At 59.9% G+C, this 456,740-nt stretch carries 428 protein-coding genes, 3 tRNA genes, 1 other RNA gene, 2 pseudogenes and 1 riboswitch (2 of these 435 only partly in view); of the genes and pseudogenes, 185 read left to right on the top strand and 249 right to left on the bottom strand.

Going from position 1 to position 456,740, the window contains the following annotated elements; all coding sequences use genetic code 11:
- Positions 1–644: the 3' portion of an OmpA family protein gene (locus ACP2AV_RS03305; protein WP_426371225.1), read on the top strand. 1 nt of this gene lie to the left of the window's left edge; the window shows 644 of its 645 coding nt (coding positions 2–645); its start codon straddles the left edge of the window (only 2 of its three bases are visible, at positions 1–2); its stop codon occupies positions 642–644.
- Between the two features lie 58 nt (positions 645–702).
- Positions 703–1,473, top strand: coding sequence for a FadR/GntR family transcriptional regulator (locus ACP2AV_RS03300; protein WP_426371224.1), 771 nt, complete (start codon positions 703–705; stop codon positions 1,471–1,473).
- 88 nt (positions 1,474–1,561) lie between these two features.
- Here the strand turns inward: ACP2AV_RS03300 and ACP2AV_RS03295 are convergent, their stop codons facing one another.
- The 5 genes from ACP2AV_RS03295 to ACP2AV_RS03275 all read right to left on the bottom strand — a co-directional run bounded on the left by ACP2AV_RS03295 (position 1,562) and on the right by ACP2AV_RS03275 (position 4,205).
- Entirely contained in the window at positions 1,562–2,116 is a 555-nt protein-coding gene (locus tag ACP2AV_RS03295; protein ID WP_426371223.1) for a F0F1 ATP synthase subunit B, read from the bottom strand.
- Between the two features lie 4 nt (positions 2,117–2,120).
- The gene (locus ACP2AV_RS03290; RefSeq protein WP_426371222.1) at positions 2,121–2,684 is read right to left on the bottom strand and encodes a F0F1 ATP synthase subunit B'; all 564 of its coding nucleotides are present in this window, start codon (positions 2,682–2,684) and stop codon (positions 2,121–2,123) included.
- A gap of 74 nt (positions 2,685–2,758) precedes the next feature.
- Positions 2,759–2,995, bottom strand: a complete 237-nt coding sequence (locus tag ACP2AV_RS03285) for a F0F1 ATP synthase subunit C (protein WP_199025040.1) — start codon at positions 2,993–2,995, stop codon at positions 2,759–2,761.
- Positions 2,996–3,040: 45 nt separating this feature from the next.
- Positions 3,041–3,844, bottom strand: a complete 804-nt coding sequence (locus ACP2AV_RS03280; RefSeq protein ID WP_426371221.1) for a F0F1 ATP synthase subunit A — start codon at positions 3,842–3,844, stop codon at positions 3,041–3,043.
- A 1-nt stretch (position 3,845) separates the two neighbouring features.
- A complete protein-coding gene (locus ACP2AV_RS03275) occupies positions 3,846–4,205 on the bottom strand; it encodes an AtpZ/AtpI family protein (RefSeq protein ID WP_426371220.1) in 360 nt (119 codons plus the stop codon).
- Between the two features lie 196 nt (positions 4,206–4,401).
- On the opposite strand from ACP2AV_RS03275, the gene ACP2AV_RS03270 reads away from it, so the two are divergent.
- Complete coding sequence (locus ACP2AV_RS03270; RefSeq protein WP_426371219.1) at positions 4,402–4,734, top strand: ArsR/SmtB family transcription factor; 333 nt, start codon at positions 4,402–4,404, stop codon at positions 4,732–4,734.
- 651 nt (positions 4,735–5,385) lie between these two features.
- Here the strand turns inward: ACP2AV_RS03270 and ACP2AV_RS03265 are convergent.
- The 3 genes from ACP2AV_RS03265 to ACP2AV_RS03255 form a co-directional block, all read right to left on the bottom strand.
- The gene (locus ACP2AV_RS03265) at positions 5,386–6,294 is read right to left on the bottom strand and encodes a DMT family transporter (RefSeq protein ID WP_426371218.1); all 909 of its coding nucleotides are present in this window, start codon (positions 6,292–6,294) and stop codon (positions 5,386–5,388) included.
- Positions 6,281–7,168 carry a LysR family transcriptional regulator gene (locus ACP2AV_RS03260; RefSeq protein WP_426371357.1) on the bottom strand — a complete coding sequence of 296 codons (888 nt, stop codon included), beginning with the start codon at positions 7,166–7,168 and terminating at the stop codon, positions 6,281–6,283. The genes ACP2AV_RS03265 and ACP2AV_RS03260 overlap by 14 nt, the downstream gene beginning before the upstream one ends.
- Before the next feature lie 68 nt (positions 7,169–7,236).
- On the bottom strand, positions 7,237–8,031 hold the full coding sequence (locus tag ACP2AV_RS03255) for a putative nucleotide-diphospho-sugar transferase (RefSeq protein ID WP_426371217.1): 795 nt from the start codon (positions 8,029–8,031) through the stop codon (positions 7,237–7,239).
- Positions 8,032–8,664: 633 nt separating this feature from the next.
- On the opposite strand from ACP2AV_RS03255, the gene ffh reads away from it, so the two are divergent.
- The 11 genes from ffh to ACP2AV_RS03200 all read left to right on the top strand — a co-directional run bounded on the left by ffh (position 8,665) and on the right by ACP2AV_RS03200 (position 16,402).
- Entirely contained in the window at positions 8,665–10,173 is a 1,509-nt protein-coding gene (ffh, locus tag ACP2AV_RS03250; protein ID WP_426371216.1) for a signal recognition particle protein, read from the top strand.
- Positions 10,174–10,279: 106 nt separating this feature from the next.
- Positions 10,280–10,816, top strand: a complete 537-nt coding sequence (locus ACP2AV_RS03245; protein ID WP_426371215.1) for a GNAT family N-acetyltransferase — start codon at positions 10,280–10,282, stop codon at positions 10,814–10,816.
- Positions 10,813–11,109 carry a chorismate mutase gene (locus tag ACP2AV_RS03240; RefSeq protein WP_426371214.1) on the top strand — a complete coding sequence of 99 codons (297 nt, stop codon included), beginning with the start codon at positions 10,813–10,815 and terminating at the stop codon, positions 11,107–11,109. The genes ACP2AV_RS03245 and ACP2AV_RS03240 overlap by 4 nt, the downstream gene beginning before the upstream one ends.
- A gap of 42 nt (positions 11,110–11,151) precedes the next feature.
- Positions 11,152–11,541 carry a 30S ribosomal protein S16 gene (rpsP, locus tag ACP2AV_RS03235; RefSeq protein ID WP_426371213.1) on the top strand — a complete coding sequence of 130 codons (390 nt, stop codon included), beginning with the start codon at positions 11,152–11,154 and terminating at the stop codon, positions 11,539–11,541.
- Positions 11,542–11,836: 295 nt separating this feature from the next.
- On the top strand, positions 11,837–12,343 hold the full coding sequence (gene rimM / locus ACP2AV_RS03230; RefSeq protein ID WP_426371212.1) for a ribosome maturation factor RimM: 507 nt from the start codon (positions 11,837–11,839) through the stop codon (positions 12,341–12,343).
- A 64-nt stretch (positions 12,344–12,407) separates the two neighbouring features.
- Entirely contained in the window at positions 12,408–13,223 is an 816-nt protein-coding gene (gene trmD, locus ACP2AV_RS03225; RefSeq protein WP_426371211.1) for a tRNA (guanosine(37)-N1)-methyltransferase TrmD, read from the top strand.
- 122 nt (positions 13,224–13,345) lie between these two features.
- On the top strand, positions 13,346–14,026 hold the full coding sequence (locus ACP2AV_RS03220; protein WP_426371210.1) for a MarC family protein: 681 nt from the start codon (positions 13,346–13,348) through the stop codon (positions 14,024–14,026).
- Positions 14,027–14,069: 43 nt separating this feature from the next.
- The gene (locus ACP2AV_RS03215) at positions 14,070–14,543 is read left to right on the top strand and encodes a hypothetical protein (RefSeq protein ID WP_426371209.1); all 474 of its coding nucleotides are present in this window, start codon (positions 14,070–14,072) and stop codon (positions 14,541–14,543) included.
- Positions 14,544–14,804: 261 nt separating this feature from the next.
- Entirely contained in the window at positions 14,805–15,191 is a 387-nt protein-coding gene (gene rplS, locus ACP2AV_RS03210; RefSeq protein WP_426371208.1) for a 50S ribosomal protein L19, read from the top strand.
- A gap of 11 nt (positions 15,192–15,202) precedes the next feature.
- Positions 15,203–15,424, top strand: coding sequence for a 50S ribosomal protein L31 (rpmE, locus tag ACP2AV_RS03205; RefSeq protein WP_426371207.1), 222 nt, complete (start codon positions 15,203–15,205; stop codon positions 15,422–15,424).
- Positions 15,425–15,589: 165 nt separating this feature from the next.
- Positions 15,590–16,402, top strand: coding sequence for a division plane positioning ATPase MipZ (locus ACP2AV_RS03200; protein WP_426371206.1), 813 nt, complete (start codon positions 15,590–15,592; stop codon positions 16,400–16,402).
- On the opposite strand, the gene ACP2AV_RS03195 is transcribed toward ACP2AV_RS03200, so the two are convergent.
- The 10 genes from ACP2AV_RS03195 to ACP2AV_RS03150 all read right to left on the bottom strand — a co-directional run bounded on the left by ACP2AV_RS03195 (position 16,388) and on the right by ACP2AV_RS03150 (position 26,399).
- The gene (locus ACP2AV_RS03195; protein ID WP_426371205.1) at positions 16,388–16,771 is read right to left on the bottom strand and encodes a hypothetical protein; all 384 of its coding nucleotides are present in this window, start codon (positions 16,769–16,771) and stop codon (positions 16,388–16,390) included. The two genes, ACP2AV_RS03200 and ACP2AV_RS03195, sit on opposite strands and share 15 nt — an antisense overlap.
- A 24-nt stretch (positions 16,772–16,795) precedes the next feature.
- On the bottom strand, positions 16,796–17,068 hold the full coding sequence (locus ACP2AV_RS03190) for a hypothetical protein (RefSeq protein ID WP_426371204.1): 273 nt from the start codon (positions 17,066–17,068) through the stop codon (positions 16,796–16,798).
- 249 nt (positions 17,069–17,317) lie between these two features.
- Positions 17,318–18,391: a DUF1513 domain-containing protein gene (locus ACP2AV_RS03185; RefSeq protein WP_426371203.1), complete on the bottom strand. Its 1,074-nt coding sequence runs from the start codon at positions 18,389–18,391 to the stop codon at positions 17,318–17,320.
- Positions 18,392–18,393: 2 nt separating this feature from the next.
- Entirely contained in the window at positions 18,394–19,371 is a 978-nt protein-coding gene (locus ACP2AV_RS03180; protein WP_426371202.1) for an imelysin family protein, read from the bottom strand.
- Positions 19,368–20,903 carry a di-heme oxidoredictase family protein gene (locus ACP2AV_RS03175; protein ID WP_426371356.1) on the bottom strand — a complete coding sequence of 512 codons (1,536 nt, stop codon included), beginning with the start codon at positions 20,901–20,903 and terminating at the stop codon, positions 19,368–19,370. Before ACP2AV_RS03175 ends, ACP2AV_RS03180 begins: the two co-directional genes overlap by 4 nt.
- A gap of 502 nt (positions 20,904–21,405) precedes the next feature.
- Positions 21,406–22,656, bottom strand: a complete 1,251-nt coding sequence (locus ACP2AV_RS03170) for an imelysin family protein (RefSeq protein ID WP_426371201.1) — start codon at positions 22,654–22,656, stop codon at positions 21,406–21,408.
- Between the two features lie 14 nt (positions 22,657–22,670).
- Positions 22,671–23,144 (bottom strand): hypothetical protein, encoded by a 474-nt coding sequence (locus ACP2AV_RS03165; RefSeq protein ID WP_426371200.1) that lies wholly within the window; start codon positions 23,142–23,144, stop codon positions 22,671–22,673.
- Between the two features lie 170 nt (positions 23,145–23,314).
- Positions 23,315–24,562: an organoarsenical effux MFS transporter ArsJ gene (gene arsJ, locus ACP2AV_RS03160; RefSeq protein ID WP_426371355.1), complete on the bottom strand. Its 1,248-nt coding sequence runs from the start codon at positions 24,560–24,562 to the stop codon at positions 23,315–23,317.
- A 2-nt stretch (positions 24,563–24,564) separates the two neighbouring features.
- Positions 24,565–25,563 (bottom strand): ArsJ-associated glyceraldehyde-3-phosphate dehydrogenase, encoded by a 999-nt coding sequence (locus ACP2AV_RS03155; protein WP_426371199.1) that lies wholly within the window; start codon positions 25,561–25,563, stop codon positions 24,565–24,567.
- Entirely contained in the window at positions 25,560–26,399 is an 840-nt protein-coding gene (locus ACP2AV_RS03150; protein ID WP_426371198.1) for a helix-turn-helix domain-containing protein, read from the bottom strand. Before ACP2AV_RS03150 ends, ACP2AV_RS03155 begins: the two co-directional genes overlap by 4 nt.
- 178 nt (positions 26,400–26,577) lie before the next feature.
- On the opposite strand from ACP2AV_RS03150, the gene aroQ reads away from it, so the two are divergent.
- Both aroQ and ACP2AV_RS03140 read left to right on the top strand, forming a co-directional pair.
- Entirely contained in the window at positions 26,578–27,021 is a 444-nt protein-coding gene (aroQ, locus tag ACP2AV_RS03145) for a type II 3-dehydroquinate dehydratase (protein ID WP_426371197.1), read from the top strand.
- A 122-nt stretch (positions 27,022–27,143) separates the two neighbouring features.
- On the top strand, positions 27,144–29,924 hold the full coding sequence (locus tag ACP2AV_RS03140; protein WP_426371196.1) for a methyl-accepting chemotaxis protein: 2,781 nt from the start codon (positions 27,144–27,146) through the stop codon (positions 29,922–29,924).
- Between the two features lie 14 nt (positions 29,925–29,938).
- Here ACP2AV_RS03140 and pcaF read toward each other — a convergent pair whose 3' ends face one another.
- From pcaF to ACP2AV_RS03105, 7 genes are all read right to left on the bottom strand, one after another.
- Entirely contained in the window at positions 29,939–31,144 is a 1,206-nt protein-coding gene (pcaF, locus tag ACP2AV_RS03135; protein ID WP_426371195.1) for a 3-oxoadipyl-CoA thiolase, read from the bottom strand.
- Positions 31,145–31,164: 20 nt separating this feature from the next.
- Complete coding sequence (locus ACP2AV_RS03130) at positions 31,165–31,833, bottom strand: 3-oxoacid CoA-transferase subunit B (RefSeq protein WP_426371194.1); 669 nt, start codon at positions 31,831–31,833, stop codon at positions 31,165–31,167.
- Positions 31,830–32,537 (bottom strand): 3-oxoacid CoA-transferase subunit A, encoded by a 708-nt coding sequence (locus tag ACP2AV_RS03125; protein WP_426371193.1) that lies wholly within the window; start codon positions 32,535–32,537, stop codon positions 31,830–31,832. The genes ACP2AV_RS03130 and ACP2AV_RS03125 overlap by 4 nt, the downstream gene beginning before the upstream one ends.
- A 93-nt stretch (positions 32,538–32,630) precedes the next feature.
- Positions 32,631–34,244: an acyl-CoA synthetase gene (locus ACP2AV_RS03120; protein WP_426371192.1), complete on the bottom strand. Its 1,614-nt coding sequence runs from the start codon at positions 34,242–34,244 to the stop codon at positions 32,631–32,633.
- 67 nt (positions 34,245–34,311) lie between these two features.
- On the bottom strand, positions 34,312–35,130 hold the full coding sequence (locus ACP2AV_RS03115) for a metal ABC transporter permease (RefSeq protein WP_426371191.1): 819 nt from the start codon (positions 35,128–35,130) through the stop codon (positions 34,312–34,314).
- On the bottom strand, positions 35,084–35,821 hold the full coding sequence (locus ACP2AV_RS03110; protein ID WP_426371190.1) for a metal ABC transporter ATP-binding protein: 738 nt from the start codon (positions 35,819–35,821) through the stop codon (positions 35,084–35,086). The genes ACP2AV_RS03115 and ACP2AV_RS03110 overlap by 47 nt, the downstream gene beginning before the upstream one ends.
- Positions 35,818–36,303 carry a Fur family transcriptional regulator gene (locus tag ACP2AV_RS03105; protein ID WP_426371188.1) on the bottom strand — a complete coding sequence of 162 codons (486 nt, stop codon included), beginning with the start codon at positions 36,301–36,303 and terminating at the stop codon, positions 35,818–35,820. Before ACP2AV_RS03105 ends, ACP2AV_RS03110 begins: the two co-directional genes overlap by 4 nt.
- Positions 36,304–36,374: 71 nt before the next feature.
- Here ACP2AV_RS03105 and ACP2AV_RS03100 point away from each other — a divergent pair, with 71 nt between their 5' ends.
- The 10 genes from ACP2AV_RS03100 to ACP2AV_RS03055 all read left to right on the top strand — a co-directional run bounded on the left by ACP2AV_RS03100 (position 36,375) and on the right by ACP2AV_RS03055 (position 48,555).
- Entirely contained in the window at positions 36,375–37,337 is a 963-nt protein-coding gene (locus ACP2AV_RS03100) for a zinc ABC transporter substrate-binding protein (RefSeq protein WP_426371187.1), read from the top strand.
- Between the two features lie 353 nt (positions 37,338–37,690).
- Entirely contained in the window at positions 37,691–38,524 is an 834-nt protein-coding gene (locus tag ACP2AV_RS03095) for a fumarylacetoacetate hydrolase family protein (protein WP_426371186.1), read from the top strand.
- Between the two features lie 61 nt (positions 38,525–38,585).
- Positions 38,586–39,965 (top strand): bifunctional enoyl-CoA hydratase/phosphate acetyltransferase, encoded by a 1,380-nt coding sequence (locus tag ACP2AV_RS03090; protein ID WP_426371185.1) that lies wholly within the window; start codon positions 38,586–38,588, stop codon positions 39,963–39,965.
- Positions 39,962–41,089, top strand: coding sequence for an acetate/propionate family kinase (locus ACP2AV_RS03085; RefSeq protein WP_426371184.1), 1,128 nt, complete (start codon positions 39,962–39,964; stop codon positions 41,087–41,089). Before ACP2AV_RS03090 ends, ACP2AV_RS03085 begins: the two co-directional genes overlap by 4 nt.
- Positions 41,090–41,162: 73 nt before the next feature.
- A complete protein-coding gene (locus tag ACP2AV_RS03080) occupies positions 41,163–42,254 on the top strand; it encodes a LacI family DNA-binding transcriptional regulator (protein WP_426371183.1) in 1,092 nt (363 codons plus the stop codon).
- Positions 42,251–43,606 (top strand): ABC transporter substrate-binding protein, encoded by a 1,356-nt coding sequence (locus ACP2AV_RS03075; RefSeq protein ID WP_426371182.1) that lies wholly within the window; start codon positions 42,251–42,253, stop codon positions 43,604–43,606. Before ACP2AV_RS03080 ends, ACP2AV_RS03075 begins: the two co-directional genes overlap by 4 nt.
- Before the next feature lie 45 nt (positions 43,607–43,651).
- Complete coding sequence (locus ACP2AV_RS03070; RefSeq protein WP_426371181.1) at positions 43,652–44,905, top strand: ABC transporter permease subunit; 1,254 nt, start codon at positions 43,652–43,654, stop codon at positions 44,903–44,905.
- A gap of 91 nt (positions 44,906–44,996) precedes the next feature.
- Complete coding sequence (locus ACP2AV_RS03065) at positions 44,997–46,211, top strand: carbohydrate ABC transporter permease (RefSeq protein ID WP_426371354.1); 1,215 nt, start codon at positions 44,997–44,999, stop codon at positions 46,209–46,211.
- A 17-nt stretch (positions 46,212–46,228) separates the two neighbouring features.
- Positions 46,229–47,485 (top strand): MGH1-like glycoside hydrolase domain-containing protein, encoded by a 1,257-nt coding sequence (locus ACP2AV_RS03060; RefSeq protein ID WP_426371180.1) that lies wholly within the window; start codon positions 46,229–46,231, stop codon positions 47,483–47,485.
- A 20-nt stretch (positions 47,486–47,505) separates the two neighbouring features.
- Positions 47,506–48,555 carry an ABC transporter ATP-binding protein gene (locus tag ACP2AV_RS03055; protein WP_426371179.1) on the top strand — a complete coding sequence of 350 codons (1,050 nt, stop codon included), beginning with the start codon at positions 47,506–47,508 and terminating at the stop codon, positions 48,553–48,555.
- Between the two features lie 3 nt (positions 48,556–48,558).
- On the opposite strand, the gene ACP2AV_RS03050 is transcribed toward ACP2AV_RS03055, so the two are convergent.
- Positions 48,559–49,404 carry a LysR family transcriptional regulator gene (locus ACP2AV_RS03050; RefSeq protein WP_426371178.1) on the bottom strand — a complete coding sequence of 282 codons (846 nt, stop codon included), beginning with the start codon at positions 49,402–49,404 and terminating at the stop codon, positions 48,559–48,561.
- 190 nt (positions 49,405–49,594) lie between these two features.
- Here ACP2AV_RS03050 and urtA point away from each other — a divergent pair, with 190 nt between their 5' ends.
- From urtA to ACP2AV_RS03015, 7 genes are all read left to right on the top strand, one after another.
- Positions 49,595–50,821, top strand: a complete 1,227-nt coding sequence (urtA, locus tag ACP2AV_RS03045; protein WP_426371353.1) for an urea ABC transporter substrate-binding protein — start codon at positions 49,595–49,597, stop codon at positions 50,819–50,821.
- Between the two features lie 63 nt (positions 50,822–50,884).
- Positions 50,885–52,828: an urea ABC transporter permease subunit UrtB gene (urtB, locus tag ACP2AV_RS03040; protein WP_426371177.1), complete on the top strand. Its 1,944-nt coding sequence runs from the start codon at positions 50,885–50,887 to the stop codon at positions 52,826–52,828.
- A gap of 86 nt (positions 52,829–52,914) precedes the next feature.
- On the top strand, positions 52,915–54,147 hold the full coding sequence (urtC, locus tag ACP2AV_RS03035) for an urea ABC transporter permease subunit UrtC (RefSeq protein WP_426371176.1): 1,233 nt from the start codon (positions 52,915–52,917) through the stop codon (positions 54,145–54,147).
- Entirely contained in the window at positions 54,144–54,884 is a 741-nt protein-coding gene (gene urtD / locus ACP2AV_RS03030; protein ID WP_426371175.1) for an urea ABC transporter ATP-binding protein UrtD, read from the top strand. The genes urtC and urtD overlap by 4 nt, the downstream gene beginning before the upstream one ends.
- Positions 54,885–54,886: 2 nt before the next feature.
- Entirely contained in the window at positions 54,887–55,582 is a 696-nt protein-coding gene (urtE, locus tag ACP2AV_RS03025; RefSeq protein WP_426371174.1) for an urea ABC transporter ATP-binding subunit UrtE, read from the top strand.
- 482 nt (positions 55,583–56,064) lie between these two features.
- Positions 56,065–56,202, top strand: a complete 138-nt coding sequence (locus tag ACP2AV_RS03020) for a hypothetical protein (RefSeq protein WP_426371173.1) — start codon at positions 56,065–56,067, stop codon at positions 56,200–56,202.
- Positions 56,203–56,308: 106 nt separating this feature from the next.
- Positions 56,309–58,762: a methyl-accepting chemotaxis protein gene (locus tag ACP2AV_RS03015; RefSeq protein WP_426371172.1), complete on the top strand. Its 2,454-nt coding sequence runs from the start codon at positions 56,309–56,311 to the stop codon at positions 58,760–58,762.
- 15 nt (positions 58,763–58,777) lie between these two features.
- Here ACP2AV_RS03015 and ACP2AV_RS03010 read toward each other — a convergent pair whose 3' ends face one another.
- Entirely contained in the window at positions 58,778–61,306 is a 2,529-nt protein-coding gene (locus ACP2AV_RS03010) for an ABC transporter permease (protein ID WP_426371171.1), read from the bottom strand.
- Complete coding sequence (locus ACP2AV_RS03005) at positions 61,303–61,986, bottom strand: ABC transporter ATP-binding protein (protein ID WP_426371170.1); 684 nt, start codon at positions 61,984–61,986, stop codon at positions 61,303–61,305. The genes ACP2AV_RS03010 and ACP2AV_RS03005 overlap by 4 nt, the downstream gene beginning before the upstream one ends.
- Here ACP2AV_RS03005 and ACP2AV_RS03000 point away from each other — a divergent pair.
- On the top strand, positions 61,985–62,671 hold the full coding sequence (locus ACP2AV_RS03000) for an arylesterase (RefSeq protein WP_426371169.1): 687 nt from the start codon (positions 61,985–61,987) through the stop codon (positions 62,669–62,671). The two genes, ACP2AV_RS03005 and ACP2AV_RS03000, sit on opposite strands and share 2 nt — an antisense overlap.
- On the opposite strand, the gene ccoS is transcribed toward ACP2AV_RS03000, so the two are convergent.
- The 8 genes from ccoS to ccoN all read right to left on the bottom strand — a co-directional run bounded on the left by ccoS (position 62,656) and on the right by ccoN (position 70,808).
- On the bottom strand, positions 62,656–62,814 hold the full coding sequence (gene ccoS, locus ACP2AV_RS02995; RefSeq protein WP_426371168.1) for a cbb3-type cytochrome oxidase assembly protein CcoS: 159 nt from the start codon (positions 62,812–62,814) through the stop codon (positions 62,656–62,658). The two genes, ACP2AV_RS03000 and ccoS, sit on opposite strands and share 16 nt — an antisense overlap.
- On the bottom strand, positions 62,811–64,976 hold the full coding sequence (locus ACP2AV_RS02990; RefSeq protein ID WP_426371167.1) for a heavy metal translocating P-type ATPase: 2,166 nt from the start codon (positions 64,974–64,976) through the stop codon (positions 62,811–62,813). The genes ccoS and ACP2AV_RS02990 overlap by 4 nt, the downstream gene beginning before the upstream one ends.
- A 1-nt stretch (position 64,977) precedes the next feature.
- Positions 64,978–65,439 carry a FixH family protein gene (locus ACP2AV_RS02985; protein ID WP_426371166.1) on the bottom strand — a complete coding sequence of 154 codons (462 nt, stop codon included), beginning with the start codon at positions 65,437–65,439 and terminating at the stop codon, positions 64,978–64,980.
- Position 65,440: 1 nt separating this feature from the next.
- Entirely contained in the window at positions 65,441–66,925 is a 1,485-nt protein-coding gene (gene ccoG, locus ACP2AV_RS02980; RefSeq protein ID WP_426371352.1) for a cytochrome c oxidase accessory protein CcoG, read from the bottom strand.
- A gap of 486 nt (positions 66,926–67,411) precedes the next feature.
- A complete protein-coding gene (gene ccoP / locus ACP2AV_RS02975; protein WP_426371165.1) occupies positions 67,412–68,275 on the bottom strand; it encodes a cytochrome-c oxidase, cbb3-type subunit III in 864 nt (287 codons plus the stop codon).
- Complete coding sequence (locus tag ACP2AV_RS02970) at positions 68,272–68,454, bottom strand: cbb3-type cytochrome oxidase subunit 3 (RefSeq protein ID WP_426371164.1); 183 nt, start codon at positions 68,452–68,454, stop codon at positions 68,272–68,274. Before ACP2AV_RS02970 ends, ccoP begins: the two co-directional genes overlap by 4 nt.
- A gap of 12 nt (positions 68,455–68,466) precedes the next feature.
- Positions 68,467–69,192, bottom strand: a complete 726-nt coding sequence (ccoO, locus tag ACP2AV_RS02965) for a cytochrome-c oxidase, cbb3-type subunit II (protein ID WP_426371163.1) — start codon at positions 69,190–69,192, stop codon at positions 68,467–68,469.
- 14 nt (positions 69,193–69,206) lie between these two features.
- Positions 69,207–70,808 carry a cytochrome-c oxidase, cbb3-type subunit I gene (gene ccoN / locus ACP2AV_RS02960; RefSeq protein WP_426371162.1) on the bottom strand — a complete coding sequence of 534 codons (1,602 nt, stop codon included), beginning with the start codon at positions 70,806–70,808 and terminating at the stop codon, positions 69,207–69,209.
- A gap of 223 nt (positions 70,809–71,031) precedes the next feature.
- Between ccoN and ACP2AV_RS02955 the strand changes: the two genes are divergently transcribed.
- Positions 71,032–71,871 (top strand): universal stress protein, encoded by an 840-nt coding sequence (locus ACP2AV_RS02955; RefSeq protein ID WP_426371161.1) that lies wholly within the window; start codon positions 71,032–71,034, stop codon positions 71,869–71,871.
- Positions 71,872–71,937: 66 nt separating this feature from the next.
- On the opposite strand, the gene fnrL is transcribed toward ACP2AV_RS02955, so the two are convergent.
- Positions 71,938–72,675 carry a transcriptional regulator FnrL gene (fnrL, locus tag ACP2AV_RS02950; protein WP_426371160.1) on the bottom strand — a complete coding sequence of 246 codons (738 nt, stop codon included), beginning with the start codon at positions 72,673–72,675 and terminating at the stop codon, positions 71,938–71,940.
- A 69-nt stretch (positions 72,676–72,744) separates the two neighbouring features.
- Here fnrL and hemN point away from each other — a divergent pair, with 69 nt between their 5' ends.
- Both hemN and ACP2AV_RS02940 read left to right on the top strand, forming a co-directional pair.
- The gene (gene hemN, locus ACP2AV_RS02945; RefSeq protein ID WP_426371159.1) at positions 72,745–74,100 is read left to right on the top strand and encodes an oxygen-independent coproporphyrinogen III oxidase; all 1,356 of its coding nucleotides are present in this window, start codon (positions 72,745–72,747) and stop codon (positions 74,098–74,100) included.
- Positions 74,101–74,220: 120 nt separating this feature from the next.
- The gene (locus tag ACP2AV_RS02940; RefSeq protein ID WP_426371158.1) at positions 74,221–75,732 is read left to right on the top strand and encodes a malonate--CoA ligase; all 1,512 of its coding nucleotides are present in this window, start codon (positions 74,221–74,223) and stop codon (positions 75,730–75,732) included.
- Here ACP2AV_RS02940 and hemC read toward each other — a convergent pair whose 3' ends face one another.
- Positions 75,733–76,680 carry a hydroxymethylbilane synthase gene (hemC, locus tag ACP2AV_RS02935; RefSeq protein ID WP_426371157.1) on the bottom strand — a complete coding sequence of 316 codons (948 nt, stop codon included), beginning with the start codon at positions 76,678–76,680 and terminating at the stop codon, positions 75,733–75,735. It lies immediately after the preceding gene.
- Between the two features lie 99 nt (positions 76,681–76,779).
- On the opposite strand from hemC, the gene hemE reads away from it, so the two are divergent.
- The 3 genes from hemE (at position 76,780) to ACP2AV_RS02920 (ending at position 80,408) form a co-directional block, all read left to right on the top strand.
- Entirely contained in the window at positions 76,780–77,811 is a 1,032-nt protein-coding gene (gene hemE, locus ACP2AV_RS02930; RefSeq protein WP_426371351.1) for a uroporphyrinogen decarboxylase, read from the top strand.
- A 114-nt stretch (positions 77,812–77,925) separates the two neighbouring features.
- Positions 77,926–79,200 (top strand): hypothetical protein, encoded by a 1,275-nt coding sequence (locus ACP2AV_RS02925; protein ID WP_426371156.1) that lies wholly within the window; start codon positions 77,926–77,928, stop codon positions 79,198–79,200.
- Positions 79,197–80,408, top strand: a complete 1,212-nt coding sequence (locus tag ACP2AV_RS02920) for a hypothetical protein (RefSeq protein WP_426371155.1) — start codon at positions 79,197–79,199, stop codon at positions 80,406–80,408. Before ACP2AV_RS02925 ends, ACP2AV_RS02920 begins: the two co-directional genes overlap by 4 nt.
- On the opposite strand, the gene hemF is transcribed toward ACP2AV_RS02920, so the two are convergent.
- Positions 80,409–81,293, bottom strand: coding sequence for an oxygen-dependent coproporphyrinogen oxidase (gene hemF / locus ACP2AV_RS02915; RefSeq protein ID WP_426371154.1), 885 nt, complete (start codon positions 81,291–81,293; stop codon positions 80,409–80,411).
- A gap of 116 nt (positions 81,294–81,409) precedes the next feature.
- Between hemF and ACP2AV_RS02910 the strand changes: the two genes are divergently transcribed.
- On the top strand, positions 81,410–81,796 hold the full coding sequence (locus tag ACP2AV_RS02910) for a hypothetical protein (protein ID WP_426371153.1): 387 nt from the start codon (positions 81,410–81,412) through the stop codon (positions 81,794–81,796).
- Positions 81,797–81,803: 7 nt separating this feature from the next.
- Here the strand turns inward: ACP2AV_RS02910 and ACP2AV_RS02905 are convergent, their stop codons facing one another.
- The 3 genes from ACP2AV_RS02905 to clpS are packed head-to-tail and all read right to left on the bottom strand — an operon-like array spanning position 81,804 to position 83,990.
- Entirely contained in the window at positions 81,804–82,613 is an 810-nt protein-coding gene (locus tag ACP2AV_RS02905; RefSeq protein ID WP_426371152.1) for an SDR family NAD(P)-dependent oxidoreductase, read from the bottom strand.
- Positions 82,614–82,660: 47 nt separating this feature from the next.
- The gene (locus ACP2AV_RS02900) at positions 82,661–83,644 is read right to left on the bottom strand and encodes a class I SAM-dependent methyltransferase (protein WP_426371151.1); all 984 of its coding nucleotides are present in this window, start codon (positions 83,642–83,644) and stop codon (positions 82,661–82,663) included.
- Between the two features lie 19 nt (positions 83,645–83,663).
- Entirely contained in the window at positions 83,664–83,990 is a 327-nt protein-coding gene (gene clpS / locus ACP2AV_RS02895; protein WP_426371149.1) for an ATP-dependent Clp protease adapter ClpS, read from the bottom strand.
- A gap of 123 nt (positions 83,991–84,113) precedes the next feature.
- Here clpS and ACP2AV_RS02890 point away from each other — a divergent pair, with 123 nt between their 5' ends.
- Together ACP2AV_RS02890 and ACP2AV_RS02885 are read left to right on the top strand one after the other, a co-directional pair.
- Positions 84,114–84,818, top strand: coding sequence for an HAD family hydrolase (locus ACP2AV_RS02890; protein WP_426371148.1), 705 nt, complete (start codon positions 84,114–84,116; stop codon positions 84,816–84,818).
- Between the two features lie 175 nt (positions 84,819–84,993).
- The gene (locus tag ACP2AV_RS02885) at positions 84,994–86,523 is read left to right on the top strand and encodes a D-alanyl-D-alanine carboxypeptidase family protein (RefSeq protein WP_426371147.1); all 1,530 of its coding nucleotides are present in this window, start codon (positions 84,994–84,996) and stop codon (positions 86,521–86,523) included.
- Positions 86,524–87,023: 500 nt separating this feature from the next.
- Here ACP2AV_RS02885 and ACP2AV_RS02880 read toward each other — a convergent pair whose 3' ends face one another.
- From ACP2AV_RS02880 to ACP2AV_RS02860, 5 genes are all read right to left on the bottom strand, one after another.
- Positions 87,024–88,622, bottom strand: a complete 1,599-nt coding sequence (locus tag ACP2AV_RS02880; RefSeq protein ID WP_426371146.1) for an ABC transporter ATP-binding protein — start codon at positions 88,620–88,622, stop codon at positions 87,024–87,026.
- Positions 88,619–89,725, bottom strand: a complete 1,107-nt coding sequence (locus tag ACP2AV_RS02875; RefSeq protein ID WP_426371145.1) for an ABC transporter permease — start codon at positions 89,723–89,725, stop codon at positions 88,619–88,621. Before ACP2AV_RS02875 ends, ACP2AV_RS02880 begins: the two co-directional genes overlap by 4 nt.
- Positions 89,725–90,888: a microcin C ABC transporter permease YejB gene (locus ACP2AV_RS02870; RefSeq protein WP_426371144.1), complete on the bottom strand. Its 1,164-nt coding sequence runs from the start codon at positions 90,886–90,888 to the stop codon at positions 89,725–89,727. The genes ACP2AV_RS02875 and ACP2AV_RS02870 overlap by 1 nt, the downstream gene beginning before the upstream one ends.
- Before the next feature lie 10 nt (positions 90,889–90,898).
- Positions 90,899–92,773 carry an extracellular solute-binding protein gene (locus ACP2AV_RS02865; RefSeq protein ID WP_426371143.1) on the bottom strand — a complete coding sequence of 625 codons (1,875 nt, stop codon included), beginning with the start codon at positions 92,771–92,773 and terminating at the stop codon, positions 90,899–90,901.
- Positions 92,774–92,941: 168 nt separating this feature from the next.
- The gene (locus tag ACP2AV_RS02860) at positions 92,942–93,457 is read right to left on the bottom strand and encodes a c-type cytochrome (protein ID WP_426371142.1); all 516 of its coding nucleotides are present in this window, start codon (positions 93,455–93,457) and stop codon (positions 92,942–92,944) included.
- Between the two features lie 121 nt (positions 93,458–93,578).
- Between ACP2AV_RS02860 and ACP2AV_RS02855 the strand changes: the two genes are divergently transcribed.
- Complete coding sequence (locus ACP2AV_RS02855; RefSeq protein ID WP_426371141.1) at positions 93,579–94,412, top strand: prephenate dehydratase; 834 nt, start codon at positions 93,579–93,581, stop codon at positions 94,410–94,412.
- Here the strand turns inward: ACP2AV_RS02855 and ACP2AV_RS02850 are convergent, their stop codons facing one another.
- Positions 94,413–94,877 carry an SRPBCC family protein gene (locus tag ACP2AV_RS02850; protein WP_426371140.1) on the bottom strand — a complete coding sequence of 155 codons (465 nt, stop codon included), beginning with the start codon at positions 94,875–94,877 and terminating at the stop codon, positions 94,413–94,415.
- A gap of 39 nt (positions 94,878–94,916) precedes the next feature.
- Complete coding sequence (gene nudC, locus ACP2AV_RS02845; RefSeq protein ID WP_426371139.1) at positions 94,917–95,879, bottom strand: NAD(+) diphosphatase; 963 nt, start codon at positions 95,877–95,879, stop codon at positions 94,917–94,919.
- 233 nt (positions 95,880–96,112) lie between these two features.
- Here nudC and ACP2AV_RS02840 point away from each other — a divergent pair, with 233 nt between their 5' ends.
- The 7 genes from ACP2AV_RS02840 (at position 96,113) to recR (ending at position 103,185) form a co-directional block, all read left to right on the top strand.
- Positions 96,113–98,089 (top strand): bifunctional 2',3'-cyclic-nucleotide 2'-phosphodiesterase/3'-nucleotidase, encoded by a 1,977-nt coding sequence (locus tag ACP2AV_RS02840; protein WP_426371138.1) that lies wholly within the window; start codon positions 96,113–96,115, stop codon positions 98,087–98,089.
- A gap of 59 nt (positions 98,090–98,148) precedes the next feature.
- Positions 98,149–98,790, top strand: coding sequence for an HAD family hydrolase (locus tag ACP2AV_RS02835; protein ID WP_426371137.1), 642 nt, complete (start codon positions 98,149–98,151; stop codon positions 98,788–98,790).
- Between the two features lie 213 nt (positions 98,791–99,003).
- Positions 99,004–99,102, top strand: an RNA gene (gene ffs / locus ACP2AV_RS02830) — signal recognition particle sRNA small type.
- 133 nt (positions 99,103–99,235) lie between these two features.
- Positions 99,236–100,294 (top strand): ribosome small subunit-dependent GTPase A, encoded by a 1,059-nt coding sequence (gene rsgA / locus ACP2AV_RS02825; protein WP_426371136.1) that lies wholly within the window; start codon positions 99,236–99,238, stop codon positions 100,292–100,294.
- Positions 100,295–100,352: 58 nt separating this feature from the next.
- A complete protein-coding gene (locus ACP2AV_RS02820; protein WP_426371135.1) occupies positions 100,353–102,107 on the top strand; it encodes a DNA polymerase III subunit gamma/tau in 1,755 nt (584 codons plus the stop codon).
- A gap of 135 nt (positions 102,108–102,242) precedes the next feature.
- Positions 102,243–102,587 (top strand): YbaB/EbfC family nucleoid-associated protein, encoded by a 345-nt coding sequence (locus tag ACP2AV_RS02815; protein ID WP_426371134.1) that lies wholly within the window; start codon positions 102,243–102,245, stop codon positions 102,585–102,587.
- A gap of 1 nt (position 102,588) precedes the next feature.
- Positions 102,589–103,185, top strand: coding sequence for a recombination mediator RecR (gene recR, locus ACP2AV_RS02810; protein WP_426371133.1), 597 nt, complete (start codon positions 102,589–102,591; stop codon positions 103,183–103,185).
- 69 nt (positions 103,186–103,254) lie between these two features.
- Here the strand turns inward: recR and ACP2AV_RS02805 are convergent, their stop codons facing one another.
- The 3 genes from ACP2AV_RS02805 to ACP2AV_RS02795 form a co-directional block, all read right to left on the bottom strand.
- Positions 103,255–104,427, bottom strand: a complete 1,173-nt coding sequence (locus tag ACP2AV_RS02805) for a type III PLP-dependent enzyme (protein ID WP_426371132.1) — start codon at positions 104,425–104,427, stop codon at positions 103,255–103,257.
- A gap of 194 nt (positions 104,428–104,621) precedes the next feature.
- Positions 104,622–105,515, bottom strand: a complete 894-nt coding sequence (locus ACP2AV_RS02800) for a LysR family transcriptional regulator (protein WP_426371131.1) — start codon at positions 105,513–105,515, stop codon at positions 104,622–104,624.
- A gap of 283 nt (positions 105,516–105,798) precedes the next feature.
- On the bottom strand, positions 105,799–106,545 hold the full coding sequence (locus ACP2AV_RS02795) for a DUF1013 domain-containing protein (RefSeq protein ID WP_426371130.1): 747 nt from the start codon (positions 106,543–106,545) through the stop codon (positions 105,799–105,801).
- A gap of 125 nt (positions 106,546–106,670) precedes the next feature.
- On the opposite strand from ACP2AV_RS02795, the gene ACP2AV_RS02790 reads away from it, so the two are divergent.
- A complete protein-coding gene (locus ACP2AV_RS02790; protein ID WP_426371129.1) occupies positions 106,671–107,300 on the top strand; it encodes a ribonuclease T2 family protein in 630 nt (209 codons plus the stop codon).
- Positions 107,301–107,462: 162 nt separating this feature from the next.
- Positions 107,463–108,026, top strand: a complete 564-nt coding sequence (locus tag ACP2AV_RS02785) for a hypothetical protein (RefSeq protein ID WP_426371128.1) — start codon at positions 107,463–107,465, stop codon at positions 108,024–108,026.
- Positions 108,027–108,135: 109 nt separating this feature from the next.
- Here ACP2AV_RS02785 and ACP2AV_RS02780 read toward each other — a convergent pair whose 3' ends face one another.
- The 3 genes from ACP2AV_RS02780 to ACP2AV_RS02770 all read right to left on the bottom strand — a co-directional run bounded on the left by ACP2AV_RS02780 (position 108,136) and on the right by ACP2AV_RS02770 (position 110,708).
- Positions 108,136–108,786: a VPLPA-CTERM sorting domain-containing protein gene (locus ACP2AV_RS02780; RefSeq protein ID WP_426371127.1), complete on the bottom strand. Its 651-nt coding sequence runs from the start codon at positions 108,784–108,786 to the stop codon at positions 108,136–108,138.
- 218 nt (positions 108,787–109,004) lie between these two features.
- The gene (locus ACP2AV_RS02775; protein WP_426371126.1) at positions 109,005–109,982 is read right to left on the bottom strand and encodes an NAD(P)H-quinone oxidoreductase; all 978 of its coding nucleotides are present in this window, start codon (positions 109,980–109,982) and stop codon (positions 109,005–109,007) included.
- 57 nt (positions 109,983–110,039) lie between these two features.
- Positions 110,040–110,708 (bottom strand): COQ9 family protein, encoded by a 669-nt coding sequence (locus ACP2AV_RS02770; protein ID WP_426371125.1) that lies wholly within the window; start codon positions 110,706–110,708, stop codon positions 110,040–110,042.
- 187 nt (positions 110,709–110,895) lie between these two features.
- Between ACP2AV_RS02770 and rpsU the strand changes: the two genes are divergently transcribed.
- On the top strand, positions 110,896–111,099 hold the full coding sequence (gene rpsU, locus ACP2AV_RS02765; protein WP_072709771.1) for a 30S ribosomal protein S21: 204 nt from the start codon (positions 110,896–110,898) through the stop codon (positions 111,097–111,099).
- 259 nt (positions 111,100–111,358) lie between these two features.
- Here the strand turns inward: rpsU and ACP2AV_RS02760 are convergent, their stop codons facing one another.
- Positions 111,359–111,817 carry an Lrp/AsnC family transcriptional regulator gene (locus tag ACP2AV_RS02760; protein WP_426371124.1) on the bottom strand — a complete coding sequence of 153 codons (459 nt, stop codon included), beginning with the start codon at positions 111,815–111,817 and terminating at the stop codon, positions 111,359–111,361.
- Positions 111,818–111,918: 101 nt separating this feature from the next.
- Positions 111,919–112,353, bottom strand: coding sequence for a large conductance mechanosensitive channel protein MscL (gene mscL, locus ACP2AV_RS02755; protein WP_426371123.1), 435 nt, complete (start codon positions 112,351–112,353; stop codon positions 111,919–111,921).
- Positions 112,354–112,501: 148 nt separating this feature from the next.
- Between mscL and ACP2AV_RS02750 the strand changes: the two genes are divergently transcribed.
- Positions 112,502–113,197, top strand: a complete 696-nt coding sequence (locus ACP2AV_RS02750; protein WP_426371122.1) for a glutathione S-transferase family protein — start codon at positions 112,502–112,504, stop codon at positions 113,195–113,197.
- A gap of 160 nt (positions 113,198–113,357) precedes the next feature.
- Here the strand turns inward: ACP2AV_RS02750 and pheT are convergent, their stop codons facing one another.
- From pheT to pyk, 7 genes are all read right to left on the bottom strand, one after another.
- Positions 113,358–115,754 carry a phenylalanine--tRNA ligase subunit beta gene (pheT, locus tag ACP2AV_RS02745; RefSeq protein ID WP_426371120.1) on the bottom strand — a complete coding sequence of 799 codons (2,397 nt, stop codon included), beginning with the start codon at positions 115,752–115,754 and terminating at the stop codon, positions 113,358–113,360.
- The gene (locus tag ACP2AV_RS02740; RefSeq protein ID WP_426371119.1) at positions 115,751–116,293 is read right to left on the bottom strand and encodes a hypothetical protein; all 543 of its coding nucleotides are present in this window, start codon (positions 116,291–116,293) and stop codon (positions 115,751–115,753) included. The genes pheT and ACP2AV_RS02740 overlap by 4 nt, the downstream gene beginning before the upstream one ends.
- Positions 116,294–116,379: 86 nt before the next feature.
- Complete coding sequence (pheS, locus tag ACP2AV_RS02735; protein WP_426371118.1) at positions 116,380–117,453, bottom strand: phenylalanine--tRNA ligase subunit alpha; 1,074 nt, start codon at positions 117,451–117,453, stop codon at positions 116,380–116,382.
- A 115-nt stretch (positions 117,454–117,568) separates the two neighbouring features.
- Positions 117,569–117,931: a 50S ribosomal protein L20 gene (gene rplT / locus ACP2AV_RS02730; protein WP_426371117.1), complete on the bottom strand. Its 363-nt coding sequence runs from the start codon at positions 117,929–117,931 to the stop codon at positions 117,569–117,571.
- A gap of 12 nt (positions 117,932–117,943) precedes the next feature.
- Positions 117,944–118,144, bottom strand: a complete 201-nt coding sequence (gene rpmI / locus ACP2AV_RS02725) for a 50S ribosomal protein L35 (RefSeq protein ID WP_426371116.1) — start codon at positions 118,142–118,144, stop codon at positions 117,944–117,946.
- Positions 118,145–118,374: 230 nt separating this feature from the next.
- Positions 118,375–118,599 carry a hypothetical protein gene (locus ACP2AV_RS02720; protein ID WP_426371115.1) on the bottom strand — a complete coding sequence of 75 codons (225 nt, stop codon included), beginning with the start codon at positions 118,597–118,599 and terminating at the stop codon, positions 118,375–118,377.
- 31 nt (positions 118,600–118,630) lie between these two features.
- On the bottom strand, positions 118,631–120,076 hold the full coding sequence (pyk, locus tag ACP2AV_RS02715; RefSeq protein WP_426371114.1) for a pyruvate kinase: 1,446 nt from the start codon (positions 120,074–120,076) through the stop codon (positions 118,631–118,633).
- Between the two features lie 148 nt (positions 120,077–120,224).
- On the opposite strand from pyk, the gene ACP2AV_RS02710 reads away from it, so the two are divergent.
- A complete protein-coding gene (locus ACP2AV_RS02710) occupies positions 120,225–121,001 on the top strand; it encodes an N-formylglutamate amidohydrolase (RefSeq protein ID WP_426371113.1) in 777 nt (258 codons plus the stop codon).
- 92 nt (positions 121,002–121,093) lie between these two features.
- Complete coding sequence (locus ACP2AV_RS02705; RefSeq protein WP_426371112.1) at positions 121,094–121,408, top strand: DUF1244 domain-containing protein; 315 nt, start codon at positions 121,094–121,096, stop codon at positions 121,406–121,408.
- A gap of 359 nt (positions 121,409–121,767) precedes the next feature.
- Here the strand turns inward: ACP2AV_RS02705 and ACP2AV_RS02700 are convergent, their stop codons facing one another.
- Genes ACP2AV_RS02700 through dgcN form a run of 3 tightly spaced genes read right to left on the bottom strand, consistent with a single transcriptional unit; the run spans position 121,768 to position 124,669 of the window.
- Positions 121,768–122,628 carry a D-amino-acid transaminase gene (locus ACP2AV_RS02700; protein ID WP_426371111.1) on the bottom strand — a complete coding sequence of 287 codons (861 nt, stop codon included), beginning with the start codon at positions 122,626–122,628 and terminating at the stop codon, positions 121,768–121,770.
- Between the two features lie 19 nt (positions 122,629–122,647).
- A complete protein-coding gene (gene dgcA / locus ACP2AV_RS02695) occupies positions 122,648–123,610 on the bottom strand; it encodes an N-acetyl-D-Glu racemase DgcA (RefSeq protein ID WP_426371350.1) in 963 nt (320 codons plus the stop codon).
- A gap of 57 nt (positions 123,611–123,667) precedes the next feature.
- Positions 123,668–124,669, bottom strand: coding sequence for an N-acetyltransferase DgcN (gene dgcN, locus ACP2AV_RS02690; RefSeq protein ID WP_426371110.1), 1,002 nt, complete (start codon positions 124,667–124,669; stop codon positions 123,668–123,670).
- Positions 124,670–125,069: 400 nt separating this feature from the next.
- On the opposite strand from dgcN, the gene ACP2AV_RS02685 reads away from it, so the two are divergent.
- Positions 125,070–126,026, top strand: a complete 957-nt coding sequence (locus ACP2AV_RS02685) for an L-malyl-CoA/beta-methylmalyl-CoA lyase (protein ID WP_426371109.1) — start codon at positions 125,070–125,072, stop codon at positions 126,024–126,026.
- A gap of 287 nt (positions 126,027–126,313) precedes the next feature.
- On the opposite strand, the gene ACP2AV_RS02680 is transcribed toward ACP2AV_RS02685, so the two are convergent.
- Complete coding sequence (locus ACP2AV_RS02680; RefSeq protein WP_426371108.1) at positions 126,314–127,150, bottom strand: AraC family transcriptional regulator; 837 nt, start codon at positions 127,148–127,150, stop codon at positions 126,314–126,316.
- Positions 127,151–127,270: 120 nt separating this feature from the next.
- Here ACP2AV_RS02680 and ACP2AV_RS02675 point away from each other — a divergent pair, with 120 nt between their 5' ends.
- Complete coding sequence (locus tag ACP2AV_RS02675) at positions 127,271–128,233, top strand: acetyl-CoA carboxylase carboxyltransferase subunit alpha (protein ID WP_426371107.1); 963 nt, start codon at positions 127,271–127,273, stop codon at positions 128,231–128,233.
- Positions 128,234–128,328: 95 nt separating this feature from the next.
- Here ACP2AV_RS02675 and ACP2AV_RS02670 read toward each other — a convergent pair whose 3' ends face one another.
- The 4 genes from ACP2AV_RS02670 to ACP2AV_RS02655 are packed head-to-tail and all read right to left on the bottom strand — an operon-like array spanning position 128,329 to position 131,287.
- Complete coding sequence (locus tag ACP2AV_RS02670; protein ID WP_426371106.1) at positions 128,329–128,940, bottom strand: pyridoxamine 5'-phosphate oxidase family protein; 612 nt, start codon at positions 128,938–128,940, stop codon at positions 128,329–128,331.
- 18 nt (positions 128,941–128,958) lie between these two features.
- A complete protein-coding gene (locus ACP2AV_RS02665) occupies positions 128,959–129,720 on the bottom strand; it encodes a lysophospholipid acyltransferase family protein (protein WP_426371105.1) in 762 nt (253 codons plus the stop codon).
- The gene (locus ACP2AV_RS02660) at positions 129,717–130,619 is read right to left on the bottom strand and encodes a cell division protein FtsX (protein ID WP_426371104.1); all 903 of its coding nucleotides are present in this window, start codon (positions 130,617–130,619) and stop codon (positions 129,717–129,719) included. Before ACP2AV_RS02660 ends, ACP2AV_RS02665 begins: the two co-directional genes overlap by 4 nt.
- Positions 130,616–131,287, bottom strand: coding sequence for a cell division ATP-binding protein FtsE (locus tag ACP2AV_RS02655; protein ID WP_426371103.1), 672 nt, complete (start codon positions 131,285–131,287; stop codon positions 130,616–130,618). The genes ACP2AV_RS02660 and ACP2AV_RS02655 overlap by 4 nt, the downstream gene beginning before the upstream one ends.
- 158 nt (positions 131,288–131,445) lie before the next feature.
- Here ACP2AV_RS02655 and ACP2AV_RS02650 point away from each other — a divergent pair, with 158 nt between their 5' ends.
- A complete protein-coding gene (locus tag ACP2AV_RS02650) occupies positions 131,446–132,369 on the top strand; it encodes a zinc-ribbon domain-containing protein (RefSeq protein WP_426371102.1) in 924 nt (307 codons plus the stop codon).
- Here ACP2AV_RS02650 and ACP2AV_RS02645 read toward each other — a convergent pair whose 3' ends face one another.
- The 4 genes from ACP2AV_RS02645 to argH all read right to left on the bottom strand — a co-directional run bounded on the left by ACP2AV_RS02645 (position 132,370) and on the right by argH (position 138,469).
- A complete protein-coding gene (locus ACP2AV_RS02645; protein ID WP_426371101.1) occupies positions 132,370–135,006 on the bottom strand; it encodes a TIGR02302 family protein in 2,637 nt (878 codons plus the stop codon).
- A gap of 35 nt (positions 135,007–135,041) precedes the next feature.
- The gene (lysA, locus tag ACP2AV_RS02640; RefSeq protein WP_426371100.1) at positions 135,042–136,307 is read right to left on the bottom strand and encodes a diaminopimelate decarboxylase; all 1,266 of its coding nucleotides are present in this window, start codon (positions 136,305–136,307) and stop codon (positions 135,042–135,044) included.
- 591 nt (positions 136,308–136,898) lie between these two features.
- The gene (locus ACP2AV_RS02635; protein WP_426371099.1) at positions 136,899–137,081 is read right to left on the bottom strand and encodes an argininosuccinate lyase; all 183 of its coding nucleotides are present in this window, start codon (positions 137,079–137,081) and stop codon (positions 136,899–136,901) included.
- On the bottom strand, positions 137,078–138,469 hold the full coding sequence (gene argH / locus ACP2AV_RS02630; protein WP_426371098.1) for an argininosuccinate lyase: 1,392 nt from the start codon (positions 138,467–138,469) through the stop codon (positions 137,078–137,080). The genes ACP2AV_RS02635 and argH overlap by 4 nt, the downstream gene beginning before the upstream one ends.
- 23 nt (positions 138,470–138,492) lie before the next feature.
- On the opposite strand from argH, the gene ACP2AV_RS02625 reads away from it, so the two are divergent.
- Positions 138,493–139,044 (top strand): TlpA disulfide reductase family protein, encoded by a 552-nt coding sequence (locus tag ACP2AV_RS02625; protein ID WP_426371097.1) that lies wholly within the window; start codon positions 138,493–138,495, stop codon positions 139,042–139,044.
- On the opposite strand, the gene ACP2AV_RS02620 is transcribed toward ACP2AV_RS02625, so the two are convergent.
- On the bottom strand, positions 139,041–140,285 hold the full coding sequence (locus ACP2AV_RS02620) for a PAS domain-containing protein (RefSeq protein ID WP_426371096.1): 1,245 nt from the start codon (positions 140,283–140,285) through the stop codon (positions 139,041–139,043). The genes ACP2AV_RS02625 and ACP2AV_RS02620 overlap by 4 nt on opposite strands.
- Positions 140,286–140,569: 284 nt before the next feature.
- On the opposite strand from ACP2AV_RS02620, the gene ACP2AV_RS02615 reads away from it, so the two are divergent.
- The 3 genes from ACP2AV_RS02615 to phbB (ACP2AV_RS02605) all read left to right on the top strand — a co-directional run bounded on the left by ACP2AV_RS02615 (position 140,570) and on the right by phbB (ACP2AV_RS02605) (position 143,774).
- A complete protein-coding gene (locus ACP2AV_RS02615) occupies positions 140,570–141,406 on the top strand; it encodes an EAL domain-containing protein (protein WP_426371095.1) in 837 nt (278 codons plus the stop codon).
- 151 nt (positions 141,407–141,557) lie between these two features.
- Entirely contained in the window at positions 141,558–142,733 is a 1,176-nt protein-coding gene (locus ACP2AV_RS02610) for an acetyl-CoA C-acetyltransferase (protein ID WP_426371094.1), read from the top strand.
- A gap of 318 nt (positions 142,734–143,051) precedes the next feature.
- The gene (phbB, locus tag ACP2AV_RS02605; protein WP_426371093.1) at positions 143,052–143,774 is read left to right on the top strand and encodes an acetoacetyl-CoA reductase; all 723 of its coding nucleotides are present in this window, start codon (positions 143,052–143,054) and stop codon (positions 143,772–143,774) included.
- 497 nt (positions 143,775–144,271) lie between these two features.
- On the opposite strand, the gene ACP2AV_RS02600 is transcribed toward phbB (ACP2AV_RS02605), so the two are convergent.
- From ACP2AV_RS02600 to ACP2AV_RS02590, 3 genes are all read right to left on the bottom strand, one after another.
- The gene (locus ACP2AV_RS02600; RefSeq protein ID WP_426371092.1) at positions 144,272–144,439 is read right to left on the bottom strand and encodes a YdcH family protein; all 168 of its coding nucleotides are present in this window, start codon (positions 144,437–144,439) and stop codon (positions 144,272–144,274) included.
- A gap of 125 nt (positions 144,440–144,564) precedes the next feature.
- Positions 144,565–145,329: a tRNA1(Val) (adenine(37)-N6)-methyltransferase gene (locus ACP2AV_RS02595; protein WP_426371091.1), complete on the bottom strand. Its 765-nt coding sequence runs from the start codon at positions 145,327–145,329 to the stop codon at positions 144,565–144,567.
- A complete protein-coding gene (locus ACP2AV_RS02590; protein ID WP_426371090.1) occupies positions 145,313–145,525 on the bottom strand; it encodes a DUF2007 domain-containing protein in 213 nt (70 codons plus the stop codon). Before ACP2AV_RS02590 ends, ACP2AV_RS02595 begins: the two co-directional genes overlap by 17 nt.
- 53 nt (positions 145,526–145,578) lie before the next feature.
- Here ACP2AV_RS02590 and ACP2AV_RS02585 point away from each other — a divergent pair, with 53 nt between their 5' ends.
- Positions 145,579–146,577, top strand: a complete 999-nt coding sequence (locus tag ACP2AV_RS02585) for a polyprenyl synthetase family protein (protein WP_426371089.1) — start codon at positions 145,579–145,581, stop codon at positions 146,575–146,577.
- Here the strand turns inward: ACP2AV_RS02585 and ACP2AV_RS02580 are convergent.
- From ACP2AV_RS02580 to ACP2AV_RS02570, 3 genes are all read right to left on the bottom strand, one after another.
- Complete coding sequence (locus tag ACP2AV_RS02580) at positions 146,570–147,430, bottom strand: 4-(cytidine 5'-diphospho)-2-C-methyl-D-erythritol kinase (protein ID WP_426371088.1); 861 nt, start codon at positions 147,428–147,430, stop codon at positions 146,570–146,572. The two genes, ACP2AV_RS02585 and ACP2AV_RS02580, sit on opposite strands and share 8 nt — an antisense overlap.
- Complete coding sequence (locus ACP2AV_RS02575; RefSeq protein WP_426371087.1) at positions 147,420–149,129, bottom strand: tetratricopeptide repeat protein; 1,710 nt, start codon at positions 149,127–149,129, stop codon at positions 147,420–147,422. The genes ACP2AV_RS02580 and ACP2AV_RS02575 overlap by 11 nt, the downstream gene beginning before the upstream one ends.
- A gap of 100 nt (positions 149,130–149,229) precedes the next feature.
- A complete protein-coding gene (locus tag ACP2AV_RS02570; protein ID WP_426371086.1) occupies positions 149,230–150,879 on the bottom strand; it encodes a 4Fe-4S dicluster domain-containing protein in 1,650 nt (549 codons plus the stop codon).
- Positions 150,880–151,148: 269 nt separating this feature from the next.
- Between ACP2AV_RS02570 and greA the strand changes: the two genes are divergently transcribed.
- Both greA and ACP2AV_RS02560 read left to right on the top strand, forming a co-directional pair.
- The gene (gene greA / locus ACP2AV_RS02565; RefSeq protein ID WP_426371085.1) at positions 151,149–151,619 is read left to right on the top strand and encodes a transcription elongation factor GreA; all 471 of its coding nucleotides are present in this window, start codon (positions 151,149–151,151) and stop codon (positions 151,617–151,619) included.
- Positions 151,620–151,647: 28 nt separating this feature from the next.
- The gene (locus tag ACP2AV_RS02560; protein ID WP_426371084.1) at positions 151,648–152,712 is read left to right on the top strand and encodes a hypothetical protein; all 1,065 of its coding nucleotides are present in this window, start codon (positions 151,648–151,650) and stop codon (positions 152,710–152,712) included.
- Here the strand turns inward: ACP2AV_RS02560 and mobA are convergent.
- Entirely contained in the window at positions 152,693–153,286 is a 594-nt protein-coding gene (mobA, locus tag ACP2AV_RS02555; RefSeq protein ID WP_426371083.1) for a molybdenum cofactor guanylyltransferase MobA, read from the bottom strand. The two genes, ACP2AV_RS02560 and mobA, sit on opposite strands and share 20 nt — an antisense overlap.
- Positions 153,287–153,361: 75 nt before the next feature.
- On the opposite strand from mobA, the gene ACP2AV_RS02550 reads away from it, so the two are divergent.
- Both ACP2AV_RS02550 and ACP2AV_RS02545 read left to right on the top strand, forming a co-directional pair.
- The gene (locus tag ACP2AV_RS02550; protein ID WP_426371082.1) at positions 153,362–154,069 is read left to right on the top strand and encodes an AzlC family ABC transporter permease; all 708 of its coding nucleotides are present in this window, start codon (positions 153,362–153,364) and stop codon (positions 154,067–154,069) included.
- Positions 154,066–154,392 (top strand): AzlD domain-containing protein, encoded by a 327-nt coding sequence (locus tag ACP2AV_RS02545; protein ID WP_426371081.1) that lies wholly within the window; start codon positions 154,066–154,068, stop codon positions 154,390–154,392. The genes ACP2AV_RS02550 and ACP2AV_RS02545 overlap by 4 nt, the downstream gene beginning before the upstream one ends.
- Here the strand turns inward: ACP2AV_RS02545 and ACP2AV_RS02540 are convergent.
- From ACP2AV_RS02540 to ACP2AV_RS02520, 5 genes are all read right to left on the bottom strand, one after another.
- Positions 154,368–155,006: a hypothetical protein gene (locus ACP2AV_RS02540; protein ID WP_426371080.1), complete on the bottom strand. Its 639-nt coding sequence runs from the start codon at positions 155,004–155,006 to the stop codon at positions 154,368–154,370. The genes ACP2AV_RS02545 and ACP2AV_RS02540 overlap by 25 nt on opposite strands.
- A gap of 23 nt (positions 155,007–155,029) precedes the next feature.
- Positions 155,030–155,164: an aa3-type cytochrome c oxidase subunit IV gene (locus ACP2AV_RS02535; protein WP_426371079.1), complete on the bottom strand. Its 135-nt coding sequence runs from the start codon at positions 155,162–155,164 to the stop codon at positions 155,030–155,032.
- 83 nt (positions 155,165–155,247) lie between these two features.
- Positions 155,248–155,712, bottom strand: a complete 465-nt coding sequence (locus tag ACP2AV_RS02530; RefSeq protein ID WP_426371078.1) for a DUF6173 family protein — start codon at positions 155,710–155,712, stop codon at positions 155,248–155,250.
- A gap of 1 nt (position 155,713) precedes the next feature.
- On the bottom strand, positions 155,714–156,748 hold the full coding sequence (locus ACP2AV_RS02525; protein ID WP_426371077.1) for an MBL fold metallo-hydrolase: 1,035 nt from the start codon (positions 156,746–156,748) through the stop codon (positions 155,714–155,716).
- Positions 156,745–158,463 carry an acyl-CoA dehydrogenase gene (locus ACP2AV_RS02520; RefSeq protein ID WP_426371076.1) on the bottom strand — a complete coding sequence of 573 codons (1,719 nt, stop codon included), beginning with the start codon at positions 158,461–158,463 and terminating at the stop codon, positions 156,745–156,747. Before ACP2AV_RS02520 ends, ACP2AV_RS02525 begins: the two co-directional genes overlap by 4 nt.
- 139 nt (positions 158,464–158,602) lie before the next feature.
- On the opposite strand from ACP2AV_RS02520, the gene ACP2AV_RS02515 reads away from it, so the two are divergent.
- Positions 158,603–159,538, top strand: a complete 936-nt coding sequence (locus ACP2AV_RS02515; protein ID WP_426371075.1) for an L-threonylcarbamoyladenylate synthase — start codon at positions 158,603–158,605, stop codon at positions 159,536–159,538.
- Here the strand turns inward: ACP2AV_RS02515 and ACP2AV_RS02510 are convergent.
- Positions 159,535–160,110 carry a YqgE/AlgH family protein gene (locus ACP2AV_RS02510; RefSeq protein ID WP_426371074.1) on the bottom strand — a complete coding sequence of 192 codons (576 nt, stop codon included), beginning with the start codon at positions 160,108–160,110 and terminating at the stop codon, positions 159,535–159,537. The genes ACP2AV_RS02515 and ACP2AV_RS02510 overlap by 4 nt on opposite strands.
- Before the next feature lie 125 nt (positions 160,111–160,235).
- On the opposite strand from ACP2AV_RS02510, the gene ACP2AV_RS02505 reads away from it, so the two are divergent.
- Positions 160,236–161,036, top strand: a complete 801-nt coding sequence (locus ACP2AV_RS02505; protein ID WP_426371073.1) for a protein-disulfide reductase DsbD domain-containing protein — start codon at positions 160,236–160,238, stop codon at positions 161,034–161,036.
- Between the two features lies 1 nt (position 161,037).
- Here the strand turns inward: ACP2AV_RS02505 and ACP2AV_RS02500 are convergent, their stop codons facing one another.
- The 4 genes from ACP2AV_RS02500 to ACP2AV_RS02485 all read right to left on the bottom strand — a co-directional run bounded on the left by ACP2AV_RS02500 (position 161,038) and on the right by ACP2AV_RS02485 (position 167,314).
- Complete coding sequence (locus ACP2AV_RS02500; RefSeq protein ID WP_426371072.1) at positions 161,038–164,406, bottom strand: efflux RND transporter permease subunit; 3,369 nt, start codon at positions 164,404–164,406, stop codon at positions 161,038–161,040.
- A 3-nt stretch (positions 164,407–164,409) separates the two neighbouring features.
- Complete coding sequence (locus ACP2AV_RS02495) at positions 164,410–165,837, bottom strand: efflux RND transporter periplasmic adaptor subunit (RefSeq protein ID WP_426371071.1); 1,428 nt, start codon at positions 165,835–165,837, stop codon at positions 164,410–164,412.
- Between the two features lie 149 nt (positions 165,838–165,986).
- Positions 165,987–166,529 carry a molybdenum cofactor biosynthesis protein B gene (gene moaB / locus ACP2AV_RS02490; protein ID WP_426371070.1) on the bottom strand — a complete coding sequence of 181 codons (543 nt, stop codon included), beginning with the start codon at positions 166,527–166,529 and terminating at the stop codon, positions 165,987–165,989.
- Complete coding sequence (locus ACP2AV_RS02485; protein ID WP_426371069.1) at positions 166,529–167,314, bottom strand: uracil-DNA glycosylase; 786 nt, start codon at positions 167,312–167,314, stop codon at positions 166,529–166,531. The genes moaB and ACP2AV_RS02485 overlap by 1 nt, the downstream gene beginning before the upstream one ends.
- Positions 167,315–167,420: 106 nt before the next feature.
- On the opposite strand from ACP2AV_RS02485, the gene ACP2AV_RS02480 reads away from it, so the two are divergent.
- From ACP2AV_RS02480 to plsY, 4 genes are all read left to right on the top strand, one after another.
- Positions 167,421–168,389, top strand: a complete 969-nt coding sequence (locus ACP2AV_RS02480) for an aspartate carbamoyltransferase catalytic subunit (protein ID WP_426371068.1) — start codon at positions 167,421–167,423, stop codon at positions 168,387–168,389.
- Positions 168,386–168,913, top strand: a complete 528-nt coding sequence (locus tag ACP2AV_RS02475; protein WP_426371067.1) for a hypothetical protein — start codon at positions 168,386–168,388, stop codon at positions 168,911–168,913. Before ACP2AV_RS02480 ends, ACP2AV_RS02475 begins: the two co-directional genes overlap by 4 nt.
- Positions 168,910–170,172, top strand: coding sequence for a dihydroorotase (gene pyrC, locus ACP2AV_RS02470; protein ID WP_426371066.1), 1,263 nt, complete (start codon positions 168,910–168,912; stop codon positions 170,170–170,172). Before ACP2AV_RS02475 ends, pyrC begins: the two co-directional genes overlap by 4 nt.
- 73 nt (positions 170,173–170,245) lie before the next feature.
- Positions 170,246–170,851 carry a glycerol-3-phosphate 1-O-acyltransferase PlsY gene (gene plsY / locus ACP2AV_RS02465; RefSeq protein ID WP_426371065.1) on the top strand — a complete coding sequence of 202 codons (606 nt, stop codon included), beginning with the start codon at positions 170,246–170,248 and terminating at the stop codon, positions 170,849–170,851.
- On the opposite strand, the gene ACP2AV_RS02460 is transcribed toward plsY, so the two are convergent.
- From ACP2AV_RS02460 to ACP2AV_RS02430, 7 genes are all read right to left on the bottom strand, one after another.
- Positions 170,852–171,583 carry a peptidase gene (locus ACP2AV_RS02460; RefSeq protein ID WP_426371064.1) on the bottom strand — a complete coding sequence of 244 codons (732 nt, stop codon included), beginning with the start codon at positions 171,581–171,583 and terminating at the stop codon, positions 170,852–170,854.
- Between the two features lie 12 nt (positions 171,584–171,595).
- Positions 171,596–172,393: a transglutaminase family protein gene (locus ACP2AV_RS02455; RefSeq protein ID WP_426371063.1), complete on the bottom strand. Its 798-nt coding sequence runs from the start codon at positions 172,391–172,393 to the stop codon at positions 171,596–171,598.
- A gap of 1 nt (position 172,394) precedes the next feature.
- Positions 172,395–173,339 carry an alpha-E domain-containing protein gene (locus ACP2AV_RS02450; protein ID WP_426371062.1) on the bottom strand — a complete coding sequence of 315 codons (945 nt, stop codon included), beginning with the start codon at positions 173,337–173,339 and terminating at the stop codon, positions 172,395–172,397.
- Between the two features lie 57 nt (positions 173,340–173,396).
- On the bottom strand, positions 173,397–174,821 hold the full coding sequence (locus ACP2AV_RS02445) for a circularly permuted type 2 ATP-grasp protein (RefSeq protein ID WP_426371061.1): 1,425 nt from the start codon (positions 174,819–174,821) through the stop codon (positions 173,397–173,399).
- Positions 174,822–175,077: 256 nt separating this feature from the next.
- The gene (locus ACP2AV_RS02440) at positions 175,078–176,448 is read right to left on the bottom strand and encodes a glutamate--cysteine ligase (protein ID WP_426371060.1); all 1,371 of its coding nucleotides are present in this window, start codon (positions 176,446–176,448) and stop codon (positions 175,078–175,080) included.
- Positions 176,449–176,511: 63 nt separating this feature from the next.
- Positions 176,512–177,036 carry a hypothetical protein gene (locus tag ACP2AV_RS02435; protein ID WP_426371059.1) on the bottom strand — a complete coding sequence of 175 codons (525 nt, stop codon included), beginning with the start codon at positions 177,034–177,036 and terminating at the stop codon, positions 176,512–176,514.
- A gap of 5 nt (positions 177,037–177,041) precedes the next feature.
- The gene (locus tag ACP2AV_RS02430; RefSeq protein ID WP_426371058.1) at positions 177,042–177,761 is read right to left on the bottom strand and encodes a 16S rRNA (uracil(1498)-N(3))-methyltransferase; all 720 of its coding nucleotides are present in this window, start codon (positions 177,759–177,761) and stop codon (positions 177,042–177,044) included.
- Between the two features lie 12 nt (positions 177,762–177,773).
- Here ACP2AV_RS02430 and ubiA point away from each other — a divergent pair, with 12 nt between their 5' ends.
- The 3 genes from ubiA to ACP2AV_RS02415 all read left to right on the top strand — a co-directional run bounded on the left by ubiA (position 177,774) and on the right by ACP2AV_RS02415 (position 181,019).
- The gene (gene ubiA / locus ACP2AV_RS02425; protein ID WP_426371057.1) at positions 177,774–178,739 is read left to right on the top strand and encodes a 4-hydroxybenzoate octaprenyltransferase; all 966 of its coding nucleotides are present in this window, start codon (positions 177,774–177,776) and stop codon (positions 178,737–178,739) included.
- A 71-nt stretch (positions 178,740–178,810) separates the two neighbouring features.
- Positions 178,811–180,700, top strand: a complete 1,890-nt coding sequence (locus ACP2AV_RS02420) for an OmpA family protein (RefSeq protein ID WP_426371056.1) — start codon at positions 178,811–178,813, stop codon at positions 180,698–180,700.
- The gene (locus ACP2AV_RS02415; RefSeq protein WP_426371055.1) at positions 180,693–181,019 is read left to right on the top strand and encodes a hypothetical protein; all 327 of its coding nucleotides are present in this window, start codon (positions 180,693–180,695) and stop codon (positions 181,017–181,019) included. Before ACP2AV_RS02420 ends, ACP2AV_RS02415 begins: the two co-directional genes overlap by 8 nt.
- Positions 181,020–181,022: 3 nt before the next feature.
- Here ACP2AV_RS02415 and ACP2AV_RS02410 read toward each other — a convergent pair whose 3' ends face one another.
- The 9 genes from ACP2AV_RS02410 to ACP2AV_RS02370 form a co-directional block, all read right to left on the bottom strand.
- Positions 181,023–181,463 carry a molybdenum cofactor biosynthesis protein MoaE gene (locus tag ACP2AV_RS02410; protein ID WP_426371054.1) on the bottom strand — a complete coding sequence of 147 codons (441 nt, stop codon included), beginning with the start codon at positions 181,461–181,463 and terminating at the stop codon, positions 181,023–181,025.
- Between the two features lies 1 nt (position 181,464).
- Entirely contained in the window at positions 181,465–181,713 is a 249-nt protein-coding gene (gene moaD, locus ACP2AV_RS02405) for a molybdopterin converting factor subunit 1 (RefSeq protein ID WP_426371053.1), read from the bottom strand.
- Entirely contained in the window at positions 181,706–182,377 is a 672-nt protein-coding gene (pgsA, locus tag ACP2AV_RS02400) for a CDP-diacylglycerol--glycerol-3-phosphate 3-phosphatidyltransferase (protein WP_426371052.1), read from the bottom strand. The genes moaD and pgsA overlap by 8 nt, the downstream gene beginning before the upstream one ends.
- A gap of 45 nt (positions 182,378–182,422) precedes the next feature.
- Positions 182,423–184,288, bottom strand: a complete 1,866-nt coding sequence (gene uvrC, locus ACP2AV_RS02395) for an excinuclease ABC subunit UvrC (RefSeq protein ID WP_426371051.1) — start codon at positions 184,286–184,288, stop codon at positions 182,423–182,425.
- Between the two features lie 298 nt (positions 184,289–184,586).
- Positions 184,587–185,372 (bottom strand): SDR family oxidoreductase, encoded by a 786-nt coding sequence (locus ACP2AV_RS02390; RefSeq protein ID WP_426371050.1) that lies wholly within the window; start codon positions 185,370–185,372, stop codon positions 184,587–184,589.
- Positions 185,373–185,383: 11 nt separating this feature from the next.
- A complete protein-coding gene (locus tag ACP2AV_RS02385; RefSeq protein WP_426371049.1) occupies positions 185,384–186,331 on the bottom strand; it encodes a calcium/sodium antiporter in 948 nt (315 codons plus the stop codon).
- Positions 186,332–186,333: 2 nt separating this feature from the next.
- Positions 186,334–186,492: a hypothetical protein gene (locus ACP2AV_RS02380; protein ID WP_426371048.1), complete on the bottom strand. Its 159-nt coding sequence runs from the start codon at positions 186,490–186,492 to the stop codon at positions 186,334–186,336.
- 3 nt (positions 186,493–186,495) lie between these two features.
- Positions 186,496–187,296, bottom strand: a complete 801-nt coding sequence (locus tag ACP2AV_RS02375; RefSeq protein WP_426371047.1) for a S49 family peptidase — start codon at positions 187,294–187,296, stop codon at positions 186,496–186,498.
- A 62-nt stretch (positions 187,297–187,358) separates the two neighbouring features.
- On the bottom strand, positions 187,359–188,120 hold the full coding sequence (locus tag ACP2AV_RS02370) for an ABC transporter permease (RefSeq protein ID WP_426371046.1): 762 nt from the start codon (positions 188,118–188,120) through the stop codon (positions 187,359–187,361).
- A 98-nt stretch (positions 188,121–188,218) separates the two neighbouring features.
- Between ACP2AV_RS02370 and ACP2AV_RS02365 the strand changes: the two genes are divergently transcribed.
- Together ACP2AV_RS02365 and ACP2AV_RS02360 are read left to right on the top strand one after the other, a co-directional pair.
- Positions 188,219–190,312 carry a 4Fe-4S binding protein gene (locus ACP2AV_RS02365; RefSeq protein ID WP_426371045.1) on the top strand — a complete coding sequence of 698 codons (2,094 nt, stop codon included), beginning with the start codon at positions 188,219–188,221 and terminating at the stop codon, positions 190,310–190,312.
- Positions 190,309–191,190: an FAD:protein FMN transferase gene (locus tag ACP2AV_RS02360; RefSeq protein WP_426371044.1), complete on the top strand. Its 882-nt coding sequence runs from the start codon at positions 190,309–190,311 to the stop codon at positions 191,188–191,190. The genes ACP2AV_RS02365 and ACP2AV_RS02360 overlap by 4 nt, the downstream gene beginning before the upstream one ends.
- Before the next feature lie 3 nt (positions 191,191–191,193).
- Here ACP2AV_RS02360 and ACP2AV_RS02355 read toward each other — a convergent pair whose 3' ends face one another.
- From ACP2AV_RS02355 to pedF, 3 genes are all read right to left on the bottom strand, one after another.
- Positions 191,194–191,709, bottom strand: a complete 516-nt coding sequence (locus ACP2AV_RS02355; protein ID WP_426371043.1) for a CoxG family protein — start codon at positions 191,707–191,709, stop codon at positions 191,194–191,196.
- 82 nt (positions 191,710–191,791) lie between these two features.
- Positions 191,792–192,682, bottom strand: a complete 891-nt coding sequence (locus ACP2AV_RS02350; protein WP_426371349.1) for a substrate-binding periplasmic protein — start codon at positions 192,680–192,682, stop codon at positions 191,792–191,794.
- The gene (pedF, locus tag ACP2AV_RS02345) at positions 192,682–193,374 is read right to left on the bottom strand and encodes a cytochrome c-550 PedF (protein ID WP_426371042.1); all 693 of its coding nucleotides are present in this window, start codon (positions 193,372–193,374) and stop codon (positions 192,682–192,684) included. The genes ACP2AV_RS02350 and pedF overlap by 1 nt, the downstream gene beginning before the upstream one ends.
- Before the next feature lie 153 nt (positions 193,375–193,527).
- Here pedF and ACP2AV_RS02340 point away from each other — a divergent pair, with 153 nt between their 5' ends.
- The 6 genes from ACP2AV_RS02340 to ACP2AV_RS02315 all read left to right on the top strand — a co-directional run bounded on the left by ACP2AV_RS02340 (position 193,528) and on the right by ACP2AV_RS02315 (position 198,240).
- Entirely contained in the window at positions 193,528–194,694 is a 1,167-nt protein-coding gene (locus tag ACP2AV_RS02340; protein WP_426371041.1) for an ABC transporter substrate-binding protein, read from the top strand.
- A gap of 1 nt (position 194,695) precedes the next feature.
- A complete protein-coding gene (locus tag ACP2AV_RS02335; protein ID WP_426371040.1) occupies positions 194,696–195,664 on the top strand; it encodes a YVTN family beta-propeller repeat protein in 969 nt (322 codons plus the stop codon).
- A gap of 8 nt (positions 195,665–195,672) precedes the next feature.
- A complete protein-coding gene (locus ACP2AV_RS02330) occupies positions 195,673–196,119 on the top strand; it encodes a hypothetical protein (RefSeq protein ID WP_426371348.1) in 447 nt (148 codons plus the stop codon).
- The gene (locus tag ACP2AV_RS02325; protein WP_426371039.1) at positions 196,116–196,835 is read left to right on the top strand and encodes an ABC transporter ATP-binding protein; all 720 of its coding nucleotides are present in this window, start codon (positions 196,116–196,118) and stop codon (positions 196,833–196,835) included. The genes ACP2AV_RS02330 and ACP2AV_RS02325 overlap by 4 nt, the downstream gene beginning before the upstream one ends.
- Positions 196,832–197,620, top strand: a complete 789-nt coding sequence (locus tag ACP2AV_RS02320; RefSeq protein WP_426371038.1) for an ABC transporter permease — start codon at positions 196,832–196,834, stop codon at positions 197,618–197,620. The genes ACP2AV_RS02325 and ACP2AV_RS02320 overlap by 4 nt, the downstream gene beginning before the upstream one ends.
- 77 nt (positions 197,621–197,697) lie before the next feature.
- A complete protein-coding gene (locus tag ACP2AV_RS02315; protein ID WP_426371037.1) occupies positions 197,698–198,240 on the top strand; it encodes a tetratricopeptide repeat protein in 543 nt (180 codons plus the stop codon).
- Here ACP2AV_RS02315 and ACP2AV_RS02310 read toward each other — a convergent pair.
- Both ACP2AV_RS02310 and ACP2AV_RS02305 read right to left on the bottom strand, forming a co-directional pair.
- Positions 198,222–198,872, bottom strand: a complete 651-nt coding sequence (locus ACP2AV_RS02310; protein ID WP_426371036.1) for an ATP-binding cassette domain-containing protein — start codon at positions 198,870–198,872, stop codon at positions 198,222–198,224. The two genes, ACP2AV_RS02315 and ACP2AV_RS02310, sit on opposite strands and share 19 nt — an antisense overlap.
- Before the next feature lie 11 nt (positions 198,873–198,883).
- The gene (locus ACP2AV_RS02305) at positions 198,884–199,849 is read right to left on the bottom strand and encodes an ABC transporter substrate-binding protein (protein WP_426371035.1); all 966 of its coding nucleotides are present in this window, start codon (positions 199,847–199,849) and stop codon (positions 198,884–198,886) included.
- A gap of 165 nt (positions 199,850–200,014) precedes the next feature.
- Between ACP2AV_RS02305 and ACP2AV_RS02300 the strand changes: the two genes are divergently transcribed.
- The 5 genes from ACP2AV_RS02300 (at position 200,015) to ACP2AV_RS02280 (ending at position 206,692) form a co-directional block, all read left to right on the top strand.
- Positions 200,015–200,455: a c-type cytochrome gene (locus tag ACP2AV_RS02300; RefSeq protein WP_426371034.1), complete on the top strand. Its 441-nt coding sequence runs from the start codon at positions 200,015–200,017 to the stop codon at positions 200,453–200,455.
- Between the two features lie 166 nt (positions 200,456–200,621).
- Positions 200,622–202,388, top strand: a complete 1,767-nt coding sequence (locus tag ACP2AV_RS02295) for a PQQ-dependent methanol/ethanol family dehydrogenase (protein WP_426371033.1) — start codon at positions 200,622–200,624, stop codon at positions 202,386–202,388.
- Between the two features lie 166 nt (positions 202,389–202,554).
- Positions 202,555–203,250, top strand: a complete 696-nt coding sequence (locus ACP2AV_RS02290; protein ID WP_426371032.1) for a response regulator transcription factor — start codon at positions 202,555–202,557, stop codon at positions 203,248–203,250.
- A 62-nt stretch (positions 203,251–203,312) separates the two neighbouring features.
- Complete coding sequence (locus ACP2AV_RS02285) at positions 203,313–204,485, top strand: FIST N-terminal domain-containing protein (RefSeq protein ID WP_426371031.1); 1,173 nt, start codon at positions 203,313–203,315, stop codon at positions 204,483–204,485.
- On the top strand, positions 204,482–206,692 hold the full coding sequence (locus tag ACP2AV_RS02280; RefSeq protein WP_426371030.1) for a PAS-domain containing protein: 2,211 nt from the start codon (positions 204,482–204,484) through the stop codon (positions 206,690–206,692). The genes ACP2AV_RS02285 and ACP2AV_RS02280 overlap by 4 nt, the downstream gene beginning before the upstream one ends.
- On the opposite strand, the gene ACP2AV_RS02275 is transcribed toward ACP2AV_RS02280, so the two are convergent.
- From ACP2AV_RS02275 to ACP2AV_RS02245, 7 genes are all read right to left on the bottom strand, one after another.
- Positions 206,689–207,414, bottom strand: a complete 726-nt coding sequence (locus ACP2AV_RS02275) for a metallophosphoesterase (protein ID WP_426371029.1) — start codon at positions 207,412–207,414, stop codon at positions 206,689–206,691. The two genes, ACP2AV_RS02280 and ACP2AV_RS02275, sit on opposite strands and share 4 nt — an antisense overlap.
- 371 nt (positions 207,415–207,785) lie before the next feature.
- Positions 207,786–208,892, bottom strand: a complete 1,107-nt coding sequence (gene leuB / locus ACP2AV_RS02270; protein WP_426371028.1) for a 3-isopropylmalate dehydrogenase — start codon at positions 208,890–208,892, stop codon at positions 207,786–207,788.
- Between the two features lie 202 nt (positions 208,893–209,094).
- The gene (locus tag ACP2AV_RS02265) at positions 209,095–210,054 is read right to left on the bottom strand and encodes an endonuclease/exonuclease/phosphatase family protein (protein WP_426371347.1); all 960 of its coding nucleotides are present in this window, start codon (positions 210,052–210,054) and stop codon (positions 209,095–209,097) included.
- 89 nt (positions 210,055–210,143) lie between these two features.
- Positions 210,144–210,986: a hypothetical protein gene (locus ACP2AV_RS02260; protein WP_426371027.1), complete on the bottom strand. Its 843-nt coding sequence runs from the start codon at positions 210,984–210,986 to the stop codon at positions 210,144–210,146.
- 396 nt (positions 210,987–211,382) lie between these two features.
- Positions 211,383–211,988, bottom strand: a complete 606-nt coding sequence (gene leuD, locus ACP2AV_RS02255) for a 3-isopropylmalate dehydratase small subunit (RefSeq protein WP_426371026.1) — start codon at positions 211,986–211,988, stop codon at positions 211,383–211,385.
- Entirely contained in the window at positions 211,988–213,418 is a 1,431-nt protein-coding gene (gene leuC, locus ACP2AV_RS02250; RefSeq protein ID WP_426371025.1) for a 3-isopropylmalate dehydratase large subunit, read from the bottom strand. The genes leuD and leuC overlap by 1 nt, the downstream gene beginning before the upstream one ends.
- A 335-nt stretch (positions 213,419–213,753) precedes the next feature.
- Positions 213,754–213,966, bottom strand: a complete 213-nt coding sequence (locus ACP2AV_RS02245) for a hypothetical protein (RefSeq protein WP_426371024.1) — start codon at positions 213,964–213,966, stop codon at positions 213,754–213,756.
- Between the two features lie 90 nt (positions 213,967–214,056).
- Between ACP2AV_RS02245 and ACP2AV_RS02240 the strand changes: the two genes are divergently transcribed.
- The 3 genes from ACP2AV_RS02240 (at position 214,057) to rlmH (ending at position 216,597) form a co-directional block, all read left to right on the top strand.
- A complete protein-coding gene (locus tag ACP2AV_RS02240) occupies positions 214,057–215,445 on the top strand; it encodes a mechanosensitive ion channel family protein (protein WP_426371023.1) in 1,389 nt (462 codons plus the stop codon).
- Positions 215,446–215,745: 300 nt separating this feature from the next.
- A complete protein-coding gene (gene rsfS / locus ACP2AV_RS02235) occupies positions 215,746–216,114 on the top strand; it encodes a ribosome silencing factor (RefSeq protein ID WP_426371022.1) in 369 nt (122 codons plus the stop codon).
- 12 nt (positions 216,115–216,126) lie between these two features.
- Positions 216,127–216,597 carry a 23S rRNA (pseudouridine(1915)-N(3))-methyltransferase RlmH gene (gene rlmH, locus ACP2AV_RS02230; RefSeq protein ID WP_426371021.1) on the top strand — a complete coding sequence of 157 codons (471 nt, stop codon included), beginning with the start codon at positions 216,127–216,129 and terminating at the stop codon, positions 216,595–216,597.
- On the opposite strand, the gene ACP2AV_RS02225 is transcribed toward rlmH, so the two are convergent.
- On the bottom strand, positions 216,598–217,275 hold the full coding sequence (locus ACP2AV_RS02225) for a sugar transferase (protein WP_426371020.1): 678 nt from the start codon (positions 217,273–217,275) through the stop codon (positions 216,598–216,600).
- A gap of 357 nt (positions 217,276–217,632) precedes the next feature.
- Between ACP2AV_RS02225 and gpmI the strand changes: the two genes are divergently transcribed.
- The 5 genes from gpmI to ACP2AV_RS02200 all read left to right on the top strand — a co-directional run bounded on the left by gpmI (position 217,633) and on the right by ACP2AV_RS02200 (position 225,191).
- Positions 217,633–219,183, top strand: a complete 1,551-nt coding sequence (gene gpmI / locus ACP2AV_RS02220) for a 2,3-bisphosphoglycerate-independent phosphoglycerate mutase (RefSeq protein ID WP_426371019.1) — start codon at positions 217,633–217,635, stop codon at positions 219,181–219,183.
- A gap of 4 nt (positions 219,184–219,187) precedes the next feature.
- Entirely contained in the window at positions 219,188–220,324 is a 1,137-nt protein-coding gene (locus tag ACP2AV_RS02215) for a murein hydrolase activator EnvC family protein (protein WP_426371018.1), read from the top strand.
- 6 nt (positions 220,325–220,330) lie between these two features.
- On the top strand, positions 220,331–221,665 hold the full coding sequence (locus tag ACP2AV_RS02210; protein ID WP_426371017.1) for a S41 family peptidase: 1,335 nt from the start codon (positions 220,331–220,333) through the stop codon (positions 221,663–221,665).
- A complete protein-coding gene (locus tag ACP2AV_RS02205; protein WP_426371346.1) occupies positions 221,661–222,143 on the top strand; it encodes an RNA pyrophosphohydrolase in 483 nt (160 codons plus the stop codon). The genes ACP2AV_RS02210 and ACP2AV_RS02205 overlap by 5 nt, the downstream gene beginning before the upstream one ends.
- A gap of 72 nt (positions 222,144–222,215) precedes the next feature.
- Positions 222,216–225,191 (top strand): error-prone DNA polymerase, encoded by a 2,976-nt coding sequence (locus ACP2AV_RS02200; RefSeq protein WP_426371345.1) that lies wholly within the window; start codon positions 222,216–222,218, stop codon positions 225,189–225,191.
- Positions 225,192–225,296: 105 nt separating this feature from the next.
- On the opposite strand, the gene ACP2AV_RS02195 is transcribed toward ACP2AV_RS02200, so the two are convergent.
- The 5 genes from ACP2AV_RS02195 to dapE all read right to left on the bottom strand — a co-directional run bounded on the left by ACP2AV_RS02195 (position 225,297) and on the right by dapE (position 231,125).
- Positions 225,297–226,616, bottom strand: a complete 1,320-nt coding sequence (locus ACP2AV_RS02195; protein WP_426371016.1) for a lytic murein transglycosylase — start codon at positions 226,614–226,616, stop codon at positions 225,297–225,299.
- Between the two features lie 87 nt (positions 226,617–226,703).
- The gene (gene rnr, locus ACP2AV_RS02190) at positions 226,704–228,962 is read right to left on the bottom strand and encodes a ribonuclease R (protein ID WP_426371344.1); all 2,259 of its coding nucleotides are present in this window, start codon (positions 228,960–228,962) and stop codon (positions 226,704–226,706) included.
- Positions 228,963–229,003: 41 nt separating this feature from the next.
- Positions 229,004–229,546 (bottom strand): TIGR04282 family arsenosugar biosynthesis glycosyltransferase, encoded by a 543-nt coding sequence (locus ACP2AV_RS02185; RefSeq protein ID WP_426371014.1) that lies wholly within the window; start codon positions 229,544–229,546, stop codon positions 229,004–229,006.
- A gap of 17 nt (positions 229,547–229,563) precedes the next feature.
- Positions 229,564–229,986, bottom strand: a complete 423-nt coding sequence (locus ACP2AV_RS02180) for a GNAT family N-acetyltransferase (RefSeq protein WP_426371013.1) — start codon at positions 229,984–229,986, stop codon at positions 229,564–229,566.
- Complete coding sequence (gene dapE, locus ACP2AV_RS02175) at positions 229,983–231,125, bottom strand: succinyl-diaminopimelate desuccinylase (RefSeq protein WP_426371012.1); 1,143 nt, start codon at positions 231,123–231,125, stop codon at positions 229,983–229,985. The genes ACP2AV_RS02180 and dapE overlap by 4 nt, the downstream gene beginning before the upstream one ends.
- 284 nt (positions 231,126–231,409) lie before the next feature.
- On the opposite strand from dapE, the gene ACP2AV_RS02170 reads away from it, so the two are divergent.
- From ACP2AV_RS02170 to ACP2AV_RS02160, 3 genes are all read left to right on the top strand, one after another.
- Positions 231,410–232,981, top strand: a complete 1,572-nt coding sequence (locus ACP2AV_RS02170) for a Hint domain-containing protein (protein WP_426371011.1) — start codon at positions 231,410–231,412, stop codon at positions 232,979–232,981.
- A gap of 24 nt (positions 232,982–233,005) precedes the next feature.
- The gene (locus tag ACP2AV_RS02165; protein WP_426371010.1) at positions 233,006–234,094 is read left to right on the top strand and encodes a Hint domain-containing protein; all 1,089 of its coding nucleotides are present in this window, start codon (positions 233,006–233,008) and stop codon (positions 234,092–234,094) included.
- A 75-nt stretch (positions 234,095–234,169) separates the two neighbouring features.
- On the top strand, positions 234,170–235,228 hold the full coding sequence (locus ACP2AV_RS02160; protein ID WP_426371009.1) for a transporter substrate-binding domain-containing protein: 1,059 nt from the start codon (positions 234,170–234,172) through the stop codon (positions 235,226–235,228).
- Here ACP2AV_RS02160 and ACP2AV_RS02155 read toward each other — a convergent pair.
- The 4 genes from ACP2AV_RS02155 to dapD form a co-directional block, all read right to left on the bottom strand.
- A complete protein-coding gene (locus ACP2AV_RS02155; RefSeq protein WP_426371008.1) occupies positions 235,225–236,232 on the bottom strand; it encodes a TIGR00341 family protein in 1,008 nt (335 codons plus the stop codon). The two genes, ACP2AV_RS02160 and ACP2AV_RS02155, sit on opposite strands and share 4 nt — an antisense overlap.
- On the bottom strand, positions 236,229–236,576 hold the full coding sequence (locus ACP2AV_RS02150; protein WP_426371007.1) for a hypothetical protein: 348 nt from the start codon (positions 236,574–236,576) through the stop codon (positions 236,229–236,231). The genes ACP2AV_RS02155 and ACP2AV_RS02150 overlap by 4 nt, the downstream gene beginning before the upstream one ends.
- A gap of 72 nt (positions 236,577–236,648) precedes the next feature.
- The gene (locus tag ACP2AV_RS02145; protein WP_426371006.1) at positions 236,649–236,903 is read right to left on the bottom strand and encodes a GlsB/YeaQ/YmgE family stress response membrane protein; all 255 of its coding nucleotides are present in this window, start codon (positions 236,901–236,903) and stop codon (positions 236,649–236,651) included.
- A 256-nt stretch (positions 236,904–237,159) separates the two neighbouring features.
- On the bottom strand, positions 237,160–237,987 hold the full coding sequence (gene dapD, locus ACP2AV_RS02140; protein WP_426371005.1) for a 2,3,4,5-tetrahydropyridine-2,6-dicarboxylate N-succinyltransferase: 828 nt from the start codon (positions 237,985–237,987) through the stop codon (positions 237,160–237,162).
- A 79-nt stretch (positions 237,988–238,066) separates the two neighbouring features.
- On the opposite strand from dapD, the gene ACP2AV_RS02135 reads away from it, so the two are divergent.
- Positions 238,067–238,915, top strand: a complete 849-nt coding sequence (locus ACP2AV_RS02135) for a TIGR00730 family Rossman fold protein (RefSeq protein WP_426371004.1) — start codon at positions 238,067–238,069, stop codon at positions 238,913–238,915.
- A gap of 2 nt (positions 238,916–238,917) precedes the next feature.
- On the opposite strand, the gene ACP2AV_RS02130 is transcribed toward ACP2AV_RS02135, so the two are convergent.
- The 5 genes from ACP2AV_RS02130 to ACP2AV_RS02110 all read right to left on the bottom strand — a co-directional run bounded on the left by ACP2AV_RS02130 (position 238,918) and on the right by ACP2AV_RS02110 (position 242,661).
- Positions 238,918–239,094, bottom strand: coding sequence for a hypothetical protein (locus ACP2AV_RS02130; protein ID WP_426371003.1), 177 nt, complete (start codon positions 239,092–239,094; stop codon positions 238,918–238,920).
- Between the two features lie 69 nt (positions 239,095–239,163).
- Entirely contained in the window at positions 239,164–239,880 is a 717-nt protein-coding gene (locus ACP2AV_RS02125; RefSeq protein ID WP_426371002.1) for a gamma-glutamyl-gamma-aminobutyrate hydrolase family protein, read from the bottom strand.
- Positions 239,877–240,842 (bottom strand): amidoligase family protein, encoded by a 966-nt coding sequence (locus tag ACP2AV_RS02120; RefSeq protein ID WP_426371001.1) that lies wholly within the window; start codon positions 240,840–240,842, stop codon positions 239,877–239,879. Before ACP2AV_RS02120 ends, ACP2AV_RS02125 begins: the two co-directional genes overlap by 4 nt.
- Before the next feature lie 34 nt (positions 240,843–240,876).
- Positions 240,877–242,070, bottom strand: coding sequence for a 23S rRNA (adenine(2503)-C(2))-methyltransferase RlmN (gene rlmN / locus ACP2AV_RS02115; protein WP_426371000.1), 1,194 nt, complete (start codon positions 242,068–242,070; stop codon positions 240,877–240,879).
- 60 nt (positions 242,071–242,130) lie between these two features.
- Complete coding sequence (locus ACP2AV_RS02110) at positions 242,131–242,661, bottom strand: invasion associated locus B family protein (RefSeq protein ID WP_426370999.1); 531 nt, start codon at positions 242,659–242,661, stop codon at positions 242,131–242,133.
- Positions 242,662–242,839: 178 nt separating this feature from the next.
- Here ACP2AV_RS02110 and ACP2AV_RS02105 point away from each other — a divergent pair, with 178 nt between their 5' ends.
- The gene (locus tag ACP2AV_RS02105) at positions 242,840–243,817 is read left to right on the top strand and encodes an asparaginase (RefSeq protein ID WP_426370998.1); all 978 of its coding nucleotides are present in this window, start codon (positions 242,840–242,842) and stop codon (positions 243,815–243,817) included.
- Here ACP2AV_RS02105 and serB read toward each other — a convergent pair whose 3' ends face one another.
- Positions 243,818–244,690 carry a phosphoserine phosphatase SerB gene (gene serB, locus ACP2AV_RS02100; RefSeq protein ID WP_426370997.1) on the bottom strand — a complete coding sequence of 291 codons (873 nt, stop codon included), beginning with the start codon at positions 244,688–244,690 and terminating at the stop codon, positions 243,818–243,820.
- Between the two features lie 146 nt (positions 244,691–244,836).
- On the opposite strand from serB, the gene ACP2AV_RS02095 reads away from it, so the two are divergent.
- From ACP2AV_RS02095 to ACP2AV_RS02075, 5 genes are all read left to right on the top strand, one after another.
- Complete coding sequence (locus ACP2AV_RS02095; protein ID WP_426370996.1) at positions 244,837–245,979, top strand: phosphoserine transaminase; 1,143 nt, start codon at positions 244,837–244,839, stop codon at positions 245,977–245,979.
- A 121-nt stretch (positions 245,980–246,100) separates the two neighbouring features.
- Positions 246,101–247,693, top strand: coding sequence for a phosphoglycerate dehydrogenase (serA, locus tag ACP2AV_RS02090; protein ID WP_426370995.1), 1,593 nt, complete (start codon positions 246,101–246,103; stop codon positions 247,691–247,693).
- 98 nt (positions 247,694–247,791) lie between these two features.
- The gene (locus tag ACP2AV_RS02085) at positions 247,792–248,523 is read left to right on the top strand and encodes a metallophosphoesterase (RefSeq protein WP_426370994.1); all 732 of its coding nucleotides are present in this window, start codon (positions 247,792–247,794) and stop codon (positions 248,521–248,523) included.
- A 69-nt stretch (positions 248,524–248,592) separates the two neighbouring features.
- Positions 248,593–249,771 (top strand): acetyl-CoA C-acyltransferase family protein, encoded by a 1,179-nt coding sequence (locus ACP2AV_RS02080; RefSeq protein WP_426370993.1) that lies wholly within the window; start codon positions 248,593–248,595, stop codon positions 249,769–249,771.
- A 138-nt stretch (positions 249,772–249,909) separates the two neighbouring features.
- On the top strand, positions 249,910–252,642 hold the full coding sequence (locus ACP2AV_RS02075; RefSeq protein WP_426370992.1) for an ATP-binding protein: 2,733 nt from the start codon (positions 249,910–249,912) through the stop codon (positions 252,640–252,642).
- Positions 252,643–252,645: 3 nt separating this feature from the next.
- Here the strand turns inward: ACP2AV_RS02075 and recQ are convergent, their stop codons facing one another.
- Positions 252,646–254,691, bottom strand: coding sequence for a DNA helicase RecQ (gene recQ / locus ACP2AV_RS02070; RefSeq protein ID WP_426370991.1), 2,046 nt, complete (start codon positions 254,689–254,691; stop codon positions 252,646–252,648).
- 86 nt (positions 254,692–254,777) lie between these two features.
- On the bottom strand, positions 254,778–255,065 hold the full coding sequence (locus tag ACP2AV_RS02065) for a YggT family protein (protein WP_426370990.1): 288 nt from the start codon (positions 255,063–255,065) through the stop codon (positions 254,778–254,780).
- Positions 255,066–255,198: 133 nt separating this feature from the next.
- Between ACP2AV_RS02065 and ACP2AV_RS02060 the strand changes: the two genes are divergently transcribed.
- From ACP2AV_RS02060 to arfB, 6 genes are all read left to right on the top strand, one after another.
- On the top strand, positions 255,199–255,744 hold the full coding sequence (locus ACP2AV_RS02060) for an acyl-CoA thioesterase (RefSeq protein ID WP_426370989.1): 546 nt from the start codon (positions 255,199–255,201) through the stop codon (positions 255,742–255,744).
- 58 nt (positions 255,745–255,802) lie between these two features.
- Positions 255,803–257,197, top strand: a complete 1,395-nt coding sequence (locus ACP2AV_RS02055) for an MFS transporter (RefSeq protein WP_426370988.1) — start codon at positions 255,803–255,805, stop codon at positions 257,195–257,197.
- On the top strand, positions 257,170–258,063 hold the full coding sequence (mepA, locus tag ACP2AV_RS02050) for a penicillin-insensitive murein endopeptidase (RefSeq protein ID WP_426370987.1): 894 nt from the start codon (positions 257,170–257,172) through the stop codon (positions 258,061–258,063). Before ACP2AV_RS02055 ends, mepA begins: the two co-directional genes overlap by 28 nt.
- On the top strand, positions 258,036–258,941 hold the full coding sequence (locus ACP2AV_RS02045; RefSeq protein ID WP_426370986.1) for an esterase-like activity of phytase family protein: 906 nt from the start codon (positions 258,036–258,038) through the stop codon (positions 258,939–258,941). The genes mepA and ACP2AV_RS02045 overlap by 28 nt, the downstream gene beginning before the upstream one ends.
- A gap of 82 nt (positions 258,942–259,023) precedes the next feature.
- Entirely contained in the window at positions 259,024–259,662 is a 639-nt protein-coding gene (locus tag ACP2AV_RS02040; RefSeq protein WP_426370985.1) for a queuosine precursor transporter, read from the top strand.
- A gap of 429 nt (positions 259,663–260,091) precedes the next feature.
- The gene (gene arfB, locus ACP2AV_RS02035; RefSeq protein ID WP_426370984.1) at positions 260,092–260,511 is read left to right on the top strand and encodes an alternative ribosome rescue aminoacyl-tRNA hydrolase ArfB; all 420 of its coding nucleotides are present in this window, start codon (positions 260,092–260,094) and stop codon (positions 260,509–260,511) included.
- Positions 260,512–260,766: 255 nt separating this feature from the next.
- On the opposite strand, the gene ACP2AV_RS02030 is transcribed toward arfB, so the two are convergent.
- The 5 genes from ACP2AV_RS02030 to sbnA form a co-directional block, all read right to left on the bottom strand.
- On the bottom strand, positions 260,767–261,294 hold the full coding sequence (locus ACP2AV_RS02030; protein WP_426370983.1) for a DUF421 domain-containing protein: 528 nt from the start codon (positions 261,292–261,294) through the stop codon (positions 260,767–260,769).
- Between the two features lie 185 nt (positions 261,295–261,479).
- Positions 261,480–263,537 carry a catalase gene (locus tag ACP2AV_RS02025; RefSeq protein ID WP_426370982.1) on the bottom strand — a complete coding sequence of 686 codons (2,058 nt, stop codon included), beginning with the start codon at positions 263,535–263,537 and terminating at the stop codon, positions 261,480–261,482.
- 59 nt (positions 263,538–263,596) lie between these two features.
- Positions 263,597–265,033 carry a Y4yA family PLP-dependent enzyme gene (locus tag ACP2AV_RS02020; protein WP_426370981.1) on the bottom strand — a complete coding sequence of 479 codons (1,437 nt, stop codon included), beginning with the start codon at positions 265,031–265,033 and terminating at the stop codon, positions 263,597–263,599.
- Positions 265,030–266,682, bottom strand: coding sequence for an FAD/NAD(P)-binding protein (locus tag ACP2AV_RS02015; protein ID WP_426370980.1), 1,653 nt, complete (start codon positions 266,680–266,682; stop codon positions 265,030–265,032). Before ACP2AV_RS02015 ends, ACP2AV_RS02020 begins: the two co-directional genes overlap by 4 nt.
- Positions 266,679–267,719: a 2,3-diaminopropionate biosynthesis protein SbnA gene (gene sbnA / locus ACP2AV_RS02010; protein ID WP_426370979.1), complete on the bottom strand. Its 1,041-nt coding sequence runs from the start codon at positions 267,717–267,719 to the stop codon at positions 266,679–266,681. Before sbnA ends, ACP2AV_RS02015 begins: the two co-directional genes overlap by 4 nt.
- 243 nt (positions 267,720–267,962) lie before the next feature.
- Here sbnA and ACP2AV_RS02005 point away from each other — a divergent pair, with 243 nt between their 5' ends.
- Both ACP2AV_RS02005 and ACP2AV_RS02000 read left to right on the top strand, forming a co-directional pair.
- A complete protein-coding gene (locus ACP2AV_RS02005) occupies positions 267,963–268,253 on the top strand; it encodes a hypothetical protein (protein WP_426370978.1) in 291 nt (96 codons plus the stop codon).
- Positions 268,254–268,448: 195 nt separating this feature from the next.
- Positions 268,449–269,369: an HNH endonuclease gene (locus ACP2AV_RS02000; protein ID WP_426370977.1), complete on the top strand. Its 921-nt coding sequence runs from the start codon at positions 268,449–268,451 to the stop codon at positions 269,367–269,369.
- Between the two features lie 167 nt (positions 269,370–269,536).
- Here the strand turns inward: ACP2AV_RS02000 and ACP2AV_RS01995 are convergent, their stop codons facing one another.
- Positions 269,537–270,397 (bottom strand): universal stress protein, encoded by an 861-nt coding sequence (locus tag ACP2AV_RS01995; RefSeq protein ID WP_426370976.1) that lies wholly within the window; start codon positions 270,395–270,397, stop codon positions 269,537–269,539.
- A gap of 149 nt (positions 270,398–270,546) precedes the next feature.
- Here ACP2AV_RS01995 and ACP2AV_RS01990 point away from each other — a divergent pair, with 149 nt between their 5' ends.
- From ACP2AV_RS01990 to ACP2AV_RS01980, 3 genes are read left to right on the top strand one after another with little or no spacing between them, the layout of a single operon-like run.
- Positions 270,547–270,822 carry a helix-turn-helix domain-containing protein gene (locus ACP2AV_RS01990; RefSeq protein WP_426370975.1) on the top strand — a complete coding sequence of 92 codons (276 nt, stop codon included), beginning with the start codon at positions 270,547–270,549 and terminating at the stop codon, positions 270,820–270,822.
- 47 nt (positions 270,823–270,869) lie between these two features.
- Complete coding sequence (locus ACP2AV_RS01985) at positions 270,870–271,895, top strand: cation:proton antiporter (protein WP_426371343.1); 1,026 nt, start codon at positions 270,870–270,872, stop codon at positions 271,893–271,895.
- Positions 271,896–271,898: 3 nt separating this feature from the next.
- The gene (locus tag ACP2AV_RS01980; protein ID WP_426370974.1) at positions 271,899–272,822 is read left to right on the top strand and encodes an IS1595 family transposase; all 924 of its coding nucleotides are present in this window, start codon (positions 271,899–271,901) and stop codon (positions 272,820–272,822) included.
- 279 nt (positions 272,823–273,101) lie between these two features.
- On the opposite strand, the gene ACP2AV_RS01975 is transcribed toward ACP2AV_RS01980, so the two are convergent.
- The gene (locus ACP2AV_RS01975; RefSeq protein WP_426370973.1) at positions 273,102–273,605 is read right to left on the bottom strand and encodes a hypothetical protein; all 504 of its coding nucleotides are present in this window, start codon (positions 273,603–273,605) and stop codon (positions 273,102–273,104) included.
- Positions 273,606–273,718: 113 nt separating this feature from the next.
- Here ACP2AV_RS01975 and ACP2AV_RS01970 point away from each other — a divergent pair, with 113 nt between their 5' ends.
- Positions 273,719–274,447, top strand: coding sequence for an NAD-binding protein (locus ACP2AV_RS01970; protein WP_426370972.1), 729 nt, complete (start codon positions 273,719–273,721; stop codon positions 274,445–274,447).
- Positions 274,448–274,509: 62 nt separating this feature from the next.
- Here the strand turns inward: ACP2AV_RS01970 and ACP2AV_RS01965 are convergent.
- Positions 274,510–274,586 (bottom strand) — tRNA-Arg (locus ACP2AV_RS01965).
- Between the two features lie 246 nt (positions 274,587–274,832).
- Here ACP2AV_RS01965 and ACP2AV_RS01960 point away from each other — a divergent pair.
- The 8 genes from ACP2AV_RS01960 to ACP2AV_RS01925 all read left to right on the top strand — a co-directional run bounded on the left by ACP2AV_RS01960 (position 274,833) and on the right by ACP2AV_RS01925 (position 283,556).
- Positions 274,833–275,879, top strand: a complete 1,047-nt coding sequence (locus ACP2AV_RS01960) for a LacI family DNA-binding transcriptional regulator (protein ID WP_426370971.1) — start codon at positions 274,833–274,835, stop codon at positions 275,877–275,879.
- A 507-nt stretch (positions 275,880–276,386) separates the two neighbouring features.
- Positions 276,387–278,138 carry a PHA/PHB synthase family protein gene (locus ACP2AV_RS01955; protein ID WP_426370970.1) on the top strand — a complete coding sequence of 584 codons (1,752 nt, stop codon included), beginning with the start codon at positions 276,387–276,389 and terminating at the stop codon, positions 278,136–278,138.
- A 6-nt stretch (positions 278,139–278,144) separates the two neighbouring features.
- The gene (locus ACP2AV_RS01950; RefSeq protein WP_426370969.1) at positions 278,145–278,453 is read left to right on the top strand and encodes a hypothetical protein; all 309 of its coding nucleotides are present in this window, start codon (positions 278,145–278,147) and stop codon (positions 278,451–278,453) included.
- Between the two features lie 18 nt (positions 278,454–278,471).
- Positions 278,472–279,659 carry a thiolase family protein gene (locus ACP2AV_RS01945; RefSeq protein ID WP_426370968.1) on the top strand — a complete coding sequence of 396 codons (1,188 nt, stop codon included), beginning with the start codon at positions 278,472–278,474 and terminating at the stop codon, positions 279,657–279,659.
- A 40-nt stretch (positions 279,660–279,699) separates the two neighbouring features.
- A complete protein-coding gene (gene phbB, locus ACP2AV_RS01940) occupies positions 279,700–280,422 on the top strand; it encodes an acetoacetyl-CoA reductase (protein ID WP_426370967.1) in 723 nt (240 codons plus the stop codon).
- Between the two features lie 507 nt (positions 280,423–280,929).
- The gene (locus ACP2AV_RS01935; RefSeq protein ID WP_426370966.1) at positions 280,930–281,880 is read left to right on the top strand and encodes an alpha/beta hydrolase; all 951 of its coding nucleotides are present in this window, start codon (positions 280,930–280,932) and stop codon (positions 281,878–281,880) included.
- A gap of 145 nt (positions 281,881–282,025) precedes the next feature.
- The gene (locus ACP2AV_RS01930) at positions 282,026–282,454 is read left to right on the top strand and encodes a hypothetical protein (protein WP_426370965.1); all 429 of its coding nucleotides are present in this window, start codon (positions 282,026–282,028) and stop codon (positions 282,452–282,454) included.
- Positions 282,455–282,701: 247 nt separating this feature from the next.
- Positions 282,702–283,556 carry a universal stress protein gene (locus ACP2AV_RS01925; protein ID WP_426370964.1) on the top strand — a complete coding sequence of 285 codons (855 nt, stop codon included), beginning with the start codon at positions 282,702–282,704 and terminating at the stop codon, positions 283,554–283,556.
- 167 nt (positions 283,557–283,723) lie between these two features.
- On the opposite strand, the gene ACP2AV_RS01920 is transcribed toward ACP2AV_RS01925, so the two are convergent.
- The 14 genes from ACP2AV_RS01920 to ACP2AV_RS01855 form a co-directional block, all read right to left on the bottom strand.
- Positions 283,724–284,932, bottom strand: coding sequence for an ABC transporter permease (locus tag ACP2AV_RS01920; protein ID WP_426370963.1), 1,209 nt, complete (start codon positions 284,930–284,932; stop codon positions 283,724–283,726).
- An 8-nt stretch (positions 284,933–284,940) separates the two neighbouring features.
- Complete coding sequence (locus ACP2AV_RS01915) at positions 284,941–285,681, bottom strand: ABC transporter ATP-binding protein (protein WP_426370962.1); 741 nt, start codon at positions 285,679–285,681, stop codon at positions 284,941–284,943.
- A 1-nt stretch (position 285,682) separates the two neighbouring features.
- Positions 285,683–286,945, bottom strand: coding sequence for an efflux RND transporter periplasmic adaptor subunit (locus ACP2AV_RS01910; RefSeq protein ID WP_426370961.1), 1,263 nt, complete (start codon positions 286,943–286,945; stop codon positions 285,683–285,685).
- 349 nt (positions 286,946–287,294) lie between these two features.
- Positions 287,295–287,873 (bottom strand): hypothetical protein, encoded by a 579-nt coding sequence (locus ACP2AV_RS01905; RefSeq protein ID WP_426370960.1) that lies wholly within the window; start codon positions 287,871–287,873, stop codon positions 287,295–287,297.
- On the bottom strand, positions 287,870–289,735 hold the full coding sequence (gene ftsH, locus ACP2AV_RS01900; RefSeq protein WP_426370959.1) for an ATP-dependent zinc metalloprotease FtsH: 1,866 nt from the start codon (positions 289,733–289,735) through the stop codon (positions 287,870–287,872). Before ftsH ends, ACP2AV_RS01905 begins: the two co-directional genes overlap by 4 nt.
- A gap of 35 nt (positions 289,736–289,770) precedes the next feature.
- Positions 289,771–290,151 (bottom strand): carboxymuconolactone decarboxylase family protein, encoded by a 381-nt coding sequence (locus tag ACP2AV_RS01895; RefSeq protein WP_426370958.1) that lies wholly within the window; start codon positions 290,149–290,151, stop codon positions 289,771–289,773.
- 83 nt (positions 290,152–290,234) lie between these two features.
- Positions 290,235–290,792, bottom strand: coding sequence for an HdeD family acid-resistance protein (locus ACP2AV_RS01890; protein WP_426370957.1), 558 nt, complete (start codon positions 290,790–290,792; stop codon positions 290,235–290,237).
- Between the two features lie 59 nt (positions 290,793–290,851).
- Positions 290,852–291,334, bottom strand: coding sequence for a bacterioferritin (locus ACP2AV_RS01885; RefSeq protein ID WP_426370956.1), 483 nt, complete (start codon positions 291,332–291,334; stop codon positions 290,852–290,854).
- Between the two features lie 45 nt (positions 291,335–291,379).
- On the bottom strand, positions 291,380–291,955 hold the full coding sequence (locus ACP2AV_RS01880; protein ID WP_426370955.1) for a hypothetical protein: 576 nt from the start codon (positions 291,953–291,955) through the stop codon (positions 291,380–291,382).
- A 98-nt stretch (positions 291,956–292,053) separates the two neighbouring features.
- Positions 292,054–292,398 carry a chaperone modulator CbpM gene (locus tag ACP2AV_RS01875; protein ID WP_426370954.1) on the bottom strand — a complete coding sequence of 115 codons (345 nt, stop codon included), beginning with the start codon at positions 292,396–292,398 and terminating at the stop codon, positions 292,054–292,056.
- A 4-nt stretch (positions 292,399–292,402) separates the two neighbouring features.
- Entirely contained in the window at positions 292,403–293,362 is a 960-nt protein-coding gene (locus ACP2AV_RS01870; protein WP_426370953.1) for a DnaJ C-terminal domain-containing protein, read from the bottom strand.
- A 305-nt stretch (positions 293,363–293,667) separates the two neighbouring features.
- Positions 293,668–294,684 (bottom strand): FCSD flavin-binding domain-containing protein, encoded by a 1,017-nt coding sequence (locus tag ACP2AV_RS01865; protein ID WP_426370952.1) that lies wholly within the window; start codon positions 294,682–294,684, stop codon positions 293,668–293,670.
- Positions 294,685–294,698: 14 nt separating this feature from the next.
- Entirely contained in the window at positions 294,699–295,904 is a 1,206-nt protein-coding gene (locus tag ACP2AV_RS01860; RefSeq protein WP_426370951.1) for an arginine deiminase, read from the bottom strand.
- 13 nt (positions 295,905–295,917) lie between these two features.
- A complete protein-coding gene (locus ACP2AV_RS01855) occupies positions 295,918–297,357 on the bottom strand; it encodes a YfcC family protein (protein WP_426370950.1) in 1,440 nt (479 codons plus the stop codon).
- A 743-nt stretch (positions 297,358–298,100) separates the two neighbouring features.
- Between ACP2AV_RS01855 and ACP2AV_RS01850 the strand changes: the two genes are divergently transcribed.
- A complete protein-coding gene (locus tag ACP2AV_RS01850; RefSeq protein WP_426370949.1) occupies positions 298,101–298,448 on the top strand; it encodes a DUF883 family protein in 348 nt (115 codons plus the stop codon).
- Positions 298,449–298,455: 7 nt separating this feature from the next.
- Positions 298,456–298,887, top strand: coding sequence for a hypothetical protein (locus ACP2AV_RS01845; protein ID WP_426370948.1), 432 nt, complete (start codon positions 298,456–298,458; stop codon positions 298,885–298,887).
- Between the two features lie 383 nt (positions 298,888–299,270).
- Here ACP2AV_RS01845 and ACP2AV_RS01840 read toward each other — a convergent pair whose 3' ends face one another.
- From ACP2AV_RS01840 to ACP2AV_RS01825, 4 genes and pseudogenes are all read right to left on the bottom strand, one after another.
- Positions 299,271–299,393 (bottom strand): hypothetical protein, encoded by a 123-nt coding sequence (locus ACP2AV_RS01840; RefSeq protein ID WP_426370947.1) that lies wholly within the window; start codon positions 299,391–299,393, stop codon positions 299,271–299,273.
- 258 nt (positions 299,394–299,651) lie between these two features.
- Positions 299,652–302,405: pseudogene (locus ACP2AV_RS01835) on the bottom strand (AAA family ATPase).
- 169 nt (positions 302,406–302,574) lie between these two features.
- Complete coding sequence (locus ACP2AV_RS01830) at positions 302,575–302,700, bottom strand: hypothetical protein (protein WP_426370946.1); 126 nt, start codon at positions 302,698–302,700, stop codon at positions 302,575–302,577.
- A 384-nt stretch (positions 302,701–303,084) separates the two neighbouring features.
- Positions 303,085–303,160: transfer RNA gene (locus ACP2AV_RS01825), tRNA-Lys, on the bottom strand.
- 83 nt (positions 303,161–303,243) lie between these two features.
- On the opposite strand from ACP2AV_RS01825, the gene dapF reads away from it, so the two are divergent.
- From dapF to ACP2AV_RS01805, 4 genes are all read left to right on the top strand, one after another.
- Positions 303,244–304,098: a diaminopimelate epimerase gene (gene dapF / locus ACP2AV_RS01820; RefSeq protein ID WP_426370945.1), complete on the top strand. Its 855-nt coding sequence runs from the start codon at positions 303,244–303,246 to the stop codon at positions 304,096–304,098.
- Positions 304,095–305,351 carry a tRNA (N(6)-L-threonylcarbamoyladenosine(37)-C(2))-methylthiotransferase MtaB gene (gene mtaB / locus ACP2AV_RS01815; protein ID WP_426370944.1) on the top strand — a complete coding sequence of 419 codons (1,257 nt, stop codon included), beginning with the start codon at positions 304,095–304,097 and terminating at the stop codon, positions 305,349–305,351. The genes dapF and mtaB overlap by 4 nt, the downstream gene beginning before the upstream one ends.
- 134 nt (positions 305,352–305,485) lie before the next feature.
- On the top strand, positions 305,486–306,112 hold the full coding sequence (locus tag ACP2AV_RS01810; protein ID WP_426370943.1) for an FMN-binding negative transcriptional regulator: 627 nt from the start codon (positions 305,486–305,488) through the stop codon (positions 306,110–306,112).
- A 27-nt stretch (positions 306,113–306,139) separates the two neighbouring features.
- Positions 306,140–306,751: a glutathione S-transferase gene (locus ACP2AV_RS01805; protein ID WP_426370942.1), complete on the top strand. Its 612-nt coding sequence runs from the start codon at positions 306,140–306,142 to the stop codon at positions 306,749–306,751.
- Here ACP2AV_RS01805 and ACP2AV_RS01800 read toward each other — a convergent pair whose 3' ends face one another.
- Positions 306,752–307,414 (bottom strand): outer membrane protein, encoded by a 663-nt coding sequence (locus ACP2AV_RS01800; RefSeq protein WP_426370941.1) that lies wholly within the window; start codon positions 307,412–307,414, stop codon positions 306,752–306,754.
- Between the two features lie 228 nt (positions 307,415–307,642).
- Between ACP2AV_RS01800 and petA the strand changes: the two genes are divergently transcribed.
- Genes petA through ACP2AV_RS01785 form a run of 3 tightly spaced genes read left to right on the top strand, consistent with a single transcriptional unit; the run spans position 307,643 to position 310,353 of the window.
- Positions 307,643–308,203, top strand: a complete 561-nt coding sequence (gene petA / locus ACP2AV_RS01795; protein WP_426370940.1) for a ubiquinol-cytochrome c reductase iron-sulfur subunit — start codon at positions 307,643–307,645, stop codon at positions 308,201–308,203.
- Positions 308,204–308,218: 15 nt separating this feature from the next.
- A complete protein-coding gene (gene petB, locus ACP2AV_RS01790) occupies positions 308,219–309,550 on the top strand; it encodes a cytochrome b (protein WP_426370939.1) in 1,332 nt (443 codons plus the stop codon).
- A gap of 14 nt (positions 309,551–309,564) precedes the next feature.
- Complete coding sequence (locus tag ACP2AV_RS01785; protein ID WP_426370938.1) at positions 309,565–310,353, top strand: cytochrome c1; 789 nt, start codon at positions 309,565–309,567, stop codon at positions 310,351–310,353.
- A gap of 53 nt (positions 310,354–310,406) precedes the next feature.
- Here ACP2AV_RS01785 and ACP2AV_RS01780 read toward each other — a convergent pair whose 3' ends face one another.
- The 3 genes from ACP2AV_RS01780 to ACP2AV_RS01770 are packed head-to-tail and all read right to left on the bottom strand — an operon-like array spanning position 310,407 to position 313,571.
- Positions 310,407–311,081, bottom strand: coding sequence for an ATP-binding cassette domain-containing protein (locus ACP2AV_RS01780; protein WP_426370937.1), 675 nt, complete (start codon positions 311,079–311,081; stop codon positions 310,407–310,409).
- Positions 311,068–312,621 (bottom strand): thiamine/thiamine pyrophosphate ABC transporter permease ThiP, encoded by a 1,554-nt coding sequence (locus tag ACP2AV_RS01775; protein WP_426370936.1) that lies wholly within the window; start codon positions 312,619–312,621, stop codon positions 311,068–311,070. The genes ACP2AV_RS01780 and ACP2AV_RS01775 overlap by 14 nt, the downstream gene beginning before the upstream one ends.
- On the bottom strand, positions 312,597–313,571 hold the full coding sequence (locus tag ACP2AV_RS01770; RefSeq protein ID WP_426370935.1) for a thiamine ABC transporter substrate-binding protein: 975 nt from the start codon (positions 313,569–313,571) through the stop codon (positions 312,597–312,599). The genes ACP2AV_RS01775 and ACP2AV_RS01770 overlap by 25 nt, the downstream gene beginning before the upstream one ends.
- Before the next feature lie 39 nt (positions 313,572–313,610).
- A riboswitch (TPP riboswitch) is annotated at positions 313,611–313,715 on the bottom strand.
- A gap of 163 nt (positions 313,716–313,878) precedes the next feature.
- Here ACP2AV_RS01770 and aroC point away from each other — a divergent pair.
- A complete protein-coding gene (gene aroC / locus ACP2AV_RS01765; protein ID WP_426370934.1) occupies positions 313,879–314,985 on the top strand; it encodes a chorismate synthase in 1,107 nt (368 codons plus the stop codon).
- Here the strand turns inward: aroC and ACP2AV_RS01760 are convergent.
- From ACP2AV_RS01760 to ACP2AV_RS01745, 4 genes are all read right to left on the bottom strand, one after another.
- On the bottom strand, positions 314,982–316,484 hold the full coding sequence (locus ACP2AV_RS01760) for a rhamnan synthesis F family protein (protein WP_426370933.1): 1,503 nt from the start codon (positions 316,482–316,484) through the stop codon (positions 314,982–314,984). The two genes, aroC and ACP2AV_RS01760, sit on opposite strands and share 4 nt — an antisense overlap.
- A complete protein-coding gene (locus ACP2AV_RS01755; RefSeq protein WP_426370932.1) occupies positions 316,484–317,449 on the bottom strand; it encodes a hypothetical protein in 966 nt (321 codons plus the stop codon). Before ACP2AV_RS01755 ends, ACP2AV_RS01760 begins: the two co-directional genes overlap by 1 nt.
- 60 nt (positions 317,450–317,509) lie before the next feature.
- Entirely contained in the window at positions 317,510–320,029 is a 2,520-nt protein-coding gene (locus ACP2AV_RS01750; protein ID WP_426370931.1) for a calcium-binding protein, read from the bottom strand.
- Between the two features lie 137 nt (positions 320,030–320,166).
- Positions 320,167–322,419, bottom strand: a complete 2,253-nt coding sequence (locus ACP2AV_RS01745) for a M10 family metallopeptidase (protein ID WP_426370930.1) — start codon at positions 322,417–322,419, stop codon at positions 320,167–320,169.
- A 575-nt stretch (positions 322,420–322,994) separates the two neighbouring features.
- Between ACP2AV_RS01745 and ACP2AV_RS01740 the strand changes: the two genes are divergently transcribed.
- Positions 322,995–324,242, top strand: coding sequence for a glycosyltransferase (locus ACP2AV_RS01740; RefSeq protein WP_426370929.1), 1,248 nt, complete (start codon positions 322,995–322,997; stop codon positions 324,240–324,242).
- On the opposite strand, the gene ACP2AV_RS01735 is transcribed toward ACP2AV_RS01740, so the two are convergent.
- The 6 genes from ACP2AV_RS01735 to ACP2AV_RS01710 form a co-directional block, all read right to left on the bottom strand.
- On the bottom strand, positions 324,239–326,032 hold the full coding sequence (locus tag ACP2AV_RS01735; RefSeq protein WP_426370928.1) for a rhamnan synthesis F family protein: 1,794 nt from the start codon (positions 326,030–326,032) through the stop codon (positions 324,239–324,241). The two genes, ACP2AV_RS01740 and ACP2AV_RS01735, sit on opposite strands and share 4 nt — an antisense overlap.
- Positions 326,029–326,793, bottom strand: a complete 765-nt coding sequence (locus ACP2AV_RS01730) for a hypothetical protein (RefSeq protein ID WP_426370927.1) — start codon at positions 326,791–326,793, stop codon at positions 326,029–326,031. The genes ACP2AV_RS01735 and ACP2AV_RS01730 overlap by 4 nt, the downstream gene beginning before the upstream one ends.
- A gap of 212 nt (positions 326,794–327,005) precedes the next feature.
- Positions 327,006–328,082, bottom strand: a complete 1,077-nt coding sequence (locus ACP2AV_RS01725) for an NAD-dependent epimerase/dehydratase family protein (protein ID WP_426370926.1) — start codon at positions 328,080–328,082, stop codon at positions 327,006–327,008.
- A gap of 77 nt (positions 328,083–328,159) precedes the next feature.
- A complete protein-coding gene (locus tag ACP2AV_RS01720; RefSeq protein ID WP_426370925.1) occupies positions 328,160–329,029 on the bottom strand; it encodes a DMT family transporter in 870 nt (289 codons plus the stop codon).
- A gap of 123 nt (positions 329,030–329,152) precedes the next feature.
- Entirely contained in the window at positions 329,153–329,440 is a 288-nt protein-coding gene (locus ACP2AV_RS01715) for an HU family DNA-binding protein (protein ID WP_426370924.1), read from the bottom strand.
- Between the two features lie 132 nt (positions 329,441–329,572).
- Positions 329,573–331,057 (bottom strand): AMP nucleosidase, encoded by a 1,485-nt coding sequence (locus ACP2AV_RS01710; protein ID WP_426370923.1) that lies wholly within the window; start codon positions 331,055–331,057, stop codon positions 329,573–329,575.
- A gap of 103 nt (positions 331,058–331,160) precedes the next feature.
- On the opposite strand from ACP2AV_RS01710, the gene ACP2AV_RS01705 reads away from it, so the two are divergent.
- Positions 331,161–332,024, top strand: coding sequence for an SDR family oxidoreductase (locus tag ACP2AV_RS01705; protein WP_426370922.1), 864 nt, complete (start codon positions 331,161–331,163; stop codon positions 332,022–332,024).
- Here ACP2AV_RS01705 and ACP2AV_RS01700 read toward each other — a convergent pair.
- Positions 332,012–334,099 carry a polysaccharide biosynthesis tyrosine autokinase gene (locus ACP2AV_RS01700; protein WP_426370921.1) on the bottom strand — a complete coding sequence of 696 codons (2,088 nt, stop codon included), beginning with the start codon at positions 334,097–334,099 and terminating at the stop codon, positions 332,012–332,014. The two genes, ACP2AV_RS01705 and ACP2AV_RS01700, sit on opposite strands and share 13 nt — an antisense overlap.
- A 226-nt stretch (positions 334,100–334,325) precedes the next feature.
- Between ACP2AV_RS01700 and ACP2AV_RS01695 the strand changes: the two genes are divergently transcribed.
- From ACP2AV_RS01695 to ACP2AV_RS01660, 8 genes are all read left to right on the top strand, one after another.
- The gene (locus ACP2AV_RS01695; protein WP_426370920.1) at positions 334,326–334,574 is read left to right on the top strand and encodes a hypothetical protein; all 249 of its coding nucleotides are present in this window, start codon (positions 334,326–334,328) and stop codon (positions 334,572–334,574) included.
- A gap of 50 nt (positions 334,575–334,624) precedes the next feature.
- Positions 334,625–335,755, top strand: a complete 1,131-nt coding sequence (locus ACP2AV_RS01690) for a glycosyltransferase (protein WP_426370919.1) — start codon at positions 334,625–334,627, stop codon at positions 335,753–335,755.
- Positions 335,752–337,077 carry a lipopolysaccharide biosynthesis protein gene (locus ACP2AV_RS01685; RefSeq protein WP_426370918.1) on the top strand — a complete coding sequence of 442 codons (1,326 nt, stop codon included), beginning with the start codon at positions 335,752–335,754 and terminating at the stop codon, positions 337,075–337,077. The genes ACP2AV_RS01690 and ACP2AV_RS01685 overlap by 4 nt, the downstream gene beginning before the upstream one ends.
- Positions 337,070–337,927, top strand: coding sequence for a hypothetical protein (locus tag ACP2AV_RS01680; RefSeq protein ID WP_426370917.1), 858 nt, complete (start codon positions 337,070–337,072; stop codon positions 337,925–337,927). The genes ACP2AV_RS01685 and ACP2AV_RS01680 overlap by 8 nt, the downstream gene beginning before the upstream one ends.
- Positions 337,924–338,892, top strand: coding sequence for a hypothetical protein (locus tag ACP2AV_RS01675; RefSeq protein ID WP_426370916.1), 969 nt, complete (start codon positions 337,924–337,926; stop codon positions 338,890–338,892). Before ACP2AV_RS01680 ends, ACP2AV_RS01675 begins: the two co-directional genes overlap by 4 nt.
- Positions 338,852–340,093, top strand: a complete 1,242-nt coding sequence (locus tag ACP2AV_RS01670) for a polysaccharide pyruvyl transferase family protein (RefSeq protein WP_426370915.1) — start codon at positions 338,852–338,854, stop codon at positions 340,091–340,093. The genes ACP2AV_RS01675 and ACP2AV_RS01670 overlap by 41 nt, the downstream gene beginning before the upstream one ends.
- A gap of 3 nt (positions 340,094–340,096) precedes the next feature.
- Positions 340,097–342,187, top strand: coding sequence for a YjbH domain-containing protein (locus ACP2AV_RS01665; RefSeq protein WP_426370914.1), 2,091 nt, complete (start codon positions 340,097–340,099; stop codon positions 342,185–342,187).
- A gap of 77 nt (positions 342,188–342,264) precedes the next feature.
- A complete protein-coding gene (locus ACP2AV_RS01660; RefSeq protein ID WP_426370913.1) occupies positions 342,265–342,807 on the top strand; it encodes a YjbF family lipoprotein in 543 nt (180 codons plus the stop codon).
- Between the two features lie 27 nt (positions 342,808–342,834).
- On the opposite strand, the gene ACP2AV_RS01655 is transcribed toward ACP2AV_RS01660, so the two are convergent.
- Genes ACP2AV_RS01655 through ACP2AV_RS01645 form a run of 3 tightly spaced genes read right to left on the bottom strand, consistent with a single transcriptional unit; the run spans position 342,835 to position 346,092 of the window.
- A complete protein-coding gene (locus ACP2AV_RS01655; RefSeq protein ID WP_426370912.1) occupies positions 342,835–343,653 on the bottom strand; it encodes a CpsD/CapB family tyrosine-protein kinase in 819 nt (272 codons plus the stop codon).
- A 22-nt stretch (positions 343,654–343,675) separates the two neighbouring features.
- Positions 343,676–345,157: a GumC family protein gene (locus tag ACP2AV_RS01650; RefSeq protein ID WP_426370911.1), complete on the bottom strand. Its 1,482-nt coding sequence runs from the start codon at positions 345,155–345,157 to the stop codon at positions 343,676–343,678.
- Between the two features lie 50 nt (positions 345,158–345,207).
- The gene (locus ACP2AV_RS01645; protein ID WP_426370910.1) at positions 345,208–346,092 is read right to left on the bottom strand and encodes an ExeA family protein; all 885 of its coding nucleotides are present in this window, start codon (positions 346,090–346,092) and stop codon (positions 345,208–345,210) included.
- A gap of 614 nt (positions 346,093–346,706) precedes the next feature.
- Here ACP2AV_RS01645 and ACP2AV_RS01640 point away from each other — a divergent pair.
- The 6 genes from ACP2AV_RS01640 (at position 346,707) to ACP2AV_RS01615 (ending at position 354,454) form a co-directional block, all read left to right on the top strand.
- A complete protein-coding gene (locus ACP2AV_RS01640; protein ID WP_426370909.1) occupies positions 346,707–347,282 on the top strand; it encodes a sugar transferase in 576 nt (191 codons plus the stop codon).
- A gap of 149 nt (positions 347,283–347,431) precedes the next feature.
- Positions 347,432–349,852 carry a tetratricopeptide repeat protein gene (locus tag ACP2AV_RS01635; RefSeq protein ID WP_426370908.1) on the top strand — a complete coding sequence of 807 codons (2,421 nt, stop codon included), beginning with the start codon at positions 347,432–347,434 and terminating at the stop codon, positions 349,850–349,852.
- Positions 349,853–349,976: 124 nt separating this feature from the next.
- Positions 349,977–350,576 (top strand): polysaccharide biosynthesis/export family protein, encoded by a 600-nt coding sequence (locus ACP2AV_RS01630; RefSeq protein ID WP_426370907.1) that lies wholly within the window; start codon positions 349,977–349,979, stop codon positions 350,574–350,576.
- 97 nt (positions 350,577–350,673) lie between these two features.
- A complete protein-coding gene (locus ACP2AV_RS01625; RefSeq protein ID WP_426370906.1) occupies positions 350,674–351,945 on the top strand; it encodes a hypothetical protein in 1,272 nt (423 codons plus the stop codon).
- A 169-nt stretch (positions 351,946–352,114) separates the two neighbouring features.
- Positions 352,115–353,725, top strand: coding sequence for a VPLPA-CTERM-specific exosortase XrtD (gene xrtD, locus ACP2AV_RS01620; RefSeq protein ID WP_426370905.1), 1,611 nt, complete (start codon positions 352,115–352,117; stop codon positions 353,723–353,725).
- Between the two features lie 75 nt (positions 353,726–353,800).
- A complete protein-coding gene (locus ACP2AV_RS01615; protein WP_426370904.1) occupies positions 353,801–354,454 on the top strand; it encodes a rhomboid family intramembrane serine protease in 654 nt (217 codons plus the stop codon).
- Here the strand turns inward: ACP2AV_RS01615 and ACP2AV_RS01610 are convergent.
- From ACP2AV_RS01610 to ACP2AV_RS01570, 9 genes are all read right to left on the bottom strand, one after another.
- Positions 354,445–355,374 carry an esterase-like activity of phytase family protein gene (locus ACP2AV_RS01610; protein ID WP_426370903.1) on the bottom strand — a complete coding sequence of 310 codons (930 nt, stop codon included), beginning with the start codon at positions 355,372–355,374 and terminating at the stop codon, positions 354,445–354,447. The genes ACP2AV_RS01615 and ACP2AV_RS01610 overlap by 10 nt on opposite strands.
- A 23-nt stretch (positions 355,375–355,397) precedes the next feature.
- The gene (gene xrtE, locus ACP2AV_RS01605) at positions 355,398–357,017 is read right to left on the bottom strand and encodes an exosortase E/protease, VPEID-CTERM system (protein ID WP_426370902.1); all 1,620 of its coding nucleotides are present in this window, start codon (positions 357,015–357,017) and stop codon (positions 355,398–355,400) included.
- Between the two features lie 87 nt (positions 357,018–357,104).
- Positions 357,105–357,311: a hypothetical protein gene (locus ACP2AV_RS01600; RefSeq protein ID WP_426370901.1), complete on the bottom strand. Its 207-nt coding sequence runs from the start codon at positions 357,309–357,311 to the stop codon at positions 357,105–357,107.
- A 147-nt stretch (positions 357,312–357,458) separates the two neighbouring features.
- The gene (locus ACP2AV_RS01595; protein WP_426370900.1) at positions 357,459–360,344 is read right to left on the bottom strand and encodes an SdrD B-like domain-containing protein; all 2,886 of its coding nucleotides are present in this window, start codon (positions 360,342–360,344) and stop codon (positions 357,459–357,461) included.
- Between the two features lie 550 nt (positions 360,345–360,894).
- Positions 360,895–361,776, bottom strand: coding sequence for a glucose-1-phosphate thymidylyltransferase RfbA (gene rfbA / locus ACP2AV_RS01590; RefSeq protein WP_426370899.1), 882 nt, complete (start codon positions 361,774–361,776; stop codon positions 360,895–360,897).
- 1 nt (position 361,777) lies between these two features.
- On the bottom strand, positions 361,778–362,620 hold the full coding sequence (gene rfbD / locus ACP2AV_RS01585; RefSeq protein WP_426370898.1) for a dTDP-4-dehydrorhamnose reductase: 843 nt from the start codon (positions 362,618–362,620) through the stop codon (positions 361,778–361,780).
- A gap of 5 nt (positions 362,621–362,625) precedes the next feature.
- Entirely contained in the window at positions 362,626–363,672 is a 1,047-nt protein-coding gene (rfbB, locus tag ACP2AV_RS01580; protein WP_426370897.1) for a dTDP-glucose 4,6-dehydratase, read from the bottom strand.
- A complete protein-coding gene (gene rfbC / locus ACP2AV_RS01575) occupies positions 363,669–364,229 on the bottom strand; it encodes a dTDP-4-dehydrorhamnose 3,5-epimerase (RefSeq protein ID WP_426370896.1) in 561 nt (186 codons plus the stop codon). The genes rfbB and rfbC overlap by 4 nt, the downstream gene beginning before the upstream one ends.
- Before the next feature lie 384 nt (positions 364,230–364,613).
- Complete coding sequence (locus ACP2AV_RS01570) at positions 364,614–365,933, bottom strand: aspartate aminotransferase family protein (protein WP_426370895.1); 1,320 nt, start codon at positions 365,931–365,933, stop codon at positions 364,614–364,616.
- 723 nt (positions 365,934–366,656) lie between these two features.
- Here ACP2AV_RS01570 and ACP2AV_RS01565 point away from each other — a divergent pair.
- From ACP2AV_RS01565 to ACP2AV_RS01555, 3 genes are all read left to right on the top strand, one after another.
- Complete coding sequence (locus tag ACP2AV_RS01565; RefSeq protein WP_426370894.1) at positions 366,657–367,625, top strand: TAXI family TRAP transporter solute-binding subunit; 969 nt, start codon at positions 366,657–366,659, stop codon at positions 367,623–367,625.
- 122 nt (positions 367,626–367,747) lie between these two features.
- A complete protein-coding gene (locus ACP2AV_RS01560) occupies positions 367,748–370,357 on the top strand; it encodes a TRAP transporter permease (protein WP_426370893.1) in 2,610 nt (869 codons plus the stop codon).
- Complete coding sequence (locus tag ACP2AV_RS01555) at positions 370,354–370,785, top strand: universal stress protein (RefSeq protein ID WP_426370892.1); 432 nt, start codon at positions 370,354–370,356, stop codon at positions 370,783–370,785. Before ACP2AV_RS01560 ends, ACP2AV_RS01555 begins: the two co-directional genes overlap by 4 nt.
- Positions 370,786–370,851: 66 nt before the next feature.
- Here ACP2AV_RS01555 and doeB read toward each other — a convergent pair whose 3' ends face one another.
- From doeB to ACP2AV_RS01505, 10 genes are all read right to left on the bottom strand, one after another.
- Positions 370,852–371,853, bottom strand: a complete 1,002-nt coding sequence (gene doeB / locus ACP2AV_RS01550; RefSeq protein ID WP_426370891.1) for a N(2)-acetyl-L-2,4-diaminobutanoate deacetylase DoeB — start codon at positions 371,851–371,853, stop codon at positions 370,852–370,854.
- Positions 371,853–373,040 carry an ectoine hydrolase DoeA gene (doeA, locus tag ACP2AV_RS01545; protein ID WP_426370890.1) on the bottom strand — a complete coding sequence of 396 codons (1,188 nt, stop codon included), beginning with the start codon at positions 373,038–373,040 and terminating at the stop codon, positions 371,853–371,855. Before doeA ends, doeB begins: the two co-directional genes overlap by 1 nt.
- 5 nt (positions 373,041–373,045) lie before the next feature.
- Entirely contained in the window at positions 373,046–374,038 is a 993-nt protein-coding gene (locus ACP2AV_RS01540; protein WP_426370889.1) for a cyclodeaminase, read from the bottom strand.
- Complete coding sequence (gene eutB, locus ACP2AV_RS01535; RefSeq protein WP_426370888.1) at positions 374,038–375,036, bottom strand: hydroxyectoine utilization dehydratase EutB; 999 nt, start codon at positions 375,034–375,036, stop codon at positions 374,038–374,040. The genes ACP2AV_RS01540 and eutB overlap by 1 nt, the downstream gene beginning before the upstream one ends.
- Positions 375,033–375,728: an aspartate/glutamate racemase family protein gene (locus tag ACP2AV_RS01530; protein ID WP_426370887.1), complete on the bottom strand. Its 696-nt coding sequence runs from the start codon at positions 375,726–375,728 to the stop codon at positions 375,033–375,035. Before ACP2AV_RS01530 ends, eutB begins: the two co-directional genes overlap by 4 nt.
- A gap of 91 nt (positions 375,729–375,819) precedes the next feature.
- Positions 375,820–376,257 carry a universal stress protein gene (locus ACP2AV_RS01525; protein ID WP_426370886.1) on the bottom strand — a complete coding sequence of 146 codons (438 nt, stop codon included), beginning with the start codon at positions 376,255–376,257 and terminating at the stop codon, positions 375,820–375,822.
- A gap of 15 nt (positions 376,258–376,272) precedes the next feature.
- Positions 376,273–377,559, bottom strand: coding sequence for a TRAP transporter large permease (locus tag ACP2AV_RS01520; protein ID WP_426370885.1), 1,287 nt, complete (start codon positions 377,557–377,559; stop codon positions 376,273–376,275).
- Between the two features lie 12 nt (positions 377,560–377,571).
- Positions 377,572–378,150 carry a TRAP transporter small permease gene (locus tag ACP2AV_RS01515; protein WP_426370884.1) on the bottom strand — a complete coding sequence of 193 codons (579 nt, stop codon included), beginning with the start codon at positions 378,148–378,150 and terminating at the stop codon, positions 377,572–377,574.
- 66 nt (positions 378,151–378,216) lie between these two features.
- Positions 378,217–379,224 (bottom strand): TRAP transporter substrate-binding protein DctP, encoded by a 1,008-nt coding sequence (gene dctP, locus ACP2AV_RS01510; RefSeq protein WP_426370883.1) that lies wholly within the window; start codon positions 379,222–379,224, stop codon positions 378,217–378,219.
- 247 nt (positions 379,225–379,471) lie between these two features.
- Positions 379,472–380,863, bottom strand: coding sequence for a PLP-dependent aminotransferase family protein (locus ACP2AV_RS01505; RefSeq protein WP_426370882.1), 1,392 nt, complete (start codon positions 380,861–380,863; stop codon positions 379,472–379,474).
- Between the two features lie 63 nt (positions 380,864–380,926).
- On the opposite strand from ACP2AV_RS01505, the gene ACP2AV_RS01500 reads away from it, so the two are divergent.
- The 3 genes from ACP2AV_RS01500 (at position 380,927) to ACP2AV_RS01490 (ending at position 384,427) form a co-directional block, all read left to right on the top strand.
- Entirely contained in the window at positions 380,927–381,415 is a 489-nt protein-coding gene (locus ACP2AV_RS01500) for an Lrp/AsnC family transcriptional regulator (protein WP_426370881.1), read from the top strand.
- Between the two features lie 152 nt (positions 381,416–381,567).
- Positions 381,568–383,016: an NAD-dependent succinate-semialdehyde dehydrogenase gene (locus tag ACP2AV_RS01495; RefSeq protein WP_426371342.1), complete on the top strand. Its 1,449-nt coding sequence runs from the start codon at positions 381,568–381,570 to the stop codon at positions 383,014–383,016.
- Positions 383,017–383,056: 40 nt separating this feature from the next.
- Positions 383,057–384,427 (top strand): aspartate aminotransferase family protein, encoded by a 1,371-nt coding sequence (locus ACP2AV_RS01490; RefSeq protein WP_426371341.1) that lies wholly within the window; start codon positions 383,057–383,059, stop codon positions 384,425–384,427.
- Positions 384,428–384,481: 54 nt separating this feature from the next.
- Here the strand turns inward: ACP2AV_RS01490 and ACP2AV_RS01485 are convergent, their stop codons facing one another.
- Genes ACP2AV_RS01485 through ectA form a run of 4 tightly spaced genes read right to left on the bottom strand, consistent with a single transcriptional unit; the run spans position 384,482 to position 388,176 of the window.
- Entirely contained in the window at positions 384,482–385,906 is a 1,425-nt protein-coding gene (locus tag ACP2AV_RS01485; protein ID WP_426370880.1) for an aspartate kinase, read from the bottom strand.
- Between the two features lies 1 nt (position 385,907).
- On the bottom strand, positions 385,908–386,303 hold the full coding sequence (locus ACP2AV_RS01480; protein ID WP_426370878.1) for an ectoine synthase: 396 nt from the start codon (positions 386,301–386,303) through the stop codon (positions 385,908–385,910).
- 5 nt (positions 386,304–386,308) lie between these two features.
- Positions 386,309–387,601, bottom strand: a complete 1,293-nt coding sequence (ectB, locus tag ACP2AV_RS01475) for a diaminobutyrate--2-oxoglutarate transaminase (protein WP_426370877.1) — start codon at positions 387,599–387,601, stop codon at positions 386,309–386,311.
- Between the two features lie 41 nt (positions 387,602–387,642).
- A complete protein-coding gene (ectA, locus tag ACP2AV_RS01470) occupies positions 387,643–388,176 on the bottom strand; it encodes a diaminobutyrate acetyltransferase (protein ID WP_426370876.1) in 534 nt (177 codons plus the stop codon).
- 225 nt (positions 388,177–388,401) lie between these two features.
- Here ectA and ACP2AV_RS01465 point away from each other — a divergent pair, with 225 nt between their 5' ends.
- Positions 388,402–388,905: a MarR family winged helix-turn-helix transcriptional regulator gene (locus tag ACP2AV_RS01465; RefSeq protein WP_426370875.1), complete on the top strand. Its 504-nt coding sequence runs from the start codon at positions 388,402–388,404 to the stop codon at positions 388,903–388,905.
- A 218-nt stretch (positions 388,906–389,123) separates the two neighbouring features.
- Here ACP2AV_RS01465 and metH read toward each other — a convergent pair whose 3' ends face one another.
- The 3 genes from metH to ACP2AV_RS01450 all read right to left on the bottom strand — a co-directional run bounded on the left by metH (position 389,124) and on the right by ACP2AV_RS01450 (position 393,936).
- Entirely contained in the window at positions 389,124–391,853 is a 2,730-nt protein-coding gene (gene metH, locus ACP2AV_RS01460; RefSeq protein ID WP_426370873.1) for a methionine synthase, read from the bottom strand.
- Positions 391,850–392,899 carry a homocysteine S-methyltransferase family protein gene (locus ACP2AV_RS01455; RefSeq protein ID WP_426370872.1) on the bottom strand — a complete coding sequence of 350 codons (1,050 nt, stop codon included), beginning with the start codon at positions 392,897–392,899 and terminating at the stop codon, positions 391,850–391,852. The genes metH and ACP2AV_RS01455 overlap by 4 nt, the downstream gene beginning before the upstream one ends.
- Positions 392,900–393,417: 518 nt before the next feature.
- Complete coding sequence (locus ACP2AV_RS01450; RefSeq protein ID WP_426370871.1) at positions 393,418–393,936, bottom strand: DUF2478 domain-containing protein; 519 nt, start codon at positions 393,934–393,936, stop codon at positions 393,418–393,420.
- A 254-nt stretch (positions 393,937–394,190) separates the two neighbouring features.
- On the opposite strand from ACP2AV_RS01450, the gene napF reads away from it, so the two are divergent.
- The 8 genes from napF to ACP2AV_RS01410 are packed head-to-tail and all read left to right on the top strand — an operon-like array spanning position 394,191 to position 400,680.
- Entirely contained in the window at positions 394,191–394,703 is a 513-nt protein-coding gene (gene napF / locus ACP2AV_RS01445; protein ID WP_426370870.1) for a ferredoxin-type protein NapF, read from the top strand.
- Positions 394,700–394,981, top strand: coding sequence for a chaperone NapD (locus ACP2AV_RS01440; RefSeq protein WP_426370869.1), 282 nt, complete (start codon positions 394,700–394,702; stop codon positions 394,979–394,981). Before napF ends, ACP2AV_RS01440 begins: the two co-directional genes overlap by 4 nt.
- Positions 394,978–397,470 carry a nitrate reductase catalytic subunit NapA gene (napA, locus tag ACP2AV_RS01435; protein WP_426370868.1) on the top strand — a complete coding sequence of 831 codons (2,493 nt, stop codon included), beginning with the start codon at positions 394,978–394,980 and terminating at the stop codon, positions 397,468–397,470. Before ACP2AV_RS01440 ends, napA begins: the two co-directional genes overlap by 4 nt.
- A 43-nt stretch (positions 397,471–397,513) precedes the next feature.
- Positions 397,514–398,302 (top strand): ferredoxin-type protein NapG, encoded by a 789-nt coding sequence (napG, locus tag ACP2AV_RS01430; protein ID WP_426370867.1) that lies wholly within the window; start codon positions 397,514–397,516, stop codon positions 398,300–398,302.
- Positions 398,299–399,201, top strand: coding sequence for a quinol dehydrogenase ferredoxin subunit NapH (gene napH / locus ACP2AV_RS01425; RefSeq protein WP_426370866.1), 903 nt, complete (start codon positions 398,299–398,301; stop codon positions 399,199–399,201). Before napG ends, napH begins: the two co-directional genes overlap by 4 nt.
- Positions 399,202–399,222: 21 nt before the next feature.
- Entirely contained in the window at positions 399,223–399,666 is a 444-nt protein-coding gene (locus ACP2AV_RS01420) for a nitrate reductase cytochrome c-type subunit (protein WP_426370864.1), read from the top strand.
- Positions 399,667–399,688: 22 nt separating this feature from the next.
- The gene (locus tag ACP2AV_RS01415; RefSeq protein ID WP_426370863.1) at positions 399,689–400,387 is read left to right on the top strand and encodes a NapC/NirT family cytochrome c; all 699 of its coding nucleotides are present in this window, start codon (positions 399,689–399,691) and stop codon (positions 400,385–400,387) included.
- 26 nt (positions 400,388–400,413) lie between these two features.
- Entirely contained in the window at positions 400,414–400,680 is a 267-nt protein-coding gene (locus ACP2AV_RS01410; protein ID WP_426370862.1) for a hypothetical protein, read from the top strand.
- Between the two features lie 6 nt (positions 400,681–400,686).
- On the opposite strand, the gene ACP2AV_RS01405 is transcribed toward ACP2AV_RS01410, so the two are convergent.
- The 9 genes from ACP2AV_RS01405 to ACP2AV_RS01365 all read right to left on the bottom strand — a co-directional run bounded on the left by ACP2AV_RS01405 (position 400,687) and on the right by ACP2AV_RS01365 (position 408,335).
- Positions 400,687–401,355 (bottom strand): NnrU family protein, encoded by a 669-nt coding sequence (locus tag ACP2AV_RS01405; protein WP_426370861.1) that lies wholly within the window; start codon positions 401,353–401,355, stop codon positions 400,687–400,689.
- Positions 401,352–402,545 carry an NnrS family protein gene (locus ACP2AV_RS01400; protein ID WP_426370860.1) on the bottom strand — a complete coding sequence of 398 codons (1,194 nt, stop codon included), beginning with the start codon at positions 402,543–402,545 and terminating at the stop codon, positions 401,352–401,354. Before ACP2AV_RS01400 ends, ACP2AV_RS01405 begins: the two co-directional genes overlap by 4 nt.
- Positions 402,545–402,805, bottom strand: a complete 261-nt coding sequence (locus ACP2AV_RS01395) for an NnrT protein (protein ID WP_426371340.1) — start codon at positions 402,803–402,805, stop codon at positions 402,545–402,547. The genes ACP2AV_RS01400 and ACP2AV_RS01395 overlap by 1 nt, the downstream gene beginning before the upstream one ends.
- Positions 402,802–402,978, bottom strand: coding sequence for a protein NnrT (locus ACP2AV_RS01390; RefSeq protein WP_426370859.1), 177 nt, complete (start codon positions 402,976–402,978; stop codon positions 402,802–402,804). Before ACP2AV_RS01390 ends, ACP2AV_RS01395 begins: the two co-directional genes overlap by 4 nt.
- A 1-nt stretch (position 402,979) precedes the next feature.
- Entirely contained in the window at positions 402,980–404,872 is a 1,893-nt protein-coding gene (locus ACP2AV_RS01385) for a nitric oxide reductase activation protein NorD (protein ID WP_426370857.1), read from the bottom strand.
- A 5-nt stretch (positions 404,873–404,877) separates the two neighbouring features.
- Entirely contained in the window at positions 404,878–405,672 is a 795-nt protein-coding gene (locus tag ACP2AV_RS01380) for a CbbQ/NirQ/NorQ/GpvN family protein (RefSeq protein WP_426370856.1), read from the bottom strand.
- Positions 405,673–405,675: 3 nt separating this feature from the next.
- Entirely contained in the window at positions 405,676–407,025 is a 1,350-nt protein-coding gene (locus ACP2AV_RS01375; RefSeq protein WP_426370855.1) for a cbb3-type cytochrome c oxidase subunit I, read from the bottom strand.
- A 21-nt stretch (positions 407,026–407,046) separates the two neighbouring features.
- Positions 407,047–407,499, bottom strand: a complete 453-nt coding sequence (locus tag ACP2AV_RS01370; protein WP_426370854.1) for a c-type cytochrome — start codon at positions 407,497–407,499, stop codon at positions 407,047–407,049.
- A 107-nt stretch (positions 407,500–407,606) separates the two neighbouring features.
- Complete coding sequence (locus ACP2AV_RS01365; RefSeq protein ID WP_426370853.1) at positions 407,607–408,335, bottom strand: Crp/Fnr family transcriptional regulator; 729 nt, start codon at positions 408,333–408,335, stop codon at positions 407,607–407,609.
- Between the two features lie 156 nt (positions 408,336–408,491).
- Between ACP2AV_RS01365 and ACP2AV_RS01360 the strand changes: the two genes are divergently transcribed.
- Positions 408,492–408,698 (top strand): hypothetical protein, encoded by a 207-nt coding sequence (locus ACP2AV_RS01360; protein ID WP_426370852.1) that lies wholly within the window; start codon positions 408,492–408,494, stop codon positions 408,696–408,698.
- 192 nt (positions 408,699–408,890) lie between these two features.
- On the opposite strand, the gene ACP2AV_RS01355 is transcribed toward ACP2AV_RS01360, so the two are convergent.
- The 11 genes from ACP2AV_RS01355 to ACP2AV_RS01305 form a co-directional block, all read right to left on the bottom strand.
- Positions 408,891–409,808: an HpcH/HpaI aldolase/citrate lyase family protein gene (locus ACP2AV_RS01355; RefSeq protein WP_426370851.1), complete on the bottom strand. Its 918-nt coding sequence runs from the start codon at positions 409,806–409,808 to the stop codon at positions 408,891–408,893.
- A 9-nt stretch (positions 409,809–409,817) separates the two neighbouring features.
- On the bottom strand, positions 409,818–411,047 hold the full coding sequence (locus ACP2AV_RS01350; RefSeq protein ID WP_426370850.1) for a CaiB/BaiF CoA transferase family protein: 1,230 nt from the start codon (positions 411,045–411,047) through the stop codon (positions 409,818–409,820).
- Positions 411,044–411,535 carry a MaoC family dehydratase gene (locus tag ACP2AV_RS01345; RefSeq protein WP_426370849.1) on the bottom strand — a complete coding sequence of 164 codons (492 nt, stop codon included), beginning with the start codon at positions 411,533–411,535 and terminating at the stop codon, positions 411,044–411,046. The genes ACP2AV_RS01350 and ACP2AV_RS01345 overlap by 4 nt, the downstream gene beginning before the upstream one ends.
- A 4-nt stretch (positions 411,536–411,539) precedes the next feature.
- Positions 411,540–412,775, bottom strand: coding sequence for an acyl-CoA dehydrogenase family protein (locus ACP2AV_RS01340; protein ID WP_426370848.1), 1,236 nt, complete (start codon positions 412,773–412,775; stop codon positions 411,540–411,542).
- Entirely contained in the window at positions 412,772–413,266 is a 495-nt protein-coding gene (locus tag ACP2AV_RS01335; protein WP_426370847.1) for a MaoC family dehydratase, read from the bottom strand. Before ACP2AV_RS01335 ends, ACP2AV_RS01340 begins: the two co-directional genes overlap by 4 nt.
- Complete coding sequence (locus ACP2AV_RS01330) at positions 413,263–414,627, bottom strand: MmgE/PrpD family protein (protein WP_426370846.1); 1,365 nt, start codon at positions 414,625–414,627, stop codon at positions 413,263–413,265. Before ACP2AV_RS01330 ends, ACP2AV_RS01335 begins: the two co-directional genes overlap by 4 nt.
- On the bottom strand, positions 414,617–415,897 hold the full coding sequence (locus ACP2AV_RS01325; protein WP_426370845.1) for a TRAP transporter large permease: 1,281 nt from the start codon (positions 415,895–415,897) through the stop codon (positions 414,617–414,619). Before ACP2AV_RS01325 ends, ACP2AV_RS01330 begins: the two co-directional genes overlap by 11 nt.
- On the bottom strand, positions 415,897–416,415 hold the full coding sequence (locus ACP2AV_RS01320; RefSeq protein ID WP_426370844.1) for a TRAP transporter small permease: 519 nt from the start codon (positions 416,413–416,415) through the stop codon (positions 415,897–415,899). Before ACP2AV_RS01320 ends, ACP2AV_RS01325 begins: the two co-directional genes overlap by 1 nt.
- Positions 416,416–416,503: 88 nt before the next feature.
- A complete protein-coding gene (gene dctP / locus ACP2AV_RS01315) occupies positions 416,504–417,502 on the bottom strand; it encodes a TRAP transporter substrate-binding protein DctP (RefSeq protein ID WP_426370843.1) in 999 nt (332 codons plus the stop codon).
- Between the two features lie 141 nt (positions 417,503–417,643).
- The gene (locus ACP2AV_RS01310; protein WP_426370842.1) at positions 417,644–418,570 is read right to left on the bottom strand and encodes a LysR family transcriptional regulator; all 927 of its coding nucleotides are present in this window, start codon (positions 418,568–418,570) and stop codon (positions 417,644–417,646) included.
- Between the two features lie 698 nt (positions 418,571–419,268).
- Positions 419,269–419,943: a helix-turn-helix domain-containing protein gene (locus ACP2AV_RS01305; protein ID WP_426370841.1), complete on the bottom strand. Its 675-nt coding sequence runs from the start codon at positions 419,941–419,943 to the stop codon at positions 419,269–419,271.
- Between the two features lie 163 nt (positions 419,944–420,106).
- On the opposite strand from ACP2AV_RS01305, the gene ACP2AV_RS01300 reads away from it, so the two are divergent.
- Positions 420,107–420,856, top strand: coding sequence for a response regulator (locus tag ACP2AV_RS01300; RefSeq protein WP_426370840.1), 750 nt, complete (start codon positions 420,107–420,109; stop codon positions 420,854–420,856).
- Here ACP2AV_RS01300 and ACP2AV_RS01295 read toward each other — a convergent pair.
- The 3 genes from ACP2AV_RS01295 to ACP2AV_RS01285 all read right to left on the bottom strand — a co-directional run bounded on the left by ACP2AV_RS01295 (position 420,823) and on the right by ACP2AV_RS01285 (position 425,395).
- Positions 420,823–422,373 (bottom strand): PAS domain S-box protein, encoded by a 1,551-nt coding sequence (locus ACP2AV_RS01295; RefSeq protein ID WP_426370839.1) that lies wholly within the window; start codon positions 422,371–422,373, stop codon positions 420,823–420,825. The two genes, ACP2AV_RS01300 and ACP2AV_RS01295, sit on opposite strands and share 34 nt — an antisense overlap.
- Positions 422,374–422,415: 42 nt before the next feature.
- Complete coding sequence (locus tag ACP2AV_RS01290; RefSeq protein ID WP_426370838.1) at positions 422,416–424,083, bottom strand: site-2 protease family protein; 1,668 nt, start codon at positions 424,081–424,083, stop codon at positions 422,416–422,418.
- 136 nt (positions 424,084–424,219) lie between these two features.
- Entirely contained in the window at positions 424,220–425,395 is a 1,176-nt protein-coding gene (locus ACP2AV_RS01285) for a cation:proton antiporter (RefSeq protein WP_426370837.1), read from the bottom strand.
- A gap of 143 nt (positions 425,396–425,538) precedes the next feature.
- On the opposite strand from ACP2AV_RS01285, the gene ACP2AV_RS01280 reads away from it, so the two are divergent.
- The 5 genes from ACP2AV_RS01280 to ACP2AV_RS01260 all read left to right on the top strand — a co-directional run bounded on the left by ACP2AV_RS01280 (position 425,539) and on the right by ACP2AV_RS01260 (position 430,942).
- Positions 425,539–426,003 (top strand): hydrolase, encoded by a 465-nt coding sequence (locus tag ACP2AV_RS01280; RefSeq protein ID WP_426370836.1) that lies wholly within the window; start codon positions 425,539–425,541, stop codon positions 426,001–426,003.
- Positions 426,004–426,080: 77 nt separating this feature from the next.
- Positions 426,081–427,061, top strand: a complete 981-nt coding sequence (locus tag ACP2AV_RS01275; protein ID WP_426370835.1) for a BMP family lipoprotein — start codon at positions 426,081–426,083, stop codon at positions 427,059–427,061.
- A 10-nt stretch (positions 427,062–427,071) separates the two neighbouring features.
- Entirely contained in the window at positions 427,072–428,583 is a 1,512-nt protein-coding gene (locus tag ACP2AV_RS01270; RefSeq protein WP_426370834.1) for an ABC transporter ATP-binding protein, read from the top strand.
- Positions 428,580–429,704 (top strand): ABC transporter permease, encoded by a 1,125-nt coding sequence (locus tag ACP2AV_RS01265; RefSeq protein WP_426370833.1) that lies wholly within the window; start codon positions 428,580–428,582, stop codon positions 429,702–429,704. Before ACP2AV_RS01270 ends, ACP2AV_RS01265 begins: the two co-directional genes overlap by 4 nt.
- Entirely contained in the window at positions 429,701–430,942 is a 1,242-nt protein-coding gene (locus ACP2AV_RS01260; RefSeq protein WP_426370832.1) for an ABC transporter permease, read from the top strand. Before ACP2AV_RS01265 ends, ACP2AV_RS01260 begins: the two co-directional genes overlap by 4 nt.
- A gap of 176 nt (positions 430,943–431,118) precedes the next feature.
- Here the strand turns inward: ACP2AV_RS01260 and ppsA are convergent, their stop codons facing one another.
- Entirely contained in the window at positions 431,119–433,512 is a 2,394-nt protein-coding gene (gene ppsA, locus ACP2AV_RS01255; RefSeq protein ID WP_426370831.1) for a phosphoenolpyruvate synthase, read from the bottom strand.
- Between the two features lie 310 nt (positions 433,513–433,822).
- Positions 433,823–434,638, bottom strand: coding sequence for a class II glutamine amidotransferase (locus ACP2AV_RS01250; protein ID WP_426370829.1), 816 nt, complete (start codon positions 434,636–434,638; stop codon positions 433,823–433,825).
- 124 nt (positions 434,639–434,762) lie between these two features.
- Here ACP2AV_RS01250 and ACP2AV_RS01245 point away from each other — a divergent pair, with 124 nt between their 5' ends.
- A complete protein-coding gene (locus ACP2AV_RS01245) occupies positions 434,763–436,196 on the top strand; it encodes a hypothetical protein (protein WP_426370828.1) in 1,434 nt (477 codons plus the stop codon).
- Positions 436,197–436,303: 107 nt separating this feature from the next.
- Positions 436,304–436,939 (top strand): L,D-transpeptidase family protein, encoded by a 636-nt coding sequence (locus tag ACP2AV_RS01240; protein WP_426370827.1) that lies wholly within the window; start codon positions 436,304–436,306, stop codon positions 436,937–436,939.
- Between the two features lie 18 nt (positions 436,940–436,957).
- Here the strand turns inward: ACP2AV_RS01240 and ACP2AV_RS01235 are convergent, their stop codons facing one another.
- From ACP2AV_RS01235 to acsA, 4 genes are read right to left on the bottom strand one after another with little or no spacing between them, the layout of a single operon-like run.
- On the bottom strand, positions 436,958–437,203 hold the full coding sequence (locus ACP2AV_RS01235; RefSeq protein WP_426370826.1) for an acyl carrier protein: 246 nt from the start codon (positions 437,201–437,203) through the stop codon (positions 436,958–436,960).
- Positions 437,200–438,468 carry a dihydrolipoamide acetyltransferase family protein gene (locus ACP2AV_RS01230; RefSeq protein WP_426370825.1) on the bottom strand — a complete coding sequence of 423 codons (1,269 nt, stop codon included), beginning with the start codon at positions 438,466–438,468 and terminating at the stop codon, positions 437,200–437,202. The genes ACP2AV_RS01235 and ACP2AV_RS01230 overlap by 4 nt, the downstream gene beginning before the upstream one ends.
- On the bottom strand, positions 438,465–440,474 hold the full coding sequence (pdhA, locus tag ACP2AV_RS01225; RefSeq protein WP_426370824.1) for a pyruvate dehydrogenase (acetyl-transferring) E1 component subunit alpha: 2,010 nt from the start codon (positions 440,472–440,474) through the stop codon (positions 438,465–438,467). Before pdhA ends, ACP2AV_RS01230 begins: the two co-directional genes overlap by 4 nt.
- The gene (gene acsA, locus ACP2AV_RS01220; RefSeq protein WP_426370823.1) at positions 440,471–442,216 is read right to left on the bottom strand and encodes an acetate--CoA ligase; all 1,746 of its coding nucleotides are present in this window, start codon (positions 442,214–442,216) and stop codon (positions 440,471–440,473) included. The genes pdhA and acsA overlap by 4 nt, the downstream gene beginning before the upstream one ends.
- Positions 442,217–442,965: 749 nt before the next feature.
- Between acsA and ACP2AV_RS01215 the strand changes: the two genes are divergently transcribed.
- The 4 genes from ACP2AV_RS01215 to ACP2AV_RS01200 are packed head-to-tail and all read left to right on the top strand — an operon-like array spanning position 442,966 to position 445,987.
- Entirely contained in the window at positions 442,966–443,949 is a 984-nt protein-coding gene (locus tag ACP2AV_RS01215; RefSeq protein WP_426370822.1) for a thiamine pyrophosphate-dependent dehydrogenase E1 component subunit alpha, read from the top strand.
- A gap of 43 nt (positions 443,950–443,992) precedes the next feature.
- Positions 443,993–445,009 (top strand): alpha-ketoacid dehydrogenase subunit beta, encoded by a 1,017-nt coding sequence (locus ACP2AV_RS01210; RefSeq protein ID WP_426370821.1) that lies wholly within the window; start codon positions 443,993–443,995, stop codon positions 445,007–445,009.
- 28 nt (positions 445,010–445,037) lie between these two features.
- The gene (locus ACP2AV_RS01205; RefSeq protein WP_426370820.1) at positions 445,038–445,274 is read left to right on the top strand and encodes a biotin/lipoyl-containing protein; all 237 of its coding nucleotides are present in this window, start codon (positions 445,038–445,040) and stop codon (positions 445,272–445,274) included.
- Entirely contained in the window at positions 445,271–445,987 is a 717-nt protein-coding gene (locus tag ACP2AV_RS01200) for a lipoyl protein ligase domain-containing protein (protein ID WP_426370819.1), read from the top strand. Before ACP2AV_RS01205 ends, ACP2AV_RS01200 begins: the two co-directional genes overlap by 4 nt.
- 199 nt (positions 445,988–446,186) lie before the next feature.
- On the opposite strand, the gene ACP2AV_RS01195 is transcribed toward ACP2AV_RS01200, so the two are convergent.
- From ACP2AV_RS01195 to ACP2AV_RS01185, 3 genes and pseudogenes are all read right to left on the bottom strand, one after another.
- Complete coding sequence (locus tag ACP2AV_RS01195; RefSeq protein WP_426371339.1) at positions 446,187–446,861, bottom strand: phosphoribosyltransferase; 675 nt, start codon at positions 446,859–446,861, stop codon at positions 446,187–446,189.
- Complete coding sequence (locus tag ACP2AV_RS01190; protein WP_426371364.1) at positions 446,858–447,055, bottom strand: hypothetical protein; 198 nt, start codon at positions 447,053–447,055, stop codon at positions 446,858–446,860. Before ACP2AV_RS01190 ends, ACP2AV_RS01195 begins: the two co-directional genes overlap by 4 nt.
- 199 nt (positions 447,056–447,254) lie before the next feature.
- A pseudogene (locus tag ACP2AV_RS01185) lies at positions 447,255–447,634 on the bottom strand (ISKra4 family transposase); the annotation flags it as partial.
- Between the two features lie 39 nt (positions 447,635–447,673).
- Between ACP2AV_RS01185 and ACP2AV_RS01180 the strand changes: the two are divergent.
- Positions 447,674–447,856: a hypothetical protein gene (locus ACP2AV_RS01180; protein WP_426370818.1), complete on the top strand. Its 183-nt coding sequence runs from the start codon at positions 447,674–447,676 to the stop codon at positions 447,854–447,856.
- A 148-nt stretch (positions 447,857–448,004) separates the two neighbouring features.
- On the opposite strand, the gene ACP2AV_RS01175 is transcribed toward ACP2AV_RS01180, so the two are convergent.
- The 7 genes from ACP2AV_RS01175 to ACP2AV_RS01145 all read right to left on the bottom strand — a co-directional run bounded on the left by ACP2AV_RS01175 (position 448,005) and on the right by ACP2AV_RS01145 (position 455,698).
- Positions 448,005–448,424, bottom strand: a complete 420-nt coding sequence (locus tag ACP2AV_RS01175) for a Zn-ribbon domain-containing OB-fold protein (protein WP_426370817.1) — start codon at positions 448,422–448,424, stop codon at positions 448,005–448,007.
- A 1-nt stretch (position 448,425) separates the two neighbouring features.
- Entirely contained in the window at positions 448,426–449,703 is a 1,278-nt protein-coding gene (locus ACP2AV_RS01170; RefSeq protein ID WP_426370816.1) for a thiolase family protein, read from the bottom strand.
- 704 nt (positions 449,704–450,407) lie between these two features.
- The gene (locus tag ACP2AV_RS01165) at positions 450,408–451,196 is read right to left on the bottom strand and encodes a transglutaminase-like domain-containing protein (RefSeq protein WP_426370815.1); all 789 of its coding nucleotides are present in this window, start codon (positions 451,194–451,196) and stop codon (positions 450,408–450,410) included.
- A gap of 668 nt (positions 451,197–451,864) precedes the next feature.
- A tRNA-Thr gene (locus ACP2AV_RS01160) sits at positions 451,865–451,940 on the bottom strand.
- Between the two features lie 179 nt (positions 451,941–452,119).
- Entirely contained in the window at positions 452,120–453,637 is a 1,518-nt protein-coding gene (locus ACP2AV_RS01155; protein ID WP_426370814.1) for a heme biosynthesis protein HemY, read from the bottom strand.
- A 10-nt stretch (positions 453,638–453,647) separates the two neighbouring features.
- Positions 453,648–454,895 carry a COG4223 family protein gene (locus ACP2AV_RS01150; protein ID WP_426370813.1) on the bottom strand — a complete coding sequence of 416 codons (1,248 nt, stop codon included), beginning with the start codon at positions 454,893–454,895 and terminating at the stop codon, positions 453,648–453,650.
- A gap of 83 nt (positions 454,896–454,978) precedes the next feature.
- The gene (locus ACP2AV_RS01145; RefSeq protein ID WP_426370812.1) at positions 454,979–455,698 is read right to left on the bottom strand and encodes a uroporphyrinogen-III synthase; all 720 of its coding nucleotides are present in this window, start codon (positions 455,696–455,698) and stop codon (positions 454,979–454,981) included.
- Between the two features lie 48 nt (positions 455,699–455,746).
- On the opposite strand from ACP2AV_RS01145, the gene tsaD reads away from it, so the two are divergent.
- On the top strand, positions 455,747–456,740 hold the 5' portion of the coding sequence (tsaD, locus tag ACP2AV_RS01140) for a tRNA (adenosine(37)-N6)-threonylcarbamoyltransferase complex transferase subunit TsaD (protein ID WP_426370811.1). 104 nt of this gene lie beyond the right edge of the window; the window shows 994 of its 1,098 coding nt (coding positions 1–994); it begins with the start codon at positions 455,747–455,749; the stop codon falls past the right edge of the window.

The following is a 456,740-nucleotide window of genomic DNA, read 5'->3' as shown; positions in this document are numbered from 1 at the left end:
TGCAGTTCAAGACCCCCCTTATCCTGACGACCGTTTCCGCACTGGCGCTGGCGGGTTGTACTGATACGTTCAACGGCGGGCAGCGTACCGAAGCGGGCGCTGCCACCGGTGCCATCGTCGGCGGGCTCTACGGGTTGACCCGCGACGGCGACAACAAGGTGCTCAAGGGCGCGGTCGGCGCCGCGATCGGGGCGGCCGCTGGCGGCGCCATCGGCAACGCACTGGACCGCCAGGCAGGCGATCTGCGCGACAGCATGGGCAATGACGACGTGGACATTGTGAATACTGGCAGCGAATTGATCGTGACGATGCCTCAGGACATCCTGTTCGCCACAGATAGTTCCACCGTGTCCGCCGGTCTTTACGGCGATCTGGCCGCACTGGCACAGAACCTTCAGCAGTACCCCGACAGCACCGTCGATGTGATCGGCCATACCGACAATGTAGGCGACGCAGGTTACAACCAGGAACTCTCTGCCCGTCGGGCCACCGCCGTCGCGTCCATCCTGACCAACAACGGGGTGCAGCCGGGCCGCGTCCGCGCTTATGGTCGCGGCGAAGACGCCCCGATTGCCTCGAATCTGACGCCCGAGGGTCGGCAGCAAAACCGCCGGGTGGAAATCGTCATCCGCCCGACGGCCTGACATTTGTGAACGGCGCGGTTTGGTCTTATGGTTTGACCAATTCCGCGCCGGAGATGCCATGCCCTTCCGCCAAATCTCAGTCGAGAAACTCAGCCAATCGGTCGTTCATCAGATCGAAAGCCTGATTTTGCGTGGTATCCTGCACCCCGGCGAACGCTTGCCCGCGGAACGCGACTTGGCCGAGCGTCTGGGCGTCTCACGCCCTTCGCTGCGTGAAGCCATCGCCGATTTGTCACAGAGCGGTTTACTGGTCACCCGTCCCGGCGCGGGTGTCTTCGTGGCCGATATTCACGGCAGCGGGTTTTCTCCGGCCCTGATTTCCCTGTTTTCCCGCCACCCCGAGGCAATCTTTGATTATCTTGAATTCCGCCGGGATCTGGAAGGCCTGGCCGCTGAGCGCGCCGCGCGCCTTGCTTCGGATACCGATCTGGAAACGATCTCTGAGGTGTTCAGGAAGATGGAGCGCGCCCATGCAAAGCGTTCGGGCACTGACGAAGCGCAGCTGGACGCCGAATTCCACATGGCCATCGTCGAAGCCAGCCACAACGTGATGCTACTGCACATGATGCGCGCCATGTTCGAAATGCTGCGTGAGGGCGTGTTCTACAACCGGGCCATCATGTTTGAACAGCGCACCACGCGCGATGCTCTTTTGGCCCAGCACCGGGCCATCCACGAGGCCATTCAGGCGCGCGACCCTGCTGCGGCCCGGAGCGCTGTCGAACACCACTTGTCTTACGTTGAAGCGTCGTTGAAAGCGCATCAAGAACACGAACGGTTCGAAGAATTTTCGCGCCTGCGGCTTGAGCAGGAAAAAGCCCGCACCTGACCCCCCAATGCCCACGCTATATGATTGCGTAAAAGAAAAAGGCCCCGGCGCTGAGCACCGGGGCCTTTTTAGTAATTTTCCGTTCGGATCAGTGCAGCTTGGCGCCAACTTCTACAATCGCTTCGTCGATCAGCTTGTTGCCGTCTGTGGCCGTCAGTTTTTTGGCCACAACCTCGCGGGCAGCTTCCACAGCCACTTTCGCAGCGGTATCGCGCACTTCGCGAACGGCAGCATCTTCGGCCGATGCGATTTGCCCTTCGGCAGCGGCAAGACGGCGCTCGATGCTGGCAGCCAGATCTTTCTTGGCTTCTTCCGCTGCGATCTTCGCCTCGTCGCGGGCATGGGCCACGATGCGGTCCGCCTGACCTTGCACTTCGGCCTGCTTGCGTTCGTACGAGGCCAGCAGCGTCTGGGCTTCTTCGCGCAGGGCGCGCGCCTCATCCAGTTCGGCCTTGATCCCTTCAGCCCGCTTGTCCAGCTGGCTGGTCAGCATCCCCGGCACCCCAAAATAGACCAGGATCGCAAGAAACAGCAGGAACGACAGAAGAACGACGTAGTTCGTGTTCTCCAGTGACAGGAACGGGCCGCTAGCGGCGGCGGCAGGGCTGGCCGCGACAGCGAGCATGAGTGCGAGCTTTTTCATGTCCTTACCCCTTGATCCTTGCCGTGACAGCCGAGGTGATCGTGCGCGCATCGGCTTTCACGCCCATGGCAGCGACCAGTTCCTTGGCCACATCCTTGGCCACATCTTTCACCGCATCCTCTGCACCGGCGCGAATTTCCGCTATGGCTTTTTCAGATTCGGCGGCCTTGGCTGCGATCTCAGCGTCGGCCTTGGCGATTGCGGCGTCCAGCTCGACCTGAATTTCGGCACGGGCATCGGCAGCGATTGCCTGCGCTTCGGCACGTGCTTCTGCCAGCGCCTTTTCATAGGCGGCGTCGGCTTCGGCGGCCTTGACCTTCAGGTCTTCGGCTGCAGCCAGATCATTCGTAATCGTTCCCGAGCGTTCAGCCAGAACCGACGCGATGCGCGGCAGGGCCACTCTGCTCAGGATCAAGTAAATCACGACCAGCGTGACGGCGAGCCAGAAGATCTGGTTCGGAAAGGTCGCAAAGTCGAGCTGCGGCATGCCCGCGGCTTCGGTTCCGTGACCTGCGGCATCAGCTGCCCCGTGGGCGGCGTCAGCTGCGGTATGCGTTTCGGTCGCCATGACGTCCTCCAATATCCCAAGTTACACCGGGTGGGCGCATTTGCTCCCACCCGGCCGTAAGGATGGAAGCTGTCTTAGACGGCGAACATCAGCAAAAGCGCAACGAGGAACGCGAAGATCCCCAGGGCTTCTGCAAACGCGATGCCGATGAACAGGGTCGCGGTCTGACCTGCAGCCGCCGACGGGTTGCGCAGGGCACCCGACAGGAAGTTGCCGGCAACGTGGCCCACACCGATAGCGGCGGCGCCCGAACCGATGGCAGCCAGGCCGGCGCCGATGAATTGACCCATTTGTGCGATATCGCCTTCCATATCCGTTCTCCTTACGATGGAATGTGGTGATGAGTTACCTGACCCTTAGTGCGACGGGTGCAGCGCGTCTTTCAGATAGACGCAGGTCAGAATGGTGAACACGTAAGCCTGGATAAAGGCCACGAGAACTTCGAGAGCGTAGACCGCCGAGATGGCGACCACGGGAAGAAAGCTGAACACGCCCAGCGCCGCGGCAAAGCCTGCGAACACCTTGATCACCGCGTGGCCCGCCATGACGTTGCCTGCCAGACGAATAGAGTGGCTTACGGGACGCACGAAGTAGGAAATCAGCTCGATGATGGCCAGGACCGGGCGCAGCGCCAATGGCGCCGACGATACCCAGAACAGGCCCAGGAACTTAGTGCCATTCAGGACAAAACCCAGAACTGTGACGGTCACGAACACCAGCGCGGCCAGCACCGCTGTGACGGCGATGTGCGACGTGGTGGTAAAGCTCATCGGGATCAGGCCAAGAAAGTTGGCGAAGACGATGAAAATAAACAGCGTCATGATATATGGGAAAAAGCGCACGGCGTCCTTGCCGGTCACGTCTTCAACCATCTTGTAGACAAACCCATAGGCCAATTCTGCCACAGACTGGATGCGCGACGGGATGATGGCACGCCCGCGTGTGCCAATCACCAGCAGACCAATGACACACAGGATCGCAAGGCCCAGCCACAGCGTGGCGTTCGTGATCGTGTACCAGTGAACAGTGTCACCACCGAACAGCGGTTTGACCACGAACTGATCCATCGGGTGGATGGCCAGATGCGGGGTTTCGGGCTGCAACGCCACCGCCGAAATCAACACCAGGGCGACAACCACCAGAAGCACCAGCTTGCGCATTCTATCCGTCCTTATCCTGGGCGGCACCTGCCTGCCCGTTCGTTTCATCGCCGGGCGCGGGGCCCGTATTATTTGCTTCGATCTCTTGCGCGGTCCGCATCATCACGCGAACGCCGGCCGCCAGACCGAGGAATGTGAACAGCACGAGGAAGATCGGCAATGTGCCGAACAGGCGGTCCAGCCCGTACCCCATACCAAAACCGATCCCGAGACCCGCGACCAGTTCGATCACCATCCGCCAAGCGATATTCGCCATGGAATAGTGCTCCTCGTTGTGGTGCTTGGCCTCAGGCGTGCCTTTGGCCAAGGCGATCTTCCCCTCCAACGCGGCCAGACGGTCTTTGTCGGTCGGTTCGGACACCTCAATAAGCCCCCATCAACGGTTGGGCGGAACCTAGATAGCGGGACGATCCGAGTCAATGGGGCGAAACGCACCCCAAGCCGATGTTTTATAAAGATATTTCAAATTGCCTCTGGGCCAGATCCCCCGGCGTGGCCCCGGCGCGTTATTCAACTGATCGGTTGACTTTTCCCCGTAGCCGCGCCCAATGCCGCCCATGGCATCCGATCTCGACCCCATTTTCGCCGCCCTTGCAGACCCGACCCGGCGCGCGATTCTGACCATGCTGTTGGAAGACGACATGGCCGTTACCGACGTGGCCGAACCATTCGACATGTCGTTGGCCGCAATATCAAAGCACCTGTCAATCCTGACCCGGGCCGGGTTGGTCGCGCAAGAAAAGCGGGGACGGGTGAAATGGTGCAAGCTCGAGCCAGAGGCCATGCGCGCCGCCTCGGCCTGGATGAAAGGGTTCGGCCAGTTCGACGCGCTTGACCTTGACGCCTTTGAACGGTTTCTCGCGGCAGAATTACCGCAAGACAGCGCCTAAACCCTCGCCGCATGGTTTCGCGTGCCCCAAAGAGCCCCCTTGCCGCCACAATGTCGCCAAATGGTTAACGATACCTCAAAGCGCGTTTTTGCGGACTGGAAGGATCAGCCATGTACACCACGTTCACCATGTCACTTGGCACCGTCAGCCTTACGGCGGCATGCGGCGACGCGTTCGCAGGCGGTGCCGCCAGATTTACACGATCGTACGCCGATGCGGCGCGCGTTCGCAGCGCCACCTTGCAGGACTGCGATGGCGCCTCTGGCTGTGGCGCGCATGTCGGCGCCGTTGTCCCCCGCAGCGGGATTCAGATGTTGAAAGTCAGGCGGACTCGCGACCGCGCACTGGTTTTCGCCCAAGACGGCTTGAATAGCGACACGCGCGACTTTGGTGCGCGATACAGCGCGAACGGCAACACCCGTACCGGTTCGCCAGCGCCAGCGCGCCAGTGATCGCCGTCGCGAACAACGATGGCAATTCGTCGGCTACCTTATCCAATTTTGTAGGCCAGAACGGTTTTGGCCAGAACGGCTGAAAACCCGCGCTGTGGGGCTGCGCCCCGGTCGATCATTCAGTATTCGCGGATCGGAGCCGAATATTTGTTCAGGGGTCAGGCTGCCCCCTTGGCCAAAACACGCAGCGACGCGCGCGTTATGGCCCTGGATCAACCCGCCCATCGCGCAGCAGCAGGATCAGCGCCAGTACGGTCAACCCGACGCCTGCTAGCGTAGAAGGCGAGGGAATGCTGTGGCCCAGCATTGCCTCCCACAGCGCGACCCATGTTGGCGCCAGATAGGAATAGGCCATCACCTTGGCCGCGGGCAGGCGCATCACCGCGAAAAGCTGCAACGCGGTCGTAACCACTCCGGCCGCCAGAGCGGTATAAAGGATCGTCACCCAAACCATCGGGCGCAGCGCCGCCCAATCTGTGCCCCGGATATCGGCCCAGCCATAGACGAACAGCAGACCTGTCGCCGCTGCGATCACCGCGAAGGAAAAGGCAAAGGTCGCCTCTCCGCGGTTCAACCTGCGCGATCCCACCGCGAACAGCGCATAGGATACGCAGCCGCCAAGAAACGTCGCCTCGCCCCGCCCGATTTCAAATCGCAGCATCGCGCCGGGGTCGCCGCGAAAGATCACCAACAGTGCGCCCGCCGCGCCGATCCCCAGCGCCAGGGTCATGCGCGGGGTGCTCGCTTGTCGCAACAGCGCCCAAGCCAACACGCCACTAAGCAGCGGGCTCAGCGTGAAAATGGCCGAAATCGACACCGGCGGCGCAGTTTTCAGCCCCTCGAACATCAATACGAAATAGGCGCCATAGAAGGCACCGATGATGACATAGCGCCACGGTGCGTCAAAGGTGGCCCGACGCAACTGCCCCAGCGCCGCCGCGATGATCCCTGTCACGGTGGCGGCGATGGCAAAACGCACGGCGTTCAGTGCCGCCGGGGCGATATCGCCCGCCACCATGCCGCCCAGCGAAAAGGACACCGACACCAGGACCGAAAACGCCAGCATGGCCAGATGCCCGCGCAGGGCCTCGCGGTCAGTCAGCGGCACGGGGCCAGCTTTTGGCGTTATCCTTCAGATAGCTCAGAAAGGTTTGCACTTTGGGCGAGCGGTGCAGATCCACGTGGGTCACCAGCCAGCTCTGGCTGGCCCATTCATCGCGCGGCGGGGCCACTTCGATCAGGTCCTCGCGCCCGCGCGCCACCCACACCGGCATGAACCCGATGCCCATTCCTTGCATGATCGCATGATAGCCCGCATCCAGCCCCGAGGTCCGGAACACGATGTTATCCTCGGACACGTTCGCGTTCAGCCAGCGATGAAACGGCGCACGCGATGCCGTATAGGCCGTGCCGATGAACAAGTGCGTCAGCAGTTCATCTTCAGTCTTGGGAATGCCGTGCGTCGCCACGTAATCGGCATTGGCATAGAGCGCGATGTCCTGTTTGTAGAACGGTTGAACCACGTTGTCCGGTTCTTGCGGAATTGCACCGGCACGGATGGCTACATGTGCCTCGCCATATTCCAGCCGCAACACCCGCGGGTCCGACAGGTATTTGATGCGCACGTCAGGATGGGTGCGCTGAAACCCCGCCAAGGCGGGTAGCAGCAGCCCCGACATGCCCGGCACCGCCGTCACCGTCAGTTCGCCCGAGACGGCTTCGCCCCGCCCGCGGATCCGACTTGCCAGTTGCGAAAACTGATCGTCCGTTGCCTGCGCCACTGACAACAGGTCCGATCCGGCCTCGGTCGCGGTGTAACCGCGCGCGTGGCGTTGAAACAATTTGACCCCCAGGCGCGCTTCCAGCGAATCGATATGGCGGATCACTGTCGCGTGGTGCACGCCCAGAACTTCGGCCGCGCCCGATACCGTGCCGCGCCGCGCCACATGATAGGCCGTGCGGATTTCATCCCAATTGTCCAAACTCATCGCTGTGCACCTGTAAACATTTTTTTGGCAAATATGCAGCGTTGGTGCGTGTTTGCAAGGGTCTAATCGGGCGTGGGGTCGCCCTGCGCCTGGGCAAAGCGCAGAATCGGGTCGTCGCCGGCCTGCACTTGCGACCATTCCCATGCCAGCATCGCGCGCTCGGCCGCCACCAGCGCGCCCATGTCGTCGTATCGTTCGCCTTTGCCGCGCATGTGGTCCATCAACCGATGCGAGTGCAGGATTGTCGGGCGTGCATCCAGCGGCTCCCAGGCGTCCAGCATCGTGACCCGGCGCAGATTGAATTCTTCGGGCAGCACGTAAAACCGCAGATCGCTTTCCCACAGCAAGTCCTTTAGCGGCACCTGGTCACGCACATGACCGTCGGCATGGTAGCGCCGCGCCCATTCGTCCAGGAACGCCAGCATTTCAGGCGATCTGCGATAGAGCATCACCCCCGAATTCATCTGCCCAAAGGCATAGGGTGTCTTTACTGTTCCCTCTTGAATAAGCGCGCTGGCGCGGCGCACGTCATGGGCCAGCGCCAGATCGAACCTGTCCAGCACATCGAACAGATCGTCCAGCGGCGCCAACACCCGTGTATCTGCATCCAGAAACAACGTCCGCTGGAACGGCGTGGCGGCCATCGCCTCTAACTTGGCCCGCGCATGGGCCCGCGGCACTGGCAAGACCTGATCGAACGGCCCATCCACCGGACCGTCGGAAAACAACACGATGGGCAAATGCGGTTCGACCACCCGTAACGAGTGCGCCGAACGCACCGCAAGATCGACATAGTCGGCCCCCGTCGCAACATAGATTACACCCCGGCTGCCCGCGCCATCGTACCGGTTGGTCATGTCCTGCCATTCTTCCCAGTTCGCCGGCCCCAAACCGACCCAATGTCACGGGGCAGGCATCAATTCCGCATTCCTTTTAACTGAATGAGTAGACCCAGGACACCTTTTCACATGGCATTCCTATTTTCTGGGCGTAGCCGTTGCTGCGCGCGCCCGCGCGATAAACTAGGCCCCCAGCAATATCACCGATCCGATCCGCCACGGTGATTATAAAGGGGACGGTCGTCGCTTTGGCCCGGATCGGGACGGGCCAGGCGCGCGTTTGGCGTCGATCGAACGGTCAGAGCCGGCGAAGATGTAGATGATCCGTTTGCCGAAACCATCCTGTTCATCAGCGTCGACACGGGCACAACTTGCACTGCCCCCAGATCAGCGCCCTGCCATCACGGGGCTATTGCAGCCCTACGCACAGGCGCGCAGGACAGGCGCGCAGGGTTGACTCATTCGCCCCGCGCGCGTATCTGCCGCGCAACAACTCCGGAAAGCCCCCGTGCCTTCCGGTCCTCAGGCCGCGTGCCAGGATCGCCCCCCGTCAGCGAGTTTCGCCCACGGGGGCACATTCGCATTCCGGCTTGGGGTTGGACCTGCGCCGCCCCATATGGGGCACAACCAAACCGCCGAAGGAGGCATGTGATGTTCGAAAACCTGTCCGACCGCCTCTCTGGCGTCTTTGACCGGCTGACAAAACAGGGCGCCCTGTCCGACGATGACGTCAAGACCGCCCTGCGCGAAGTGCGCGTCGCCCTGCTTGAGGCCGACGTTTCGCTGCCCGTGGCGCGCGACTTCGTCAAGGCGGTGCAGGAAAAGGCCACCGGTCAAGCGGTTACGAAATCCATTACCCCGGGCCAACAGGTGGTCAAGATCGTCCATGACGAACTGGTCCACGTGCTTCAGGGCGACGCTGGCGACATCGGTGCGCTCAAGGTCGACAGCCCCCCCGCCCCGATCCTGATGGTCGGTCTGCAGGGTGGCGGCAAGACGACAACCACCGCCAAACTGGCAAAACGGCTCAAGGAAAAGCAAGGCAAGCGCGTGCTAATGGCCTCGCTCGACGTCTACCGCCCCGCGGCACAACACCAGCTTGAAGTGCTCGGCACCCAGATCGGCGTCGACACCCTGCCCATCGTGTCCGGCCAGACGCCCACCGATATCGCCAAGCGCGCCAAGCAACAGGCGACCATGGGCGGGTATGATGTGTACATGCTCGATACCGCCGGCCGTTTGTCGATCGACGACCAGATGATGGCCGAAGTCGAAGCCGTCCGCGATGTCACAAACCCACGCGAAACTCTGCTGGTCGTCGACGGGCTGACCGGCCAGGACGCAGTGAATACCGCCGAAAACTTCGACAGCCGCATCGGCATTTCGGGCGTCGTGCTGACGCGTATGGACGGCGACGGGCGCGGCGGCGCGGCGCTTTCGATGCGCGCGGTCACCGGCAAGCCGATCAAATTCGTCGGCCTCGGCGAAAAGATGGACGCGCTCGAGGAATTCCACCCCGAACGCGTCGCGGGCCGGATTCTGGGCATGGGCGACATCGTGTCCCTTGTCGAAAAAGCCCAGGAAACCATCGAAGCCGAACAGGCGGAAAAGATGATGAAGCGCTTCCAGAAGGGCCGCTTCAACATGAACGATCTGAAAATGCAGCTTGAACAGATGGGCAAGATGGGCGGCATGGAAGGCATCATGGGGATGATGCCGGGCATGAAAAAGGCCGCCAAACAGATCGAAGAAAGCGGGCTGGATGACTCGATTTTCAAACGCCAGATCGCGCTGATCAATTCCATGACCAAAAAGGAACGCGCCAACCCGCAGATCCTTCAGGCCAGCCGCAAGAAACGCATCGCCAAGGGCGCGGGGCTGGAAGTCAGCGAACTCAACCAGCTTCTGAAGATGCATCGGCAGATGGCCGACATGATGAAAAAGATGGGCAAAATGGGCAAAGGCGGCATGCTGAAACAGGCCATGAAAGGCATGTTCGGCAAGGGCGGGATGCCCGGCGGCATGCCCGACATGAACGATCCAAAGGCCATGGAAGAGGCCGCAAGGCAACTGGGCGGCAACCTACCCGGCGGCTTGCCGGGTCTTGGCGGCGGCGCAGCCCTTCCCCCCGGCTTGTCGGGCTTTGGCAAAAAGAAGTGACCGCCATGCTTCTTGTCATAAATATCCGCGAAAGCGCGGGGGGTCGGCCCGTCGCCCGGTCGCTAGCGCCAGCAAGCGAAACACCTCGTGTGATCAGAGGTGCGCTATGACCGACCGCCTCACCACGCAGCGTCTTGTCCTGCGCCGCCCCGACGGGCGCGATACCCAAGCCTACATCGATTTCTTCACGTCCGAGCGCGCAAGCTACATTGAACGCATGTCCGAAACCGCCGCCTGGCGCGCCTTTGCCATCGAAGCAGGCCACTGGACCATCCGTCATTGGGGCATGTTCACCGTCTGCCTTGCGGGCGACGAAGACACGCCCATCGGACTGGTCGGACCGTGGTACCCGGCCGACTGGCCCGAAAAGGAAATCGGCTGGATCCTCTATCCCGGCCACGAAGGCGCAGGCTACGCCGAGGAAGCTGCGCGCGCCACGCTCACCCACGCCTTCTGCGTGCTTGGCTGGGACACTGCCGTCAGCTACATCGACCCCGCCAACAGCCGCTCGATTGCTTTGGCCGAGAAACTGGGCGCGCGCCGCGATGATGCGGCCCCGCGCAAGAACCCCGGCGATCTGGTTTATCGACACGACCCCGCGCTTTGGCTGGACGCCGACGGCGGGATGGAGGCTTACGCATGACCGACCACACCGCCCGCGCCGCCGAAATTCTGCAAGAGCACCGCGAGAGCATTGACCGTCTCGACGCGATTCTCGTTTACACTCTGGGCGAACGCTTCAAGCACACCCAGGCTGTCGGCAAGCTCAAATCCCAGCACAACCTTCCCCCCTCTGATCCTGCCCGGGAAGACATGCAGATCGCCCGGCTTGAGGATTTGGCCACCCGCGCCGACCTCGACCCGGAATTCGCCAAGAAATTCCTGAAGTTCATCATTCAGGAAGTCATCAAACACCACGAACAACATCAGGAATGACCGGCTTCGCCGGACCAAGCCAATCTTAAAGGAGAACACCCAATGGCTATGAAAATCCGTCTCGCCCGTGGCGGCTCGAAAAAGCGCCCCTTCTATTCGATCGTTGCTGCCGACAGCCGCATGCCGCGCGATGGCCGCTTCATTGAAAAGCTGGGCACTTACAACCCGCTGCTGGCCAAGGATAGTGAAGAGCGCGTGAAGATGAATATCGAGCGCGTGCAGTACTGGCTTGGGGAAGGCGCACAACCTTCTGACCGTGTCAGCCGCTTCCTTGAAGCAGCCGGCGTTCTGGAAAAGAAAGAGCGTAACAACCCCAACAAGGCGACGCCTGGCAAGAAAGCCCAAGAGCGCGCTGAAGAAAAAGCCGCCAAAGCCGCCGAAGCTTCTGCCGCACCCGCAGAAGAAGCTGCCGCCGAAGAAAGCGCTGAATAAACTATGCTTCGGCTGCTCATCGTCGTGGCCCTCGGAGCGGGCGCAACGGTCGGGATGAAACTCGACCGGGCGCTGGCACCGGGGCGTTGCGAGCGGGCGGGTGGTGTATATGATGACACCCGCCAACTCTGCCTCGGGGTGGAACGATGAATGCGAACGTCTGGATCCACGTGATCCACAAAGCAACGGCCGGGGGCCCCCAGGCGGGCGGCCTCTGTGCCTTTGGCGGTAGCGGGCTGATCGCCGTGTCCCACCTGTCACCAGACAATTGCGTTGCAACCGCCATGGGGACAAAATGACAGAGCGCATCTGTGTCGGCGCCATCGCGGGCGCATTTGGCGTGCACGGCGAAGTGCGCGTGAAGTCCTTCTGCGCCCAGCCTGAAGCGCTGGCCGCCTATGGCCCGCTCTGGACCGAAGACGGCACACGCAGCTTTACCATTACCCTGAATGGTGCAATTTCCAAGGGTTTCGCCGCGCGTCTGGCCGGGGTGGATACCAAGGAACAGGGCGACGCATTGCGCGGCGTGACCCTTTGGGCCGACCGCGCCGCCATGCCCGACCTGCCGGATGACGAATACTACTATGCCGATTTGGTCGGATTGACCGTCCACGACACCGGCGGCGCCAAGTTGGGTGAAGTAAAGGCCGTCATGAATCACGGCGCCGCGGACCTGTTGGAAATCCGTGTCCCCGGTGCCAGCCAGACGGTCCTGTTGCCTTTTACCCGCACCGCTGTGCCCACGGTCGATCTGGCTGCGGGACGCATCGTGGCCGACCCGCCGGACGGCCTGTTCGATTGATCCGCGACCTGCGCACCCCGCAGGGGGCATTGATCGCATCCCCTGCCCGGCTTAAACCCAGCCCATGAGCAAACCGCCCCAGTCCCGCCCCAAGTCTCACGGTCGCATTGCCGTGCGTCCAACGCTCCGGCCACGCGAACTGGTGCGCGACACGCCTGAGCTGGCGCGCGCATGGCGCGCCAAGATCATCACCCTGTTTCCCGACGCTTTTCCCGGCGTGCTGGGCGAAAGCCTGACCGGCAAAGCACTGAAGGACGGGTTGTGGCAACTCGACCCGATCGACCTGCGCATCTTCGGCGACGGCAAGCACCGCAATGTCGATGACACGCCCGCCGGCGGTGGCGCGGGCATGGTGCTGCGCCCCGACGTGATGGGCAAGGCGATCGACTTCGCGCAGCGCGGCGTACCGACCGATCGCGCCAAGTGGCCACTGGTCTACCTGTCGCCCCGCGGGCGACGCTTTGACCAAGCCACCGCCCAGTCCTGGAGCCGGGCGCAGGGGGTTACCCTGATCTGCGGCCGGTTCGAAGGGCTCGATCAGCGCATAATTGACCACTATCGGATCGAAGAGATCAGTCTGGGCGATTTTGTCCTGACCGGGGGCGAGATCGCCGCCCAGGCCATGATCGACGCCGCCGTGCGCCTGATCCCCGGCGTGTTGGGGAACGAGGCCAGCACGGACGAAGAAAGCCATTCCCACGGATTGCTGGAACACCCCCAGTATACCCGCCCTGCCGATTGGCGCGGCCACACCATCCCCGATGTGCTGATGTCCGGCCACCACGGAAAGGTCGCGGATTGGCGCCGCGAGCAAGCTGAACAGATCACCCGCGACCGCCGCCCCGACCTGTGGGAAGAATACAAGAACAAGCGCGACTGAACCGTTGCAGCAAAGCGCGCAAATATGTGTCATCACGCAATTTTTTGTGTCGTGAACCTGTCTGCGCCTAGCAGGCTGTGCTAGGGGGTTGTCATGACCTTTATCCCGGCAGAAACAGGAACATGAATTTGGACTCGGCATCTCTGATCCGTGAATTTGTCACGCTTCTCGTGGTGATCGACCCAATCGGAACGATCCCTGTATACCTCTATGCGGTGTCAGGCATCCCGAGGCGGTTGCACAGGCGCTTCGCTGTGCGCGCGGTGCTCATCTCGGCGCTGATTCTGCTGCTTTTCCTTATCGGTGGGCAAGTTGTCATAGAAACCTTGGGGTTGCGTCTGGGGTCGTTCCAGATTGCCGGCGGGATCGTCCTGTTCCTTTTCGCGATGACCATGATCTTTGGTGAAACAAAGGCGGCACTTGAAATCGCCGAAGCCGAGCGCGTCGATGATGGCGAACATTTGTCTGGCTCGGTCTTTCCATTGGCCATACCATCGATCGCCTCGCCGGGCGCGATGCTGGCCATCGTGATCCTGACCGAAAACAGCTCGAACACGCTGGTCGAACAGGCCATCACGACGGGGCTACTAATGTTCGTGCTATTGCTGACGCTGGCCCTGCTGATCGCGGCAAATGGAATTCACCGCCTGATCGGTGACACTGGGGCCTCAGTGGTGTCGCGCGTAATGGGGATCATCCTTGCCACTATCGCGGTCGACGCTGTGTTGGGCGGCTTTGACACACTGGGAATTTTCGAAGTGAACGAGCCGACGGCGACGCCCGCCATAAAATCGCTGGAATGATCATCCCCCCGTTCCTTTGCAACAAAAATGCTTGCCTCGCGCCATGGCACTGCACATGCTAAAGGAACACAAGTTGGGGGCAGGCATGCAGGTCCACACGCGTTTGATTGATCACAATCGTCTGGTCTTTATCTCTTTCACCGGCAGGCAAACTTTGGTCGATGCGCAGATCGGACTGGCCCAGATGAAAGCCTTGCCCGAATATCGCCCCGATCTGCCTGAAATTTGCGATTTGTCTGGTGTGACCTCGGATAATCTCGATTTCAAAGACATGGGCCGACTTGCACGTATCGCCAACGAAGCAACACTGGACATTGCCGGAAAGAAGCAGATCGCATTGTTTGCCCCCCAGGAAAGCGTGTTCGGAATGTGTCGGATGTTCGCGACCTTGTGCGACATCACCCCCGGCAAGACACGATGTGCGGCTTTTCAAATTCCGGCGGAGGCGCTGGCTTGGCTGGGACGTACCGAAGCCCGGTTCGAAGACATCCCCGGCTTTGACATGGTGCTGCGCTAATACCCTTGCCAGATGCGCCATCGCCGCCTATACACCGCCCGTCCGGGGCCGGAATCGGCCCGCGGAACGTTTGGGTATTGGCCCGCCTGCTTTCTTCAGCGGCACTCAGGCCTCCCCGAATGGCAAAGCAAAGACGACCTGAACTCTCCGGCGGGCGACTCCCTTGAAAGACCAAGGGAATTTCGGACTCGGCAGAAGACACGGAGCTCTGAGGCGGCACACCTTCACGGGAAAAACCGTGAGCAGAAATGGAGAATTGCGATGGACCTGATCGCACAGCTGGAAGCCGAGCAGATTGCCGAGCTTTCCAAAGACATCCCGGATTTCAAGGCCGGTGACACCATCCGCGTCGGTTACAAGGTGACCGAAGGCACCCGCACCCGTGTTCAGAACTACGAAGGCGTCTGTATCAGCCGCAAGAACGGCAAGGGCGTCGCCGGTTCGTTCACCGTGCGCAAGATTTCCTTTGGCGAAGGCGTCGAACGCGTGTTCCCGCTTTATTCGACCAACATCGACAGCATCACCGTTGTGCGCCGTGGCCGCGTCCGCCGCGCCAAGCTGTATTATCTCCGCTCGCGTCGGGGCAAGTCGGCCCGGATCGCAGAAGTCACCAACTACAAGCCGCTGAAAAGCGGCGCAGACGCATAAGGATCGGCGCGATGAAAAAAGACACCCATCCCGATTACCACCTGATCGACGTCAAACTGACCGACGGCACTGTGGTGCAGATGAAATCGACGTGGGGCGCCGAAGGCGACCAGTTGGCACTGGACATCGACCCCAGCTCGCACCCGGCTTGGACGGGTGGCAGCTCGCGCCTGATGGATACCGGTGGCCGCGTGTCGAAGTTCAAAAACAAGTACGCCGGCCTGGGTTTCTGATCCCGCCGCGCAGAGCTTGCCGAACGCCGCCCTTACCGGGGCGGCGTTTTTTTGTTCCAGCCCGCAAGGTTTACCATTGCGTGACGCTTCCCATATTCGGCAACACAACATAGAGTAGGTCCAACCCCGACACCGGGCGTTCCTAGTAGACAACGGGCGAAGAGCATGGCGCATATCATCGTAGTGGGAAACGAAAAGGGAGGCGCCGGAAAATCGACGATGTCGATGCATATCGCGACCGCGCTTTCGCGCATGGGGCATTCCGTTGGCGTGCTCGATCTGGACCTGCGGCAAAAAACCTTTGGGCGCTTCGTGGAAAATCGTCTGGCCTTTTGCGAAAAGAACGGGCTGAGCTTGCCCACGCCCGAGTATCGCGAACTGCCGGAAATCGATAAATCCGCGCTGCGCGAAGGCGAAAATATCTACGACCGACGCCTGTCAGCCGCCGTCGCCGGGCTGGAATCCGAAGCAGAATTCATACTCATCGACTGTCCGGGCAGTCATACGCGCCTGAGTCAGGTGGCCCACTCCTTGGCAGACACGCTGGTCACGCCGATGAACGACAGTTTCATTGATTTCGATTTGCTGGCCCGTATCGACGCCGAAACGAACAAAATCAAGGGCCCTTCGGTCTATTCCGAAATGGTCTGGAACGCGCGCCAGCTTCGCGCGCAGGCTGGCCTGCAACCGATCGACTGGATCGTTCTGCGCAACCGTCTTGGCGCGCAACAGATGCACAACAAAAAGAAAATTGGCGATGCGCTCCAAGATCTCTCGCGCCGCATCGGCTTCCGCGTCGCCCCCGGCTTCTCAGAACGTGTCATCTTCCGTGAACTGTTCCCCCGTGGCCTGACCTTGCTCGACCTGCGGGACATCGGTGTGAAAGGCCAGATGAACATTTCAAACGTCGCCGCACGTCAAGAACTGCGCGAGATGATGAAGGAATTGAACCTGCCGGGTGTGTCAGTCGATTTCTGACGGCGCGGCACCCTCGTCCGCAACTTCGACCGACAATTTTGCGATCATCTGGCGGCTTTCGGGCAATACCCCTTGGCGCGGCAAAATGGTGTACTTGGGCAAGGCACCCTCGGCGGGTGCCACCCCCTCGACCTTGATTTTCTTGGGCCCGTCGCCGAGCCCGGCAATCGCTCCAAACCAACCGTTGGCCATTCCGCCCCGGCCCATAGCTTCGTCCGACAGGCCTTTGTGCTGCGCGATCAATCCAGCGTCCTGAAACGCATTTTGATTGGTCGCGGTGACTTCCTTCTGGCGGTCGTAGCCGCCGAAATAGAGGAATGCCAATGTCGAAAGGGTCACCCCGATCGCGTAGATTACCGTTTTCAGCATCGTGCGCTCGTACTCAAAGGATGGTCAGGTCAACCGATTTAGACGGGTGATAAAGGGATCTTCGTTGCGCCCCTTGCGTGCAAACCGGCCACCGGGCCTGTCCTCGCTACCGGCCAGTGGCAGCGCCACTTTGGGTAGTTTTTCCTTGGGCGCAGGTTTGCGGGCCTTACCGCGCCCATGCAACACTTTCAGCGCAACTGCGCCGCCACATAGTGCCAACGTACTGCCTGCAATGAACAGCAACACCACGTCGTCGACGCCTTTCGGGACCGCAAGAGTAGCAAGCACATAGTCCATTCCACCCTCCTATCCGAGATCTCAAGTCCCGCTCAGGTTGCCGATCAACTGCGGCGAAAATTTGCCCCGATGCAGGAGGTTTCGTGCCTTTTTCGGATCCAGCATTAATGAAATCGGTGCACGCGCGGCCCCACATCGTTACCCCGCTGGTGCGCTTTTCGACCGTGCGGTCCCCCATGGTGCTGATTGGTCGCAGATCACATGGGTGCCGCTGCGGGCGCGCAGTCCCCGGCTATGGCGTGACCGCGTTCAGGCGCCGACTTCGATCAGGTGGTTGTCCCAAGCGCGCGCTTCAGCCACGCGTAGGGGGATGATGTGGTCGGTCACGCAGGTCAGCGCGCCGGCCCCATCCGACAGAAAAAAACCATCAGGTGCGGGCGCGATCCCACAGACATCCCCGCGCGCAACAGAATGCGAAAACCGCCCGCGCGCGTCAAAAACCTGAACCTTGCCCCCGCGCGGCGATGTGATCGCCACCTGTCGTCCGGTGCGGTCGATCGCAACTGATCCGGCATAGCCCTTCATCCCGGCGCCTTCGTGTGGGGGCACCTTGGCCAGCGCGGCCGCTTGCCCACGCCGATGTAATCCCAACAAAGGCACCACCGCTGATGGATCGCCTTGCCATTGCATGGCAAAGGCCACCAACCCGTCCGGTCCCAGCGCAAGATGACGGATGGAATTGTGGTGCAGTTCATACGGCAGCACCACCTGCTCCAGCATTTCTCCCTGCGGTGTCAGATAAGTCAGGCTGGGTTCCATTGTCATCAGGTTCAGCTTGTCGCGTCCCTTGTCAGGATGGGTGCGAATGCCGCCATTGGCCACGACCAGGACGTCATTGGCCATCCGCTTGACGTCATGCGGGCCGATGCCGTGGGTCTTGATATCGCCGATCCGGGTCCAGTTTTCTGAGCGGGCCCAAAAGCCGATCCGCCCTTCGCCTGTGCTGAAATCGTTTTCGGTCGTGCACAGGATTTCGCCATCTTCAATGAAAGCGCCGTGGCCATAGAAATGGCGCCCCTCTGGGGCCTCAATCTCGCGCAGGACCTTGCCGCTGACGCAATCGATCACCAGCGCAAAACGACCCGGGCGGCGGGCGAATGCCACGGCTTCGGGGTGCGTGGGATGGGCGGCAGCGGCATGACCGCGATCAGGAAGCGGGACGCGGAACGCATCCGATCCGTCTGCTGCAATTCCAAACAGTGCATAGCCGCCCGCAGCCTCGCGCGCTGCAGCCAAAAGGATCGGCGAGCCCGCATCGGCCCAGCTCAACCCCGGCGCTGCGGCGGCTGCCGCCATGCCCGCCAGGAAATGACGTCGTTTCATCGCTAGTCCCCATCCGCCGAATTGAACCCCTGGGACAGCCCCATGGGCACACCGACTTCTGTCGTAACAGCATCTTGCACGAAAGCGATCTTTTGCCCAAGGATTTCAACCTTGAGGCGGCCAACAGGGTCAGACACGCCGGCAAAGACCGGATCGTCGAGCGACTCGATCTGATCGAACGCGGTCTGGAACGCATCATCGGTTGCGGGAGTGGCCGTATCGGACAGCGCCTGCACCATGTCCTGCAGCGCCACAAGCGACAGGGCCACATTGCGCAGCGAGCGCCCGGAACGATAGGCCTCGGCCCGGCGTGGGCGCGGGCGCTCGAATGTGCCCAAAGGGCGGCCAATGCGCTGATCCTTGTTGAATTCCAACCCCGTCATCAGCGCGGTATAGAGCGCCTGCCCCGCTTCGCCTGCGCTCAGATAAATGTTGTTGCCCGGGTCGCCCGCGCTCAGCATGACCTGCGCGTAGTCAGCCCAATCCGCGTCAATCGCTTGCGCCATCCTGCCGAGATCGCCCGCTTGCGCCTGCACAAGACGGCACGCGTAGTGGTCCGGGCCATAGGATTCGCCAAACAGCACCCGCTCTAGCGCGAACAATCCCCGTCCGGCGATCGACACCTCTTGGAAGGCTTGAGGGTTTTCGACCACTGGATCCTGCGCGGCGATCAACCCGGCCACGGTCCGGCCCACAACGCCGCGCGTGTCGGGCCAAAAGGCAATGGTCAGGCCGCGCCCATCCGTTTCCAACGGACCGAACGTCAGGTGGCTGATCCCCAACCACGCATCGAACGCGGCGTGATAGGCGGGAATCACAGAATCGGCGGTGCAATCGCGCGCGGCGGTGATCGATAGCGTCTCGGCGGCTTGTGCAAACCGTGCAACGCCGGGCAGGATATGATCCGTCACGACCTCAGGCACATCTGCGGTCGCGGGGGTTGCGGCCAGCAGCGCTACCAACAGGAATTTGCGCATCATAGCGACTCCAGAAATTCGATCAGGGCAGCGCGGTCTGCGGGGTCCATTGCTACCACGGCATCGCGCTGCGGCTCGGCTTCTCCACCATGCCACAAGATGGCTTCCAGAAGCGAGCGCGCGCGCCCATCATGCAAAAACTGGGTGTGTCCGTTCACGTTTTGGGTCATCCCGATACCCCAAAGCGGAGGCGTGCGCCATTCACGGCCGCTCGCCCGGCCCTCAGGGCGGTTGTCAGCCAGCCCTTCGCCCATGTCGTGCAGCAGCAGGTCGGTATAGGGCCAGATCAACTGAAAGCTCTGTTCGGGTTGATCGACCAGCCGGTGAGTGACGTGTTTGGGCGTGTGGCAAGACACGCAGCCGGTGTCATAAAACACCTGTTTGCCATGCAGTACGCCTGGCGCGTCCATGTCGCGCCGCGCAGGCACGCCAAGGTTGCGCGAATAAAAGGCCACCAGTTCCAGCCCCTCGGCGTCCACTTCTGTGCCGCGCGCGTCGTTGTCACCATGCGGACCGCGCAAGCACACCTCTTGCGCAATGGTACAATCGCCGGCGGCACCATCGAACACCGGGTTCGAAATTCCGATGTCGCCCAGAAAAGCACTGGCGCTCTGTTCCAGCACGGAAACATTGCCTGCCTTCCAGCCAAAGCGTCCCAGCATGGGCTGGTTGTGGACCGCCGACCAGACGATCTGGGGCTTGCCGGAAATACCGTCGCCATCTTCGTCGTCGGGATCGGCATGTGCCAAAATGTCCGCCGCCGGGATCGCTTCGAGAAGGCCCAGCCCGATCATCGGAGGGGCCACGCGCGGGCTGATCTGCACATCCGGCGCCAAAGGCCCGTAGCCAAGATTGTCGATGCTATAAGACGGCACACGCAGCGTTGCCACCTCGTCGCCCGACAGCGGCACCTCGCGCTGCGTATAGGCAATCCGCATCTGGCCTTCGGCGGCGTGCCCCGCGACGGCGAAATCCTGCAACTGCCCGCCATAGGCCGGTTCAGGCCGGGTGCGATCCACATCATCGCCCAGCTTGGTCAGATAGGCCTCTAACTGCGTTAGCGGATCATCTTGCGGGGCAGGAACCGACAGGCGCAGGAACATCGACACAGCGCTGTCGTCCGGGCCCTCGGGCGTGTGCCCCCGCCCATCCTTGAGGTGGCAGCGCTGGCAAGATCGCGCGTTATAAACAGGACCCAGCCCGTCGGACGCCAAAGTCGAGGATGGCGAAGTCACCCACAGCTTTTTGAACAACCCGTTGCCCAGCTTGAAATCCAGTTCCCGCGCAAAGCTGATGTTTTCTGACGGATGGGAAAAGGCATCTGTCCCTGTGCGTGCCCGCACCGTTGCCGCACCGGCCGGGTTGTTTTCGAACGGTTCGGGCGCGGTGAAATCTTTGGTCTGGCGGGTCGCTTTGGCGATGCGCGCAATCTCATCACTTGTACGCGGGACTATGTTCAGATGAAGATCGTTCAGAACTGGCCTGTCGCCAGCCAAGGCAGTCCCGGCCAACAAAAGGGCCGCCACAAACATCATGGTGCGCATCTTGCGCCTTTCATTTCAAAGCCCCGGCCCTTTGGCCCGGGGTCTGTCGTTCATTCCGTCTTGCCTGCCCGGTGCGCCATCAACTTGTCGTTGCTTCCAGGGCGATATTGCGGCCCCTTTCATAAGCGCCCCGCTTCTGGACCAGAGTAAACGGGGCAGCGGCGCGCCCGCCTTTTTCGTTGCCGCTGCGCGCTATGACATAGCGGTCGCGCGCAGAGCGCCCGGCCGCCAGATCTGCATGCAGCGTTTCACACCAGTTTCCCTGATCAACATCGGATCTCGCTTTTGCGAACCTGATTGACCGTCCCGACAAATGTTCCGTCCAGTCAGCTTGACGGTTTGGCGCGAAACCTTCGGCGCTTTCCACCCGTGAATTGGCTGGGATGTTGCCAACACCCCAACCTTCCATAGCCCTGCAGGTCGGCCAAAACAGGCTTTTTGCGGTAAACTCACTTTCCCGATCTGCGTGAAACAACGAATGTCCTTTTCGGCCTTATTGGAACACTGCGTTCGGATCATCAAGACTGTCCGAGCCTTCAAATCCGATCTGATCGAGGTTGAGTGCGGTCACAGCGCGTTCGATATCACGGGTCTGGGCAACAAGTGCGTCGACCGCCGACATGATCAGCGCCTCGCCGTCTGCGTTGCCCTGTTCAAGCATCTGGTCATACGAGAACCCGGCCTCGGCTGCGGCCTTGATCTGGCCCAGCTCGACCATCGTCGCATTCAGCGACGCGCGCAGCGCGGCATCGACATCGGCATCCGCCGCGGCCACCAGCGAAGACAGGCTTTCGGCCGTCACGATCGTGCCATCCGCGCGGACGTATTCCCCGAAATAGACGTTCCGAATGCCCAGCCCGTCGTAAAAATGACTGTTATGGGTGTTGTCCGAAAAACAGTCATGTTCCTCTTCGGGGTCGTTCAACATGACGCCCAGCTTCATCCGTTCGCCGGCCTGTTCACCGTATGACAGGCTGCCCATTCCAGTCAGGATGGCCACAAGCCCGGCCTGCTCGTCGCCCGTCACCGCTTGACGCGCGGCGCCGCCGTCGGCCCATTGCGCGGTCATCCATTCCAGATCGCTGATCAGAAGATCGGTCGAAGCGCGCAAGTACTGCCCGCGGCGGTCACAGTTGCCATTGGTACAGTCATCGCCCGCGGCGTAATCAGTGTAGGGCCGGTCGCCCGCGCCGTGGTCGGTGCCATTCAGATCCTGCCCCCAGAGCAGGAATTCAATCGCGTGATAGCCCGAAGCCACGTTTGCTTCGACTGCGTCGGCCTCTTGCAGGGTGCCTTCGATCAGTTCGGGTGTAATCTGGCTTGCGTCGATGGTTTCGCCTGAAAGGGTAAAGCTGGGGTTGGCTATCACGTTCAGCGCGGCGTATTCGTTTTCATCGCTCGCCCCGCCATAGGACGCATCCACATAGTCAATCAGGCCCTCGTCCAGCGGCCACGCGTTCACCTTGCCTTCCCAGTCATCCACGATCGCATTGCCAAAGCGGAACACTTCGGTCTGCTGATAGGGCACGCGGGCCTGTATCCACGCAGCGCGGGCCGCTTGCAAAGTCGCGTCTGACGGTTTCGCCAACAGCGCGTCGATAGCGTCGCGCAGGCCTTGGGCGGTGTGAAGGCTGTCTTCGTAACCTGCATGTGCAATATTGGCATAGGTGACCAAGACGTCAGCCGGGCCGGCAAATGCAGGCGCGCCGCAAGTCATGGCCAGAAGGGTAAGTGTACGTTTCATTCGGGTCTGTCCCTTTAGTGATATTTCATTTGGTTCGCGGGGCGGTCCCGAAGCAGCGCCATGCGCCGCAAGGACAGTCCAACGTGCTCGGCATAGGCGGCCAGCAACGGTGCCATGTCGGCGCGCACGATGACGGTTGCGATCAACAGAGCTTCTTCACGGGCCCCTTCGCTTGCGGCCCCGATAAAATTGGCAAACCACGCTTCGTCCGAGCCAACGCAGGCGCAAGTAGCATCGTGCCTCATCAACGGACGACGGCCATGCTGACTGCACAATGACAGGATTTCCTGAAAGGCCGCGACAGCCTTGGCGCCTTCTGCACCCAATGAGGCTTCGAATTCGGTCAGGATCTCTTCACGCTCGCGATCGCACCAACGACGTAGCAGCGTCACGGCGGCCGCCTCGATGCTGCCCAGATCAGCCAAGACCCCCACAGGTGCGGCCCCTCGTGGATGACAAAGTTCGCTCTTGCGGATTTGTCGCGTCATACCCGTCTCCAAATAATTCGAAAGGCTTGCAAATGCGCTGGCGTGATTCCGTCTGCCTTTCTTATCTGATTAAATTACTCGGAATTGTCAATTCCTGACTGAAAAACTCAGCCACAAAAATGGGCCCGCCTTCGCAGCACCAAGAAAACCCGATCCAGATGTTGTGTTGATCAGCCGCGCAGCTTGCGCACCGCCAGCCAGCTAAACGCAAGCATCACGCCCGCCGTGGCCAGACATGCCGCGACCCCGCCCAGCTGGTAGCTCAGCCCTGACAGAACCGTGCCGATCAGCCGCCCGGTGGCATTGGCCATATAGTAGAAGCCCACGTCCATTGTGACGCGTTCGTCCCGCGTGAAGGCCAGAATCAGGTAGGAATGCAGCGATGAATTTACCGCGAACAGTGCCCCGAAGATCAGAAGCCCCACGATCAGCGCCCCGGTCAGCAATGGTGCCGGCGCGCCCGCCCAAGCGACCAGCCCGGCCAACACCAGTGGAACGGCGATCAAAGCGGCCACCCAATGACGGGCCGCGGCGACGATTTCGGCCTGCGTGCGACTGGTCGCGCGCAAAACCCGTGGCGCGACCGCCTGCACCCCGCCGTAAAGGATCACCCAAAGCGCCATGAACATTCCGATCGTGAAAAACGCAGCGCGGTTGCCCGCTTCGGAGCCGTCCGACAGCACGGCGTAGAAATAGATCGGAATGCCGACCACGAACCACACGTCGCGCGCGCCGAACAGAAACACCCGCGCCGCGCTCAGCCAGTTGACGTTGGCGTTGTCAGAAAACACCTCGCGGAATTCTGCGTCCTTGCGGCCCTGTGGCAACCCAATAGGCATTTTCAGCACGACACCTAGCAGGATCACCGCCAAGAGCGCTGCCATGATCCACAGCGATCCCTGGAAGCCGATCGCGCCCAGCATTACCGCGCCGACGAAAAAACCCAGCCCTTTGACGGCGTTCTTCGATCCTGTCAGCAGCGCCACCCATCGAAACAGCCCGCCCCCTTCGGTGGGCGCCAGCAGCTTGACGGCGGACTTGGCGCTCATTTTCGAAAGGTCTTTGGCCACACCGGACGCGCCCTGCACTGCCATCACGAAAGCCACAGACGCTGTGACCGACCACGCAGGATCCAACGCCGACAAGGCCACCAGGGCCAAAACCTGCAACCCCAGCCCCGCATAGAGCGTCGATGTCAGCCCGAACCGCGCCGCAATCCAACCCGCGCTGAGATTGGTGACAATCCCGGCCAGTTCGTACAGCACGAACAGGTAGGCCAGCTGAACCGGAGAAAATCCCAGCGTATGAAAGTGCAACAGCACCAACATCCGTAGCGCACCATCGCATAGCATGAACGCCCAATAGGCAGCCGTTACCGTGATATAGGCAGCCAACCCGTCAGATTTTTCGTCCGTCATGCTCACAGCGCTGCTCCCACCATCAGCGCCACATCGACCAGCCGATGCGCATAGCCCCATTCGTTGTCGTACCACGCATAGATTTTCACCTGTGTGCCGTTGATGACCATAGTCGACAGCGCATCCACGATCGAAGAGCGCGCATCATTCACATAGTCGGTCGATACCAGCGGGCGGGTTTCGTAGCCCAAAATCCCCTTCAGCGGCCCGTTCGCGGCAGCTTCGAACAGCGCATTCACTTCCTGGGACGTGGTGGCCCGGTCCACCTCGAACACGCAATCGGTCAGCGACGCGTTGAGCAGCGGCACACGCACCGCGTGGCCGTTCAGCTTGCCCGTCAGTTCGGGATAAATCAGCGTGATGGCCGTGGCGCTGCCGGTCGTCGTGGGGATCAGGGAATTCAGCGCTGAACGCGCGCGCCGCAGGTCCTTGGCCGGGCGGTCCACGATGGTCTGGGTGTTGGTGACGTCGTGGATCGTGGTGATCGAGCCATGCTTGATACCCAGCGCGTCGTGGATGACCTTGACCACGGGGGCAAGGCAGTTGGTCGTGCAGCTTGCCGCCGTGACGATGTGGTGGCGCGCGGGATCATAGGTTTCGTGATTGACGCCCATCACGATGTTGACCGCGCCGCCGTCCTTGACCGGGGCAGACACGACGACCTTTTTCACTCCTGCCTCAAAATAGGGGGCAATGCGGGCTTCGGTCTTGAAATAGCCGGTGCAGTCGATCACCACATCAACCCCGTCCAGGGGCAAATCATCGAGTGACCGCGTTGTGAACACCGGGATGCGCGTACCGTCTATAGTGATGCTGTTTTGGTCATGCGAAAACGCCGCGTCCCAGCGGCCATGCACCGTGTCAAATTCCAAAAGATGCGCGTGCATCGCTGGATCGCCCACCACATCGTTGATCCACGCCACCTTCGCGCCCTGTTCCAACAGCGGTTTAAGGGCGAGTTTTCCCATTCGGCCGAGGCCGTTGATCGCATATACAGTCATTCAATTTCCATTGTGTTGGTGTGTTGGCCGATCTGGTCGACAGCGTCCTGCAGCGACTGACGGTTCAACTGGTCAGGCCGCAAGGCCGTGAACGCTTCGATCCGGTGTTTGAGTGCGCCGTAGGCCTGTTGAAACGCCAGGGTCTTTTCCGCATCCGAGCCGGTTGCCTTGACCGGATCTGGCATGCCCCAATGGGCGCTAATGGGCTGGCCCGGCCATGGCGGACAGTCCTCATTTGCGGCCTGATCGCAAACCGTGAACACGAAATCCATCGCGATGGCATCCGGGCCCTGGAATTCTGCGACGGTCTTTGCGCGAAGCCGCGTCAGGTCGTGCCCTTTGTCACCCAACATCTCTAGCGCGGTCGGGTTCAACTGAGAATTCGGTTTGGTCCCTGCGGAATAGGCGTTGAACCGGTCACCGCCGATCTTGCGCAGCAGTGCTTCGGCAAAGATCGACCGCGCCGAGTTTCCGACACAGATGAAGAGCACGTTGTAGCGTCCGTCCGACAATTTTGACATCCTGGTTTGGGCCTCGGGCAAACACAGGTCGGCTCGCCCGCGGCAGCAGTCGATGAACAGGTAATCGACGATCTGTTGCACCCCCATGACATTGGCCTGGCAAAGCACCGATTTGCCCCGCCGCTGCTGCGAGATCAGGCCCGCTTCGCGCAGAGCCGACAGGTATATTGACAGCGTGTTCGCCTTGAGCCGCAACACGGTGGCAATTTCGCCTGCCGGCAACTGGTCTGGATAGCGGCGCATGAGCAACCTTAGCACCGCCATGCGTTGGGGATGGCCCAGAATGGTCAATCGGCTCAGAATCATATCTTCCATAATTCATGAATATTGGAAATGAATGGATTTTCAACGCATCCACTTGTGAATTTTTCATGACACGCCCCGCGCGCCCCGCCGGCAACACACATTTGCAAATGGTCGCGGGCGACCCTACGGGTCTTTGTTTCATCGCCTCGGTACATTAAGCAGGCGCAAACGATGCAGCGAGACACCGATGACCCAGACGATATTCATCCTGAACGGGCCGAACCTGAACCTGCTGGGACAACGCCAGCCCGAAATTTATGGCCACGAGACATTGCACGACGTTCAGGCAGCCTGCGCCGCGCAGGCAAAGGATCTGGGCCTGGCCATCGATTTCCGCCAATCGAACCACGAGGGCGAGATTGTCGAGATGATCCACGAAGCCCGCGACAAGGCCGCCGGGATCATCATCAACCCTGCAGCCTACACCCACACGTCCGTCGCCATTCTGGACGCACTCAGCGCTTTTGACGGCCCGGTGATCGAAGTGCACATTTCAAATGTGCACAAGCGCGAAAGCTTTCGGCAACATTCTTATGTGTCGCTACGCGCCGATGGCGTCATCGCGGGGCTGGGAACAGCCGGATACAGCGCGGCCCTGCGGCACTTGGCCGAAACGTTACGTCAGCGCTGAGCAAAACACTGCAATTGCGCAAGAAACCGGCGCGCATTCATCAAATCTAAGGATCCATTCGTTCTTTTCAGAAGTCTGTTCGGCCATGTGGTCGCGGGTTTCAAAGGACATATGGGGTCAAGATGCGCAACTTGCTAAACCAATGGCTGCACAGCGTTTCTGCGAAAATATCGCTTATTCTTCTGGCCATGTCGTCAACCACGGCCGCGGCTGTTCTGCTCAGCAATGTCATGCTTGGCAACATCTCTGATGAAGTGGACGCCTTCAGCAAGGATGCGTTGCCAATGGTGGTGTTCAACTACGAGATTGAACGCAATTCGGGCATCGTGAAAGACAGCCTGTCGGCCATGTTGTCCATGGACGAACCAGAGGGCCTTTCCAGAGAGGTCGAAAAAGCGACCACCGCACTGACCAGCGCACACGAAACCGCGCAAGAGCTTTCGGGCACCGAGGGCCAGACATTGCGGGCCCTTATTGACAAGACTGCCATCCAATTACGGGATCTGGGCGCCGCGCGGACCGAAGAGCTCAGCCGCAGTGCGGCCATTGCATCCAGCGTCGAACAGTTGATTACGATGGCGGGCGAGGTCAGCACTGCAGTCGAAGACGCGGCGAACGATGCGTATTTCGACATGATGATCGGCGGCAACGCCACCATGGTCGAAGTAGAGGAAACCCTGACAAACCTTGTCGAAGAAGACTTCGGTGCCCTCAAGACAGCATTGGCCATCCGCTCCGAAATCAATTTCCTCTCCGGCATCGGCATCGCCATTGTCGACAGCGAACCCCGGGCCTTGCGCAATACACTGATAGATCTTGGAAACGCGTCACTTGTGCGTCTGAGCGAAGCGATCCCCTACATGGCCCTCAATGACATGGCGGGCGAACAGATCGACGCGGTACGTGAATTGCGCGACACGTTGGCCGTCGCCCTTGGCGGCGACATCACATCGGTCAGCGCCTTTGATTTCATGGACGTACGTGATCAGGCCGCAGCTATTCTGGACCCGATGACAGCGGCTTTGGAAGACGCTCTCGTGCAGCATAGCGAAGACGCCAAGGCGCGAAATGCGTCGTCCATCCAATCGCTTCTGGATGAACAGGTCCAAGCTCTGCGCGACCTTGCGCTGTTGGATGCTTCGGTGAAAGATTTCCTGTCTGCCGCCCTGGAAATCGCGGCGGCCCCGTCGATCAAGGATGTCTCTGAAAAGCAAGAGCACCTGCTCGACATAAGATCGCAGGTCCTCGAAGGGGCCACGACCCTCTTGCCCGACCTGCAGGCCAAGGTCACCGCGTTGCTGGCCGCGTCTGATCCAGGCGTCGGAATCGCCGCAGACCGGACGGATCAAATTGAAGCGCACAAGCGTGCCATCGCGCTTGCTGCATCCGCCGTTTCAACGATGCAGAGCATGTCCGATTTCAGTGGCAACATGGAACACGCCGCCATTTCGGACATCACGCAGGCCGCCTACGGAATCGAAACCATGGTGAGCGAAGCCAGGTCCATGATGCAAATGATCGGGATTGCAGCCCTGGTTCTGTTCGTCTTGGCCCCGATCATCACCTATGTCATGATCGCCCGTCCCCTGGGCCGCGTCACCCGAACAACCGAACGTCTTGCACAGGGCGACAAGTCTGAAATCACCGGGCTGGACCGCGCAAAGGGTGAGATTGGCCGCATGGCATCGGCCCTGCGCGTTTTCCGCACGAACCTGATCGAGAAAGAGCAGTTGGACGCCAACGCAAAGGCCACCGAAAAGGCGCGTCATGAGGCCGAACGCCTGGCTGCCGAAAAAGAACGCCAACGCGAAGACGAACTGCGCGCAGAAGACGCCGCGCGCGAAGCGCAGGAACGCGCCCGTGTCGCGGCCGAACTGGCTGAACGTGATCGCATGCGCCGCGAAGCCGACGAAGAGCGTCAGGCGCACATGGCCGCGCAGGCGCAGATCGTCTCAACCCTGGCCGGCGCGCTCAAACGGTTGGCTGCGGGCGACCTGCGGACCCGGATCACCGAAGAGTTCGGCGAGGGGTACGAACAGCTTCGACTGGATTTCAACGAAGCGGTCGAAACCCTGGATGATGTCATTGCACGCATCACCGACAGCTCTGAAACCGTTTTTTCCAATTCCGGCGAGATTACGCAGGCTGCCGGCGACATGTCGCGTCGGACCGAGCAGGCCGCGAGCGCGCTTGGGGAAACCGCCGCTGCACTGACGCAGTTGACCAGCTCGGTTCAATCCGCTGCAGAAGGCGCGGAACAAGCGGACAAGGTGGTCGCGACGACCCGGTCCAATGCAGAAAAGTCATCTGTCGTTGTGCGCCAGGCCGTGGACGCGATGGGCCAGATCGAACAAAGCTCGCAGAAGATATCTACGATCATCAGTCTGATCGATGACATCGCGTTCCAGACCAACCTGCTGGCGCTCAATGCCGGGGTCGAAGCTGCCCGAGCCGGCGAAGCGGGGAGCGGTTTTGCCGTGGTCGCATCGGAAGTCCGGGCGCTGGCCCAGCGTTCGTCCGACGCCGCACACGAGATCAGCATCCTGATCTCGGAAAGCGGTCAGCATGTGGCTGAGGGTGTCAGTCTGGTCGACGAGGCCGGCGATGCGCTTGAGACAATCGTGCACGAAGTCTCGAAAATTTCGGGCCTGGTTTCGACCATCGCAACGTCGGCCAAGGAACAATCGACCGGGATCTCAGAGATCAATTCTTCGGTCTACCAGCTGGACCAAACGACCCAGCAAAACGCAGCGATGTTCGAACAGACCAATGCCGCCAGCCAATCACTGACCCACGAAGCCTCGGTCCTGCAGGACATCGTGGGCCGGTTTACGAATTCGTCCACAGCTGGCGCTGCCCCGTCGAACGAAGATCAAGCAGGCGGTTTGGCCGAAGCGTCCTGACCGCCTGCCCTCTGTCAGGCCCGTTCCAGCGCAACCGCGATGCCTTGGCCCACCCCGATGCACATGGTGGCCAGGGCCATCTTGCCGCCGCGTTTGCCCAGCTCGAGCGCCGCCGTCCCGGCAATCCGCGCGCCCGACATGCCCAGCGGGTGACCAAGTGCGATCGCCCCCCCGTTGGGGTTCACATGGGCCGCGTCGTCGGCAATGCCCAATTCGCGCAACACAGCCAGACCCTGCGCAGCAAATGCCTCATTCAATTCGATCACGTCGAAATCGCTTGGGGTGAGTCCCAGTCGCGCGCAGAGTTTTTGGGTGGCCGGCACCGGACCGATCCCCATGATCCGGGGTGGAACGCCCGCAGCGGCCCCGCCGACGATCCGCGCAATCGGGGTCAGCCCGTGCCGTTTCATTCCAGCCTCGGAGGCCACGATCAGCGCTGCCGCACCGTCATTCACACCCGAAGCATTGCCCGCAGTGACAGTGCCCCCCTTGCGGAACGGTGTCGGCAGCTTGGCCAGCTTTTCCGCTGTGGTTCCGGCGCGCGGATGCTCGTCCTTGTCCACCACGACCGGGTCGCCTTTGCGCTGGGGTATGGTGACTGGCACGATTTCTTCGCCCAGACGCCCATTGTCTTGCGCGGCCACGGCACGGGCCTGAGACGCCGCGGCGAACTTGTCCTGATCTTCGCGCGATACACTAAATTCTTCGGCGACATTCTCGGCCGTCTCGGGCATGGAATGGGTGCCGTACATCTTTTCCATGAGCGGGTTCACGAACCGCCAACCGATGGTCGTGTCGTGAATCTCGGCGTTGCGGGAAAAGGCGGCTGTCGCCTTGGGCATCACAAAGGGCGAGCGAGACATCGATTCCACCCCGCCGGTGATGATAATGTCGGCCTCGCCGGCCTTGATGGCACGCGCCGCCGAAATCAGCGCATCCATGCCCGAACCGCAAAGACGATTGACGGTTGACCCCGAGACAGTCTCGGGGAGCCCGGCCAAGAGCAGGGCCATGCGCGCGACGTTGCGGTTGTCTTCGCCGGCCTGGTTGACGCAGCCATAGACCACATCGTCGATCGCGTCCCAATCGACGCCCGCGTTCCGGTCCATCAACGCGGCAAGCGGAACGGCGGCCAGATCGTCGGCCCGGACGGCAGACAGTGCCCCCCCGAAACGGCCGATGGGGGTCCGAATGTAGTCGCAAATGAAAGCTTCGGTCATTGAGGTCTCCGATAGTTGGTTTAGAGGTCTGGCACGATCAGGTCGGCCACGTCGCCTTCGACGTGCAACGGCGCGCCGGTGACCGATTGAAGATCGTCAAAACTGATCGATGGCAGTTTTTCACGCAGGACGAACCCCTGCGCGAAAATATGAATCACCGCGAGCGAGGTATACACACGCGTCACGCAGCCCACCCCGGTCAGCGGAAAACTGCATTGTTCCACCAACTTGGGTTCGCCCTGCTTGGTCACGTGCTCGGCAATCACGAACACCTCGCCTGCACCGTGCACAAGATCCATCGCGCCGCCGACGGCGGGAATATCGTTCGGGTCACGCTTCCAGTTGGCGATATCACCCCGGGCAGACACCTGGAACGCGCCAAGCACCGCCACATCGAGGTGCCCGCCGCGCACGATGGCGAAACTGTCCGCCTGATGAAAAATCGCCGCCCCGGGGTTCAGCGTCACGGGCTTCTTGCCTGCGTTGATCAGATCCCAGTTCTCTTGGCCTTGGGCCGGGCGTTCGCCGAAATCGAGGATGCCGTTTTCCGAATGATAAATCACCGTGCGCCCCTTGGGCTTGTACTGGACAACCATTTCGGGGAAGCCGATGCCAAGGTTGGCATAGGCCCCGTCGGGAATGTCCTGCGCCACGCGCCAGGCGATTTGTGCATTCGTCAGCTTGGTCATGGGTAACGCGCGCCCTGCTGGACCAGCACTTCTTCTTGCGCGGCGTCGGGTACATGGACAACCCGATCAACGTAAATTCCGGGTGTGACAACCTGTTCGGGGTGGATACCGCCCAGCGGCACGACGGATTCGGCCTGCACAATGGTCACGTTGGCCGCTGTCGCCATGACGGGCGAAAAATTCCTTGCTGCAAGATTGTAGGTCAGGTTGCCGTGATTGTCGGCTTCGCGCGCCTTTAGCAGGGCGTAGTCGGCTTTTAGCCAACGTTCCTGCACGTAGTCGCGCCCGTCAAATGTTGCTGTCGGTTTGCCTTCGGCAAGCTCGGTGCCAACGGACGTCGGCGTGTAGAACGCCGGAACTCCAGCCCCCCCGGCGCGAATGCGTTCGGCAAGCGTGCCTTGGGGGACAATGTCCAATTCGACCTCGCCCGTGCGGTAACGGGCGTTGAACGCGCGCGGGTCCGATGTGCGCGGGTAGGAACAGATCACTTTGCGCACCTGCCCCTGGTCCAGAAGCGCGGCGATGCCGACTGCCCCGGCCCCGGCATTGTTGTTGATGATGGTTAGGTCCCTAGCCCCCTGGTCTATCAGCGCGTGCACCAGTTCGACCGGCCCGCCCGACCCGCCAAAGCCCCCGATCATGATCGTGGCGCCGTCAGGAATATCGGCCACCGCTTCGGCCAATGTTGCCAATTGCTTGTCCATCACCTGCGCCTCCCGCCGCCTGCAGGGCTTGTCTAGGACTGCATATCACGGCGGGCAAGCGGAAAGGCGAAATGGCCGGTTGCTGTACGGGCCCTAACTGGCGGCGCGCTGTCGCAATGTGAACTTCTGAATCTTGCCGGTCGACGTCTTGGGGATCTCTTCAAACAGCACGTGGCGGGGACATTTGAAATGGGCCAGGTGTTCGCGACAATAGGCAATCACCTCGTCTGGCGTTGCGGAATGGCCGGGCTTCATTTCGATAAAGGCACAGGGCGTTTCACCCCACTTTGTATCCGGCTTCGCGACAACTGCGGCTACGGCCACGCCGGGGAAGGTGTAGAGCACGTCTTCGATCTCGATCGACGAGATGTTTTCGCCGCCCGAAATGATGATGTCCTTCGAACGGTCCTTGATCTCGACATAGCCGTCGGGGTGCTGCACGGCCAGATCGCCGGTGTGGTACCAGCCGCCCGTGAAAGACGCTTGGGTCGTTTCGGGATTTTTCAAATAGCCCTTCATGACAACGTTGCCGCGCATCATGATCTCGCCCATCGTCTCGCCGTCCCAGGGCACAGGCGCCAAAGTATCGGGATCGGCGACCATGACGCCTTCTTGCACCTGATAGGCTACGCCCTGACGCGCCTTGATTTTGGCCTGCTCTGCTGGGGGCTTGTCGGACCATTCGGGGTGCCAGGCGCAAACCACGCAGGGGCCGTATACTTCGGTCAGTCCGTAGACATGGGTCACTTCGATGTCCAGATCGTCCATTCCGGCAATCACGGCTGCGGGCGGTGCGGCCCCGGCTGTCATCATCTTGACCTGGGTGTCCCAGGACGGGCGCTGGTCGGCGGGGACCTGCGCCATCATACTCATGACAATGGGCGCGCCGCACAGATGCGTAACCCCATTGGCCGCGATGCTGTCCAGGATTGCGGGCCCTTCTACCGCGCGCAGACAGACATGGGTGCCGGCCAGCGCGGTAATCGTCCAAGGGAAACACCACCCGTTGCAATGGAACATCGGCAGGGTCCAAAGATAGACTGGGAAATGGGGCATCGCCCAGGTCATCGCATTGCCCATCGCGTTCAGATAGGCGCCCCGATGGTGATAGACGACGCCCTTGGGATCGCCGGTCGTACCGCTGGTGTAGTTCAGGGCGATTGCGTCCCATTCATCTTGGGGCATCACACCCGCAAAGTCCGGGTCGCCTTCGGCCAGCAGCGCCTCATAGTCACCGCCCAGCATATCCCCATGCTCGGCGAGCGGGTCGTCGATGGTGAACACCTCGGGCGGGGTATCCATCTGGTCAACCGCCTGGGCCACAACGGCCGAAAGTTCGCGATCGACCAGTATGATCCGCGCTTCTCCGTGTCCAAGAATAAAAGCCACGGCTTCCGGGTCCAGCCGCGTGTTGATCGAATTCAGAACAGCGCCCGCCATCGGCACCCCAAAGGACGCTTCGACAAAGGCGGGAATGTTGGGGGCCATGATTGCTACGGTATCGCCGCGTTCAATTCCGCGCCGCACCAGCGCCGAGGCCAGCCGCCGACAGCGCGCGGCGAACTGGGAATAGGTCCAGCGATGATCCCCATGCACCACGGCCGGGCGATCCGGATAGACCGCTGCAGTGCGGTTCAAGAACGATATCGGCGTAAGCGGAACGTGGTTCGCGGTATTTCGCGGCAAAGCGTCATATTGGGCGCGCATCGGGTCCTCCGTCGTTTGAATCGAGCGAAAGCTAGCAGGGCTCAGCGCCCAGTGCCAGATAGTGAAGTCACGCAGGTTTCAGCGCACGCGACAGGGCAAACATTCCCGCTGCGGCAACGACGATCGAAGGGCCTGCTGGCGTATCGACATAGAGCGATACAAGAAGCCCTGCCAGAACCGAAACCGCGCCGACGACAGATGCGCCAAACGCCATTTGTTCCGGCGAGCGGGCAAATGCCCGCGCCGTCGCCGCCGGAATCACAAGCATGGCCCCGATCAACAGCGCGCCGACCGATTTCAGCCCCACCGCGACCACCAGCGCCAACACCAGCGTCAGGACAAGGCGAAGACGCTGCGGGTTCAACCCTTCGGATGTCGCAAGCTCTTCGCTGACTGTCGCCAGCAACAGCGCGTGCCACTGCCACAAAACGATCGCAACAATCAGCATTGCCCCACCCCAGATCACCATCAGCTCGCGTGCGCCGACCGCTAGAATTTCACCAAACAAAAAGCCGGTCATGTCGCCGCGCGCGCCCGGCACAAAGGCGATTGCCACCAGCCCGAGCGCCAATGCCGAATGCGCCATGACCCCCAGGTTCGTGTCGTCACCAGCGTGCCCCCGCGACAAGCGCGTCAAGAGCAATGCCATGACCAATGCCACAACGACCACGCCGATCAACACGTTGATATGCAGCGCCAGCGCCAGCGCGACCCCAAGCACAGCGGCGTGCGCGGTCGCGTCAGAAAAATACGCCATGCGGCGCCAGACCACGAAGGACCCCAGCGGCCCGGCGGCCAACGCCAGCCCCAGCCCGGCCATCGCGGGCAGGATCAGGATCTCAATGCCCATGGTCGCAACCGTCGGCAGGATCGTGACTGTGACCATGTTCGTGTTGATAAAGCGCAAGCGTGCCGCCTGTGCCCGTCCCGAACAGCGCCCGGTATTCCGGTGCGTTCGATACGACCTGCGGAGCGCCTTGGCAGCAAATGTGGCCGTTCAGGCAAATCACCCGGTCAGACGCGCTCATCACGACGTGCAGGTCATGGCTGACCAGCAGGACCGCACAGCCAATCTCGCGTCGCAAGTCCTCGATCAGCTGGTAAAAGGCGGCGATGCCGGGTTGATCAAGCCCCTTGGTCGGTTCGTCCATGACCAAAATATCCGGTGCGGACAGCAGCGCCCGGGCCAGCAGAACACGCTGGAACTGCCCGCCGGACAGCCCCGTCATCTGGCGCGACTCCAGCCCTTCGGCCCCAACCCGCTGCAACGCACGGGCCTTTGCGTCATCTGTGTGGCGATGTGGCATCGACAAGAACCGCGCGACGGTCAGTGGCATGCGCTTGTCGATGAACAATTCTTGCGGGACATAGCCGATCCGCAGGTTCGGCTGGCGCGTAATGGTGCCCCCGGTGGGCGCCATCACCCCCAAAAGCGCTTTCAGCAAGGTCGACTTACCCGACCCGTTCGGGCCGATGACGGTCACGATCTCGCCCGGGGCTATAGAGAAATCGACATGTTCGAGAACCGGTGCGCCGCTGTAGCGTAACGTCATGTCCTTCGCTTCGATAAGATTCATTCGTCCGCCTTGCAATTCGGGCACAGCCCTTCGGCCTCGACGCTGAGACGCTGCACCTCGAACCCGATCGACGTGGCCGCGTCGCTGACCGCAGCGCGCAGCGACTCTTCTGGTAATTCAGCAACTGCGGCGCATTCGGTACAGATGAAAAAGGCTGGCGCATGATCCGTGCCGGGGTGGGTGCACGCCATGAACGCATTAAGGCGACGCACACGGTGCGCCAAGCCCTGCTCGACCAGGAAATCCAGCGCACGGTAGGCCACTGGCGGTTGGCTGCCAAACCCGGCCTGTTTCAGTTCATCCAGAATCTCATATGCGCCGAACGCTTTGTGCCGGGATAACAGGATTTCAAGCGTGGCCCGGCGCACAGGCGTCAGGCGTAACCCCCTGGACTGCGCCAAGGCGTCCGCCCGGTCCAACCCGGCATCCGTGCAATCAGCATGGTCATGGTCGTGAAACGCGGCAAGACTACGATGCGACATGGGTTGCGCGCCCCATATTGTTATAATATCACATGTGATAATATATCACTTAGATGACAGGAACAATCCCAATGCGCGTGCGCCTTTCGCTTTCGACCCTTGCCGCGGCTCTGATGATCCATGCGCTTCCCAATGCGGCCAGCGCGCAAGGCCCGGATATTGTGACGGACCTGCCGCTCATTCGTGATCTTACTGCGCAGATCGTGGGCGAATTGGGCGATCCGCAGGCGCTGGTGCGCGCGGACGATGATCCGCACCATGTTCAAATGCGCCCGTCGCAGGTTTTGGCCATCGCAAATGCCGATGTGGTGGTCTGGGTGGGTACGGCGATGACGCCGTGGCTACATGACGTGCTGGAAGAACATGCGTCTGCATCGTTGGAATTGTTGGAGGTCCCCGGAACCGTCCTGCGCGAAAGCGGGCATGCGCACGACGATCACGACGATCACGACGATCACGACGATCACGACGATCACGACGATCACGACGATCACGACGATGATACCCACGCGAGTCATTCAGTCGACCCCCATGCCTTCCTTAACCCGGCGAATGCGCGGGTCTGGCTGGCGGCAATTGCATCTGATTTATCCACCCGTGATCCCGCAAACGCGGCGACCTACGCTGCCAACTTGAAGGCGGCCACAGCCAAGATCGACGCGCTGGACGCCGAAATTTCTCAGCTGTTAGCCCCCGTCGCCGGACACCATTTCGTCACCTATCACGACGCTTTCGGGTATTTCGCTGATGCCTACGGCATAGACATCATCGGCAGCTTGGCCGACAGCGAAGCCTCGCCGCCCAGTGCCAAACGGATCGCCGAACTGACCGAAACCGCCGCCGACACGCCGATTGCTTGCGTTTTCTCTGAACCGGGACGGCCGGACATACTGGGCAATCGTCTGGCGGCCAAGATTGGCGCCGGCGTGGCTGAATTGGATCCGTTGGGCGCGACCCTAGAGGATGGCCCGGACACCTATGTCCGCGTAATGCGCAACCTGGCGACCGAATTCGCGACCTGCGGAAATCAGTAACGCTCAACGCCCACGCGCGAAAAGTCCGTGCGCCAAACCGCGCACGGACACGGATTTGTTGATTGCTCATGCGACGCAAGTACATGGGCACAACCGCGCAGAACCTTCTGATCCAAGGGCGGCTGTCTGCGCCGCCGACCCTGCTCATCCTGACCCTTGTCTTGCCCGCCGGTTTTTTGTGCCTGCCTTTTGCGCCGATTGAATATCTGGCGCAAAACGCGCGCCCCCTGCCTTCTTGGGTGGGGGTGCGTCGTCTCGGCTTGCGGCCACCGGAGCAAACGGGCAGTCTTGGCGCAACTGGCGCCGGCGCACGCCTCGGGCCGGGGTATTGTTAAGCAGAAGGAACCGGCGCGATGAGATTTTTGCGCTATGGCGAGCGCGGCAGTGAAAAACCGGGGGTGCTGGATACGGACGGCGTGTTGCGCGATCTATCCGGGGAAATCGAAGATCTCTCGGGCGCGGTCCTGGGGCGCTTAGACGACCTGCCTGCGCCAGACAGCCTGCCCGTGGTTACGGGCGATCCGCGGATCGGGGCCTGCGTGGGCGATATCGGCAAATTCATGTGTGTCGGGCTGAATTATTCCGATCATGCGGCCGAAGCGGGCATGACTGTACCACCTGAGCCGATCCTGTTCGCAAAGTTCAATTCTGCCATTTGCGGCCCGTACGATCCGATCATCCAGCCGCGTGGGTCAACCAAGCTGGACTGGGAAGTTGAACTGGCTGTGGTGATCGGGCGCCAGGCGAAATACGTCAGTGAGGCAGAGGCGTTGCAGTATGTTGCCGGCTATGCGCTGGCCAATGACGTGAGCGAACGGGCATTTCAGATCGAGCGCTCGGGTCAGTGGGTCAAAGGCAAATCCTGTGACAACTTCGGCCCGCTCGGACCGTGGCTGGTCACCCCGGGCGAAGTTGGCGATCCGCAGGGATTGGGCATGTGGCTGGACGTAAACGGGCAGCGCATGCAGACCGGAAACACCGCCACCATGATCTTTGGCGTGGCGTTTCTGATCAGCTACCTTAGCCAGTTGTTCACGCTGCACCCAGGCGACGTGATCTGCACCGGCACGCCGCCCGGGGTCGGCATGGGCATGACGCCGCCGCGATTCCTCGGGCCGGGGGATGTCGTGGAATTGGGTATCGACGGATTGGGCCAGCAGCGCCAACGCGTAATTGAAGACCGGTAAAGCGCGTCGCTGCCCCGTCACGCAGCGTGGGCACAACGACGCCGTTCAGGAGACGGACACGATGAAAATCTATCACAACACCCCGTTCGATGCGCTTGAAATCGGCATGAAGGCCACGACCGAACGCTTGTGCGTGGCCGACGACCTTTACGTGTTCGCCCATGCGTCGGGCAATCGCAATCCGATGCACATCCCGCTTGAGGACGGCGACGGCGATGGCGAGCCCGAGGCGCTTGCCCCGTCGTCCTGGGTCGCTTCTCTGGTGTCATCCGTCCTGGGCAATCAGCTGCCGGGGCCGGGTACGCTCTATCGCGGGCTGAACGTCCGGTTTCTTGGCCACGCGCAAGCAGGAGACACCTTGACCATCGGTGCGCAGGTGACATCGCTTGGGCCAGACCGTCTTGCGCGGTTCGCAGTATGGGTCGACGTGGGCAAGCGGCGGATTTGTGAGGGCGAGGCCGAGGTCGAGGCCCCCGCCAACAAGGTGAGCTTCGAAGCAGGCGACATTCCCGGCCTGACCGTTCAGTCGCACCACAACTTCGATGCGCTGACCGAACGCGCGGCCCCTTTGCCCCCCATCCCCACCGCCGTCGTCGCACCCGAAGAAACCAATTCATTGGGCGGCGCGATCCTTGGGGCAGAGCAGACGTTGATCACGCCAATCCTGATCGGCAACCGCGCCAAGATAGAAGCCGCCGCGGCCGAGTTGGGCAAAGACATCACCGCCTACGAACTGATTGATGTGCCAGACCATGGCGCCGCAGCCGCTCGCGCCGTGGCGCTGGTGAACGAAGGGCGTGCCAGGGCGCTGATGAAGGGGTATCTTCATACAGACGAATTGCTGCGCCCGGTGCTGGCGCGCGACACCGGGCTGCGCACCGGGCGCCGACTGAGCCATATTTTCGTAATGGACGTGCCAGGCGTCGACCACCTGATCATGGTGACCGACGCGGCGATCAATATCGCGCCCGACCTAGAAACCAAGGTCGACATCACCCAGAACGCGATTGATCTGGCATTGGCACTTGGGATCGACCAGCCCAAAGTGGGTATCCTGAGCGCCGTCGAAACGGTGACGCCCAAAATCCCGTCGACCATCGACGCTGCCGTGCTGTCAAAAATGTCAGAGCGGGGCCAAATCAAGGGGGGCGTGGTCGATGGCCCCTTGGCGATGGACAACGCCGTGAACTTGTCAGCGGCGCGCACGAAGGGATTGAAAAGCCTGGTGGCGGGGCGGGCCGAAATTTTGGTCGCACCGAACATGGAAGCAGGCAATATGGTCGCCAAGGAACTGACCTTTCTGGCGCATGCCGAAGCGGGCGGCATCGTGATCGGCGCGCGCTGCCCGATCATCCTGACCAGCCGCGCCGATGATGACGACGCGCGGCTGGCGTCCTGCGCGATTGCAGCGCTTTATGCAGAACGGGGCGCAAAAGTATGAGCATTCTGACGCTGAACGCCGGATCCTCATCGATCAAGTTTTCGGTGTGGGAGGATGAAGCGCGCACCCTTTCGGGCCAGGTTGACCGGATCGGCCCCGATGCGACCTTGCGGATCGGCGATGACCGCACGGCGCTGGGCCCCACAGACCATGCCAACGGCGTTCAGGCGATTCTATCGGCTGTGGCGCCGCATCTTCAGACGCCGCTGGACGGGATCGGGCACAGGGTGGTGCATGGCGGGCCGGATTTTGCTGCGCCGGTCACGCTGACACCGCAGGTCATCGCCCAGTTAGAGAAATACATCCCGCTGGCGCCCCTGCATCAACCCCATAATCTGGCGGCGGTGAACGCCGCCGGCAAGGCTTTCCCGCACGCGGTGCACGTCGCGTGCTTCGACACGGCCTTTCATCGCGGCCACCCTTGGGTAAACGATACCTTCGCCATCCCCCGCGCGTTCTATGACGAAGGCGTGCGGCGCTACGGATTTCACGGTCTCAGCTACGACTATATCACGCGCCATCTGGCCAGTCATTATCCTGAACTGGCCCACAATCGGGTGATCATCGCCCATCTGGGAAATGGTGCGTCCATGTGCGCCACGCGGGGCGGCCAATCGGTGGGGTCAACCATGGGGTTTTCGGCGTTGGACGGGCTGCCAATGGGCACCCGGTGTGGCCAGATCGACCCGGGCGTCCTGCTCTATCTTATGGACGCCAAGGGCATGGACGCAGCAGACATCTCAACGATGCTCTACAAGGAAAGCGGCCTGAAAGGGTTGTCCGGGATCTCGCACGACATGCGCACCCTGTTGGCCAGCGACGCACCAGAGGCAGCTCAGGCAATCGATTACTACTGCTTCCGCATTCGGCGCGAAATTGGCGCAATGGCCGCGGTTCTGGGCGGGTTGGACGCACTGGTGTTCTGCGGTGGGGTGGGGGAAAACGCCGCCCCAATACGCGCCCAGGTAATCGCCGATATGGACTTTCTTGGCCTCAGGATCGACGCTGAAGCAAACGCAGAAAATGCCACGAACGTCGCCCTCGGTGACACCCCGATCCTTGTGATCCCAACGGATGAAGAGAGCGTCATCGCCAGCGCCACACGCGCTGCTCTGCACGCCTGAAAACGGTGAATAGTGCAGCGCAGATAACTTTTTTCCTTGCCGAAACCGGTTTCGGGAACACTTACTTGTGCTCATGGGGGATTCGTTCAACCAAAAAACGCCAAAGCGTGTGACGATTGCGGATGTGGCCGATTACCTTGGCGTGACCAAGGGTACCGTGTCGCGTGCGCTGAATGGCTACCCTGATATTTCCAAATCGACGCGGCGAAAGGTTGAACAAGCCACCCGCGATCTGGGTTATCGCCCCTTGGCGCAGGCTCAGGCCATTCGAACAGGTCGTGTCCGGGCAATCGGGCTGGTTCTGCAAACGTATGACCATGACGGACAGCGCCCGTTTCTGGCCGATTTCCTGCAAGGTATCAGTCAGGTTGCGTCAGAAGAGAACTGGACACTGACACTGGCCACGGCGCCGGATCGCGCGGCGCTGATCCCGACGCTGGATCAATTGATCACCGAACGAAAAGCCGACGGGTTCATCTTGCCCCGGACCATGGCTGATGACCCCCGCGTAAGCTACCTGCGCGGCCGCGGCGTGCCCTTTATCCTCTATGGTCGTGTCGAGGATCGCGAAGGCTGCGGCTGGTTCGACATTGCCAGCGAAACCGCCATCGGCGAAGCGGTCAGCCGACTGACCAAGCTGGGCCACCGGCGTATTGGCTTTGTGCACGGCGACGACCGCTATATGTTCGTGCGCCTGCGCAAAGCGGGGTACCTTGCCGGGCTTCGTGATGCAGGTTTACCGCTGGATGACCGCCTGATCGTTGCCAATGCCTCAAGTGAAGCACAGGGCCGCGCTGCGACGGACCGGCTGCTCGATCTGCCGGACCCGCCGACTGCGATCATCTTTGCGACCGACCTTGCCGCCTTTGGGGCCTATGCGGCAGCGGCATCGCGCGGCGTCGTCATCGGGCGCGACCTGTCTATCGTCGGCTATGACGGACAGCCCGAAGGGCGCCGTTTGACCCCACCGCTGGCCAGTTTCGCCGTCGACAACAAACTGGTGGGACAGGAACTGGCAGGCCTGCTGATCAGGCATTGCCGGGGGGACGCACCTGAATCCTTGCGGCGCACGGCATGCGCTGCGTGGATGCCAGGTGCCAGCGTTGGCCCTGCCCCGAGCTTCAATCAAAACACTCATTTTAAAGACTGGGAGGTCAAGACATGACGAAACAACTTCGTTTCAAGTCACTAACAGGAAGCGCCGCGATGGCGCTGGCCCTGGCAGCGACCGGCGTTCAAGCGGAATCCATCCGTTTCTGGACGATCGAAGAACAGCCCGAGCGGCTTGCCAAACAACAGGAAATGGCCGCGCAATTCGAAGAAGCCTCTGGCATCGAGGTCGAGGTCATCCCCGTCACCGAAAGCGATCAGGGCACGCGCGCCACCGCCGCGTTCGCCGCGGGCGATCTGCCGGACGTGATCTATCACACGCTGCAATATGCCCTTCCTTGGGCCGAAGCCGGCATTCTGGACACCGACGCGGCCACCGATCTGGTCGAGGAACTGGGCGCAGAGACTTTTGCGCCCGGCGCGCTGGCAATGACCGCGACCGAAGACGGCTATGCCTCGGTGCCGGTCGACGGATGGACGCAAATGATCGTCTATCGCAAGGATCTGTTCGAGGACGCCGGCCTGGAGGCGCCCACCAGTTTTGCGAATGTTCGGGCCGCGCTGGAAAAATTGCACAACCCGCCAGAAATGTACGGCTTTGTCGCCGCGACCAAGGTGGATGAGAATTTCATGAGCCAGGTTCTGGAGCATGTTTTCCTTGCCAACGGCGTTTCGCCAGTCGGCCCAGAGGGGTTCCAACCGCTTGATGAGGCCGCCACGACAGAAGTGCTGGATTTCTACAAGGCGATCGTCGAAGCCTCGCCGCCGGGGGATCTATATTGGAAGCAATCGCGCGAACTTTACTTCGCAGGACAGGCGGCGATGATCATCTGGTCGCCCTTCATCCTGGATGAACTGGCGGGCCTGCGCGACAGCGCGCCGCCCACCATCAACGACGATCCGACCAGCGCCGAACTGGCGTCGCTGACGGGAATCGTGACCAACTTCAGCGGGCCATCAAACCCCGATGGAGCAGCCTGGGGCGACATCCGGTCTTTCGGCGTCACGTCGGATGCCAATGCCGACGCGGCTGAAGAGTTCGTCAAGTTTTCGATGTCGGATGGCTACACTCAAACTCTGTCAATCGCGCCCGAAGGCAAGTTTCCGGTGCGGCGCGGCGATCTGGCCGACCCAGAGAAATTTGCCGTGGAATGGGCCAGCCTGCCGGTTGGCGTGGATCGCAAGGCGCCCTTGGCCGACCTCTATGACAAAAGCATGATCGACGAGATCGTGGGCGGTCTGGACGTGGCGCAACGCTGGGGCGTCAAGGACGGACAGCTGGCGCTGGCGTCGAAGATGATCAACAGCCAGGCGATCAACCGCCTCGTTCGTGAATTCATCGACGGCGAACGCGACGCTGCAGCCACCATCCAGATGATGAACGACGAATTGTCCGCCATCGAATAAGTCAATCGGGGCGCGCCCTTGCGGGGCCGCCCCATCCGGAGCTGCATGATGACCACCCGCACCGCACAGCCGCCCAAAGGACGCGGACCGCTGGCCAAACGCGAGGCGCGCCTGGCTTGGGGGCTGCTGGCGCCAACGCTTGTGGCCGTTGCGCTGGTGGTGATCTTGCCGCTTCTGGCGATCTTCTGGATTTCCGTGAAGCCGGTCCAATTGTCCGACCTGCGCGCGCCCGAACCGGTTCTTCGTGAGGATCTGCGCGGCAAACCCACCGCGCCAGGCGATGACGCGACCATCCGCTACCGGCTGCGCAATTCGTCACCCGACGGACCGGTGCTGGGCGTGACTTTCAGCGATGTGATCCCACAAGGGTTGACCGTCACAGCCCTGCCAGACGACCGCTGCAGTCTGGACGGGCAGCAACTGTTTTGCGATTTCGGCACACTTCAGGGCGGCGCGCGCGAGCGGTTGGAAATTCCGGTCACGGTGGGGGCCAGCTATCTGGCCACGGGCGACGTGGAAGCCAGCGATCCGCTGCTGACTGGCAAGGGCCAGAGCGTGCTCACCAACGATGAGTTTACGTTGGACAATTTCGCCCGCATCTTCAGCGGCGACGAATTCCTTGGCGTGCTTGGGGTCACCCTGTTTTACACGGTGTTCGGGACCATCGGCGCGCTGGTTTTCGGGCTTTTTGCCGCCATGCTGCTAAACCATTCGTTCAAGGGCCAAGGCATTTTGCGGGGGCTCTATCTGTTTCCCTATGTTGCCCCGGTGATCGCGGTGGCCTTTACCTGGGTGACGCTATTCGATCCATTTTCCGGCTCGGCCAATGCGCTGCTCTTGCAAATGGGGCTGACCCAGACGCCGATCAGCTTTTTTGGCGAAAAGCCATTGGCGTTGATCATGGTGACGGTGTTCGAGGTCTGGCGCTATTTCCCCCTGTCCTTCTTGTTCATCCTGGCCCGGATGCAAAGCATCGACACCGATATGTACGAAGCGGCCGACATGGACGGCGCCAGCCCATTTCAGAAATTCTGGTACCTGAGCCTGCCACAACTCTTGGGCATCCTGTCGGTGCTGTTCCTGCTGCGCTTCATCTGGACTTTCAACAAATTCGACGACATCTTCTTGCTGACGGGTGGGAATGCCGGAACGCGGACGCTGACGGTGAACGTCTACGAGCAGGCCTTTGCGATTTCCAACATCGGCGCAGGGGCAGCGGTGGCGGTTGTGGTCTTTGGCTGCTTGTTGCTGTTTTCGGTATTCTTCTTTCGCTTCATGAGCCGCGAGGAAGGACTATGACCGGGCGCTTGACTGCACCCGCGTGCGGGCTCTGCCCCCGCAGCCGGTCGGGCACCACCCGGGATATTTTTCAGACGAAGAGGGCCAGTCGATGCGGATGTTGAGGTACGGTTATTTGACTGGACCTGTGCTGGGCGCCCTTTGGACGCTGGTGATCGCGACCAGTGTGGCCATCGCCCTCAGCTTTGCCACAGGTGACGCGCTGCGTCCGTCGGCCCTGTGGAGCGTTGTCTACGGCGCCGTCCTGGGGTTTGGCGCCATTGAACGGGTGCGGGGACCTTGGGTGTTGGTGTGTCTGAGCATCGTGGTCGCGGTTGCACATATCACTTTGCCAGCGCCGGTGCTGTTCGCGGCCGACACAGGGGCAGGTCTGCGCATAGTGACCGGAGCGATCATCGCAGCGGCGTCCGCTGTCGGGCTGTGGCGCATTCTGGCTGATGTGGACAAGGGCGCGTTGACCCGCCACGTGTTCGAGGCGGCGGTGATCCGGTTTCTGACCGGGTTCGGGTATATCTTTTTCACCGCTATCGTGCTGATCCCGTTTTACGTGATGGTCATGACTTCGCTGAAATCTCAGCAGGCGCTGTTGCAGAACCCGTTGGATTTTTCCCTTGATCTGTCACAGGGGATGGGCCTGTTTCGCAGCTACGTCGAGCTGTTTCGCGACTTTGGTTTCGGGCGCTACTTGTGGACCTCTTTCCTGATCTCGGTCATCACGGTTGCGATCACGCTGGCGTTTTCAATCCCCGGCGCTTACGCGGTCGCCCGGCTGAGGTTTCGCGGCGCGGCGATGATGAGCCGGTCGATCCTACTCATCTACATGGTGCCCATGATCGTACTGGCGCTGCCGATCTACATCGCCTTCTCTAGCGCTGGCCTGCGCAATTCCATTCTGGGCATCGTGTTGATCTATCCGGTCACGACAATCCCGGTCGCGCTCTACATGTTGCAGGGCTATTTCCGCGGACTGCCCGCCGAAGTCGAAGAGGCCGGACTGATGGATGGCCTGTCGCGCCTGCAGGTGATCTGGAAAATCACGCTCCCCCTTGCTTTGCCTGCGCTTGCGTCGGTTTCGCTCTATGTCTTCATGATCGCGTGGAACGAATTCCTTTTGGCATTCATGTTGCTGGACGATCCATCGAAATTCACGCTTACACGCGGTGTAGCGATGCTTAATTCATCAGAAATACCACGGCAGCACCTTATGGCCGGCGCAGTCATTGCAACTGTCCCGATCATGGTGCTTTTCCTTGGACTAGAGAAATTCATGACGCGCGGACTGACTGCAGGCGCGGTCAAAGGCTAGGTCAGAGTAAGAGACATATGAACCACAAGAAACTGGACAAACAGGCGCGCAAAATTCTGCGCGAGAATGATCGTGGCGGCTATACGGTGCCGACCAGACGGCTGTACCCGTATCAATGGAACTGGGACAGCGGCTTTGCGGCCTGGGGCTTTGCCGCCTTCGACGTCAAACGGGCCTGGTTCGAAATCCAGACCCTGTTTCACGGGCAATGGGACAACGGGATGGTCCCCCACATCATCTTTCACAAACGCGCCGACGGGTATTTTCCCGGCCCCGATGTCTGGGGCACGCCGCGCATCCCCCATACATCGGGCATCACACAGCCCCCCGTGGTGACCACTTTCGCGCGGTCCATCTATGAGGCGGACAAGGAATATGGCCGTGTGCACATGGAACTGCTCTATGGCCGCCTGGTCAGCTGGCACCGCTGGTTCATGAAACATCGGGTTACCGATGGCATGGTTGCCATTACGCATCCTTGGGAAAGCGGGCGTGACAATGCGGTCGACTGGGACGGGGCGATGGCCAATGTCGACGGGTCGAACGTGGGCCCGTACGAACGTGCGGACACCCATCACGTGAATCCCGAAATGCGCCCCAAAAAGGAAGACTATGACCGCTACCTGGCCATGGTCCAATTCAGCCGCGACAGCGGGTATGACGAAGCCGAAATCGCCAGGAACGGGCCCTTTCGAGTGGCCGATGTTGGCATGACATTCATCCTGTTGCGATCGTGCCGGGACCTGCTGGCCATCGCGGCCGAGCTGGACCACATCACGCAAGAAATCCGGGGATGGATCCATACCTTGGAACAAGGCGTGTCGCGGCATTGGAACGAGAACGGTGGTTTTTACGATTCCATTGATCTGAGGACGGGCGAACACGCCGGGTCCCTTTCGTCGGCATCCTTCCTGTGCTGGTACGCAGGCATGCGCGACGACCGGATGCTGCCGCATCTCAAGCGTATCCTCGACAATGTGAGCTTCGCCGTGCCCTCGTGCGACCCCGAGAGCGCCGCGTTCAACAGCCTGCGATACTGGCGTGGTCCAGTCTGGGGGATCATCAACACGCTGATCGGGCTGGGATTGGCCGAAGCGGGCCACATCGAATTTGCCGAACGCATTCGCCGGGATACGCGCAAGCTGATCGCCGAACACGGGTTCTATGAATATTTCTGTCCCCATGACGGGGCACCGGCAGGCGGCGACGCCTTTACCTGGACAGCCGCGATTTGGCTGACCTGGGCATCGCCGTCGGCCAAAGGGCGGCTCTAGCCGAGCTGAAGGAGGACACAATGGGATCGATCGAACTGAGCGCTGTCGAAAAATGGTACGGCGAGGTGCAGGTGATCAAGGGCATCGACCTGGCCATCGACGAGGGCGAATTTGTCATATTCGTCGGCCCATCCGGCTGTGGCAAGTCGACCCTGTTGCGCATGATCGGCGGACTTGAAGAAATCTCGCGCGGAAGTCTGGCGATCAACGGCACCGATGTCACCGATCAGCCCCCCTCCAAGCGCGGCCTGTCGATGGTGTTCCAGAGCTACGCGCTCTACCCCCATATGTCGGTGGCCGATAACATGGGCTTTTCACTAAAGACCGCCGGCGCCCCACAGTCCGAAATCACCGCCAAGGTGTCCGAGGCCGCGCGGGTCTTGAAGCTGGAAGACTACCTGGACCGCCGCCCGCGCGATCTGTCGGGCGGGCAACGACAGCGTGTAGCCATCGGTCGATCGATTGTGCGCGATCCCACGGCCTTTCTGTTCGACGAGCCGCTGTCGAACCTCGATGCTGCCTTGCGGGTCGAGATGCGCTACGAAATCGCAAAGTTGCATCAGTCGCTTGGTCGGACAATGATCTACGTGACCCACGACCAGGTCGAAGCCATGACACTGGCCGACCGCATTGTCGTTCTGGAATTCGGGACCATTGCGCAGGTCGGCACCCCGCGCGAACTCTATGAAAGCCCGGCCAACTTGTTCGTTGCCCAGTTCATTGGTAGCCCCGCAATGAATATCATGTCGTGCAGCGCATCGGGCGGGCAATACACCCTTTGGGGCGGGCGCGGCGGCACGGGGCCGAACGGTGCGGTAAAGCTTGGAATTCGCCCGGAACATATCACGCTGGGCACGCCGGGCGACGGCCAGGCCGACGGGGTGGTCGACGTGGCCGAATACCACGGCTCGGACACGTTCTTGATCATTGACGGGGCCGAACTTGGCCGGATCACCGTGCGCGTGGTGGGCAACACCGGTCTGCGCGATGGGGATCGGGTCGGGCTGACTTTCGCGCCCGAACACACCCATTTCTTCGATGCACAAGGTTTGGCGCTGGCCCGCCCCTGAACGCTACAACGCCTGCAACGCGTCCGCCAACCATAGCGACAGTTTTTCCGCCGCAGGCGGCAATGCGCGCCCCTCGGCCCGCGCCAGGACCAGCTTGGCCACGACAGGTCGGGCCAATGGGCGGGCGGGTTCTGGCAAATCGGCCGCAGGCCAGAATTGCAGACTTGGGCGCGGGCAGGTCTGCGGGGTCAACAGCGCGCCGCAGACCATGGCAGGGCGTTGCGAAAAATTCTGGCGTCGAAAGGTCACGTCGATCAACTCGCGCAGGCCAGTGCCTTCGGGCGGAAAGATCATGTCGTATTCGGCCAAGTGCCCTAAGGCGATTGGCGGGCCATCCTGCGCCGTGACCGCGACCAAATTGCTTATGGCGGTGGCAACGGTTTCGATGCCAGGGCGAAACACCGGTTGTGCGATCAAAGCAAGGTCGGCCGAGCGCCCAAGCAGCGCGTCGGAAAACCCGTCATGCGCGGTCTGGCAAAAGGTCATCGAAACACCGGGATGACGTTCACGGAATCGCGCCGTCGTGCGTCCCAGAAATTGGGTCAGCTCTGGGCTGACCGCCACCGCGCAATGCCCGATGCGCAGTCCCTTGAGCGCGGAGAGGGATTCATTTGCGCCCTCAATCGCGGCAAGATGATCAATAATTAGGCGATAGTACATTTCTCCGGCAGCCGAGAGCCGAACCCCGACCCCGAGACGCTCAAAGAGCGGCTCGCCCAACTCGGATTCGAACGCCAGCAGCTTGCGGTTCAGCGCAGACGGAGAAATTGTGAACCTTTCCGATGCCTTACGGATAGATCCGCTTTCGACGATAGCTTGAATATAGCGGTAAATCTCAAGGTGCCGCATGCGCCCCCCGCGCAAGTGTTGCGAATACTGCATCACTACAGATCATTTTTTGCAGCAGACAGCAACGGCCAACCTCCTCCAACGTCACCCCCGTTCAGCGGTGCAATCCGCTGCAGGGAGCGAAACTGAAATCACTGGGACATCAATCATGCTGAAACACCTTCTCACTACCGCCAGCTTGTCGGTCGTCATGGCGGCGACTGCCGCACATGCCGAAATCAAGGTTGGGGTCTTGCATTCACTGTCGGGCACGATGGCGATTTCCGAAACCACGTTGAAAGACACGATGCTGATGCTGATCGAAGAGCAGAACGCCAAAGGTGGTCTGCTGGGCGAAGAAATCGTGCCCGTGGTCGTGGATCCCGCGTCCGACTGGCCGCTGTTCGCCGAAAAGGCACGCGAGCTGTTGACCGTCGAAGACGTCGACGTGATGTTCGGCTGCTGGACGTCGGTGTCGCGCAAGTCGGTTCTGCCGGTCATCGAAGAGCTGAACGGCCTGATGTTCTACCCCGTCCAGTACGAAGGTGAAGAAAGCTCGAAGAACGTCTTTTACACCGGCGCCGCCCCCAATCAGCAAGCGATCCCCGCCACGGATTACTTCCTTGAAGAGCTTGGCGTTGAGAAATTCGCGCTGCTTGGCACCGACTATGTCTACCCCCGCACCACCAACAACATCCTGGAAAGCTATCTGAAGGGCAAAGGCATTTCCGAAGAAGACATCTTCGTGAACTACACACCCTTTGGCCATTCCGACTGGTCCAAGATCGTGGCTGACGTTGTGGCCCTGGGCGCCGACGGCAAGAAAGTCGGCGTGATCAGCACCATCAACGGCGACGCCAACATCGGCTTTTACAAAGAGCTGGCCGCTGCCGGTATTTCCGCCGACGACATTCCCGTCGTGGCCTTTTCGGTCGGGGAAGAAGAACTGTCGGGATTGGACGCCACCAATCTGGTCGGCCATCTGGCCGCGTGGAACTACTTTCAGTCGGCTGAAAGCGATCTGAACGACGAATTCGTCGCCAAATGGAAAGCCAAGATGGGCGAAGATCGCGTCACGAATGACCCGATGGAAGCACATGTGATCGGCTTCAACATGTGGGTTCAGGCGGTTGAAAAAGCCGGCACCACCGATGTCGACGCCGTGCGCGAAGCCATGTACGGCATTCAGGTTCCGAACCTGACCGGCGGCACAGCCGAAATGCTTCCGAACCATCACCTGACCAAGCCGGTCCTGATCGGCGAAATTCAGGAAGACGGTCAATTCGACATTATCAGCCAGACCGAGGAAGTGCCGGGCGACGCCTGGACAGATTTCTTGCCGGAATCGGCTGTCCTGAAGTCTGACTGGGCCGAGCTGGACTGCGGTATGTACAACACCGAAACCGAGACCTGCGTGCAGATCAAGTCGAACTATTGATCTGACCTTCCACGGCAAGGGGGGCCGCTGCGCCCCCCTTGCCCAACAAAAAAGACCATTCAAATGACGCGCATTCTGCTAGCGATCTGGCTGTCACTTTCAGCGCTGATTGCCCCTGCCCACGCACAATCCATTCAGGACATCTTGCAGGAATATGGCGACGTGATCGCCAAGTCCTCGCGCAAGTCCATCGGCCCGGCCATCACCGCGCTTGCGAGCAGCGGCCTTCCTGAAGCCAAGTCGGTTCTGGAAAAGTGGCAGAACAAAGAGATGTGGATGCGTGAAAGCGATGGCGAATTTGTCTGGGCCGAAGAGATCGACCGCGACACGCTCCACATTCACAGCTTTGCCGGGGACGACTTGGGCGAAGCCCCCGATGACGCCTTCAAGCAACTGAAACCCAATTCGGGTATCCGCAGTATGATCGGCTCAGCGCTGGTGCAATTTCAGCTCAACGACCCCGATCCGGACCAACGCCGTATCGCACTTGAAGCCATCGCTCGCGACCCCGACGAAAGCCACCGCGCGCCGCTGCGCGCATCGATCGACGGGGAAACCTCCCCAACGCTCAAGGCGCAAAAAGAGCGTCTTGCGACCCTATTGACCATTCGCTTTGACGACGATCCTGCAGCCCGCATCGCGGCGATCGACAAGTTGCGCGGCGATCTGGGTCTGGACGTGCGCGCCGCGCTGAACCCGCTGGTCGCGACCCGGCGTGTCGCCGCGACCGACGCCCCAGACGGCAATGTCGCCCGCACCCTAAAACCCGGAAGCGACGCGCTGCCGCGCGCCGAGGCTATCGCCTTGCTGATGCAGGCCGGTATCCTGCCAGCCACCATCACCCGCGCTGAACAACGTGCCGCGCTGGAAGCCAACATCGAAAATGGCGAAGTTGGCGGAATTCGCGTGAACCAATTGTCCAGCCAAGAGATGCGCGATCGCGCCTATGCGGCGCTGGCATCTGTGGGCGCCGTGCCCGCAGCCACCACCGACGCCGAAATCGACGCAGCTCTTGAGGACACCACATTCTACGAGCTTTATGCCGAGTCTGATCCCGATGTGACGGCCGCCGCCGAAGATGCACTGGAAACGATCCGCACCAAAGTCGGTTTCAACCAGTTCCTCGATCTCGCGCTCGACGCGCTGTCGCTGGCGTCGATCTATTTCCTTGCCGCCATCGGCCTTGCCATCACGTTCGGCGTGATGGGGGTCATCAATATGGCGCACGGCGAATTCATCATGATGGGCGCATACACCGGCTATGTGATCCAGCAGATCATTCCCGATTACACCGTGTCGATCCTTGTGGCGATCCCGGCAGCGTTCATGGTCACGTTCGCCGCTGGCGTCGCGATGGAACGGCTGGTGATCCGGTGGCTTTATTCACGGCCGCTGGAAACACTGCTGGCCACTTTCGGGATTTCCATCGCGCTGCAGCAAATCGCCAAGAACATCTTCGGCACACAGGCCCGGCCACTGACGTCGCCTGGCTGGCTGGACGGCGCGTGGGTGCTGAACGACGTGGTGTCGATCAGTTATATCCGCATCGCCATCTTCGTGCTGGCCCTGATCTTTCTTGGCGTTTTCCTGTTCATCATGAAGCGCACCCGCTTGGGGCTGGAAACCCGCGCGGTCACACAGAACCCGAAAATGGCGGCATCGATGGGCATCAACCCCGACCGGGTGAACATGCTGACCTTTGGCCTTGGGTCCGGAATTGCAGGCATCGCGGGCGTGGCCATCGGGCTTTATGCAAAAGTCACCTCGGAACTGGGCAGCGACTATATCGTTCAGAGCTTCATGACCGTGGTTGTTGGCGGGGTCGGCAATATCTGGGGCACACTGCTGGGTGCCACGATGATCGGCTCGCTGCAGAAGGTGATTGAATGGTTCAACCCGTCCAACACGCTGGCGGCGCAAACCTACATGATCATCTTCATCATCATCTTCATCCAGTTCCGCCCCCGCGGCATCATCGCCCTCAAGGGCCGCGCCGCAGGAGACTGATCCATGACTTCTTTTCAGAAATATCCCGGTGAGCGTCAGGGGCTGGCCCCTGGCCGCGACCATCCGAACCGCGCGAGGCAGATCCAATGAACCGCAGCTTCTTTGCCAAGAACCCGTCCGTGCTGGTGTTCCTCGCCTTGCTGGGCCTGTTCACCGTGCTGGTGTCAGTCCTGTCCGAAGCCTACGGGCCCGGTGTGATTTCGACGTCATTCGTGAAGACCTTGGGCAAAACGTTGTGCCTTTGCCTGGTCGCCATCGCGATGGACCTTGTCTGGGGATATTGCGGCATCCTTTCCTTGGGTCATTTCGCCTTCTTCGGGCTGGGCGGCTATATGATCGGCATGTGGCTGATGTATGCGCGCACCGAAATCATCGTTGCCGAAAGCATGGCCAACGCCACCATTCCGCCAACCCCACAAGAGATCATAGACGGCATTGGCACGCAGATCTTCGGTGTCGTGGGCAGTTCGGAATTCCCCCTGATCTGGAGCTTCGCAGACAGTTTGGTGCTGCAGCTGATCCTTGTCGTGGCGGTGCCCGGCTTGCTGGCCCTGGTCTTCGGTTGGCTCGCCTTTCGCTCGCGCGTCACCGGCGTGTACCTGTCAATCCTGACCCAAGCGATGACACTGGCCCTCTCGCTCTATCTGTTCCAGAACGAAAGCGGCCTGCGCGGCAACAACGGCCTTTCCGGCCTGCAAAACCTGCCCGGCGCCGATGGTATCAGTCAGGACTATATTTCGGTCTGGTTCTTTTGGGCGTCGGCGCTGGCGCTGGCGCTGGCGTATATTCTTTCGGCCTGGGTTGTGTCGGGCAAGTTCGGCAGCGTCATACGCGGCATCCGCGATGACGAAGCGCGGGTCCGCTTTCTGGGCTATTCGGTCGAAGCCTACAAACTATTCATCTTCACCTTGACGGCCGTGATGGCCGGCATCGCGGGCGCGCTGTATTACCCGCAGGCCGGGATCATCAACCCGGGCGAAGTTGCCCCCATTGCGTCGATCTATTTGGCCGTTTGGGTCGCTATTGGCGGGCGTGGGCGGCTCTATGGCGCCGTGATTGGCGCTGCGGCGGTGTCATTGCTGTCCACATGGTTTACCGGTGGGCAGGTGCCATCCATTCCGCTCGGGTTTTTCACCATTGACTGGGTCGACTGGTGGCAGGTGCTGCTTGGCCTGTCCTTTGTCCTGGTCACGCTTTTGGCGCCCAAGGGCATCGGCGGGCTGGTCGATCTGATTACCGGCAGCCTGGCACCGGACCGGCACGGAGCCGATCTGGGCCCCGATCAGGGCAGCCTTCAGGAAGAGGAGGCCACCAAATGAGCACCCTTCTGGAAGTATCCGGCGTGTCCGTGACTTTTGACGGTTTCAGGGCGATCAATAATCTGTCGTTCCAGATCGGAAGCGCTGAGATGCGCGCCATCATCGGGCCGAATGGCGCCGGCAAGACCACGTTCATGGACATCGTCACCGGCAAGACGCGTCCGGACGAAGGGCGTGTGATCTGGGGCGAGAAATCGGTAAACCTGCTGAAAATGTCCGAAGCGAAAATCGCTCAGGCTGGCATCGGAAGAAAGTTCCAGCGCCCCACCGTGTTTGAGGATCAGTCAGTCTTCGACAACCTGCTGATGGCGATCAAGAAGGATCGCGCGCCCCTGCCCGTCCTGTTCTATAAACCTGCCAAGCCAGATGTTGAACGTGTGCACGAGCTGGCGGCGGAAATCGGCCTGACGGATGAATTGCAGCGCAAGTCAGGTGAACTGTCGCATGGGCAAAAACAGTGGCTGGAAATCGGCATGCTGCTAGCCCAGGAGCCACGCCTTTTGTTGGTGGATGAACCTGCTGCGGGCATGACGCTGGCTGAACGCGAACACACCACCGACATCTTGGTCGAGGCCGCAAAAACGCGCGCAGTCGTGGTGGTCGAGCATGATATGGAATTTGTGCGGCGACTGGATTGCAAGGTGACCGTTTTGCACGAAGGTTCGGTTCTGGCCGAAGGCAATTTGGATCACGTGACGAAAAACCAAGACGTCATCGACGTTTATCTGGGACGCTGAACATGCTCAAGACCCAAGACCTCACCCTGCACTACGGCGGCAGTCGGATTTTGAACGGCATCACGATGGAGGCCCGCCAAGGGGAAGTGACTTGCGTCATGGGGACGAACGGGGTTGGAAAAACTTCGCTCCTCAAGGCGATTTCCGGGACGCATCCCAGATCAGGTGGCCAACTGATGCTGGATGGCGAAGACCTGGGAAAGCTTCCGGCGCAAGCGCTGGCCAAAAAAGGGATTGGCTATGTCCCACAGGGGCGCATGATTTTCCCGCTGCTGACGGTCAAGGAAAACATGGAAACCGCTTATGCATGCCTGCCGCGGTCTGAACACTACATCCCCGAAGAGATCTACGAACTCTTCCCAATCCTCAGGGATTTTCTTGGCAGACGCGGGGGCGACCTGTCGGGCGGCCAACAACAGCAATTGGCCATCGCCCGCGCGATGATCACCAAGCCCAAACTGCTGCTTCTGGACGAACCGACCGAGGGCATCCAGCCCAACATCATCCAGCAGATCGGCCGTGTGATCGAGTTTCTGCGCGACCGGGGTGACATGGCCATCGTGCTGGTCGAGCAATACTTCAAATTCGCCTACGATCTGGCCGATTCGTTCTACGTGCTCAAGCGGGGCGAAGTCGCTTTGGCGGGCACAAAGGCAGAACTTGGCAAAGCCGACGTGATGCAGGCCGTCTCGGTCTGACGGCGCGCGCACCCGCGCCTTTTCTCAGCGCAAACAGGCGAAAATCGGGCATTGGCTCTGCTAATGGCCCGCGCCTTGCGCGTGCCGCCGCCGCTTAATTGTTGTGAAAGAAATGGTGGCTAAGGTTGCCAGCCAAGGCATGCGCTTGATGCGCAGGCAGTGCACGTCAACCCAAGGAAAGATCGCATGCAACGGTATCTGTTTTTTGCTGTGGCAATTTCTCTCGGCACCACTACGGCGCAGGCAAATGCGTTTGAACCCAAGTTGTACGCTTGCCTAGACACGCAAACGCCCAGCTGGGCGCAACGCGACGGTGTCGCCAAACCGATCCAGGCACAGGCTGCACGCACCGTGTCTATCAGCGCTGGGCATGTTGATGCGTCAGGCAACACCTGGCGCGCGCCCGTGTTTTCGTCCGGCGCCCCGCACACGGAAAACGCCGCGCAAGCAGACATGTCGACCACGACAAAGCAGGGCCGGGCATGACCTTTATCGACAACGTCGAGTTTGATGAAGCGCCCCAAACAGTTGTCGGGCACGTATCGGTCGGAAATTCCTTCGGGATTGTGACTGACGCGTTCGACGCAGCAACCCTGTTGAAACTAATCGCAATAGAATGAGGCCAGGCAAGTGGTAAGGAAATTGAAACAAAAAGGCGGGCTTGGCCTGCATTCCATCCTAGTGAAAACGATTGCGATGCTCTGCGTCGTAGGCGCTGCGGTCGTATTGCCCCTTGTAATCATGAACGCGGCGACCACGAAGACGGTCACGAACATGGGCATCACGCAGCAAACCCAGGCTTTGAGCGAATTCGTTGCGGCCCAGAGCACTGATTCATTCACGTTCAACCTTGGCGAGACCCTGGTCGGCGACTTTACGCGCCTGGGCGAGTCGTTGGGCGCTAGCTTCCATGGTGCTGCTGCTGTCACTGCTGATGGCAATTTCTTGTCGGTATATGGCGAGTTGATCGAAGGTATCGACGACTTGGCAAAGAGCGCAATCGAACAGGGCGAAATGGCGAGCGCTCGCAATGGGTTCGCCGTAGCCTGGCCCGTTAAGACGGCCCCCAACGCGGAGCCTATTGGCGCCATCGTCATGGAACTGACGGATACCAACATGGTAGAAACGATCGTCCAGCGGAACATTTTGACTCTCGGCGTAGCTGGTATCGTGTTCCTGTTCGGTGTGGGCGGACTGGCGCTTGTGGTTCATCGAATGACGATAAGCCCGCTACACCGGGTCAACACCTCGGTCGATCTGGTCGCGAAAGGCGATTACAGCAGCGAGATACCCGGCAAGCACCGCAAGGACGAAATTGGTGTTGTTGCAGCGTCCCTGGATGGTTTCCGCGAAAAGCTCGCGGCAGGCGCCGCCCTCGCCAGAGAAAGTTCGTTCAAGAGTGCCGCGTTCGAAGCAAGTTCGGCTGCGTTGATGATGGTTGACGAAAGTTTCAACGTGATTGCAGCGAACCCGTCGGTCGCAAGCCTCTTGCACTCCAATCACACGCACTTCCCGAATGCGGCCACGTTCGATCCCACGGCTTTGGTCGAAACCAATCTGGCCAGCGTACATCCCGATGGTGAGGGCTTTGTCGAACGGGTCCGTGCCGAGGAAAGTGGCGGGTCTTCGGTACTCGCGCTCGGCGATAAGCGATTTACGATCATCTTTGGCCCAGTGGCTGACGCCGACGGCAATACGATCGGCTACGTTCTGGAATGGGAAGATGCCACTGAGACCTTCTTGACCCGTGGTATTTTGGATGCAATTCGCGACGGTCAGATCACCGCACAGATATCTATGTCTGGCACCCTGTTGGAAATGAATGACAATTTTGCAAGGCTGCTTGGAAAAACTGACGGGGAACCGTTGGAAACCGAATGCGGCGCCGTGTCGTCTGACCTGGCGGATGCAGTCAAGTTGCTGGCTGAAACCGGTCACCCACAAACCGGCCAGTTCAAGCTGTGCGACACTGACGGAAACGAAAAAACTGTCGACGGCAGCTTGTCCATTGTGCGCGATGTCGGCGGCGAGCCCGTACGTATGGTGCTAATCGCAAACGACGTCACAGATAATGTCACGAAACTGGAACAGTCGGCGGCCGAACGCGCCCGGATCGAAGCTGCTCTTGCAAAAGTGGTGGAAGCGCTGCGTGGCGGTCTCGAAAGCCTGTCGAATGGTGATCTCACCATTCAAATCGACGAAACGTTCGACAGCGAATACGAAGGGCTGCGCCTGGACTTTAACAATGCGATGGAACGTTTGCGCGAAGCCATTGACCGCGTTGTAGAAAATACAGACCTGATTAACAGCGAATCTTCGGAAATCTCGAACGCTGCCGACGATCTCGCCGCTAGAACCGAGCGTCAGGCATCTACGCTTGAGGAAACTGCGACCGCACTGGATCAACTTACGTCTTCGGTCAAATCGGCCGCCAATGGCGCAAGTCGCGCCAGCCGTATGGTTAGCGATGCCAAAGCGAATGCCGAAAACAGCGGTCGAATTGTCGGCGAAGCCGTCAATGCCATGGGCGAGATCGAAGCATCGTCCGAGCAGATTTCGAAAATTACCAGCTTGATCGATGACATTGCCTTCCAAACCAATCTTCTGGCCCTGAATGCGGGAGTCGAAGCCGCCCGAGCAGGCGGAGCGGGGCGCGGATTTGCCGTAGTTGCGTCCGAGGTGCGGGCGCTGGCGCAAAGGTCATCTGACGCTGCACGCGAAATCAACGGCCTCATTTCCTCAAGCGGCGCTCAAGTCAAACGCGGGGTCGAACTGGTCGGACAGGCAGGCGAAGCATTGCGTGGGATTGTCGCCTCGGTGACAGAAATCGCCACCCATGTGGACGAAATCGCAACATCGGCTGAGCAACAGTCTGTCGGTCTGGGTGAAATCAACGTGTCGGTTAATCAGCTTGACCAAGTGACCCAGCAAAACGCTGCGATGTTCGAAGAGACAACCGCAGCAAGCCATGCGCTCGGCCGTGAAGTCGAAACGTTGAAAGCCATCACCGGCAGCTTTAATACCGGACGCGGGCAAAAGGACACAAGCAATGTCGTCACGCCCGATTTTGACACGTCACCGACGATCTCGCCCGCCAATCCGTTGGAAGAGCGCAAAGCCGTGAATGAAAGCCCAGTCGCCGACAACACGCTGAACGAGGATGGCTGGGAAGACTTCTAGTCCGCCAGTCAGTCTTTACTCAGGCGATCGCAAAACCTGCGCCGCGCGGACCTGCAAGGATCGCGCGGTAAACCACGAACTGGTGCCAATGGTCAGCACCAAGCCAATCAGGACGATGGTGAGACCCGATCCAAGATCGAACTGGTAGTCGGCATTCATCACAAAAGTCAGGATCAACCAGGCTGAAATTGAACCGAGCGCCAATGCGGCAGCGCCTGCGATTGCGCCAATCAAGAGAAACCGCAGCGCAAAGGTGGACATGATCTGTGCACGTTGGGCACCGATGGATTTGAGAATTGCAGCCTCGTAGCGACGCGCGCCTTCGCCAGATGCTATGGCGCTGACCAACACGACGAAACCGATCACAAGGGTAGCTGACGCGCCCAACGATGTTGCCGCCGCGATGGATGACACCAGTTCAATCACTCGATCTACGGCATCGCGTACGCGGATCATTGTGATGTTCGGGTAATCCCGCGAGAGCCCTCGCACAAGAGGCCCGCTCGCCTCGTCCGTTGCGTAGATCGTGGCGATGTGGCTTTGAGGGGCTGACGCAAGCGCAGACGGGTTCATCGACATGACAAATCCGATCCCCGCACTTGAAAAATCCACCTCACGGAAAGACGCAATCGTGCCGGTGACTGGCCGTCCCAATATATTGACAGTCAGACTGTCGCCGATCTCCAGCCCGATTTCTTCTGCTTCCTCGGCCGAAAAACTGATCAACGGCGGCCCGTCATAGTCGTCCCCCCACCAAGTTCCAGCCACGAGCGAGGTATCACCGGGCAAATCGCGCGAGTAGGTCAGCCCACGATCGCCCTGTATGACCCAGTGATCCCCGGCGACCTCTTGAGCAGGCCGCCCGTTGATACGTGTGATCACGCCGCGCAGCATAGGCGCGGTTTCAACACGTTCCACACCCTCGGCCGCCGCGGAATCAGCCAGGAAACCTGCCAATTGTGCGCTCTGGATATCCACCACGAAATACGAAGGTGCATCCTTGGGCAATTCGGTCGCGATCTCGCGTCGCAAATTCCTGTCGATCTGGCCGACGGTCGCCAGAACCGTCAACCCCAAGCCCAAGGCCAACATTGTCACCACAGTTTCGCGGCCTGGTCCGCCGACTGCACCAAGGGCCAAGCGCAAGACAGGGCGTCCCCGAAGCGTTCTGTTGCGGGCCAATCGCGCGGCCAGTTTGCGCGCCGCAATCCCAAGCACGGCAAGAACCAACAGAAACGTTGCAACGCCGCCCAGGGTGGCCGATGCCAAGAGCGGCGCCGTCGAAAAACCGACAGCAGCCCCACACAGCCCCGCAACGAGCAAGGCGATAGCCACCAGATATGGCCAGCGCGGCCAACCTGCCTGAGCCACATCGCCGCGATAGAGCGCTGCGCCGCGAAGGTCCTGAGCGCGCGCCAACGGCCACAGCGAAAATACCGCGGCCGTTAAAGCCCCATAAATTGCAGGTTCAATGATGGCACGGACATGGACGTTTACACTCAGATCGAATGGAAACCGATCGCCCAAAAGGGGCACAATCACGAACGGAATCGCAATGCCGATTGCCAGACCAATAATGATCGCAAGCGCGGAAATCACGGAAATCTGGATAAGATAAATAGAGAAAATCATTGAGCGATCCGCGCCCAGTGTCTTAAGCGTCGCGATGGTTTCGGTTTTGCCATCCAGATAATTGCGCACGGCCGATGCCACGCCCACGCCTCCGACGGCCAAGCCGGCCAAACCGACCAGAATCAGAAACCCGCCCAGCCGTTCCACGAATTGCGCTATTCCTGGTGCACCGTTGCGCGCGTCGCGCCAATGATGACCTTCCCCAATTTGTTCCAGCGTCAGAGCCTGCGCCGCATCCAAAGTCATACCCTGGGGCAAACGCACGCGGTAGGCGCTTTCAAAAAGGGTGCCAGGCGCAAAAAGCCCTGTGCCCTGCAGTGCATCTATCGCGACAAGAGTGCGCGGCCCGAGCATAAACCCGGCCCCTGCGTTGTCAGGTTCGTCCGTCAGGATCGCCGCGATGCGAAACTGCTGCCCGGCGAGCGTCACCGTATCGCCCGGCGCCAAGGCCAACCGTTCCGCAAGAGCCGGCGCAATAACAGCGCCGGGTCGGCCGTCGGCACCGCGCAGCGCTTCGGCTAATGACATGTCCGGCGAAAGACCGACCTTGCCATAAAGCGGATAGGCGTCATCTACGGCTTTGACCTGGGTCAGCGCGCGGTCCTGCGCCGCGCCCTCGCCTGCAACCAGCATCGAGCGGAGCTCGGCTGTTTCTGAAACCTCCGGGAAGGTCTGGTTCAGGAAATCGCGTTCGGCGGCATCGGCAAAGCGATAGGTCAGTTCGACCTCGGCGTCGCCACCGAGCAACACAGCGCCCTGTTCGGACAGTCCGGCTTCGATGACCGCCCGCACGGACCCGATACCCGCAATAGCGGCAACGCCAAGAACCAGACAAACCAGCAAAACGCGAAAGCCACGCAGCCCGCCGCGCATTTCGCGCAGGGCAATGCGCATTGATACAGGCATGGTCATTCGGTCGTCGCCTGGGCCAGCTGTCCATCGATCAGACGTATGGTTCTGTCGCATCGCGCCGCAATCTCTGGCGCGTGGGTGACCATCACCAGCGTGGCGCCATGTCGGTCGCGCAGGTCAAATAGGATATTCATGACCATATCCCCGTTGGGCCCGTCCAGATTGCCTGTTGGTTCATCTGCCAGCAGGATGTCAGGGCGCGTGACGGCGGCGCGCGCCAGCGCGACCCGCTGCTGTTCCCCGCCCGACATTTGCGCCGGAAAATGTCCGGCACGCGAGGCTAACCCCACCGCCGCCAATTCCGTTTCGGCTCTTTCGAACGCGTCGCGCGCACCAGCCAATTCCAAAGGCGTTGCCACATTTTCCAGCGCCGTCATCGTGGGGATCAGGTGGAAGGACTGGAACACCACCCCCATATGTTGACGACGAAACCGGGCCAATGCGTCCTCGGACATGGTGGTAAAGTCGTGGCCAAGAACCGACACGCTGCCCGAGGACGCCTGCTCAAGCCCACCGAGCAACATGAGGAGAGATGACTTGCCCGAACCCGATGGCCCGACCAACCCGATCGTTTCCCCGCGTGCTATATCCAGTGAAATACCACGCAAAATATCGACAGTTCCAGCGTTCCCCATCAAACTGAGCTTCGCGTTGACGAGAGAGATGATCGGGTCTGTCATGAAATTCACTTTGTCCAGGTTGAAGTTACGATATGGGGGTTTTTGGGGGCTGAGCAAGGCCGCTGCGACCGGATTGGTTATCGCCGGGTCTGCAGCGACAGCCGAGCCCACGATCATCACTGCATTCGGCGATTCCCTGACCCATGGTTACGGCCTTGCACAGGGCGACGGGTTCGTTCCCCAGTTGCAAGCTTGGCTGCGTGACCAAGGGGCGGATGTGACGGTCGTGAATGCGGGCGTGTCGGGCGATACCACGGCGGGCGGGGCCGCGCGGATTGACTGGAGCCTGGCAGACGAGCCTGACGCATTGATCGTGGCGTTGGGCGGCAACGACGTGCTGCGCGGCCAATCCCCCGAAGCAGCGCGCGCCAATCTTGAAACGATCCTGCAAAAGGCCGCACCGCGACCGGTGCTGTTGATCGGGATCGGTGTCCCTGGCAACTATGGCCCCGATTACAAAGCGGATTTCGAAGCCATATACCCTGCGCTGGCCGAAAAATACGACACGCTCCTGGTCGACGACTTCTTGGGCCCGCTGGCTGCACAAGCGCCCATCGAACAAGTGATGGACACCTACATGCAAGGCGACGGCATCCATCCCAACGCCGCAGGTGTCGCGCTGATCGTGGAAGAAATCGGCCCGAAGGTTTTACAGTTGATTGCCCGCGCTCAATCGCGCGGATGATCGTCGTAGTCGTCTGACAAAATGCGGCGGGCATCCCCTTCGGGATCGTCGTATTGGTGGCTCTTCAGCGTCCAGAAAAACGCGGCCAGCCCGGCAGCACCAAGCAGCAGGGAAATCGGAATCAGAACGGCAAGAATGGTCATCCGCGGCCTCTCAGGCGAAGTGCGTTCAGCGACACCATAATCGAGCTGCCCGACATGGCCAAGGCCGCGGCCAAGGGCGTTGCGAAACCGGCCAGCGCGATGGGAATGGCAATGGCATTGTACATCGCTGCGACGGTGAAGTTTTCGCGTATGCGGCGCACCGACTTGCGCGATACGTCCATCGCTTCGCCCAGCGGCGCCAGTGATTTGCCGATCAACACGATATCCGACACCACGCGCGTCGCCTCTAACGCCGAGGCCGGCGAGATCGACACATGAGCTGCAGCCAGCGCGGCGGTATCGTTCAAACCATCGCCGACCATCAGCACCTTGCGCCCGCTGCGGGCCAATTCGCCCACGCGCATCGCCTTGGCCTCGGGCAGGGCTTCGGCCTCCCAGGCGTCAATCCCGATGCGCGCCGCCAATTCGGCCACGGGGGCAGGCGCATCGCCCGAGAGCAAAATCACATCAAGGCCCTGCGCGCGCAGTGCGGTGACAGCGTCCTCTGCGCCTTCGCGCAGGTGGTCGGTAAAGGTGAACGCAACCGGCGTGCCATCTGCGATCCGCAAATAGGTGGCCGTCGTGCTTTCGGCCTCGGCGCCAACCCACGCCGCACGGCCCAGCCGGACGCGCGCGCCGTTCAGGGATCCCTGCACCCCATAGCCCGGCACTTCGGTGATATCGGTCACGGGCGCAGCCTCGACGTCAGCGGCGGCGGTCAGCGCGATGCTTAACGGGTGGGCTGACCCCTGCGCCAGCGCCTTGGCGACGGCAAGGTCGCGCGGATCATAAACGCCCGACAGCTGCGGCGCGCCCTCGGTCAGCGTGCCTGTCTTGTCGAACACAACCGTGTCCACTTCGGCCATTCGTTCCAGCGCCGTGGCCGACTTGATCAGCATCCCCGCCCGAAAAAGGCGGCCCGACGCCGCCGTCGTCACGGCAGGTACGGCCAGACCGAGCGCGCAAGGGCAGGTGATGATTAAGACTGCAACCGCGATGTTCATTGACAGGCGCAAATCGCCCGAAGCCCAGACCCAGCCGATAAAGGCAAAGAGCGCCAACAGGTGCACGGCGGGCGCATAGATCGCTGCGGCCTTGTCGGCCAAAGACGTGTAGCGGTTGCGCGAACTTTCGGCCATCGCCACCAAATCAGCCAACCGATGCAACGACGTATCTGTACCGGCCGAACTGACGCGCAGCGTCAGCGGACCGGTCAGGTTGACCTCGCCTGCGGCCAGCGCATCGCCCGGTTCCGCCGCGACCGGCAGCGTTTCCCCAGTCAGGCGCGAGCGATCAATCTCTGACGCGCCGTCAATCACGATCCCGTCCACCGGCACGCGTGCACCGGGCACGACGCGCACTTCTTGTCCAACCTCCAGGTCAGCGACGCTGACGACCTGGCCGTTGGTCAGGGTCGCCCTTGGCACTTCCAGCGCGGTCAATTCCTGCGCCGCCGAACGCGCGACAGACCGCGTTCGGTAATCCAGATACCGGCCGGCCAACAGGAAAAACGTCAGCGACAGCGCTGCATCGAAATAGGCGTGATGGCCCGATTGTGTGGTTTCATAAACTGACATTCCCGCAGCCAGTATGATCGCCAGCGAAATGGGCACGTCCATGTTCAGGCGCCGAGCCCTGAGCGCCGTCAACGCCGACGAAAAGAACGGTTGGCCGGAAAAGGCGATGGTCGGCAGGGCAATCATCGCGGAAATCCAGTGAAACAGGTCACGTGTCGCATCGCTGGCCCCCGACCATACAGCGATGGACAGCAGCATGACATTCATCATGGCGAAACCGGCGACGCCCAAGCGGGTCAGTAACGCGCGCCCCCGCCGATCTGGGCCGCTGGCGGCAATCGCCCCTGCGTCCAGTTCATAGGCCTCAAAGCCGGCCTTGTTCAAAACCTCGACCAGCGCATCGGCGCTCACGTCTTCGTCCGCGTCCACGGCGGCCCGTTTCAGTGTCAGGTTCACCCGCGCCGCGTGCACGCCTGGCTGACGGTTCAACAGCCCTTCGACACCTGAAATACACGCCGCACAATGGATAGCGGGTAGCGAAATCAACAGCCGTGCGTCGCGCACTTCGCGGGCATTGGCCACATCTTCGGCCGACGGCGCCGCTACACAGGCCGGGCAGGCCGATATCTGCACCGATCCTGCCATGTCACTTCACGTAAATCTGCAAGCGCTGCTTGAAGGTCGTGCCATCCTGCGCCTCGGCCTGCAGGCGCAGGTTCCAGTAGCCCTGTCCAAGCACACCGGTGTTGGCCACATAGTCCTGCCCATCGAACGTCCAGACCGGGGTTTGATCCTGGCTGACATTTGTCGCCCGGCCCAGAATACCGCCCAGTCCGGCCACTTGGACCGGATGGCCCAAATCGTCCCGGATCGACAAGCGCAGCAGGTCGCCGTCGGTCTTCAGGGTCACGTTCCAGCCCAAGGCCTCTTGCGCGGCGCGGTCCGCATCGAATGTCTGCGAGGCAACATAGGAGTTCTTGACCTCAAGCCCCGGAAAAGTGCGCACCGCGTTGACTGCCATGACCACGTTCACCGTGATGATGATCCCGAAGGCCGCGACGAACCCCGCCAGTACGTGCCACCCTGTCAGGCGAAACTCTTGCGCCATTTTACTGTCCCTTTCCGTTGAAGACGGTGTCGGTGTGGGCCCGGTCGCCATTTGTCAGATCCTCGATCCAGAAGCGGAACTCGCTGCGTTCGTCCTGCGCGGGCACCGAGCCCGGCGCCGCGATCACATAGACACGCTGAATGGCCATGCTATCTGCCGGAACGGTCACGCTTTCGTCAAGGGATCCTTCCAACCGCAGCTCCAGCGCCGGATCCCCGGTGAGCGATACAAGGAAAGGCCGGGCCTCGCCGTGCTTGTTGCGGATGCGCATGTCATATGTGTTGCGAATCGACCCGTCAGACATGGTCACATAGACCGGGTTGCGCACCGGCGCGACCGACACTTCAATGTCCGAGCGGATGAACAGCGCGAACAGCAGCCCCAGCCCCACGATCGACCACAGCGCCGTATAGACCAGCGTGCGGACACGGAAGATGTGTTGCCAGATGGGGCGCGGTTCGTGACCTTCGCGCTCGCGGATTTCGTCCGTCAGGGCCATATAGTCGATCAGGCCGCGCGGTTTGCCGATTTTATCCATCACGTCGTCACAGGCGTCGATGCAAAGCGCGCAAGTGATGCATTCCATCTGCTGGCCGTTGCGGATGTCGATTCCCATCGGGCAGACATTCACGCAGGCCATGCAGTCGATGCAATCGCCCTGGTTCGGGTCAAGCTGACCCTTGCGCAATTTGCCGCGTGGCTCACCCCGCCATTCGCGGTAGCCCACGGTCATTGTGTCTTCGTCCATCATGGCGGCCTGAATGCGCGGCCACGGGCACATGTAGACGCACACCTGTTCGCGCGCGAACCCCCCGAACAGCATCGTGGTCAGCGTCAACACCAGCACAGTCGTATAGGCTACCGGATGGGCCTGGCCGGTCAAAAGGTCGCCAAGAAGCGTTGGCGCATCGGTAAAATAGAACACCCACGCGCCACCCGTCGCCACGGCGATCAGTGCCCAGGCGATGTACTTTGTGATACGCAGGCGCAGCTTGCGCAGATCCCATTTTTTTTGTCGCCACAGACGAAGGCGCGCGTTGCGGTCGCCTTCGATCCAACGCTCGACCAGAATGAACAAATCGGTCCAGACGGTTTGCGGGCAGGCATAGCCACACCAGACCCGGCCCAGGGCCGAGGTGAACAGGAACAGCCCCAAACCGGCCATGATCAACAGGCCCGCCACAAAATAAAACTCGTGCGGCCAGATCTCGATCCAGAAGAAAAAGAACCGGCGGCCGGCCATATCGACCAACACCGCTTGGTCGGGCAATTCGGGGCCCCGGTCCCACCGGATCCATGGCGTGAGGTAGTAAACCCCCAGCGTCAGGATCATGATGATCCATTTGAGATTGCGGAATTTGCCTTTGACCCGGCGTGGAAACACCGGTTCGCGGGCAGCATAAAGCTGTTCTGGGGATTGGGTTGAGCTCACTGGAGCATCTTTCCTGTTTCTGTTCGCGAATACCTTATGGCAAGTCGGGCGCATTTGCACTTTGACATGCATCAACAAATTCCGCCGCACTCACGCGGCCGTGATTTCGGGTCGCATCCAGCGAGCAAAGCCGCATTGCGGGGCGCCCACCGGGGGTCAGCGCGCTGAGAGCGCGGGGAAGAGATTACCAATCCATATGAACGTTCAGATTGCAGTACCGGAACTTTGCTGGCGTGCAAAATCCGCCAATCCCTGTGACGGCCGGTTTATCGCAGCGCACGTTTGACCGGTCGCCGGATGTTTCGCGTCTTCTGTCCGCGACACCGCACGCCCAGACAGGGGTTGCGCCACTATCCGCCCCATCTGATGGGGTTTGACACCGTCCGCCCTATCGGTCCGGCGTCAATCAAGCGATCTGCTGAAAAGCGCATGGGCGCAACGTTTGCGTTGCGCCCATATCGGTTTAGCGGCACCGACCCTGTCAGAAACGCGCGAACAGGATCAAGGGTCGGTGCCTGACCGGGTCACCCCGGTGTCTGCTTATTCGCCGCCGCCCAACTGGTGGACGTAGAGCGCCACCGCGTTCACATCGGCATCGTCCAGACGAAGGCCCCAAGCGGGCATCACGCCGAACCGCGCATTGACCACGCTATCAGTGATGGCTTCTTGCGAGCCGCCATAAAGCCAGATGGCATCCGTCAGGTTTGGGGCCCCTTGGCTGGGATCACCCGCGCCGTCTTCCATGTGGCATACGGCACAGTTTTCTTCGAAGACGACCGCGCCGGCACTGGCCAGCGATGCATCGTGGTCTTGGCCGGACAGGGCCAGAACATGCTGCACCACCTCTTCGATCTGTTGGGGTTCCAACAACTCATCAGCGCCAAATCTGGGCATTTCCGAATAATGCGCGTCAAAGTCGTCTTCGTTGCGAATGCCGTGGGCAATCGTATAGCGGATATCTTCGAGCGCGCCGCCCCAGAGCCAGTCATCATCCAGCAGGTTGGGATACCCCACCGCACCGGCCGCGCCCGAGCCATGACACTGCGAGCAATTGGTACGGAACACGGCTGCGCCGGCATTGCGCGCGAAATCATAGAGCGGCGTTCCGGGGGTAACGGTCGTCAGGTCGGCAGAGGCCAGCTGCGTTTCGATTTTCGCATTGGCGTCGGAAAAGGTCTGGATGTCCTTGGCCACCTCTTCGCGGGTCGAATAGCCCAGCAGCCCCTGCGTGGCACCCTTGATCCCTGGCCAGGCCGGATAGGCGATCGTGTAACCGATCCCCCAGATGATCGTGGCGTAGAACGTCCACAGCCACCACCGCGGCAGCGGGTTGTTGTATTCTTCGATCCCGTCCCAGCTATGGCCGGTCGTTTCAACTTGAGACTCTTTGTCGTTGCGTGTCATGGCCGCGCCTCCTGTTCATCGGCGGGTTTGTCTTCATGCCGGAAGGGAATGCCTGCCGTATCGCGATGGGTCGCCCGGCTACCGGGGCGGAAAGCCCAGATGACGACACCCAGGAAAAAGGCGAACATGGCCAGCAGAACCCAGCTGTCGGCGATTTCGCGAAGAATGTGATAATTCATCGGTTCCCTCCCCTAGCGCGCCGGATCCGGCTCGAAGGTCGAGAAATCGACCAACGTGCCCAGCATCTGCATATAAGCGATGATCGCATCCATTTCGGAAATCCCCGGAGCGCCATCAAAGTTGCGTACCTGTGCACCCGGATACCGTTCCAGCAGCCCGTCATAATCGCTGTCAGGGTCGGCTTGCGCCAGAAAATCCTGCCGGGCCGCTTCGATCATCTCATCGTCGTAGGGCACACCCACAAACCTGTGCGTGTTCATCAGGTCAGTGATGTAGGTCGGCTCGATCATGCGGGTTGCCAGATACCCGTATTTGGGCATCACCGATTCCGGCACCACCGACTGGGGGTCAGTCAGGTGATCTACGTGCCATTCGTCCGAATAGCGCCCCCCGACCCGCGCGAGGTCAGGCCCCGTGCGTTTTGACCCCCACTGGAACGGGTGGTCGTACTGGCTTTCAGCCGCAAGGCTGTAATGCCCGTAACGCTCTACCTCGTCGCGCATCGGGCGGATCATCTGGCTGTGGCAGACATAGCAGCCTTCGCGCACGTAGATGTCACGACCGGTCAATTCCAGCGGCGAATAGGGCCGCACGCCTTCGACATCCTCAATCGTGTTTTCGATCCAGAAAAGTGGCGCGATTTCCACGATGCCGCCGATACTGACCACCAGAAGCGAGCCGACCAAAAGCGCGGTCGCGTTGGTTTCCAGGAACTTATGCTTATCAAGAATCCCCATTTGTCCGGGCCTCCTTATTCAGCCGGGACCATGGCGGGTTCGGCTGCTTTCACAGGCGAACGACGCACGGTCATCCAGAGGTTGTAAGCCATGATGAGCGCACCGGTGAGATACATGACCCCGCCCAGACCGCGCACCACATACATCGGGAACTTGGCCGACACGGTGTCTGCAAAGGTGTTCACGAGGAACCCGTTGGCATCTACTTCGCGCCACATCAGGCCTTCCATGATCCCCGTCACCCACATCGACGCGGCGTACAGAACGATGCCGATCGTAGCGAGCCAGAAGTGCCAGCTGACCATCGCCAGGCTATACAGCCGTTCGCGGTTCCAAAGTCTGGGCACCAGGAAGTAGAGCGCGCCAAAGGTGATCATGCCGTTCCAACCCAGAGCACCCGAGTGCACGTGACCAATGGTCCAGTCGGTGTAATGGCTCAGAGAATTCACCGCCTTGATCGACATCATCGGACCTTCAAAGGTGGACATGCCGTAAAAGCCGATCGAAATGACCATCATGCGGATGACCGGATCGGTGCGCAGCTTGTCCCAAGCGCCCGACAGCGTCATCAGACCGTTGATCATGCCACCCCAGCTGGGCATCCACAAAACGATCGAAAACACCATGCCAAGGGTCGATGCCCAGTCCGGCAACGCGGTGTAATGCAGGTGGTGCGGACCGGCCCAGATATAGATGAAGATCAGCGCCCAGAAGTGGATGATCGACAGCTTGTATGAATAGATCGGGCGTTCAGCCTGCTTGGGCACGAAATAATACATCATGCCCAGGAAGCCCGCCGTCAGGAAAAAGCCCACCGCGTTGTGGCCGTACCACCACTGCGTCATGGCATCCTGCACCCCGGAGAAGACCTGGACAGATTTCGACCCGAAGATCGACACCGGGATCGACAGGTTGTTGACGATATGCAGCATCGCGATGGTAACGATGAAGCTCAGGTAGAACCAGTTCGCCACATAAATGTGCTTTTCCTTGCGCGTCATGATCGTGCCAAGGAAAGCGACCAGGTAGGCGACCCAAACGATCGTCAGCCACAGATCGACGTACCATTCCGGCTCGGCGTATTCTTTCGACTGGGTTGCGCCCAGCAGGTAACCGGTCGCTGCCAGAACGATGAACAGGTTATAGCCCCAGAACACGAACCAGCCCAGGTTTCCGCCCCATAGGCGCGCCGCGCTGGTGCGTTGGACGACATAAAAGGATGTGGCGATCAACGCGTTTCCGCCGAATGCGAAAATCACCGCTGATGTGTGCAGCGGGCGCAGGCGGCCGAAATTTCCATACCCTTGAAGGAACTCGAAATTCAGCGCCGGAAAGGCCAGCTGAAAGGCGATGAGGGTGCCGACCAAAAAGCCCACGAGCCCCCACATGACCGTCGCGACAACACCGTAGCGCACGACACCGTCCAAATAACCGGTGTCCACGACTGGTTTTCGCGGCTCGTCCGTATTTCGCAACGTCCAGATAAACATCCCGCCGGCCACAGCAAGGATGATGATGGCGTGCACCTGATATGCCAGGTCACGGCCATAGTTGGCGGCAATCGCAGCCAGGATCGCAATGACCCCCAGCACCACCAGTTTCAGATAATTCCACATATTTGCGTCCCTTCGCTCTATCGTCCACGGGCAAACAGATATCCCCGCGTTGACCCGGTTCGACAGAATTGTATCTGACCCGATTGCTTCAAACCGGCCTTGATCTGCATCAATAAAAACAGATGCATCGCAATGGCGCATCCTTTTTGATCCGGATCAATGTGCGTCGTGCGGGACTGCGGCACGATGTCATCAGATTTGAACCGCCTAGGGAGATGCGGCCATGGCCTATAAATCGATCACAACGGTCGTCACCGATTTCGGCGCCGACAAGGGTGCGCTCGTTGCTGCCGAAGATCTTGCACGGGCGCACGAAGGACATTTGGACATCATTTGCTTGGGTCTCGACCGGACCCAGCCCGGCTTTTATTATGCAGGTACGAACGCGATGATCGTGCAGTCGAACCTGGAGCAAGCCAAGGCAGACGCACAGGAAATCGAATCCGCTGTCACGGACTATCTGCGCGCCTCGGACGTTACATGGGCGACAGAACCGATGGCCACCCAGATGGTGGGGCTGACCCCTTTCCTGGCCCATCAGACACGGTTTTCTGACTTGGTTGTCCTGCCGCGGCCCTATGGCGAGGGGCGCTCGAACGAGCATGAAGAGATCCTTGAATCCACCTTGTTCAATGCCCACGCCCCGGTAGTTGTGGTTCCAGACGACGCCAAACTGCCGCCGTCCCCCAAACGGATCGTGATCGGCTGGAACGAGAGCAGCGAAGCCCTGCGGGCCGTTCGCGCAGCCATGCCGCTGCTGAAGGCCGCCGATCTGGTGGATATCGTGATCATCGACCCGCCGACCCACGGACCTGACCGCAGCGATCCGGGCGGCGCGCTCAGCCAGAAACTGGCGCGACACGGCGTGAACTGCGAAGTCTCGGTGCTGGCCAAGACGATGCCGCGAACCTCAGATACGCTGATGCGTCATGTCGCCGACAAAAACGCCGATATCGTCGTCATGGGCGCGTATGGTCATTCGCGGTTCCGCGAATCCATTCTGGGCGGTGCAACGCGTGACATGCTGACCGCGGCGCCGGTTCCGGTTCTGATGACACATTGATCCTGCCCCGCCCCCGGGCTCTTGGGCCTGTGGGCGGGAAAACCGCACATCGTGCGTTCTGACGGTTTAGAAAAAGCCCCCGTCGGCATCGTCCCCGGATTCGACGATCAAAGCGTCGATATCGGGAATGACCACGCGCCGTTTGCCTTCCAGTTCAATGACACCTTCGCGTTTGAGCGCCGAAACCTGCCGCGACACGGTTTCCAGCGTCAGCCCAAGATAATCGGCCATCGCCTCGCGCGTCAGTGGCAGATCGAAAACCGCGCCCGAGCCCAGTTTGACCATGTTCAGCGACGCCTCGCGCCGCGCGATGATCGTCAGAAGCGACGCGATTTTTTCGCGGGCTGTCTTGCGCCCCAGGATCAGCAACCACTCGCGCGCGGCGTCCAGTTCATCCAAGGTCATTTCCAGCAAACGTTCAGTGATGTGCGGAGCGCGGTGCATCACGTCTTCAAAGCCTTTCCGGCGGAAACAACACAGGGTGATGTTCGATACGGCCGTCACATCATATGCAGCCGCTTCGCGCCCCGGTCGACCGATGAAATCGGACGGCAACAGCAAGCCCACCATCTGTGTGCGCCCGTCCTCCATGGTTTGGCTGAGCGTGGCAACACCCGTCACGACCGAGGCCACGAAATCCATGTGATCGCCCGACCAAATGATCGGCTGACCCGCTTCGTAACTCCGGTAATACTTTACGCTGTCGAGCATCTCCAACTCGGACTCGTCGCATCTGGCGCAGACCGCACGATGCCGAATGGGGCAAGTTCCGCAATCGCGGCTGTCAAAAGTCAGATCGTTCATGAATGTGCGCTCCCACCGACTTGATCTGCGTCAAGGACCGGGTTTCTTTATCCAATCAAAAGTAGCCGGATGGAAGCATATGCGCAACTCAAAGCATTGGGGCTGTTTGACGCCCGTGTGCCCCGCTACACGTCCTATCCAACGGCCCCGCATTTCAAGACGGGTGCGTTCAGTGCGCAAACCGCCAGCTGGATCGCGGCGCTGAAGCCGGGCGAAGAAATCTCGCTCTATCTGCACATACCGTTTTGTCGCAGGTTATGCTGGTTTTGCGCATGCCGCACGCAAGGCACCAGCACCCTGTCGCCGGTCGCAGCCTATCTGGACACGCTGAAAAAAGAGATCGTCCACCTTGGGACTTTGCTGCCCGATGGGGTGGTATTGGGCAACTTGCATTGGGGCGGGGGCACGCCAACCCTGCTGGAACCGGACATGATGGCCGATTTGGCCGCGGCGATCTTCGACATCGCCCCGATGGCGCCGGACGGCGAATTTTCGGTCGAAATCGACCCGAACGAACTGGACGATTCGCGTCTGGATGCGCTGGCCGCAGCCGGGATGAACCGCGCTTCGATCGGGGTGCAGGATTTTGACCCCGCAATCCAGGAAACGATCGGGCGCGTGCAAAGCTACGACGTGACCAAAGCGGCCGTTGATGGGCTGCGCGCACGCGGGATCAATTCCCTGAACGCGGACATCCTGTATGGCCTGCCCCATCAAACGCCTGAAAAAATTGCCACGTCGGTGCAGCAACTTTTGTCACTTAATCCCGATCGTGTGGCGTTGTTCGGCTACGCCCATGTGCCGTGGATGGCCCGGCGCCAGAGCATGATCCCGACCGACGCCTTGCCCACCCCGCAAGAGCGCCTGGCGCTGTTCGATGATGCGCGCGCGCTGTTTGTCTCGGACGGCTATGATGAAATCGGCATCGACCATTTTGCCCGCCCGAATGACAGTCTTGCCGTCGCTCAGAAAGCGGGCCGCCTACGCAGGAACTTTCAAGGCTATACTGACGACCGGTGCGACACATTGATCGGGTTGGGGGCTTCGGCGATCTCGCGGTATCGGCAGGGCTACGCGCAGAACGCGCCGGCCACATCGGCCTATCAAGAGGCGGTGCGATCGGGGAAGTTGGCGACATCCAAGGCACATGTTTTTTGCCATGACGATGCCCTGCGCGGGCGGATCATCGAAGCCCTTATGTGCGATTTCGAAGTGAGGTTTGACGACCTGAATGCCCGGTTCGATCTGTCGCGCGATGCGTTTCTGGAATTTGGTCAAGGCGTGGCGGCTGCCTTTCCGGACATGGTGGCGACCGATTCTGAGCGAATCGCGATCCTGGATATCGGCAAGCCCCTGACCCGCATGATTGCGCGTCATTTCGATGCCTACCAAATGAACGAAGGCTCTCATTCAATCGCAGTTTAGGGCGCTCTGCCTGCGCGCCAGCTGTGGGCACCTACCGGGGTTTTGCGCCGAAAAAGGCGGGCCGCGCACACTGGTCACGCTGCGGCTTGCGCGCTAAAGGATGGGCAAGAGGAGACCACCATGCCCAACCCGCTTTACGATGCCCTTTTTGCCCCACATGAAAGCAGCCACACGCCGTTCTTGCATCTGACCAACGGCACAAGCCTGAGCCACGCGGAATTCATCGGGATGGCCGCTGCAATGGCCCATGCACTGCGCGCCGCCGGATTGACCGTTGGCGACCGCCTTGCCGTGCAGATCGAAAAGTCGCCCGAAGCGCTGGCCATCTATGCCGCTTGCGTGCAGGCAGGGGTGATTTTCCTGCCCCTGAACACGGCCTATACCCCGTCCGAGGTCGCGTATTTCGTGGAAAACTCGGGCGCGGGGCTGGTCTTGTGCGACCCGTCGAAAGAGGCCGCACTGGCCCCGATCGCGGCAGATTGCGGCGCGCTTTTGATGACCCTCGGCGCATCGGGGGATGGCAGTTTTGCTGATCTGGCCGCAACTCAACCCACACGATTTGATCCGGTCGATCGCGACGACGATGATCTGGCCGCGTTCTTGTACACATCGGGCACAACGGGCCGGTCAAAGGGCGCAATGCTGAGCCATCGCAACCTGTTGTCGAACGCGCAGGTCTTGCGCGATTACTGGCGTTTCACTGGCGACGATGTCCTGCTGCACGTCTTGCCGATCTATCACACGCACGGGCTGTTCGTGGGCACCAACATCTGCCTTTTGACAGGGGCTGCCATGATCTTTCTGCCCAAGTTCGATCTGGACACCGTGATTGATGCCCTGCCCCATGCCACCACGATGATGGGTGTGCCCACATTTTACACCCGCCTTCTGGGCGATGATCGGTTCAACAAGGACTTGGTTGGCCATTTCCGTCTTTTCATCTCGGGCAGCGCCCCTTTGCTGGCCGAAACCCACGAGGCTTTCGAAGCCCGCACCGGGCACCGTATCCTGGAACGCTACGGGATGACGGAAACCAATATGAACACCTCGAACCCCTACGAGGGTGAGCGGCGCGCCGGCACTGTTGGTCTTCCCCTGCCTGGCACCGAAGTGAAAGTGTGCGATCCCCAAGGCAACGAAGTGCCACGCGGTGACATTGGTATCCTGGAAGTTCGCGGCGACAACGTGTTCCAAGGGTATTGGCAGATGCCCGAAAAAACCCGCGAAGAACTGCGCAAGAATGGGTTTTTCATAACCGGCGACATGGCTGTGCAGGGCGAAGATGACTATATCACCATCGTAGGGCGCGCCAAGGATCTGATCATCTCTGGGGGGTTCAACATCTATCCCAAGGAAATCGAAGAGGTTCTGGATGCCCAGCCCGGCGTCTTGGAAAGCGCGGTGATCGGCGCACCCCACCCGGACTTCGGCGAAGGCGTGGTCGCCGTGCTTGTGGCCCAGCCCGGAGCGACGCTGGATGAAGCCAGGATCATGGACGCGGCGGCGGCGCAGCTGGCAAAGTTCAAGCTGCCCAAGGCCATCGTCGTTCGGCCCGAACTGCCCCGCAATACGATGGGAAAAGTTCAAAAGGCCGCGCTGCGGACGGCCTACGCCGATCTGCTGTCCGGCTGATTATTTCCAGTCAAAGAACCCGTCACCGGCGCGCGCCAGCAATGTATGCGCAAGTTCGCGGCCCATGCGCGCGCCATCTGCGATCGGGCCGCTGATTTCATCCGCCAGGGCTTCGGACCCGTCGGTGCGCAGGATTTCCCCGCGCAAGCGCAGGTTGCCTGCGTCTCGTTCGGCCAGACCGGCAATCGGGGTCTCGCACGATCCATCGAGTGCTGCCAGAAACGCGCGTTCGGCCGCCAGCCTTTCACCGGTTTGGATGTCGTGAATCGCAGCCAGCATTTCGCCTGCGACACTGTCATCGCCGCGCCGTTCGATCCCGATGGCACCCTGCGCGACGGCAGGCAGCATGTCATCCGGGTCGATCGGGCTGTGGGGCACCTCGCCCAGCATGTCCAACCGCGTGATCCCGGCCATGGCAAGGAACGTCGCCTGCGCCACCCCGTCCGCCAGCTTTTTCAGCCGCGTCTGAACGTTGCCGCGAAATTCCACAACCTGCAGATCCGGGCGGCGGTTCAGAAGTTGCGCCTTGCGCCGCAGCGACGACGTGCCGACCACCGCGCCCTCGGCCAGATCAGCCAGCAGGCCACCATCGAGCGAAATGAACGCATCGCGCGGGTTTTCGCGCGGCAGGTAACAGTCCAGCACCAAACCGCCGGGCTGTTCCACCGGCATGTCTTTCATCGAATGGACGGCAATGTCGATCTCGCCGCCCATCATTGCGTCTTCGATCTCTTTCGTGAACAGGCCTTTGCCGCCGATCTCTTTGAGCGGGCGGTCGATGACCCGATCCCCGGTCGTGCGAATCACGACGATCTGGAACGCTTCGAACGGCAGGTCAAAAGCAGTGGCCAGGCGGTCGCGCGTTTCGTTGGCCTGGGCCAAGGCGAGTAGCGATCCACGGGTGCCGATTTTCAGCGGCGAGGCGGGGGTGGGCAGTGTCAGCGTCATGCCCCCCGCTTACCCGCGACACGACGGCCCGACAAGGGGGATACGCTTGACAATCCATCGCGCGCACCCGACCAAGGCCGCAACCAAAGGGGGAAGAGCATCATGACCCAGAAAACGATCCTTCGGGCCCTGGCGGGTGAAACGCTGCCGACCCCGCCGGTATGGATGATGCGACAGGCCGGGCGGTACCTGCCCGAATATCGCGCGACACGGGCGCAGGCCGGCGATTTCCTGTCGCTCTGTTACAACCCGGACCTGGCGGCTGAGGTCACCTTGCAACCGATCCGCCGCTATGGGTTTGATGCGGCGATCCTGTTTGCCGACATCCTTCTGGTCCCCCAGGCACTGGGCGCCGATCTGTGGTTCGTGACCGGAGAAGGCCCGCGCCTGTCGACGATCACCGAGCAACGTGATTTCGACCGCCTGAAAGGCAAGCACGACATCCACGAGACGCTCAACCCGATTTACGAAACCGTGCGCATCTTGTCGCGCGACCTTCCGTCCGACACCACCTTGATCGGTTTTGCCGGGGCGCCCTGGACCGTTGCGACCTATATGATTGCCGGGCGCGGCACGCCTGATCAGGGCCCGGCCCATGCGCTCAAAGACGGCAACCGCGCGCTTTTTGAAGCATTGCTGGACCGGATCACCGAGGCGACGATCGAATACCTGGACATGCAGGTGCAGGCCGGGGCCGAGGTGGTCAAGATTTTCGACAGTTGGGCCGGGTCGCTAAACAGCGCGGATTTTGCCAAATACGCCATCGCGCCGACCAAACGTATCATTTCCGAATTGCGCGCGCGCCATCCCGATCTGCCGACCATCGCCTTTCCACGTCAGGCCAATGACGGCTACATAGGGTTTCACGCTGCGACCGGTGCGACCTGTGTTGCCATCGACAATTCCGTCAGCCCCGAATGGGCCGCGCAGAAGGTTCAGGTGGACGGCTGCGTGCAAGGCAACCTTGATCCAAAGCACATGGTCACGGGCGGCGCTGCGCTGCGCGAAGCAACGCAGCACATCGTGCGCGCCTTCGCCAATGGGCCGCATATTTTCAACCTTGGCCATGGCATCACGCCCGATGCCGACCCAGACAATGTGCACATCATGCTGGAAGCCATTCGGGGTTGATTGTCGCGCACGCCGGGCCAATACCCCCCAAATTGGCCCGTTTGCGCCTAAATTCCGCCACCACTGTCCGTCTTTGGTACCTGCGAAACCGTAGCGGGAGGCAGGGGGACAGGCATGTCACCGAAAAACATTCTCATGGCGCTGGCCGGGCTGGCCGTCGCCTTCTGGTTCGTCCTTGGCATGAAGGAAGACGCCAGTCGCCCCGAAAGCTACGGGGCGAAAGGCGCGATGACCGTCGCCGACAACCTGCCAGGCCCACATGTGAATCTGGCAGGCGAAACGGAACTGCCCAGCGATCCCAACCTTTTGGGCTACGACGGTGAATTTGGCTTCAGCGCGGGCGAACATGCGTTGATGGCCGCGAACCGCACCGTGCATTTCATCAAGGACGCCGTTACGCCCGAAACCTACCCCTACCTGAAAGAAAAATACCCGGTCCCGGCGGATTATCACATTTTGCCGAATCCGGATCACTGCGCCCCGCGCGCCATCGGGGCGGGCGAATATCTGGCAAATGTCTTTGTCTACACCCCGCCCGGTCATCGCACCTCCGGTTTGCACGTCATTTCGATGGATCGGTTGACAGACTACGCGCTGAAATGGATGCGCACCGCCCGGTCCCGCCGCGACCCGGCTTACGCCAACGTTCGATCGCGCCTGCGCACCGAACGCAGCAGCCATGGCGGGGTCGCCTGGGCGCCGCTGGAAACTGTTTCGGTCTATGTCGGGCGCACCGAAAAGCCTGCTTACGTCCTGCTGCAGGCCGGATCACCGCGCACGCTGTTCAATATCATGGCTGCCCCCGATGCGGAGATCGCCCATGTACAGGTGTTGTCCAATGGTCCGGCTGCGGTGGCCTTGCCGGACGGGGTGGACAGTATGGAAATCATCAACGTGAAGAAGTCCAACTGTCACTGGCAACCCGTGCAGGAACCCGAACAAACCTGGGGCGCGCTGACGGGTCGCGAGCAGATGAGCGAAAAGAGCGTCAGGCAGCATTACAAACGGTATTTCGCCTATTCCGGCTGGTTCCGCGATTTCTACGGGCAAGATCCCAAGAAAAACGTGATCGGCGGCGCGACCGGCTATCATATGCTGGTGGGGCACATGCCGCAGGGCGAAGAGCCGCGCTTTGCTCACCGCCCCCTCAGCCAGTCTGTTGTCTATGTCTCGGACGACGAGGTGATCTTGGCTGGTCACGATGACGAGGTCGCCCGCGCCGTGCAGGCCATGCAGGTCGATCTGGTCGCGCAGTTCCTTGATGGCGATATCAACCGCCTGATTCCACCCAACGTGCCCGAGGCGGCGCCTGCGCCCTTGTTACCGCAAGAAACCCTGAGCGCGCAGGTCGACCACACCCCGTCGCAATTGATGGAGACCGCCCAATGAACCCCGTCACCGCAATTCGCCTGGCGTTCGGCGCGATTTTCATCGGCGGCTATCTGGTCTTTCAACTTGGCCTTTTCGGCCAGATCAGCCAGGTCACCAGGGCCCTGTCCGGCGAACAGGCCGTGTTTGAATCCGGCTCGATCAGTGAAGCCAAGGGCCTTCCCGGCAAGGTCGGCTGGGTCGGCGAAAAGATGAACGGCATGCTGAACTTGGGCACGCGCAGCGCAGCCCAAGAAGTCAAAGCCCTCATGAACCCTGATCTCTATAATGCGGATCGCACGCTGACTTTCCAAATGATCGTTTCGCTCGACGATGTCCTGCGCGACGGCGAATCCGCCCCACCGCAAGAGCTTGAACAGATCATGGTCGAAGCGCGCGCGGGCGATCTGGTGATGCGTGAATGCGCCGACGTCTATATCGGCGATCTGGTTCGCGGCTGCGCATTGATTGGCGCCAATACCGAGCGTGTCCATGTTTCCGCCCACGGTGAGACGTTCCACAAGCCTTCGCAAGATGTTCACACGGCCCCGATGTGGCGCATCGAAGCGGAACTGGCCTTTCTACCGGCCATCCTTCCCGGCAATACCTCGGACAAGGCGGGGTGGGCGATCGAAGCCTTGCGTGGCCACGGCCACCAGCAAACAGCGTTGACGGTTGAAAACACACCAGAAGCGCGTGCCACGGCCCGCGCTGACCTGTTGCAAGCGGCGAAACTCACCTGCGAAAAGATCCGCGATACCTATGGCACCTGCGTGCTTTACAACCTGGCAATCAAAGACGACGTAAAGACGCAACCTGGGCGCAAAGACGAACCGGACACCTATATTGCCGAAGTCGCTGTTCGGCCATCGTTCTATTGGCTGCGCGCGCCGACCATCCCCGAAGACAACACAGCGATCGAAATGGCCATGGCGACCAATCCTGCCCTACCAGTTCTGGGCAAGTATTTTCCGCCACAAGCGCGGTCACCCAAACTGGGAATCGAACACAACGCGCGCAAGGACCGCGCCGAAGAACGCGCCCGGCGCGAGGCCGAAAAACTGGAACGCGCCCGCCAACATGCCCTGTCTGACGTCAATGACGACCAAGACCAATCGCCCCCCAGCGAACCGATCCTGAACAATGGCAATGCGCGCAAGGGCACATCGCGCACTTTCAGTGGCGGAGCGCTGAATTCCGGCGGGGTCGTTTTCAAGTCGGTCGACTGATCAGATCCACTTGGCCAATGGCGGCAGCGACATCAGCACCGCGTTCGCATCATGCCCGGTTTCCAGCCCGAACTTGGTTCCCCGGTCGTAGACCAGGTTGTATTCCGCATAAAGACCGCGATGGACCAGCTGGGCGTCGCGATCTTTTTCGTCCCACACCGTATCGCGCCTTTTTTTGGTCACCCCGACGAACGCGGGCAGGAAAGCGCGGCCCACGTCCTGGGTAAAGGCGAAATCGGTTTCCCAATCACCGGTGTTGTGATCGTCGTAAAAGATGCCCCCGACCCCGCGGGCGCGGCCCCGGTGCGGGATAAAGAAATATTCGTCCGCCCATGCCTTGTAGCGCGGGTAGAATGCGGGATCGTGCAGATCGCAAAATTCCCGCAAGATGCCATGAAAGAACGCGGTATCTTCGTCATATTCGATGCAAGGGTTCAGGTCGGACCCGCCCCCGAACCACCAGCCGTGGGGCGTCCAGAACATGCGCGTATTCATATGCACCGCCGGGGTGTGTGGGTTTTGCATATGGGCCACCAGGCTGATGCCCGATGCCCAGAATCTGGGATCGTCTGTCATCCCCGGCATGTCCTTGCGCGCCGCCATCGCGGCCACCGCGCGCGGGCCCAGGGTGCCATGCACCGTCGATATGTTGACGCCGACTTTTTCAAACACCCGCCCGCCGCGCATGACGCTCATCAACCCGCCGCCGCCCGCGCCGCCGTCGCGCCAGGTTTCTGTCACCTCGAACCGGCCCGCCGGCTGGTCGGCCAGAGGGCCAGCCGTCTGTTCTCTTTCAAGCGTTTCGAATGCCGCTACGATTTGGTCACGCAGGTCGCGGAACCACGTGCTGGCGCGGTCTTTTTCGGGTGCCATTTCAGTGGTCATCGAACTCTCCGTCTTGCCCGGCGGGACTTATCAGCTTTCAGCGTACCGGGCCAGCCGGCCATTGCAGTGGCGCCAATAGACCCTATCTTGTGGGGGACTGAAACCGGAGTTGACCCATGTTGCGTCCATTTATCGCCCTGTCTGCCGTATCGATCCTGGCGGCTTGCGCCACCCCGCAAGAGCGTTGCATCGCTACGGCAAACCGCGATGTGGTCACGCTGGATAGCCTGATCGCGCAGTCCGAAGCGAACGTCACGCGGGGCTTTGCTGTGGAAACACGGCTGGAACCGGGGATGTCTTTGCAGTTCTGCGCCGGCAACCGGGGCGACAACCTGGATTTCCTTTTGTGCCAAATGAACGAGCCGCGGGAAAAGACAGTCCCCGTTGCCATCGACCTGGATCTGGAAAAACGCAAACTGGCGCAGATGAAGGCCAAACGGGCCGAATTGGCCCGCGCACTGCCCCAAACCTATGCGCAGTGCCGGGCGCAGTACCCGTCCTGAGCAGGCCCTAATGTGCCGGGCTGGCCACGTTGTCAGTCAGCGTACGCCCGCCGTCGATCGTCAGCACCTGCCCCGTCATGAACCCCGCCGCGCCCGAGGCAAGGAACTGGGCCGCCTCGGCCAGTTCGCTGGCTGGTGCAATACGGCCCATCGGCGTGGCCTCGATGATTCGATCGCGAAGATCGGGCTGCTCGGCCAAGGTCGTTTTGAGAGAAGTGGACATCACCGATCCACACGCCAGCGCGTTGACCCGAATGCCCTCTGGCGCAAGCGAAACCGCCATCGACCGGGTCATCTGTTCCAGCGCCGCAGAGGCCACAGAAAACCCGACCAGTGATGGGTGGGTCCGGTGCGCGGCAATCGATGACAAGTTGATGATCGAGCCGATCTGGCTCTTGTCCTCGCGCTCACCGGCCAAGGCGATCATCTTCTTTGCCACTGCCTGCGTGACCCGCAGCGATGTTATCAGATTCTGCTGCAACATGCTTTCGATGCCATCGTCTTCGGAACACAGCGGATCCGAATTCAGCACCTGACGCGACGCGTTCACCAATATGTCCATCCCGTCAAAGGCATCCAACGTCGCCGACAACAGGTTCGCAATGGTCAGTTTCTCGCGCAGGTCGCCCGCATAGAACTTGATTGCCGTGTCCTCGGCTTCGGCCTCGTCCCCAAACTCGCTGACCAGCCCCTCTTCGTCCATGTCCGCGCACATGACATTGGCCCCAGCTTCGGCGAACTGGCGGGCAATGGCGCGCCCTATGCCGGTCGCCGCACCTGTGACGATGGCGGTCTTGCCTGCGATGGAAAAGCTCATCCCGAAAGCTCCAATATCTTGCGGGTCCAAGCCCGCCAAAACGTGGGTCAGGGTTTGGGCCGAGTCGCCCGCAAAACCTTGAACCCGGTATTGCCACCCACCTCTTGGACATCGGTGAACAGTTCTGCAAGCGTGATCTCGTACGGCAAATGCCGATTGGCAACCAGCCACAAGGTGCCACGCGGTGTCAACAACCTTGCCGCAGTGGCGATAAAGGCGCGCCCCAGGCCGGGGTCTGGCGTGCGCGTGTTGTGAAATGGCGGGTTCATGATCACGTGGTCAAGATTTTCGGGCTCTGTCGCGGCAGTCGCGTCGCCCCAGTGGAACCGCGCCCGCGGGTCGGTCACATTGACGCGCGCACAGGCCAGCGCGCGTGCTTCCGCTTCGATCAAATGACATTCGGTCACATCGGGGCTGCGCTCCAGCGTTCTTGCAGAAAGATAGCCCCACCCCGCCCCAAGATCGGCAATCCGGCCATTCAGCGACGGCAGCACGTCAGCCAGCAAGATCGATGCTTTATCGGGCCCATCGGCGGAAAATACGCCCGTCAGCGTCTGAAACCCGCACGCATTCAGCGGCCCCGGATCGGCCCAATCAGAAAAATCGCCGCCTTCGAACGCAAAGATCTTGCCATGGGCCTTGGATAGCACGCCGTGAATGCTGGTTCGCTTTTTGACGTCGCGAAGAACGCTGTCGATCCCGTCGACCTTTTGACCATCCACGATCACCGGCCCGCCACGTGACACGCGTGCGGCCGCTTCGATCAATCCGCGCGCTTCGGCCTTTACCCGCGGCAGACAGACAACGGCCGCGTCATAGGGCCCGTCGGGGGGCCCGTCGGGTTCGCCAAGAACGCGCAGCCCCGCATCTTCGAAGACGCGCGCATCGGTATAGAAAGTCTGGACGATATCGGGTTTGTCGATGCTGCTGAGCGCGTAGCCAGCCCGCGGACGCAGCACGACGACACGCGCACCGGGGTCAAGCGCGACCAGACCCTCTTCAATCGCCAGGGAAAGCCGGGAAACTGTCATGGGAATGCGGGCTGCCGCCCTATTCTTTTTCGAAGGTGCATTGCAGCGGGTGCTGGTTCTTGCGCGCCAGGTCCATCACCTGGTTGACTTTTGTTTCCGCGATTTCATAGGGAAATACGCCAACCACGGCCAAACCCTTTTTGTGCACGGTCAGCATGATTTCGATCGCCTGGCTGTGGTTGATCTGGAAAAAGCGTTCCAGCACATGCACCACAAACTCCATCGGCGTGTAATCGTCATTCAGCATCAGCACCTTGTAGAGCGGCGGCTTCTTGGTCTTGGGTTTTGTTTCGACAATGACATCGGTCCCGGCGCCGGGGGCGTCGGGGGATTTTTTATCGGACATTTTCGCCAAGTGCGGCTTCACTTCAATTCACATGCCAAAAAACGGTTGCTTGGGCGCATCATATAGGACCATCAACGGGGCAGAAAAGACCCTGCGGGCTAAACATCGGTAAAGTACAGAGAAATGGCGCAGAAAATTACCACGATCGGCTTCGATGCCGACGATACCCTGTGGCAGAACGAACAGTTCTTTCGCATGACGCAGGAACGATTCGCAGACCTTCTTGCCGACTACACAGAACCGGATCATCTGGCCGAACGCCTGCGCGCGGCCGAGCGCAAGAACCTTTCGCACTACGGATACGGGGTCAAAGGCTTTGTCTTGTCGATGATCGAAACGGCCATCGAAGTCACGGATCAACGTGTTCCGGCCCCGGTCATTGCCCAGCTGATTGACGCCGGGCGTGACATGCTGCGCCATCCCATCGAACTGCTGCCTCATGCGCAAGACGCTGTCGAAGCGATGGCTGAGTCGCATCGTGTCATCCTGATTACCAAGGGTGATCTTCTGGATCAGGATCGCAAACTTGCGCAGTCGGGTCTGGGGCAACTTTTTCACGCCGTCGAAATCGTGTCCGAAAAGACCGCCCCGGTCTACGCGCGCATTTTCGACGACCTGGGCGAGGGCGCCGGGCGTGCCCTCATGGCCGGCAACTCGATGAAGAGCGATGTGATTCCGCCGATCGAAGCAGGCGGATGGGGGGTTTTTGTGCCCCACGGGCTGACCTGGGAACTTGAGCACGCCGACCATCCAGATCACGACCGATTCCACGAATTGCCGGATTTATCCGGTCTGGCCGCGCTGGTAGATGAAATCGAACACGGCTGATTGCACATATTGCGGCACAACCTGGGCCCAACCCATCATGTGGCGTTGCCACCCTGCAATGCCCCAAATTCCCTAAAAATTAAGTGTTTTCTGAGAATCTAACCCATGTTACCGTTCCGGCAATCAACAAGCTGGGCGGTATGATCCGGCGTCTGAGGCAGAAAAGGCGGACAACGTGCGTACACGTTTGCGGCAGTGGGCCCTGCACGGGCTGTGCATTCTATTTCTTGTGGCAATTTCGTCGGCCCCGCGGGCCGGTTTGGCAGCCCCCTATGCGGCGATGGTCATCGACGCGCGATCGGGGGAGGTGTTGCATTCGCGAAATGCGGACACCCGGCTGCACCCTGCATCCCTGACCAAGATGATGACCTTGTATGTCGTGTTCGAGGCGGTCGAAAACAGCGAAATTTCACTCGATACCAAAGTCCGGATTTCCCGGAATGCGGCCAGCGAACCGCCATCGAAACTGGGCCTCAGGGAAGGCCAGCGCATCGCTCTGCGCTATCTCATCAGGGCCGCCGCAGTCAAAAGCGCGAACGATGCGGCCACCGCCTTGGGCGAGGCGATTTCAGGCTCGGAAGCGGCATTTGCACGCCGGATGAACCGGACAGCCAAAGCGCTCGGAATGACGCGGACCACCTTCAAGAACGCGCATGGCCTGACAGAAAGCGGGCACCTTTCAACCGCGCGCGACATGACGAAACTGGGCCGCCATCTGTTCTATGACTATCCCGAATACTATAACCTGTTCTCGCGCCAGACGACCAATGCCGGCATCCGCGATGTGGCGAACACGAACCGGCGCTTCCTGTCGGCCTATCGCGGCGCAGACGGGATCAAGACCGGCTATACCCGCGCGGCCGGTTTCAACTTGGTCGCGTCGGCTGAACGCGGCCGCGAACGCATCATCGCCACGGTATTTGGCGGCCGTTCGACCGCATCGCGCAACCAGCGCGTGGCTGAATTGTTGGACATGGGGTTCAAGCGCGCGCCCAGCCGTGTCGCGGTCGTCAAGCCACGCAAGCCTGCCTATCAGGGGCCCGGCACACGCGTTGCCAGCGCCCCCGAAAGCGTTCCGGCCAGCGCGATAAAGAACGGAATCATGCCCGCCAGCAAGGTCATCCGTGTTTCGATCAACATCAAATCCAGTCCGATCCCGCGCCTTCGTCCGGGCAGCGAACCGGCAATCGACGATGCGACGCTGATGGCGCTTCAGAAAAACGTGGCAAGCACCGTTCAACTGGCGCAGGCGCAAGAAACCGCGCCGCCCGCCCCGGCGCCTTCACCCAATGCGGAACAAACGGCGCAATCGATGGCGCTTTTGGCGGCGCAGGCCACATCGGCCGCAACACTATCGTTGCGCCCCAAAGCGCGGCCCAAGACGCTAGAGCTTGCCGATGCCAAACCTGCCCAACAACCGCCGGCAACCACCGAACCCGAGGTCGTGACGCGCCTGTCTACCTCTGGCGGGCGGCACTGGGGCATCAACATCGGGCTTTATGGGTCGCGGTATGAGGCCGAACGCGTCCTGCTGAAGACAGCCCTGACCGAGGTAAACACGCTGGACATGGCCCTGCGCAAGGTCGTCAAGACCCCACGCGGATTCGACGCGAACTTCGTCGGGCTGGATGAAAACACCGCCAGTCTCGCCTGTCGCCGCCTTCAGGCGCGCAACATGGATTGCACGCCAATCGGTCCAAGCTGATCAAGACCGCTCGGCGGGGCTTTGCCGCGCAGCCGGATCGTGGCAAAGCGATGCGCATTTGCCGAATCCGCCGGTCTGCAGGCGGCTGACCGTCAACGAAACCAAGGTGGCGCGCGCCCGGACATGGGAATTGCGCGCAGTCCATCGGCGCAGCCAACTGTTCGCCCAGCGCGCACGCCCGGCTGCACCTGACCACTGCGTCACACGGCACCCGCTGAAAAACTCTGCGCTCGCAGACAAGACGCGGGATCGATCCCTGTCAGGCCGGATCACGTTCAGGTGCAAATCGACGGCAACGATGGCACACAAGCGGCTTCCAAGTCAGCGGACTGGCGCGAGCACGTGAACGCACCGTTTCGCGCGAAAGCACCGCCGCCGGGCCGCCTTTCGATACAACCTGTCCTGTCTGGCAGATGCATAGTCGTCGCATGGCGTGCCTTTAGCGCGGGCATCGCTATCGGCCCCCCGGAATGCCCCTACGACCGGTTGAAGCGCCCCATCTAACTGGGCGCCTTCAACTCGAACGCCGCCGCCATGAGCGTGCGCGTGTATTCAGTTTGCGGCGCGTCAAATATCTGCGTGGCGGGGCCCTCTTCCACGACATCGCCGGCGCGCATCACCATGACCTTGTGCGACAAGGCGCGCACCACGGCTAGGTCATGGCTGATGAACAGGAAGGCCAACTTGTAGCGCTGTTGCAGGTCACGCAGAAGATCGACGATCTGCACCTGGACCGTCATGTCCAACGCGCTTGTGGGTTCGTCCAGAACAACCACACGCGGGCGCAGGATCATGGCCCGCGCCACGGCGATCCGCTGGCGCTGGCCGCCGGAAAACTCGTGCGGGTAGCGCTCCATCGTGGCCGGGTCCAACCCCACTTCGTCCATGATCTCGGCCACCATTTCGCGCCGGTCCCGGCCCGGATCGACCCCATGGACCGACAAACCTTCGGCGATGATCTGCTCGACGGTCATGCGCGGGCTGAGGCTGCCATAAGGATCCTGGAAAACGATTTGCAGGTCGCGCCGCAATTTTCGCATGCGCCCCGGGCCCCATGTCTGAATGTCCTGCCCAAGATAGGTGATCCGCCCTTCGGACTGGATCAGCCGCATGATCGCCAGCGCCAACGTCGTCTTGCCCGATCCGCTTTCCCCAACGATCCCCAGCGTTTCGCCGGCGCGGACAGACAGCGTGGCGTCGTTGACCGCCTTCACATGCCCTACCGTGCGTTTGAGAAACCCTTTTTGGATGGGGAACCAAACGCGCAGATGCTCGGTTTCGACGATGGTTTCGGCGTCTTTGGGTACAGGCAATGGCACGCCCTTGGCCTCGGCGTTCAGCAATTTCCTGGTGTAGGCATGCTGCGGATTGGCGAAAATTGCGGCCGTAGGGCCATGTTCGACAATCTCGCCGTCTTTCATCACATAGACCCGGTCGGCGATCTTGCGCACGATCCCTAGGTCGTGGGTGATGAACAGCATCGACATGTCTTCGGTCTGTTTCAGCTCGGCCAGAAGATCAAGGATTTGTGCCTGGATCGTCACGTCCAGCGCCGTCGTGGGTTCATCAGCGATCAGCAGGTCGGGGCCATTGGCGAGCGCCATCGCGATCATCACCCGCTGGCGCTGCCCGCCCGACAGCTGGTGCGGATAGGCGCCCAGGCGACTTTCGGGATCGCGAATTCCAACCTTGGTGAGCAGTTCGATAATCCGGACACGGGCGGCGTCGCCGCGGATCCCCTGATGCAGCGCGATGCTTTCGGCCAGCTGCTTTTCCAGCGTATGCAGCGGGTTGAGCGATGTCATCGGTTCCTGAAATATGAAACTGATGTCGTTTCCGCGCACGCGGCGCAGTTCAGGTTCGGGCGCGCCGACCATCTGCGCGCCTTCGTAAACGATGCTGCCCTGCACCCGCGCACTGTCGGGCAAAAGCGCCACGGTAGAGAGCGCCGTGACCGACTTGCCCGATCCACTTTCCCCCACCAGCGCCACAGTTTCACCGCGCCCAACGCTATAGCTGACGCCTTTGACGGCCTGGCTTTCCTTGCCGTCCTGCCGGAAGCTGATCGTCAGGTTTTCAACATCCAGAACGGCCGTCATTGGAACGTCTTTCTGGGATCGAACGCGTCGCGCACCCCTTCAAAGATGAACACCAGCAGCGACAGCATGATCGCGTAGGTGAAAAAGGCGGTGAAGGCCAACCACGGCGCCTGCAGGTTCTGTTTGGCCTGCAAGGTCAATTCGCCCAAAGACGGGTAGGACGACGGCAAGCCGTAACCCAGGAAATCCAGTGACGCCAACGTGCCAATGGTGCCCGTGATGATGAACGGCAGGATCGTCAAGGTGGCGACCATGGCGTTGGGCAACATGTGGCGGAACATGATCACCCTGTTTGACACGCCCAGTGCCTTGGCCGCGCGCACGTATTCAAAGTTCCGTGCGCGCAGAAATTCGGCGCGCACCACCCCAACCAGCGCGGGCCAGCCGAACAGGATCGTGATGAACACCAGCAGCCAGAAACTTCGCCCCAGGATCGCAAACAGGATGATGATCACATAGAGCGATGGCGTCGACGACCAGATTTCAAGGATGCGCTGAAAAATCAAATCAGTGCGCCCGCCGAAATATCCCTGCACCGCGCCCGCCGCGATCCCCACGATCGAGGTGGCCACGGTGACGATCAGCGCAAAGAAGATCGACAGGCGGAACCCATAGATGATCCGTGCGGCCACATCACGTTTGGTATCGTCGGTGCCAAGGATATGGCCCGGCTGGGGCGGGCCGGGGGCAACCCCCCGCACATCCGAAATCGATGAAAAACTGTGCCGGATCGGCGGCCATATCGTCCAGCCTTTCTGGATCTCTTCGCCGTCCACCACACCGTCTTGCGCGTCTTCGATCACGCCCTCTGGATCGTCCCAGCACGTATCCAGCCCGCCCGACACGATCAGACATTCGGTTTCGACATATTTGTATATCGCTTCGGTCTTGAAATCGCCGCCATAGCTGGCTTCGGAATAGAACTGCAAAATCGGCCAGCGGATGTCGTCCTGGTATTTCACGACGATGGGTTTGTCATTCGCCAGAAATTCGGCAAACAGCGAAATGCCGAACAGCACGACAAAAATGATCAGCGACCAATAGGCCCGCCCATTGCGGCGAAAGTTGCGCCAGCGGCGTTGGTTGAGGGGCGACAGACGCATCAGCCGGCCCTCTTGTCAAAATCGATCCGCGGATCGACAAAAACATACATCAGGTCCGACAGGATCCCCACGACCAGCCCGACCAGACCAAAGAAAAAGAGCGTTGCAAAAATGATCGGATAGTCGCGTTGCACCGCGGCTTCGAATCCCAGTCGCCCCAGCCCGTCCAGCGAAAAGATCGTCTCGATAATCAGCGATGATCCAAAGAACACGCCCAGAAACAGCGACGGGAACCCGGCGATCACGATCAACATCGCGTTGCGAAAGACGTGGCCATAAAGCACGCGGCTTTCCTTCAACCCCTTGGCCTTGGCAGTGATCACGTATTGCTTGCGGATCTCATCGAGGAACGAATTCTTGGTCAAGAGCGTCAGTGTGGCGAAACTGGCGATGGTGCTGGCCGCCACCGGCAATGTGATGTGCCACAGGTAATCCAGGACCTTGGCGATAGGGGAAAGCTGATCGAAATTTTCCGACGTCAGCCCGCGCAGCGGAAATATCTGCCAATACGACCCGCCCGCGAACAAAACCAGAAGCATGATGGCGAACAGGAACCCCGGGATCGCATAGGCCACGATGATCAACCCGGACGTCCAGGTATCAAACCGCGAGCCGTCTCTGATCGCCTTGCGAATGCCCAGCGGGATCGAAATGACATAGGCGATCAGCGTGCTCCACAGACCAAGCGTGATCGATACGGGCATCTTTTCCAGCACAAGATCGACCACTGAGATCGACCGGAAATAGCTTTCGCCGAAATCCAACCGCATGTAGCGCCACATCATGTCGAAGAACCGCTCGAACGCGCCGACCTTCTGCTTTTCGCAGGCCGGATCGGACAGGTCGGGCACCCCGTCGTAGCCGTCGGCGCAGACAATGCGCGCAAACCCCATGTCGATTTCCAGCTGATCGATGAAATCCTGCGGCAGCCCGCGCGCACCGGCGTATTCGCTTTGAACCGAGTCATTGGCGAAATCGGGGGTCGCGCTGTCCTCGCGCGCGCCGGCAATGCCTTCGAAGGCGTCGCCGCGCCCTTCGACCATTGCGATGGCCTGCTCGACCGGCCCGCCGGGCACGAATTGGGTCAGAACGAAGTTGACGATCATGATACCGATCAACGTGGGTATGATCAGCAGCAATCGTCTTAGGATATAGCTCGCCATGGTGCCCCTGTTACAGCGCGCCGGCCTCTTGCAGGGCCTGTGCTTTTTCAGCGTTGTACCACCAGAAGTCCAGATAACCCAGAGCCAACGGCGGCAGCGGATCGGGGTGTTCGTACATATCCCAATAGGCGACCCAGAAATTGGGGTTGTACCACGTGGGCACTACGAAGCGTTCGTGCCGGATGACCCGGTCGATGGCGCGCACGGCGCTTTGCATTTCTTCCAACGTGGTGGCGTCGATCACTTCCGTGATCAGCATGTCCACCTGGGGGCTGCCGTAGCCTGCGGGGTTGAACACCGAATAGGGCGCATCTTCCGAGCCGAATTTCTGCAAGATGCCAATGCCTTCTTCGAACCCGTTGCGATAGCCGTCATAGATCATGTCGAAATCGAAATCGCGTTCACGGTTGGTGTATTGTGCCGGGTCCACGCGGTTATAGGTGGCATCCACCCCCAGGCGCTGCAGGTTTTCCACGAAGGGCAGGATGATGCGATCGAACGTGGTGCTGTCCGACAAAAGCTCTAGCGACAGCGTCTTGCCGGCCGCATTGCGCCGGATCCCGTCGTCACCGGTTTCCCATCCGGCCTGGTCCAGCAGGGCCGAGGCACGGCGCACCGCGCGCCGGTCCAGTTGCCGTTCGCTGCCTTCGGGCCAGATCACCGCATCGGCGTCGATCACTTCGACAGGCACGCCGGCTTTTTCCAGCATCTCGCGCTCTAACCCTTCGGCAGGCCCGGACGCGGCCAGATCCGAATTTTCCCAGAAGCTCTGGCGTTGTTCGAACAGATCGTATTGCAGGGTTTCATTGGTCCAGGCAAAATTGAACATCAGCCCGATCGCCTCGCGGACACGCAGGTCTTGCCATTTCTCGCGCCGCAGGTTGAACACGAATCCGTTGGCCGCAGGGATCAAGCCGTTGTGCAGTTCCGCCTTGACCACCCAGCCCTTGTCGATGGCCGGGAAATCATACTGCTGCGACCACGCAAGCGAACTGTTTTCGCTGCGAAAGGTGTAGACGCCCGCCTTGAACGCCTCAAGCGCGGCATTGTTATCGGCGAAATATTCAACCCGTATGGCATCGAAATTGTGCCGCCCCTTGTTGATGGGGAGATCATATCCCCAATAATCGGGGTTGCGGCGATAGATGATCTTGCGGCCCGGATCGACCTCATCGGCGATATAGGGCCCCGTTCCGATCAACGGCAGGATCTGGCCTTCGTCCAACCGGCTGCCCGTCTTTTCGAACCACGCCTTGCTGAGCAGCGGGGTGCCGCCCGCCTGGACGATCAGGTTCTTGCGCGGCACACCGTCCTTGAAGGTGAATTTGACGCGGTAGTCGTCCAGCGCCTCGACCTTTTCATAGAGTTTCTTGACCCCTTCGCGGAAGCTGGGCAGCCCTTGTTCAAGGATAATGTCGACGGAAAACACCACATCATGGGCCGTCGCCGGCGTGCCGTCGGAAAACCTGATGTCGTCGCGCAGGTGGAAAATCACCCAGTCTTCAGTTTCGGGGTATTCCATATGCGTGCACAGCAGGCAGTAGCTGCCGTAGGGGTCGTCAGCCGTGTCGGTCAGGATATCTTCGATCATCACCGACGATAGCGTTCCGGCCCGCCCCTTGCGCGAAAACGGCATCATGCTGTCGAAAGTTCCCTGCGCCCAGATGCTGATCTCGCCGCCCTTTGGGGCGTCCGGGTTCACGTAATCCAGATGGTCGAAGGGTTTGTCGTATTTGAACTGGCCAAAGGTGGAATAGGCGTTGCTCTTGATGATCTTGGTTGGGTCTTTGTCCTGCGCGGTACCGGCCCCGGCCCAAAGGCTCAGCGCGACGGCGGCGCCGATCAAGACGGTCTTGGCAACGGGCAACTGGGGTGGTTTGCGCATGAGTATCCTCCGATAAGGGCGACAATTCCTTGAAGATACGGTAGTTTGCAGCCCCGCTGACAATCAAGTTGATAATCCGTGATCAGGCGGTGAACGGGTGCCCGCGCGCACGAAAAAAGCCGCCCGGCATATGCACGGGCGGCTTTCTGGATGCTGTGCCGAACGGGCTTATTGCTGTTCGGACAGATAGGCGATCAGGTTGGCGCGATCTTCGACCTTTTTCAGGCCGGCAAACGACATCTTGGTTCCCGGTGCAAAGCCCTTGGGGTTCTCGACGAAGCCGCTCAGCTTTTCGGGGGACCAGTCGCCGTCCATTTCCAACAGAACGTTCGAATAACTGAACCCGTCGACGGCGGCGATGTCACGCCCCACGACGCCATTGATATACGGACCGGTTCCGTTGCTGCCGTCCAGCTTGTGGCAGGCCTGGCACTTGCGGAAGACCTTGGCGCCAGCTTCGGCATCAGCCGATGCCAGAACTTCGGCGAACGGTACTTCCACCTCTTCTTCGGCCTCTTCGCTTTCGCCGGTTTCGATCACGTAGGCTTGTGCCATTTCTTCACCGCCGTGGCCCGATGCCCCGACATGAAAAAGGCTTTCGCCGGCCCAGTTGAGAAGAAGGAAGACCAAAAAGGTGCCACAGACACCGCCAAGGATCTTCGTGTTTGTCATTGTGTCGAACATGTCGCGTTTCGTCCCGTGCAGATTCAGCGGCTATCTATCCCCTTCCGCCCCCCGTTTTCAAGGTATAAGACCCGCGACGAAACGACCGAGCCGGAATATCAAAGAAAATGGGGCCGCGACCATGACCAAACGCATCGCTTTTCAGGGTGAACCAGGCGCATATTCCCACCAAGCCTGCCACGAGGCGCGCCCCGATTACGAGGCAATGCCCTGCCCTACGTTTGAAGAAGCGATTGAGGCTGTGCGGTCCGGCCGGGCTGATCTGGGCATGATCGCGGTGGAAAATTCCACCTATGGCCGCGTGGCCGATGTCCACCATCTGTTGCCCGAAAGCGGGCTGCATATTGTCGACGAAGCCTTTGTGCGTGTGCACATCAACCTTTTGGGGGTCAAAGGCGCCCGGCTGGACGAGATTGAGCGCGTGCGTTCGATGTCGATCCTGCTGGGTCAGGCCCGCGGCTTTGTGCGCGAACACACGCTCAAGACGCTCAACTGGTCCGACAATGCCGCCGCCGCGCGCGAGGTTGCCACCCTGGGCGACAAGCGCGAAGCGGCCTTTTCCAGCGAACTGGCGGCGGAAATTTACGGGCTGGATATCCTGGCCCGCCACGTCGAAGACCACGAACGCAACACCACGCGCTTTTTGATCATGGCGCGCGACATTGATCTGACGCGGCGCGGCAACGGCAAGATGATCACCAGTTTCATCTTTCGGGTGCGCAATATCCCGGCCGCGCTTTACAAGGCGATGGGCGGGTTCGCGACCAATGGCGTCAACATGACCAAGCTGGAAAGCTACATGGTGGATGGCAACTTTACCGCGACGCAATTCTACGCCGATATCGAAGGCCACCCGGACGATGCGAATGTCCAGCGCGCGCTGGACGAACTGGACTATTTCACTGACAAGCTGGAACTGCTGGGCACCTACCCGGCCAGTGAGTCGCGCCAGTAATCACGCGATGGTGTGGCGGTCGCCAATGATCTTGGCCGCGTTTTTCATGCGCCGCGCAAAACGCCGCTGCAGCCCGGCCTTGCCCAGTTTCAACGATTGGATCAACAGCCGGGCCGACAGTGTTTTGGGGCGCATTTCCACGCCGGCCACAACCCGTGTGCGGTTGCGCGACAACGCGACCAGGTCGATCTGGAATTCGGCCTCGACGCCGCCAATGGTGCCGAACACGACATACCCGTTGGGCTGACCGACATCGGCAATGCGGGCATCGGCCTTGCGCGTCTTGCCGCGGTGTTCGAACGTTGCCTTCCACGCCCGCCCCAGACCACCGGGCCCACCGGCATCCGTGCGTTCAAGAACCACCCCACGACGCAGCACTTGCTTTTCGATCGCATCGAAATCCGCAATCTCGCGATAAACATGTTCGATCGGCGCTTCGATGTCTTCGCGTGTGGATAGCTTCATGTCTGTGTCCTGCCTTGCCCCGCATGTCGGGTTTATCGATCAATCCAGCGTGTCCGCAAGCCAGTTTTCCAACAGAAATTGCGCGATGGCCCCTTTGCGCGGCGGGCGGATCACCGGGTGGCCGCCTGCAAAGACCTGGGCCATTTCCTCGCGCGTGACCCAGACGGCATCTTCGATTTCGGACGGGTCAATCTTTAGCTCGCGGGTCAAGGCATGCCCGTGACACCCGAACATCAGCGATGTCGGAAAAGGCCACGGCTGACTGGCCAGGTAATCGACAGCCCCGACGCGCACACCTGCTTCTTCATAGACTTCGCGCCGCACCGCAGCCTCAATCGGTTCGCCCGGTTCGATGAAACCGGCCAGCAGGGAATACATCCCCCGCGGCCAACCCGGAGACCGCCCCATCAGAACCGAATTGCCATAGGTGACCAACATGATGACAACGGGATCGGTGCGCGGAAAGTGCAGCGCGCCGCACGCGGGGCAGTCGCGTTGCCATCCGGCCATGGCGGGCACGCTTTGCGTCCCGCATTTGGCGCAATACCGGTGGCTGTGGTGCCAGCTCAGGATCGCGCGGGCGGTGGCGGCAAGTTCGGCGTCGCGCGGCGACAGCCGGGTCATGCCCGCGCGCAGATCGACGAATTCCGCATCGCCCGTATCGGGGTGCCGTGTGGGGCCGGCGCCAAACGGGTTGTCGCGATCGTCCGGCAGCTCTTGCGGGTGCCACGCAGACATGTCGGCGGCAAAAATGCCGTGGCCATCTTCGGTCAGGCCCAGAAACACGTCGGCCTGCGCGTGCGACAGAATCGCCGACCCCGGCGACACCCAATTCAGCCGTTCATGCCGGCCATCGGCAAAAAGTGGCTTGCTGCGCCAGACCGGCAAAATTCGGGTCGTATCCGCCGCGCGCAATGCCTCAAGCGCGTCTGAATCGCCACGCAACTGCGCCGCCCGGTCCAAACCGGATCCCCCGAAAGTCACTGATTCTGCATGTTTCATTGTCCGGCCTCCCTTGATTGGCCGCCAGCAGACACCGCCGGCCACCGGATGCCAAGTGTTTCAGCAAAGTGATGCCCCAATACCCGCTCAGGTTGCAACCCACGTTGCAAACCGACCAGTTTGCCTTGCCCGGGGGCCTGCCTGGGCCGCTGCAAGAATTTTGCGCTGTGTCATACCCGTGTCGTAGTACCCTGAGAGCAGTCTGAATTCAGACTTTTCAAAAAGGGGGTCTCATGTCCATTTCCAAATCCAGTCCGATGTCGCGCCGCGGGTTCCTGTCGGGAACTGTTGCAGGTGCATCCGTGATCGCGCTCCATCCCTATTCGGCCCGTGCTGCAGCCGGTCAGGCCCATCTTCGGATCATGGAAACCACTGACCTGCACGTGCACGTCTACCCCTATGACTATTACAGCGACAAACCGGTCGACACGGTCGGTCTGGCCCGCACCGCGTCGCACATCAACACGATCCGCGCCGAGGCGACAAATTCGCTGCTGTTCGACAATGGCGACTTTCTGCAAGGCAACCCGATGGGCGATTACATCGGCTACGAACGGGGCATGAAAGAAGGCGACATGCACCCGGTGATCAAGGCGATGAACACCGTCGGGTTCGATGGCTCGACGCTGGGCAACCACGAATTCAACTATGGGCTGGATTTCCTGATGAAATCGCTTGCGGGGGCCGACTTTCCCGTGGTGTCCGCCAATGTGGCAAAACAGACCAACGGCGCACCGACCAACGACATCACCCTGGTCAAACCCTACGTGATCCTTGAACGCCAGCTGACCGATGGCAGCGGCGCCACCCACCCGATCAAGGTCGCGATCATCGGGTTCGTTCCGCCCCAGATCATGACATGGGACCGCCGCCATCTGGAAGGCAAGGTGACCACCCGCGATATCGTGGAAAGCGCGCAGGCCTGGGTGCCGCAGATCCGCGAGGAAGGCGCAGATATCGTCATCGCGCTCAGCCACTCGGGCATTGGCGCGGCAGAGCACACCCATGGCATGGAAAACGCCAGCGTCCCCCTTGCTGCGGTCGATGGGATCGATGCGCTGATGACCGGGCACAGCCATCTTGTGTTCCCCTCGCCCACCTATGCCGATTTTGCCGCGGTCGATGCCGAAAAGGGTCTGATCCATGGCAAGCCGGCCACCATGGGCGGGTTCTGGGGCAGCCATCTGGGCGTGATCGATCTGATGCTGGAATACGAAAGCGGCGAATGGCGTGTCGTGAACACCAGCGTGGAAACCCGCCCGATCGCCAAGCGCAACGAAGACCGCAGCGTCACCGCGCTGGTCGACAGCGATCAGGCCGTGCTGGACAGCGTCGCCAGCGAGCACGCGGAAACGCTGGCGTATGTGCGCCGCGCCGTTGGCAAGACCTCGGCGCCGCTGCACAGCTTTTTCGCCCTGGTGGCCGATGACCCGTCGGTCCAGATCGTGTCAAACGCGCAGAAGTGGTACATCGGCGAAATGATGAAGGGCACCGAATACGAAGGCCTTCCGATCCTTTCCGCCGCCGCCCCCTTCAAGGCCGGTGGACGTGGCGGGCCCGACTATTTCACCGAAGTGCCCGCTGGCGACGTGGCGATCAAGAACGTCGCCGATCTCTATCTCTATCCGAACACCGTGCGGGCGGTGAAAATCAACGGCGCGCAGCTGCGCGGCTGGCTCGACCGCTCGGCCGGCATGTTCAATATGGTCGAACCCGGCAAGGCCGATCAGGTGCTGCTGAACACGTCCTTTCCGTCTTATAACTTCGACGTGATGGACGGGGTCAACTATGCCATCGACCTGTCCCAGCCCACGCGGTTCGGCCCCAAGGGCGAAGAAATCAACCCGGGCACCACCCGCATCAAGAACCTGACCTACAATGGCCAACCGGTCACCGACGACATGGAATTCATCGTGGCCACCAACAACTACCGCGCGGGCGGCGGCGGCAATTTCCCGGGCACCGGCGACACGGTGATCTTCGAAGGCCCCGATACAAACCGCGACGTGATCGTGCGCTATATCGTCGAACAGGGCACCATCAACCCGTCGGCCGATGCCAACTGGTCCTTTGTACCGCTGGACGGCGCCACCGTTCTGTTCGACACAGGCCCCAGAGCGGTCGATTATCTTGATGACGTCAAAGGGGTCGCGATTGAACCGGCCGGCGATGGCCCGGACGGCTTTGCGAGGTTCCGCATCACGCTTTGATGCCGACGCCAGATGAACGGCCCCTCGACATTCGGGGGGCCGTTTGCTTTGAAGGCGCCATGACATCCGCCATCACATATGACGCCATCATCTTCGATCTGGATGGCACGCTGATCGACAGTGAACGCCCTGCGCTTTTGTCTGCGCAAAGGGCCCTGTCGGACATGGGGTTCGACGTTTCGATGGACTTCCTGACCTCGCTCATCGGGATCTCGGACACGGATGTCGCGCCGCGCCTGAATGCCCACCTGAACGCCGACCTTGACTATGCCGCCTATGAGGCCGCCTTTGCGCGCGCACACACCCACCGGCGCGACACGCGCCTGCGCCCCCATGTCGCCGATATCCTGCCCGCACTGAGCGCGCCGCTGGCCGTGGCCACGTCATCGCGCCGCCTCCGGGCCACGGAAAAACTGACCGACGCGGGCATCGCCCAGTATTTCGCGACCGTCGTCACCGCCGATTGCGTAGCCGCCCACAAACCCGATCCGGCCCCCTTTGTCGAAGCGGCCAACCGCCTGCAGGCCGACCCGGCCCGATGCCTTGCCATCGAAGACAGCCCGCCGGGCGTTGCCGCTGCGCTGGCCGCTGGCATGACGGTCGTGCATGTGCCCGACATGCTGGTGCCTGAGACATCGCCAGCGCATCATTTCACCCAGGACCTGCGGGGCGGGCTGCGCGCTGCGGGCTTGCTGCTCTAGACCCGCTTCGCCCAGGGGTGCACGCCCGACCGGCCGCGCGGTGAAACCACGCGCGCAAAGATCGGGCAGGCTGCGGCCCCGCACGCCCCGATCCGCCCGAAACCGCGACCGTTTTCAGCGCATGACCCTTGCGGCGCGCCCGGTCGCGGCCATGCCTGCGCCCCATGCACCCCGGCGCTTGCGAATCCGCGCACCAATGCTTACATAGCGTGCTGAGAGGTTGGCGCGGGCAGGCGCCTCGCCAACCCGGTCAGGTCCGGAAGGAAGCAGCCGTAACGAGCCCCGCTTGGGTCGTTGTCCAGCCTCTCACCTGCAACCGCATGACGCACGGAGGATGAAAATGACTGTCGTTTCCACCCTTCGGGCAACCGCGGCCTGACGCGGGCCTCTGCGATCCCTGCCTTTGCCCGACATGACGCCCGGTGCCCTGCTTGGGGCCCCGTCAATGTCTGACACGCCCCCGATGACCGCCCCCCCGACGCTTGCCAGCCTGGGCTGGAGCGACCATTTCGCCAGCCAATGTGACCCCGACGATTCGCCGCTGCGCCTGTCCGAAGTGCGCCGCAACCGCGTGGTCGGCATCGGCCCCGGCGGCACCCGGGAACTTGCGCTGCCCGGCGACATCCTGACCACGCAGCTGGCGGTGGGCGATTGGGTTCTGGCCGATCTTGATGTCGGGCGCGTCACCCGCGTGCTGGAGCGCCGCGCCGCGCTGGCCCGGAAATCGGTCAGCCATCGCGGCCAGTCGCAACTGATTGCGGCCAATGTCGACACGCTGGTCATCGTCACCTCGTGCAACGCCGATTTCAACGTCGCGCGGTTGGAACGCTATGTGGCCCTGGCCCTGGAAGCCGACGCGCAGCCGGTGATCGTAATCACCAAGGCCGACAAGGCCGAAGCCCGCGCCCCCGACGATTATCGCGCCGAAGCCGAAGCGATCAGCCCGCGCATTGTCGCACTGGTGCTGAACGCCAAAGACCCCGCCCAGGTCCAGGCGCTGGAACGCTGGTGCGGGCCGGGCCAGACCGTGGCCATGGTCGGATCGTCCGGTGTCGGAAAATCCACGTTGGGCGTTGCGCTGACCGGCCAGAAACTGGCCACCGCCGACATCCGTGAAGACGACGCCAAGGGCCGCCACACCACCACCGCGCGCGCGCTTTTGCCAATGAAAGCGGGCGGCTGGCTGATCGACATGCCGGGGATGCGCGAACTGGGCTTGCACGATGTGGCCGACGGTATCGACACCCTGTTCGAAGAACTGACCGACCTGGCGCGCGACTGCAAATTTCGCAATTGCGAACATCAGGGCGAACCGGGCTGCGCCATCCGCGCCGCCATCGAGGCGGGCGATATCAGCCCGGACCGCTTCGAGCGCTGGCAAAAGCTGAAAAGCGAAGACGCCCACAATACCGAAACCATCTCCGAGCAGCGCGCGCGCGGCAAGGCCTTTGCCCGGCAGGTCAAGATGGCCAAGCGCGCCAAAGGCAAGGGCCGCAAGGGCTGATTGCTGGACGCCCCGCGCCCCACCGCCTAACCTGCGACAGACGATTCAAGGGACCGCCATGACCGACACCCACGCCTACCGCGTTCTGGCCCGCAAATACCGGCCAGAAACCTTTGCCGACCTGATCGGACAAGACGCCATGGTGCGCACCCTGAAAAATGCGTTCGAGGCGGATCGAATCGCGCAGGCCTTCATCATGACGGGCATCCGCGGCACCGGAAAAACCACGACCGCGCGCATCATCGCCAAGGGGATGAACTGCGTCGGCCTTGACGGCACGGGCGGCCCCACCACCGAACCCTGCGGGCAATGCGAACACTGCGTGGCCATTTCCGAAGGCCGCCATGTCGACGTGATGGAAATGGACGCCGCCAGCCGGACCGGTGTCGGCGACATCCGCGAAATCATCGACAGCGTGCACTACCGCGCCGCGTCGGCCCGCTACAAGATCTACATCATCGACGAGGTGCACATGCTGTCCACCTCGGCCTTCAACGCGCTGCTGAAAACGCTGGAAGAGCCGCCCGAGCATGTGAAATTCATCTTTGCCACCACCGAAATCCGTAAGGTGCCCGTGACGGTGTTGTCGCGTTGCCAGCGGTTCGATCTGCGCCGGATCGAACCCGAGGTGATGATCGCCCACCTGCAATCGGTGGCCCAAAAGGAAGGCGCTGACGTGGCCCAGGATGCGCTGGCGCTGATCACGCGCGCGTCAGAAGGGTCGGTCCGCGATGCGATGAGCCTGCTGGACCAGGCCATCAGCCACGGGGCGGGCGAAACCACGGCCGAGCAGGTGCGCGCCATGCTCGGGCTGGCGGACCGGGGCCGGGTGCTGGATCTGATCGACCTGATCATGGCGGGCGACGCGGCCGGCGCGCTGAACGAGCTGTCCCAGCAGTATGCAGACGGCGCCGACCCGCTGGCCGTTCTGCGCGATCTGGCCGAAATCACCCACTGGGTCAGCGTCATCAAGATCACGCCCGAAGCCGCCGACGATCCCACCGTCGGCCCCGATGAACGCGAGCGGGGCAAGGGCATGGCGGAAAAACTGCCGATGCGCGTGCTGACGCGGATGTGGCAGATGCTGCTCAAATCACTGGACGAAGTCGCCAGCGCGCCCAACGCCATGATGGCCGCTGAAATGGCCGTGATCCGCATGACCCATGTGGCCGATCTGCCCGCGCCCGAAGATCTGGTGCGCCGGCTCAAGGATACGCCGCCGCCCCCGCCCCCGCCGCGTTCGGGGGGGCCGGGCGCTGGCGCCTCTGGCCCGTCCGGCACGCCGCAAGGGGCGCCGTCTGGCGGGGCGCGCATCAGCCATGCACCCACACCATCGGGCGCGGCCACAGCCCTGGCCCAGGCCCCCGAAACTGCCCTGGCCCGCTATGCCCGCTTTGACGACGTGGTTGAACTGATCCGCCGCCATCGCGATGTGAAACTGCTGGTCGAAGTGGAAACCACCCTGCGCCTTGCGCGCTATTCGCCCGGCCGGATCGAATTCCAGCCCACCGACAGGGCACCGGGCGATCTGGCCGCCCGCTTGGGCGGCGCATTGCAACGCTGGACCGGCGTTCGCTGGGCTGTCACCGTGGTGAACGAAGGCGGCGGCGAAACCATTGCCCAGGTGCGCGACGCCGCGCGCCTGAGCCAAGAGGCCGAGGTTCGCAAACATCCCCTTGTGGCGGCCGTGTTCAGCGCCTTTCCGAAAGCCCGCATTGCCGAAATCCGAACCGAGGCAGACATGGCGCAAGAAGCGCAAATCGAAGCCCTGCCCGAAGTCGAAGACGAATGGGACCCCTTTGAAGACGACTGAGCGATGCGGCGCATCACGCCCGTATCGCCCCCGCAACGCGCCCAAAACCCGCCATCACGGCGCTTGCAACGCCCCTTGTGAACACAGCCCCCCGCACGTATCTGGGGACCAAGCAAAAATGATCGGAGAGACGATATGCTGAAAGGCCTCGGGAACCTTGGCGACATGGCCAAGATGATGAAAGCTGCCAAGGAAATGCAATCCAGGGTCGAGCAATTGCAGCAAGACCTGGAAACCATCATGGTCACCGGCGAAAGCGGGGCCGGTCTGGTCAAGGCGACTTCAACCGCCAAGGGCGTGTTGACCGGTCTGGACATCGACCCTTCGATTTTCAACCCCGACGAAAAGGAAGTGGTCGAAGACCTGATCCTTGCCGCGATCAAGGACGCCCAATCCAAGGCCGCCGAGAAATCGCAATCGGAAATGGAAAAACTGACTGCGGAAATCGGCCTGCCCGCCGATTTCAAGATGCCCTTCTAAAGTGTCCGGCGCCACGCGCGAGATCGAGGCGCTGATCGCGCTGATGGCCAAGCTGCCGGGTCTGGGCCCGCGCTCGGCCCGGCGCGCGGTGCTGCACATGGTCAAGAAGCGCGGCCTGATCATGGGGCCGCTGGCCGACGCGCTGCGCACCGTGGCCGACACCGCCCGCGAATGCGTGATCTGCGGCAATGTCGGCACGTCCGAGGTTTGCGATATCTGCACGTCGGACAAACGCGCCAACGGCCAGATCTGCGTGGTCGAAGACGTCGCCGATCTGTGGGCGATGGAGCGCGGCGGCGCCTTTGGCGGACGCTACCATGTGCTGGGCGGCACGCTGTCGGCGCTGGACGGGATCGGGCCCGACGATCTGCGCATCCCCAAGCTGATCGCGCGGATCGGCGATGAAGGCGTTAACGAAGTCATCCTGGCGCTGAACGCCACGGTCGATGGCCAGACCACCGCGCATTATATCGCTGATGAACTGGCCGGGCGCTGCGCGGTCACGTCGCTGGCCCAAGGTGTGCCCATCGGGGGCGAGCTGGATTACCTTGACGATGGCACCATCAGCGCCGCGCTCAGCGCCCGCAAATCCCTGTGACAAAATCGCAAAGGCCCGGCGCAATGCACCGGGCCTGAATGACGCTGTGAACGCCCTGCGATCCGCGGCTTACAGAACCACTTCGTCCAGCGGCGGGAACCCGTTGAACCCGACCGATGAATAGGTGGATGTATAGGCGCCGCAGTTGTTGATCACGATCCGGTCCCCGGCGCGCAGACCCAGGGGCATCTGCACGGGGCGTTTTTCGTACAGCACGTCGGCGCTGTCGCAGGACGGACCGGCAATGATGCAGGCGCCGCAGTCTTCATGGTCGCGGTCGGTGGTGAACTGATAGCGGATCGCTTCGTCCATGGTTTCGGCCAGGCCGGAAAACTTGCCGATGTCCAGATAGACCCAGCGGTGCAGGTCATCGGGCGACTTGCGCGACACCAACAAGACCTCGGCCACGATCTTGCCTGCCTCGGCAACCATACCGCGCCCCGGCTCGGCCATGATATGGGGCACGTTGTCGAACCGCTCTTCGATCAGCGCCATGACCTCGGTGGCATAGCGCGTGGGGTGCTGGATCGCCTCGCCGTAAAAGGCCGGGAATCCGCCGCCGATGTTCAGCAAGCTCAAATCAAAGCCGGCCGCTTGCGCCTGGCGCCAGATATCGGCGACGCTGTCCAGAACCCCGATCCACATGCGCGCCTGCTTGGTTTGCGATCCGACGTGGAACGACAGGCCCACCGGGTCCAGCCCCAGATCGCGGGCATAGCCCAGCAGGGTCAGCGCATGTGTCGAAGCGCAGCCGAACTTGCGGGTCAGCGGCCAGTCAGCTTCGCAGTTTTCCACGATCAGGCGAATGTAGACCTGCGCGCCGGGGGCATGTTCGGCCAGCTTTTCCAGCTCTTCCTCGGCGTCGGCGGCGAACAGGGTGATCCCGGCGTCATGGGCAAAGCGGATGTCCGAGATACGCTTGACTGTGTTGCCAAAGGAAATGTGCTCAGGCGGGGCGCCAAGGCTCAGGCACAGCTCGATCTCGCCGCGCGAGGCCGCATCGAAATGCGCGCCCTTGTGGGCCAGCGTTTCGATCACGGCGCGGTGCGGGTTCGCCTTTACCGCATAGTGGATCTTGGCCCGGCCAAGCCCACGGGCCAGCGCGTCATATTGCTGGGCGACCAAGGCGGTGTCCAGAACCAGCGTCGGCTTGTCGAAGCTGGTTGATGCGATGAAAGCGTCGAGACGGGCAGTGCGCGACAAATCGCGCGCGCCGACAAAGTCGGTTACGTATGCGTTCATGGTCATCTCCATTTGACCCGGCCATTCCGGTTTCCCGGCGCAGACCGCTCAGTTCGAATGAAGACGTTACCGTCGCTACGTAAACACGGGGCTGGTAGGCCCTGCCCGGCCAGAGGCGCGTGCGTTGGCGTCTTGAGCCGGCATTTAGGGGCGATGCAGGATTCGATCAAGCCGTTTTTTGCACCCGGATCAATTTATTTTTCGTCGCGCTGGCCCGGCACACCGTGCAAGGGCCGCGCGCCGCCGATCAAGTCCGCGTTGGTCTGGTACAGCGCGACGATCCGGTCGATCAGCCGGCGCATCTGGGGGCGGTGGCGATCATCGTTGTGCATGACCAGATGTTGGGTTTCGGTCAGATCGTCAATCAGGGGGCCGGCGCGCACCAGCGCGGGGTCGCGGTCGGCCATCAGGCAGGGCATCACGCCGATCCCCGCCCCTGCGCGCACCAATTCGTGCACGGTTGCCACCGAACTCGCCAGCACGCGCACCGGGTGGCCCTGGCGATGCAACCACATTGCGGCGGGGTGAACCGCATGTTCGCGGTCCAGCCCGACCCAGCCCAGCGTGTCTGCCTGGGCCGCCCCATAGGCGCGATACGGCGCAAAGCGCAATGTGGCCAGCGCGCGACTGGCCAGATTGCCGGCCCCCGGCGGGCGGTTGCGAATGCCCAGGTCGATTTCGCGGTGGGCCAGGTCCAGAACCCGTTCGGTGGTCACAAAGTTGATCCGAAACCGGTCGCGCGGGCGGCACAGCCGGTCCAGATGCGCGGCCAGAAACGTGGCGGTGGCCGTCCCGGCCGACAGGCGCAGCACCGGGGTGTCGGCCTGGCCTGATGCGAAGTCTTCAATCGGGCTGGCCGCCGCGTGCATTGCGCGCACCCGCGCCAGCAGGGCCACCCCATCGGGGGTCAGGCGATAGCCGCTCTGGGCGCGGTGAAACAGGATGCGGCCCATCTGCTGCTCGATCGCCAGCATGCGCCGGCCCATCGTGGGCGCGCTGACTCCGGTGGCCCGCGCCGCCGCGCTCAGGCTGCCCAGATCCGCCACATGGAAGAACAGGCGCAAATCATCCCAGTTCACATCGTTCATTTTTGAAAAACTATTTTCCAAATGCATCGCATATTTCGCTGATCCGACAGCCTAGATTTTCAATCATGATTTATACCGGAGGATATTTCAATGCAGGCCGTTCTTTGGACAACCCCGCCAAAGCCCATGAGCGAGGACGATTTCTACGCCATCGGCGCCCCACCCCGCCCATTTGCCCTGGCGATCAGCGCGCTGCGCCGGGCATGGCCCGCCATCCGGTCCATCCGCACAAAAAAACCCCGCCGGGATCGGCGGGGCTGGTTGGTCAGGCGACGAAAGGGGATCAATCCTTTTCGTCGTCGTCCTCGTTGTCGGGCAGGTTGAAAAAGCTGTCCGCGTCGTATTCTTTTTCCTTGGTCTTTTCGTCGTCGTCGTCGCCAGACAGCGAAAAGGTCTCAAGCCCCGAAATCGCCGTGGGCATCTTGGGTTCGACATCGGCATCCAGGCTCTGCTCGGTGGACAGCAACTTGCGCCGTTCGTCGTCGGTCATCGCGGCGCCTTCGGACTCGCGCTTTTTGGCGGCCTTTTGCACGGCGGCGTCCAGTTCGGTCTGCTTGCACAGGCCCAGGGCGACCGGGTCGATCGGCTCCATCTGGTTGATGTTCCAATGCGTGCGCTCGCGGATCGACTGGATCGTCGGCTTGGTGGTGCCGACCAGCTTGGAAATCTGCGCGTCGGTCAGCTCGGGGTGGAATTTGACCAGCCACAGGATCGAATTGGGGCGGTCCTGGCGCTTGGACAGCGGCGTATAGCGCGGCCCGCGGCGCTTTTCCTCGCCGACGGCGGCAGCGTTGTACTTGAGGGTCAGCTTGTGCGTCGGGCTCTTTTCGGCCGCGTCAATGTCCTCTTGCGTCAGCTGGTTGTTCGCGACCGGATCGAAACCCTTCACGCCCACCGCAACATCGCCGTCGGCGATGCCCTGCACTTCCAACTCATGCAATCCGCAAAAATCGGCAATCTGCTTGAAGCTGATCGTCGTATTGTCCACCAGCCAAACGGCGGTGGCCTTGGCCATGATCGGTTTACCCATAGCGTCACTCCTTAGGCATATCTTCCCCGCCGCCTGAAAAGGCTGCCCGGAGGATCCGAGCGGGTTCACGTTGAAGGGGAACTTGCGCGCTATATAGTGAATGAAAAGCCCGGATGAAAGAGAAAATGCGTTATTTGATCGTTACCCTGCTGTCCCTGCTTGCCGCGCCCGCCTGGTCCAGGGGCGAACAGGCGGGCGATTTCGACTATTATGTGCTGGCCCTGTCGTGGTCGCCCACATGGTGCGCCCTGGAAGGGGACGCACGCGGATCGCCCCAATGTGACCGGCCCTTTGGCTGGGTACTTCACGGGCTGTGGCCGCAATTCGAAAGCGGCTGGCCGTCGTATTGCCGCACCACTGCGCATGATCCGTCGCGCGGCCAAACCGCCGCGATGGCCGATATCATGGGCGCACCGGGGGCCGCGTGGTACCAGTGGAAAAAGCATGGGCGCTGCGCGGGCCTGACGCCCGACGCCTATTTCGATGCAGCGCGCGATGCCTTTGATGCGGTGCAGAAACCGGCCCTTTTGCGCAAACTGGATCGCCCCGTCACCCTGCCGGCATCCGTCGTCGAAGACGCCTTTCTGGCCGCCAACCCCACCCTGTCGCCTGACATGATCACGATCACCTGTAAATCCGCGCGCATTCAAGAAGCGCGTATCTGCCTGACCCGCGATCTGACCCCGCGCACCTGCGCGGCGGATGTCGTGCGCGACTGCACCATGAGCGACGCGCTGCTGGATCCGATCGATTGAATTTGAATTGATCTTGAGTTTGATGCCACGGGATGTCGCGCCCGTTGCCGCGATTGCGCCACGCAATCGGCACAGGGGGCTGAAAAACCATCCGTCATGACCGGAACCAATGCCCGCGCGCCCGACAGCGTCGCGGGTCATGCCCTTCATAAGGAATGACGAATGACACGCACCCAAGTTTTCGCCTGTATGGCAGCGCTGGCGGCCTCGGCCTGTACGCCGATCCCTCCGTCCATCACCGCCGCCGAATTTGCCAGCGAAACCGATGAAATGGTCCGCGCGGCGGACTTGTCCGCGACCGCGCTGATGGACATGCCCACCAGCGGCGTGACCACCTATGCCGGCACGATTGCGGCGCTCGGCGGCAGCGAAAGCCTGATGGGATCGCTGACCATGGACGTGGATTTTGCCACCTCGGATGTTACCGGATCCGTGACCGAACTGAACTATGTCAAGAATGGCACCCCAGACCAGACACTGGGCGGCAGCTTGACCCTGACGGGCGAAGTTTCGGGCACAGACCTGAGCGCGAACGCCAGGGGCACTTTGTCGGGCGTGCAATCGGGCCTGCGCGCCAAGATGAATGCCGACATCGATCTGGCGGGTACGTTCCGCAATGACACCGGCACGGCAGACCTGATCTATGGCACCGTCGATGGTGAGGCGCGCGGCAGGTTCGTGGACCTCGACTTTAACGACGGTGAATTCTACGCAACGGCCCAATAGGCGCGGGCCTGGGGCCGGCCCCGCGCAGGGCCCACCGACAAAACAAAACGGCAAAGCAAAACGGCGCGCGGATATCCGCGCGCCGTTGATCTGTCTATTGGCACAGGGGTCAGACGCGGCGGCGCGCGGCGCCCAAAGCGCCCAGCCCTGCGACCAAAAGCAGGGCCGATGCGGGCAGCGGGACAGCCGACAGGGTGACGCTGACCAGATTTTGCGAATAGGCCGCGCCGCCTGCGGACACACCGGCATCCAGGTAGCTGACGCTATAGCCGCCCACCGCGTTGCCCAGCGCCAGGAACGATGTGGCCATGGTTTCAACCGCGTCGGGTGTCTTGCTGCGCAGCGTAAAACGACCATCGTACAGGTCGAAATTACCGGTGTCATAGACGATTTCCCAGATCGCGGTCTGGAACGCAGCCGACGATGTCGCATCCGTAACAGCGGCGTAGTGCTGGGTGAACAGCTTGTCCAAGTTCCCGGTCACGTCCGGGGCGAACATGTCGGTGTCCACGGTATATTCGGTGGCGTCCGTCCTGAGGCGCGTGGTGATATCCACGCACCAGGCCAACAGCTCTTGTGACCTGTCAACGACGTCAAATTTGAACTGGCCGGCGCTCGCGCCCCCCGACACACTGTCGATACGGAAAAAAACGTTCCGCGCGCCGGGATCCTGGCCCAGATAGTCCAGTGTCACGGTCGATGCCATCGCGGGCGAAGAAACCGCCCCCACGACCAGCGCGGCAGAAATCAAAACACGCATCTTGTTACCCAATCATGCAATTACTTGTTACCGTCCGGGGATCGGCCAGCAAGCCCAACGTTCCCCAGAGCGTGGGCGCATATACGCACGCCCCCGCCGCGTTTCAACGCATCAGCGCTGCGCCTTACGCGACGTTATCCACATGATATCAATCTGAAATCGCCGCGCGACACCGTGCGACACCGTGCGACACTGCGCAACACCGCGCGACACCGGTATCAGACCTTCAACACGATCTTTCCGATATGCTGAGAGCTTTCCATGCGCGCATGCGCCTTGGCTGCATCGGCCAGCGCAAATTCGCTGTCCATCACCGGCCCGATCCGCCCGGCATCCAGCAAGGGCCAGACATTCGCGCGCAATTCGTCGGCAATCGCGGCCTTGGCCTGCACCGACTGCGGGCGCAACGTGCTGCCCGTGATCGTCAGCCGCCGCATCATCACCGGCGCGAAGTTCATTTCCACCCTGGGGCTTTGCAGGAACGCGATTTGAACCAGCCGTCCATCTTCGGCCAATGCCTTGATATTGCGCGGGATATAATCACCCCCCACCATGTCCAGGATCAGGTCGGCGCCGCCTTCTTCGCGCAGGATCGTGACGAAATCCTCGCTCTTGTAATTGATCGCCCGCTCGGCGCCCAGATCCTGGCACCGGGCGCATTTTTCGTCCGACCCTGCCGTGGCAAAGACCCGTGCGCCCAACACTTTGGCCAGCTGGATCGCCGTGGTGCCAATGCCTGACGATCCACCGTGGACAAGGAACCGCTCGCCCGCGACCAGTTCGCCGCGCATGAACACATTCGACCAGACGGTGAAGAATGTTTCGGGCAGGCAGGCGGCCTCGCGCAGGTCCATGCCCTGGGGCACCGGCAAGGCGTGCACGGCGGGCGTGACCACGTATTGCGCATAGCCCCCGCCGGGCAACAGGGCGCAAACCTCGTCACCCTCGGACCAGCCCGTGACCCCCGGCCCGACCGCGGCCACGACGCCCGACGCCTCTAGCCCGGGCAGATCCGAAGCATCCGGGGGCGGCGCATACTGCCCCGCGCGCTGCAAGGCATCGGGGCGATTGACCCCGGCATAGGCCACTTTGATCAGGATTTCCCCATGGCCGGGCGTGGGAACGGGCCGTTCGCCCGGCACCAAGACCTCTGGTCCTCCGGGCTCGGAAATCTCGACAACGCGCATTGTGCTCATGGGGCCCTCCTGTAACGGTTCAGGCCTTTGTCGCCCATGCGCCGGGCCTGTGCAAGGTCAGCCCGGAACATCCGTCCGGTCGACACCCGCCGGGGCCTTGATCCGGCCCAGAATGGCGCTCGGCACGGCCAGCAACGGGGCCAGCCCCTTGTTTTCGCGCACCTTTGCCTTGGTCTTTTCGATCGACATCACATTGGCAACGCGCCGGTCCAAAAAGGCCCAGGTCGCCTCGCCGCCCTCGGACTGATCGCCCAGCCAGAACATGCAGGTCGATCCGAACACCCCGGCCAGCATCGCCCGCTTGGTATACCAGTTGTAATCGCGCGAGGTGTCGCCAAGCGCGTTCCAGATCGCATCTGCCGTCCCCCACACCAGGCGTGATCCTTCGGGCGCCAAATGCGGCAAGGAAAACAGCGCCATGCCCTTGCGCACGATCTCGCGGTCCACCGCTTCGAGCCGCAGGCGCACAAGACCGGCCACCTTCTGTGAATAGCGCAACCCTTCGGGCAGGGCCGCGACGTCGATCGCCTCGTCTCCGCGCAGGTGATAGGCCGCCGCCAGATCCGTCGCGCCGCGCGGGCAGGCAATGCGCGCCATATCGCTGGACACATCGGCATCGGCAATGGCGGCGCGGAACGTCACATCGGTCCAGCCATCGAACGGCACATGGGCCAGTGCAGCGTCCAGCAACTGTTCGCGGACGGGGTCCTTGGTATGACTGGACACGACAGATCCTCCTGTTCACAATTCCATGTGCTCAACCCTAGCTCGGCCGGCCGCCATGTAAAGCCGCGCGCCCCCTGCGACGCCGCCTCATGACCGGGCGAACAACTGGACAAAGCCCATAACCGCTGCTATATGGCGCGCTCCTGCAACTTTTTGCAAATCTAACTTAGGAAGGTGGTGACACCACATGCAGGTAAGCGTTCGCGATAATAACGTCGATCAGGCTCTCCGTGCCCTGAAGAAAAAACTTCAGCGCGAAGGCGTTTTCCGTGAAATGAAGCTCAAGCAACATTTCGAGAAACCGTCCGAGAAAAAGGCCCGTGAGAAAGCGGAAGCGATTCGTCGTGCCCGTAAGCTGGCCCGTAAAAAGGCCCAGCGCGAAGGCCTCTGAGACGCCCAAACGAACGACGCGGGCTTCGGCCCGTATCCGATGACCCCCGGCCCGTCCGGGGGTTTGTCGTTTCTGGCCCCCGGTTTCTGGCCCCACATGTTTGCCCCCGCGTTTTTACCCCCTGTGCCCCCCCTTCTCCGTTTCAAAATATCCTGGGGGGGAATTGCGCCCAGCGGGCGCAAGGGGGCAGCGCCCCGACCCGCGTGCCCCGGCACGCTGGCAGAGCGCCCGCAGGGCACCGCTTGATCATACCGCTAGATCACACTGGCAGAGCGGTCGTCTTGAACACCGTGCGCAAGGCAAAGCTGGTCTGCATCTGCGCCACGCCGGACAACCGCGCCAGACGGCGATGGATCTGCGCAAAATGTTCGTTGTCGCGCGCCACGACCTTCAACATGTAATCGGCGCGCCCGGCCATCAGGTGGCATTCCAGCACATCCTCGGCCAATCGCACATCACGCTCGAAACTCTCCAGAACCTCGTCGGCTTGCCCTGTCAGGGTGATTTCGACAAAGGCTGTCACCGGGCGGTCGACCTTGTTGGGGTCCAGCATCGCGGCATAGGCGCGGATCACGCCTTCGGCCTCTAGTCGCTGCATCCGCCGGTGGCAGGACGACGCCGACGTGTTGGCACGGCTTGCCAATTCCGCGTTGGATATCCGCCCATGCTTCTGCAAAATGGTCAAAATCCGGCGATCTATGTCATCCAACGGCGTCATTTCGGGCCCTCCATCCACGCAAGCTTGGCCCGGACGCGCGCAAATGAAAAGGCCCGCCAAAACTGGCGGGCCCATCCGGTACCAGGTACCAAAGCCGGGGATCAGGCGCGTTTGGCCAGAGCATCCCGGATTTCGACCAGCAGGTCGACTTCGGACGGCCCTGTTTCGACCTCGGGGGCCACATCATCGGGCTTCTCGGCCATCGCTTTGACGCGGTTGACGTAGCGCACCAACATGAACACGACAAAGGCGATGATCAGGAAGTTGATCACGGCCATGATGAACGACCCATAGGCGAACACCGAAGCGCCCGCTTCGCGGGCCGCATCCAGGCTGGCGCCTTCGGGAACCGTGCCGCCAAGAACGGCGTAGTTGTTTGTGAAATCCAGACCGCCGGTGAACAAACCGATGATCGGATTGATCAGATCCGTAACAAGCGATGTCACGATGGCCGTAAAGGCCGCACCGATGATGATGCCAACGGCCATGTCCATGACATTGCCCTTCGCGATGAAGTCCTTGAACTCATTGAGCATTGATCTTCCTTCAGTTTAGCCTTGGGTGAGTGTGCTGTTCACCCTTACACAGTGCTTCCAATATGGTTGCACATGCCGAACCCTGTCCAATGGTTTAAGGGGAATTATCTATTCGCTTAGTCAATTCCGAATAAAGGGGAATACGCTCGTGTCCGTCACCAACCACCCGATCAACGCCCGCTGGCCTGCCAAGGATCCGCAGGTTCTTCAACTCTATTCCTTCCCGACGCCGAACGGGGTCAAAGCGTCGATCGCGCTGGAAGAAATGGGTATCCCCTATGAAGCGCATCTTGTCACGCTGGCCGACAAGGATGTCAAAAGCCCCGAATTCCTGTCGCTCAACCCCAACAACAAGATCCCCGCGATCATCGATCCCAATGGCCCCGATGGCACCCAGATCGAACTGTTCGAAAGCGGCGCGATCCTGATTTACCTTGCCGAAAAATCCGGCAAGCTGTTGCCCAGCGAACCGGCGGCGCGCTACCAGACGATCCAATGGGTCATGTTCCAGATGGGCGGTGTCGGCCCAATGTTCGGCCAGCTTGGCTTTTTCTACAAGTTCGCCGGGTCCAAGATGGAAGATCCCACGGCGCGCAATCGCTACATCGACGAAGCCAAGCGCCTGCTGGGCGTCGTCGAAAAGCAACTGGAGGGGCGCGACTGGATGATGGACGACTTCACCATCGCCGATATCGCGCTGGCCCCGTGGCTGAACGCGCTCGATTTCTACGGCGCAAAAGACGTGACGGGCTACAATGATCTGACGAACGTGCCGGCCTACGTCGACCGGTTCTTTGCCCGCCCGGCCGTGGACACGGCCAAGAACATCCCGCCGCGTCCCTGATCTTTCGGGCTATCGTCGGTGTTCCCCGCGCGCGCGGGGAAGCCCGGCGCAGCATTGTCGGTTCGAATATTTCCCGGCGTACGCGCGGCGCGGGCGCCTTGCGTCAAAAGCGGGCTGGCAGCCGGTCTGGCGGGGCGGGGGCACTGCCCCCGCGCCGGCCCTATCCGCGCAGCACGCCGCCCGTTGCCTTGGCCACCTTTTCGACGATCTTCGCGGCCACCGCTTCGATGTCTGCTTCTTTCAGCGTGGCGTGTCTGGGTTGCAGGCGCACCGCAATCGCGACCGACTTTTTGCCCGCGCCCAGACTTCCCCCGATGAATTCATCGAACACGCGCACCTCTTCGACCAGCGCCTTGTCTGCGCCCGCCGCCGCGTTGACCAGCGTCAGCGCTTCGACATCGGCATCCACGACAAAGGCGAAATCCCGCTCGACCGCTTGCAGATCGCTGATCTCCAGTGCTGCGCGGCTTGCGCCGGATTTGCGTGGGAACGGCGGTTCGGCCAGCCACAGCGTAAAGCCCACCGCCGGGCCCTTGACGCCCATTTCTTTCAGCACCTTGGGATGAATTTCGCCAAAGGTGCCCATGACCTTTTTCGGCCCAAGACAGATGTTGCCCGAGCGCCCCGGATGCCACCAGCTTTCCACGTTGCGGTTGATCTGCACCTTGGCGGGCGCGCCGATGGCGGCCAGCGCGGCCTGGGCATCGGCCTTGGCGTCGAACAGGTCCACCGCCCGGCGCGCGCCATGGGGGTCGCGCGGGCCGCTGTGGCCCACAAGAAGCCCCGCGGCGCACAGGCGCTGCTGGTCCGGCTCTCCGCCATCAAAGGCGGCGCCGATTTCGAACAGGGCCATGTCGGCAAAGCCGCGCGCCTGATTGCGGGCCGCCGCCTGCAACAGGCTGGGCAGCAGCGACGGGCGCATATGGCTCATTTCGCTGGAGATCGGGTTCTGCAGCATCGTGTCATCCGACGCGCCCCCGAACAACGCAGCCGACGCGCGATCAATAAAGCTGTAGGTCACGCATTCATTGTACCCCAGCGCCGCGATGGTGCGGCGCGCGGCCTGCTCGCGCTTTTGCAGCGGGGTCAGGATCGGCTTGGGCACGCCCACTTCGGCGCGCGCCATCGGCTTGCCTTCCAGCTTGGTCAGCGACGCGATCCGCGCGACTTCTTCGACCAGATCCGCTTCGCCCAGCACGTCCGGACGCCACGACGGCACCTGCGCCATGTCGCCATCCATCACAAAGCCCAGCGCCTCAAGCGAAGCGCGCTGCTGATCGGCGGGAATATCCATGCCCACCAGCGATGAGCACCGATCCGTATCCAGCTTGTAGGCCCGCTGCCAGTTCGGCACCTGCCCCGCCGTCACCACGCGGGACGCTTCGCCGCCGCAAAGATCGATGATCAGCTGCGCCGCATCCTCAATGGCCTGCGCGTTATATTCCGGATCAATCCCGCGTTCGTTGCGATACCGCGCGTCCGAGTTGATTTTCAGCGCCCGGCCCGTCGCGGCAATCGCGATCGTGTCCCAGACCGCGGCTTCCAGAAACACGTCGGTGGTGTCTTCGGTGCAACCCGATGCCTGGCCGCCCATGATCCCGGCGATGCTTTCCACGCCGGCGTCATCGCTGATGACGATCGCGCCTTCGGGCAGCTCATAGGTTTTTTCGTCCAGCGCCAGCAGTTGTTCGCCGCCCTTGGCTGCGTGAATGCGCAGATCGCCCTGCACCTTGCCCGCGTCGAACACGTGCAGCGGGCGGTTCATGTCATAGGTAAAGAAGTTGGTCACATCCACCAGCGCCGAGATCGGGCGCAGCCCAATCGCCGTGAGCCGGTCTTGCAGCCACGCCGGGCTGGGCCCGTTTTTGACGCCGCGGATCAGCCGGCCCTGAAAGATATGGCAGCCGTCCTTGGCACTGTCATCGATCACCACGCCGATGGGGCTGTCAAAGGTGCCGTCCACCTTGGCCGCCTTGCGCGGTTTCAGCGTGCCCAGCCCGCGCGCGGCCAGATCGCGCGCCACCCCGCGCACGCCCAGCGCATCGGGGCGGTTGGGCGTGATCGCGATTTCGATCACCGGGTCCACCTTGGCCGGATCGTTTTCTGCCAGCCAGTCCGCGAAGGTCTGGCCCACCTTGCCGCTGGGCAGCTCGATGATGCCGTCATGTTCGTCCGACAGCTGCAATTCGCGTTCCGAGGCCATCATGCCGTGGCTTTCAACGCCGCGGATCTTGCCCACGCTCAGCGTCACATCGATGCCCGGCACATAATCGCCCGGCTTGGCCAGAACCACCGTGATCCCGGCCCGCGCATTGGGCGCGCCGCACACGATCTGCTTGTCGCCTTCGTCGGTTTCCACCACGCAGACGCGCAGCCGGTCAGCATCGGGGTGCTGCTCGGCCGATTTCACTTTCGCCAGCGTAAAGGCGCCCAGCATATCGGCCGGGTTTTCCACGCCTTCGACCTCAAGCCCCAGATCGGTGAGCGCGTAAAGGATCTCGTCAAGCGAGGCCGTCGTATCAAGGTGTTCCTTGAGCCAGGAGAGGGTGAATTTCATTTTTGGTGCCCTTCGTACTCTTCGCCAAACAAAGCAACGATAGTCGCTCTATGGTCAACGTCTTCGGGTGAGATTTCTTTTCGCATCGCGACCAGCATCTCAATTTCCGCTTGATGCGCTTCTTGGCTCAATATTCTTAGTTCATTTTTTTCTGCTTCGGTTTTTTCACCGCCAGCAGACTTCAAATCGAACCTGAGCTCTCCGAACGTTTTCTCGATTTCCGCAAACGAGAAAGCGGATTTGAGGACTTCTTCATTCGCGTACAAAAGAAGTTGGTTGAAGGCAGCGAAATAATCGTGATGCCGATCGCCCGTAAGGTCCCCAGTGTCGCAATATTCGGTGAATGCCTTGCTTTGCTCAGCAACAAACAACGCGTAGGTTCTGGTTTTTTCCGCGAGTATTTGATTGTCCCTTTGTCTGCGCCAATCATCCAATCCCTTCCAGGCAATCAATGTCGCTGCCACTAGACCGCACGTTCCTATCGCGGTGACACAAAAGCTAAGGCCTTCAAAAATCTGGGTCGATGTAATCGTCTCCATCACCTAGCCCTACCGCTCGTTCAACGTACAAGCGATGCACCCACCCTCGGGCCGGGCGCGATCCTGGGTTTCGCGAAGCTCGAACATTACCGCGACAACCCCCCGCGCATGGTCGGCACGTCCAGCGCGCTGAAGCCATAGTGGCGCAGCCAGCGCAGGTCGCTGTCAAAGAACGCGCGCAGATCGGGGATGCCGTATTTCAGCATCGCCAGACGGTCGATGCCGATGCCAAAGGCAAAGCCCTGCCACTGGGTCGAATCGACCCCGGCGCTTTCCAGCACTTTGGGGTGCACCATGCCGGACCCCAGGATTTCCATCCAGTCGTCGCCCTCGCCGATCTTCAACGCGCCATTCGACCAGGAACAGCGGATGTCCACCTCGGCCGAGGGTTCGGTGAACGGAAAGTGCGAGGCGCGAAAGCGCAGTTCGACCCCGTCGACTTCGAAAAATGCGCGGCAGAATTCTTCGAGCACCCATTTCAGGTTGGCCATGGAAATATCGCGGTCGATTGCCAGCCCTTCGACCTGATGGAACATCGGCGTGTGGGTCTGGTCCATGTCCATCCGGTACACCCGGCCCGGCGCGATCACGCGGATCGGTGCGCCCTGCGCCTGCATCGCGCGGATCTGTACCGGGCTGGTGTGCGTGCGCAGCACGTGCGGCGGGCGGTCGTCGCCCGGCGCGCGGTGCATGAAGAACGTGTCATGCTCTTGGCGGGCGGGGTGTTCGGGCGGGATGTTCAGCGCATCGAAATTGTGCCAGTCGTCTTCGATCTGCGGCCCCTCGGCCACGGAAAACCCCATGTCGGCGAAAATCGCGGTGACCTCTTCGGTCACCTGGCTGACCGGGTGGACGCTGCCCACGCGCTGCGGGCGCGCCGGCAGGGTCACGTCCAGCCATTCGCCGCGCAGCCGTTCGTCTAGCGCGGCATCCTCAAGCCCTGCCTTGCGGGCGGCCAGCGCGCTGTTGATTTCATCCTTCAGCGCGTTCAGCCTGGGGCCCATGACCTGCCGCTCTTGCGGCGTCATCTTGCCCAGTTCGCGCATCTTCAGGGCCACTTCGCCCTTTTTGCCCACCGCTTGCAGGCGGATTTCCTCTAGCGCGGCCTCGTCGCCCGCCCCAGATATCAGCCCAAGGTACTTGTCCCGTAGATCGTCCATGCGGACCCCCTTGAATGTCTCGGCGCCGTGCTATCACACGAGGCCCAATACACAAGAAGCCGCGAGACCCCGAAAGGTCCGCGGCTTCTGCAATGTCGTTCCCGGATGCGGGAGCTTACGCGAGCGCGGCCTTCGCCTTGTCGACGATGGCGCCAAACGCTTCGGGCTCGTGCACGGCCAGATCGGCCAGAACCTTGCGGTCCACGTCGATCCCGGCCAGCGACAGACCGTTGATAAAGCGGCTGTAGGTCAGCGCTTCGTCATGGTTGCGCACGGCGGCGTTGATGCGCTGGATCCACAGGGCGCGGAAGTTGCGCTTGCGGGCCTTACGGTCGCGGGTTGCGTATTGGTTGGCCTTGTCGACGGCCTGCGTTGCGGTGCGAAAGTTGCGCGACCGGGCGCCATAATAGCCCTTTGCGGCCTTCAGGACCTTTTTGTGACGACGATGCGTGACGGTTCCGCCTTTTACTCGGGACATATCCGGGCCTCCTTAGCGGTTGTAGGGCATGTAGGATTTAACGATCTTGGCGTCAGGCGCCGAGAGCGTCGTCGTACCGCGGGCATTGCGGATGAACTTGTTCGTCCGCTTGATCATGCCGTGCTGCTTGCCAGCCTGACCTGCCTTGACCTTGCCGGTCGCCGTCATCTTGAAGCGCTTCTTCGCGCCAGATTTTGTCTTCATCTTGGGCATTTCCGTCTCCTCTTTCGGGCGGTGAACGTGCGACTCGGCATGCCACTTCGGCCGGTCACACGGGGTAGAAAACGCGCATCTACACGCCGCCCGTCCAAAAAACAAGCCCCTTCTTGTTGTCGGACGTCTTGTGGGAAACATCCCCGGCAACGCGGCGCCCCGCCGGCGTGGGTGGGGCCGCCAACACGTGGCGCCCGGTTTGGCCAGGTGACGGTTTGCTAGACGGTTTGCTAGTTGATGTAATGCCCGACCACGCGGGCAAATACGTCCGGGATTTCGTTCAGCGCATACCCGCCGGGTTTTTGCGATACGGCCAGCACGATCAGCCCGCCCGAAATCATGACCATGATCGCCGCGGCCCTGGGCACCCGGCCTTCAGAGACGGCGCTGAAGATCGCCGGGATCGCAAGGATCCCCACGACCAGCCCTAACACAAAGTACAAATCCGTCTGCATGGTCTGCCTGGCCCTGGTTCCCCGGAGGCAATTATTCCGGATCGGTGTTGAAAATCAATCTTTCTTCACACGGGGCCACGCGCAGGATGTTCGTCGAACCCGGCTGGTTAAACGGTATTCCGGCCGTGACGACGATCTGATCGTCTTCGGTCGCGAACCCGTGCGTACGCGCGGCGCGGGCGGCATTCACCACCGCCATCTTGAACCGGTCTACATCGCCGGTCATTACGCAGTGCATCCCCCAGCTCAGGCACAGCCGCCGCGCCGTTCCCTTTTGCGAGGTCATGGCGATGATCGGCACTTGCGGCCGTTCGCGCCCGGTCAACAGCGCGGTCGTCCCGCTTTCGGAAAAACAACAGATCGCCTTGATGTCGGTGGTCTCGGCGATCTCGCGCGCGGCGGATACGATGGCGTCGGCCACCGTCTGCTTGGCGCCGGACCGGCTGGCGTTCATCACCTCGCGGTAGGTCGGGTCGCTTTCGACCTCGCGCGCGACGTTGTCCATCGTCGTGACCGCATCCACCGGGTACTGCCCGGCGGCGCTTTCGGCCGACAGCATGATCGCATCGGCGCCCTCATAGATCGCGGTGGCCACATCCGACACTTCGGCGCGGGTGGGCATGGGGCTTTCGATCATGCTCTCGAGCATCTGGGTGGCCACGATCACCGGCTTGGCGGCGGCGCGGCAGGCCCGCACCAGCCGCTTCTGGATCGGCGGCACATTCTGGACAGGCAGTTCCACCCCCAGATCGCCGCGGGCCACCATGATCCCGTCACTGACCGCCAGGATATCGGCAAACGCCTTTACCGCGGCCGGCTTTTCGATCTTGGACAAGATCGCCGCGCGACCCTTGGTCAATTCGCGCGCATCCAGCACGTCTTCGGGGCGCTGCACAAAGCTCAGCGCCAGCCAGTCCACGCCCAGTTCGCAGGCGAATTCCAGGTCGCGCCGATCCTTGGGCGACAGCGCCGCCAGCGGCAGCACCACGTCGGGCACGTTCACCCCCTTGCGGTTGGAAATCGTCCCGCCCACCTTCACCACGCAATCGGCAAAATCCGAGCCGCAGTCTTCGACCACCAGCCGGATCTTGCCATCGTTGACCAGCAATTCGGCCCCCGGTTCCAGCGCGGCGAAAATTTCGGGGTGGGGAAGCTGCACACGCTGCCCGTCGCCCGGTGCGTCCTTCAGATCAAAGCGGAACTTGTCGCCGTCCTCCAGGTCATGCGCTTCGTTGGCGAATTTGCCCACGCGCAGCTTGGGCCCCTGCAGGTCAGCCAGAATGGCGATCGGACGGCCCAGGTCGATTTCGACCTTGCGGATGATCGCATGGCGGGCGCGAATTTCTTCGTGATCGCCATGGCTCATGTTCAATCGGAACACATCTGCGCCCGCTTCGCTGAGGGCGCGGATGGTGTCGTAATCATTCGAAGAAGGGCCGAGCGTGGCCACGATTTTTACGTTGCGCTGGCGTCTCATGAAGCCATTGCTCCTTTGGTGTGCGTTTCGTCGTGGCGGGCCCCCGTCCTGTATGGCGCAAAAGCCGCAACGCCGCAACTGGCGCTTTGGGGCGGTGCGCACTATGACTGGCCCTATGATTGGCCTGAGCCATGGACATGACAACACGATGACCAACCCACCTTTTGACATCATCGGGGCCCAGCGCCCCGCCCGCTGGCTGGTGACGTGCGATCACGCATCGAACCACGTGCCTGCCGATGTGGCCGGGGGTGATCTGGGCCTGCCGCCACAGGACATGGCCCGCCATATCGCCTATGACATCGGCGCGGCGGGGGTCACGCGCCACCTGTCCCGGCTGCTGGATGCGCCGGCGATCCTGTCAGGGTTTTCGCGGCTGGTGATTGACCCGAACCGGGGCGATGACGATCCCACGATCATGATGCGCCTTTACGATCACACCATCGTGCCGGCCAACCGCCACGCCGATGACGCCGAACGTCAGCGCCGCATCGCCGCCTACTGGCGCCCCTACCACGACGCCTATGAAAAGCTGGCCGCGCGCCGCCCCGATACGGTGATTTGCGCCGTGCATTCCTATACGCCGCAACTGCGTGGACGGCCCCGCCGCCCGTGGCAGGTGGGCATTCTGTCGGCCTGGGACCGGCGGCTGGCCGATCCGGTCATCGCGTCGCTGAGCGCCGATCAAGACCTGGCCGCCGCCACGCAACGCGAAACCGGCGAACGCTGGGTGGTGGGCGACAATCAGCCCTATCCCGGCCACCTGCCGGGCGATGCGATCGACCAGCACGCCCTGCGCCATGGCCGCCCGAACATCCTGATCGAACTGCGCCACGATCTGATCGACACCGAAGCGGGGCAACAGCTCTGGGCCGAGCGGCTGGCCCCGCACCTGGCGGCCGCCCTTGAAACCCTGCCCGACTGAGTGACTGCCCGACTGAGTGACTGACTGAGCGACTGACTGACTTGCCCCCCGCCCTGCCAGGCGGGCCTGCCCCAACCCGACCGGAGGATCCCATGGACGACGCCACCCGCACCCAGATCGAAGCCGCCGCCTTTCGCGCCCTGCGCGAGCATCTGATGGTCAAACGCCCCGATGTGCAGAACATCGACCTGATGAACCTGGCCGGGTTTTGCCGCAACTGCCTGTCGCGCTGGTATCAAGAGGCCGCGAACGATCTTGGCATCGACATGACCAAGGATGCAGCGCGCGAGATTTTCTACGCCATGCCCTACGAAGACTGGAAAGCGCAGTGCCAGACCGACGCCAGCCCGGAAAAACAGGCGGCCTTTGAAAAATCCTTTGCCGAAAACGTCGGCAAGGCCGACTGACCGGCGTACCCGTTGAACGACCTGCTGTTGAAACGACGTGCCGGTTGCTCGACATGTCCGGGTGGGCGTGCAATCTGACGGCCACCAGACCGGCGCGGCGGGGACGTGCAGCGGGTCGATGCGGCGCCTGTTTACGCTTTGGCAGGATCCGCGCCGCGCGTTGCGTTAATCGGCGTTTTGCCCGACATGTGCCCGACGCAAATCCGACAGCCTGCCGACGCGATGCAGACGCAATGCCGACGCTTTGCCGACACCGCGCATCCCAGCAATCATTGGGTTAACGCGGGCGCCGGGCACCGCAACGTTGCGCCGCGGCACGCCAGGTTGCGCCCCAGCAGAGCGCGTTGCGTCATGTTGCGTCAGACGGCCGCCTTGCGGCTTTCTTCGATGTAGATTTCGCGCAGGCGCTGGGCGACCGATCCCGGCTTGCCGGTCCCGATCTGCACCCCATCGACTTCGACCACCGGGTGCACAAATGTCGTTGCCGAACTGATGAACGCTTCGTCCGCGCTCTTTGCTTCGTCGATGGTAAAGTTGCGCTCTTCCACCTTCATCTGCGCTTCGTTTGCAAAGCGCAGCAGCGCCGCGCGCGTGATCCCGGCCAGAATGTCATTGGACAGCGCGCGGGTGATGATCGTGTTGCCCTTGACGATATAGGCGTTGTTCGACGTGCCTTCGGTGACCGCGCCGTCTTCGACCATCCAGGCATCGTCTGCGCCTGCGGCCTTGGCCATCATCTTGCCCATCGACGGGTAAAGCAGCTGCACCGTCTTGATGTCGCGCCGCCCCCAGCGCTGGTCTTCGATTGAAATGACCTTGATGCCCTTTTCCGCGGCAGCGCTTTGCGCCAGCTTTTTGGCAAAAGTGAACAATACCAAGCCGCTAGGCACCTGTTCGGGATCGGGGAACGCGAAATCGCGGTCCGGCGGCGCGCCGCGCGTGACCTGCAGATAGACCCCGCCTTCTTCCAGATCATTGCGGGTGATCAGTTCGCGGTGGATCGCCAGAAGTTCGTCCATCGTCACCGGGCTGGCCATGTCCAGCGCATCCATCGACCGCTGCAACCGCTTGGCGTGGCCATCGAAATCGACCAGCTTTCCGTCCAGCACGCTGGTCACCTCATAGACCGCGTCGGCCATCAGAAAGCCGCGGTCAAAGACCGACACCTTGGCCTCTTGTTCGGGCACATACTCTCCGTTGACGTAAACGATGCGGCTCATGTCAGCTCCTTCAATTGACTTAACCCCAAAGCGCAGGCTCGGGCGGATAGACCCGCGCGCCATCATATCGCAGCGGGTGCGGGCGGTCTTGGGCCAGAAGCAGCGGCCCGTCAAGGTCTGTCACCATTGCGCCCTGCGCCACCAGCACGGCCGGCGCCATCGCCAACGAACTTGCGACCATGCACCCGACCATGATGCGATACCCGTCGGCCAATGCCGCCGCGCGCAGGGCCAGTGCCTCGGTCAGCCCGCCGGTCTTGTCCAGCTTGATGTTCACCGCGTCATACTTGCCCGCCAGATCAGCCAACGACGCCCGGTCATGACAGCTTTCATCCGCACAGATCGGCACCGGGCGCGGCAAGTCGCGCAGGGCCTCGTCCTGCCCGGCAGGCAGGGGTTGTTCGACCAGCACCACGCCAAGCTGTTGTAAATGCGGAACAAGACCGGCGTAGTCCTGCGCGCTCCAGCCTTCGTTCGCATCCACCACAATGTCTGCCTTTGGCGCCCCCGCGCGCACCGCCTCCAGCCGCGCCAGATCCTGCGCTGTGCCCAGCTTTATCTTGAGCAAGGGGCGATCCGCATGGCGCGCCGCCGCGGCGCGCATCTTGACGGGCGTGTCCAGCGACAGCGTGTAGGCGGTGATTTCCGGGCCCGGCGCGGACAACCCTGCCCGGCGCCAAACGGGCTGACCGGTCTGCTTGGCCTCAAGATCCCACAGCGCGCAGTCCAGAGCATTGCGCGCAGCCCCCGGCGGCAGCGCGCTTTGCAGGCTCTCACGGTCTGAAAACCGCGCGCCTTCAATCTGGGCCTGCACGCTTGCAAGGGTTTCGCCGTAGCGCGCATAGGGTACGCATTCACCGCGCCCGACATGCCCGCCGGCGCGCACACACACGCTCAGCACGGCCTGTTCGGTGCGCGAGCCGCGCGAAATGGTAAAGACGTCGGCCAAGGGAAAGATATCTGCGGTCACCTCAACCTGCATGTCGGGCCCGTTCATCCGTATCCCCCCAAGATCATGAGATAATTCATGCCACGCCGCTCACAGGGCCGCAAGTGCTTCGGCCAGTTTGCCCGCGCCCTGACGGAACGGATCACACGCCGGAAGACCCAGGTTTTTTTCGGTCTCGCCGATGTAGGCCCGCGCGTCGTCCTCGCTCAGATGCTGGGTGTTGACCGACACGCCCGCTATCACGCAGTCAGGGTTCGCGACCTGCGCCAGCGGCAGGGCCACCTGGGCCAGGTCCTCAAGCGTGCGCACCTGGTGGCCGGGCAGGCCGCGCATGTGGGGCCGGGTGGGTTCGTGGCACAGGATCAGCGCGTCGGGCTGCCCGCCATGGATCAGCGCCAGGGTAACCCCCGAATAAGACACATGAAACAGCGATCCCTGCCCTTCGATCAGGTCCCAATGGTCAGGGTCATTGTCCGGCGTCAGCCATTCGATCGACCCGGCCATGAAATCAGCGACTACCGCGTCCAGCGGCACCCCGCCCCCGGTGATCAGGATACCGGTCTGCCCCGTCGCGCGAAAACTGGCGGGTATTTGGCGGGCCCGCATTTCCTTTTCCAAGGCCAGGCAAGTGTACATCTTGCCCACCGAGCAATCGGTGCCTACCGCCAGCACACGCTTGCCTTTACGTGGAATGCCCCCGGCAATGGGATAGGCAACAGAGGGGACCCGCACGTCGTGCAAATCACGCCCCAGCCGCGCCGCAAGTTGGGCCAGTTCGGGGTCATCTTGCAACAAGTTGTGCAACCCAGAGGCCAGGTCGAACCCGGTTTCCAGCGCTTCGCGCAACACCGCACGCCAGCTTTCACTGATATAGCCGCCCCGGTTAGCGACCCCGATCACCAGCGTGCGCGCGCCCGCATCCCACGCCTGTTGCAGATCCATGTCCGCGATGCCCATGTCGGCCTTGCAACCGGGCAGGCGAAGCTGGCCCAGAGCGTATTCGGGCCGCCAGTCCTTGATCCCCTGCGCGACCTTCGCGGCCAGCGGGTCCACAGCGTCGCCCAGAAACAGAAGATAGGGTGTCTTGATCATCGCAGCAGCCTCCGTTGCATTTGGGAAAGGGTGCGCCGGATCGGCTGAAATGAAATACCGAAGTTGCGCAGGCTTGGCGCAACATTCGGCAGAAAATGCCGCGGTCGGCGGCGTCGTGAAAGAATGTCCCGCAGGCCAGCGCGATGCGTTGAAATGCGCCGATGAATCGTGCGGCCCGCGACCCAGCCCCCTTGGCTGCAAGCACATCGCCAGTGGCCTTTTGCCGGCCCGCACTCAAGCGCTGGTCGATCGCCCCGGCCTTGACTTCATGAAGCGCCATCACGCGCTGTACCAGGGCCCACGCGTAGCGCTGCAGAGCAGAATCGCCTTGCGCGCAAATGCGCACTTTAATAACCCTCGCAGCAACCCAAACGCAATTTCCTTACCGAAAGGCCCGCTCATGTCCTTCCGCATCCAGCCCACGCCACCCGCCCGTCCGAACCGCTGCCAACTGTTCGGACCTGGTTCGAACACGAAGCTGTTCGAAAAAATGGCCGCCAGCGCCGCCGACGTCATCGACCTGGATCTGGAAGACAGCGTCGCGCCCGACGATAAGACACAGGCCCGCAAGAATGTCATCGAAGCGATCAATGACATCGACTGGGGCAACAAGACGCTGGCCGTGCGGATCAACGGGCTGGACACACCATACTGGTACCGCGACGTGGTGGACATTCTGGAACAGGCCGGCGACCGGCTGGACCAGATCATGATCCCCAAGGTGGGCAATGCGGCGGACATCTATGCCGTTGACGCGCTGGTCACCGCCGTCGAAGCGGCCAAGAACCGCAGCAAGAAAATCGCCTTTGAAGTTATCATCGAAAGCGCAGCCGGCCTTGCGCATGTCGAAGAAATCGCCGCCGCGTCCCCGCGGTTGGAGGCGATGAGCCTTGGCGCCGCCGACTATGCGGCGTCGATGGGCATGCAAACCACCGGCATCGGTGGAACGCAGGAAGACTACTACATGCTGCACGAAGGCCAGAAATACTGGTCGGATCCGTGGCACTGGGCCCAGACGGCCATTGTGGCGGCCTGCCGCACCCACGGTCTATTGCCCGTTGACGGCCCCTTTGGCGACTTTTCCGATGATGACGGTTTCCGCGCACAGGCGCACCGTTCAGCTGTGCTGGGGATGGTCGGCAAATGGGCGATCCACCCCAAGCAGATCGCGCTGGCGAACGAAGTCTTCACCCCGACCGACGAAAAGGTCGCCGAAGCGCGCGAGATCCTCGCCGCGATGGAAGAAGCCAAACGCACCGGCGCGGGCGCAACCGTTTACAAGGGGCGCTTGGTCGACATTGCTTCGATCAAACAGGCCGAAGTGATTGTGAAACAGTCCGAGCTTTTGGCAAAGTGACCGCCCACTGACCACCCGAGCGGCCCGCCCCGGCGGGCCGCGAGACATCCAGCGCCGCCGATAGGCGGCACCGCCTGAGCGCGCTTCAAGTTCAGGCCAGACAAAAGACCGCCGGAATCCCCCGCGCCCCTGAAGCCGCGCCAGTCGGATCGTCGTCTTCACCCACCGCTGCAATCCCGCCACGGATGCAAACGCCATTTCGGGGCCCAGGAACAGATCCCTCGGCGCGCGGCTTTCACCTCAAGTGCCGCGTCCAGTGTCCTGAAGTCGGCCTTTCCCGATACATATCACTCCAACGCCAAGTGGATTTCGGTCACAAGGTCTTGCGGCGGCACGTCTGCGGGGCTGTTGACGTACAGCTCAAGGCACGGCACGTCGCGCGGCACCGCGCCGCTGCTTTGCAACCAGTCGCCGAACAGAAAGTCATAGGCCCCTTGCAGCCCGGTATAGGCACCGCGAAAGGTCAGCACCGCCACGCGCCCACCGGGTAGATCGACCTGTTCGAACGGCGGCGATATAATGAATTCGTCGCTGACGATGAAGCCGGCGCAGCTGCGCAGCTCATCCTTGGGTTTTGATCGGGCATCGTCCCAATACAGCCCGACCATTCCACGCGTCTGGGCAAACCCGTCGCGCGCCGCCATCGTGGCGCTCGCTGTTTCAAACGCCTGGCTAATCGTCATGTAATCACCTTTGTGCATGATCCCCGCGATGCGTTTGGAATCGCTCATCCTGATATCGACATCATACATCTTGTCACTCTTTCCTGTTTTGGCCCGCAGAGGCGGCACCGCCCTTGCACGGGCGCGGTAAACACCTGGCGTAATCCCAAATGTCTCGCGGAAGGCACGGGTAAAGGCGCTCTGATCACGATAGCCGCATTGGGCGGCGATGCTGGACAGATCGCCCGGCTCTTGCACCAAGGCAACGGCTGCGCGGTAAAGCCGAATGCGGCGCGTGGTTTGCGCCAGTGTTTCACCTGTCATGCCCGTCCAGACCCGGTGAAAATGAAACCGGCTCAGCGCGGCCACATCGGCCAAGGCATCCAGCGACAGATCGCCATCCAGATGATCGTGGATATAGGTCACAACCCGGATCAGCCGGTCCTCATAACTCTGTGCCATGCGTACCTCTTGTGGTGCACCCGTGCCATGCCATGGCAATGATATGCAGGTCTTGCTGAGTTGCATAATATCGGCAAGACCGCCATATACGGTGCAACACCAAGTGGCATGAGGCACGCGATGAGCAACTATCTCGAGTTCGAAAAAGGTCTGGCCAATATCGAAGGCAAAGCCGAGGAATTACGCGCTCTGGCCCGCCAGAACGAAGAGATGGACGTAGAAAAGGAAGCCGCCGCGCTTGACAAGAAAGCGCGCGAGATGCTGCGCGATCTCTACAAGGATCTGTCGCCCTGGCGCAAAACCCAAGTGGCCCGTCACCCCGACCGGCCCCATTGCAAGGACTATATCGAAGCGCTGTTTACCGAATACACCGCGCTTGCGGGCGACCGGAACTTTGCCGATGACCACGCCGTTATGGGTGGATTGGCACGATTCGCCGATCGCCCGGTGATGGTCATCGGTCAGGAAAAAGGCAACGACACCAAGTCGCGGATCGAGCGTAATTTCGGCATGGCCCGCCCCGAGGGCTATCGCAAGGCGATCCGCCTGATGCAACTGGCCGACAAATTCTCTATTCCGATCATCACCATCGTGGATACGCCCGGTGCCTACCCCGGCAAAGGGGCCGAAGAACGCGGCCAGTCCGAAGCCATCGCCCGCAGCACCGAAATGTGCCTTTCGGTCAAGGTTCCGGTGGTTTCAGTGATTATCGGCGAAGGCGGTTCGGGCGGGGCCGTGGCGCTGGCAGCGGCCAACAAGGTCGCGATGCTGGAACATTCAATCTATTCGGTCATCACACCCGAAGGCTGCGCGTCAATCCTGTGGAAAGATGCGGCCAAGGCGCAAGATGCCGCCGAAGCCATGCGTATCACCGCGCAAGACCTGCAGAAACTGGGCGTGATCGACCAGATCATTCCCGAACCGGTTGGCGGCGCACAGCGCAACCCGACCGACGCGATTGCCGCGGTCGGCAAAGCATTGAAGTCGATGCTGGACGGGCTGGAAAAGAAGAAACCCGATGCGTTGTTGGCCCATCGTCGCAAAAAATTTCTGGACATGGGGTCCAAGGGGCTGGCCGCGTAAGCGACATACACCGGCGCGGGCCCGGCGGCAGCGCCGTTCGTGCCAGTCGCGGACATCGGCCTGTAGCGCCATTGGCAGAGCGGCGCGCCAAGCAATTACCACAGTGTCTTGTCGGCGCGCTTGGGCCATTCGGCGTCATAGGCCGCGCCATCAATGTCGCCTTGGGTCATTTCGGCCAGGATGTCACCCGCGGTTGGCAGATCGTCGGGCCCCTGCCCGTTCCACAGACCCGACCGACGGATGGCGCGGGCGCATTGGAAATAGACCTCTTCAATCGCAATGACGATCACCGTGCGCGGCTGCTTGCCATCGCGCTGAAAACGGGCCCGCAGGTCAGCCCCCGCGCTGACGCGCCCGCGCCCATTCACCCGCACCATGTTGTCGCAACCCGGCACCATGAACAACAGCGCGATGCGCCCGTCCCGGACCACGTTGCGCAACGTGTCCACGCGATTGTTTCCATGCCAGTCAGGCAAGGCCAGCGTACCTGCATTCAATTCGCTCACAACCGGTCCGTCGTCGCCACGTGGGCTGCCATCTGCCCCCTCGGGCCCCACGGTCGACACGATGCAAAAGCGCGACGCCATGATCCACTTGCGATAGGTCGGGGTCAGGCGCCTGGCGACCTTGCGCAACGACGCTTGTGCCGGGGCGGTGTCGTAAATGGCGTCAAGGGCTTCGACATCGTCGATCCATGGTTCAGCCATTTTACGATTGCCTTCTTTTCAGCGTGTGGGTCCGCCGATTTGCGGCAGATCGACCGAGGGTATTCCCGCTTCTTCCATCAAATTGTTCGACGCCGTTTCCACCTGGTGTTCCAGCCGGGCCAAGACATCGCGACGGTCCAATCCCGGTTCAATCGGTGGCAGGAATTCCAACACGGCAAGCCCGGGTTTGCGCATGACCCCGCGCCGTGGCCAGAAGACGCCGACATTGGTTGCCGCGGGCACGATGGCCTGTCCGGTTTCGCCGTAAAGAACTGCTGTGCCCACCTTGTAGGATGCATAGGCCCCCACCGCGACGCGTGTCCCCTGCGGAAAGATGATCAATTGCCCCGGCGGCGCGTCCCCCGATTTTACATCTGCGACCATCTTTTTGATCGCAAGGCTGCGCTTGCCGCGATCCACGGGCACACAGCCGATCCGTTTGGCGAACCAGCCCACGATCGGCGTCCACAGGATTTGCTTTTTCATGATGAACTTGGGGCGCGGCACCACAGAAACGATCAGGATAATATCGAAAAAACTCTGGTGTTTCGATGCGATCACGACTTCGTCTTGCGGCACCTCGCCCCGGATTTCCGAGCGTAGCCCAATCATCCACGACGCAATCCACCGCACATAGCGGCAATACGCGTTCACAGCGCGGTAGGCCCAGACGCGATCCCAGACGGTCAGTGGAATGTAATAGGCCGCCATGACGGCCATGCCGATGTACATCGACAGAATGAATGCGACCGAACGCAGCCATTGAATTGCCACCATCACATCAGTTCCTTCAAGCTTCGACGTGCCGCCGCGCGCGTCGCCAAAAACGCCACGGCCGCGCCAAAGACCGGCACCACGAATGGCCACAGCCAATGGGCGCCCTGAAAGCCCAGCCCGGTCAGAAAACCGCCATCGTCTTCGCCCGCAGGCAAAAGAAGCACCGCGACCAACCCTGCAAGAGCGCCCACCCCCGCGCCAACGAAGGCACGCCATGTAAACCGCCGCACGAATGCGCCCGCAATATACCCATCTTGCGCACCGACCAGGCGTAAAACCCGGATGACTTGTGCATTCGCGGCCAAAGCTGCGCTCGCGGCCAATGTCACCATCGCGGCCATGGTCGCGGCAATCAGGCAAATGGCAATCAATCCCAGCAATTTCAGCCGGCCTGCGGCCCGTGCCAGAGGCTCTCGCCAACGGGTGTGGTCGTCCAGTACGGCGCCCGGCGCCTCGGCCTGCAAACGCAAGCGTAACCCGTCCGCATCGAACCCTTCTTCTGTTTCGACCACCTCGATCAACTGGGGGATCGGCAAGCTGTCGATCGGCAGGTCAGGGCCGAACCACGGTTCGAGCAAGGCCCGTTCCTCGGCGGGATCCAGCGCCCGCGCGCCCGCGACACCGCGCGTGGTCTGCAGAATGTTCAACGCGGCCTGCGTTTGCTGTTCCACCTGGCCCTCGGGCGCGGAAATGCGGACCGTCGCCGTGCGCGCCAGCCCCTCAGCCCAGCGATCGGCCAATCGCGCCGACGCCAGGGACAGCGCCAGTGCGAATACCGCCAGAAATGCCATCGCGCCCGATGCAAAAAGCGTCAGTTGCGCGGTGAACCCGCTGGGGGGAACGATCCGGTCAGACGGGCCGCTTTGCAGGATGCCAGCCATGATCCTGGAGGGTCGCATCATAGTTCCGATCCCGCCTGAACCAGTGTCCGGTTCGCAATCCGCAAGACCCGTGCCGAAACGTGGCTTTTGGCGGTACGGATCAAGTTCAGGTCATGCGTTGCGATCACAATCGTTTTGCCCATCTTGTTCAGTTCGACCAGAAGGTTGAGCAATCGCAGGGACATTTCCCAATCGACATTTCCCGTCGGCTCGTCCGCGATGACCACGTCTGGCGACATGATGACCGCCCGCGCCAGCGCCGCGCGCTGACGTTCGCCGCCCGACAGCTCGGGGGGCAATGCATCGATCTGCGCGGAAAGTCCGACCCAGTGCAACAAATCGTGCAGATCTTCGTTGACACGTGGACGGCCGGACACCGCCAGTGGAAGCACGACATTTTCCCCGACGCTCAGATGGTCCAGGAACTGACAATCCTGATGGACAACCCCGATGCGTCTGCGCAGCTGCGCCACATCTTCGCGCGTCAATCCGGCCCCGTCCTGCCCCAGGATCGAAATCTGCCCGGCGGTCGGGGCAAGGTCGCGGTAGCACAACTTGAGAAACGTCGTTTTGCCCGCGCCGGACGGTCCGGTCAGGAAATAAAACCCCCCGGGCGCAAGCGTGACATCAATGTTCGCCAATAGGTCGCCATCGCCATACCCATAGGCGACGTCCCGAAACTCGATCACTGCTGTCCCCCGGGTTGTTATGGCGACAGTTTTGCCTCACTGCGCCGGTTGTTGCAATCTGGGCGACACAAGTAATGGACAATCGACTGATGAACGATAACAATTACCCGTGAAATGGGCAGGACCCCTTGGCGCAGATCATGGGGTAAGAGGGATTAATGCGGCTTATTTGTCCGAATTGCGGGGCTCAATACGAAGTTGACGTCCAGGTCATCCCCGATGGTGGACGCGATGTTCAATGCTCAAACTGCGGTCATACGTGGTTTCAGCGGCCTGCGGATCAGGACCCCGGGCTTGCAGAAGAACTGGAAAGCCCCCCGCACGAGGGCGTTGCACCGGCAGATGAGCAGTTTTCCGCCGAAGAAATCGCGCCCGACCGTCACGCCGACTACGATCCTGCCGAAGCGGCTGAATTTTTCGACGATGCCGGGGATGCCACGGTCCCCACAGGCGAGGATCAGGATGAAATATTCGGCGAAGAAGACGTCGCCGCAGACCCCCAAAGCGAACCTGCCGAACCAAAGCTGCAACGGCGAGAGCTGGACCAGGGCGTTCTGGATATCCTGAAAGAAGAGGCGGCCCGCGAAACCGCGGCGCGCCAATCCGAGACCCTTGAAAGCCAGCCGGACCTGGGCCTGGACGAAAGCCAGTCATCGGGATCGGAAAGCCGGGGACTGCGCGAACGGATGGCCCGCCTTCGCGGCGTCGAAGAGGCCGGGGGTGCGGCGGGGGCAGCTGCGGCCAGTGGGCGCCGGCGCGACCTTTTGCCGGATATCGAAGAAATCAATTCGACGCTGCGCGCGGATGAACCGACTGGGGACTACGAAGAAGCGCCGGTCGCCACCGGGCAGCGCCGTGGTGGCTTTGGATTGGGTTTCTGGCCCGTTGTGGTGGTGATTGCCCTGTTGATCGGGCTTTACCTGCTGGCCGCCCTGATCGCGGCCAAGGTTCCAGCCCTCGAAGGGGGCCTGACGGCGTATGTCGACACGGTGAACGGTCTGCGCGATTGGCTGGATCTTGCGATGCAGGGGGCAGTGGCGAAACTGACCCTGCTTTTGGATCAGCTCAACAGCGGCGGCTGATCAGAAACGATCCAGCAACCGCTTGAGGTATTCAAGCTCTTCTTCGGGGCGTTCGCGATCTGATGAACGGCGGCGAATTTCATCCAGCAACTCGCGCGCCCGGCGATACACATCTTCCCCCTGAAGCAGCGAATCCTCGGTGCCGACTTGGCCTGCATTGCCTGAACTTCGGCCCAGCGGGTCTTGCCCCTGCGGCAGCCCTGACCGGCCCATCGCCTGACCTTGCTGACCTTGCTGATCCGACTGCTGCTGCGCCATTTGATCGGCCAGATTGCGCATGCCTTCGCGCAGCGCCTCCATCGCATCGGATTGGTTGTCTAGGGCGCGCGCGAAATCTTCATCACGCAGGGCCTGCTCGGCCTCGTTCATCGCCCGACCCGCACGGTCGAGCGCATCGCGCGCAGCCTCACCTTCGTCTGTGCCAGCGCCCGGCAAATTTCCGCGTTGTCGATCGAGCTCCTGGCGCAGCGCCTGCTGGCGCCCGGCCAGGGATTGCGCCTCATTGCCGCCGACACCGGATCCGCCTTCGGCGCGCTCACTGCCGCTGCCCGAGCCATCCGCTGGTCCACCATTGGGGTCTGGGCCCTGCCCACGACCGCCTTGACCGTTTGGTGCCTGGCCACCCTGACCCTGCGCGCCCTGGTTCCCCTGTTCACCGCCTTGGCCTTGTTGATCCTGCCGGCCCGAATTCTGGCCGAATTGTTCCTGCAGATCGCCGAACGTTTCGTCGTTGAGGCCCTGTTGTTCACGCAGGGTCTCGCTCAGGCCGTTCAGCGCCTGCTGGCCCGGGCTTTGCTGGCCCTGTCCGTTCTGGCCTTGCGCGACCTGCATGTTTTCCATCATCTGCCGCAATTGTTCCAGCAGCGCTTGCGCCTCGGCGGTGCGTCCTTCTTCCATCAACTGCTGCAGGCGGTCCAACATCTGCTGCAATTGATCGCCTGTAATCTGTTGCATGTTCTGTTGGTTTTGCGCTTGTTGATTGCCATCTTGCTGCGCCTGCTGGGCCAACTGGCGCGTGTATTCGTCCAAGGCCTGGCGCAGTTCTTGCATCAATTCTGCGATTTCATCGTCAGATGCCCCACGCCGGATGGCTTCGGCCAGTTTGTCCTGCGCCTGGCGCAACCGCTCCAGCGCATTTTCCAACGTGCCATCTTCGATCCCCACGGCGATGTCCCACAGGACCTTGGCAATCTGGTCTCGTGCCGTGCTGTCGAATGTCCCGGCGTCGCGCGCAAACTCCATTCGGCGCAACGCAATGCGCAGCTGCAGGTAGCTGCCCTTATCCTTGAAGAGATCTTCGGGCTGGTACATGATCGCGCGCAGAACCTTGCTGACCCGGTCGACATTGTCCGCATGCCAAAGTAGTTCACGCCGTTCTTCGATGATGGCCGCGGCCACGGGATCGAAGAACCGCCGCCCCGGAAGATTCACCGTCACCGGAGCCGAGGTGCCGACTTGCCCGGTGGCATCCTCTACCGTCAACTGAAGACGAACCGGCAAGTCCGCCCATGGGTGTTCGGACAGATTTTCGACCAGTGTTTCGGTGAAATCCGCGCGAGTTCCGGAAATGGTGATCGGCAGATCCAGCACGATGTCGTCCCGCGGATCGGGATTTCGGACATAGCCGAAGCGGCGCGGCACCGCGTCCAGATCAAGCGTCAAGATCGCGCGTCCGGCCACGACGCCATAGTCGTCCGAGGCTGCAAAGGGTTGCTGCAATTCGCCGTTGGCGGCGCGCTCCATGGGTCCGTCCAGCCGCACTTGCGGCCTGCCGTCCGGGGCAATCTCTACCCGCCAGGCGGCCCCGCCCGGCCCTTCGATGGCCAACCGTCCCGCTTGTGTGACACCGAAGCTCTGGGTCGGTTCGGCCGCACTGGGCACTTCCCCGATGCGCCCGGAAACCGTTTCATTGACGATCAGGTCGCCAATCTCGCCATAAAGGCGCAAGGTCACCGTAGATCCGACCGGCACCTGAAGCGTGCCGGGATCAAGATCAGGCAGATAAAGCGCAGGTTTCCCGGTGTAGGCGGGTGGTTCGATCCAGCCCTCCCAACTCGGGCCAGTTGCGATTTGCGTGCCAGACCCGGGGGCCATATTCGATATCGACCCCACGCGCAGGACCGACCCAAAGATGACCGCAACCGTCAAGGCCAGCAGCGCCGCATAACGCAGGGCCCAAGGGTCACGCGCGGCGATGCGCATGTCCGGCTTGGGCGCGCGCGCCGAAGCTGCCCGGGCGGCCATGCGTTTGCGATGGGCCTGCCAGACGGCACGCGATGCCGCGTCATCAGCGCCGATGGCCTGTTCATCCAGAATTGCGGAAATCGGACGGCCGGGCAGGGTTTCGTCCAGTCGGGCCAAGGCTTCGGCCCGGCTTGGCCAGCGAAACTGCCGCACCCCGTAAACCAGAGCACCCAAACCGCCAAGCACCGAGATCAAGGCCAAGCCCCAGACCACTTCGATGGGCAAGATGTCCTGAAGGCCCAACATCAATGCCGCCAAAGCGGTCATGACGACCGACGCGAAGGGCCAGAAACCTCTCAGACAGCGTTCTGAAAACAGCCCCAGCCAAGTAAGGCGGACCTGCCAACGCAATGTGCCCAACACTTGCGGGTTTGAGATATCGTCGTCTCGCATGCACCCATCGGTTGCCGGCCAGCGCGCAGTGCGCTTTAGAGCCACGCGGGGATCGTATCGCGATTTATCATCTCGTCAAAGGTGGGACGCCGCCGTATGACAGCGAATTGATCGCCTTTCACCAGAACTTCCGGGATCAAGGGGCGTGAATTGTATTCTGACGCCATCACGGCGCCATAGGCGCCTGCCGACCGAAAGGCGATCAGGTCCGCTTCACCGACCGGCGGCATGTCGCGCTGCTTGGCAAAGGTGTCGCCCGATTCGCACACCGGTCCGACGATATCGATCGCTGCGGTTTCCGTCGCCGGTGTTGGTTCGATGACGGGCACGATGTCGTGATACGCCTCGTACATGGCCGGGCGGATAAGGTCGTTCATCGCCGCATCGAGGATCAGGAAATCCCTTCCGTCGCCTTCTTTGACGTAAATCACCGATGACACAAGGATGCCCGCGTTGCCCGCGATCAGGCGGCCCGGTTCGATTTCGATCTCGCAACCCAGATGACCGACGGTTTCGCGGATCACCTGCCCATAATCCAGCGGCAGGGGCGGTGCGCTGTTGGACCGCTCGTACGGGATGCCCAATCCGCCCCCCAGATCAAGCCTCTGGATGTCGTGCCCATCCGCGCGCAGCTGCTGGGTCAGCTCCGCGACTTTGGTGTAGGCGGAGCGAAACGGTTCCAGATCGGTCAGCTGAGAGCCGATGTGCACATCGATCCCGATCACTTTCAGCCCCGGCAGGCTGGCCGCTTCGGCATAGACCGTGCGGGCTTTGGCAATGGGGATTCCGAACTTGTTTTCCGATTTGCCCGTGGCGATCTTGGCGTGGGTTTTGGCATCGACATCGGGGTTTACCCGCACGGTAACCGGCGCTGTGACGCCCATGTCGCTGGCCACCTGGGACAGGGCGCGTATTTCCGGTTCGCTTTCAAGGTTGAACTGGCGGATCCCGCCCTCAAGCGCCACGCGCATTTCCTCGCGTGTTTTGCCAACGCCCGAAAATACGATCTTGTCGCCGGGAAAACCGGCGGCTTTGGCGCGCAGGTATTCGCCCTGGCTGACGACATCGCATCCTGCCCCCAGACGGGCCAGTATCGTCAGGATTGCCTGGTTCGAATTGGCCTTCATCGCGTAGCAGACCAAATGATCCATTCCGGCAAGTGCCTCGTCGAACAGGCGGAAATGGCGTTCGAACGTCGCGGTCGAATAGACATAGAACGGCGTGCCCACGGCGGCCGCAATATCGGGTAGGGGCACATCCTCGGCGTGCAAGACGCCATCACGATAGAGAAAATGATCCATGTTTCGCTCCGTCTGGTCGGAGCGCTGCATACCGCCCTTTTGCGTCGGATGCCACGCAGATGTGCAAGTTGACGAAAGGGAAACGCTGAAATCTGGTAGGGTGCTGCACTGGCGCGCCCGACCGTTCCGCGTCGCGGAACAAGAAATCCAAGACCGCGATTGTGACTTGGGGCCGAACCATCAGCCAGCACGTGAAAGCGCGGGCGGTTCAGCCCGGCCCTCGGCGAAGGCGTTTTGGGCTTCATCCGTAAGGGCAAAGACACGGGGCGAGAGATGGTCAGCGGCGGCGCCGGCAGACCAACAAGATGCTGCGGCTGGCGCGGTGGCGGGTCGGGCCACTGCGATCAAGAAGGCGGTGCAGTCGCCGATTGCCTTCTTTCCAAAAAGCCAGATTTCCCGGTTTGTCGAACTGACGCCCGCCTTTCTGAACATCATTCTTGGCACAATGGCGGGGTGGTTTCAGCCGCGTTCCGAAAACGCGCTCGGATCATCTGAACCGACAAATGTGACCAGATTTTGTGATCCAACGCGCAAAGCATGCGTTGGGGGCGGCGATGTGACCTTCGTTCGCACGCCAAAAAAATACGGCCCTCAGCCACCCATATGCAGGTCCATTTCGACACGCTGCTTGAACCCGTCCTTGCGGGACCAGCCAAAATAGGTTTCGCCTGTTATCTTGGTGCCCTTGGTTGTCGCCTCGGGCTCGGGCCGCAGGGGCGGGCCGTCAACGCCGCAAGCTGCGAGCAGTACCAAAAAGGGCAACAATCGGATCACGCCAAAGCCTCTTTCCAGCGGGCAACCTGCGCGCGCACCTGTTCCGGTGCCGTGCCCCCGTAGCTTGTGCGCGATGCCACCGAGTTTTCAACCGTCAACACATCGAATACGCCAACGGTAATGCCATCGTGAACGGTTTTCATGTCGTCAAGGCTCAGCTCCGGCAGATCGCACCCCTTGGCTTCGGCCATGGCAACCAGCGCGCCGGTCACGTGATGGGCGTCGCGGAATGGCAGGCCAAGTTCGCGCACCAGCCAGTCGGCCAAATCCGTTGCGGTGGAAAATCCGCTGGCCGCTGCCGCGCGCAGGTTGTCCTGTTGCGCGGTCATGTCGCTGACCATCCCGGTCATGGCAGCAAGAGCCAGCATCAGGTTGTCGGCGGCATCAAACACCTGTTCCTTGTCTTCCTGCATATCCTTCGAATAGGCCAGCGGCAGGCCCTTCATCACTGTAAACAGCGCCACCATCGCCCCAAGGATACGCCCGATCTTGGCGCGGATCAGCTCAGCCGCATCGGGGTTTTTCTTCTGGGGCATGATCGACGAGCCGGTGCTGAACCGGTCCGACAAGGCCACAAACCGGAACTGGGCAGACGACCAGATCACCAGCTCTTCGGCAAACCGGCTGAGGTGCACCGCGCAAATCGACGCGGCCGACAGGAATTCCAATGCGAAATCCCGGTCAGACACCGCATCAAGGCTGTTGGCGGCAGGGGCATCGAACCCCAGGGCCTGTGCTGTCATGTGCCGGTCGATCGGGAACCCGGTGCCGGCCAGCGCCGCTGCCCCCAAGGGGCTTTCGTTCATCCGCTTGCGCGCATCCTGAAACCGGCTGCGATCACGCGCGAACATCTCGACGTAGGCCATCATGTGATGGCCCCATGTGACGGGTTGTGCGGTCTGCAAATGGGTAAAGCCCGGCATCACCCAGCCCGCGCCCGCCTCGGCTTGCGCCAAGAGCGCGTTCATCAGCGCCTCAAGCCCCTCAATCGCCGCGTCCGCCTGATCCCGAACCCAGAGTTTGAAATCCGTCGCGACCTGATCGTTCCGGCTGCGACCCGTGTGCAGGCGCCCCGCGGGTTCGCCGATCACCTCTTTCAGCCGCGCCTCGACATTCATGTGGATGTCTTCCAAGGCAGTCGAAAACTGGAACTCGCCGCTTTCGATCTCTGACAACACCGTGAGCAGGCCTTCCCGGATGGCCTTGGCATCGTTATCAGTGATGATGCCCTGCGCGGCCAACATGGCGGCATGGGCGCGCGAGCCTTCGATGTCCTGCTTGGCCAAGCGCTTATCGTACCCGATCGAGGCGTTGATCGCCTCCATGATAGCATCGGGTCCGGCGGCGAAACGGCCGCCCCACATGGCGTTCGAGGTCTTGTCGGTCATTCGGAATCACCCGGGAGTTGGGAATGAAATTGCTTCGGTTCGCTGTCCTTTATACGGCGCTGGCGCTCGGCGCAAATCCTGCGCTTGGGTCTGATCTTGCGGCTTTGCGCGACGGAACGATGCAAAAGCTGATTTTCCATGATGCGCCCCAGCAGACGCCCCCGGTCAACGTGACCACCCGCGGCGGGGCCGCGGTGGAATTGGCCGATTACCGTGGCAAGATCGTGTTGGTGAACTTCTGGGCGACATACTGCGCGCCGTGCCGCACGGAAATGCCGTCGCTCGATGCGCTTCAGGCGGAACTGGGCGGAGACGACTTTGACGTCGTCACAATTGCGACCGGGCCAAACAAAATGGCGGCGATCGACAGGTTCTTTTCCGAACGCGATATCGAAAACCTCCCGATCCTTTTGGATCCGCGCAGCAAGGCCGCGCGCTCAATGGGCGTGATGGCCTTGCCGATTTCGGTGCTTCTGGACAGGGATGGTCAGGAAATAGCGCGGCTGATCGGTGATGCGGATTGGCATTCAGACAGCGCACGCGCCATTGTTTCCACTCTGATCGCGGGTCACTAAATCACCCAGGTCCGCGAGAGGTGCTCGGCATCCTTGTTTATCAACTGCGCTTTCGTGCCGACTTCCTTGAGCTTTTGGTCAATCAGCGAGTGAAATTTGTCGAGGTTTTCGATGATTGACACCAGCCCTTCGTACTGATGCCCCATCCGGCCGCTTTCGACACGGCACATGACGCGAATTGAATCCAATCCGACAACCATTCTGCGCAATTCCTCAGCTTCCTGGGAAATGGTCTGGACCTGTTCAACAATTTGCTTCAACGCCGTTTCCGCACCCAACCGGCAGGTTTGGTCCAGATCGCGCAAACGCTGTGATTCGCCAGCGCAATCAATTCCTTCGGGTTGTGTGCCTTCGCTTTCGAGTTGCGCAATCACGTCTTGCATGAGGCGCGACCCGCACATGTTGAACAGACCGTCGACGTCGAGGTTGCTGGGCACCCCCTTATTCTGCCTTTTGTCGCTGGAAAAATCGTGCAGTTGCTGAACGACGTCTTCAGACATCGATTTGTAGTTCGCGGAAATAGCCGTGATGGGTCCACCGGAAGGTTCGATCCGTGACGCCATGATGCGAAGGTTGTTCGGAATCGCCTTGACCGCTTCGAAATGCGTGCCCAGTTCCGACTTTGATTTGCGCATTTCCCTAAGGCTTTGAACGATCTCGGATAGTCCGGTAATTTGGCGATCTTCGGAACGCTTCAAAGCGACGTCGCGCAGCTTCGTTTCCCGCATCAGAGCCTCGGCCTGAAACTGATCATGGCCTGAAAACCCGTGTGATTTCAGAGCGTCATTCAATCGCGCGGCGCTTTCTTCCGGATCCAGGTTGTTTTCGTGTTCTTTCTTGACCAGGTCGCCATATAGCGTCTCGACCATGGGCAGCAGATCGCTGGTCGGCTTGAGGTGGACAGAAACGTAGCCACCGTCGACCGGTATGACCACGGCAAACACCCAGAAATGCAGCCCGTCGCGCGCCCTGTTCTTGACGTAGGCACCAAACGGGCGCCCCGCGTTGATCGCGTCCCACATCAGCCAAAACACCGCTTTTGGCATATCGGGGTGGCGCAGGATTTTGTGCGGCGCGCGCAGCAAATCCGATGGCGGATAGTCAGCCACACTGGAAAAAGCACCATTGAATGCCTCAATGATCCCGCTTGTGTCCGTGCGAGAGAAGAACACATCCTTTATCGGGAATGGCGCCTCACCAGATGTGGGGCGATTGGAAAGGGTTTGAGATTGATCTAACATCTGTACCTCGGTCAAAGGGCCGTTTGCGTCTGTCTAACTCCACAGCCATTTCAGTAAGGTTAATCCGTGCGCGCGGGGCATCGGCGCGCGCGCAGACAGCGTATTTGTTTAGAAATTGCGGAAAAATATCACGAAATCCGGACGATACGGTGATTTTCCATGTAAAAACAACCACTAAGCCGCCTGATCACGGGACCTGTCCAGATCGTACCCAATTTTACGTTTTACCGCCTGTTAGTCCACATGGCGCAATTTGGGCATAAGCAATCTGTGGGAGATGTGGAATGTCGGGTGGACTACAGCAAAACGCGTATGAAACAGAAATGGGAAGCCCGTTGTCCTTGGCGGTTTCCCAACGTGACCGCGACACCATGGTCATGGTGCGGCAAGCTTTGGCGCAAAAACAGGTCATGCTGGCCTATCAGCCGGTGGTGTCGTCCATGCGTCCGGATACCGTCGCGTTCTACGAAGGTTTGATACGCGTCGTGGATACCAGCGGCCGGGTTATACCAGCCAAAGATTTCATGGAGACGGTCGAAACCCACGAGATGGGCCGCATCCTTGATTGCCATTCTATCGAATTGGGCCTGAAAACCCTGGCGCAAGTGCCGGGGTTGCGGCTTTCAATCAATATGTCCGCGCGATCAATCGGCTATCCCAAATGGCGCGAAGCGCTCAAGCGCGGGCTGGCGAGACAGCCAGATATCGCTGAGCGGCTGATCCTGGAAATCACCGAAAGTTCGGCAATGATCATGCCCGATCTGGTGAATGTCTTCATGAACGAAATGCAGTCGAAAGGCATCGCCTTTGCGCTGGATGATTTCGGCGCCGGCTACACCGCTTTTCGGTACCTCAAGGAATTCTATTTCGACATCATCAAGATCGATGGCCAGTTTATTCGCGGTGTGGCGAGCAATCCTGACAACCAGGTTTTAACCAACGCGTTGGTGTCCATCGCCCAGCATTTCGAAATGTTCACTGTCGCTGAATTCGTGGAAAACCGCGAAGATGCGGAATTCCTGATCGACGCGGGCCTCGACTGCATGCAGGGCCATTATTTTGGCGTCCCAACGATCCGTCCCAGCTGGTTGCCACAAGTCAATGCCCAGATGGCCGGCTAGTCACATCTGTTTGGGTAAACGTTCCGCAAAGTGATCCTCAACATTGTATATGCTGCAATTGCAGCTTAGCAAAAGGTATCTGGCAGATTCCGAAAGGGGCAATTGACACGCCTCTGGCGTGCCTGCCGTTGACCCGTAAGAGGAAAACATCATGACTCACGTTGTAATTGCATCTGCCGCGCGCACGGCTGTCGGCAGCTTTGGCGGAACCTTCGCCAATACACCTGCCCATGATCTTGGCGCCGCCGTCCTCGAGGCTATCGTAGAACGCGCGGGCATCGACAAGGCCGACGTATCGGAGACCATTCTCGGACAGGTTCTGACCGCGGGGCAGGGCCAGAACCCGGCGCGCCAGGCACACATCAACGCCGGCCTGCCGCAGGAAAGCGCCGCGTGGGGCATCAATCAGGTTTGCGGATCAGGTCTGCGGGCCGTTGCACTTGGCGCCCAGCACATTCTGCTAGGCGATGCTGATGTGATTGCAGCGGGCGGTCAGGAAAACATGTCGATGGCCCCCCATTGTGCCAACCTGCGCCAAGGCCACAAGATGGGCGATATGAAGTTCATCGACACGATGATCCGTGATGGCTTGTGGGACGCGTTCAACGGCTACCACATGGGCAATACCGCCGAGAACGTCGCAAACAAATGGCAGATCACCCGCGATCAGCAGGACGAATTCGCCGTCGCCTCGCAAAACAAGGCTGAAGCCGCCCAGAAAGCCGGGAAATTCGCCGACGAAATCGTTCCGTTCACCATCAAGTCCCGCAGGGGCGAGACGATCATGGAAAACGACGAATACATCCGCCACGGCGCGACAATGGAAGCCATGCAAAAGCTTCGGCCCGCATTCGTAAAAGACGGCACCGTGACTGCTGCCAACGCCTCGGGCCTGAACGACGGCGCTGCCGCCGTGCTTTTGATGAGCGCTGAGAACGCCGAAAAACGCGGCATACAGCCTTTGGCCCGCATAGTCAGCTACGCGACCGTTGGGCTTGATCCGGCGATCATGGGTGTCGGGCCAATCCACGCCTCGCGCAAAGCGCTGGAAAAAGCAGGGTGGAAGCCAGAAGATCTGGACCTCGTCGAAGCCAACGAAGCCTTTGCCGCTCAAGCTTGTGCCGTGAACAAGGACATGGGCTGGGATCCGGCCATTGTGAACGTCAACGGCGGGGCCATCGCCATCGGCCACCCCATCGGGGCGTCAGGGTGCCGTGTATTGAATACTCTGTTATTCGAAATGCAGCGCCGGGACGCCAAGAAAGGCTTGGCAACCTTGTGTATTGGCGGCGGGATGGGCGTCGCCCTGTGCGTCGCGCGCGACTGAGCGGAGACGGGCGGACCAAGTGGTCTGCCCGTTTTCTTCGGCGCTGATTCTTCCTATAAATCCAGACCAAATCGTTTTTTCCGGCGGCGGCCTGCGCTGCTTTTGACAAGGTGGGTTCATGACAACCCTTTGTCAGCACCGGCGCATTTCACGGATCCGCAAAAACTACGGGACACGTGGGCGCAGGGGGCCCAAGATGCGAAAGCAGCGCTTGACCTTGAGTCGAAAGCCTGATTTTTGGGAAGCAAGAATGTTGCGCAAACGATATGGTTTTAGTAACAGAATTACAAAGCGACTTGTATCAGATAGGAGGAAAAGATGGCCAGAGTAGCACTTGTGACGGGTGGATCCCGCGGCATAGGCGCCGCAATCAGCAAGCGACTGAAAGAGGCTGGCTATTCCGTTGCCGCAAGTTATGCGGGCAACGACGAGGCCGCCGCCAAGTTCACCGGCGAAACCGGCATCAAAACGTACAAGTGGAACGTCGCCGACTATGACGCATCGAAGGCCGGGATCGCTCAGGTCGAAGCCGATCTGGGTCCGATCGACGTGGTCGTCGCGAATGCCGGTATCACCCGCGATGCGCCGTTCCACAAGATGACCCCCGAGCAATGGCATGAGGTCCTCGACACCAATCTGACCGGTGTATTCAACACGGTTCATCCCGTTTGGCCCGGTATGCGCGAACGCAAATTCGGCCGCGTGATCGTCATCAGTTCGATCAATGGTCAGAAAGGGCAGTTTGCGCAGGTCAATTATGCTGCCACCAAAGCGGGCGATCTGGGCATTGTGAAGTCGCTGGCCCAGGAAGGCGCGCGCGCAGGTATTACCGCCAACGCGATTTGTCCTGGGTACATCGCGACGGACATGGTGATGGCTGTCCCGGAAAAAGTACGGGAAGGCATCATCAGCCAGATCCCGACCGGGCGTTTGGGCGAGCCTGAAGAAATTGCACGTTGCGTGGAATTTCTTGCATCCGATGACGCCGGGTTTATCAACGGCTCAACACTTTCTGCCAACGGCGCGCAGTTTGTCGTCTGATATCACCGCTACAATACAATGAGATAGATGCGAAGGCCGCCCAGTACGGGCGGCCTTTTGCTTGGGTCAGCTCTGCCGGGGCGCCCCCCCTGTGCGGGGTCCGGCCCAAGCTTTTTCACGTTAACAGCATATGGGTGGACCTGACTTCGGACTCTACGCAGTCAAATTCGCTTCATCGCAGCGCGCGAATGCACATCATAGCGCTACCAGTGGTGCGCCATTTTATGACACGTCTCTAGAGGGGCAGCAAAGGCGACCGCCGATTGCTGGCGGCACCAAACCACCTGCGCAACCCCCGGACCCTTCTACCATTGTCGGTCGAGCCGCCGCGCACGTTGAGAGGCGGCAGAACAAAACAGATCAGGCCACGGCATCGGCCCCGTCCGATGATCCGCGCAAAACTAGCAAATCACCGAAGGAACCGACGAAGACATCCAAGGTCTTGTTGCCAGCTGGATTGGACCTTTGCCTGTCCGAAACGGCAACTGCCCATGCGATTAAACGTGTTGAAGGCGCTCAATCTGGTCCTTGAGTTGCAGCTTCTGCTTCTTCAGTGAAGCGATTTCCAGACCGTTTACCCCAGGCGCGCGCTGCGCTTTTTCGATCCGCGTGGAAAGAGATTCGTGCTTCTTCTTCAGTTCCTGCAGGTGTGAACTCAAGCTCATGGGAAACTCCTCTCTGTTTCGTTCTTGGCGAATACCCTCAGTGCACCACACTTTCCGATTCTTGTCACGTTTCCGTCGCAAAGCACCGAGGAGATCAGTGTGCCGGACATTTCGTTACCAAAAGGTTAGTCCTGCCATGCCAAAGGTGCGCCATCGCGCAATACTTGGCGTGCCAATGGGGAATAGTCATCGCGATCTGCCAGGTGTTTGTCGCCATCATGCATGATCAGCGGCGCCAGCATACGAAACTCGGCGCGCCCGCCTTTGCGCGCTTGCAGCAGGACCAGACCGGCCGCACGTCCACAGCGCGCCGAGACAGGGCGCACCGCAACGGACCCGAGCCGAGCCGACACCGCTGCCAAAAGTTCGGGCAGCCGCGCCGCATTCTGAATCATTGTCAGATAGCCCTTGGGTGCAAGCCGGCGTGCAGCGACCGCGACCCATGTCTCAAGCGGCGTTTCCTCGCCCATGGCCTCTTCGCGTGCAGGCAGCGGCGAAGCTGTACCGCGCGCGCGATGAAAATAGGGCGGATTGGCGATAACGTGATCAAATCGTTCCTGCCGAATTTCAGCCGGTAAAGCGGTCAGGTCACACGCGACAATCCGCGCTTCTGCCCCATTCTGCTGGGCATTTATCCGCGCCAGGTCGACATAATTGCGCTGCCGCTCAATACCCGTCAGTGACAACCCCGGAACCCGCGCATTGAGACAATACAAGGCCGCGCCCACGCCACATCCAAGCTCGAGTACGGACTGCCCACCCCGCGTGTCGACGGCCGCAGCCAAAAGAACCGGGTCCACGCCCGCCCGATATCCCTTGCGCGGCTGGGTTAACTGGACCCGCCCGTCCAGAAACGCATCCACCGTCTGACTATCAGTCTGCAGTGACATTGTTTTCCTTCAGAATCGCCTGCGCCATGAACAAGTCAAAGTCTGCACCCATCAGGCGGCGCGGCAAGATGCCTATGCTGCCTTCAAGTATGCTTGTATGGACGTCCAATTCAAAGACGGCTATATCCTCGCCTTGAAGGAGCGCCTTGGCAAAGGCGATCACGGTTGGGTCGTTGCTGCGCAAAAGTTCTTTCATGTAAACGGTGTACCGGGATTGGTTGCATATTGTCGAGGCAGGGACGAACCGACATGGGGTTGGATACGGCCGTCAAAAAACCGCACGAGCAGTTAGCGGCCTTTCTGGCCGATGATTTGGCTGCTGTTGATGCGATGATCCGCGATCGAATGGCCTCTCGCCACGCGCCGCGCATTCCCCAGGTGACAGCACATTTGATCGAAGCGGGTGGCAAGCGTTTGCGCCCGATGCTTGTCCTGGCTACCGCGCGCCTGTGCGGCTACGACGGCGACGACCACGTCAAGCTGGCCACAACCGTTGAGTTCATTCACACTGCAACGCTTTTGCATGACGACGTTGTTGACGAAAGCGGACAGCGCAGGGGGCGGCCGACCGCCAATTTGCTATGGGACAATAAATCCAGCGTCCTGGTCGGCGATTACCTGTTCGCCCGCGCATTCCAGTTGATGGTCGCGCCGGGCGACATGCGCGTGTTGGAAATCCTGTCCAACGCTTCGGCCACGATTGCCGAAGGGGAAGTTCTGCAATTGACCACTGCCCAGGACCTTTCCACGACCGAGGATACCTATCTGACCGTCGTGCGCGGCAAGACCGCAGCCCTGTTTTCGGCGGCAACTGAATCGGGCGCCGTCTTGGCAAAGGCAGATGAGGATATGGCAAAGGCGCTGTTCGAATACGGCGACGCTTTGGGGATTTGCTTTCAGATCGTTGATGATCTTTTGGACTACTGGGGGTCAGCTGCGACCGGCAAGAACGTTGGCGACGATTTTCGCGAGCGAAAAATGAGCCTGCCGTTGATCAAGGCCGTTGCCCATGCCGACACCGACGAAATGATCTTTTGGAAGCGGACCATCGAAAAAGGTGATCAGCGGGACGGGGATCTTGACGCGGCGCTGGCGTTGATGGCCAAACACGGCGCCCTTGATGCGACGCGTGCGGAAGCACTGGTTTGGGCCGATACCGCCAAGCAGGCGCTATCCACGTTGCCCGATCATCCCATCCGCGCGATGCTGCACGACATTGCTGACTACGTGGTCGCGCGTATCACCTGATTGCACTGACGCGTATCCACCAATCTGGGTGCTGGCGCTGAAGGCGTTCAGCGCTGGCCGCGGCTTCCGTTTCTGATGCAAACATGCCCCAACAGGTGCTGCCCGACCCGGACATTTCGGCAACCCGGCAGGCCGGATCAGCCCAAAGCATATCCAACACCTCACCAACCACAGGGGCCATGTTTTCTTGGCGTATCACCTTGGTGAAATCGTTGCGCTGCCCGAGCAGCCACGTTTCGAAATCGTCCAGACAGGAATTTTCCGGCAACGGGTCAATCCCGTCGGGACTGAAATCGTGTTGCTGGTCATATTTGGCAAAGGCACGCGCGGTATCGACATGGGCCCCGGCATTCACAAGGACCAGCCAGGACTGTGGCAGCGCGACCGGGGCGATGTCCTCTCCGATCCCGCGCATGATCACTGGTCGTGGTGCATGCAGGCAAACCGGAACATCTGCGCCCAGTTGCGCCGCAGCCGCGTTGCCTGGCACGGGCACGCCCCACAACGCGGCCAGCAGGCGCAGCGCCACCGCAGCATCCGATGATCCCCCGCCAATACCGCCCCCATGCGGCAATTCCTTGTGCAAGCTAATTTGCGCCCCCTGTGTCACCCCATGACGACGCTGCAAGAGCCGCGCAGCTTTCATGACAAGGTTGCGGTCATCCGTTGGCACGCCGTTTGCGAAAGGCCCCGTGACGGTCAGCTGCAGCCTATCCGCTGCCTCGACACGGATCACGTCTCCGAAATCGGTAAAGACCACCAGCGATTCAAGCAGGTGATAGCCGTCGTCGCGCAGCCCGGTCAGATGAAGGCAGAGGTTGATTTTGGCCGGCGCAATCGCCTCAGTTGCCATTGGCCACCTTCAACGGCGCAGCCCCTTCTTCGGCCAACACCTTGTCCAGGCCGACCTCAAGCTTGCGGCGAATACGGTCCGGGTCGGCTTCGTTCTGGCTGTCCTCGGGGTCGATGAACGACAAGGCACGACGCCATTGGAACTCGGCCTCGCGATAGCGGCCCACAGCCCAATAAACATCGCCCAGATGATCATTGACGACCGGATCAACAGCCATCAGTTCAACCGCGCGCTCCATCTGAACCACCGCTTCGTCATAGCGCCCGACGCGGTAAAGCCCCCAGCCCAGACTGTCCGTGATATAGCCGTCGTTGGGGCGCTGCTGGACCGCTTTTTCGATCATCTCCAAGGCTTCTTCATAGTTGGTCTGCATTTCCAAATAGGAATAGCCAAGGTAATTCAGCACCTGCGGCTGATCAGGTTGCAGTTCCAGCGCCATGCGGAAATCTGCTTCGGCCTGGTCCCAGTTCTTCATCCGCTCATGGCAGATGGCACGAGCAAAATAGACCGCCCATTGCGGCGCCTCAGGTTCCCCATAGGCCTCAATCGCTCTGTCATAGCTCTCGATTGCTGCGTCATACTTCTCTTGCGCGCGGAGCGAATCCCCAAGCGTCACATGGACCGCGGGGATGTCGGCATGGGAAATGGCCAGTTGTTTGAGAACCTCGATCGCCGCGTCTTCGCGGCCCGACCGGCGCAATGCATCCGCGCGCCCCTGTTCGGCGGCATAAAACGCCCCGGCATCCCGCGGGACGGCGCGATAGGCTTCGACAGCCAGATCATACTGGCCCAGACGTTCCAGAAAGACAGCTGCCTGCAAATGCGCGTCGGTATGATCAGGCCGAAGCTCCTCGGCGATCCGGGCATAGAGCAATGAATAGGCATCGTCTGCCTCGCCATCGAGCGCCGATGCGACCGAAAAGAACACTTCGGCCATGCCATCCTGCACGCTGCGTACGGCGCTGCGCGGCAGTGCCTCTTTCGCGACCAGCTGATCCCGCATGGCCTGCATGCCCGGATCCAACTGTCCGCCGAAAATGGCATCGATCAGTTCAACGGCCTCGTCGTGCCTGTCCAGTTGGCTCAGCACTTCGGCCTGTGCGATGATCCCGCGCCGGGTCGGAGGCAATGCACCGCTGTCGAAAATTTCGGCCGCGCCTTCAAAGTCACCAACCAGAATCAAGGCCAGCGCCTTGTGATAAAGACCAAAGTTCTTCAGCCCCGGCGACTCGGCCACCGCATCAAACCGTGCCAGCGCGTCATTGACCTGCCCCTGCCCGGCTGCAGCCCAAGCGCCCAGCAAGCCATCGACCAAAGGGCCGACCCCATGGTCGGCATCAATCGTTTCGAGGATCAGATCGTAGTTTTCGGCCTTTGCCGCTTCGGACAGAATCACCATGTTCGCGATCTGATTGTCAGGCGCGGCATCGACCAACAGGCGCGCAATTGCTACTGCTTTGGACGATTTCCCCAAGGAAATCTGCGCAGCTATTGCGCCTTCCATCAGGGCCGGGTTCTTGGAATCGAAGGCCAACGCTTTTGCATAATAGGTGGCCGATTTCTCAAAATCATTGGCAATGGCCGCGCTGCGGGCCGCCAAGTAGGCACCCGGGTTTGGCGTCTCAGCAGCCCCGGGCAATGCGAACGCGCACAGCGCCGCCGCGAATATCGTTGATTTGAGCGCGAAACGCTGGGGCACGGGCTTGGCTCCTCGGGTGTACGTATCGCGGCAAGCCTAGTGTCGATGCGTCAGCGGTGCAATGCAGGCGCGCACCAAAGCGCGCCCACTGACACAACTGTTACATGTTGGGGTAATTTGGCCCATCGCCGCCCATCGGCGTCGTCCAGTTGATGTTCTGCGCCGGATCCTTGATGTCGCAGGTCTTGCAATGCACGCAGTTCTGGAAATTGATCTGGAACTTTGCGTCCTTGCCTTCGCCGATAAACTCGTAGACGCCCGCCGGACAATAACGCGCGGACGGCCCCGCGTACTTGGGCAGGTTCACATCGACTGGAACGCTGGCGTCTTTCAGCTTGAGGTGCGCGGGCTGCGATTCCTCGTGGTTGGTGAAACTGAAACTGACGTTGGTCAGCCGGTCGAAGGACAAAACGCCGTCGGGCTTTGGATAGTCAATCGGCTTGTGCTTGGAGGCCTCTTCGGTCGAGGCGGCATCGGTCTTGCCGTGGCTGACGGTTCCCAGCAGCGAAAAGCCGAAAATCGTCTGGAACCACATGTCGAACCCGCCGATTCCCATACCGCCCAAGGGGCCGAACTTGCCGTTCAGAGGCGCGACGTTGCGCACTCTTTTCAGGTCTTTGCCTACGACACCTTTGCGTAGTGCGGCATCGTAACCTTCCAGCACGTCGCCCGACCGGCCGCTCTGGATCGCGGCATAGGCCGCTTCGGCTGCTTCGATCCCGGAATGCATGGCGTTGTGGTTGCCTTTGATCCGCGGCAGGTTCACAAGCCCCGCCGAACAGCCCAGAAGCGTGCCGCCCGGGAACGCCGTTTGCGGGATCGACTGGTATCCACCCTTGGTCACTGCCCGCGCGCCATAGGCCACGCGCTTGCCGCCTTCCAGCAGCTTGGCGATCTTGGGATGGTGCTTGAACCGCTGGAATTCCATATAAGGGAACAGGTACGGGTTCTTGTAGTTCAGATCGATGATGTACCCGACATACACCTGATTGTTGTCGAGATGATAAACAAAGCTGCCGCCGCCGTTCTTGAAGCCCAGCGGCCAGCCCATGGTGTGGGTCACCTCGCCCTCGTTGTGCTTGTCGGGCGAAACCTCCCAGATTTCTTTCATCCCGAGGCCGAACTTGGGCACATCGCAATCAGCGGCCAGGTCGTATTTGGCGATTACTTCCTTGGACAGCGACCCGCGCACGCCTTCGCCCAGCATCACATATTTGCCGTGCAGTTCCATTCCCGGCTCATAGCTGGGGCCGGGTGTGCCATCAGGGTTCAGGCCCATTTCCCCTGCCACGACGCCTTTGACTTCGCCGTCGTCACCATAGACCAACTGCGAGCACGCCATGCCGGGGAAGACCTCTACGCCCAGTTCTTCGGCCTGCTCAGCCATCCAGCGGCAGACGTTGCCCATCGACACAATGTAGTTGCCGTGATTGTTCATGAGCGGCGGCATGATGAAGTTCGGCAAGCGAACCTGACCAGCCGCCCCCAGGATATAAAAGTTGTCTTCCTTGACAGGAACGTTCAAGGGCGCGCCTTTTTCTTTCCAGTCGGGGATCAAACGCGTCAGGCCAGACGGATCCAGCACCGCCCCCGACAAGATATGCGCACCAACTTCGCTGCCCTTTTCCAGAACAACCACGTTGATTTCGGGATCGAGTTGCTTCAGGCGGATCGCTGCCGACAGGCCAGCCGGACCGGCACCGACGATCACAACATCGTATTCCATGCTTTCGCGTTCGACTTCGGCCATCGGTCACCTCACATTTCGCAGTCGCAGACGGGGCTGCGGGTAATTTTCTTTCGCGCCTGACTAACGCATGCCGCTTTGCAGCGTCAATCGCAATGATGGGTCAGACAGATATATGGCCCAAAAATGCAGGGCAATCCAATGCCGAAATAAAATGCCGGTTGCATTCGACCTTCGCCTGGGGTCAGTTATTCTGATAAACCTATCACCGCTTGCGCGGCGCGCTGTTTCAAATCCAGCGCGCCGCGTTGCACTATGTCCGAGTCCGTATCATGGAAAAAATCCTGATGACCCGCGCAGGTCACACTGCGCTGAACGAAGAGCTCAAACACCTCAAGTCCGTCGAGCGTCCTGCCATCATCAAAGCCATCGCCGAAGCGCGTGAGCATGGTGATTTGTCGGAAAATGCGGAATATCATTCGGCAAAGGAAAAGCAGAGCTTTATCGAAGGGCGGATCAAGGAACTTGAAAGCGTGATCGGGCGGGCCGACGTTGTGGATACGTCCAAACTGTCCGGCGCGATCAAGTTTGGCGCCACCGTCACGATCGTGGATGAGGAAACTGACGATGAAAAGACATATCAGATCGTCGGCGAGCATGAAGCGGACATCGAAAACGGCCTGTTGAACATCAAATCGCCCATCGCCCGCGCCTTGATCGGCAAGGAAGAGGGCGACAGCGTCGAAGTGCGCACACCGGGTGGCGAAAAGTACTACGAAGTCTTATCCATCACATACAAGTGACGAACACGTATAGATAAGGCCGTGCACCATGGGCGACAGCCAGACTGACCAACGCCAGCACGACACAGGCGGCACCGTGACCGAGCCGCCTTCCGTCAGCTTGGGCGTCTACCATCAGCGTTCCGGTGGACGCGACAAGCTGGACGCCGGCGAAATCATTGCCATCGGCTTGACGATCCTGTGGTTGTTGGGCTCGGCGCTGTTTTTCTTGGTGCTTGGTCCTGATGCCACGACGCAATCTGTCAGCGGGCCGTTGCGTCTGGTCATGATATTTCTTGCGATTTTTCTGCCCATTGCGCTGATTTGGGTGGCCGCAGCCGCCGCGCGATCAACCCGCGTGATGCGCGAGGAAAGCGAACGCCTGCACGCGGCGATCGGCGCCATGCGCCAGAGCTACCTGCAAATGCAGCAAGCCAATTCCACCACCGCGTCCAAAAGCGTTGAAAAGAAGCTTGAAGAAATCGCGGCTGCGCAACGCAAGACCGAAGACGCCATCGCCACTTTCACCTCGATCAGACCGTCAACGCGGCCGATCCGCGACAAGGCCGCGATTCCAGCGCCCATCCCCGCGCAGGAACAGGCAACCTTGGCCTTTGAAACGCCCGGCGAGTCGTTGACGCCGCCCCTTTCGGTGTCTGATTTTATCCAGGCACTGAATTTTCCGGAATCGGCCGAAGACCGCGACGGGTTTCGTGCCCTGCGTCTGGCCCTGTCCGATCCCAAGGTCAGCCCCCTGATCCAGGCCGCGCAGGACGTGCTGACCCTGCTGAGCCAAGAAGGGATCTATATGGACGACTTGCAGCCGGACCGCGCGCGCCCGGAAATCTGGCGCAAATTCGCGACGGGCGAACGTGGCGGAACCATATCCCCTCTGGGCGGCATTCGGGATCGCTCGTCACTGGCTCTGGCCGCAGGGCGGATGCGGCAGGATCCGATTTTCCGCGATGCCGTGCATCATTTCCTGCGCAAGTTCGATCAAACACTTGCCGAATTCGAGACCACCGCCTCGGATCAGGAAATCAGCCAGATGACCGACACCCGAAGCGCCCGGGCCTTCATGCTGCTTGGGCGTGTCACTGGGACATTTGACTGACCAGCCTTTCGGCCCGGGCCAGGTCTTCTGGCGTGTTTACGTTGAAAAAGGCGTCGTCGTCTGGGAAATCCACGATCTTTGCGCCGTGAGATATGGCAAAGGCACGCAACCGGCGCTGGCCTTGCCGCAAAGCGTTCCGCGCCTCATCCACCAACGCGGTGGGCCAAAGCCCGATCGTCGGGTGTAAACCCGATGGCGATGCGGCAAGGGCAAAGTCATGCTGGGCAAGCTTTTCAACCAAATCGACAGGCAAAAAAGGACAATCGCCGGGTACGGTCAGCACATGACGCCCGTCGGCCCAAGCCATCGCCGACACGACGCCGCCCAAAGGCCCATCCCCTGGCACATCGTCGGCCAATACCGGCAGGCCATAAAAATCGAACCGGCTCGGCTCGTCATTGGCCGACACCGCAACACGCGCCACCTGGGGACGTAATCGGCGCAAAATATGGTCAATCACGCGCTGCTGTCCCAGTGGCAACAGGCACTTGTCGCCGCCCCCCATGCGCCGCGCCGTTCCGCCGGCCAGGATCACAGCGTCTGGCGGGGCTGGGTTCGGTTTCCTGTTTTCCATGAATACAGTTTGTCATTTGTGACAGCGCGGGGGAATATGTTTGAATACCTGACGCAATTTCATAGTCGGCCCCCTATGCCACTGATATTCAAAAACCCGCATTTCCGTCGAGGGTTGCGCCACGGCGCGCCATTCGTTCTGGTGACCATCCCCTTTGCCCTGCTCTTCGGCGTGGTCAGCACCGAGGCCGGGCTGACAGCCCTGCAGGCATTAGGGTTTTCGTTCATCGTCATCGCGGGGGCAGCCCAGTTTGCCGCGGTCACACAGATGATCGACAACGCGCCGTTGCTGATCGTCGTGGCGACGGCGCTGGCGGTCAACATGCGCATGGCCATGTATTCAGCGGCCCTGGCGCCCTATTTGCGCGGGCTGGGTGTGCCGCGGCGTATGCTCTTGGCCTATATGCTGGTCGACCAAAGCTATGTGCTGGCCGCTTTGGATTATGAAAAACACAGGGACGTGTCGGCCTTTGACCGGTTCGCCTATTTCGTCGGGACTTTTCTGCCACTAGGCGGCTGTTGGTACGCGGCATCCGTTGCCGGGGTGCTGACGGGAACTTTGGTGACGCCGAAACTGGCGCTGGATTTCATCATGCCGCTTGCGTTCCTGTCGATGGTATCGCCCGCGATCCGGACATGGGCCCACGCGGCGGCCGCCGTGACTTCGGTGGTCCTGTCCTTGGCGCTCAGCGGATTGCCCTATGGCACCGGCCTGATCGTCGCAGCCATTGCGGCGCTCTTGGTTGGTTCGGTTACGGAAACTCTGATGGAGCGACGCGCATGAATTATTCAACCGGTCAAATCTGGCTGATTATCGCGTTGCTGGGTGCCGGGACGTTTCTGATCCGCTATTCATTCATTGGTCTGATCGGGGATCGGCCCCTGCCCGCCTGGCTGATGCGCACGTTGCGCTACACGCCTGTCGCCGTCCTGCCGGGGCTGGTTGCCCCGCTTGTGCTATGGCCCGCTGCCACCGGCGGCAGCTTCGATCCGGCGCGCGGCCTGGCGGCGCTGCTCACGATTGTCATCGGCCTGGCGACGCGCAGCGTGATGAAGGGATTCATTTCGGGGGTGGTCGTGCTTTATGTGGGGCTTTGGGTTTTCTGACGCTGGTGCAACAGTGCGGGCGCCTGCAACAGGCCCGAATTGTCATCCTTGCTGTCATCGCGCACTTCACGAACCATCACGCCGGGACGGTCGCTGACCGCCTCCATCAACTTCTTGGGAAACCACGTCGACGGGGTATCCTCGAATCCCGGTACGCGCGACAGGATGGAGGCAACCGAAACAGTGCAGTGGGCTTTGGGCGCCGCGCCGTAGCGCTGGATTTCTGCCATAGCGATTGCAGCTTGGCGGGGCGTGACCGGGATGGTCTGCTCGATGACGCGAAAGCTCTCGCGGGCATGGTAATCGATGTAGAAATCGACGGCAGGCGGGCTCATCCCGTAGTGCACATCACCGACTTCGGGCAGGTGGGGGTGATAGAAGGTACCCGCAGGATCGTAGATCGCCCGCTGGTCTGCGTTGACCATCAACGCCGAATGCGCCCCGGCGCCCGAATAGTTGTTGATGACGGTATAAAGGGTCAGCGCGGGGGGACCCGCGTGCTGATAGGCGGCCTGGGATACCTCAGCCGGGCTGGCCGAATTTTCCTCAGGCACCTCGCACCCAGCCAACAATGCAAGGCCCGCAGCAGCGGCGAGTGTACGCAACATCGTCATTCACCCGCCCCCGAAACGCGCGATCAGCTGTTGAAAATCGCCAAAAACACCAAAACGCCCAGTGAGATGCCACCGACCCACATCGCCCATTTCAGGAAGCCCTCAAAGGTCTTTTCCTGTGCGGTGGTGTCCATCGTGCCGTGCTTGTGCTCTGCCATGTGTTTCTTCCCTTCGGATGTCGGTTGAACGGGGATTTAGACGATTCCGGCAGCCATGTCACGTACCCAAGCGCCGCAGACAGTTACCCGTCTTCCAGGTCCTTGGCCAGCTGAAAGCCGATACGCTGCGCCGTCTTGCGCGCTGGTTCCTTGGGCATGGCGCGCAGTGACACATTCAACTGGCTGACATGCTGAACCAACTGTGTGCGCACGCCGTTTTCGTCGGATCCATAAAAGGTGATCATGTCCGGATCAAAATAACCCAGCCCTTCGATCCGCAGAAGACCCGTGTTCGACCCGGCGAATCCCACCGACACCTCATGTTCGCTGTCCAGTTGTTCTTCGAAGTTCTGGATGTAGAGCACCAGCCGTTCATACGCCCATTCCGCGGCGCTTTTCTTGGCAACCGGTTTTCGGGCCACAGAATCGGGCAGCGGTTTTTGTTCCGCCGTTTGCGGGGCGTCCGGGTTCGAGTGCACGACGCGCGCGCGCGGCAGGGCGTCGTCCTCGTGGGCCTCGGCGGTTGTGCTGACAGTATCGCCGTTCATGTCATTCCTTGGTCTGCCACAACCAGGCGTCGTCCTCGCGCCGTGTACGCGTGATCTTGCCTGTCAGGTACAGGTGATTGAGGTGCGCCATGGCTTCGACCATGGCAAGCCCGTATTCACTTTCGCCGATCTTGCGCTTGAACAGCTGATCGAAACACCCGGTCGCCGTGCGCGGTGTGCGCAGAAATTCGGTCAGCCGGGTCAGCGCGGAATGGTGATTATCGATCAATTGGCCCATGCGGGTGGGCAGCCCCGTATAAGGCAGTTTATGTCCGGGCAGAACCAACTGATTGTCGGTGGCGAAGGGGCGCAGGCGTTCGCATGCTTCCAGCCATTCGCCCAACGGGTCCGCCCCCGGCTCGGTCGCGTGCACACCGATGTTGGGCGAAATTGACGCCAGCAACTGATCGCCGCCCAGCACCAGGTCTCCGGTCTCGGACCAAAGGGTTGCATGTTCAGGCGCGTGGCCGTTGCCCATGCGTATGGTCCAATCACGACCGGCAAGTCGCAGCACCTGCCCTTCCACAATGCGGGTGTACCCCAGTGGCAGTTTGGCGATCGCGTCGCAAAAGTTGAACGGGCGCTCGGCCGCGCGCTTGGCATAGAGCTCCGGATCCATCCCGGCGCTACGCCAAAAAGCCAGGGTTTCGGGCAGCGGGGCGTCCTGCTCATCCAGGTACAGCATCCGCGCCATAAGATAGGCCGTGCGTGTCGTGATCAGCTCGGCCCCGAATTCGGACACGAACCAGCCCGCCAGCCCGATGTGGTCGGGGTGATGGTGGGTGACAAGAACGCGCACAACCGGCGCGCCATCCAGATGGTTGTCAATGACATCCCGCCAGATCGCGCGCTGTTTGCTGGTGTCGAACCCGGTGTCGACAATGGTCCATCCGTCATCGTCACGCAGCGCGTAGCAGTTGACATGGTCCAGCACCATCGGCAGCGGCAGACGGATCCAGCGTACGTCCTCGGTGATCTCGGTGACCGAACCCGGTTCAGGCGGCGTAGCGACCAGCGTGCGAATCGGGGCCGTCATGCGGCCCCGAGATCTTCGGCCGACAGCGCATAGAGATCGTCCGCCCCCTGGCGCGCATGCGCGAGAAGCCCTTCGAACTCTGGCAAAATACGATTTATATAGAACGTCGCCAGACGGGTCCGCGCCCCTTCGCCACCTTCAGCCATTGCCGCCTTCAGGTGGAAGTGGCTACCCAGCACACGGGCGAAGGCGGTTTGATACGGAACCGCCCCGGCGAAGCGGTCGTTCAGGCCCTGTTCGATCAGCCATTCGGTGGCTTCGCGCAGAGTCTCGGCGGCGTCCCAGACGATCCGCGCCAGATCGGGCAGCTTGCCACGGCTGGCTTCCGCGTCCTGTTCGATTTCGTCGAGCAGGCGAAAGGCCGCTTCGCCGCCATCCATCATTTTACGCGCAACAAGGTCCATCGCCTGAATGCCGTTCGTGCCTTCGTAGATCGACGTCACACGGACATCGCGGTTGAACTGCGCCGCGCCCGTCTCTTCAACATAGCCCATGCCACCGTGTACTTGCACGCCCATCTCGGACACACGAATGCCGGTATCGGTGCCAAAACTCTTGGCGATCGGGGTCAGCAAAGCCCCGCGCGCCTGCCAGTCCGCGTCACCGGTGGCGTGCGCCATGTCCAGCGCGACCCCACAAGCCATCGCAATGCAACGCGCAGCAAAGATATCAGCCTTCATCGTGGCCAACATGCGGCGCACATCGGCATGATCGATAATCGCCCCGTCGCCATCACCCACAGGGGTGCGCCCCTGTTTGCGTTCCTGTGCGTATTCCAGGGCTTTCTGATACGCGCCTTCGGCAACGCCGATACCCTGCATGCCCACATTCAGGCGGGCATTGTTCATCATGGTGAACATGGCCTTCATCCCGTCGTGCGGGCCGCCGACCAGCCACCCGGTAGCGCCATCGTATTCCATCACGCAGGTGGGCGAGCCATGAAGGCCCGTCTTGTGTTCAAGTGACACCACGCGCAAGGAATTGCGCGGGCCGGGCGAGCCGTCTTCGTTCGGGATGTTGCGCGGCACCATGAACAGGCTGATCCCTTTGGTCCCTGGCGCGCCATCTGGCAGGCGGGCCAACACCAAATGGCAGACGTTCGCCATAAAGTCGGCATCACCCCAACTGATGAAAATTTTCTGCCCGGTAACCGCATAGGTGCCGTCCCCGTTCGGCTCGGCCTTGGTGCGCAGCGCGCCCACATCCGAGCCCGCCCCCGGTTCGGTCAGGTTCATCGTGCCCGACCATTCGCCCGAGCACAATTTCGGCAGGAACGTTGCCTTCATCTCGTCGCTGGCATGGTGTTCCAGTGCTTCGATCTGACCTTGTGTCAGCAGCGGGTTCAACCCCAGGGCCAGGCATGCCCCGGACATCATGTCATTGACCGATGTCTGCAGGGCCAGCGGCAGGCCCATTCCGCCATACTCTACCGGCCCGGAAATCCCGACCCAGCCCGCCTCGGCCCATTGGCCATAGGCTTGCGCGAAACCGGGCGTTGTCCGCACGACGCCGTTCTCCAGCTTTGCACCTTCCAGATCGCCATCGCGGTTCAGCGGGGCCAGAACCTCGTCACACATACGGCCAGCTTCCTGCAGCATGGCGGCAGTCACGTCTGGGGTGGCATCGGCAAACCGTTCGGTCTGTGCGACCTGTTCAAGGCCCACGATGTTGTCAAAAATGAACTGAACGTCCTGAACCGGCGCGCGGTACGGCATTGATGTCTCCCCTGTTCGGTACCCTGATCTCGGCATTTCACGGGCTTGGCCTTTGCCCCCCGCACAGCTATGCAGCTATGTAAACTGAACCGATCCTAGTCAAGCCCCGACTGCCCACCAACCACGACGCAGCGTCACCATGACCCAACTCTTTCACGCCTCGGCCGACGGTATTTCTGCCGCCGTTCGCATCCTGCGAGACGGCGGGCTGGTCGCCTTGCCGACCGAAACGGTCTATGGCCTGGCAGGCGATGCCCGCTCTGACGCCACTGTGGCGCGGATATTCGATGCCAAAGGGCGCCCCCGGTTCAACCCCCTGATCGTGCATGTGGCATCGCGCGATTCGGCCGAGCGATACGCCGTGCTGGGCGACCCCGCACGTCGTCTGGCGCGCGCCTTTTGGCCCGGGCCGCTGACGATGGTGTTGCCCTTGCGCCCGGATGCAGGCCTATCGCCATTGGTCACCGCAGGCATGGATAGCGTGGCCATTCGCGTGCCGGCGCATCCGGTTGCCCAAGCCCTTCTGGCGGGCGCAGCCATGCCGATCGCAGCCCCGTCGGCCAACCCGTCCGGCCGGATCAGCCCCACTGACGCCACCCACGTGCTGGGCGGTCTGGGCGGACGGATCGACGCGGTACTTGATGGGGGGGCCTGCGGTGTCGGCGTAGAAAGCACGATTGTCGGCTTGACGGGACATCCCACCCTGCTCCGGCCCGGCGGGCTAGCCAGCGAAGATATCGAACGCGTGTTGGGCCAACCGCTCGCAGAACACAGTGGCGAAATCAACGCGCCAGGCCAGCTCTCGTCCCATTATGCGCCAGACGCGGCGGTGCGGCTGAACGCGACCACGCGGCGCGACGATGAATTCTGGATTGGATTTGGCGATTGCCCCGGCGCGGATATCAATCTGTCGCCCAAGGGTGATCTGGTCGAAGCCGCGACCACCCTGTTTGCTGCTTTGCACACGGCCAATGCCAGCGCGCGCGCCATTGCCGTGGCGCCAGTGCCGGACACGGGGCTGGGCCGCGCGATCAATGACAGGCTGCGCCGCGCCGCCGCGCCGCGAGCCCCCTAGGCCCGCCCGGCCTCAGCCGACAAAAGCAGCGGCTCGATCCCCAAGATGCGCAACGCGGCCTCCCATTTTCGGGTGCTGTCGCGGGCAAAGACCACCTCGGGGCTGGCATCGCAGGAAAGCCAGCCATTTTGCGCGATTTCTGCTTCCAACTGCCCCGGCCCCCAGCCCGAATACCCCAAAGCGAGTATAGCCATGGCAGGGCCAGCGCCTGCGGCGATATCGGACAGGATACCGCGCGTGGCAGTCATCGAAAAACTGTCCGTGACGCGCAGGGTCGAACCTTTGGATTGATAGTCTGACGAATGCAAAACGAACCCACGCCCATGTTCGACAGGCCCGCCAAAGAAAACGGGCCATTCCGGCGCACCGGTTTGCGCGTCAATCTCAAGCTGGTCCAGAAGCGCCGAGAGCGACAGATCAGGAAGCGGTTTGTTGACGATCAAACCCATCGCGCCCTCGGATGAGTGGGCACACAGGTAGACGACGCTCTTTTCGAAGCGCGCATCGCTCATGCCGGGCATTGCGATGAGCAATTTGCCTGTCAGGTCTATGGGATCGTCCGTCTGGTTCATGCGACCACATTGCGCTGCGTCACCGCTGGACACAAGTGGGCGCTTTGGTCACAGGCACTGCGCTTCACGCGCGCGTCGCCGGAATGTGATTTCCCAAAATGCGCCCGCCCCCTATGGTCTGGCACATGTTCATGCATTCCACCGCCATTCTCTCTGCTGTGATCGTCGCAACGCAAGCCCACGCCATGGACCTGTCGGATGTGGCCTCGGTTGATGTGTTGCCCGGCTGGCGTACCGACTCTGGCACGCACATGGCCGCGCTTCGCGTCCGGCTTGCCCCCGGCTGGAAAACCTATTGGCGCGCCCCGGGCGAAGCGGGCATCCCGCCGCGGTTTGATTGGGCCGGATCGCAAAACATCGGCTCGGTCGCGTTTCACTGGCCTACACCGGTCGTATTTGAACAAAACGGCGTCCGCACCATCGGCTACAAGGATGAATTGGTTCTGCCGATCGAACTGACGCCCGCGACGCCCGGGCAGCCAATCAAGATGCTAAGTGCTGTCGAACTGGGCATATGCGAAGACATCTGCATGCCCGTGACGGTTCAGATCAATGCGATCCTTCCCGCGACGGGCGGCGCGAATCCGGCAATCCGCGCGGCCTTGGCCGATCAACCTTCCAGTGCAAATCGCGCCGGTGTCGAGCGCGTGACCTGCGATGCTCAGCCGATTTCCGACGGGCTGCGCCTGACCGCATCTTTGACAATGCCGGCCCTTGGCCCGTCCGAAGTGGCCGTCGTTGAATTGCCGGACGAATCCATCTGGGTATCCGAGGCCGATACGCGCCGCGATGGCGCCCGCCTGACGGCGCAATCCGATCTGGTGCCGCCGTCGGCCGCGCCTTTCATGCTGGACCGGTCAGAAATACGCATCACTGTGATAGCAGACGGGCACGCCGTGGATATCCGGGGCTGCGCCGGGCCATAGATCAAACCGTTCGGCGGGCCGAGCGCATCCAGACCCCGCCCAGCACCGCTGTCGCCAAAGTCACCACCGCTGCCCCCGCCACGAACAGGCCGAAGGCCCCGCGGATCCCTGCACCACCGCCCAGCAAGGCGGGCATCGCACCGGTGAGCATTACACTGCCCATCGTTGCTGTGAACCAGACCGCCACCAGCGCAGCCGCCAGCCCCAGCACAACCCGCACGGGGCCCGTGCGCCGGTCAAACCCGCGCCGGAACGATGCGATCTGCCGCCGCACGTCCAGTTGCATCGCAAGAAGCGCGGGGACCACCAGCAGCACCAGCACCATTCCAAAGCCCAACCCGTAGACCAACGTAATGACCGTGGGTTTGAGGAATTGCGCATCCGCCGACCCTTCGTAAAGAAGCGGAGCAAGCCCGAGCACCGTCGTCAGCGTAGTCAGCATCACTGGGCGCAAACGGTCCGCCGATCCATCGATGATCGCAGGCACAATGCCCCGTTCCTGGGCGTATTCGTCCACAGTCGTCACCAGAACAATGGAATCGTTGATGATGATTCCCGTCATTCCGATCAGGCCGACCACCGAAAACATCGACAAGGGCACGTTCCACAATGCATGGCCATAAATCGCCCCGACCAATCCGAAAGGAATGATCGCCATCACCACCAAAGGCCGCGTCCAACTTGAGAAAACCCACGCCAGAACCAGGTAAATCCCGACGATACACAGGGCAAAGCCGAACCCTGCGTCAGACAGGAAACGGTTTTCCTGTTCACTCAGGCCCGCCATTTGATAGGAAATCCCGAAATCCTCGGCCAGTTGGGGCAGGATCACGGTTTCGAGGGCCTGTGTCACTTCGGTCGCGCGGGCGGGGTCGTCTTCGGCCAGATCGCCATTCACACCGACCAAGCGAATGCCGTTTTCCCGACGCACGGTAGAAAAGCCCGTTTGCGTCGTGACAGACACCAGATCGGACAGCGGCACATAGGCGCCGCTGTCAGTGCGCATCAAGGTCCGGTCCAGGAAATCAGCGGTCAGTTCACTGTCGGGAAGTTCCACGTTGATCGTAGCCGAACGGGTGCCGTCAGGGTAGCTGGCCGCTTCGATCCCGGCCAGGCGGTTGCGCAGAACACCCCCGACCGCGTCAATCGTAAAGCCCAGTGCTTGACCTTGTGCGGTCAGATCCAACACCAATTCCTGCTTGTCATAGGCCAGGCTATCTTCCAGTGCGCTGACTTCAGGAAATTGGGACAACTGTGTCTTCAGCGCTTCTGCCGCATCCTTGAGCACCTGCGCTTCGGCGCCATACAGCTGAATGTCGATGGCATCGCCGCCGGGGCCGGAACGCCACCCGCGAAAACTGACCTCTTCGACCAGCGGATGGTTCTTCACCTCTTCTTGCACGGCGGTGATGAAGGCATAACTGGAATAGGGTCGCAGATCGGCATCGATCAGTTCGATGGAAATTGCGCCCAGCTGGTCAGGATCTTTTGTGTCAGCGCTAGCCAACCCGCGCCCGGATCCGCCCCCGATTTGCGCAACGACATAGTCCAGCGGATTGACGCCATGCTCGGCCTCAAGCTTTTGTGCGGCCACTTCGGTGGCGCGCTGCAATTCGTGCATCATTTCGATGGTGTCTTCACGCGCAGCGCCTGGGGCCATCGCGAAATTGCCAGACACAGACGGGCGTTCGGGCGAATTGAAGAACCGCCATTGCACGTCTCCGCGCACCACCTGCGCCACCTGCAGCAACAATAACAGAACGACGCCGGCCAAGACCGGATAGCGCGCCTGAATCACACCAGCCATCATGGGGCGGAAAATGCGTTCACGGAACCAGTTGAAGCCCCGGTTCACTGTACGCGACGGCGCGTCGTACCATTTGCCCCGCGACGACGGCGCCATGGAATGGGCCATGTGGTTGGGCAGAATCAAGAAGCATTCGACCAGCGACGCAATCAAGACGACGATCACGGTAAAGGGGATGTCGGCAATCATATCGCCGAACCGCCCTGATATGGCCGTCAGCCCGAAGAAGGCGATCACGGTTGTCAGCGTGGCCGAAAAGACCGGGCTGAACATGCGCCGGGCCGCGTTCACGGCAGCCTCCATTGGCGCTTCGCCGCGGCGGCGCACACGGAAATCGACATGCTCGCCGACGACAATCGCGTCATCGACGACGATCCCCAACGTGATGATCAATGCGAAGAGCGAAATCATGTTGAGCGTCAGCCCAAAGGCATACATCAGCCCAATTGCCGCCGTCATTGACACCGGGATGCCTGCCGCGACCCAAAAGGCGGTGCGCGTGTTCAGGAACAAGAACAGCAGCCCCACCACCAAGGCCAGCCCCATCGCACCGTTGTCCAAAAGGATGTTCAGCCGGTTCGTGATCGCTTCGGCCCGGGTGCGGATCAGGTCCAGATGCACGCCGTCGGGCAGGGACAGCTCCATTTCGGCGGCGATGTCCTCCACCTGGCGCTGGATCTCTATTGCGTCCCCCGCTGCGCTGCGCTGCACGCCCACAACCACTGCCGGATTGTCCCCGACAAAATAGGCCGCGTTGCGATCAATCCCTTCGACGCGCACCGTCGCCACATCCCCGATCGTCAAGGTCGACCCATCCGCGTTTGACCGCAGCACGATGCCTTCGATCTGCTCGGCCGACCGCTTGGCTACCCCGGTGCGAACCCGCGCATTGGCCCCGCTGACATCGCCTGCCGGATCTGTGTCAACCTCGCCCGCGACGGCGGCGGCGATCTGCGCCATCGAGATGTCGTTGCGAATCAACGCCAGACTTGGGACCTCAATGATCGTCGAGGGCGCCGCCACCCCGCTGACGGTCGTGCGCGTTACCCCTTCGGCAAACAGGCGCGAGACAAATTCATCGGCAAACACCCCCAGCTGGTCCACGCCAACGGGGCCGGTGATCACGACATCCGTGACCCTTTCGCGCCACCCGCCGGAAACGACATTGGGGTCATCAGCGCCCTCGGGCAAGGTGGTCACCGTATCAACCGCCGCCTCGACGTCATCCCCGGCCAGGGTCATGTCATACCCAGGCTCAAATTCCAGCGAGATCTGGGCGCGCCCTTCGGTGGACACCGATTCCGCTTCCACCACGCCTTCAACCGCCAGAAGTGACGGTTCCAGCACCTGGACGATGGCGCGATCCACATCATCGGCCCCCGCCCCGTCCCAAGTGACGGTCACCCGCACTTCGTCCGAGACAATGTCGGGGAAAAACTGCGCGCGCATGTTTGGGATTGCTGCCAATCCCGCCACCAGAAGCGTCACCAAAAGCAGGTTCGCCGCTGTGCGGTGGCGCGCGAAATACCCCAAGATGCCGCCGATCCGCTCGGAACTACGCATGGCTCAGCCCCCCATCCGCGCTTCGATACTTTCGACCGTCTCCGCAGGCACCTTGTCTTTGGCCAGCGTGGCCAGCAGGCGTTCCTTGACGTCGCTTGGCATCCTCGCGTTGCGTTTGACAAAAGCGATCAGAGCCGCACGTCTTTCGGGCGTCAATTCCAGCAAGTCGGGGGCCAGATTTTCCTGTGATTGCCCGGTGTCGGGCGCGCGCAGGGGGCGCACCAGAATGCCCTGCCCCAACAGCGGCGTGCGCTCTGACACAACTTCGACCCCGGCCAGCCCCGCCGCCGAAATCAGCACATCGTCACCCTGACGGCGCAGCAGGTCTACGGGGCGGGTCTGCAAACGGTTCTCTTCGTCGAGCGCCAAAACCGTGTTTGCTGCGTCCACCGCCGTGGCGGGCAGACGTGCCACGCCTTGCAACGCCGGTTCTTCGGCCACAACTGTCACGAAATCGCCGGGCCGAAACCCGGCGGCATCATCCAGGCGCGCAAACAACAGGCGCCCGGTTTGGCCTTCGCCCACGGTGGCACTTTCGCGGGTGATACGCCCTGTCGCATGGATATCGACCCCGGCCAAATCCAGCGCAACGCGCACGGGCGTTTCAGCCAAAACCCCGTCATCGCTCAAAAGACGCACATATTGCTGCGCCGAAACGCGGAACGAAACCTCGAGCTGTATGGGATCGATCAAGCGGCCGATCTGCTCATTCGCAGTCACCAGCCCGCCTTCGACCACGGTCACATCGGCCAAGGTGCCAGAAAATTCCGCCACCACCACCGTATCGTCCAGAGCGCGCTGCGTTTCGGCGCGCTTGATGCGCGCGCGCAGCACTGCGGTGCTGGCGCTGTCCACGGCGGCTTCGGCGTTGGCGACAGCCTGGCGCTTGGCCAAGACCGATTGGCGCGCCGACACTTCGGCCAGCGCGGCGTCTTCAACGGCCGCATCGGTGGCCACGCCGCGTGCCTTCAGGTTTTGTTGGCGGGCCAGCGCCGCGGCGCGCAATTCGGCCTGATCACGGGCGGCCTGCAAATCATCCAGCGCAATCTCAAGCGTGCGTTGTGCATCGCGCAACGTGGCTTCTGCCTCAAGGTAATCGGCCTCGGCTACGTCCAGCGTGGCTTGCGCATCTGTCGGATCAATCCGGAGCAAAACGTCGCCAGCCTGCACCTGCCCACCTTCTTCGAACGCCTCGGACAGCTCAACGATCGTTCCCCCTACCGGGGTGCGCAGCTCAAGCGCGCGGCGCGAGACGACCTGACCAAACGCGGTGATGACAGGGGTGACGGTTTGGGGCGAAATTTGCGTGACATTCACGGCAAAGACCCGTTCGCGCGCCACGCCCGGCCGGCTTTCCTGGGCCATGCGGTCCTGAATGGCGCTGCGCATGGAATAGCCCCCCCATGCCAGCAAGCCGACCGTAAGAGACATCAGAAACAAGCCCACAAAGGAGCGGCGCAAAAAACGCATTGTATTCAACCTTTTTGCAACCGGACCGCCCGGCTTCAATCTAGACGTGGCGGAACGAAAGGCCAAACCACAAGCATGTTACGATACAACCGGCCGATTCCGTCGCATTTTTATTTGCGGCGTTTATGCTCATCAAGCCGGGGGAAGATTTCGACGAAATTGCAGGGGCGGTGCCGATAATCTAGCTGAAGTTTCAGGATCTCGTCCCAGGCATCCTTGCAAGCCCCCGTGCTACCGGGCAGCGCAAACAGGTAGGTGCCGTTCGCAACCCCGCCTGTCGCGCGGCTTTGAACCGCGCTGGTGCCGATTTTCTGCATCGAAACCATCGTGAACACTGTGCTGAAGGCTTCGATTTCCTTTTCATAGACATCGCGGTGCGCCTCGACCGTGACATCGCGCCCCGTCAGTCCGGTCCCGCCTGTCGAAATGATGACGTCAATGTCGCGATCGGCGCACCATTTGCGCAGGCGATCGGCGATCTTCCCGCGATCATCTGTTACGATGGCGCGGTCCGCCACGATATGGCCAGCGCTCTGAATGCGTTCCACCAGAGTGGCCCCGGATCGGTCATCTTCCAGCCCGCGCGTGTCGGAAACGGTTAAAACTGCAATCCGCACAGGGATGAAATCAAGGCCTTCGTCGATCCGGTTCATCAGGTCTTCCTCAGTCGATCTTTCAGCGACAACAGATCCGCCCAAGTTTCGCGTTTGGCGGCGGGCATGCGCAACAGGTAGGCAGGGTGAAGCATCGGGATCACGGGTATACCTTTGCGTTCGCCCCATTGCCCGCGCATCCGGGTGATGCCCTTGCGACCCAAAAGCGCCTGGCACGAAATGTTGCCGAGCGCGACGATCACCTCGGGCGCTGCCAGTTCGATGTGCCGGTCCAGAAACGGCGCCATCATAGCCATTTCATCGGGGCTGGGGTCGCGGTTTTGTGGCGGGCGCCACACCACGACATTGGTAATATAGAGCGCCTTTTCCGCGTCGGGCGCGTCGCGGGCCAAGCCGATCGCGCCGAACATCTTGTCCAGCATTTGCCCGGCCGCGCCGACGAAGGGCTTGGCTTGAATATCCTCGTCACGGCCCGGACCTTCGCCAACGATCATCACGCGCGCCGCCGGGTTTCCGTCTGAAAACACCAGGTTCCGGGCCCCGCGCTTCAGCTCGCAATGTTCGAAGGCTGCCATGGCGGTGTGAAGGGCCCCCAGATCGTGGGCGGCGTGGGCCATTGCCATGGCTTCGGCGACCGGATCGACCTTGGTTTCTACCGGACCGGGCGCAGGGTCGCCCTTGGGCACCGGTTTGGGCGCATTGGCAGGCATGTCGTATCGGTTGATGGGCGCATCGCAAATCGCCTCGTCCACGCCCAACTCGATCTGCCATTCGAGCGCGGCGCGCAGGGCGAAAAAGTCCATCGTGTCGATCTGCGATTCCATGCCGCCCAAGCTAGAAGGCGGCGCGGCAAAGGTAAATGCGTCACAGGCACGCTTGCCGCCCAAGCGAACCCTGCTATAACCCGGTGAAACGAAAGGGGTCTTGCGCATGTCATTCCGGCAAAAGCATCTTCTGGGTATCGAGACCCTGGCCCGAAATGAAATTTCCGCCATTCTGGATCTGGCCGACAAATACGTCGATCTGAACCGCGCCGACGTCAAGCACGCCGATGCGCTGAACGGGCTGACCCAGATCAACATGTTCTTCGAAAATTCGACCCGCACGCAGGCCAGTTTCGAACTGGCAGGCAAGCGGCTTGGCGCGGATGTCATGAACATGGCGATGCAGGCCAGCAGCATCAAAAAGGGCGAAACCCTGATTGACACGGCCCTGACGCTGAACGCGATGCATCCGGATCTTCTGGTGGTGCGCCATCCGCAATCGGGCGCCGTCGATCTGCTGGCCCAAAAGGTCAACTGCGCGGTCCTGAACGCGGGCGACGGGCGTCACGAACACCCCACCCAGGCCCTTCTGGATGCGCTGACGATCCGGCGGGCCAAAGGTCGGCTGCACCGGCTGAACATTGCCATCTGTGGTGATATCGCCCACTCTCGCGTGGCGCGCAGCAACATCCTGCTGCTGCACAAGATGGAAAACCGCATCCGGCTAATCGGCCCGCCCACGCTTGTTCCCGCCGCGTTCGGGGAATTCGGCTGCGAGGTCTACGATGATATGACCGAGGGGCTGAAAGACGTGGATGTGGTCATGATGCTGCGCCTGCAAAAAGAGCGGATGGACGGGGCGTTTATCCCGTCGACACGCGAATATTATCACCGTTTCGGATTGGACGCGGACAAGCTGGCCCACGCCAAGAGCGATGCGATCGTAATGCACCCCGGCCCGATGAACCGCGGCGTTGAAATCGACGGCACCATCGCCGACGACATCAATCGCAGCGTCATTCAGGAACAGGTGGAAATGGGTGTGGCCGTGCGCATGGCCGCGATGGACCTGCTGGCGCGCAACCTGCGCGCGGCACGGTTTGCCGAGCGTGTGGGCAAGGGGGAGACGGCATGACATCGCTACACATCACACCGGCCGACCGCACAAATGTTTTCGTTTTCCTGATCGAACTGCCCGAGGATGAGGCCGCCAGTTTTGCCAAGGATAGCGCAGCCATCGGTCAAGCATTGGATACTGTCATCGACGCAACCCACGTCGTGCAATTTCCGCTGTCAGATCTGGAAGGCGTCGGCCTGACCGAATATCTGATCGAAGGCATGGGACTGAGCGAGGACGCGGTAGAAGCAGATGTCCTGAAACTGGATGCACTAAGAGGCCATGTTCTGATTCTGAAGGGGTCGGCGTTCATGGGCGAGACATTGGATACGCTGGCCCGCCCGCCGTTGCTGCATGTCGGCACTTACCCTGAAACGGGCGCGCCGGTTCTTCTCGAGCCGCTGAAATCCGAGGCGGCCAAGGGGCAGTTAAGCCAGGGAAGACCCCCGAAATCCGAAGCGCGCATCTCGGGGATGATTGCTTTTTACGTTCTGCTGTTCCTGGCGTTTTTCGTTGTTCTCTTTGTATGGCTGGCGTCATGACAGAGCTTCTTGCAAATGTCCGGCTGATCGATCCAGAAAACCAGACCGATCAAATCGGCTGGCTGAAAATCGAAGGCGACAAGATCGCCGGGCTTGGGGTCGGCGGGGCAGAGGGCGGCACGGATTGTGGCGGCAAATGCCTGGCTCCGGGGATTGTCGATCTGGGCGTCAAGGTGTCCGAACCGGGTGAGCGCCACAAGGAAAGCTTCGCCAGCGCGGGACGGGCCGCGGCCGCCGGCGGTGTGACCACGATGGTCACGCGCCCGGACACGGCCGGCGCGATCGACACGCCAGAACAGTTGGAATTCGTCCAACGCCGTGCGGCCAGCGACGCGGTTGTCAAAGTGGCGCATATGTCGGCGTTGACCAAAGGCCGCTCTGGGCGAGAGATGGTCGAAATCGGTTTTATGCTGGATGCAGGCGCTGTGGCCTTTACCGACTGCGACCGTGTGACGACAGACACCAAGGTCCTCAGCCGCTGTCTGACCTATGCGCGGTCTGTCGGCGCGCTGGTGATCGGCCACCCGCAAGAGCCCGGCCTGTCCGATGGCGCCGCCGTGACAAGCGGCAAGTTCGCCACATTGCGTGGTTTGCCATCGGTTCCAGCAATGGCCGAACGCATGGCGCTGGACCGTGACCTGGCCCTGGCGGAAATGACAGGGGTGCGCTACCACGCCGATCAGATCAGCACCGCCCGCGCGTTGCCCGCGCTGGAACGCGCCAAGGCCAATGGTCTGGACGTCACGGCGGGCGTGTCGATTCATCACCTGACATTGAACGAATTGGACGTCGGCGATTACCGAACCTTTTTCAAGGTCAAACCCCCCCTGCGCGCCGAAGACGATCGCAAGGCAATGGTTGCCGCCGTGGGTAGCGGGTTGATCGACGTGATCAGTTCGATGCACACGCCACAGGACGAAGAGAGCAAGCGCCTGCCGTATGAAGAAGCGGCCAGTGGCGCGGTGGCGCTTGAGACGCTGCTGCCAGCGGCGCTGCGCCTTTATCATTCGGGCGAAGTGAGCCTTGCGCAGCTTTGGCGGGCCATGGCATTGAACCCGGCCCGGCGGCTGGGGTTGAACGCGGGGCGTTTGGCCCCGGGTGCGCCGGCGGATCTGGTGTTGTTCGACCCGGACGCGCCGTTCGTTCTGGACCGTTTTGCGCTGCAATCGAAATCGAAGAATACGCCGTTTGACGGGCAGCGCATGGAAGGAAAAGTTCTGGGCACATGGGTGAACGGCACGCGCGTGTTCACCGGTTGAGCGGGGCGCTGAGCCCATGCGCCTAGCGCGCACATTGCCCTGGGGTATTTGAAATAAGAAGGGATCGAACAACGTGCCGGATATCGTGACATCGCCAGCAGGTTTGGGCTTGGTCGCCTTGCTGGCCTATGTGCTGGGCTCGGTGCCATTCGGGATCGTTATGGCGCGCCTGTTCGGTCTGGGTGATCTACGCGCCATCGGATCGGGAAACATCGGCGCCACGAACGTTTTGCGCACCGGAAACAAGCTGGCCGCCTTTCTCACCCTTATCCTCGATGCGGGAAAAGGTGCCATTGCTGTTCTGGCGGCGCGATACGTTCTCGCAGAGGATGCGGCTCAGCTGGCGGGGCTCATGGCGTTTGTCGGTCATTGCTTTCCCATCTTTCTGGGCTTTCGCGGCGGCAAGGGCGTAGCGACATTCCTGGGCACCGTTCTGGCCGTGGCCTGGCCGGTGGGCATAGGCGCCTGCGCGATCTGGCTGATTGGGGCGCTGGTGACGCGGATATCGTCCGTCGGCGCGCTGTCGGCGGCTGCGCTGGTCCCGGGCGTGGCGGTTGTGCTGGGACGTGCGGACGTGGCCATTCTGACCATTCTGCTTGGCGCGCTGATCTATGCACGTCACATGCCCAACATTCGGCGCGTCATGGACGGCACTGAACCGAAAATCGGCAAAAAGTGATCAGAAGCTGAAATCAGGCAGGCTGTCCAAAGCGCTTTTCAGTGCCTCGCCCCAGTCATTGGAAATCTTGTTGTAATAGGGATCATCCGCTTCGATGCGCCCGGTGTACCCGCGCCGCAGGCTATCACGTTCGTATGTTTGCAGATCGAACGGTAGACCCACTGACAGGTTCGCTTTGACGGTGGAATCGAAACTGACCAGCATGAGCTTTACCGCTTTCTCAAAGCTCATGCTTTGATCATACGCGCGGACAAGGATCGGGCGCCCGTATTTCGTTTCGCCAACCTGGAAAAAGGGCGTGTCGTCACCGGCTTCGATGAAATTGCCTTCGGGGTAGATCAGAAACAAGCGCGGAGGGCCGCCTTGGATCTGCCCGCCCATGATGATCGTGGCGTTGAACGACGCGTCCGCTCTCATGCCAACTTGTGCCTGGCCGTCGATCACTTCGCGCAGGGTCCCCGCGACGATCTGGGCCGCCTGAAACATCGACGGTGCTGCCAGAAGCGATGGCGCGCGATCATCATGCGCCTTGGTCCGTTCATCCAGCATCGAACACACCGCTTGCGTGGTGGCCAGGTTTCCCGCGGTCATCAACGTGATGCATCGTTCGCCCGGCGTTTCCCAAGTGAACATCTTCTGGAACGTAGAAATATTGTCGACACCGGCATTTGTTCGGGTGTCGGACATGAACACCAGTCCCTTATCCAGGACCATTGCTATACAATATGTCATTCGACCCTGCCCTTATTGTTGTGCCACCTCGATTTCGACCGACAGTTTTTCACCCTGTCCGCCGAAGGTGGTCCCACTTACAGGGGCGGCTTCGGAATAATCCAGCCCTGTCGCAACTCTGACGTAGCGCACATCGGGCGATATCTGGTTTGACACATCGAATCCGACCCAACCCAGCCCACCAACGAACACTTCGGCCCAGGCATGGCTGGCCTCTTGGTCGGTACGGTCGTTCATCATCAAGTAGCCCGACACGTAGCGGGCGGGAAATCCAAGTTCGCGTGCGCAGGCTATGAACACATGCGCATGGTCCTGACACACCCCGCGCCCCTCGGCCAGGATATCCTCGACAGTCCAACTCGGTTCGGACGAGCCGGTTTCATACGTCACGGCGTCATAGATAATCTTGGACAGCGCATGCAGACGTTCCAGATCGGTATCACCTTCCACTTCGCGCACCACGGCACGGCAAGCCTGTCCTGGCTTGGTCAAAACGGTTGAGTGTTTGAACAACCACAGCGGGACGGGCCCGATATGGGGACCTATGACACCGTGGGTTTCGGCAACCTCGATCTCGCCCCGGCTGCGAACCGTCAATTCGTTCGTGCCCTTTTCGAAGCTGATCAGTTCGACAAAGTTGTGGTGGTAATCCTCGAACGACAATTCTTTCTTGCCGCCGTCGACAGTTGTGCCCCAGTCCAGAACACTTTGCACGCGGCTCGACTTTGGGGATTTGCGCAACTGCTGCAACCCATAGGAGACCGGGGTGTCGAACGTGTAGCGCGTTGTGTGGCTTATCCGGAGGCGCATGTCAGTCGTAGAACCTGTAATCGATTTCGATCTGCTGACCCAGTTGGCCCAGCGACAACAGTACGCCTTGGATATATTCGTGCAAGCCTTGTTCGAAAACCGGTTCGATATCCTGATGGGTGAACATCGCCAAAAGATTTTCTGCCATTTGCAGGCTCGGGTTATCCGCGTCGTAGCCTGCCGCGATATAACCCAGGTTGTCGCGCAGCTTGGACGCGCAGAACTTCAAAGATCGCGGCATCCTGCCGTCAAGGATCAAAAAATGCGCAATGTTGAGCGGGCGCACATCCGTCCCGTGCGCCACCCGGTAGCCCCCCAAGCCCGAAACCGAGCGCAGGATCGTTTCCCATTGTACATTGTCCAACCGCGATCCGACCGCCATGACCGATGGCAGCAACACGTAGTACTTCATGTCCAGAATGCGCGCCGTGTTGTCCGCGCGCTCCAAGAACGTGCCAATCCGGGCAAAATCATAATTGTCATTGCGCAACATCGTGCCGTTGGTCGTGCCGCGGACCAAGGCGGTGCGCTGACGGATCATGCCCAGAACACCAGGCAGATCGCGTTCGTTCACCTTGCGGGCCAGCGTCTTGTCCACGGCCATGTGGCAGCCGTTCATCGCTTCCCAGACTTCGGTGGTCACGGCGGTACGTACCAGCCGGGCGTTGTGGCGCGCCGTGGCAATTGCCGCGCGCACAGATGACGGATTGTTCGGATCGCGCAACATCCAATCAATCGCCGCGTCCTTGGTTATTTCGTCGTGATGTTCGCGGAAACCAGCCAGCACCCCGACCGTCTGCATGACCGAGCGCCATTCGTCCGTGGAATCGGATCCGCTACGTGTCAGTGCGATCCGCTGGCCAGTCGCAATGAGGCGCGCGGTATTTTCCGCCCGCTCAAGGTAGCGATACAGCCAATAAAGCCCGTGTGCAGTCTTACCCAGCATGCGCACCGCCTTTCGGCGCGGACAGTCCGACCGCGCGATTTTTCGCAGATCCGCCCATCATTCGTCCAGAACCCATGTGTCTTTCGTCCCGCCACCCTGAGATGAATTGACCACCAATGAGCCCTTCTTCATCGCCACGCGCGTCAAGCCGCCCGGCGTGATTTTGATATCGTTGGGGCTGACCAGCACAAAGGGGCGCAGATCGACATGTCGGGGGGCCAGACCGGTCCGCGTAAAGATCGGCACCGTCGACAAAGACAACGTGGGCTGGGCGATATAGTTGCTGGGCCGGGCCTTCAGCTTTTTGCGGAATTCGCGGATATCCTTCTTGGTCGCGGTCGGGCCGATCAACATCCCGTACCCGCCCGATCCATGCACTTCTTTGACAACCATTTCCTCAAGATTGTCCAGCACATAGGCCAGGCTGTCGGGGTCGGAACACCGCCACGTCGGCACGTTTTCCAGTATCGCTTTTTCGCCAGTATAGAATTCGACGATCTCGGGCATATAGCTGTAAATCGCCTTGTCATCGGCAATCCCTGTGCCGGGTGCATTGGCGATCGTGATACCGCCCGAGCGATAGACATCCATAATGCCAGGCACACCAAGGGTGCTGTCGGGATTGAAATTCAACGGATCAAGATATTCGTCATCAACACGACGGTAAAGCACATCGATTGGCCGATAACCCTGCGTGGTCCGCATCGCCACCCGGCCATCCACCACGCGCAGATCATGGCCTTCGACCAGCTCGCAGCCCATTTCGTTGGCCAGAAACGCATGTTCGAAATAGGCGCTGTTATAGATGCCCGGCGTCAGGACCGCGACACAGGGCGTCCCTGTGCAGGCCGGCGGCGCGCAATTGGCCAGAGACTCGCGCAGATCACGCGGGTAATTTGACACCGGTCGCACCCGATTGCGCGAGAAAAGCTCGGGAAACATCTGCAACATGGTTTCACGGTTTTCCAGCATGTAGCTGACGCCCGACGGAGTGCGCGCATTGTCTTCAAGCACGTAGAATTGGTTGTCATCGGTGCGAACCAAATCAATGCCGACGATATGGGTGTAAACACCGCCGGGGGGCTCTACTCCGATCATGTGCGGCAGAAACGCATCGTTCTTGGAAATCATTTCTTCGGGAATTCGGCCTGCCCGGATGATTTCCTGCCGATGGTAGATGTCATATAGAAACGCGTTGATCGCGCGGACGCGTTGTTCAATTCCGCGACTCAGGCGTTGCCATTCCATCCCGGATATCACGCGCGGGATGATGTCGAACGGGATCAGACGTTCTTCGGCTTCGACCCGTCCGTAGACGTTGAACGTGATTCCCGTCAGGCGAAAGACCTCTTCGGCCTCGCGCTGCTTGGCGCGCAAACGGGACAGATCTTCGCGTGAAAACCAATCGTTGAATTGGCCATAGGGATCGCGAAGCCGCTCATCGCGGCCCCACATCTCGTCGAAAACAGGCAGGTTGTCCATGAAGTCAAATCTATCCACGCAGTTACGAGCCACAATACAAACTTATGACAAAACCCCTGCACTTCAAATACAGACGCGTTTTTCACCATCAGTGCACAATATCTGACCAACTTGGAACTGCGCCCGCGCGACCAACAGGACTAGACACGCAGCACCCCACAAAGGCCAAACTGCGCCGCGCGGGGGACGCATGCCCACGGCTTCCCATGGGTTTAGCCCGTGCATGCGCATTGGCCCTGTTACCGGCCGGGTCCGATCAATAGCTGTAGTCGGTGTAGATGTTGTTGAGGTTTCCACGCCAGTCGCCGTTGTAACGCGCGAGCAGCTCGTCCGCCGGACTTTCGCCAGTCTCAATGCTATCCTTCAGCGCGCTGAGGAAATGGGTTTCGTCCGGTACCAGCCCCCCGGCCCCGGCGCGCGCACGGGCCTTCAACCCAGCTTCCGCGATGTCGACACACTGGCGCGCCAGATCGTGCAGTTTCACGCCGCCCGCTTCGCCCTGCAGCGCATGATCGGCCGCGGCCACACGCAGCCCCTCGCGGGTTTCAGTGTCCAGCGACATGGCCAGATCGTGGGCCGCGTCCAGCGCCGCCCCATCATAGAGCAGCCCGACCCAGAACGCCGGCAGCGCGCAAAGGCGGCGCCACGGCCCGCCATCGGCCCCGCGCATTTCCATGTATTTCTTGATCCGCGCTTCAGGGAATATCGTCGTCAGGTGATCCGCCCAATCCGACAAGGTCGGCTTTTCACCCGGCAGTGCTGGCAGTTCGCCCTTTAGGAAATCGCGGAAGGATTGCCCCAAGGCGTTGATATATTGGCCGTCGCGATAAACGAAATACATCGGAACATCGAGCGCGTAATCCACGTAGCGTTCAAACCCCATGCCGTCTTCGAACACGAAGGGCAACATCCCCGTGCGGCTATCGTCCAGATGCCGCCAGATGTAGCTGCGATAGGATCGTACGCCATTCGGCTTGCCTTCCCAGAACGGCGAATTGGCGAACAGGGCGGTGGCGACCGGCTGCAACGCCAGGGCCACACGGAACTTACGGACCATGTCGGCCTCGGACGCGAAATCCAGGTTGACCTGAACCGTGCAGGTCCGCCGCATCATGGCTGTGCCGGTCGTGCCGACCGTGCCCATGTAGCTGTCCATCAATTTGTAACGGCCCTTGGGCATCAGCGGCATGTCATCATGTAACCAGACCGGCGCGGCGCCCAACCCGATGAACCGCGCGCCAATGTCGTCGGACACCGCTTGCACTTCGCGCAGATGCTCGTTCACTTCGTCGCAGGTCTGGTGGATATTTTCCAACGGCGCGCCCGAAAGCTCTAACTGCCCCCCCGGTTCCAGCGATATGTTCGCCCCATTCAGCTCTAACCCGATCAGCTTGTCGGCTTCGCGCACCTCGGACCAGCCGAACCGGTCACGCAACCCTTCAAGAATGGCCAGGATAGAGCGTGGCCCGTCATAGGGCAGCGGCCTGAGCGTATCCTTGCAATAGCCGAATTTCTCGTGCTCGGTGCCGATGCGCCAATCCTGAGCGGGCTTGCACCCGGATTCCAGATACTCGGCAAGCTGATCATAGCTTTCAATCGGCCCGCCGCCGGATTGAGGAATGGACATGTTGTTTTGCTCCCTGCGGGCCACCTGTCAGTCGCCAACAACTGAGAGCAAATTCCGGTGTTGTCAATGCAGCCGGTGCGTCTTGTCCTTCCAGACAGGGAAGCGTTCCGTCGTTTTGGCACCGGATGCACGGATCACATTGCGCGTGTTTGCCCCTATGAAACCAGCCACGGCATCAAACAGTTGTTCAGATCCGACAGCGTCACCTGGAATGTGATGCAAGCCTTCGCCACGTACGACGAACACCCATGTCATCTGTTCCTTGTCGGGTCCGCCGGTGGTTTCAATGTTGATCGCGCTGACGTCATCCAGCGAAAACGACACCCCGTCCCTGGCGGAAAAATAGGTGACCTGACGTTCGATCACCTCGACCATACCGGGACCATCTTTGCCGGATCGAATGCGCGCCCGCTGAAACCCGGTGAACAACAGGATCGCCCCTGCCATAGCAATCGCCAGACCGACATAAGGAATGATCCCCGTACCGAACATGGCATGCCAAGCCCCGAGCGCAGACAAGGCCGCCCCCGCCATCGCCTCGCGCCAACGGGCTGCCAATTGTTTCACATCTGATCGCACAAAACTCATCGCAGTCACCAATCGCCCAAGGCGTTTTGCCACAGTACAATAGCTGCCACGGCAGCGGTATCCGCCCGGAGTATACGAGGACCAAGGCCGATTTGTGTCACAAATGGCGAATTTTTCAGCCAGCTGCGTTCTGCTTCGGAAAATCCGCCCTCTGGACCGATAAGAATGGCCCATTTTTTTCCATCCCCCGACAATCTGGGTTCCGTGCCCACCTGCCCCTCGTCGCAGAACAGCAATTGGCGGTCGGCGGGCCAATCATCCAGCATTGCCCGCAGCTTGCGCGGGGCATCAACGGGCGGAACAAAGGTGCCCCCACATTGTTCGGCCGCTTCAACGGCATGCGCTTGAAGGCGCTCAACACGCACCCGCTCGGAGTTTGTGTGCTCGGTGATCACGGGGCAAATCCGGGCCGTTCCCAATTCGGTGGCCTTTTCAACGATGAAATCGGTGCGGGCCTTCTTGATTGGCGCGAATAGCAACCAAAGATCGGGCGGGTCCTGCTGCGGCGCGCGCTGTTCGCGACAAACCAGAACTCCGGTTTTCTTGCCAGCCTCGGCCACTTCGGCCAGCCACGCCCCATCGCGCCCGTTGAACAGTTCGACCCCATTGCCGCTTCGCAACCGCATAACGTTGAACAGATAGTGTGCCTGATCCCGCGACAGAGGAACCGATTGCCCCGGCCCCAAGGGGTGCTCTACAAACAGTCTGACTTTCGAAGCATCCATGAAAGACAATCTATGTCCGAGTTCGATCAGACACCAGAGACCAACGGCCAGGTCCATGACGCCTACACGGATAACTGGGTCGATCGTCTGGCCCCCGCATGGACGCGCCCCTACCTGCGTCTCAGCCGTGCAGACCGGCCTATCGGCACCTGGCTGCTATTGCTGCCCTGTTGGTGGGCGGCCCTGCTGGCGTCTCTTGGTAACGGGTTCGGCCTGCGCGAGTTGTGGGTCATGGTCGGTTGCGGCATCGGGGCCTGGTTGATGCGCGGCGCGGGCTGTACGTGGAACGACATAACCGATCGCAGGTTCGACGCCGCCGTGGCCCGCACCCGGTCTCGGCCGATCCCATCAGGGCAGGTCAGCGTGAAACAGGCCGCCGCCTGGATGATCGCCCAGTCGCTATTGGCCCTTTGCATTTTGCTGACGTTTCATCCCCTGGCCATTGCTCTGGGCCTGGCATCGCTGGCCTTGGTGGCGATCTACCCGTTTGCAAAGCGCTTTACGTGGTGGCCGCAGATCTTTTTGGGGCTGGCGTTCAATTGGGGCGCGATCCTTGCCTGGGCCGCTGTCGCTGGCGAAGTTACCGAAAACGCCGTGCTTCTCTACCTGTCTGGCATCGCCTGGACGCTGTTTTATGACACGATCTACGCTCACCAAGACAAGGAAGACGACGCGTTGATCGGCGTCAAATCCACTGCGCGGCTGTTCGGACAAAATACCCCGGCCTGGTTGCGCAGATTTCTGATCGTGTCGGTATTGCTGATGGGCGCGGCAGTGGTGGGTGTCACCGCGCCGATGGACAGTCTGTTGGTGTTGGTTGTGGCAATCGGTGCCCCGTGGGCATTCGGATGGCACCTTGTCTGGCAACTGCAACGGCTTGACATCGATGATCCGGATACTTGCCTGATGTTGTTCCGGGCGAACCGAAACGCCGGACTGCTGCCTGTGCTGTTTTTCGCCGTCTCACAATTGCTTTGATTGCATGCAGCGCGTTCGTATCCTAGACCCTAGCGCACCAATGGGTTCCTGAGCAGGGTTTGCACGGTCCGATGCGTCTGTCCACCATACTTCCTTATGTCGCCACGGTGTTACTGGCCGGAGCAGCGTCGATCGCAGTGGCCATCCTGTCCGTCGGCGCGATCGAACGATCAACGCTGCGGGCCCTTGACCTGGCGCTGAACGAACAGGGCTATGGATGGGCCCAGGTCACCGTGGACGGGTTGCAGGTGCATGTGTACGGAACTGCACCGGACGAGGCGTCGCGGTTCATTGCCCTTTCTACGGCGGGGCGGATTGTGGATGGCGCCCGAATTCTGGACAAGATGACGGTCGACGACCCAAAGGGGCTGACGCCGCCGGCTTTCAACATAGAAATCTTGCGCAATGACGATGGCGTGTCGCTTTTTGGTCTGATCCCGGCAGCAACCGACCACGCGATGCTGACGAAACGCGCCACCAAGGCCGCTGGCGATGTACAGGTCACCGACCTGCTTGAAATCGCCGATTTTCCCGCCCCCGCAACATGGAACAAAGCCCTGACTTTTGGGTTCGACGCGCTTGAGCTTTTGCCCCAGTCCAAGATTTCGATTACCCCCGAACATGTGGACATCACCGCCCTGTCGCAAAGCGCCGAACAAAAGCGCACCTTTGCCAACATGCTCGCGCGCAGGAAACCCGGCAACGTCGATGCCACTATCGACATTTCCGCCCCGCGTCCCGTCCTTACCCCCTTCACCTTGCGATTTGTGAACACAGACGAAACCACGCAATTTGACGCCTGTTCGGCAAGCTCGCAAAAAGCGGCGGATACCATATTGGCCGCTGCGCGCGCGGTGGGGCTGGCCGACGGCAGTTGTACGATCGGACTGGGCGCACCGTCACCGGACTGGCCAAAAGCAGCCACACTGACGATTGCCGCGACCGAAGCATTGGGCGGCGGTTCAGTCACCATGTCGGACACGGACATCACGCTTGTCGCCACCCCAGAAACCGATCAAGAGACCTTTGATACCGTGGTGGGCAAACTGAAAAATGACCTCCCTCGGGTCTTTGCCCTGCACGCGGTTCTGCCCGAACCCGTGGTTGTCGATGGGACCGACAATGATGACGGCCCACCTGAGTTCATCGTGACCCGGTCGCCCGAAGGCCAGGTGCAACTGCGTGGTCGCGTGCAAGATGATCGCACCCGGGTCGCGACGGAAAGTTTCGCGCGCGCGCAGTTCGGCGTCGACGGCGTGTATGGTGCGATGCGGTTGGACGAAGACCTGCCGCTGGGCTGGTCCGCACGCGTTTTGGCATCCGTCGAAGCGCTGGCCCATCTGCACAACGGGTCGGTGATCACACAGCCTGACTTCGTGCAGGTACGCGGCGTGGCCGACAGTGAATCCGCGAAAGCCGACATCGCCCGTATTCTGGCCGCCAAACTGGGTGATGCCGCGAATTTCGACATAGACGTGCAGTACGACGCCGCTTTGGACCCAAAACTGAACATCCCCACCCCGCAGGAATGCGTCGCGGCTATCAATGAAATTCTGGCGACGGACAAGATCGTTTTCGCCCCCGGCGAAACCGATGTGCCGCCCAGTGCGCGCGCCACGCTGGATGCTATTGCCGACCAGATCCGCAGTTGCGAAGGCGTCGCGATGGAAATCGGCGGCCACACCGACAGCCAGGGCCGCGAAGAGATGAACCTGAACCTCAGCCAGGCGCGGGCCAATGCGGTTTTGAACGGGTTGCTAGCGCGCCGGGTGCTGACATCGTCGCTGACGTCCAAAGGCTACGGCGAAACCGTGCCAATCGGCGACAACCAGACCGAAGCCGGCCGCGAGGCGAACCGACGGATCGAATTCACCCTGATCGAAACCGACGACACGCCAGACCAGACGCCTGCCGAACCAACCGAAACCACCGAAACCACAAGCGAGGACACTGATGAATAGGACCGAGTTCATCCTGACCACCGCCATCATCCTGTTCATCGCGTTCTTGGCCGGCTGGTTCGCCCACTGGCTGCTTGGCCGTTTCAGCCGGGTTGGCAATGGCGAAATGAATGAGATCGACCATATGGCCCAGCAATTGCACGAGGCCGAGCAACAGCGCGACGAGGCGGTATCCTATTATCAGCAGCGTGAAGCGGAATTGACGAACCAGCAAAACCAGACCGAGGCCGAATTGAGGGCCGCGATGGAAGGTTTGCGCGAAGCACGTCACGAGACCGAGGAACTGCGCGCCTACATCGAACGCAGCAAGACAGGCTAACCTTTACCAGCGCGAAAGGGCGTCTTCGTCCGCGTCAGTCGCCGCAACCCAGTCCGCACCATTCGCGCCCAGTTCCTTTTTCCAGAACGGAGCGCGGGATTTCAGATAATCCATCAGGTATTCCGCCGCTTCGAAGGCGTTGCGGCGGTGGCGCGCCGCGGTGGCGACCATCATGATTTGCTCGCCCGGAACCAGATCGCCGTAGCGGTGGATCACCAGAACGTCGGTCAAATCCCACCGGCTGGACGCTGTTTGCGCCATGCCGCGAATCGCGCGTTCGGTCATGCCGGGGTAGTGTTCGATCTGCATCTGCGCCAGCGTTCCACCCTCGTCGCGGACCAGGCCCGTAAAACTGACAATCCCGCCCGCGCCCTTGGCCCGGGACGTGAATTTGTCCAGTTCCGCCCCGGCATCAAAACGCGCATCGCTGACGACAATGTGCATTTCAGCCACCCGTCATCGGGGGGAAAAACGCCACTTCGCGCACCCCATCCAGGGGCGCGTCGAATTCCGACAGCTCTTGGTCCAGTGCCACGCGCAGCGCATCCAGATCGGCAAAAGCCGCCGCATACCGGGGCTCACGCGCCCGCAATTCGTTCACCAGGTCGGTTACCGTGCGCGCGCTGGTTTCGATCTGATCGCGCGGCGCACCGATCCGTTCGCGAACCCAGGCGAAATAGAGCACATCAATCATGGGCGTCCTCCCTCAGGAACGGCATGGCCTTGCGCAGATAGTCTGCCCCCGTGATCACTGTCAGCGCCGCCGCGACCCATAGCAGCGCGATGCCGCCCCAATAGCTGGCAACCATTCCGCGGAATTTCCAGCCAAGTCCGCTGGTGTCTTCTACGCGGCCTGCCAAAATATCGTCGACCATCGCCCCGTCCATGCCGAACGTGCCCATGCCAACATAATGCGAAAACACGCCGTAGACGATCAAAACCACGATTGCGACCATCTGCGCAGTCGTCTTCCATTTGGCCAGCTTGGTGACCTTGAGCAGCCCGGCCGTGGTTCCCAGAAATTCACGCAGGCCGGAAACGAACACTTCGCGCAGCAGGATGAACGTGGCCGGGAACACCACCCAGAACGTCATGCCGAACAGGGCGCACAATGTTGCCAGGGCGATGACCACGATGGCCTTGTCGGCGATGGGGTCCAGCATTGTGCCAAACCGGCTTGTCTGTTCCCACTTGCGTGCCAGATACCCATCGACCCAATCGGTGACCGAAGCTCCGGCGAACAGCAGCAGCGCCGCCCAGTCAGCATAGGGCCGTGCAAGGAACAGAAATACGAGCGCGATCCCCGGCGCGGCGACCATACGGAATATCGTCAGGATGTTTGGAAGGTTCAGGATCATGACACTGGTGTAGCGCGAATGCGGGGTGGGGGAAAGCGGCGCGGCTCAGCCTTTTTCGTGGAAAAAGTCATAGACCGTTTCGGCAACCTTGTCGGAAATGCCGTCCACCGCCTTGAGGTCCGCCAACCCGGCACGGCTGACCGCCTTGGCACTGCCGAAATGGGCCAGCAGGGCGCGCTTGCGCGTCGCGCCGACGCCTGGGACATCGTCCAGCGGCGTGGCCGAGATGGCCTTGGCGCGCTTGGCGCGGTGTGTGCCGATGGCGAAACGGTGCGCCTCGTCGCGCAGGCGCTGCACGAAATACAGCACCGGATCCGTGCGCGGCAGAGCAAACGGGCGCTGGCCTACGCGGTGGAATTCTTCTTTGCCGGCATCCCGGTCGATCCCCTTTGCGACACCCACCATAGCGATATCTTCGACACCCAAATCTTCCATGATCTCGGCCACGGCGCTGACCTGTCCGGCCCCGCCGTCGATCAACAAAAGATCGGGCCAGGCTTCGCTCTGGCGATCCGGGTCTTCCTTGAGCAGACGGGTGAAACGGCGGGTCAGCACTTCTTTCATCATGCCGAAATCGTCGCCGGGGGTCAGATCATCGCCCCTGATGTTGAACTTGCGGTACTGGCTTTTGATGAACCCGTCCGGCCCGGCCACGATCATCGCGCCAACGGCATGTGCGCCCTGAATATGACTGTTGTCGTACACCTCGATTCGCCGCGGCGGCGCGTCCAGATCGAACGCCTCGGCCAGGCCCGCCAGCAGCTTGCTCTGGGCGGCGCTCTCGCTCATCCGGCGGGTCAGGCTTTCGCGCGCGTTGCGCAAGGCACCATCGACCAGTTCGGCCTTTTCGCCGCGCTGTGGCACCAAGATATCCACTTTGCGCCCGACCTTTTCGCATAGCGCCTGTGCCACAAGGTCCGGGTCTTCAAGCGGATGGCTGAGCAGAATCTGCCGCGGCGGTTCCTTGCCGTCGTAAAACTGGGTGATGAAAGCTTGCAGAACCTCGGGGCCTTCTGCGCCCGACCCGGTGCGCGGGTAGAAATCACGATTCCCCCAGTTCTGGTTCGCACGGATGAAAAAGACCTGCACACAGGCCTGCCCACCCTCTAGATGCAGGGCAATTACATCCGCCTCGGACACAGTCCGCGGGTTAATGCCCTGCCCTTGCTGAACCTGCGTCAAGGCGCGAATGCGATCGCGCAGAACAGCAGCGCGTTCGAATTCCATTGCCTCGGCGGCCTCGTCCATCTGGCGCGCAAGCTGTTCCTGCACCTTTGTCGACTTGCCCTGCAAAAACCGTTCCGCATCGCCCACCAGTGCCGCATAATCATCTTCGGATATCTTGCCCACGCAGGGCGCGCTGCACCGTTTGATCTGATAGAGCAGGCAGGGACGCGTGCGGCTTTCGAACATCGCGTCGGTGCAGTTGCGCAGCAAGAATACCTTTTGCAACTGGTTCAATGTCCTGTTCACCGCCCCCGCGCTGGCGAACGGACCGTAGTAGGACCCCTTGGCCTTTTTCGCGCCGCGATGTTTCTTGATCTGCGGATAATCGTGATCAGTGACCAGAATGTTCGGAAAGCTCTTGTCGTCGCGCAGCAGAACATTGTAGCGCGGCTTGAGTTGCTTGATCAGGTTCTGTTCCAGCAGCAGCGCTTCGGTTTCCGTCTGCGTGGTCAGGAACATCATCGACGCTGTTTCGGAAATCATCCGCGATATGCGCGGCGAATGCCCGGCCGGGTTGGCATAGTTGGACACGCGTTTCTTCAGCGCCCGCGCTTTGCCCACATACAAGACCGCGCCCTTGTCATCGAGCATCCGGTACACACCGGGGGAATTGTCGATCTGATTCAGATAGGCCGCGATTCGGGCATGGCCCCGCAGGTTCTCTGTGGATGAGTCGTCTGGCATTGCTCTACCGAATGATTCTCTGCTCTGGCTGCAATCTTAGCGATGGTGGGGCAAGTGAAAACCTGTCCACGGTTTCTGTGGATAACTCTGTTGGGAAATAGGGTCGTAGTAGAAAATTCCCTTGTTTTAACGCACCCTGCACAGTTCGCACAAAAATTAGGCCTAAACTTAAGTAACTGAAATAAAGTGAAAAAAATACGCGATCCTTGCAAATTATTGAAAACATTACCAAATAATTGACGGTTATGTGACAATGATCCGCCAGGTGCACAAGTCACGCCGTTATTTCAAGTTTCGCTCAGGTCTCGCCTTGAACATCCGGTGTCTGCCATGTCAGGTGCTGGCCCCCGTCGGTACAGATCATTTGACCAGTCACCCCTGGGGAATCGAGGAAGAACCCGAGCGCCGCAGTGATATCGGACGGGTTTGACCCGCGCCCAAGCACGGTTGCCGATCTTTGGTTCGCAAAGTGCTTGTCGCTTTGATTGGCCCCTTGCAGCGTGGGCCCTGGCCCGATCCCGTTCACACGGACATGCGGGGCAAGATCCATTGCCGCAGTCCGGGTCAGCGTCCATAGACCCATCTTGGCAATCGTATAGCTCATGAAGGCCGGCGTCAGTTTGCGCAGCCGCTGATCGAGCATGTTCACCACCAGGGCGCGGGCGATGTGTTCGCCCCGCTCGTCCGTGCCCGCCCTGGGGGCCTGGCGCGCGAAACTCTGGGTCAGGACGAACGGGGCCCGCAGATTGCTTTCGATCGCCCGATCCCAACTTTCGCGGTTGGCGCTTTCCATGTTGTCGTTTTCAAAGATCGACGCGTTATTTACCAAACACCCAAGCGGTCCGTCCAAAGCCTGCGCCGCCCGGTCCACAAGGTTCTGGGTGGCGGATTCGTCCAGCAAATCGGCTTGCAATGCCACCGCCTGGCGCCCCTTGTCGCGAATTTGCGCGACCACCTCTTGGGCCGCATCCTGCGAGGCCCCGTAGTGAACGGCAACATCCCAACCGCGTTCGGCCAAATACAGCGCCATGGCCTTGCCCAACCGCTTTCCGGCCCCTGTCACCAGTGCCTTACCTGGCTGCATCGCGCCCTCCGTCACATGAACATGCTCAAAAGATAGACCACGTAGAGCGCGATCAAGAGCACGCCCCACAGACGGGTGATGTCCCGCGCCCTCAGAACAAAGTACCCAAGCAGAACCGAGGCACCGGCCATCACCCAGATGTCCACCTGCATCACCCGCGCTTCAACCGGGATTTCGCCGAGAAAGCTGGACAGTCCGACAATGGCCAGAATGTTGAACATGTTCGACCCGATGACGTTTCCCAACGCCACATCGGCCTGCTTGCGGATCGCCGCCATCACCGTGGTCGCCAATTCCGGCAGCGACGTGCCGATCGCGACCAATGTCAGACCGATCACCGCCTCAGACACGCCAAATTGCGTGGCGATACTGGTGGCTGAGCGAACCAGGATTTCGGCGCCCAGCGGCAATCCAATCAAACCGACAAAAAGCAGCGCGATGATTTTCCACCACGGCATGTCCGGGTCCGCACCTTCGACCGCTTCTTCGATATCCACATGGACATCCGCGGTGCGATGCGTTTGGGCCTGGCGCAGGGTCCAGACCAAAATCGCGATCAGAACGCCAACCAGAACCAGACCTTTGGGCCACGTAAAGCCACCGGTAAAGGCAAGGGCGACGAACAGAACCGTCGCCCCCATCATCTGCAAATAGCTGGTCCGCGTATCGTGGGCCGAAGAATGCAGGCCGGATATGATGGCCGGCACGCCCAGAACAAGCAACACATTCGCAGTATTTGATCCGACCACGTTCCCCATGGCCAGTCCCGGCACCCCATCCAGGATCGCCGAAATCGAAATCAGCAGTTCAGGCGCTGACGTTCCGAATGCCACGATGGTCAGCGATACGACCAGCGCTGGAATGCCCAACCGAAGCGACAGGTTCACCGCGCCGCGCACCAGTGCGTCACCGGCCCCGAGCAAGAGCAGAAGACCGACCAATACCAATAGGAAATCCATGCCTATCCCGCCTTGCCGCAATCACACGGCCCTTTGCCGATCTTGGGGCGCCCGCAAGACGGGCATTGGGTCTTTGTTTTACGCGGCAAAAGCCAATGCAGCTTGCCCAGCATTCCCAACACAAGGATCACGATCAAAAAGAGCGATACAGCTTTGATCATGCTCTACAAACCGAACCGGGCAAAGGCTGCGCGATCTTCGATCCCGGTCAAGATACCGCCCGTCAGTCGTGCGCCGAACCGCTGGAAAATACTGCGTCGCGGGGCATAGACTGCGAACCGCACCTTGGCGCCGAACCGCTCTTTCATCAGGGGTACCAAATGGCCGACGCCATCCACCAACCCGGGTTCCACCGCGCTGGCGCCGACCCAGATATCACCTGTAAACAGATCCCGGTCACCATCAAGCTTGCCCGCGCGCCGCTCACTCACCCAGTCTTTGAACGTGCCGTGAATATCTTCCAGCATACTCTTCAAACGCGTCACGTCCTCCGGCTTTTCAGCGCGGAAAGGATCCAGCATCGATTTTGACTGGCCCGCCGTATACACGCGGCGCTCGACGCCGTGCCGGTCGATGAATTCCTGCAACCCAAATCCCGATGAAATGACGCCGATCGATCCGACGATAGATGCGCGGTCCACGTGAATTTCGTCCCCTGCGCAGGCCAGCCAATAGCCCCCCGAAGCCGCCACATCCTCAACAAAGGCATAGACCGGCACATTCTTTTCTTCGGACAGGCGTCGAATACGTGCCGCAATCAGGCTGCTTTGCACGGGCGAGCCGCCCGGCGAATTGATCAGCAAGGCCACGGCGGCGGGTTTGCCCTTGCGAAAGGCCCGTTCGATGATCGGGGCCAATCCCTGATCGTTCAACGTGCCTTGACGCGCGCCAGAGGCGATCATGCCATTAAGTCGTATAACGGACACAAGTGGCGGCGACTTCACGAAGGGGATCAAATGTCTCATGGCGCTGATGTAAAGCGCCGCCCGCCTGCAAACAAGAGAGCAACGTCTTTTACCCCCCGTCGTTATCCGCTTTGCCCCCGCCAGCGGCGCGCGCTGCGCTCCCACGGCTGCAACGCCAGATATTCAACAGCCAGCATAAGAGCGACAAACGTTATGGAATACGCCAGGACGTGCCCGATTTCCCAGAGCTGGAAATAAAGATGGATCTGAAACCCGATCCCGTTCGAGCGGCCCAGAAATTCCACCACCAGCACCAACTTCCAGATGATCGCCACACCGTTGCGCGCGGCTGCGGACAGATACGGGGCAAGCTGCGGCAACACGACATGCGAAAACTGCGCAGATCGCGGCATTCGGTAGATCTGCGCCATGTCCGAAAGCCGCGGGTCCAGCGTGCGTGCACCTTCGCGCACAGTCACCGTAACAGTTGCCATCTTGTTGATCGAAACGGCAGTAATGGCGGCCACTTCGGTCAGACCGATCCACAGGTAGCACAGCACTATAACCACCAACGCAGGCAGGTTCAGCAGCACAACAACCCAAGGGTCAGCCCAACGGTCCAGCCACGCCACCCGCCCGAGCGCATAGCCCAGCACCGATCCGATGCCCATCGCCAGCGAAAACGCCGCTACGACACGCAGGACGGTCGGGACAAGATGCACCCAAAGCGTGCCCTTCGCCGCCTCGACCCAGACAATGCGCACAACCTGCCACGGCGATGGCAGCGTGCTGGCATCATTCACAACCAACGCCGCAACAACCCAAAGCGCCACCATGGCGCCAAGCGATACGACGGTTTCAAGGCGAAAGCTCTTGCGCGTCATGTCTTCTCCCCGGCGCCGATCCTAGGGGCGCATGCAGATCCGCGCGCCACGACTTTGGTCGAATGTGCCGCTGGTCAACACGGTCTTAGGTTTGGCCCATGGGAGGAATTCGCGCAATCATCGTGTGGATGGCTGTGGCGCTTTGCAGCGTCTGCGCGGTCGTGGCCGACCCCCTGTCGCGCGAGGATCTGGCCGCCTTTGTCCAGCCGCCTTTTTCGATCGGGGAAGCTGTCAATGACCGCGGGGTTTGGGAACTTCTCAATTCCGGGGGGGCTCTGGCGGGCTACGTGTTCGAAACCGAACCCATGGCCCCGCTGCCAGGCTTTTCCGGCGCCCCGATCAACGCGTTCGTCATGTTGGATCTTGAGGGCCAGTACATTGATGTCAGGCTGATCAGCCACAATGAACCGATCTTCGTCTCTGGCTTGGGCGAGGCACCATTCCACAAGTATTTCGAACAGTATCGCGGGCTGTCCATTTCACAATCGCTGGTCGTCGGGACCCCTTACGGGGACGGCGGGGAAGGCGGCGCATTGGTGTATCTGGACGGGGTCACAAAGGCGACCGCCAGCGTGCGGATCGCGCACGAAAGCTTGTTGGCGGCCACCCGCACCATCGCCCGCGAAAAGCTGCAGGGCGTATCGTCTGGCCCGCCGGCCTATCCGAAGCGGGACTATTTCGAAGACCTGACTTGGGCGGATCTGGTGGCGCAGGGCCTGGCCACCCGCAAGCAGATCACCAACGCCGAGGTGGACGCCCAGTTTGCCGGAACGATCTGGGCCGATGACGACCCCGAAGCGCAGGACGATCCCGATGGGTTGTTTCTTGATCTGTGGGTCGTCGATATCGGACCGCCTTCCATCGCAAAGGCGGCCCTGTCACCAGACAGCTACGCGGAATTGCAGGGTTTCCTGACGATTTCCCCAGAAGCCGAACCGATCCTGCTGATCGAAGCAGGCCGCCACGGCCTGGTGTCGGACGACTTTGTGCGCAATACTTCGCCCGCCTGGATTTCGGCGCAACAAGATGCGCTGCCGATCTCGCTTCGCGATGCCGATCTGCTGGTCGAATTGGCCGACGAAGCCCCCGATGGCGTTGCGATGATCCTGCGCACGGACCGGCGACTGGGCTTTGACCCTGCCAGCGAATGGACGCTTGGGATCGAAGCCGTAAGAGAGCACGGCATGTTCCGACCTGAAATCGGCTCGGTGACGCTAACGGTCGCGCACGCCACGCCCGAGCGCTATTTCACAAGGCCCGGCCAAATCAAACAATCCCCGCCCTGGCTGGATGCGCTGCGCAATCGTCAAGGCGACATGATCGTTCTAAGCGCCGGGTTGGTTGCGCTGTTGATTGCGCTCGGCCCTGGCATGACCCGCCTGTCGACAGCGACCTACTATACACCAATCAGGCTGGGCATCTTGGCGGTTGTCACGGGTTTCATCGGCTGGTGGGGCCAAGGGCAGCTGTCCATCGTCACCCCCTTGGCCACCTTGCGTACGTCAATGGACCAGGGCAGCTATGCCTTTTTGCTCTACGATCCATTTTCGCTGCTGATCTGGGCGGTCACGATTGTGGGCTTTGTGCTTTGGGGGCGTGGGCTGTTTTGCGGCTGGCTATGCCCGTTCGGTGCGCTGCAAGAATTCGCGCACCATCTTGGACGTTTGCTGCGGCTGCCGCGAATTGAACCGTCTGCGCTTTGGGACGCCCGGCTGAAATGGGTCAAATACGTGGTTCTCGGCGGGTTGGTGGCCACGGTGTTCATCGCGCCCGATCACGTCGACAAGGCGGTCGAGGTTGAACCGTTCAAAACAGCCATCACGACCTTTTTCATCCGCGAATGGTACTACGTGGCCTACGCCGGTCTGTGGCTGGTGCTGGGCACGATGCTGTTCAAGGGGTTTTGCCGCTATGTCTGCCCCTTGGGCGCGCTGATGGCAATTGGCGGTCTACTGCGCGGGCGCGACTGGATCGCGCGGCGCGCAGAATGCGGGTCGCCTTGCCAGCTCTGCCGGGTCAAGTGCAATTACGGCGCCATCAAGAAAACGGGTGAAATCCAGTACTCTGAATGTTTTCAGTGCCTGGACTGCGTGACGATTTACAACGATGCCGACCAATGCGTGCCGCTGGTTCTTGCCGGCCGCGCGGAAAAACGGCGCCCAACGCTGTCGCAAGGGGTGCCAGCCGAATGATCCTGACACGCCGTCGCTTCATTGCTATTTCCGCCGCCTGCCTTTCTGCCCGCCCGTTGGATGCGGCCACATGGCGGGGTCGTGCGCTTGGCGCGGATGCACAAATATCGCTGCGGGGCGACCGCCAGGCAGGCAAGGCCGCACTGCGCGAGGCGCAGCTGGCTCTGCGCGCGATCGAGGCGGCGTTCTCAATATACGATCCCGCCTCCGAGCTATCCCGCTTGAACGCGGCGGGAACGCTGTCCCCCAGCCCGCGCTTTTCGGCGCTATTGGACCGTGTCGACCCCATTTGGCGGGCAACTGGCGCGGCATTCGATCCGTCCATCCAACCGCTCTGGCACGCCCTGGCGACAGGCGCCGATATTTCCGAAGCGCGGGCACGGGTCGGGTGGGACCGCGTACGGCACACCGCAGCGTCGGTCCGGTTGGATCGCGGTCAACAACTCAGCTTCAACGGCATCGCGCAAGGGGCCGCGACGGATGAGATCGTGTCGATCCTGCGCGCCCATGGTTTTGAAAAGGCGCTGGTCAACATCGGCGAATATGCGGGGCTGGGCGGCCCGTGGCGGCTTGGGCTGACGGATCCACAGTTCGGGCAGGTGGCGCAGGTCACATTGCGCGACGGCGCTGTCGCCACCTCTTCGCCGGGGGCCATGAAAGTTGGGCGCGGGTTTCATATCGTCGACCCAAGGCACGGGCCGGTGCGCCCCAAATGGTCGACGGTCACGGTAGAAGCAGAAGACGCAACCACGGCAGACGGGCTGTCCACCGCGCTATGCTTGATGACCTTTGACCAAGCCAGGAAATTGCGCCGCAGCCACCCCGGGGTGCGGCGTATTGTTCTTGTCGATTGGGACGGAAACTTGCGAACCGTCTGAAGGTTACGAAAAGGCCCTTTTCAGCCAGCTTTTCTTTTCCGCTTCCGGCGCGTCTTCGGCAGGTGGTTCTTCGCCCTCTTCGCCTTCGACGACAGTCTGGAAATTGGTAAAGAACTGGTCGGCCATTTTCTTGGCGAAGCCATCGATCAGACGGCTGCCCAGCTGCGCCAGCTTGCCGCCAACAGACGCCTCGACATCGTAGGTCAACTTGGTGCCATCGCCCGACGGCTCCATCGTGACCAAGGCCCCGCCCTTGGCAAATCCGGCGGCGCCGCCCTTGCCTTCGCCGGACAGCTTGATGCTTTGTTCGGGCACCATGTCAGACAGGGTCACCTGCCCTTTGAACGTCGCCTTGACCGGGCCGACCTTCTGGACCACCACGGCTGTGAACCCTTCGTCGGGCGAACCTGACATTTCCTGGCAGCCAGGCACACATTGCTTCAGAACCTCGGGATCGAGGATACCGGCCCAGACGACAGACGGCGGAGCGGCGATTTCACGGGTTTCTGTCAGTTTCATTCAGGCACTCCCCTTTTTATCGATGTTTGCCGGATCATATGCGCACGGCGCACAGTGTGCCATGCGACCTACGGCGATGCCGCTACCGCTCAGGCGGTAGAAATGTCAGACCATGGTCGGCGAAAATCGCTTCGATCCGTCCGTCCGCCAATCCAGCGAAGATCGCATCATCGACCGCGTAGCCCAAAGCGCGATACCGCATGTGAACGGCAAGCCCAATGGTCCATTTCGATCTGGCGAAACCAGCGAAAGGCGGGGTGTGGATGCCCACACCTTCGGTCAAGCCCGCCTCCAGCTGCGCGCGCGGGCCCATGGCGGCCAGGGTTTCGCCCGCGCCCACAGCGCGCGCAGAGGCCAGTGTGGATGGGTAGCGCCGCACGCCCCTGCTGGCTTGTCCGCCCGCGAAGGACCCCAGATAAAAATCGGAAATGGAATCGTTTTCTACGGCCACCGTATCGAACCGGAAATAGGCCGGAACAGGTTTGTCATCGGGATAGTCTGCTTCGGAATAGGCGATCGCTATTTCTTCCGACGCGTATTGCCCGGTAAACACCACCTGATCCACACGGCAAGTGAATTCGCTGTCGTAAGGGACATGCAGCATGACGTTCGAAACCGCCCCCCCAACGACGGGCCCCCGCCAGATGTTGTTGCGCAGATCTGCTTCCAGGTTCTCGGCCGCTGCGATCAGACGGAAACGTGGTTCAACCCCCAATTCCGACGCGATCAGCTTGCCGATATCGATATCCACGCCCGTGGGCTTGCCGTCCTGCAGGTAGGACCATGGCGCGAAATCCTCATAGACTGCGAAGGTAATGAACCCGCGATCCAGGATCTGGTCCATATCCTGGCCGACGATGTCACGGCTGGCATTCTGCGGCTTGGGCTGGGGTACGTAATTCTCGCAGCGCGCCCAAAGGGGTGCGGCAAGGGCCAGCCACGCCAAGCCGGCAAGGATCAGGCGTCGCGCGATCAATGGGCGACCGACAAACCGACTGTCAGGGTTTCGACCGCCTGCGACAGTGCGGTGGGATCGGCTTGCAACTGGTGGGCGGCGCGCAGCGCGATGCTGTCTGCCACTGGCGCGCCGGATAGTGTTTCAATCTGATTGCCGATTTCTTCCAGCTTGCTCGCCGTGCCGGCCACATCCGCGCCGCTTGCATCGTCTGCCCAAGCCTGAAGCTGGTCGCGGATCGCCTTCAACTCGTCCGAATATTCGGACACCATATCGCTGTCCGGGCGGGTTTCGATGTAGGTACGGATAGCCCAGCCGGCCTTTTGCCCCAATAGGTCGCCAAAGGCGGGCATCTTGGTGGTACCATTCTGGGTATAGCCATGGATGAACCGCTCCATGTACCATTCGTCCCCGTACTCTTCGGCCTCAAGAAACCGCAGGTCCGGCGCCAACCCACCCGAAATCACCTCGAGTCCATGACAGCGCGCGCAGTTCTGGTTGTAGCCGGACGCGCCGATGTTGATCGCCTCTTGATACACCTGGTCACCCATATCGCGGTAAGGGTTTTCGATCAGCCATTCCTCTCCGATGTCCGGCAGGGCTTCGGTGTTGACCGGTTGGGGGGCCACATCGCCGTGGGCGAAGGCCAAAGTTGCGCTGGAAACAAAAGCCAGGGCGAGCCCGGCGCGATGAATGCGTTGGGATGTCATGCTCTTCTCCTCTTCCCGTTGGCAAAAGAATTAGCACCAGCGGGCACGACCAAACCATTCGACCTTGGTCCATTACTGCCCGGGCAACAGACCTTGGTCGTATTCACACCTGGAAAGCCAATATGGCTAGTATTGGGCAAGGGAGGAAATTGAATGCGCTATCTGGCTGCCTCATTGGCGGCGGCAATGGTATTGTGCGCCACTTGCGCAAGCGCCGTTGACGTGCGCATGGGGTACCTGCGTCAAGAAATCGATCATCCCCCGACGCTTTCGAACCTCGACCCTGTTCCCGACGATGACGGGCTTGCCGGCGCGCGGGTCGCGCTTGAGGACAATTCGTCAACCGGGCGCTTTTTAAACCAGACGTTCGCGCTCAACGTGATCTCGGTGCCGCCGGGTGGTGCATTGCTGGACGCTGCACGTACGGCGCTGGCTGACACGCAGCTTTTGGTCCTGGATATGCCTGCCGCCGATTTGATCGCCGTAGCCGATCTGCCGGAAGCGCGGGGCGCGATCTTGATGAACGTTTCCGCCGGCGACGTTGCCCTGCGTCAGGCCGATTGCCGTGCGAACCTGTTGCACGTCGCGCCCTCGGACGCGATGCGCACCGATGCGCTGGCCCAGTTCCTTGTTCGCAAGCGTTGGACGGATGTGGCCATGGTCACCGGCACCAAGCCTGCCGATCTGTCCTTTGCCGCAGCGATGCGCCATTCCCTGACCAAGTTCCAACTGAAACTGCGCGACGAAAAAGCGTGGGATGACAAGGCCGACATGCGTCGCAGCGCCGCGCAAGAGATCCCCCCCTTTACGCAAACCTTGAAAGAACATGACGTGTTGATCGTTGCAGACGAAACCGACGATTTCGCGCGCTACATCGCCTATAACACGTGGGAACCGCGCCCGATTGCAGGCAGCGATGGGTTGCGCCCGCGCACATGGGCCCCGGTGGTCGAACAGTGGGGCGCAGCGCAATTGCAGTCAAGGTTTCAGGGCGCTGCTGGTCGCGACATGCGCCCGCGCGACTATGCAGCCTGGGCCGCCATCCGCGCCATTGGCGAGGCCGTGACCCGAACCAATGCCGCTGACCCGGCCACCCTGCGCGCCTACCTGCTTTCGGACGATTTCGAACTGGCTGGCTTCAAGGGCCGCCCGTTGTCCTTTCGCCCCTGGAACGGCCAATTGCGCCAACCGATTCCGCTGGTGACCGACCGCGCAGTCGTTGCCATGGCCCCTCTTGATGGCTTTTTGCACCCTGTCAGCGAATTGGACACCTTGGGGCAGGACGCCCCAGAATCCACCTGCACTGTCTTCGAGGATTGATATGCGCCATTTGATCTCAGCGGCCTTGCTGGCCGCCTTGCCCACCGCACCTGCCCTGGCCGACGAAATCTGGGTCACGAATGAAAAGGACGACACCGTCAGCGTGATCGACCTGGAAACGCTGGACGTGATCAAGACCTATTCGACCGGCGAACGCCCCCGCGGCATCACCTTTAGCCACGATCAGAGCGTGGTCTATATTTGCGCTTCGGACAGTGACACCGTGCAGGTCATGGACCCGGCGACCGGCGAAATCCTGCATGATCTTCCATCAGGCGAAGATCCCGAACAGTTCGTCCTGCACCCCGATGATCGGCACCTGTATATCGCCAATGAAGATGATGCGATCACCACCGTTGTCGACACACAAACGCGCAAGGTCGTGGCCCAGATCGATGTGGGCATCGAACCCGAAGGCATGGCCGTCAGCCCCGATGGCAAGATCGCCATCACCACGTCCGAAACCACCAACATGGCGCACTGGATCGATACGGAAACCCAAAAGCTGTTCGCCAATACCCTTGTCGACAGCCGCCCCCGTCACGCTGAGTTCGTAAAGGACGGCACGCAGATGTGGGTCAGCTCGGAAATTGGTGGCACGATCACCGTTTTCAACGTGGCCGACCAGGCGCAAGTCGCCAAGATCGACTTTGCGATCGACGGCGTCCATCCTGACCGCGTTCAACCCGTCGGATTTGAACTGACCGACGATGAAAAGACCGCCTTTGTGGCACTTGGCCCGGCCAACCATGTCGCGGTGGTCAATACGGATACCTACCAGGTGGAAGACTACCTGTTGGTAGGTCGCCGCGTCTGGCATCTGGCCTTCAACGCCGACAAGTCGCTGCTGTTTACCACCAACGGCGTGTCGGGTGACGTCACCGTCATCGACGTGGCCAAACGCAACCCGATCAAAACCATCAAAGTCGGCCGCTTTCCCTGGGGCGCTGCATTGCGAATAACGGAGTAAACCAAATGATGAAGAAAACAGTCCTTGCCATGATGATGGCCGCACTTCCCTTCGGCGCGATGGCCGACGACGATGATGATGACGGCGGTTTTGGTATGGCCGGCATCCTGTCAGCCAGCAACAAACAAGACCTGCCACCAATCACCCTGTCCGCCGGCGAACCTTTGGCCGACGCGCCTTTAGCACTGAAATCTGGCACCTACTATGAAATTGAAATCGAAGCAGATGGCAGCCAGGAACTTGCGCTGGTGGGATCGGAATTTTTCCGGGCGATCTGGATCGACGAGATCGTGATCGAAGGTCTGGAAATCCGTCCCCTTGGATTGGACAGTGTGGAATTCGACGAAGCGGGCACGATGGAGATCGGCTTTCTAGCGATAAAGCCCGGGTCCTATTCCCTGCGCGTGCCAGGCTCGACCGGTGAAACGCAACGGCTGGAGATTTCCATCGAGTGACTGGGCTTTCGCTCCAAGGCATCGATTACAACTACGGGGCACGCCAGGCATTATCTGGCGTGTCTTTTGACGTTGCCCCGGGGGCATTTTGCGCGCTTTTAGGGCCGAACGGGGCAGGCAAGTCGACCCTGTTTGGCTTGCTGACCCACCTGTTCACCACGCAAAATGGACACATCACGATCGCTGGGCATGACTTGCGCGCCACGCCGCGCAAAGCGCTGGCCGAAATCGGGGTGGTATTCCAAAGTCCGACGCTTGATCTTGATCTGTCTGTGTTGCGCAATCTCACCTACTTCGCCGCTCTGCACGGGATCGGGGGCACGCAGGCGCGCCACAGGTCCATGGCCGCATTGGATCGACTTGGCATGGCCGAACGCGCCCATGAAAAAGCGCGCGATCTGAACGGGGGGCACCGGCGCCGGACCGAAATCGCGCGCGCGCTGATCCACCGCCCCAAGGTCTTGCTCTTGGACGAGCCGACCGTGGGCCTTGACGCCGCCGCCCGGGCCGCCATCACCGACCACGTGCACGAATTGGCCGCGCTCGAAGGCCTGACAGTGCTTTGGGCGACGCATTTGACCGATGAAGTGCGCGACACCGACCGCTTGATCATTCTGCACCAGGGCCGCGTCCTTGAGGATGGAACAGCCGGAGCCATCCGCGCGGGCCAACCTCTGTCAGATGTGTTCCTGGCCAAAACGGGACCGCCCGCATGATCTGGCTGATCGCACTGCAAGCCATTTGCACCCGCGAAGCGCTGCGCTTTGTGCACCAACGTGGTCGGTTCATCGCTGCGCTGGTCCGGCCGCTTGTCTGGTTGGTGGTTTTTGCCGCCGGGTTTCGGGCTGCTTTGGGGCTGTCGATCATCCCGCCCTACCAGACCTATATCACCTACGAGACCTATATCGTACCGGGCCTGTGCGGCATGATCCTTTTGTTCAACGGGATGCAATCGTCACTGTCGCTTGTCTATGACCGCGAAATGGGATCCATGCGCCTTTTGCTGACATCACCGCTGCCGCGTTGGTGGCTGCTGACCTGCAAACTGGTTGGTTCAACCCTGATATCGGTTTTGCAGGGCGTGGTGTTTCTGGCGATTGCTGCCGCGTTCGGGATCACGGCCCCCTGGCAGGGCTATTTGACGGTAATTCCCGCCCTTTTCCTTGGCGGCTTGATGCTGGGCGCGCTTGGGTTGGCGCTGTCGTCCACCATCAAGCAGCTGGAGAATTTCGCGGGCGTGATGAACTTTGTGATCTTCCCGATGTTCTTTCTGTCGACCGCGCTCTATCCGCTGTGGAAGATGGCTGAAAGCTCAGAGCTGCTGCACGACATCTGTGCGCTGAACCCGTTCAGCCACGCGGTCGAACTGATCCGGTTCGCACTGTATGGAAAACTGGAACCCATGGCGCTGGCCGTTGTCATCGCCTGCACCGCGCTGTTCATGGCACTTGCCCTATGGGGTTATGACCCGGCGCGCGGCTTGATCCGGAAGAAGGGCTGACCTTTTCTACGACCATCCGGGGGCGGATTTACACACGGTTTTGTGCTAGAACAGGCCCTGAGATAGGGAGAGCACGAATGAAACGCATCTTGGTATCGGCATTTTTGGCGGCGTGCGTTGCGGCCCCGGTTGTGGCGGCAGAAACCGAAGGCGGCGAATTGAACCCCGAGGAAATGACCTGGCGCAGCTTTCGCAAACAGGCCGAAAACGGGCAAAGCGGAATGGTCATGTGCGCGATGGGATATGCCATGGCCAAAGCCGGAGATTTTGAAACCGCCCGGATCATCTTTGAACGTTGCGCGGCCGACGGGTACACCGGCGCAATGACATGGATGAGCTATCTGGAACAGAACGGCGCAGGAGGCGAATTCAACCCTGACGCGGCCGCCGAATGGGACCGTCGCGCCGCAGAAGCGGGCGATCCGATCGGCATGTTCAACCACGGTGTCAACATGATGCGCGGCTTCGGCACGGCGCAGGACGAAACCGCTGGCCGCGCGATGGTCGACCAGGCAGCGCAGGCCGGGCTGGACATTGCCAAACGTCTGCAAGGCGCCGATTACGATCTGGACGAAGTGACCCCGGATGCCGACAACTGGCGCTACGCGCCGATGTTCTGACGATCGATCACGGCGGGCGATCCGCCCAGGTGGATCACACGGTCCGTCAGCCGGTCAGCTTCGCCCTGAACATGCGTGACCAGCAGCGTCGCGACGCCGCGCCGTGCACGAAGGGCGGTAAACAGGTCCATCATCTCCAATGCCAGGTCCGGGTCGAGCGATACAAACGGCTCGTCCAGCAGCATCAAAGCGGGGTCGGCGGCAAAGGCCCGGGCCAGCGCCAGACGACGTTGCTGGCCAAGCGAAAGTTGCGCCGGATAACGATCCCCCAACCCAGCCAGTCCGACTTCGGCAAGCGCAACGTTTGCTGCATCGTCCGAAACCCCTGCCGTCAGGGTGATGTTCGCCCGGGCGGTTCGCCAAGGCAACAGTGTGGGCTCTTGAAACACAAAGGCAATGCGGCCGGGCGCACGGATATCCCCGCTCCAATCCTTGTGAAGCCCCGCGACCGCCCGCAGCAGGCTGGATTTTCCGATCCCGGACGGCCCGGTGATCGCAACCGTTTCCCCCGCCACCAATTGAAATGACACAGCCCCCAGAACCGGCGTTTCGCCATAGGACAACCCACTGATCGCAACCGAAAGAACGGGCGCGACCGTGGAATGCGCACCGGTCTGCTGGTCCGCGGTCATGGCGCCCAGACTCAAGACCCGGACTGCACGAACAGCCCGTCGGGCAGGCGCGTGGCTTCCCCGAGCAATTCGGAACCGCCCAGTTCGGCCATCAGCCGCAGCATGGCATCGGCGGCCTCTTCGTCGACCGGGCCAGTGTCTGGGATACCTTCAAGAAACCCTGCCTTGAGCGCATCGAATTGTGCGTCGGACTTGACGTTCATTCGCTCACGCAGCCGCTCCCATGCCGCGTCGTCGGTCGCCAACAGGTCTTTCGCAGCGCGGCTGGCCGCGGCCAGACCGTGCACCAGCGCAGGGTTGTCAAGCAGCATTTCACCCCGGAACACATAGCCCAAAAGCGGCGTATCGGGCGACAGCCCCAACGCTTCGGCCGCATCTGCCACACTGATCAGGCGACGCATGCCGGCGGCATCCATCTTGGCCATGAAATGCCAAAAGTTGATCGCGCCGTCGACCTCGCCCTTGAGCCCGGCCTTGAATATCAACGGCGGCGCGCCGAACACCTGCTCGGTCTCGGCGGCCAGATCCAACCCGTATTCCTGTGCGGCGTAGGCTCGCAGGATCAACCAGCTCTTGTCCAGCGGTCCGCCCGCGATGCCAATCTTGCCGCCCTTCAGATCTGCCAGCGACTGTGCGCTGCTGTCACCGGGGACCATTATCCCACCTACAGCCTTGGAATAGGGAACAAAAACATAGTCGTGGCCTGCCGCCCGCTGGCGCGCGACCCACAGCCAGTCGGACACGATGACATCGGCTTCACCGCCTTGAAACGCCACTTTCGCAGCCGCGCTTCCGGCCAATCCCTGTACTTGCAGATCAAAGCCGTTCGCAGCGTCGAAGCCGTTGTGTTTGATCGTATCGAGTTCCCAGTTGACCGTCCCGATCTCGAGCACGGCAGCCTTCAGCGTGTCTGCGGCCTGGGCCGCAATCCCCGCGACGCAAAGCGCGGTGGCCGTGGCGAGTGTGCGCAAGAACATGATGTCTCCTCCCAGAGTCTTTGGAACACCCTAACAGCCCGCTGCGCGTCAGGAATTACGACCAAAGCACGAGACGCGAAATCGCGCCGGTTTGACTTGCATCAACCGCGCCTGAGGCCATGCAGGCCTATCCTTGTGTCGTACCCGCCCAGAAGGAGCCGAGCTATGAAACACCTGTCAACCGCCATTGCACTTGCCCTATGCGCGACAACCTTGCCGACCGCAGTTCTGGCCGAGGGACCGAAGGTGTTCGAACAAGCCAAGATAAACGCAGGCCAAGCGCTGTTTGACGCCGAATGTCGTCGCTGCCACGCAGACAATGCCCAAGACGCCAGCTATGGCCCCCCGTTGGAGAACATAATTGGGCGCGGAGCGGGGACCTATCCCGGCTTTGACTATTCCACCGCGCTGGCAGCATCGGGCATCGTGTGGACCGAAGCGGCGCTGCGCGCCTGGATGGAAGACAACACCGGCTTCATGCCCGGCACTCGAATGCGCCACGTCGGGATTGAAGAGCGCGCTGTGCAGGACTTTATCCTGTCTTACCTTCGCGCGATCACAACACGCGACGGGGCCGCGATCACCGACGATCTTTCCAAGGATTGATTCCTGGGGCCGTTGCGGTGCCAGCCAACCTGGCAGAGGCGACTCATACGACTATCGTTCAATTCTCACGATCGCTTGATTTGCTTAGCCTATGGTCAACCGTGCCTGTGAGGATTGGCGCGGCCTGCCGCGTTTGGCGGCCCCAACCTTAGGGAGGAAGATCATAATGATCAGGTTAATCGCATCTGCCGCGATCGGTGCGCTGGTGGCCACGAGCGCGGTGGCGAATGTCACCGAAGAGGATCTGGCGAACGACCAGACCGACACCAGTCAGGTCGTCACCAACGGTATGGGGCGCCACCTGCAGCGCTACAGCCCGCTGGATACGCTCAACAAGGACAATGTCGAAAATCTGCTGCCGGCCTGGGCCTTCAGTCTCGGCGGCGAAAAGCAGCGCGGGCAAGAAACCCAGCCGCTGGTTTACGACGGGATCATGTACATCACCGGATCGTATTCGCGCCTGTACGCGATCGACGTGATGACCGGCGAAGAAATCTGGCAATATGACGCGCGCCTGCCCGAAGGCATTTTGCCCTGCTGTGACGTGGTCAACCGCGGCGCCGCAATCTATGGCGACAAGATCTATTTCGGCACTCTGGATGCGCGCATCGTCGCACTGGATTTGAAGACGGGGGACGTTGTCTGGCGCGACAAAATCGCCGACTACAAGGCAGGCTATTCCTACACAGCTGCCCCGATAATTGTAGACGGGCTGATCATTACCGGCAATTCGGGCGGCGAATTCGGCATCGTTGGCGAAGTGCAGGCCCGCGATGCGGAAACCGGCGATGTTGTCTGGACCCGTCCCGTGATCGAAGGCCACATGGGCACATTGAACGGCGAAGAAAGCACCATGACCGGCACGCTGAACGCGACCTGGCCGGGCGACATGTGGAAAACCGGTGGTGGCGCAACGTGGCTGGGTGGCAGCTATGATGCCGACACGGACACGCTGGTCATGGGCGCCGGCAACCCGGCCCCTTGGAACAGCTATCTGCGCAATGCCGGCAGGCCGACCGAAGGCAACGCGGGCGACAACCTGTATGCGGCGTCCCGCATCGGAATCGATCCCAAGACCGGCGAGATCAAGTGGCACTTTCAGACCACCCCGCGCGAAGGCTGGGACTATGATGGGGTGAACGAAGTCGTCGCCTTTGTGGATGCCGACGGCAACAAGAAATTCGCCACGGCCGATCGCAACGGTTTCTTTTATGTCCTGAACCGCGAAGACGGCTCATTCGTCGATGCCTGGCCCTTCGTCAAGGATATCTCTTGGGCCAAGGGAATTGACGATAACGGACGCCCGATCTTTGACGAAGACAACCGCCCAGGCGATCCGTCCGAGGCCGCCGATGGCGGCAAAGGCGATACGGTGTTTTCAACCCCGTCATTCCTTGGCGGCAAAAACTGGATGCCAATGGCCTACAGCCAGAAGACCGGCTTGTTCTATGTGCCTTCGAACGAATGGGGCATGGATATCTGGAACGAACCTGTGACCTTCAAAAAGGGTGCAGCCTATCTGGGCTCGGGCTTTACCATCAAACCGATGTACGAAGACCACATCGGGTCGCTCAAGGCGGTCGATCCGATGACCGGCGAATGGAAGTGGGAATACACGAACGAAGCACCGCTTTGGGGCGGCGTGATGACCACTGCTGGCGGGCTGGTGTTCTTTGGCACCCCCGAAGGCAAATTCATCGCGCTGGATGATGAAACCGGTGAAGAGCTGTGGTCGTTCCAGACCGGCTCGGGCATCGTTGGCCAGCCGATCACCTGGGAGATGGAGGGCGAACAATATGTGTCAGTCATTTCGGGCTGGGGCGGGGCTGTTCCGCTCTGGGGCGGCGAGGTTGCCAAGAAGGTGAACTACCTGAACCAAGGCGGCATGCTCTGGACCTTCAAACTGCCCAAACAGCTGGCCTCGGCAGACTAAGCTGACGCCATGAATCGCTTTGGGGCGCCTGCAAAGGGCGCCCCTTTTTCATTGCGCGAAACACCGCTGGCCCAGCATTTTTCTTAACCTTCCTTGCGACTATTGTGTTGCTACCCCTGTTGCGCGCCTGCGTGCTAGCATTCATGGAAAAGGAGTGGTTCAGGTCATGTCCGCGCAGGTGCCCCAAGACAACAACAAGCTTCGCAGCACGTTGATCATCGACGATCATCCGCTGTTCTGCGATGCCTTGTCCATGACGTTGCGTATGGTGGTCGGCGTAGAGACGGTCAGTACGGCACAAAACCTGGCCGCGGCCCTGGATGCTCTGGAAAACGGTAGCGCTCCGGATGTGATCTTGCTGGATCTGGACCTGCCCGACGTGACGGGGCTCGACGGGCTGATCCGCCTCAAACGCTTTGCCGAAGATATTCCCGTGGTCGTCGTGTCGTCGATGGCCGATACACGGATGGTGCGTTCAACCATCCGCGCCGGCGCTTCGGGCTTTGTGCCCAAGCATAGCGCCCGCGAGGTGTTCCAGGCCGCTTTCGAAGCGATTGCGCGTGGTGACAGGTTTCTTCCCGAAGGGGTGACAATAGACAATACGGACCCCGATACGACCGATCGCCATCAGGACGCGTTAGAGCGTATGGGACAATTGACGCGCCAGCAGATGAGAATTCTGGCATTGATCTGCCAAGGCAAGCTGAACAAGCAAATCGCCTTTGAACTGTCGATTGCCGAAGCAACGGTAAAAGCCCATGTCACGGCGATCATGCGAAAACTGGGCGTCCAGAGCAGAACACAGGCCGTATTGATCGCCAACGAAGCCAATTTCGAGAATCTGTTGCAAAACCCCGGGTAGGTTGCAAAGCTTGCAAGGTGGTTTGGTAGCAAAGCGCGAACCATTGATTTGGGAGGATCATCATGTTCGCCGGGGGGGCACCTATCCCTGCAGGCGCGTTTGACGCATCGCTTGTCCCGCGCGCGCAAGTCGATTGCGACGCGCCCGATGCCGTTGCCAAATTGCGCAGCATGTTGGGCGAAGAGCGCTTTTCCCTTTTGATCCTGTTCGTCTCGCCCGAAGCGGATTTCGAAAAGGTCGTCACAGATGCGGCTGTTCATTTCGCCGGCGTGACCGTTATCGGCTGCACAACCGGCGGCGAACTTGGAAACGGCGGCTACGACGAAAATTCAATCATTGCTGTTGGGCTGCCATCAAAGCACTTCGCCGCGTCTTCCATCTTGATCCCGCATGTTGGCGAACTGGACCAGCAGAACCTGATGTCCGAAGGGGTCACGACGCGCTCGAAACTCACTGCGGCGCATCCCGATTGGGACAGCGAATTCGCGTTTTTGCTGGTCGACGGCATGTCCCGCAAGGAAGATACCGTGGTCGCTGCCTGTGCAAACGCCCTTGGGCCTGTTCCTTTGTTCGGTGGATCGGCCGGGGATGGCGATCATTTCGGCGACCCCCTGATCGCGTATGATGGCCGCATCTACCGACGCGCGGCCGTCCTGACCTATGTGCGCACTTGCTGCCCGATAAAGGTGTTTTCCTTTGACCATTTCGAACCGTCAGACCGACGCATGGTCGTAACTTCGGCGGATCCGGAAAAGCGTATCGTCCACCAGATCAATGCCGAACCATCCGCCCGCGAATACGCCAGAATGCTTGGCAAAGATCCCGAAGGGATGGATACGTATACCTTTGCGGCGCGTCCGGTCGTCGTTCGATTTGGCGGTACCCATCATGTTCGGTCAATTCAAAGGGTTACGGAAACCGGGGACCTGCTTTTCTTTGCCGCCATCGAAGAAGGTCTGGTTCTGACGCTGGCCGACCCAACCGATATGGTAAAACACCTGGATTCCTCGCTGAGCGATCTTGGCCGGTCCGTCAAACCCGCTGCAATCATTGCTTGCGATTGCATCCTGCGCCGCATGGAAGCACAGGAAAAGCAACTCAGCCGAGCAATCTCAGAGATCCTTGAAAAACACGACGTGGTCGGGTTTTCGACCTATGGCGAACAAATCGCGGGGATGCATGTGAACCAGACGGTGACGGGCGTTGCAATCTATCCCCCGGGCAGCGATCCATGAACCGCGCCAGTTCGTTCATCAATCCAGAGGATTCACTGGCCCGTCAGAACGAAAAACTGCTGACCATAGCGGATGTTCTGGTCAAGCGGGTCGAACAGGTCACCGACGACGAGGGCGCATCCTACGCACATTTTCAGCGCGCGGTCATGCTGGAAGACCAGGTTCGGACACGAACGCGCGAACTGGAACGCGCGCTCGATCTTCTCAATGCATCCAACAACCAGCTGGCCGAAGCCAACCGCGCCGCCGAAGACGCCCGCGCCACGCTGGCTGGCGCGATCGAAACGATCCAAGAGGGATTCGCGCTGTTCGACGCGGACGACCAGCTGTTGTTGTTCAACAGCCGGTTCGGAATGTTCATGCCCGATATTCGCGCCGCTCTCGCGCCGGGGCTGACTTTTTCAGACTACATTGAACAGGTCAGCCTGTCGCCCAGCCTGGATATGCCACAAGGCGAAACGCCAGAATCCTGGCGCGCGACCCGGCACCGCCGTCATCAGGACAAGCACGTTGTGTTCAACGTGTCCATCACCGGGGATCGGTGGGTCCAGGTCAGCGAGCATCGGACCCCCGACGGCCAGACCGTCATCATGCAGACCGACATCACTGATATCATGCGCCTGGAACGGCGCGAACGGTCGCGCATTCTGGACAACCAGGCCCGGCTGATCGGCAACACGCTGGAGCACCTGGATCATGGTGTCACGGTGTTCGACGGGAATGGGCATCTGGTCAGCTGGAACCGCATCGTCAGCGATCTTCTGTCCATACCGGTTAGCAATCTGCGCCTGGGTACAGACTTTTCCACCCTCTTGAACAAGGCCCAGGATATCGACAGCGACACCATGACGATCGATCAGGTCGTCTCTTGGGTGAACTCTCAAAACCGCCCGCCGATGGCCTTCGAAATGACCCGGGGCAAATCTGTCGTTCTGCATGTCACGGTGCAGGAAATGCCCGACCGCGGCTTTGTCGCCGCATTTTCGGATATTACGGCCGAACGGGAAAACGCGCGCACGCTGCTTGAGGCTAAGGAAGGCTTGGAACGGCGCGTTCAGGAACGCACGCTGGAACTGGAAGACGCTTTGGCGGATGCAGAGCGGGCCAACGCATCGAAGTCACGCTTTGTAGCCGCAGCGTCGCATGACCTGCTGCAGCCCCTGTCCGCGGCAAAATTGTTCGTTGCCTCTGCCGCCGAGGACACGCAGGACCCGAACCGCAAGACAACGTTGCAAAAGGCCCTGGGTGCGCTGAATTCTGTCGATCACATCATCGACGCGCTTCTGGATATCTCAAAGCTGGAATCAGGCGCGGCCGCTGTAGAGATTGAGCCGGTTCAGGTGCGCCCGCTGCTTGAGCAGCTGTCGTCCGAATTCACGCCGCTCGCGTCCCAGAAGGGTCTGGATTTGCGGATGTATATCTGTGACGCGGTGATCGAAACCGACGCCAGCTATATCCGCAGGATTCTTCAGAATCTGATCGGCAATGCCGTTCGTTACACGCAGTCGGGCCGGGTCGTTGTTGGTGCGCGGCGACGCGGCAGGCAGGTTCGGTTCGAAATCTGGGATACCGGGCCGGGCATTCCAAATTCCGACCTCGAAGACATTTTCAAAGAATTCCATCGTCTGAATGCGCGTGCTTCAGCATCCGAAGGGATGGGGCTGGGACTGGCGATTGTAGAGCGGGCCTGCGGCCTTCTGCGCCATCCGCTCTCTGTTGCATCAACACCTGAACGCGGGTCGGTATTTTCGGTTTCCGTTCCACTTGCCCGCGGCCGCAGCCCTGGATCAGTGCCCAAACCACATGCGACCCCGGTCAGTACCGGTTTGGCGGGCACGCTGGTTCTTTTGGTTGAAAATGATGACGAACTGCGCCGGGCCTTGACCCTGACAATGGAACGTTGGGGCGTCGCCGTTATCGAAGCCAGTAGCGGCAAGGAAGCCCAAGACCTTTTGAATGAGCTTGCGATCTGCCCCGATGCCCTGCTTATCGACTACCAGTTGAGCGACGGGGAAACCGGGCTGGACGTGCGCGATATGCTGGACCCTTTATGCAGCGCGGTGCCTGCAAGGATCATCACCGCCGACAGGTCCTTGGCGACGATCGAAGCGTGCCGCGCCCGTGGGATCCAAATCATGCACAAACCGATTGACCCGGTTGGCCTGGCGTCATTCCTGACCGAGGTCGCGCTCGGCTCGCAGCGTTAAACGGTCTCTTGCATGAACCGGACGTCGCCCGTTGGATCTATCGCCGCGGCGGTCAAAACCCCACTGCGATAAGCCCCTGTATCAATCGAAATTCGACCTGACGCCGCCACTGAGTCCGGTACGACGGTATGCCCGTGCACCACCCACATGCCGTCTGTCCGGGTTTGGCGCAGAAACGTCGGGCACCCCCACAGCAATACCGACCTGGGTTGCGAGTCGGGCGCGCGATCAGGGTCCATTCCTGCGTGCACGCAATGCACGTTTCCGCTGACCCATTGCGTGGGAAGATTGCGCAGCCAATGCACCGTGCTACCTGGGCGATCATTGCCCAAAGCTTGCATTAAAGCATCCGACACAGCCAAAAGTGCATCAACATCCAGATCCCCGCGCAGAGGATCGATCCCAAAGCTGTTCAGTGTCTCTAGCCCGCCGTGCTTTAGCCAACGCAGGCCCGTGTCCGCAGGATCATCAAGAAACTCCAGAAGCATCTCTTCGTGGTTTCCCGCCAGTGCGCTGGACCCGGGGTAGGTTTCAATGTGGTCCCGCACCGTCGCCAGAACCTGCGACGCTGCCGGACCACGATCGACCATGTCGCCAAGAAACACGATGGTAGGGGCATGCCCGCGCTGCGTTGCATCCAAGTGGATTTGGTCGATTAATCCACGCAGCAAATCATCGCGCCCGTGGATATCCCCGATCGCGTAAAATGGTTGATCGGGCACCGGTTGCGTTGCGTACGTCGGGCCAAGCCGTCGTGCGAGGGATTGGAGGAATTTGATCATGGGACGGTTGAATGTGCTCTTGTGGTCGCGACATGGGACCGCGGATTTGCCGCTGTAACTGGCGTCAGCAACGTCATGCTACTGCTATTTCTAACCGGTATCCAGCGCACGTGCGCCTTGGCATCAAGCGCGCAAGAACAGGCGCCAGGATCGTGGCTGAAATTTCACCGGTTCTTTTCTTCATTGGGCGTCTGTTCAACGCCCGCGTCGCGTGCTGAAAGGCCCCGCCAACGTCTCGGAAAGTTCTATGCACTTGAATGAAAAAGGGCGCCGCCGGGCGCCCTTTCCTTTCGCGATCTTCTTCAATGCTGTCAAAGACTGGCGTCTAGCGCTGCGACGATCAGATCGCCCATCTCGCTGGTGGAAACAGGTGTCTTGCCTTCTTCGCCCAACAAGTCCGCAGTGCGCGCGCCATCGGCCAACACGGTTTCGACCGCCTGTTCCAGCCGGTCTGCCTCGGCCCCCGCGTCGAAGCTGTAGCGCAGCGCCATGGCGAACGACAGGACACAGGCAATGGGGTTCGCCTTGCCCTGGCCGGCGATGTCAGGGGCCGAGCCATGCACCGGCTCGTACAGCGCTTTGGGGCGACCGTTGGGCATCGGCGCCCCCAGCGACGCTGACGGCAACATGCCAAGCGACCCGGTCAGCATCGCGGCAGCATCGGACAAGAGATCGCCAAACAGATTGTCGGTCACGATCACATCGAATTGCTTGGGCCACCGGCAAAGCTGCATCGCGCCGGCGTCAGCGTACATGTGGGACAGCTCGACATCGGCGTATTCGGCCTGGTGCACTTCGGTCACGACCTCGCGCCACAAGATGCCGCTTTCCATCACGTTGGCCTTCTCCATCGAGCAGACCTTGTTGTTGCGGCGGCGGGCAAGTTCAAAAGCACTGCGGGCGACACGCGCGATTTCGCTTTCCGTGTAACGCTGCGTGTTGATCCCGACCCGCTCGTTGCCCTCTTCGAAGATGCCGCGCGGCTCGCCAAAGTAGATGCCGCTTGTCAGTTCGCGCACGATCATGATGTCCAGCCCGGCCACCACGTCTTTTTTCAGTGAACTGAAGTCGGCCAGCGCATCGAAACACTGGGCCGGGCGCAGGTTGGCAAAAAGATCCATTTCCTTGCGCAGGCGCAGCAGGCCCCGTTCAGGTTTTACACTGAAATCCAGATCGTCGTACTGCGGTCCGCCCACTGCGCCCAGCAGAACGGCGTCGACGTTTTGTGCCTGCGCCATGGTCGCATCGCTCAAAGGCGTGCCGTGTTCATCATACGAGCATCCGCCGACCAAACCTTCGGATACATCGAACGGCATATCGCGTTTGTCGCCGTACCAGCCGATGATTTTCTTGACCTCGGCCATGACTTCGGGGCCGATGCCGTCGCCGGCAAGGATAAGAAGGGACGGGTTGCTCATGGGGCAATTCCTGATGTTAATTCGGTTGCCGTGCCCTAGCCTGCGCGCACACGGAATTCAAGCCGCGACAGGCGCACGCGCGTGCCGCTACGCCCTGTCTGGGGCGCCTCACACATTAGAAATGCGGCGTCGATGGGCATTCAGGTCAGGGTCGGCGCGCGGCCCTTCGGCAAGCGCGCCCTGGGATCGCACCGCTGGTCGCCTAGGGGGGAAAGCGAACGTCGACCCAAACCAATCGATGGCGACTGGCCTCTGTCACGGTTTCCGCAAACGGATCATCACTGGTCGGCCACACGACCCCCGCATCCACCACGTCCAACGCACTGGACGGCAAGACATAATCTATCCGCAAATTACCAGGGCCAGGGTTTGCGTAGCTCACCGTATCAAGGGCCGGGTCGCCGGAGTGGTCAGGATCGGCGGCTTCTTTCGCTCCGGCACTTGCCGGTGCGGGATCTGTCAGGCGCGGGTCATTCAGAAGGCTGCGCATGGCCTCGTGACGGCCATCGCCATCAACCGGATCGATATTGCTCGTACCCATGAGGACAAACGGACCTTCGGTGCGTTCTTCGATTTCGCCGTCAAGGTATCGCTGCCAGAACAGCGTCTCATCCGCGCCGCGCAAGCCATTGCGATCTTCGGGGCCATCGAAAACAGGTGTTTGCCCATGCCATGCAAGAACGTTGATCCAGCCGCCTGGGGCCTGAACCGGAACATCCCAGTGCACGACCGATGACAGTGGCAACTGGGCCAGAATTTCCGGACTGTAATACGGGGCACCGTCTACCTGCGGTAACCGCGCAAAGGGCAGTTCCGCCCAAAGCAATGCGGTCATATCTTTGGGAACACCAAGCGGAAATGCCGACAAAAGTGCGGCGCCCCCCTGCCCACGAAATGCACCATAACTCAGCGCGTCTTCGGGCTCACCCAGACGACCGTCGCCATCCATATCGGCCCCCACCTGAACCCCCGTGTTGGGGCGGCCCGCGTAGCGGTAAAGCAGGTCTAATCCGGCGTCGGCAAGTTGGTCTGCGAAAGCCGCCAGTGCGTGACCTTCAAGATCGTGGTCAAACCCTTGAATCAAAAGAACGTCGGGCGCAGCGCTGACAATCACAGCGACAATGGCATCAACCTGCGGATCACCTTTTTCGATATCGCGCAACAGAAGGCCCGGCCCCTTGCGCGACAATTCGGTATGGTAGGTGGCGAACCGGATCGTGTCCTGGGCATAGGCACCCGCGCCGATCGCAATCAGACTGGCTGACAGGACGGCTTTTCTTCCGAGGCCGAATAGGATTGGCGACGCTTGCGTGCGATCATGTCGGCGACCTTGCCCAAGGCAATGCCGCGCATGAAGAGCGAAGCGGGAAGGAAGGCCCATGCCGTCACCGTCCAAATCATCGTTTGCGAATTTTGCAGCGTCACGGACCCGAAAAGGTCTGATGCCGACTTTATCACAGCCGGAATAAGGAACGGCAAGAGAAACCCTAACGCGACATTGAATCGCGCGTCTCGCTCCAGACGTGCAACGACATCGCCGCCCGCAGTGGGATCGAATGTGGGCAGGTTAACCCAGACGTTGAACGACCCTGACCGCGACGGCCATCTCTGTACCCTTAGCACCATCAGAAAGACCACCAGCGACAACAACGATATAAGATAGCTCATCCCGGCTGCGGTCCGAACCGTCAATTGGTCCTGGATCGGCGTGTCATCGGGCAGCATCAAAACCATGAGCCGCACCGGCGAATACGGGAAATCGAGCACATATCCGATCAAGGCGCCAACAGCCGTCACGAAATCGGTTATGACGGTCGGAACGATCTGCCCCCGCGCGATCACTGTCAGCAGGAACACCGACGCGAAAAGCGAAATGAAGCGAATTCGATTGAACGGTGGCGCGTCGCGAAATTCGACCAGGCCCGGGTAGGCCGACGCGTATTCGAAAATGGTCAGGGCCGCACCGAAGATTGCAATCAATGCCACGATCTGTGTCGCATCCGATGTCACACCAGGCAACAGCATCGAAGGGGTCGCGATCAGTAAGACCACCAATATGGCGCGTACGACCGCGCTCGTAAGCCGGAAAATCACTGCCCTATACCCTCAATTGGTCGAACGCGATGCAATGCCGCGCCCTTGTCCCAGAGTGGGGTACGCCAATTGTGGCGGCGCACCTCATTCTTGCCCAACTTTTGCCCATTTCCCTAACTCCAGCAAGTTCTCGTTAAGGTTAACAAAAGGATTAAGGCAGTTTCGTGGACAAACTGGTGCGGCATTGCATCAATTTCAGCATCAATCGCTTCGGAATTGTGTCATTTTTCAACATGTTGTGCTTTTTGCATTTGCCGCAACTAGGCACTTGCCGAAACGCGTATCGGTGCAAAGCAGCGTTTTTCAACCCAGACTGTCCCGCTTAGTGCATGTGCAAGAAAAAACGGCGGCCCGTCCGGACCGCCGTTTTGAAATGCTATGTCAAGCGCCCAAGCGTCAAACCCATGGCCGGGCCTGCGCGGCTTGCGCCTCGAACGTATCGATGGCGCTGACCTTTTCCATCGTCAGCCCGATATCGTCGAGCCCCTCCATCAGGCAGTGCTTTTTGAACGCATCTACCTCGAATGGAAACTCTTCCCCATCCGACGTGGTGACCACCTGATTTTCCAAATCGACGGTCATGCGCGCGTTCGATCCCTTTTCAGCATCCTTCATCAACACATCAACAGCCTCTTGCGGCAGCACGATCGGCAAGATGCCGTTCTTGAAGCAGTTGTTGTAGAAAATGTCGGCAAAGCTGGTAGAAATGATCGACTTGATCCCGAAATCAGCCAGCGCCCACGGGGCATGCTCACGCGAAGAGCCGCAGCCAAAGTTGTCGCCGGCGACCACGATCTGCGCGTCGCGATACTGAGGCTTGTTCAGCACGAAATCGGGGATCTCGTTGCCCTGACGGTCGTAGCGCATCTCGTCGAACAGGTTCACGCCAAGACCCGAGCGTTTGATCGTTTTCAGAAACACCTTGGGAATGATCATGTCGGTGTCGATGTTGACCAGCGGCATGGGGGCCGCGACGCCTGTCAGTTTTTCGAACTTTTCCATCACTCGGCTCCTTGCGCGTCTTCAGTCATCAGCTCGCGCACATCGGTCAGGTGACCGGTGATCGCGGCAGCGGCGGCCATGGCCGGAGAAACAAGATGCGTACGCCCCTTATAGCCCTGACGACCCTCGAAGTTGCGGTTCGAGGTCGACGCACAACGCTCTCCCTCGGCCAGTTGGTCGGGGTTCATGGCCAGGCACATCGAACATCCCGCCATCCGCCATTCGAACCCGACGTCCTGGAAAATCTGCGCCAGGCCCTCTTCTTCGGCTTGCGCACGGACCAGGCCCGATCCGGGCACCACCATGGCGCGTATACCTTCTTTGACTTTCTTGCCCTTCAGGATTGCCGCAGCGGCGCGCAGGTCTTCGATCCGGCCGTTGGTACACGACCCGATAAACACCGTATCGATCTGGATGTCGGTCAGCTTCTGACCAGGGGTGAGACCCATGTATTCAATCGCCCGTTTGGCCGCCTCGACCTTGCCACCGGTGAAGGTGTCAGGTGAAGGTACGACAGCCGAAATCGGCAATACGTCTTCGGGGCTGGTGCCCCAGGTCACGACGGGTTCGATCTCTTCGCCTTTCAGTGTGACGACCTTGTCCCATTGGGCATCGTCGTCACTGAACAGTGTTTTCCACCAGGCCAAGGCGGCTTCGTATTGCGCGCCTTTCGGTGCATGGGGGCGGCCCTTGACGTATTCAAAGGTCTTTTCGTCTGGCGCAATCAAGCCAGCGCGCGCGCCGCCTTCGATCGCCATGTTGCAGACGGTCATACGACCTTCCATCGACAGATCCCGGATCGCTTCACCGCAATATTCGATGACATACCCTGTGCCGCCAGCCGTGCCGGTTTCGCCGATCACGGCCAAAGTGATATCCTTGGCCGTCACACCCGGGCGCAGCTTGCCGGTGATTTCGACCTTCATGTTCTTGGACTTCTTCTGGATCAGCGTCTGCGTGGCCAAGACATGCTCCACCTCGCTGGTGCCGATGCCGTGGGCCAGTGCACCAAACGCGCCGTGGGTCGCCGTGTGACTATCGCCGCACACCACAGTCATGCCGGGCAGCGTCCAGCCCTGTTCGGGGCCCACGATATGCACGATGCCCTGACGAACATCCGAAACGGGGTAATAGTGAATGCCGAAATCCTTGGCGTTCTTGTCAAGCGCTTCGACCTGAATCCGGCTTTCAGGGTTGTCGATGCCTTTGACGCGGTCCGTCGTAGTCGGCACGTTGTGGTCCGGCACCGCGATGGTCTTGTCCGGCGCGCGCACACCGCGGCCTGCCATACGCAGCCCTTCGAAAGCCTGCGGGCTGGTGACCTCGTGTACCAGATGTCGGTCGATATAGAGCAGGCAGGTGCCATCGTCGCTTTGTTCAACGACATGGGCATCCCAGATCTTGTCATAGAGTGTCTTCGGGGCGGTCATTTCGCTCTCCCGTGGATATCAGTGGAAAAAATGGGTGGAAGGTTCTGGCGGCCGCCTCATAGGCGGGCGAGCACCGAGAGCGTCGCGCCGAAGAACCGCCAAGGCAGGCGCGCGCGATCATCCATATCGAAAATACGTTCCATGGCCGTTCAGATATACCGCGCAACCGAGTCTCGCAAGGGAAAGACGATAACCTTGCCCCGAGCATCGCCGTCCGTTTTCGCCCGTGCCCTCATCAAAATGGCTGTTCCCGGGAACGATGCGACCAAGACATCGCCGCCCCGCACAGGTATCGCCACCATCGATCCTTGCGACGGTCGTGTCCCGCGCGCCGATCAGGGCGGGGCAGTGTTGGCATGTTCGCCGGCAGTTCCATTGCCCTGAAATCGGCCGTGGATCTGCCAGTCGATGGGCGGCGGCCAGACCACTTTGGGGCCGGATCGCCCCCGCCCGAACAGGCCGCCAATGGTAAAACCCGACAAAGGGCACAAGCGCCCAAACATGAAGCCCAGCCCAAAGAACCGGATCAACTCGGGGTCATCTGCCACGATCCCCGGGGCGCTTCTGGTCGGCCGATCACACAGCGCAGTTGTTTCGGTCTGCGTCTTTGGGCATCCTGATATGACAAGGGAGGCAGAATGGACCCCGAAACACTCGCCCGAGTCGTCGAAGCCACGTCGCCTCAGGCGGCCAATTTCATTCAAGAAGTCCTGGATTTCGCAGACGGGTTGTTGCGGCCTTGGCGCCTCTATCAAATCGCGATCGCGGCTGGTTTGATGGTGGTATCCTGGGTCTTGGCCCGACACGCGCGTCGTCGCCTTCGGGCCTGGGTGCGCCGCCGCGAGGGATGGCCGAAATGGCGCCTGCGCATGGTGCTAGAAGTGGAAAAGCGGCTGGTGCTGGTTTTCTGGGCCCCGCTTCTTTGGGCGACCTTCCTGATCATGCGCCAGGTAACCTGGCCGTCACATAGTTACCTCATCGGGATCATGGCCTCGATCGCAACGGCCTGGCTATTCGTTGCGCTGGTCTCGCGGCTGGTCAGAAACCGGCTGCTGCGCCGGATCGTGGCATGGAGCCTTTGGATTTATGTCACCCTGTATTACGCAGGCTATCTGGACGAAACATCGGCGTTTCTTGAGCGCGCGGCCGTCGAATTCGGCGATTTCCGCCTTTCCGCGCTTGCCATCCTGAAAGCAATGGTCGTGACGGCGGTCCTGTTCAGCATCGCCAGAACCGTTTCAGCCCAAGCATCCATCAGCATCCGATCCAACGACGACATATCGCCTTCGATGCGGGTATTGATTGGCAAAGTCGTGCAGATCGCCCTCTATACGGCGGCCTTTTTCATCGGATTGAAAGCGGTCGGATTTGATTTGACTGGCCTGGCGGTCCTGTCCGGCGCTATTGGCGTGGGCCTTGGGTTCGGTTTGCAGAAGGTCGTGTCGAACTTGGTGTCCGGCGTCATCATCCTGCTCGACAAATCGATCAAGCCGGGCGACGTGATCAGCCTTGGCGAGACATTCGGTTGGATCAACACGCTGGGCGCGCGATATGCGTCTGTCGTTACGCGCGACGGCAAGGAATTCCTGATTCCGAACGAAGACCTGATTACCGGACAAGTGGTCAACTGGTCACATACCAACGACTTCGTGCGCCTAGATATCTTCTTTGGGACCGCATACGCCGACGATCCCCACCAAGTGCGCAAGGTTGCCATCGACGCGGCGAGCAGCGTCGACCGCGTGCTGCTGTCGCGCCCGCCAGTCTGCCACATTGTCGGGTTTGGCGACAGTTCGGTGGACTACATCCTGCGATTCTGGATCACCGATCCAACGGGTGGGCTTACGAATATCCGAGGGAACGTGTATTTGGCGCTATGGGATGCCTTCAAGGCGAACGGCATTTCCATTCCCTTCCCTCAGCGCGAGGTCCGCCTTCTCGATCAACCGCCCGCGAATGGCGCGCCAGGCCAGGCACCTGACGACAACTCAGGATCCGATATTTCCGCACGTTCCCAGGAAAACTGACTATCCGTCTCTTTGCGGGTGGGGCGTGGTCCGATGTTCGCGCCGGGCTTGAAAACGGCCCGACTGCGCGTCAACGCACCATTGCGATGGCCGTTTGGCGCCGCCGGCAGTCGCCCTGTGCGAAGAGGGCAGAGCACCAGCGCAAAAACCAAGTGCGGCGCGCGATTCATTGAAACTTATCCGATAGGTTGTTATCTTAACGGTATCCGGCGCCGGGCCTTTCGGCGCGCAACGAAGGAGGACGATGTCCTGTCTTACGACTCTCAGGCCGTTCAACAGCCTGCCACTCCGGTTGCCGCGATGACGGCAAACCCGAGGACCTTTTCGTCCGAGCAGCTGCTCGAACGCATTACCCAATCTCTGGAAAACGACAAAGCCGACGATCTGGTGTCGATCGACTTGCGCGGGAAAACCGCGATGGCCGACTACATGGTGATCTGCTCGGGCCGGTCGACCCGTCAGGTCGCATCGCTTGCCGAAAAGCTGGTCGAGCGTCTGAAAGCCGATTTCGGCGTCATTGCCCGCTCGGAAGGCAAGGACATGGGCGACTGGGTTCTGATCGATGCCGGTGATGTGATCGTGCATATTTTCCGCCCGGAAGTGCGCGAATTCTATCAGCTGGAAAAGATGTGGATGCCAGGCAGCGCCCCGGCGCAGACCCAGGCCTGACACGGAGCGCAGATGCGCGTTACGATTTGTGCAGTGGGCCGCCTGCGTGGTGGGCCCGAGGCCGACCTGATCGACGACTATCTGACCCGGTTCGACCGCGCCGGGCGTGGATTGGCGCTTGGGCCAGCAAGGATCATCGAAGTTGAAGACAAGCGCGGCGGCGGAATGGCCGCCGAAGCCGCCCTGCTGGGCAAAGCGATCCCGACCGGCGCGATGATGATGATTATGGACGAACGCGGAAAAACCCTGTCTTCACCGGATTTTTCGGCGCAGTTGGCCCGATGGCGCGACAACGGCCGTCAGGATCTTGCGATCATAATAGGGGGCGCGGACGGGATCGACCCTGCGCTCCGCGCCCAAGCGGATTTTTCGCTCAGCTTTGGGAAAATGGTGTGGCCCCACATGCTGGTTCGGGTGATGCTGGCCGAGCAACTGTACCGCGCAGCGTCGATACTGGCCGGCACCCCGTACCACCGCGCCTGATCAGCGCCCGGTAGCGCCCAGAATAGCACCTGCCGTTCGTACGATCAGCCACAGATCAAAGAACGGCGAACACCGCTGCATATAGCTGATGTCCATGGATATCCGTTCGTCATAGCTGACGTCATTGCGCCCCGACACTTGCCACAGACCTGTGATGCCCGGTTTCATCGACAGATAAGCCCACCGGTTTGCGCCGTACCTGCTCAACTCGTCTTCTACAACCGGGCGGGGCCCGACAAAGCTCATCTCGCCGCGAAGAACGTTCCAGATTTGGGGCAGTTCGTCCAATGACGTGCGCCGCAAAAATGCACCCAACCCTGTCACCCGCGGATCGTTCCGCAATTTGAAATCGCGCTCCCACTCGGCCGCAGCAGCAGGGTTGGTCGCCAAGTGGATCGCCAGCCGCGCCTGCGCATCCGGCACCATCGTGCGTATTTTCCAACAGCGGAACGCCTTGCCGTTGCGACCGACACGGACGTGACCGAAAAAACCGGGGGCGCCATCGCGCCGGGTCAACGCCCAAAAAACGGCAATCACCGGGGTAACAAAGGGCAGAGCCAACAGCGCAAGCACGATATCAGCGACGCGCTTCCCGACTTTGACATACCCATTTCCAGCGAGTTTTCTTCGCCCCCCAATCGGGTAAGCTTGTGTTTGTAGCGGATCGAAAGACTTCATGGCAGGTTTCGCTCTTTCGTTGGTGACGCGAGCAGGCAGAATGACGCGTTGATCGACGGCATGCTTAGGGTGTTCGCTGGTTTCCTCCCCCCAGCGGCACCCGGCATTGCGGGTAAATCAGAATGTCAGTGTGTTCGGTGCGCTCTCGCGAGGTTGCTGGGTTGACCTGCGGCTAAACACAGGCGGTGAGTGGCAGTTCCAAGAACGAAGAAACGCCAGACACGGTTAAAAACGGTTTAAAAATTTCCTCAATCTGATGGAAATTCCGAAAAGCCCCGCAGTTTCAGGTGAAATATGGTTCCCGTTCCCACCTATGCGCGGTAAAACCCCGCCAAACGATCCGCCAAGGAGCCTTCAATGTCCCACCCCAAACCTGTCGTCCTGTGCATTCTTGATGGGTGGGGTCTGCGCGCGCAAACCGATGCGAACGCTGTGGCGCTTTCCGATACGCCAAACTACGACCGCATCATGAGCACCTGTCCGAACGCGACGCTGGTCACTTTTGGGCCGGACGTCGGGCTGCCTAGCGGTCAAATGGGCAACTCTGAAGTTGGGCACACCAACATCGGCGCGGGCCGGGTGGTTGCGATGGATCTGGGGCAGATTGATCTGGCAATCGAAAACGGCAGCTTTTTCGACAATCAGGCGATCATCGACTTCGCCGCCAAAGTCAAAAGCGCAGGTGGCACCGCCCATCTGATGGGCGTGATTTCCGATGGGGGCGTACATGGCCACATCGAACACACGCTGGCGGCTGCGAAAGCGGTGACCGATCAGGGCGTGCCTGTCGTGATTCATGCCATCACCGATGGGCGCGATGTCGCGCCGAAATCGGCCAACGGGTTTATGTCGGACCTGATGAACCGCCTGCCGAAAGGCGCGACCATCGGCACGGTCATCGGACGCTACTTTGCGATGGATCGCGACAACCGCTGGGACCGGGTCGAAGCGGCATTTCGCGCGATGACCAACTACGCCGGTTCGAACGACGCAGACTATCCCTGTGGTGGCCGCTATTTAGAAGCGACCGATGCGGTCCAAGCTGCATACGACCGCGGCGAGACGGATGAATTCATCAAGCCGTCAGTGCTCGCAGGCTATCAGGGCTTCAAGGATGGCGATGGGTTTTTCTGCCTGAATTTCCGGTCCGATCGCGCCCGAGAAATCCTGCGCGCCATCGCAGACCCGGATTTCGATGCCTTTGACGTGTCCGCACGCCCGAATTGGTCGGCGCTGTTGGGGATGGTCGAATATTCGGTCGAACACAACGAATTCATGTCCACCGCCTTCCCCAAACGCGAGATCGTCAATACGCTGGGCGAATGGGTCGCCAAGCACGATCTGACACAATTTCGCTTGGCCGAAACGGAAAAATACCCGCATGTCACTTTTTTCCTGAACGGCGGCAAGGAAACCCCCGAGACAGGCGAAGACCGCTTTATGCCCAGTTCGCCGAATGTCGCGACTTACGACCTGCAGCCCGAGATGTCGGCTGGCGAAGTCACCGACAAGTTCGTAGCCGCAATCGAGGCCGGTTATGACCTGATCGTCGTCAATTATGCAAACCCCGACATGGTCGGACATACCGGCGATCTGGATGCGGCCATCGCGGCCTGCGAGGCCGTGGACCAAGGGCTGGGTCGCGTGTTGGCGGCGCTGCAGGCCGCAGGCGGCGCCATGGTTCTCTGCGCAGATCACGGCAACTGCGAAACAATGGTCGATCCTGAAACGGGCGGGCCGCACACCGCGCACACGACCAACCTGGTGCCGATCGCGGTGATCGGTGCAGATGGTGTGACCGGCGTGAAAGATGGCCGCCTGGCGGATGTCGCGCCGACACTTCTGGATTTGATGGGGCTTGAAAAACCCGGGGAAATGACCGGCCAAAGCCTGCTGGTGAAAGGCTGACCCGATGTCGATTCGTGCAATTGCGCTGGCCTTTGCACTGATCCTTTCCACCGGGCATGCCCACGCGCAAGAGACCCCTTCGGAACTGGCAGAGCGCGCAGCGCGGCTGATGGAGGCCGCCCATCGGTCGCTCAACGATGCCAACACCAAGGCAAACCGGATCGCGGCGCTCACCCAGACTGTTTCAGCCTATGAAGACGGACTGGACGCCCTGCGCGAAGGGTTGCGCCGCGCGTCGATCCGCGAAGCGGCAATTGCACGCAAATTCGATGCGGAAAGCGAAAAACTCAGCCAACTCGTGGGGGTCTTGCTATCGATCCAATCCACGCCCGCCACCCTGACATTGATCCATCCGTCCGGGCCTCTGGGAACGGCGCGATCGGGGATCATCCTGTCCGATGTCGCGCCTGCCTTTCAGGCCGAAGTGGACCACCTGCGGGCCGAATTGCAAGAACTGCGGACCATTCGCGTGTTGCAGGAAAGCGCCTCTGAAACGCTGATTCTAGGGCTTGCTGGCGCACGGCGCGCCCGCACCGCGCTCAGCCAGGCAATCCAGAACCGCACGGACTTGCCGAACCGATATCTGACCGACCCCGAGCAATTGGCCAACCTGATCGCTGCCAGTGAAACGTTGGCGGCTTTTTCCACTGGCCTGTTGGAAATGGACACGGCCGCCGGCACCCCCGCCGTCGGCAATATCCGTCAGGCTGCGGGCACGCTGCCCTTACCCGTTAACGGCACCATTCTGAGACGCGCGGGAGAGGCGGATGCCGCGGGAATCCGGCGCCCCGGATGGCTGATCGCCACACGCCCGCGCGCCTTGGTCACAGCCCCTTGGCCCGCCACCATTCGCTATCGCGGACCGCTTTTAGACTACGGAAACGTGATCGTGCTTGAACCGGCTTCGGGCATTCTGATGGTTCTTGCCGGGCTGGAAGAGGTCTATGGTGAAATCGGAGAGCTACTTGAAGCAGGCGCGCCCGTGGGCCTTATGGGGGGCGACACGCCGGCGCCGAACGACATTTTGCTTAAATCGGGCGAAGGCGGTGGCGCTGACGCTTCAGAAACGCTTTATATAGAGATCAGACAGGATGGCGATGCGACCGACCCGGCCGATTGGTTCGCCAGCAACGAGGATTGAGACGCGATGAAAAAGTTCCTAATGGCTGCGGCAGGCGGCACTCTTGCGGGCGTGATTGCGACCACCCAGTTCGCCGGCCCCATTGTGGCACAGGAAAAGGCGTCCGGCAGTTCAGTTTATGAGCAACTGGACCTGTTCGGCGACATCTTTGAACGCATTCGCGCGCAATACGTCGAACCCGTCGATGAAAGCGAATTGATCGAAGCCGCGATTGACGGGATGCTATCGTCGCTCGATCCGCATTCCTCTTATCTGTCGCCCAAGGATGCAGCAGACATGCAGGTGCAGACCCGCGGTGAATTCGGCGGTCTGGGGATCGAGGTCACGCAAGAAGACGGGTTCGTCAAGGTCGTGGCCCCCATGGACGGCACCCCAGCGGATCAGGCTGGCGTTGAAGCCGGCGACTTCATTACCCACGTGGACGGTGAAAACCTGATGGGCCTGACGCTGGATGAAACCGTCTCGCGGATGCGGGGCCCGGTTGGCAGCGAGATCGTGATTACCGTGGTGCGCGAAGGTGCAGAAGAACCGATGGATATATCCATCATTCGCGACACCATCAAACTGACAGCCGTGCGGGCACGCACCGAAGGGGACGCGATCGTGCTGCGGATCAGCACGTTCAATGATCAGACCTACCCCAATCTTGAAAGCGGATTGAAAGAGGCGGCCGAGGAACTGGGCGGTATGGAAAATGTCAGCGGTGTCGTCCTCGACCTGCGCAACAACCCCGGTGGCTTGTTGACCCAGGCCATCGCGGTTTCGGATGCCTTTCTGGACGCTGGCGAAATCGTGTCGACCCGGGGTCGGCATCCTCAGGACGGTGATCGCGTGAATGCCTCCGAAGGCGATCTGGCCGAAGGCAAACCCATCGTTACCCTGATCAACGGCGGCTCGGCCAGCGCATCGGAAATCGTGGCGGGCGCGTTGCAGGATCATCACCGGGCCATCGTCGTCGGGACCAAGAGTTTCGGCAAAGGTTCTGTCCAGACGGTCATGCCGCTCCGCTCGCAAGGGGCCATGCGCCTGACCACGGCGCGTTACTACACGCCGTCGGGCCGGTCGATCCAGGCCTTGGGCATTTCGCCCGACATTGTGGTGGCCCAGCCGCCGCGCCAGCCCCAGACAGAAGACAGCGACGAGACAACGACACCGCGTTTCCGGTCCGAAGCGGACCTGCGCGGCGCGCTGAACAATGACAGCCTGACCGAAGACCAGCGCAAACAGATCGAAGCAGAGCGCGCCGCCGCGGAAGAAGCCGCAAAGCTGCGCGACGAAGACTTCCAACTGGCCTACGCGATCGACATTCTCAAGGGCTTGTCCAAGATCGATCGGGATTAAGCGCACCATGGCGACCAAGGATCTTCCGTATCGGCCCTGCGTCGGCGTGATGCTGGTCAATAACGCAGGCAAGGTGTTCGGCGGCATGCGCATCGATACCCCCGGCGCGTGGCAAATGCCCCAGGGCGGGATTGACCCCGGCGAATCCCCGCGCGATGCCGCCCTGCGTGAGCTGAGGGAAGAAACCGGTGTGAGCGCGGACAAGGTCGAACTTGTCGCCGAAACGGATGACTGGCTGACCTATGATCTGCCCGAACATCTGATCGGGAAACTGTGGAACGGCAAGTATCGCGGGCAAAAGCAACTGTGGTTCCTGGCGCGGTTCACCGGGTCGGATGCCGATGTCGACATTGCGGCTGAGCATCGCGAATTTTCCGAATGGGCATGGCTGGATCTGGATGAACTGGTGACCCGGATCGTTCCGTTCAAACGGGGCATCTACGCCGCCGTCGCCGACGCCTTTCGGGACAAGTTGTAAGCGCAGGCAGTATGCCTGTTAGGGGCAAAGACAGACTCCACACCAGAACAAAACGTGAATATACTGCTTGGCATGACATATGCCGAGCTTTGCATAACCACGAACTTTTCTTTCCTGACCGGGGGATCGCATCCCGAAGAATACGTCGAACAGGCAGGGCTTTTGGGAATCGGGGCCGTGGCGATCACGGATGTGAATTCAGTGGCCGGAATCGTGCGGGCCCACAGCCGGACACGCGAAGTGGCCCGGTGGGTGCGCCTGCGGGCCGAGGCTGCGCATATTGGCCCGCCCCGCCCCGATGGGGCTGCTCGCGCGCGCTCGGCCGATGTCGAAACCGCCCCGCGCCTGATCCCCGGCGCGCGCCTGCAAACCACCGATGGGTTCAGCGTGACCGCGCTGGCGCGGGATCGGGGGGGCTGGGGAAACTTGTGCCGGATGCTGTCCGAAGGACGGATGCGCGCGCCCAAGGGCGAATGCTATCTGGGCCTGAGCGATATCGAACGCTGGGGGGACGGTTTGGCGTTGCTGCTACACCCGCCACGGGTGCAAACGGATCCGCGCGGTGCCAGCGACTGGCTGACACAAGCACGTCGGCTGAGGCGCCGCTTTGCCGGACAGGTCTGGATGGTCCTTGCACCCAGCTATGACGGGCAGGATCGTACGTGGTTCGACCAACATGCCGCCTGGGCACAGGACCTGGGCATTGACACAGTGGCCAGCGCCCGGCCGATCATGCACCATGCCGCGCGCCGCCGTCTGACCGATGTGCTGACCGCGATCCGGCTGGGCTGCAAGGTGCACGACCTGGGCCGGGCCGCCCTGGCCAATGCCGAACAGCGTCTGCGCCGCGCGGACGACTTGCGCCGCCTGCTGGGCCCCCATGCCAGCGCGGTGGATCGGGCCGGTGCCCTGGCCGCGCAATTGTCCTTTTCGCTGGACGAATTGCACTATGACTATCCCTCAGAGGCGACCGGGACCGAAACCCCTTTCGAACGTCTGTCACGCCTGACCGACGAAGGGCTGCGCAATCGTTATCCCGACGGCACGCCCGACAAGGTCCGCGCTCAGGTCGCCCACGAATTGGCCCTGATCGCCAAGCTGCGTTACGAGCCCTATTTCCTGACCGTCCGCGATATCGTCGCCTTTGCCCGCTCGAAAGGGATCCTGTGCCAGGGGCGCGGGTCGGCCGCCAATTCGGTCGTTTGTTATGCGCTTGGGGTCACGTCGGTCAGTCCCGAAATTGGCACTATGGTGTTCGAGCGTTTCGTGTCCGAAGCCCGTGACGAGCCGCCCGATATTGACGTTGATTTTGAACATGAACGGCGCGAAGAAGTGATCCAGTGGATCTACGAACGCTACGGTCGCCATCGCGCGGGTCTTTGCGCCACGGTCATCCACTACCGCGGCAAACGCGCCATCCGCGAGGTGGGCCGTGCCATGGGATTGACCGAAGACACCGTTGGCGCGCTATCCTCGCAACTGTGGGGGTTCTATGCCACCGGCGCGGTCGAGCCGCGCCGCCTGCGCGAAATCGGCCTGGATCCGGACGACCGCCACCTGAGGCAAACCCTGCAGCTGGTCGAAGATATCCAAGGCTTTCCCCGCCACCTGTCGCAACATGTCGGCGGCTTCATCATCACCGAAGGACGGCTTGACGAACTGGTCCCGATCGAAAACGCGACAATGGAAGATCGCACGGTCATCTGCTGGGACAAGGACGATATCGACACGCTCGGGATCCTCAAGGTCGACGTGTTGGCTTTGGGTATGCTGACCTGCATCCGCAAGGCTTTTGACCTGATCTCCGAGCACGACCAGCTCAGCTATGATCTGGCCAGCCTGCCACCCGAGGACCCGGCAGTTTATGACATGCTATGCAAAGCCGACAGCCTTGGGGTGTTCCAGGTGGAAAGCCGCGCGCAGATGAACTTTCTGCCCCGCATGAAGCCACGCAGCTTTTACGATCTGGTGATCCAGGTCGCCATCATACGCCCGGGCCCTATTCAGGGCGACATGGTCCATCCCTTCATCCGTCGCCGCAACGGTGAAGAAGAAGTCCGCTTCCCCTCGGACGCCCTGGGCCAGGTGCTGGGGAAAACACTGGGGGTGCCGCTGTTTCAGGAACAGGCAATGCAGATTGCCATCACCGGCGCGGGCTTTACCCCCGAAGAAGCCGACCGTTTGCGCCGATCGCTTGCCACGTTCAAGAAACACGGCAATGTCAGCGAATTCCGTGGCCGCTTTCTGCGCGGCATGCGCAACAACGGCTATGACCTGGACTTCGCCGAACGCTGTTTTTCGCAGATCGAAGGCTTCGGCAGCTATGGCTTTCCCGAAAGCCACGCGGCCAGTTTTGCCCATCTTGTCTATGCCAGCGCCTGGTTGAAGCGCCATCATCCGGCGGCCTTTGCCTGCGCTTTGCTGAATTCCCAACCGATGGGGTTTTACGCGCCCGCCCAGATCGTCCGCGACGCACGCGAACATGGCGTGTCCGTCCTGCCGGTTTGTATCAACCATTCATTCTGGGACAACACGCTGGAACGCACCAGCAAGGGCGATCTGGCCCTGCGGCTGGGGTTTCGCCAGATCCGGCGGATGGCCGAAGAAGACGGCACATGGATCACCATGGCCCGCGCGAACGGCTATCGCGCCATCGAAGATGTCTGGCGTCGCGCAGGTGTCGGCAGCGATACCCTGTCGCTACTGGCCGAAGCCGATGCCTTTGCCGAAATGGGTCTCACACGCCGCGACGCGATCTGGCAGGCCCGCGCGATCACCGGCAAGTCGCCCTTGCCTCTGTTTGCCGATGATCTGGACGGCGAAGCGATTAACGAGCCCGCCGTCAGCCTGCCCCCGATGAGCGTGGGCCAGGAAGTGGTTGAGGATTTCACCGCCATGCGCCTGACACTGCGCGCCCATCCTGTCGCCTTGCTTCGCCACAAACTGACCCCGGGCCATGGCCGCCTGAAGCTGCCGGAAAACATGGCCCCGCTCTCGCCGGTTCTGACAAGACGGGGCGATCTGAAAAGCGCCCCTGCTTCTGGTTGACAATATCCCTGACCGCTTGAAACGAACGGGCGGCACCGGCGGTGATGCTGATGGCCATGACAGGAAAGGCCCCCTCACACCGCTGCTGGCGCCGGGGGCTGACCTTCATCGGCGGCGCAGCAGGCCCAGCAGCTCTTGGCTGGCATATCCGTCCGGTGTCACGCCCGCGCTACGCTGAAACGCTCGGATCGCATTGATCGTATTCGGGCCGATGATCCCGTCAATCTTCTCCAGCTCGAACCCCTTTCGGCGCAAAAGACGCTGCATTTCTTTCTTCTGCGCGAACGAGATCGGTTTGTAACCGCGTGGCCAGCTGGCCTGGATGGGTGGCCCACCGCGTAGCCGGTCCGACAGGTGACCAACACCGATCACGTAAGCGTCCGCCTTGTTGTATTTTTCGATCACCGCGAAATTGTCAAAGATCATAAAGGCAGCGCCCGCAGACCCCGCAGGCAAAAGGATCGACGCCTTGCCGTAGTTGGGCACAGCCTGCCCATCCAGCCCCGTGACGCCAAGTTGCGCCCATTGCCCCGGCGACCGGGTGATACTCCGGCTGGCCTGCGAATAGTCAAACCCGCGCGGCAATCGCACTTCGACCCCCCAAGGCTGCCCCAGGCGCCAGCCAAATCGCGCCAAATAGGCCGCCGTGGACGCCAGTGCGTCTGCCGGGTTGTCCGACCAGATATCGCGTTTTCCGTCGCCGGTGAAATCGACAGCATAAGCAAGATAAGAGGTCGGGATGAACTGCGTGTGCCCCATGGCCCCGGCCCATGAACCAGTCATGTTGCGCGGCGCTACGTCGCCTGCCTGGATGATCTGCAATGCCGCGATCAATTGCGCTTCGAAAAACTTGCCGCGCCGTCCATCGTAGGCCAACGTTGCCAGTGCTTCGATGATCGGAATGTCCCCGCGGTGTTCGCCATAGGCGCTTTCCAAGCCCCAAACCGCTGCCACAACTTCCTTGTCGACACCGTATCTGGCTTCGATCTGGTCAAGCACACGGGAATGCCGGCGCAAGGCCGCCTGCCCGTTCTTGATGCGCGTGGGCGAGGCGGCGCTATCCAGATAGTCCCAGATCTGTTTCGTGAATTCGCTCTGATGGCGGTCTTTCTGGATGACCCCGGTATTGTAGCGAACCGCACGAAAGGACGTATTCAGGGTGGAATTCGAAATACCCTTGGCGCGAGCGCGTGATTTGAACCCTTCGATCCAGCGATCAAACCCTGCATTGGCTGAGGCGCGCACGACACGCGCCTCTGGTTCTGCCGGCCGTGCCTGTGGCTTGGCCATCGGGGCCAAAGGCGGCGCCAGTGCAATCACCGGACGTGGCACAGGGAGCGGCGATCGATCCAATCCCGTTGCCTGAACCCCCGAAGCCGAAATCGCAAAGACCGTCGCGAAGGCGGCGCAAACCCAATTCATCATGAAACACCTGCTCGTGTTGTTTTCACCCAGCCTAAGCGATTCCGCCGCCGGGACAAACCAAACTTGCAGTGACCCCCAGACGTCCGCCTATTTGCGCCGACGCGACACCTTGCGTTTGGTCTTGTCCGACTTGCGTTTGGCCTTTGCGCCCTTGCGTCGGGCGGGACGCCCGCGCGCTTTCGATGGGCCCGGACGCGGCATGGATTCGCCTTCGATTTCCAGCAGTTCCAGCATCAGGCCACCTGTCACGGGTACCGCTTCGGCCAGCCGGACCAGAACACGCTGTCCGATTTCGATCATCCGCCCGCTGTCAGCCCCCATGAGGGTCTGCGCCTCGCGGTCGTAGTGGAAATATTCGTGACCAATCTCGCGGATCGGGATCAGACCATCCGCACCGGTTTCGTCCAGCTTCACGAACGCGCCGAACCTCTGGATGCCGCTGATCCTGCCAGAAAACTCATTTCCCACCCGTTCGGACAGATAAGCGGCAAGATAGCGGTCGGTCGTGTCGCGTTCGGCCATCATCGACCGGCGTTCGGTTTCCGAAATGTGCTGGGCGGTCTGCTCAAGGCGATCTATGTCGGACTGGCTGAGCCCATCGTCCCCCCACCCATGCGCGGCAATCAGGGCGCGGTGCACGATCAGATCGGCATAGCGGCGAATGGGCGAGGTAAAATGCGCATAAGAGCGCAGCGCCAATCCGAAGTGGCCCAGGTTTTCCGGGTGATAATAGGCCTGGGTCATCGAGCGCAACGTGCTGATGTTGATCAGTTCATCCTGGTCGCTGCCTTCGGCCTGATCCAGAAGGTTGTTCAGATGACGGGTCTGCAGCACCTGCCCTTTGGCCAGGTTGAACCCGCTGGCCTGCGCGACTTCGCGCAGTGCTTCCAGTTTGGCGGGGCTGGGTTCTTCGTGAACGCGAAACAGCAGCGGGTGACGGCGCTGGAATAGCTCTTCGGCGGCGGCAACATTTGCCAGCACCATGAATTCTTCGATCAGCTTGTGTGCGTCGTAACGTTCGTAAAACGCGACCGACGTCACCCGCCCATTTTCTGACAATTCGATCCGGCGTTCTGGCAGATCCAGCTCGAGGGGCTGGCGATCTTCGCGCGCGCGTTTCAAGGCCTCGTATGCGGCAAACAGTGGCTTGATGATCGGCTCGACCAGCGGCGCAGTCTTTTCATTTGGCTGGCCGTCCTGCGCCTGCTGAACCTCAGCATAGGCCAGCGACGCGACCGAATTGATCATGCCGCGCACGAACCGGTGGCGCTTTTTCTGCCCTTTGGCGTCAATCACCATTTCCACGGCAATTACAGCACGCGGAACATTTTCATGCAGAGAGCACAAATCACCCGACAGGCGATCGGGCAACATCGGCACAACGCGGTCCGGGAAGTAACTGGAATTCCCGCGCCGGTATGCTTCACGATCGAGCGCCGAGCCCGGCGTCACATAATAGGCCACATCGGCGATGGCGACCCAGATGACATGGCCCCCGGGGTTGAGCGGATCGTCGTCGGGCATGGCCAGCACCGCGTCGTCGCGATCGCGTGCATCGGGCGGGTCAATGGTGACGAACGGCAGCTTGCGCAGATCCTCGCGCCCTTTCAGGCCTGCCGGTTTGGCCGCGTCTGCTTCGGCGATAGCTTCGTCTGGGAATTCATCGGGAATGCCGTATTCGTGGATCGCGATCAGCGACACGGCCTTGGGCGCACTGGGATCGCCCAGCCGGCTTACCACACGCGCCAGTGGTAGCCCCATGCGCCCGCGCGGTCCGGCTTGCTCGGCCTCGACCAGCTCGCCATCCTTGGCGCCGTGTTCCTGACCGGCCTTGACGATCCATTCGCGGTCCGAGCCTTTGTCAATCGGGACGATCCGCCCACCTTCCGAGCCTTTTCGAAAAATGCCCAGCAGCTTCTTGGGATTGGTGCCGATCTTGCGGATCAACCGGGCTTCGTAGGCATGCGAGTCGCCTTTGACTTCGGTCAGACGTGCCAGAATACGGTCCCCGGCGCCAAGCGCGGCATCGGCGGTGCGTTCAATCACCAAGATGCGGGGTTCGGGCCCGTCGCCATGCCATTCCAGCGGTTTGGCGAACAGATCGCCCTGCGCATCCGGCTCTTGGACCTGCAGCACCGACACCGGCGCCAGCTTGTCCGGATCGCGATAGGTCTTGCCCCGCTTTCGCAGGTGCCCTTCGGCCTCAAGCTCTTTGAGGGTGCGTTTCAGATCAATCCGGTCGGAACCTTTTATCCCGAAGGCCTTTGCTATGTCGCGTTTGGCAGTCAGGGTCGGGTTGTCCGCGATCCATTGCAGGATCTGCTCTTTTGTCGGCAACTGGGTCATGCCCGTCAGGTAGCACGGCCATCGTGCCACTGCCATGACAATCACAGATCGTCCGCGCCATCCACGTCACGCAAGGGCGGCCCGTAGGCAATCGAAAGCCCTTGCATTGTTGCTTCGGTGTCGGCCAGCGCATGTTCGCTGGACCAACGCACATCTTGGAACAGGGTGCGATGCCGCCGCCCAGGGTGGCGCAGGCCGATGGCCCAGAACCCGCCATCCAGCGCGGGGCCCAGCACAGCGTCGTGACTGCGCAACCTGGACAGGCAGTCCGCGATGGCTGCGCGGTCAACCCCTGGGATGTCAGCGCCGATAATCAGGGTCGGGGCACGGGCCGCGTCAAACACCCGGGCCATACGGTCGCCCAAGTTGCCGCCACCCTGCGCGATCCTGGGAAGCCGGGGGGGGAACACCCGCGCATCCATCGCCCGGTCGGGCGCCACCGCCAGAACGACCCGCCAACGCGGATCGTCAATCCGCCGCAACAAATGCGCCACCTGATGGCGAAACCACCAGGTGGCCCGAACCGCACCGATATCGCGCGCCAGCCGGGTCTTGACCCGACCCAGCCGCGGTTCTTTCACCATGACAACGACAGTCGGCTTCAAAGTTCGCGCACCATATCGCGGTGCGGGATGCCCGCATCATCGTACTCGGGTCCGTAGGCGCTGAAACCCAGGGCTTCGTAAAAGGCAATCGCGTGGGTCTGGCTGGACAGTTTGGCCCGGACCACGTCAGGTTCGTCCTGCAGCCGATCCAGACACGCCTGCATCAACGCCGCGCCGGTGCCGCGACCGCGTTCGCAGGCAAGCACGCAGACCCGGCCGATCTTGCCGGTATCGCCCTGGATCAGCATCCGCGCTGTGCCAACCGGCTTCCCATCGCGACGCACAATCATGTGGATCGCGGCATCGTCGAGGTCGTCGATCTCTTCTTCTGGCGGGACGTTCTGTTCATCTACAAACACGGTGAAGCGTAGCGCACGGCACGCCGCAATATCCTGCGTCTGACCAATGTCGAGCGTCATGCGAAATAGTCCCGCAGCATCCGCAGGTATATGCGTTTCAGTGTTTCGATCTGCTCGACCGGAACGCGTTCGTCGACCTGATGCATTCGGTTGCCCACAAGGCCGAATTCTACAACCGGGCAATGATCCTTGACGAACCGCGCATCGGACGTGCCCCCTGTCGTCGAAAGTTCGGGGCGATGATTGGTTTCGGCCAGCACGGCAGAGCTGACCAAATCGGAAAACGCGCCGGGCGGGGTCAGAAAGCTTTCGCCCGACAGTTTGAATTCCAGATCGACGACCACGCCGAATTCATCTTGGATGCGGTCGGCTTCGCGCTTTAGCCAGCTCTGCAGTTGCGCGCCGGTGTGCGCGTCGTTGAACCGTATATTGATCGTCGCTTTGGCCTGCGCGGGGATGACATTCGTGGCCGGATTGCCGGTATCAATCGTCGTAATGGCCAATGTCGACGGATCGAAGTGATCGGTGCCAGTGTCAAGTTCGTGGCTGGCCAACCGGTCCATCAACCGCGCCACCGCCGGCAATGGGTTCAGTGCACGATGCGGATAGGCGGCATGGCCTTGCTTGCCCTTGACCGTGAAAAACGCTGTGAGCGAACCACGGCGACCAATCTTGATCATCTGGCCCATGTGGTCGGGGCTGGTCGGTTCGCCCACCAGACAGACGGACATGCGTTCGCCTTCTTGCGCCATCCAGTCGAGCAGCGCGATCGTCCCATCTGTCGCATCCCCTTCTTCGTCGCCGGTGATCGCTACGATCACCGCGCCGTCCGGCGGCTCCTGAGTGACGAAATCGACGGCAGCCGCAACAAATGCCGCCACGCCCGATTTCATATCCTGCGCCCCGCGCCCCCAAAGTTCGCCGTCGGCGATGTGCGCCGAAAACGGGGGATGCGTCCATGCCGTTTCGTCGCCGATGGGGACGACATCGGTGTGCCCGTTGAACCCGAAAGACCGTTTCGCGCCCTTTTCCCCCCACCGGGCAAACAGGTTCGGCGTGCCGCCGCGGTCCACACGGGTGCAGTCAAATCCGGCGTCGCTCAGCACGCCTTCCAAGAGCTCAAGCGCGCCGCCCTCGACAGGGGTCACGGACGGGCAGCGGATCAGTCGCGCAGTCAGATCTACTGGATCGGTTGTCATGTCAGGGTCCTGTTCTGGTGGGCCAGTGACAGGCTTATCCCCATGGCGCGCGCCGCGCAATCGCTGTGGCCATCGGGTGACATTGCGATCAACAACCGAAAGGGCAGACTTAAGTTTTTGTTAACAAACTGCAGATGCTGTGGCAGCGTTCCGGCAACAATAAGGGCTCTGAGGCAGGGCATCGGAGCCAAAAGGTTCCACCACCGAGTAGTTTTCAACGCTGTTCCAGGCGCATTGCGCTTGGCGTGTTTTGTCCTGCCTGCGAAAAAGAACCGGAGGCAGGCATGGTCAGGGCGTCGGAATTATCGATCAACGAAAGCGCGTCGGCGCTTCAGATGGCGGACACAATATTTGGTGACGGCGTTGCTGTGGTCGGGGCGTCTTACACCGGCGACAGCCGCTCTTCGGGCATCTACACCAATGCTGACAGTATCATGCCGGGCGTGGCCCCAAGCGACACGGGCGTCATTCTGTCGACTGGTCAGGCAGAGAAGATTACGAGTTCCTGGGGCGAGGCAAACCGAAGCAGCAACACAACGTCAAGCTCGCGTGGTCCGAACGGGATGGACGAATTCGACGATCTGGCCGGCAACCGGACCTTTGATGCGTCCTTTCTGGATGTGGATATCATTCCCGATAGCGATGTTCTGACAATGAACTTTGTGTTCCTGTCCGAAGAATACCCCGAATATGTCGGGTCTGCGTTCAACGACATGGTCGGGGTCTGGTCGAACGGGTCTGTCGTGCCGGTGACGGTTGGCGATACCAGCGTCGACAACATCAACATGACCAGCCACTACAACCTGTTCGTCGACAACACCCAAGACGCCTTTAACACCGAAATGGACGGGTTCACCATCACGCTCAAGTTGATCATCCCGGTCATCCCCGGCGAGGTGAATTCGATCCGGATCGGCATTGCAGACGTGGGCGATTCCGCGTTCGATTCCAACCTGATGATTTCAAGTGGATCCATCCAGACCGAACTGATCGCGAATGATGACATGCTGGACCTTGTAATCAACGGGTCGAAAACGCTCGATGTGCTGGCCAATGATTCCAATTCCACCGGCGGCACGCTGACCATCACCCATATCAACGGCGTGGCAGTTGTGGCCGGCGATACGGTGACCCTTGCAACGGGTCAACAAATCACACTGAACGCCGACGGAACCTTTCAGGTTGCCGCCGACGGCGATGAAGAAGAGATCCTGTTCACCTACGAGGTTGCAAGCAGCGCCGGTGAAACCGACATCGGTTTTGTCACGCTGAACACAATCCCTTGTTTCGTGGCCGGCACGATGATCATGACGCCCGACGGTGAACGACCAGTGGAAAGCCTGACGCCCGGCACTTTGGTCATGACCCACGACGATGGCGCCCAGCCCGTGCGTTGGCTTGGTCGCCGCACGGTAGCTGCAACGGGCCAATTTGCACCGATCCGCATTGCTGCCGGAACGTTCGGGGCGCACCGCGACCTGCTGGTTTCGCCGCAGCATCGCATCTTGCTGCAAGACGAACGCGCCGACCTGTTGTTCGGTGAAACCGAGGTTCTGGTTGCCGCGAAAGACCTGGTGAATGACCTGACTGTCCGGCCCGCAGAAGGCGGCGAGGTAGACTACGTCCACGTTCTTTTCGACCGACATCAGGTGATCTGGTCCCAAGGCATGCTGACCGAAAGCTTCCTGCCCGGGCCGCATGTTCTTGGCCAGTTCGAACAAGATGCGCTGGACGAAATCTGTGCGCTCTTCCCCGAATTGAACCCGGCCACCGGCGATGGGTATTCCCCCGCCGCCCGCAGGATGCTGCGCACCTACGAAGCGCAAGCCCTGGTTGGTACCGTACGTGCCGCTTGACCCGGATACTTGGAGGGCCCCCACATGAGCTGGATTGGTATCAATGATTTCTTCAGACCGTCTCTGACACCGGACAAAGGGTTCCCGACGCCGCTAAAGCGGTCCATGGCCGATCCCAACTGCCTGGTGCCGACCGGGTCGATGATCATCGAAACCCGCAACACCGGCGCAAAGGATGGCACGGTCCTATTGTCTTACAGCGACCAGGGCGATTGGGCTTTTACCTTGGACATTTCAGTGCTGCCGTCGCAATCCCTGAGCGTTGCCTTGCACCAGGGCAAAATCTCGCGCAGTGCAACCGTGGCCATGCCGTCCGTGTCAACGGACTGCCGATTGCGAATTACACTCAGTTGGGATGCCCCAGCCCGGACCGGCCGCCTGAGCATCGAGGATCTGGACAACGCCGTCATCACGCAGACCGATATAACCGAGCTTCCGCCACTTCGCGCCAAAACGCTTGCCGAACTGGTCAACGACAAGGGGCGCGCGTTCTTTGACAACGGCGTCACTCTGTTTGCCGTATCGAACAGCGTCGAACCTGTCGGGCTGATGCCAGGGCTGGCATCGGGCACGCGTGTGACCACCCAGCATGGGCCGACACTGGTTGAAAACCTGCGGCGCGGTGACTTGGTGCGAACAGCCGCGGGGGACCTGGCCCCGATCCGCTGGCTGACCATGCGCGAAGTGCCTTGTGCAGGGTATTTCGCGCCGATCCGCCTTCGCGCACCTTTCTTCGGACTGGCGCAGGATCTGTGCGTGGCGCAGGACCATCGTATCGTCGTTGCAGGAACCGAGGCGGAATACCTGTTCGGCAATGACACGGTTCTTGTAGAAGCGCGCCACCTGCTGTCCAGTGCCAGCGCAGACCTTGTCCAAGGTCCGGGTCTGCGCCGATTTTTTCATATCTTGCTGGACAACCACGAACTTCTGGAAACAAACGGGGCGCATAGCGAAAGCCTGTTTGTCGGGCGCCTTGCATCTGCGCCCCTGTTGTTGGCGAGCACACCATTGGCAGATCTGCCATCGACTGCCGTGCCCCATCACAAACAACTGGCCCGCCCCGTCCTGAAAAACTATGAAACGATTGCCCTGGTGTCCGCCTTGACGGCATGAGACGGGAACAGGCACGCCCTGTTGGCAGCCAACCCCGTTTCGTGCGATACCTTTGTATCGAATCTGGGGATTTGAATGAAACGGTTGATACTATTGGCCTTGGCGCTCTGCGCTTGGGCAACGCATGCGTTTGGGCAAGACCTGACAATTGCCACCATCACGCGGGCGCCCTTTTCACTGGTCGAGGGCGGCAACGATACCGGTTTTTCGCTAGAGCTTTGGGACGAGGTGGCGAAGGATCTGGGGGTTACGTACGAGTATCAGCGCGTGGACGTGTTTTCCGACATGCTGGAATTGGTGGAAACCGGGCAGGCCGATGCCGCCATTGCCAATATTTCGATCACGGCGGCGCGGGAACTTGTAATGGATTTCTCGCAGCCGATCTTCGAGAGCGGCCTGCAAATCATGGTCCCCAGCAACGGCGGGGCCAGTTCGATCTGGGATATCATTCTTTCGCGTGATCTGATCTTGGCGGTCATCGCTGCGTTCGCATTGTTGTTGGGCAGCGGCATGCTGATGTGGCGTTTCGAACGAAACGCGCAGCCCTACTTCGATCATGACGCCCGGGGGGCGCTCTTTCCGTCGTTTTGGTGGGCACTCAACCTGATCGTGAACGGCGGCTTTGAAGAACGCATGCCGCGCTCGCCATTCGGGCGGCTGTTCGGCGTATTCATGGTGATTTCGTCCCTGTTTCTTGTGTCAATCTTCGTGGCCAAGATCACCGCAGCAATCACGGTCGATGCGATCCAGAGCAACGTGAATGATCTCAATGATCTGTACAGTAAATCGGTGGGCACAATTGCGAATTCCACCTCGGCCAATTTCCTGGACGCCCGCGATATGCGCTACGCATCGTATGTCGGACTGGACGAACTGTTTACCGACTTCGAAGCAGGGGCGCTGGACGCAGTTGTCTTTGACGCGCCAATCCTGGCGTTCTACGCCAGCACCCAGACCAATCACGAAGCGACACTGGTCGGAAACATGTTCCTCCGCGAAAACTATGGGATCGCGTTGCCATCTGGCAGCCCACTTGCCGAACAGATCAATCAGAGCCTTCTCAAGATCCGCGAAGATGGCACCTATGCGCGCATCTACCGCAAGTGGTTCGGCGCGTTGTCTGCTATGAATTAAATCCCGAAAAGGTAACCATGTCCCGCCGCCCACAGCCCGGCAGCCATCGCGATGACAAGCGCGGCTGACGCCCCGATGGTGACCCGAACTGAACTGACATGGTTCTTACCCAGCCAACGCCTTGGCTGGATTCCCTTGGCCAGAAACACGACCTGAGCGGCCAGGTTGATCGACACGATATTCGTCACTACCGTCGCCAAGGCGCGAACGGCGCCGCCCGTGTCCCCGCCGCCCAGCAACAACCCGAAAGCGGCCAGTGGCGGCAAAAGCGCCGCCGCGACCATAACCCCGACCAGGGCATGGGTCTGCCCGCCTGCAACCATCAGCGCCGCCGCCGCGCCAGACGCCAGTGGAAGGGCAACGGTGCGCAGCGATAGCGCGCCGGAAAAGTCCATCATGGATGTGTCCGGATTCCCGGGCAGGATCATGCCCAGTGCGCCGCCCACCAATGCGGCGACCACCAGCCCCGCTGCCAATGAGCGCAAGGAAACCCAAAGCAGCGGGATATTTCCGACCGCAGACCCAAACGCAAACGCCAGCACCGGCCCCAGAAGCGGGGCGATAACCATGGCGCCAATCACGACGGCCACCTGCCCCGAAGACAATCCGATAGCGGCAACGCAGGTCGCGATTGCGGTCATGATCAGGTAGTCCAGCGTCAGGGCCGTTCCCTGCCGAATATCGGCATAGATCTCTTCGCGGGTGTTGACGGTTTCCATGCGGGCGAACCGTTCCTGTTCGTCCTCGTCGTCAGTTTCGGGCAAAGCCGCCTCGACCGGCATAGAGAACATGCGCCAGTTGTCGCTGCCCTCCAGTACCTCTGAGATTGAATCGATGACATCCTGCGCGTCAGCCTTGTGCAGGCTGATGAACACCATCTGCCGGCCGCTTTCTTCTTCCTTGGGAAGGCGCCACCAATGGTGGGGTGGCAAATCTTTCAAAGTTTCGCAGACGGCATCGATTTGATCCGAATCCGCAATAACCTGAATGACGCGTTCGCTCATTCGTTCTGATCTTTGAAGAACGGGGTCATTTGCACGACAACCACCGAATTCTCGTCCAGCGCCCGTTGCATGAGATCGCGTTCTTCATCGGAAATTTCGTGACCTTCCGACATGCGATCGGCCAGCGTACCGTAGCCTGTGACATCAAGTGGGGCCAAGTCGGCCTGCTTGAGCACGGCCACGGTTTCGCGCACCGCTTCTGCTTCATCGACGCCGCTGGCAAATACCATCAAGGCCCCGCCCGTCGCGTCCTTGGGCAAGCCATCACCGCTTTTTCGGCCCACTTGCACCACCAGCGTAAAGACCTGTTGGCGCGACGGTTTCTTGGCAGGTGTGTCGGGCATATGTCTGGTTCCAGAGAATGTTTGCTCGGCACCCATGTCGCACGAAACCGTCGCGCTGGTCGAGAGTTAAGGTCAGGCTCTGCCCCGAACCAGGCGGCCCAATGCGATCAGAATGCACGCCCCGATAATCCCAACAATCAGTTGGCCGATCCAGCCACCCAGGGTACTTCCCAGCACGGCCAGCAGCAGCCAGTTCAATAGCAGTGCGCCAACGATGCCCAAGGCAATATTCACCAACAGGCTGTGATCCGTTTTCATGATTTTTTCCGCAACCCAGCCGGCCAAAGCACCGACGATGATTGCAGCAAGCCACCCAAGTCCTTGCATGATCTGTCCTTTCTGTCTCGGTTTCTCTGATATGAACGCACGAAGCGCACAAATTGTTCCCTCGGCCCGTCAAATCGGTTTTTTCCGACGAAAAAGGCCGCATGATGAATTTCTGCAATGGCGTGGTTTTCACTGAACATCCAGGCCTGCGCCATGTCGCCGAAGGGGTTTGCGGGCGGCACCCCGCCGGCGATACCCCCAAAGAAAAAGGGCTGACCGCCAGGCCAGCCCCCCTCGTCAATTCGGGTCGTTTCGATCAGTCGCGCAGAAGCTCGTTGATCCCGGTCTTGCTGCGGGTTCGTTCGTCGACGCGCTTCACAATGACCGCGCAATAGAGATTGATCCCGTTCTTGGACGGCATCGAGCCCGCCACGACCACCGAATAGGGCGGCACCTCGCCATACATGACCTCGCCGCTCTCACGGTCGACGATCTTGGTCGACTGGCCGATGAACACACCCATGCCCAGAACTGAACCTTCGCGGACAATACACCCTTCGACCACTTCGGACCGCGCCCCGATGAAGCAGTTGTCTTCGATGATGGTCGGGCCGGCCTGCATGGGTTCCAGCACACCGCCGATGCCCACGCCGCCTGACAGGTGCACGTTCTTGCCGATCTGGGCGCAGCTGCCCACGGTCGCCCAGGTGTCGACCATCGTGCCTTCATCGACATAGGCGCCAAGGTTCACGAAAGACGGCATCAGCACGACGCCCGGCGCGATATATGCGCTCTTGCGGACGACAGTGTTGGGCACGGCGCGGAACCCCGCGGCCTGCCATTGGTTTTCGCCCCACCCTTTGAATTTGCTGTCGACCTTGTCCCACCAACTGCCATTTTGCGGGCCGCCCGCTTGTTCTTCCATGTCCTTGATTCGAAAGCCCAGAAGAACGGCCTTTTTCGCCCACTGGTTGACATGCCAACTGCCGTTGTCCTGTTTTTCGGCCACACGCAGCGCGCCGCCGTCCAGCGCATTGAGCGTGTCTTCGATCGCCTCGCGGGTTTCGCCGGTCGTGGCGGGGGTGATCGTGTCGCGGGCTTCCCACGCGGCTTCGATGGCGGTTTCAAGCTGGGCGTTTGACATGTCGCGTCTCCAATTCATTGGCATCGGTTGGCGGAACGCTATAGTGACAGTCCGACCGACGCGCAATCCGAGAGACCTTATGGAACACGATCCCCGCCGCCACCCCCTCCGCGATAGCCACGAGGATATCGAAACCGCGCGGCAGATACCGGACACACCGCAAACGCGTTCGCCAGCCTACCGGTTGGCGTTTACAGACGGCGATTTCATGTGCCGGGACGAACTGCGTCCCGTGCGCCTGCAGCTTGAATTGCTAAAGCCCGAATTGTTGATGAGCGAGGCGGGGATTGAAAGCACAATCGTTCTGTTTGGCGGTGCGCGCATTCCACGCCCCGCCGACAAGGACAAAGCACGCACCCAGACCTTGGCGGACCTGGCAAAGTTCTATGACGAGGCGCGCGATTTTGCCCGCATCATGACCGAGCGTTCGAAAAAGGACGGACACCGCCATAACGTGATTGTAACGGGTGGCGGTCCGGGCGTGATGGAAGCTGGCAACCGCGGCGCGGCGGACGCTGACGGCGTGTCCATCGGCTTGAACATTGTCCTGCCACACGAACAGGCCCCGAACGAATTCGTCACGCCATCACTGGCCTTTAACTTTCACTATTTCGGTATCCGCAAGATGCACTTTCTGATGCGGGCCAGGGCGATTGCGGTATTTCCTGGGGGCTTCGGCACTTTGGACGAAATGTTCGAAACCCTAACCCTGATCCAGACCGGGCGCATGCAAAAGGTGCCGTTCCTGCTCTTTGGGCGTGCGTTCTGGGAGAAAATCATCAACTGGGATGCGCTGGCCGACGCAGGCACCATTTCGGTTGCTGATTTAGAGTTGTTCAAGTTCGTCGAAACCGCTGAAGAAGCTGTTCAAGCGATCGACGACTGGGACGGGGCCAGCGAAACACGCAGCGACATCCCGGGGCGGTGAACTTAGGCCAGTTTCGAAGGCGACAGGTCCAGGGGCGGCAGATTGATCTGCTTTGGTCCGTCGTCGCCGAGACTCGATATAAACTCATGCATCACAGCATCACGGATCACGTCCCCGAAATTGACGCCCCGCTTGCGCGCTACATGCACGAGCATTTCCACGGTTGTATCTGGCAGCATGAATGTCATCTTTTCCATGCCCGTTAAACTACAGCACATCAGTGAAGGATTACTTAATGCAGGTCGGAATTAACCAACCTGCGCCGTATCGCCCACAGCGGACAGCTGATCTTTGGTTTTTGCCCCCGCAATCGCCGCCGCGACCAAGGCATGGAACAGCATGCGGTTGCGCCGGGCGTAAAACAGGTGTTCGGGATGCCACTGGACACCCAGGGCAAAGGGGTCACGTGTTCTTTCGATCCCTTGGATCATGCCGCCTTCGTCGCGCGCGGCAACCCGCAGGCCTTCGCCCAACTGGTGCACCGCCTGCGTGTGCAGGGCGTTGACCTTCATTGGATCGTTCTGGACCAGCGCCGCCAACCTGCTGCCGGTTTCTGGATAGACCGTTTTGCGCGGCAGGATCGTTTTGACAAAGCGGCTGTCGGTGAACATGCCATAGGCGTCCTGATGCAACGTGCCGCCCAGTGTGACATTCAGCATTTGCGCACCGCGACAAATCCCCAACACCGGCTTGCCCTGATCAAAGGCCGCGTCGACGATACGCCGTTCCATGGCATCGCGGTCCGGGTCCAGCCGCGCCGTGGCGACTAATTCGCCGCCATACAGCTGGGGCGAAATATCATCGCCACCCCCGATGATGACACCGTCCACGGCGCTGACATCGGCATCGCGGCCCACGACCCAGCGGGTCGCTTGCCCGCCGGCAATCCACACGTTCAACGCCATCAAAGGAAAGATGCGCCACCCTGATCTGCGGGATGTCGACACCCCGATCACGGGCCTCATGAGCGCGCCCCTTCCAGAACGGTTTCGCGCAAGATCACCTCTGACCGCCTGGCCCAATTGGCACGGATCAGCGTGATGGGGCCATGATGGTCTTGCCATTCGCGCGACAACCGATCCAAGAGCGCGTCATCCAAAGCGATCCGTTCCACCAGGCACCAGGTGTCCCATCCGTCACGCAGGCTCCAGTCGGGCTCATTGATCCGACAATCGGGAAGACGAAAATGAAAGGCGGGACGGGGCGAATTCTTGCCTTTGAATGCCGCGTGCACCGCATCCGCATCCAGCCATTCGAAAATCGGCAACATATCGAGACCACGGTTGCGCGAAGGTGTTTCGTCCAGGTAGATGCGCATCACATCGCGCCAGTCCGCGGCCGGCCCCGCCTTGCACAGGCGCGCTACGAAATCCGTTGGATAAGGCGCGGTAAACGGCAGGACGCGGCGGGACGCATCAATCGGGTTTTCATGGCGCAGCCAGTCTTCGATCAGGGCAAAGGCCAGAAGCGGGCGCACGATATCGGCACTGTCATCACTGACGATTTCGACGTTCAGGTGAACTCCGAAACCCAAGAGCCAGCCTTCATGCGTGCCGACCGCCCCGTGGTCACGCAATGCGGCGCGGACCCGATCCAGCAGCGCCAAACCCCTATAGTCCAACGGCTCGCTCACCAGTTCCACCGGGATGATGTCACCCCCCAGTTCCAACCCCATCTTTTTGATCGCAGTCGACGAAGATTTTCGCAAAGCGGTGTCGAGGTAGATCTGGATATCCCCGATTTCGCTGTTTTTCAGAACGCACCCGGTCTCATCACAGTCGATCTGGCCGCCCACTTCCTTCTGGCAGATTTTGGCAGCCTCATCTTGCGAGATGTCGCCAAACTCAATCTCGACACCGGTCCGGCGCGGTTGTCCGTCGGCATTGCCAGGGGTTGGCAGGGCGGGAAACGTCATTAGACTCGTCATATAGGCCCAACGCAACAAAACCCCAAAAAGTTCCCTATTGCCCGGCCTCGGCGGCAATTTGAGCGCGGCTCTTGCGGGCGCGTTCGGTTGCGGATTTCAACTGGCCGCAGGCCGCCATGATGTCTTCGCCGCGCGGGGTCCGGATCGGGCTGGCATAACCGGCGTTGTAAACGATGTTGGAAAACGCCTCGATCCGATCCTTGTCGCTGCGCTGATAGGGGGCGCCAGGCCATTCGTTGAACGGAATCAGGTTTATTTTGGCCGGGATGCCCGCAATCAGCTTGACCAGACGGCGCGCGTCTTCGTCGCTGTCGTTCACATCCTTGAGCATGACGTATTCGAACGTGATCCGTTCGCTGTTGGACAGGCGCGGATACTCGCGCAGCGTGGCCAGCAGCGTTTCGATGTTCCACTTCTTGTTGATTGGCACCAGCTTGTCGCGAACGTCGTCTGTGGTTGCGTGGAAACTGATGGCCAGCAGGCAACCGATCTCTTCGGCCGTTCTGGCGATTTCGGGAACCACCCCACTGGTCGACAGGGTGATCCTGCGACGTGACAGGCTGATACCTTCCGGGTCCATCGTGATTTTCATCGCATCGCGCACCGCGTCGAAATTATAGAGCGGCTCACCCATTCCCATCAGCACCACATTCGACAGCAGCCGCGGTACATCGGCGGGGTTGGCACCCGGTTCGGGCCATTCCCCAAGATCGTCGCGGGCCACCATGACCTGCCCGGCGATTTCACCCGCCGTCAGGTTGCGCACCAGTTTTTGCGTGCCGGTGTGGCAGAAGGAACAAGTCAGCGTGCATCCAACCTGGGACGAGACACACAGGGTGCCGCGATCGCTTTCGGGGATATAGACGGTCTCGACCTCATGTCCCCCGGCGATGCGCATCAGGTATTTGCGGGTGCCGTCATCGGAGACCTGTCTTGAGACGACCTCGGGCACTTCGATCACAAAGTTTTCACTCAGCTGGGCCCGGTACCCCTTGGCCAGGTTCGTCATCAGATCAAAGTCGCGCACCCCCTTTTGGTACACCCACTGCCAGATCTGGCCGACGCGCATGTTGGCCTGCTTTTCAGGGGTTCCGACGGATAACAGCGCCTCGCGCAGCTGATCGCGCGTCAAGCCGACAAGGTTCCTGGGGCCATCAACCGCCTTGCGCGGGATGGTCAGAACATCCTGAGTGATAGGCGCAGAGGCCTGCTGATCCTGGGCCGACATGGCAATGCTCCGGGCTGAAGAAGCCCGCTATATAGGGGATTCGCTGCGTGCGCGAAAGGTTTACGAACCGCAGCGCCGTCCGGCGTCTTCCACCGACGCGGTGAACCCCAGCAAAGAAAACGTGTCCCGGGTCACCGTCCCGCGCGAGGATCGGCCCTGCAACGTGGCGTTGACGCCGCGCTTCATGGCGCCGATGATCTTGGCGTCTTCCTCAGGCGATGCGGCCCAGGCGGTTTCCCCATCGGTGAACAGCTTGAAGACGGTTCCGCCTATCTCCATATCCACCTCCGAGCCACTGGCGAATGGATATCCCCCCGCGAAGGACACCTGGCCATTGACCTTGTTGGCGGGCGCATAGCTGACGAACAGCATGATATCGCCGCGACGCACCGACTTGATCCGCCCCTGCGCATCGGTGTTCACGGTTTCCTTGGGCGATGACACCACCCAGCATTGCTTGGACGGGGTTTGTTCTTCAAAGACATACCAATCGGTGTTCGAACCGACAACATTCTGACTCTCTTGCGCCGTTGCGACCCCGGCCAACATCATCGAAAACGCGAAAACCAAGCGGGAAATACGCACTGTCATTGCTCCTTGCAGCCGTGGGCTGTCTCTGCCTCGGGTCGTGTCCCTTCGCCGTCTGATGCGGACTTTTGGTTGGACAGACCCAAACTGAAAACGATAAGCGCACCCTAACGCGAAACACTCAGAGGGTGGAAGCCCCCGCCAGCAGGATTTCGCTGACTTGTGAACAGAGGGATTTCCCATGACAGAAGCAATCGTCTTGGCCGAACTTTGGCGTGGCCCGTTCCTTGAATCGGTGCATATGGGCGACGCGGTGGTGTGCAATGCGGCGGGCGAAATCGCGCAGGCCTGGGGCAATCCGGACAAGACCGTGCTGCCACGGTCATCCGTCAAGATGATCCAAGCGCTGCCGCTTGTCGAAAGCGGCGCGGCGGATGCGGCCGGGTTGCGCAGCGATCATCTGGCTTTGGCCTGCGCATCGCATTCGGGCGCGCCGGTCCATTCCGGATTGGCCCGCGATTGGGTGCACGGGCTGGGCCTGTCCGAAACCGACCTGCGCTGCGGGGCGCACGCGCCGTGGGACAGCGCGGCCAGGAAAGATCTGCTGTGTTCAGACGACTCGCCCTGTCAGTTCTTCAACAATTGCTCGGGGAAACACGCCGGGTTCCTGACCTGGGTGCAGCACGCGGGCGCCGGGCCCGAGTATGTTGATCCCGATCACCCCCTGCAGCGCACAATCAAAGAACGGTTTGAAGACGTGACAGGCCAGGCATCGCCCGGCTTTGGCATTGATGGCTGCTCGGCGCCCAATTTCGCGTCCTCGCTGCACGGTATCGCGCGGGCCATGGCGCGGTTCGCGGTCGACCGCGACGGCGCCAAGGCGCGGCTGGTCGATGCGATGGCCAAACATCCGCTGTTGGTGGCGGGCCAGGGGCGCGCCTGCACCGAATTGATGCTGGCCATGGACGGGCGCGCCGTGGTCAAGACCGGCGCCGAGGGCGTCTACATCGCGATTCTGCCGGAAAAAGGCCTGGGCGTAGCGCTGAAAGCTGCTGACGGTGCGACACGCGCAGCCGAATGCGCCATTGCCGCGATCCTTGTGAAACTTGGGGCGCTGGATCCGGCGCACCCGGCGGCAATCAAACGCATGGCACCCGTCGATACGAATTGGCGCGGGATCGAAACCGGCTATACCCGCCCCGGCCCAGCGTTGCGCTGATCAGGCGAAGTCTGTCTTGGCATAGCCCTGAATGTAGAGCAATGCAGTCAGGTCACCATGGTTGATGCGGATGTCGCATTGCGCGGCGACTGACGGTTTGGCGTGCAACGCAACGCCTGCGCCGGCGATCTTGAGCATGCCCAGATCGTTCGCGCCGTCGCCCACCGCCAGCACATCCCCATGTGTCAGGCCCAGACGCGCGGTGATCTCTTCCAGCGCCTGCACTTTGGCTTCGCGCCCTAGGATCGGCAGGCCGGGTTTGCCCGTCAGTTTGCCGTCCTGCGTCAACAACGTGTTGGCGCGGTTTTCGTCGAACCCCAGCACGGCCGCGATATGCGCGGTGAAGGCGGTGAACCCGCCCGACACCAGCGCGCAATAGGCACCGTTTTCCTTCATCGTGCGCAACAACTCTTGCGCGCCGGGCATCAGGCTGATGCGGGTTTCAAGAACCTCGCCGATGACCGACTCGGGCAGACCGGCCAACAGCGCGACCCGCTCTTTCAGCGCGCCGTCAAAGTCCAACTCGCCGTTCATGGCCTTGGCGGTAATGTCCTTCACGCGCGCGCCCACGCCGGCAACATCGGCCAGCTCGTCGATGCATTCCTGCTGGATCATGGTGCTGTCCATATCGGCCAACAGCATCTTCTTGCGCCGGTTTTCAGCCGGCTGCACGACCAGATCGATACCCTGCGCCTGCAGTGCCTGCCAAACGTCCCACCGGTTGGAAGGTATTGTTTCCACGGCAAATTCTGCCGCTTCCCCCACGGCCAGCCAATGCGCCTGCCCCCCGCCCCACGCATCGCGCAACGCTTCGACGGCGGCGCGGTCAAGCGCGGGTCTGGCGGGATCGGTCAGAAGGGTGACAACAAACATGGGGCGGTCTTTCAGAGAATTGGATGCAGCGAATTTTCCGCCTCTTATCGTGATAATTTCGCTTGCACCAGAGCCGCGCGGCCACTAGATGCGGCGGCGGGACACCCTTCCCCAACGAAGGGCATATATCTGGAAGGATACCAGCAATGGCTATTCAAGCTCCGGCCGCGCGCCCGGCAAATCCGCGCTTTTCTTCTGGCCCCTGTGCCAAACCCCCTGTCTTTTCTCTTGATAAGCTTAGCGATGCCGCCCTTGGGCGTTCGCACCGGGCGGCGGTTGGCAAGGACAAGCTGAAAACCGCGATCGAGACGACCCGCGAAATTCTTGGCGTGCCTGCCGACTACAAGATCGGCATTGTGCCCGCCTCTGACACCGGCGCGATGGAAATGGCCATGTGGTCGCTTCTGGGCGCACGCAAGGCCACGATGGTCGCCTGGGAAAGCTTTGGCGCCGGATGGGTGACCGACGTGGTCAAGCAGCTGAAAATCGACGCCGATGTAAAAACCACCGACTATGGCGAGATCGTCGATCTGGCCACCGTTGATTTTGACACCGACGTCGTTTTCACCTGGAACGGCACCACGTCAGGCGTGCGCGTGCCCAACGGCGACGCGATCCCTGCCACGCGCGAGGGGCTGACCATCTGCGACGCCACCAGCGCCGCATTCGCGATGGATCTGCCGTGGGACAAACTGGATGTCACCACCTTCAGCTGGCAGAAAGTTCTGGGCGGAGAAGCCGCGCACGGGATGATCATCCTGTCACCGCGCGCTGTGGAACGTCTTGAATCCTATACACCTTCTTGGCCTTTGCCCAAGATCTTCCGCATGACCAAAGGCGGCAAGCTGATCGAAGGTATCTTCCGCGGTGAAACGATCAATACCCCTTCGATGCTGGCCGTCGAAGACTATTTGCAAGCGCTGGAATGGGCCAAATCGGTCGGCGGTCTGACCGGCCTGATCGCCCGCGCCGATGCCAATGCCAAGGTGATCTGGGACTTCTGCGAGGCCCACGACTGGATCGCCAACCTTGCCATTGATCCGGCAACCGCATCGACCACCAGCGTGTGTCTGAAATTCACCGACGCGCGCATCAAGGACGGCGCAGCCTTTGCAAAATCGGTCGCAAAACGGCTGGGCGACGAAAATGTCGCGCTGGACATTGGCGCCTATCGCGATGCCCCTGCGGGCCTGCGCATCTGGTGCGGTGGCACGGTGGAAACCGCGGACCTTGAGGCGCTGATGCCCTGGCTGGAATACGCCTTTGAGGCGGAAATCGCAGCCCAGTAAACCCGCCGAAACCGGTGTCGGCAACGCGTCTGCGATCTGTCTGCAACCCGTCTGCACACCGTCGGCTATGTGTCGGGCAAATTGCCCGACAGACCCTTAACGCTCGATTAGGAAACGACCCATGGCACCTAAAGTTCTCGTCTCTGACAAACTGTCCGAAACCGCCGTCCAGATCTTCCGCGACCGCGGCATCGACGTCGACTTCATGCCCGAACTGGGCAAGGACAAGGACAAGCTGGCCGAGGTGATCGGCAAATACGACGGCCTGGCCATTCGTTCAGCCACCAAGGTCACCCCGACGCTGCTGGAAAAGGCCGACAACCTGAAAGTGGTTGGCCGCGCAGGCATCGGCACCGACAACGTCGACAAGGAAGCCGCGTCGAAAAAAGGCGTGATCGTGATGAACACGCCTTTCGGCAACATGATCACCACCGCCGAACACGCCATCGCGATGATGTTCGCGGTGGCCCGCCAGATCCCCGAAGCCAGCGCGTCGACCCACGCGGGCAAATGGGAAAAGTCGAAGTTCATGGGGGTCGAGCTGACCGCCAAGACGCTGGGCGTGATCGGCGCGGGCAACATCGGCGGCATCGTGTGCAACCGCGCCCTGGGGCTGAAGATGAAGGTCGTCGCCTATGATCCCTTCCTGTCCGAAGAACGCGCGGCTGAAATCGGCGTAGAGAAAGTGGAGCTGGATGACCTGCTCAAGCGCGCCGACTTTATCACCCTGCACGTGCCGCTGACCGACAGCACCCGCAACATCCTGTCCAAGGAAAACCTGGCCAAGACCAAGAAGGGCGTGCGCATCATCAACTGTGCCCGTGGCGGTCTGGTCGACGAAGAGGCGCTGGCCGAGCTGCTGAAATCGGGCCATGTCGCAGGCGCCGCGTTTGACGTGTTCGCCGTGGAACCGGCCACCGACAACGTCCTGTTCGGCCTGCCCAACGTGGTGTGCACCCCGCACCTTGGCGCATCGACCACCGAAGCGCAGGAAAACGTGGCGCTGCAAGTGGCCGAGCAGATGTCGAACTATCTGCTGGACGGCGCGGTGGAAAACGCGCTGAACATGCCGTCGATGACGGCCGAGGAAGCCAAGGTAATGGGCCCCTGGGTGAACCTGGCCGAAAGCCTGGGCAGCTTCATCGGGCAGATCACCGACGAGGCGATCGAAGAGATCAAGATCACCTTTAACGGCGTGGCTGCGGATCTGAACCTCAAGGCGCTGGAAGCGGCTGTGATCGCCGGCATCATGCAGGTTGCCAACCCGGACGTGAACATGGTGTCGGCCCCTGTGATTGCCCGCGAACGCGGCATCCAGATTTCCAAGACCACGCAGGATGCGTCGGGCGTCTTTGATGGCTACATCAAGCTGGATATCCAGACCGAAGAAAAATACCGCACCATCGCCGGTACGGTGTTTTCGGATGGCAAGCCGCGGTTCATCCAGATCAAGGGCATCACCATCGACAGCGAAATCGGCGAACATATGCTCTATACCACCAACAAGGACGTGCCGGGCGTTCTGGGCAAACTGGGCACCCTGCTGGCCGAGCATGAGGAAAACATCGCCAACTTCACGCTGGGGCGGGCCAATGCGGGGGGCGACGCGATCGCCATTACGTTCCTGGACACGCCGATCAAGCCCGATACGGTCAAGGCGCTGAAAAACAGCGGTCTGTTCCAGCAGGTCCGCCCGCTGCACTTCAAGGCCTGATACACCGCCTTGGAAATTTCACGAAAGGGCCGCTGGACAACTCCGGTGGCCCTTTTACGTTGCAGGTGACATTCGGTTGCACGCGACAAGGAGGGATCATGCGCTATTACGCCATCGGTGACATCCATGGGCAGCTGGACATGCTGCGCGCCGCCCACCGCCGGATCGAGGCGGATCGCGATCTGACGGGCGATCGCGACGCGCCGGTGATCCATCTGGGCGATCTGGTGGATCGCGGCCCCGACGTGCGCGGCGTGCTGGACTTTTTGCTGCAGGGGCGCGATGCGGGCCGCCCGTGGCAGGTGATCAAGGGCAACCACGACCGTATGTTCACCCGCTTTGTGCGAAGCGGGCGGATGCACGACAATCAGATCAAATCCGGGCGGTCCTGGCTGGATCCGGCCCTGGGCGGCACGGCGACGCTGGCGTCCTATGGCATAACCGCATCCGAGGCCGATCCGGGCGCAGCCTACAGCGCCGCGCAGGCCGCCGTGCCCGAAGCGCATCTGGCCTTCATCGAAGGGCTGCCGCTGTATATCGAAACCGAAAAGGTTCTGTTCGTGCACGCCGGGATCGAACCGCGCGCCCCGCTGGACTGGCAGACCGAAGACAACCTGTTGTGGATACGCGACGGATTTCTGGACTGGCAGGCGGATCACCCCTGGCTGGTGGTACACGGCCACACCGCGCTGCACGCACCGCAGCATTTCGGCAACCGCGTCGATCTGGACAGCGGCGCGGGCTATGGCCGCCCGTTGAGCGCCGCGGTGATCGAAGACCGCGATGTCTGGGTGCTGAGCGACAAGGGCCGAATTGCGCTGGTGCCGTGATCGCAGTATTGCTCTGGCCTTGCTGCGGCGCAGCAGGTAACCTGCGCGCCACGCAAAAGGAGGACCTCAATGGACGATATCGTAATTCTGGGCGGCGCACGGACCGCCATCGGCACTTTCGGCGGCTCGCTGGCGGGCACCCCGCCGATTGATCTGGGCGCAACAGTATCGCGCGCCGCGCTTGAGCGGTCCGGCGTCGAAGGCGGGCAGATCGGCACCGTGGTCTTTGGTCATGTCATCAACACCGAACCGCGCGACATGTATCTGTCCCGCGTCGCATCGATGGACGCAGGCGTGCCCAACACAACCCCGGCCATGAACGTGAACCGGCTGTGCGGGTCGGGCGCGCAGGCCATCGTATCGGTCGTACAGAGCCTGGCACTGGGCGATGCCGACTTCGGTCTGGCGGGCGGCGCAGAATGCATGAGCCGCGGCCCCCATATCCTGCCCGCCGCCCGCTGGGGCCAGAAGATGGGCGACATCAAAGGCCAGGACATGATGCTGGGCGCGCTGAACTGCCCCTTTGGCACCGGCCACATGGGTGTGACGGCGGAAAATGTCGCGGGCGAACATGACGTCAGCCGCGCCGATCAGGACGCCTTTGCGCTGGAAAGCCAGAAGCGCGCCGCCAAGGCCATCGAAGCGGGCCACTTCAAGGATCAGATCGTCCCGGTCGAAATCAAATCGCGCCGCGAGACGGTGCTGTTCGACACCGACGAACACGTCAAACCAGGCACCACTCTGGACGCTTTGGCCGGCCTGCGCCCGGCCTTCCAGAAAGACGGAACCGTCACAGCCGGCAACGCCAGTGGCATCAACGACGGGGCCGGGGCGATCGTTCTGGCCCGCGCCGATGCGGCGCAAAAGGCCGGGCTTACCCCCAGGTTCCGCGTGCTGGGCTATGCCCATTCAGGCGTGCGCCCCGAAGTCATGGGCATCGGCCCGGTTCCCGCGATCGAAAGCCTGCTGGAGCGCACCGGGTTGTCGGTCACGGATTTCGACGTGATTGAATCGAACGAAGCTTTCGCCGCCCAGGCGCTGGCGGTGAACAAGAAACTGGGGCTGGACCCGGCCCGCGTGAACCCCAACGGCGGCGCCATCGCGCTGGGGCACCCGGTGGGCGGCACCGGGGCGATCATCACCGTCAAGGCGATGTACGAACTGGACCGCATCGGCGGCAGCAAGGCGCTGATCACCATGTGCATCGGCGGCGGACAAGGCATCGCGCTGGCGATCGAACGCATCTGATCGGATAAAATATCCTGCCACGGGCGCGCTTTACCCAAAGCGCGCCCGTTTTCGTTAATCGCCTGTTCACCCCGAACCATCATGATCGCGCCAACGCAGTGACAAAAACCACCTGCGAAGGACGGAGTGACCCTGGGGATGGACCTGACAGAAATTTTGGCGCAAGAGCGGCGCGCGCGCCTGGCGGCCGAACGGATGCTTGAGGTGAAGCAGGCCGAATTGCATTGCGCAAACCGGAAACTGTCTGAACATGCGCGCCGATTGTCCGATCAGGTCATCGTCAAGCGCGAAGAAGCCGAAGAACTGAAAGGCGTGAACACGCAGGTGCGCGAGGATCTGCTGCGCGCCACGCATTCGCGCGACATCGCCGAGCGGCGGCTGTGGGATTCGATTGACACGGTTGAGGACGGCTTTGCGGTCTACGACAGAGACTGCGTTCTGGTGGCTGCAAACCAGGCCTATCTGGAACCGTTTGACGGGCTGGAGCAGGTCCAGCCGGGTCTCATCACCTACCAGGAACTTCTGAACCTGGCGGCCGAAGAAGGCGTCGTCGACACCGGCACATTGACCCGGCAGCAATGGGTGGATGAGGCTCTGGCCCGCTGGGACGAGCCCCAGCCTGATCCGATCACGTTCCTGCTCTGGGACGGGCGGTTCATGCGATCTGTCGATCGCCGTTCGCGCGGCGGCGACACGGTGTCGCTCAGGTTGGATATCACGGATCGCATCCGCTACGAGCGCGAACTGAAGGAAGCGCGCAATCGCGCCGAAGCGGCCAACCGCGCAAAGTCCGCCTTCCTTGCCAACATGAGCCATGAGCTGCGCACGCCCATGAACGGCATGATGGGCATGGCGGGGCTGCTGAGCGAAACACCACTGGACGAGGAACAGAAAGTCTACGTCGACACGATTCAGAATTCAGGCGACGCATTGCTGACCCTGATCAACGACGTGCTGGATTTTTCAAAAATCGAAGCGGAAAAGCTGAACCTGCATCCCGCGCCGTTCGATCTGGAAAAATGCATCCAGGAAGTCGCCATGCTGTTGCAGCCCAACGCCAAGGAAAAAGGCATCGAGCTGATCGTCGATTTCGATCTGTTCCTGCCCAGCCACCTTATTGGCGACAGCGGGCGCATGCGGCAGATCCTGACGAACCTGATCGGCAACGCGGTGAAATTCACCGAAACCGGGCATGTTCTGGTGCGTGCGGTGGGCGTTCCCCATAGTGAGGGGTCCCAAGAGCGCGTACATATTTCGGTCGAAGACACCGGCATCGGCATTCCAGACAACATGCTGGATCATGTGTTCGGCACCTTCAATCAGGTCGAAGACGAACGGAACCGCAAGTTCGAAGGCACCGGGTTGGGCCTGTCGATCACCAAGCAACTGGTCGAACTGATGGGCGGCCAGATCTGGGTCGAAAGCACCCCGGGCCAGGGGTCGTGTTTCGGGATGCATGTCACGATGGAGATCGACAGCCAGGCCGACGAAGACATCCTCTCGGTCCCGCCGTGGCTGCATCGCGTGACGGTCGTCGATCCGCATCTTGCGCATAACGAAATCCTGTGCCGCCATATGGAACGGGTCGGCGTCGCGGTCGATAGCCGTGTCGACCTGGACGGGCTGGCCGACGCGCCGCCAGCCGACGTGTACCTGTTGGATCTTGATCTGCCGAGCGATCAGCTGAAAGACACGATCGCCAGCTTGCGCGCAATACGGGACGATGTCGTCGTGGTTGTGATGTCCAACGGGCCGGTAGCGGCTTCGAAACTGTCGATCGATGGGGTGCGGACGCTGCAAAAACCGCTGCTGCGGCGCGATCTGTTCTGGGCGCTCAGCGATTTGACTCGCCCAGCCACGTCTGATCAAGACGACCACGCACCGGAGACACACGCGCATCGCGATCTGGCCGACGCCGCAGACGCCCCCGTCGTTGCGGGCGATGCGCCCGCGGAACAGGTGCCTGCGGAAGACGTGGCTGCAGAAGCTTTGGTTGCGAAAGTCGGTCCTGCGGAACAACCCGCGGTGGAAGACGGGTTTGCGGAAAACGGATCGGATGCGGGCGCGTTGCCAGAAATGGACAGCACTCCGGCAGGCGATGCCCCCAGCGCGCCCGAAGATCCGGGAACGGATGTGCCGGTTGCCCCGCTCGCTGACCTGCCCGACAGCGCCGACACGCCGCCGCAGACGCCCGACGCAAACGCCCAAGACGCCCAGGACACTGGACTGGCCTGCGACGACATCGTCCTGCAGCCGCGCAAAATGCGCATTCTGGCGGCCGAAGATAACAAGACCAACCAGCTTGTCCTTGGCAAGCTGATCAGGAAGATGAACGTCGATCTGGTTTTCGCCAGCAACGGCGCCGAGGCGATCCAGCGCTATGTTTCCTTCGATCCTGACCTGATTTTCATGGATATTTCGATGCCCGAGGTCGATGGCAAGGAAGCGACCCAGGAAATCCGCAAGCTTGAGGCGGTGACCGGGCGCCACGTGCCAATCGTGGCATTGACCGCGCATGCCATGGCCGGGGATGATCAGGACATCCTGTCCGCCGGGCTGGACCACTACCTGACCAAGCCGCTGAAAAAGGCGGCCATTGTCGAACGGATCGAAGCGGCGCGGCCTGACGAATGCGCAGCGGTGTGCGAAGACTTGGATCTGGCGGCTGACCCGACGGCCCTGGCCGCATCGTTGTTTTCCAGCGGGCGCAACATCAACGCGCCATATCAGCCAGCAGCGCCCGAAACGTCGCCCGCGGGCGATCTGCCACCGGCGACATGGTCCGACCCCATGGGGGACGGCGCGCAGGGGGACGGCGCGCAGAATGACCAAAGCGCCGATGCCCAAGCTGCCGGCGCCGAAGCGTCCTAGGGATCAGTCTGCAGACAGGATTTCAAGAAACCGGGGGCCGAACCTCTCGGCCCGCCTGTCGCCCAGCACCCGTTCGATCCCGGCCATATCGCCGGGTTTCAGTTCGGCCAGTTTCGCGATCTTGGCATGCGGGCAGGTCATCGGTTTGAGCGTCCCGCAGGCCCCCCGCGCCAGCGTGCGCTGCGCGTCCATCAAGGCATCATAAAGCGTTCCGGCCGGTCGCCCCGCCAAGGCCCGGCGGCTTGGATGCTGCTGCATGGCGGGTGCGCCGTTTATCACCTCGAGGAAACCGGCCCCATATCGGTCCAGCTTTTTGGCCCCCACCCCGGATATCTGCGCCATGTCGTCCAGCGTCGCAGGTTTGCGTTCGGCCATTTCGATCAGGGTGCGGTCGGTGAAGATCACATAGGCCGGGACGCGCGCGGCCTCGGCCAGCGCCCGCCGCTTGGCCTTGAGCGCGGACAACAGCGGCGCGTCTTCGTCACTGATCAGCGCCTTGACCCGGCGCACAGCAGCGCGCGCGGCTTGGCGCACGGTGTCGTGGCGCAGGGTGATCGATTGCTCGCCCCGCAGGATCGGGCGGGCCGGGTCGGTCATCACAAGCGCGCCGTGCCGCGTTGGATCGGGTCGGACCAGATCCAACCCCATCATCTGCCGGAAAATCGCCTGCCACTGTCGCCGGTCGTATTCCTGCCCCACCCCAAAGGTCGGCAGATCGTCGTGGCGGCGCTGTATCACCTTGTCGGTGCGGTTGCCCAGAAGAATGTCGATCAGATGGCCCGCACCAAAGGATTCGCCTGTCCGCAGCGCGGCCGACAGCGCCTTGCGCACTGCGGCGGTGCCGTCGAACACCTCGGGCGGGGTATCGCACAGATCGCAATTGCCGCAGGGGTCCGAGGGTTCGCCAAAATAGGCCAGCAGGGACTGGCGCCGGCAGGACTGCGCTTCGGCCAGGCCCAAGAGCGCATTCAGACGCGCGTGTTCGGCCGCGCGGTGGTCCGCCGTGGCGGGGCTCTCGTCGATCTGGGCGCGGCGGAACCGGATGTCATCGGCGCCATAGAGCGTCAGCGTATCCGCCGCAGCCCCGTCGCGGCCGGCGCGCCCGATTTCCTGGTAATAGCTTTCGACTGTCTTGGGCATGTCGGCATGTGCCACCCAGCGAATGTCCGGCTTGTCGATGCCCATCCCGAATGCGACCGTCGCCACAACGATCAGCCCGTCGTCGCGCTGAAAGCGCGCTTCGACCTGGCGGCGCACGTCCGGGTCCAGGCCCGCGTGATAAGCCACAGCGGGATGCCCGGCGTCATCCAGCGCCTTGGCCAGCGTTTCGGTCTTGGCGCGTGTGCCGCAATAGACGATCCCCGACTGGCCCTTGCGCGCGGCGGCGAAGTCCATGATCTGGCGGCGCGGCCCATCCTTGGGCGCAAAGGCCAGCCGGATATTGGGCCGGTCGAACCCCTTGAGGAAAACGGTGGGCGTCTGCCCGTCGAAAAGCCGCGCTGCGATATCTTCGCGCGTGCGCTCATCGGCGGTGGCGGTAAAGGCGGCCAGCGGCACATCCAGCGCGCGGCGCAGATCGCCGATGCGCAGGTAATCGGGGCGGAAATCATGCCCCCACTGGCTGACGCAATGCGCTTCGTCAACCGCGATCAGCCCCGTGCCGATCCGGCGGAGCAAGGACAACGTCCCGCCCGAGGCCAGCCGCTCGGGCGCCATGTACAGCAGGCGCACATCGCCACGCTCTAACGCTGCGAACACTTCGCCGGCTTCTTCTTCGGTGTTGCCCGAGTTCAGCGCATAGGCCGCAACCCCCGCTTCGCGCAGCGCGCGCACCTGATCGCGCATCAGCGCAATCAGCGGCGAAATCACCACCGTCACCCCGCCGCGCATCAGCGCCGGCAACTGGAAGCACAGCGATTTGCCCCCGCCTGTCGGCATGATGGCCAGCACGTTTTCACCGGACGCGACCGCGGTGACGATCTCGGCCTGGCCGGGACGAAAATCATCGTACCCGAAAACGGATTTCAGAAGGTCACGGGCGGATGCCATGGGCCTGCGGGTGTTGTTGGACTGCTTCTTGTTGTCCGACGACTCCCACATGCGGGCGCCTCAGGCAAGGCCCAAGGCGCGCCGGTTCACATGAAATAGCCCACGTTGTTGCGAATGATAATTTCGATCGCGTAGATGCCGATGAAGGCCAGCAGCGGGGCCAGGTCCAGCCCACCCATCGGGGGCAGGATGCGGCGAATGCGCGAATAGATCGGTTCGAGCAGGGCATTGAGCGCCTGCCAGATCTGGTACACCAGCGGCTGGCGCAGGTTCAGCACCTGGAAATTGATCAGCCAGCTCATGATGATGTGGACGATCATCACGAATTTCACGACCCCGAGGATCATTAACAGGATCTGGATCAGTGATAACATTGGCAAAGCCCTGGTTCATTTCGATCTGCGCTATTTATGGATTGCCCCCGCCCCGCGCAAGGGCCGCTTTGCCGCAACGTCGTGCCGCAACGTCCCGGTTGACGTCATTTTGCGACGCGGCGACATCGGCGCCATGTTCCCATTCATTCGACTTACCAAAGAAATCCTGAAGTTCCGTAAATCGCCCCCGCTCGCGATTGGCGATGTGCATGTGTCGACACATATGTGCTGGCCGTGGGATCTGGATATGGCGGTCGAACTGAACAACGGCCGCACCCTGACGCTGCTGGATCTGGCGCGTGTTCCCCTGTTCATCCGTTCGGGGATTTGGAAGGTGACAGCGCGCAACAACTGGACAATCGCCATGGCCGGGGTGGTCGTGCGCTATCGCCGCCGCATTCGGGCCTTTGAACGGTTTACGGTCGAAAGCCATTTTATGGGCTGGGACGGCCGATTCATCTATGTGCACCAGACAATCTGGAAGAAAAACGGCGATTGCGCGAACGAGGCGGTGTATCGCGTCGCCGTGGCAGGCAAGGACGGGATCGTCAGCACTGATGTTCTGACGCGCGAACTGGGGGTCGATCCGGCCGGCCCCGCCCTGCCCGATTGGGTCAACGCATGGATCGCTGCCGAAACGGCCCGCCCCTGGCCCCCCGAACGGCGCGCTGCCGATTAACGGTTGCCTTGCGCGCAACGGGAAGGCTTAAGTCACCTCTACAAGGGCGGAGGAACAAATGGCTGAGCCGAGTGCGCGCAAACGGATCTGGGGATGGTTCTTTTTCGATTGGGCCAGCCAGCCCTATCACACCAGCCTTGTCACGTTCGTTTTCGGCCCGTTTTTTGCCGCCGTTGCCGCGCAATACTTCATGTCGCAGGGATATAGCGATCTGGTGGCCGATGCGCGGGCGCAAAGCGCGTGGTCGCTGTGCCTGACCCTGACCGGCCTGATCATCGGAATCGGGGCGCCCGTCATGGGCGCGTTGGCCGATACCGCCGGCAGGCGCATCCCCTGGATCGTGGCCTTTTCGGTGATGTATATCGTGGGCGCGGGCGCGCTTTGGTTCACCGATCCGGCGGGCAGCAACATGTGGTTCATGCTGGCCGCGTTCGGGCTGGGCTTTGTCGGCGCCGAATACGCGCTGATCTTTACCAACGCGCAGCTGCCAACGTTGGGCGCGAAAGACGAAATCGGCGAGATTTCTGGATCGGGCTTTGCCTTTGGCTATCTGGGCGGTCTGGTGGCGCTGATGATCGCGCTGGCGCTGTTCGTCGAGCAAGGCAACGGGCTGACGTTGTTGAACCGCCCCCCCGCTTTTGGTTTTGACGCCAGCGCGCGCGAGGGCACGCGGTTCATCGGGCCGCTGGTCGCAATCTGGTACGCGGTATTCATGATCCCCTATTTCCTGTGGGTGCGAGACCTGGACAAAAGCGCCAAAGGCGGCAGTTTCGGGCAGGCGATGCGGTCGCTCAAGGGGTCGATCAAATCCCTGGGCCGGCGCCGCAGTCTGGCCGCCTTTCTGGGCGGTTCGATGCTCTATCGCGACGCGCTGAACGGGCTATACAGCTTTGGCGGGGTCTATGCGACGCTGGTGCTGGATTGGGAACTGACGTCGATCGGGGTGTTCGGCATCGTGTCGATCATCGCGGCGGCCGCCTTTAGCTGGATCGGCGGCAAGGCCGACAAGCGGTTCGGCCCCAAGCCGGTGATCATCGCGGCCATCCTGGTGCTGATCGGGGTCTGCATCACCGTGGTCTTTATGTCGCGCGAGTTCTTCTTTTGGGTCACCCTGGCGCCGGGATCGGCCCTGCCTGACACGGTGTTCTTCATCTGCGGCGTGCTGATCGGCGGCATGGGCGGCACGCTGCAAGCGGCCAGCCGGTCGATGATGACCCGGCACACAGACGCCGACCGTTCAACCGAGGAATTTGGCCTGTACGGGCTGTCGGGCCGGGCGACCGCCTTTATCGCGCCGGCCCTGATCGGCATTGTTACCGCAGCGACCGGCAGCGCGCGCATCGGGGTGTCGCCGCTGATCCCGCTCTTTCTTCTTGGGCTGGTTTTGCTAGTGTGGGTAAAACCACAAGGGGAATCCCAGCAATCATGGTCTCCAGATTTGCAGCCTTCCTGAGCGCGGTCTTGCTGGCCTCGTGCACCCCGCATCAGGCAACCGTTTCCAGCAGCAGCACACAGCCGGCCAAGCAACTGTTTGGCGCCGAACGCAATGCCTCGGCGCAGAGCGCCGCGCCGCTGGGCGGCTATGCCAAGGGCTGTCAGGCCGGGGCGACGCAGCTGCCCGAAACCGGGCCCACATGGCAGGCCATGCGCCTGTCGCGCAACCGCAACTGGGGCCAGCCCGAACTGATCGCCTACCTGCAGCGCCTGTCGGCCAAGGCCGCGCGCCTGCCCGGCTGGGAGGGTCTGTATATCGGCGATCTCAGCCAGCCGCGCGGCGGGCCGATGCTGACCGGGCACAGATCACACCAGATCGGGCTGGATGCCGACATCTGGATGTTGCCGGCGAAACGGCTGGACCTGGGGGTCGCCGAACGCGAGAAAATCTCGTCGATTTCATTGCGCCGCGCCAACGGGGCCTATGTGAATGACAACTGGACACGCCAGCATCACCAGTTACTCAAGGCTGCGGCCAGCGATCCGGCTGTGGCCCGTATCTTTGTCTTTCCCGGCGCCAAGGTGCAGATGTGCAAGGACGAGACCGGCGATCGCAGCTGGCTGCGCAAGATCCGGCCGTGGTGGGGACACCACTATCATTTCCATGTGCGCCTGAAATGCCCGGCCGGCGCGCGCAACTGTGTCGAACAGGCCCCGCCGCCCCCCGGCGATGGCTGCGCCGATGCGCAGGACTGGGTGCGCAATATCCTCAACCCGCCGCCCCCGAAACCGCGCGACCCCAATGCCCCCAAACCCATACCGCGTCGTGAGCTGACCCTTGCCGACCTGCCGCGCCAATGCTCAAACGTATTGTCCTCGCGCTAAGTGGGGTATCAGGTTGGGCGCTCGGTGTGGCTCTCGGGCTGGCACTTGGCGTTGCGCCCTTGTGGGCACAGACGGCTGAACCGGCGGGGCGGGCACAGCTTGCGCTGCCGGGACAGCGCGGGTTCGGCGGCTTTTCGTCGATAGATTTCGCCCCCGACGGCACGTTTTACGCATCGTCGGACCGGGGGAGCATCCTACACGGTCGCCTGCTGCGAACCGGGGCCGCCCTGACCGGGGCCGAGGTGCTGACATTCGCCCCGCTGCGCGACCAAAAGGGCGCCCCGCTGCCGCGCTATTATACCGACGCTGAGGGCATTGCCGTCGACGGCGCGGGCGGCGTTTACGTATCGTTCGAGGGCCGGCACCGTGTCACCGCCTACCCCGATCCGTTCGGGGCGTCGGCCCCGTTTGACCAACCGGCCGCCTTTGCGGATCTACAGCTCAATTCGTCGCTTGAGGCATTGGCGATCGACGATGACGGCAGCCTTTATACCTTGCCCGAACGCTCGGGGGAATTGACGCGCCCTTTCCCGGTGTGGCGGTATCGCAACGGCACTTGGGACCAGCCCTTTTCGCTGCGCCGCGATGGCGATTTTCTGGCCGTGGGCGCTGATTTCGGCCCCGATGGCAAGCTGTACCTGCTGGAACGGTTCAACGTTCTGATCACCTTCGCCAGCCGTGTACGCCGGTTCACCATCCAGGACGGACAGGTCACGAACGAAGAGACCGTGCTTGAAACGTCGTTGGGCACGCATGGGGATCTGGAAGGCATCGCGGTGTCGCAGGACGGCGCGAAAATCCGTCTGACACTGATTGCGGATGACAATTTCAAACCCTTTCTTGCCAATGAAATCGTCGAATATGTTCTGAGCGACTGACTTGCGCGCCGCCCCGATCGGCGGTAAAGAGCGCGCGCCTTCGGGCCAAGTCTCCGCAACCTTGCAAAAACGGAACCGATCCATGCGTATTCTTTCTGGCGTTGTCGCCATGGCCGCTGTCGTGGTGGCCTCGAACATCCTTGTTCAATTCCTTATTCTCGACGGGCTGCTCACCTGGGGCGCCTTTACCTATCCGTTGGCGTTTCTTGTCACCGACGTGATGAACCGCGTCTATGGCGCCGGGCCGGCGCGCAAGGTGATCTTCGCGGGCTTTGCCGTGGGTGTGATCTGTTCGCTGATCGGATCGCAGATCACGCTGCAGGGGGATGGCTATAGCTATCAAGCGGTGGCGCTTCGCGTGGCGGTGGGATCGGGCATCGCCTTTCTGATTGCCCAGATGACGGATGTCTTTGTTTTCAATCGCTTGCGCGAGGGCAGCTGGTGGAAAGCGCCCTTCGTGTCGTCGATCGTGGGATCGGCTTTGGACACGGCGATCTTCTTTACCATCGCCTTTGCCGCCTTTGTGCCGGGCTTTTCGGTCGCCGCGAATGATGAGGTCATGTGGGCCCGCGATAATGCGCCGTTTTTGCTGACTGGCCCCGATATGCCGCTGTGGGTCACGCTGGCGGTGGCCGACTGGGGTGTCAAACTTGCCCTTGCTTTGATCGCCCTGGTGCCGTTCCGCCTGATTGTTAGGCAGCTGACGCCACCGGTTGCGTAATTTTACTTGCCATATACCAAATCTGTGCCACCATGAAGTCATCGGCAACGCATTGAAAGGAGGTGGTCCAGTGTCAGAGACGATGTTGGAGAGAGGTGTCAAGACAGTCGGGAGGGCCGTGGCCTGAGGGCAAACCTGATGGCTAAACACTCTTGATTGGGCATACCTAACTGGCCCATCTCCCTATGATCTCGAAGGGCTGCCGTATCTGGGCAGCCCTTTTCGTTGTGGCGTTTCAAGGTGTCGGCGCAGTGCCGGCTATGCGTCGGCAAGACGTCTGCGATATGTCTGCTGTACGTCTGCTGCGCGTCGGACAGATGTATGGCAGAATGTATGGCAAGGTGCGGGTGGATCGGGGCCCTAAATCGGGGCCAGTCGCCGCGCTATGCCCGCGCGATACGGGCGGAACAAAAGAAACCGGAGGGCGGCGTGGGGCTGCGCATCAACACTCAGATAGAGATCGCCGAATGGGAGCTGACCGAGCAGTTCGTGCGATCGTCAGGTCCGGGCGGGCAGAACGTGAACAAGGTGGCGAGCGCGGTCGAACTGCGCTTCGAGGCCGAACGCTCGCCCACCCTGTCCGATGCGGTGAAACGGCGGCTGAAGCGGCTGGCGGGGCGGCGTTGGACCAAGGACGGGGCGCTGGTGATCCAGGTGGACGAAACCCGCCACCAGGCCCGCAACCGCGAAATCGCGCGCGACCGGCTGGCCGATCTGGTGCGCAAGGCGCTGGTGGCGCCCAAGCGGCGGGTGCCCACGAAAGTGTCGAAAAACCAAAAGCGCAAACGGCTGGACGCCAAGAAGGCGCGCGGCGAGGTAAAGGCGCTGCGGGGCTGGGAAAAGGGATAGGCGCTGCGCCTGGTCTTTTGGGCGGGGTCTTTTGGGCGGGCGCTGCGCGGCGCGGCTGAACCGGCCCTGAGAAACGGGATCATCCGCCAAGGCGGATCACCCACGGCCAAGCGCAGGGCGACCGGGTTGTGACAGGGTGATGGCAGGGCGGCTAGAGCCGCCAGCCCGGGCATTGGATGACTGAGGGTCCGGTCGCCCCCGTGGCAAATGTCGGCGTCAAATGTCGGGGTCAATCGGTGGCTTCAAATGTCGGCGTCAATCACCGCCAGCAACATCGACCACCCCGAACAAAATCCGGTCCTGCAAATTGCCCCCGTGCAGCACGGAAATGTCGCCCGTGGTTTCAAGCACAACCGCCGCCACGCTGGACATTTCCAAGACGTTGGCTTCGCGCAGCTTTGCGATCAGATCGGCCTCGGCCACGCGGGTCGCGGCCAGGGCCTCTTGCACGATCATGCCGTCGCGCATCAACAGCACGGGCGAATTCTGCACCACCGCTTCGAACCTGTCGGATGACTTGCGCACCCGCGCGACGACGTACTGAACAGACAACAAAGACGCGATCGCAACCAACGACTGAAAGAACCCGTCCCATGACGATGCCTGACAGGCGCCAGCCAGGATCGACCCGGTCGCGACGGTGACGACGAAGTCAAAAGCGGTCATCTTCGAGAACGCCCGCAGGCCGATAATACGGACGACGAAAATCACCCAGAAGACCGCAACCGTCGAAAGCACGATGCCGCGGGCGAGTATATCGAGCGGCGTATATTCAAAAATCATGACTGGATCCTTGCTGCAAGAATTGCGTGTGACATCGAAACCGAACCCGGCGATCCCGATGACGTGGGGGCGGCGAAAGGCATCGTGCCCGACGGCCCGCGCGCGCCCAGTGCGCATAAGTGGTTAGCGCCGCGTGGCCCATTCGCCGGGCGCACAGCTTGGACAGGGCGCGGCGCCGCCCCGGATCACGCCGCCGTTCTATCCCAGAACCGCAACTTGGCGCAGGTTTTCAGGAAATCGGCGACAGTGCCCGCGTCGATCTTCATCATGCCATCGTCGATCTTGTCGGCGATCCCGGTGGATTTGAACAGCGGCATGGCGGCGTCGGTCCAGGCGATGAACTTGGCATGGGCAAAGGCATCGCTGACAAAATCCTGCGATGGTTTGTCGGCGGCCAGCTTGCTGCCTTGCTCTTGCGAAAATACCAGCGCCACCGCATCGAACAGCACCGATGGGCCGCCATCGATCTTTTCGTCTGCCGCCCTGGTCGTGCCGTCGGACAGGGTTGCGCCAAAGATATGCGGCGCGACGATCGCCACCATGGCGCCGGCATTGGTAAATTCGGTTTCGATTCGCGTGACCAGATCTGCGTCGGCGCCGTCCGTCACATAAAGGCCCAGCTTGCGCCCGGCAAAGTTTTCCGGCCCGTTCTTGAGGATGCTCAACGCGTCAGAGGGCGGCAGATCGGTGATCGGCTTGCGCGCTGGCGTGGCGGCCTGGGGCATGTCCGTCACCCCCAGCCCCTTGGCCACCCCGTTGGCCAGATCGTCATGCACATTCATCAGGTGGCTCAGCATCCGCAACCTGATCTTTTCGTGGTCACATTTGGACAGTTCGAACGTGTAGGCGGCGATGATGTGCTGTTGCTCAACCTCGGTCTGGCTGATCCAGAATTGCCGGGCCTGGCTATAGTGATCGGCAAAGGTTTCCGAGCGCGTGCGCTGGCGTTCGCCCTGCACAGGGTCGGGGTAGCTGGTGAAGCCGATGTCGGGGTTTTCGCGCGGTCCGCCGTCGTCGCCCCAGCTGTTGGGTTCATAATTTGCACGGCCCTTGGGGTTGTGCATCGCCATATGGCCATCTTGCTGGAAATTGTGCATCGGGCATTTCGGGGCGTTGATGGGGATATGGGTAAAGTTCGGCCCGCCCAGCCGTTTTGTCTGTGTGTCCAGATAGGAAAAGTTGCGCCCCTGAAGCAGCGGGTCATTGGTAAAGTCTATGCCGCGCACGATGTTTTGCGTGCAAAAGGCCACCTGTTCGGTTTCGGCAAAGAAGTTTTCGACGTTGTTGTCCAGCGTCATGGTGCCGATGATCTGCACGGGCACCTGTTCTTCGGGGATCAGCTTGGTGGCGTCGAGCACGTCGAATTCGAACTTGTCGGCGAAATCGTCGTCAAAGACCTGGATGCCCAGATCCCATTGCGGGTAGTCGCCCGCGTCGATCGCATCCCACATGTCGCGGCGGTGAAAGTCCGGGTCGGCGCCGTTGATCTTCAGCGCCTCGTTCCAGACGACCGATTGCAGCCCCTGTTTCGGTTTCCAGTGGAATTTCACGAAATGGGATTTGCCCTCGGCGTTCACCAGGCGGAAGGTGTGCACGCCGAACCCTTCCATAAAGCGGAACGACCGGGGAATGGCGCGATCGGACATTTGCCAGACCGTCATATGCACCGATTCAGGCGACAGCGATACGAAGTCCCAGAAGTTGTCATGCGCGCTCTGGGCTTGCGGAAAGCCGCGGTCCGGGGCGGGTTTGACGGAATGGATCAGGTCGGGGAACTTGATTGCGTCCTGAATGAAGAAAACGGGCATGTTGTTGCCGACAAGATCCCAGTTGCCTTCCTTGGTGTAAAATTTGACCGCAAAGCCGCGCACGTCGCGGGCGACATCAAAGGATCCCTTGTTGCCGGCAACGGTGGAAAAGCGCGTGAAGAGCGGTGTCTTTTCGCCCTCGCGTTGGAAGATGTCGGCGCAGGACAATTCGGGAATCGCCTTTTTCAGTTCGAAATGGCCGTGCACGCCATAGCCGCGCGCATGCACCACGCGTTCGGGGATGCGTTCGTGATCGAAATGAAAGATCTTTTCGCGCATGATGTGATCATCCAGCAAAACCGGCCCGCGCGGCCCCGCCTTCAACGAATTCTGATCGTCGGCTATGGGCGCGCCCTGGGCGGTTGTCATGGTGTCATCGCGCGCGCTGGCTTTTTGGTGCGGCACGCCGCGTTCGTTGATGTCTGGCTTCGTCATATCGTGTCTCCCGTTCGTCATTGCCTGCGCCCGTTGCGCAGGTCAGTTGGTTTCGCAGGTCAGGTGATTTCTATGTCGTCGAGCCTGGCTGGCGCGGTCCGGTCCGGTGTCACAAAGACATTGCGGGCCAGCGGGAACTGGTGCGACCGGCTTTCCAGAAAATGCATCAGGTATCCCGCCGTATTGGGAAAAACCATCAGATCCCCCGCCCGCACGCCGTGCGCAAAGACCATCTTGCGCCGCGTCAGCCATTCGCTTTCGGTGCAATATGTGCCGGCAAGATACCCCTGGATCGCCGCGCCCCGGGGCGCATTGCCGGGCACCATCACCGGGTCCAGCGCGAATTCGGCAAAGCCCGAGCGCGATTGGGTGCGGTTCATCTGCACCCCGATGACATGCGATCCGATGCTGTCGGTCTTGCAAAAGGCGACCCGCGCGATGGTCATGCCGCACCCGTCCAACAGGGACCGCCCGGGTTCGCACCGCAGCGATACACCTGCATCGCGCAACCGCTGGGCAATCGTCTTTTGCCCGTCCGAGGCCTGCAAGATGCGGCGCATCCAGGCGGTTTGGACCAAGGTTTGCGCCACCGGATAGCTATCGACGGCGCCGCTGGGGCCATCGGGCCCCAGGGTTCGCCCCAGACCATCGTTGTGCTGCGTGATCGGATCGCGCGCGCCCGCAAGCGCGCCGTCCAGTTCCGATACCCAGCGGTCCCACTGGTTCGGATCGTCCAGGTAATTCATCGGAATGCCGCCGCCGATATCGACAAAGAAATCGCCCTGGTCCACACCGCGAACTTCGCCAATCAGGGGCAGGATCTGTGTGATGGCAGCGATGCGATCTTCGGCCTTGTACCCATTCAGATGAAAATGCAGACCGTCCAGGCGCAGTCGCGGCGATTTCGCCAACCGCGCGGCCAGTGCCGGGATTTCAGCCAATGGCATTCCGAACCGGGAATAGAGCGGCACGCCATCGCGGATGAACCCGTTCATGCGCAAGCCAACGGACACGTCCGTGCCGCTGTCGCGCGCCACATCTTCCAGCAATGCGACCTCGTCGGTATTGTCCAGGATGACAGTCACCCCGCCCTTGGCGCACAGGGCCATCAGCGCGCGGTCCTTGACGGCTGCGGTGCACACGATGCGGTGACCGGGAACGCCCCGCGCCAGGCATTGTTCAACTTCGGCGTGGCTGGCGGTGTCGATGCCCATGCCGGTGTCGCGCGCTGTGTCCACGTACGTCAGGCATTTGTTGGCCTTGCGCGCGAACATCGGCAGGAAGGGAATGTCGAATTCGCCCACACAATCGGCCAGCGCGCCAGCGTTGCGGCGAAACGGGGCGTCAGACTGGATGTTGAGCGGTGCCCCGAAGTCGTCGGCAAGCGCGTGCAAGCGGGGTTGATCCGCGATCAGATCCACCATCCAACTCTCAAGCCGGGGGCGCAGCGGGACAATTCCGTGGCAATAGGCAAAGATGGGCGACGAGCGGCTCATGCGGATTGCTCCATCGCCGGGCTTTGCGCATTGGCAGGTGCGCCGGTGACATGGGCCGCCCACCGCGCCGGATGATCGTGCAAGCTGCGCGACAGGGTGTCATTGCCCAACACGCTGCCTTCGCACGCGCGCCCGATGATCGACAGACCGGGGGTGACGGTGCCATCGACAAGCGCCTGCGCGCGGTCATTCACGACGACGCCCCCCAAGGCCCCAACGCTGATACACCCGTCGCGCAGCAAACCGGCCAGCGGTTCGGATAGTTCCGCAGCGCCCGCCGGCGGAATCGTGGCGTCTATGGAAATCACCGGCGGGGAAAGATCGCCTGGCACGGTGCCGGACAGATGCTGCAAGCTGACCAGGCCGGCCGATTCCAGACAGATCAATTTGCCGATGTTGCGCGCCGGTGGGCCAAATGCCAGCCGCTCCATTTCGCCGGCAATCAGGGGGAACAGGGCCGCGTCGCGCGCAGACAGATCGCGGTGGCTGATCCATTGCACAAGCGGCGCATAGCACTGGCGCCATGCCTCGCCCAGCGCCCAGCAGATGTCTGGCGCGCTGGCCCCGACCGCCACGGCGTAGCCTTTGCGCAAGTCAGCGCGACTGTCTTCGGGGCCAAAAACGCGCCCGCTCCTATCGGCAAAGAATGCCGCAGCCGACCCGGGCGTACGTGCCAGCGCGCTGTCGGCGATCCGCAGCACGGCGGGCCAAATATCGGCGCTGAAGGTCGCGCCGGGCTGCGCGGCAATCTTTTCGAAATCGCCAATCCGCGCATCCCAGAACCCCGGGCCTTGCGGCGGAACAAACCGATCCGGGTCAACCTTGGGCCGCATCGGGCGGGCGGTGCGGCTGTAGGGGGCGATCACGGCTGGCTCATCGCCGCTGGGCGCGTAACTGTAGGTATCGCCGGTTTGGGTGAACACCCCGCCCCGTCCTTCGGTCAGGGCCAACACCGTGTCGATGAAGGTCAGGGCAAAGCCCTTGCATTGCACCCAGGCGCCGGGCGCAACGGCAGCCTTGCTCAGCGCGCGGTCAATCGGAAACGGCGACGCGATGGTCTGCGCCGCGCCAGTATGGGTCGCGCCTGCATGGGTCGTGCGGGTCCAATCCTGATGGCCGGTTGTGACAAGCACTTCGTCGGCGATGATGGTGCCCGGTGACAGCCGCCACCCCTTGGCGACCTGGCGCAGGCCGGTGACCCGGGCCGGGTGACGTGTCAGGCGAACGTTGGGCGGCGCGCCGGCGACAACCCGGTCAAAACACCATGCCAGATACTGGCCCACCACGGCGCGGGGCACAAAATCGCCCGCGCCTGCGATCTTGCCGGTCTGTTTCAGCCATGCGCGCAGATCCGGGCCGTGTCCGTCAACCCACGCATCGATCAGACGGGCGGGAAAGTTCATGACCAGAACAGGGGGTTGATCGGGATCATAGATCGGGCCCGCGCCGGGATGGGGCGCGGGCTCATATATATGGACATCAAGCGTGATCGACGGCGCGCAACGCGCCGCGCGCAACAGGCTGTCCAAGGAGTAAAGGCCCTTGGGCCCGCACCCGACAATCGCGATGGTTTTCACAGTGTTCTTTACCGTGGTATTCACGATGGTTTTAACGGTGGTTTTAACGGTGGTTCTCTTCGGTTTCGTCATGCTGCGGGCGCGTCCAATCCGGCCAGCGCCAGCACCTGGGGTTCTGACACGCCCAATTCACGTTCCACCCAGTCACTGTCGAATACCGTGCCCAGATACCGTGATCCGGAATCGTGGATGATCGCGACGACGGTCTTGCCGCGAAGGGTGTCTTGCATCGCGCGCACCGCTTCCAGCACGCCGCCACCAGAGCCGCCGACAAGAAACCCTTCGCGCGCCACCGCACGCCGGCACCCTGCGACACAGGCGATATCGGGCACGCGGATCACGTCGTCGAAACGTTGCCCCTTGGCCAGGTCGGGCAAACGCCCTGCCCCCATGCCGGAAATCTTGCGCGGGCCGGCGGTGCCGTCGAACAGCGTGCTGCCTTGCGCATCGACCGCGATGACCTTGGTGTGGCGGCCCGCCTTGTGCAGGTAGTCCCGGCAGCCCCTTGCCGTGCCGGTGCTGGAACAGGCCACGAAGAGATAATCGATCTTGCCGGGCAGGGCCTGATCGATTTCCGCAATGGTTCCCGCCTGGTGCGATGCGGGATTGTCCAGGTTCGCGTATTGGTTCGGCCAGAACCGATCCGGCGCCTCGCGCAGCAGTTGCGACACCCGTTCAAGACGCGCGGCAAGGAAATCCCCGTTCAGGGCGGTTTCGACCAGGTCGATCTGGCCGCCCAGCGCGCGGATGATCGCGACATTCTGTGCCTGAGCGTTGGGATCGACGACGCAGATGAATTTCAGCCCATGGACCGCGCAGGCCTGTGCCAGCCCGATGCCCATGTTGCCCGAAGACGATTCCACCACCGTATCCCCCGGCGATAGCCGCCCGTTTTCCAGGGCGCGTTCGATCATGTGGCGGGCGGGCCGATCCTTGGCGCTGCCACCGGGGTTCAACGCTTCCACCTTGGCCAGCAGATTGACGTCGGCGACGTCAAGATAGCGGTGGAGGCGAACCATCGGGGTCTGTCCGACCAGATCCAGAATATTGTCCGCAATGCGCGGCGCGGGCGTAAATTTGGTAAAATCGAGACGTGTTCGAACGTTCATGATGTTCCCCTTTCGCAGCAGGAATCCGTGCGCTCTGCTATCGTCGGGGCAATGGCACGCAGCGCGCCGGGCACACTGAACGCAGTGAACGTACCGGGCGCCACGCGGGCCGTCTTGCCCGCAACAATGCGCAGGTATCTGTGTGTGTTCGCGGGCCCCGCCCCACATGTAACGGCGCCGAGCGCCCGACTGATCTGACCCACACAAACGCGGCCTTGGGGCCAAAGGCGCGAAACCGGGCGAATGAGCGAGTCCATAAACAGTTACCTTTTACAAAAGATCAGGGTGATACGCGTGCCGGTCTGTTCGACCGTATTCAAAGAACAGCCAAACCGGCCAAAAGTTCCCTTCGGCCCCGGCGGGATTCCGGCGCACACCACTCTGGCTGATCGGGTCAACGTGAAAGATGCCGCGCCGCGGGTGGCCACCAAAGCGATCTGCGCCGCCCATGACCGGGCCGCCGTCAAGCAGATCAAACCCCTGCGCAATCAGCGCCTCGGCGCAGATGATATCTGGGTCAAAAGTGACACCTGAACGCGATCGCCGACGCAGGTCGCAAACACGCGGCATCGCGCAAGACATGAGCGATGATGACGTGCACCCGCGGATTGCGCTATAAGCGGGGAAACAATGCACCAAAGCACGTTTCACGGCACGTCATCACTGCCGGGACTTGTTCGATGCGTTTGAGACTTTGCTGCACCCTGCCCGCACAGGAGCCCATCTGACGTGACATTCGGCGTATTCATTCACCGAACAGATTCGATCTACGATGATGTCCCATCGGAACGATATCAGTTCCCCAAGATGTACCTGTCACGGGTGCAACAATGTGTCGGCGACTGGATCGTTTATCTGGAACCAACCAAGGTGAAAAACACCAAGGGCTACTTTGCTGTCGCCAAGGTGCAAGAGATCATCGCAGACCCGCGCCACGCGGACATGCATTTGGCTGTCATCGAACCGGGAACCTATCTCGATTTTGGCGACCCGGTTCCATTCCGCGATACTGATGGCATCGTCGAGCGGGGCGTGTTGAACGATCTTGGGAATATCTCGGGTCGTGCGCAGGCTGCGGTGCGGCCACTTTCGGCAGAGGATTTCGCCCGGATTGTCGAACGCGGACTTGGACGAGACGATGATTTTCTGCCCCGCGTGGATCAGACAGAACAGATGCCTGGTCAGACAGACCAGATGCCTGGTTTCCAGGATTCGCAGGTGCCCTTTCAGCATGTCACGGTGCGGGACCGGGTCAACCAATTGACCAACCGCGCGGTGCGCGACCGCAATTTCAGAAAGAATGTCCTGCGAGCATATGGCGAACGGTGCGCGATAACGGGACTGCGCCTGATCAACGGCGGTGGGCGCGCCGAGGTTGAGGCCGCCCATATCAGGCCGGTGGAACATGACGGCCCAGACATCGTGAGCAATGGGCTGGCGTTATCTGGAACCGCGCACTGGATGTTTGACCGGGGGCTGGTTGGCTTGGACGATGATCTTTCCATTCTGGTGTCGCGGCAAAGCAACGATCTGGACGCCGTGAGGGCGATGATCAATCCTTCGGGAAAGCTGCTGGCGCCCGAACGTCTGGCGAACCGGCCAAGGGCGCAATTCGTTACCTGGCACCGGGAAAACTGTTTCAAACACTAACGCCCGAGGAAACGGGCGCTGCAGGAACGCGCGGCTTACGGCTGGGCCCGTGGCTGGAACACGCGATTGCCCACCAATATGCGCCCAGTGTGATGTACCCAGCGTCAGCGATCCAATCATCGCCCACGCGGGCGCGCTGCGCTTGGCGCCAAACCCAAAACGGTGCGTTATGCCGACGCCGGCGGCACCGCAAGCACGTCGCGGTCGGCCATGCGCAGCACAGCCTCGGCGACGCTTCCCAAAAAGAACTTTGCCACACCTTCCCGGCCCTCGGTTCCCAGAACGACAAGCCCGGCCGCTTCGTCTTTCGCGGCGCTCAGGATCTCTTGCGCTGGCGCATGTAGCGCGAAACGAACCAACTGACGCGGCGAGCGCACGCTTGTTTCGCGCACGAATTGCGCAAGGTTCTTGGCCGCTTCGTTGCGCTGGCCTTCAAGATAGGCCTCTCTGTCTTCCGCGCGGACGGTATGGCTCATGGTCAGTCGCGTCGCCGGGGCGTCATAGACATGCAGAAAGGAAAAATCGACGTTGTTGGTCAAACCCAGATCAACGCAGACTTTTGCAGCGCGCTGGGACCCTGCGGTAAGGTCCGTGGCCAGCATCACATGCCGATAAGGGCCTACGGGCGGTGAATTCACCATGAGCACAGGACAGTCCACCGCGCGGATGGTCCGTTCCGCGGTGGTGCCGACGAACACATCGCGCAAGGCTTGGCGGCGATGCGGGCCGACAACCAGAAGATCCGGCGCATCGTCTGCCACTGCGCGCGCGATGCCGACGAAGGCGTCGGCCAGCACGACACGGGTGTCGCAGTCCAGCCCGTCAACCGACTGCACGGTTTTTTGCAACTGTCGCAACAGGTCAGCGGCTGCGGCGCTTTCGCTTTCAACGATGCGCCGTGGCTGATCATCGTCGACGACGTGAACGATCGACAGGGCTGCATCGAACTGCTGCGCGAGCAATGTCGCACGGCGAAGCGCACGATCAGACCTCTCGGAAAAGTCAGTCGCCAGCATGATTTTTTTCATGTCACTCTCCTGCTCGCAGCATCGATCCTGATGCCTTCCATTCAACCACGTCGCCTGTAATCTGCATTGACCCAAATCAATTCAAATACACCCAACTTCGCTATACTGTACTATACAGCATCATACGGGTAACTGCACGGGTAACTGCGATGACACGCGAACAGTATCAAACAGTGAAAGAGGTCGCTGACATGCTGAAAGTGAACGAAGCTTCGGTCAGGGGCTGGATCAAAGATGGCCAGTTGCGCGCCATCGCGATTGGCAAGGGATGGCGCATCGCCGACAGCGATCTGGACGCGTTTCTTTGCAGCCATTCAACGCGCGTGAAAGACACCACGGTGCAAGAGGATGGGGCGCAAGAGGATGGGGCGCAAGAGGACGACGCCAGCCAAGGCGGCCCCTGTGAGCGCGATATCAAGACATAATAGATACCCTGCTCCACACGCCCTTCGCCGAGGTTGCGGTTCTTTTGGTGCTGGCTGCGGGCATTGGCCTGGTCGGTCTGCTGTTGCGCCAGCCCTTGATCGTCAGCTTTATCGCCGTCGGACTGATCGCCGGACCGTCGGCGCTTGATGTTGTCCACTCTGACGAACAGATCGACCTGCTGTCCGAGCTGGGGATCGCCGTGCTGCTGTTTCTGGTCGGCATCAAGCTTGACGTAAAGCTTATCCGATCGCTTGGCGCGGTGTCATTGCTGACCGGGCTTGGTCAGGTCGCGTTCACATCGATTTTCGGTTATCTGATCGGGCGCGTCCTTGGGCTGGGGAACACCACCAGCCTTTATGTCGCCGTGGCGCTGACTTTTTCTTCGACCATCATCATCGTCAAGCTTTTGTCCGACAAACGCGAAATTGACAGCCTGCATGGTCAGATCGCGCTGGGCTTCCTGATCGTTCAGGACCTTGTCGTCGTGCTTGCGATGATCGTGCTGTCCGCAATCGGAATCGGCGCTGCAGGCGCGGGCAGCGCCCATGGCGGGGGATCGGTGCCCATTGCGCTGAGCTCGGGCGTTGCGATGGTGGCCGTGGTCGTTTTCTTTGTGCGCTATGTTGCCAATCCGTTGACCGAACGACTGGCGCGCGCGCCGGAGCTTCTGGTGATTTTTGCCATTTCCATGGCGTCAATGTTCGCGGCATTTGGCGATATCGTCGGGCTGGGCAAAGAGGTCGGCGGCCTGCTGGCGGGTGTCGCGCTTGCGTCGACCCCCTACCGCGAAACCATCGCGGCGCGGCTGGCCCCCTTGCGCGACTTTCTGTTGCTGTTCTTTTTCATTTCCCTGGGCTCGGCGCTGGATTTGTCGCTGCTTGGGACGCATGTCACCGGCGCAATCGTGTTCTCGCTCTTCGTGCTTATTGGCAACCCGCTGATCGTGTTGGCGATCATGGGGGCGATGGGCTATCGCAAGCGCACGGGCTTTCTTGCAGGCCTGACGGTGGCCCAGATCAGCGAATTTGGGGTGTATCCCCTTGACGCAAGTAAGCTGAATTGCTATCTATGATGCATGGAAAAGAGTAAATCAGCATCCCCCGACTTTAGCGTCCGCGACTTCTTCAAGCGCTTCCCGGATGATGAAGCGTGCCTTGAGCACATCTTCAACGTCCGCTTTGGTGAGCGCCACACTTGCCGCGCTTGTGGTGTTAAAAGCACTTTCCACCGGATCGGATCGGCAGATAAGCGCAACAAAGAAGGCAGTGCACGCCGCGCGTGGGCCTGTGCCTCGTGCGGGGATCACGTCTACCCAACAGCGGGCACGATTTTTCAAGACACCCGCACCCCGCTGCAAGTCTGGTTCTATGCAATCTACCTTTTCGTCACCAGCCGCCACGGAGTGAGCGGCAAAGAACTCCAGCGCCAGCTTGGCGTCACCTATAAAACCGCTTGGCGGATCGGCCACAAAATCCGTGAGCAAATGGACAAGCACGATCTGAAAGCCATGCTGCAAGGGCACGTCGAAATTGATGAAGCCTATGTTGGCGGCAAGCGCCCCGGCAAGCGTGGTCGTGGCGCAGCAGGAAAGACCATTGTGATGGGCTTCAAAGCGCGTGGTGGGCGTCTGGTGACTGAGATCATTCCGGACGTGAAGCTGAAAACCCTTCGCGCCGAAACGCTTAAGACCGTTGAGGCTGGCGCAACTGTCTCGACCGACGAACTCTACAGCTACCGCTTACTGAAAGAGCATGGCTATGCGCATGTGGCGGTCAAGCATGGCGCGAAGGAATGGGCGGTTTACGATGCTGAAACCGACACCCTGCATCACACGAACCACGTTGAATCGTTCTGGCGTCACTTCAAGCATTCGATCCGTGGCACCCACGTTTCAATCAGCCAGCAGCACATGCGCAAGTATCTGGACGAATTCACTTTCCGCGCGAACCATCGCGGGGAAGCGAACCTGATGTTTGATCGCCTTGTGGCGGCGTTCTGATCACAGTCGAGGCGGTGGTTTCAAATTCCGCCTCGCTGATTGGCAGGACGCCACGTGCCTCCTCTTGGGCGATAAACTCTTGTAAACGCCCGCTTTCTACCGCTTCGCGCAAAGATAACATACTGGATTCGCTCCAAGATTCTTGACTTACAATCAAGTGTAGCATAGAAAAATCGGGAAGGCACCGCAGCGCCAACCCGATCCGCCTTTCGGCTTTAGCCGGATTTCTTGATCAACGGCCCTGACGTATTAAGACGGCTTGCCACATAGGGATACTCCTTAATCCTGCGCCTTGGATGGGCTTGGTTGAGGTTTACGAAGGCCGAAGATGCTGGGAGCATCTTCGGCCTTCATTTCTTCAAGGCCTGCGGACCCTGAATTCTCGTGTTGAGGCGTTGCGGATGGCAGGCCACCGCTTGCCTCAGAATGCTTTGCAGACCGCCAGGTCTTTGTTGACATATCAAGACTCACTGCGCCGTCTGACTTTGCCCGAGACAATTGAGACGACATGCTGGCTTGTGGGATTTCCGTGTCAAACTTTTCCCTGATCCACTCTATCACCTTGTCAGATGTGCCGCCTTCTGGGCGTTCGTCAAGAACGGCGACAATCATATCCCGGTGCGTCATGCGTCCTGAAGTCGTCCTGTCCGCACCCGGTGCGGAACCTCCGTCAATGGCAGATCTAGCGGCGCGGAGTTCACGCAACTCATCATTTAGCGCCTTGATTTGCGCTTTGACCTCGCCTTCACGGGCGTTGATAAAATCTCGAAGTGTCTGCGGCATGACGAATCGGACCTCTTTGATGTGAACCCCTTATGCCTGCTTGATGGGGGGTCCGTCAAGCGCAAGCCGAGACGGTTGATGGAAGTCACGTTAACAAGCAGCAAATATTCAACTTGCGTCAAGGGGATACACCCCGCGAATTTTCACTGATCTTTGTGGCGATGGGGGTTTCTCTTGGCCATGTTCAACAGGACGCGCTTGGCCTGGTCACAATGGTCGGGCTGGTGACCATCGCGGCCTCGACCTACATGATCACCTATTCGCATCAACTCTATGCGATTTTCGAGCCATTTCTGGCCATCTTCGAGCGCAAAGCCACCCCGCGCGAGCCGCCCGAGGCCGGCGCGCATTACGACAACGGCTACACGGTTGTCATATTCGGGCTGGGGCGTTTTGGCACCGCGATCGGGATGCGGCTGAAGAAACGGGGCATCCGGGTGCTGGGGGTCGATTTCAACCCGCTGGCGATACGGCGCTGGCGCGAGCTTGGGCTTGAAACCCGGTTCGGCGATGCCACCGATCCCGAATTCGTGGCCGAGCTTCCGCTTGCGCGCACCGACTGGATCGTGTCGACCATTCCGATCCATCCCTCGGGTCTCAGCCATGAAGATACGCGCACAACGCTGATTCAGCTGACGCGGATGGCCGGGTTTTCGGGGCGTTTGGCGGTGGCATCGCACCATTCCGTTGACACCCAGGATTTGCTCGCCTCAGGCGCTGACATGGTGCTGGAACCGTTTCAGGACGCCGCCGACCGCGCTGTCGATCTGCTCTGCGGTGCACCCGAGGAAGCCCGAACCGAGATACCGCCCATCGACACCGAGCAGAAACAGGAAACGTGAGCGGACAGGGTTCGCCGCTTTGACGCACGGCCCTGTAGACAAGCCAAAACTTCGGGCGGTTTTGGTGACCCCGGTTGGATTCGAACCAACAACCTGCCCCTTAGGAGGGGGCTGCTCTATCCAGTTGAGCCACGGGGCCTTGAACCAGCGCCTTTTTGCCCCGGAAACGTCCCTATGGCAACCAATGGAAATCCAAGCGGGCGCGGACAAGTTGACCCCGGCAGTTGGCCCACCGAGGGGGCGGGCTTGGGCAAACGACAGAACGTCCAACCCCGGCCGCGCCCGTTAGCGATAACATTTTGCGGCGTTATTGGCTGGACAAGGAAATGTTTGGCGGTAACATCGGCTTGAGTGACCCGCAGGGACCCCCGTAAGGACCATTGACTTGAGCCAAGAAACAACTCCGCCGCCACGCCGCCCCCTAACGCTCCGTGACGTGTCAGAAGCGTCCGGGGTCAGTGAAATGACGGTCAGCCGTGTATTGCGCAACCGGGGCGAAGTGTCCGAAGCCACGCGCAGCCGCGTTCTGGAAACGGCCAAAGATCTGGGCTATGTGCCAAACAAGATCGCCGGGGCCTTGGCCTCGCAACGCGTCAACCTGGTGGCCGTCATCATTCCGTCGCTGTCCAACATGGTGTTTCCCGAAGTCATGATGGGCATTTCGGACGTGTTGGATGACAGCCCGCTTCAGCCGGTGGTCGGTGTGACAAACTACAAGCCTGAACGCGAAGAAAAAGTGCTGTATGAAATGCTGTCGTGGCGCCCGTCCGGCGTTATCATCGCGGGGCTTGAGCATTCGGATGCATCAAAGGCGATGCTGCGCGCGGCCGGAATTCCCGTGGTGGAAATCATGGATACCGACGGCGAAGCGATCGACAGTGTGGTGGGTATTTCCCACCGGCGCGCGGGCGCCGAAATGGCCCGCGCAATCGTCAGCGCCCGCTACAAGCGGATCGGCTTTCTGGGCACAAAGATGCCCTTGGATCACCGCGCCCGCAAACGGTTCGAAGGGTTCACCCAGGGCCTTGCCAAGGCGGGCCTGGAAATCGCGGATCAAGAATTTTACTCGGGCGGATCGGCCCTGGCCAAGGGGCGGGAAATGACCGAAGCGATGCTGAAACGCACGCCGGATCTGGATTTCCTGTATTATTCGAACGACATGATTGGCGCTGGTGGATTGTTATATTGCCTGGACAACGGCATCGACGTGCCCGGGCAGATTGGCCTGGCCGGCTTTAACGGGGTTGAACTGCTGGATGGTCTGCCGCGCCAGCTGGCCACGATGGATGCCTGCCGGACCGAAATCGGGCGCGCCGCAGCTGACATCATTGCCAAACGCGTCTCAGAAGGTGCCGAAAACGCGGCCGGCGAAAAGATCGTCCTGACGCCGCAGATCAGCTTTGGCGATACCCTGAAACGACTGAAGAAATAGCCGCCGGGCCGCCCGACGCGCACCATCGCGGGCCGGGTTGGTGTGGGGCTGGCATTCTTTTGGCGGTCTCGGTGACACTTTTTGCCGTTGGTCGTTTTCATAGTGAATCCCTTTGTGGCGGACCCTGAGCGCATACGGTCTGAGCATTGGCGAAGCTGGTGATGACGACATGACGCGTCCGCCTTGGCCATGGCCAAACCTGCGGTCACAAGGATCGGCCAATTCCCTGCCCCCATCGCTGCTGCCCCTGAAGCAACTGGCGTAAGAAGCCCCGTGCATCGTTGCGACCATCGCATCTGACATCTGCACGCGCCTGGCGATTGACGTTCGTCAATCGTCGAATGCTGCGCTGCAGTACCAAGGAAGAAACGCGACCTGTTCGCGCTTTTCAGGATTCTTTGGAAGGGCCAACCGATGGCGGGCGTCACCACACGGCACGATCAGTCTTCACCGCAAACGGGGCCGCGAAAGGCAACCAAATATGCGCCCCAAACAACCGATGCTGCAATGAGCAGCAATCCATTGCCCCACGCACACACGACCATGGAAGAGGCCTTGGACAAAGGGCTCAAGGCGGCGATCGCGAAGTCTACTGCGGGGCTATCGCCCATTGCGCTTGCGGCCGCTTATTCGGACTGGGCCCTGCACCTTGCCACCGCGCCCGGCAAGCAACTTCAACTTGTTGAAAAGGCGGTAAAGAAATCCGGGAAACTGGCCCGCTTTGCAGCCACCTGCGCCATCCATCCGGACGCCCCGCAGACCTGTATCGAACCCTTGCCACAGGACAGGCGGTTTCGCAGCGCGGCCTGGAAGACATGGCCGTACAATGTGATCCATCAGGGCTTTCTGCTGAACCAGCAATGGTGGCACAACGCCACGACCGGCGTCGAAGGCATGACCAAGCAGCACGAGAACGTGATGGAATTCGTCGCGCGCCAGATCCTCGATGTCTTTTCGCCGTCCAATTCCATTCTGACAAACCCGGATGTGTTGCAAAAGACGGTGCAGGGCGGCGGGTGGAACCTTGTGCGCGGCTGGCAGAACATGGTCGAGGACGTCACGCGCGTGAGCACGGGTCAAAAACCCGTCGGAACCGAGGCGTTCAAGGTCGGCCAGAACCTGGCCACCACGCCCGGCAAGGTGGTCTTGCGCAACCGTCTGATCGAACTGATCCAATATGCCCCGACGACCAAAAAGGTGCGCCCCGAGCCGATCCTGATCGTGCCCGCCTGGATCATGAAATATTACATTCTCGATCTGAGCGAGACCAATTCGATGGTCCGATTCCTGACCGATCAGGGCTTTACCGTGTTCATGGTGTCCTGGATGAACCCCGATGCCGAGGACCGCGATCTTGGTATGGACGACTACCTGTCGCACGGGGTGATCGCCGCCTTGGACGCGGTGCAGGCCATTGCGCAAAGCGATCAGGTGCACGCCATCGGTTATTGCCTTGGCGGGACGCTGTTGTCGATTGCGGCGGCTGCGTTGGCACGCGATGGCGACACGCGGCTCAAGACGCTGACCCTGTTGGCCGCGCAAACCGATTTCACCGAAGCCGGCGAATTGCAGCTTTTCATAAACGACAGCCAGCTCACCTTTCTCGAAGACATGATGTGGAACCAGGGCTATCTGGACACCACCCAAATGGCCGGGACGTTTCAGCTGCTGCGGTCAAACGATCTGATCTGGTCCTACATGATCCACGATTACCTGATGGGCGAACGCACCCAGATGATCGACCTGATGGCGTGGAACGCGGATGCCACGCGCATGCCCTACAGGATGCATTCCCAATACCTGCGCCGGCTTTACCTGAACAACGATTTCGCGGAAGGGCGCTATAAAGTGGCGGATCGACCGGTGACGGTGTCTGATATTCGCGCGCCTGTGTTTCTGGTGGGAACCGAACGCGACCACGTGGCGCCGTGGCGTTCGGTTTACAAGTTCAACCTGCTGTCGGACACCGATGTGACGTTCGTGCTGACCAGCGGCGGGCACAACGCGGGCATCGTGTCCGAACCCGGCCATCCCCATCGCCACTACCGCATCGCGACGCGGGCCAAGGACGCGCCCTATACCGGCCCGGATCGCTGGATGGCCGAGAATGACCCCACCGACGGGTCATGGTGGCCGGCGATGAGCGATTGGCTGGCCCAGCATTCCGGCAAGCCGACAGACCCGCCGCCACTGGGCGCAAGCGACGCCGGGTATCGCGCGCTGTGCGACGCCCCCGGCACCTATGTTTTTCAAGAGTGATATCCGATGACGGTCCCCCATACCAAAGGCAAAGGCGGATTGGTTTCGGGGATCGCCAATCGGCTTTCCAATGCGCTCTGTCCCAAGACCGACCGGCATGGCCCGGTCAGCCAATGTTTGGGATCGGGCTATGGGCATTTTTGCGACGGAATCGATGACGCCCCAAGGCGCGCGCCCGAACAAAGCCCCGTGACCCTTGGGGATTTCGGCCAAGTGGCCACCGCCCGTGTCAATAATCTGCCCGCCATGGTTACGGGCGACATCACCTACGTCGATGGCGGCCATCACGTCGCCTCATTAAACAGGAACATTTGAGAACAAAGGATCAGCCCCATGACCAGCACAGACGTCGTCCTCTGCGCCCCGGTGCGCACAGCCATCGGAACCTACGGCGGAACGCTCAAGAACACGCCAGCCACCGATCTGGGCGCGGCCGCGATCAGGGCGTGCCTTGAGCGCGCCGGGCTCGACAGTGCGGCGATCGATGGCGTCGTGATGGGCCAGGTCATCCAGGCCGGGGCCAGGATGAACCCGGCCCGGCAAGCCTCTATCGGGGGCGGCATCCCCGTCGATGTGCCCGCCATGACCGTCAACCGGGTGTGCGGTTCGGGCGCGCAGGCCATCGCCTCGGCCGCACAAGAGGTCTGGCTTGGCAATATCGCCTGCGCCGTGGCGGGCGGTATGGAGAACATGGATCAGGCGCCGTATCTGCTGGATGGCGGGCGGTGGGGTTACCGCATGGGCCCGGCCGAAATTCATGACAGCATGCTGCGCGACGGGCTGAACGACGCCTTTTCGGGCAAGCATTCCGGCTGGCACACCGAAGATCTGGTAGACACATGCCAGATCACCCGCGAGGAACAGGATCAATGGGCCTTACGTTCGCAGCAGCGCTTTGCCGAGGCGCAGGCGGCGGGACGCTTTGAGGACGAGATTACGCCGTTTGACATCAAATCGCGCGGCGGCACGACCGCTTTTGCGAAAGACGAACACAATCGCCCCGAAACGACGGCGCAGTCGCTGGCAAAGCTGCGGCCCGCTTTTCGCAAGGACGGCACCATTACTGCGGGCAACGCCCCCGGTCTGAACAGCGCGGGCGCCGCGATGATCGTGGCCGAACGCGGATGGGCCGAAACACACGGCGCCGCGCCGCTGGTCCGCCTGGTGTCCTATGGTGTTGGCGCGGTCGAGCCGGGCATGTTCGGGCTTGGCCCGGTGCCCGCCGTGCGACAGGCGCTGGATCGTGCGGGCTGGACCGTCGGCGATCTGCAACGGGTTGAAATCAACGAGGCCTTTGCCGTCATCGCCATCGCGGTGGCGCGGGAACTGGACCTGCCGCAGGACGTGGTGAACGTGGAAGGCGGGGCAATTGCCCATGGCCATCCGATCGGGGCGACCGGCGCAATCCTGACCACCCGGCTGGCCCATTCCATGAAGCGCGACGGCATCAAGCGCGGTCTTGTCACGCTCTGCATCGGGGGCGGTCAGGGGATCGCGCTGGCGCTTGAAGTGATCAACTGAGCGGCCCGTCCGCCCCACCCATTTTCAGGAGAATTGACGCATGAAACGTATCGCACTTGTCACCGGAGGCACCAGGGGACTGGGCGCGGAAACCGCAAGAACGCTCAAGGATCGGGGGTTTGAGGTCGCGGTCAATTACTTTGGCGGACATGACACGGCCAAGGCGTTCACCGCCGAAACCGGGATCGCCGCATTCCAATGGGACGTGTCGGATTTCGCAGCCTGCGCCGAGGGCGTGGCGCGGGTTGAGAAAGAGGTTGGGCCAATTGATGTGCTTGTCAACAACGCCGGCATCATCCGCGACGCCACCCTGCACCACATGACGCATGAACAATGGAGCGCGGTGATCAACACCAACCTTGGATCGGTGTTCAACATGTGCCACGCCATCGTGCCGGGAATGCGTGAACGCGGGTTCGGGCGCATTGTCAGCATTTCCTCGATCAACGGTGAAAAAGGGCAGTTCGGTCAAACGAACTATTCGGCCGCCAAGGCCGGGATCATCGGGTTCACCAAGGCACTTGCGTTAGAATCTGCGGCCAAGGGCATCACGGTCAATGCCATCGCGCCCGGCTATTGTGACACCGCCATGGTGGCCGCCGTGCCAAAGGACATCGTGCAGCAGATCATCGACGCAACGCCGGTGGGCCGTCTTGGCCAGCCGCCCGATATCGCGCGCGCGGTTGCCTTTCTTGTCAGTGAGGATGCCGATTTTATCACGGGCGCAACGCTGAACGTGAACGGCGGCAGCTATATGGCCTAAAGCGGCGAAAGCAAAAGCGGCGCCAAATGAGGGACAAGGAACTGACGCGGAGCGCCGTTCTCAGATATCCGGCCGCAAACGGCGCCGCTGAACCGCGCTTCACCGCTTGCACCAATGGCGCCGGGGTGGAAATCGCCCCGCCTTCGTGGGGCGACACCACCGCAACAATCGGCGGCCAGCCGGCGGCACTTGTCGCAGGCAAAGCCTCTGCTGGTGACGCGCTCCGCGCGCAGGCGGTGCAGCAATCCGCGGCTGGTTGGCTGTCTTTGCAAGTTGCAAAGGGGCGCGGGTGTGCCATAAATGCGTCTTTGCCTGCAACAGCGGCATCGGCGACGGAGTGACAGGCTGTGACGTTTCCCAATGCAATCGACAGACGAAATGGTTGAGATGGCCCCAAGTCCCAGCGGTCTGACCCGCCGCGCATTGCTTGGTGGGCTTGGTGGGTCTTTGCTGGCATCGTGTACGCCCCGTGGGCTTCTCGTCGCGACGCCCGACCTTGGCAACGGCATGACCCAAACGCTCTGGGCCGTTTCGGTGGAACCGTCTGCACGGGCCTTGGTCGCGCCTGACTATCGTGACAGGTTCGAATCGATCTCTTCTTTCGCGCGCTATGAGGTCGCGATCCCGCCGAGCCATCGCGTCGGACAGGTGGAATGGCCAACGGTCAAAGGCGACCCTGGCACCAGTTTTGGCATTGCCGATCTGGTCAACCTTGAGGCCGAAGAGCGAATGTTCGAAGAAATCGCCGCGCGGCTGGGGCCAGAAGACGAAATTGGCGTGTTTGTTCATGGCTATAACAACAGCTACTCAGAGGCGCTCTACCGGCATGCGCAGATCGCTTTTGACTATGGGCTGGCGTCACCCCAGATCACCTATGTCTGGCCCTCGGATGGAAAGCCGCTGGGATATGTGGCGGACCGGGACAATGTCCTGATCTCGCGCGATGGTCTTCTGCGCTTTCTCGACCGACTGTCCACACGATTTCCGAACCGTGTCCTTGTCGCGGCCCATTCCATGGGCGCCTTGCTTGTGATGGAGGTCATGCGACAAGCTGCGCTGACCGGGAACACGCTTGCCCAAAGGCTGGCCGGCATGGTCCTTATTTCACCGGACATCGGGATGGATGTCTTTTTGTCCCAGATCGCGCCGCGCGGCACACTTCCGTCAGAAACGATTATCGTTGTTTCGCAAAAAGACCGTCTTTTGCACCTGTCTCAACGTCTGGCCGGCGGCCAGGCCCGTCTGGGCGAAGGCAGCGATATCGAGAAGTTGGAAAGCCTGGACATCGTCGTGATCGATTTGTCTGATGCCCCCGGAGGCGATCCGCGCAACCACCTGACCGCGATGACGTCTCCGACGGCGATCTCGTTTCTGCAAGCGCTGATTGATGACGACACGGTCCTGTCCGACGAGCGGCGCTCGGGCCTGTTGCTGTTGCAGGTCACATCCGCGCTCTGACGCTAGGCGCCCGCATCCGGGCATTGACGTTTGTCAATCAGTACCTCGCCAGAATTGCAATACAGAGCAGGCAACTGTGGATCACACTTGCCCGCCCGCAGGGCGCTGTCGCCCGCCCAATTGCACCGCAAAACAGGAGACGAAAATGACGAACCTCAGCAAGACACTCGCCAGCATGCAAGAGATGGCAAAATCGACGCCATCCGTTTTTGCCGCCGTGCCAGCCATCGGGGTCCAAAGCACCCATTTCTGGCAGGCTCAGGACACGTTTTTGAAAGAACTCGAAAAGTTTTCAAGCGCTTGGTTCAAGCGACGCCACCAAGGAACGCAAACCGCGCTAAAGGCCAGCAAACAATTGGCCGAAGACGCCATCGACAACCCAACGGCCGCGATGGGCATTTTGTCAGGCTGGCAAGCCGATTCGATGGAGCGCCTTGCCGAAGACGCAAAGGACTACATGGAAATGTTGACCGCTTGCGCCGCATCAGCGACCGCAAATGAGGTCGAAGCCGTAGAAGAGAGCGTTGAAACTGTGAAACGCGCGACGAAAACGGTCAAATCGAGCCCGGTTTGATCCCGACGCCACTCTCGTGAACCGGGGCTGACGCCACAGTAGATCTGCAAGGCACTGGCGAATGTCGGCTTTTCGATCAGCCCCCCGGTGCCGGGCGAACGGCCTTTGGGCGTAGTCGCACGCGCGATGACCCAACCGGCGCGACGGACAGGGCCCTGTTGCATGATCCCCGACCGGCAATTGACGAACATCAAAGAACGCTTGGGGACGCGCCCCAGAAGTTCAGGAAAGTCAAAGGAAACTCACCATGAAAAACAGCACGATCCTAATCGCAGTCGGCAAGGACGCCCCCCTTGATGATCTTGCGCGAAAACTGGAAACCATTCGCGCCATCCCGGCGCAGGTCGCCATCGTCATTGTCGGCGAAGTGCCGCAATTCCCCGCTTATGCGGTTGGCGTGGCGCCTTACGGTGGGGTCGATATCCCGCCTGAGTGGCAAGACGCCATGTCCGAAAGCAAAGCCGCGCTGATCGCCAAGCAGGATGCGATCGAAACGCTGCTTCAGCAACACGATATCAAAGGCGGGGTTGCCGTGATCGCCACTGATCCGACACAGCTTTCCGATATCATCGCGCAGCGCGCCATGCTGTGTGATCTTGCGCTGGTCAGCGATGACTTGCGCGACCCCGATTTCCTTTTTCGGCACACCGCCCATGGCATCTTGTTCCAGTCTCCGGTTGGCATGATCCTGAACTCTCCAACAGCAAAAGAGCTTGCACAAGCGCAGCGGATCTTCGTGGCCTGGACTCCGGAATTGCACGCAGCGCGCGCGGTGCATCAGGCCCTGCCCATGTTGCGCCAGGCCGACGAGATCACAATCGGAATGGTGGATCCGGTCATGGCCGCCTATAGCGCCGGCGAAGACCCCGGCGTGGATCTGGCCAAATGGCTGAGCCATCATGGCTGCAAGGTCACGGTTCAGCAGTATCCCAGCGGCGGCCATGAGATTGGGCAGTGCATTTTGGATCGGTCCAAGGAATTCGGCGCTGATCTGATCGTCATGGGCGCCTACAGCCATTCCCGCGCCCGCGAAGCCGTTTTCGGGGGAACAACACGGGCGATCATCGATCAAACGGAACAAGCTGTCTTTCTTGCGCACTGATCAAATCGCCCCGGATCAAACCGTCCCTGATCAAACCGTCCCTGACCGATGATACGCATGGCGCCCGGACCTCTGCCAAGGCCGGGCGCCATTTATTTTGCATTTGGCTGGTGCGGAAATATCCTGAAAAGCGCCCCACACCTGTCCCCCACACCTGCCGTTTCGTGTCACTGATGGCGCAGGGCCTCGATCGGGTCCAGGCGCGCGGCGCGGCGCGCGGGGAAATACCCAAAGATCACCCCTACGGCTGCTGAAAACAGGAACGCAATCGCCACGACGATCGGGTCGGGACTGAACGGAATAGCCATAAAGCTGGCGGCCGCTGCGGCAAGCCCAAGGCCCAGCAGAATACCCACGATGCCGCCAATCATCGACAGCACGATCGCTTCGACCAGGAATTGCAGCAAGACCTGATTTGCAGTGGCGCCGACGGCCAGGCGGATGCCGATTTCACGGGTGCGTTCGGTCACGGACACCAGCATGATGTTCATGATCCCGATCCCGCCGACCAAAAGGCTGACAGCCGCCACGGCCGATAGCAGGCCCGTCAGCACATCGGTGATCCCTGTCAGCATCGACGCCATCTGCTTCATGTCGCGCACGTTGAAATCGTCTTCTTCACCGTCGCCGATCCGGCGGCGTTCGCGCATCAGCGCTTCGATATCGACCAGGGTTCGATCGGTCGACACGTTGGTCGCCGCCGCGACATAGATCATGGAAATGTCCGACGACCCCGTGACCCGGCGTTGAAACGCTTTGATCGGCATCAGCACGATATCGTCCTGATCCGAGCCAAAGCTTGAGGCCCCCTTGGCTTCGAGCAGGCCGATCACTTCGCACGACACGTTGTTGAGACGTATCTTTTCGCCAATCGGGTCGGTATTGCCGAACAATTCCTGGCGCACCGTTTCGCCGATGATGCAAACGGCTTTGCCCGAGCTTTCCTCGGTGGGTAGAAACCCGCGCCCCAGCACGATTGGCCAATCCACCACGTCCAGATACCGTTTATCGGTGCCCGCCACCGAGGTGCGGGTGTCTTCGGTGCCAAAAACGGCATTCAGGCTGGTCTGGTTGTAGGGGGCGGCGGTGCGCACGCTGGAAAGCTGATCGATCAGCGCCTCGACATCCTTGAGATCCAGCGGCGCCGAGACGGAATTATTGCCCGGCCCGCCCTGGCCAGAGCCGGGCATCACCATCAAGACGTTTGTGCCCAGCTTGGCGACATCCTCGGTCACCTGATCCGAACTGCCTTGCCCGACCGTGACCATGGCGATCACGGCGGCCACGCCGATGACAATACCCAAGACTGTCAGGATCGAGCGCAAAGTGTTGCGAAAGATCGCCTGGATCGCCAGACGGATTGTTTCCCAGATCATGCCCCCGATCATGCGCTGTGCCTTTCGTGATCGAACACCTCGTCAGGCGGGCCGTCGCGTTCGACCCGGCCATCGACCATCCAGATGACGCGTTGGGTGTAAGCGGCCATGTCTTCCTCGTGGGTGACCATGACAATGGTGATGTGGTCGCGTTCGTTGAGCTGCTTCAGCAGTTCCATGATTTCCACCGACAGTTTTGTATCAAGATTGCCCGTCGGCTCATCCGCCAGAATGACCTGTGGACTGCCGACCAAAGCGCGGGCGATAGCCGCGCGCTGCTGCTGGCCGCCCGACAACTGGGATGGATCGTGGTGTTCGCGCCCCTTCAGCCCGACCTTTGCCAAGGCATCCAGCGCTTGTGCACGCCTTTCGGCGGCGGGAACGCCCTTGTAGATCAGCGGCAATTCCACATTATCCAGCGCCGAGGTGCGCGGCAGCAGGTTGAACCCCTGAAACACGAACCCCAAGTAGTTGCGACGCAGGATTGCGCGCTGGTCTTTGGTCAGATTTCCGACCTGCACGCCGTTGAACAGATATTCACCGCTGGTCGGTCGGTCGAGGCAGCCGATCATGTTCATCGCCGTCGATTTGCCCGACCCCGACGGCCCCATGATCGCCACGAACTCTCCCTTTTCGATCGACAGGCTGACCCCGTCCATGGCGCGCACTTCTGCTTCGCCGTGGCCATAGGTTTTCACGATGTTGCGCAGCGCGATAACGGGCACGCTGGCGTCCTTTTCATCGGCCATCCTAATTGCCTTCGATCATATCGGTGATGACCTGATCGCCGCTTGCCAGATCGCCGCCGGTGACAATGGTTTGCAAGCCGTCGCTGTCACCTGTTTCAACGGGGATCTCGATCGCCGCGCCATCGCGAAGCACCCAAACCGTGCTGTTGGACACCGCCCGCGCATTGTCGCCGCGGTTGCGCGACGGCATGACCAGGCCCAACAAGCCGCCGCCACTGCTGTCATTCCCCGACGCTTCCACTTCGATCACTTGCGGCGGGGCAAAACGCAGCGCGGCATTGGGCACCAGCAACACGTCGTCATACTGCGCGACAATCACATCCGCGGTCGCCGTCATGCCGGGGCGCAACAACAGATCGTCATTCTCGACCGACAGGATCGCCTTGTAGGTGACCAGACCATCCGTGCTTTCGGACGCATAGCGCACCATGGATATCTGGGCCGGAAACAGCATGTCATCATAGGCATCGACGGTGAAACTAGCCTTGTCCCCCACTTTGATGCGCCCGATATCAGCTTCGGCCACGTCAACCTGCAGCTCCATCTGGGTCAGATCCTCGGCGATGGAAAACAGCTCGGGCGCTGACAGGCTGGCGGCCACGATCTGCCCGGCATCAACCGAGCGGTCCAGCACGACACCGTTGATCGGGGATACGATGGTGGCCTTGCTGAGAATTGCCTGCTGCGATTCCAACTGGGCCTGCGCCAGATCCACGTTGGCCTTGGCGCTGGCAACACTGGAGCGCGCGCGCTGCAAAGCCGCCTTGGATGCGGTCAGGTTGGCCTGCGTGGTCACGCCGCGCTCATCCAGCTCGCGGACCATATCGTAGTTCGTTTGCGCTTCAAACAGGCTGGCGCGGGCGCTGGCCAGCTGCGCTTCGGCGGCTGCGTGACTGGCGATCTGGACAGCCAACTGTGCATCCAACTGCACCGTGTCCAACCTTGCCAGCACCTGACCGGCTTCGACGGTATCGTTATAATCCACCAGGACTTCGGCGATCGTTCCCGACAGTTCAGATGAAATTTCCACCTTGTTGGTCGGTTCGATCGTGCCTGTCGCCGAAACGCTGACCGTCAGGTCGCCGCGGCTGACCGGTTCTGTGAGGTATGTTACCTGGGCGCGTTCTTCGGCGCCGCGCATCCACCAGACGCCGAGCGCCGCGACCAAGACCGCGGCGCCGATCCATCCGGCCCATTTCAGGGGATGGTGTTTTGTTTTTCCGACACCGAGTGCGGCCTCGATTTCACGCTGAGTTTCGTTCATTCGCTGATCCAATTGAGCATTTGCACAGGTGCTACTGCAGCCGTGCGGTAAAGAATTGACCAAAGTCATTCTACGAAACAGGGGGAAATTCCCGTCGTTTCTTTTTTAATTTTCGATCACATGACCATCCTTTCATACACCGCGACCGACTGGAACGACCGGCAGAACATGGGTTCGCGCCAAGCCCTTGCGTGCGTTTGGGAACAGTGTGTTCGATCTTTGGGGATCCATCCCGGCGCGCAGCCAACTTCTGCGTCAGTACTTCTGCGTCAGTGAAGGTTCGCCGCGCTTTGACGGAAAGGCTCGGCTGCCCCGGGCAGCTATCCTGCTGCCGGGCGCAATCGGTGCCCTATTTGGTCGCTTCGTGCAGGTTTTTCTTTCGGCGTATGAACCCTTCCGCATCGCCGTATTCGACAAATTCAGGATAGTGCCCATGGGGCCGCTTGATGCGCGCGGCATGTTTTATTGGGCACCAGTGCGCTTCGGTTCTGGCCGCGATTTCACCCGCATAGGCCAGCAGACCGTTCCCATATCCACAATACATGCAGTTCAGTTTCTCCAGGCCGTTCAAATAGGCGAGTTGGCCGCGATCGAGTGAAATGTAATCAGTACGGCGGACCTTTTCGATCCTGTAGACCGGGAAGCAGATCGCCTGATAAAGCGCCACGACCAAGTCCAGAAGAACAAGCGGCACAATGACCGAATAGATCACCGGCGCGGTCAGGACGACCATGGGCCGGGCCCCGGACAGATAGGACGATAGCGTTTGGCGCAGCGCAAGATGGCGGTCTCTCGCCTCTTTCTCGAACACAACGCGGTGCTTTTTGACGGTATATTTGACGACGGTTCGCCGCTGGTCGAATTCTTCCTCAAGTTCTGATTCCAGATCGCGGATGCGCTGGACCAGGCTGGAAACCTTGTCGGTCATTGTACGCCCCCCTCAGCTTTCCCTGTGTCCAACGGGGCCGCCTGATCCGCCGCGGGCGCGTCGGTTTTGCGCGAAATCGGCGGAAAATCCTCTGGCGTTAGGGTCTCACGCTCAAGCAACATCTGCGCCCCGGCCTTGAGATCCGCCAGATGCGCGTCCAAGACCGTTGTCGCCTGTTCAAAGGCCGCTTCAAGCAGGGCACGCACCGCGAGGTCTATTTCGCGCGCGGTCTGTTCGGAATAATCCTTGGCCGCCAGCATGGCCCCTTGTTGGTTGAGGTACTGTCCCGGTTTGTCTTCCAGAACAGCCTGACCGACGTCAGACGACATCCCGAACCGGGTCACGCATTCGCGCGCGATGTCTGTCGCCTTGGCCAGATCGTCGGAGGCGCCAGTCGAAACTTCGTCGAAGATCAACGCCTCTGCGGCGCGCCCCGCCATCAACACGGCCATGCGGTCTTTCAATTCGGAAAATGTGATCAGAAAACGATCCTCGGTCGGGCGTTGCATGGTATAGCCCAGCGCGCCGATCGAGCGCGGAATGATTGACACCTTGTGGACCGGGTCAGCATGGACAACATGCGCCGCGACCAGGGCGTGACCCATTTCGTGATGGGCAACGCGCGTGCGCTCGGCTTCACCCAGAACCCGCGATTTGCGTTCGACCCCGGCCACGATCCGCTCAACCGCAGCGGTAAGATCGGCCATAGTCACCTTGTCGCCGTTCCGCCGGGTCGCGACGATGGCCGCTTCGTTCATCAGGTTGGCAAGATCGGCGCCGGTAAAGCCCGTGGTGATCGCGGCCACCTGATCCAGATCGACGTCGTCGCCAAGGGCAATGCCTTTGGCGTGAACCTTCAAAATCGCCGTCCTGCCCTTGCGCTCGGGCCGGTCCACGACGATTTGCCGGTCAAACCGACCTGCCCGCAACAGCGCGGCATCCAACACCTCGGGCCGGTTCGTCGCCGCCAGAAGGACAATTCCCACCCGCGGATCGAACCCGTCAAGTTCGGACAGAAGCTGGTTCAGCGTCTGTTCTTTTTCATCACCGCCGCCGTAGCCCGATACGGCGGATCGCGTGCGCCCGAGCGCGTCCAATTCATCGATGAAGATGATGCAAGGTGCGGCCTGACGCGCCTGTTCAAACAGATCGCGCACACGCGCAGCCCCCACGCCCACGAACATTTCGACGAATTCCGACCCCGAGATCGAGAAGAACGGCACGCCCGCCTCGCCCGCCACGGCGCGTGCCAGAAGCGTCTTGCCTGTTCCGGGTGGACCAACCAGCAGGATACCTTTGGGAATATGCGCCCCAAGACGTCCGTATTTTTCCTTGTCCCTGAGGAACGAAACAATTTCCTGCAGTTCTTCCTTGGCCTCATCGACCCCGGCGACGTCTTCAAACGTGACGCCGGTTTTCGTTTCAAGATAAACCTTGGCCTTCGACTTGCCGATATTTACGAGACTTCCGAACCCCTGAGACCCGGACATCCGGCGCATCAGGATCATCCACAAACCAAAGAACAACAGGACAGGCAGCACCCACGACAACAACGTCGTCAGCCAGGTTTGATCCGACGCCCCGTTGATGAGAACATCGTATTGCGCCAATTCGGACGCGAAATCAGGATCGACACGGCGCACAAGGAAATGCGTGCGCCCATCCACCGGTTCATTGAAGCGACCTTCGATCAAGCTTTCCGTCACGGTCAGTTCGGCGACGGTGCCTTGTTCCAGATTGTCGATGAAATCACTGTACGACAGCGTCACGACATCGCGATATCCGATCCAGGCCTGTATCCCAAGCCAGATCAGGGCCGCGATCAGCCAATAGCTCCAGTTGAACTGTCTTCGCTTTTCCATCGATGTTTTCCTCAGGGTCGTGACGGCACGGCCACCTATGTGGCGGCGGCTTTGCGGCCAGCGGCCTCATCAAAGGCCTGCAGTGCTTTCGCCCCGTAGACCGAGGCGGGCCCGCCCCCCATCAAGATGGCAACCCCGATCATTTCGGCCACTTCGCGCCGCGTGGCACCGGCTTTTACCACGGCTTGGGAATGATGCGCGATGCAGCCATCGCAGCGGTCAGCGATCGCGATCGCAAAGGCGATCAGTTCTTTGGTCTTGGTGGGCAGCGCACCGTCGGTGGTGGCCTCCATCACCAAACGCCCGAAAGCTGCGGTCGTTTCGGGGATTTCGTCGGTCAGTTCAGCATATCCCGCGTGATATTCGCTGGCGATCTTCGCATAATGTTCCACGTTATACTCCTTTCCATTGGTCATGTTCTTGCCTTGCGCGCGAAACGCAGCGGCGTTTGTTGGCGATCATTGCGCGCCCCGGCGCGGTATGAGGTGGGTGCGTGTTGTCAGGCATCTGGCCGCACCGAAACGGCAATCAGAACCATGGAAATGCCGGTGCTGACGAAATCAATGCCGAACAAGATCCCAAGGACCACCGCAGACGCTTCCGGCAGCGCCACAAGGACAAACAATCCCAACGCGATGCTGACCACAGCCGACGCCAGCAGCCATCCCCAGCCAGGCGCGGGGCGTACCCAGAACGCGTAAGAGGATTGCGCAAACCCCGACAGCAGGAAAAAGATGCCCACCAACACCGTCAACGCGATCAGACCTTGCGCGGGGAACACGATCAGAAGCGCGCCTGCCACCAGCGGGACAAGGCCGCCGACAAGCTGCCAGGCAAACAGGCCCGTCCCCCGGAACGTGAATGCCGAGGCAACCGCAACGACGCCGCTTATGAACAAGAGCCAGCCGATCAGGATGCCGATGATCAGCGAACTGAGCACCGGCAAGATCAGTGCCCCGACCCCCAGGACGATCATCACGATCCCGATCCAGAGCCAGATTTTTCGCAATCGCGCCAAGATGGTTTCGGGCTGGGCCCTATTGGAATTGACTGCCATTTTCGATCGTGGCCTCCTTGGGAAAGCGGCGCGCTCGGCGCCGATGATGATACGCTTGGCTAGTCGGTTTCGGGCTGGCCGACTTGCATCGCGATGAAGGCGGGTTCGCCCATACGCCGCAAGAGTGACAGTTGCAGTTCGAGCCAGGCGACATGGCCCTCTTCGTCCATTGCAGTGCGCTCGAACAGGTTGCGCGTGCCGATATCTTCGGCCTGATCCGCTGCCCGCGCCGCACGCGAATAGAATTTGACGGCGTCTTTTTCGTCAGCCAGATCCGCCTCGAACATGTCCTGCAGGGATTGCGCCTGGGCCGGGACCTTTGCGGGTTTCATTTCCGGGACACCCCCGAGGAAAATCATGCGCCGGGCATATTCTTCGGCATGCCCCAGTTCTTCATGCATCTCGGAGCGCATCTTTTCGGCCAGTTTGTCCAGGCCCCAATCATCGGTTGTCAGAATATGCAACAGATACTGGCTCACTGCGGCCAGTTCCATCGACAGCGCCGTCTGCAGGTTTTCCAGCGTCTTGCTTTTGTCAGTCATGTTCTTGTCCTTTTCAGTTTGATGCCATTCATCAATGGCGGCACGCTATTCGCTCCAGCTGTGTACATGAACATCCCGGCCCGAATGGCCTTTCAGGATCTTCACCGCCAAATCCTCTTTGGTCTTGTCGGCGGTCCTGACCCAAAGAAGGATGCCGCCATTGCGGATTTGGTCGGCATAATAATCCTTGTGATGCTTGCCGACGCGCCGCGCCAGAAGCGCGCCGATGACCGCAGCCGGGCCGCCGCCGATCGCGATGGCGGCGATTGACGCGGCCAGTGCCGACAGCGGTGTCAACATGGCAGCCATCGCGATGTAAGATCCAAGAAAAAAGAAGCCGCCCGTAATCGCCCCTTCCAGTTCACCAATCGCCTCTTCGGATACAAAGGCTGCACGCGGCGCGTCGGGGTTATCCTCCAGATCCTCGGCGCGCCAATAGGCCGATCCGAGCTTTTCGGTCATCGCATCCTTGCTTCCCAGCAGGCTGATGTCGTAGCGACTGAAACCGGCCATGCGCAGATCATAAATCGCCTGCTGCAGCGTGTCGAAACTGTCGAAAACACCGACGGCTTCGGGAACGTTGATATAGGTGGTAGGGTGAGTATTCTGTTCGATGGGCATGTCCGGACTCCTGCGGTCTTGTTGCTGTTTAGCTGGTCGTGGTCGCTGGCGATTGACGTTCATCAATCGTCGAACATGAGGCCGGGTCGTAATCGGTGCTAGCGCTGCGGCCCCGGCTGCCAGATCGAAAGTGCGGCTTCTTCATCAAACTGAGATAGCCTCCGCTTGAGGGCCGCGTTTTCCTCGACCAACACAAGGACGATGGCGACCCCCGCAAGGTTGAGCGCCAAGTCCTTTTGCAGCCGCCGGACACGGTGCACCACGGCAATGCTCGCACCAGCGAACCGCCACACGGACGGATCAGGCCCCTCTGGTTCCAGAATGCCCTCGTCGACCAACTCGATCACCCAATCGGCCGAGCACCCGCCCAGCCGGCATAGTTCTTTCAACGTGACCGAGGTCACGATTTCTCCTGTTGGAACCAGTTCATTGTCTGAAGCCATCGTCCTAGCCCTTCCGTCCCGCGCGCGGATCATAGTCCATCTCGCGTGCCATCTGTTCGTAAAGCTGCCGCGCTTTTTCAGTTTCTGTTGGCGGTATGACGATCTTGACCACCGCAAAGAGATCGCCCGGCGGGTTCCCCGGTATGCCCCGCCCTTTGAGACGCATCTTTCTGCCCGTCTGAGAATGCTTTGGCACCGTCAGTTGCACGGGGCCGCCGGGCGCGTCCAAATCGACGCGCGCGCCAAGGGCGGCCTCCCACGGGGTGACGGGCAGATCCATGATCACATCCTTACCCTCAAGGCGAATTCCTGGCGTCGGTTTGATCGCAACCTCAAGATAAAGATCACCCGCTGGCCCCTTGCCAAGGCCGGGTGATCCCTGCCCGGCCAACCGGATATGCTGCCCATCGTACACGCCCTTGGGGATGGACACCCGGATGGTCCTTTCCTTCAGAACGACATGACCGGACGCATCAAGTTCGGGCTTGCGCAACCCGACGTCCATTGACCCGCCCTTGTAGGCGGCTTCCAGATCAATCGAGATCTTCGCGTGATGATCCTGACCTGCCGCATGAAACTGCCCTGCGCCGCGCATGTCTGGCCGGGCCCGACCACGCCGGGCGAACAATTCGTCAAAGAACGCGCCAAATTGATCGGGGTCGGCTTCGGTATATCCGCCCCCCGAAAATTCGAACCCTTCGTCCCAGTCAGGGGGTGGGCGGAAGGATTGTCCGTCTTTCCAATTGGCGCCAAGCCGGTCGTAGGCGGCCCGCTTTTCAGGATCCTGCAAGACTTCGTAAGCCTCACCAACGTCCTTGAATTTTTGCTCTGCATCGCCAGCATCAGGACCGGTGTTCACATCCGGATGATACTTGCGCACCAGTTTGCGATAGGCGCGCTTGATCTCATCCTGCGATGCGTCGCGCTCAACTTGAAGCGTCTTGTAGTAGTCCTTGAATTCCATGGTCCACCGTTTTCCCTGGGTTCAAGTGCAGCCCGCAGGCGGGCAATCTTTGATCAAGAGCCCATGTTAAGACTGTCGCCGCACCAGCGGCAGGCGTGCTGCGCCGCTGCATGATTGACGATATGGCGCGTCGCAACCTGACGCCATCCACGTCACGATCCTGTCACCATACCGTTGCCAAGTTCAACCGGCATTTCGACCGTTCACCCGGGCGACTGGGGCCGAAGACCGGCGCCCCCCGCCGCCCTTCGCATTGTGCCTTGGTGTCGGGCGAAGCCCCGGTTGGCCAAATCATCAGCGGTTTTTCAGGCAAAGGTATCGGCCACGATGCTGGCATACCAGCCGCGCGCGTCTTTCGATTCCCTGCTGCGATACCGCTGATTGGCCCCAAGCGGGCTTGTGCCGCTTGCGTTTTCAATCGGCGTGACCTTGCCCTGTTTGACCTGGTACATCGTCGCGACGGAAATCGCGTAGTCGGGGGCAAGAAGACTGTAACAGGCGTTGGTGTAGACCGGATCACCGACCGGCTCGCCCGCAAGCAGCGATCCGATGGCGGCGGCGCAGACTTTTGCCTGGTTGTTGGCGACGGTCGCGGATTTGGGCAGGCCGGTTGAGGCCGCGTCACCGATCACGTGAATATTTTCCTGTCCGCGCGCAAGCAGGGACACAGGGTCAGCGGGGCACCAGCCGGAATCATCAGTCAGACCCGCGGCTTCGGCGATGGCGCCGGCCTTCTCGGGGGGGATCAGGTTCACGACATCGCCCGCATACCTGGAACCGTCGGCAGAGATCAGCGTTTTTCCTTTCACATCCACGCCTGTCACGCGGCCGGCGTCTGCCCCGAAAATGCGTTCGATCATGCCGGGATAGAGGTTTTCCCAACCTTCCTCGAACAGGGTCTGTTTGGCGAAACCTTTGTTGGCATCAAGGACCAGCACCTTGGATTTGGGCTTGGACTGCGTGAGGTAATGCGCGATCAGGCTTACGCGTTCGTAGGGCCCCGGCGGGCAGCGGAAAGGCGAGGAGGGAACGGCGACGATCACTGTGCCGCCATCGTCCATCGCTTGAATCTGATCGCGCAGAAGTTGGGTCTGCGCGCCGGCCTTCCAGGCATGGGGCATCACCTCGACCGCCGCTTCGTCATAGCCATCAATCGCATCGAAACGGGTGGCGATGCCGGGTGCCAACACCAGGCGCTCATACCTGAGGGCCTGACCTTCGGCCAGGCTGACGGACCTGGCATCGGCGTCGATCCCGATGACCCGGTCGGCAACGACATTGATATCATAGCCGTCGCGCAAACGCACATAGTCCACCGTCATGGCCGATAGCGGGTTCAGCTCATGCAATGACCGCCGCCGCGACCGCGACCAAGCTCGGCGCCGGGGATGGCCAGCACCTCGACGCCAGCCGCCTTCAACGCGGCGTTTGTGTCGTCGTTGCGGTCATAGCCAATGACAACGCCGGGCCGCAGAGCCAGCACGTTATTGCCGTCGTTCCACTGCTCGCGGGATCGCTCTTCTTCCGTGTTGCCGCCGGTCGGCACGATCGTGAGGCGCTTGTAGCCCAGCACCTCGGCCACGATGTCAAAAATAGGGCGCGGGTCATGTCGAAATTGCAGCGGCGCGGCCCCTTCGCCCGGACGGATATCATAGCAGACCAGCTCGTCGGCGACCTCTTTGAACGTGGTCACGACATCGCCGCCGCATAGGGTAAAAACCGTATCCAGATGCATCGCCGCGCGCGATTTCGGGATGGCAAAGGCCAGCACCCTCTGCGCTGCGCCCGTGTCAAACAGGGCCTCGGCCAATTGGCCCACGCCTTGCGGCGAAGACCGCTCGCCCATACCGACGAGCACCGTGCCATCGCCGACGGGCATGATGTCGCCCCCTTCGACCGTAGCCAGCCCATGGTCAACGGTCGGATCGCCAAAGTGGATCGTCGTCTTGCCGGCGAATTTGGGGTGGAATTTGTAGATTGCGGTGTTCAGCAACGTCTCGGGACGCCGCGCGGGCCAATACATCGGATTGACCGACACACCGCCAAAGATCCACGCGGAATTATCGCGTGTGAACAGGGCGTTCGGCAATGGCGGCAGGATAAATCCATGCGCGCCAAGGTAACTGCCGAACAGACTGGCCGGTTTGAAGGGCAGATCGTCTGTGGCCAGACCGCCAAGCAGGTACTCTGCCAACTTGGTGGCGGGCAATTCGTCAAGCCAGGCCCGCAGGTCCGGCAACATGCCGACACCGATCTGGTCGGGCACGATACGGTGATCCAGCAGCCAATCGCGACCTTCGGGGATATCCAGCGTTTCGGCCAACAGATCGTTGACATCAAGAACCTCGACCCCTTCATCGCGCATGGTCTGCGCAAAAACGACGTGATCCTTTTGGGCCTGTTTGACCCAGAAAACATCATCGAACAGAAGGTCCTGGCAATTGTCGGGTGTCAGGCGGCGGTGGGCCAGACCCGGGCGGCAGACGACGACCTGCCGCAATGTGCCAGTTTCAGAATGAACGCCCAAAGGATAATCTGACATTGTATTGGCTCCCTCAGAGGATGGCAGCGATGCTGAGCGCGGCAGAGATAAAGACGGTCAAGATCAGAAGCAGCAGCCAAATGAATACGAGCCACCGGTCATAAGAAACGCGCCCGATCGCGAGGCCGCCAATGACGACTGCGAAGGTTGGATTGATCAGGTTCACCAGCCCGTTCGCGGATTGATAGGCCGTGACCACCAGGCTCCGGGCCACGCCGGCAAAGTCGGCGAGCGGTGCCAGGATCGGCATCGACAACACCGCCAGACCGGACGAGGACGGCACGAAAAAGCTCATCCCGACCTCGATCCAGAACATCAGGTTGATGAAGGCCAGATCGCCCAGACCCGCAAGGGACTGTTCCGCGCCGTGCAGAATAGTGTCTGCGATCAGGCCGTTTTCCATGATGACAACGATGGCGCGGGCAAGCCCCACCACCAGCGCCACGCCCAGAAGATCCCGCGCGCCATCGACGAAGTTGCCGGTGATTTGCTTTTCACCCATGCGCGCGATCAGGCCGATGACTATGGCCGAACCAAGGAACAGCGCGCCCATGCGTGCCATCCACCAGCCTTGCGAGGATACGCCCCAAATCATCACCGCAAAGGTCAATCCGAAAATGACAAGAACGATGGATTGGGTCCCGGTCAGGGTGGAGGCTTCGGCCCCCTCTGGTTGATCTTTCAGAAAGAGCGCCCGATGCGCGGCCGATTGCCTGGCGACGACGGATCGTGACGGATCGGCTTTCACCCGTGAGGCATACCGCATGACGTAAGCTGCGCAAATGATCAGTCCGCCGATCAACAACACGAACCGCAAGGCAATCCCGTCTGTGAATGGAATTCCCGAGGCATTGGCGGCGATGACCGTTGCAAACGGATTGATCGTAGAGCCCAGAACCCCAATGCCGGCCCCGATCAGAATGATCGCGACACCGGTGACGGCGTCATAGCCGGCCGCAATCATGATGGGGATCAGAATGGCGTAGAAAGCCAGCGTTTCCTCGGCCATGCCATAGGTTGTGCCGCCTAGGGCAAAAAGCGACATCAGAATCGGAATCATCCAGATTTCATGCCCTTGCAGACCGCGCATCACGCTTCGGATTCCCGTGTCAATTGCGCCGGTCGCGTTCACGATGCCCAGAAAACCGCCCAGAAACAGCACGAACAGCGCGACGTCGATGGCATTGGCGGCATAGCTTTCGGGGTCATAAAACCCCGCCGTTGGCGCCAGCATGATGTCCCAGAAACCCTGAGGGTTCGGGTCAACCTCTTGGTAGGTACCCGCGACGGCGATCTCGCGCCCGACTGTGTCGTCCAGCACGCGATCATAACTGCCCGCCGGAATGATCCACGTCAGCGCGGCCACGAGGATGATAAGCAGGAAAAGGATCGTGTAAGCCGTCGGAAATCGCGACTGTGTCTGCGCATCCGGGGTTTCTGTGGCTGGTGTCATGTCCGGCATGTGGCGCCTCCCTTCAATGTGACCCACCCAGAGCCGTGAAACGACCTCGGTGAATCTGAAATCATGACAGAGACGTGCCACAGACCGATGATGCAGGATTGACGTTCGTCAATGGCCGGACGTGTTTGGTTTTTCGCAGCAACCAAAAAGCAGCCCTGTGGCGGAAACGATGCAGGAACATTTGCTGGCGTTGTCATCGCATCGACAACAGATTTTCTCGCGCCCATGTGCATAGACCCAGCGCTTGCCCCATTTTTGAAAACGACGTTGCCTCGGCATCAATGAAGGTCGTGCACGGCAACAGTCACGCAGTGGCGATATGCCGTCAGATCGAGTGCTGAGCGACGCAGATCTTGGAAAACTGGCCCCCTTAGGGGTGCGTAATCAGCGTGCGTTCGCCGAGACGCCCGCGAAAAATTAAATTCCGCCCCACAAGCAGGACCGCAAGATCGACTGGGGGCGACCGGTGCCGACAGCCTTTTCTGTGGTCGGAACAAAGGGCAGGACGACGGACAATCCGCTGGGATGCAGGCTCATCATTCCCCAGCAGCTCAAGTTCAGCCCTATCGGCGAATGGACACTCGGCCTGATCCTTCCTTTTTTCGTCGACCAGCGTGCTGACGATTGACGATCGTCAATACGGTTGGACGTCTTTGGTGTTGAATAGGTGATGTTGGCGAGCATTTCCGAGGGGATTGCTGAAACAACGGTACACACCAAGAAGGAGACCAGTCATGGCGACTGCAAAAACTGAATCAAAATCCGATGGTTATCCGGACGCTTCAGAATACGAAGCTGAAGTTCGTGCGGAATTGGCAGAAATCCGAAGCGACATCGCGGCATTGGCAAAGTCAGTCGGCGGATATGGCAAGGTGCAGGCGACCGACATGAAAGACCGCGCAACACAGATGTCAGACGAGATGTTGAATGAATCGCGGCGCGCATTAAAAAAGTTGGGCAAGCAGGTTTCAAGCCTCGAAAAAGACATGGAAGTACGCGCACGGGAACACCCGCTTCAATGGTTCCTTGGCGCTCTTGGTGTCGGGATGGTGATTGCGATGCTGGTGCGAAGGGGCGAATAGAAAAGCCATGCCCAACCCGACCAGCGATTTTGCCGCAGCTGTAACCGGCGCGGTATCACAGCGCATCCGTGATGTGATGGGTGATGCCGCGATCCTTTTAGCCGTTTCGTTGCTTGCGCTGACGGCGTGGGTTGCTTTCATTGCGGGGCTGGTAGTGTTGCTTGCCCCGCTTTGGGGGCTGGCTGCCGCAATTTTCGCAGTGGTGATATTGGTTTTACTGATAGCGCTGATTTTGCTGTTTGTTCTGAAACGGCGGGTTCGTTTGCAGAAAGAGCGCGCTGCACTGCGCCAATTGAACACCAGACAGCAAGCGCGGGTGGCCCTGCTTGCTGAACTGCCCGGATTGCTGCGTCACCGATCCGGCGCTTTGCTGGTGAGTTCAGGGCTCGCCATCGGTGTCATGATTGTCGCAGCGCTGCAGGCTGAAGACGAAAACTAACCGACTTTGGATCATACCTATGTACGTAAGAGGGGGAATGATGGTTTTGCCCGGATGCCAATAAAAACATACGGCATTGTTGGACCGGCGTTGTTGGACGAATGGCTTAGCGAACCGGGCATTTTGCCATCCGTCCAATCCTTGCCGTCGACTTTTTTCTGGCTATCCAGGTTGCCCAGCAACGCCGAACGTCCCAATCGTCATCGGGTTTGCCCTTGGCTTTCGTCTTGTTTCCATACACGGCGATTCCAGTTTTTCCGTGATATCCCAAGAAACGGGGGACGGTTTGGGCCAAGAGACCGGGCCAGCAGGCGCAGCGAAGCGGCCCTTGAAAGATGAACTTGCCGCCTCTGGTCCGCCACCGGCGCAGTCAAGACATGCATTCACAACCACCACCACGGTCTTACCACCACGATCTTGGCGGGGCGGACCTTCAGACCGGTGTTTTCATCGGCCAGGGTGATGTCGGCGGGTACGGATATCTGGCCGTGACCCACAATTGACATTTGGACCTTCAGCGAACGGGCAGCACCTCACGGTTTCCGGCGATTGGAAACGGAATGACAGTTATCGTCAGATGGGCCTATGTTTCACGCCCGTTTGCCAACAGTCGCACTGATGCATCTGAAGGTCATGAACACCGCGCAGACACACCTTGCATCGGGTCACCTGCCCCTTTTGGGGCAAGTTCCCCACGGCGCCGCGCCTAGGCCACTTTTTGAAAACGTAGGCCCGCTTGGCGCTCCAGCGCTCGCAGCGCGGAATTAGTCTGCGTTTTCCGCGCCCGATGGCGTCTCAGGCGTTTTTTCTAGCTTTTCAAAAGCGACCTTTTGATCGTCAGGTGACCAAATGACACGCACCTTGTCCCCGTCTTCGACACTGCCGCCAAGCATGGCGCGCGCCAGTTCTGTCTCAAGCTCAGACCGGATCAGACGGCGCAATTCGCGCGCGCCGTATTCCGGTTGGAAACCGACGGCGCCGAAATGATCCGCCACGCTTTCGTCAAACACCAACTCGACCCCTTGAGCGAGAGCCGTGCGCGCGACGCGGGCCAATTGCAGCTCTACAATCTTGCGAATTTCGGCACGGTTCAGTGAATGGAAAACGATGATCTCATCAATCCGGTTGATGAACTCGGGTCGGAAGTGATGCCGCAGGACACCCATCAAGTCGGCCTTCTGCTGCGCTTCGTCGAATTCCTTTGTGCCCCGTTTCTTGAGGTTTTTCTGGATAATGTCCGACCCGAGATTTGAGGTCGCGACGATGATCGTGTTGGTGAAATCCACGACACGTCCCTTGCCGTCGGTCAGGCGGCCATCGTCGAAGACTTGCAGCAAGATATTGTAAACATCGGGATGCGCCTTCTCGATCTCGTCGAGCAGAACGACAGAATAGGGTCGACGTCGCACCTTTTCGGTCAGTTGCCCGCCTTCATCATACCCAACATAACCCGGAGGCGCCCCGACCAGACGGGCCACAGCGTGCCGTTCCCCATATTCCGACATATCAATGCGGATCATGGCGTCTTCGTCACCGTAGACTGTCGCCGCCAGCGCCTTGGCCAATTCGGTCTTGCCGACACCTGTCGGTCCAAGGAACAGGAACGTCGCCGCCGGCGCCGCGCCTTCGCGCAACCCCGCCCGTGACAGACGCACAGCGTCCGCAACCGAATGGATTGCTTCATCCTGACCGATGACACGCTCATGCAAACGATCCTCAAGCGACAAGAGTTTTTCTCTTTCTTCGCTGGTCAGTTCGGTCACCGGAACACCGGTCAGTTTGCTGACGATCTGGGCGACATGATCGGCCCGGACCTCGGCTGACGCCGACGCACGGTCACGCTTCCAGATGGCCAACAGATCGTCCAGCTCTTGCTGTTTGCCTTCCAGCTCGGTCTTCAGACTCGCTGCGCGTTCAAATTGCTTGCGTGCCGCCGCATAATCCTGCTCACGCTTTATCTGTTCGACCTCGGCTTCCAGCTCTTGCACATCTATGGGTCGCGCCGTGGCGCTGATCTTGACGCGCGCTGCGGCCTGGTCAATCAGGTCGATGGCCTTGTCGGGCAGGAACCGCCCGGTGACATAGCGATCCGACAGTTCAGCCGCGGCGATAATAGCCTCGTCGGTGATTGTCACCTTGTGGTGGCTTTCCAGCGTATCGCGCAAACCCCGCAGGATCATGATTGTTTGCGCTACGGTCGGCTCGTCCACATAGACAGGTTGGAAACGACGTTCGAGCGCTGCGTCTTTTTCGATGTACTTTTGGTATTCGCTGAGCGTCGTCGCGCCGATCAGGTTCAATTCGCCGCGTGCCAGAGCAGGTTTGAACGTGTTGGCAATGTCCAAACCGCCCTCGCCGCCGCCCTGACCGGCCCCGACGATGGTGTGGATCTCATCTATGAACAGGACCATATCGTCCTTGTTGTCGGTGATCTCTTTCAGGATTTTCTGGACCCGCTCTTCGAATTCGCCGCGATATTTCGACCCCGCGACCATCGCGTTGATGTTGAGTTCGACCAACCGCTTGTCACGCAGCGCCTCGGGAACCTGCCCGGCGACGATGCGCTGTGCCAGCCCTTCGATAATCGCGGTCTTGCCGACGCCCGGTTCCCCGATCAGAACCGGATTGTTCTTCTTACGCCGCGCCAGCACCTCAATGGTGGTCTCAATCTCGCGGGCGCGACCGATCACCGGGTCCAGCTTGCCTTCGCGGGCGAACTTGGTCAGGTCGCGACTGAATTCGTCAAGATCAGGCGTATTCGACGGCGCATCGACGCGCCCTTCTTCGGCCCCCTTGCCCACCACCTTCGTGACCTGTTGGCGCAGGGCCTGCGGGGTCAGTCCATACTTTCGCAAGATGTCCGCCGCGACACCTTAGCCTTCTTCGGCAAGACCAATCAACAGGTGCTCTGGTCCCAGATAGGAATGGCCAAGCTCGTTCGAGGCAATGAACGCGCGATTGAGTGCATCTTTCAGGCGCGGACTGACGCCGATATCAGCATCCGCGGCGGCCTCACCACGTTTGGCCTCGGTTTCGATCTGCCGGCGCAGATCGTCGGCATCGATCTTGAATTGATCAAGCAGTGTTATCACAACATCCGACCCGGTGAGCGCAAACAACAGGTGTTCTGTATCAACCTCGGCGCGGCCAAACTCATGCGCTTTCTTGGCCGCCTCTTGCAGCAGCTTGTTGGCCTGTTCGCTCAAACGATCGGCAAGGTTGATACCTCTGCCACGTGAGGGCGGCGACGGTGGCGGCACGTCATCGCCACCTTCATTGCCCGCGCCAAAACGATCAAACATGCTGCCACGCGCGCCACGGTCACCAAAGAATTCATCAAAAATGGAATTTCCGCTGAAAAGCGATTCCAGAGGCGAACTCGTGCGGCCCTGCGAGCGGGCCAATTTCCGATAGTCGTCGTCGCAAAGCTCTAATGTTTGCCGTTTGCCATTGACCATAACCTGCGCGCGAAACGTGGCGGGTTTGGTCTTGCAGATATCACAGATTCCATTTGCCATTCGGATTTCCCCTTGGTTCGTCGTGGGCAAAGGCGAGGATTTAGGGCCAGGCGCTTGCTCATTGTTCAGATACATCCCGATGGGACACGACAGCTTTGCCCTGATCGGAACGCTCTTTAAGGTCTAGGACCATGCACAGAGACTGCGATTGACGAACGTCAATCTGCTGTCAAAAGTTCTCGGCCAGTCCAACTGACTGCGCCGCGTCGCATTGGGGCAGGAACACTTGTCTGGTCAGGTGAAAGGTGGAACGCGAATAGATCGGCTCGGGATCTGTGTCAGGGATGATCACCATTTCGGCGGCGCGGCTTTGCCTGCTGAACTGTTCCAGTTGTCCCGCGACTGCGGAAGAAAAAGGCGAACGCCCCTACAGACGCCTACCTAAATTCCGTTTCAATATCGCAAGAATGGGCACCATAGGTTTTGAGAAAACCTTTGCGGACAACACAATCTACGGCCAGTCCGACCATGTCGTCGGCGCCCTAACGCTCGACCAGTTTCAACGCGACATTGGCTTTTCCGGACAGGTCAAAAGGCGATCAACGCAACCATGCAATCGACACATGTCGGCGCGGGCGCACCAAACATACTTCGCCGAAGTCCTACACCCAAGTGCCACGCGGAATGTCCGCTGAAAAAACAAAAGGCTCAGGCTGATACGCCTAAGCCTTTGATTTAGTGGTGAGCCGTGCAGGATTCGAACCTGCGACCCACTGATTAAAAGTCAGTTGCTCTACCAACTGAGCTAACGGCCCACTTGAGGCGCTTCTTTATGAAAGGCGCTCAGTGGGGTCAAGCGCTGTTTGTGCTGTTTTTGGAAGGTTCTCTGGTAAATTCGATGACAGAGTTCTATATGCGCGCCATGAACGCAGCGTATCCCCATAAAAACCTGGCCTTTCGCAAGATGCACGGCGCGGGCAATGACTTTGTGGTCATCGACTCGCGCGGGGGGGATGCGCGCGTGACCGAACCCCTTGCGCGGGCCATTGGAGATCGCCACAGGGGCGTCGGCTTTGATCAGTTGGCCGAGATTCGCAGCGACGGCGACGGTATCGCGCTGGATTTCTGGAATTCTGACGGCACGCGCGCGGGGGCCTGTGGAAATGCGACACGTTGCGTCGCATGGCTGATCATGCACGAACAAGACGCAACCACCCTGACCATCCGAACAGAACGCGGCAAACTGATCGCCGAAATGCGCGGCGAAGAGGTCTGGGTGAACATGGGCCCGCCGGTGCTGGACTGGGCCGACGTTCCCTTGGCCCACGAGGTCGACTTGTTGCACCTGCCGCTAAGCGGTGACCCCGTCGCCGTCGGGATGGGCAACCCCCACGCGGTGTTTTTCGTGGATGACGTCGAGACAGTGGATGTGGCCGGGCTGGGGTCCGAAATTGAAACGCATCCGTTGTTTCCTGAAAAAACGAACGTCGAGTTTGCCCAGGTGCGGGCCCGAAACGACATTCGAATGCGCGTCTGGGAACGCGGCACGGGGATTACCCTGGCCTGCGGGTCGGGGGCCTGCGCGACGGCGGTGGCCGGGTATCTGCGCGGCCTGACCGATCGCAAGGTCCGCATCCAGGTCGATGGCGGCTGGCTGACGTTGGACTGGCAAGACGACGGGGTCTGGATGACCGGCCCGGTGGCGTCGGTCTTTGAGGCCAGTTTGAGCGCAGAGTTTCTGGCATCGATATGAAGCCGCCTGTTTTCTCCACGCTGGGCTGCCGGCTGAACGCCTATGAGACCGAAGCGATGAAGGATCTGGCCGCACAGGCCGGGATATCCGATGCGGTGATCGTGAACACCTGCGCCGTGACAGCCGAAGCCGTGCGCAAGGCGCGGCAGGAAATCCGCAAGCTCCGGCGCGAAAACCCCACCGCGCGCGTCATCGTCACTGGATGCGCCGCGCAGACGGAACCGGCGACCTTTTCGCAAATGGATGAGGTTGACCTGGTCATCGGCAATTCCGAAAAGATGGCGCCAGAAACCTGGGCCCGCCTTGGGCCGGACTTTATCGGCCAGACCGAGCGCGTTCAGGTCGACGACATCATGAGCGTGCGCGAGACCGCGGGCCACCTGATCGACGGTTTTGGCACGCGCAGCCGGGCCTATGTGCAGGTCCAGAACGGGTGCGATCACCGGTGCACCTTTTGCATTATCCCGTATGGTCGCGGCAATTCGCGCAGCGTGCCGGCGGGCGTGGTGGTGGATCAGATCAAGCGATTGATCGACAAGGGCTATAACGAGGTTGTGCTGACCGGTGTCGACTTGACCAGTTGGGGCGCCGATTTGCCCGCCGCGCCAAAGCTGGGCGATCTGGTGCTGCGCATCCTGAAACTGGTCCCCGACCTGCCGCGTCTGCGTATCAGTTCAATCGATTCAATCGAAGTCGACGACAACCTGATGCAAGCGATCGCGACCGAACCCAGATTGATGCCGCATTTGCACCTTTCGCTTCAGCATGGTGACGATCTGATCCTCAAACGCATGGCGCGCCGCCACTTGCGCGATGACGCGATCCGTTTCAGCGAAGAAGCGCGCGCATTGCGGCCCGACATGACCTTTGGCGCCGACATCATTGCCGGGTTCCCGACGGAAACAGATGCCCAATTCGAAAATTCGCTGCGGCTGGTGGAAGACTGCGCGCTGACCTGGCTGCATGTGTTCCCCTATTCCAAGCGCGACGGCACGCCGGCGGCCAAAATCCCGCGACAGGTTGATGGCAATGTCATCAAGGCGCGCGCCGCAAAATTGCGCGCGGCCGGCAAGGCCGCCGTTGACCGCCACCTGAGGGCGCAAACCGGAAAGACGCATCGGATCCTGATGGAAAACCCGCGAATGGGCCGCACCGAACAATTCGCTGAGGTGGTGTTTTCCCAAGATCAGGCGGAAGGCAGCATCGTGAGCGCGACGGTCACGGGCCATGATGGTCATAGCCTGATCGTTTGATGCGGTAAGGCCGGGGCAACAGTGATGTCTCTGGCACTGAAAATCGGCAGCACCTAGGGCAAGCCTCGCCAGTTCGGGGTTCCCAGCGCCCCGCTTCACCGCCTAACCTGCACCCGATCACAAGGGGCGTGGCGATGTATCCGAATCCAATCTACCGGCAAACAGAGACCGCGAAGAACCTTGCCTTTGCGAAAGAGCGCGGGTTTGGAAGCCTGTGCGCCAACGGTCCGGCAGGTCCGCTTGTTTCTCACGTCCCGTTCCTGCTGACCGGCGACAGCACGGCCGAATTGCATCTGGTACGGTCAAATCCGGTGGCTAGATTGGGCGAAGTTCCGGCCGTGATCACCGTGAACGGGCCAGACGCCTATGTGTCGCCAGACTGGTACGGCATCGATGATCAGGTCCCGACGTGGAATTATGTCTCCGTCCACCTTCGCGGCCGACTGGTGCCTGTACCGCAAGAGATGTTGCCCGGAACGCTGGAACGGTTGTCCGAAGAATTCGAAAGCCGTCTTGCCCCGAAACCCGCCTGGACGATGGCAAAGATGACCGCGCAGACACGCGAACGCTTCTTGCGCATGATTGTGCCGTTGCGCTTTGACATCGAACACGTCGAAGGCACATGGAAGCTGGGTCAGAACAAAAGCGCCGCGGCGCGCGCCGGCGCCGCGCGTGGCATGGATGGCGGGGCGATTGGCGCGAATGTCGCGGCACTGGCAGAATTGATGCGCAGCGTGGACACGCGCGACGACCAAGGCTAGCTTTTCGCAGGAAAAGGGAGACGCGCAATGAAACTGACCCACAGCCCCAATTCGCCCTATGTGCGAAAAGTCATGATCGTGCTGCAGGAAACCGGTCAGACGGATGCGGTGGAACTGGTGAACGGGCAAGGCAGCCCGCTAGAGCCGAACATGACAAGTGTCGCGATGAACCCGCTTGGCAAGATCCCGGCGCTGGAACGGGCCGATGGGCCAACCCTTTTCGACAGCCGCGTGATCTGCCGTTTTCTGGACGCGCGGGCGGGTGGCAAGCTCTATCCCGGTGGAAATCGCCTGTGGGAGGTTCTGACGCTGGAAGCCTTGGCTGACGGCATTCTGGATGCGGCCGTGTCCATGACATACGAGGCCAGGCAGCGCCCGCAAGCCAAGCAAATGCCCGAATGGGTGGATGCACAGTGGGACAAGATTGCCCGCGCCTGCGACGCAATCAACGGACGATGGATGAGCCATCTGGCCGGCCCCCTGGACATGGAGCAGATCGCTGTGGCTTGCGCCTTGGGCTATATCGATTTCCGGCACGGTGGGCGCAACTGGCGCAACGGCAATGATGCGCTGAACGCCTGGTTCGAGACATTCAGCGCGCGCGACAGTTTCAAATCCACGCAGCCGTCTGCGGGCTGATCAGAATCCGTAGCTGACCCCGATGTTCAGCGAATTGGTGACGATGTCGGTTTTCAGTTCGCCGCCATTATCCAGATCGATCGTGTGCATCGAATAACTGCCCTGGTATTCGCCAAAGGCGCTCCAGCGGTCATTGATCTGATAGCTGACGCCGGCAGTCAGGCGCAACGCGGGGCCGGTGGCCTGGTAGCCGAAGGTGTGGCTGCCGCCAGTCGCGCGGATATCGACATGGGGAATCGCCAAGCCCAGCCCGCCCGAAACATAGGGTGTAAAGTCGCCCCACTGCTCGGGCCACCGCCGTGTGGCATTCACCGTGATCAGGTTCAGCCCGTCGGTCATTTCGAACCGTTCATATGAATTGGCAGCCAGGGTGTCGGAATCGGCATACACCTTGGCGTGGGTGAATTCGACGCCATAGCCAAAGGTCGGCGTGCGCCACCAGGTGGCCCGAATCCCATAATAGGGCGGCGGCGAAAACGATTTACCCTCCCAGCCTGCTGTAAAATCCTGCGCACCACCGTTTTCGGGGTCATTTCCTGTAACGTCTGAATGGGGCGCGGTCTGGTAGCCGCCGTAGAAACTCAGTTCAACTTCGGCAAAGGCCGGTGATGCAAGGCCTGCAAAAAGGCCCAAAGCAACCGACACGGATCTGATCGAAGACATGACATGCTCCTTATGATGGGGGTGTTATGGACCTGCCAAAGCCATCGCTCAACCCCCTTGCCGCGCATATGACCGCTACTGCGACACCACCACGCGCCCCTGCGGCCCATTGTATGCTGGACGTGGGGCATTGCCCCCGCTAAAAGCGCGTGCGAAGGGCTGCGGGAAACCGCTACCCCGTAAGTATTTGGCCGGAACCCGCCGGCTTGAGACAATGGAGAAACGCTCGTGTCCCACGCAGAAGAACACGAAGGCACCCGTCGAGATTTCCTGTACTACGCCACCGGCGGTGCAGGTCTTGTCGCAACCGGCGCCGCGGTTTGGCCGCTGGTCAACCAGATGAACCCCTCGGCCGATGTGCAGGCCCTGTCCTCGATCCGCGTTGATGTGTCGGGCGTAGAAAGCGGCACCCAGTTGACGATCAAGTGGCTGGGCAAGCCCGTGTTCATTCGCCGCAGGACGCAAGAAGAGATCGAAGACGGTCGCGCGGTCGACCTTAATGACCTGCCCGATCCGATCGCTCAGAACGCCAATATCGACGGAGCCGCCCCGGCCACCGACGAAAACCGTACGCTGGACGAAAACGGCGAATGGCTGGTGATGATGGGCGTGTGCACGCACCTTGGCTGTGTCCCGCTGGGGGACGGCGCAGGCGACTTTGGCGGTTGGTTCTGCCCGTGTCACGGATCGCATTACGATACTGCGGGCCGCATTCGCCGGGGCCCGGCACCGCGCAACCTCGACGTGCCCGTCGCCGCATTTGACGGCGATGAGCTGATTCTGGGTTAAGGGAGGATCTGGGAAATGGCTGGTATTCCGCACGACCATTACGAACCGAAATCGGGCGCCGAAAAGTGGGTTGAATCCCGCCTTCCGGTGATCGGGCTGCTTTACAACACCCTGATGATTCCGACGCCGAAAAACCTGAACTGGATGTGGATCTGGGGCATTGTCCTGGCCTTCTGTCTAGTTCTGCAAATCGCGACCGGCATCGTGCTGGTGATGCATTACACGCCACATGTCGATCTGGCATTTGCCAGTGTCGAGCACATCATGCGCGACGTGAACGGTGGCCACATGTTGCGCTACCTGCACGCCAACGGCGCATCGTTGTTCTTCTTGGCCGTGTACCTGCACATGTTCCGCGGTCTTTACTACGGGTCCTACAAGGCCCCGCGCGAGATTACGTGGATCATTGGCATTCTGATCTACCTGGCGATGATGGCCACCGCCTTCATGGGCTACGTTTTGCCTTGGGGCCAGATGTCCTTCTGGGGCGCCACCGTGATCACCGGCCTGTTCGGCGCTATCCCGTTCATCGGGGAAGGCCTGCAGACCTGGCTGCTCGGCGGACCGGCTGTGGACAACGCCACGCTGAACCGCTTTTTCTCGCTTCACTACCTGCTGCCGTTTGTCATCGCGGCGCTGGTGATCGTTCACATCTGGGCCTTCCACACCACGGGCAACAACAACCCCACTGGCGTTGAAGTTCGCCGCGGTTCGAAAGAAGAGGCCAAGAAAGACACCCTGCCGTTCTGGCCCTACTTTGTGATCAAGGATCTGTTCGCGCTGTCCGTCGTTCTGTTGGTGTTCTTTGCCATCGTCGGCTTTATGCCCAACTATCTGGGCCACCCCGACAACTACATCGAAGCTAACCCGCTGGCGACACCTGCGCACATCGTGCCCGAATGGTACTTCCTGCCGTTCTACGCCATCCTGCGCGCCTTCACGAGCGACGTATGGGTCGTGATGCTGGCCGAATTTATTTCGGGCGGGATCATCGATGCGAAGTTCTTCGGCGTTCTGGCCATGTTCGGCGCGATCATCGTGATGGCAATTGTCCCATGGCTGGACACATCGTCGGTGCGGTCAGGCCGCTATCGTCCGATGTTCAAGTGGTGGTTCGCCCTGTTCATCATCGACTTTGTCGTGCTGATGTGGTGTGGGGCAATGCCCGCCGAGCCGCCGTATTCGACCATTGCGCTGATCGGCGCGACCTATTGGTTCGCCTACTTCCTGGTCGTTCTACCGGTGTTGGGCGTGATCGAGAAGCCGCTGCCACAGCCCGAAACGATCGAAGCCGACTTCAATGCCCACTACCCGGCTGCGTCGAAAGACGCGACACCGGCCGAGTAAGGGGGAAAGGGATTATGATGAAGAAACTTACCCTGTCTGTTGTCGCGGCGCTTGGTCTGGCGACCGGTGCCATGGCGGCCGGTGGCGAAGGTCACACCCACGACGTGGACTTTTCGTTCGAAGGCCCGTTCGGCACCTACGACCAGTTCCAGTTGCAACGCGGCCTGCAGGTCTACACGGAAATCTGTTCGGCCTGTCACGGGCTGAAGCAGGTTCCGATGCGGACCCTGCACGACGAGGGCGGCGTTGGCCTGCCCGAGAACCAGGTTCGTGCCTATGCCGCTCAATTTGAAGTTTTTGATCCCGAACTGGATGATTACCGCCCGGCCACGGCAAACGACAAGTTCCCCGGTTCGTCGTTGGAAACCGCCCCGGACCTGAGCCTGATGGCCAAGTCGCGTGCCGGGTTCCACGGGCCTTACGGTTTGGGCATCAACCAGTTCTTCAAAGGCATTGGTGGGCCCGAGTATATCGTTTCGATCCTGACCGGTTACACCGGTGAGGAAAAGGAACAGGCCGGGACCACGTTCTACGAGAACACCGCATTCCCCGGCGGCTGGATCGCGATGGCACCGCCCCTGTATGGTGACGACGTAGAATTTGCCGACGGCCATTCGACTGATCTTCACCATGAAGCTGAAGACGTGGCCGCCTTCTTGATGTGGGCCGCCGAGCCGAAAATGATGGCGCGCAAGCATGCCGGGTTTGTTGCGGTGACGTTCCTGTTGGTCCTGACCACGCTGTTGTACCTGACGAACAAACGTCTGTGGGCGCCGCACAAAGGCAAACAGATCGACGCTTGATCGTCGTTGGATATGTCATGAAAGCGCGCCCCTTGGGGCGCGTTTTTTTTGCCCTACACGTAATCGCCAAGACCCTGCGGCGGGTCGTCGAAAAAGGCTTTCGTGGGCCGCGGCGGATGCGCCCGCCCGTTATCCAGCCAGATGACATGCGTCGCAAACTGACGGGCATCGTCCATGTTGTGCGACACCATCAAGACAGTCGCATCCAACCTGCCGACCCGATCCAACATGTCACGCCGCAATGCAGGGCCGAGGGCGGCGAAAGGTTCGTCCAATAAAACGAGCGGCCGATTCTGAACAAGAATTCGCGCAAGTGCGACGCGGCTTTGCTGTCCGCCGGATAGCTGCGCCGGTTTGCGCTTAGCGTGCTGGGGCAGACCGGTCGCGATGAGGGCATCGCGCACTTGCGCGCGCTGTGCGTCGGTCAAAGACAGCCGCGGGTTCAGTCCAAGGCCGACATTCTGCTCTGCCGTCAGGTGGGGAAAAAGATTGTTGTCCTGAAACAGCATCGCAATCGGGCGCTTTCCCGGGGGCACCCCGGTCAAATCCGTGCCGTTCCACGCGATCAGGCCTTCGGGGGCAATGAACCCTGCAATCGCCCCAAGCAGGGTCGACTTGCCCGCGCCCGATGGGCCAAGGACCACCGTCCTGCTGCGACGCGGAACGACCAGGTCTGCGCTCAGGCGGAAATCATCCAAACTGATTGTCACGTCTTTAAGTGTCAGCACCGATCCGCCCCCCGCGGTCAAGGATCCAAAAGAGCGCCAGACTGATCGAAAGCAACACGAGCGCCGCGCCCATTGCGTCCTCGATGCGATATGCCGACATCAACCTGTACATCTGCAACGGCAATGTGGCCTGATCGGGCGCTGCGAACAGGGCGATGACGCCGAGATCCCCCATCGACAATGCCGCCGCCAACCCTGCGGAAAAGCCCATGGGCCGTCGCAGCCTGGGCCACCAGATCAACCGCAACCGGGCTGTGGGCGGCATGTCCAAACTTTGGGCCAGGGGCATGAACCGCGCGGTATTTTCCGCAATTGGCGGGGTCAACGCGCGCATCGTGAACGGCAAAGCCATTGCCGCATTCACGATGACGGTAAGTGGCAGCGCAAGCGAAACCGGGTCAGCATGCGGAAGCAAAAGGATAAAGAGACCGATCCCCATCACCAGAGGCGAGGCTGCAATCGTCAGGAATCCGACTGTCTCGGCCGTGCGCCCCCAACCCCCTGCCCGCGAGGCCGCGAATGCCAGCGGCAAAGATATCATCAAGCCGAGCACGGCCGCACCAAGCGCCATGATGAGCGACCGAAACGCGGCGGTCCAGACTGACACGGGCAGGTCGAAGACCTGTGGCAGGCCGCGCATTGCGATCGCCAACAACGGGGTCAAAAGGAAAAGCGCGCCACAAATGATGATCGCGGCGTCGGCCACCCGTGACAAACCCCCTTCGGCAGGAATAACCTGTTTGCGGTCCAAGGTCGCAGCAGAGACCCTTGGCACGCCAACCCAAGCTGCGATGATGCCTGCGATGGCGCAGATGCCCAGTTGGACGACCGCCAACATCGACGCGCGCCCCAAATCGAAATCGAACCGGAACGCTTCGTAAATCGCCAGTTCAACCGTGGTCGCGCGGGGACCGCCCCCTAGCGCCAAGGCGACCGCGAAACTGGTCGTACAGATCACGAAAATGGCCGTGAAGGCGCCAGGCAGAACCTCGCGCAGGATCGGAAATTCGATGATGCGAAACCGATCATAGCCGCTGAAATTGAGTGTCTGCGAAAGCCGCAGATGCTCGGACGGGACCGTGGCCCAGCCTTGCAGGATCAATCGCGTCGCCAAGGGCAGGTTGAAGAACACATGCGCCAGTAAGACACCGTCGATGCCGTAGATCGATATTTGCGGCAGACCCATCGCACCCAGGGCGGCGTTCGCCCAACCGCCCCGCCCGAACACCGCAAGCAACCCAAGAACCGCCACGATCACGGGCAGAATGAATGGTGCGCCCATGACAGCGATCAGGCCGGGCCTGCCCGGAAATGTCCTGCGCGCCAACGCCCGGGCCAGCGGAACAGCAAAGCCGACAGACAGCAAAGCTGAGACCAAAGCCTGCCAAACCGTGAACCACAAGGCGCCCCAATCCGCAGGATTAAATGCAAATCCATCGGCGCGCGCGGCCACGGCGCCGATGGTGCCCAAGGTCAACCCCAGGACCAGCGCGGCGGAAACCGCGCTGGCAACGGTTATCGCGACAGGGCGGCGCGCCATTCATCCAACGCTTGGCTGCGGACTTCGGACACCTTGGTCTCGTCGAAGAAGATCGCTTTGTCCGGCATCGGCAAATCCTGGAACCCTTGCGGCCATTGCGCGCGATCCAGCGCCGCCGGATATGACCAGTTGCCCTGCGGAATGATCGTCTGGAATTCTGGCGTCATGATGAAATCCATGAATTGATCGGCAAGGTCCGGATTGTCTGTTCCGGCGATTTTCCCAGCCAGTTCGACATACAGGTAGTGCCCCTCGTCGAATATTGCGGCCGACTTGGTTTCGTCTCCTTCGGCAATGACGTGATAAGCGGGCGACGTGGTGAAGGACAAAACCATGTCTGCTTCCCCGTCAGTGAACAGACCGTACGCCTCGGACCAGCCTTTCGTTACGGTCAGAATCTTGGGGGCCAACCGTTCCCACGCGCCAGCCGCGTCGTCCGCGTACAGGGCCTTGACCCACATGAGCAGGGCCTGGCCGGACACCGACGCGCGCGGGTCCTGAATCACAATGCGTGTTTCGTCCGGCAGGTTCAGAAGCGCTTCGAATGAAGTCGGGCCATCCATTTTCGTGTTGTCGTAGACAAAGGCCACATAAGACCAGTCGAACGGCAGGAAATCGGTATCCGTCCAATCGACCGGCAACGTCAGCGGGGCGGTGTCCACACCGTGCGGGGCGAACAATCCGGTGCCCCGCGCGCGCGCGGTTTCATCCTGGGACAGACCGATCACGACATCGGCCTTTGTGTTTTGCCCTTCTAGCGCCAAACGTGGCATCACATCGCCAGTCAGATATTCCAGATCACAGCCACACTTGGTCTCGAACGCCGCTTCGATCGCGGGGCCTGGCCCCCATTGCGAGCCGAAATAATCGGGCGCATAGACGGTCAGGGTATCGGACTGCGCCATGGTGGCGATCAGTGCAATACCCGCAGCGAAAGTGATGGTTCTCATTGGAACGCTCCTTCCAAATTGCGGGCGGAGCAAGGGCGGCGCACGGCCAATCACCTTCCCTCCGCCGGTGTTAGCCGGTTCAGGTTCAACGGGTTCGCCGGATAGGCATCTCAGCTGCACAGGACAGCACCCCGAGGTGGGCGTAAACCTAGTGCGGCCCGAGCCAAGCTGCAAGGCGATACCCCCGCGACGCAGCACCGGTACCCGCAGGGCATTCAGCGTGCGGCGTGGCTTGATGCGCAATCGGTCGGATTGCTCTTGTGGCTGGCATGCGCTAGATCAGATCGGAATTTTCAGGGGGGCACCCATGTCGATCAATACCTTTGGGCATTTGTTTCGGGTCACGACCTGGGGCGAAAGTCACGGCCCGGCGCTTGGCGCGACGGTGGACGGCTGCCCCCCCGGCGTCGAAATCGATGAGCCCATGCTCCAGCATTGGCTGGATCGCCGCAAGCCCGGTACATCCAAGTATACGACCCAACGGCGTGAACCGGATCAGGTCGAAATCCTGTCCGGTGTCTACGAAGGGCAGACGACCGGCACCCCGATACAATTGATGATCCGCAACACCGACCAGCGATCCAAGGACTACGGAGACATCGCGGAAAAGTTTCGTCCCGGACATGCCGATATTACCTACTGGCAAAAATACGGTATTCGCGATCCGCGCGGAGGTGGCCGGTCGTCAGCGCGCGAAACAGCCGCACGTGTCGCGGCCGGGGGCATCGCGCGCGCCGCGTTGGGTGTGCTGGCCCCCCAGGTGAAAATCGTCGGCTACATGGTTCAAATGGGCCCACACAAGATCAATCGCGACGCGATCGATTTGTCCGAGATCGAAAACAACCCGTTTTGGGTGCCCGATGCCAACGCGGCACAGGACTGGGCAGAGTATCTGGACGGCTTGCGCAAATCCGGCAATTCCGTTGGCGCTGTTTGCGAAGTCATTGCAGCGGGCGTTCCAGCCGGACTGGGCGCACCGATCTATGGCAAACTGGATACGGATCTGGCCGCTGCGATGATGTCGATCAATGCGGTGAAAGGTGTGGAAATAGGCGAAGGCATGGCCGCTGCTGAACTTACCGGCGAACAGAATGCAGACGAGATCTTTCTGGGGAACGATGGGCAGCCCGTCTTTTCGTCGAACCACGCGGGCGGCATCCTGGGCGGCATTTCTACCGGGCAGGACCTTGTCGTGCGCTTTGCGGTCAAGCCAACGTCGTCGATCCTCAAGCCGCGCCAGACCATCACAAAGTCAGGAACCGCGACAGAAATCATCACCAAGGGGCGCCACGATCCCTGCGTTGGCATTCGGGCCGTGCCCGTGGGCGAAGCGATGATGGCCTGCGTGGTGCTGGATCACCTGCTATTGCACCGCGGGCAAGTGGGCGACGGCCCACGCGGCAATATCGGCTAGGCACGGCGCCGCCAAATGGGGCGCCGTGCCTTGGCCCAACCGTCTTTGAACCCGGCATCGAACCCCTGGTCAAACCCTGCTTTGAACCCGAAATCGTGGGCTTGCTTTGCAAGTTCAGCGCGGGCTTTTTCGACGCCTTCCGAGGATGCCAGCTCAATCAAGTGGTGCAGGAATGCTTGCGCTTCGTATGGGTTTTTCTTGCCGATAGCGGCAGTCAACGCACCATGTCGGGCCTCTAGCTTGACATAGTTTCGAGGCAACGACGCCGTGTTTGAAACACAGGCCGTTGCCAATCCCAAGGTAGCCGCGATCTCTGGCAGATCGGCGACATCTGCTTTGGCGGCGCGCTGAAGAACATGCCCACGGGCCCACGCGATGCCGCTGGTGGAAAAAGGCGCAAAGCCGATTTCACCATCCGGGCCGTGACTTTGCAACACCGGCAGCGCCAGACCAATTCCCGGGCGCGCAATGACCTGCTGCGCATGGAGACACACCGTTGCGTCCCGTGCCAAGTGATCAAGCCCGTGTTCCTTTTGCTGAATAGGTCCGGGTCCGATGTACAGGGCCGGCTCATCGGGCCCGAGGTCGGTTGGATCGCAAACCTCCACCGTGATTGGCAGGTCGGGCAGCTCGGCCCCGGCTGCCACAACGGTCTTGATGGGCGGGCAATCCACATCACCGAAATTCGCGTCAGGCACGACAAACAACAGATCCGCATTCCGATAGATGATCTCGGGCGGCGCTTCTCGCATGACCGACCCAAAGGCCACGGATGGATCCGTTGCGCTGTTTTCCAGCGCTTGGCGGGGGTTCGTCCCGTTGATGTCGCCGTAAAGAGTGGGCTGGTGATAAAACAGGCGGCGCTTCAGAATCGGCACCGTGGGGTCATGCGCCCGGTCGAACACTTGGTACGCACAATCCGTGGGCTGAACATAGGCCGCGTGGCGATAGCCGCGCTTTGCGAAATGGTCCGTGAAGCGGCTTTCGTGAAATTGAACCGAGTCTTCATAGCTGGTGATTTCCGGCAAACGCTGCCACCAAGCGGAAAAATCGCCGCTCACGAGCATTTTCGACCGAACCGATATCCAATGCGAATTGAGGTGATACGGTAGGACCCCGTCCCCGGTAAATGGGTTGGGCGTCAGTTGCCCATGGGCCGAAATCCCCCAAAAATCCACGTCCTGTTGATTGGCCCACTCGAATACGGGGTCGAGAGATTGACGAACAAAAAACGTGTAGTTGGCCAGGGTCAGTTCAGAAATGCTGTTGAACACTGCCGGCGGGATAGTCGCCAACGCAGCCTTGTAGGCCCCTACATCGAACCCCGCGTTTTCGCGTTCTTGCACCGTGTCAGCCGCAGACGGCCGCTTGCCAGCGATAGGACCATTATGCACCAGGTGGATGTGATCAAAGTGGGCGCGCAGATGATCCAAAGTTTGGTGCACATGGGGTTCGATGATGCCTAACGGATGGTAGGCAAAATAGATCAGATACCGCATCACGCAGCCCGGTCCGCTTGGGATGCCTGCGCCAGTCGCCGGGTCAATTCAGGAATGGACATCCGCGTATCACACGCACCGACAAGGCGCTGTAAAAGTTCGCGCTGGCGCGGTTTTGACATGTCGAGCGTGGTGAGGGGCGGTTCATCGTTGAACGTCGCACTTGCGCCTGTCCACCGTGCGAAAAATTCGGCACGTGCTGCAGGATCAAACCCGGAAAACGGAGTGGGATCGGTCAGGTCCCGCAACATCTTGGAAAAAGACTGATTAAAGAACCCATAGGCGTCCTTTGGCAGGTCAAGCGCACGGATGAATGCTATTGCTTCTGCGCCGAGAGAGACGTTGAAGCGGTCATCCGTAGCTTGCACGCAAGGGGCCAGTTCCAGAAAGCCAAGCAATAGGTCCAGACTGGATGAACCATCCTCGGGATATGTCAGGGTGTTCACGTTTCCCGGGCCGAACGCTTCCTCCCAGAGCGCGACGAGGCCGTGGTGATCAAGACGTTCGCGCGTCGCGCCCGCCCCCAAGAAGGTCTGGAAACTGTGCTTGTATCCACCGCGAACCGCTTGGGCATACATGGATTCAGCCCACCTGTCCTGACGGCGCAAAACCAGCAAGATCCGGCAATCGAAACTGGACCTCAGCGCACCCAAGAACGGCGCTGAAAGGAAGCTATCGTAGCTGAACTGTTCTTCTGAAATCAGCGCCCGTGGAAGACCCGATTCCAGAATATCCTGGGTCAGCCGGGTCAAGACATTGGTGGCGCTGCCGCTTTGCAAAGACGCGCGCATCGCTGAATTTACGTATCGATGCTGCGAGGCAGTGGGATGCGGCGCGCACATTGTCGGTGGATAGCAAATCCCTTGCTCGGCCAACCAAGCCCGATTGCGCATGCAAAAAACCTGAAAGCTGGTCGTGCCGGTTTTGGGCAGGCCGACATGGATATAGAGCGTGGGGCGTGGCATGTCACAGTTTTCCCAAGGGGGGATGAGACCATCAGGGTACCCGCAGCATGGTTACCAAATTCAAAATATTACCAATGCATCCACGATATCGTCCGCGTTGGAAATTCCGTTGAACGTGATTTGGTGGCCGCCGCCCATGACCAATGAAAAGGTCTCGTTCTGGTCATTCCCATAGCTTTCGACCACTTGCATGGCCGACAGTCCGCCACCCCAGATCTCTCCGGACACCATCATGGTGTCTAGAGACACATCGAAATCCTGGATTCGGTCTCTGCCGTCCCCGGCGCGGAAAATGAAAACGTCTTCTCCGGACCCGCCGAACAAGGTATCGTCGCCAGCGCCACCTTCGATCTGATCGTTGCCGAAGTGGCCCACAATACGATCGGCGCCCTGCCCGCCGAAAAGCGTGTCGTCACCGTACCCCCCGGAAAGCGTGTCGTTGCCGTCATCGCCGAACAAAACATCGTCACCAGCCTGGCCAATGACAGTATCCGATCCGGCGCCGCCATAAACGCGGTCTGCGTCGTTTCCACCGGTCAAGCGATCATTTCCATCACCACCGGATATGTAGTCCGCACCTTGCCCGCCGTAGACCTGATCGGCGTCGGCGCCGCTGGACAGCGTATCATTGCCAGCCGCCCCGTGGACCGTGTCGCGGCCGTCGCCACTGTCCGCTTCATCTTCGCCGTTGCCTGAAGCCAGCAAGTCATCGCCGCCGCCCCCAGATAGCGTGTCATTCCCGTCCAAACCAAAAAGACGATCATGCCCGCCCCCGCCCAAAAGGGTGTTGGGTTCAGCGTTACCGGCCAACATGTCGTCCCACGCCGATCCAGACAGGTTTTCGATCCCCAGATAGACGTCGCCCTGAGCAAAGCCGGCCCAACCAAAGCCCAATGACAAAGATGCCAGCACGGGTCCGGGGCTGGCGCCGTAATCTACCAGGTCGGTTCCTTCCGCACCGTTCAGCGTGTCTGACCCAAGGCTACCTATCAGCGTGTCATGCCCGGTCGCACCGATTTGGGTGTCGCCGCCCGACGTACCGGAAACCGATCGGCCAGCCTCGACAGCCATCAAAGGGGGGCGCGTGACGCTGACGACACTGGTTGCTGTGAAATGGGCCGCGTTCAGAGACGTTCCGTTGGCAGAGGTGACCACGATCAGGTTGTCGCGGTAGCGAAGCTGCGCGCCGGTTGATGTGGGCGTGATATCCAACTGGTCCAGACCATAGAACATGTCAAAATCGGACAGGTCCAAGGCATCTATTCCTGCTTCGAAATCAAGAATGCAGTCTATGGCTTCTCCGGCGGTTATGACGAAGACGTCGGCCCCAGAGCCGCCTGTCAGGTGGTCATCGCCGCTTCCGTCGACGATGACATCATCGCCTGCCTGACCGTCAATCGTATCGTTGCCGGCACCGCCCAGGATCAAATCGTCAAATCCGGTTCCAATCAGAGTTTCGCTGGTTGAATTCCCGATTTGCGGGGCAATCAGGGTACCAAGATCGATGCCGTAGTGGCCAATCCCTGCTTCGGTTCCAGCGCTCGCGAACACTTGCAGCCCACCACCCAGCGCAACCAGTTCGATGGCCTGCACGTTATTCAATGGAGTTGTCAGGCTGTCTTCGATGCTTGCCATGCCAAGCAAGGTGCCACCCGGCAGTAGTTCGAAAAGCGATATGCCGTCATCGCCGCCCCCCGCCGCGATGAACGTGCGCCCGTTTATGGTGGTGATGTCGATGTCCTGAACAGCCCCGAAGCGTGTGATCTGATCATCCAGAATGTGGTCGACCGGCCGGATCATCCCGTCGGAATCCACCTGGACGACCGACAGGGACGAGCTGCCCGAACCGGCGATCACTGCATAGGTGTTGCCATCGATTTGGGCCGTGACAAACCCGGTTGGGCTGTCGATCCCCAAACCTTCGCCCGCGCTGATATACGACAGCGCCGTCAAGGCCCCATCGGGGTCAACGGCAAAGCTGGTCAGGGTGTTGTCGATGGCATTGAGTGTAAGAAGCAGGGGCATTCCTGCGACATCGACCTGCGCGATCTGGGGCACCGCGGCGCCGTGATACGTCGTCGTAATGGTCGATTGGCCGACTTGGGCGAATGTCCCATCGCCCTGGTCGCGCCAGGTGAGGATCGCATCATCCCCCACATGCGCCGTAAAGACGTAGGTATTCGCGCCGCTTTGCCAAGTTGTCATCGCTGTGGACGAATCGGCCAGGCCAGGGCCTGCGGTCAACACCGACGCCCCTTGGATATCGCCGCCGGATTGGACACCGTGACCCAACAGACCCGACGCGCTTGGCCCCAGAGGGGCAATATGGGTCGAGCCGGACAATTCGCCGACAAACATTGCATTCGGAGACGCAGTATAAACGCCCGCTCCATAGCTGACTTGATCAACGAAAGTTACGGCAAGCGTGTCGATCTGCCATGCAGTCAGCCCGCCATCGGGCCCCGATATTGCGAACAGAAAAGCCTGCCCGTCAATCCAGTCTGCTTGCAGGTCGGTGATCCCTGTGTGAAAGGGTTCACCGCCTTCAGACAGTGTTGCAATATATGAGAACGCAGTCACCCTTGTCCCTTTCCCACTCGCACCCCCGTGCGTTGAGAAAAGATTGCCGGAAAGGCTTTAAAAAAGGCCGATCAGAATGTGCCGACAAATGGGCAAATAGGCAAAATTACCAGCAAGCGCTTTGGTTGAGCAGTCAATCAGACGAAAAAAATGTCGTCTGACAAGGTCCCCAAGTCAGCCATTCCAACCAACGTCAAGATGTCCGTGCCGAACGCAAAAACGGTATCGCCACCGGCTTGCGTCACATGGGATTCAATGACTTGCACCGCGCTCAGCCCGCCACCCCACAAATCATCTTCCAGCCAAAGCTGGTCAGCGCCTTGCGTGAAATCTGTGATCAGGTCTTTACCGTCGTTCACGGCGAACACGAATGCATCTGCCGCGCCGCCACCGGTCAATCTGTCATTTCCTTCGCCGCCGTTCAGCGTGTCGGCCCCGGCCCCACCGACCAGCGTATCGTTCCCGTCGCCACCCACCAGGCTGTCCGCACCTTCATCGCCGACCAGACTGTCAGCATGATCACCGCCCGACAAACTGTCGTCGCCGTCCCCGCCGATCAACGTATCTTCGCCATGATCGCCCCGCAGCATGTCATTGCCGATGCCGCCCGAAACCCAGTCTGCGTGCGATCCACCGAACAAGGTGTCGTCGCCGCTGCCTCCGACGATCGTGTCCTCGCCCGGGGCGCCGAAGATGGTGTCGTTGTCGCCCCCGCCATCGAGATAGTCGTTCCCGCAGCCACCGTTGATGGAATCGTCTCCGGTTCCGCCCGTTATCGTATCGTTGTCGCCATGGCCGCGAACGATGTCGTCGCCCGCGCTCGCATCGATAGAGTCGTTTCCGGAATGCGCAAAAATCGTATCGTTGCCAGCACCACTATTGATGTCATCGTCCCCCGAGCCGCCACGCACGAAATCGCTGCCTGTCCCGCCAATGATCGTGTCATCGCCCGCATGCCCGTTCAGCGTGTCGGCCCCATCGCCGCCATCAATACTGTCCGCGCCCCCACCTGCGCCGATCTTGTCATCGCCAAGGCCTGCCGAAACGGTATCATCGCCGAGGCCGGCGTAGATGATATTGTCAGCGTCATTTCCAACAACCTCGTCATGACCAGCGCCAAGGCGGGCGTTTTCAATGACGCTACCGCGCGCAATCGACATTGCCCCCGTAACACCGAAGACATCGGAAACACCTTCCTCTCTCATGTCGATGTTCTGACCGAATGAGGAAGACACACCGCTGAAATCCAGCGTATCTATTCCGCCCGTATCGGTAATCGTAAAGGTCACGTTGGCGCCCAGATAAACCGACGACCGGCGCGCATCTTCGCCGGTAATTTGGCCAAACAGATCACCGAGATATCCGGACACAGTCGCATTATAGCCATAGGTGGTGTCGCCCGGATTCGCGTCGGTCAGAGGCCCGTAGAGGTTCTGGATCGCGACAATATCGGCAAGCATTGGCGTGATGACATAGGCAAAGTCCGCCAGGATCTCGAAATTGTCCGACTGGCTGAAATACGACATGACAGTCGCCTGCCAACTGTCATTTGCATAATCGTTGTCGACCCCGTAGGTGGCGTCCCCGTTATAATTGCCAGCATGGCCCAAGCCCAACGCATGGCCGATCTCATGGATGTATGTCTGGAACGAATAGCTGTCCAAGGACGACCCGTTAGTGGAAATCCAGTCGGTTGATATGTTCACAAGGGCGGATTGGATTTCGTCGTAATCGGGACGCCTAAGGGTTGTTGTGGTGGTGTAGGCGCCGGGTTGATCATTCGTGAAACGAATATCGGCTGCGGCAAAGCTGGTCGCTGCCTCAAAATTCAAATCGGTCACGCCAGCCCAGGCTTCGAACGCGGCGATCGCCAAGTCTTGTTCGACAGCGGAAAGCAGCGAGACATCATAGGTGAGAACCCGGTCACCTGAGACCGCGAAATAGGTTGGTTTGCCGCCCCAATATGTTTCCGTCAGCTGGGTCGCAATTTCGTCAAGGGTAAAGACCGCATCCGGCGCATAGGACGACACCGATACAGCCAGCTGATAGTCGCCCACGCCGCTGCCATCAAAAGACGTCGCCCGGATGTAATAGGCATCAGTTTGGTCTGGCCGGAATCGAAGGAAACTATCCAATCCATCAAAGTCGTCGTTGCTGGAAATCAGCGCCCCGCCGCTATCGTATATTTCCAGGTAAGGGTCATCCAGCGTCACTCCGGTCAGGGTAATGTCGTAATACTGATCGTGTACCAGACTGACCGAAATGTAGTCCTGGTCGCCGGCTGACAGGCCGCCTTCAAAGACATCCCCAACCGACATCGACGCGCCGCTGGGGATGGAATCGGACGCATCGCCGGTTTCGGTCACCGTCGCGAACATCGGCTGGGTCACGGGAAAGGCACAGGATTTTTCGAAAGGCAATAATTGCGCGCACAAGGTACACATTCTGTTACTTTCCCGCTTTCGAGTTGTTCAAGAGTTCTGTCGCAAACTGGCGCATCATGGCCGGGGATAAATCCGAATCGACGCTACGGAACGTCAGAACGTCGCCCTTGTGCCCCCCGCGGGTGAGCTGCGCGCAGATCATGGATGGCGAGATTGAGATTATTTCAAGCCGCAAATCGTTCGCGCCCGAAGGTGCCCGCCGTTCTATCTCGGCGCAGAGCTGTGCTTGCACGGGTCCATCTGACACCCCGGTGCATGCAGCCGCACCAGCCGCGCAGGCTTGCACAAAAGCACCGGCCCCGATGGACAGCGCCACAACATATGCGTTTTTGGTTTTCACTATTTCCTATCGCTGTCACCGCGACCACCTTGCCCGCAATTCATGGCAATTTTTCGTCGCGAACGCATTGAGATTTCGTGCCGGTGGCAAATTTTACGACATTCCGCGCAGCCCAAACCCGAAAAGGACGCTTTTCGGCGGTGCTTTTTCACGCTTAACTGCCGCCAATCACAGGGACACCATGACGAAATTTCTGTTCATTCACCAGAACATGCCGGGCCAATATCGTGAACTTGCACCGTGGCTTGCTGCCCAGGGGCACGAGGTCGTGTTTTTGACGCAAAGGGATCCTGCGCCAAAGATCGAAGGCATTCGGAACGTCATTTACAAGCCGCGCCATAGCGCCGGGAAATCTGCGTATCCCTTGACCCGCTACCTTGAGGACTGTCACGGCGCAGGCCATCAAGTCGCGCTGGAATGCCGGAAACTTGCCGCCGCCGGTTTCACCCCCGATATCGTCTTGGGCCACGTGGGCTGGGGCGAGATGACATTCCTGCGCCAGGTCTGGGCGGATGTGCCGATCGTCGGGTACTTTGAATATTATTACCTGTCCGATGGCGGCGTGGTCGGCTTTGATCCCGAATTCCCCCCCAACGAGGGCAGCGAATTCATCATGCACGCACGCAACGGGATAAACTATTCGAACATCGCCACATGCACACGCGGGCAAACCCCGACCCACTGGCAACACCAGACGTTTCCCAAAAACCTGCAAGACAAGATTTATGTCGCGCACGATGGCATACGGACCGACCGCCTTGGCCCCAACCCGGATGTGTCGCTGACGCTGGGCCGGCTGGATAGACCCTTGACCCGGAAAGACGAGGTTTTCACCTTTGTATCGCGCAACATGGAACCCACCCGGGGGTTTCACAAATTCGCGCGCGCCCTGCCGCAAATTCTGGAAAACCGGCCAAACGCGCGCGCCTTGATCGTGGGTGGGAACGGCGTCAGCTATGGCCGTGAAAGCACGGCAGTCGGGGGATATCGCGGGGAAATGGAAGCTGAACTAGGTGACCGGATAGACTGGGATCGGGTGCATTTTCTTGGCCGGCTGCCATATGCTGACTATTTGCGCGTAACGCAGTTGGGTCGATGTGCGATCCACCTGTCCTATCCGTTTGTCCTGTCATGGTCCGTGCTGGAAAGCATGGCAATGGAAGCGCTGATGATCGCATCTGACACTGCACCGATCCGCGAAGTGATCGAGCACAACAAGACCGGACTTTTGGTCGATTTTCACGATCACGAGGCTTTGGCCGAACAGGTGATCAAGGTGCTTTCCAGGCCAGAGGAATTCGCCCATATCGGACCGGCTGCAAGGCGCCACGTCGTTCAACATTACGATTTCCACACGGTCGCTCTTCCCCGCCATGTCACAGAGCTCAATGCACTTTTGCCCGCGGAAAAGAGAATTGAGATCGCCTAACGGGCCGCAAAAAGATTGAAAATGCGCCGCGCGACAGGACGCAGCATGGTGCCTGCGCGCGGGCTTGACCGCATCAGCGTGCCAAAGGTTCTGACCATCCATTTGCGCAAAACGACGCGCGGTTTGTTTGATAGCGCGCGGATTTCGCGCTCTTGTTCAACGAAAGAAGGCGACGACAGCCGGCCTGCCAGAGCCTGGTATTTCCATTCAAGCCGCGCATAGTTCATGGCTGCATGCTCGGGCGACATGACCTGCAGCACGTCGTATCCGGCGTCCAGAACGGCATAGGCGATCAGCCTTTCCTGTACATGTGCCAAACCGCCGTCGACGTGAAATGGCTCGGCATTGTAATCGGTCCACCGCCACGGATGCGCAAACAACTTCTGCAGTGCTTTTGGTCGAAACCAGAACATCGTTCCAAACGGGGCAAGCGGTGTCAGATCGTCCTTTGGTAGCGAAATATCCAACCGTGCCGCCCATTTTGAAAATGGCTGACGGTTTGCGAACCATCCATGCCCCAAGGTCCCGAAACCGGTGTGCACAGCAGGGGGCATCACCAAGCCAAGGTTGGGATTATCCATGAACCGTTCGATGACACGTGCGGCGTACCCCGGGCTGGCGACAAGATTGGCGAACAGGTGTTCTTTGAAGGCCTGCGCGACCTGCACCGGCATTTGCGGCGTGCGTTTCGAATGGAGCCGCAGGGCAATATCGTAGCGCTCACTCAGCGCAACATCCGCGAATGTGATGAAAAGAGACGACATGTCTCGCCCCCGGTTTTGCTCAACCAAACGCACATCCGCTGTCAGGTTTCGTGATCGGAGCGTGTCTTCAATCTGTACTTTGGATGCCATTGATCCTGTGGACACGAACAGATCGACCGGGCCGGGGATTCTTGCGACGACATCCAGTAAATCCCCGGCAGAGTCAGCGTACCAGACGTGCAGGAATACCGCGACACGCGCGCTGCGCGACGGTCGGTGATCTTCGGTTGGCAGGACCGCATAATCCCCCGCCAATACGGATGCTGCGCGCGGTTGGTTTTCTGTGCGCAGCAGTTCCCTGCCCGCACAATGAAGCGCGGGCGCGCGGTTTTTCAGAACCTCCAGCGCCGCATGGACATTGATTGCCAAGGCGTCAGCGAGACCGGGATCCACATTAAAGATCCGCGAAGAAACACACGGTGATCCGGCCTTTAGAACGCGCGCCGGTTCAAACAGCCCAGGCAACGGAGCGAGACCAGGGGCATCCAGGGCAAATCGCAGCGGGGCACGGGTTGCTTGCAGGTATCTTCGCAAAGAGTGTTCGGCCGCTCTGGGGCGCTGGCAGTCTGCAGGGCCATCCAGAAAAGCTGCCGATGGCCGGGGGGCAAAATCGGCCCCCAGAACAGCAAAGTCCAAGCTGGGCAAAGGCGTTTGGGGCCCGTTTGTGGCCTGAGCCGGGCCTTGGACATCCAAGATCGGATATGCAGACAGGACACCGTCCGGGGGACAGTCCTGCACAAGACGCTCTATATCCATAGCACCCAACGCATGCGCTCCGGTCAAAATGACCGCCTGCCCGGTTAAGCGTGCAGGCAGTCCTGATCGGTAGGCAGCGGCCAGCCCCGGCGCATTGATGATGGTATCGGGCTGAAGACCATCAGGCAGCGCCGCGATCTGCGGCGCCAGCTTGTCGATCTCTCCGGCCATGACCAAGCGATCTGCATGACGTTTGAGTTCCTGAAGCGCGATTGGGACGTGCGGTCCCCAGTCAGATGCCTCTGCAATCGCGTAGATTGCCAGCGTCATGCGGCGATCCTGCCCAGAATGTCGTTCGCTTTTTCACGCACCGCGCCAGATAACCAAAGACCTGCATCCGCATAATAAAGAAAACTATGCGTAGTATTGCGAAATACGGATGCGGACCCAGGATCGCACGTGAAACTATTTCGCAGCTCTTGGCGCACGCGGGTTTCAATGTGGCGCAAGAAAGCGGCGTCTGCCGGTACGGTCAACCGTTTGTGCGCCCCGCGGGCTTCGGCAGATACCAAACGAACAATGTCGGCCCGTTCGCGCGGCGATGTCCGCGCCATGAAGGCTAACCGTAAGGCCGCCGACGGCGTGGCGCTGTGCATATTCAAAAAGCGAAGAAATTCGGTGATTTCCAAGGGTAGCCGTTCATTGGCCGGTCCTGGTTTGGCTTTGACATCTTCCAAATTCAAAACGCGCGTTGCGATATGTTCAAACAGATCCCGGCCACAGGACGACAGATATTCATACGGCACGAGGTGCAATCGCACCTTTGGATCACGTAGAAACGGGCGCAGGCCGAGCGCCGGATTCAAAAGGTTCGACGCGTAAGGGTTGGTCAATTCGCGCGCAAGTCGCTCTGGCAGGCTTTCCGTTTTTCCGTGTTTGACCTCTTCTGCCCAGTAGGACGCCAGACGTTCCACCGGGTCGCGCAACACGTGAATCAATTCGATCTGGTGGGCATTCACCCCGACGCGCAGCGCATGAAAACGCTCTGGAGACCACGCGCTGAATCCCTCGGACGAAAGCAATAACGACATATTGGGCGCCTGCGACCAAATTCGGTTCAAATGGGCAATCTGGCGCGTTGGATCAGCGCTATGCGCCAGTTCATGATGCGCGCGTGCATCTGGGCCAATACGCGGATAGAGCCACCCCGAATGACGCAATTGACGCCGGGTCCGGTGAAAGTTCGACTGCAGGTAGGTTGACCCGGTTTTGTGAGGACCGACATGTACGACAAGCCGCCGGGTCATGCCGCAATCATTTCCGCAGACCAGCCAAGAAGGCGGGACAGACCATCGCGCAATTTCACCTGTGGGCGCCAGTCAAGAACACGTTGTGCTTCAGAAATGTCTGCCCATGCATGACGAATGTCGCCGGGCCTGAAGCGGCCCGAAATCCGGGCATTTTCCATTGGCTGGCCGGATTTGGCCAGCATCGTTTGCGCCACGGCAAGGATCGTGCTGCGGTCGCCCGATCCGATATCCAGAACAGTTGGCAAATCGCGCGCATGAACCGCGCAAGCCAGCGCGGCTGCCGCATCAGTGACATAGAGAAAATCGCGGGTGATCCCGCCGTCCTCGTAGATGTCCAGCGACGCTTTTGCGGCAATGCGTTGGGCAAAGCAGGATAGAACGCCGGTGTAAGGGTTAATAAGCGACTGGCTGGGCCCGAAAATATTTTGCAGGCGGAAGGAACAAACCTGGGTTTCAGACCCCCAAAACGCTTGTGTCAGCAGGTGTTCCTGCATGAGCTTGCTAGACGCGTACACCGACACGGGCGATGGCGCCTGCGTGCTTGAGGCTGGTACTGCCGTGAGTGGTCGGCGCTGTTTGTCATAAACCTGAAAATCGCCCGCCTCGAGATCGCGCCGCAGACGCGGCAGCGCCATCGCCGGGCACCCAAAGTCATCGACATACGCGCCTTCGCCATAAACAGCGCGCGTGCTGGCCAACAGCAAACGCTTCGGGGGCCCTGCAGACCGTAGGGCGTCAATCAGATGGGCCGTGCCATCTACATTGACCTGGCAATAGAGAGACGGTTGATCATAGCTTTCGCCGGTGCCCGTTTCAGCCGCCAGATGCACGACGACATCGGGACGGGCCAAAGCAACTGCGTCGGTCAATGCGGCAACATCCCGGATATCGCCGAGAAAGACCCGCGCACCGCTTTTTCGAACTCTTGCGAGGTTTTCGGTGTTTTTTCGATGCGCCCGAGGGGACAGGTTGTCGAACACGAATACATCGCATGTCCCGGTCAAGGCCTGCACCAAATGAGAGCCTATGAACCCAGCACCGCCGGTTATGAAAACGCGCGCCGCCTGCATTTCGATTGTCCCTTCTGCGTCAATCGTTGTTGTCCCAAAGATTGCAGAAGAAGGTTAACAGGCGCTAAAATCGGGCCCTATGTCGTGCGCACCCGCGCGGTTTGCACAGCGATAATGCCAACGGTGATGATCACAACCCCGACGATGTCGCGATGGGTCACTTGCTCCCCCAGAATCAGCGCTGCGATTGCGACGCCCAGAAACGGGGTCAGGAAATGAAACACCGCTGCCTTGACGGAACCGATCCGGTTTACCAACCAGAACCAAACAAGCGTTGCCAACAGCCCCGGAACGAGCACGGTATATGAAAACGCGATTACGACGGCCGGGGTGATATTAAATTCGTAGGTGTCAAAAACCGGCGACGCGATACCCAAAGCAATAGCACCGACAAACATTTGCAATCCCACGACCATGAGCATGTTGCCCTGCGCTGAACTGCCCTGAACGGCCAATGTCGCAATTGCAAGGGCAGCCGCCCCGGCCAGACACAGCGCCAGTCCGATGGGATCTGTACCGCCGCCAATGCGGCCGGACATGATCAGCGCAACACCGGCAAACCCAAGGAGCAGTCCCAAGATCGACTGCAGATCCAAGGGACGGCGAAAAATGCTCCAGCCAAGAAATGCGACAATCAGGGGCATGCTGGATGCGATGACGGCGGCCAAGGATGCTTCGATGGTCTGCATCGCGAAAAAGTTGAATCCCAGATAGATCGCGTTCTGGCAAAAGCCGAAAATCAAGACCGTGCGCCATTGATTGCGCGTCAGGTGCCAGGTTTGGCCCAACGCCCGCGCCAGCAGAACGCCAATGATCCCGGCGATGAAAAACCTGACCGACGACACCGCAAGAGGCGGTGCGTTGGTCACAATGATCCGAGCTGATGTGAAAGCCGAGCTCCACATTGCGGCAAAGGCCAGTCCGGCAAGGAGCGCTCGAAAATCCATTGTTCCTCTTTTCCCGGGGCCGCGCTTCGCTTGCGGCTACGACTGGGGCTACGACGGCGGCAGGCCTAAGTCAAAAAAGGCCGCCCCTGACGGGACGGCCTTTTGATCGTGGATTGCAACGGCTCAGCCGTTCACGCTGTCTTTCAGAGCCTTCGCAATGGTCATTTTCACAACCTTGTCAGCAGGCTTCTGGATTTGTTCTCCGGTGGCGGGATTGCGAACCATCCGTTCGGGGCGAGCCCGGCACATGATCTTGCCAACGCCAGGAAGAGTGACGGCGCCGCCGTTCGAAACTTCCTTGGTGATGATTGTCGTAATGGCTTCAAGCGCCGCATTTGCCGATTTCTTATCGGTGTCCATTTCTTCGGCCAGAGCGGCGACGAGCTGGGTTTTAGTCAATGGTTTGGACATTTCTATCTCCTCGTACCTCCCCCTTGTAATAGGGGATTATGGCGTTGTTGTACGCGAATGTTGCGGTGGCACACAACAATTAGTGTAGGCCTAGGGTCACTTTTTCGCTTATTTTGTTGGGTTTCCGCGAGGTCAGAGGAATGCGGTCTCTTCGAATGAGCGCAATTTCCGGCTGTGAATGCGTTCCAAAGGCATCTCGCGGATTTTTTCCATCGCGCAAATTCCGATGAGCAAATGGCGTGCGACTTGCGTTTTGTAGAAGTCGGATGCCATGCCCGGCAGCTTTAGTTCGCCATGCAGCGGTTTGTCAGAAACGCACAAAAGCGTACCGTAGGGCACCCGGAAGCGAAACCCGTTTGCAGCGATTGTCGCGCTTTCCATATCCAGCGCAATCGCCCGCGATTGAGACAGGCGCTGGACAGGTCCCGACTGGTCCCGAAGTTCCCAATTGCGATTGTCGATGGTGGCGACCGTGCCAGTGCGCATGATCCGCTTGAGCTCGAAGCCCTCCAGCTCGGTCACCTCTTCGACGGCATCTTCCAGGGCGACCTGAATTTCGGCCAGCGCCGGGATCGGCACCCAAACAGGCAAGTCATCGTCAAGCACATGATCTTCGCGAAGGTATCCGTGCGCCAGCACGAAATCGCCCAGCCTCTGTGAATTGCGCAACCCAGCGCAATGCCCAACCATCAGCCACGCGTGCGGACGCAGGACCGCTATGTGATCGGTCGCCGTTTTCGCGTTGGATGGTCCCACCCCGATATTCACCAAGGTGACGCCCGCCCCATTTTCACGGCACAGGTGATAGGTTGGCATCTGGGGCAGTTTCGCGGGCGTGGTCATCGGGGCATCGCCCGACGTGATCACCTGATTTCCCGGCCCAACAAAAGCGGTGTATCCACTGTCGGGGTCCCTCAGCTGGGCGCGCGCATAAACTTCGAATTCCTCGACATAGAATTGGTAGTTCGTAAACAGAACATGGTTCTGGAAATGCTCGGGCTCGGTCGCGGTATAGTGCGCCAAGCGGGCCAGCGAATAATCGACCCTCTGCGCGGTAAAGGGCGCCAATGGCCCCGCACCGTCTTCGTAGGTGAACCCGTAGCCGTTAACGATGTCGTCATGGGTCGTCGATAGGTCGGGCACGTCAAAAGCATCGCGCAAAGGATAGGCCATTGCGCCTTCCTGCGGCACGGACACATTGGCGTCGTTGGCGACGGCAAAATGGACCGGCATCGCGGTCAAGGACGGGCCGATCAAGACGGGGACCTTGTGGTTCTTGATGATCAGGGCGATTTGCTGCGTCAGGTAACTTTTGAAAAGGTCCGGGCGAGAGATTGTTGTGGCATAGGTTCCCGGGGTCGCCATGTGGCCGAAAGACAAGCGGCTGTCGACCTGCGCATAGGACGTGATCGACACACGGATTTCGGGATAAAAGGCGCGAAACCTGGCGCTCGGCTGCGTGGACCCGGCATGTTCGGAAAACTTCGAGCAAAGGAATTGCGTGGCTTCTTCATAGAGTTCGATCAATCGCGAAACGGCCGCGGCGGGGTCAGTAAAGGCCTCATGTCGGCGCGGATCGGGCGTGCGGATCGGAATATTTGCGTGGCTTGCGTTCATTTTTTTTCCTTTTTTGAGCCTCAGGCGCAGGTTTCCCCATTAAGTCAGCAAGAGCAAGAGCAACCGGCTTGATCATCAGATGACTTGTTTACATATCAGGACCATGACCTTCAGACTGCTCTCCATCGGACACGGGTACTGCGCCCAGGCTTTTTCCAGAACGTTAGTTCATGACGGCTGGGAGGTTGTCGGCACGACGCGATCAAAAGACAAAATGCAGCGCGCGCCGGATGCAAGCCGGATGGTTCTTTTTCCCGGTGACGACATCGCCCACGAGTTGTCACATGCGACACACCTGTTGGTTTCCGCCGGACCGGGCGACGAGGGCGACCCGTTCTTGCACCAGTACGCCGATGACATAGCAGCGGCAACGCATCTGGACTGGATCGGCTACTTTTCGACGACTGGCGTCTACGGCGACCGCCGCGGGGGCTGGGTCACTGAAGAAGACGAGGTTGCCCCTTCGACCCTTCGTGGCAGACGCCGAAAAGAGGTCGAGGCCGCCTGGCAAGCGGTGGCACAGGACCATGGATTGCCGCTGCATATCTTTCGGTTGGCAGGGATCTACGGGCCGGGCCGGGGGCCGTTTTCCAAGGTGCGCTCGGGAACTGCGCGGCGAATTATCAAAAAGGGTCAGGTGTTTTCGCGCATACATGTGGATGACATCGCGCAGGTCCTGCGCGCGTCAATCGCGCGCCCCAATCCGGGGGCCGTGTACAACGTCTGTGATGACGATCCAGCTCCGCCTCAGGACGTTCTGGAATATGCCGCAGAGCTTCTCGGGCTACCGACCCCGCCAGCCGAAGATTTCGATACCGCCGACATGAGCCCGATGGCGCGCAGTTTCTATGCCGAAAGCAAGCGGGTCTGTAACAAACGCATCAAGGATGAATTGGGGGTCGATCTGCTCTACCCGGACTACAGGGTCGGCTTGAAAGCCCTCGTGACCCAAGATCAACCCGCGTAATATTCCTCGCCGTAGGCGCCGTATGAGTCCCCGTACCCATACCGTTTGGCACCTTTCGGGTGCACTTGGCTCAGGATCAGGCCCGATACTTTCTGATTGGCACTCTTGAACATGTGCAATGCGTCTTCGACTTGGGTGCGGGTGGTGTGGTCCCATTTGACGGTAAACAGCACCGCGTCAGACACCTGTGCAAGAATACGCGCGTCAGGAACGACCAAGACCGGCGGGGTGTCGATGACAATCATGTGGTAGTGATCACGCAACGCGTCGATAAAGCCCGCGAATGCGTCCGAACTGAAAAAATCGGCCGCGTTGATCATCGATCGTTCGCCGAACAACAGGTCTATGCCGTAGACCGGATCGCGATGCAGCGCTTGTTCGAACGGAACCTCACCTGCCAAGACAGATACGAGCCCGCCACGCGCCTCGTTCGGAAAATACTCGGAAAACACCCGCCGCCGGATATCTCCTTCGATCAACAGAACGCGCTTGCCCATACCTGCGCAGTTCAATGCAAGAGCAAGCGAGTTGGTCGTTTTGCCTTCACCTGGCACAGACGATGTAGAAACGATCACTTTCGGCGTCTTGTCGATATTCGACAACAGGACCGACGTGCGTAGATTTCGCACGGCTTCGGCGGCGGCGGACGTTGGACGTTCATTCAAATAGGCAAGCGTTCTTTGGCGGTTCTTCCCGGGAATAATCGGCACTTGCCCCAACACGGTCACCCCTGTTGCCTCTTCCAGATCGCGTGCGGTTCTGAACGTGTTGTTGCGCCATTCGCTCAGCAGGACCACCGCTGCGCCGAATACCAGGCCGAACATCGCGGACATCGCCAATATCATCCCGCGTTTGGGCGATGCGGCTGCGCGCGGCGCGACCGCCGATGACAAGATACGGCTATCGGCCTGTTGAATCCCCTGCTGTGCGGACGTTTCCTTGAGTCGACCCAGAAAGTATTCATACAGCAACCGGCTGGCTTCGGCCTCGCGGGTCAGCTGCTGGAGTGCGATCAAATCTTGGCTCTGGCGCTCAATCTGGCTGGCCACTTTGTCTTTTGCCGCCTGCCAACTGCCCAATTGGATATCAGCCTTTTTGGCTTCATCTTGCGCGTTCGCGACAATGCGTGCGAACCGAGCTTGAAAGAGGTTTACCAAGGCCTTGTCATCGACGCTTGCCAATCGGATCGCCACCTTTTCCAACTCGGGGTCTGCGGCCACTTCTCTTTGGGCATCAAGACCATTTGCGTTTTGCAGTTCACTCAGTCGGGCACGTTTCTGCTCGGCGACGGCTCTTGCGACGTCTACCTTGTCGCGCAGGTCCTTCAACTGCCGCTCAAGTGCGGCCAATCCTGCTGGCGTCACAAGTTCCGTCTCGGCTGTAAACTGGGTGACCCGCGCCTCGTTGGCTTCCAGTTCATCCTCTAATTCCGCGACCCGCCCGGTCAGCCAGGATGTCGCTTGAGCGGTCGCGTCGAATTTCACTTCGATCTGATTCAGGATATAAAGTTCGGCAATCGTGTCGGCGATCCTGGCGGACTTTTTGGGCGCGGTGGTCTGAACCGAGATCTCGAACACCAAGCTCTTGGGGATATTGCGCACAGTGCTCTGCGCAAGCAGGATGTCGATCGCGATGTTGCGGATATCTTCTTCATTCAAGGGTGCAGACCCCGACACGGTTATCCCCAGCTGTTCTTCAATTTCCTTACGGATCTGGGATAGAAAGGTCGGCAATCTGAGGGTCGGATTGAATTCGGGATCATTGCTCAATTCAAGCCGGTCCACCACCTTGCCCATCAAGCCGCGGGCCCGAAGCACTTCGACTTCTGACGCCACGACCGACGCATCACCCGAAAGATTGCCCATGACGTCATCCAGATTGACGACCGTTTCTTCGCGGGTCTCAAGCATGACGATTGCCTTGGCGCGGAAAAGCGGAGTTGCCCCAACGAACGCGTAATAGCCACCGACGAACAGGCACATCGCTGTAATGAATGCTATTGTGTAGCGGCCGGCCCAAAGCCCCCGGAAGATCGCCGAAGCCTCAAAAGAAACCGCATTGGTGCCCTGATCCATATTGTGCTTTCGTGGTCCATTCTGGTCTCTCGCCGGGGTCGTCGCCCGGCGCTTGTATCCGGCGCAGCCGTTGGGAATTTCAACCTGAAGGCATGTCCGGACACATCGTTAACTAAGCGGGATTGTTTAACTGTGGGTTAAGCATATTGGGTCTAACACTGAGCTGACCAACACAGGCCGGTGACCCTTCTTTCGCGCCGACCTTCAGCTCGAAGGACACAGTTTCATGAAGCGCCCCTTTGCGATTCTAACCGGTATCAGCCTCGGGATGCTGCAAGCCTGTGCGCCCGCTGTGCCGGATTCAGCGATGCAGGCAAATGACGAAAGCGTCATCATTCCGGACGTGAAAGAAGCGACGAATATCCCGTTCTTTATCGCGCCGCTGATCTTTGCTGGCGGGGGTGCGGCCTTAGGCGCGACGATGCGCAACCAACGTGGAAACTCGGGCAGTACCCCACGCACCATACGCCCCTGAACACGTTCGCAAACGCGCGGAGAAGCCGCCGGAATTCGCAGGAAGAACTCTTGAAAGTCGCATTGATACATTACTGGCTGGTCGGGATGCGCGGCGGCGAAAAAGTCCTGGAAGCGCTGTGCCGCATCTTCCCGGATGCCGACATTTTCACCCATGTATGCGATCCCAAAGCACTCAGCCCCACGTTGCGGCGCCACCGGATCATCGAAACATCGGTCGGGCGCATGCCGATGGCGCGAAAGCTCTACCAGAGCTATTTGCCATTCATGCCTGGCGCTTTGGAACGGCTTGATCTGTCGGGATACGACTTGGTGATCTCATCCGAAAGCGGCCCGGCCAAAGGCGTGATCGCACCGGTGAATGCGCCCCATATTTGTTACTGCCACACCCCGATGCGATATCTTTGGGATCAGTACCACATGTATCGATCGGGGGCCGGAACGGCCGCCAAAATGGCCATGCCCGTCTTTGCGCCTGGCCTTCGGAAATGGGATGTCACAAGCGCCGCGCGGGTCGATACGGTTCTGGCCAATTCCACGCATGTTGCAAAGCGCGTGCAAAAATACTGGCGCCGCGATGCGACCGTGCTTGCGCCCCCAGTGGATGTGGATGCGTTCGAAATCACCACCCGCCCTCTGGGCGACTACTATCTGTGGGTCGGTGAACTTGCCCCCTACAAACGCCCTGATCTCGCTGTCGAAGCGTTCACAAGGATGGGCAAGAAGCTGGTCGTGATCGGCGGACCGGACAAAACGGCCCGAGACCTCAAACGTAGGGCTGGCAATACGATCCACTTTCTCGGCAAGACCGATTTTGCGACACTTCAGGACCACATGGCGCGCTGCAAGGCCCTGATATTTCCCGGCGAAGAAGATTTCGGAATTGTGCCCGTCGAAGCGATGGCGTCGGGGCGGCCGGTCATCGCACTGGGGCGTGGCGGCGCAACTGACACAATCGTGGATCGGAAAACCGGGGTGTTATATGATGACCAGTCCGCCGAGGGGCTTATTGATGCGGTTGAGCGGTTTGAAGCCGATAAGCTGGATCAACTTGACCCCATTGGCCTCAGATCGCACGCCGTCCAATTCGGCGAACCGGCGTTTCGCGCCGGGATGATCGCCGTTCTTCGGGAAAATGGAATTCATTTGCCCAAATCCAGTTTCGCGGTAGCCGCGGAATGACGATCGCACCGTCGCATTTCGGTGGCCGCCTGCGGTCCGACCAGCTTCTGGCCAAACTGTTGCGCGGTGGACTAAACGCGCTTGTCATCAAAATCGGCGCGGCGGGTCTGTCGTTTGTCATGTTCCTTACACTGGCAAAAGCCATGAACGCAGGCACATACGGCCAATTCGCATTCGGCTTTTCGCTGGCAACATTTCTGGCAATTTTCGGTAGCTTTGGATTGCGCAACTTGTCGCTCCGGTTTGCTGCCATCTACGCGTTGGAGCGCCGCGACAACGATATGAGCGCGCTTGTTCGTTATTGCTATACCCGCGTTCTTGCCGGGACAGGCGCCTGTGCAATCTTGTTGATGCTTACAGGTGTCATCAGTCAAACACCTTGGCTGATCGGGGCCGGTTTGCTGACACTTGCGCTTGGTTTGGGCGAACTACAGCCGCATATCTTGCGTGCCTCGACGTCGATGAACCGGGCACTTTTCCCGCGTGATATTTTATGGCGCCTGGTCGTGATCGCAGCGGCCGTCGCCGCGTCTTTCGGTTTTCTGACCCTTGGGGCGAGCGGATGGCTGCTGCTTGCAGCTACATCGCTGTTGATGATCACGGCTATCCAGTTTGTCATGTCGCCACACCTTGGGCCTTTGGCATTCAAAGGCGGCATTGGCGAACCTGACCGGTGGCGCGCGCAGCTTGGCGGGCTATGGGGCAGTTCGATCGTGGTTTCGGCGGCTCCCAACCTGTCCGTCGTGTTTCTTGGGCTTGTGTCCGACGCTCAAGAGACCGGGGCATTTTTTGCGGCGTTGCGGTTGGCGATGCTGATGAACCTGTTTCTTCTGGCGACCAACATGATCGCCGCGCCACTCATCGCAAGTCACCACGCCTTGGATGATCGTGCCAGCGTGCAACGCATATGCCGCCTGGTACTGATCGGTGTCGGTGTTCCAAGCACAATAACTTTCTTGGTCTTCTTGGCGGCTGGCGGCTGGGTCCTTGATCTTTTCGCTCCGGGATATGATGCGGCAAAACCCGTCTTGCTCATCATCGCAGCCGGATACCTGATTTCGGCGCTGGCAGGCCCCACCGCCCAAATCATGGAAATGCAAGGTGACGCGACATTTCAACTGAAAGTCATGACCATCAGCCTGGCTGTCGCACTATGCGCGCTCGTTCCGCTCAGCATGGCGTTTGGCGCTACAGGCGCCGCCCTGACTCTGGCGGCACACACCATCGTCTGGAACGCGGTGATCTATTGGCGCATCTGGCGCGTGCATGGGATCGCTGCGGGTATTGTGCCACGCACACTGATGGAGAGGCTGGATGGCTGAACAAACACCCATCAACTTCCTGTATCTAGGTGGGGACAAATGTGGCTCAACGTGGTTGCACCACGTCTTGTCGCGTCATCCAGAGGTCAAGCTGGCGCGCGCCAAGGAACTGTTCTTTTTTGATCGGTTCTACGAAAAAGGATGGCAGTGGTATCTGTCCCAGTTTCCAGACGGTTCAGCCAAACGTACTGGTGAAATTTGCCACGACTACCTGTATTCCAACGCCGCGCTCAAACGTATCGCGCGCGATACAGCCCCGGACAGCGTTTACCTGATCACCTTACGCAATCCGTATGAACGCACGCTGTCGCATTGGCGGTATTTGCGAAAGATAGGGCGCACACGCCTTGGGTTTTGCGATGCCGTACGCGAACTGCCGGGGCTGACAGATCACAGCCTTTACCATTCTCGCATCCAGGCCGCGTTCGACACGCTGGGGCGTGATCGTGTGCGCATTCTGTGGTTCGACGATCTTCGCCGCGATCCCGCCTTGTTCGGGATGGGCCTTTGTGCTGCGCTAGGGGTCACCCACATAGAAGATTTGCCCTATTCGGATCGCGTTCTGGAAGGTGGAACGGCCCGCGCGCCCCGACTGGTCAACTTGCTGAGAAACGTCGGCTGGGCCTTGCGCGCGATCGGAGCGCCCGCCGTCGTCGGCAAGGTCAAGTCTCATCCCTGGACGCATCGCATCTTGTTTTCAAACCGAGCATCGCGCAGCTCGGCCGACGAAATAGATGATAGCGTTCGGTCCTATCTGGCCGCCTGTTTCGACAGCGATATTGCCAAATTGGAGCATTTGACGGGACGCGATCTGAGCGCTTGGCGCAACTGGCCGGCTCAGTCAGCATGATGCGTTCTGTCCCGCAACAGGGTATGGCCGGTGGAGTGTTGTTGGTCGCACTGGCTTACTTCGTCATCCAGTCAGCAGCCTTTCCTTTCGAGATGCGACCCGACGAATACAAGGCAGTTGATACCTACGTCGGCTGGCTGTCGGGTGATGTGGTGCGGTCAACCGAAGCGTTTACACGTCTCTTGCTGCTGATCACAAATCTGTCCATCACCTTCGTCCTGTACCGGCTGCGGCTCATCAACATACAAACGCTTGTCATTGCGGCCCTGTGGCCGATGACAATCTTTTTGTTCTCCAAGATTTATTGGGAATTCTTTGTCTTTCCATTTTGTCTTGTCCGGCATGATCTGACCGTCAGGGGCGAGCTTGCATTCATAGGTGCCTTGGCGGCGCTTCTTGCGATGACCGGAGAGGCAAACTTGGCCGTGTTGATCATGTTCCGCATGGTGCTCGCTGGTCAAAAGGGCGGGTTCCCGATCCTTGCGCCACTGGCTTTTGCCGGCGCGGGGGTCCTGATCAGCGTGGCCATGGACGCTGGTGTGGGGGCGAACCTACCGTTCATTGGATCGCATGTTGCACGGTTCTCGTGGACCCGCGATGTGGTAAACCCAGAATATTCGGTTTTCGAAACCGTCGCCATTTTCATGACGTCATTTCACTTTTTCACCCTGCACACGGGGCTGTGGATGATCGATGCGGCGTTCTCGATCCTCGTCGTCATTTCCATATTGTGCTTTGCGGGATCTTTCCAAAGGTTGCGCGCAAACTGGGTGCCAATTTTGGCCTTCGCCTGCGTCCTTTACGGTCTGACAGAGGTGACGCACGCCTTTCAAAACGCACGGTACTTTTTCTTCTATCTTCCCCTGATCGCGTCGATCGCGCCGCCAGCGTCCTGGCCCATCGTGGGTGGGTTGGGCATTGCGCATGTCGTTTTCAAAGCTGCAGAGGCAATTTGGTATGGGTAGTGGCCGTCTGATCCTGAGCGCCGTCATGTACAGCCCGAACCTGGGCGACGGGGTCATCGCTGAATGCGTGTCACACGCGGCAGGTGTTCCAACCGCTTGGTTGGATCTTGCAGGGCGCACCAGGTTTGATGGACCGGGCTCACATAAACGCGCGCACGTGCTCAGGGCACTTGATGCGCTTCCACCGGCGGTCTCGCATCGTCTTGCGAGCCAATTGGTTCGCAACCAGATACGCACCAAACTGCTTCCCTTGATCGATCGTGAGATGCCAGGTTCATGTGGCGTACTTTTCGGCGGAGGGCAGATCTTTGCCGATGCTCACCTGAATTTCCCCCTGAAAATCGCCGCAACGCACGCGCAGGCGCAGCGGCATGGGCTGCCCGTTGCCATTCAGGGCGTAGGTGTATCAAAGCAGTGGTCATCCGACGCGTCGGATTTGTTCGGCAAGGTTTTTGCCCAACCCCTTGCGCATATTTCCGTTCGCGATTTTGCGTCCCGCGACAACCTTGCCCGGCATCTGGCACGCACCAAGAAAACCGTACCTGATATTCATGTGTTTCCGGATCCCGGCTTTCTCGCATCGCGGTATTTTCGCCCCGAGCCCAAGGCAAGCAATACGATCGGCCTGGGGATAACCCACCCGGCCCCACTGATCGTCCATGGCGGAAGCGACTATCGCTTGCCACTGCGCACCTACGTTTCGCGCTATGCGAAATTAGCGGCCGAAATTGCGCGCGGCGGCATGGCCGTAGAGCTATTCACAAACGGCGCCGCCGAGGACGAAAGCTGCCTGCGCTCGGTTTTTGACGCCATCCCATCTTCGGTCAAACCCATGATCACCGTCGCAAAACGATGCGAAGCGCCGCGTGATTTCATGGCGCTTGTTTCCGGGTTCTCGGCCGTGGTCTCTCACCGCATGCATGCGAATATTGTTGCGCATTCATATGGCATCCCCTGTGTCGGGCTTTCTTGGGATGCCAAAATGGCCGCGTGTTTCGATCTGATGGGGCGAAAGACTGCATTGCTCGATGGTCGCCTTACCGATCCGGGGGCGATTGCGCAGAAAACCGTGGCCGAGAGTACAACTGGCATCACCACGGATGACCGGCATCAAACTTTGCTGAACAACGCTGCGCGCGGGGTAGAAATGGCGATTGATGCAATCGGTGCAACACGCGCGCCCTTCAGAACGGCGGTGTGAAGCTTGAAAAATACGACGTCAAGATTCTTGCTTGCCGCACTGGCCCTGCTTTTTGCGGCGGGCGCGTTAACCAATCAGGCGCGAGCTCAAGATCGGACTCTTTCGTTTTTTGGAACCCCGGGCATCGTCGAGATGCCGACGGCCGACCCTTTTCCGGACGGCCACATTTCCCTGTCCGTAGCTCATTTCGCCAAGACGACCCATTCGACCTTCAGTTTCCAAATTACGCACAGGCTCGGGGGCAGCTTTCGTTACACCGCCGCACGCGATTTCAATCTGCGCGCCGGGCGCCCTTCAACTGATTACTACGACCGAAGTTTTGACCTCTACTATCAACTGGCGTTCGAAACTGCGTGGCGCCCTAATCTGCGGGTCGGTATTCGCGACTTCGGTGGCACCGGCATCTATGCGTCTGAATATATCGTCGCAACCAAGCGCATCGCGCAAAATGTCAGGTTGAGCTTCGGCATCGGCTGGGGGCGCCTTGGAACCCACAATGGTTTCACCAACCCAATCCCCGGGTTCTCGGAACGGGCCGTGTCCGGCGGGACAGGTGAATTCAAACTGGGAACCCTTTTCCATGGCGATGCGGCCATATTCGGCGGTGTAGACTGGGCCGCCACAGACCGCTTCCACTTGCTCGCCGAATACAGCTCGGATGCATACACGCGCGAGGTCGAAGGAGGTCTTTTTGAAAGACAAAACCCTGTCAATTTTGGCGTGAGCTATCAGTTCGACAGCGGCCTGGCGCTTGGGGTTTACTATCTCTATGGATCGCAACTCGGCATCCGGCTCAGCTATGGTTTCAATCCAAAATCGCCACCGATACCGGGCGGAATTGACGAAGCGCCGCCCGAACTTCTGCCAAGATCGGCCATTGCCGCGGCCAGTTGGGGCGACGTGGATGGCAAACGGTTTGCCAACGACTTGGCTGATCAGGGATTGCAGCTTGGTGGGATAAGTTTGCACCAGGGGCGCGCGATTGCGCGGATCAACAACGCGCGGTTTGGCAGCGGAGCGCAAGCGATAGGGCGGGCCGCGCGGATCCTAGCCAACACCCTGCCGGCAGATATTGAATTCTTCACCATTATCCCAACCAGCAACTCCATGGCGCTATCCGCCGTCACGCTGAAGCGATCCGATCTGGAATCCTACGAACATCAGCCCGGGGGAAGTTGGCAGACCTATGTCAGGGCGCATATTTCCGATGCTTATGTTCTTGGCTCACATGTCGGGCCATTGTCGCCCGACCAAAGGTTCAATTTTCGGGTCGGCGCATATCTGTCGCCCACGTTGTTTGACCCAGACAGCCCGTTGCGGTTCGATGCCGGGGTCGAGATCGCGGCGAGCTATCAGCTATCCCCGGCATGGGTGGTGCACGGGGCCTTGCGCCAACCGTTACTGGGAAATCGGGACGGGGCCGAGCCCGAACCAGATGGCACATTGCACCACGTCCGAAGCGACGCGGTGCTTTATGATCGCGCCGCTGATCTGGAATTGTCCTATCTCGTCGCCGAGCACTTTTTTCGACCAGCGACGAACACCTACGCCCGTGTTTCCTTTGGTTATCTTGAACGAATGTTCGGGGGCGTGTCGGGCGAAATTTTGTGGAAACCTGTCGACAACCGGTTGGCCTTTGGGCTTGAGGTCAATTACGCGCGGCAACGGAATTTCGATCTGGGTTTCGGATTTCAGGACTATGACGTCGTGACGGGGCACGCATCAGCATATTACGACTTCAAAAACGGTTTTCTGGCCCAGATCGACATGGGCCGCTATCTGGCTGGCGATTGGGGTGCCACGTTCAGTTTGGACCGCGAATTCAACAATGGTGTGCGCATTGGCGCCTTCTTTACCCTGACAGACGTGCCGTTTGATGAATTCGGCGAAGGTGCATTCGACAAAGGTATCCGCATTTCCCTGCCCTTGTCCTGGCTGTCCGGGCGCCCATCACAACAAGGCTTTGGAACCGTTATTCGGCCGGTGACACGGGATGGCGGCGCGCGGCTGGACGTTGCGAACCGGCTTTATGAAATTACGCGGGGCTACCACCGCCCCGTCCTTGAACGCCAGTGGGGGAGGTTCTGGAGATGAAGTTCATCCAACTGCTCGCGCTTCCAGTGGTTTTTACTCTGGCAAGCTGTTCATCCGATCCTTCAAGCTCAGGAATCATGCAGAGTGCTGTCAGGCTCTCCAATGCGCCGATTGAAGCACCTGCGCGCTTTCTGGCGCTTGAAGCAGAAGGCGCCCCAGCGATGAAGGTTTCGGTCGAAGCGCGGGGCACGGCGGCGCCGTTTCGCCTGTCCAGCTCGAACAAGGGATACGAAACCTGGCTGGGATCCGACGGTGTCAGCCTTACGTTTCAAGATGGAATCCTTGTCGAGACGCGCGGACTAGGCGGCGACGTGATGGCAAGCGATGTGACCGCCCTAAGCCGGCTGATCGAAACCGGAAATACCGGCGCGGCGCGGCGTATTGTGGACGTTTTGACCGGCAGTGATCACATCACAAGTATGGTGTTTGACTGCCGGGTTTCGGATCGTGGATCGCGTCGACTGGAGGGCTTGAACACCCATCTGGTTGCCGAGCAATGCAGCGGCCGCGATATCCAGTTCACCAATCTTTACTGGCGCGCTGGCGGGCGAATGGTCCAGTCGCGGCAATGGGCCGGTCCGTACACGGGCATGGTCGCAATCAAAGCAGTGCAGCCCTGAACCCCATCGAAAAATGAGGCCTACCGATCAGTAATAGTCGTACTTTTGGCCATCTTCGATGTAGGTGCAGTGGTTGAGTGCGATCCCCAGAACATTCGTAAGTTCGGCCACTTCACGCTCGCAATTGTCGATCTGGGACACAGTCGTGGATCCTGCCCGCGCCATGATCAGGGCGCAATCGACGTTTTTCAGAAACGACCGCGTCGTGTCGTTCGACAGCAGCGGTGGAAGGTCAAAGATCATCAAGTCCGGATCGTAGTCATTTTGGATTTCGTCGACCAGTTCTCCGACCCGGCCACTCATCAACAATCGGGTGGGATCAGCCGTGGGACGGCGCGCGGATGCAATAATCAGGTTACCGCCATAGCAGTGGGTCAATTCCGAGAACTTGCCCTGTTCTTCCAATATTCGTTGAATTGCGTCGCCCGAACTGATGTTCAGATACTTGCCGACAGCGGGACGATGCAGGTCAAAGTCCAAGAGCATCGTTCGCAGATCGGACTGGCGGCTCATTCCGAAAGCCAGGTTGCAGGCGGTCGTGGTTTTGCCGCATTCAGGCGTTGGCGACGTGACGGCCAACCGCTTCCAACCGTTCTGGCGCATTTGAAGCAACACTTTTGTCCGCAGGATATCAAACGGGTTGGCTTCGGCTGACGGGGTCAAGGTGACGATCCGGTTCTTGGTCAGCAGGTCGATGTCAGGTTCGTATGGTTTGATTTCGGACCAACGGGCAGCAGGGCTACCCGCCCGCTTGACCTGGCGTTGCTGAGACTTGGCCGCACGCTCAGCGGGGTCGCTGGAACGTTTTTCCCGGGCCTTTTCGATCGCGCTTTGTAGCTTTTCCATACTTGTCTAATCCGTCGAATAATCAACCCAGGCCGACTCTGTTGATGACACGCTCAACGACAAGGTCCAGGGGGAGGTAAAAGGTATCAATCGCCCACAGGGCGGCTGGAATTCCAAACACGACCAAGCACATCGCCGCAACACGGAATGACCGGCGCATCCATTTGTGCGATGCGGTTTCCATGTAAGGAATGGCGCCGAGCGGCGTGACGCCAAGGCGCGCGACAATCTCGGCCGGTCGGCGGACTGACCTGTTCAAAAGTTCCAGTAACAAGAAAAGCCCCAGGGCGGCGGCAACACCACCAGCTATGCCACCAAACATGATCATGGGCCGGTTCGGGCTGGACGGTTTGGTTGGTACGGTTGCGTTTTCGATGACGCTGATGCGCTGGCCGCGCGAGCTCAGTTCGATGCGTTCACCCATGGCCGCAACGTTCGAACGTTGAACGACGGCATCGTATTGGGACCGCGTATTTTCAAGGTCTCGCTCGAGTCCTTCCAGAGTGATCTGGTTGGGCGCGGTGCGTGTGATGCTGTCTTGGACACGGCGCAATTCGCCCTCGGTCTCAGCAATCTCTTTTTGCAGGCTCTGGATCCGCGAGTCGATCTGAGCGACCGTCAAATCATACAGGGCGTCCTGTTGGTTGTTGCTGGATTGTGAACTGGTCGTGCCGACCTGGGCGGCCACCTGGCTTTCGAGACCTGCAATCTGTGTCTTCAAGACACGAATCTTGGGATGAGTTTCCGAATAAATCGTCAGCGACGACTGCAATTCGTCCTGCAACGCCTGAAGCCGCGCTTCGTCGGGTGAAAGGTCTCGGGAGGTTTGGGCCTGAACGCGTCCCGTCGCCTGGTACACTTCGGTGATGCGTTGTTTTTGTTCGCGCAAACTGGCGATCTCGCGCTCCATCCTCTCCAAGCGTTCCTGCAGCTGATCTTGGCGGCTGAACCGGTATTCCATAGAATCGGGAAGCGCGTCAGCGTTCTGTGCCTTGAATTCGATGATCCGCCTGTTCTGCTTGCTGAGTTCCGCTTCCAGTCGTTCGACTTCCTGTTCAAAGAACGCCAGCGCATCGACGGCGCGTCCGGTACGAATTTTGGCATTTTCGCTGAGAACAAGCGTGACGAGGTCGTTGACCACGGCTGCAACGGTCTTGGGATCGCCCCCGGAAAACCCGATCTGCATAATAGCGGCGCTGTTGCGGGGTACGTCGTAGCGAACGTAAACATCGTTGCGCATGGCCGCCAAAATTTCGTCGCCCGACATTTTTCGGATGTCTTGATAGACCTGCCGATCCTGCGCAATGTCGATCAGGTTGGCGCGCGTCAAGAGCTTTTGCTTAATGATTTCTAACGTTTGCCCATCTGAAATCTCGGTAACCGCGCTTACGTCCGAAATCTGCGGCGCTTCGACGATCAGGCGCGCTTCAGCGCTGTAGCTGGTCGGAAGCTTGATCGCCAGCGCCACCCCAATCAAAGAAAAAACAAGGAAAAGGGCCGTCATAGCAGGCAGACGGCGCAAAAAAAGTTTCCAATAAAATTTCAGGTCCAAATTCATTCTGCCGCAGCTCCACGCGGGTTCATTCCACTATCCAAATAAAGCGGAACTTCGGTTTTAGGATTCACGAAAATTCCGTCTTCTATCAGTTCTTTCACCAAGGCTGGCCCGACCGAGCGCATATCAGCCCCGGCGGCGTATACCATAGACAGATCACACAGCTTGTTCACGAGTCGCGGAACCCCATTTGTTTCGGCGTAGATCAATCGAATGGCCGATGACGAAATCTCATCCCCTGTCCCACCAACGTGACGAAGGCGATGACGTATATATTCTTCGGTCGTCTGCTCATCCATCGGATCCAGGTGATAGGCAGCGGAAACGCGTTGAGCGAACTGGCGGAGACGCGGCTGGGCGATCATATCACGCAGTTCTGGCTGCCCGACAAGGATCAGTTGCAGAAGCTCATCCTTGTTGGAATTGATATTGGTGAGCATGCGAAGCTCTTCGAGCGATTCAGCGCTCAGATTCTGAGCTTCGTCGATCACCAGCACCACGTGAAACCCTTCGGCATACCGATCGATACAGAAATCCTGCAGCATCTGATGCATCGCGACATAGTCGTCAGAAGTTCCATAGGGAATGTTCAAGGAATTGAGAACCCAGCGCAGAAGATCGCCGCGATTGCCCTGCGCATTCGAAATCAGGCCGATCACCGTGTCCTCTTCCAGGTTCTGCAAGAGCTGCTGAACCAGAGTCGTCTTGCCCGCGCCGACCTCTCCGGTCACGACGGTCAACGGCGCACGCGACATGATCCCATATTCGAGTACGGCGAATGCACGGCGATGCGGCTTGGACCAGTACAGGAAGTCAGGATCGGGCAAGAGCGTGAAAGGACGCTCTGAGAAGCCATAATACTCGGTATAGATTTCGGCGCTCACTGGCAGCCTACCTCTCGTGTTCTTTGATCATGTGTCTATCAACGACTTTGGGCGCGATGCCACCACCAATATGTGTAAGCATAGTAGAATAACGTCAGCTTTACGGCATCAATGTGATTTCACAGCTCGGTGAGCCTTTCTGGCATCTACGATTCGCCCTGTTAGGACGTATTGGTTCCCAATCCTGACCAATCCTGCCGCTTCTTGCTGCAGCGCAGCAACTGATTCCCGCCCCAACACATCCACAAGTTGATCAGACGGTCGTACGGCCAATTATTGAGCAAAATTCCCCCTCTATATTTACCGTTATTTATCAATGTATTAGCCAAATATCGACCAAATATTGGTTAATCAAACAGCAAGAACCGTTACCAAATCGTTAAATGACAACCTATACTCTGTCTGCGAGCCGTATTTTGGGCCCGCACTCTTAGGCACCTCTGCTGGTGTCCTGCTGCAACTTTGATAAGGTCGGCCGTTTTTAAGGCCGAATTACATAGATGACTTTGCATTTGACGCACTTGACAAGAGATGTCGACGTGGACGCTCTGAGCCCACGGATTTCGACACCCCCCTGCAAACCGAACTTTTACCGCCGCTTCACGAAGCGTGCTTTGGACACGCTGCTTGTTTTGATGGCCGCGCCGTTCGTCGTTCCCTTTGTTATTTGTTTCGCCATTTTGATCGCCCTTGATGGTGGGTCGCCGTTTTACTCGCAGATGCGCGTGGGCAAGGATGGCAAGCGGTTCCGTATGTGGAAGCTGCGGTCGATGGTGATGAACGCCGACCAGGAGCTTGAGGCCTATCTAGAAGCGAATCCGGTCGCGCGCCTGGAATGGGACACCTCGCAAAAGCTGAAAAACGATCCCCGAATTACGCGCATCGGGCGGTTCATTCGGAAAACCTCGATTGATGAACTGCCGCAGCTCTTTAATGTTGTGCGTGGCGATATGTCTTTGGTGGGGCCGCGTCCCATGATGGTTGATCAAGAATCCATCTACCCTGGCGTGAACTACAAGCACCTGCGCCCTGGCATCACCGGCAACTGGCAGATTTCGGATCGCAATGAATGCACTTTCCGTGATCGCGCGCTGTTTGATGACGCGTACCATCGCGATCTGTCCTTTCTGACGGACGTGTCAATCCTGGCCCGCACGATTGGCGTTGTACTGCGCGGAACAGGATATTGATCAAAGGCGGGGCCTTGTTCACCGCACATTGAAGTCCAATGGTTGTCGGCCACCCACACGCTGGGTGGCCGTTTTTATTTGAAACCGCTACAAACCTGAGCAAGCTGGGTTATACACCTTGGCGATAGCTAGAATTCACGAGGTACGTTTTGATTGCCAACTCGATAGTCCGCTGGGCCGCGATTGCCGCTCTTTCCTTTTCCCTTGCCGCGTGTAAATCGTCAGAGGAACGGGCCCAAGAACATTACGAAAGTGGCGTCGCCCTGCTCGAGGGTGGTGAAACGGAAAAAGCGCTGGTCGAGTTCAGGAACGTCTTTAACCTCGACCCACTGCACCGCGAGGCGCGGACCACATACGCACGTATCGTTCGCGACCAAGGCAACACGCGCGAGGCATTCGGACAATATCTTCGTCTGATCGAACAGTACCCAGAAGATGTGGAAGGCCGCATCGCACTGTCAGAAATGGCTTTCCTGACGGGCAATTGGGATGAATTCGATCGCCATTCCGAAAAGGTCCAGGAACTGGCCGGCGATGACCCGCGGGTGAAAGCGATCGCAACAACGGCGCGCTTCCGCCAGGCAGCCATTGCCAAGGACCGGCCCACCATGCAGGCTGCCGTTTCGGACGCGGCCGCCTTGGCAGAGGATTTGCCCGATAACCCGCTGCTGCGCCGCGTTTTGATAGAGGGATATCTTCGCGATCAAAAGTTTGCCGACGCGTTGGCCCAATTGGACCTGGCGATCGAAGGTGAAGGCGACAAGAAGGTTTTCCACCTGCAAAAGCTTGCAGTCCTGACGCAACTTGCAGACTTCCCGGCAGTTGAAACGCAACTGCGAACCATGATCGACATTTTCCCAGAAGATGAAGCGCTCAAACGTCAGTTGATTCGATTTTACATGGCCCGGCAGGAGCCGGAAAAGGTCGAGGATTTCTTGCGTACGATTGCAGATCCCACCGCCGAAGATCCTGCATATTACTTGATGCTGGTCCAGTTCTTGCGTCAACAGAGCGGCTCTGACGCCGCTTTGGCGGAAATCACGCGCAGCTTGGAATCCGGTGCCGATCCCGTTCTTATGCGAAGCCTGCGCGCTGGCATTCAGTTCGAGCAAGGCAAGCGCGATGTGGCTATCGCTGAACTGGAAGATATCCTTGCTACGGCCGAGCCCGAGCAAGATCTCTCGCGCGTGCGTGTCGCGCTGGCCCGCATGCTGATATCGATGGGCAACGAAGTTGGTGCCCGACGGTTGGTCGAAGAGGTTCTGGCCGAATTTCCCAACCAGACCGAAGCGCTGAAGATGCAAGCAGCATGGCAGATCGACGCCGACCAGACCGACCAGGCGATTTCGACGCTCAGAACTGTGTTGGATAATTCACCCGAGGATGTCGGTGCAATGACCTTGATGGCCCAGGCATACACCCGGGCGGGGAACCAGGATCTGGCCCGGGACTTTCTGTCCTTGGCTGTCGAACAGTCCGGCAATGCCCCCGAAGAAAGCATCCGCTACGCGCGTGGGTTGATACGCGAGGAAAGTTATCTTCCTGCCGAATCGACGCTGATTTCTTCGCTACGTGCGAACCCGAACAATGTTTCTGTGCTCAATGAACTTGGGCGGCTTTATCTGGCGATGGATGATATCAGCCGTGCGCAACAGATCGTGGATACGCTGCGCCGCGTCGGCACAGAACAAGCGCAGGGCAATGCCCGCACCTTGGAAGTTCAATTGCTGGCAAAACAGGAAGGGCCCGACAGCGCGTTGGAGTATCTGTCTGAATTGGCCCAAGAAGACGGCAATTCAGCAGCCAAGATCGCAGTTGTGCGTGCGCTACTGAGTGCTGGAAAAGTGGAAGATGCCTTGGCGTCCGCTGAATCAGCGCTTGCGGAAGATCCCGAAAATCCGTCGCTGAGGTTCATGCTCTATGCCACGCAAGCGGCTGCGGGTGACATTCCAAGCGCAATCGAAGGATACAAACAGCTGGTGAAAGAAGATCCTGCGCGGGATCGCGTCTGGATCGCTTTGGCACGTGCATACGCCGCGACAGAGCAGACCGAATTGTCAAACAAGGCGATTTCGGACGGGATCGCTGCCAATCCGGCTTCGCCAAACCTGCTTTGGGCCAAAGCGACCATCCTTGAACGGTCCGGCGACATAGATGGCGCGATTGCTGTCTATGAAGACATGTATGCCGAAAATTCCAATTCGCCGGTGATTGCGAACAACCTTGCCAGTTTGCTGTCCAACCACCGGGACGATCCGGAAAGCTTGGAGCGCGCCTATAATGCGGCCAAACGCCTGCGCAACACCACCGTTCCGCCATTTCAGGATACTTTCGGTTGGATCCTGTTCAAACGCGGCGAATTTGAAGAGGCGTTGACCTATCTGGAACCTGCGGCCAAAGCGCTGTCCACGGATCCAATCGTTCAGTACCATTTGGCAAAGACATACCAGGCGCTTGAGAATACCGAATCCGCGAAAGCCGCTTTCGAAGCAGTGCTTGAAGCAACAGGCGAGCTGGACACGCGGCCCGAAATCGAAGAAGCGCGGCAATTCCTGCGCGACGCCGAGTGACGTTCCTACCGTGGCGTAACTGGCACAATTTGTGCGCAGTTGGGTGACGGAACGCGCAAGTAGTTTATTTTTGCCCCATACTTGGGCATTTGTAGTTTGAAACCGCTATTTGAAGGTGCCTGTTATGAGAACTCTTGTCCTGGCTGTCTTGGCGATCCTGACCGCAACCTCGCTTTTTGCGCAGAGTTCGTATCGTATCAAATCGGGTGACAACCTGCGGGTTGAAGTGCTCGAAGATCCATCTCTCAATCGCGACGTTCTGGTACTTCCCGATGGTCGCTTCAGCTTTCCGTTCGCTGGCACGGTGAACGCAGGCGGCCAAACGATTGAGCAAGTGCAAAGCTCGGTCGCGTCGGCTATTGCATCGAATTTTGCCACGCCACCGAACGTGTTTGTGTCGGTAAAAGATCTTCGGGCCGCGTCGCGGTCGTCATCCGGGCCGGCTACGATCGACGTGCATTTCCTGGGTGAAGTCGGCGTACCGGGCAAAAAGGACCTGCCGCGCGGAACGACCCTGCTGCAAGCGCTTGCTGAATCCGGTGGGTTCACGAAATTTGCCGCCCAAAAGCGCATTCAGCTGCGTCGAACGGATTCGCGCAGCGGCAAACCCGTTGCGTTCAACTTCAATTACAAAGCCGTTGCGAATGGCGCCGAATTGCTGAGTGACATCGTTTTGCAAGATGGCGATGTAATTTTGGTTCCCGAACGCAGGCTGTTCGAGTGACAAGATGACGGTGGGGCAAAAGATCAAAATTTCGGCCGGGCTTGCGGTGGCGAGCTCGGCTTTGTTTTCAGCTGCATCTGCTCAGGATTCTGGCGGTGTGATCAGTCAGTTCTTCATTGGACAGTCTATCGTTGCATCTGACAATCTGGATTTCGACAGCGCAGAACGATCGGGACTCGAGGCTGTGACGCAGCTCGGGGTCTCCTATGCCACGGAAACACGTGCGTCGCGGTTCAGTTTCGATGCAGATGGATCGATCTCGGCTGAAACAGACGAAGCGGTCGATGTCGTCAACCCTAGCGTATCTTTTGCGTATTCAACCGGATCGCGAAACACATCGTTGGAGTTTTCGGGGTCCTACCTGCAAGACGACGTGGAATCGCTAGGATACCTCAGCACGCTGACAGACACCGGCGATTTGGACCTGCGCGAAGTTGTTTTGGGAACCGGCACGCGATCGGACGTCAGGTTGAGGTTTGGTGTTGAAACGGGTCTGTCCGCTCCGTTCGGCATGTCGTTTCGCGGGTCATACACCCAACGCGACTATTCCAATACGACGGACCCGTCGCTTAGTGACTACGAACGGGCATCGGCGACCGTCACAGCGCGTTTCGATCTGAACCCGACGACGCGTTTGCAGGTCGCTTTGGATGGATCCAGGTACGATGTGGACAACGCCGCCGACACCTTGCGCGAGACGACACGACTTTCATCTGTGCTTACCACCGACATCCGGCCGGATCTGAGCGCCTCGGCTTTCGTAGACTATCAGTGGAACGATGTGTCCGGCGTAGTCGATACGGAAACAGAGGGATTCGGGTTCGGTGGCGGCCTTGAGCTTGCACGGGTGAATGGGACCGTTTCGCTGGATTTTTCCAGCGAAGTCGAAACGACCGGACGGCAGTATCTTTTGTCGGCTGGTCGCGCGTTTGATCTGCAACGTGGCCAGGCAGGGTTCTCGATCGGGGTGGTCAAACCCGATGATGAAGATTGGCAGCCGCTGTATTCCGCCAACTATCTGGTCGAAACACCCCGCGGCGGGCTAGAGTTCCGGCTGTTTCAATCCAGTTCCGTCAACGATCTGAACCAAGACCTGATCAACACCGCAGCCACTGCGAAATATACCCAAGACATCAATTCCGTATCGCGATGGAATACCAGCTTGAACTTCGCTCAGACCGACACGCTCACATCATCGAGCACGGCGCAGCGGATGGATATCGGTTTGGAATATCGTCGTGAACTGGCCCAGGAGTGGGATGTTGTGGTTGGGTATCGCCATGCGCTTTCCAAACCAGCTTCGGGCCCGGACGTGGACGAAAATTCCGTGTCTTTGTCTATCCAGAAAACGTTCGACTGGCGCCACTGAACAATCCAGCTTCGGGTGGCCCAGCGTCCAAACCCTGAAAACAATCTGATCAGAGTTCTGTGAGCAATGGCTTGGATGGTGCGTTTTTTCTGAATCACTATGCCGAATCCTGTTAGGATCGGTCCCAAATTTGTTTTATTGATCTTTTGGCTGTCCCCGGAAATTGTTCATGTCTTTCACTGACCAAGCTTATGCCCCTCAAACCGCGCGGCGCGCACTAAACCCGCTGGGGTTCGGGTGGTTCGTACTTTTGATCGTGTCGGCCATTCCGATATTCTGGATCGGTCTCAAATCGTTGGGCAGCGCTTGGGCAACCCCCGAATACAGTCACGGGCCGTTGATCCCGCTGATTTCCCTGTACCTGTTTCTGCGCGAGCTTCGTAACTCACAACCGCCGAACGAAACGGTTACCGATCGTTGGCCCGGCATCATCGTCATCGGCCTGGCGCTGGCAATCGGTATTCTGGGCAACGTGGTGCGCATCCCGGATATCAACACCTATGCGTTGATCATCTGGGTTGCCGGTGTCGTATTGACCATCTTTGGTTGGGACCGGGGCAAGCATCACCAACTGCCAGTGTTCCATCTGGTCTTCATGCTGCCCCTGCCCCAGTTCATCTACTGGAAATTCACCGTTTTCCTGCAAGGTGTGTCGTCAGTTCTGGGGGTGTGGTTCATCAAACTGGCCGGAATTCCGGTGTTTCTGGATGGCAACATCATCGACCTTGGTGTTTATCAATTGCAGGTGGCAGAAGCTTGTTCCGGATTGCGATACCTGTTCCCCATTCTGAGCTTTTCTTACCTGTTCGCCATCCTTTACCGCGGACCCATGTGGCACAAGGCTGTTCTGTTGCTCGCGGCGGCGCCGCTGACAGTCTTCATGAATTCGTTCCGTATCGGGATGATCGGCGTTCTGGTGAATTCCTACGGCATCGAACAAGCCGAAGGGTTCCTGCACTTTTTCGAAGGGTGGGTCATCTTTGGCTTCTGCGTCGGCATCCTGTTTTTGATGGCCATAGCCTTGCAGCGTCTGACGCCAAACCCGCTGCCTTTGTCCGAAGCGATCGACCTGGACTTCAACGGTCTGGGCGGTGTGTTCCAACGCGTTTGGGGTATCCGCTTGTCAGCCGCGTTGATTGCAGCAACGCTCTTGACGGCAATGGTGACGGCGGCTTGGGTTCTCATTCAACCGGAACCGAAACCTCCGGTTGAGCGGGATAGTTTTGCGATCTTTCCCCGCGTCATGGACGATTGGTCCGGGTTGCAAAACCGCCTGGACCCCGCCGTGGAAAAAACGCTGGGTGCTGATGACTACATCGACGGACATTTCCGTTCGAGTCAGGAAAAAGCCACGGTCAATTTCTTTTCGGCATTCTATCACAAACAGACCGAAGGGTCCGGCATCCATTCACCTGAGGTCTGTTTGCCCGTCGGTGGCTGGGAAGTTTATTCCATTGGGCAGCGCGAGCTGAGCTTTCCCGAAACATCTTATGGGACCTTCAACGTCAACAAAGCCGTAATCCAGAAAGGCGTCAGCAAACAACTGGTCTATTACTGGTTCGAGCAACGTGGCAGCCGATACACCAATGACTTCATGGCCAAACTATCGGTTGTTTCGGATAGCCTCTTGGACGGACGGACTGATGGCGCACTGGTGCGGTTTACGACCCCGATTGTGGGCGACGAAACGGAAGAACAGGCAGGTGCAAGAATTGAACGCATGATGGCGCAGGTCCTTGCGCGTCTGCCGCGTTTCATTCCAACGGAAACTGTCGAGTAGGCCCTGTTCAATACACGTAAACCGCGTCATCTTGCGCGAATGCAGGCACGCACAGATCCGAATAACGAACCGGGAATGGGACAACTTTGGCCACTCGTCCTGTTGGCTGTGGTCTGTGTCGCCATTGAATGCGTTTTGACTGCCGCGGATTGGGGGTTTCTGGAAGCTCCCAGTCTACGGCGCCGGGTGGTCGAAAACTTCGGGTTCTGGCCGGGGCTTTTGCGGGGTTGGACGCCGAACTATGACACCCAGCCCTACCTGATGTTTTTCAGCTATTCGTTCTTGCACGGTGGTTTGTGGCATCTTGCCGTGAACATGATCACCCTGTGGTCGCTTGGCCGGGCCGTGATCGCACGGGTGAGCCCTGTCGGGTTCGCGCTGGTCTATGCAGCTTCAACGCTGGGCGGCGCGGTGTTCTTCGGAGTTCTGGCGCCGACTTTACAGCCCATGGTCGGGGCGTCAGGCGCACTGTTCGGCCTTGCCGGCGCCGTACTGGCCTGGAATTACGTTGACCGGTATTCTGGCCGTCAGCGGCTTTGGCCGGTCGCGCGCGCTGTGATCATGTTGATCGCATTGAATGTGGTACTTTGGTGGGCGATGGCCGGTCAACTGGCCTGGGAAACACATCTGGGTGGTTTCGTGGCCGGGTGGTTCATGGCCATGTTGGTTGACCCACGGGGCCAGGATCTGGCGCCCCCACCGGATCAGAATTGGCAGGATCAGGATTGACCGCGACATTTACCCGGCGAGACTTCGAATTCAATCATTCGGGTTGGGGTGAACGGCAAGAAACCGTCGTCGGTAACCACCGTCATCGTGATTGTTCTACCGTTCGTCCAGACCGACAGGCCTTCGGCATTCCCCATGCGCGCCGTCGCGCTTTCGTACAGAAACTCAGCGTTCCAGTTGGCTGCATTCAACCAATTCCCATCTGCTGGCCAATAGCGGGTAAAGCGGAACCGGAAACCCGCTCCGACCCTGAACGAGCGCTCTAACGTATAAAGACATTCGTCCGGCCCCAGGTCCGAACCTGTATGCAAATAGCCATCGGATCGGGGCACAGAAAACGGAGCGGACAGTTCAGAACCATCAAGAACGAAAGCGGTGGCGGACCCAAACTTTTTTGGTTCTTCGACAATGAAAAGCAGTCGTCCGTCCGGCAAGGTTGCAAGGCTTTCAAACGCACCATTCCCGAAATAGTCCTGAAATTCCGCCCAGTGATGAAGTGTAATTGACGGTGCATCTATCGCTTCGCGGGTCCGGATCCTTGCATAGCCTTCATAGGCAAGTGCCAACCCGCCGTCTTGCATTCGCGACAGACCTTCAAGATCGGTCAGAAAATTGGTTTCGGGTTCGCCCTCGGTCGGTGCTCGAATTTCAACTTCGCGCTCGACCGCGATGCTCTCGATCCCGCCGTCGGATCTGGCGATCGACCCTTGGAAAATCGTCCCGCGATCACTTGCTGCGACTATCGATTTGCCCGCGTCTTCTACAATGACTGCGGAAAGGCCACCGAACCTATCGCTTGGATGATCCCAGATCCAAACCGACGGGCCGTGCTTGATTGCGATGCCCTTTGTTTCGGTCTGTATTGCGGAGTTTGCGATTCTGACGCCTGTAATACCCAGCGCCGTGAGAAACCCAATCAAGGCGGCCCATGCAACGGCCCTGCTTACAAGATGTGCCAAGCGCCCGTGACCAATGCAAAGAGAGCGATGACAGAATTTGCCACGGCGTGCGAAAGGATTGAATCAACGACGTTTCTGGAACGGATGTACAAAAGCCCGAATATCACGCCCGCCAAGAGCGCTTCCAGCCAACGTCCGTGCAGCAGCGCGAACAGGCCACTACTCACGCCGACAGCCAATACCACCCGCCACCACACTACTGGCCCATCGCCGTTTTGATCAAACCCGGCAATCCGGCCAAGGATGTAGCTGCGAAACATCAATTCTTCGATTATCGGAACAAGAATGGCGGTTCCGATGATACGTGTGATGACCCAAATGATCAGGGCAATGCCTGTCAGGGATCCGAACGGCACATCGCCGGTGTCGCTGGCAGTCACAATCCACCCGACACCGATCAGCACCCCGGTGGCGACAGCCAGAAAATCCAGGCGCCAGTTCAATGTCTTTAGATAGGGCCAGAACAGGTAAAGCCCCGTCGCGGTGACCAGAACGCGCAACGGGTATAGAACCGTTGGTGTTTGTGAGAATGTTGAAGCCAGTAGCGCCGAGGCCATAAAGATGATGAACGGAAATACCTGCGCCACGACCGGGTCAGAGAAAAATGGCGGCGGGGCCCCATGGGACTGGCGTGCAACCTTCGTGTTGCGAAACAAGGGAACCGCACGGCTGGTGAAAATCAACCCGAGCGCCAGCAAGGTAAACGCAAGCCACCCGGCGTGGCTGTGAAAGCCGCCAATCGCAAGCTCGGGCGACCCCGCCGCCCCAATCGACAGCAGCGCCGAAATTCGTAAGACGTTGAACAGCCAGCTGACTACGATCCCAATCGGGTAAAGTAGCAGAACATAGGGAAACCGCAGGTCTTTGCGGAACAGCAAAAGATAAACTGTCACGAAGACAGTGATCAGCGCGAAACCTTCAACACCCGAGCATTGGGCGCCAACGGCGACATAAAATTCGTTTGTTCCGATGATTTTCTCATCGGGGATCGTCTCAATGGAATACCCGAGCGCGCGCAGGGTCGCGGCGACGGCAGCGAACGTCGCTTCGGTCACGCCATCGATCTGCCAAAGTGGCATGATTGCATCGGCAATTTCTGGAAGCGCCAGGCCCGCCAAAATCAACACAGCCAAGACCGCGCCATGATCGCGAAGCAACCCGCGCCAGCCGCTCCACGGTGCCAGTAACAAGCAGATCCCAAGCACGGCGAGAAGCCCGCCCACGACCCAAGTGATCGCAGCCACGACGACCACAGCAGGGGCGCTCGCATCGGACACGAAAAGCCATGGCAGCAGGATCAACACCAGCCCGGTCAGATTGAGACCAACGGCGGCCAGAGTGGCGCGCGATGTTTGCAGCAGGCGGGAAATCACGTCTTTGCGCGCAAAGGCAAACAATGCCAACGCCGCAATGACACCCAATGCTCGTGGCACAATTCGCCCCGCAAAGGCACAGAAGCTTTCGGGCGCAGATGCACGGCAAGTGAATTCGAAATTGTGCTGGTAGACAGCGCTGAGCACGAGCAGTTCAACCAGAACCAGCGCCAGAACCTTGCCTATCACAAGCATCGGGGCAGGAGTTTTCATCGGGGATGCAACTGACATGTGACAGGCTTAATCTGAAATTCGTTCAAAACAAATAAAAGGCCCCGCCCAATTCGTAGGCGGGGCCGAATCTTTTAGATGCTCGTCTTAGACAGCAGCGCGGCGGCGCTCCCAGATCAGAGCAACAGCAGCAGCCAGAACGGCAACGGCCGCAACGCCAGCATAGGCGTTGATTTCCGGAACTGAAGCAGGCGCACATCCGGCCGGGCCGGTGCAGCCGCCTGCGGCGAACGCAGTGTTAGCGGCCGAAACAGCGGCGGCAGTCAATGCAGTGCCAAAGAAAAACTTTTTCATTGCAATGTTTCCTTTACTTGATGGGTGTCCAAGTGACCCATCTGTTCGATATTGACGAGCCGAAATTTGCCCGCCTATGCCGTTACTCTTGGACCTGTAACGACATCACGCCTTGGCGGGCACTTAAGCCCGCCAAGATAAGTTGAATTAGCACCCGCAGATGAGTGCCAAGTCGTCCCAATCGACACCGATGATGAACGGCTGGATGTCGCCAGCAGCCTCGGCTTCGGCGGTCGGGTCAAGAACGATCCCAACGATGTCACCTTCACCCGGCACAAAGCCTTCAGCATCGACCGCCGCCAAGACCATATCGTAGATCTCTTCGGCGTTTTCCTGTGTGCCTGTGCCTTGGCTTTCGTTCACGAATACGATGTCGTCAGTCAGACCCCAGATAGCGCCCTGAATTTCAGCTTCGGTATAGGTTTCACCCGTGCCATCGCCGTTGTCCATTGCGCTGAAGTCTTGGTTCAGCAACCAGTTGACCATATCCAGGTTTTCCGGTGCGCCAATCAGACCCGCCGGGATGCTGTCTTCGTCAGCCAGATACATTTCGAACGGGACATCCGTGTCTGTCGAAAGGGGTTCGTATGCCGCGATACAGTACGCAACGTCGAAAGAAATTCCGTCGAAGCGAACATCTCCGGTCCCATCAAGCGTAGCGGTGTAGAAATCGCCATCGGAAGACAGATCCAGCGACACGGTGAATTCGCCTGCCGTCGGCAAGCTGGCTTCGATCGTATCGATGGTGTTCTTGGCGCCGCAGATCGTGACGTCAACCATTGCGGTGGATGTGTCACCCGAACCATCCGTGATGGTGTAGGAGAAGCTGTCCGAAGCGCTGGTACCGATCAGCAGATCCTCTGCCGTGATACCACCGTATGTCGCACCGGCGCTGTCATACGAGACAGAGCCGTCGCGACCTACCGTGACCACACCACCCGATGCCAAGGTAACGGTATCGCCGGCGGCAACTACAGTGCCTTCGATCGTCGTCACGGTCAGGCCATTGCCTTCTGCGTCAACATCGTTGTCCAGCAGGACAATGTCGACCGCTTCAGTGGCGCAAACCCTACCCGCATCGTCGTTGGCGGTCGGGGCGGGTTCGGCCACTACACCAGCGTCGATGGTCAGGTTTTCTTCGCCTACAGCCAGTGTGACCGGGCCGGTCAGACCGGTCACCATGTCGGCGTCGCTGTCCAGGGCATCGTCGCCCGCGTTGGCTGCGGTGAACAGGTAGTCGTCGTTCAGTTCGAACCCGACAACGTAAGTGCCTGCGGCCAGACCGGCGAAGGAATAGGCGCCGCCGCCTGCGGTGGTCGTCGACCCAAGTTCGGTTGTGCCGGTAGCGTCGTACAGTTTGACGGAAACGCCATCAACTCCGGCTTCGCCCGCATCCTGCAGTCCGTTGCCATTGGCGTCCAGGAACACAGTATCGCCAAGCGAAGCCGTGCCCGGATCCGCAACACCAGCATCGACATCCGTAGTCTTTTCACCAGCAACGACGGTCACGGTTTCTGTCGACCCGTCGGCGTTCGCATCGCTGTCGATGGTGTCGTCGCTGCCCGCGTCCTTGGCGACCAGAACTTTTCCATCCACTTCAGTGGGGAACACGACGGTGTAATCGCCTGGGACCAAACCGGTGAACGCGTAGGACCCATCAACATCGGTCACAGCGGTCGCCACTTCGTTGCCGTCGATGTCGAGCAAGGTAACGGTCACGCCGCCAATGCCCATTTCGGCTTCGCCGACATCCAGGTTGTCACCGTCGCTGTCCAGGAACAGACGTCCTTCGATGGCGCCCGGCTTGGGTGCTTCGTCGTTGCAGATTGTGATCTTGTCGATGCGGGCGTATTCGCCGCAGTCACCGCGACCACTCAAAGTGATTACGTCGCCCTTGCTCAGGTCCAGATTCTCGATGGTGTAATCCGAGAATGTCGAACCTGCGCCGCCGTTGCCATCATCGTTCTGATTCAGGCGGATCTTGTCGACGAAGCAGCCGTTCACGAAAATATCGATGAATCCCTTGCCGTCGCTCTCGTCCATATAGGTCACGGTCAGGTCAAATTCGCCATCATCGCCGGCCCATGTAGTGGACGCATGCCCTTTGAACGAGGTCAGCTTGATGTCTTCGCCGCCCGAAGCGTTGTCGCGGCATTCAACCCGGTAGTTGCACAGCGACATGTCTTCGGCTTCGATAACGGTGCACGAACCGCCGCCAGTGTTTTCGTCTACATCGTCGACACAAACGGTCAGGGCTTTGATCTCGTCGCCACCGTTGCCGTCTGACACTTTGACCTTCACGTCATAAGTGTTGTCGTTGCAGTAGTCCTGAGGGTCTTCAAAATCGGGCGCCGACTTGAACGTCAGTTCGCCGGTCGCAGCGTCGATTTCGAAGAACTTGGCATCTTTGCCGCCAACGATTTCATAGCACACTGCATCGCCGTCATCGTCGCTGGCGTTCAGGTCGATAACGAAAGCGGTATTCTCATCGACGCAGATGATTCCATCGGCGGGAACGTTTGTGAAGGTCGGCGGCGTGTTCGCCGGGGCCTTGTCGCCTGCGCCGAGGCACGAGTAGTCGATATATTTGCCGTCAGCGTCGCATGTTTTGACCACGGTCAGTTCGGCACCTGCAGGCGGAACAGCACCGTAGAAAGTGAAATAGTCGTCACCTGCGCCGGGGGCGTTGTGGCATTCGACTTCAATTTCGATCATGTAATAGGAGTTGCCGTCCTGATCCTTCAGGATGTGGTAGCTTTCGGCATACATCTGGCTGCCAACGGCGTGACCATCGATATACGTCTTCTGGCCGGTCTTGTCCGAGGCTGTGTCGTTCCAAAACCCCTCACCCGACAGGGCGCGATCATTGTCATAGGTCGACATGCAGACGGACGCGCCGCCAGGCATCGTAAACGTGTCACCGCACCCGATCGACAACCCGAAGGCTCCGGCACCGAGAAAATCGGCCTCTGTATATGCAGTCCATTCGTATTTTTTGTAGTCGTACGAGAATTTCGACGCGAAATAGGTCATTAAAGTCCCCCAACAGAATATTCCGACCAGTGGGTCGGACAGGAAAATTCACATGCGCAGCCGCGAACGGCATGCATAAATTTTTTTGCATTGCTACTGTTTGCCAAGGACCCAACACCCGCTTTGCAGCGCGATTTGGTCATATAGGTCTGAGTGAGAGATTAGCCGCTCTGAAGGCGGCTCAGCCTTCGGTTTGTGTACCTAATATCACTCTTCACTCTATGAATATCTCAACAAAGCAGCAGTAGAAACAATTACGTTATTTGCACACTCAGTTAAGCGGCGCCAGTGTGATTCGGTCAAGAAATTAACGAAGGGTTAACAAAACTGTCTTAGTTTGGGGGACAATAAGGCGTTTTTCTGGCTTGTCATTTCAACACATTGGCTCAAAACGATTTTTTCGCCTTAGACTTGAATCGAAAATTCTCATTAGTGCGGCGGATACATGGCTGGAAATGTCAGATTTGACGACAAACAGCCAAGTTTCCCCGCACGCGCGCGACCTTGGCCCGCAGCATATTTGCGTTAGCCTGTCGGCCGAAACGTGCGGTTATTCGCCTGTTTCCTTAATCAGCTGCAGCAAGTACGCGCCATAGTTGTTCTTGCCGAATTTTTTGGCACGGGCGCGCAACCCGTCTGCGTCAATCCAGCCCTGTGCAAATGCGATTTCATCCGGACTTCCCGTCTGCAGACCCTGCCGTTCCTGCAAGGTCCGAACGAAGTTTCCGGCATCCAGCAATGACGCGTGGGTCCCCGTATCGAGCCAAGCGTAACCACGCCCCATCCGTTCGACCGACAGCTTGCCATCGGTCAGGTACATTTCGAGCAATGTCGTGATCTCTAGCTCACCACGCGCAGATGGCTTGACTGCGGCTGCGCGTTCGGGCGCGGTCCCGTCCAAAAAATACAGCCCTGTGACGGCATAGTTTGATGGCGGCACTTCGGGTTTCTCGATGATGCTGCGGACTGTTTCGCCGTCGAAATCGACGACACCGTAGCGTTCGGGGTCGGCCACACGATAGCCAAAGACAGTTCCGCCTTCGGTTTTGGCATCTGCGCTCGCCAGGATCTCGGGCAAGCCGTGTCCGAAAAAGATGTTGTCCCCCAGCACCATCGCCGATGGTGCGCCGTCCAGGAAATCCTGGGCCAGAAGGTACGCCTGGGCAAGCCCATCCGGCGACGGCTGTTTGATAAACGTGAAGGACAGCCCCCATTGGCTGCCATCACCTATGAGGCGCTTGAACTGCTCTTGGTCTTCTGGCGTTGTGATAATCGCGATTTCACGGATTCCCGCCAACATCAGAACCGAAAGCGGGTAGTAGATCATCGGTTTGTCGTAGAGCGGCAGCAACTGCTTGGACACACCCATTGTGATCGGATAGAGGCGCGTGCCAGAGCCGCCGGCCAAAATGATGCCTTTGCGTTGGGTCATGTCAAAGCTCCTTCAATACATCGGCGACCGCTGCTCGCCAATCGGGACGTTCGATGCCGAACGCTCGTTTGGTCGCGCTGCAATCCAGCCTGGAATTCAGTGGTCGTTTCGCCGGCGTCGGGTAATCGGCAGTTGCAATATCCGTGACATCAACACTGCGCCCGGCTTGTTGGAAAATATTGCGCGCAAAATCCGCCCAACTTGCATCGGGGGCGCCGGAATAGTGATAGATACCGGCAGCCTCGGGTTGATCGGCCAACGATTGTGCAATTGTAGCGCAGGCTCTGGCGATCCCCGCCGCCGGGGTTGGTCCGCCGATCTGATCGCCGACAATCGTCAAAGCGTCGCGCGTGTCCGCCAGTCGCAACATCGTCTTGACGAAGTTGTTGCCAAATGCGGAAAACACCCACGACGTCCGCAAAATCGCGTAGGTGCCAGCAGCGGCTTGGGTTTGTTCTTCGCCCAAGAGCTTTGAGCGACCGTAGGCATTTTGCGGCGCGACCGGATCAAGCGGCGACCAAGGTTTTGTGCCGGTTCCCTCGAACACGTAGTCGGTCGAGATATGGACGAAAGGGATGCCCTTCTTCGCAGACGCGTTCGCCATACTGCCAACCGCATCGCCGTTGATGATGTTGGCCAACGATTCCTCGTCCTCGGCTTTGTCGACGGCCGTGTAGGCCGCAGCATTGATGACCGCATCCGCGTCTGTGCTGCGGATCAGTCCTGCGCACTGGTCTGGGTTGGACAGGTCAGCGATATCTCTGCCGGCAAATTCAAACTGCCCGTCCAATCGCGCCAATTCTTGCGCGACCTGCCCCGTTTTTCCAAAGATCAGGACTTTCATGAACCTCAGCCCTTGCCCAGCCGTTGGCCGACCCCGTGACGCTCTTGAAGGGGGCGCCACCAATCCTCGTTATCAAGATACCATTGGACGGTCTTCTCCAGCCCTTCTTCGACGGTCACTGAAGGACGCCAGCCAAGTTCTTCGCGAATTCGCGTTGGATCAATTGCGTATCGTGCATCATGCCCCGGCCGATCGGTGACAAAGGTGATCTGGTCACCATAAGACCCCTGTGGTTTGGGTCTTTTTTGGTCGAGGATCTGGCAAAGAGTTTTGACCAGTTCGAGGTTGGTTCGTTCATTTTCGCCACCGATATTATAGCTCCGGCCCGACTGGCCTTTCGCGACGACAAGCAACAGCGCATCGGCATGATCTTCGACATACAACCAGTCACGGATGTTCGACCCGTCGCCATAGATCGGCAGGTCCTTGCCAGCCAGTGCATTCAGGATGACAACCGGAATAAGCTTTTCGGGGAAATGGAACGGCCCATAATTGTTCGAACAGTTCGTCAGAACAACTGGCAGTCCATAGGTTTCGTGCCACGCGCGCACCAGGTGGTCCGATGCCGCCTTCGACGATGAATAAGGGCTGCGCGGGTCATAGGATGTGTCTTCGGTGAACTGGATCGAAGGGTCATTCGGCAGAGATCCAAAGACTTCATCGGTCGAAATGTGATGAAAGCGGAACCCGTCCGGCTTGCCCTGATCGGTCCAGAACTTTCGGGCCGCTTCAAGCATGTTGAATGTGCCGGTGATGTTCGTTTCGATAAAGTCTGCCGGCCCATCGATGGACCGGTCCACATGGCTTTCGGCCGCCAAATGCATCACCACATCCGGCTTGTACTGTTCAAAAACACGGTCTAGGGCAGCGCGGTCCCGTATATCGACGTGTTCAAACCAATAGTGCGGGTCGTCAGCGACACTTGCGACATTTTCCAAACAAGCGGCATAGGTCAACGCGTCAAGGTTCACCACTTGGTGGCCGCGCGATACAGCAAGGCGCACAACAGCTGAGCCGATGAAGCCAGCGCCCCCGGTCACAAGGATTTTCACGATGCAGCCTCCCATTCAAATGGGCTATCGAAGTCCGCCAGCGCGACTGCGGCCTTGTCCTTGGCGCTGAGTATCGGCGCACCCGAAAGGGGCCAGTCGATTCCGGCACTGTCCCAAGCGACCGAGCCATCTGCGGTTGCGTCATAATAATCAGAGCATTTGTAGACCACCTCGGTCTGCGGTTCGAGGGTGACAAACCCGTGCAGGAAACCCGCTGGAATCATAAGCTGTTTGCCGTTGTCAAAGCTCAACTCAACGCCGGTCCATTGGCCATAGGTGGGGGACCCTTTGCGGATATCCACGGCCACATCGTAAAGCGATCCCCGCCCGCAACGAACCAACTTGGCCTGGGCGGACGGTGGCGCCTGAAAATGCAGGCCGCGCAAAGTGCCGGCTTTCTCCGACAACGAATGGTTATCCTGAACAAATTCGACGTCGACCCCAAGGTCTGCCAACGTCTTCTTGTTCCAACTTTCTGAAAAGAAACCTCTATCGTCACCGAACCGCGCCGGTGTCAGAATAAGAACACCCGGCAGGTCTGTTTCTTGGACATTCAAGATATCCGCTCCACTAAATATCGACTTCGACCAATTTCAGTTCGTGGATAAGCCAAGTGCGGGTCCAAAAAAAGGACAAACTGGCCTGTTCATGCCGCGGCGCGGAAACGCTGTGTTTTCGCGCGCAATCGCTGCGATTTCGCAACGCTTGGGTGCCATTGGTCATACATGGGTAAAAGATGCATGGGCGACAGAAGCTGTACGCAAGAGCGCGCAAAACGACTACACAGCGCGACGGACCGGGTTCGCGTCAGTCCAGCGCAGTTTGCCCCCGAAATAAGTCGCCCTATTTTCTACGCCAAGTCTTGGGTCGGCCGCCCAAATTCGTGCTCCAATTTGCCCGCGCGGACCCATTCGATGCAATTTTGATCTGCAGCGTTCTTTTCAGATCACGCCATCCAGGCTGGTTGCAAGCTTGCCGACAAGCTCGTCTATCTGGGCCTCGGTGCAAATGAACGGCGGGGCCAGCAACACGTGGTCGCCCAAGCGTCCGTCAATCGTGCCATTCATGGGATAGCAGATCAAACCGTTTTCCATTGCTTTTGCCTTGAGCCGCAAGGCCAGCTTTCGGTCGGGATCGAAGGGTTCTTTGGTGCTGCGATCCGCCACGAATTCCAAACCGCGGAACATTCCGCGACCGCGGATATCCCCCACATGGGGATGCTGGCCAAATTCGGCTGCCAAGGCCGCTTCAAAGTAGCGTCCGATTTTCGCAGCGCGCGCGACCAACCCGCCATCTGTCAGTTTTTCGACAACCGCGCGCGCCGCTGCGCAAGCAACCGGATGCCCCAAATACGTGTGTCCATGTTGGAAAAATCCGGTTCCCTCTTCAACGGCTGCATAGATGTCGCCAGAACAGAGCATCGCGCCGATCGGCTGGTATCCGGCGCCCAAACCCTTGGCGATCGTCACAATGTCTGGTCGTACCCCGTCTTGCTCGCTGGCAAAAAGGGTCCCGGTTCGCCCCATACCGCACATGACCTCGTCAAGAATGAGCAGGACGCCGTACTTGTCGCAGATTTCACGGATGCGGGGAAAATAACCGGGTACAGGCGGAACAGCGCCCGCCGTGGCGCCCACGACGGGTTCCGCAAGAAAACCGATCACAGTTTCGGGCCCGAGGCGCAAGATCTCGGCTTCAAGTTCGTTTGCGACACGTTGGCCGTACTCTTGCGCGCTCTCGTCGGGCGTGCGGCCACGGTATTCATAGCACGGGGAAATATGGCTGGCGGATACCATGACTGGGTCAAACGGTTCACGCCGCCATAGATTGCCGCCAGTGCCCAGCGCCCCAAGCGTGTTCCCGTGATAGCTTTGGCGCCGGGCTATGAACCGTGTCCGCTCTGGCTGTCCGATCTCCAACATGTATTGACGCGCCAATTTCAGAGCCGATTCTACTGCTTCCGATCCACCGGACACTAGATAGACCCGGTCAATTCCTTCCGGCGAATGCGCGATTAGTCGGTCGGCAAGTGTCTCGGCGGATGCAGACGTCAAGAACCCTGTGTGCGCGAAATCAAGGGAATCCAGTTGGGTCTTGATGGCATGGATGACGTCGCGATCTGAATGACCAAGACAGGACACGGCCGCCCCGCCGGACCCATCTAAATAAGATTTTCCTTCCGAATCAAATAGGTAAATTCCGTCGCCGCGGACCGCTAGAGGAAGCTTTGTTTTGGTATGGCGGGGAAAGACATGGGACATCTTTGGTTCCAGATGCGGTTTGTAAAGTTGAGTGAAGCAGATGAATCAAATGTTGACAACAAATGAACCAGCCCGGACAGTCCAAGTTAGTTTCAAAGGTGGCACAGTGAGTTCGACGTCCCAGATTCAACTGCAAGAAAAATACAGTGATCTGAGAGGTGCGCTGCAACCGGCGGCTGACTACCTTCTGGAAAATCCATCGAATCTGGCCGATCGTGTTCTGCGCACCAGGCGTGTTGCGCTGCTGCGGGCTTTGCATTCGCAGGCTGCTGTCGAACACCGCCCCTACCTTGCAAGTTTTTTCGCGGCGGGCCGGGCCATGGCTGGCAGATGGCGCGCGCCACGGGGCAGCGTGTCGCACCGTGCTGGAACCCCAAGGCGTTCTTGCTATCCAAACACAGCCACTTTGGTCAGATCAGACCATTTGCGCCGTTTGACTGGCTTGGGAAGAGCGCGTTTTGGTTGTCTTGATGTCGGACCGGTCGGGGTTCGCGGCGCACAAATACGCGGGCGCCCGGGTCAAAGCAGCGTCCGACAGTCCGCATTTCTTATCCTCTCACGTCGTGACGATGTCCCTTGCAAAATCCCTCATTGGGGTTCTAGTCAGCCAGTCCGGCCCGGCGGCACACGAGGGGATCGCCGAGGTGGAGCGTGCAATTCAGGTTCTGGCCCAAGGCAGGGACCGATGATTCACCACGAACATCAAACTCAAGGGAGAAACTCATGTTCAATAAGCTGAAAATGACCGCTGCATGCGCCGTATCTGCGGCCTTGTTGGCCCCGGCCGCAATGGCTGAGGAATTCATCACGATCGGCACAGGTGGCGTGACGGGTGTTTATTATCCCACGGGCGGCGCAATCTGTCGTTTGGTCAACAAAGGACGCCGCGACCACGGCTTGCGTTGTTCAGTCGAATCCACCGGCGGATCGGTCTACAACATCAACACGATCCGCGAAGGCGAGCTGGAATTCGGTGTTGCCCAGTCAGATTGGCAATACCATGCTTACAACGGGACGTCGCGATTTGAAGAGTCAGGCCCCTTCGAAGGTCTTCGCGCTGTCTTTTCGGTGCATCCCGAACCATTTACGGTCGTGGCCCGCGCCGATGCCGGAATCGAAAGCATCGAAGACCTCAAGGGCAAGCGTGTGAACATCGGCAACCCGGGATCCGGTCAGCGCGGCACGATGGAAGTGCTGATAGAGGCGCTTGGGTGGACAACAGACGATTTCGCCCTGGCGACCGAACTTAAGGCCGCCGAACAGTCCGCCGCCCTGTGTGACAACCAGATCGACGCCATGGTCTATACGGTCGGCCACCCGTCCGGATCCATCCAAGAGGCGACGACTGCGTGCGATTCCGTTCTGGTCGACGTGGCGGGTGACGTGGTTGACGGCTTGGTTGCCGAAAACCCGTTCTATCGGACGGCCACGATCCCAGGCGGGATGTATCGCGGAAATGACGAAGACACGATGACCTTCGGTGTTGGCGCAACCTTTGTAACCTCGGCGGATGTGTCGGAAGACGTGGTCTATATTCTGGTCAGCTCGGTTTTTGAGAATTTCGATGATTTCAAAGGCCTGCACCCGGCTTTCGCCAATCTGGTGCCCGAAGAAATGGCAACTGCGGGTCTGTCCGCCCCGCTGCATCCTGGTGCCGCGAAGTATTATCGCGAAAAAGGCTGGATCGAATAATTCAGCTGGTATGAAGTAAAGATGCCGGGGGCGTCCTGTGCCCCCGGCAGTGTCGTTTCAGCCAAATATGGCGAAACACCCAGTAACCAGACTCGCGCCGTGCAGCGGCGTCAGGGGGACAGATGTCAGGACAAAACGATCGCGCGCTTAGCGAAGAAGAACTTCAGGAACTCGTCGCAGCCAGTGATAGCGGCGCGCGCAGTCCGACAGGGGCCGTAGGTGTCTTCATCGCTGCTGTTGCTCTGATCTGGTCGATTTTCCAGGTTCTTCTGGCCTCGCCCGTGGCGCCCTACGTGCTACCTGGCGATCTGATCAACAACTCGCGGCAGATCCACCTGGCCTTTGCGATATTCCTGGCCGCCATGGCCTATCCATTGTTCAAGTCCAGCCCGCGTGACCGTGTCCCGTGGTACGATTGGGTGCTGGGTATATTGGGCGCTTTTCTGGCGCTGTACGGGTACTTCTTCTACGAAAAAATCGTCGGGAATGGCGGATTGGCTGACACGTCGGACGCCTATTTTGCGCTGGCGGGGCTCATATTACTGTTCATTGCATCCTACCGTGTTCTTGGCCCTGTGATGGTCATCCTTGCGGTCGTCTTTTTGGCCTATGTCTTTTTCGGGGCCTCTGAAGCCGTGCCTGACCAAATCCGCTGGGCCGGGGCCAGCCTGCGCAAAGCCATGAGCCATATGTGGATCACGTCAGAAGGGGTGTTCGGGATCGCTCTGGGGGTTTCGACCAAGTTCGTTTTCCTGTTTGTGCTGTTCGGGGCCCTTTTGGACAAGGCGGGGGCCGGCAACTATTTCATCAAGATGGCCTTCGGCGCTCTGGGGCACCTACGTGGCGGACCGGCCAAGGCGGCCGTGGTCGGATCGGCAGCGACTGGCCTGATTTCGGGGTCGTCCATTGCCAATGTGGTGACCACCGGCACCTTCACAATCCCTCTCATGAAGCGCGTCGGATTTTCGGCGGAAAAGGCCGGGTCTGTCGAAGTTGCGTCCTCGGTGAATGGCCAGATCATGCCCCCCGTGATGGGCGCTGCGGCGTTTCTGATGGTCGAATACGTCGGCATTTCTTATGTCGAGGTGATCACCCACGCCTTCCTGCCCGCGATCATCAGCTACATCGCGCTGGTCTATATCGTCCACTTGGAAGCGGTGAAGAACAACATGCCGACCATCGGCAACAAGGTGGTCAACCTGTTCAACACCGTGCTGGGCATGTTCGGCTTTTTCGCAGGTTTCGCGCTGCTGTGCTACGCCACGCAATACCCTGTTGGGTGGATCGTATCCCTATTCCCCGATGGATCTGGGCTGGTGCTTTCAATCTTGCTGGGTGTGATCTACATCGGGCTGGTTTATCTGGCTGCGCAAATCCCAGACCTTGAACCTGATGACCCCAACGCGGAAGTCGTCGAGCTGCCAGATGTCGCCAAGATCTACAAGTCCGGGCTTTATTACCTGCTTCCGATCATCGTGCTGGTCTATTTCCTGATGATCGAACGTAAATCGCCAGGCTTGTCGGCGTTCTGGGCGACTTTCCTTTTGTTCTTCATCCTTCTGACGCAAAAAGCGCTCAAGGCGTTCTTTCGCGGCGAAAGCGATGCGGTGATCCAACTGAGGGACGGTTTGCTGGATTTGGTTTCGGGCATGATCGACGGTGCGCGGAACATGATCGGGATCGGCTTGGCCACGGCAACCGCGGGCATCATTGTCGGAACCGTATCACTGACCGGTATTGGGCAGGTGATGGCCGATTTCGTCGAATTCCTGTCCGGCGGGAACCTGATCCTGATGTTGATCTTCGTGGCGATCCTTTCGCTTATTTTGGGTATGGGTTTGCCCACGACCGCGAACTACATCGTGGTGTCCTCGCTCATGGTGGCAGTGGTTGTTGAACTCGGGGCGCAGTCGGGTCTGATCGTTCCGTTGATCGCCGTCCATTTGTTTGTCTTTTACTTCGGGATTATGGCCGATGTGACACCGCCTGTCGGGCTAGCCAGTTTCGCGGCGGCAGCCGTGTCAGGTGGCGATGCGATCCGCACCGGGTTCACAGCGTTCTTCTACAGCTTGCGCACGGTGGCGTTGCCGTTTGTCTTTATCTTCAACACCGATCTTCTACTGATCGATGTTACCTGGATGCAGGGGATCGTGGTGTTCGTCGTGGCAACGATCGGCATTTTGGTCTTTACGGCCGCCACCATGGGCTGGTTCCTGACGCGCAACCGGATCTGGGAAACCGTGGCGATGCTGCTGATCGCATTTGCGCTATTCCGGCCGGGCTTTTTCATGAACCAGATCCAGCCGCCATTCGAACGGATCGACCCGGCGGCGTTCTCTGAGGCCCTGGGCACTGCCGAACCTGGCAGCCAGTTCCGCACAGTAATTTCAGGGCCAGACTTCGACACGTTGGAAGTCAAAGAGGTGACGGTCCCCGTTACTGTGCCTGATGTTGATGGCGCCGATGCGCGTCTTGACGCACTGGGATTGATCCTGCTGCCCGAAAACGGGACGCAGCGATTGGATGAACCGATGTTTGGAACCGACATGTCGGCCGCTTTGGATTCGTTCGACTTTTATGGGGATGAGCCGGTGCAGATCGCGCGCGTCCAGGTTGCAGCCAACCAACCGCCAAAAGAGCTCATCTTTATCCCAGCCTTGCTGCTTCTGGGCCTGATCGCGTTCTTGCAAACGCGTCGTGCGGCCCCTGTTCTTGAAGGAGAACCCGCATGACCGCCACTATACTTTGCGCCATCGACATCAACCGCCCCGAAGAAGAAACGCGCGTTCTTGAAACTGCCAAGAAACTGGCTGATCTCGATGGGGCGAAACTGGACGTCATCACCGTTGTTCCTGACTTCGGTGCATCGCTGGTGGGAGCATATTTCGAAGACCACCACGTCAAGACGGCGCGGGACGGCGCCAAAAAGCTTCTCAACGATATGGTTAAAGAAACGCTCGGCGAAGAAGCGAACAAGAGCATTCGGCATATCGTCGCCATCGGAACGGTCTACGAAGAAGTCCTGAAGGCCGCAAAGTTGAACGGCGCGGATCTGATCGTGATCGGGGCGCACCGCCCTGATTTCAAAGACTATCTCTTGGGGCCCAATGCGGCGCGGGTGGTGCGCCACTCGGGCTGTTCGGTTTACGTGGTGCGCTAGCAAAGCGCATCTGGCCGCGGCGGCGCACACCGGATCGCCCGGCGCTGCGCCGCCAGGAAACGGGCGCTATTGCACGGGCGAGGCAACCACGGCAAGGCAATCGCCCATGGAAATCAATCCGGGGAAATGACGCGCCGCCAAAATACCCGATACCGACGACGCAATGACCTGCGGAGCGACACCGGTTCGATCGGCCGGCCATATTCTGGCAAGCGCGTCGCCTGCGCTCACCTGTTCACCAAGGTCTATCAGTGGTTCAATCAGACCCGTGGTCTCTGCCAAATGGTAACAGCCCGGGCCGGTTGTATCGATTTCCACGGACTTGTTCTGCGTCGCTTCGCCAGCAAGGATCCCGGCGTGTATCAGAACGTTCTCGGCGCCTTGCCGGGCAATCCGCGCCGAACGGGCCGTGGCTGTACCCCCTCCACCCAGTTCCGTCGACACGAATACCTTGCCGGCGTTTTCCGCTGCCGTGTCGTACATGCCCACGTCATCGATCTCTTTCAGGATCATGGAATAAGGTGCGTTAAAGGCTTTCATCGCCGCGACACATGCAGCTTGTTGATCGCGATCGTTCAAGATGTGGGCAGCGGCAAAGGGAATGAAATCCAACGTTTTTCCGCCTGAGTGAAAATCCAGCACCACATCGGCCAGCGGCAATAGGGTCCGTTCGAAATAGTCCGCGATTTTCTGGGTCGGCGTGCCGTCCGGCGCACCGGGGAAACACCGGTTCAAATTCACCCCGTCCAGGGGTGACACCCGCCGCGCCATCTGAAAGGCCGGCAAATTCATGTAGGGAATTATGATCACCCTACCTGTGACAGCAGCGGGTTCCAGATCATGTGCCAATCCTTGCAGGGCGATCGGCCCCTCGTATTCGTCACCATGACAGGCGCCCGAAAGCAGGGCTGTCGGCCCGGGCCCGTTATGAACGACGGTGATCGGGATCATGATCGACCCCCAGGCCGAACTGTCGCGGCTGCATGGAAGACGCAGGAAACCGTGGTGTTTGCCATCACGGTCAAAAGGTACGGTCGCCGTGATGGGGTTGTCAGCTAGAATGCGCATTAGGGTTTCACGATCAATTTTCTGGGCACGTTGGCCAAACATTCGGGGCCTTTTTCACCGATAACAATGCTTTCGGTGATTTCGAACCCCATATCATCCATCCACAGCCCGGTCATGAAGTGAAAGGTCATGCCGGGCTTGAGTTCGGTCAGATCGCCCGGACGCAGCGAGCAGGTTCGTTCGCCCCAGTCCGGCGGATACGACAGGCCGATCGGATACCCCGTCCTGTTGTCTTTGACGATGTCGTATTTCTGAAGCACTTCGAAAAAAGAGATGGCGATATCTTCGCAAGTGTTCCCAGCCTTGGCCGCGCCAAGACCAGCTTCCATCCCTTCCAGAACCGCCTTTTCCGCATCCAGAAATTTTTGTGTCGGTTTGCCCAGAAAAATAGTCCGGCTGAGGGGGCAGTGATAGCGCCTGAAGCACCCGGCAATTTCGAAAAACGTACCCTCACCCGTTTGCATCTGTTTGTCATCCCACGTCAGATGCGGCGCGGCTGCGTCCGTACCAGAGGGTAAAAGAGGCACGATGGCAGGATAGTCGCCGCCACAGCCGAGTTCTTCATCGTAACGCAGGCTGGCGTCGTAAATATCGGCGACAAGATCGCATTTGCGCATACCCGGCTCGACGGTCTCGACAATGCGTTCGTGCATACGTTCGACAATGCGGGCCGCTTTGCGCATGCGGTCCAGTTCCGCTTCTGATTTTACGCCGCGCTGCCAGTTCACCAGTGCGGTCACATCCACCAAAGGTTCGGGCAACCCGTCTGAAAGAGCCTGAAAACCCTTGGCCGAGAACCAATAATTGTCCATTTCGACCCCGATGCGCCCGTGATGCCACCCGCGTTCGGTCAGTTTTGCGGCCAGGTATTCCATCGGATGCCGCTCGGACGATTGCACAAAGTAGTCTGGATAGCCGATGATGTCCGGTTCCTGCATGTAAACGGTGCGAAGGGCCCCTTGAGCATCCTGTTCACGCCCGAACCAGACCGGATCCCCGGTCGGGCCAATGACCACCGCCTGATGGACGTAAAAGGACCAACCATCGTAGCCTGTCAGCCAAGCCATGTTCGACGGGTCCGAGGTGATCAGCGTGTCTACGTTGGCTTTTTCCATCGCTTTGCGCACCTTGGCGATACGCGTTTCATATTCGGCATCGGAAAAGCGAAAGGTGTCGATTGTGGCCATGGCAATCAGCTTTCAAAGTTGGTGCCCAGCGCGGCGTTGGTTGCACGTGCGTGGGCAAAGGTGGCAATGGCGGTGTCCTGAACCCCGGTCCCGGTTAAATCCGCGATGGTGATCTGGTCGTGCGAAACCCGGCCCGGCGCAGCCCCAGCTATGATTTCACCCAGTTCGTCGAATCGAGTGTCCTTCCCGATGACACCCGCGTCAATCGCCGCGCGCAATTCCCCAAGGGTGCGCGTCTGGCTGAGACGGTCCGGCACGTATAGGTCAGCCCGTGCGATGCAAGACGGGGCAAGTTCGGATTTGTCATGCTGATCGGATCCCATCGCGGTCACATGCTGACCCGGACTAAGCCATTCCCCCATCACAAGCGGTTCGGTTGACGGGGTCGTCGTGACGATGACATCTGCATTGGCAACGGCGCTTTCGGGATCGGTCGCAACTGAAACATCGATCGAAAGATCCTGCGCAACAACAGACGCCAGCGCCTGTGCGGCATCGCGATTCCGGCCCCAGATAACTGCCGAAGTTATTGGTCTGACCAGACAAAGCGCCGCCAATTGCAGCCTGGCCTGCATTCCGGTGCCAATGACTGTAGCGCGGGACGCGTCCTTTCTTGCCAAGTGACGCGCGGCGACCGCACCGGCCGCCGCTGTTCGCACGTCCGTCAGATAACCGTTGTCCAGCAATAGCGCCTCAATTTGCCCCGTTCTCGCCGCGAACAGGATCATCAAGCCGGAAGTTGACGGAAGGCCGATCTTTGGGTTGTCGAAAAACCCCGGCGACACCTTGATGGCGAAACTATCCAAACCCGGAACATACGCAGTCTTGACGTCCACTTCGCCATTGAAATCCTTGATGGCCATCGACAGCACCGGTGGCATGACGACCTGCTTTTCGGCAAGTGCGCGGAACCCATCTTCGACAACACACACCGCTTCCAAATCCAATGGCACGGCGGCCCGCAATTCGGCTTCGGTGAGGATACGAATTTGGGACATCAGGCGCGCTCCTTACCCAGATCGACATTCTGACCCGAGATTACGCGATGATGGAGCGCCATATCGATATTGCCGCCGCTAAGCAGAGCGACCATCGGTCCTTTGGATGACACTTTTCCAGCCAGAATAGCCGCGACGCCAACTGCGCCAGCCCCTTCGACGATTTGGCGTTCCTGCCAATAACAGTGGCGAATTCCTTCAGCAATTTCGGATTCGGTCAACAAAACAACGTCATCGACCAAGTTCTGTGCCATTGCGAAGGTGTAGCGGTTGGTCATACCAATGCCGCCGCCAAGGCTGTCAGCCAATGTCGGCAGTTCCCTGACTTCGACCGGCCGCCCGATACGCAGGCTTTCAGCCATGGCCGCCCCGCGCTGCATCGACACCCCGATGACGCGCACGCCGGGGATGCGTGCTTTCAGGGCGACGGCCATCCCCGCGATCAGACCACCGCCCGACAGCTGCACCAGGACTGTGTCGATCTCAGGCAATGCCGCGGCGATTTCCAATCCCAATGTGCCCTGCCCTGCAATCACGTCAGGATGGTCGAACGGCGGGATGACGGTCATGCCGCTGTCAACCATACGATCAACCGCCTTTTGCGCGTCATCCTGACTGTCGCCTTCAATCAGAACCTCGGCGCCCTCGGCTTGGATCGCTTTGACCTTGTTTGCGGGAACCAGTTTTGACATTGCGATGACACATCGCACCCCCGCCTTTCCGCAGGTGCGCGCCAGAGCGCGGCCATGATTCCCGGTGGAGACGCCCACGACACCGGCAGCTTTCTCGTCTGGGCTCAGGCGGGCGACGGCGTTCGACGCCCCGCGGAATTTGAAGCTGCCGCTGTGTTGGTGGTGCTCCAGCTTGAGATGGACTGGCACCCCGAGCTGCGCACTCAGCGATACAGAGGTTTCGACCGGTGTGTCGCGGACCATGGGCGCGATTGCGTTCTGCGCCGTGACGATGTCGGACACCGTGATGTCATTGGGCTGGGTCATGACTGTGCCTCTGGCGTGCAGGTTTTGAACAATCGGCCCACACGCTGGGCGGGCTCCAACTGGGCGCAGGACAAAAGCTTCCAGAGAGCTGCTTGGTTCGAGGACACAACCGGCTTGCCCAATCGTTCTTCGAGTGTGTCGATCACGCCCAAAGCAGGCAGCCCCGTACAAGACAGGAAAATCCCATCTGCTTCGGGGCAATCTGCGGCAATCGCGGCATCGATGATCGTCTGTGCGCACACGCGGGCCATGTCGCGATCGTCTTCCAGATCCAGGCAACTGGCGGCGATCACATGCAAGCCCTGATCTTCAAAGAACCCCACCATGGGCTGCGTCGTTGCGCGGGTATAGGGTGTCACCAGAGCAACCCGTTTGACACCAAGTGCTGCGAACCCCTCAACCGCAGCAGACGCAGGGGTCACTACGGGCACACCCGGCTTGGCGGCTTGGATCGCCTTGACAACTGCGCCCTCGCCAATGACCACCGAGGCCGACGTGCAGGCAAAATACATGGCCGCGACGGGTTCGTCGGGCAAGATCAACCCCGCCACCTGCGTCAACATCGGGGTCATGCGTCGCAGGTTGTCCGGGATGGTTGGGTTCGAATACGCAATACGTGCGACGTGCAGAGCTGCCACGTGGTGGGGAACCAGCAGCGCCGCGTCACGTTCGGTCGTCAAGTCTGTTGCCAAGGCAATCAGGCCTAGTCGCACGACTTGGTTGGCCGGCTCGAAAAGAACCTCTACAGGAGAAAGCGACACCTGAACCGGTGAAGTCATGATGTCAGACGATCAGAACAGGGCACACGGACGTGCCCGTCACCTTGTGCGACACGCTGCCGAGCAAATAATTCTCGACCGATCCCATTCCACGGCCCCCCATCACGATCAAATCCACGCCTTTATCCTTTGCATAGGCGACGATGCCGCGCGCAACGGGACCGTTTTTGACAACTGCCCGGACGTTGGTCGCACCTAATTGGCGGGCCAGCGATCTTGCGTTGTCTGCGACCTCTTTTGCGAAATCCCGCATGACATCATCCATCGGCGCCGGCGTTTCGCGCCGCACCATGGAAAACGATGCCTCAAGCAGCGAGTGATGGCGATAGATTGTCAGGATCGTGATGCTGCCATCCGTCGTCTTGGCCAGATTGACGGCAGTCTCCAAGGCCGCACTGGCGTTCTTGGAACCATCGACGGGCACCAGGATATTGGTGAACATGCGGTCCTCCCTTCGTTATTTCGCGAATGCCAGATCACGTAGAAACAAGGCGATCTGTGGGAAAAAGATCAACGCGACAGAGACGCATAACAGGATGAAGATAAACGGTGGCGTGCCCTTGATCACTTCGAAATAGGGGCGTTTGAAAACCGCGATCGCCGTAAAGATATCGCAGCCGAATGGCGGCGTAGCAGACCCGATCGCGACCTGCAACGTGATCACAGTGCCGACCAGAACCGGGTCCAGCCCCACATCGTTGACGACCGGTGCAAAGATAGGCACCAGCACGAGGATCACCACGATGGGGTCGACGAACATGCAACCAACGAAGAACGCGATCGAAATCACGATCAGCACGCCATACTGACCCATTTCGTCGATCCCTATCGACCCCAGGATTGCCTGCGGGATCTGGGCAAACGAAATGACCCACGAGAACGCCGCCCCGGCGGCCACCAGAATGAAGACGACTGCCGTGATAAGCCCGGTCGACTTGGCCGTGTCATAGACTGCGGAAAGACTCATCGAGCGAAACACCACCACCTCAAGAAGCAAGGCGTAAAGAACGCACGCTGCCGCCGCTTCGGTTGGGGAAAAAATGCCACCGTAGATACCGCCGATGATGATGACGGGAAATCCAAGCGGCCAGATTGCTTGTCGAACGGCGATGGCCCGCTCGGACCATGTCGCCTTTTCCTCGGTCGGCACGTTGTTCCGTATCGCGTAAATGATGGAGTAGGTAGAAAAAAGCAGTAGAATCAGAAGTCCGGGCCCAATCCCTGCGATAAACAGCTCGGAAATCGATGTGTTGGACACCACGCCATAGATGATCATTCCGATAGACGGCGGGATGAGGAACGCGATGTCTGACGAATTGACAATCAACGCCAGCACGAAACTATCTTTATACCCGGCTTTGAGCATCCGCGGGCGGAGTGGCCCGCCCACGGCGACCACCGTTGCCTGGGTAGATCCGGATACAGCCCCGAACATGGTGCAGGCGGTCGCGGTCGATACGGCAAGCCCACCTTTGATGTGCCCCAGAAATTTCATGACCATGTCAATCAGCCGGTCAGCAGATTGGCCACGTGTCATGATGTCGGCCGCGAAAATAAACATCGGCACCGCGATCAGGGACGCGGGGCGAATACCGGCCATGAACTGCTGGATCATGGTCTCCATTTGCGAAAACCCGTTCAGCATCATGTAAAAGCCGGTAAAGGCCCCGGTGATCAGCGGGATCATCATGGGAAACCCGAGCAAAAGAAGCACGATCATGATGGAAAAAATGGAAAAGGCCATGCGCGTGGTTCCCTAAATCTCGATCTCGTCGCTTTCGTAGCCTTCGAGAACATTGGTCGACAGGTATATATCTTTGGACGTGATATTTTTGATTGCCGTCAGCAGGTACTGCATCCCGGTCATGAAAAACCCGACCGGGACCCAAACCAGTGTCCACCATACCGGGATTTGCAGAGATGGCAGAACGCGTCCGCGGCTGGCTTGGGTGCCGATATACTGGACGGCGAAATAGCACAGTCCGAACATGAAAACGGATGTGACCAGTGCAATCACGATCATCATGATCTTGCGCACGCGGGGCGGCATGGCATCGTAAATGGCCGACATCCGGATATGACGCCCCTGTCTGGCCGCGTAGCTGATCCCAGCGAAGGTGATCAAGATAATCAGGATACGGTTCAATTCCTCAGAAAAGAACAGACTGCTTTGAAACACAAAGCGCCCGATGACATTGCTGATGGTGTTCGCTGCCATCAGCAGAACGCCTACGGCCAGCATCACGGATTCGATGCGCGAAATTGCACTGTCTATGGTGCCCAGAAAACCGGGAAGGCTCGATGCGTGTTCTTCAGCTTGGGGTTGGTCGGTCAAATGGACGTCCTCGGCTATCGGCAAAGTTCCCGGCAGGGGGTACCTGCCGGAAAATCGTCACAAAGCTCAGCCTTCAGCAGCTGCTGCCAGGTCTGCTTTCATCTGTTCCAATATCGCTTTGCCGCCTTCACCGGTCATTTCGATGAACTTGGCTTCGACTTCTTGCGCCGCGGCCTTGAAACAGGCCCGTTCTTCTTCGGACAGAACCGTCACGGTCATGTCGGGTTTGGCGTCCATGATCTTGGCAAGCTCGGCGTCGGCAAGACCTTTTTGGTACTCTACGATAAAGTCGTAAGCTTCGTCAGAGGCGGTCTGAATGACGTTCTGGTCTTCTTCCGACAAGCCTTCGTAGAAATCCATGTTTGCCATCAGCGCCGTCGTAAAGTTGTTGTGGCCTGTGTAGGTGATGTAATCGGTCACCTCGTAGATTTTGGTCGAATAGAGGAAGAACGTGGGGTTTTCCTGACCTTGGATGATGTTGGTTTGCAAACCGCCGTACACTTCGCCCCAAGGCAGGGGCGTCGGGGTCGCGCCAAAGGCTTTGTAGCTTTCCACGAGCAGCGGGTTGGTCATGACGCGGAACTTGACCTCGTTCAGGTCTTCGCAGGATTTGACGGGATCCTTCGTCGTCATTGCGACTTCGCCCTCGGGATACATCGTAAGCAATTCCAGGCCCTGTTGTGCATAGAGCTCCTGGAAATCTTCGTTGATCGCCTTGCTGTCTTTATAGAAGCGGGCAAGTTGTTCTTGGTCGGTCGGCAGCAGGTAGGGCACAAAAAAGACTTGGGCTTCTGGGATCAATGAACCGGTGAAGCCCGGCGATTGATTTACGAATTGCAGAATTCCCGCTTGCGCTTGCTCCATGATGTCTGCGGATTCGCCCAGGGTTCCGAACGGAAACAGCTGTACCGTATGGTCGGAATTCGCCTCGACATATTCTTTGAACTTCTGGGCATACTGGCCCTGAACTTCCTCAAGGGATTCCTCAAATGCGTAGCGCCAGGTGTCGGCAAAGGCGGTACCGGCCATCAGAGTCAGGGCAGCCCCACTGGCGAGAATGGATTTGAAGGTCATGGATGTGTCCTCTCCGTGTTTTTCGCGCAGATGCCCCACGTGCAAAACCAGCCCGTCTGGCTGGTGTGCAGAGCGTCTGCCGCGGACAATTAATTCCTACGAAACGTAACAGGTGCGTAGCATTTTACCACACACCAAGCCCCGCTCCACTCGCCTAGAGGGTGGAAGAACTCGCAATCATGTCAATTGATATATTGAACCATGACAATATCGGCGTGTCGTCCAGGCGGGTAAAATAGGTTAGCGCTCAAATTGCCAGCACAGCAGGTTCCGGCGTGGATTGGACCAGCCGCCGCAGGACGTTCAATCCGATTTCAAGATCCCGCTCGCTGCCTGCACCCAGACATACGCGAATGCCCCGTTGGGGCTGTGCCCCATCGACCCGGAAATTCGCGCCCGACGCCACCGCGACGCCGTCGTTGCGCGCAAGCGCGACAATCTTGTCCTCGGGCCAATGGTCAGGCAGCGATAGCCAGACATGCAAGCCGTAGGGCGTAGATCTGTAAGACACGTCATGCAAAACGTCCGCGACGATTCTGTTGCGCCGCGCAAGATGCTGGCGCTGCCAATTCAACAGGTGTCGCGCTGTTCCGTCTTCGATCCATCGGCTTGCGATCTCGGCAATGATCGGCGTGGCCATCCAGTTCGTGACAAGGTGACGGGTGCGGGCCGCGTGAACCTTGGATTCGGGAATGACCAGCCACGCGATGCGAAGACCTGGCAAGATGGATTTGGACATGCCAGTGAAATAGAACGTCAGCTCGGGCGCAAGTGACGCGATAGGCGGTGTCCTGTCGGGTTCCAATGGCCCCCACGCGTCATTCTCGATAATCCAGACAGAATGGCGACGCGCAATTTCGACGATCGCTTTCCGGCGCTCTATCCCCATTTTCGACGCTGTCGGCCCCAATCCCGCAGGCATGACGCAAAGCGCCGTCACCGAGCTATTGTTGCACGCCTTTTCGAACGCCTCAGGCAAAATGCCTTGATCGTCCATGGCCAAACCCGTCAGCTTCAGCCCAAGAACAGAGGCGAGAGAGTTGAGCGTATGATGGCCCACATCTTCCGAAACGATGACGTCGCCGGGCATTGCTGCGGTCATCAAAGCGCAGGTCATCGCCGGCGTGTTGCCGTTTGTGGGCAGAATTTGATCCTGGCTGCCAACATGCACACCACAGAGTTCCAGCCAATCGCAGGCTTGGCGGTTGTGTGCCTCAAGGGTTTCGCGCGGACGCAAGGAAAACGCCGCCGCTTGCGGCAAATCCTCGGCAATGCCGCGCATGACATCTGCGGTCAGTTCGCCGTGAACATCGCCCGTGACCGGGACCAGCATGGACAGGTCAATGATCTGGTTGGTGCCATGCGGGCGATGCCACGGCAACGGCGCCTCGGTTGTCTTGGGCTGAACATAGCTGCCCCGCCCCACCTGGCCGGAAATGACCCCTAGTCGGGTCAATTCCTCATAGGCGCGACTGACTGTTTGAACGCTTAGACCCAAATCGAAAGCCAGCGCACGATGGGTCGGTAGTTTTGTGCCGGCAGGAACTTCCCCAGCCTCGATCGCACGCATCAGGCACTGTGCCAAAGAATGATAGGCAGGACGGGTCAGCGCTTCGCGCTTTGGAGGCCAAATTGTCATGGTTTAGTGTTGGTCGGAGCAATCTGGTTTGACAAGTCCAATCCAGCGGTCCTAGCTGCAGGCATGACACTTCAACTCGACCCAAGAGACGTTCGTATCCTGCAGATACTGTCCACCGAAGGGCGGATTTCCAAATCCGAACTGGCACAGCGGGTGAACCTGTCGCCGTCGCCTTGCTGGGAACGAATAAAGCGGCTTGAAAAGGCCGGATTGATCAAAGGGTATCGCGCCGAAATCGACCTGTCGCAGTTGTCGGCCAACGTCGTGATCTTCTTGATGGTCGAGTTGGAATCCCACATGGCCCAGAGTTTCAAGACATTCGAAACGGCGATCCAAGACTATCCGGATGTGACCGGGTGCTGGGCTATCGGCGGCGGCGTCGACTATCTGATGCAGGTGAACACGCGGGATATCAATTCCTATCAACGCATGATCGATGAGATGCTGGACGCCAAGATCGGCATGAAGCGGTACTTCACCTACATTGTCACCAAACAGGTCAAGTCGGCCCCTTCTTCTATGGTTGAACTGCTCGCAGCGCAGATGGATTAACAAGTTTACGTCCAAAAAACAGAAGAATCCGACCCCGCGGGTTTGCAGTTCGGAAAAAATCGCGGCGGCGATTGGCCTATGGTTTGGGAAACAGCACCCCAAACATGAGACCAAATGGAATGACCGCACAGCAGCTCGACCGCCCTAAAGGCATGGATCTGAAAGACGCAACCTTGCTCAAGGGGTTTTCTTACATCAACGGTCGTTGGACCGGCGGCGATGCAGGCAATAGTTTTTCCGTATTCGACCCTGCTGACGGGCTCTGTATAGGCGAGGTTGCAAAGCTGACCGCGGCCGACAGCAAACTGGCCGTTGATGCGGCGCATGCTGCCTTTGCGGGATGGGCTGCATGCATGCCTCAGGAACGCGCGGCGCTCTTGCGCAAGTGGTTCGAGCTTATCAATGCGCATCGTGAAGATCTGGCCCGCCTGATGACGACGGAACAAGGCAAACCCTTGTCCGAAGCGCGCGGCGAAATCGACTATGCCGCGTCGTTCGTGGAATTCTATTCCGAAGAGGCCAAGAGACCAAACATCGAAAGCGTAACGTCACATCTGCCGGATGCGGAAATGGAGCTTTGGCTGGAACCGGTCGGCGTAGCCGCGTTGATCACGCCATGGAATTTCCCGTCGGCGATGATCACGCGAAAGGCGGCCGCAGCGCTGGCCGCCGGATGCACGGTCGTGGTTCATCCATCGGCCGAGACACCCTTTTCCGCGCTGGCATTGGTGGAATTGGCAGAACGGTCCGGTTTTCCGGCGGGCGTGATCAACGTGGTGACAGGTGACGCGCCCGAGGTGGTCGAACCTTGGTTGACCGATCCACGCGTGCGCGCATTGTCCTTTACCGGTTCGACAGATATCGGGCGGCACCTTTATCGCCGCTCAGCCGACACCATCAAACGACTGGTGCTTGAGCTGGGAGGACATGCGCCTTTCCTGGTCTTTGCCGATTGTGATCTTGACCAAGCGGTTGACGAGGCCATCAAAGCCAAGTTTGCGACGACCGGTCAGGATTGCCTTGGGGCCAATCGGTTCTTTGTCGAAGACCCTGTTTATGACGCTTTTTGTGAAAAATTTGCCGCCCGCGTGGCAAAACTGACCATGGGACCGGGGATGACGGATCAGGATCTTGGCCCCCTGATGAACGACAATGCCGTGGCCAAGCAGAGGGCCCATGTCTCTGACGCGATTGCCAAAGGCGCGCGCTGCATACAGGGCGGCAAGGTTTCGGGCATGGGCCCGCTGTTTTTTGAACCGACTGTGCTTGTAGATGTCCCGGATGCGGCTGACATTTTCCACCACGAGACTTTTGGCCCCGTCGCTGCGATCGCATCCTTCAAAGACGAAGCGGAAGTGGTGGCGCGCGCCAATGCCACCGAATACGGGCTGGTGGCCTATATCCACACGACGGATCCGCGACGAATTTATCGGCTCAGCCGGGCGCTACAGTTCGGCATGGTCGCTGTGAACCGCACCAAGGTGACCGGGGCGCCGATCCCATTCGGCGGTATGAAACAGTCGGGTCTTGCGCGTGAAGGGGCCCGCGCCGGGCTCGAGGCGTTCACAGATATCAAGTACGTCTGCCGCGACTGGGCATAGACGGCGACAAGCAAAAAATTACAAACGAAAAGGACGAATGATGCTTACCAATGATCAACTTAGCGCCTGGGATCGCGAGAATTTCTTTCATGCGTCCACTGCACTCGGTGCCCATGCACGCGGCGAAACCCCGACGCGTGTGATTACCGGCGGCGACGGCGTGTATATCACCGACCGCGAAGGACGCCGTCTACTTGATGCCTTTGCGGGTCTTTATTGCGTGAATGTTGGGTACGGGCGCGCCGAGATCGCCGACGCCATCGCTGAACAGGCGCGTGAGCTGGCCTATTATCACGCCTATGTCGGCCACGGCACCGAAGCGTCCATCACCCTGTCGAAAATGATCCTCGACCGGGCGCCCGCCGGGATGTCGAAGGTTTACTTTGGCCTGGGCGGCTCAGATGCAAACGAAACCAACATCAAGTTGATCTGGTACTACAACAACATCCTGGGGCGTCCGGAAAAGAAGAAAATCATATCTCGGTGGCGTGGCTATCACGGATCGGGCCTGATGACGGGATCTTTGACCGGTTTGAAGGGGTTTCACGACAAGTTCGACCTTCCGCTTGCCCAGGTCATCCACACCGAAGCGCCCTACTATTTCCGCCGGTCCGACGCGGCAATGTCCGAAGCTGACTTTTCAGCACATTGCGCGGCCGAACTTGAGGCACTGATTGAGCGCGAAGGCGCTGACACGATCGCCGCGTTCATAGGAGAGCCCGTGCTGGGAACCGGCGGTCTTGTGCCCCCGCCCGAAGGTTATTGGGCCGCGATCCAGAAAGTGTTGGAGCGTCACGACATTCTGCTGGTCGCCGATGAAGTGGTCACGGGGTTTGGACGGCTGGGTACGATGTTCGGCTCGGATCACTTTGGGTTGAAACCCGACCTGATCACGATCGCAAAAGGACTGACCAGCGCTTATGCGCCGCTGTCGGGATCAATCGTAGGTGACAAGATGTGGAAGGTGCTGATGCAGGGTACCGACGAAAATGGTCCCATCGGCCATGGATGGACCTATTCGGCCCACCCTATCGGGGCGGCGGCGGGTGTCGCGAACCTCAAACTTATTGATGATCTGGATCTGGTCAGCAACGCCGGGTCCACTGGGGCTTATTTCCAGGCCGCGCTCAATGATGCTCTGGTCGAACACGTCAATGTCGGACAGGTGCGCGGCGAGGGCCTTATGGCAGCAGTCGAATTTGTCGCCGACCGGGACAGTCGAACATTCTTTGATCCTGCCGAAAAGATCGGGCCGCGTGTGGTTGCTGCGCTCTTCGACGAAGGCGTCATTGCCCGCGCCATGCCCGAGGGAGACATTACAGGATTTGCCCCGCCGCTGTGCATCACAAGGGACGAGGTCGATCACGTCGTCGGCAAATTCACAAAGGCGGTCGCGTCGGTTCTAGGTTGAGAACGTTGCCCGGCAACGGCAAGATCCGTTGCCGGGCAAAACGTGAGCTGAAAATCAGGCGGCGCGGGTCAGTCGGGCCGGCGCAGCTTCGATCAACTCAGCGTGCAAAGCCGCAATAGCCGGCTTTAATGCATCGCGATCCAGAACGAACTGGACGTCGACGTTGCGCGGGCCTTGACTGGCGCCAACCGCTTCCAGTCCGGCGCCTGCGATAGCCGTCAACCCACGCGTCAACACGGACAGCCCGTTCAGATCGCGACCGATTGCCGACACCATCGACATGGTTCGGGTGATGATTTCCGCAGATGGGTATAGCTTGGCGATGTCCCGTTCGACCCGCCGCATCGTCTTCAACGATGTGTCGAGGTAATGGGTAATCGTGTTCGCATTCGAAACCTTGGACACGATACGCACGCGGTGGCGCGCAAGGACATCCAAGATTGCCGCATCGTATCCTTTGACCCCCACCATGTCCTGTTCGAACACTTCAAGGGTGACGATATCCAGGCCGGTGATGATTTCAACGGCCGGCGAGTCAGCGGGCTGATCGTCGATCAAGGTGCCCGGATCACCCGGGTCGAAAGCGTTTGTCACCCGCAATGGAACATCAGCTTGCCGTAGTGTCTTGGCGGCCTTTGGGTGGATAGCTTCCATCCCCATGTTCGACAACTGATCAGCGACGTCAAAATTGGTCCTGCCAAGTTTGCGGACAGCGGCATCGCCGACCAGCTTGGGATCGCAAGATGACAGATGAAATTCCTTGTGGATGATCGCTTCGCGCGCGCCGGTCAGTGCGGCCAGCCGGGAAAACGTCACTTCGGAATAACCGCGATCAAATTCGCCCATGAGACCTTCAACACACTGAGCGTAGCCCGTGACAATCGGCATCTCGGTGGACGGATCGACATCGGCAAAAGCGTTTGTGATGCGTTCATCCAGCGACACGTCGCCAGCATCGCGCCAGCCCGACAGGTCGACAAATCGTGCGTTGAGGCCGTTGCGCTGAAGCATCAGCGTCGTGGCAAAGGCGGAATGCGCTTCGCCCAGACCCGAGAGCAATTCACGGGTATGGGCCATATGTTCGGCCAACCGGAAATGCCCATAGCTGCACAGGCGTTGCAAATCGATCAAGCAACCGCGCGCGCCATGGATACGCTCATCGACGAACGCATCGGCTTGCTGGAGGTCTGCCGGGGCAGTCAGAATCTCGGCGTGAGCGTCTTTCATCGCCTGTGCAACGCGGTCAAGTTGATCGTGCCAAGCATGATGGGTGTCATCATTGGCAAACAGACCGTAGACGCCGGGTTCACCGGATTTCTTGTGTTCGAGAAGCAGGTTGGTGATCCCGCCAAAGGCGGACACGATGAACACGCGCCCGTAAATATCGGGGCCGGAACGATCACCCGTGAAGAGCGTATCGTACAGTTCATTGATGCGGGACATTGTTGTCCCGCCGATCTTTTCCACAGTATGTGCCATGTCAGTCTGCCTTGGCCGGCGCGTAAGATCCGTCGGCCTGATGGACTTCGGTGCCCGTCACTGGCGGGTTAAAGCAACAGGCCATAACCAATTCCTCTTCGGCGCGAAGAATGTGACGATCGTGCTTGTTCAGCGCGTACATGACGCCTGGCGAAATCTGGTGCGTTTCGCCCGTGGCTAGGTCGGTGATCGATCCTTTGCCCTGCATACAGTAGACGCTTTCGAAATGGTTCTTGTATTCGAACGTATGTTCTGAGCCCGCTTGCAGGTAAGTTATGTGAAACGAAAAGCCCATTTCGTCGTTCGCCAGCAACAAGCGGACGCTGGTCCACTGGGCGTCCGATACAACGCGGTCACGGTCGTTTTCGATGATCTCGTTCAGGTCTCTGACAATCATGGAATTTACTCCGCTGCGATCTTGGTCAGGCCAGCGACGGCATCCCGCGCGGCGTCCAAAAGGATATTAAAGCCCGTATCGAATTCTTTTTCGGAAGTCGTAAGAGGCGCGAGAACCTTGACCACCTGGTCTCGGTTGCCGGACGTTTCAATGATCAGTCCCTTGGTGTAGGCGCGGGCGCAAATATCTGCGGCAAGTTCGCCTGAGCCAACATCAACGCCCTGCATCAGCCCGCGTCCTTTCAGCTTGGCGCCGGGCACCAGCGATGCCAATTCCAGCAATCGCCCGTGGACCAAGGCCTCTTTCCCGGCCAGGCTGCTCTGAAACGCAGAGTCGCTCCAGAATTTTTCGATCGCAACGCGCGCGGTGACAAACGCATGGGTGTTGCCCCGGAATGTACCATTGTGTTCGGCAGGGCCAAACACGTCATGTTCAGGGCGCACCAAGACCATTGCCATCGGCAAGCCGAAGCCCGAAAGCGATTTGGCCATGGTCACAATGTCTGGCGTGATGTCCATATTTTCAAAGGAAAAGAACGTCCCGCAGCGGCCGCAACCTGCCTGGATATCGTCCACGATCAGAAGGGCGCCATGCCGATGGGCAATTTTTTCGATTTTCTGAACCCATTCAGCACGCGCGGCATTCAGACCGCCTTCGCCCTGGACCGTCTCAAGGATAATGGCTGCGGGTGCGTCGATCCCACTGGAAGGGTCCGACAATTGCTGCTCAAGCAAATCGGCGGTGTCGATGTCGTCGCCAAAATACTGATCATACGGCATGCGCGTGACACCGTTCAGCGCCATGCCCGCGCCACCGCGATGATAGCCGTTGCCCGTAGCGGCAAGCGCACCGGCGGTCACGCCATGAAATCCGTTTGTGAACGCAATAACATTGGTGCGCCCGGTCACCTTGCGGGCAATTTTCATTGCCGCTTCCACAGCGTTCGCGCCGGTCGGACCGGTGAACATCACGCGATGATCCATGTCCCGCGGCGCAAGGATGTGCTGCTCAAACGCGCTCAGAAAGCGTGCTTTGGTATCGGTGTGCATATCCAACCCGTGCGCAATGCCGTCCGCCAAAATGTGGTCGACCAGCGCTGTCTTCATATCAGGGTCATTGTGGCCATAGTTCAACGAAGAACACCCTGCCAGAAAATCGATCCAACTATTTCCATTTTCGTCGTTCAGTCGCGATCCGCTAGCCGACGCGAAGACCGCGGGCATGGATCTGCAATACGAGCGCGCTTCGCTTTCGCGGCGTTCGAAAATATCACGGCTTTCTGTCATGTCCTTGGACATGGTGTATCCTTTCGAGAAATTCTGGGGGGAGGTATGGGGGATCAAGCAGCCCGGGCAATCACATCCGGTCCCGGCAGGGAAATCGTGACCATGTGTTCCGTGTCGTGACGCCCTTCGAAATGGGTGTCGCGCTCGAAATGCGGTTCGTCAGTCAAATCTCCGCCAATCGCGCGCGCGAAGCTCTTGAAGAGCCCCCAAGACGCTTCATTGTCTTTTGTGATGGTCGTTTTGAGTTGCGTCGCTGCATCACACTTGTCGCGTTCGATCAATTCGAGCAGCATCGTTTTTCCTAACCCGAGACCCCGCGCCCGCGGGCTTACGGCAACCTGCCAAACAAACAATTCGTCGCGGTCAGGGATCATATGTCCAGAAATCCAGCCCATTAGCTCGCCGTCGATTTCCGCTACCACGCAGGTGTCTCGGAAATGATCGGCCTGCACAAGGTTGCAGTACATCGAGTTTTCGTCGAGCGGCTTGCAGGATTTCACCAGCTCCCAGATTGCGGCCCCGTCAGTCGCGTCAGGTTTGCGTAGACAGGGCTCGGACGCTCGGGGTTTGTCGCTGGCTTTTGGCATTCACTTAATCCTTGTTTTTCATTAGGCTTGCTAAGTAGTTTAGATAGGATATGATTTCAAGGCCAAAGTAATTTAGAGAAAAATTTATCAAGCAAAACAAGCATGTTGGTCCAAAATTTGGCCCATAGCTTCTGTCAGCAAAGAAAATACCCTTTCTCTTTCAAACTATCTTGGGCCAGCGATCATGGATTGCAGCAGGCCGCAACCGCATGCCATAAACCAATCATGTCAGCTGAAAGAGAATATAGACTGGACGACAGCCTTGTGGCGCTTCGTCGGATTCTTCGGGCAACCGAATTGTATGAGCGTGACCTGGCCCATGCAGCCGGGGTGACGCCCGCGCAACTGCGCGTTCTTCAGGTGGTAGGTGAACGGGACGACATCACGCCAAAGGCGCTGGCGACACAGATGGGTGTGACGCAGGCCACCGTTACAGCGTTGGTTGACAAGCTTGTGGCCCGTGGATTGGTGAATCGCGTCCCGTCCCAGTATGATCGTCGAAAGACCAACATCATGGCGACCCCGCAAGGCAACAAGACGCTGGAACGCGCGCCAGATGCCCTGCAGCAAAAGTATGCCCGGGCATTTTCCAAGTTGGCCAATTGGGAACAAGCCCAACTGGTGTCTTCGCTCGAACGGGTTGCTGAAATGCTGGATGCTCGCAGCATCGACGCATCGCCAGTTTTGACCACCGGCGCGATCCACGACATCGACAATTCCGGTTACTGACGAACAAGAGCCGGTACAATTTGTGCAAGTGCCAGCGGCCAGATCGTTGTCAATTGCCAGGTACGACTTGCCCGTTGAACAACGAATCGGCCCCTCGGTTCGCGACGCGACGAGGGGCCGGGAAGAATGGTCGAACTGGTCGGGGCCCGGCCATGTCGGCGCCAATCAAGACATGGCAGCTGGCATCGTCAGGATGTGACCCGGACCAAACCAGTTATTTACGCCGCCGTAGAGCTGGATTTGGACCTAGGCACATAGTTCAGCACAGGCGCCAGCCAGCGCTCCGCCTCGTCGACCGAAATCCCTTTTCGATTGGCGTAGTCCTCGACCTGGTCCCGTTCAACTTTGCCGACGCCAAAATAATAGCTGTCCGGATGGCTGATATAGAGACCCGAAACAGACGATCCGGGCCACATTGCCATCGAGTCCGTCAATTCGACGCCAGTCGCTGCTTCGGCATCGAGCAGATTGAACAACGTTCGTTTTTCCGTGTGATCAGGTTGGGCCGGATAGCCAGGCGCAGGGCGAATGCCATCGTATGGCTCGCCGATAAGGGCCTGAGGGTCAAAACCCTCGTCCGGTGCATATCCCCAGAATTCTCGGCGCACCCGTTCGTGCAGCATCTCGGCCATGGCTTCGGCAATACGGTCGGCCAGCGCCTTGACCAAAATTGCGCCGTAGTTGTCGTTGGCCTTGTCCAATCGTTGCGCAATCTCGATTTCTTCCGGGCCGGCGGTAACAACAAAACCGCCCACGTGATCTGCGCCTTTTCCTTCGGGCGCCACGAAATCTGCCAGCGCCAGATTGGGGCGGTCCCGCCGTTTCGATGTCTGTTGCCGCAGGGTATGCAATGTTGTCAGCGGTTCTGACCGGTCTTCGCCGGTAAACAGGCGAATGTCATCGCCCACAGAGTTCGCTGGCCAGAAACCGACCACCGCACGCGGCGTAAACCATCGTTCGTCAATGATCTTTGCCAGCATGTCTTTTGCATCAGCAAACAACGCGCGGGCCGCTTCACCCTGTTTTTCGTCGTCGAGGATCTTGGGATAGACCCCGCGCAGTTCCCATGTCTGAAAAAACGGCGTCCAATCGATATAGCGCGAGATTTCCGCCAGATCCCAATCATCCAGCACCCGCGTGCCTGTGATTTTCGGTGCAGGCGCTTTGTAGCCTGTCCAATCCAGCTTCAACGCGTTTGCACGTGCTGCGACCAGAGGAAGGCGGTTCTTAGCCCGCTCGGCGCGTTCGTGTTTGTCGGCAACTTCGGAATACTCGGCGCGCAGGTTCGCTACGTATTGTGGTTTTTGTTCCGCATTCAACAGGGCGCCGACGACCCCGACTGCCCGGCTGGCATCTGTAACGTACACAGCCTGTCCTTTTTCGTAGCGCGGCGCGATCTTCACTGCGGTGTGGACCTTTGATGTGGTCGCGCCGCCGATCAGCAGCGGCACGTCAAAGCCCTCACGCTCCATTTCGGAAGCCAGATGCACCATTTCGTCCAGCGACGGGGTGATCAGGCCAGACAGGCCAATGACGTCGACGCCTTGCTCACGCGCGACCTGTAGGATTTTTTGCGGCGGGACCATGACGCCCAAATCCACGATTTCATAGTTGTTGCAAGCCAGGACGACGCCAACAATGTTCTTGCCGATGTCGTGAACGTCACCTTTGACCGTCGCCATCAGCACTTTGCCGGCCGTTTGCCGTCCATCGTCGCCGGTTCGACGTTTTTCTTCTTCCATGTAAGGCAACAGGACGGCGACCGCCTGTTTCATGACGCGCGCGGATTTTACAACCTGCGGCAAGAACATCTTGCCTGCACCAAACAGGTCGCCAACGACATTCATCCCCGCCATCAGAGGGCCTTCGATGACATGCAGCGGACGCTCGGCATTGAGGCGTGCGGCTTCGGTGTCATCTTCGATGAATTCGGTGATACCGTTGACCAATGCGTGTTCCAGGCGTTTTTCAACGGGCCACTCACGCCAGGCCAGATCGCGAACTTTTTCCTCGCGTTTATCCCCACGAAAGCGTTCCGCGATTTCCAAGAGGTTCTCGGTCGCGGTGCCGCCTGATTTTGGCGTGCGATTCAGGACCACGTCTTCGCAAGCTTCACGCAGGTCGGGGTCGATCTGATCGTAGACGGCCAATTGCCCTGCATTGACGATGCCCATGTCCATGCCAGCCGTGATCGCATGATACAGGAACACCGCGTGCATGGCTTCACGCACGGGTTCGTTTCCGCGGAAACTGAATGACAGGTTCGAAACCCCACCCGAAACATGTGCGTAAGGCAGGTTTTGCCGGATCCAGCGTGTCGCTTCTATGAAATCGACACCGTAATTGTCGTGCTCTTCAATCCCTGTCGCCACGGCAAAGACATTCGGATCGAAAATGATATCTTCTGGCAGAAACCCGACCTCTTCGACAAGAATGCGGTAGGCACGTGCGCAAATGCTGGTTTTGCGCTCAAACGTGTCAGCTTGCCCGGTTTCGTCGAAAGCCATGACAACCACCGCCGCACCATATGCCATGCATAGGCGCGCGTGGTGACGGAAAGCGTCTTCGCCTTCCTTAAGGCTGATTGAGTTCACGATGGCCTTGCCTTGGACACATTGCAGGCCGGCTTCGATTACCTCCCATTTTGAACTGTCAATCATCAACGGGACGCGTGCGATGTCAGGTTCCGACGCAATAAGGTTCAGGAATTCGACCATCGCCTGTTTGCTGTCGATGAGTCCTTCATCCATGTTCACATCGATGATCTGCGCGCCGTTTTCGACCTGATCCCGCGCCACATCCAGCGCCGCGGCGAAATCACGATTGACGATCAATTTGCGAAATCGTGCCGAGCCGGTAACGTTTGTCCGTTCGCCTACATTCACAAAAGGGATATCGGGGGTCAGAACGAACGGTTCCATACCAGACAGGCGCAAGTAATGGGTCATGACGGAACCTTTCTGGGCGAAATCGGCGCGACGGCCTCGGCGATCGCGCGAATATGATCGGGTGTTGTGCCACAACAGCCGCCCACCAGGTTCACGATCCCCTCTCGCGCGAATTCGGCCAACTGCGCAGCCGTCTGTTCGGGCGTTTCATCATATTCGCCGAATGCATTGGGAAGTCCGGCATTGGGGTAGGCGCATGTCAGAGTGTTTGCGACTGCGGCAATTTCGGCTATGTGCGGGCGCATCGCCGCGGCCCCCAGGGCGCAGTTCAGCCCGACACTGAAAGGGCGCGCATGAGAGACAGAATGCCAGAAGGCGGTTGGCGTTTGACCCGACAAAGTACGACCCGAGGCGTCAGTTATCGTCCCGGAAATCATGATCGGCAACCGCCTTCCGACTTTGGCGAAGCTTTCGAACGCTGCAAAAATGGCTGCCTTTGCGTTCAGCGTATCAAAGATCGTTTCGATCAGAATCAGGTCGGCCCCTCCTTCGATCAATCCGTCGATCTGCTGGCCGTAAGCGACCCGTAGCTCATCAAACGTGATTGCGCGGAACCCCGGGTTGTTCACATCAGGGCTGATGCTGGCCGTGCGGTTTGTCGGGCCTACCGCGCCGGCGACAAAACGTGGGCGGCCATCCGCGGCCTGGGCGCGCGCGGCAGCGCGGCGGGCCACTTGCGCGCCGGCCACGTTCAGGTCGTGCACCGCCGATTCCAACCCGTAATCAGCCTGAGCGATCGTGGTTGAAGAAAACGTGTTGGTTTCAAGTATGTCCGCGCCCGCCATCGCGAATTCGAGCTGGATATCCTCAACGGCCTGCGGCTGTGTCAGCACCAACAGATCGTTGTTGCCCTTCTGCGGGTGATCGGTGGGATGATGCCGGCACGCTGGCCCGTGCACATGCCCCTGGCCCGAAAAATCCTCTTCGGTCATGCTGAGGGTCTGGATCATGGTGCCCATTGCCCCATCGAGCAACAAAATGCGCTCGGCAGCGAGGGCGCGCAGTGGCGCCGCACAGTCGGCTTCAGGCAGAGAAAAGTTCAACATCAGATTCTTTCCGATCAGCTTTGGGTGCCGCCTTATATGCACACTCGAAGATAAGGTGAATTGAAAGGTTCGCCGGATAATTATGAGTTTTGTGCAAGTTCGCCGATGCCCCATGCGCCAAGCCAATTAAATCACCGCACAAAACGCGGGTACGACACCCCAATTTCCTAGTATCATGAAATCGAAAAACCGCTTCCTTTGAACAGGCCCAAACCACCTGTTTATTCACGCGCCTTTAGACATCCACCGGCGGGATCATTTCGGACCAAGACGGCCTGCGCCAAATATAAAGCGCTGCTGCGTCCAGCCTTCGAGCTCACACCTTTTTGTCGTACCCTTTTGCGCTGACAGGCCAATTACGTCGTATGCCCGCGCGATTTTTGGCAAACCCAGTCGTCGCAGATTTCAATTCAGACCTTGGTTCGGAAACCAGACGATCACACCCCTCGACAAATTGAACGCCCAACGAGCACACGGGGCTGGTACAGTCGCTGGATCCTGAGCGACGAGGCCCATGATCAGTGCTCGGCGGACACGGCATCGGTGGCGCGCGCGACCCACGACAAGATCGCATCGTGATCGGGTGGCAGTTCCGTGGCCAGGTTGCCTGCAAAGGCACGGAACCCGTCTATGTTCTGCGGATTGACCACGGTCAGCACGGCGATGCCACGATCCAGTGCGTTGACGATGGCCGTAACAAACCCGCGCCCTTGGCTTTCCTGCGCGCCAAACTTGTTGATGATCAGCAAATCGGCACCTTTCTCGATTCTGGCGGACACGGCTAGCGCGGCTTGCTCGAGCGCGGCAAGGTCCATGCGACAGCCGTGCGAACCGGCCCCAAGGTGTTGTGCGATGGCAAACACGGGGCCATCGGGCAGGCAACGCAGATCCATGTCGCAGGGATGAGCGCCGCCCTGTGGACCGCGCGCCTGGATCAAACCCGTAACCCGCAAACCCTGCTTGTCGGCGCGATCAGCGACCCGTGCAAGGATCGCATTGGTCGTGCCGCGCGTGGCAGAATGGATGTAGCCCAGCATGAAACGGCCTTTCCTGTTGGCTGCCGGGCATGGTGGGGGATCATGGAAAGTTATGCAAGTATTTCTTATACATGCGAATAAATGAATTGATTTGGGTCAAGGTTTCAGCGGCCCATGCAAGCTATGCGGGTGTTGCTGGTCATGGCCAAGTCGGCAAGCCCTTTGATGGACTTGTCATTCGCTGACCCAAGCTGGCGCGCAGTCGAGCAATCCGTGTGGAAACGTTCCGCCGGTCAGCCAAGAGGTCGGAACAAGTGCGAGCCGCCGCAGCCACACGCCGCAACTTCATCCGAGGGCGCTTTGAGCGCCTTGGCGATGACGCGATCCGCCCCCCGACGGCGGTGGCGGATTTTGTTGAATTGTGCACCGGATGCGGGCGCTGCGCTGATGCCTGCCCCGAACAGATCATTGGCCTGGATGACGACCGCCGTGCGGTGATCGACTTTGCCCTTGGGGCCTGCACTTTTTGCGGGGCTTGTAGCGACGCGTGTTCGGACGGGGCGCTGAACGCTTCGGCGCCGATTGCACTGGATTGGCGCGCCAAGGTCGGGGCCGAGTGTCTATCCATGCAAGGTATTGCCTGCCGGGCCTGCGAAGATGTGTGCGACACTGCCGCGATCCGGTTCCGCCTGGCGCTTGGTGGTCGCGCCCAGCCGATAATCGATACGGACACGTGCACCGGATGCGGGGCCTGCGCCCACGCCTGCCCGACCCAAGCGGTCACCTTTACCAGACAGACCCCCATTTCGACGGAGACGAAGGTATGAACATTTGCGGCTGCCTTGTGCATGTATCATCCGCCAATCGCGCCGCCGCGCGGGACGGGATCGCCGCGCTCGGCGGTGCAGAAATCCATGCCGAAGCCGATGATGGCCGCATGGTTGTCGTGATCGAAGACACCCCCGATGCCTATGCTTCGGATCAGATCATGGCGTTGCACCAGGTGCCCGGCGTCATGTCAGTGACCCTGAATTATCACCATTTCGAACCTGCGCCTGATCCGGCGCAACGTTCCCCCCTTTCCAGCCGGAGGACAGACGTATGACTATTTCGGAATCCCGCCGTAGTTTTCTCAAGGCGACAGCGGCCGCCAGTACGGCCGCCGCCGCCGGCATCCCCTTGGCCACTGGGCAGGCCACTGCGCAGGTGCGCAGCCCGGACATCCGTTGGGACAAGGCGCCGTGCCGGTTCTGTGGCACGGGCTGCTCGGTACTTGTGGGCACCAAGGAAGGACGCGTGGTTGCGACCCAGGGCGATCCGGACGCGCCAGTGAACCGCGGGCTGAACTGCATCAAGGGCTACTTTCTGTCCAAGATCATGTATGGCAAGGACCGCCTGACCACCCCCCTGCTACGCAAGACAAACGGCGTCTATGACAAGAATGGCGAATTCGAACCAGTCAGCTGGGACGAGGCCTTTGATGTTATGGCCCAGAAGTGGAAAGAGGCCTTGGCCAAGAAAGGCCCGACCAGCGTAGGCATGTTTGGATCCGGCCAGTGGACGGTCTGGGAAGGCTATGCCGCGGCCAAGATGATGAAGGCGGGTTTTCGGTCAAACAACATAGACCCGAACGCGCGCCATTGCATGGCGTCGGCCGTGGTGGGGTTCATGCGCACCTTTGGCATCGACGAACCCATGGGCTGTTACGATGACTTTGAGGCCGCGGATACATTTGTGCTGTGGGGATCGAACATGGCCGAAATGCATCCGATCCTGTGGTCACGACTGACCGACACGCGCCTGACCAAACCGGGGGCCGAGGTGCATGTGTTGTCAACGTTCGAACACCGGTCGTTCGAGCTGGCCGATAACGGGCTGGTGTTCAAACCGCAGACTGACCTGGCGATTCTGAACTACATCGCCAACTACATCATCCAGAACGACGCGGTGAACTGGGACTTTCTGAACAAGCACGTCAACCTGACCAAGACCGAAACCGACATTGGCTATGGTCTGCGCGACGAACATCCGCGCCAATCGGATGCGGCCAATCCCAATTCGGGCAAGCTGACGCCGATCGACTTTGACGAATACGCAGCGTCGGTGGCCGAGTATACGGTGGAAAAAGTGTCCGAGCTGAGCGGTGTTCCAGCGGCAAAATTGGAACGTCTGGCCCAGCAATATGCCGATCCAAACCGCAAGGTCATGTCGCTGTGGACAATGGGATTCAACCAGCACACCCGCGGCTCGTGGGCCAATTCACTGGCGTACAATGTGCACCTTTTGACCGGCAAGATTTCCGAACCGGGCAATTCGCCGTTCTCGCTGACCGGCCAACCGTCGGCCTGCGGCACCGCGCGCGAGGTTGGCACCTTTTCCCACCGCCTGCCTGCCGACATGGTGGTGACGAACGAAGACCATCGCAAATACGCTGAAAAGGTGTGGAAACTGCCCGAAGGCACCATACCGGCCAAGCCAGGCTATCACGCGGTTTTGCAGAACCGCATGCTGAAAGATGGCAAGCTGAATGCCTATTGGGTGCAGTGCAACAACAACATGCAAGCTGCAGCCAACATGAACGAAGAGGGGTTCCCCGGATACCGCAACCCCGAGAATTTCATCGCCGTATCAGATCCCTACCCGACCGTCACCGCGATGGCCGCCGACCTGATTCTGCCCACCGCAATGTGGGTGGAAAAGGAAGGCGCCTTCGGCAACGCCGAGCGCCGCACCCAGTTCTGGCGCCAGCAGGTCGATGCCCCGGGCGAGGCCAAGTCGGACCTTTGGCAGTTGATGGAATTTTCCAAGCGCTTCACGGTCGAAGAGGTCTGGGGCGATGAATTGCTTGCCAAGATGCCTGAGGCGGCTGGAAAGACAATGTACGAAGTTCTGTTCGAAAACGGGCAGGTGAACCAGTACCCGCTCGAGGAAACGGCCGAAGGTTTCAACAACGACGAGGCAAACCATTTCGGATACTATGTCCAGAAGGGGCTGTTCGAAGAATACGCGACCTTTGGACGTGGCCACGGGCACGATCTGGCCCCGTTCGACACCTATCATCAGGCGCGCGGTCTGCGCTGGCCGGTCGTTGATGGCAAGGAAACGCTGTACCGCTTCCGCGAAGGTTACGATCCTTACGTGTCCGAAGGGGAGGATGTCGAATTTTACGGCCATAAGGACGGCAAGGCCAAAATCATCTTCGCGCCCTACGAAGCGCCCCCCGAAGTGCCCGACGAAGAATACGATCTGTGGCTATCCACGGGCCGGGTACTGGAACACTGGCATTCGGGTTCAATGACGCGGCGGGTGCCGGAATTGCACCGGGCGTTCCCGTCGGCAGTGGTGTTCATGCATCCAGACGATGCCAGCGCGCGCGGTCTGCGCCGTGGCCAAAAGATCACAATTTCGACCCGGCGCGGTGAAATGGTCAGCCGCCTGGAAACACGGGGCCGGAACAAGCCGCCCAAGGGGCTGGTATTCGTACCATGGTTCGACGAGGGCCAACTGATCAACAAGCTGACGCTCGACGCGACATGTCCGCTGTCCAAAGAGACAGACTTCAAGAAATGCGCCTGCAAGGTTGAACGGGCCTGAGCCCGATCCGAGGACCTGACCTATGCCAGCCAGCGCCAAACCGATGTCTCCTGCTCGCCGCCGGTTCCTGACGGACACCGCGCGGATGGTGGGTGGCTGCGCGGTGGCCGGATCGCTGCTGGCGTATGTCACACGCGATGCCCGTGCCTTGCCGGCTCAGGCCTTGCGCCCCCCCGGCGCGCTGGACGAAGACGTGTTTCTTGGTGCGTGTATCCGATGCGGGCTTTGCGTACGCGATTGCCCCTATGACACGCTTAAACTGGCCGAGCTGGGCGAAGACGGCCCGGCGACGGGCACGCCCTATTTCACCGCGCGCGACGTGCCTTGCGAAATGTGCGAGGATATCCCCTGCGTGGCCGCCTGCCCGACAGGAGCGCTGGACCCCGCGCTGACCGATATCGACGATGCCCGCATGGGCACTGCGGTTCTGGTCGATCAAGAAAACTGCCTGAACTTTCTGGGGCTGCGTTGCGACGTCTGTTATCGCGTGTGCCCGGCCATCGACGAGGCGATCACGCTCGAGTTGTCGCACAATGACCGCTCGGGCCACCATGCTATTTTCGCCCCGACTGTCCATGCCGATCACTGCACTGGCTGCGGAGTATGCGAAAAGAGCTGCGTGCTGCCGGAAGCCGCGATCAAGGTTCTGCCCTTGCGGCTGGCCCGTGGAACGTCGGCCGATCACTACCTGAAGGGCTGGGAAGAAAAAGAACGCAAGGGCGCACCGGTGGTCGAAGGTATCATCGACCTGCCAGATCGCATGCCCGAACCGCCACTTGGTGAGGCGCGCGAATTCACGCCGGCGTTTACCCTGCCAGGGGCGGAACAATGAGCGCCAAGACAAAACTTCCCACCGGACAGGAGGCGATCGCCGCCAAGGGGTGGCTGGGGGCACACCGGTTCCTGATACTGAGGCGGATCAGCCAGCTGTTCTTCCTGGGCCTGTTTCTTTTGGGCCCTTGGCTGAGTCTGTGGTGGGTTGCGGGGAACCTGGCAGGTTCGCGCACCCTAGATGTGCTGCCGCTGACCGATCCGTTGGTGTTGTTGCAGGGTATCGTGGCGGGCCATTGGCCCGAAATGACAGCCTTGATCGGGGCAGTAATCGTGCTGGCGGTCTATGCGCTGATTGGCGGGCGTGTCTATTGTTCATGGGTTTGCCCGATCAATCCGGTCACCGATGCGGCGTATTGGCTGCACGACCGGCTGGGTCTGCCAAAAGGATGGCAACCCAAGCGCGCCACCCGCTATTGGGTGCTGGGCATGGTTCTGGCGGTTTCGGCGCTGACCGGCACCATCGCATGGGAAGTCGTGAACCCGGTTACGCTGGTGCATCGCGGGCTGGTGTTCGGTGTCGGGTTTGCATGGGCTGTCGTGATCGCGGTGTTTGTTTTCGATCTGGTCGTGGCACGGCGCGGCTGGTGCGGACATATCTGCCCGGTTGGTGCCTTTTACGGGCTGGTCGGCGCCAAGAGCTTGCTCCGGGTTAGCGCGCGCAACCGCCAGGCCTGCGACGACTGCATGGATTGCTACGCGGTGTGCCCTGAAAATCAGGTCATTTCACCGGCCTTGCGCGGCAAGGGGGACGAAACGCCCCTGATCCTTTCACCCGACTGCACCAATTGCGGTCGCTGCATCGATGTCTGTTCGGTCGATGTGTTTGCTTTTACCAATCGCTTTGACACGCGCGTGACCGCCCCCGCTGGGCAGCCAAACGCGTCCGAAGCCGCCTGAATGGAACAACGGAGAACTCTGATGAAACACCCGGTCCTGACAGCACTTTCAAGCTTGGCGCTGAGCGCACTTGTGGCCGGTGCTGCCCTTGCGCAATCGGCCACCGATGTTCGCAGCCTGCGCGGCACAGATATAGATCAGGCGAATGCGGTCGACGACATCCACAAACAGATCGAAGGCCGCATGCCGCGCAACTATCGCCAACAGCCACCGCTGGTGCCCCATTCGATCGACCAGTACCAGATGGATCTGCGCACCAACCAATGTTTGTCGTGCCATGACTGGACCGTGGCGGGCGAGCGTGGTGCGCCGACCCTGTCGATGACCCATTATCTGGACCGCGAAGGAAACCAACTGGATACGGTGGCCGGCACGCGCTGGTTCTGCAACCAATGCCATGTGCCACAGGCCAATGCACCGGCGCTGGTTGACAATATCTTCAAGCCGTCAAGCACATCCAACTGACCTGAGCAACCGGGAGGCAGACATGTCCGAACCGAACGAAAACAAAAGACGCGGACGTATCATCCGGGTTTGGAATGCATTCTGGAGCCCGACATCAGTGCTGAGCCTTGGGTTTCTTCTAATCGCGGGATTCATCGCGGGGGTGCTTTTCTGGGGCGGGTTCAACTGGTCGCTCGAGCTGACCAACAACGAAGAATTCTGCGTGTCGTGCCACACGATGGAAACCAACCTGGGCGAATACCGCGAGACGATCCATTACAACAATCACTCGGGCGTCCGCGCCACCTGCCCCGATTGCCACGTTCCCCATGAATGGCAGCACAAGGTCAAGGCCAAGATCATGGCCGTCAAGGACGTCTACCACGAAATCGCCGGCACGATTTCCACGTCCGAAAAATACGAGGATCATCGCCTGCACATGGCGTCGCTGGTGTGGAAGAAGATGAAGGCATCCGACAGCCGCGAATGCCGCAACTGTCACGCGTTCGAATATATGGATTTTACCATCCAGGAAACGCGCGCGGCTGACAATCATCAACGGGCCATCGACGAAAACATGACCTGCATCGACTGCCATCAGGGCATCGCGCACGCGCTGGCCCCTGGATACATCGAAGAATACCAGCGGATCTCGGACGAACTGGCAGCGTCGGGTGGCGACACAGCCAAGGGCACAACCGTGGCCAAACTGGAATCCTATCTGTCGTCTTCGGATGATTGATTTTTTGCGTTGCGAGAGGACAGGACATGCTGAATTTTCTTGATTTTCTGGGTACGGTGGGGGGCAATGTGCTTGGGCTGCCGGGGCTTGTGGGGCTTGCACTTGGGATGATGACGCGCAACTGGGTGCTGGCGGTGATAATGGGGATCGGGATCGGGGCCATTCAATCGCTGTTGTTCAGCGATTTCCAATTGGCCGAAAGCAATATCTATGATGTCGGGATTGCGGTTCTGATCGGGGTCTTGGCCAGTCTGGTCGGATGCGCCATCCGTCATAAGGGCGCAACCGTGTGATGCGGATCAAAGCGCAGCAACGCCGATGACGAAAGGGTGCGCCCAAAGCAGGGCGCCATAGGCGGTCAGCCCGGCCACCACGCGGATTGCAGCACCGCCCCAGGACGTGGGGCGCGATATCAACGGCGCGCGGGCAATGGCTGTAGTCAACGCGTGCCACCGGTCCGGGCCCAACTGCCGGCGTTTGCGCCTGTCGACCAGCTTTTGTCCGGCCACGGCAAAAGCCCCGAGGATACCAAACAGCAGAACATGTGCCAGATCTCCGTTCGCCAGCAGGTGCAACCCAGACCAAAGGGCAAGCGCGATCAGAATCGGGTGCCTTGCAACGCGCACGATGCCAGGACGATCTGGATCGAACCGCTTGTTGTCGCCCCCACCGAAAGACAGGGGGTTGGGGCGCGCGATGCTGAGCGCAAGTAACAAGCACACGACAAGCATTCCGGCCTGAATGACCCACCGATGCCACGCAAGTTGCGGCCAGAGCCAGATCTCGGGCGCCTGCCCGGCCGCCCAGATTAGAACGCCCAGCATGACCAAAGACATCACCGAATAGAAAAATGAAAACCCGCGCGCGCCGATACGCGAGGTGATGCGTGACTTGACCCCTGGTCGAACTGGAACCGAATGGGTTACGAAGAAGAGCGCGAATATCGCTGCGAACCCGGCCCAGCTCATGCGTGTGCCTTTCTGCGTGGACGCACGAGAAGCGGGCCATACGCGGCAACGAAGCCGCCAAAGGCCAGTATCCAGAGCGGGCCTGCAACATAAGTCATCACAGGGAAATCGCCAGCCAGCCAGCGCGCGACAACCGACCCGAAAAGCGCCAGGTAAATCCCCACGGTGGCCCGGTTGGCGCGCAGGGTATGACCGGTGTGACCCAGCGTGGCCCGGGTCATGACTGCCAGCGTCATGGCTCCGATCGCGCCAGCCATCCAGATGTGCTGGGCGGGTCCCATCGCGGCCGTGCCAGTCAACCCGGCATAGGCCATCATCAGCGCGCCGAGCGGGATCAGAGCATAGGAAAGATGGAGCACCCAAACCAACGGTTCGGACAGCGTGCGGTGCCCTTGCCAGCGCGCCAGTCGCAGCGCATGGAGCCCCGCCATCACCGCCAACAGTGCGGCGGTTGTTCTGTTTTCGGGCTGCAACACCCAGACAAACAGGATCGCGCAGGTGACCGCTATCGTGCCTTTGTCAAAGCGCCGCATCGGGGGGGCGGGGCGCGAGGTGCTGCGCTGTTGGACCAGCCAGTTTCTGGTAAACGACGGGATGATCCGCCCGCCGATGACGCTGATCATCAGAACCGCCGTCGCCAATCCCATCCGCAGGCCGTAGCCCTGCGCCGGGGCACTATATCCTGCGGCTTCAATATGAAAGATCAGGTTGGCCACTGTGAACAGAACAAGCAGCCCGAGCACGATCAGGTTTCGCCAGTTCTTTCCCGTCACGATCTCGCGCGCGATCACGCCGCCAAGTGCTACGGGAAAAGCAAGATCGACCAGAATGGGAAGCCAGGCGGGCGCCAGAGCCGAACCCATCATCGCAACGCGCCCAGCCACCCACAGTGAAAAAAGCCACCCCAGCGATACGCCGACGACGGGCAGACGCCCTGTCCAGTTTGGCACGGCGGTCAGCAAAAATCCCGCTAACACCGCGCCGAGGTACCCAAAAAGGAATTCATGGGCATGCCAAGACACCGCATCCAGACGGGTCGGCAGGACCAGTTTGCCGCCCAGCATGAAAAGCCAGAGCACCATCGCCAGCACGACCCAGGCGGCACCGCCCAGAAAAAACGGACGAAATCCGAAGCTGAGTACAGCCGGGCCCTGCCAGTCGCGCATTTGCGTCGCGGTCGATTTTGGCATCAGTCATTCTCCGTGTCTGGGACAGTGCAATTCGTGCCGTTTGCAACGTCCATCAGGTGTCTTATGTGGCGCGCGAAATACCAGGTCGCGGGCACGCCGAGCGCCGCGCCGATCAGAATGGATGGTCCGGTCGACAGGACCGGCGCGCCGAGCCAACTGAAAATTAGCGAGGCGAAAAAGACGTTCACCGCCGCCGCTCCTGCACCGAAAGGATAGAGCGCCAAAGCAATCTGTCCGGTCGACCAGCCAGCCTGTTTCATCTGTGGTTCACCAGCCATTGCACCGCCGCCAAGCTAGCCAGAAGCAAGACACAAGCCAACGCAAACCATGTCTCGGCCGTGGCCGACTGCGCCTGCGGGATGGGGCGGTCGAATGTTTCGGCGAATGCGGGCTGTGCAACCAGGGTTGTCAGCAACAAGGAACGGATGCGCATGTCAGCTCTCCTGAGTAAGGGTGCGATAAATGTCGGGCAGCGCGCGGGTCAGGCGCGCGGGGTCGAGTATCAGGGTGAACCCGCCGCGCCCAAAAATGCGCGCGAACCAGTCCTGCCCGTCTTCGTCAATGATGATGCCGTGCAGGGCCTGCTGGGCACTGCGCGCTTCGCGCACGGCCATGTGGCTGTCTTCGATTCCGTGCTGGCCTTCGTAGTGGTCAAGATCGTTGGGCTTGCCATCGGTCAAAACGATCAACAGCTTGCGCGCGTTCGGGGTTTGGGCCAGTTCTGCGCTGACGTGACGAATGGCGGCCCCCAGCCGGGTATAGTGGCCAGGCCGGAGAGCCCCGATATTCGCGGTGACAGCGGGCGACAGCGGGTCATCAAATCCCTTGCATCGGGTGAGGAACACGCGGTCACGGCGCAGTGACGAAAAACCCCAAATCGCCAGGCGGTCGCCTGCGGCGTCGATCCCGCTGGCAAGCGCGGCCATGGTCTGGCGCGCCACGTCGATCACCGATGTGTCGCCAATCGCCGCTTCCGTCGATCGCGAGGTATCGATCAGGAACGCAACGCTGACATCCCGTTCAGTCTGGCGCGCCGCTTGCCAGATCCGGTCCGATCCGCGCCCCGTGGCCAACACGTCAGCTTGTGTGGTCAGCAGCGCGTCAAGATCGAGTTCCTGACCATCGATTTGACGCGGCTGCAGTATGCGGCGCGGGCGCAGCGCTTCGAACTGGCGGCGCACTTCGCGCACATGGGTCGGGTTTGGTCGGAACGGGTGGCTTTGGTCGGGGCACGCTGGAGCATCAAGCACACGGCAGTGATCGGTCATGTAGCTGTGGGCGCGGGCATTCCATTCAGGATAGGTATGAACGCCGGCCAGCGCTTCGTGGTTTGCGTCGGCTGGTGAAAGGTCAAGGTGCAGCCGTAACCTTGTGGCTACTTTGCGGTCTTGCTTGGACAGGGTGATGAGATCCTGATCTTCGGCAGCCTTTTGCGCTGTTTCGTCGTCATCATCGTCCACGCTGCGGTTGATGTTCATCGATTCCACCCACGACAAAATGGATTCGAACCGGTGGATAATGAAGCTGTCCTTGCGGTTATGCTGATCCTGGTCCTTGCGTTCGCCCAGCTTGCGGTTGCTGACCGGGGCCGTGGCCGGTGGCGGGCTGGCGCCTGCATCGGGGTCGTCCGAGGCATTGGTGCCCAGACCGGGCTGCGCGTACCGCAGCCAGATCGGAACCGGCGCAAAGGGCAAGTGGCTACGCGCTTGGGCGGTGGGTGCGGACAGCTGGCTAGGGTGGCCACCCAGTTGATCCCGGATCGCCTGTTCGATCACCGCTTCTGGGCCGGGCAAATAGACGTCAGGGCGCGTCGCGAGACAGTGATGGGCCATTGCACCATAGGCTTGGCGCAAACCAGGGCAGGTGCGATAGGCAGCATCCGAAGCCTTTTCGTTGGCACGGATCTGTGCGCAGTCTGCCGCAGGCCCTGTGCCGGTGAAATCTAGCGCGCCAATATCCGAACATGCTGCCAGCGCGGTCAACCAGAAATACGCAGCGCGGTTCAGGGCAGGATCTGGGAATGTGTCAATCACTGGCGGCAGCTGCAGTTTTTCACCGTCATAGCGCGCGACGCGTTCGCGATCCTGCGCCGTGCCCAGTTTGCGCCGAAGAGGTTGGCGGTGCCTGACAAGGGTTTCGGCGACCTCGCCCAGTTCAACCCCAGCCGGCCCCCCGAGGGCCCGGAACAGCACCGCGAGGTTGGGGCGAATAGACGCCAGCGCCACCGTTTGGTCGGGGTAATGCGCCGCGGCACCGATGCCGCTGGCCATCTCGTGCCAGATATTGCCGACGGTCTCTTCAGGCTCCATCAAGTCAAGAAAGTGCATCGCGTCTATCCATATATCGTCGAGACAAGATCACGTAGCGACCGCTGGATTTCGGGTTCGTCGCTGAGCGGTTCGATAATGGCCGCCTCAAGCGCCTGGGCTATGCCCATGCCCCCGGCCATCAGCGTTGCGGCATAGATCAGCAGGCGGGTCGAAACGCCTTCTTCGAGATCCATGCCCGACAAGTTTCGGATATGTCCGGCCAACCGCACCAGCGGCGCGACGCGACCGGGTTCCAATTGGCTTTCGGCAGCAACAACGGCGATTTCAGTGTCGGGGGGCGGAAAATCGAATGAAATTGCCAAGAACCGCTGCCGAGTCGACGGTTTGAGCCGTTTGAGCACATTTTGATAGCCGGGGTTGTAGCTTGCCACGAGCATGAAACCTGGCGGCGCAGTCAGGTCTTCGCCTGTGCGGTCAATCATCAACGTGCGGCGCGTGTCCGTCAACGGGTGCAGGACAACGGTGACGTCCTTTCGCGCTTCGACGACCTCATCGAGATAACAAATTCCCCCTTCACGTACCGCCCGTGTCAGCGGGCCATCGACCCACACGGTTTCCCCGCCCTTCAGCAGGTAGCGCCCGATCAGATCTGCCGATGACAGGTCGTCGTGGCAGGCTACTGTATATAGCGGTTTGCCAAGCCGGGCGGCCATGTGTTCAACAAAACGGGTTTTGCCGCAGCCGGTCGGCCCCTTCAAAAGAAGGGGCAAACCGTTGTCGTGGGCCGTTTCGAACAGGTCGCATTCGCGGCCGGTCGGTTTATAAAACGGAACGGAGGGCGCTGTTGCGATGTTCATGGCTCACTCTCCGGGTACAGGGTTGGCAGGACCGGGCGCGATGATTTCGTTTTTTCGCACGACCAGCACGGAATAGATGAACAGAAGCGCCCCGATCACCACGGCCAGGCCCGCACCCCACCGCATGATATAGAAGATCGACAGGCTTTCCTGAACGTCCATGTAATAGTCGCCCACAACGCGCTGCATGTGGGTCTGGATCGTTCCGGCAAACGTCAACACAAAGGTCATGAAAGCCATGCCGCCGGTCATCAGCCAGAAGGATGCCATGTTGAGCACCTGATTATAGGGTGCGCGCCCGCGCAGCATCGGCATGGCATAGGTGAATACCGCCAGGTTCAGCGCCACATAGGCCCCATAAAAGGCCAGATGCCCATGCGCGGCGGTTATTTGTGTGCCGTGACTGTAAAAGTTGACACCGTGCAGCGTGTGCAAAAAGCCCCAGACCCCTGCACCGAAAAAGGCCACGGTACTGGACCCCAGCGACCACAGCAGAGCGGCCTTGTTGGGGTGGTTTTTGCGCCCTTTCCAGACCATGACGAACGCGAAACTCATCATGAGAAAGAACGGGATCACCTCGAACGTCGAAAAGATGGAACCAACCCACTGCCAATAGCCGGGCAGGCCGATCCAGTAGAAATGGTGACCGGTCCCCAGAATACCCGAGAAGAGCGCTGTGGCGACAATGACATACAGCCATTTTTCCACCACCTCGCGGTCGACGCCGGTCAGCTTGAGAAGCAGAAAAGCCAGGATCGCAGCCATCACCAGTTCCCATGTGGCTTCCACCCACAGGTGTACGACAAACCACCAGTACATTTTATCGAGGCTCAGGTTGTTGGGGTTGATGAAAGCAAACACCCACAGAAGCGACAAGAGCCATAGCCCCATCAGCAGAACGTTGGTAATTGCGGTCTTGCGGCCCGCCAGAACGGTCATCGACACGTTCAGCAAAAAGATCAGCGCCGCCACGAGGATGCCAAACTTGACCCACAGGGGTTGTTCAAGAAATTCCCGCCCACCGTGGATGCCCATCAAATACGATCCCACGGCGCCAAGCGTACCGACAAGCAGAATGATCAGTTGCACATAGGCCAGTTTCGGCGACCAGATTTCCCGTTCGGATTCTTCGGGGATCAGGAAGTATGCAGCGCCGAAAAAGCCCAGCAGCAGCCAGATAATCAGGGCATTCGTATGGATCATCCGGATCGCGTTGAACGGGACCAGCTCGGCCAGGAAATTGGGCGAAACATAGACCCAGCCCGCAAGAAGGCCGCCCAGAACCTGTATGGCGAATACTGCCATCGCCGCGAGAAAGTACCAGTAGGCCACTCTTTGTGATTGATATTTCATGGGATTGTCCTTTCTTGCCGCTTAGCCGGCATCGTTGGGCGGCCAGCCCTGCGTGTCAGTCTGGTCAGCCCAGCGCAGGAACTCCGCCAGACCGCGGAAATCCTCATCGGTGAAATCGTAGCGTGGCATCTGGCGGCGCCCTTCGATTCCGCTGGGCTGGGATTCGATCCACACCTTCAGGATTTCAAAAGCGTCTTCGGGGCTGTCCTGAACGCCCCAACGGGTCATCACGTTGCCAAGTTCGGGCGCGAAATACGCCCCTTCGCCATGCAGGCTGTGACAATTGATGCACGAGCTTTTTTCCCACACATGTTTGCCATGGATGACGGCCTCGCTCAGCTCCATGCCCGCGGTCGATGTTTTCACGATGTAGCGGTGCGATTGGGCGGTCAGGACGACGAAGATCACGACAAAAAAGATCGATCCCCCGTAGAAAATGTTTCGCGCCCGTGATTTCGTCAGATATTCGGCCATGCGCCTGCCTCCTGAAATTCCGGATGGGCGCAGTCAACCATAGCGCGACGAACGCAAGTTTGTGCTATCGCAAAGTCTGGATGGATTCGTGGTGTCCGGGACGGTGGCTATTCGGGGGCACCAGCCCGGCTGATCGATTGCAACGCTTGGGTGTTGCACACCTTGATGCGCTTGCGTTTGCTTTGAACCAACTTTTGTTTTTCCCACGCACTAAGCAGGCGGCTGACCGTGTGCAGGGTGGTCGCTGTCAGCTCGGACAGGTCCTGGCGGGTGATAGGGAAATCAATCTCGATGCCATCGGGCACCTTGCGGCCGGTCTGGTCGACCAGACGCAACAGCGCATTGGCGACGCGTTGTTCGACGTGCAACGTCGACATTTCCACAACGCGGTTGTTGATTTCGCTCAGCCGGTAGCCGACCGTTTTATAGGTTTCGGTGGAAAATCCGGGGTAATTGGACACGAAACTGTCCCAAAGGCGCGTGGGCCAGCTAAGCACGATAGCCTCGGTCGCCGTGATCGCGGTTGCCGGGTACGTGTCGCGGCCCACCGCGCGCGCAATTCCCAACAGCTGTCCGGGTGGAATATGCAGGGCAGTCACCTTTTCGCCAGCCGGGGTAATGCGAACGACGCGCACGTAACCATCCAGCAGCATATAAAACCGTTCGGCCGGTGCACCTTCTTCGAAAACAGAAACACCTTCGTCCAAGCGCCGTGATGTGGCCTGATCCAGAATGGTTCGGATATCCGTCCGCTGCAATTTCGAGAACGGGGGCAGGTGCGACAACAGGCTCTCATCAAGCCGCGGAAGTGTCTTGCGCGCAGGCAGTTCGGTCATGGCCGGCACAGTGCCACAAGAGCGGCGCAATGTGCCATTAGGAATTTGGCAAAAAGGGCAAAAATCCGGACCCTTATTTGTGCAAGCGCAAAGGTCGGATCGCAGTGCGTGAATGGAACGCCGGGCATCACAAGATGCGATCTGAAAGGACGTGAGATGTTTCGCACCACGGTAACTGGCATGACAATCGCGGCGCTGGTGAGTGGCGTTTGCTGGGCCGGGCCGTTTGAGGCCCGGATGCTCAACAAGGGGGCCGATGGCGAACGGATGGTTTTTGAACCCGCGTTCGTCAAGGCAGCCCCTAGGGACACGATCCCCTATCACGTCTATCACGGCAGGCAGGCGCCGTCGGGGCCGTGCTGATGCTGCGCGAAAAGAAATGGGTGCGGGCAAAGCCGCCAACACGACCCATTCGCGGTGTTGTACTTTATGGGGTCAACGGCCCCTATCATGCCGGTGTCACGCAGCGACTCCCACAATCCGGTCTGCGAAACAAAGTCGTCTGACACCACTGGCGACCAGCACGTCTGTGTTTCGCAAACCGGCTGTGTTTGTCTACATTCCGATCAAATCGGCCTTGTCGAGCGTGTTTTGCAGCAGGCGCACGACAGCGATATCAATCATCTTTCCTTCGTAAGTCACAGCGCCAAGCCCGTTCTCCAGAGCGTCAGCATATAGCTTGCTGATGGTGCGCGCCCGTTCCACCTCTTCCGGGGTGGGCGAGTAGACTTCTTGCGCAATTTCGATCTGACTTGGGTGGATCGCCCATTTGCCCACCGCGCCTAGAATTTGCGCGCGTTGACATTCGATCCGGTATTGATCGCTGTCCGAAAAATCAGGGAACGGGCCGTCGATTGCATCCAGCCCGTTGGCGCGACAGGCCATTATCAGACGATGGCGCTGATAATGCCAGATATCGGCCGGATAATTGCCCTTTCCTTCGATTTCGGAAAACGGAACGCCCTGGCTTGCGGAATAGTCACCAATGCCGAAAATCAGCGCTTCAAGACGTGGCGTCGATGCTGCGATCTCATTGACGGCGATCATGGCTTCGACTTCTTCGATCAGACATTCCAGACCGATCTTCTTTTTCAGGCCCAAATCCGCTTCGAGTTGGCTCAGAAGTTTGTCGACAAACAGCAGGTCAGCGGGCTGAAACGGCTTTGTCAGCATGATCACGTCGACATTCTCGCGCGCACCTGTCACGACCTCGATGATATCGCCGTAACAGTAAGGCGTGCTTGTGTCGTTGATCCGCACGCATCGGGTTGTGCGGCCAAAATCCAGGGTGTTCAGAGCCTCGACCACGATTCCGCGCGCTTCTTTCTTTTTGTTGGGCGCGACAGCGTCCTCAAGGTCAAGAAAAACATAATCCAAGTCCAGACTGGCGGCTTTCCTGATCATTTTTTCGGAACTGCCGGGCACAGACAGCTGGCAACGGCGCAGGCGCTTTGGTCGGTTGTACTTTTCCATTGTTCTCTCCTAAGCGATCACGCCGGCGGCGTGGAGTTCGGTAATCTCGTCCGGGTCATACCCGATCTCGGAGAGCACGCGATCTGTATGCTCGCCCAAGAGCGGGCCACGGCTGCGGATGCCGCCCGGTGTTTCAAGTACGTGGATCGGGGTGTCGACAATCTGGACTTTCCGACCGTCAGCGCCCGGCTGCTCGACGCTGGTCAACATTTTTCGGGCGGCGACATGCGGATCCGCAAAGATGTCGGCGGCGCGGTTGACCGGCCCCAATGGAATGCGCCCACCCAATCTGTCCATGATCTGTTTCTTGGATTGGCGGGACGTCCATTCGCCGACGATTTCCTGGGTCGCCTCACGGTGTTTTACCCGCGCTTCGTTGGTTTTGAACCGAGGGTCGTCTGCCAAGTCTGGCTGTCCCATTTCTTCGGCAAGGATGGCCCAGAAATGATCTCTGGGGCAGGCAATGGCGACATGTCCGTCAGTCGTCGGAAACAGCCCGAACGGACAAAGCAAGGGATGGCTCGAACCTTCGGGGCCGGGGTTTTCTCCGAAATAGGAGTGCTGGTAGACGATCCGCTCACACACTGCGAGCACGGAATCGTACATCCCGACATCGACAAACTGGCTTTCTCCGGTGGACCGTGCGCGATGAAGCGCGGCCAAGACCCCCGTCGCCAGGAACAGCGACGGGACGGTATCGCCAATGCCGGCACCGATTTTCATCGGCTCTTGTTCGGAAGGCCCGGTGATCCCCATGATTCCGCCCATGGCCTGTGCCACGACGTCAAAGGCGGGCCAATCTGCATAGGGGCTGCGGCCTGTGCGGGCATCACCAAAGCCCCGAATACATCCATAGACCAGATCCGGCTTGATCTCGCTGAGTTGTTCATAGGACAGGTCGAGCCGGTCCATGACCCCCGCGCGAAAGTTCTCTACGACGATATCCGCCTGCGCGACGAGCTTGCGGATGATGTCTTTGCCTTCTGCCGATTTCAGATCAACAACAATGGATTCCTTGTTCCGGTTGATGGACTGGAAATAGCCGCCATAGCTTTTCGGATCGTCGTTTCCAGGCAAACGCGCCGAAGGGCGCACCATGTCGCCGTCGGAAGACTCGACCTTGATGATCCGCGCGCCCAGATCGCCCAGAACCATTGTGGCAAACGGACCTGACAGCATCGCCGTGAGGTCAAGCACGGTAATACCGTCAAGAGGGCCTGCCGGCGTTGAACTGCTCATGACGTCACCCTGCGGCGTAGAAGTACCGTCCGCTCTAGCTCACAGACCAGTTTTTCGTGCTGGTTGACGCCATAGTGCTTGAACCGGACGATGCCCGCATCCGCCCGGTCGGAATCGCGTTTTTCCAGAACCTCAGTATAGGCATACAGCGTGTCGCCATGATGAACTGGCGTGCGCAAACGAATTTGGTCCATGCCAAGTTCGGCGATGGCCTGCTCGCCGGTGTCCTGCGCCGCCAATCCGACCACCAACGAGAAATTCAGCCCGCCATACACAACGCGGGTGTCGAACCCGGCGACATCCTTGAAGGCATCCTTCATGAAGTCTTCGTTGAAATGCGCATGCGCAGTGTTCATCACCAGATTGGTCAACATGACATTGTCCATCTCGGTCATGGTCTTCCCGCGGGCGTGGCGGATGACGTCGCCGGGTTCGAAATCCTCAAAGTAATTGTTGCGCGACGTCAGTTCGGAAGGTGTCAGGAACATTTGTTCACCCGAAATTGAAGTTGTAGGCGTTGCGGGCAATCTGCTTGTCGGTCTCTGACCGCCCGAGCAGGTTGTCTGAGATGATCCTTTGCTGAATTTCCGATGTGCCTTCGAAAATCTTGGTCAGGCGCGCATCGCGCCAGTGGCGTTCGACAGCAAAAAGCTTGGTATATCCTGCCCCGCCATGGATCTGGATCGCCTCGGACGTGACTTCCTCGGCGATTTCCGACGCAAAGTACTTCACCATCGACGATTCCGTATCGCAGCGTTGTCCCTGATCGATCGAGGTACAAACGTGATAGAGAAGTTGCCGCGCCGCTTCGATCTTGGTGGCCATTGTCGCGATCTTGAAACGGATCGCCTGAAATTCGGCAATCGGAACGGCGAATTGTTTGCGCTCATTGGCGTAGGCGATGGCATCTTCCAACGCCCCTTGCGCAAGCCCGATGGACCGTGCGGCTGTATGGGCGCGCGCCGTTTCAAGCCCTGCGGCCATCATGTAAAACGCCTTGCCTTCGTCACCGATCATGGCCTTTGCCGGCACGCGACAGCCATCAAACGACAACTCGAACGTTTTCCAGCCAAAGTATCCGATCTTCGGAATTTCGGCGCCTTTGCAGTTTTCGGGCAACTCTCCACGGGGTTTCTCGACCAGGAATGCGGAAATACCCAGGTGCCGTTTGTTCGCAGCGGGCGGCGGCGATGTGCGCGCGAATACAAGTATTGCGTCGGCACCATCGGCGAAAGTGCACCAGTACTTCTGACCCGAGATGACCCAATCATCCCCGTCCTTCACCGCGCGGCAAGAGATCGACGACAGATCGGAACCGGTATTCGGTTCGGACAGGGCATAAGCCACCAGCATCTCGCCCGAGGCGCTGCGCGATAGCAATTCTTTGCGGCGGGGATGATCGTCGCGAAGACCCTCTTTGTAAAAGGTGCCGTTGCCCCGCGCGATCAGCGAAGCGACCGACATCCATCCCCGCGCCAGCTCTTCGGCCACAAGGCAGTATTCAAAGACGCCAAGGCCCTGCCCCCCCGCGTCTTCAGGAACGGTGATTCCGAAGAAGCCGAGCTGCGCCATCTTGTCGACCAGTTCGCGCGGCATGATCCCCTGTTCCGGATCAAGCCGATTGGCGGCAGGCAGCACTTCGTTGCGTGTGAAGTCACGCGCCAGATCACGGATCATGCGTCGTTCTTCGGTAAGATAGCCTTGGGTTGCGGTGTTATGATTGTTCACGGTTTCCTCCTGACAAGATTGGAGCGTTGGAATTCAATGATCGTTTCGCCGGTTTCATCCAGGCCGGTGGTGGCCCAGGTAACGATGCCGAAATCGGGGCGGCTCTTTGGTTCGCGCATGTTGATGACGCGCGAGCGGGCATAGACGGTTTCCCCCACAATCAGCGGGCGATGATACGTCAGCTTGTCTACGCCAAGAAACGGGCCGCCGACTTCGGACAAATCTTCGACCGAAAGGCCAAAGATCGTGTTGAAGACCAGCAATGGGCAGACCACGGCATCGGCGTGTCCCTGAGATCTTGCGAAATCGGCGTTCGTGTAGATGGGATTGTAGTGAAGCGTCAGAGTGGCGAACAACGTGTTGTCTGCCTCGGTCAGCGTTCTACCCCAATGGTGGTTAAAGACCTGATCTTGCGTGAAATCCTCAAAGTAATTTCCCCGGTGCCACGTCCGGGCGCGAGACTTCAGGTCGGTTACGATGGCGTCAGTCATCTGGTTGCCTCCAACAGTTGTTTGACCGGAGCGTCTTGTTCGATAAGGGTGATGATGCGGCTTGCGCGCCCTGCGCCAAGAACAGGGTCGATGATGCGGCATGCCTTTTTGCAGAGCGCGGACCACTGCCTGGCGGTGTCTGTGTCAGGCACGCCCGAGTCGAATTCGGCTTCGACCTTGCGCCCGTCAGACAAACGGGCCACAACCCGCGACCACGTCAAAGCAGACGCCGGGACATCTTCGCCCTGGACCGTCACGCGGTCCCGCAGGGCCTGCATCTTGTCGGTCTTGGCATCTTCGACGCTGTAGGTGGCCAGATCCGCAGTATCAATGTCGGCCAGAACCATGGCAGCCGCGTGGCGCAGGCTGAACTTGCATTCAAGATCGGATGCCGGGTCGTCGATGTTGCAAGAGCCCAGGATATGGTCAGGTACGTGTAAAACCAGCTGGTCAATCGCATCGCTGCCATGTTCGGTCCGCAGCGTCTGGACACATTCGATTGCCGCGTGCGTCAGATAGCATGCTGCGTGACGCTTGAAGAGTGTCTCTTCGACGGCAAACCTACCCTGCGGAGCCGGCGCGAACACGACATTGGCATCTGCCAACTGATGCGCTTCCAGGAACCCCTGCGCCGCTTCTATTCCGTCGGGATTGGCAGTCAGCCCGTGCCGGACCAGCCGCGTAGCCAGATACCCGATCTGCGCGGCGCAGCCGACCTGAACCGGCTTGGTCATTGTGCCAAACATCGATTTGAGCCCCGCCGCCCGCGCGGCTGCGAAACCAAGGGCATGTGCGGTTTCATCCGCTGTCAGCCTGTCCAGCGCGGCCAGTGCAGCGGCGCTGCCGAACGTGCCGATCGTGGCCGTATTGTGAAACCCGCGCGCATAGTGTTGCGGGCCAACAAAAGCACCGATCCGCGCCGCAACTTCGTAGCCGCGCACGAGCGCATCCAAAAGCGCGGGAATTTCCAGATCCCGTGTTTCCGCCCGCGTCAGGATCGCGGGAATAACCGCGACTGATGGATGACCCACCATCATTGTATTGACGTCGTCGTAGTCCAGCGCATGACCGGCTGAGCCGTTCACAAGAACCGCCCAGGCCGGGCTGACCCGCTCGTGATGGCCGACAACGGTCGCCGCGCCGGAGCCATCTTCCAAGGCCGTCTGTTTTACTGCCTGGACCAAAGGTTCGCCGCGCGCCGCTATTGTCACGGCGGTCCAGTCAAGCAGGCAGTGCCGGGCCCATGTCAGGGCGTCGGAACCCACCGGCTTTTGATCCGCCTGGCTGATCCAATCGGCGATAGTGCGGGTAAGCGGGGGTGGGGCTTGGGCGTCGGAAGGTGCGGGTGCGTCAGCGTCCATAGAAAAACTCCGGTAAGAAGAGTGACAGCTGCGGAACGAAAGTCACGGTTGCCAGCAGCCCGAACAAGAGAACGATGAAGGGCAAAACACCACGCGCGACCCTTTCGACAGGCGCGCCGGTGGTTGATGCCATGATGAACAGGTTCAGCCCGACCGGGGGGGTCAGCAAGGCGATCTCCATGTTGATGACGATCACGACGGCGAAATGGACCGGATCAATTCCCAATGGAGCCAAGAGAGGAAGGACCAGTGGAACCACGATCAGGATAACCGCGATGGTTTCCAGGAACATGCCGAACAGGAACATTACCGCGTTGATGAACAACAGAAACTGCCATGCCGAAAGCTCGCTCTCGACCACATAGTCAATCATGTGCTTTGCAAAGCCCTCGGAGGTGATCCAGTGACCAAAGGCCAAAGCGCCGATCGTGACGAAGAAAATGACCGCAGTTGACTTGATCGCGTCTGCAAGAATCCAGGGCAGTTCGGAAATCGTGCACCCCTTGTAGAACACTAACGACACAATGATGGCCACGAAGGCGGCCGTTCCTGCGGCTTCGTTGACTGTGACAAGGCCGCTGTAAATTCCGCCAAGGATGATTATTGGCAGCAGCATTGCGGGCAAGGCACGCCGGTTCACTGCCCAGAATTCCGTGCGGCTCATGGACGTGCCGGCAGCATACCCGCGCCGTCGTGAGACGTAGATTATCCATGCGGCAAACAGACCGACCTGCAACATGCCGGGAATGACACCAGCAAGAAAAAGCTGCGGCACGCTTTCGCCCGCCACCACGGCAAACAGGATCATCGCCAGCGAAGGCGGAATAAGGATACCAAGTGTACCGGATGACGCGACGACCCCAAGCGCAAAGCGTTCATCGTATCCGGTGTCTCGCATCGCGGGCACCAGCAGGGTTCCCATCGCCATCGCGGTGGCAACGGATGACCCCGAGATTGCCGAAAAGACCATCGTTGCCAGCACACAGACAAGGGCAATGCCGCCGCGCACCCCGCCGATCCAGCTATACGCGGCATCGACAAGGGCCTTGGCGATCCCTCCGCGCTGCATGAAGGTCGCTGCAATCACGAAGAACGGAACCGATACCAGGGTGTCGGATTTCAGGTGATCGATGAACAGTTGCGGCAACGCGACCAGCGGGCGGCCTTCGGCGGCGAACAACACAAGGGACACGGTGCCAAGGACCAGGAATACAGGAAAGCCTGCAACCAGCAGCGCAAGGAATCCGGATAAAGCCACGACGGGAGACATCAATCCGCCTCCTGACGTGCTGCCTGATAATCGCCATCAGAGGGATAGGGATCTGCCCCGGAAACCACTGTCCGCCACAGAAGCAGAGCGTAGCGCACAGACATGGAACCAAATGCCAAGGGCACAATGATGTAGAAAATCCATTGCGGAAACTGCAGGGAACTGTCCGAACGTATGTCGATCATTCGCGCAAATTCGACCATATCCAAGCCGTACCAAGCGACGATCCCGCAATAGACCAGCCCAGCGATTAGAGACGCGATTTCAGCCGTTCGGCGTACCGGGCGTGGCGCCAGGCGGATAAACAGGTCGGCACGAACATGTTGCCCACTGGTCACCAGCGACCCGCCGCCAATCAGGACGGCGCTGACAACCAGATAGATGATGACCTCACCGCCCCAGTTCGTCAGCATCGATGGCACAAGATATCGTGCCACCACCTCATAGACGACCAATAGTATTGCGACGCCTGCGACCCCACCCATCAACAGGGTTTCAAAGCGGGTAAGCGCTCTCACAATTCTGTTCATTTCTGTTGTCTCAATTTTCCAGACAGACTGAAGACCAGCGCATGACCGCAGCCGCAGATACGGCTGCGGTCTACATTCACTTTGCCAAGTCTTTCGCGGCCATTTCGACGATCGCTGGATCAACGCGAAGCTCTTCTGCAAGACGCGGCTGATCTGTCATCAACGCGGCCCGCAGTGCATCAAGGTCGGATTCGGCAGCGGCAACGTTGGTCATGCCGTGTTCTGCTGCCTCGTCGGCCGCCTTGAGTTGAGCTACTACCGCAGCTTCGCGGGCTTCTCTGACACCGTCGCTCCAGGTTGTTCGCATGATCTCCTGAAGGTCTTCGGGCAACTCGGCCCACGCCTGCCCGCTGATCAGCGGAACATACTGATAAAATGCGTGGAAATCGGAATAGGAGTGTTTTAGCCCCGAATCCCAGAGTTTTGCGGACCGGACCGATTCAAAAGTGGTCATCAACCCATCGATCGTGCCTTTCTGCAGGGCTTGCGGCACGTCGGGGAAAGGCATGGATACCCCGGTGGCCCCGAATTTTTCGAAACGGGCGACCGCGACGGCACCGCCAGGCGAACGCATCTTCAGACCTTTGATATCTTCCGGGCTTTCAACTGCCTTGTTCGTGAAGAACATCGCGCCAAAACCAAGATCCACCCAGTCGCCCAGGACCACGACCCCCAGCTTGTCTTCAATCTGCTTGGCAAGGACCGCCCCGGTTTCGCCGTCGGTGACCTTGTATTGTTCTTCGCGCGGCAAGCCGTAGAACATCGGAAGGCCTAGAACATTGAAGTCGGGCACAATCCTTGCAAGGTTCCAGTGCCCGGGAAATGCCATGTCCATTGCACCTTGGGCCAGCGCTGTGGTGACATCGCGGTCATTATATTGCGATCCGGCTTCGAAGAAATTGAATTCGATGCGGCCGTCTGACGCCTCTTCGATTTTCTGAGCGATATCATGCACCAGCACGTTCCGCAGATGTGTGGGGCCGGTGTCCAACGACACGTCAATGGTGTGTTCCTGTGCGACCACCGATGTGGCCGAAACGAGCGCAACGAACGCCGCAGAAGCAAAAAGTTTCATCAATCCTCCCTTGCGTCTTTTTCCGACGCGTTTTTCTCCCACCGACAATCGTCGGCGTGATGAACATAGCGGCCACGCGGGTAATTTGAACTGAATAAAAATCATTTATTTATCAGAAAAACTGATTTACGCACCGCACCGTCATTCGGTGTAGATCTGCCCAAGGATGCGCGCGTGCAATTTGGGCAGGTCCTCGCAGATTGCCTCAACCAGGTCACTCGCGGCAGCGCTCAGCTGTCTGTTGGGGTAGGTTACGATCCCCAGCGAATTGAACAGATCCGGGTCGGAAATGCCGATCGCTTTCACACGGGGGCTCTTGCAACGGTATGCAATAAGCCCCGTGACAATAATCGGGGACGTGCCTTGTTCGACAAAACCCAACAGGGTTGAAACATCTCGAACCCGGATTCCCGGCGGCATCGGCTTGCAGGCATGGCGCAACTCGAGCTCCACATGTCCGAAAAATGACGATTCACCTTTCAGGATCATGAAGTTTTTTTGCGCGACATCCTCCCAGTTTATTGAATGGGCATTGAACAGGCCATTTGTTTTCGGAACGGCCGCGACGATCGGATCGTCGATCAAATGACGAAATTCCAGATTTGATCCGGCGGCCGGCCGGGTGCCGATCCCGAATTCGACAATCTGTTCTTCTACCAACCGATGCACAATGGTCCCGTGACCGTCATGGAGATCGAACCGACTGGCGGGGAATCTGCCCTGAAACCTGTCCAGCAAGAGCGGCAAGGCTGACCCTGCAACGCTGGTAACGCTGGCGAACCGGATGGTCGTCGACCTGTCACCCGAAATCGACATTGCCAAAGCCTCAAAGGCGTCGAATTCTCGAAGCAGTTGCTCGGCCCGCGGATAGAGTTCTTCGCCCGCAGCCGTCAGTCGCACCAAATGGGTGGTACGTTCGAACAGAGGTTCGCCGATCAGCTCTTCCATCTTCTTGATCCGGCGTGTGATGGCAGGCGAGGTCACATGCAATTTGTCTGCGGCGTGGGTGAAGCTTCTGGTTCGAACTATCTCTTGAAACGCACGCAGATCATCAATGGAAAAGGGCATAGGGCAACCTGCATTCGCTGAAACGACGACGACACTTCAACCGGCACAGACAATTGATATCCCACCGATCCGCTTGGGTATCGTTACTAGAAACCAGACGGGCCGGCATCAAGATACGTCTGCCTGAACATGACAGTGCGGTGCTCTGGTCACCTAACTTAACAGTGCGGTGCTCTGGTCACCTAACTTAATGGGTTCGCGACCAGATGCGGTGCGACACGTGTAGAACGAAAGCCGGAAAGATGCCGACGCATTTGCGGGATGGCCAACAGGCTGTCTGGATGCTCCCACAGTTCAGCGCTGGGCATATGTTCGCCGCCGATGGTCTAACGTGGGCCCGGCCTTCGATCAGTGTCCAAAGGATCGGGCCGCCAATGGTATGCAATAGCGCGTGGATTTTCCGGGTCAGCCCGCCGCGCCAGCGACCCATATTGGGGGGCCCAGCACAGCTGACGACGACCCGCGAATCGTCAATCCGCAAGCGCGTCGCAAAGATGAAGCCCAAAGGGATCCGCTTGCATACGTCGTACGGGCTTTCGATGAATGGTGGTTTCTTGGTTGACGGGTGCGCACGGCGCACCGCGACTGCGGTGTTGTGGGTTTTTTGCGGGCCAGTATGCCACAAGTTATGCCGAACCAATGGCCCCAGCGGTGAAGGTCTGAGCGGGCATTGCAAACAGTCCCACGCTCTGCTTGTTTCAGTCTTCGTTGCCTTGGGAAAGCGATGTCAGAGCCGCAGGATTCAGGACGACGATGGTGTGGATATTATCGATTTCGATAATCTCGCTCTTGCGCATCTGGGTCAGGGTCCGGCTGACGGTTTCGGTGGTCAGACCCAGGAAATCGGCAATATCGGCGCGGCGCATCGGCAGATCCACCTTGCACAGATTGTCCTCGTAGCGCCCGACCCGGCCGGCCAGAACAGTGAGAAAAGACGCGACCCTTTCGCCCGCCGATTTCCGGCCAAGCATCATGAAATGATCTTGCATCGCGCTGATTTCGCTCAGGGCGGCCTGCAAAAGCTCGCCGTGCAATTCGACATCGCCATCAGCGTTTTCCAGCACGCTTTTTCGATAGGGCTGCAGGCGCGTGTCGACCAACGCATCACAATCGGTGTGGTGGCAGCCGTTGGCTGGAAAACCCACGACATCTCCGGGATAGCCAAAGGCTATGACCTGACGACGCCCGTTTTCCAAAAGGCGCGTCTGGCGCAGAACGCCCGCAGTGACCTGATAAAGCCAGTTCACTTCGTCGCCTTCGTAGAACAGATAGGTTCCCGCCCTGATCTGCGTCTCGCGCGCGCAAATACAGGGCCTTGAGATGCTCGGGAGTGCACCGCCTGACTGGTCATCGGTTGATAGCGTGACATACATTCTGTTGGCCCCCAGTTTTCCATTCAGGCGCCAACTTGCCTAAGCCGCGTATTACTATTTTCGCTGAAGTTGTCTGAAAGTGTATCTTATTGTATGAATATGTTTGAAACGTGGTGTGGCACTGTGCATCAGGACAGTGAACCCAGGTATGAGCGGGGCGGCGATGCAAAAGGCATCCATTCTCGTCGTTGAAGACGAGACCAAAATCAGAGCCCTCCTGCGCAATGTGCTGGAAAGCGAAGGGTTCGACGTCATCGAATCCAAGTGCGGCGATGATGTGATCGACCTGCTGGCATCCAATTCGATCGCGCTGATCACACTGGATATCCGGCTGGGCGGCGAAAACGGTCTCGATCTCGCGCGGCGAATCCGGCGCATTTCTTCCGTGCCGATCATCATGGTGACGGGCCAGGACGACGTGATCGACCGCGTCGCCGGATTGGAAATCGGGGCGGACGATTACATTACGAAACCTTTCCACGTCCGCGAGGTAATTGCGCGGGTCCGCAGCGTGCTGCGCAGGGCGGGGCCGCCGCCCGACACGCATGACACCACCGAAGAAAGCCAGCGATATGTGTTCGACGGATTGACCGCTGTCCCTGACCGGCTGGAAATCATCGACCGCAACGGCAAGGACAGTTCGCTGACAAGCGGGGATTTCAAACTGCTTACCGTCTTTCTGGAACGCCCCAAGCGCGTTTTGTCGCGGGATCAGTTGATGGATCTGACAGGTGGCCATGACTGGAGCCCGCTTGACCGGACCATCGACAACCAGGTCGCGCGCTTGCGCAAGAAGATCGAACGTAACCCATCAGAACCCGGCCTGATCAAGACCGTGCGCGGTGTCGGATATACTCTGGCCTGCGAAGTCGAAACCGTTCAGCCGTCAGAATCATCAGCCAAGAGCGCCTGAAGCCGCGCGACAAGGTCAGACTGGCGATAGGGCTTGTGCAAAACATCGTGAGTGTCCCCATTTGGAAGACGCGCAGCCACGGTGTCACTGGCATAGCCCGAGGTCAAAAGAACCTTCAGCTGCGGCAAATCCGTCGCCAGCTTTGCGGCAAGGTCATAGCCACTGAGATTGCCGGGCATGATCAGATCAGAAAAAACGATGTCGACGTCAAGACCTGAGGTCAGCATGGCATAGGCGTCATCGCCGCTGACCGCTTCTACGACCTGAAATCCCAAATCCCGGATCCGCGCGACGGACAGTTTGCGCACATTGGGATTGTCTTCTACCACCAGAACCGTGCGTCCATGCCCGAACGGGGTTTGCGCAACATGGCCCGCCGCCAGCGATCGCTCTTTTGTCGCGGCGCTTTCCGATAGAGCGGGGAAATAAAGGCCAAAGCTCGTCCCCAGCCCTTCTTCGCTGTAGAGCGTGACGTGCCCACCTGTCTGACGCACGAAGCCATAAACCATCGACAGGCCCAGCCCGTTGCCACCACTTTCGGACTTCGTGGTAAAGAAGGGCTCAAACGCGTGTTTCTGTGCTTCGGGCGTCATGCCCGCGCCATTATCACTGACTGACAGCCGCACGTATTGACCGGGTTCGACGTCAACTTCCTGCGCCATATAACTGTCGTCAATTGTGACATCGGCAACTGAGATCAGCAATTTGCCCTTGCCGTTCATCGCATGCCGCGCGTTCAGGGCAAGGTTCATCAGGGCCGACTGAAGTTGCCCCGGATCAACAAGGACAAGGCTGGTGTCGGGCGCGTAATCCGTTTCGATCGTGATCTGCTCGCCAAGTGTACGTTCCAGGATGTTCAGCGTGGCATCGCACAATTTGCGCAGGTCGGACTTTACGGATTTCAGGCTGTTGCGCCGCGCAAAGATCATCAGGCGCGATGTCAGGTCCGCGCCAAGTTCCGCGGCCTCTAGCGCATCGCGGATCAGGGTTGTTTGCGCATCGTCACTGGTGCGCGTTTCGAGCAGTTCCAGATTGCCGATGATCACCGTCAGCAGGTTGTTGAAATCATGTGCGATGCCGCCGGTCATCTGGCCGATGGCGTCAAGGCGCTGTGATCGGGCGAGGGCGGCTTCGGTCCGGGCGCGCTTTGTCAGGTCATGCAGGATACCGACGAACATCAAGCTGCCGTCCACCTCGGCGCGACCAATCGACAGATGCAGCGGAAAGATGGTGCCGTCGCTGCGCTGCCCTTCGACCTCGCGGCCAATGCCGATGATACGCTTTTCGCCCGTGTCGATATGGTGCTGCATGAAGCCATCGTGACGGATTGCCAAAGCCTCGGGCATCAGCATGTTCAAGCTTTCCCCGATCATGTCTTCTGCCGCATAGCCAAACATCGTGCTGGCTGCTGAGTTGGCACGCGTGATCACACCATCCCGATCCGACAGGATGATCGCGTCCCCGGCCGCATCCAGAACGGCGTGAAGAAGTGCTTTATCTGTGACCGCGTTTTCCATAGCACCCCGCAATTTCCATGCAGGTTTGCGGAAAAACGACGGTTAAGACAAGGATGATTGGCGCGACCGCGCGACTGCGAGGTCGGAAAGCTGCAAATGGCGGATGATGTCCGACAGGGAAATGACGCCAACAAGGCGGTGATCTTCGACAACCATAAACTTGCGCTGACCGGTTTTCGTGATGGCCGTCATCAGGTCCGGGATCGGCGTCTCGGGCGTGATGGTCGAGGCGTCATCCAATCCTGCGAACACATCGCCAACGCGCGTACTTGACCAATGCTCTCGATCGATGCTGGAAATCATCGCTTGGTCGATATGACCAAGAAGAACGTCGTTTTCAATGACCGGAATAAAGCTGATACCATGGCGCAGAACAACCTGATTGACGACATCGGACAGCGTGCGGTCCGGCCCGACCGTGATCGGTGTGTGCTGCATCAGATCGCCCACAGTCCGGCCCGAGAACACCGCGCGCGTGATCTGCTGTTGATAGGCTGACCGCGCGGCCATCAGTAGGAAGCCGCCGATCATCATCTGCCAGATGGCGCTGACCAGCGCGCCTTGGAACAGGGCCAGAAGCCCAAGACCCATCAAGACATAGGCGAAGGTTATACCGGCGTTCGTGGCTGTCTCGGTCGCGCGCAGAATGTCACCGCGGCGGTGCCACAGCCAAGCCCGCAGGATGCGCCCGCCATCAAGCGGGAACGCGGGCACCAGATTGAAAACCGCCAGGATCAGATTGATCGTTGCCAGGTACGAAAGCACCGCCGCTACCGCTTCAAGATCCTGGGAAAGCGCCGCAATCAGGCTGAGAAACCAGAAACCAACAGAGAGTCCAAGGCTCATGACCGGCCCGGCAACCGCGACCCAAAACTCCTCCATCGCCGATCTGGGTTCACTGTCCATCTCGGCGACGCCACCGAACAGGAACAATGTGATACCGCCGATCCGCAGGCCAAAGCGTCTTGCGATGATGGAATGGGCCAGTTCGTGCAGCAGTAGCGAGGCGAAGAACAACAGCATGGCGACGACCGCCATGATCAGGTAAATGCCCGGGCTTTCGTCGGGAAAGGTGTAGGGGAAATAGTGCTGGCTAAGGCTCCATGTGATGATCGCAGCGATGATTAGCCAACTTGGATCGATTTTGATGTCGAAACCACCGATTGAGAAGAGTTTCACCGCACTCGTAAACATCTGCGACTCCCTTTTTATTCCAGAATTGCACGGATGCGATTTGGCGCTTTGATATTGCTCAAGGCGTTCAGCTGGCACGACAAAGCGATCCGGGTGCGAAACGGCGCCGTTAGTACACTTCACGAGCTTTCGATTAAACCCGGCAATGCGCGAAAAGTGATGTCGTCGCAGGCGCGCAGAATTCGGGGGGTGTGGCTGGATCAAGCTTGATCGTGGCGCAGCATCACATCGCTCGAAATCGAGGCAATTGATTTCCATCAATATCGCCACCGACCAGCTGAAATAGCGTCGCCTTAACTTGTGCGGCGAAGGTATGCGCAGATGATCAACGAAGACTATTTCAAAAGCCTGATAGCGGCTCGTCTCGCAGCCCTTGGTGCCAGACTGCACGTGGTCGACACCAAGCAAGGGCGTCGGATGGCCGCCGAAGTAGAGGATGTCGAAGTTCTCGAAGGTGCCGGCTTGGCCGCTCAGAAAGAAGTTGGGCTGCTGCGCGGCGCATTGGATAGGATCCAAAACGGCACCTATGGCATGTGCCTTGAGTGCAAGGGCCCGATTTCTAGGGATCGGTTGGAAGCCGTCCTTTACGCCCCCTTATGCGGAAAATGCGCCAATCCCGGCGTCGCTGCGTCCTAGGCAAATCGGGGCTTCCTCACTCGGACTTTGTACCCTGATCGGGTGTGATCGTGCGGCGGATGGCCCAGAGAGTCAGGACGGGGCCGACAAGTTCGAAGGCAATCGTTGTGCTGATAGTCAGCGCGATGATCTGATCGGCATGGTATGGGAGTGCTTGGGCGGCGACCAATGCCATGCCAACCGCGACGCCAGCCTGGGGCAGAAGCGCCAGCCCGTATATGGCACGCTCTTGCGCGGGGGCGCGCCCGATCAAGGCCCCAAGCCACCCCCCAACAATTCGCGCCAGTACACGCAGGACGATGTACGCAAGACCCAACATTCCGATGCCCTTCAATGCGTCAATTTCAAGCGATGCCCCGGCCAACAGGAAGAAAAGCACCATGAAGGGCCATTGAATATGTTCGATTTCATGAAAGGCCCGGTCGTGATGGGACGCAAAATTCACGATGACGGCGCCTGCGGTCATTCCTGCGATCAGAAATGAAACCTCAAGCCAAAGCGCCAGACCGGCCGTCAAGAAAACCAGTGCAAGTGCTTCGATTTCAATCGGCTCACCAGCGCTGATGCGCCCGGTCAGCGCCGCGCCAGGTGCACCAATGGCAAACCCCAGTAAGATAGCACCCCCGATTTCACGAATGACAGACATATCATGCAGGGCGGTTGCAGTCGGTGCGATCGAATGCGCATAGCTCAGGCAAAGGCTGAACACCAATAGCCCCCAAGCGTCATCGACGGCCACAACCCCTTTTAGTGTGCGGGTGAAATCATTGTCGATCTCCGATTGTCGGATAACATCGGTAGTCGCCGCAGGTGCCGTGGCCGAAGCGATTCCGCCCAGCATGACAGCCAATCCAGGCTCAACCCCCAGTGCGATCAGACCGAAAGACACCCCGATGACAGTGGTGAGAACGATGGCGATCGAAATTGTCAGAATACGGCGGCCCGTTTCCCTGAGGTCGCTGAATTTGAGCGACCCTCCAAGCAGAAAAGCGACGAATGTCAGCGCCGTTACCGAAAGGTATTCGTAGGCGTCTGAGAAAGAAGCAGGAATCCATCCCATGTGGCCGGCGATCAGTCCGCAAAGCAAAAGCAAGGTGACCCGCGGCACCCATGTTCGACGTCCGATCTGGTCGGCGGCCAACCCGACGACGAACATACCCCCAAGCGTCAGAAGCGCTATGTCGATTTCCACACTCTCTCCTGTTCTGCGGCCCAAAGGCGCACACCTTCCACGCTGATGGGATGCGTGTTGCGCGATGAATTGACGAATATCAACCGGCGCCTTGGCGAACAGACTATCATGACCGGGTATCATGCATCAGCAAGAGGCACGTGATGGACACCAATGCTCTGCCAGACATGAACATGAACGCACCCGAAACGGCCTGTTGCCCCAAGTTTGATCCAAAAGGCTGGGATGGTCGACATCTGTCTTTTCACGGTCAGCCCATTGTGCGCGCGACGACCCGCAGCCTCGTGCATGATCCGATCAACATGGGGCAGGTCTTTACGCGGGTGCAAGGTCATATCGAAGACGCTGGCGCGCAGGACCCGGACGATATTTTCGTTCTCAGTCGGGATCAGTCCGCAACCGAGGGTGAGCATTTTTTCCGCGTTATCGGTGACGTACCGGGCGAAGACGTGATCCGCCTGAGTGGTGATTTCATCACGCGTGTTTTCGAAGGGTCCAACCGGCAGGCCAATAACCGGGTCCATGAAATGGAAACCGCAGCTGAAGAAAAGCAGCCCTGCCGGTTGATCTGCCTCAATTGGTTCGGCGGGGCACGATCTAGAAATTAGGAATCGGAACACCCCATGGGAGGATGCAGAAGATGAAATTATTTTTCAGGACAGACTTAAAAGTATGGGGCACATTGATGGTCATGGCGTTTGCCAGCCCGGCCCTAGCCTTTACGGCGTGTCAGGTCACCGACACCGGCGGCATTGACGACAACAGTTTCAACCAGACCGCCTGGAAAGGTGTGCTGGACGCCAAGGAAAAACTGGGGATCGAAGGGCGCTTCCTCGAATCGCAAGCCGAGACGGATTATGACGCCAATATCAATTCGCTGATCGATGGTGATTGCGATATCATCATTACGGTCGGCTTCCTGCTTGGGGACGCGACCGAGAAGGCCGCAAAGGCGAACCCGGATCAGCCGTTTTCCATTGTGGATTTTGCCTATGATCCGCCAATCGAAAACGTGTTGGGGCAGGTCTATGCCACAGACCAAGCCGCATTTCTGGCAGGCTATCTAGCGGCCGGAATGTCCAAGACGAAAATTCTTGGCACGTTCGGCGGCATCAATATCCCGCCTGTGACGATCTTCATGGACGGTTTCGTTCGGGGCGTCGACCACTGGAACGCGGTGAAGGGCGACACGGTCACCGTGCTGGGCTGGAACCTGGACACGCGTGAAGGACTGTTCACCAACAATTTCGACAACCTTGATGACGGGCGGGCCTATGCGCAAAACCTGTACGATGAGGGCGCCGATATCGTTCTGCCAGTCGCGGGTCCCGTCGGACTCGGCTCGGCTACGCTTGCCGATGAACTGGGTGTGGACAAGTTGAAAATCATCGGCGTCGATGCCGATCTCTACTTCACTGATACCGAACGGCAGCACGTCTATCTGACATCGGTCACCAAACGCATGGATGCAACTGTCTCTGACGTGATCGAAATCACTATGAACGGCGATTTCGAAGGCGGTGTGCTGGTCGGCACGCTAGAAAACGGCGGCGTCGGACTGGCCCCGTTCCACGACATGGATGGCATGGTGCCAGACACGTTGAAAGCCGAATTGGAGGCCCTGCGCACAAGCATCATCGACGGCAGCATATCTGTGTCGAACTAAGGTTGATGATATGCGGGTCGAGTTGAAAAATATCACCAAACGGTTTGGTCCGGTCGTTGCCAACAAAGGCGTCGACCTGACCATCGAACCGGGCGAGGTCCTGGGCCTTCTGGGCGAAAATGGTGCAGGCAAATCGACCCTGATGAACGTGCTCTGCGGTCTTTACGAACCGACAGAAGGCCAGATCCTGATTGACGGTCGCCCTGTGACCTTCAAGGGCCCCGGCGATGCGATCCGCGCAGGCATCGGCATGGTACATCAGCATTTCATGCTGGTTCCGGTTTTCACCGTGGCCGAAAATGTCATCCTCGGCATCGAACCCACCGGGCGCTTCGATCATCTTGATCTGAAGGCAGCGCGGGCCGAAGTGAAAAAGTTAAGCACAGAATATGGCCTGACGGTTGATCCGGATGCGACAATCGAAACGCTGCCGGTTGGCGTTCAACAACGTGTCGAAATCATCAAGGTCTTGTTTCGCGAGGCAGACGTTCTGATCCTGGACGAGCCGACCGCGGTTCTGACCCCGCAAGAGGTCGATGAATTTTTCCAGATTGTTCGATCGCTCTGCGATGCTGGCAAGGCAATCGTCTTTATCACGCACAAGCTGAATGAAATCCTGGAAATATCAGACAGGATCGCAGTGATCCGTCGCGGTGAGATTGTTGGCAGTGGCGATCCCAAAAAACTGACCCGACCGGAACTGGCCGAAATGATGGTGGGCCATCCGGTCGATTTCGACGTTGCCCGCGCGCCATTCGCGCCTGGGGAAGTCATCCTTGATATTCAGGGGCTGACAATTGTGCGCGATGACGGGGCCGTGGCCGTCGATGATCTGTCGCTTCAGGTGCGCAGCGGCGAGGTCGTGGGCATCGCGGGGGTGCAGGGGAACGGGCAATCGGCGTTGATCGAAGCGCTCGCAGGGCTACGCCATCCAGTCGCCGGAAAGGTGACGTTTGACGGCACCGATATCACGGATGCCTCTCCGCGTGCACGACACCGGATGGGGATCGCACACATCCCCGAAGATCGCCAGCGCGCCGGTTTGATCGGGAAATTTACCGTCGCCGAAAACATGGTGCTGGACAGCTACTACGGTCCGCCCTTTTCGAAAGGGGCAGGTATCGACTGGGGCCGCGTACACCAGGACGCCGCCGCAGTGGCCGAACAGTATGACGTGCGCACCCCTTCGGTTCGCGCTGCGGCGGCGCATCTGTCGGGGGGCAACCAGCAGAAGCTGGTCGTGGCGCGGGAATTGTCGCGCGACACCCGGCTGGTCATTGCGGGGCAACCGACGCGGGGGCTTGATGTGGGCTCTATTGCTTTCATCCATGAACGCCTTATGGCCGCGCGCGACGAAGGCGACGGTGTGTTGATCGTGTCGTCGGAGCTTGACGAAATCATGGCCTTGTCCGACCGCATTCTGGTGATGTTCAAGGGCCGCATCGTGGCTGAATACGCACCGCACGAGCAACCGGTCGACAAGGGGACAATCGGGCTGGCAATGGCGGGGGCGGCGGTATGAGCGATTCAATGATCCAGGCAACACAAGGCAGGGTGTTTGGCCGAACGCAGCTTGAAGATCTGGTCATCGTTCCACTCTTCGCGTTTGTCGCAGCACTTGTACTGGGCGCGCTCGTCATGGCGGCCACTGGTGTTGCCCCTGCGACAATCGCCCAGTCTTATGTTGCCTTGTTGAAAGGCTCGGTCGGGTCGATCAACGCGGTCTCGGAAACACTGACCGCCGCCTTGCCGCTGGTGTTGGCGGGTCTGGGGCTGGCGCTTGGTTTTCGGGCTGGGCTTTTCAATATCGGCGCCGAAGGCCAGATCGTCATTGGCGGGCTGGCCGCCGTCGTGGCTGGTGTTGCACTTGGCGATCTGCCAGCGTTCATCGCCCTTCCCGGCGCGCTTCTGGCCGGCGCTGTGGCGGGCGCATTCTATGCCGGGATCGCGGGCTGGCTGCGCGCAGCGACGGGCGCGCATGAGGTGATTTCGACCATCATGCTGAACCTGATTTCCTTCCGGCTGCTCGATTATCTGTTGCGCACGCCTTTGATCCAAAAAGAAGGGCGCGCGGATCCGATCTCGAAATCCGTGCCGGATGCGGCTGAACTGCCCAAGCTTCTGACTTTTCTCGATGTCAATCTGCGCCTGCACGCGGGCCTTTTTCTGACGCTGTTGATGGTCGCGATCGCCTATTGGCTTTTGTTCCGCAGCAAGCTGGGGTTTGAGTTTCGCGCCAGCGGCGAAAACGCGGTTGCGGCGCGCTTTGCCGGGATGAATGCCGGACTGACGATCGTGTTGGCCATGGCCATCGCGGGCGCGCTGGCGGGGCTTGCGGGTGCCAACCAGACGCTTGGCGTTCTTGACCGCGCCACACCGGGATTTTCCGCCGGGATCGGGTTCGACGCCATCGCGGTAGCCCTACTGGGACGATCGCATCCGGTCGGGGTACTATTTGCCGGGATCCTTTTCGGCGCGCTGGAAGCGGGCGGGCGGCAAATGCAGGTAGACGCAGGTGTCAGCATCGACCTGATCGCCATCATCCAAGCGCTGATCATCGTGTTCATCGCCGCGCCCCTGCTGGTCAAGGCGATCTTTCCTTGGGGATTTCGCAAGGCGGATAAAGGCGAGGGCAGGTCGTGACCGTACTTCTTGACAAAGCGCGGCAACGCCAGACCCGCATCACCGGCGGCATCCTGATCGCCCTTGGCGCCTTGATCGCGGTTTTCCTCGCCCCCGACGCAAGCGGCGTGGCCACCTTCCGCCTGTCGCGACCGACCGATGTGTGGCCTGTTCCGAACCTGGTCGTTCCCGGCGGGCCCTTTATCTATGTCGCTTCAGCTTTTCTGGCCTTCTTCGGGGTGCGCCTGTTCCTGCGCGGCGGGGCGAAATGGAGCGCGCGGCTTCTGGGAATTGGCCTTATCATCGCGGTGGCCGCGTTTCTTGTCTGGGCGACGGTGGGTAAATCGTTTTCGTTGACGGGCATGTTGCAGGCAAGTCTGGTGCGCGCGGTGCCGATTGCCCTTGGGGGGCTGGCAGGCGTTTTGTCAGAGCGGGTCGCGGTGGTGAATATCGGCATCGAAGGGATGCTGCTTGCAGGGGCTTTCACCGGCGCCTTGGTCGGATCGCTGGCAGGCGGGATCGCAGGGCTTATTGCGGCAGTCGCCGTGGGCGGCGTGTTTGGTTTCGTTCTGGCCGCACTGGTTGTGACCTATCGAATGGACCAGATCATCGCTGGCGTATTCATCAATCTGTTCGTGTTGGGGCTTACCAGCTACATCTCCAGCCAAGTCTTTCAGGAATACCGTGCGCTCAATAATGCGCCCGTGTTTCGCGCGGTGGAAATTCCGATCTTGAGCGATCTGCCGGTTCTTGGCCCGGTCTTGTTCAGCCAGAACATCTTTGTTTATGGGGCGTTCATTCTTGCCGGCCTCGCGACCTACTATCTGTTTCACACTCGTCATGGCCTCCGCGCCCGCGCCGTGGGTGAGCATCCGCGCGCCGCAGATACACTTGGGATCGACGTCTATCGCACCCGCTACGTGAACGTCACCGTGGCGGGTATGGTCGCCGGTTTCGGGGGGGCCTGGTTCACGCTTGGCTCTGTCGGACGGTTTGACGAAGGGATGACCGGGGGGCGCGGCTTTATCGGTTTGGCGGCGATGATCTTTGGGCGGTGGCATCCTGTTGGCGCGCTTCTGGCGGCGCTGGTCTTTGGATTTGCCGACAGCTTGCAGCAAAAGCTGGCGCTTCTGGGCACGCCGATCCCGTCAGATTTTCTTGCCATGGCCCCTTATATTGCAACGATTGTCGTGGTTGCCGGTGTTGTCGGGCGAGCCCGGGCACCAGCGGCGGATGGCAAGCCCTACGTCAAGGAATAGGCGGGGCTTTGGATTTGCAGAAACCTTGTCGTCGCGCCCCCGGCGGCGGCGTGACTGTTGCCCGCACAATCCGAAAGCCGGGAAACGCAAGGGATGCTGTGCTCGGGGCGATAACGCCCGCATCATCGAGAGACGGTGAAAGGGGTTTTGGGCCAATTACCCTGAATGGGTGGGTTTCATGGAACGTCTTCTTTGCCAGCTTCTGCGCGTTCTACATTCCGCAAGACCTGCACGAAACTGTCTGGCGTGACCGAAATCGTGTCGATGCCGAATTCAACCAAATACCGTGCATAGGCGGGGTTGTTGCTGGGGGCCTGCCCGCAGAACCCCACCTTGGTTCCCGCCTTGTGCGCTTCATCGATCACCATTTCGATCATGCGAAGAACCGCCGGGTCGTCTTCCCGGAACAGCGAAGCAAGCGTATCGGAATCACGGTCCACGCCCAGCGTCAACTGCGTCAGATCGTTTGATCCGATGGAAAAGCCATCGAAGCGCTTTGCGAATTCAGCGGCGCGAAGCACATTCGCAGGGATTTCGCACATCACATAGACTTCCAGCCCATTTTCGCCGCGTGTCAGACCGTGTTCGGCCATGACCGCCAGCACCTTATCGGCCTCTTCTGGGGTGCGGCAGAACGGGATCATCACAACGACGTTGTCAAAACCCATCTTGTCGCGCAGCCGGGCAATGGCCTGACATTCAAGCGTAAAACCGTCCCGATATGCGTCGGAGTAATAGCGCGATGCCCCCCGGAACCCGAGCATTGGGTTTTCTTCATGCGGCTCAAAATCGCGCCCGCCCAGAAGATCGGCGTATTCGTTGGTCTTGAAGTCGCTCATCCGCACGATGACAGGTTTGGGATAGCAGAACGCCGCAATCCGCGACAGACCGCGCGACAGGCGGTCGACGAAGTATTCCGGCAGGCTTTCATAACCTGCTGTCAGGTGCTTGATTTCAGCGCGCGCGTCAGCGTCGGTGACACGTTCGATATGCGCCAGCGCCATGGGGTGAATGCGCACCGCGCCGTTGATGACGAATTCCATCCGCGCAAGGCCCACACCTTCGACAGGCAGTCGCCACCAGCGCAGTGCCGCACTGGGATTGGCGAGGTTCAGCATCACTTTGGTTTTCGTATCGGGCAGGGTGTCGAGCGCCTCTTCGCTCACCTCGATCTTGGAAATACCCGCCGTAACAACGCCTTCCTCACCCCCCGCGCAAGACACGGTCACGTCTTGTTCGTCGTGCAGCACATGGGTGGCGTTGCCGCAGCCGACAATCGCGGGCAGGCCAAGTTCCCGGCTGACGATAGCCGCGTGAGAGGTACGCCCGCCATGGTCGGTCACGATGGCGGCGGCGCGCTTCATGATCGGCACCCAATCAGGGTCGGTCGTGCTGGTCACCAGAACCGAACCGTCAACGAAACGCGCGATATCGGCGGCGTTTTCGATGATCGACACACGGCCCGCGACGGCGGCGCTGCCGACGCTGAGACCGCGCAAAATTTCCGGCCCCGGATCTTTGACCGCGTAAGACTTCAGCGTGCCCATGTCGGCGCGTGATTGCACGGTTTCTGGACGGGCCTGCACGATGTAGAGCTTGCCGGTCACGCCATCGCGGGCCCATTCCATATCCATAGGCTGGCCGTAATGCGCCTCTATCACCTTGGCCTGACGGGCGAGCGACAGGATTTCGTCATCGTCCAAGACAAACCGCTCACGTTCCTCTTTCGATGTCGGCACGTTGCGCGGGGTGCCATCGCGGTCGTGGATCATCTTGATTTTCTTCGCGCCGCACCGCTTTTCCAGGATTGGCGAAAGGTCGCGATTGTCGAGGAAAGGTTTGAACACCTGATACTCGTCAGGGTCGACGGCGCCCTGAACCACGTTTTCGCCCAGCCCCCAGGCGGCATTGATCAGCACCGCATCGGGAAACCCCGATTCCGTGTCGATGGAAAACATCACACCCGAGCCGCCGGTATCGGCGCGCACCATCTGCTGAACGCCAACCGACAGCGCCACCTGATCATGCGCAAAGCCTTGGATATTTCGATAGGAAATCGCCCGGTCAGTATAGAGCGAGGCATAGCAACGCTTGCAGGCCTTCAGCAGCGCGGCCTCGCCGATGACATTGAGGAAGGTTTCCTGCTGACCGGCAAAGCTTGCATCGGGCAGGTCTTCGGCCGTGGCGCTGGACCTAACGGCAACAGGCACGTCGCTCTCGCCGGCAGCCTCGCACAGATTGCGATAGGCGGTTTTAATGGCCTCGGCGATGTCTTCGGGCCACGCGCCGCCCAAAACCAGCTTTCGGATTCTCTCGCCCGCTTCCTGAAGGGATGAGGTGCCAGCCGCCAGCGACTCAAGCTCATGCGCAATCCTCTCGTTCAAGCCGTTGGCGGCGAGATAGGCGCGAAAGGCGTCAGAGGTGGTGGCAAAGCCCGGCGGCACAGAAATGCCCTGCGGTTTCAACGCGCCGATCATTTCCCCAAGTGAAGCATTCTTGCCGCCAACCAAACCGACATCCTGGCGTCTAACATCCGCGAAATCGATGACATGTTGTGTATCTTCAGTCATGGTCAACCCGTTCGTTACTGAGTTCCTGATGACCATGACGGCAAAGTTCAAACGAGCATTGATGCAGATCAGTTGAGGGCTGTGAGATCCGTTAAACTTGGCTGTTCCTTTCCCGGCAGACCGCCGCTATGCACACTTGCAGAGATCAGCGCTGCAAATGGCCGAACCTCGTTCGAACGCCAAGTAGGCGCCAGGCGAGCCGATTGTTCAGAGAGGTTCGTCCATGAGGAGAAAGACCGGATATCTCTATCCGGCAGCGATCAGGCCGGTACCGATATTCCGCGCGGCGCAGAATGAAACAAGGTCTGTCTTAACGAAGATTGCGCATGTCTAAGCTGAAGTCTTTGTTCACGCGGAAGACCTTTGCGTTCGGGATCTCGTCCCATGTATCATTTCTTGTCACCGGTTCCGACGCGATTTCAACCGCGCAATAGTTTTGCCCGGCCTTGTGATGCACGTGCGGTTTCTTGCAAATCGGACATTCGAAAGTGTGGTCGCGGTACAGATGTACAAGACTGCGGTTCAAACGTGATCCGATCATCTGGTCGCCATCAGTAAGGACGATATTCAATCCCGGCTTCGCGTCCGGATCGATATCAAGGACCCAATGCAAAATCCGCGCCAATCCGTCACGTACTGTATCCAGCAGACCCGTATCAGGGTGCCGCAAATATTGGCTCATAAGATAGTGAAAGACATGCTCGCTATCGGTCTGCCCCTTGATCGCGTTGCGATGAATGGGATCCATCGCGTCCAACAAAAGGTGTTGGACCTCATCGAAATGGGGCACAGTTCCGTTGTGGGCGAAGATCCAGCGTCCGTGGTGAAACGGGTGTGTGTTTTCGATGCTGGTCGGTCCGACCGTGGCGCGCCGAACATGGGCGACGACAGTCTTGGCATAGACGCGTGAAGCCGTGCGGCTGAAATGCTCGCCGTGAAACGCAGCCCAAGTCTGTTTCTCGATCTCGGGCAGCCCGTCGTTATAATCGGCCACACCCCATCCATGACCATGCATGACGCCCGTCGCGTCGCTGCGACTTTGCGCCATCAGCGCATTTTGCGATCTGACCAATCCGCATTCCACGCGGGTCGGTTCGTTGGCGTGCATGGCGTATAGGCGGCACATGTACCTGCTCTCTTTCCAGTGTCTTCGATAGCAAAGCCGATTCCAGATGCAGGGCCACGACATTTATCAATGCTAAAGTGAATTTGCGCGATTTACTGAACCACGCAGTTACTTTGGACCCCTCATGCCGAAAACTTCAGTTGGCTCTCGATCAGATGTCGAAGCACAGCAATGCGCGACACGTTTGGCTGCGGCCCTTACCGCGGACGAGCCGGCGTTGTTGTCTTCGCTGGATTTTGGGCCGCATGTGACGCAGGGCGACGGCGGCGGCGCCCGCATCATTATCGGGGATCAATCCGAAATCCCGCTTCTGGACAATCCCGCGCGTCCCGTCCTTGATCATCGCATGGCGCTTCTTGCCGATAGGGGCGATATGGTGGTTTTGCATACGCCCGATGCCGGTTTCCAGAGCTATGTCGCCGATGTTCTGGGGCGCAGAGGGATCAAATGGTTGGCCGCAGGTGGTCACCCGACAGATGCGGTTGCGAAAATCTGCCGGACCGAGGCCCAGCTTTTTGATCCCCTACGGCGGTTTGTCGCGGATGCGGGCGGTGCCACAATCCAGTCTTATCTGACAACGGGCAACACCTGGCGGCTTGCGCAGGCGCTTGGCACGGCAACGGGCCAGATCGTGCATGTCGCCGGACCGGCCCCCAGGATTGCGCGGCGGGCCAACGACAAGCTTTGGTTTTCCGATCTTGCGCGCCGTGTTCTTGGTCACGACGCGGTACCGCCAACGATGTACGCCTATGGACCTGCGGCAGCGGCGGGCCTTGTTCGACAGCTTGCCCGCGATAATGCGCAGGTGATCATCAAGGTGCCCGACAGCGCGGGTTCGAACGGGAACATCCGTCTTGAAAGCGCCGACATTGGCGATGCGTCGCTGCACCTTTTGTGCCGATTTTTGCGCCGGCACCTGAACATTGTCGGATGGCAGGGCCGGTATCCCCTGCTGGTTGGTATCTGGGAAAGCGATGTGGTTTGCAGCCCTTCCGTCCAGATGTGGCTGCCCAAGGTTGGGGAAGGACTACCGCGTATTGAGGGGGTTTTCGAACAGCGGGTGTGTGGCATCGGGGCTGCATTTGTTGGCGCCGAACGCTCGACACTGCCGGGCGCGGTTCAGGCCCGGCTTGGGTCTGAAGCCCTTGCGATTGCCGCGGTCCTGCAAAGGCTCGGTTACTTCGGGCAATGCTCTTTCGACGCCGTCTTGGTGCAGAAAAACGACAAATCGCTCATCCCACACTGGATCGAATGCAACGGGCGATGGGGTGGTGTTTCCATCCCGATGACCGTCGCAGCTGACCTTCTGGAGGGCGCGCTGCCGGACGGTCTTGTCATCGTGCAGACCCCCATGGGGCGGGACGGTTTCACCACGTCCCATTTGCGCAATTGCCTGGAACCGCTTCTTTTTCGCCCTGGGCAAAGTACTGAGGGGATCGTCATCCTCGCACCACCTCTGGGCGGCGACGACCCAAGTCTGACTCTGATGGCCCTGGCGCAAGATCAGATCGGAGCAACCCGTTTGATGGACGTGGCGCTGGCCAGGTTGAGGATCTGATTTGGATGAACGGTCGTCATCCGAATCCGCAACCAATAACGTTCTCTGGTATCGTCACCACGGCGTCGCGTTTTGCACGATTTCTGACCCTGATGATCAGCCTCGCCATGTCATTGGTGCCACAGGCCAAGGCGCAAGATAGCAATTTCCAGCAGCAACTGGACCGGCACGGCGTTGAATATCGCATCCCGCCTACTGGAAAAGCCATCCTCGTCAATATCCCGGCGTTCGAGCTGATCGCCTTTGACAATGGCAAGCCCGTATTGCGCAGCAGAATCATCGTCGGCGCACCCTGGACCCCGACCCCGATCATGGAAACCGAAACGACCAAAGTGCGGTTTCGTCCGACCTGGCGGCCCACGCCATCAATGGTGCGAAGTGGCGATTACGCAGACCGGCTTTGGCCGCCCGGTGAAAACAACCCGCTTGGTCTGGCGGCCATACGGCTTGAAGAGGGGCTGCTGGACTATCTTCACGACACCAACCGCCGCGACCTGTTCGAGCGGCCTGATCGCGCGCTTTCACATGGGTGCATCCGGGTTGAAAAATGGGACGTTCTGATCGCCTGGTTGCTGGATATGCCGCTTGCCCAGGTGCATCGTCTGGCCAATGGCAATCGAACCATTGATATTGAAACGCCGCCGGTCCCTGTGACATTGGCGTATCTTCGCAGATTCATTGATTCAGATGGGCGGGTGCAATGCCATGCGGACATCTACGCTCGCCAGCCGGGGGCCTGTTGATCTGCCCGACAGCAATTCTCAGGAAGTCTTGTCCTTGAGGTACCTGGCCAAGGCGTCAAAGCTGTCCATCTGCGGATAATCGGCCTCGGGCATAGGCAGGTCGAACCGCTCTCCCAAAGCGGTAACAAGGCGCAGAAAATCCATCGAGTCGATATCGAATTCTTCCCGGAGGTCGCCACTTCGGTCAATTTCGTCCAACGAGATATCAGGCGCGATAGTGTGCAGTTCCCCGGCAACGGCGGCTTCGGCTTCTTCTAGGGTCATAGTGTTTCCGGCTCCTGTAAATTGCTGTCAACCGAGCGCAAAAAGAGCGCACCGCGATGTCCGTCGCTGACGCGGTGATCAGCGGCCAGCGTCAGTGTCGTTGCAAGCTGCGCTACGACCCCGCCGTCCTTCACCATCGGTGCGGGACGCGGCGCGCCGATCCCGACGGTGGCCACCTGGGGCGGATATATCACGCCGATCACCTCGTCGACGCCACGCTCGCCCAGAGATGTCAGCGTGATGGTCGCGTCGGTCAATTCCCGCGCCTTGAAACGCCCGGCACGAACACGCGCAACCAGATCGCTCAGGTCGCTCATCACCTCGGCGGCGGTTTTTGTTTCGATGGCGAAAAGGGCCGGGGCGACAAGTCCGCCAGAACGGATATGAATGGCGACGCCCAGATTGACGCCGCTGGATGGATGAAACTGTTCGTCGGTGTAGTGACCATTGAATTCAGGGTATTTCTTCAAAGCCAACGCAATCGCTCGTGCGAAGAGCGCGCTAGGCAGCATCCGTTCTTTCGGGGGCCGTGTCGCGTTCAGATCAGTCAGAAAGGCGTCGACCGCCCCAAGATCGACGCGGTGGCTCAGGTAGTAATGCGGGATCTCTTGCTTCGACCGTGACATTGCCGCTGCGATGGCTGCGCGCATGCCATCGGTCGCGGTCGGTTTGCGCTGTTTCTGTTGCGTCGTGTCCACCTCGCTCAGGGCCTCGATATCGCGACGGGTCAGCACCTGATCGGTCGCGACTGAAAGCGTCCCAAGGTCGATCCCTCGCGATGCCGCCAGCCGCCGGGCGGCTGGCGTGATCCTTGGGCGGGTTGCAGTCATCGCCCTTTCGGGTGGGCGGTCCGGCGGCAACTGATCGACGGGTGGTTGAATTTCAGGCGGAATCGGTTGGATTTCGGGGGGTGGATCCGGGGGCTGCTGGGGTTCAGGCTGGGGCAGGATTTCTGGTGGAACTGATGGGGCAGGCGGTTGTGGTTCCGGCGGGACTTCAGGTGGGTTCGTTGGGGGTTCGGGTTCGGCGCCTATCTGCCGCAACTGGGCAAGGGGCGTGCCGACTGGCACTTTGGTTCCCAGTTCGACCAGCCATTGGTCAAGAATGCCGTCCTCAAAAACCTCCACTTCGATCACCCCTTTCTGGGTTTCCACCGCCGCAATGACGTCGCCGCGGTGAAACGCCTCGCCGGGCGCGATTGTCTGTTCGACAAGTGTTCCAGCTGTCATGTCGCTCCCAAGCGATGGCATTAGAAACTGGCTCATGGCGATGCCTCCATCAGGCGCAGAACAGCGTCAATGATCTTGTCAGTCTGCGGGATCGCCGCCTGTTCCAGATGCTTTGGATAGGGGATCGGAACTTCTTCGCTGCAAACGCGCGCAAGCGGGGCGTCGAGTTCAAAGAATGCCTCTTCAGCCAGGCGCATGCCGATCTCGGCGGCAAGGCTGCCGCTGCGCCAACCTTCATCCACGATCAACGCGCGGCGGGTCTTGCGGACCGACGCAAGTATCGTGGCCATATCAAGGGGGCGCAGCGAACGCAGGTCGATGACGTCGGTACTGATATGATGTTCGTCACACAGCCTTTGCGCGGCATAAAGCGTTTTCGGCAGCGACCCGCCATAGGTGATCAGCGTTGCCTCATCGCCGACGTGGCGCACTGCAGCGCGGTCGATGTTGACGGCGCTCGGCTTTTCCGGAAGCGGGCCTTCGGAATTATAGAGCATGACGTTCTCGAAAATCAGTACCGGGTCGGGATCGTCCAGGGCGGTTTGCAGCATGCCGTATGCATCTTCGATGGTGGCCGGTGCCAGAACCTTCAGGCCCGGAATATGCGCATACCAACCCTCAAGGCTGTGCGAATGCTGGGCGGCCAATTGCTTGCCCGCACCTGTCGCCATGCGGATCACAAGCGGCACTCCGAACTGGTTGTTCGACATATGGCGCATGGTGGCGGCGGTATTCAGGATCTGGTCCAGCGCCAGCAGCGAAAAATTGACCGTCATGATCTCGACAATCGGGCGCATCCCGGCCATCGCCGCGCCGATACCTGCGCCGGTAAACCCGGCCTCCGACAACGGCGTGTCGCGGATGCGGTCCGGTCCGAAACGATCAAGTAGGCCCATGCTGACCGCATAGCAGCCGCCATAGTGCCCGACGTCTTCACCCATCAGGAACACGCGGTCGTCCCGATCCATTGCATCTGTCAGCGCCTCTCGCATGGCGTCACGGTAGGTCGCGACCCGCAAAGACCCCGGCTCGGATGGTGTGTCGGGTGGCGTGGGACTGTCGGGCGACAGAACGAAATTCGTCAGCGTTTCAATGGATTCGTCAGTGGCGGCTTCGGCAAAGGCCACGGCTTCTTTGATCTCGGCGTCCACCTCGGCTTCGATTTCGGCGACTTCGCCGGAATGCAGCAGCGCGTTTTCTTCCAGCCATCCTTGAAAGCGCACAATGGGCCCCTTGGCGCGCCATTCCTTCACTTCTTCTTTGCTGCGGTAAAGCTGGGCGTCAAACATCGAATGCGCGCGAAAGCGATATGTCTTGCATTCCAGAAACTGCGGCTTGCCCGTTTCGCTGATCGACTTCAGCGCGCGTCGTGCAGCGACTTCGACAGCGACGACATCCATGCCATCGACAGTTTCGGCGCCCATGCCATAGGCGGCCGCGCGGGTGGTCAGGCCCGTTTCCGCCTCGGTCAACGCAAGCGCCGATCCCATGGCATAGCCGTTGTTTTCACAGACAAAGAGGACGGGCAGTTTCCAGAGGGCGGCCAGGTTCATAGCCTCGTGAAATTCGCCCTCGGCAACGGCCCCTTCGCCGAAAAAGCACACCGTCACCGCATGGGTCCCGGTCATGCGATCGGCCAGTGCCAGGCCCGTGGCCATTGGCAATCCGCCCCCCACGATGGCATTGCCACCATAGAAATTATGCGCGCGGCTGAACAGGTGCATCGACCCGCCGCGCCCGCCAGAGCAGCCTTCGCGCTTGCCAAACATTTCAGCCAGGACAGATCCCATGGGAACGCCGCGCACCAGCGCGTGACCGTGTTCGCGGTAGGTCGCGACGACCCGGTCCTGCTCACCCAAAAGCGGGATGATCCCCGCCGCGATCGCTTCCTGCCCATCGTAAAGATGCAGGAAGCCGCGGATTTTCTCGCGGGTGTAATATTCGGCGCAGGTATCCTCAAAGCGGCGAATGCGGATCATTTTCTTTAGAAGGTCGCGCACATGGGCATGGTTCAAACGGGGTTTAAGATCGGTGGTGGTCATCGTTCATCGCTTTCCAAGGTTGAGATGTCACCTTCCGGCAAGCCCAGTTCGCGTGCCTTCAAGAGGCGGCGCATGATCTTGCCACTGCGGGTTTTTGGCAGGTTCTGACGAAAGACGATTTCCTTTGGGGCAACGGCCGGGCCGAGCCGTTTGCGCGCGTGTCCGGTAAGCTCCAGAAGCAGGCTTTCAGAGGCTTCAAAGCCGGGTTTCAACGCGACGAAGGCCTTGACGATTTCGCCTGCCGTCTCGTCCGGCACGCCGATGACACCGGCTTCGGCGACCGCTTCGTGCTCCAACAAGGCGCTTTCAACCTCGAAAGGTCCGATAAGATGACCCGCGCTTTTGATCAGGTCATCGCCACGACCGACAAACCAGAAATACCCATCCGCGTCGCGCATCGCCAGATCGCCGCTAAGATACCAGCCATCGCGAAAGCACTTTTCATAGCGGGCCTGCTCATGAAGATAGCCGCGCATCATCGAAGGCCAGCCCGGGCGCAATGCCAATTCGCCAATCGCCATCGGCGCGGTCAGTTCCCGCAAGGTGCCGTCTTCAACCTCGACAATGCCCGCCTCGATACCCGGCAGCGGTTTCCCCATCGAACCGGGGCGCACATCCATCGCGGCGTAATTCGCAATCATGATGCCGCCGGTTTCTGTTTGCCACCAGTTGTCGTGGAACGGCATGCCGAAGGTGTTGTTCGACCAAATGACCGCCTCGGGGTTCAGCGGCTCCCCCACGCTTGCCATGAAGCGAAGGGCGGACAGATCATGTGGTTTTGCAGCATTGGCCCCGGCCTTCATCAACATGCGAATGGCGGTTGGCGCGGTGTACCAAACGGTGACGGCTTCGCGCGCTAGGGTTGCATACCAGCGGTCCACGTCAAATTCCGCCTCGTCGATGATCATCGTGACCCGGTTGGTCAGGGGCGCGATGATGCCGTAGGATGTGCCGGTGACCCAGCCGGGATCGGCGGTGCACCAATAGGTATCGCCGGGCCTGAGATCGAGCGCCAGCCGCCCGGTGGCGTGATGCGCCACGACCGCCTGATGAACGTGGACAACCCCCTTGGGCTTCCCGGTTGTTCCGGAGGTAAAGTGCAATAGCGCCGTTTCTTCGGGCTGCATCCGCTCTGTGGTGAAGGTGTCATCAGCGGCGTTCATGGCCGCGTTCACATCAATCGTTGCGTCCTCGTCGCCATCAATCAGGAACACGGTGCGCAGGTCTGGCAAGTTGCCTCTGATGCCCTTGAGTTTGCGCCGATAGAGCCGTGACGAGGTTATGATCGCATTTGCTTGACCGATGCTCATACGTGATTGGATCGGCTCTGGCCCAAAAGCCGAAAACAGGGGGCAAAACACGCATCCGGCTTTCAGCGTGCCAAGGGCCGCGATGTAAAGATCGGGTACACGACCAAGCAGAGAATAGACCCGATCCCCCTTTCCAAGCCCTTGATTGCGCAGCACGTTTGCAAAGCGATTGGTCAGAACCTGAAGTTCAGCATAGGTGATGTCACGCCTGTCGCCGGACTTTGCGATCCAGCGAATGGCCACCTGCGCACCGTGACCGGCCGCCACATGCCGGTCCACCGCTTCATGCGCGATATTGAGGCTGCCATCACCGAACCCGTCGATGTCGCCTTGGGCATCGGTCCATGAGAACGTAGCGCGGGTTGTGGTATAATCCGACATATTGGCCCGCGCGCGCATGTCATCTGACTTCACAATCGGTTCTGATTTCATGCTGTCAGCTTTCATGTTGCATTCGATGTCAAAGGCTAAAGGGTCGGTTCACCAAGGACGTGACAAAAATCAATCCAGAAGCATCCGGCTTATCCGCCACCATGTTCTGTCGCGGTTTTCATTATCTGGGATGGTGCGGCGTCGGGTGAACATTCTGCCGAAATGCTCTGCCGATCTTTTGTTGCAGTTTCGGTCCGAACCTGTCCGTGCAAGAGGATCCCCGCGACATCTGAAACATCTCTGGTTCATGCAGAGTCACACTTTATCAGGGTATCAAGCTGGCCCTTGCGCCAGGCTGGAGCAACGTTGAAATCTTTACGCTCTCGCATTCCGCACCGTGTAGGCCCAACGATGATCAACCCCCACCGCGGCGCTGTCAGGGCGCGCAATCAGAAATGTTAAATCGGAAGTAAACTCACCCGGAGTTCAAGGTGAGCGTCGCGTTGGATGAGCAACCCACAACCTCTAACCCCCGGACATAATGAATACACCAAGTCACGTCTTTTGCGCCTGCCGGGGCTATTGGCCGAGGATCAAAACAACCACCCCGCCCCCCGTAGGGTCATGAAAAAAACTCTCGGGCAACGGATCGGCAGGTACAAAAAGTAGCCGAAACTACGCCAGAAACTGTCCAACACATACGGAGTAGCATAGGCCCGTTGATCTGCGTCAATGCGGAGAGTGAGAAGCGGCCTAGGGATAATTGGCTCGTGTGCCCCTACGCGAATCGAACAAGAGGCAAGACTCACATGCAACCGACGAAAGAACAGTTACTGTGGATGTACGAAAACATGGTGGTCAGCCGTCGCTTTGAAGAGGCGATCGAGAAGGCTTATCTCGAAGGCAAGACACCTGCGTTCAACATGGCGAATGGTCCGATCCCTGGCGAAATGCACCTGTCAAATGGGCAAGAGCCGGTCGCGGTGGGCGTTTGTGCGCATCTGGACGCCAATGATATCGTAACCGCAACCCACCGCCCCCACCATCAGGCGATCGCCAAGGGCGTGGATCTGAAAAAGATGGCCGCCGAGATTTTTGGCAAATCGACAGGCCTCTCTGGCGGGCGGGGCGGACACATGCACCTGATCGACCCGGCAGTGAACTTTTCATGCTCGGGCATCATCGGTGAAAGTTGCGGCCCTGCTTGCGGCGCGGCCCTTTCCCGCAAGATGCAGAACAAACCGGGAGTCGCGGTTGCATTCCTGGGCGAAGGTGCCGCGAACCAGGGGGCTTTTCACGAAGCGCTCAACCTTGCCGGGGCCTGGGACCTTCCGGTCGTTTTCGTGATCGAGGACAATTCCTGGGGGATTTCGGTTCCCAAGTCAGAGGCCACCGCGGTGGCCCGCAATGACGTGCGCGCAGCGGGCTATGACATGCCGGGGCATTACATTCCCGGCAACGACCCTTATGCGATCTTCGACATCGCAGGTGAGGCCATTGCGCGGGCGCGGGACGGCAAGGGGCCAACGCTGATCGAGGTGGAAACCTATCGGCTGGCCGGGCACTTCATGGGGGATGCCGAACAGTATCGCCCCGAGGGCGAGAAGGATGCATTGTTCGCCAAGGACCCGATCCCAAAGATGCGCGAACGCCTGCTTGCCGATGGCCACGCAGCCAAAGATCTCGACGAGTTGGAGACGCGCGCCGAAGCCCGCGTGAGCGAGGCGATCACCTTTGCCCGCGACAGCGCCTATGCGCCGGACACCGATGCACTGACCGCCGTTTTTGTCTGAGTTTCAGACCACCACCGACCTGTGGCATGAAAGGATTTGACCCATGCTTGACCAACCGACCAACGAACGCCGCCTGACCATTGCGCGCGCGATGGCCGAGGCGATGCAGCAGGAGATGCAGCGCGACCCGAGCGTTTTTGTGATGGGCGAGGATATCGCCGGTTTCGGCGGTATCTTCGGCAATACCCGCGGCCTGTTTGAGGAATTCGGCAAGGAGCGGGTGCGCGATACGCCGATCTCCGAAACCGGGTTCATCAGTGCGGCTGTCGGTGCCGCCATGGACGGGATGCGGCCTGTCGTGGAACTGATGTTCGTCGATTTCTTCGGCGTCTGCTTTGACGCGATCTATAATCAGATGGCCAAGAACACCTATTTCGCGGGCGCAAACGCATCAGTGCCGATGGTTCTGATGACCTCCACAGGCGGCGGCTATTCGGACGCGGGCCAGCATTCACAATGCCTCTACGGCACCTTCGCCCATTTGCCGGGGATGAAGGTTGTGTCACCCTCGAACGCCTATGACGCCAAAGGCCTGATGACCGCCGCGATCCGCGACGATAATCCGGTGGTCTACATGTTCCACAAGGGGTTGCAGGGCATGGGCTGGCTGGGCACCGAAGCCGGTGCAACCGTGAACACGCCCGAAGAGGAATACACCGTCGAGATCGGCAAGGCCAAGGTGGTGCGCAAGGGCACCGATGTAACGCTGGTTGGCCTTGCCATGGGGGTTCATAACGCGCTGAAAGCCGCCGACAAACTGGCCGAAGATGGTATCAGCGCCGAGGTTGTTGATCTGGTTTCCCTGGTCCCGCTGGATCGCGAGACGGTCATCAATTCGGTCGCCAAAACTGGCCGTTTGATCGTGGTTGATGAGGATTACCACAGCTATGGCGTATCGGGCGAGATCATCGCGAGTGTGACAGAGCATGACATCTCGAAGCTGAAGGCCTCCCCGGCGCGGGTGACCTTTCCGGATGTGCCAATTCCCTATGCGAGGAACATGGAACAGTTCTGCCTGCCCAACCCGGACAAGATCATCGACGCCTACCGCAAGATGTAACTTGTGAGGCATCAAAAGGAGTGAACGCATGGCGACAGAAGTGAAGGTGCCACAGGATCTTTGGCAGGATGACGGCATGGAAGCCGTTATCACCAACTGGCTGGCAAGTGACGGCGCGACCGTGCGCAAAGGCGCGCTTATCGCAGAAATCATGGTTGAGAAATCGCAGTTCGAGATCACCGCACCCGCCGACGGGGCGCTGACGATCACGAAACAGGTTGACGATATCGTGCGCAAAGGAGACGTGATCGGGCAGATCACGTGATCACCACGGCAGCGGCCAGCCCTGTGCTGGACCTGGCACTTTCCGATGCACTGGCATGGGAGGCAGAGCGCCTGACCGACATTGCTGCCGGACGCTGCGCCTCCAGCGCCCTGCTGTGGTCTTGCGAACCTGCGCTGGTTGCGCCTTCACGTCTGGGCAGGCTTCCCGGTTTCGCCCACGCATGTGCGCAGGCCGCCGACGCTGGCTGGCCGGTTCATCTGCGGAGCACCGGCGGCGATCTGGTGCCGCAGGGGCCGGGCATCGTCAACCTTTCGCTGATGTGGTCAGCACCACATGAGACAGCGCCCTCAATCGAAGACGCCTTTCATCGCCTTACCGCGCCGATCCGCAGCGCTCTGTCGGCTGTTGGCGTCACGTCTAACCTCGCATCGGTGCCGGATGCGTTTTGTGACGGCCGGTTCAATGTGGCGGTGGCGGGCCGCAAGTTTGCCGGAACCGCGCAACGATGGCGCCCGACCGGCGGGGGCTATGCGGTCCATGCCCACGCAATGATGCTTATGCGCACACCGGATGATGCCGCCATCCGGGCGCTGAACCGCTTTTATCGCGACTGCGGGATCAACCGGACGATCCGCGCCAGCGCGCATATCGGATTGGCAGATCTGGTTCAGTTGAACGAGAGGAAAGCCAAGCAACACCGTTTCCTCCGCATAATTGCAGATCGGGCGCATTCGTGGTCGCCACCCCGATAAATTTGTCCACGCTCAAGAGATTTGGCCAGAGGATGAGATCATTGGCATCGGGCTCGATGACGGGGATCTTACGATAGGACAGCAACGCTGTGACCAACTCTCGAGTCCAGCGGTTGCAGTTTTCAGTGACAGGGCTTGGCTGGTTCACGACACCGGTTGATCCACATGCAATGTATGGCCCAGATCTGAATTCAGAGCGTTAATCTTGGCCATCCTCATTCTTACGGATCAAGCGATCTGCTTCGTCCAGAAGGTGAATGACCTCTTCATCGGATGTCTGGCTGAAATCGGCATAATGCGCGCCTACCCCAAGCAATAACTCGGGCTTGAGAAGGCAGACGATCTCGTCGACTTCCCCACGTAACGCCTCAAGCGTATCTGGCGCCGCGACGGGTACCGCCAGCACCAGTTTTGCCGGCTTGCGCTTTCGCACGGCCTTAAGAGAAGCACGCATCGTAGCCCCGGTGGCGATGCCGTCATCGACAACGATCACCGTGCGGCCTTCGACTGGAACCGACGCGCGGCCCTTCAGGTAGACTTCCCGACGGCGCTTTATCTCGTCAAGTTGGGTCTGTGCCAGCCGTTCAATTTCGTCATGTGAAAGCCTGGCCTTCGCAGCAATGGCTTCGTTGATGACGATCTGGGGGTTTTCCCCGTTCACCACAGCAGCTGCGGCGAGTTCTGGCTGTCTGGGAACGCCGATTTTGCGCACCATGACCAGATCCATCGGGGCGCGAAGCTCGCGCGCAACCTCGATTCCGACCGGAACGCCACCGCGTGGCAGGGCCAAGATAACCGGATCGGTGTAGCCCCTGTCGGCAAGTTCACAGGCAAGTGCTTTTCCGGCCTCGGCCCGGTTGAGAAATCCGCTCATGATCCCGCTCCTGCATGGGTCGGGTTCGATGCGAACCGATCCCCCACCAGATCTACCACCTGTTTCAGGGACCCTGGTTCCTCGGAAAGAGGCGTCGCGCCCGGAACGCCCTCCCGCTCGTATGGGCAGGCAAGCCGCTTGGCGGCAAACCCGTCCAAATCGATGACCTGGTAGTCGGCACCCGCAACGATCATTAGCGCGGTTGCCCTGACCCTGAACAACGCTTCGCCGGCCACGTCGGGACGATCGCCGCGCGAAACGATGGCCTGAACCGCGCCGGGATCTTTCGCCGCGGCGACCAGCGCAGCAAACCCTCAAGTGCTCTTGGTTCGACAGATACGATAGTCTTTTCAGATAAAATGCTGAACATGTGGCCCCTTTTCGGTTGGCTATGACGTCCTTTGCAACATGCTGAACGCGCATCGAAATATACCACAAATCGAAGATGTGGCGCATCAGACCGTCCCAGCCGAGCACAACCAGATCCTGCCATAGATGTTTGTGCGGTGACGTTGCCGCCTAAGAGACGAGACCGGTGCGACGGCACATCTTCATTTATGGCAGGCACAGATAGTTCTTGATGGCTGATGTCCTGCGCGACGCGGCCCGAGTGGTTGCGCACAGTCGTGTTCATTTGCGTCGCACAAGGTAGGAACATTTCCAAGATCCGCGCAGCTTCGCGAAACGAATGCCGCGCGCCATGTTCAGCCTGCACGGGGGCGCAATTCTGGCGTGCTTCGGTCCGAGGAAAGCGCTGTCAGAGGCGAAACCGGCCGAACAGCGTACCCAGAATCCGGGGCAGGCAATCGTCAATGACTCGCAATTTGCTGCAACCGCACAAACACGTTCCTGGCCGCGCCAAGCACGAGCTCAATGACTTCGAGCTTTTGGTCCCGGATCGGGCGGGAAAGTCGACCGGGTTGGTGGGATCGCCGGGCGCCGTTTGCGAGGGTTATCTTGACGATGATCCGAACAGCCAAGGTCGCTTTCGTTAAAACTACGATGGCATGCACCAGACCGCCAAGTTTTGCCCACTCCCACCAACTCGGAAAAGATCGATTGGATAATCGGTTGAAAGCTCACACCTTAATGCGCCACCGGGCCGCAAGCCTGCCAATACATCCGTTCAAACGGAGTCCGCGATCAGTCTTGCAGCTTGAAAGCAATGACCGGCAGATCGTCCATTTGAAGCGTCACGGCCTGCACAGGAACCGGCCCCTTTTCGAAGAGCGCCTTCAACTCTTCTGGGGACGTCCCGACACCTTGGATGATCGCCTGTGTAATCGGCCCTTCTTCCAACCGGATATGACCATAAACAAACGGTGCGGCCTTTTCGAAGCGCGGATGGGACGCGTCCGATCCCGAGTGAGTTGCGAACAGCAATGTTCCCTTGCCGCTCAATTCGGCGTCTTCCACATTCCAACTGCCACAATATTCGCAACAACCGGTCGGCGGAAATGTGAATTTCCCGCAGTCAGCGCATTTCGACGCGCGAAACACGCCCTTGGACAGACCTTCATAATACCAGCGGATCTTGTTTGGTTTATTGGACGTAGCTTGCATCTCACATCCCTCCCAGAACGATCACGGTGCCGATCATGGCATAGCCGTGGGTGTGAATGACGGAAATTTCTGGCGGTTTGGCTATCTGGCGCTTGTCGGCCTTGCCGCGCATTTGCAGCACCGCCTCGTAGGTGTCGCTGCCCGCACTCGCCGCCCAGGCATGACCGAACGCATGACGCCCGCCATGGGTGGACATCGGCCTGTCGCCATCAAAGCGCAACCGACCCTCGCGCGCCGCGTCCAACGCCTTGCCCGGTTCCAGATACCCAATCATCTCTGCGGTACACAGCCCCGAGATATGCGAACAATCATGGGTATGCAGATATCCGATATCGGCCGCCTTGATCCCGGACATGTCCATGGCATCCTCGACCGCGCGCTCATCGTTTTTCCAAATGGTCGGATCTTCGCCATACCAGGGCAGATCGGATGCAGAGATGCCAAACCCCTTCACCTCAACCGGCTGTGACCGCCCGCCCTTGGCCGCATCAGCGCGGGTCAGCACCATGGCCGAAGCTCCGTCTGCCGTGGTCACCAGGCTCAGTAACCGCGACGGCCAAGCCACGAACGGGTTATTTTCAGATTGCCAGTATTCAAAGGCGTCCGACAGGCCCTTGCGCTTTGCCGCATCCTCCAGGGTTTCCTGAATGTTGGCTTTGGGGTTCATTGACCCGTGCAGCCGCCGCGTGCGGCACAGCTCGAACATTCCACGGTCGAAATCTTCGGTCGAAATACCGTGTTTGCGGCAATAGCCAAGGGCGACAAGGCCATTGTAACTGGAAAAAATATCGTATCCCTGCGGCACGCCATATGCTTGGTTCACCGCCATATCCGTCCACAGCCAGCTTTGCTGATGCGAAATCGGCTCGCGCTCATAGGGGCTGTAGTCCTTGACCTTGCTGCGCGTGGATTCGACGCCAAACACCAGGACGGTATCATAGACACCGGCAGCAATGGCCGTCGCCGCCATCGCAAGGCCAACATTGGTTGTCGAGCACTGCGCCTCGAAATGCACACCAGCCTTGAACTGCGTGCCTGTCCATTTGGACATTTGCGAATAGGTGGCCGGCAATTGCGAACTGTGGACCATGGCATTCCCGGCAAACACCGCATCGACATCCTGCCCCGACAATCCGGCGTCGTCCAATGCCTCTTTCACCGCGGCAGCGGTTAGCTCCTGAAGGCTCATATCCTTGATTGCAGGCGTTTCCATAAGGTCGCCGAAATGCGTACATCCGACCCCTGAAATCGCCACGCGTTCATTCAATTGGTTTCGCATGTGGCTCTCCTTCCAAAGATTTGCGAATATTTCTCACCAAATAGACGCACCACACCCGTAGCAGGACGCTGGATGCCAATAATGATCTACGTCAATTCATGAATCGTCTGCGCGCGGCTTGGGGAACCTCAGTGACCATCGGATGGTCGGGAAGTACGCGTATGCATCCGATACGCCATCGCTTGGGGGAAAATGGATACGGGTACGGTCCAGAAGGGCGTGAAAGCTTTTCTCGTCGGTTTGCTGTTCCTTGATCGGATAATCGAGACCCGCCAGGACTCCTCTGCATCCCTGCTCATCGGCCCCTGACCATTGTGAAACATGACCAGTTTTTCCCCGACCTCCGGCGAATCCTGAACCAGGTAATCGCCCTCGCGGCTATCCGGGATATCAGCGTAGGGCCAATACGGAACATCGCGATATAGTGTGGGCCATAGAAGCGGCGATTGTCGCTATTGGACGGCCCATGCTTTGGCCACTAAACAACTGCTTCTATGCCCTTCAGCCGTCCATCCCAAACTTGGCACGCCGGGCGCTGCACCTGTGCTTGCAACGGCATGGCATCCCGCGCTTGCATGATGTCGCGAATGAAAGACCGAAGCGGTCGAAATGACGCGAAGAGTACCTGGAGCGCTGTGGGATAGCAGGGTCATCCCCGGCAGTATTGAGATCGCTCATGAGGCCCCAGTACCGCCGCCAGCTTTTTATGGATAGGGCGTCGCCCGCGAGACCGAGACACTCTGTTCAGAAAAGGTCATCGGTCCAAAGCTACTCAGAAACGCTACCTCCGCCGCATCCATACCGACGCCGATGCGCGCGATGTCAACTGCGCTGGCCATACCCGTGGCGTCGACAAGGTGCCAGGTTCCATCAAGAAAGACCTCGGCGACAGCATGGAAATCTTGCGGCGTGACATCCGGAGCATAGACACTGGCAAAACGTGCGGGGATAGCTGATGCCCGCGCCAATGCAATCACGACATGGGCGAAATCGCGACAAACACCCTGACGCTGCACAAAGGTATCAATGGCAGTTGTCTGCGCGTTGCTGGACCCTGGAACATAACGATAGTGCTGGAATACCCAATCGCGGATCGCAGCGATGCGTCGGCCACCGTTCAGATGGCCAAACTCGGCTGCAACAAAGCTCTGAAGTTCATCGGATTGGCAGTAGCGGGATGGCATCAGGTATCTCACCGCATCACTCGGCAATAGGTGAGGTGACACGGCGTTGAGTTGCTTAAGATCTAGTTCAGGCCGGTCTACGTCGATACGCGCCGCGTAAGTACAACGAAAATTGCCTGATGTACGGATTAGAATACGCTCGCCCAGACCGGCTTCTCCGGCCATCCGGCCCATGTGCTCAGGCGATCCAAAGTCAATGGTCTCTGACAGGACGTGTTGATCCGCAAAGCTCGGAGCTTGTATCTGCAGAATAAGATCTACCGGCTGGTCTACGTTGTAGGCCAACACCACATCGATTTCGAGGATCATAGTTCGTCCTTCACATCATGTCTCTCAAACCCATTTCGCAGGAGTGCGAAGTTTAGGTTGTTCGTTTTAAAGACCAGATAAAAAGCTTCGCCCAGCAAGGGCGATTGCCGCAACAAAGAAATCCAGCCCGGTATTGGCGGCCATCCGCCAACCGGGCGTTCGCGAACACCCTACATTTACGCACGGTAGATGAAATATGCCGTTGGTCCGAGCGATGCGGCAACGCCAACATCTGGAATTTATCCAAAGCGGATAGACGTACTGGTTACGTGTGACCTGCTCCCCTTTGAGTCCGCGACTTAAGGTTAGCTCTGTTCAGGTTTTTGTCATCTTTTGACCGGTTAGCATACTCCACCGGCGTGAGACCAGCGAGGCTTGTGTGCCGGCGGTGGTGGTTGTTGGGCATCTCAATGTCTTCGAAATCGTCATGTCTGGCGACGCGTTGTTTCCCGTTTCGGCAGTTGGAAAAACTCTCGGCCACGGCATTATAATGGCAGTTTCCCCGGTTGATCGGCTTCGCCCAAGTACACCAGTTTGAATGTGAGTGAATGGTGGGCCTGGTTTGGGTCGAACCGACGGTTTGCAGGGCGGGTGACCTGCACCGCGATTATGTCAGTGGCGTTGAGCCGTCGAAATCAAAGAGAACCAGGGGACCAATTTGAGAAGAATGGTGCCGGTGATAGGACTCGAACCTACGACCCCATCATTACGAATGACGTGCTCTACCAGCTGAGCTACACCGGCATCCTTCTCTCGGTTCGGCCCTACCGTGGCCAACCATTTCAGCGTGCCACCTGCAAACGACTGGCTTTTGACCTCAATCTCCAAGCGGACGCGCCGCTTGGGGTAGACTGTCGGTACCAGCTGAGCCACAGAGGCCTGCGTGGCGGGTCTTTAGCACCCAAACAAGGTGGTGTGTAGCCCTATTTTTGCCCTGCCTGATCCGCCGAACCTTCAACGATTTCGGCATCCAAGACGTCTTTTTCATTGTTCGAATTTTCTATCTTTGCGCTCTCGGTTGGTTCTTCAGAAAATTCGTCGACTGCGACAACTTCGGTTGATTCCGGCGCGCCCACCAACATTGGCAACATTTCGACACCCCCAGGCATAGATATGTCACCACCCGAGGGTTCGGTCCAAGCCAATGTGTCGAATGCCTGGCAGTTTGAACACACCGGCTCCCACTCGGCGTGGACGGTATGGCAATTGCCACAAACCCACTGTGGCCCACGCGACGCTGTCAATGCGCGCGTCAGCCATCCGCGAACGACGGAATCCGGCTTTCCTTCGCCACGTTCAATCGCCGCCATGATGGTCAGAACGCGGGCATTCGGATTGTCGTCAATCAAATCACCAAGTGAACGCCGTGCCTCGGGGAAGTCTTCAGCCGCGATATTCAGTTCCGCCTGAAGCAGTTTGGTTTCTATGTGATCAGGCTTGAGTTTGAGTAATTGCTTGAAGCGCTTTAGACGAGACTGCGCGTCTTCCTCGGGCTCAAGTGCTGCAAACGCGGCCGCCAAATCGGGATGGGGTTGGCTTTCCCAAGCTTTCTTGATCACGCGAACCGCATACTTCGGTTTTCCTTCATCGGCATAGCTGCGCGCTGCCATGACAGCTGCAGGCACCAAATCAGGTGACAGGCGATTGGCTTCGATCGCCGCTTCTCGGGCTTCGATCGTTGATCCCGCGGCCAAGACATCCTTGGCTTCGGACAGCGCCAAGACCGCATCCCGGCGTTTGTGCACGTCCCTTGGAAGACTTCCGTGTTTGAGTTTCGCGCCCAACGTCGCCCTTGCGCCCTTCCAATCCGCCTGACCGGCCTGGAGTCGCAACAACACATCTTGCGTTTCTTCATGCTTGGGTTTCAGTGCAAAAGCGCGTTCGGCCAGTTTCAAAGCGGTGTCCGTATCACCTTCGGCCAGTTTTTGCTTCATGATACCGCGAACGCCAACGAACCGGGTGCGTTCGTCCTTCAGAAGTTCCTTGTAAACCGCCTGAGCCTTGCGCTTGTCGCCGGTCATTTCGGCCGCCTGTGCCGTGACCAGGTTCGTAAGCTCTGGGCGCCGCAAGTATTTTTCAGCCTTTGCGGCTTTGGACATTGCTGTGCGCCCCTCTCCTGAAGCGAGGGCCATGAGCCCGTCGGCCAATGCCTGAAAGCCTTTTCTCTCACGGTTGCGATTGAAATAGCGATTAATCGCTGTCTCGTCGCCAACCACGAAGCGAACCACCGCAACCAACAATCCGACGATCTTCAGAAGTAACCAAACCGCGCACAGCAAGAATACGACGGCCAAGACCGCTTGCAGCGGTCTCAAGGACAACTCCCATCCGGCAATGGCGACGCGCACGCCGCCCTCTAGTTCCAGCAATTGTCCGGCACCCAGCGCCAAAGCGGCAATCAGGACGACAAAAAGGATGATCTTGAAAAGCGACCAGAGCATTGTCGTTTCCTTACTGAGATAGTTGTTGCGCAAGAGTATCGAGCGCTGTTTTCAATTCCATGCGCGCCTTTGCTTTGGCGATCCATGAATTCATCCGTTCTTCGGCTTCGCCGCTCAACCCAGAGAGTTCTTCAAGTGTTTTCGCCAGGTCACCATCACGAAGCGCGGCCTCAGCGCGCGATAGTATCGCGTCGGCGCTATCCCCGTCGCGTGGCTCAAGCGAGCGTACCCCAAGTTGCTTGCGAAAAAAGGCGCTGACTTTGCTTTGTGGGTCTTCCGGGGCTTCAGCATCGATGGCAGCATTCAGGGCCGATCTGGCTGACTGCGGAAAAGAACTCTGCAACGCGCTCAGGGTTGCGACGCCTTCGGTGGCATGGTTTTGCAAGGCTTCAGGCAATTCGATCCCGGCGTCGCGGACAGGATCCAGGTCATCAGCAAATGGCCGTCCTGCATCTGCAGCAATCTGAATCCGCCCGAGCGCAGCCAAGGCCGCCGCTTGCAAAGCACGTTCTTCAGCAGCCTGTTCGTTTTCGGCGACCTGGGCGCTGGCTTCTTTAATGCGTTGCAGTTCGTCTTCGACTTGTGCCCGCAATTTGCCAAGTTCGGCATCAACAGCTTGCATCGTTTCAGCAGATGGCGCCGAACTGGGAACAGGACGCTCTTCCAAGGCAATCACCCGTTCCTGAAGCGCCGAAATCTGGTCGTGCAGCGCTGCGAGATCGGCGTCAACATCCAGTTCGGCGACATTTCCTGTCAGTTGATCAATTGATTGGGAATTCGACGCAACGCGGTTTGACAACCCACTTGTCTCGTCCTGCAATTGTGCAATGGCCAGTTCCTGCGGATCGTCTGCTGGGTTTGGCAACAGGCCAGGAACAAGCGGAAGCACGAAGTACGTGGCAGCCGCGCCCAAAGCAGCCGCGATGGCGCCGCCAAAAATGCCCCCCCATACCCCGCTTCTTTTTTTCGGAGCAATGGGTTCTGGCTGGCCCGATATCGCGCCATCATCCTGCGTCTCTACGTCAGCAGGCTCATCAGGCACATCCACGATTGATGGCTCGCTTTCGGCGCTTTCGGCGGAAACCTGTTCCTCATCCGCTAGATTGTCCAGGGTCTCGGCAGATGTCGGATCATCTGCGTCGGTCGTGGCATCCGACGGGGCTGCTGGCGCGATGTCGTCGCTGGGCTGCGTTGTGTCGGTTTCCTGATCGCCCAAGTCCTTTGGATCGGAATCAGACTTCTTTTTGGAACTGGCCACGGAAGAACACCCTTTCGAATCCATTTCTTTTTCAAATCGCCGAGAGAAACTTAGCCATGCTGACTGCCCGCCTCAAGGCAAGTTCAGACCATATGCGACTTAATCGCGCGGACCATTGCCTCAGATGACGGCTGGTTGGCAACTGTTACCTCGGCTGGTTCGGGGCCTTGCCAGGCATCCGCAACATTTTGAGAAATGGGTACAAGAACGATCCGGCACTGCACTTGGTGCAACTGTTCCGACAACCTTGTCGCGGATCTCACAGAGAACAGCGGCATGATAACAGTCTGCGGTGAGCGGACCAAATCCATTACTTGCCGGGACAAAGCCTGCGGTTTAACCCTGTAAACAACGGCTTCATCAGTGTCTAATCCAGCGGATAACAACGATTTTGCTATATCGGTGCTGATCTCTTGCCCACGTAGGTACAGCAGGTTTTCTCTTGGCATTCGTCGGATGATTTGGGTGACCAAATGATTGGCCGTGTCGGCAACGCCGAGCACATTTGCGCCCAGGTCTTCGGCGATTTTCGCGGTCTTCAAACCAACACAGTATATGGATCGCCCTTTTATCGAAATGCCTGCATGGCGGACGGCTTGCAACGCGTTGGATGACGTTACGATCAGAACTTTCCCCGCCAAGGTGTCCGGGATTGGCATAAAGACAACCTGGGTGACTGGTGAAATCACCGTGCGGGCTGGCACAAGCAGCCGCGCAAAATCCAAGGATTGTGCTTTGGGTCGCGTCAGCAAGACTGTGGGCGCAGAATGATTCAAGGCAAGCCCCGCGCTATTGTGCGGCATCACGCACGGTGTTACCTGCGTCTAGGACTGCGCGCAACGGACGAAGGCATGGACAAGTCTCTGACATTGCTGGGCATAGAAAGCAGTTGCGACGACACCGCGGCGGCAATCGTTTCCTACGTTCCGAAGGTCGGCGCAGAAATCCGGTCTTCGGTCGTTGTGGGCCAGGCCGATCTTCATGCGCGTTTCGGGGGTGTCGTGCCGGAAATTGCGGCGCGGGCACATGCTGAGAAACTGGATAGCTGTGCAAAAATGGCGCTGTCAGAGGCGGGTGTGGCGCTTGCCGGTCTGGACGGGATCGCGGTCACCGCTGGTCCCGGTCTCATCGGGGGGGTTTTGTCAGGGGTGATGTTTGCCAAAGGCCTGAGCGCAGCGACGGGCATTCCGTTGGTCGGGGTCAACCACCTTGCGGGACATGCCCTGACGCCGCGCCTGACAGATGATGCTGTTTTTCCATACCTGATGCTGCTTGTTTCGGGTGGTCATTGTCAGTTCCTGATTGTCGAAGGTTTTGATAAGTTTCGACGGCTGGGTGGAACAATTGACGATGCTCCGGGAGAAGCGTTTGACAAGGTTGCACGGTTGGTCGGCTTGCCTCAGCCGGGTGGCCCGCAGGTAGAAATCACCGCGCAGGACGGTTCAAAGGATCGTTTCAAATTTCCCCGCCCGCTCCTTGATCGGGAAGGTTGTGATATGTCGTTTTCGGGCCTCAAAACCGCCGTTCTGCGCGCGCGTGACAAATGTGTTTCCGAACACAATGGCCTGACCCAAAAAGATCGTTGCGATCTATGTGCAGGTTTTCAAGCAGCAGTCAGCGACGTGCTTGTCGAAAAGACGCGCCGCGCGCTCGTCACGTATCTGGGCCTTGATCCCAAGGTGCCTGTCTTGGCAGTTGCGGGGGGTGTCGCCGCAAACGGGGTCATTCGCGACGCTCTGACCTCTCTTTGCAAAGATCTTGGCATCCGTTTCGTGGCCCCACCGCTTTCGCTATGCACCGATAATGCAGCTATGATTGCGTGGGCCGGCCTGGAAAGAATGCGGG

This window comes from Aliiroseovarius sp. PTFE2010 (genome assembly GCF_049943335.1).
Taxonomy (GTDB): Bacteria; Pseudomonadota; Alphaproteobacteria; order Rhodobacterales; family Rhodobacteraceae; genus JBNFVY01.
Note: the sequence above shows the minus strand (reverse complement) of the source record. Positions and strands in the feature narration are given on the sequence as shown.

What these genes read in the sequence shown, in the direction of transcription:
- ACP2AV_RS01170 (WP_426370816.1), bottom strand. Translation starts at nt 449,703, where the DNA reads ATGCGAAACCAATTGAATGAACGCGTGGCGATTTCAGGGGTCGGATGT.
- pedF (WP_426371042.1), bottom strand. Translation starts at nt 193,374, where the DNA reads ATGACATCCCAACGCATTCATCGCGCCGGGCTCGCCCTGGCTTTTGTT.
- ACP2AV_RS03100 (WP_426371187.1), top strand. Translation starts at nt 36,375, where the DNA reads ATGCGCGTGCGCCTTTCGCTTTCGACCCTTGCCGCGGCTCTGATGATC.
- ACP2AV_RS03075 (WP_426371182.1), top strand. Translation starts at nt 42,251, where the DNA reads ATGACGAAACAACTTCGTTTCAAGTCACTAACAGGAAGCGCCGCGATG.
- pheT (WP_426371120.1), bottom strand. Translation starts at nt 115,754, where the DNA reads ATGAAATTCACCCTCTCCTGGCTCAAGGAACACCTTGATACGACGGCC.
- ACP2AV_RS01695 (WP_426370920.1), top strand. Translation starts at nt 334,326, where the DNA reads ATGAAGCGCCCCTTTGCGATTCTAACCGGTATCAGCCTCGGGATGCTG.
- ACP2AV_RS02005 (WP_426370978.1), top strand. Translation starts at nt 267,963, where the DNA reads ATGAGCGAGTCCATAAACAGTTACCTTTTACAAAAGATCAGGGTGATA.
- ACP2AV_RS02375 (WP_426371047.1), bottom strand. Translation starts at nt 187,296, where the DNA reads ATGAGACATTTGATCCCCTTCGTGAAGTCGCCGCCACTTGTGTCCGTT.
- moaD (WP_426371053.1), bottom strand. Translation starts at nt 181,713, where the DNA reads ATGATTGATGTGCTCTATTTCGCCTGGGTTCGCGAACGGATCGGTGCG.
- ACP2AV_RS02800 (WP_426371131.1), bottom strand. Translation starts at nt 105,515, where the DNA reads ATGAACGATGTGAACTGGGATGATTTGCGCCTGTTCTTCCATGTGGCG.
- petB (WP_426370939.1), top strand. Translation starts at nt 308,219, where the DNA reads ATGGCTGGTATTCCGCACGACCATTACGAACCGAAATCGGGCGCCGAA.
- ACP2AV_RS02315 (WP_426371037.1), top strand. Translation starts at nt 197,698, where the DNA reads ATGAAACGCATCTTGGTATCGGCATTTTTGGCGGCGTGCGTTGCGGCC.
- ACP2AV_RS02060 (WP_426370989.1), top strand. Translation starts at nt 255,199, where the DNA reads ATGTTCCCATTCATTCGACTTACCAAAGAAATCCTGAAGTTCCGTAAA.
- ACP2AV_RS01495 (WP_426371342.1), top strand. Translation starts at nt 381,568, where the DNA reads ATGGATCTGAAAGACGCAACCTTGCTCAAGGGGTTTTCTTACATCAAC.
- ACP2AV_RS01925 (WP_426370964.1), top strand. Translation starts at nt 282,702, where the DNA reads ATGAAAAACAGCACGATCCTAATCGCAGTCGGCAAGGACGCCCCCCTT.
- ACP2AV_RS01710 (WP_426370923.1), bottom strand. Translation starts at nt 331,057, where the DNA reads ATGAACGCAAGCCACGCAAATATTCCGATCCGCACGCCCGATCCGCGC.
- ACP2AV_RS03105 (WP_426371188.1), bottom strand. Translation starts at nt 36,303, where the DNA reads ATGTCGCATCGTAGTCTTGCCGCGTTTCACGACCATGACCATGCTGAT.
- ACP2AV_RS03125 (WP_426371193.1), bottom strand. Translation starts at nt 32,537, where the DNA reads ATGGACAAGCAATTGGCAACATTGGCCGAAGCGGTGGCCGATATTCCT.
- ACP2AV_RS01345 (WP_426370849.1), bottom strand. Translation starts at nt 411,535, where the DNA reads ATGTTCCTGACACCTTCCGAACTGACGTCGCGCAACAATTACTTTGAG.
- greA (WP_426371085.1), top strand. Translation starts at nt 151,149, where the DNA reads ATGGAAAAAATCCTGATGACCCGCGCAGGTCACACTGCGCTGAACGAA.
- doeB (WP_426370891.1), bottom strand. Translation starts at nt 371,853, where the DNA reads ATGCGCATTCTAGCTGACAACCCCATCACGGCGACCGTACCTTTTGAC.
- ACP2AV_RS02130 (WP_426371003.1), bottom strand. Translation starts at nt 239,094, where the DNA reads ATGCTGCCAGATACAACCGTGGAAATGCTCGTGCATGTAGCGCGCAAG.
- urtE (WP_426371174.1), top strand. Translation starts at nt 54,887, where the DNA reads ATGCTCAAGACCCAAGACCTCACCCTGCACTACGGCGGCAGTCGGATT.
- ACP2AV_RS02860 (WP_426371142.1), bottom strand. Translation starts at nt 93,457, where the DNA reads ATGTTCGACACAATGACAAACACGAAGATCCTTGGCGGTGTCTGTGGC.
- rlmN (WP_426371000.1), bottom strand. Translation starts at nt 242,070, where the DNA reads ATGTCGGCCCAGGATCAGCAGGCCTCTGCGCCTATCACTCAGGATGTT.
- ACP2AV_RS02040 (WP_426370985.1), top strand. Translation starts at nt 259,024, where the DNA reads ATGCGTATTCTTTCTGGCGTTGTCGCCATGGCCGCTGTCGTGGTGGCC.
- ACP2AV_RS02525 (WP_426371077.1), bottom strand. Translation starts at nt 156,748, where the DNA reads ATGACGGCCCCGATTCGCACGCTGGTCGCTACGCCGCCTGAACCGGGT.
- pheS (WP_426371118.1), bottom strand. Translation starts at nt 117,453, where the DNA reads ATGGACGATCTACGGGACAAGTACCTTGGGCTGATATCTGGGGCGGGC.
- ACP2AV_RS01595 (WP_426370900.1), bottom strand. Translation starts at nt 360,344, where the DNA reads ATGACCTATTTCGCGTCGAAATTCTCGTACGACTACAAAAAATACGAA.
- ACP2AV_RS01735 (WP_426370928.1), bottom strand. Translation starts at nt 326,032, where the DNA reads ATGACGCTGGCAATCTACGCGATTGCAGAGGCATCTGACTGGGGACCG.
- urtD (WP_426371175.1), top strand. Translation starts at nt 54,144, where the DNA reads ATGAGCACCCTTCTGGAAGTATCCGGCGTGTCCGTGACTTTTGACGGT.
- ACP2AV_RS02625 (WP_426371097.1), top strand. Translation starts at nt 138,493, where the DNA reads ATGAAATTGCTTCGGTTCGCTGTCCTTTATACGGCGCTGGCGCTCGGC.
- ACP2AV_RS03170 (WP_426371201.1), bottom strand. Translation starts at nt 22,656, where the DNA reads ATGAAACGTACACTTACCCTTCTGGCCATGACTTGCGGCGCGCCTGCA.
- ACP2AV_RS02685 (WP_426371109.1), top strand. Translation starts at nt 125,070, where the DNA reads ATGTCCTTCCGCATCCAGCCCACGCCACCCGCCCGTCCGAACCGCTGC.
- ACP2AV_RS02390 (WP_426371050.1), bottom strand. Translation starts at nt 185,372, where the DNA reads ATGCAGCCAGGTAAGGCACTGGTGACAGGGGCCGGAAAGCGGTTGGGC.
- ACP2AV_RS01440 (WP_426370869.1), top strand. Translation starts at nt 394,700, where the DNA reads ATGAACATTTGCGGCTGCCTTGTGCATGTATCATCCGCCAATCGCGCC.
- ACP2AV_RS01395 (WP_426371340.1), bottom strand. Translation starts at nt 402,805, where the DNA reads ATGAAACAGGCTGGCTGGTCGACCGGACAGATTGCTTTGGCGCTCTAT.
- ACP2AV_RS01240 (WP_426370827.1), top strand. Translation starts at nt 436,304, where the DNA reads ATGTCATTGGTGCCACAGGCCAAGGCGCAAGATAGCAATTTCCAGCAG.
- ACP2AV_RS01920 (WP_426370963.1), bottom strand. Translation starts at nt 284,932, where the DNA reads ATGATCTGGGAAACAATCCGTCTGGCGATCCAGGCGATCTTTCGCAAC.
- ACP2AV_RS01955 (WP_426370970.1), top strand. Translation starts at nt 276,387, where the DNA reads ATGAGCAGCAATCCATTGCCCCACGCACACACGACCATGGAAGAGGCC.
- ACP2AV_RS01905 (WP_426370960.1), bottom strand. Translation starts at nt 287,873, where the DNA reads ATGACCGACAAGGTTTCCAGCCTGGTCCAGCGCATCCGCGATCTGGAA.
- ACP2AV_RS01715 (WP_426370924.1), bottom strand. Translation starts at nt 329,440, where the DNA reads ATGTCCAAACCATTGACTAAAACCCAGCTCGTCGCCGCTCTGGCCGAA.
- ACP2AV_RS02650 (WP_426371102.1), top strand. Translation starts at nt 131,446, where the DNA reads ATGCGGCTTATTTGTCCGAATTGCGGGGCTCAATACGAAGTTGACGTC.
- ACP2AV_RS02135 (WP_426371004.1), top strand. Translation starts at nt 238,067, where the DNA reads ATGGAACACGATCCCCGCCGCCACCCCCTCCGCGATAGCCACGAGGAT.
- ACP2AV_RS01500 (WP_426370881.1), top strand. Translation starts at nt 380,927, where the DNA reads ATGACACTTCAACTCGACCCAAGAGACGTTCGTATCCTGCAGATACTG.
- ACP2AV_RS01245 (WP_426370828.1), top strand. Translation starts at nt 434,763, where the DNA reads ATGCCGAAAACTTCAGTTGGCTCTCGATCAGATGTCGAAGCACAGCAA.
- dctP (WP_426370883.1), bottom strand. Translation starts at nt 379,224, where the DNA reads ATGACCTTCAAATCCATTCTCGCCAGTGGGGCTGCCCTGACTCTGATG.
- ACP2AV_RS02675 (WP_426371107.1), top strand. Translation starts at nt 127,271, where the DNA reads ATGAGCAACTATCTCGAGTTCGAAAAAGGTCTGGCCAATATCGAAGGC.
- ACP2AV_RS01505 (WP_426370882.1), bottom strand. Translation starts at nt 380,863, where the DNA reads ATGACAATTTGGCCTCCAAAGCGCGAAGCGCTGACCCGTCCTGCCTAT.
- ACP2AV_RS01975 (WP_426370973.1), bottom strand. Translation starts at nt 273,605, where the DNA reads ATGCCGCAGACACTTCGAGATTTTATCAACGCCCGTGAAGGCGAGGTC.
- ACP2AV_RS01725 (WP_426370926.1), bottom strand. Translation starts at nt 328,082, where the DNA reads ATGCAGGCGGCGCGCGTTTTCATAACCGGCGGTGCTGGGTTCATAGGC.
- ACP2AV_RS03010 (WP_426371171.1), bottom strand. Translation starts at nt 61,306, where the DNA reads ATGACCATGCCTGTATCAATGCGCATTGCCCTGCGCGAAATGCGCGGC.
- ACP2AV_RS01990 (WP_426370975.1), top strand. Translation starts at nt 270,547, where the DNA reads ATGACACGCGAACAGTATCAAACAGTGAAAGAGGTCGCTGACATGCTG.
- ACP2AV_RS01405 (WP_426370861.1), bottom strand. Translation starts at nt 401,355, where the DNA reads ATGAGCTGGGCCGGGTTCGCAGCGATATTCGCGCTCTTCTTCGTAACC.
- pyk (WP_426371114.1), bottom strand. Translation starts at nt 120,076, where the DNA reads ATGAGACGCCAGCGCAACGTAAAAATCGTGGCCACGCTCGGCCCTTCT.
- phbB (WP_426371093.1), top strand. Translation starts at nt 143,052, where the DNA reads ATGGCCAGAGTAGCACTTGTGACGGGTGGATCCCGCGGCATAGGCGCC.
- ACP2AV_RS02910 (WP_426371153.1), top strand. Translation starts at nt 81,410, where the DNA reads ATGTTGCGTCCATTTATCGCCCTGTCTGCCGTATCGATCCTGGCGGCT.
- ACP2AV_RS03070 (WP_426371181.1), top strand. Translation starts at nt 43,652, where the DNA reads ATGATGACCACCCGCACCGCACAGCCGCCCAAAGGACGCGGACCGCTG.
- ACP2AV_RS01175 (WP_426370817.1), bottom strand. Translation starts at nt 448,424, where the DNA reads ATGCAAGCTACGTCCAATAAACCAAACAAGATCCGCTGGTATTATGAA.
- uvrC (WP_426371051.1), bottom strand. Translation starts at nt 184,288, where the DNA reads ATGCCAGACGACTCATCCACAGAGAACCTGCGGGGCCATGCCCGAATC.
- rimM (WP_426371212.1), top strand. Translation starts at nt 11,837, where the DNA reads ATGACAGAGCGCATCTGTGTCGGCGCCATCGCGGGCGCATTTGGCGTG.
- ACP2AV_RS01875 (WP_426370954.1), bottom strand. Translation starts at nt 292,398, where the DNA reads ATGGCTTCAGACAATGAACTGGTTCCAACAGGAGAAATCGTGACCTCG.
- ACP2AV_RS03085 (WP_426371184.1), top strand. Translation starts at nt 39,962, where the DNA reads ATGAGCATTCTGACGCTGAACGCCGGATCCTCATCGATCAAGTTTTCG.
- ACP2AV_RS01375 (WP_426370855.1), bottom strand. Translation starts at nt 407,025, where the DNA reads ATGAAATATCAATCACAAAGAGTGGCCTACTGGTACTTTCTCGCGGCG.
- dctP (WP_426370843.1), bottom strand. Translation starts at nt 417,502, where the DNA reads ATGAAACTTTTTGCTTCTGCGGCGTTCGTTGCGCTCGTTTCGGCCACA.
- ACP2AV_RS02435 (WP_426371059.1), bottom strand. Translation starts at nt 177,036, where the DNA reads ATGAGTTTTGTGCGATCAGATGTGAAACAATTGGCAGCCCGTTGGCGC.
- ACP2AV_RS02015 (WP_426370980.1), bottom strand. Translation starts at nt 266,682, where the DNA reads ATGACGAAACCGAAGAGAACCACCGTTAAAACCACCGTTAAAACCATC.
- rsfS (WP_426371022.1), top strand. Translation starts at nt 215,746, where the DNA reads ATGACGGCAAACCCGAGGACCTTTTCGTCCGAGCAGCTGCTCGAACGC.
- ACP2AV_RS02705 (WP_426371112.1), top strand. Translation starts at nt 121,094, where the DNA reads ATGGACGACGCCACCCGCACCCAGATCGAAGCCGCCGCCTTTCGCGCC.
- ACP2AV_RS02120 (WP_426371001.1), bottom strand. Translation starts at nt 240,842, where the DNA reads ATGACGAGTCTAATGACGTTTCCCGCCCTGCCAACCCCTGGCAATGCC.
- ftsH (WP_426370959.1), bottom strand. Translation starts at nt 289,735, where the DNA reads ATGGAAAAGCGAAGACAGTTCAACTGGAGCTATTGGCTGATCGCGGCC.
- ACP2AV_RS02305 (WP_426371035.1), bottom strand. Translation starts at nt 199,849, where the DNA reads ATGTTCTTGCGCACACTCGCCACGGCCACCGCGCTTTGCGTCGCGGGG.
- ACP2AV_RS02280 (WP_426371030.1), top strand. Translation starts at nt 204,482, where the DNA reads ATGAACCGCGCCAGTTCGTTCATCAATCCAGAGGATTCACTGGCCCGT.
- ACP2AV_RS01335 (WP_426370847.1), bottom strand. Translation starts at nt 413,266, where the DNA reads ATGACTGACGCCATCGTAACCGACCTGAAGTCTCGCGCCCGGACGTGG.
- ACP2AV_RS02940 (WP_426371158.1), top strand. Translation starts at nt 74,221, where the DNA reads ATGCCCAACCCGCTTTACGATGCCCTTTTTGCCCCACATGAAAGCAGC.
- ACP2AV_RS02380 (WP_426371048.1), bottom strand. Translation starts at nt 186,492, where the DNA reads ATGATCAAAGCTGTATCGCTCTTTTTGATCGTGATCCTTGTGTTGGGA.
- ACP2AV_RS01650 (WP_426370911.1), bottom strand. Translation starts at nt 345,157, where the DNA reads ATGACGGCCCTTTTCCTTGTTTTTTCTTTGATTGGGGTGGCGCTGGCG.
- ACP2AV_RS02920 (WP_426371155.1), top strand. Translation starts at nt 79,197, where the DNA reads ATGAACCCCGTCACCGCAATTCGCCTGGCGTTCGGCGCGATTTTCATC.
- ACP2AV_RS02020 (WP_426370981.1), bottom strand. Translation starts at nt 265,033, where the DNA reads ATGAGCCGCTCGTCGCCCATCTTTGCCTATTGCCACGGAATTGTCCCG.
- dgcN (WP_426371110.1), bottom strand. Translation starts at nt 124,669, where the DNA reads ATGATCAAGACACCCTATCTTCTGTTTCTGGGCGACGCTGTGGACCCG.
- ACP2AV_RS01450 (WP_426370871.1), bottom strand. Translation starts at nt 393,936, where the DNA reads ATGCTGGGCTACATCCATTCTGCCACGCGCGGCACGACCAATGCGATC.
- dapE (WP_426371012.1), bottom strand. Translation starts at nt 231,125, where the DNA reads ATGACAACCGATCCAGTAGATCTGACTGCGCGACTGATCCGCTGCCCG.
- ACP2AV_RS02850 (WP_426371140.1), bottom strand. Translation starts at nt 94,877, where the DNA reads ATGAAGCTATCCACACGCGAAGACATCGAAGCGCCGATCGAACATGTT.
- aroC (WP_426370934.1), top strand. Translation starts at nt 313,879, where the DNA reads ATGTCGATCAATACCTTTGGGCATTTGTTTCGGGTCACGACCTGGGGC.
- leuC (WP_426371025.1), bottom strand. Translation starts at nt 213,418, where the DNA reads ATGACCGCCCCGAAGACACTCTATGACAAGATCTGGGATGCCCATGTC.
- ACP2AV_RS03285 (WP_199025040.1), bottom strand. Translation starts at nt 2,995, where the DNA reads ATGGAAGGCGATATCGCACAAATGGGTCAATTCATCGGCGCCGGCCTG.
- ACP2AV_RS01655 (WP_426370912.1), bottom strand. Translation starts at nt 343,653, where the DNA reads ATGGAAAAGCTACAAAGCGCGATCGAAAAGGCCCGGGAAAAACGTTCC.
- ACP2AV_RS01230 (WP_426370825.1), bottom strand. Translation starts at nt 438,468, where the DNA reads ATGAGCCAGTTTCTAATGCCATCGCTTGGGAGCGACATGACAGCTGGA.
- ACP2AV_RS01410 (WP_426370862.1), top strand. Translation starts at nt 400,414, where the DNA reads ATGCTGAATTTTCTTGATTTTCTGGGTACGGTGGGGGGCAATGTGCTT.
- clpS (WP_426371149.1), bottom strand. Translation starts at nt 83,990, where the DNA reads ATGTCCGATAAAAAATCCCCCGACGCCCCCGGCGCCGGGACCGATGTC.
- hemC (WP_426371157.1), bottom strand. Translation starts at nt 76,680, where the DNA reads ATGACGCTGACACTGCCCACCCCCGCCTCGCCGCTGAAAATCGGCACC.
- ACP2AV_RS03000 (WP_426371169.1), top strand. Translation starts at nt 61,985, where the DNA reads ATGAAATTCACTTTGTCCAGGTTGAAGTTACGATATGGGGGTTTTTGG.
- ACP2AV_RS01330 (WP_426370846.1), bottom strand. Translation starts at nt 414,627, where the DNA reads ATGGACGCTGACGCACCCGCACCTTCCGACGCCCAAGCCCCACCCCCG.
- ACP2AV_RS01155 (WP_426370814.1), bottom strand. Translation starts at nt 453,637, where the DNA reads ATGCTCTGGTCGCTTTTCAAGATCATCCTTTTTGTCGTCCTGATTGCC.
- ACP2AV_RS01740 (WP_426370929.1), top strand. Translation starts at nt 322,995, where the DNA reads ATGACGAAATTTCTGTTCATTCACCAGAACATGCCGGGCCAATATCGT.
- ACP2AV_RS02540 (WP_426371080.1), bottom strand. Translation starts at nt 155,006, where the DNA reads ATGACGATGTTGCGTACACTCGCCGCTGCTGCGGGCCTTGCATTGTTG.
- ACP2AV_RS01385 (WP_426370857.1), bottom strand. Translation starts at nt 404,872, where the DNA reads ATGCACTTTCTTGACTTGATGGAGCCTGAAGAGACCGTCGGCAATATC.
- ACP2AV_RS01210 (WP_426370821.1), top strand. Translation starts at nt 443,993, where the DNA reads ATGCTTGACCAACCGACCAACGAACGCCGCCTGACCATTGCGCGCGCG.
- ACP2AV_RS03185 (WP_426371203.1), bottom strand. Translation starts at nt 18,391, where the DNA reads ATGAAACGACGTCATTTCCTGGCGGGCATGGCGGCAGCCGCCGCAGCG.
- ACP2AV_RS02460 (WP_426371064.1), bottom strand. Translation starts at nt 171,583, where the DNA reads ATGACATATTGTATAGCAATGGTCCTGGATAAGGGACTGGTGTTCATG.
- ACP2AV_RS01600 (WP_426370901.1), bottom strand. Translation starts at nt 357,311, where the DNA reads ATGAAAAAGTTTTTCTTTGGCACTGCATTGACTGCCGCCGCTGTTTCG.
- ACP2AV_RS03270 (WP_426371219.1), top strand. Translation starts at nt 4,402, where the DNA reads ATGGCATCCGATCTCGACCCCATTTTCGCCGCCCTTGCAGACCCGACC.
- rlmH (WP_426371021.1), top strand. Translation starts at nt 216,127, where the DNA reads ATGCGCGTTACGATTTGTGCAGTGGGCCGCCTGCGTGGTGGGCCCGAG.
- xrtE (WP_426370902.1), bottom strand. Translation starts at nt 357,017, where the DNA reads ATGTCAGTTGCATCCCCGATGAAAACTCCTGCCCCGATGCTTGTGATA.
- ACP2AV_RS01300 (WP_426370840.1), top strand. Translation starts at nt 420,107, where the DNA reads ATGCAAAAGGCATCCATTCTCGTCGTTGAAGACGAGACCAAAATCAGA.
- ACP2AV_RS01275 (WP_426370835.1), top strand. Translation starts at nt 426,081, where the DNA reads ATGGTCATGGCGTTTGCCAGCCCGGCCCTAGCCTTTACGGCGTGTCAG.
- ACP2AV_RS02545 (WP_426371081.1), top strand. Translation starts at nt 154,066, where the DNA reads ATGAATTATTCAACCGGTCAAATCTGGCTGATTATCGCGTTGCTGGGT.
- ACP2AV_RS01400 (WP_426370860.1), bottom strand. Translation starts at nt 402,545, where the DNA reads ATGCCAAAATCGACCGCGACGCAAATGCGCGACTGGCAGGGCCCGGCT.
- ACP2AV_RS01520 (WP_426370885.1), bottom strand. Translation starts at nt 377,559, where the DNA reads ATGGCCTTTTCCATTTTTTCCATCATGATCGTGCTTCTTTTGCTCGGG.
- ACP2AV_RS03140 (WP_426371196.1), top strand. Translation starts at nt 27,144, where the DNA reads ATGCGCAACTTGCTAAACCAATGGCTGCACAGCGTTTCTGCGAAAATA.
- ACP2AV_RS03280 (WP_426371221.1), bottom strand. Translation starts at nt 3,844, where the DNA reads ATGCGCAAGCTGGTGCTTCTGGTGGTTGTCGCCCTGGTGTTGATTTCG.
- ACP2AV_RS02480 (WP_426371068.1), top strand. Translation starts at nt 167,421, where the DNA reads ATGTCATTCCGGCAAAAGCATCTTCTGGGTATCGAGACCCTGGCCCGA.
- pdhA (WP_426370824.1), bottom strand. Translation starts at nt 440,474, where the DNA reads ATGACCACCACCGATCTTAAACCCCGTTTGAACCATGCCCATGTGCGC.
- pgsA (WP_426371052.1), bottom strand. Translation starts at nt 182,377, where the DNA reads ATGATCCTGAACCTTCCAAACATCCTGACGATATTCCGTATGGTCGCC.
- ACP2AV_RS02125 (WP_426371002.1), bottom strand. Translation starts at nt 239,880, where the DNA reads ATGAGGCCCGTGATCGGGGTGTCGACATCCCGCAGATCAGGGTGGCGC.
- ACP2AV_RS03180 (WP_426371202.1), bottom strand. Translation starts at nt 19,371, where the DNA reads ATGATGCGCAAATTCCTGTTGGTAGCGCTGCTGGCCGCAACCCCCGCG.
- mobA (WP_426371083.1), bottom strand. Translation starts at nt 153,286, where the DNA reads ATGGAAAACAGGAAACCGAACCCAGCCCCGCCAGACGCTGTGATCCTG.
- ACP2AV_RS02180 (WP_426371013.1), bottom strand. Translation starts at nt 229,986, where the DNA reads ATGACGCTCGACATTGGTCAGACGCAGGATATTGCGGCGTGCCGTGCG.
- ACP2AV_RS01770 (WP_426370935.1), bottom strand. Translation starts at nt 313,571, where the DNA reads ATGAGAACCATCACTTTCGCTGCGGGTATTGCACTGATCGCCACCATG.
- ACP2AV_RS02500 (WP_426371072.1), bottom strand. Translation starts at nt 164,406, where the DNA reads ATGCGTAGTTCCGAGCGGATCGGCGGCATCTTGGGGTATTTCGCGCGC.
- ACP2AV_RS02600 (WP_426371092.1), bottom strand. Translation starts at nt 144,439, where the DNA reads ATGAGCTTGAGTTCACACCTGCAGGAACTGAAGAAGAAGCACGAATCT.
- ACP2AV_RS01270 (WP_426370834.1), top strand. Translation starts at nt 427,072, where the DNA reads ATGCGGGTCGAGTTGAAAAATATCACCAAACGGTTTGGTCCGGTCGTT.
- ACP2AV_RS03290 (WP_426371222.1), bottom strand. Translation starts at nt 2,684, where the DNA reads ATGGCGACCGAAACGCATACCGCAGCTGACGCCGCCCACGGGGCAGCT.
- urtC (WP_426371176.1), top strand. Translation starts at nt 52,915, where the DNA reads ATGAACCGCAGCTTCTTTGCCAAGAACCCGTCCGTGCTGGTGTTCCTC.
- ACP2AV_RS01195 (WP_426371339.1), bottom strand. Translation starts at nt 446,861, where the DNA reads ATGAGCGGATTTCTCAACCGGGCCGAGGCCGGAAAAGCACTTGCCTGT.
- ACP2AV_RS02475 (WP_426371067.1), top strand. Translation starts at nt 168,386, where the DNA reads ATGACATCGCTACACATCACACCGGCCGACCGCACAAATGTTTTCGTT.
- ACP2AV_RS01305 (WP_426370841.1), bottom strand. Translation starts at nt 419,943, where the DNA reads ATGTATGTCACGCTATCAACCGATGACCAGTCAGGCGGTGCACTCCCG.
- ACP2AV_RS01265 (WP_426370833.1), top strand. Translation starts at nt 428,580, where the DNA reads ATGAGCGATTCAATGATCCAGGCAACACAAGGCAGGGTGTTTGGCCGA.
- ACP2AV_RS02210 (WP_426371017.1), top strand. Translation starts at nt 220,331, where the DNA reads ATGAAAAAGTTCCTAATGGCTGCGGCAGGCGGCACTCTTGCGGGCGTG.
- ACP2AV_RS03005 (WP_426371170.1), bottom strand. Translation starts at nt 61,986, where the DNA reads ATGACAGACCCGATCATCTCTCTCGTCAACGCGAAGCTCAGTTTGATG.
- ACP2AV_RS02075 (WP_426370992.1), top strand. Translation starts at nt 249,910, where the DNA reads ATGGACCTGACAGAAATTTTGGCGCAAGAGCGGCGCGCGCGCCTGGCG.
- ACP2AV_RS01205 (WP_426370820.1), top strand. Translation starts at nt 445,038, where the DNA reads ATGGCGACAGAAGTGAAGGTGCCACAGGATCTTTGGCAGGATGACGGC.
- ACP2AV_RS01660 (WP_426370913.1), top strand. Translation starts at nt 342,265, where the DNA reads ATGCAGAGTGCTGTCAGGCTCTCCAATGCGCCGATTGAAGCACCTGCG.
- ACP2AV_RS01805 (WP_426370942.1), top strand. Translation starts at nt 306,140, where the DNA reads ATGAAACTGACCCACAGCCCCAATTCGCCCTATGTGCGAAAAGTCATG.
- ACP2AV_RS02155 (WP_426371008.1), bottom strand. Translation starts at nt 236,232, where the DNA reads ATGAGCGAACGCGTCATTCAGGTTATTGCGGATTCGGATCAAATCGAT.
- ACP2AV_RS03300 (WP_426371224.1), top strand. Translation starts at nt 703, where the DNA reads ATGCCCTTCCGCCAAATCTCAGTCGAGAAACTCAGCCAATCGGTCGTT.
- ACP2AV_RS03215 (WP_426371209.1), top strand. Translation starts at nt 14,070, where the DNA reads ATGGCACTGCACATGCTAAAGGAACACAAGTTGGGGGCAGGCATGCAG.
- ACP2AV_RS02145 (WP_426371006.1), bottom strand. Translation starts at nt 236,903, where the DNA reads ATGCAAGGACTTGGGTGGCTTGCTGCAATCATCGTCGGTGCTTTGGCC.
- ACP2AV_RS01180 (WP_426370818.1), top strand. Translation starts at nt 447,674, where the DNA reads ATGACTCGCAATTTGCTGCAACCGCACAAACACGTTCCTGGCCGCGCC.
- ACP2AV_RS03190 (WP_426371204.1), bottom strand. Translation starts at nt 17,068, where the DNA reads ATGGACTATGTGCTTGCTACTCTTGCGGTCCCGAAAGGCGTCGACGAC.
- rpsU (WP_072709771.1), top strand. Translation starts at nt 110,896, where the DNA reads ATGCAGGTAAGCGTTCGCGATAATAACGTCGATCAGGCTCTCCGTGCC.
- ACP2AV_RS01945 (WP_426370968.1), top strand. Translation starts at nt 278,472, where the DNA reads ATGACCAGCACAGACGTCGTCCTCTGCGCCCCGGTGCGCACAGCCATC.
- ACP2AV_RS02660 (WP_426371104.1), bottom strand. Translation starts at nt 130,619, where the DNA reads ATGATGCGACCCTCCAGGATCATGGCTGGCATCCTGCAAAGCGGCCCG.
- ACP2AV_RS01935 (WP_426370966.1), top strand. Translation starts at nt 280,930, where the DNA reads ATGACCCAAACGCTCTGGGCCGTTTCGGTGGAACCGTCTGCACGGGCC.
- ACP2AV_RS03240 (WP_426371214.1), top strand. Translation starts at nt 10,813, where the DNA reads ATGACCGACCACACCGCCCGCGCCGCCGAAATTCTGCAAGAGCACCGC.
- ACP2AV_RS01870 (WP_426370953.1), bottom strand. Translation starts at nt 293,362, where the DNA reads ATGGAATTCAAGGACTACTACAAGACGCTTCAAGTTGAGCGCGACGCA.
- ACP2AV_RS02495 (WP_426371071.1), bottom strand. Translation starts at nt 165,837, where the DNA reads ATGTCTCTTACGGTCGGCTTGCTGGCATGGGGGGGCTATTCCATGCGC.
- ACP2AV_RS01910 (WP_426370961.1), bottom strand. Translation starts at nt 286,945, where the DNA reads ATGAACGAAACTCAGCGTGAAATCGAGGCCGCACTCGGTGTCGGAAAA.
- ACP2AV_RS02990 (WP_426371167.1), bottom strand. Translation starts at nt 64,976, where the DNA reads ATGGCAGGATCGGTGCAGATATCGGCCTGCCCGGCCTGTGTAGCGGCG.
- ACP2AV_RS03165 (WP_426371200.1), bottom strand. Translation starts at nt 23,144, where the DNA reads ATGACGCGACAAATCCGCAAGAGCGAACTTTGTCATCCACGAGGGGCC.
- ectA (WP_426370876.1), bottom strand. Translation starts at nt 388,176, where the DNA reads ATGCCAAAAGCCAGCGACAAACCCCGAGCGTCCGAGCCCTGTCTACGC.
- ACP2AV_RS03065 (WP_426371354.1), top strand. Translation starts at nt 44,997, where the DNA reads ATGCGGATGTTGAGGTACGGTTATTTGACTGGACCTGTGCTGGGCGCC.
- ACP2AV_RS02670 (WP_426371106.1), bottom strand. Translation starts at nt 128,940, where the DNA reads ATGGCTGAACCATGGATCGACGATGTCGAAGCCCTTGACGCCATTTAC.
- ACP2AV_RS01855 (WP_426370950.1), bottom strand. Translation starts at nt 297,357, where the DNA reads ATGACACCAGCCACAGAAACCCCGGATGCGCAGACACAGTCGCGATTT.
- ACP2AV_RS01675 (WP_426370916.1), top strand. Translation starts at nt 337,924, where the DNA reads ATGATGCGTTCTGTCCCGCAACAGGGTATGGCCGGTGGAGTGTTGTTG.
- ACP2AV_RS02775 (WP_426371126.1), bottom strand. Translation starts at nt 109,982, where the DNA reads ATGAGCACAATGCGCGTTGTCGAGATTTCCGAGCCCGGAGGACCAGAG.
- ACP2AV_RS02455 (WP_426371063.1), bottom strand. Translation starts at nt 172,393, where the DNA reads ATGCGCCTCCGGATAAGCCACACAACGCGCTACACGTTCGACACCCCG.
- ACP2AV_RS02890 (WP_426371148.1), top strand. Translation starts at nt 84,114, where the DNA reads ATGGCGCAGAAAATTACCACGATCGGCTTCGATGCCGACGATACCCTG.
- urtB (WP_426371177.1), top strand. Translation starts at nt 50,885, where the DNA reads ATGACGCGCATTCTGCTAGCGATCTGGCTGTCACTTTCAGCGCTGATT.
- ACP2AV_RS02170 (WP_426371011.1), top strand. Translation starts at nt 231,410, where the DNA reads ATGGTCAGGGCGTCGGAATTATCGATCAACGAAAGCGCGTCGGCGCTT.
- ACP2AV_RS02615 (WP_426371095.1), top strand. Translation starts at nt 140,570, where the DNA reads ATGTCGGGTGGACTACAGCAAAACGCGTATGAAACAGAAATGGGAAGC.
- ACP2AV_RS02610 (WP_426371094.1), top strand. Translation starts at nt 141,558, where the DNA reads ATGACTCACGTTGTAATTGCATCTGCCGCGCGCACGGCTGTCGGCAGC.
- ACP2AV_RS01565 (WP_426370894.1), top strand. Translation starts at nt 366,657, where the DNA reads ATGTTCAATAAGCTGAAAATGACCGCTGCATGCGCCGTATCTGCGGCC.
- ACP2AV_RS01560 (WP_426370893.1), top strand. Translation starts at nt 367,748, where the DNA reads ATGTCAGGACAAAACGATCGCGCGCTTAGCGAAGAAGAACTTCAGGAA.
- ACP2AV_RS01480 (WP_426370878.1), bottom strand. Translation starts at nt 386,303, where the DNA reads ATGATTGTCAGAGACCTGAACGAGATCATCGAAAACGACCGTGACCGC.
- dgcA (WP_426371350.1), bottom strand. Translation starts at nt 123,610, where the DNA reads ATGCAGGTTGAGGTGACCGCAGATATCTTTCCCTTGGCCGACGTCTTT.
- ACP2AV_RS02095 (WP_426370996.1), top strand. Translation starts at nt 244,837, where the DNA reads ATGGCTATTCAAGCTCCGGCCGCGCGCCCGGCAAATCCGCGCTTTTCT.
- ACP2AV_RS03120 (WP_426371192.1), bottom strand. Translation starts at nt 34,244, where the DNA reads ATGCGCGCCCAATATGACGCTTTGCCGCGAAATACCGCGAACCACGTT.
- ACP2AV_RS01235 (WP_426370826.1), bottom strand. Translation starts at nt 437,203, where the DNA reads ATGACCCTAGAAGAAGCCGAAGCCGCCGTTGCCGGGGAACTGCACACT.
- ACP2AV_RS01525 (WP_426370886.1), bottom strand. Translation starts at nt 376,257, where the DNA reads ATGTTCACCAATATCCTGGTGCCCGTCGATGGTTCCAAGAACGCCAGT.
- ACP2AV_RS02340 (WP_426371041.1), top strand. Translation starts at nt 193,528, where the DNA reads ATGCGCTATCTGGCTGCCTCATTGGCGGCGGCAATGGTATTGTGCGCC.
- ACP2AV_RS01885 (WP_426370956.1), bottom strand. Translation starts at nt 291,334, where the DNA reads ATGACTGACAAAAGCAAGACGCTGGAAAACCTGCAGACGGCGCTGTCG.
- ACP2AV_RS01295 (WP_426370839.1), bottom strand. Translation starts at nt 422,373, where the DNA reads ATGGAAAACGCGGTCACAGATAAAGCACTTCTTCACGCCGTTCTGGAT.
- ACP2AV_RS01840 (WP_426370947.1), bottom strand. Translation starts at nt 299,393, where the DNA reads ATGTCAATTGTGGGTCACGGCCAGATATCCGTACCCGCCGACATCACC.
- ACP2AV_RS02445 (WP_426371061.1), bottom strand. Translation starts at nt 174,821, where the DNA reads ATGGACAACCTGCCTGTTTTCGACGAGATGTGGGGCCGCGATGAGCGG.
- ACP2AV_RS02905 (WP_426371152.1), bottom strand. Translation starts at nt 82,613, where the DNA reads ATGAGCTTTTCCATCGCAGGCAAGACCGCCATCGTCACAGGTGCGGCG.
- ACP2AV_RS03055 (WP_426371179.1), top strand. Translation starts at nt 47,506, where the DNA reads ATGGGATCGATCGAACTGAGCGCTGTCGAAAAATGGTACGGCGAGGTG.
- ACP2AV_RS01995 (WP_426370976.1), bottom strand. Translation starts at nt 270,397, where the DNA reads ATGAAAAAAATCATGCTGGCGACTGACTTTTCCGAGAGGTCTGATCGT.
- ACP2AV_RS01350 (WP_426370850.1), bottom strand. Translation starts at nt 411,047, where the DNA reads ATGAGCAGTTCAACGCCGGCAGGCCCTCTTGACGGTATTACCGTGCTT.
- napA (WP_426370868.1), top strand. Translation starts at nt 394,978, where the DNA reads ATGACTATTTCGGAATCCCGCCGTAGTTTTCTCAAGGCGACAGCGGCC.
- recQ (WP_426370991.1), bottom strand. Translation starts at nt 254,691, where the DNA reads ATGGCATCCGCCCGTGACCTTCTGAAATCCGTTTTCGGGTACGATGAT.
- ACP2AV_RS03110 (WP_426371190.1), bottom strand. Translation starts at nt 35,821, where the DNA reads ATGAATCTTATCGAAGCGAAGGACATGACGTTACGCTACAGCGGCGCA.
- ACP2AV_RS02285 (WP_426371031.1), top strand. Translation starts at nt 203,313, where the DNA reads ATGTTCGCCGGGGGGGCACCTATCCCTGCAGGCGCGTTTGACGCATCG.
- ACP2AV_RS01380 (WP_426370856.1), bottom strand. Translation starts at nt 405,672, where the DNA reads ATGAACATCGCAACAGCGCCCTCCGTTCCGTTTTATAAACCGACCGGC.
- dapF (WP_426370945.1), top strand. Translation starts at nt 303,244, where the DNA reads ATGACAGAGTTCTATATGCGCGCCATGAACGCAGCGTATCCCCATAAA.
- ACP2AV_RS02815 (WP_426371134.1), top strand. Translation starts at nt 102,243, where the DNA reads ATGCTGAAAGGCCTCGGGAACCTTGGCGACATGGCCAAGATGATGAAA.
- ACP2AV_RS02225 (WP_426371020.1), bottom strand. Translation starts at nt 217,275, where the DNA reads ATGAAGTCTTTCGATCCGCTACAAACACAAGCTTACCCGATTGGGGGG.
- ACP2AV_RS01880 (WP_426370955.1), bottom strand. Translation starts at nt 291,955, where the DNA reads ATGCCCATCGAACAGAATACTCACCCTACCACCTATATCAACGTTCCC.
- ACP2AV_RS01465 (WP_426370875.1), top strand. Translation starts at nt 388,402, where the DNA reads ATGTCAGCTGAAAGAGAATATAGACTGGACGACAGCCTTGTGGCGCTT.
- ACP2AV_RS02785 (WP_426371128.1), top strand. Translation starts at nt 107,463, where the DNA reads ATGACACGCACCCAAGTTTTCGCCTGTATGGCAGCGCTGGCGGCCTCG.
- ppsA (WP_426370831.1), bottom strand. Translation starts at nt 433,512, where the DNA reads ATGACTGAAGATACACAACATGTCATCGATTTCGCGGATGTTAGACGC.
- ACP2AV_RS02290 (WP_426371032.1), top strand. Translation starts at nt 202,555, where the DNA reads ATGTCCGCGCAGGTGCCCCAAGACAACAACAAGCTTCGCAGCACGTTG.
- ACP2AV_RS03150 (WP_426371198.1), bottom strand. Translation starts at nt 26,399, where the DNA reads ATGGAAGATATGATTCTGAGCCGATTGACCATTCTGGGCCATCCCCAA.
- ACP2AV_RS03095 (WP_426371186.1), top strand. Translation starts at nt 37,691, where the DNA reads ATGAGATTTTTGCGCTATGGCGAGCGCGGCAGTGAAAAACCGGGGGTG.
- ACP2AV_RS02720 (WP_426371115.1), bottom strand. Translation starts at nt 118,599, where the DNA reads ATGCAGACGGATTTGTACTTTGTGTTAGGGCTGGTCGTGGGGATCCTT.
- ACP2AV_RS01390 (WP_426370859.1), bottom strand. Translation starts at nt 402,978, where the DNA reads ATGCGCATCCGTTCCTTGTTGCTGACAACCCTGGTTGCACAGCCCGCA.
- rpmE (WP_426371207.1), top strand. Translation starts at nt 15,203, where the DNA reads ATGAAAAAAGACACCCATCCCGATTACCACCTGATCGACGTCAAACTG.
- ACP2AV_RS02410 (WP_426371054.1), bottom strand. Translation starts at nt 181,463, where the DNA reads ATGCACATTGTCGTCAGCGATGCGCGTTTTGATGCCGGGGCGGAACTG.
- ACP2AV_RS03175 (WP_426371356.1), bottom strand. Translation starts at nt 20,903, where the DNA reads ATGATGTTTGTGGCGGCCCTTTTGTTGGCCGGGACTGCCTTGGCTGGC.
- serA (WP_426370995.1), top strand. Translation starts at nt 246,101, where the DNA reads ATGGCACCTAAAGTTCTCGTCTCTGACAAACTGTCCGAAACCGCCGTC.
- phbB (WP_426370967.1), top strand. Translation starts at nt 279,700, where the DNA reads ATGAAACGTATCGCACTTGTCACCGGAGGCACCAGGGGACTGGGCGCG.
- ACP2AV_RS01325 (WP_426370845.1), bottom strand. Translation starts at nt 415,897, where the DNA reads ATGTCTCCCGTCGTGGCTTTATCCGGATTCCTTGCGCTGCTGGTTGCA.
- ACP2AV_RS02570 (WP_426371086.1), bottom strand. Translation starts at nt 150,879, where the DNA reads ATGGCCGAAGTCGAACGCGAAAGCATGGAATACGATGTTGTGATCGTC.
- ACP2AV_RS02840 (WP_426371138.1), top strand. Translation starts at nt 96,113, where the DNA reads ATGTCCATTTCCAAATCCAGTCCGATGTCGCGCCGCGGGTTCCTGTCG.
- ACP2AV_RS02680 (WP_426371108.1), bottom strand. Translation starts at nt 127,150, where the DNA reads ATGGCACAGAGTTATGAGGACCGGCTGATCCGGGTTGTGACCTATATC.
- ACP2AV_RS03200 (WP_426371206.1), top strand. Translation starts at nt 15,590, where the DNA reads ATGGCGCATATCATCGTAGTGGGAAACGAAAAGGGAGGCGCCGGAAAA.
- ACP2AV_RS01540 (WP_426370889.1), bottom strand. Translation starts at nt 374,038, where the DNA reads ATGTCCCAAATTCGTATCCTCACCGAAGCCGAATTGCGGGCCGCCGTG.
- ACP2AV_RS01810 (WP_426370943.1), top strand. Translation starts at nt 305,486, where the DNA reads ATGTATCCGAATCCAATCTACCGGCAAACAGAGACCGCGAAGAACCTT.
- ACP2AV_RS02370 (WP_426371046.1), bottom strand. Translation starts at nt 188,120, where the DNA reads ATGACGCGCAAGAGCTTTCGCCTTGAAACCGTCGTATCGCTTGGCGCC.
- ccoP (WP_426371165.1), bottom strand. Translation starts at nt 68,275, where the DNA reads ATGACACGCAACGACAAAGAGTCTCAAGTTGAAACGACCGGCCATAGC.
- ACP2AV_RS01700 (WP_426370921.1), bottom strand. Translation starts at nt 334,099, where the DNA reads ATGGATCAGGGCACCAATGCGGTTTCTTTTGAGGCTTCGGCGATCTTC.
- ACP2AV_RS02835 (WP_426371137.1), top strand. Translation starts at nt 98,149, where the DNA reads ATGACATCCGCCATCACATATGACGCCATCATCTTCGATCTGGATGGC.
- nudC (WP_426371139.1), bottom strand. Translation starts at nt 95,879, where the DNA reads ATGAAACATGCAGAATCAGTGACTTTCGGGGGATCCGGTTTGGACCGG.
- ACP2AV_RS01830 (WP_426370946.1), bottom strand. Translation starts at nt 302,700, where the DNA reads ATGGTGATCATCCCTGACACAGATCCCGAGCCGATCTATTCGCGTTCC.
- mscL (WP_426371123.1), bottom strand. Translation starts at nt 112,353, where the DNA reads ATGCTCAATGAGTTCAAGGACTTCATCGCGAAGGGCAATGTCATGGAC.
- ACP2AV_RS02430 (WP_426371058.1), bottom strand. Translation starts at nt 177,761, where the DNA reads ATGGATGCTTCGAAAGTCAGACTGTTTGTAGAGCACCCCTTGGGGCCG.
- ACP2AV_RS03115 (WP_426371191.1), bottom strand. Translation starts at nt 35,130, where the DNA reads ATGGTCACAGTCACGATCCTGCCGACGGTTGCGACCATGGGCATTGAG.
- ACP2AV_RS02560 (WP_426371084.1), top strand. Translation starts at nt 151,648, where the DNA reads ATGGGCGACAGCCAGACTGACCAACGCCAGCACGACACAGGCGGCACC.
- ACP2AV_RS02105 (WP_426370998.1), top strand. Translation starts at nt 242,840, where the DNA reads ATGACAGAAGCAATCGTCTTGGCCGAACTTTGGCGTGGCCCGTTCCTT.
- ACP2AV_RS01630 (WP_426370907.1), top strand. Translation starts at nt 349,977, where the DNA reads ATGAGAACTCTTGTCCTGGCTGTCTTGGCGATCCTGACCGCAACCTCG.
- ACP2AV_RS01720 (WP_426370925.1), bottom strand. Translation starts at nt 329,029, where the DNA reads ATGGATTTTCGAGCGCTCCTTGCCGGACTGGCCTTTGCCGCAATGTGG.
- ACP2AV_RS03080 (WP_426371183.1), top strand. Translation starts at nt 41,163, where the DNA reads ATGGGGGATTCGTTCAACCAAAAAACGCCAAAGCGTGTGACGATTGCG.
- ffh (WP_426371216.1), top strand. Translation starts at nt 8,665, where the DNA reads ATGTTCGAAAACCTGTCCGACCGCCTCTCTGGCGTCTTTGACCGGCTG.
- hemN (WP_426371159.1), top strand. Translation starts at nt 72,745, where the DNA reads ATGGAAGCATATGCGCAACTCAAAGCATTGGGGCTGTTTGACGCCCGT.
- gpmI (WP_426371019.1), top strand. Translation starts at nt 217,633, where the DNA reads ATGTCCCACCCCAAACCTGTCGTCCTGTGCATTCTTGATGGGTGGGGT.
- ACP2AV_RS02295 (WP_426371033.1), top strand. Translation starts at nt 200,622, where the DNA reads ATGATCAGGTTAATCGCATCTGCCGCGATCGGTGCGCTGGTGGCCACG.
- fnrL (WP_426371160.1), bottom strand. Translation starts at nt 72,675, where the DNA reads ATGAACGATCTGACTTTTGACAGCCGCGATTGCGGAACTTGCCCCATT.
- ACP2AV_RS02110 (WP_426370999.1), bottom strand. Translation starts at nt 242,661, where the DNA reads ATGACAGTGCGTATTTCCCGCTTGGTTTTCGCGTTTTCGATGATGTTG.
- ACP2AV_RS01685 (WP_426370918.1), top strand. Translation starts at nt 335,752, where the DNA reads ATGACGATCGCACCGTCGCATTTCGGTGGCCGCCTGCGGTCCGACCAG.
- ACP2AV_RS01310 (WP_426370842.1), bottom strand. Translation starts at nt 418,570, where the DNA reads ATGCCCTTTTCCATTGATGATCTGCGTGCGTTTCAAGAGATAGTTCGA.
- ACP2AV_RS02900 (WP_426371151.1), bottom strand. Translation starts at nt 83,644, where the DNA reads ATGACAGTTTCCCGGCTTTCCCTGGCGATTGAAGAGGGTCTGGTCGCG.
- ACP2AV_RS02045 (WP_426370986.1), top strand. Translation starts at nt 258,036, where the DNA reads ATGCTCAAACGTATTGTCCTCGCGCTAAGTGGGGTATCAGGTTGGGCG.
- ACP2AV_RS02590 (WP_426371090.1), bottom strand. Translation starts at nt 145,525, where the DNA reads ATGAAAGAACTTTTGCGCAGCAACGACCCAACCGTGATCGCCTTTGCC.
- rfbA (WP_426370899.1), bottom strand. Translation starts at nt 361,776, where the DNA reads ATGACCCAACGCAAAGGCATCATTTTGGCCGGCGGCTCTGGCACGCGC.
- ACP2AV_RS01705 (WP_426370922.1), top strand. Translation starts at nt 331,161, where the DNA reads ATGACCTTCAGACTGCTCTCCATCGGACACGGGTACTGCGCCCAGGCT.
- ACP2AV_RS02515 (WP_426371075.1), top strand. Translation starts at nt 158,603, where the DNA reads ATGACCCAACTCTTTCACGCCTCGGCCGACGGTATTTCTGCCGCCGTT.
- ACP2AV_RS02320 (WP_426371038.1), top strand. Translation starts at nt 196,832, where the DNA reads ATGATCTGGCTGATCGCACTGCAAGCCATTTGCACCCGCGAAGCGCTG.
- ACP2AV_RS02165 (WP_426371010.1), top strand. Translation starts at nt 233,006, where the DNA reads ATGAGCTGGATTGGTATCAATGATTTCTTCAGACCGTCTCTGACACCG.
- ACP2AV_RS01455 (WP_426370872.1), bottom strand. Translation starts at nt 392,899, where the DNA reads ATGTTGAACTTTTCTCTGCCTGAAGCCGACTGTGCGGCGCCACTGCGC.
- pyrC (WP_426371066.1), top strand. Translation starts at nt 168,910, where the DNA reads ATGACAGAGCTTCTTGCAAATGTCCGGCTGATCGATCCAGAAAACCAG.
- napH (WP_426370866.1), top strand. Translation starts at nt 398,299, where the DNA reads ATGAGCGCCAAGACAAAACTTCCCACCGGACAGGAGGCGATCGCCGCC.
- ACP2AV_RS02620 (WP_426371096.1), bottom strand. Translation starts at nt 140,285, where the DNA reads ATGTTAGATCAATCTCAAACCCTTTCCAATCGCCCCACATCTGGTGAG.
- ACP2AV_RS03060 (WP_426371180.1), top strand. Translation starts at nt 46,229, where the DNA reads ATGAACCACAAGAAACTGGACAAACAGGCGCGCAAAATTCTGCGCGAG.
- ACP2AV_RS03020 (WP_426371173.1), top strand. Translation starts at nt 56,065, where the DNA reads ATGACCTTTATCGACAACGTCGAGTTTGATGAAGCGCCCCAAACAGTT.
- ACP2AV_RS01915 (WP_426370962.1), bottom strand. Translation starts at nt 285,681, where the DNA reads ATGGCCGATGAAAAGGACGCCAGCGTGCCCGTTATCGCGCTGCGCAAC.
- ACP2AV_RS01215 (WP_426370822.1), top strand. Translation starts at nt 442,966, where the DNA reads ATGCAACCGACGAAAGAACAGTTACTGTGGATGTACGAAAACATGGTG.
- hemF (WP_426371154.1), bottom strand. Translation starts at nt 81,293, where the DNA reads ATGACCACTGAAATGGCACCCGAAAAAGACCGCGCCAGCACGTGGTTC.
- rsgA (WP_426371136.1), top strand. Translation starts at nt 99,236, where the DNA reads ATGTCTGACACGCCCCCGATGACCGCCCCCCCGACGCTTGCCAGCCTG.
- ACP2AV_RS01420 (WP_426370864.1), top strand. Translation starts at nt 399,223, where the DNA reads ATGAAACACCCGGTCCTGACAGCACTTTCAAGCTTGGCGCTGAGCGCA.
- ACP2AV_RS03255 (WP_426371217.1), bottom strand. Translation starts at nt 8,031, where the DNA reads ATGACCAACCGGTACGATGGCGCGGGCAGCCGGGGTGTAATCTATGTT.
- ACP2AV_RS02795 (WP_426371130.1), bottom strand. Translation starts at nt 106,545, where the DNA reads ATGGGTAAACCGATCATGGCCAAGGCCACCGCCGTTTGGCTGGTGGAC.
- ACP2AV_RS02030 (WP_426370983.1), bottom strand. Translation starts at nt 261,294, where the DNA reads ATGATTTTTGAATATACGCCGCTCGATATACTCGCCCGCGGCATCGTG.
- ACP2AV_RS02195 (WP_426371016.1), bottom strand. Translation starts at nt 226,616, where the DNA reads ATGATGAATTGGGTTTGCGCCGCCTTCGCGACGGTCTTTGCGATTTCG.
- ACP2AV_RS02055 (WP_426370988.1), top strand. Translation starts at nt 255,803, where the DNA reads ATGGCTGAGCCGAGTGCGCGCAAACGGATCTGGGGATGGTTCTTTTTC.
- rplS (WP_426371208.1), top strand. Translation starts at nt 14,805, where the DNA reads ATGGACCTGATCGCACAGCTGGAAGCCGAGCAGATTGCCGAGCTTTCC.
- ACP2AV_RS01485 (WP_426370880.1), bottom strand. Translation starts at nt 385,906, where the DNA reads ATGGCACATACTGTGGAAAAGATCGGCGGGACAACAATGTCCCGCATC.
- trmD (WP_426371211.1), top strand. Translation starts at nt 12,408, where the DNA reads ATGAGCAAACCGCCCCAGTCCCGCCCCAAGTCTCACGGTCGCATTGCC.
- ccoO (WP_426371163.1), bottom strand. Translation starts at nt 69,192, where the DNA reads ATGGGGATTCTTGATAAGCATAAGTTCCTGGAAACCAACGCGACCGCG.
- ACP2AV_RS02970 (WP_426371164.1), bottom strand. Translation starts at nt 68,454, where the DNA reads ATGAATTATCACATTCTTCGCGAAATCGCCGACAGCTGGGTTCTGCTG.
- rpmI (WP_426371116.1), bottom strand. Translation starts at nt 118,144, where the DNA reads ATGCCCAAGATGAAGACAAAATCTGGCGCGAAGAAGCGCTTCAAGATG.
- ACP2AV_RS01190 (WP_426371364.1), bottom strand. Translation starts at nt 447,055, where the DNA reads ATGATCGTTGCGGGTGCCGACTACCAGGTCATCGATTTGGACGGGTTT.
- ACP2AV_RS02450 (WP_426371062.1), bottom strand. Translation starts at nt 173,339, where the DNA reads ATGCTGGGTAAGACTGCACACGGGCTTTATTGGCTGTATCGCTACCTT.
- ACP2AV_RS02790 (WP_426371129.1), top strand. Translation starts at nt 106,671, where the DNA reads ATGCGTTATTTGATCGTTACCCTGCTGTCCCTGCTTGCCGCGCCCGCC.
- moaB (WP_426371070.1), bottom strand. Translation starts at nt 166,529, where the DNA reads ATGAACCGGATCGACGAAGGCCTTGATTTCATCCCTGTGCGGATTGCA.
- ACP2AV_RS01980 (WP_426370974.1), top strand. Translation starts at nt 271,899, where the DNA reads ATGGAAAAGAGTAAATCAGCATCCCCCGACTTTAGCGTCCGCGACTTC.
- ACP2AV_RS03220 (WP_426371210.1), top strand. Translation starts at nt 13,346, where the DNA reads ATGAATTTGGACTCGGCATCTCTGATCCGTGAATTTGTCACGCTTCTC.
- ACP2AV_RS02700 (WP_426371111.1), bottom strand. Translation starts at nt 122,628, where the DNA reads ATGAGCCGCATCGTTTACGTCAACGGAGAGTATGTGCCCGAACAAGAG.
- ACP2AV_RS01775 (WP_426370936.1), bottom strand. Translation starts at nt 312,621, where the DNA reads ATGGCGCGCCGCCCTGTCGCGATAACCGTTGCCAGCGCGGTTTCCGCC.
- ACP2AV_RS02365 (WP_426371045.1), top strand. Translation starts at nt 188,219, where the DNA reads ATGGGAGGAATTCGCGCAATCATCGTGTGGATGGCTGTGGCGCTTTGC.
- ACP2AV_RS01860 (WP_426370951.1), bottom strand. Translation starts at nt 295,904, where the DNA reads ATGTCAGATTATCCTTTGGGCGTTCATTCTGAAACTGGCACATTGCGG.
- lysA (WP_426371100.1), bottom strand. Translation starts at nt 136,307, where the DNA reads ATGGATCATTTTCTCTATCGTGATGGCGTCTTGCACGCCGAGGATGTG.
- urtA (WP_426371353.1), top strand. Translation starts at nt 49,595, where the DNA reads ATGGCGGCGACTGCCGCACATGCCGAAATCAAGGTTGGGGTCTTGCAT.
- ACP2AV_RS01895 (WP_426370958.1), bottom strand. Translation starts at nt 290,151, where the DNA reads ATGACCAATGGAAAGGAGTATAACGTGGAACATTATGCGAAGATCGCC.
- ACP2AV_RS02335 (WP_426371040.1), top strand. Translation starts at nt 194,696, where the DNA reads ATGCGCCATTTGATCTCAGCGGCCTTGCTGGCCGCCTTGCCCACCGCA.
- ACP2AV_RS02355 (WP_426371043.1), bottom strand. Translation starts at nt 191,709, where the DNA reads ATGAAACTGACAGAAACCCGTGAAATCGCCGCTCCGCCGTCTGTCGTC.
- ACP2AV_RS02415 (WP_426371055.1), top strand. Translation starts at nt 180,693, where the DNA reads ATGAATAGGACCGAGTTCATCCTGACCACCGCCATCATCCTGTTCATC.
- ACP2AV_RS01785 (WP_426370938.1), top strand. Translation starts at nt 309,565, where the DNA reads ATGATGAAGAAACTTACCCTGTCTGTTGTCGCGGCGCTTGGTCTGGCG.
- ccoN (WP_426371162.1), bottom strand. Translation starts at nt 70,808, where the DNA reads ATGTGGAATTATCTGAAACTGGTGGTGCTGGGGGTCATTGCGATCCTG.
- ACP2AV_RS02065 (WP_426370990.1), bottom strand. Translation starts at nt 255,065, where the DNA reads ATGTTATCACTGATCCAGATCCTGTTAATGATCCTCGGGGTCGTGAAA.
- ACP2AV_RS01800 (WP_426370941.1), bottom strand. Translation starts at nt 307,414, where the DNA reads ATGTCTTCGATCAGATCCGTGTCGGTTGCTTTGGGCCTTTTTGCAGGC.
- ACP2AV_RS01890 (WP_426370957.1), bottom strand. Translation starts at nt 290,792, where the DNA reads ATGGCAGTCAATTCCAATAGGGCCCAGCCCGAAACCATCTTGGCGCGA.
- ACP2AV_RS03295 (WP_426371223.1), bottom strand. Translation starts at nt 2,116, where the DNA reads ATGAAAAAGCTCGCACTCATGCTCGCTGTCGCGGCCAGCCCTGCCGCC.
- acsA (WP_426370823.1), bottom strand. Translation starts at nt 442,216, where the DNA reads ATGAAATCAGAACCGATTGTGAAGTCAGATGACATGCGCGCGCGGGCC.
- leuB (WP_426371028.1), bottom strand. Translation starts at nt 208,892, where the DNA reads ATGAGCAACCCGTCCCTTCTTATCCTTGCCGGCGACGGCATCGGCCCC.
- ACP2AV_RS02200 (WP_426371345.1), top strand. Translation starts at nt 222,216, where the DNA reads ATGACATATGCCGAGCTTTGCATAACCACGAACTTTTCTTTCCTGACC.
- arsJ (WP_426371355.1), bottom strand. Translation starts at nt 24,562, where the DNA reads ATGACGGACGAAAAATCTGACGGGTTGGCTGCCTATATCACGGTAACG.
- napG (WP_426370867.1), top strand. Translation starts at nt 397,514, where the DNA reads ATGTCTCCTGCTCGCCGCCGGTTCCTGACGGACACCGCGCGGATGGTG.
- rfbD (WP_426370898.1), bottom strand. Translation starts at nt 362,620, where the DNA reads ATGAAAGTCCTGATCTTTGGAAAAACGGGGCAGGTCGCGCAAGAATTG.
- ACP2AV_RS02330 (WP_426371348.1), top strand. Translation starts at nt 195,673, where the DNA reads ATGAAGAAAACAGTCCTTGCCATGATGATGGCCGCACTTCCCTTCGGC.
- ACP2AV_RS01850 (WP_426370949.1), top strand. Translation starts at nt 298,101, where the DNA reads ATGGCGACTGCAAAAACTGAATCAAAATCCGATGGTTATCCGGACGCT.
- argH (WP_426371098.1), bottom strand. Translation starts at nt 138,469, where the DNA reads ATGACCGACAAGACCTCGAACGCCATGTGGGGCGGCCGTTTCGCCGCC.
- ACP2AV_RS01360 (WP_426370852.1), top strand. Translation starts at nt 408,492, where the DNA reads ATGTTTCGCACCACGGTAACTGGCATGACAATCGCGGCGCTGGTGAGT.
- serB (WP_426370997.1), bottom strand. Translation starts at nt 244,690, where the DNA reads ATGTTTGTTGTCACCCTTCTGACCGATCCCGCCAGACCCGCGCTTGAC.
- ACP2AV_RS02710 (WP_426371113.1), top strand. Translation starts at nt 120,225, where the DNA reads ATGACCAACCCACCTTTTGACATCATCGGGGCCCAGCGCCCCGCCCGC.
- ACP2AV_RS02185 (WP_426371014.1), bottom strand. Translation starts at nt 229,546, where the DNA reads ATGGTGAAAGAACCGCGGCTGGGTCGGGTCAAGACCCGGCTGGCGCGC.
- sbnA (WP_426370979.1), bottom strand. Translation starts at nt 267,719, where the DNA reads ATGAACGTTCGAACACGTCTCGATTTTACCAAATTTACGCCCGCGCCG.
- ACP2AV_RS02875 (WP_426371145.1), bottom strand. Translation starts at nt 89,725, where the DNA reads ATGCGTCTGTCGCCCCTCAACCAACGCCGCTGGCGCAACTTTCGCCGC.
- ACP2AV_RS02595 (WP_426371091.1), bottom strand. Translation starts at nt 145,329, where the DNA reads ATGTCACTGCAGACTGATAGTCAGACGGTGGATGCGTTTCTGGACGGG.
- pcaF (WP_426371195.1), bottom strand. Translation starts at nt 31,144, where the DNA reads ATGACCGAAGCTTTCATTTGCGACTACATTCGGACCCCCATCGGCCGT.
- ACP2AV_RS01930 (WP_426370965.1), top strand. Translation starts at nt 282,026, where the DNA reads ATGACGAACCTCAGCAAGACACTCGCCAGCATGCAAGAGATGGCAAAA.
- ACP2AV_RS03155 (WP_426371199.1), bottom strand. Translation starts at nt 25,563, where the DNA reads ATGACTGTATATGCGATCAACGGCCTCGGCCGAATGGGAAAACTCGCC.
- ACP2AV_RS03195 (WP_426371205.1), bottom strand. Translation starts at nt 16,771, where the DNA reads ATGCTGAAAACGGTAATCTACGCGATCGGGGTGACCCTTTCGACATTG.
- ectB (WP_426370877.1), bottom strand. Translation starts at nt 387,601, where the DNA reads ATGTCCAAGGACATGACAGAAAGCCGTGATATTTTCGAACGCCGCGAA.
- ACP2AV_RS02805 (WP_426371132.1), bottom strand. Translation starts at nt 104,427, where the DNA reads ATGAACGCATACGTAACCGACTTTGTCGGCGCGCGCGATTTGTCGCGC.
- ACP2AV_RS02440 (WP_426371060.1), bottom strand. Translation starts at nt 176,448, where the DNA reads ATGTCCATTCCTCAATCCGGCGGCGGGCCGATTGAAAGCTATGATCAG.
- ACP2AV_RS02955 (WP_426371161.1), top strand. Translation starts at nt 71,032, where the DNA reads ATGGCCTATAAATCGATCACAACGGTCGTCACCGATTTCGGCGCCGAC.
- ACP2AV_RS01680 (WP_426370917.1), top strand. Translation starts at nt 337,070, where the DNA reads ATGGCTGAACAAACACCCATCAACTTCCTGTATCTAGGTGGGGACAAA.
- ACP2AV_RS01490 (WP_426371341.1), top strand. Translation starts at nt 383,057, where the DNA reads ATGCTTACCAATGATCAACTTAGCGCCTGGGATCGCGAGAATTTCTTT.
- ACP2AV_RS03050 (WP_426371178.1), bottom strand. Translation starts at nt 49,404, where the DNA reads ATGCGGCACCTTGAGATTTACCGCTATATTCAAGCTATCGTCGAAAGC.
- rpsP (WP_426371213.1), top strand. Translation starts at nt 11,152, where the DNA reads ATGGCTATGAAAATCCGTCTCGCCCGTGGCGGCTCGAAAAAGCGCCCC.
- mtaB (WP_426370944.1), top strand. Translation starts at nt 304,095, where the DNA reads ATGAAGCCGCCTGTTTTCTCCACGCTGGGCTGCCGGCTGAACGCCTAT.
- ACP2AV_RS01615 (WP_426370904.1), top strand. Translation starts at nt 353,801, where the DNA reads ATGGGACAACTTTGGCCACTCGTCCTGTTGGCTGTGGTCTGTGTCGCC.
- mepA (WP_426370987.1), top strand. Translation starts at nt 257,170, where the DNA reads ATGGTCTCCAGATTTGCAGCCTTCCTGAGCGCGGTCTTGCTGGCCTCG.
- rplT (WP_426371117.1), bottom strand. Translation starts at nt 117,931, where the DNA reads ATGTCCCGAGTAAAAGGCGGAACCGTCACGCATCGTCGTCACAAAAAG.
- ACP2AV_RS01670 (WP_426370915.1), top strand. Translation starts at nt 338,852, where the DNA reads ATGTCGTTTTCAAAGCTGCAGAGGCAATTTGGTATGGGTAGTGGCCGT.
- ccoS (WP_426371168.1), bottom strand. Translation starts at nt 62,814, where the DNA reads ATGACCATTCTTGCCGTTCTGATTCCGATTTCCCTGCTGCTTGGTGCT.
- ACP2AV_RS01730 (WP_426370927.1), bottom strand. Translation starts at nt 326,793, where the DNA reads ATGTCGTTATTGCTTTCGTCCGAGGGATTCAGCGCGTGGTCTCCAGAG.
- ACP2AV_RS02865 (WP_426371143.1), bottom strand. Translation starts at nt 92,773, where the DNA reads ATGCGCAAACCACCCCAGTTGCCCGTTGCCAAGACCGTCTTGATCGGC.
- ACP2AV_RS02585 (WP_426371089.1), top strand. Translation starts at nt 145,579, where the DNA reads ATGGGGTTGGATACGGCCGTCAAAAAACCGCACGAGCAGTTAGCGGCC.
- metH (WP_426370873.1), bottom strand. Translation starts at nt 391,853, where the DNA reads ATGACCCATTACTTGCGCCTGTCTGGTATGGAACCGTTCGTTCTGACC.
- ACP2AV_RS02855 (WP_426371141.1), top strand. Translation starts at nt 93,579, where the DNA reads ATGACCAAACGCATCGCTTTTCAGGGTGAACCAGGCGCATATTCCCAC.
- ACP2AV_RS01250 (WP_426370829.1), bottom strand. Translation starts at nt 434,638, where the DNA reads ATGTGCCGCCTATACGCCATGCACGCCAACGAACCGACCCGCGTGGAA.
- ACP2AV_RS02530 (WP_426371078.1), bottom strand. Translation starts at nt 155,712, where the DNA reads ATGAACGGCGATACTGTCAGCACAACCGCCGAGGCCCACGAGGACGAC.
- ACP2AV_RS01865 (WP_426370952.1), bottom strand. Translation starts at nt 294,684, where the DNA reads ATGACGGTGGACTATGTGCGTTTGCGCGACGGCTATGATATCAATGTC.
- ACP2AV_RS02645 (WP_426371101.1), bottom strand. Translation starts at nt 135,006, where the DNA reads ATGCGAGACGACGATATCTCAAACCCGCAAGTGTTGGGCACATTGCGT.
- ccoG (WP_426371352.1), bottom strand. Translation starts at nt 66,925, where the DNA reads ATGCGCCCGACTTGCCATAAGGTATTCGCGAACAGAAACAGGAAAGAT.
- rnr (WP_426371344.1), bottom strand. Translation starts at nt 228,962, where the DNA reads ATGACCCAGTTGCCGACAAAAGAGCAGATCCTGCAATGGATCGCGGAC.
- ACP2AV_RS02740 (WP_426371119.1), bottom strand. Translation starts at nt 116,293, where the DNA reads ATGGAGACGATTACATCGACCCAGATTTTTGAAGGCCTTAGCTTTTGT.
- ACP2AV_RS01365 (WP_426370853.1), bottom strand. Translation starts at nt 408,335, where the DNA reads ATGACCGAACTGCCTGCGCGCAAGACACTTCCGCGGCTTGATGAGAGC.
- ACP2AV_RS02085 (WP_426370994.1), top strand. Translation starts at nt 247,792, where the DNA reads ATGCGCTATTACGCCATCGGTGACATCCATGGGCAGCTGGACATGCTG.
- ACP2AV_RS02360 (WP_426371044.1), top strand. Translation starts at nt 190,309, where the DNA reads ATGATCCTGACACGCCGTCGCTTCATTGCTATTTCCGCCGCCTGCCTT.
- ACP2AV_RS02870 (WP_426371144.1), bottom strand. Translation starts at nt 90,888, where the DNA reads ATGGCGAGCTATATCCTAAGACGATTGCTGCTGATCATACCCACGTTG.
- ACP2AV_RS02780 (WP_426371127.1), bottom strand. Translation starts at nt 108,786, where the DNA reads ATGCGTGTTTTGATTTCTGCCGCGCTGGTCGTGGGGGCGGTTTCTTCG.
- ACP2AV_RS01370 (WP_426370854.1), bottom strand. Translation starts at nt 407,499, where the DNA reads ATGGCCGAATATCTGACGAAATCACGGGCGCGAAACATTTTCTACGGG.
- ACP2AV_RS02505 (WP_426371073.1), top strand. Translation starts at nt 160,236, where the DNA reads ATGTTCATGCATTCCACCGCCATTCTCTCTGCTGTGATCGTCGCAACG.
- ACP2AV_RS01760 (WP_426370933.1), bottom strand. Translation starts at nt 316,484, where the DNA reads ATGCGGTATCTGATCTATTTTGCCTACCATCCGTTAGGCATCATCGAA.
- ACP2AV_RS03090 (WP_426371185.1), top strand. Translation starts at nt 38,586, where the DNA reads ATGAAAATCTATCACAACACCCCGTTCGATGCGCTTGAAATCGGCATG.
- ACP2AV_RS02520 (WP_426371076.1), bottom strand. Translation starts at nt 158,463, where the DNA reads ATGCCGTACCGCGCGCCGGTTCAGGACGTTCAGTTCATTTTTGACAAC.
- ACP2AV_RS03245 (WP_426371215.1), top strand. Translation starts at nt 10,280, where the DNA reads ATGACCGACCGCCTCACCACGCAGCGTCTTGTCCTGCGCCGCCCCGAC.
- ACP2AV_RS02985 (WP_426371166.1), bottom strand. Translation starts at nt 65,439, where the DNA reads ATGGCGCAAGAGTTTCGCCTGACAGGGTGGCACGTACTGGCGGGGTTC.
- doeA (WP_426370890.1), bottom strand. Translation starts at nt 373,040, where the DNA reads ATGGCCACAATCGACACCTTTCGCTTTTCCGATGCCGAATATGAAACG.
- ACP2AV_RS02820 (WP_426371135.1), top strand. Translation starts at nt 100,353, where the DNA reads ATGACCGACACCCACGCCTACCGCGTTCTGGCCCGCAAATACCGGCCA.
- dapD (WP_426371005.1), bottom strand. Translation starts at nt 237,987, where the DNA reads ATGTCAAACGCCCAGCTTGAAACCGCCATCGAAGCCGCGTGGGAAGCC.
- ACP2AV_RS02300 (WP_426371034.1), top strand. Translation starts at nt 200,015, where the DNA reads ATGAAACACCTGTCAACCGCCATTGCACTTGCCCTATGCGCGACAACC.
- ACP2AV_RS02510 (WP_426371074.1), bottom strand. Translation starts at nt 160,110, where the DNA reads ATGAACCAGACGGACGATCCCATAGACCTGACAGGCAAATTGCTCATC.
- xrtD (WP_426370905.1), top strand. Translation starts at nt 352,115, where the DNA reads ATGTCTTTCACTGACCAAGCTTATGCCCCTCAAACCGCGCGGCGCGCA.
- ACP2AV_RS01145 (WP_426370812.1), bottom strand. Translation starts at nt 455,698, where the DNA reads ATGCCGCACAATAGCGCGGGGCTTGCCTTGAATCATTCTGCGCCCACA.
- ACP2AV_RS02160 (WP_426371009.1), top strand. Translation starts at nt 234,170, where the DNA reads ATGAAACGGTTGATACTATTGGCCTTGGCGCTCTGCGCTTGGGCAACG.
- eutB (WP_426370888.1), bottom strand. Translation starts at nt 375,036, where the DNA reads ATGACCCAGCCCAATGACATCACGGTGTCCGACATCGTCACGGCGCAG.
- aroQ (WP_426371197.1), top strand. Translation starts at nt 26,578, where the DNA reads ATGACCCAGACGATATTCATCCTGAACGGGCCGAACCTGAACCTGCTG.
- ACP2AV_RS02925 (WP_426371156.1), top strand. Translation starts at nt 77,926, where the DNA reads ATGTCACCGAAAAACATTCTCATGGCGCTGGCCGGGCTGGCCGTCGCC.
- ACP2AV_RS02420 (WP_426371056.1), top strand. Translation starts at nt 178,811, where the DNA reads ATGCGTCTGTCCACCATACTTCCTTATGTCGCCACGGTGTTACTGGCC.
- ACP2AV_RS02550 (WP_426371082.1), top strand. Translation starts at nt 153,362, where the DNA reads ATGCCACTGATATTCAAAAACCCGCATTTCCGTCGAGGGTTGCGCCAC.
- ACP2AV_RS01845 (WP_426370948.1), top strand. Translation starts at nt 298,456, where the DNA reads ATGCCCAACCCGACCAGCGATTTTGCCGCAGCTGTAACCGGCGCGGTA.
- ACP2AV_RS01755 (WP_426370932.1), bottom strand. Translation starts at nt 317,449, where the DNA reads ATGCCACGCCCCACGCTCTATATCCATGTCGGCCTGCCCAAAACCGGC.
- ACP2AV_RS01570 (WP_426370895.1), bottom strand. Translation starts at nt 365,933, where the DNA reads ATGTCCCATGTCTTTCCCCGCCATACCAAAACAAAGCTTCCTCTAGCG.
- ACP2AV_RS02535 (WP_426371079.1), bottom strand. Translation starts at nt 155,164, where the DNA reads ATGGCAGAGCACAAGCACGGCACGATGGACACCACCGCACAGGAAAAG.
- ubiA (WP_426371057.1), top strand. Translation starts at nt 177,774, where the DNA reads ATGTCCGAGTTCGATCAGACACCAGAGACCAACGGCCAGGTCCATGAC.
- ACP2AV_RS02240 (WP_426371023.1), top strand. Translation starts at nt 214,057, where the DNA reads ATGGACCCCGAAACACTCGCCCGAGTCGTCGAAGCCACGTCGCCTCAG.
- ACP2AV_RS02580 (WP_426371088.1), bottom strand. Translation starts at nt 147,430, where the DNA reads ATGGCAACTGAGGCGATTGCGCCGGCCAAAATCAACCTCTGCCTTCAT.
- ACP2AV_RS02760 (WP_426371124.1), bottom strand. Translation starts at nt 111,817, where the DNA reads ATGACGCCGTTGGATGACATAGATCGCCGGATTTTGACCATTTTGCAG.
- ACP2AV_RS01355 (WP_426370851.1), bottom strand. Translation starts at nt 409,808, where the DNA reads ATGGAAAAGTACAACCGACCAAAGCGCCTGCGCCGTTGCCAGCTGTCT.
- ACP2AV_RS01165 (WP_426370815.1), bottom strand. Translation starts at nt 451,196, where the DNA reads ATGATCCTCGAAATCGATGTGGTGTTGGCCTACAACGTAGACCAGCCG.
- ACP2AV_RS02310 (WP_426371036.1), bottom strand. Translation starts at nt 198,872, where the DNA reads ATGACCGCGGACCAGCAGACCGGTGCGCATTCCACGGTCGCGCCCGTT.
- ACP2AV_RS02485 (WP_426371069.1), bottom strand. Translation starts at nt 167,314, where the DNA reads ATGGAATCGCAGATCGACACGATGGACTTTTTCGCCCTGCGCGCCGCG.
- ACP2AV_RS02025 (WP_426370982.1), bottom strand. Translation starts at nt 263,537, where the DNA reads ATGACGAAGCCAGACATCAACGAACGCGGCGTGCCGCACCAAAAAGCC.
- ACP2AV_RS02385 (WP_426371049.1), bottom strand. Translation starts at nt 186,331, where the DNA reads ATGGATTTCCTATTGGTATTGGTCGGTCTTCTGCTCTTGCTCGGGGCC.
- ACP2AV_RS02150 (WP_426371007.1), bottom strand. Translation starts at nt 236,576, where the DNA reads ATGCCCGACACACCTGCCAAGAAACCGTCGCGCCAACAGGTCTTTACG.
- ACP2AV_RS01415 (WP_426370863.1), top strand. Translation starts at nt 399,689, where the DNA reads ATGTCCGAACCGAACGAAAACAAAAGACGCGGACGTATCATCCGGGTT.
- ACP2AV_RS01280 (WP_426370836.1), top strand. Translation starts at nt 425,539, where the DNA reads ATGGACACCAATGCTCTGCCAGACATGAACATGAACGCACCCGAAACG.
- ACP2AV_RS02080 (WP_426370993.1), top strand. Translation starts at nt 248,593, where the DNA reads ATGGACGATATCGTAATTCTGGGCGGCGCACGGACCGCCATCGGCACT.
- ACP2AV_RS01555 (WP_426370892.1), top strand. Translation starts at nt 370,354, where the DNA reads ATGACCGCCACTATACTTTGCGCCATCGACATCAACCGCCCCGAAGAA.
- ACP2AV_RS02880 (WP_426371146.1), bottom strand. Translation starts at nt 88,622, where the DNA reads ATGACGGCCGTTCTGGATGTTGAAAACCTGACGATCAGCTTCCGGCAG.
- ACP2AV_RS02215 (WP_426371018.1), top strand. Translation starts at nt 219,188, where the DNA reads ATGTCGATTCGTGCAATTGCGCTGGCCTTTGCACTGATCCTTTCCACC.
- ACP2AV_RS03130 (WP_426371194.1), bottom strand. Translation starts at nt 31,833, where the DNA reads ATGACCAAGCTGACGAATGCACAAATCGCCTGGCGCGTGGCGCAGGAC.
- ACP2AV_RS01950 (WP_426370969.1), top strand. Translation starts at nt 278,145, where the DNA reads ATGACGGTCCCCCATACCAAAGGCAAAGGCGGATTGGTTTCGGGGATC.
- leuD (WP_426371026.1), bottom strand. Translation starts at nt 211,988, where the DNA reads ATGGAAAAGTTCGAAAAACTGACAGGCGTCGCGGCCCCCATGCCGCTG.